Annotated in this window: 418 protein-coding genes, 6 tRNA genes, 1 other RNA gene and 1 riboswitch (2 of these 426 cut by a window edge); of the genes, 179 read left to right on the forward strand and 246 right to left on the reverse strand. The window is 52.2% G+C overall.

Annotated features, from left to right (window positions below):
• A protein-coding gene (ahpF, locus tag EYZ66_RS09305; RefSeq protein ID WP_009575828.1) for an alkyl hydroperoxide reductase subunit F crosses the window boundary here: on the forward strand, positions 1–1,347 show its 3' portion. Its footprint begins 240 nt before the window's first position; 1,347 of the gene's 1,587 nt are visible here — the last part of the coding sequence; the start codon falls outside the window, past its left edge; the stop codon is at positions 1,345–1,347.
• Positions 1,348–1,394: 47 nt separating this feature from the next.
• Here ahpF and EYZ66_RS09310 read toward each other — a convergent pair whose 3' ends face one another.
• Entirely contained in the window at positions 1,395–2,915 is a 1,521-nt protein-coding gene (locus EYZ66_RS09310) for an AMP-binding protein (protein ID WP_009575827.1), read from the reverse strand.
• Positions 2,916–3,137: 222 nt separating this feature from the next.
• Between EYZ66_RS09310 and EYZ66_RS09315 the strand changes: the two genes are divergently transcribed.
• On the forward strand, positions 3,138–3,872 hold the full coding sequence (locus tag EYZ66_RS09315) for a class II aldolase/adducin family protein (RefSeq protein ID WP_160195654.1): 735 nt from the start codon (positions 3,138–3,140) through the stop codon (positions 3,870–3,872).
• A gap of 90 nt (positions 3,873–3,962) precedes the next feature.
• The gene (locus EYZ66_RS09320) at positions 3,963–4,805 is read left to right on the forward strand and encodes a DUF1295 domain-containing protein (RefSeq protein ID WP_009574590.1); all 843 of its coding nucleotides are present in this window, start codon (positions 3,963–3,965) and stop codon (positions 4,803–4,805) included.
• On the opposite strand, the gene EYZ66_RS09325 is transcribed toward EYZ66_RS09320, so the two are convergent.
• Together EYZ66_RS09325 and EYZ66_RS09330 are read right to left on the reverse strand one after the other, a co-directional pair.
• On the reverse strand, positions 4,795–5,046 hold the full coding sequence (locus EYZ66_RS09325; RefSeq protein ID WP_009574591.1) for a DUF167 domain-containing protein: 252 nt from the start codon (positions 5,044–5,046) through the stop codon (positions 4,795–4,797). The two genes, EYZ66_RS09320 and EYZ66_RS09325, sit on opposite strands and share 11 nt — an antisense overlap.
• Before the next feature lie 68 nt (positions 5,047–5,114).
• Positions 5,115–8,594, reverse strand: coding sequence for an indolepyruvate ferredoxin oxidoreductase family protein (locus tag EYZ66_RS09330; RefSeq protein WP_280525406.1), 3,480 nt, complete (start codon positions 8,592–8,594; stop codon positions 5,115–5,117).
• An 89-nt stretch (positions 8,595–8,683) separates the two neighbouring features.
• On the opposite strand from EYZ66_RS09330, the gene EYZ66_RS09335 reads away from it, so the two are divergent.
• Complete coding sequence (locus tag EYZ66_RS09335; RefSeq protein ID WP_009574593.1) at positions 8,684–9,160, forward strand: Lrp/AsnC family transcriptional regulator; 477 nt, start codon at positions 8,684–8,686, stop codon at positions 9,158–9,160.
• Between the two features lie 13 nt (positions 9,161–9,173).
• Here EYZ66_RS09335 and EYZ66_RS09340 read toward each other — a convergent pair whose 3' ends face one another.
• A complete protein-coding gene (locus EYZ66_RS09340) occupies positions 9,174–10,109 on the reverse strand; it encodes an NAD(P)H-dependent flavin oxidoreductase (protein WP_009574594.1) in 936 nt (311 codons plus the stop codon).
• 79 nt (positions 10,110–10,188) lie between these two features.
• On the reverse strand, positions 10,189–10,692 hold the full coding sequence (locus tag EYZ66_RS09345; RefSeq protein WP_050793352.1) for a TetR/AcrR family transcriptional regulator: 504 nt from the start codon (positions 10,690–10,692) through the stop codon (positions 10,189–10,191).
• 211 nt (positions 10,693–10,903) lie between these two features.
• Between EYZ66_RS09345 and EYZ66_RS09350 the strand changes: the two genes are divergently transcribed.
• The 6 genes from EYZ66_RS09350 to EYZ66_RS09375 all read left to right on the forward strand — a co-directional run bounded on the left by EYZ66_RS09350 (position 10,904) and on the right by EYZ66_RS09375 (position 19,697).
• Entirely contained in the window at positions 10,904–11,872 is a 969-nt protein-coding gene (locus EYZ66_RS09350) for an AraC family transcriptional regulator (RefSeq protein WP_158026991.1), read from the forward strand.
• Between the two features lie 97 nt (positions 11,873–11,969).
• Positions 11,970–12,704 (forward strand): dienelactone hydrolase family protein, encoded by a 735-nt coding sequence (locus EYZ66_RS09355; protein ID WP_009574597.1) that lies wholly within the window; start codon positions 11,970–11,972, stop codon positions 12,702–12,704.
• A 249-nt stretch (positions 12,705–12,953) separates the two neighbouring features.
• A complete protein-coding gene (locus EYZ66_RS09360) occupies positions 12,954–15,938 on the forward strand; it encodes a TonB-dependent receptor (RefSeq protein ID WP_216090315.1) in 2,985 nt (994 codons plus the stop codon).
• A 271-nt stretch (positions 15,939–16,209) separates the two neighbouring features.
• Entirely contained in the window at positions 16,210–17,625 is a 1,416-nt protein-coding gene (locus tag EYZ66_RS09365) for an ATP-binding protein (RefSeq protein WP_009574599.1), read from the forward strand.
• Positions 17,618–19,054, forward strand: coding sequence for a hypothetical protein (locus tag EYZ66_RS09370; protein WP_040815862.1), 1,437 nt, complete (start codon positions 17,618–17,620; stop codon positions 19,052–19,054). The genes EYZ66_RS09365 and EYZ66_RS09370 overlap by 8 nt, the downstream gene beginning before the upstream one ends.
• A complete protein-coding gene (locus tag EYZ66_RS09375) occupies positions 19,023–19,697 on the forward strand; it encodes a response regulator transcription factor (protein ID WP_009574601.1) in 675 nt (224 codons plus the stop codon). The genes EYZ66_RS09370 and EYZ66_RS09375 overlap by 32 nt, the downstream gene beginning before the upstream one ends.
• Positions 19,698–19,700: 3 nt before the next feature.
• Here EYZ66_RS09375 and EYZ66_RS09380 read toward each other — a convergent pair whose 3' ends face one another.
• The 3 genes from EYZ66_RS09380 to EYZ66_RS09390 all read right to left on the reverse strand — a co-directional run bounded on the left by EYZ66_RS09380 (position 19,701) and on the right by EYZ66_RS09390 (position 22,125).
• Entirely contained in the window at positions 19,701–20,084 is a 384-nt protein-coding gene (locus tag EYZ66_RS09380) for a hypothetical protein (RefSeq protein ID WP_009574602.1), read from the reverse strand.
• 26 nt (positions 20,085–20,110) lie between these two features.
• A complete protein-coding gene (locus EYZ66_RS09385) occupies positions 20,111–21,226 on the reverse strand; it encodes a glutathione S-transferase N-terminal domain-containing protein (protein WP_009574603.1) in 1,116 nt (371 codons plus the stop codon).
• A gap of 206 nt (positions 21,227–21,432) precedes the next feature.
• The gene (locus tag EYZ66_RS09390) at positions 21,433–22,125 is read right to left on the reverse strand and encodes a VIT1/CCC1 transporter family protein (RefSeq protein WP_009574604.1); all 693 of its coding nucleotides are present in this window, start codon (positions 22,123–22,125) and stop codon (positions 21,433–21,435) included.
• Positions 22,126–22,507: 382 nt separating this feature from the next.
• Between EYZ66_RS09390 and EYZ66_RS09395 the strand changes: the two genes are divergently transcribed.
• Positions 22,508–23,731, forward strand: a complete 1,224-nt coding sequence (locus tag EYZ66_RS09395) for a diguanylate cyclase domain-containing protein (protein ID WP_009574605.1) — start codon at positions 22,508–22,510, stop codon at positions 23,729–23,731.
• 38 nt (positions 23,732–23,769) lie between these two features.
• On the opposite strand, the gene EYZ66_RS09400 is transcribed toward EYZ66_RS09395, so the two are convergent.
• The 9 genes from EYZ66_RS09400 to EYZ66_RS09440 all read right to left on the reverse strand — a co-directional run bounded on the left by EYZ66_RS09400 (position 23,770) and on the right by EYZ66_RS09440 (position 32,300).
• Complete coding sequence (locus EYZ66_RS09400) at positions 23,770–24,207, reverse strand: BLUF domain-containing protein (RefSeq protein WP_009574606.1); 438 nt, start codon at positions 24,205–24,207, stop codon at positions 23,770–23,772.
• 12 nt (positions 24,208–24,219) lie between these two features.
• Positions 24,220–25,557, reverse strand: coding sequence for a putative bifunctional diguanylate cyclase/phosphodiesterase (locus tag EYZ66_RS09405; RefSeq protein ID WP_009574607.1), 1,338 nt, complete (start codon positions 25,555–25,557; stop codon positions 24,220–24,222).
• Positions 25,558–25,820: 263 nt separating this feature from the next.
• Positions 25,821–25,910: transfer RNA gene (locus EYZ66_RS09410), tRNA-Ser, on the reverse strand.
• A gap of 812 nt (positions 25,911–26,722) precedes the next feature.
• Positions 26,723–26,911: a carbon storage regulator CsrA gene (gene csrA, locus EYZ66_RS09415; protein ID WP_160195656.1), complete on the reverse strand. Its 189-nt coding sequence runs from the start codon at positions 26,909–26,911 to the stop codon at positions 26,723–26,725.
• A gap of 25 nt (positions 26,912–26,936) precedes the next feature.
• Positions 26,937–28,169, reverse strand: coding sequence for an aspartate kinase (locus tag EYZ66_RS09420; RefSeq protein WP_009574926.1), 1,233 nt, complete (start codon positions 28,167–28,169; stop codon positions 26,937–26,939).
• Between the two features lie 75 nt (positions 28,170–28,244).
• A complete protein-coding gene (gene alaS / locus EYZ66_RS09425) occupies positions 28,245–30,845 on the reverse strand; it encodes an alanine--tRNA ligase (protein ID WP_009574927.1) in 2,601 nt (866 codons plus the stop codon).
• A gap of 24 nt (positions 30,846–30,869) precedes the next feature.
• Complete coding sequence (locus tag EYZ66_RS09430; RefSeq protein ID WP_009574928.1) at positions 30,870–31,214, reverse strand: histidine triad nucleotide-binding protein; 345 nt, start codon at positions 31,212–31,214, stop codon at positions 30,870–30,872.
• 3 nt (positions 31,215–31,217) lie between these two features.
• Positions 31,218–31,403, reverse strand: a complete 186-nt coding sequence (locus tag EYZ66_RS09435; protein WP_009574929.1) for a Trm112 family protein — start codon at positions 31,401–31,403, stop codon at positions 31,218–31,220.
• Between the two features lie 63 nt (positions 31,404–31,466).
• Positions 31,467–32,300, reverse strand: a complete 834-nt coding sequence (locus tag EYZ66_RS09440) for a M23 family metallopeptidase (protein ID WP_009574930.1) — start codon at positions 32,298–32,300, stop codon at positions 31,467–31,469.
• A 65-nt stretch (positions 32,301–32,365) separates the two neighbouring features.
• Here EYZ66_RS09440 and greB point away from each other — a divergent pair, with 65 nt between their 5' ends.
• Complete coding sequence (greB, locus tag EYZ66_RS09445; RefSeq protein WP_009574931.1) at positions 32,366–32,881, forward strand: transcription elongation factor GreB; 516 nt, start codon at positions 32,366–32,368, stop codon at positions 32,879–32,881.
• Between the two features lie 163 nt (positions 32,882–33,044).
• A complete protein-coding gene (gene gcvP, locus EYZ66_RS09450) occupies positions 33,045–35,906 on the forward strand; it encodes an aminomethyl-transferring glycine dehydrogenase (RefSeq protein ID WP_009574932.1) in 2,862 nt (953 codons plus the stop codon).
• A gap of 43 nt (positions 35,907–35,949) precedes the next feature.
• On the opposite strand, the gene ppk1 is transcribed toward gcvP, so the two are convergent.
• On the reverse strand, positions 35,950–38,043 hold the full coding sequence (gene ppk1, locus EYZ66_RS09455; RefSeq protein ID WP_009574933.1) for a polyphosphate kinase 1: 2,094 nt from the start codon (positions 38,041–38,043) through the stop codon (positions 35,950–35,952).
• 81 nt (positions 38,044–38,124) lie between these two features.
• Between ppk1 and EYZ66_RS09460 the strand changes: the two genes are divergently transcribed.
• Together EYZ66_RS09460 and EYZ66_RS09465 are read left to right on the forward strand one after the other, a co-directional pair.
• Positions 38,125–39,594: a Ppx/GppA phosphatase family protein gene (locus EYZ66_RS09460; RefSeq protein WP_009574934.1), complete on the forward strand. Its 1,470-nt coding sequence runs from the start codon at positions 38,125–38,127 to the stop codon at positions 39,592–39,594.
• Positions 39,595–39,701: 107 nt separating this feature from the next.
• Entirely contained in the window at positions 39,702–40,700 is a 999-nt protein-coding gene (locus tag EYZ66_RS09465; protein ID WP_050793372.1) for a LacI family DNA-binding transcriptional regulator, read from the forward strand.
• Here EYZ66_RS09465 and EYZ66_RS09470 read toward each other — a convergent pair.
• The 9 genes from EYZ66_RS09470 to EYZ66_RS09510 all read right to left on the reverse strand — a co-directional run bounded on the left by EYZ66_RS09470 (position 40,685) and on the right by EYZ66_RS09510 (position 56,518).
• A complete protein-coding gene (locus EYZ66_RS09470; RefSeq protein ID WP_009574936.1) occupies positions 40,685–42,313 on the reverse strand; it encodes an alpha-amylase family glycosyl hydrolase in 1,629 nt (542 codons plus the stop codon). The two genes, EYZ66_RS09465 and EYZ66_RS09470, sit on opposite strands and share 16 nt — an antisense overlap.
• Positions 42,306–43,805: an MFS transporter gene (locus EYZ66_RS09475; protein WP_009574937.1), complete on the reverse strand. Its 1,500-nt coding sequence runs from the start codon at positions 43,803–43,805 to the stop codon at positions 42,306–42,308. The genes EYZ66_RS09470 and EYZ66_RS09475 overlap by 8 nt, the downstream gene beginning before the upstream one ends.
• A gap of 82 nt (positions 43,806–43,887) precedes the next feature.
• Entirely contained in the window at positions 43,888–45,717 is a 1,830-nt protein-coding gene (locus tag EYZ66_RS09480) for an alpha-amylase family glycosyl hydrolase (protein ID WP_009574938.1), read from the reverse strand.
• Positions 45,704–48,076: a TIM-barrel domain-containing protein gene (locus tag EYZ66_RS09485; protein ID WP_083814335.1), complete on the reverse strand. Its 2,373-nt coding sequence runs from the start codon at positions 48,074–48,076 to the stop codon at positions 45,704–45,706. Before EYZ66_RS09485 ends, EYZ66_RS09480 begins: the two co-directional genes overlap by 14 nt.
• Before the next feature lie 14 nt (positions 48,077–48,090).
• On the reverse strand, positions 48,091–50,106 hold the full coding sequence (locus EYZ66_RS09490; protein WP_009574940.1) for a glycoside hydrolase family 97 protein: 2,016 nt from the start codon (positions 50,104–50,106) through the stop codon (positions 48,091–48,093).
• A 21-nt stretch (positions 50,107–50,127) separates the two neighbouring features.
• Positions 50,128–51,981 (reverse strand): glycoside hydrolase family 13 protein, encoded by a 1,854-nt coding sequence (locus EYZ66_RS09495; RefSeq protein WP_009574941.1) that lies wholly within the window; start codon positions 51,979–51,981, stop codon positions 50,128–50,130.
• On the reverse strand, positions 51,974–53,479 hold the full coding sequence (locus tag EYZ66_RS09500; RefSeq protein ID WP_009574942.1) for a tryptophan halogenase family protein: 1,506 nt from the start codon (positions 53,477–53,479) through the stop codon (positions 51,974–51,976). Before EYZ66_RS09500 ends, EYZ66_RS09495 begins: the two co-directional genes overlap by 8 nt.
• Before the next feature lie 68 nt (positions 53,480–53,547).
• Positions 53,548–56,274: a TonB-dependent receptor gene (locus EYZ66_RS09505; protein WP_160195657.1), complete on the reverse strand. Its 2,727-nt coding sequence runs from the start codon at positions 56,272–56,274 to the stop codon at positions 53,548–53,550.
• A 34-nt stretch (positions 56,275–56,308) separates the two neighbouring features.
• Entirely contained in the window at positions 56,309–56,518 is a 210-nt protein-coding gene (locus tag EYZ66_RS09510) for a hypothetical protein (protein WP_009574944.1), read from the reverse strand.
• Positions 56,519–56,724: 206 nt separating this feature from the next.
• On the opposite strand from EYZ66_RS09510, the gene malQ reads away from it, so the two are divergent.
• The gene (gene malQ, locus EYZ66_RS09515) at positions 56,725–58,263 is read left to right on the forward strand and encodes a 4-alpha-glucanotransferase (protein ID WP_216090316.1); all 1,539 of its coding nucleotides are present in this window, start codon (positions 56,725–56,727) and stop codon (positions 58,261–58,263) included.
• Positions 58,264–58,361: 98 nt separating this feature from the next.
• Here the strand turns inward: malQ and EYZ66_RS09520 are convergent, their stop codons facing one another.
• Positions 58,362–59,747 (reverse strand): alpha-amylase family glycosyl hydrolase, encoded by a 1,386-nt coding sequence (locus EYZ66_RS09520; protein WP_216088945.1) that lies wholly within the window; start codon positions 59,745–59,747, stop codon positions 58,362–58,364.
• Between the two features lie 211 nt (positions 59,748–59,958).
• On the opposite strand from EYZ66_RS09520, the gene EYZ66_RS09525 reads away from it, so the two are divergent.
• Both EYZ66_RS09525 and EYZ66_RS09530 read left to right on the forward strand, forming a co-directional pair.
• Positions 59,959–61,140 (forward strand): efflux RND transporter periplasmic adaptor subunit, encoded by a 1,182-nt coding sequence (locus tag EYZ66_RS09525; protein WP_009574948.1) that lies wholly within the window; start codon positions 59,959–59,961, stop codon positions 61,138–61,140.
• Positions 61,137–64,244, forward strand: coding sequence for an efflux RND transporter permease subunit (locus EYZ66_RS09530; protein ID WP_009574949.1), 3,108 nt, complete (start codon positions 61,137–61,139; stop codon positions 64,242–64,244). Before EYZ66_RS09525 ends, EYZ66_RS09530 begins: the two co-directional genes overlap by 4 nt.
• A 148-nt stretch (positions 64,245–64,392) precedes the next feature.
• On the opposite strand, the gene EYZ66_RS09535 is transcribed toward EYZ66_RS09530, so the two are convergent.
• The 12 genes from EYZ66_RS09535 to EYZ66_RS09590 form a co-directional block, all read right to left on the reverse strand.
• The gene (locus EYZ66_RS09535; RefSeq protein WP_009574950.1) at positions 64,393–65,712 is read right to left on the reverse strand and encodes a serine hydrolase domain-containing protein; all 1,320 of its coding nucleotides are present in this window, start codon (positions 65,710–65,712) and stop codon (positions 64,393–64,395) included.
• 173 nt (positions 65,713–65,885) lie between these two features.
• Positions 65,886–67,559 carry a glycoside hydrolase family 43 protein gene (locus EYZ66_RS09540; RefSeq protein WP_158026995.1) on the reverse strand — a complete coding sequence of 558 codons (1,674 nt, stop codon included), beginning with the start codon at positions 67,557–67,559 and terminating at the stop codon, positions 65,886–65,888.
• A gap of 83 nt (positions 67,560–67,642) precedes the next feature.
• Complete coding sequence (locus EYZ66_RS09545; protein ID WP_040816110.1) at positions 67,643–68,362, reverse strand: NUDIX hydrolase; 720 nt, start codon at positions 68,360–68,362, stop codon at positions 67,643–67,645.
• A gap of 576 nt (positions 68,363–68,938) precedes the next feature.
• Entirely contained in the window at positions 68,939–69,781 is an 843-nt protein-coding gene (locus EYZ66_RS09550; protein WP_009577128.1) for an IS3 family transposase, read from the reverse strand.
• Positions 69,781–70,281, reverse strand: a complete 501-nt coding sequence (locus EYZ66_RS09555) for a transposase (protein ID WP_040817814.1) — start codon at positions 70,279–70,281, stop codon at positions 69,781–69,783. Before EYZ66_RS09555 ends, EYZ66_RS09550 begins: the two co-directional genes overlap by 1 nt.
• Positions 70,282–70,352: 71 nt before the next feature.
• A tRNA-Ala gene (locus EYZ66_RS09560) sits at positions 70,353–70,428 on the reverse strand.
• Positions 70,429–70,485: 57 nt separating this feature from the next.
• Positions 70,486–71,973: a glutamate--tRNA ligase gene (gltX, locus tag EYZ66_RS09565; RefSeq protein ID WP_009574954.1), complete on the reverse strand. Its 1,488-nt coding sequence runs from the start codon at positions 71,971–71,973 to the stop codon at positions 70,486–70,488.
• Between the two features lie 61 nt (positions 71,974–72,034).
• Complete coding sequence (locus EYZ66_RS09570) at positions 72,035–73,348, reverse strand: amidohydrolase family protein (RefSeq protein ID WP_160195658.1); 1,314 nt, start codon at positions 73,346–73,348, stop codon at positions 72,035–72,037.
• Positions 73,345–74,688 carry an amidohydrolase gene (locus EYZ66_RS09575; protein WP_009576307.1) on the reverse strand — a complete coding sequence of 448 codons (1,344 nt, stop codon included), beginning with the start codon at positions 74,686–74,688 and terminating at the stop codon, positions 73,345–73,347. Before EYZ66_RS09575 ends, EYZ66_RS09570 begins: the two co-directional genes overlap by 4 nt.
• Entirely contained in the window at positions 74,685–76,184 is a 1,500-nt protein-coding gene (locus tag EYZ66_RS09580) for an FAD-binding domain-containing protein (RefSeq protein WP_009576306.1), read from the reverse strand. The genes EYZ66_RS09575 and EYZ66_RS09580 overlap by 4 nt, the downstream gene beginning before the upstream one ends.
• On the reverse strand, positions 76,181–77,086 hold the full coding sequence (locus EYZ66_RS09585; protein ID WP_050793429.1) for a GIY-YIG nuclease family protein: 906 nt from the start codon (positions 77,084–77,086) through the stop codon (positions 76,181–76,183). Before EYZ66_RS09585 ends, EYZ66_RS09580 begins: the two co-directional genes overlap by 4 nt.
• A gap of 12 nt (positions 77,087–77,098) precedes the next feature.
• The gene (locus EYZ66_RS09590) at positions 77,099–78,487 is read right to left on the reverse strand and encodes a M28 family peptidase (RefSeq protein ID WP_009576303.1); all 1,389 of its coding nucleotides are present in this window, start codon (positions 78,485–78,487) and stop codon (positions 77,099–77,101) included.
• A 134-nt stretch (positions 78,488–78,621) separates the two neighbouring features.
• On the opposite strand from EYZ66_RS09590, the gene dusA reads away from it, so the two are divergent.
• Genes dusA through EYZ66_RS09605 form a run of 3 tightly spaced genes read left to right on the forward strand, consistent with a single transcriptional unit; the run spans position 78,622 to position 81,034 of the window.
• Positions 78,622–79,644, forward strand: coding sequence for a tRNA dihydrouridine(20/20a) synthase DusA (dusA, locus tag EYZ66_RS09595; RefSeq protein ID WP_040816841.1), 1,023 nt, complete (start codon positions 78,622–78,624; stop codon positions 79,642–79,644).
• A complete protein-coding gene (tal, locus tag EYZ66_RS09600; protein WP_009576301.1) occupies positions 79,641–80,594 on the forward strand; it encodes a transaldolase in 954 nt (317 codons plus the stop codon). The genes dusA and tal overlap by 4 nt, the downstream gene beginning before the upstream one ends.
• Positions 80,588–81,034, forward strand: coding sequence for a tellurite resistance TerB family protein (locus EYZ66_RS09605; RefSeq protein WP_009576300.1), 447 nt, complete (start codon positions 80,588–80,590; stop codon positions 81,032–81,034). The genes tal and EYZ66_RS09605 overlap by 7 nt, the downstream gene beginning before the upstream one ends.
• A gap of 13 nt (positions 81,035–81,047) precedes the next feature.
• Here the strand turns inward: EYZ66_RS09605 and EYZ66_RS09610 are convergent, their stop codons facing one another.
• The 4 genes from EYZ66_RS09610 to hrpA form a co-directional block, all read right to left on the reverse strand.
• Positions 81,048–81,533 (reverse strand): STAS domain-containing protein, encoded by a 486-nt coding sequence (locus EYZ66_RS09610; protein WP_009576299.1) that lies wholly within the window; start codon positions 81,531–81,533, stop codon positions 81,048–81,050.
• Positions 81,526–82,719: a PP2C family protein-serine/threonine phosphatase gene (locus tag EYZ66_RS09615; protein WP_009576298.1), complete on the reverse strand. Its 1,194-nt coding sequence runs from the start codon at positions 82,717–82,719 to the stop codon at positions 81,526–81,528. Before EYZ66_RS09615 ends, EYZ66_RS09610 begins: the two co-directional genes overlap by 8 nt.
• 90 nt (positions 82,720–82,809) lie before the next feature.
• Complete coding sequence (locus EYZ66_RS09620) at positions 82,810–83,556, reverse strand: MlaA family lipoprotein (protein ID WP_009576297.1); 747 nt, start codon at positions 83,554–83,556, stop codon at positions 82,810–82,812.
• Between the two features lie 33 nt (positions 83,557–83,589).
• On the reverse strand, positions 83,590–87,315 hold the full coding sequence (gene hrpA, locus EYZ66_RS09625; protein ID WP_009576296.1) for an ATP-dependent RNA helicase HrpA: 3,726 nt from the start codon (positions 87,313–87,315) through the stop codon (positions 83,590–83,592).
• A 145-nt stretch (positions 87,316–87,460) separates the two neighbouring features.
• Between hrpA and EYZ66_RS09630 the strand changes: the two genes are divergently transcribed.
• Positions 87,461–87,934 (forward strand): MaoC family dehydratase, encoded by a 474-nt coding sequence (locus EYZ66_RS09630; RefSeq protein ID WP_009576295.1) that lies wholly within the window; start codon positions 87,461–87,463, stop codon positions 87,932–87,934.
• Between the two features lie 41 nt (positions 87,935–87,975).
• Here the strand turns inward: EYZ66_RS09630 and EYZ66_RS09635 are convergent, their stop codons facing one another.
• Positions 87,976–88,479 (reverse strand): hypothetical protein, encoded by a 504-nt coding sequence (locus EYZ66_RS09635; protein ID WP_009576294.1) that lies wholly within the window; start codon positions 88,477–88,479, stop codon positions 87,976–87,978.
• A gap of 88 nt (positions 88,480–88,567) precedes the next feature.
• Between EYZ66_RS09635 and mnmC the strand changes: the two genes are divergently transcribed.
• From mnmC to EYZ66_RS09650, 3 genes are read left to right on the forward strand one after another with little or no spacing between them, the layout of a single operon-like run.
• Positions 88,568–90,529 (forward strand): bifunctional tRNA (5-methylaminomethyl-2-thiouridine)(34)-methyltransferase MnmC2/FAD-dependent 5-carboxymethylaminomethyl-2-thiouridine(34) oxidoreductase MnmC1, encoded by a 1,962-nt coding sequence (gene mnmC / locus EYZ66_RS09640; protein WP_040816840.1) that lies wholly within the window; start codon positions 88,568–88,570, stop codon positions 90,527–90,529.
• Positions 90,526–91,314, forward strand: coding sequence for a glutaminyl-peptide cyclotransferase (locus EYZ66_RS09645; RefSeq protein ID WP_009576292.1), 789 nt, complete (start codon positions 90,526–90,528; stop codon positions 91,312–91,314). The genes mnmC and EYZ66_RS09645 overlap by 4 nt, the downstream gene beginning before the upstream one ends.
• Before the next feature lie 37 nt (positions 91,315–91,351).
• Positions 91,352–94,279: an insulinase family protein gene (locus EYZ66_RS09650; protein ID WP_009576291.1), complete on the forward strand. Its 2,928-nt coding sequence runs from the start codon at positions 91,352–91,354 to the stop codon at positions 94,277–94,279.
• Between the two features lie 18 nt (positions 94,280–94,297).
• On the opposite strand, the gene EYZ66_RS09655 is transcribed toward EYZ66_RS09650, so the two are convergent.
• The 5 genes from EYZ66_RS09655 to EYZ66_RS09675 all read right to left on the reverse strand — a co-directional run bounded on the left by EYZ66_RS09655 (position 94,298) and on the right by EYZ66_RS09675 (position 98,268).
• Positions 94,298–94,828 (reverse strand): C39 family peptidase, encoded by a 531-nt coding sequence (locus EYZ66_RS09655; protein WP_009576290.1) that lies wholly within the window; start codon positions 94,826–94,828, stop codon positions 94,298–94,300.
• A gap of 8 nt (positions 94,829–94,836) precedes the next feature.
• Positions 94,837–95,079, reverse strand: coding sequence for a hypothetical protein (locus EYZ66_RS09660; protein WP_009576289.1), 243 nt, complete (start codon positions 95,077–95,079; stop codon positions 94,837–94,839).
• A gap of 55 nt (positions 95,080–95,134) precedes the next feature.
• Entirely contained in the window at positions 95,135–95,587 is a 453-nt protein-coding gene (locus EYZ66_RS09665) for a hypothetical protein (protein WP_009576288.1), read from the reverse strand.
• Between the two features lie 60 nt (positions 95,588–95,647).
• Complete coding sequence (locus tag EYZ66_RS09670) at positions 95,648–96,418, reverse strand: hypothetical protein (RefSeq protein ID WP_009576287.1); 771 nt, start codon at positions 96,416–96,418, stop codon at positions 95,648–95,650.
• 128 nt (positions 96,419–96,546) lie between these two features.
• Positions 96,547–98,268: an SLC13 family permease gene (locus EYZ66_RS09675; protein WP_009576286.1), complete on the reverse strand. Its 1,722-nt coding sequence runs from the start codon at positions 98,266–98,268 to the stop codon at positions 96,547–96,549.
• Between the two features lie 181 nt (positions 98,269–98,449).
• Here EYZ66_RS09675 and EYZ66_RS09680 point away from each other — a divergent pair, with 181 nt between their 5' ends.
• Positions 98,450–99,082: a TetR/AcrR family transcriptional regulator gene (locus EYZ66_RS09680; RefSeq protein ID WP_009576285.1), complete on the forward strand. Its 633-nt coding sequence runs from the start codon at positions 98,450–98,452 to the stop codon at positions 99,080–99,082.
• Positions 99,083–99,144: 62 nt separating this feature from the next.
• Entirely contained in the window at positions 99,145–100,605 is a 1,461-nt protein-coding gene (locus tag EYZ66_RS09685; RefSeq protein WP_050793428.1) for a flavin-containing monooxygenase, read from the forward strand.
• A gap of 12 nt (positions 100,606–100,617) precedes the next feature.
• On the opposite strand, the gene EYZ66_RS09690 is transcribed toward EYZ66_RS09685, so the two are convergent.
• Both EYZ66_RS09690 and recA read right to left on the reverse strand, forming a co-directional pair.
• Positions 100,618–101,067, reverse strand: coding sequence for a regulatory protein RecX (locus EYZ66_RS09690; RefSeq protein ID WP_009576283.1), 450 nt, complete (start codon positions 101,065–101,067; stop codon positions 100,618–100,620).
• 57 nt (positions 101,068–101,124) lie between these two features.
• The gene (gene recA, locus EYZ66_RS09695; protein WP_009576282.1) at positions 101,125–102,162 is read right to left on the reverse strand and encodes a recombinase RecA; all 1,038 of its coding nucleotides are present in this window, start codon (positions 102,160–102,162) and stop codon (positions 101,125–101,127) included.
• Positions 102,163–102,383: 221 nt separating this feature from the next.
• On the opposite strand from recA, the gene msbA reads away from it, so the two are divergent.
• The 4 genes from msbA (at position 102,384) to EYZ66_RS09715 (ending at position 106,673) form a co-directional block, all read left to right on the forward strand.
• A complete protein-coding gene (gene msbA / locus EYZ66_RS09700; protein WP_009576281.1) occupies positions 102,384–104,183 on the forward strand; it encodes a lipid A export permease/ATP-binding protein MsbA in 1,800 nt (599 codons plus the stop codon).
• Positions 104,149–105,084, forward strand: coding sequence for an ELM1/GtrOC1 family putative glycosyltransferase (locus tag EYZ66_RS09705; protein ID WP_009576280.1), 936 nt, complete (start codon positions 104,149–104,151; stop codon positions 105,082–105,084). Before msbA ends, EYZ66_RS09705 begins: the two co-directional genes overlap by 35 nt.
• Positions 105,085–105,155: 71 nt before the next feature.
• The gene (locus EYZ66_RS09710; RefSeq protein ID WP_083814387.1) at positions 105,156–105,944 is read left to right on the forward strand and encodes a sulfotransferase family protein; all 789 of its coding nucleotides are present in this window, start codon (positions 105,156–105,158) and stop codon (positions 105,942–105,944) included.
• Positions 105,945–105,953: 9 nt separating this feature from the next.
• Positions 105,954–106,673 (forward strand): sulfotransferase family 2 domain-containing protein, encoded by a 720-nt coding sequence (locus EYZ66_RS09715; protein ID WP_009576278.1) that lies wholly within the window; start codon positions 105,954–105,956, stop codon positions 106,671–106,673.
• On the opposite strand, the gene EYZ66_RS09720 is transcribed toward EYZ66_RS09715, so the two are convergent.
• The gene (locus EYZ66_RS09720; RefSeq protein ID WP_009576277.1) at positions 106,660–107,694 is read right to left on the reverse strand and encodes an ELM1/GtrOC1 family putative glycosyltransferase; all 1,035 of its coding nucleotides are present in this window, start codon (positions 107,692–107,694) and stop codon (positions 106,660–106,662) included. The genes EYZ66_RS09715 and EYZ66_RS09720 overlap by 14 nt on opposite strands.
• A gap of 100 nt (positions 107,695–107,794) precedes the next feature.
• Here EYZ66_RS09720 and EYZ66_RS09725 point away from each other — a divergent pair, with 100 nt between their 5' ends.
• Positions 107,795–109,162 carry an FAD-binding oxidoreductase gene (locus tag EYZ66_RS09725; protein WP_009576276.1) on the forward strand — a complete coding sequence of 456 codons (1,368 nt, stop codon included), beginning with the start codon at positions 107,795–107,797 and terminating at the stop codon, positions 109,160–109,162.
• Positions 109,162–109,644: a hypothetical protein gene (locus tag EYZ66_RS09730; protein ID WP_009576275.1), complete on the forward strand. Its 483-nt coding sequence runs from the start codon at positions 109,162–109,164 to the stop codon at positions 109,642–109,644. Before EYZ66_RS09725 ends, EYZ66_RS09730 begins: the two co-directional genes overlap by 1 nt.
• Positions 109,645–109,648: 4 nt before the next feature.
• Here the strand turns inward: EYZ66_RS09730 and soxB are convergent, their stop codons facing one another.
• Genes soxB through soxC form a run of 8 tightly spaced genes read right to left on the reverse strand, consistent with a single transcriptional unit; the run spans position 109,649 to position 116,141 of the window.
• The gene (soxB, locus tag EYZ66_RS09735; protein ID WP_009576274.1) at positions 109,649–111,430 is read right to left on the reverse strand and encodes a thiosulfohydrolase SoxB; all 1,782 of its coding nucleotides are present in this window, start codon (positions 111,428–111,430) and stop codon (positions 109,649–109,651) included.
• Between the two features lie 11 nt (positions 111,431–111,441).
• On the reverse strand, positions 111,442–111,750 hold the full coding sequence (locus EYZ66_RS09740) for a hypothetical protein (protein ID WP_009576273.1): 309 nt from the start codon (positions 111,748–111,750) through the stop codon (positions 111,442–111,444).
• A 16-nt stretch (positions 111,751–111,766) separates the two neighbouring features.
• Positions 111,767–112,570, reverse strand: coding sequence for a sulfur oxidation c-type cytochrome SoxA (gene soxA, locus EYZ66_RS09745; protein ID WP_009576272.1), 804 nt, complete (start codon positions 112,568–112,570; stop codon positions 111,767–111,769).
• A gap of 34 nt (positions 112,571–112,604) precedes the next feature.
• The gene (locus tag EYZ66_RS09750) at positions 112,605–113,018 is read right to left on the reverse strand and encodes a thiosulfate oxidation carrier complex protein SoxZ (protein WP_009576271.1); all 414 of its coding nucleotides are present in this window, start codon (positions 113,016–113,018) and stop codon (positions 112,605–112,607) included.
• 19 nt (positions 113,019–113,037) lie between these two features.
• Positions 113,038–113,502, reverse strand: coding sequence for a thiosulfate oxidation carrier protein SoxY (gene soxY / locus EYZ66_RS09755; RefSeq protein WP_009576270.1), 465 nt, complete (start codon positions 113,500–113,502; stop codon positions 113,038–113,040).
• A 17-nt stretch (positions 113,503–113,519) separates the two neighbouring features.
• Positions 113,520–113,873 (reverse strand): sulfur oxidation c-type cytochrome SoxX, encoded by a 354-nt coding sequence (gene soxX, locus EYZ66_RS09760; protein WP_009576269.1) that lies wholly within the window; start codon positions 113,871–113,873, stop codon positions 113,520–113,522.
• Positions 113,873–114,841: a c-type cytochrome gene (locus tag EYZ66_RS09765; protein WP_009576268.1), complete on the reverse strand. Its 969-nt coding sequence runs from the start codon at positions 114,839–114,841 to the stop codon at positions 113,873–113,875. The genes soxX and EYZ66_RS09765 overlap by 1 nt, the downstream gene beginning before the upstream one ends.
• A complete protein-coding gene (soxC, locus tag EYZ66_RS09770; protein WP_009576267.1) occupies positions 114,825–116,141 on the reverse strand; it encodes a sulfite dehydrogenase in 1,317 nt (438 codons plus the stop codon). The genes EYZ66_RS09765 and soxC overlap by 17 nt, the downstream gene beginning before the upstream one ends.
• A gap of 98 nt (positions 116,142–116,239) precedes the next feature.
• Here soxC and EYZ66_RS09775 point away from each other — a divergent pair, with 98 nt between their 5' ends.
• From EYZ66_RS09775 to fdxA, 6 genes are all read left to right on the forward strand, one after another.
• Positions 116,240–116,572, forward strand: a complete 333-nt coding sequence (locus tag EYZ66_RS09775) for an ArsR/SmtB family transcription factor (protein ID WP_009576266.1) — start codon at positions 116,240–116,242, stop codon at positions 116,570–116,572.
• Between the two features lie 96 nt (positions 116,573–116,668).
• Entirely contained in the window at positions 116,669–118,042 is a 1,374-nt protein-coding gene (locus tag EYZ66_RS09780; RefSeq protein WP_139042591.1) for an OmpP1/FadL family transporter, read from the forward strand.
• 81 nt (positions 118,043–118,123) lie between these two features.
• The gene (locus tag EYZ66_RS09785) at positions 118,124–118,657 is read left to right on the forward strand and encodes a YeeE/YedE thiosulfate transporter family protein (RefSeq protein WP_009576264.1); all 534 of its coding nucleotides are present in this window, start codon (positions 118,124–118,126) and stop codon (positions 118,655–118,657) included.
• A 2-nt stretch (positions 118,658–118,659) separates the two neighbouring features.
• Positions 118,660–119,187 (forward strand): YeeE/YedE thiosulfate transporter family protein, encoded by a 528-nt coding sequence (locus EYZ66_RS09790; protein WP_009576263.1) that lies wholly within the window; start codon positions 118,660–118,662, stop codon positions 119,185–119,187.
• 111 nt (positions 119,188–119,298) lie between these two features.
• Positions 119,299–121,881 (forward strand): DNA mismatch repair protein MutS, encoded by a 2,583-nt coding sequence (gene mutS, locus EYZ66_RS09795; RefSeq protein ID WP_009576262.1) that lies wholly within the window; start codon positions 119,299–119,301, stop codon positions 121,879–121,881.
• A 69-nt stretch (positions 121,882–121,950) separates the two neighbouring features.
• Complete coding sequence (fdxA, locus tag EYZ66_RS09800) at positions 121,951–122,274, forward strand: ferredoxin FdxA (protein WP_009576261.1); 324 nt, start codon at positions 121,951–121,953, stop codon at positions 122,272–122,274.
• 3 nt (positions 122,275–122,277) lie between these two features.
• Here fdxA and EYZ66_RS09805 read toward each other — a convergent pair whose 3' ends face one another.
• The 14 genes from EYZ66_RS09805 to EYZ66_RS09870 form a co-directional block, all read right to left on the reverse strand.
• On the reverse strand, positions 122,278–123,081 hold the full coding sequence (locus EYZ66_RS09805; protein WP_083814386.1) for a peptidoglycan DD-metalloendopeptidase family protein: 804 nt from the start codon (positions 123,079–123,081) through the stop codon (positions 122,278–122,280).
• The gene (locus tag EYZ66_RS09810; RefSeq protein WP_009576259.1) at positions 123,062–123,937 is read right to left on the reverse strand and encodes a DUF368 domain-containing protein; all 876 of its coding nucleotides are present in this window, start codon (positions 123,935–123,937) and stop codon (positions 123,062–123,064) included. The genes EYZ66_RS09805 and EYZ66_RS09810 overlap by 20 nt, the downstream gene beginning before the upstream one ends.
• The gene (locus tag EYZ66_RS09815) at positions 123,937–124,599 is read right to left on the reverse strand and encodes a protein-L-isoaspartate(D-aspartate) O-methyltransferase (RefSeq protein ID WP_009576258.1); all 663 of its coding nucleotides are present in this window, start codon (positions 124,597–124,599) and stop codon (positions 123,937–123,939) included. Before EYZ66_RS09815 ends, EYZ66_RS09810 begins: the two co-directional genes overlap by 1 nt.
• Complete coding sequence (ispF, locus tag EYZ66_RS09820; RefSeq protein ID WP_009576257.1) at positions 124,596–125,078, reverse strand: 2-C-methyl-D-erythritol 2,4-cyclodiphosphate synthase; 483 nt, start codon at positions 125,076–125,078, stop codon at positions 124,596–124,598. The genes EYZ66_RS09815 and ispF overlap by 4 nt, the downstream gene beginning before the upstream one ends.
• Positions 125,078–125,770 (reverse strand): 2-C-methyl-D-erythritol 4-phosphate cytidylyltransferase, encoded by a 693-nt coding sequence (ispD, locus tag EYZ66_RS09825; RefSeq protein WP_009576256.1) that lies wholly within the window; start codon positions 125,768–125,770, stop codon positions 125,078–125,080. The genes ispF and ispD overlap by 1 nt, the downstream gene beginning before the upstream one ends.
• The gene (locus tag EYZ66_RS09830; RefSeq protein WP_009576255.1) at positions 125,760–126,107 is read right to left on the reverse strand and encodes an FtsB family cell division protein; all 348 of its coding nucleotides are present in this window, start codon (positions 126,105–126,107) and stop codon (positions 125,760–125,762) included. The genes ispD and EYZ66_RS09830 overlap by 11 nt, the downstream gene beginning before the upstream one ends.
• A 2-nt stretch (positions 126,108–126,109) precedes the next feature.
• Positions 126,110–127,396, reverse strand: coding sequence for a phosphopyruvate hydratase (gene eno / locus EYZ66_RS09835; RefSeq protein ID WP_009576254.1), 1,287 nt, complete (start codon positions 127,394–127,396; stop codon positions 126,110–126,112).
• 19 nt (positions 127,397–127,415) lie between these two features.
• Positions 127,416–128,267 carry a 3-deoxy-8-phosphooctulonate synthase gene (gene kdsA, locus EYZ66_RS09840; RefSeq protein WP_009576253.1) on the reverse strand — a complete coding sequence of 284 codons (852 nt, stop codon included), beginning with the start codon at positions 128,265–128,267 and terminating at the stop codon, positions 127,416–127,418.
• A gap of 27 nt (positions 128,268–128,294) precedes the next feature.
• Entirely contained in the window at positions 128,295–129,935 is a 1,641-nt protein-coding gene (locus tag EYZ66_RS09845) for a CTP synthase (protein ID WP_009576252.1), read from the reverse strand.
• 144 nt (positions 129,936–130,079) lie between these two features.
• Positions 130,080–131,426 carry a tRNA lysidine(34) synthetase TilS gene (gene tilS / locus EYZ66_RS09850; RefSeq protein ID WP_009576251.1) on the reverse strand — a complete coding sequence of 449 codons (1,347 nt, stop codon included), beginning with the start codon at positions 131,424–131,426 and terminating at the stop codon, positions 130,080–130,082.
• Positions 131,427–131,444: 18 nt separating this feature from the next.
• On the reverse strand, positions 131,445–132,392 hold the full coding sequence (locus tag EYZ66_RS09855; RefSeq protein ID WP_160195659.1) for an acetyl-CoA carboxylase carboxyltransferase subunit alpha: 948 nt from the start codon (positions 132,390–132,392) through the stop codon (positions 131,445–131,447).
• 83 nt (positions 132,393–132,475) lie between these two features.
• The gene (locus tag EYZ66_RS09860) at positions 132,476–133,777 is read right to left on the reverse strand and encodes a sodium ion-translocating decarboxylase subunit beta (RefSeq protein WP_009577258.1); all 1,302 of its coding nucleotides are present in this window, start codon (positions 133,775–133,777) and stop codon (positions 132,476–132,478) included.
• A complete protein-coding gene (gene oadA / locus EYZ66_RS09865; RefSeq protein WP_009577260.1) occupies positions 133,778–135,571 on the reverse strand; it encodes a sodium-extruding oxaloacetate decarboxylase subunit alpha in 1,794 nt (597 codons plus the stop codon).
• Between the two features lie 45 nt (positions 135,572–135,616).
• Positions 135,617–135,886: an OadG family protein gene (locus EYZ66_RS09870; protein WP_083814426.1), complete on the reverse strand. Its 270-nt coding sequence runs from the start codon at positions 135,884–135,886 to the stop codon at positions 135,617–135,619.
• Positions 135,887–135,950: 64 nt separating this feature from the next.
• On the opposite strand from EYZ66_RS09870, the gene EYZ66_RS09875 reads away from it, so the two are divergent.
• The 4 genes from EYZ66_RS09875 to folE are packed head-to-tail and all read left to right on the forward strand — an operon-like array spanning position 135,951 to position 141,387.
• A complete protein-coding gene (locus EYZ66_RS09875; protein ID WP_235714751.1) occupies positions 135,951–136,922 on the forward strand; it encodes a tRNA dihydrouridine synthase in 972 nt (323 codons plus the stop codon).
• Positions 136,923–136,977: 55 nt separating this feature from the next.
• Positions 136,978–138,522, forward strand: a complete 1,545-nt coding sequence (locus EYZ66_RS09880; protein WP_009577266.1) for a peptide MFS transporter — start codon at positions 136,978–136,980, stop codon at positions 138,520–138,522.
• A gap of 15 nt (positions 138,523–138,537) precedes the next feature.
• Positions 138,538–140,646 carry a hypothetical protein gene (locus tag EYZ66_RS14215; protein WP_216090317.1) on the forward strand — a complete coding sequence of 703 codons (2,109 nt, stop codon included), beginning with the start codon at positions 138,538–138,540 and terminating at the stop codon, positions 140,644–140,646.
• 57 nt (positions 140,647–140,703) lie between these two features.
• Positions 140,704–141,387, forward strand: a complete 684-nt coding sequence (folE, locus tag EYZ66_RS09890; protein WP_009576526.1) for a GTP cyclohydrolase I FolE — start codon at positions 140,704–140,706, stop codon at positions 141,385–141,387.
• A gap of 61 nt (positions 141,388–141,448) precedes the next feature.
• On the opposite strand, the gene EYZ66_RS09895 is transcribed toward folE, so the two are convergent.
• From EYZ66_RS09895 to EYZ66_RS09905, 3 genes are all read right to left on the reverse strand, one after another.
• A complete protein-coding gene (locus tag EYZ66_RS09895; protein WP_009576527.1) occupies positions 141,449–142,195 on the reverse strand; it encodes a sulfite exporter TauE/SafE family protein in 747 nt (248 codons plus the stop codon).
• Between the two features lie 36 nt (positions 142,196–142,231).
• Positions 142,232–142,645, reverse strand: a complete 414-nt coding sequence (locus EYZ66_RS09900; protein ID WP_235714742.1) for a CBS domain-containing protein — start codon at positions 142,643–142,645, stop codon at positions 142,232–142,234.
• Positions 142,646–142,732: 87 nt separating this feature from the next.
• Complete coding sequence (locus tag EYZ66_RS09905) at positions 142,733–143,836, reverse strand: alkaline phosphatase D family protein (RefSeq protein ID WP_158027011.1); 1,104 nt, start codon at positions 143,834–143,836, stop codon at positions 142,733–142,735.
• Positions 143,837–144,207: 371 nt separating this feature from the next.
• Between EYZ66_RS09905 and EYZ66_RS09910 the strand changes: the two genes are divergently transcribed.
• On the forward strand, positions 144,208–147,438 hold the full coding sequence (locus tag EYZ66_RS09910; RefSeq protein ID WP_160195660.1) for a TonB-dependent receptor: 3,231 nt from the start codon (positions 144,208–144,210) through the stop codon (positions 147,436–147,438).
• Positions 147,439–147,597: 159 nt separating this feature from the next.
• Here the strand turns inward: EYZ66_RS09910 and EYZ66_RS09915 are convergent, their stop codons facing one another.
• The 3 genes from EYZ66_RS09915 to EYZ66_RS09925 form a co-directional block, all read right to left on the reverse strand.
• On the reverse strand, positions 147,598–147,903 hold the full coding sequence (locus EYZ66_RS09915; RefSeq protein ID WP_009577025.1) for a hypothetical protein: 306 nt from the start codon (positions 147,901–147,903) through the stop codon (positions 147,598–147,600).
• A 140-nt stretch (positions 147,904–148,043) separates the two neighbouring features.
• Complete coding sequence (locus EYZ66_RS09920) at positions 148,044–150,170, reverse strand: 3-hydroxyacyl-CoA dehydrogenase NAD-binding domain-containing protein (protein ID WP_009577026.1); 2,127 nt, start codon at positions 150,168–150,170, stop codon at positions 148,044–148,046.
• A 27-nt stretch (positions 150,171–150,197) separates the two neighbouring features.
• The gene (locus EYZ66_RS09925; RefSeq protein WP_009577027.1) at positions 150,198–151,406 is read right to left on the reverse strand and encodes an acetyl-CoA C-acetyltransferase; all 1,209 of its coding nucleotides are present in this window, start codon (positions 151,404–151,406) and stop codon (positions 150,198–150,200) included.
• A 182-nt stretch (positions 151,407–151,588) separates the two neighbouring features.
• Between EYZ66_RS09925 and EYZ66_RS09930 the strand changes: the two genes are divergently transcribed.
• On the forward strand, positions 151,589–151,867 hold the full coding sequence (locus EYZ66_RS09930; protein WP_009577029.1) for a TIGR03643 family protein: 279 nt from the start codon (positions 151,589–151,591) through the stop codon (positions 151,865–151,867).
• Between the two features lie 16 nt (positions 151,868–151,883).
• Here EYZ66_RS09930 and EYZ66_RS09935 read toward each other — a convergent pair whose 3' ends face one another.
• Positions 151,884–153,662 carry a carboxylesterase/lipase family protein gene (locus EYZ66_RS09935; protein WP_160195661.1) on the reverse strand — a complete coding sequence of 593 codons (1,779 nt, stop codon included), beginning with the start codon at positions 153,660–153,662 and terminating at the stop codon, positions 151,884–151,886.
• 228 nt (positions 153,663–153,890) lie between these two features.
• On the opposite strand from EYZ66_RS09935, the gene EYZ66_RS09940 reads away from it, so the two are divergent.
• The gene (locus EYZ66_RS09940) at positions 153,891–155,246 is read left to right on the forward strand and encodes a GntP family permease (RefSeq protein WP_009577332.1); all 1,356 of its coding nucleotides are present in this window, start codon (positions 153,891–153,893) and stop codon (positions 155,244–155,246) included.
• A 127-nt stretch (positions 155,247–155,373) separates the two neighbouring features.
• Here EYZ66_RS09940 and EYZ66_RS09945 read toward each other — a convergent pair whose 3' ends face one another.
• From EYZ66_RS09945 to EYZ66_RS09985, 9 genes are all read right to left on the reverse strand, one after another.
• On the reverse strand, positions 155,374–155,973 hold the full coding sequence (locus EYZ66_RS09945; RefSeq protein ID WP_040818076.1) for a GspH/FimT family pseudopilin: 600 nt from the start codon (positions 155,971–155,973) through the stop codon (positions 155,374–155,376).
• Positions 155,970–156,713 (reverse strand): hypothetical protein, encoded by a 744-nt coding sequence (locus EYZ66_RS09950; RefSeq protein WP_040818078.1) that lies wholly within the window; start codon positions 156,711–156,713, stop codon positions 155,970–155,972. The genes EYZ66_RS09945 and EYZ66_RS09950 overlap by 4 nt, the downstream gene beginning before the upstream one ends.
• Before the next feature lie 67 nt (positions 156,714–156,780).
• Positions 156,781–158,718, reverse strand: coding sequence for a hypothetical protein (locus EYZ66_RS09955; protein ID WP_160195662.1), 1,938 nt, complete (start codon positions 158,716–158,718; stop codon positions 156,781–156,783).
• Positions 158,719–158,736: 18 nt separating this feature from the next.
• Positions 158,737–159,735, reverse strand: a complete 999-nt coding sequence (locus tag EYZ66_RS09960; protein ID WP_009577077.1) for a PilW family protein — start codon at positions 159,733–159,735, stop codon at positions 158,737–158,739.
• Entirely contained in the window at positions 159,732–160,226 is a 495-nt protein-coding gene (gene pilV / locus EYZ66_RS09965; RefSeq protein ID WP_009577076.1) for a type IV pilus modification protein PilV, read from the reverse strand. Before pilV ends, EYZ66_RS09960 begins: the two co-directional genes overlap by 4 nt.
• Positions 160,223–160,672, reverse strand: a complete 450-nt coding sequence (locus EYZ66_RS09970; protein WP_040817700.1) for a type IV pilin protein — start codon at positions 160,670–160,672, stop codon at positions 160,223–160,225. Before EYZ66_RS09970 ends, pilV begins: the two co-directional genes overlap by 4 nt.
• Positions 160,673–160,818: 146 nt before the next feature.
• A complete protein-coding gene (locus EYZ66_RS09975; protein ID WP_158027022.1) occupies positions 160,819–161,490 on the reverse strand; it encodes a response regulator transcription factor in 672 nt (223 codons plus the stop codon).
• A 2-nt stretch (positions 161,491–161,492) separates the two neighbouring features.
• A complete protein-coding gene (locus EYZ66_RS09980) occupies positions 161,493–163,337 on the reverse strand; it encodes a sensor histidine kinase (RefSeq protein ID WP_009577073.1) in 1,845 nt (614 codons plus the stop codon).
• Positions 163,334–164,119 carry a hypothetical protein gene (locus tag EYZ66_RS09985; protein WP_009577072.1) on the reverse strand — a complete coding sequence of 262 codons (786 nt, stop codon included), beginning with the start codon at positions 164,117–164,119 and terminating at the stop codon, positions 163,334–163,336. The genes EYZ66_RS09980 and EYZ66_RS09985 overlap by 4 nt, the downstream gene beginning before the upstream one ends.
• 157 nt (positions 164,120–164,276) lie before the next feature.
• On the opposite strand from EYZ66_RS09985, the gene EYZ66_RS09990 reads away from it, so the two are divergent.
• Both EYZ66_RS09990 and EYZ66_RS09995 read left to right on the forward strand, forming a co-directional pair.
• Positions 164,277–166,715 carry a M1 family metallopeptidase gene (locus EYZ66_RS09990; RefSeq protein ID WP_139042637.1) on the forward strand — a complete coding sequence of 813 codons (2,439 nt, stop codon included), beginning with the start codon at positions 164,277–164,279 and terminating at the stop codon, positions 166,713–166,715.
• A gap of 3 nt (positions 166,716–166,718) precedes the next feature.
• Positions 166,719–167,243, forward strand: coding sequence for a DUF6702 family protein (locus tag EYZ66_RS09995; protein ID WP_040817697.1), 525 nt, complete (start codon positions 166,719–166,721; stop codon positions 167,241–167,243).
• A 17-nt stretch (positions 167,244–167,260) separates the two neighbouring features.
• Here EYZ66_RS09995 and EYZ66_RS10000 read toward each other — a convergent pair whose 3' ends face one another.
• The gene (locus EYZ66_RS10000) at positions 167,261–169,072 is read right to left on the reverse strand and encodes a DUF3604 domain-containing protein (RefSeq protein WP_009577069.1); all 1,812 of its coding nucleotides are present in this window, start codon (positions 169,070–169,072) and stop codon (positions 167,261–167,263) included.
• Positions 169,073–169,357: 285 nt separating this feature from the next.
• Here EYZ66_RS10000 and EYZ66_RS10005 point away from each other — a divergent pair, with 285 nt between their 5' ends.
• From EYZ66_RS10005 to EYZ66_RS10015, 3 genes are all read left to right on the forward strand, one after another.
• Complete coding sequence (locus EYZ66_RS10005; RefSeq protein WP_009577068.1) at positions 169,358–170,605, forward strand: valine--pyruvate transaminase; 1,248 nt, start codon at positions 169,358–169,360, stop codon at positions 170,603–170,605.
• A 190-nt stretch (positions 170,606–170,795) separates the two neighbouring features.
• Positions 170,796–171,176: a VOC family protein gene (locus EYZ66_RS10010; RefSeq protein WP_009577067.1), complete on the forward strand. Its 381-nt coding sequence runs from the start codon at positions 170,796–170,798 to the stop codon at positions 171,174–171,176.
• Between the two features lie 90 nt (positions 171,177–171,266).
• On the forward strand, positions 171,267–171,923 hold the full coding sequence (locus tag EYZ66_RS10015) for a cupin domain-containing protein (protein WP_040817694.1): 657 nt from the start codon (positions 171,267–171,269) through the stop codon (positions 171,921–171,923).
• Positions 171,924–171,973: 50 nt separating this feature from the next.
• Here the strand turns inward: EYZ66_RS10015 and EYZ66_RS10020 are convergent, their stop codons facing one another.
• Complete coding sequence (locus EYZ66_RS10020; protein WP_160195663.1) at positions 171,974–173,557, reverse strand: phytoene desaturase family protein; 1,584 nt, start codon at positions 173,555–173,557, stop codon at positions 171,974–171,976.
• A gap of 133 nt (positions 173,558–173,690) precedes the next feature.
• Positions 173,691–174,605, reverse strand: a complete 915-nt coding sequence (locus tag EYZ66_RS10025; RefSeq protein WP_009577063.1) for a LysR family transcriptional regulator — start codon at positions 174,603–174,605, stop codon at positions 173,691–173,693.
• A gap of 111 nt (positions 174,606–174,716) precedes the next feature.
• On the opposite strand from EYZ66_RS10025, the gene EYZ66_RS10030 reads away from it, so the two are divergent.
• The 3 genes from EYZ66_RS10030 to EYZ66_RS10040 all read left to right on the forward strand — a co-directional run bounded on the left by EYZ66_RS10030 (position 174,717) and on the right by EYZ66_RS10040 (position 177,398).
• A complete protein-coding gene (locus EYZ66_RS10030; RefSeq protein WP_009577062.1) occupies positions 174,717–175,487 on the forward strand; it encodes a class II aldolase/adducin family protein in 771 nt (256 codons plus the stop codon).
• Positions 175,488–175,495: 8 nt separating this feature from the next.
• Positions 175,496–176,413 carry a TauD/TfdA dioxygenase family protein gene (locus tag EYZ66_RS10035; protein WP_009577061.1) on the forward strand — a complete coding sequence of 306 codons (918 nt, stop codon included), beginning with the start codon at positions 175,496–175,498 and terminating at the stop codon, positions 176,411–176,413.
• Positions 176,414–176,591: 178 nt separating this feature from the next.
• Positions 176,592–177,398 (forward strand): SDR family oxidoreductase, encoded by an 807-nt coding sequence (locus tag EYZ66_RS10040; RefSeq protein ID WP_009577060.1) that lies wholly within the window; start codon positions 176,592–176,594, stop codon positions 177,396–177,398.
• Between the two features lie 34 nt (positions 177,399–177,432).
• Here the strand turns inward: EYZ66_RS10040 and EYZ66_RS10045 are convergent, their stop codons facing one another.
• Positions 177,433–178,701 carry an alkyl sulfatase dimerization domain-containing protein gene (locus EYZ66_RS10045; RefSeq protein WP_160195664.1) on the reverse strand — a complete coding sequence of 423 codons (1,269 nt, stop codon included), beginning with the start codon at positions 178,699–178,701 and terminating at the stop codon, positions 177,433–177,435.
• A 220-nt stretch (positions 178,702–178,921) separates the two neighbouring features.
• Between EYZ66_RS10045 and EYZ66_RS10050 the strand changes: the two genes are divergently transcribed.
• Together EYZ66_RS10050 and vapC are read left to right on the forward strand one after the other, a co-directional pair.
• Entirely contained in the window at positions 178,922–179,149 is a 228-nt protein-coding gene (locus tag EYZ66_RS10050) for an AbrB/MazE/SpoVT family DNA-binding domain-containing protein (RefSeq protein ID WP_009577423.1), read from the forward strand.
• An 8-nt stretch (positions 179,150–179,157) separates the two neighbouring features.
• Positions 179,158–179,547 (forward strand): type II toxin-antitoxin system tRNA(fMet)-specific endonuclease VapC, encoded by a 390-nt coding sequence (vapC, locus tag EYZ66_RS10055; RefSeq protein ID WP_040818244.1) that lies wholly within the window; start codon positions 179,158–179,160, stop codon positions 179,545–179,547.
• 202 nt (positions 179,548–179,749) lie between these two features.
• On the opposite strand, the gene EYZ66_RS10060 is transcribed toward vapC, so the two are convergent.
• From EYZ66_RS10060 to EYZ66_RS10115, 12 genes are all read right to left on the reverse strand, one after another.
• Positions 179,750–180,070 carry a helix-turn-helix domain-containing protein gene (locus EYZ66_RS10060; protein WP_009577393.1) on the reverse strand — a complete coding sequence of 107 codons (321 nt, stop codon included), beginning with the start codon at positions 180,068–180,070 and terminating at the stop codon, positions 179,750–179,752.
• Complete coding sequence (locus EYZ66_RS10065) at positions 180,060–180,359, reverse strand: BrnT family toxin (RefSeq protein WP_216089007.1); 300 nt, start codon at positions 180,357–180,359, stop codon at positions 180,060–180,062. Before EYZ66_RS10065 ends, EYZ66_RS10060 begins: the two co-directional genes overlap by 11 nt.
• A gap of 1,465 nt (positions 180,360–181,824) precedes the next feature.
• A tRNA-Pro gene (locus EYZ66_RS10070) sits at positions 181,825–181,901 on the reverse strand.
• Positions 181,902–182,009: 108 nt separating this feature from the next.
• On the reverse strand, positions 182,010–182,372 hold the full coding sequence (locus tag EYZ66_RS10075) for a MerR family transcriptional regulator (protein ID WP_009575884.1): 363 nt from the start codon (positions 182,370–182,372) through the stop codon (positions 182,010–182,012).
• Positions 182,356–182,655, reverse strand: a complete 300-nt coding sequence (gene ihfA, locus EYZ66_RS10080) for an integration host factor subunit alpha (RefSeq protein WP_009575885.1) — start codon at positions 182,653–182,655, stop codon at positions 182,356–182,358. Before ihfA ends, EYZ66_RS10075 begins: the two co-directional genes overlap by 17 nt.
• Positions 182,656–182,668: 13 nt before the next feature.
• A complete protein-coding gene (gene pheT / locus EYZ66_RS10085) occupies positions 182,669–185,038 on the reverse strand; it encodes a phenylalanine--tRNA ligase subunit beta (protein WP_009575886.1) in 2,370 nt (789 codons plus the stop codon).
• An 11-nt stretch (positions 185,039–185,049) separates the two neighbouring features.
• Positions 185,050–186,066, reverse strand: coding sequence for a phenylalanine--tRNA ligase subunit alpha (pheS, locus tag EYZ66_RS10090; protein ID WP_009575887.1), 1,017 nt, complete (start codon positions 186,064–186,066; stop codon positions 185,050–185,052).
• A 127-nt stretch (positions 186,067–186,193) separates the two neighbouring features.
• Positions 186,194–186,550, reverse strand: coding sequence for a 50S ribosomal protein L20 (gene rplT, locus EYZ66_RS10095; RefSeq protein ID WP_009575888.1), 357 nt, complete (start codon positions 186,548–186,550; stop codon positions 186,194–186,196).
• Positions 186,551–186,569: 19 nt separating this feature from the next.
• Positions 186,570–186,764, reverse strand: coding sequence for a 50S ribosomal protein L35 (gene rpmI / locus EYZ66_RS10100; protein ID WP_009575889.1), 195 nt, complete (start codon positions 186,762–186,764; stop codon positions 186,570–186,572).
• 55 nt (positions 186,765–186,819) lie between these two features.
• Positions 186,820–187,374 (reverse strand): translation initiation factor IF-3, encoded by a 555-nt coding sequence (gene infC, locus EYZ66_RS10105; protein WP_009575890.1) that lies wholly within the window; start codon positions 187,372–187,374, stop codon positions 186,820–186,822.
• The gene (gene thrS, locus EYZ66_RS10110; RefSeq protein ID WP_009575891.1) at positions 187,358–189,283 is read right to left on the reverse strand and encodes a threonine--tRNA ligase; all 1,926 of its coding nucleotides are present in this window, start codon (positions 189,281–189,283) and stop codon (positions 187,358–187,360) included. Before thrS ends, infC begins: the two co-directional genes overlap by 17 nt.
• A 141-nt stretch (positions 189,284–189,424) precedes the next feature.
• Positions 189,425–190,879 (reverse strand): flavin-containing monooxygenase, encoded by a 1,455-nt coding sequence (locus EYZ66_RS10115; RefSeq protein ID WP_009575892.1) that lies wholly within the window; start codon positions 190,877–190,879, stop codon positions 189,425–189,427.
• A 78-nt stretch (positions 190,880–190,957) separates the two neighbouring features.
• On the opposite strand from EYZ66_RS10115, the gene EYZ66_RS10120 reads away from it, so the two are divergent.
• Positions 190,958–191,977, forward strand: coding sequence for a helix-turn-helix domain-containing protein (locus tag EYZ66_RS10120; RefSeq protein WP_268869523.1), 1,020 nt, complete (start codon positions 190,958–190,960; stop codon positions 191,975–191,977).
• Here EYZ66_RS10120 and uvrB read toward each other — a convergent pair.
• On the reverse strand, positions 191,972–193,996 hold the full coding sequence (gene uvrB, locus EYZ66_RS10125) for an excinuclease ABC subunit UvrB (RefSeq protein WP_040816722.1): 2,025 nt from the start codon (positions 193,994–193,996) through the stop codon (positions 191,972–191,974). The two genes, EYZ66_RS10120 and uvrB, sit on opposite strands and share 6 nt — an antisense overlap.
• Positions 193,997–194,240: 244 nt before the next feature.
• Here uvrB and EYZ66_RS10130 point away from each other — a divergent pair.
• Positions 194,241–194,316: transfer RNA gene (locus EYZ66_RS10130), tRNA-Asn, on the forward strand.
• 258 nt (positions 194,317–194,574) lie between these two features.
• Here EYZ66_RS10130 and EYZ66_RS10135 read toward each other — a convergent pair.
• Positions 194,575–197,070, reverse strand: a complete 2,496-nt coding sequence (locus EYZ66_RS10135) for a TonB-dependent receptor (protein ID WP_009575895.1) — start codon at positions 197,068–197,070, stop codon at positions 194,575–194,577.
• 317 nt (positions 197,071–197,387) lie between these two features.
• Here EYZ66_RS10135 and EYZ66_RS10140 point away from each other — a divergent pair, with 317 nt between their 5' ends.
• Positions 197,388–198,455, forward strand: a complete 1,068-nt coding sequence (locus tag EYZ66_RS10140) for a hypothetical protein (RefSeq protein ID WP_009575896.1) — start codon at positions 197,388–197,390, stop codon at positions 198,453–198,455.
• Positions 198,456–198,577: 122 nt separating this feature from the next.
• On the opposite strand, the gene EYZ66_RS10145 is transcribed toward EYZ66_RS10140, so the two are convergent.
• Positions 198,578–199,231, reverse strand: a complete 654-nt coding sequence (locus tag EYZ66_RS10145) for a peroxiredoxin (RefSeq protein WP_009575897.1) — start codon at positions 199,229–199,231, stop codon at positions 198,578–198,580.
• 165 nt (positions 199,232–199,396) lie between these two features.
• Between EYZ66_RS10145 and EYZ66_RS10150 the strand changes: the two genes are divergently transcribed.
• Positions 199,397–199,990: an acyl carrier protein phosphodiesterase gene (locus EYZ66_RS10150; RefSeq protein WP_040816715.1), complete on the forward strand. Its 594-nt coding sequence runs from the start codon at positions 199,397–199,399 to the stop codon at positions 199,988–199,990.
• 38 nt (positions 199,991–200,028) lie between these two features.
• Positions 200,029–201,615 (forward strand): FG-GAP repeat domain-containing protein, encoded by a 1,587-nt coding sequence (locus EYZ66_RS10155; RefSeq protein ID WP_009575899.1) that lies wholly within the window; start codon positions 200,029–200,031, stop codon positions 201,613–201,615.
• 19 nt (positions 201,616–201,634) lie between these two features.
• Here EYZ66_RS10155 and EYZ66_RS10160 read toward each other — a convergent pair whose 3' ends face one another.
• A complete protein-coding gene (locus tag EYZ66_RS10160) occupies positions 201,635–202,681 on the reverse strand; it encodes an NAD(P)-dependent alcohol dehydrogenase (RefSeq protein WP_009575900.1) in 1,047 nt (348 codons plus the stop codon).
• Positions 202,682–202,916: 235 nt separating this feature from the next.
• On the opposite strand from EYZ66_RS10160, the gene EYZ66_RS10165 reads away from it, so the two are divergent.
• Entirely contained in the window at positions 202,917–205,346 is a 2,430-nt protein-coding gene (locus EYZ66_RS10165; protein ID WP_160195665.1) for a TonB-dependent receptor, read from the forward strand.
• A 68-nt stretch (positions 205,347–205,414) separates the two neighbouring features.
• Here the strand turns inward: EYZ66_RS10165 and EYZ66_RS10170 are convergent, their stop codons facing one another.
• Positions 205,415–206,107, reverse strand: a complete 693-nt coding sequence (locus EYZ66_RS10170; protein ID WP_009576981.1) for a Crp/Fnr family transcriptional regulator — start codon at positions 206,105–206,107, stop codon at positions 205,415–205,417.
• Between the two features lie 175 nt (positions 206,108–206,282).
• Here EYZ66_RS10170 and EYZ66_RS10175 point away from each other — a divergent pair, with 175 nt between their 5' ends.
• A complete protein-coding gene (locus EYZ66_RS10175) occupies positions 206,283–207,674 on the forward strand; it encodes an MATE family efflux transporter (RefSeq protein WP_009576982.1) in 1,392 nt (463 codons plus the stop codon).
• Positions 207,675–207,737: 63 nt separating this feature from the next.
• On the opposite strand, the gene EYZ66_RS10180 is transcribed toward EYZ66_RS10175, so the two are convergent.
• From EYZ66_RS10180 to EYZ66_RS10190, 3 genes are all read right to left on the reverse strand, one after another.
• Positions 207,738–208,277 carry a DsrE family protein gene (locus EYZ66_RS10180; protein WP_050793472.1) on the reverse strand — a complete coding sequence of 180 codons (540 nt, stop codon included), beginning with the start codon at positions 208,275–208,277 and terminating at the stop codon, positions 207,738–207,740.
• Positions 208,278–208,352: 75 nt separating this feature from the next.
• On the reverse strand, positions 208,353–210,242 hold the full coding sequence (locus tag EYZ66_RS10185) for an ankyrin repeat domain-containing protein (protein ID WP_009576984.1): 1,890 nt from the start codon (positions 210,240–210,242) through the stop codon (positions 208,353–208,355).
• Positions 210,229–211,545, reverse strand: a complete 1,317-nt coding sequence (locus EYZ66_RS10190; RefSeq protein WP_009576985.1) for an NAD(P)-binding domain-containing protein — start codon at positions 211,543–211,545, stop codon at positions 210,229–210,231. Before EYZ66_RS10190 ends, EYZ66_RS10185 begins: the two co-directional genes overlap by 14 nt.
• Before the next feature lie 170 nt (positions 211,546–211,715).
• Here EYZ66_RS10190 and EYZ66_RS10195 point away from each other — a divergent pair, with 170 nt between their 5' ends.
• Genes EYZ66_RS10195 through EYZ66_RS10215 form a run of 5 tightly spaced genes read left to right on the forward strand, consistent with a single transcriptional unit; the run spans position 211,716 to position 219,226 of the window.
• A complete protein-coding gene (locus EYZ66_RS10195; RefSeq protein WP_009576986.1) occupies positions 211,716–212,084 on the forward strand; it encodes a tetratricopeptide repeat protein in 369 nt (122 codons plus the stop codon).
• 3 nt (positions 212,085–212,087) lie between these two features.
• On the forward strand, positions 212,088–212,981 hold the full coding sequence (locus tag EYZ66_RS10200; protein ID WP_009576987.1) for a hypothetical protein: 894 nt from the start codon (positions 212,088–212,090) through the stop codon (positions 212,979–212,981).
• Between the two features lie 10 nt (positions 212,982–212,991).
• Positions 212,992–214,542, forward strand: a complete 1,551-nt coding sequence (locus EYZ66_RS10205) for a cytochrome C (RefSeq protein WP_158027020.1) — start codon at positions 212,992–212,994, stop codon at positions 214,540–214,542.
• Positions 214,539–217,115, forward strand: coding sequence for a cytochrome c3 family protein (locus EYZ66_RS10210; RefSeq protein ID WP_160195666.1), 2,577 nt, complete (start codon positions 214,539–214,541; stop codon positions 217,113–217,115). The genes EYZ66_RS10205 and EYZ66_RS10210 overlap by 4 nt, the downstream gene beginning before the upstream one ends.
• 20 nt (positions 217,116–217,135) lie before the next feature.
• On the forward strand, positions 217,136–219,226 hold the full coding sequence (locus tag EYZ66_RS10215; protein ID WP_009574957.1) for a tetratricopeptide repeat protein: 2,091 nt from the start codon (positions 217,136–217,138) through the stop codon (positions 219,224–219,226).
• A gap of 39 nt (positions 219,227–219,265) precedes the next feature.
• Here the strand turns inward: EYZ66_RS10215 and EYZ66_RS10220 are convergent, their stop codons facing one another.
• A complete protein-coding gene (locus EYZ66_RS10220; RefSeq protein WP_009574958.1) occupies positions 219,266–220,561 on the reverse strand; it encodes a metal-dependent hydrolase family protein in 1,296 nt (431 codons plus the stop codon).
• Between the two features lie 194 nt (positions 220,562–220,755).
• Between EYZ66_RS10220 and EYZ66_RS10225 the strand changes: the two genes are divergently transcribed.
• Complete coding sequence (locus EYZ66_RS10225) at positions 220,756–221,181, forward strand: group II truncated hemoglobin (protein WP_009574959.1); 426 nt, start codon at positions 220,756–220,758, stop codon at positions 221,179–221,181.
• Positions 221,182–221,215: 34 nt separating this feature from the next.
• A complete protein-coding gene (locus EYZ66_RS10230) occupies positions 221,216–222,076 on the forward strand; it encodes a bile acid:sodium symporter family protein (RefSeq protein WP_009574960.1) in 861 nt (286 codons plus the stop codon).
• Positions 222,077–222,191: 115 nt separating this feature from the next.
• Here the strand turns inward: EYZ66_RS10230 and EYZ66_RS10235 are convergent, their stop codons facing one another.
• The 4 genes from EYZ66_RS10235 to EYZ66_RS10250 are packed head-to-tail and all read right to left on the reverse strand — an operon-like array spanning position 222,192 to position 225,300.
• Complete coding sequence (locus tag EYZ66_RS10235) at positions 222,192–222,959, reverse strand: SDR family NAD(P)-dependent oxidoreductase (RefSeq protein WP_040816125.1); 768 nt, start codon at positions 222,957–222,959, stop codon at positions 222,192–222,194.
• 37 nt (positions 222,960–222,996) lie between these two features.
• Positions 222,997–223,725, reverse strand: coding sequence for a sulfotransferase-like domain-containing protein (locus EYZ66_RS10240; protein ID WP_009574962.1), 729 nt, complete (start codon positions 223,723–223,725; stop codon positions 222,997–222,999).
• The gene (locus EYZ66_RS10245) at positions 223,722–224,633 is read right to left on the reverse strand and encodes an aminotransferase class IV (RefSeq protein WP_009574963.1); all 912 of its coding nucleotides are present in this window, start codon (positions 224,631–224,633) and stop codon (positions 223,722–223,724) included. The genes EYZ66_RS10240 and EYZ66_RS10245 overlap by 4 nt, the downstream gene beginning before the upstream one ends.
• Positions 224,617–225,300 carry a Rossmann-fold NAD(P)-binding domain-containing protein gene (locus EYZ66_RS10250; protein WP_009574964.1) on the reverse strand — a complete coding sequence of 228 codons (684 nt, stop codon included), beginning with the start codon at positions 225,298–225,300 and terminating at the stop codon, positions 224,617–224,619. The genes EYZ66_RS10245 and EYZ66_RS10250 overlap by 17 nt, the downstream gene beginning before the upstream one ends.
• Before the next feature lie 183 nt (positions 225,301–225,483).
• Between EYZ66_RS10250 and EYZ66_RS10255 the strand changes: the two genes are divergently transcribed.
• Both EYZ66_RS10255 and EYZ66_RS10260 read left to right on the forward strand, forming a co-directional pair.
• Entirely contained in the window at positions 225,484–227,703 is a 2,220-nt protein-coding gene (locus tag EYZ66_RS10255) for a TonB-dependent receptor (RefSeq protein WP_009574965.1), read from the forward strand.
• 64 nt (positions 227,704–227,767) lie between these two features.
• Positions 227,768–228,319 carry an alpha/beta fold hydrolase gene (locus tag EYZ66_RS10260; protein ID WP_009574966.1) on the forward strand — a complete coding sequence of 184 codons (552 nt, stop codon included), beginning with the start codon at positions 227,768–227,770 and terminating at the stop codon, positions 228,317–228,319.
• 48 nt (positions 228,320–228,367) lie between these two features.
• Here the strand turns inward: EYZ66_RS10260 and EYZ66_RS10265 are convergent, their stop codons facing one another.
• The gene (locus EYZ66_RS10265; protein WP_009574967.1) at positions 228,368–229,657 is read right to left on the reverse strand and encodes an NADH:flavin oxidoreductase/NADH oxidase family protein; all 1,290 of its coding nucleotides are present in this window, start codon (positions 229,655–229,657) and stop codon (positions 228,368–228,370) included.
• A 140-nt stretch (positions 229,658–229,797) separates the two neighbouring features.
• On the opposite strand from EYZ66_RS10265, the gene EYZ66_RS10270 reads away from it, so the two are divergent.
• Positions 229,798–230,379: a Tll0287-like domain-containing protein gene (locus EYZ66_RS10270; protein ID WP_009574968.1), complete on the forward strand. Its 582-nt coding sequence runs from the start codon at positions 229,798–229,800 to the stop codon at positions 230,377–230,379.
• A gap of 10 nt (positions 230,380–230,389) precedes the next feature.
• Here EYZ66_RS10270 and EYZ66_RS10275 read toward each other — a convergent pair whose 3' ends face one another.
• The 14 genes from EYZ66_RS10275 to gyrA form a co-directional block, all read right to left on the reverse strand.
• On the reverse strand, positions 230,390–230,785 hold the full coding sequence (locus tag EYZ66_RS10275; protein ID WP_050793374.1) for an MOSC domain-containing protein: 396 nt from the start codon (positions 230,783–230,785) through the stop codon (positions 230,390–230,392).
• A 64-nt stretch (positions 230,786–230,849) separates the two neighbouring features.
• Positions 230,850–231,812 carry a hypothetical protein gene (locus EYZ66_RS10280; RefSeq protein ID WP_009574971.1) on the reverse strand — a complete coding sequence of 321 codons (963 nt, stop codon included), beginning with the start codon at positions 231,810–231,812 and terminating at the stop codon, positions 230,850–230,852.
• 103 nt (positions 231,813–231,915) lie between these two features.
• A complete protein-coding gene (locus EYZ66_RS10285) occupies positions 231,916–232,239 on the reverse strand; it encodes a ComEA family DNA-binding protein (protein ID WP_235714662.1) in 324 nt (107 codons plus the stop codon).
• A gap of 107 nt (positions 232,240–232,346) precedes the next feature.
• Positions 232,347–233,051, reverse strand: coding sequence for an orotidine-5'-phosphate decarboxylase (gene pyrF, locus EYZ66_RS10290; protein WP_009574973.1), 705 nt, complete (start codon positions 233,049–233,051; stop codon positions 232,347–232,349).
• Positions 233,048–234,259, reverse strand: a complete 1,212-nt coding sequence (gene lapB / locus EYZ66_RS10295) for a lipopolysaccharide assembly protein LapB (protein WP_009574974.1) — start codon at positions 234,257–234,259, stop codon at positions 233,048–233,050. The genes pyrF and lapB overlap by 4 nt, the downstream gene beginning before the upstream one ends.
• Positions 234,256–234,534: a lipopolysaccharide assembly protein LapA domain-containing protein gene (locus EYZ66_RS10300; protein ID WP_009574975.1), complete on the reverse strand. Its 279-nt coding sequence runs from the start codon at positions 234,532–234,534 to the stop codon at positions 234,256–234,258. Before EYZ66_RS10300 ends, lapB begins: the two co-directional genes overlap by 4 nt.
• Positions 234,535–234,550: 16 nt before the next feature.
• A complete protein-coding gene (locus EYZ66_RS10305; protein ID WP_009574976.1) occupies positions 234,551–234,844 on the reverse strand; it encodes an integration host factor subunit beta in 294 nt (97 codons plus the stop codon).
• A 102-nt stretch (positions 234,845–234,946) separates the two neighbouring features.
• The gene (rpsA, locus tag EYZ66_RS10310; RefSeq protein WP_268869515.1) at positions 234,947–236,644 is read right to left on the reverse strand and encodes a 30S ribosomal protein S1; all 1,698 of its coding nucleotides are present in this window, start codon (positions 236,642–236,644) and stop codon (positions 234,947–234,949) included.
• A 91-nt stretch (positions 236,645–236,735) separates the two neighbouring features.
• Positions 236,736–237,404 (reverse strand): (d)CMP kinase, encoded by a 669-nt coding sequence (gene cmk / locus EYZ66_RS10315; protein ID WP_009574978.1) that lies wholly within the window; start codon positions 237,402–237,404, stop codon positions 236,736–236,738.
• The gene (aroA, locus tag EYZ66_RS14220; protein WP_009574979.1) at positions 237,401–238,711 is read right to left on the reverse strand and encodes a 3-phosphoshikimate 1-carboxyvinyltransferase; all 1,311 of its coding nucleotides are present in this window, start codon (positions 238,709–238,711) and stop codon (positions 237,401–237,403) included. The genes cmk and aroA overlap by 4 nt, the downstream gene beginning before the upstream one ends.
• Positions 238,701–239,600 (reverse strand): prephenate dehydrogenase/arogenate dehydrogenase family protein, encoded by a 900-nt coding sequence (locus EYZ66_RS14225; protein ID WP_009574980.1) that lies wholly within the window; start codon positions 239,598–239,600, stop codon positions 238,701–238,703. The genes aroA and EYZ66_RS14225 overlap by 11 nt, the downstream gene beginning before the upstream one ends.
• On the reverse strand, positions 239,600–240,727 hold the full coding sequence (gene pheA, locus EYZ66_RS10325; RefSeq protein ID WP_009574981.1) for a prephenate dehydratase: 1,128 nt from the start codon (positions 240,725–240,727) through the stop codon (positions 239,600–239,602). Before pheA ends, EYZ66_RS14225 begins: the two co-directional genes overlap by 1 nt.
• 6 nt (positions 240,728–240,733) lie before the next feature.
• Complete coding sequence (gene serC / locus EYZ66_RS10330) at positions 240,734–241,813, reverse strand: 3-phosphoserine/phosphohydroxythreonine transaminase (RefSeq protein WP_009574982.1); 1,080 nt, start codon at positions 241,811–241,813, stop codon at positions 240,734–240,736.
• Between the two features lie 19 nt (positions 241,814–241,832).
• On the reverse strand, positions 241,833–244,409 hold the full coding sequence (gene gyrA, locus EYZ66_RS10335) for a DNA gyrase subunit A (RefSeq protein ID WP_009574983.1): 2,577 nt from the start codon (positions 244,407–244,409) through the stop codon (positions 241,833–241,835).
• Positions 244,410–244,610: 201 nt separating this feature from the next.
• On the opposite strand from gyrA, the gene EYZ66_RS10340 reads away from it, so the two are divergent.
• Genes EYZ66_RS10340 through EYZ66_RS10355 form a run of 4 tightly spaced genes read left to right on the forward strand, consistent with a single transcriptional unit; the run spans position 244,611 to position 248,078 of the window.
• Positions 244,611–245,957 carry a TRZ/ATZ family hydrolase gene (locus tag EYZ66_RS10340; RefSeq protein ID WP_009574985.1) on the forward strand — a complete coding sequence of 449 codons (1,347 nt, stop codon included), beginning with the start codon at positions 244,611–244,613 and terminating at the stop codon, positions 245,955–245,957.
• On the forward strand, positions 245,954–246,661 hold the full coding sequence (gene ubiG / locus EYZ66_RS10345) for a bifunctional 2-polyprenyl-6-hydroxyphenol methylase/3-demethylubiquinol 3-O-methyltransferase UbiG (RefSeq protein ID WP_009574986.1): 708 nt from the start codon (positions 245,954–245,956) through the stop codon (positions 246,659–246,661). The genes EYZ66_RS10340 and ubiG overlap by 4 nt, the downstream gene beginning before the upstream one ends.
• Positions 246,658–247,329, forward strand: coding sequence for an HAD family hydrolase (locus tag EYZ66_RS10350; RefSeq protein WP_009574987.1), 672 nt, complete (start codon positions 246,658–246,660; stop codon positions 247,327–247,329). The genes ubiG and EYZ66_RS10350 overlap by 4 nt, the downstream gene beginning before the upstream one ends.
• A complete protein-coding gene (locus EYZ66_RS10355) occupies positions 247,326–248,078 on the forward strand; it encodes a YciK family oxidoreductase (RefSeq protein WP_009574988.1) in 753 nt (250 codons plus the stop codon). Before EYZ66_RS10350 ends, EYZ66_RS10355 begins: the two co-directional genes overlap by 4 nt.
• Positions 248,079–248,082: 4 nt before the next feature.
• Here EYZ66_RS10355 and rluB read toward each other — a convergent pair whose 3' ends face one another.
• From rluB to EYZ66_RS10380, 5 genes are all read right to left on the reverse strand, one after another.
• On the reverse strand, positions 248,083–248,994 hold the full coding sequence (gene rluB, locus EYZ66_RS10360) for a 23S rRNA pseudouridine(2605) synthase RluB (RefSeq protein ID WP_009574989.1): 912 nt from the start codon (positions 248,992–248,994) through the stop codon (positions 248,083–248,085).
• A 41-nt stretch (positions 248,995–249,035) separates the two neighbouring features.
• Positions 249,036–249,761 carry an SMC-Scp complex subunit ScpB gene (scpB, locus tag EYZ66_RS10365; RefSeq protein ID WP_009574990.1) on the reverse strand — a complete coding sequence of 242 codons (726 nt, stop codon included), beginning with the start codon at positions 249,759–249,761 and terminating at the stop codon, positions 249,036–249,038.
• Positions 249,758–250,558 carry a segregation and condensation protein A gene (locus EYZ66_RS10370; RefSeq protein ID WP_083814338.1) on the reverse strand — a complete coding sequence of 267 codons (801 nt, stop codon included), beginning with the start codon at positions 250,556–250,558 and terminating at the stop codon, positions 249,758–249,760. The genes scpB and EYZ66_RS10370 overlap by 4 nt, the downstream gene beginning before the upstream one ends.
• A gap of 102 nt (positions 250,559–250,660) precedes the next feature.
• Positions 250,661–251,284, reverse strand: coding sequence for an L-threonylcarbamoyladenylate synthase (locus tag EYZ66_RS10375; RefSeq protein WP_009574992.1), 624 nt, complete (start codon positions 251,282–251,284; stop codon positions 250,661–250,663).
• Between the two features lie 27 nt (positions 251,285–251,311).
• The gene (locus tag EYZ66_RS10380) at positions 251,312–252,151 is read right to left on the reverse strand and encodes a PHP domain-containing protein (protein WP_009574993.1); all 840 of its coding nucleotides are present in this window, start codon (positions 252,149–252,151) and stop codon (positions 251,312–251,314) included.
• A gap of 107 nt (positions 252,152–252,258) precedes the next feature.
• Here EYZ66_RS10380 and EYZ66_RS10385 point away from each other — a divergent pair, with 107 nt between their 5' ends.
• The 9 genes from EYZ66_RS10385 (at position 252,259) to EYZ66_RS10425 (ending at position 258,617) form a co-directional block, all read left to right on the forward strand.
• A complete protein-coding gene (locus tag EYZ66_RS10385) occupies positions 252,259–252,858 on the forward strand; it encodes an inner membrane-spanning protein YciB (RefSeq protein WP_009574994.1) in 600 nt (199 codons plus the stop codon).
• A gap of 1 nt (position 252,859) precedes the next feature.
• On the forward strand, positions 252,860–253,156 hold the full coding sequence (locus EYZ66_RS10390) for a YciI family protein (protein ID WP_009574995.1): 297 nt from the start codon (positions 252,860–252,862) through the stop codon (positions 253,154–253,156).
• Between the two features lie 58 nt (positions 253,157–253,214).
• Positions 253,215–253,898 (forward strand): TIGR04211 family SH3 domain-containing protein, encoded by a 684-nt coding sequence (locus EYZ66_RS10395; RefSeq protein ID WP_050793375.1) that lies wholly within the window; start codon positions 253,215–253,217, stop codon positions 253,896–253,898.
• Positions 253,899–254,516, forward strand: coding sequence for a peptidylprolyl isomerase (locus EYZ66_RS10400; protein ID WP_009574998.1), 618 nt, complete (start codon positions 253,899–253,901; stop codon positions 254,514–254,516).
• On the forward strand, positions 254,513–255,274 hold the full coding sequence (locus EYZ66_RS10405) for a pyridoxine 5'-phosphate synthase (protein WP_009574999.1): 762 nt from the start codon (positions 254,513–254,515) through the stop codon (positions 255,272–255,274). Before EYZ66_RS10400 ends, EYZ66_RS10405 begins: the two co-directional genes overlap by 4 nt.
• A gap of 4 nt (positions 255,275–255,278) precedes the next feature.
• Positions 255,279–255,932 carry a pseudouridine synthase gene (locus EYZ66_RS10410; RefSeq protein ID WP_009575000.1) on the forward strand — a complete coding sequence of 218 codons (654 nt, stop codon included), beginning with the start codon at positions 255,279–255,281 and terminating at the stop codon, positions 255,930–255,932.
• A 72-nt stretch (positions 255,933–256,004) separates the two neighbouring features.
• On the forward strand, positions 256,005–256,508 hold the full coding sequence (locus EYZ66_RS10415) for a DUF2244 domain-containing protein (protein WP_009575001.1): 504 nt from the start codon (positions 256,005–256,007) through the stop codon (positions 256,506–256,508).
• Between the two features lie 61 nt (positions 256,509–256,569).
• Positions 256,570–257,901: a 30S ribosomal protein S12 methylthiotransferase RimO gene (rimO, locus tag EYZ66_RS10420; protein WP_009575002.1), complete on the forward strand. Its 1,332-nt coding sequence runs from the start codon at positions 256,570–256,572 to the stop codon at positions 257,899–257,901.
• Positions 257,901–258,617, forward strand: a complete 717-nt coding sequence (locus EYZ66_RS10425) for a 16S rRNA (uracil(1498)-N(3))-methyltransferase (protein WP_009575003.1) — start codon at positions 257,901–257,903, stop codon at positions 258,615–258,617. Before rimO ends, EYZ66_RS10425 begins: the two co-directional genes overlap by 1 nt.
• 2 nt (positions 258,618–258,619) lie before the next feature.
• Here the strand turns inward: EYZ66_RS10425 and msrA are convergent, their stop codons facing one another.
• Positions 258,620–259,261: a peptide-methionine (S)-S-oxide reductase MsrA gene (msrA, locus tag EYZ66_RS10430; protein WP_009575004.1), complete on the reverse strand. Its 642-nt coding sequence runs from the start codon at positions 259,259–259,261 to the stop codon at positions 258,620–258,622.
• A 107-nt stretch (positions 259,262–259,368) separates the two neighbouring features.
• On the opposite strand from msrA, the gene EYZ66_RS10435 reads away from it, so the two are divergent.
• The 5 genes from EYZ66_RS10435 (at position 259,369) to EYZ66_RS10455 (ending at position 263,175) form a co-directional block, all read left to right on the forward strand.
• A complete protein-coding gene (locus tag EYZ66_RS10435; protein WP_009575005.1) occupies positions 259,369–260,058 on the forward strand; it encodes a hypothetical protein in 690 nt (229 codons plus the stop codon).
• Positions 260,058–260,765, forward strand: a complete 708-nt coding sequence (locus EYZ66_RS10440) for a J domain-containing protein (RefSeq protein WP_009575006.1) — start codon at positions 260,058–260,060, stop codon at positions 260,763–260,765. The genes EYZ66_RS10435 and EYZ66_RS10440 overlap by 1 nt, the downstream gene beginning before the upstream one ends.
• 4 nt (positions 260,766–260,769) lie before the next feature.
• Positions 260,770–261,039 (forward strand): hypothetical protein, encoded by a 270-nt coding sequence (locus tag EYZ66_RS10445; protein ID WP_009575007.1) that lies wholly within the window; start codon positions 260,770–260,772, stop codon positions 261,037–261,039.
• Between the two features lie 125 nt (positions 261,040–261,164).
• Positions 261,165–262,046 carry a protease HtpX gene (gene htpX / locus EYZ66_RS10450; RefSeq protein WP_160195667.1) on the forward strand — a complete coding sequence of 294 codons (882 nt, stop codon included), beginning with the start codon at positions 261,165–261,167 and terminating at the stop codon, positions 262,044–262,046.
• Positions 262,047–262,068: 22 nt separating this feature from the next.
• The gene (locus EYZ66_RS10455) at positions 262,069–263,175 is read left to right on the forward strand and encodes a S1C family serine protease (RefSeq protein WP_009575009.1); all 1,107 of its coding nucleotides are present in this window, start codon (positions 262,069–262,071) and stop codon (positions 263,173–263,175) included.
• A 4-nt stretch (positions 263,176–263,179) separates the two neighbouring features.
• Here EYZ66_RS10455 and EYZ66_RS10460 read toward each other — a convergent pair whose 3' ends face one another.
• Both EYZ66_RS10460 and EYZ66_RS10465 read right to left on the reverse strand, forming a co-directional pair.
• Positions 263,180–264,229 carry an efflux RND transporter periplasmic adaptor subunit gene (locus EYZ66_RS10460; protein WP_009575010.1) on the reverse strand — a complete coding sequence of 350 codons (1,050 nt, stop codon included), beginning with the start codon at positions 264,227–264,229 and terminating at the stop codon, positions 263,180–263,182.
• Positions 264,219–267,524: an efflux RND transporter permease subunit gene (locus EYZ66_RS10465; protein ID WP_009575011.1), complete on the reverse strand. Its 3,306-nt coding sequence runs from the start codon at positions 267,522–267,524 to the stop codon at positions 264,219–264,221. The genes EYZ66_RS10460 and EYZ66_RS10465 overlap by 11 nt, the downstream gene beginning before the upstream one ends.
• A gap of 117 nt (positions 267,525–267,641) precedes the next feature.
• Between EYZ66_RS10465 and cls the strand changes: the two genes are divergently transcribed.
• On the forward strand, positions 267,642–269,081 hold the full coding sequence (cls, locus tag EYZ66_RS10470) for a cardiolipin synthase (protein ID WP_009575012.1): 1,440 nt from the start codon (positions 267,642–267,644) through the stop codon (positions 269,079–269,081).
• Here the strand turns inward: cls and EYZ66_RS10475 are convergent.
• From EYZ66_RS10475 to can, 16 genes are all read right to left on the reverse strand, one after another.
• Entirely contained in the window at positions 269,044–270,468 is a 1,425-nt protein-coding gene (locus EYZ66_RS10475) for an alanine/glycine:cation symporter family protein (RefSeq protein ID WP_009575013.1), read from the reverse strand. The genes cls and EYZ66_RS10475 overlap by 38 nt on opposite strands.
• A gap of 4 nt (positions 270,469–270,472) precedes the next feature.
• Positions 270,473–271,822 carry a sodium-dependent transporter gene (locus tag EYZ66_RS10480; protein WP_160195668.1) on the reverse strand — a complete coding sequence of 450 codons (1,350 nt, stop codon included), beginning with the start codon at positions 271,820–271,822 and terminating at the stop codon, positions 270,473–270,475.
• A 53-nt stretch (positions 271,823–271,875) separates the two neighbouring features.
• Positions 271,876–273,633 carry an aminopeptidase P family protein gene (locus tag EYZ66_RS10485; protein WP_009575548.1) on the reverse strand — a complete coding sequence of 586 codons (1,758 nt, stop codon included), beginning with the start codon at positions 273,631–273,633 and terminating at the stop codon, positions 271,876–271,878.
• 27 nt (positions 273,634–273,660) lie between these two features.
• Positions 273,661–274,404 (reverse strand): type II secretion system protein N, encoded by a 744-nt coding sequence (gene gspN / locus EYZ66_RS10490; protein WP_009575549.1) that lies wholly within the window; start codon positions 274,402–274,404, stop codon positions 273,661–273,663.
• A gap of 1 nt (position 274,405) precedes the next feature.
• Positions 274,406–274,876 carry a type II secretion system protein GspM gene (gene gspM, locus EYZ66_RS10495; RefSeq protein WP_009575550.1) on the reverse strand — a complete coding sequence of 157 codons (471 nt, stop codon included), beginning with the start codon at positions 274,874–274,876 and terminating at the stop codon, positions 274,406–274,408.
• Positions 274,876–276,063 carry a type II secretion system protein GspL gene (gspL, locus tag EYZ66_RS10500; protein ID WP_009575551.1) on the reverse strand — a complete coding sequence of 396 codons (1,188 nt, stop codon included), beginning with the start codon at positions 276,061–276,063 and terminating at the stop codon, positions 274,876–274,878. Before gspL ends, gspM begins: the two co-directional genes overlap by 1 nt.
• Before the next feature lie 22 nt (positions 276,064–276,085).
• Complete coding sequence (gene gspK, locus EYZ66_RS10505; protein WP_009575552.1) at positions 276,086–277,105, reverse strand: type II secretion system minor pseudopilin GspK; 1,020 nt, start codon at positions 277,103–277,105, stop codon at positions 276,086–276,088.
• The gene (gene gspJ / locus EYZ66_RS10510) at positions 277,086–277,763 is read right to left on the reverse strand and encodes a type II secretion system minor pseudopilin GspJ (RefSeq protein WP_009575553.1); all 678 of its coding nucleotides are present in this window, start codon (positions 277,761–277,763) and stop codon (positions 277,086–277,088) included. Before gspJ ends, gspK begins: the two co-directional genes overlap by 20 nt.
• Positions 277,760–278,152: a type II secretion system minor pseudopilin GspI gene (gene gspI, locus EYZ66_RS10515; RefSeq protein ID WP_009575554.1), complete on the reverse strand. Its 393-nt coding sequence runs from the start codon at positions 278,150–278,152 to the stop codon at positions 277,760–277,762. The genes gspJ and gspI overlap by 4 nt, the downstream gene beginning before the upstream one ends.
• On the reverse strand, positions 278,149–278,688 hold the full coding sequence (locus tag EYZ66_RS10520) for a prepilin-type N-terminal cleavage/methylation domain-containing protein (RefSeq protein WP_009575555.1): 540 nt from the start codon (positions 278,686–278,688) through the stop codon (positions 278,149–278,151). The genes gspI and EYZ66_RS10520 overlap by 4 nt, the downstream gene beginning before the upstream one ends.
• A complete protein-coding gene (gspG, locus tag EYZ66_RS10525; RefSeq protein WP_009575556.1) occupies positions 278,688–279,116 on the reverse strand; it encodes a type II secretion system major pseudopilin GspG in 429 nt (142 codons plus the stop codon). Before gspG ends, EYZ66_RS10520 begins: the two co-directional genes overlap by 1 nt.
• 3 nt (positions 279,117–279,119) lie before the next feature.
• Positions 279,120–280,343 (reverse strand): type II secretion system inner membrane protein GspF, encoded by a 1,224-nt coding sequence (gene gspF / locus EYZ66_RS10530; protein WP_009575557.1) that lies wholly within the window; start codon positions 280,341–280,343, stop codon positions 279,120–279,122.
• Positions 280,344–280,346: 3 nt separating this feature from the next.
• Positions 280,347–281,870, reverse strand: a complete 1,524-nt coding sequence (gene gspE / locus EYZ66_RS10535) for a type II secretion system ATPase GspE (protein ID WP_009575558.1) — start codon at positions 281,868–281,870, stop codon at positions 280,347–280,349.
• On the reverse strand, positions 281,867–283,885 hold the full coding sequence (gspD, locus tag EYZ66_RS10540) for a type II secretion system secretin GspD (protein ID WP_009575559.1): 2,019 nt from the start codon (positions 283,883–283,885) through the stop codon (positions 281,867–281,869). Before gspD ends, gspE begins: the two co-directional genes overlap by 4 nt.
• Before the next feature lie 16 nt (positions 283,886–283,901).
• Positions 283,902–284,858, reverse strand: coding sequence for a type II secretion system protein GspC (gene gspC / locus EYZ66_RS10545; protein WP_160195669.1), 957 nt, complete (start codon positions 284,856–284,858; stop codon positions 283,902–283,904).
• Positions 284,859–285,028: 170 nt separating this feature from the next.
• Complete coding sequence (gene can / locus EYZ66_RS10550) at positions 285,029–285,694, reverse strand: carbonate dehydratase (RefSeq protein ID WP_009575708.1); 666 nt, start codon at positions 285,692–285,694, stop codon at positions 285,029–285,031.
• Between the two features lie 113 nt (positions 285,695–285,807).
• A riboswitch (TPP riboswitch) is annotated at positions 285,808–285,904 on the forward strand.
• A gap of 56 nt (positions 285,905–285,960) precedes the next feature.
• On the opposite strand from can, the gene EYZ66_RS10555 reads away from it, so the two are divergent.
• From EYZ66_RS10555 to EYZ66_RS10575, 5 genes are read left to right on the forward strand one after another with little or no spacing between them, the layout of a single operon-like run.
• On the forward strand, positions 285,961–288,045 hold the full coding sequence (locus EYZ66_RS10555; protein WP_009575707.1) for a TonB-dependent receptor: 2,085 nt from the start codon (positions 285,961–285,963) through the stop codon (positions 288,043–288,045).
• Between the two features lie 10 nt (positions 288,046–288,055).
• Entirely contained in the window at positions 288,056–288,316 is a 261-nt protein-coding gene (locus tag EYZ66_RS10560) for a YkoF family thiamine/hydroxymethylpyrimidine-binding protein (protein ID WP_009575706.1), read from the forward strand.
• Entirely contained in the window at positions 288,313–288,891 is a 579-nt protein-coding gene (pnuC, locus tag EYZ66_RS10565) for a nicotinamide riboside transporter PnuC (RefSeq protein WP_009575705.1), read from the forward strand. Before EYZ66_RS10560 ends, pnuC begins: the two co-directional genes overlap by 4 nt.
• On the forward strand, positions 288,852–289,640 hold the full coding sequence (locus EYZ66_RS10570; protein ID WP_009575704.1) for a phosphotransferase family protein: 789 nt from the start codon (positions 288,852–288,854) through the stop codon (positions 289,638–289,640). Before pnuC ends, EYZ66_RS10570 begins: the two co-directional genes overlap by 40 nt.
• Before the next feature lie 5 nt (positions 289,641–289,645).
• A complete protein-coding gene (locus EYZ66_RS10575; RefSeq protein WP_009575703.1) occupies positions 289,646–290,530 on the forward strand; it encodes a ketopantoate reductase family protein in 885 nt (294 codons plus the stop codon).
• Between the two features lie 12 nt (positions 290,531–290,542).
• Here EYZ66_RS10575 and EYZ66_RS10580 read toward each other — a convergent pair whose 3' ends face one another.
• The 4 genes from EYZ66_RS10580 to ampD are packed head-to-tail and all read right to left on the reverse strand — an operon-like array spanning position 290,543 to position 294,821.
• Complete coding sequence (locus EYZ66_RS10580) at positions 290,543–291,895, reverse strand: protein kinase domain-containing protein (protein ID WP_009575702.1); 1,353 nt, start codon at positions 291,893–291,895, stop codon at positions 290,543–290,545.
• Positions 291,892–293,385 (reverse strand): sigma 54-interacting transcriptional regulator, encoded by a 1,494-nt coding sequence (locus EYZ66_RS10585; RefSeq protein WP_009575701.1) that lies wholly within the window; start codon positions 293,383–293,385, stop codon positions 291,892–291,894. Before EYZ66_RS10585 ends, EYZ66_RS10580 begins: the two co-directional genes overlap by 4 nt.
• 32 nt (positions 293,386–293,417) lie before the next feature.
• The gene (locus tag EYZ66_RS10590; protein ID WP_009575700.1) at positions 293,418–294,263 is read right to left on the reverse strand and encodes a CobD/CbiB family protein; all 846 of its coding nucleotides are present in this window, start codon (positions 294,261–294,263) and stop codon (positions 293,418–293,420) included.
• Positions 294,264–294,272: 9 nt separating this feature from the next.
• The gene (ampD, locus tag EYZ66_RS10595; RefSeq protein ID WP_009575699.1) at positions 294,273–294,821 is read right to left on the reverse strand and encodes a 1,6-anhydro-N-acetylmuramyl-L-alanine amidase AmpD; all 549 of its coding nucleotides are present in this window, start codon (positions 294,819–294,821) and stop codon (positions 294,273–294,275) included.
• Positions 294,822–294,876: 55 nt separating this feature from the next.
• Here ampD and nadC point away from each other — a divergent pair, with 55 nt between their 5' ends.
• A complete protein-coding gene (gene nadC, locus EYZ66_RS10600; protein WP_009575698.1) occupies positions 294,877–295,716 on the forward strand; it encodes a carboxylating nicotinate-nucleotide diphosphorylase in 840 nt (279 codons plus the stop codon).
• Position 295,717: 1 nt separating this feature from the next.
• On the opposite strand, the gene rraA is transcribed toward nadC, so the two are convergent.
• Positions 295,718–296,206 (reverse strand): ribonuclease E activity regulator RraA, encoded by a 489-nt coding sequence (gene rraA, locus EYZ66_RS10605; RefSeq protein WP_009575697.1) that lies wholly within the window; start codon positions 296,204–296,206, stop codon positions 295,718–295,720.
• Positions 296,207–296,208: 2 nt separating this feature from the next.
• Positions 296,209–297,978 (reverse strand): acyl-CoA dehydrogenase C-terminal domain-containing protein, encoded by a 1,770-nt coding sequence (locus tag EYZ66_RS10610; RefSeq protein WP_009575696.1) that lies wholly within the window; start codon positions 297,976–297,978, stop codon positions 296,209–296,211.
• 249 nt (positions 297,979–298,227) lie between these two features.
• Here EYZ66_RS10610 and EYZ66_RS10615 point away from each other — a divergent pair, with 249 nt between their 5' ends.
• The 3 genes from EYZ66_RS10615 (at position 298,228) to EYZ66_RS10625 (ending at position 302,854) form a co-directional block, all read left to right on the forward strand.
• Positions 298,228–299,187 (forward strand): LysR family transcriptional regulator, encoded by a 960-nt coding sequence (locus tag EYZ66_RS10615; protein ID WP_009575695.1) that lies wholly within the window; start codon positions 298,228–298,230, stop codon positions 299,185–299,187.
• A 97-nt stretch (positions 299,188–299,284) separates the two neighbouring features.
• Complete coding sequence (locus EYZ66_RS10620) at positions 299,285–300,454, forward strand: nucleotide sugar dehydrogenase (RefSeq protein ID WP_009575694.1); 1,170 nt, start codon at positions 299,285–299,287, stop codon at positions 300,452–300,454.
• 234 nt (positions 300,455–300,688) lie between these two features.
• Positions 300,689–302,854, forward strand: a complete 2,166-nt coding sequence (locus EYZ66_RS10625; RefSeq protein ID WP_009575693.1) for a malate synthase G — start codon at positions 300,689–300,691, stop codon at positions 302,852–302,854.
• Between the two features lie 570 nt (positions 302,855–303,424).
• Here EYZ66_RS10625 and EYZ66_RS10630 read toward each other — a convergent pair.
• On the reverse strand, positions 303,425–303,892 hold the full coding sequence (locus EYZ66_RS10630) for a pilin (RefSeq protein ID WP_040816565.1): 468 nt from the start codon (positions 303,890–303,892) through the stop codon (positions 303,425–303,427).
• Between the two features lie 251 nt (positions 303,893–304,143).
• Here EYZ66_RS10630 and pilB point away from each other — a divergent pair, with 251 nt between their 5' ends.
• The 4 genes from pilB to coaE are packed head-to-tail and all read left to right on the forward strand — an operon-like array spanning position 304,144 to position 308,580.
• Complete coding sequence (gene pilB, locus EYZ66_RS10635) at positions 304,144–305,880, forward strand: type IV-A pilus assembly ATPase PilB (protein WP_009575691.1); 1,737 nt, start codon at positions 304,144–304,146, stop codon at positions 305,878–305,880.
• A 14-nt stretch (positions 305,881–305,894) separates the two neighbouring features.
• A complete protein-coding gene (locus tag EYZ66_RS10640) occupies positions 305,895–307,106 on the forward strand; it encodes a type II secretion system F family protein (protein WP_160195670.1) in 1,212 nt (403 codons plus the stop codon).
• A gap of 18 nt (positions 307,107–307,124) precedes the next feature.
• On the forward strand, positions 307,125–307,982 hold the full coding sequence (locus EYZ66_RS10645; protein WP_009575689.1) for a prepilin peptidase: 858 nt from the start codon (positions 307,125–307,127) through the stop codon (positions 307,980–307,982).
• Between the two features lie 7 nt (positions 307,983–307,989).
• On the forward strand, positions 307,990–308,580 hold the full coding sequence (gene coaE / locus EYZ66_RS10650) for a dephospho-CoA kinase (protein ID WP_009575688.1): 591 nt from the start codon (positions 307,990–307,992) through the stop codon (positions 308,578–308,580).
• Here coaE and mutT read toward each other — a convergent pair.
• From mutT to rsmI, 22 genes are all read right to left on the reverse strand, one after another.
• Entirely contained in the window at positions 308,563–308,985 is a 423-nt protein-coding gene (gene mutT, locus EYZ66_RS10655; protein ID WP_009575687.1) for an 8-oxo-dGTP diphosphatase MutT, read from the reverse strand. The genes coaE and mutT overlap by 18 nt on opposite strands.
• Positions 308,966–310,162, reverse strand: a complete 1,197-nt coding sequence (gene argJ, locus EYZ66_RS10660) for a bifunctional glutamate N-acetyltransferase/amino-acid acetyltransferase ArgJ (protein WP_009575686.1) — start codon at positions 310,160–310,162, stop codon at positions 308,966–308,968. The genes mutT and argJ overlap by 20 nt, the downstream gene beginning before the upstream one ends.
• Before the next feature lie 4 nt (positions 310,163–310,166).
• Complete coding sequence (gene secA / locus EYZ66_RS10665; RefSeq protein WP_009575685.1) at positions 310,167–312,872, reverse strand: preprotein translocase subunit SecA; 2,706 nt, start codon at positions 312,870–312,872, stop codon at positions 310,167–310,169.
• Between the two features lie 59 nt (positions 312,873–312,931).
• Positions 312,932–313,588: a hypothetical protein gene (locus EYZ66_RS10670; RefSeq protein WP_009575684.1), complete on the reverse strand. Its 657-nt coding sequence runs from the start codon at positions 313,586–313,588 to the stop codon at positions 312,932–312,934.
• A 115-nt stretch (positions 313,589–313,703) separates the two neighbouring features.
• The gene (gene lpxC, locus EYZ66_RS10675) at positions 313,704–314,618 is read right to left on the reverse strand and encodes a UDP-3-O-acyl-N-acetylglucosamine deacetylase (RefSeq protein WP_009575683.1); all 915 of its coding nucleotides are present in this window, start codon (positions 314,616–314,618) and stop codon (positions 313,704–313,706) included.
• Positions 314,619–314,668: 50 nt separating this feature from the next.
• The gene (ftsZ, locus tag EYZ66_RS10680; protein ID WP_009575682.1) at positions 314,669–315,835 is read right to left on the reverse strand and encodes a cell division protein FtsZ; all 1,167 of its coding nucleotides are present in this window, start codon (positions 315,833–315,835) and stop codon (positions 314,669–314,671) included.
• Between the two features lie 63 nt (positions 315,836–315,898).
• Positions 315,899–317,137 (reverse strand): cell division protein FtsA, encoded by a 1,239-nt coding sequence (ftsA, locus tag EYZ66_RS10685; RefSeq protein ID WP_009575681.1) that lies wholly within the window; start codon positions 317,135–317,137, stop codon positions 315,899–315,901.
• Position 317,138: 1 nt separating this feature from the next.
• Positions 317,139–317,918, reverse strand: coding sequence for a cell division protein FtsQ/DivIB (locus tag EYZ66_RS10690; protein ID WP_009575680.1), 780 nt, complete (start codon positions 317,916–317,918; stop codon positions 317,139–317,141).
• Complete coding sequence (locus EYZ66_RS10695) at positions 317,915–318,847, reverse strand: D-alanine--D-alanine ligase (protein ID WP_009575679.1); 933 nt, start codon at positions 318,845–318,847, stop codon at positions 317,915–317,917. The genes EYZ66_RS10690 and EYZ66_RS10695 overlap by 4 nt, the downstream gene beginning before the upstream one ends.
• Positions 318,837–320,240, reverse strand: a complete 1,404-nt coding sequence (murC, locus tag EYZ66_RS10700; protein WP_050793405.1) for a UDP-N-acetylmuramate--L-alanine ligase — start codon at positions 320,238–320,240, stop codon at positions 318,837–318,839. The genes EYZ66_RS10695 and murC overlap by 11 nt, the downstream gene beginning before the upstream one ends.
• 25 nt (positions 320,241–320,265) lie before the next feature.
• Complete coding sequence (gene murG / locus EYZ66_RS10705) at positions 320,266–321,363, reverse strand: undecaprenyldiphospho-muramoylpentapeptide beta-N-acetylglucosaminyltransferase (protein ID WP_009575677.1); 1,098 nt, start codon at positions 321,361–321,363, stop codon at positions 320,266–320,268.
• Positions 321,360–322,511: a putative lipid II flippase FtsW gene (gene ftsW / locus EYZ66_RS10710; protein ID WP_040816555.1), complete on the reverse strand. Its 1,152-nt coding sequence runs from the start codon at positions 322,509–322,511 to the stop codon at positions 321,360–321,362. The genes murG and ftsW overlap by 4 nt, the downstream gene beginning before the upstream one ends.
• Positions 322,504–323,862, reverse strand: a complete 1,359-nt coding sequence (gene murD, locus EYZ66_RS10715) for a UDP-N-acetylmuramoyl-L-alanine--D-glutamate ligase (protein ID WP_009575674.1) — start codon at positions 323,860–323,862, stop codon at positions 322,504–322,506. Before murD ends, ftsW begins: the two co-directional genes overlap by 8 nt.
• 4 nt (positions 323,863–323,866) lie before the next feature.
• Positions 323,867–324,949 carry a phospho-N-acetylmuramoyl-pentapeptide-transferase gene (gene mraY / locus EYZ66_RS10720; protein WP_009575673.1) on the reverse strand — a complete coding sequence of 361 codons (1,083 nt, stop codon included), beginning with the start codon at positions 324,947–324,949 and terminating at the stop codon, positions 323,867–323,869.
• The gene (locus EYZ66_RS10725) at positions 324,943–326,292 is read right to left on the reverse strand and encodes a UDP-N-acetylmuramoyl-tripeptide--D-alanyl-D-alanine ligase (RefSeq protein ID WP_009575672.1); all 1,350 of its coding nucleotides are present in this window, start codon (positions 326,290–326,292) and stop codon (positions 324,943–324,945) included. The genes mraY and EYZ66_RS10725 overlap by 7 nt, the downstream gene beginning before the upstream one ends.
• Positions 326,289–327,752, reverse strand: coding sequence for a UDP-N-acetylmuramoyl-L-alanyl-D-glutamate--2,6-diaminopimelate ligase (locus EYZ66_RS10730; protein WP_009575671.1), 1,464 nt, complete (start codon positions 327,750–327,752; stop codon positions 326,289–326,291). Before EYZ66_RS10730 ends, EYZ66_RS10725 begins: the two co-directional genes overlap by 4 nt.
• Positions 327,745–329,490: a peptidoglycan D,D-transpeptidase FtsI family protein gene (locus EYZ66_RS10735; protein WP_009575670.1), complete on the reverse strand. Its 1,746-nt coding sequence runs from the start codon at positions 329,488–329,490 to the stop codon at positions 327,745–327,747. The genes EYZ66_RS10730 and EYZ66_RS10735 overlap by 8 nt, the downstream gene beginning before the upstream one ends.
• Positions 329,483–329,752, reverse strand: coding sequence for a cell division protein FtsL (gene ftsL / locus EYZ66_RS10740; RefSeq protein WP_009575669.1), 270 nt, complete (start codon positions 329,750–329,752; stop codon positions 329,483–329,485). The genes EYZ66_RS10735 and ftsL overlap by 8 nt, the downstream gene beginning before the upstream one ends.
• Positions 329,749–330,666, reverse strand: a complete 918-nt coding sequence (gene rsmH, locus EYZ66_RS10745) for a 16S rRNA (cytosine(1402)-N(4))-methyltransferase RsmH (protein ID WP_009575668.1) — start codon at positions 330,664–330,666, stop codon at positions 329,749–329,751. Before rsmH ends, ftsL begins: the two co-directional genes overlap by 4 nt.
• 8 nt (positions 330,667–330,674) lie before the next feature.
• Positions 330,675–331,130, reverse strand: a complete 456-nt coding sequence (gene mraZ, locus EYZ66_RS10750; protein ID WP_009575667.1) for a division/cell wall cluster transcriptional repressor MraZ — start codon at positions 331,128–331,130, stop codon at positions 330,675–330,677.
• Positions 331,131–331,431: 301 nt separating this feature from the next.
• Positions 331,432–331,775: RNase P RNA component class A (rnpB, locus tag EYZ66_RS10755), an RNA gene on the reverse strand.
• 26 nt (positions 331,776–331,801) lie between these two features.
• Positions 331,802–332,647: a 16S rRNA (cytidine(1402)-2'-O)-methyltransferase gene (gene rsmI / locus EYZ66_RS10760; protein WP_009575666.1), complete on the reverse strand. Its 846-nt coding sequence runs from the start codon at positions 332,645–332,647 to the stop codon at positions 331,802–331,804.
• Between the two features lie 42 nt (positions 332,648–332,689).
• On the opposite strand from rsmI, the gene EYZ66_RS10765 reads away from it, so the two are divergent.
• The 4 genes from EYZ66_RS10765 to EYZ66_RS10780 are packed head-to-tail and all read left to right on the forward strand — an operon-like array spanning position 332,690 to position 336,029.
• Complete coding sequence (locus EYZ66_RS10765; RefSeq protein ID WP_009575665.1) at positions 332,690–334,459, forward strand: penicillin-binding protein activator; 1,770 nt, start codon at positions 332,690–332,692, stop codon at positions 334,457–334,459.
• 27 nt (positions 334,460–334,486) lie between these two features.
• Positions 334,487–334,834: a YraN family protein gene (locus EYZ66_RS10770; RefSeq protein ID WP_009575664.1), complete on the forward strand. Its 348-nt coding sequence runs from the start codon at positions 334,487–334,489 to the stop codon at positions 334,832–334,834.
• A gap of 20 nt (positions 334,835–334,854) precedes the next feature.
• Complete coding sequence (locus tag EYZ66_RS10775) at positions 334,855–335,460, forward strand: D-sedoheptulose-7-phosphate isomerase (RefSeq protein ID WP_040816553.1); 606 nt, start codon at positions 334,855–334,857, stop codon at positions 335,458–335,460.
• On the forward strand, positions 335,457–336,029 hold the full coding sequence (locus EYZ66_RS10780) for a BON domain-containing protein (RefSeq protein WP_040816551.1): 573 nt from the start codon (positions 335,457–335,459) through the stop codon (positions 336,027–336,029). Before EYZ66_RS10775 ends, EYZ66_RS10780 begins: the two co-directional genes overlap by 4 nt.
• Here the strand turns inward: EYZ66_RS10780 and EYZ66_RS10785 are convergent, their stop codons facing one another.
• From EYZ66_RS10785 to zapE, 7 genes are all read right to left on the reverse strand, one after another.
• Positions 336,030–336,434 carry a ClpXP protease specificity-enhancing factor gene (locus EYZ66_RS10785; protein WP_009575661.1) on the reverse strand — a complete coding sequence of 135 codons (405 nt, stop codon included), beginning with the start codon at positions 336,432–336,434 and terminating at the stop codon, positions 336,030–336,032. It abuts the gene before it with no gap.
• Positions 336,435–336,438: 4 nt separating this feature from the next.
• Positions 336,439–337,065: a glutathione S-transferase N-terminal domain-containing protein gene (locus EYZ66_RS10790; RefSeq protein WP_083814367.1), complete on the reverse strand. Its 627-nt coding sequence runs from the start codon at positions 337,063–337,065 to the stop codon at positions 336,439–336,441.
• A 55-nt stretch (positions 337,066–337,120) separates the two neighbouring features.
• Positions 337,121–339,160 carry a ubiquinol-cytochrome c reductase gene (locus tag EYZ66_RS10795; protein WP_009575659.1) on the reverse strand — a complete coding sequence of 680 codons (2,040 nt, stop codon included), beginning with the start codon at positions 339,158–339,160 and terminating at the stop codon, positions 337,121–337,123.
• Positions 339,160–339,756, reverse strand: a complete 597-nt coding sequence (gene petA, locus EYZ66_RS10800; RefSeq protein ID WP_009575658.1) for a ubiquinol-cytochrome c reductase iron-sulfur subunit — start codon at positions 339,754–339,756, stop codon at positions 339,160–339,162. The genes EYZ66_RS10795 and petA overlap by 1 nt, the downstream gene beginning before the upstream one ends.
• A 229-nt stretch (positions 339,757–339,985) precedes the next feature.
• Entirely contained in the window at positions 339,986–340,378 is a 393-nt protein-coding gene (gene rpsI / locus EYZ66_RS10805; protein ID WP_009575657.1) for a 30S ribosomal protein S9, read from the reverse strand.
• Between the two features lie 15 nt (positions 340,379–340,393).
• Positions 340,394–340,822: a 50S ribosomal protein L13 gene (gene rplM, locus EYZ66_RS10810; RefSeq protein WP_009575656.1), complete on the reverse strand. Its 429-nt coding sequence runs from the start codon at positions 340,820–340,822 to the stop codon at positions 340,394–340,396.
• A 202-nt stretch (positions 340,823–341,024) separates the two neighbouring features.
• Positions 341,025–342,119, reverse strand: a complete 1,095-nt coding sequence (gene zapE, locus EYZ66_RS10815; protein WP_160195671.1) for a cell division protein ZapE — start codon at positions 342,117–342,119, stop codon at positions 341,025–341,027.
• 131 nt (positions 342,120–342,250) lie between these two features.
• Here zapE and EYZ66_RS10820 point away from each other — a divergent pair, with 131 nt between their 5' ends.
• Entirely contained in the window at positions 342,251–342,712 is a 462-nt protein-coding gene (locus tag EYZ66_RS10820) for a Z-ring associated ZapG family protein (protein WP_009577409.1), read from the forward strand.
• On the opposite strand, the gene EYZ66_RS10825 is transcribed toward EYZ66_RS10820, so the two are convergent.
• The gene (locus EYZ66_RS10825; RefSeq protein WP_009577408.1) at positions 342,709–343,473 is read right to left on the reverse strand and encodes a Nif3-like dinuclear metal center hexameric protein; all 765 of its coding nucleotides are present in this window, start codon (positions 343,471–343,473) and stop codon (positions 342,709–342,711) included. The genes EYZ66_RS10820 and EYZ66_RS10825 overlap by 4 nt on opposite strands.
• 55 nt (positions 343,474–343,528) lie before the next feature.
• Here EYZ66_RS10825 and EYZ66_RS10830 point away from each other — a divergent pair, with 55 nt between their 5' ends.
• Positions 343,529–344,629, forward strand: coding sequence for a S1C family serine protease (locus tag EYZ66_RS10830; RefSeq protein ID WP_009577407.1), 1,101 nt, complete (start codon positions 343,529–343,531; stop codon positions 344,627–344,629).
• Here EYZ66_RS10830 and hisD read toward each other — a convergent pair.
• The 5 genes from hisD to EYZ66_RS10855 are packed head-to-tail and all read right to left on the reverse strand — an operon-like array spanning position 344,620 to position 348,824.
• Positions 344,620–345,939: a histidinol dehydrogenase gene (gene hisD / locus EYZ66_RS10835; protein ID WP_009577406.1), complete on the reverse strand. Its 1,320-nt coding sequence runs from the start codon at positions 345,937–345,939 to the stop codon at positions 344,620–344,622. The two genes, EYZ66_RS10830 and hisD, sit on opposite strands and share 10 nt — an antisense overlap.
• Entirely contained in the window at positions 345,932–346,570 is a 639-nt protein-coding gene (gene hisG, locus EYZ66_RS10840; protein ID WP_009577405.1) for an ATP phosphoribosyltransferase, read from the reverse strand. Before hisG ends, hisD begins: the two co-directional genes overlap by 8 nt.
• A 12-nt stretch (positions 346,571–346,582) precedes the next feature.
• Positions 346,583–347,845, reverse strand: a complete 1,263-nt coding sequence (gene murA / locus EYZ66_RS10845; RefSeq protein WP_009577404.1) for a UDP-N-acetylglucosamine 1-carboxyvinyltransferase — start codon at positions 347,843–347,845, stop codon at positions 346,583–346,585.
• A gap of 27 nt (positions 347,846–347,872) precedes the next feature.
• A complete protein-coding gene (locus EYZ66_RS10850; protein ID WP_009577403.1) occupies positions 347,873–348,106 on the reverse strand; it encodes a BolA family protein in 234 nt (77 codons plus the stop codon).
• A gap of 4 nt (positions 348,107–348,110) precedes the next feature.
• Positions 348,111–348,824 carry an MlaC/ttg2D family ABC transporter substrate-binding protein gene (locus EYZ66_RS10855; RefSeq protein ID WP_009577402.1) on the reverse strand — a complete coding sequence of 238 codons (714 nt, stop codon included), beginning with the start codon at positions 348,822–348,824 and terminating at the stop codon, positions 348,111–348,113.
• Positions 348,825–348,966: 142 nt separating this feature from the next.
• Between EYZ66_RS10855 and EYZ66_RS10860 the strand changes: the two genes are divergently transcribed.
• The 13 genes from EYZ66_RS10860 to yjgA all read left to right on the forward strand — a co-directional run bounded on the left by EYZ66_RS10860 (position 348,967) and on the right by yjgA (position 358,673).
• Positions 348,967–349,944, forward strand: a complete 978-nt coding sequence (locus EYZ66_RS10860) for a calcium/sodium antiporter (protein WP_009577401.1) — start codon at positions 348,967–348,969, stop codon at positions 349,942–349,944.
• Between the two features lie 9 nt (positions 349,945–349,953).
• A complete protein-coding gene (locus tag EYZ66_RS10865; RefSeq protein ID WP_009577400.1) occupies positions 349,954–350,928 on the forward strand; it encodes a KpsF/GutQ family sugar-phosphate isomerase in 975 nt (324 codons plus the stop codon).
• The gene (locus EYZ66_RS10870; protein WP_009577399.1) at positions 350,925–351,434 is read left to right on the forward strand and encodes a KdsC family phosphatase; all 510 of its coding nucleotides are present in this window, start codon (positions 350,925–350,927) and stop codon (positions 351,432–351,434) included. The genes EYZ66_RS10865 and EYZ66_RS10870 overlap by 4 nt, the downstream gene beginning before the upstream one ends.
• Positions 351,434–351,985 (forward strand): LPS export ABC transporter periplasmic protein LptC, encoded by a 552-nt coding sequence (lptC, locus tag EYZ66_RS10875; RefSeq protein WP_009577398.1) that lies wholly within the window; start codon positions 351,434–351,436, stop codon positions 351,983–351,985. Before EYZ66_RS10870 ends, lptC begins: the two co-directional genes overlap by 1 nt.
• The gene (gene lptA, locus EYZ66_RS10880) at positions 351,966–352,466 is read left to right on the forward strand and encodes a lipopolysaccharide transport periplasmic protein LptA (RefSeq protein WP_009577397.1); all 501 of its coding nucleotides are present in this window, start codon (positions 351,966–351,968) and stop codon (positions 352,464–352,466) included. The genes lptC and lptA overlap by 20 nt, the downstream gene beginning before the upstream one ends.
• Positions 352,466–353,191, forward strand: a complete 726-nt coding sequence (lptB, locus tag EYZ66_RS10885; RefSeq protein ID WP_009577396.1) for an LPS export ABC transporter ATP-binding protein — start codon at positions 352,466–352,468, stop codon at positions 353,189–353,191. The genes lptA and lptB overlap by 1 nt, the downstream gene beginning before the upstream one ends.
• Before the next feature lie 92 nt (positions 353,192–353,283).
• Positions 353,284–354,759 (forward strand): RNA polymerase factor sigma-54, encoded by a 1,476-nt coding sequence (locus EYZ66_RS10890; protein ID WP_160195672.1) that lies wholly within the window; start codon positions 353,284–353,286, stop codon positions 354,757–354,759.
• Positions 354,760–354,813: 54 nt separating this feature from the next.
• A complete protein-coding gene (gene hpf / locus EYZ66_RS10895) occupies positions 354,814–355,101 on the forward strand; it encodes a ribosome hibernation-promoting factor, HPF/YfiA family (RefSeq protein WP_009576650.1) in 288 nt (95 codons plus the stop codon).
• Positions 355,102–355,108: 7 nt separating this feature from the next.
• On the forward strand, positions 355,109–355,576 hold the full coding sequence (locus EYZ66_RS10900) for a PTS sugar transporter subunit IIA (RefSeq protein ID WP_040817154.1): 468 nt from the start codon (positions 355,109–355,111) through the stop codon (positions 355,574–355,576).
• Complete coding sequence (gene rapZ / locus EYZ66_RS10905; protein WP_009576652.1) at positions 355,573–356,448, forward strand: RNase adapter RapZ; 876 nt, start codon at positions 355,573–355,575, stop codon at positions 356,446–356,448. The genes EYZ66_RS10900 and rapZ overlap by 4 nt, the downstream gene beginning before the upstream one ends.
• 9 nt (positions 356,449–356,457) lie before the next feature.
• On the forward strand, positions 356,458–356,730 hold the full coding sequence (locus tag EYZ66_RS10910; protein ID WP_009576653.1) for an HPr family phosphocarrier protein: 273 nt from the start codon (positions 356,458–356,460) through the stop codon (positions 356,728–356,730).
• 82 nt (positions 356,731–356,812) lie between these two features.
• The gene (gene mgtE, locus EYZ66_RS10915) at positions 356,813–358,171 is read left to right on the forward strand and encodes a magnesium transporter (RefSeq protein ID WP_009576654.1); all 1,359 of its coding nucleotides are present in this window, start codon (positions 356,813–356,815) and stop codon (positions 358,169–358,171) included.
• Positions 358,161–358,673 (forward strand): ribosome biogenesis factor YjgA, encoded by a 513-nt coding sequence (gene yjgA / locus EYZ66_RS10920; RefSeq protein ID WP_009576655.1) that lies wholly within the window; start codon positions 358,161–358,163, stop codon positions 358,671–358,673. Before mgtE ends, yjgA begins: the two co-directional genes overlap by 11 nt.
• Positions 358,674–358,714: 41 nt before the next feature.
• On the opposite strand, the gene EYZ66_RS10925 is transcribed toward yjgA, so the two are convergent.
• The 5 genes from EYZ66_RS10925 to EYZ66_RS10945 are packed head-to-tail and all read right to left on the reverse strand — an operon-like array spanning position 358,715 to position 365,644.
• Positions 358,715–362,629 carry a YhdP family phospholipid transporter gene (locus EYZ66_RS10925; protein WP_009576656.1) on the reverse strand — a complete coding sequence of 1,305 codons (3,915 nt, stop codon included), beginning with the start codon at positions 362,627–362,629 and terminating at the stop codon, positions 358,715–358,717.
• Positions 362,630–362,646: 17 nt separating this feature from the next.
• Positions 362,647–363,228 (reverse strand): Maf family protein, encoded by a 582-nt coding sequence (locus EYZ66_RS10930; RefSeq protein WP_009576657.1) that lies wholly within the window; start codon positions 363,226–363,228, stop codon positions 362,647–362,649.
• A complete protein-coding gene (mreD, locus tag EYZ66_RS10935) occupies positions 363,222–363,704 on the reverse strand; it encodes a rod shape-determining protein MreD (RefSeq protein ID WP_050793452.1) in 483 nt (160 codons plus the stop codon). Before mreD ends, EYZ66_RS10930 begins: the two co-directional genes overlap by 7 nt.
• On the reverse strand, positions 363,701–364,567 hold the full coding sequence (gene mreC / locus EYZ66_RS10940; protein ID WP_050793453.1) for a rod shape-determining protein MreC: 867 nt from the start codon (positions 364,565–364,567) through the stop codon (positions 363,701–363,703). Before mreC ends, mreD begins: the two co-directional genes overlap by 4 nt.
• 39 nt (positions 364,568–364,606) lie before the next feature.
• Entirely contained in the window at positions 364,607–365,644 is a 1,038-nt protein-coding gene (locus EYZ66_RS10945; RefSeq protein ID WP_009576660.1) for a rod shape-determining protein, read from the reverse strand.
• Between the two features lie 210 nt (positions 365,645–365,854).
• On the opposite strand from EYZ66_RS10945, the gene gatC reads away from it, so the two are divergent.
• The 3 genes from gatC to gatB are packed head-to-tail and all read left to right on the forward strand — an operon-like array spanning position 365,855 to position 369,044.
• Entirely contained in the window at positions 365,855–366,142 is a 288-nt protein-coding gene (gatC, locus tag EYZ66_RS10950) for an Asp-tRNA(Asn)/Glu-tRNA(Gln) amidotransferase subunit GatC (protein WP_009576662.1), read from the forward strand.
• Positions 366,142–367,605, forward strand: coding sequence for an Asp-tRNA(Asn)/Glu-tRNA(Gln) amidotransferase subunit GatA (gatA, locus tag EYZ66_RS10955; protein WP_009576663.1), 1,464 nt, complete (start codon positions 366,142–366,144; stop codon positions 367,603–367,605). Before gatC ends, gatA begins: the two co-directional genes overlap by 1 nt.
• Entirely contained in the window at positions 367,602–369,044 is a 1,443-nt protein-coding gene (gatB, locus tag EYZ66_RS10960; RefSeq protein WP_009576664.1) for an Asp-tRNA(Asn)/Glu-tRNA(Gln) amidotransferase subunit GatB, read from the forward strand. The genes gatA and gatB overlap by 4 nt, the downstream gene beginning before the upstream one ends.
• Positions 369,045–369,052: 8 nt before the next feature.
• Here the strand turns inward: gatB and smrA are convergent, their stop codons facing one another.
• The gene (gene smrA / locus EYZ66_RS10965) at positions 369,053–369,640 is read right to left on the reverse strand and encodes a DNA endonuclease SmrA (protein ID WP_009576665.1); all 588 of its coding nucleotides are present in this window, start codon (positions 369,638–369,640) and stop codon (positions 369,053–369,055) included.
• A gap of 113 nt (positions 369,641–369,753) precedes the next feature.
• Here smrA and cysZ point away from each other — a divergent pair, with 113 nt between their 5' ends.
• Positions 369,754–370,506, forward strand: a complete 753-nt coding sequence (gene cysZ / locus EYZ66_RS10970) for a sulfate transporter CysZ (protein ID WP_160195673.1) — start codon at positions 369,754–369,756, stop codon at positions 370,504–370,506.
• On the opposite strand, the gene rhlB is transcribed toward cysZ, so the two are convergent.
• Genes rhlB through hemA form a run of 4 tightly spaced genes read right to left on the reverse strand, consistent with a single transcriptional unit; the run spans position 370,503 to position 374,961 of the window.
• The gene (gene rhlB, locus EYZ66_RS10975; protein WP_009576736.1) at positions 370,503–371,696 is read right to left on the reverse strand and encodes an ATP-dependent RNA helicase RhlB; all 1,194 of its coding nucleotides are present in this window, start codon (positions 371,694–371,696) and stop codon (positions 370,503–370,505) included. The two genes, cysZ and rhlB, sit on opposite strands and share 4 nt — an antisense overlap.
• A gap of 53 nt (positions 371,697–371,749) precedes the next feature.
• Positions 371,750–372,577 (reverse strand): peptide chain release factor N(5)-glutamine methyltransferase, encoded by an 828-nt coding sequence (gene prmC / locus EYZ66_RS10980; protein WP_009576737.1) that lies wholly within the window; start codon positions 372,575–372,577, stop codon positions 371,750–371,752.
• Positions 372,578–372,579: 2 nt separating this feature from the next.
• Positions 372,580–373,665, reverse strand: a complete 1,086-nt coding sequence (prfA, locus tag EYZ66_RS10985; RefSeq protein WP_009576738.1) for a peptide chain release factor 1 — start codon at positions 373,663–373,665, stop codon at positions 372,580–372,582.
• 27 nt (positions 373,666–373,692) lie between these two features.
• On the reverse strand, positions 373,693–374,961 hold the full coding sequence (gene hemA, locus EYZ66_RS10990; RefSeq protein ID WP_009576739.1) for a glutamyl-tRNA reductase: 1,269 nt from the start codon (positions 374,959–374,961) through the stop codon (positions 373,693–373,695).
• A 145-nt stretch (positions 374,962–375,106) separates the two neighbouring features.
• On the opposite strand from hemA, the gene EYZ66_RS10995 reads away from it, so the two are divergent.
• The 8 genes from EYZ66_RS10995 (at position 375,107) to ychF (ending at position 381,695) form a co-directional block, all read left to right on the forward strand.
• Positions 375,107–376,834: a tetratricopeptide repeat protein gene (locus tag EYZ66_RS10995; RefSeq protein WP_050793459.1), complete on the forward strand. Its 1,728-nt coding sequence runs from the start codon at positions 375,107–375,109 to the stop codon at positions 376,832–376,834.
• Positions 376,834–377,343, forward strand: coding sequence for a lipoprotein insertase outer membrane protein LolB (locus EYZ66_RS11000; protein ID WP_040817260.1), 510 nt, complete (start codon positions 376,834–376,836; stop codon positions 377,341–377,343). Before EYZ66_RS10995 ends, EYZ66_RS11000 begins: the two co-directional genes overlap by 1 nt.
• Positions 377,340–378,191, forward strand: a complete 852-nt coding sequence (gene ispE / locus EYZ66_RS11005) for a 4-(cytidine 5'-diphospho)-2-C-methyl-D-erythritol kinase (protein WP_009576742.1) — start codon at positions 377,340–377,342, stop codon at positions 378,189–378,191. The genes EYZ66_RS11000 and ispE overlap by 4 nt, the downstream gene beginning before the upstream one ends.
• A 9-nt stretch (positions 378,192–378,200) precedes the next feature.
• Positions 378,201–378,275 (forward strand) — tRNA-Gln (locus tag EYZ66_RS11010).
• A gap of 63 nt (positions 378,276–378,338) precedes the next feature.
• Complete coding sequence (locus tag EYZ66_RS11015) at positions 378,339–379,271, forward strand: ribose-phosphate pyrophosphokinase (RefSeq protein ID WP_040817277.1); 933 nt, start codon at positions 378,339–378,341, stop codon at positions 379,269–379,271.
• Between the two features lie 67 nt (positions 379,272–379,338).
• The gene (locus tag EYZ66_RS11020; RefSeq protein WP_009576744.1) at positions 379,339–379,971 is read left to right on the forward strand and encodes a 50S ribosomal protein L25/general stress protein Ctc; all 633 of its coding nucleotides are present in this window, start codon (positions 379,339–379,341) and stop codon (positions 379,969–379,971) included.
• A gap of 27 nt (positions 379,972–379,998) precedes the next feature.
• Positions 379,999–380,583, forward strand: coding sequence for an aminoacyl-tRNA hydrolase (gene pth / locus EYZ66_RS11025; protein ID WP_009576745.1), 585 nt, complete (start codon positions 379,999–380,001; stop codon positions 380,581–380,583).
• 17 nt (positions 380,584–380,600) lie between these two features.
• A complete protein-coding gene (ychF, locus tag EYZ66_RS11030; protein WP_009576746.1) occupies positions 380,601–381,695 on the forward strand; it encodes a redox-regulated ATPase YchF in 1,095 nt (364 codons plus the stop codon).
• A 91-nt stretch (positions 381,696–381,786) separates the two neighbouring features.
• Here ychF and EYZ66_RS11035 read toward each other — a convergent pair whose 3' ends face one another.
• Together EYZ66_RS11035 and EYZ66_RS11040 are read right to left on the reverse strand one after the other, a co-directional pair.
• A complete protein-coding gene (locus tag EYZ66_RS11035) occupies positions 381,787–382,074 on the reverse strand; it encodes a hypothetical protein (protein WP_009576747.1) in 288 nt (95 codons plus the stop codon).
• 9 nt (positions 382,075–382,083) lie between these two features.
• Complete coding sequence (locus EYZ66_RS11040; RefSeq protein ID WP_009576748.1) at positions 382,084–382,905, reverse strand: ion transporter; 822 nt, start codon at positions 382,903–382,905, stop codon at positions 382,084–382,086.
• 187 nt (positions 382,906–383,092) lie between these two features.
• Here EYZ66_RS11040 and EYZ66_RS11045 point away from each other — a divergent pair.
• Positions 383,093–383,169 (forward strand) — tRNA-Met (locus EYZ66_RS11045).
• 37 nt (positions 383,170–383,206) lie between these two features.
• On the opposite strand, the gene EYZ66_RS11050 is transcribed toward EYZ66_RS11045, so the two are convergent.
• From EYZ66_RS11050 to EYZ66_RS11060, 3 genes are all read right to left on the reverse strand, one after another.
• A complete protein-coding gene (locus EYZ66_RS11050) occupies positions 383,207–383,626 on the reverse strand; it encodes a PaaI family thioesterase (protein WP_040817280.1) in 420 nt (139 codons plus the stop codon).
• A gap of 131 nt (positions 383,627–383,757) precedes the next feature.
• On the reverse strand, positions 383,758–385,851 hold the full coding sequence (gene fusA / locus EYZ66_RS11055; protein ID WP_009576751.1) for an elongation factor G: 2,094 nt from the start codon (positions 385,849–385,851) through the stop codon (positions 383,758–383,760).
• A 239-nt stretch (positions 385,852–386,090) separates the two neighbouring features.
• Positions 386,091–386,867, reverse strand: a complete 777-nt coding sequence (locus EYZ66_RS11060; protein WP_050793460.1) for a bacteriorhodopsin — start codon at positions 386,865–386,867, stop codon at positions 386,091–386,093.
• Positions 386,868–387,155: 288 nt separating this feature from the next.
• On the opposite strand from EYZ66_RS11060, the gene EYZ66_RS11065 reads away from it, so the two are divergent.
• From EYZ66_RS11065 to EYZ66_RS11115, 11 genes are all read left to right on the forward strand, one after another.
• The gene (locus EYZ66_RS11065) at positions 387,156–388,199 is read left to right on the forward strand and encodes a polyprenyl synthetase family protein (protein ID WP_050793461.1); all 1,044 of its coding nucleotides are present in this window, start codon (positions 387,156–387,158) and stop codon (positions 388,197–388,199) included.
• A complete protein-coding gene (gene crtI, locus EYZ66_RS11070) occupies positions 388,189–389,676 on the forward strand; it encodes a phytoene desaturase family protein (protein WP_009576755.1) in 1,488 nt (495 codons plus the stop codon). Before EYZ66_RS11065 ends, crtI begins: the two co-directional genes overlap by 11 nt.
• Before the next feature lie 4 nt (positions 389,677–389,680).
• Entirely contained in the window at positions 389,681–390,625 is a 945-nt protein-coding gene (locus EYZ66_RS11075) for a phytoene/squalene synthase family protein (RefSeq protein WP_009576756.1), read from the forward strand.
• Positions 390,603–391,730 (forward strand): lycopene cyclase family protein, encoded by a 1,128-nt coding sequence (locus EYZ66_RS11080; protein WP_009576757.1) that lies wholly within the window; start codon positions 390,603–390,605, stop codon positions 391,728–391,730. Before EYZ66_RS11075 ends, EYZ66_RS11080 begins: the two co-directional genes overlap by 23 nt.
• A 3-nt stretch (positions 391,731–391,733) precedes the next feature.
• Positions 391,734–392,537 (forward strand): Brp/Blh family beta-carotene 15,15'-dioxygenase, encoded by an 804-nt coding sequence (locus tag EYZ66_RS11085; protein ID WP_009576758.1) that lies wholly within the window; start codon positions 391,734–391,736, stop codon positions 392,535–392,537.
• Positions 392,534–393,577, forward strand: a complete 1,044-nt coding sequence (gene fni, locus EYZ66_RS11090; protein ID WP_009576759.1) for a type 2 isopentenyl-diphosphate Delta-isomerase — start codon at positions 392,534–392,536, stop codon at positions 393,575–393,577. The genes EYZ66_RS11085 and fni overlap by 4 nt, the downstream gene beginning before the upstream one ends.
• Positions 393,574–393,954, forward strand: coding sequence for a CidA/LrgA family protein (locus tag EYZ66_RS11095; RefSeq protein ID WP_009576760.1), 381 nt, complete (start codon positions 393,574–393,576; stop codon positions 393,952–393,954). Before fni ends, EYZ66_RS11095 begins: the two co-directional genes overlap by 4 nt.
• On the forward strand, positions 393,944–394,636 hold the full coding sequence (locus EYZ66_RS11100; RefSeq protein WP_009576761.1) for an LrgB family protein: 693 nt from the start codon (positions 393,944–393,946) through the stop codon (positions 394,634–394,636). Before EYZ66_RS11095 ends, EYZ66_RS11100 begins: the two co-directional genes overlap by 11 nt.
• Positions 394,637–394,722: 86 nt before the next feature.
• Positions 394,723–395,427 (forward strand): transglutaminase-like cysteine peptidase, encoded by a 705-nt coding sequence (locus EYZ66_RS11105; RefSeq protein WP_009576762.1) that lies wholly within the window; start codon positions 394,723–394,725, stop codon positions 395,425–395,427.
• Positions 395,428–395,429: 2 nt separating this feature from the next.
• Entirely contained in the window at positions 395,430–397,439 is a 2,010-nt protein-coding gene (locus tag EYZ66_RS11110) for a bifunctional diguanylate cyclase/phosphodiesterase (RefSeq protein WP_009576763.1), read from the forward strand.
• A gap of 21 nt (positions 397,440–397,460) precedes the next feature.
• Positions 397,461–397,694 (forward strand): hypothetical protein, encoded by a 234-nt coding sequence (locus tag EYZ66_RS11115; RefSeq protein ID WP_009576764.1) that lies wholly within the window; start codon positions 397,461–397,463, stop codon positions 397,692–397,694.
• 64 nt (positions 397,695–397,758) lie between these two features.
• On the opposite strand, the gene EYZ66_RS11120 is transcribed toward EYZ66_RS11115, so the two are convergent.
• Complete coding sequence (locus EYZ66_RS11120) at positions 397,759–398,787, reverse strand: COX15/CtaA family protein (RefSeq protein ID WP_009576765.1); 1,029 nt, start codon at positions 398,785–398,787, stop codon at positions 397,759–397,761.
• Between the two features lie 138 nt (positions 398,788–398,925).
• Here EYZ66_RS11120 and EYZ66_RS11125 point away from each other — a divergent pair, with 138 nt between their 5' ends.
• The gene (locus EYZ66_RS11125) at positions 398,926–400,851 is read left to right on the forward strand and encodes an ATP-binding cassette domain-containing protein (RefSeq protein WP_009576766.1); all 1,926 of its coding nucleotides are present in this window, start codon (positions 398,926–398,928) and stop codon (positions 400,849–400,851) included.
• Here EYZ66_RS11125 and EYZ66_RS11130 read toward each other — a convergent pair.
• Positions 400,848–402,038 (reverse strand): amino acid aminotransferase, encoded by a 1,191-nt coding sequence (locus EYZ66_RS11130; RefSeq protein WP_009576767.1) that lies wholly within the window; start codon positions 402,036–402,038, stop codon positions 400,848–400,850. The genes EYZ66_RS11125 and EYZ66_RS11130 overlap by 4 nt on opposite strands.
• 85 nt (positions 402,039–402,123) lie before the next feature.
• Between EYZ66_RS11130 and cmoA the strand changes: the two genes are divergently transcribed.
• Together cmoA and cmoB are read left to right on the forward strand one after the other, a co-directional pair.
• On the forward strand, positions 402,124–402,855 hold the full coding sequence (gene cmoA / locus EYZ66_RS11135) for a carboxy-S-adenosyl-L-methionine synthase CmoA (protein WP_009576769.1): 732 nt from the start codon (positions 402,124–402,126) through the stop codon (positions 402,853–402,855).
• Entirely contained in the window at positions 402,852–403,820 is a 969-nt protein-coding gene (gene cmoB / locus EYZ66_RS11140) for a tRNA 5-methoxyuridine(34)/uridine 5-oxyacetic acid(34) synthase CmoB (RefSeq protein WP_009576771.1), read from the forward strand. The genes cmoA and cmoB overlap by 4 nt, the downstream gene beginning before the upstream one ends.
• A 42-nt stretch (positions 403,821–403,862) precedes the next feature.
• On the opposite strand, the gene lon is transcribed toward cmoB, so the two are convergent.
• A complete protein-coding gene (lon, locus tag EYZ66_RS11145; protein WP_009576772.1) occupies positions 403,863–406,220 on the reverse strand; it encodes an endopeptidase La in 2,358 nt (785 codons plus the stop codon).
• A gap of 144 nt (positions 406,221–406,364) precedes the next feature.
• Between lon and EYZ66_RS11150 the strand changes: the two genes are divergently transcribed.
• Entirely contained in the window at positions 406,365–407,633 is a 1,269-nt protein-coding gene (locus EYZ66_RS11150; RefSeq protein ID WP_009576773.1) for an aspartate aminotransferase type Ic, read from the forward strand.
• A 126-nt stretch (positions 407,634–407,759) separates the two neighbouring features.
• On the opposite strand, the gene EYZ66_RS11155 is transcribed toward EYZ66_RS11150, so the two are convergent.
• The gene (locus EYZ66_RS11155; RefSeq protein WP_009576774.1) at positions 407,760–408,089 is read right to left on the reverse strand and encodes a DUF1820 family protein; all 330 of its coding nucleotides are present in this window, start codon (positions 408,087–408,089) and stop codon (positions 407,760–407,762) included.
• Positions 408,090–408,273: 184 nt separating this feature from the next.
• On the opposite strand from EYZ66_RS11155, the gene miaB reads away from it, so the two are divergent.
• The 14 genes from miaB to EYZ66_RS11225 all read left to right on the forward strand — a co-directional run bounded on the left by miaB (position 408,274) and on the right by EYZ66_RS11225 (position 421,689).
• Complete coding sequence (gene miaB / locus EYZ66_RS11160) at positions 408,274–409,620, forward strand: tRNA (N6-isopentenyl adenosine(37)-C2)-methylthiotransferase MiaB (protein WP_040817270.1); 1,347 nt, start codon at positions 408,274–408,276, stop codon at positions 409,618–409,620.
• Between the two features lie 93 nt (positions 409,621–409,713).
• Positions 409,714–410,745 carry a PhoH family protein gene (locus EYZ66_RS11165; protein WP_009576776.1) on the forward strand — a complete coding sequence of 344 codons (1,032 nt, stop codon included), beginning with the start codon at positions 409,714–409,716 and terminating at the stop codon, positions 410,743–410,745.
• Complete coding sequence (gene ybeY, locus EYZ66_RS11170) at positions 410,742–411,215, forward strand: rRNA maturation RNase YbeY (protein WP_009576777.1); 474 nt, start codon at positions 410,742–410,744, stop codon at positions 411,213–411,215. The genes EYZ66_RS11165 and ybeY overlap by 4 nt, the downstream gene beginning before the upstream one ends.
• Positions 411,212–412,057 (forward strand): CorC family transporter, encoded by an 846-nt coding sequence (locus tag EYZ66_RS11175; protein WP_009576778.1) that lies wholly within the window; start codon positions 411,212–411,214, stop codon positions 412,055–412,057. The genes ybeY and EYZ66_RS11175 overlap by 4 nt, the downstream gene beginning before the upstream one ends.
• Positions 412,054–413,556 (forward strand): apolipoprotein N-acyltransferase, encoded by a 1,503-nt coding sequence (gene lnt, locus EYZ66_RS11180; protein ID WP_009576779.1) that lies wholly within the window; start codon positions 412,054–412,056, stop codon positions 413,554–413,556. Before EYZ66_RS11175 ends, lnt begins: the two co-directional genes overlap by 4 nt.
• 113 nt (positions 413,557–413,669) lie before the next feature.
• A complete protein-coding gene (leuS, locus tag EYZ66_RS11185) occupies positions 413,670–416,102 on the forward strand; it encodes a leucine--tRNA ligase (protein WP_009576780.1) in 2,433 nt (810 codons plus the stop codon).
• Positions 416,103–416,104: 2 nt separating this feature from the next.
• Positions 416,105–416,629, forward strand: a complete 525-nt coding sequence (locus EYZ66_RS11190; RefSeq protein WP_040817273.1) for an LPS-assembly lipoprotein LptE — start codon at positions 416,105–416,107, stop codon at positions 416,627–416,629.
• Positions 416,629–417,645 (forward strand): DNA polymerase III subunit delta, encoded by a 1,017-nt coding sequence (gene holA, locus EYZ66_RS11195; protein ID WP_009576782.1) that lies wholly within the window; start codon positions 416,629–416,631, stop codon positions 417,643–417,645. Before EYZ66_RS11190 ends, holA begins: the two co-directional genes overlap by 1 nt.
• Before the next feature lie 12 nt (positions 417,646–417,657).
• Complete coding sequence (locus EYZ66_RS11200) at positions 417,658–418,188, forward strand: DUF1993 domain-containing protein (protein WP_009576783.1); 531 nt, start codon at positions 417,658–417,660, stop codon at positions 418,186–418,188.
• A gap of 141 nt (positions 418,189–418,329) precedes the next feature.
• Complete coding sequence (gene imuA, locus EYZ66_RS11205) at positions 418,330–419,043, forward strand: translesion DNA synthesis-associated protein ImuA (protein WP_009576784.1); 714 nt, start codon at positions 418,330–418,332, stop codon at positions 419,041–419,043.
• A 10-nt stretch (positions 419,044–419,053) separates the two neighbouring features.
• Positions 419,054–419,266 carry a DUF2788 domain-containing protein gene (locus EYZ66_RS11210; RefSeq protein WP_009576785.1) on the forward strand — a complete coding sequence of 71 codons (213 nt, stop codon included), beginning with the start codon at positions 419,054–419,056 and terminating at the stop codon, positions 419,264–419,266.
• 12 nt (positions 419,267–419,278) lie between these two features.
• The gene (locus tag EYZ66_RS11215) at positions 419,279–420,694 is read left to right on the forward strand and encodes a Y-family DNA polymerase (protein WP_009576786.1); all 1,416 of its coding nucleotides are present in this window, start codon (positions 419,279–419,281) and stop codon (positions 420,692–420,694) included.
• A gap of 476 nt (positions 420,695–421,170) precedes the next feature.
• On the forward strand, positions 421,171–421,401 hold the full coding sequence (locus EYZ66_RS11220; RefSeq protein WP_009575505.1) for a ribbon-helix-helix domain-containing protein: 231 nt from the start codon (positions 421,171–421,173) through the stop codon (positions 421,399–421,401).
• Positions 421,402–421,689 (forward strand): type II toxin-antitoxin system RelE/ParE family toxin, encoded by a 288-nt coding sequence (locus EYZ66_RS11225; protein WP_040816460.1) that lies wholly within the window; start codon positions 421,402–421,404, stop codon positions 421,687–421,689.
• Here the strand turns inward: EYZ66_RS11225 and EYZ66_RS11230 are convergent.
• Positions 421,686–422,381 carry a DUF429 domain-containing protein gene (locus EYZ66_RS11230; protein ID WP_160195674.1) on the reverse strand — a complete coding sequence of 232 codons (696 nt, stop codon included), beginning with the start codon at positions 422,379–422,381 and terminating at the stop codon, positions 421,686–421,688. The two genes, EYZ66_RS11225 and EYZ66_RS11230, sit on opposite strands and share 4 nt — an antisense overlap.
• Before the next feature lie 33 nt (positions 422,382–422,414).
• Positions 422,415–423,302, reverse strand: coding sequence for a glutathione S-transferase family protein (locus EYZ66_RS11235; RefSeq protein ID WP_009575508.1), 888 nt, complete (start codon positions 423,300–423,302; stop codon positions 422,415–422,417).
• 209 nt (positions 423,303–423,511) lie between these two features.
• On the opposite strand from EYZ66_RS11235, the gene EYZ66_RS11240 reads away from it, so the two are divergent.
• The 4 genes from EYZ66_RS11240 (at position 423,512) to EYZ66_RS11255 (ending at position 428,681) form a co-directional block, all read left to right on the forward strand.
• The gene (locus EYZ66_RS11240; protein WP_040816470.1) at positions 423,512–426,601 is read left to right on the forward strand and encodes an error-prone DNA polymerase; all 3,090 of its coding nucleotides are present in this window, start codon (positions 423,512–423,514) and stop codon (positions 426,599–426,601) included.
• 63 nt (positions 426,602–426,664) lie between these two features.
• Positions 426,665–427,330 carry a TVP38/TMEM64 family protein gene (locus EYZ66_RS11245; RefSeq protein WP_009575510.1) on the forward strand — a complete coding sequence of 222 codons (666 nt, stop codon included), beginning with the start codon at positions 426,665–426,667 and terminating at the stop codon, positions 427,328–427,330.
• A gap of 110 nt (positions 427,331–427,440) precedes the next feature.
• Positions 427,441–427,854, forward strand: a complete 414-nt coding sequence (locus EYZ66_RS11250; protein WP_009575511.1) for a cupin domain-containing protein — start codon at positions 427,441–427,443, stop codon at positions 427,852–427,854.
• 65 nt (positions 427,855–427,919) lie between these two features.
• On the forward strand, positions 427,920–428,681 hold the full coding sequence (locus EYZ66_RS11255; RefSeq protein ID WP_009575512.1) for an SDR family NAD(P)-dependent oxidoreductase: 762 nt from the start codon (positions 427,920–427,922) through the stop codon (positions 428,679–428,681).
• Between the two features lie 61 nt (positions 428,682–428,742).
• Here EYZ66_RS11255 and EYZ66_RS11260 read toward each other — a convergent pair whose 3' ends face one another.
• From EYZ66_RS11260 to EYZ66_RS11340, 17 genes are all read right to left on the reverse strand, one after another.
• Positions 428,743–429,036 carry a type II toxin-antitoxin system RelE/ParE family toxin gene (locus EYZ66_RS11260; protein WP_009575513.1) on the reverse strand — a complete coding sequence of 98 codons (294 nt, stop codon included), beginning with the start codon at positions 429,034–429,036 and terminating at the stop codon, positions 428,743–428,745.
• Positions 429,021–429,284, reverse strand: coding sequence for a CopG family ribbon-helix-helix protein (locus tag EYZ66_RS11265; protein WP_009575514.1), 264 nt, complete (start codon positions 429,282–429,284; stop codon positions 429,021–429,023). Before EYZ66_RS11265 ends, EYZ66_RS11260 begins: the two co-directional genes overlap by 16 nt.
• A gap of 146 nt (positions 429,285–429,430) precedes the next feature.
• Positions 429,431–431,131, reverse strand: coding sequence for a class I adenylate-forming enzyme family protein (locus tag EYZ66_RS11270; RefSeq protein ID WP_009575515.1), 1,701 nt, complete (start codon positions 431,129–431,131; stop codon positions 429,431–429,433).
• Positions 431,124–431,717, reverse strand: coding sequence for a TetR/AcrR family transcriptional regulator (locus tag EYZ66_RS11275; protein WP_009575516.1), 594 nt, complete (start codon positions 431,715–431,717; stop codon positions 431,124–431,126). The genes EYZ66_RS11270 and EYZ66_RS11275 overlap by 8 nt, the downstream gene beginning before the upstream one ends.
• A gap of 67 nt (positions 431,718–431,784) precedes the next feature.
• Positions 431,785–432,600 carry an enoyl-CoA hydratase/isomerase family protein gene (locus EYZ66_RS11280; RefSeq protein ID WP_009575517.1) on the reverse strand — a complete coding sequence of 272 codons (816 nt, stop codon included), beginning with the start codon at positions 432,598–432,600 and terminating at the stop codon, positions 431,785–431,787.
• A gap of 15 nt (positions 432,601–432,615) precedes the next feature.
• Positions 432,616–433,686 carry an acyl-CoA dehydrogenase family protein gene (locus EYZ66_RS11285; RefSeq protein ID WP_009575518.1) on the reverse strand — a complete coding sequence of 357 codons (1,071 nt, stop codon included), beginning with the start codon at positions 433,684–433,686 and terminating at the stop codon, positions 432,616–432,618.
• 8 nt (positions 433,687–433,694) lie between these two features.
• Positions 433,695–434,879 carry an acyl-CoA dehydrogenase family protein gene (locus EYZ66_RS11290; RefSeq protein WP_009575519.1) on the reverse strand — a complete coding sequence of 395 codons (1,185 nt, stop codon included), beginning with the start codon at positions 434,877–434,879 and terminating at the stop codon, positions 433,695–433,697.
• Positions 434,880–435,063: 184 nt separating this feature from the next.
• The gene (locus tag EYZ66_RS11295; protein WP_040816464.1) at positions 435,064–436,635 is read right to left on the reverse strand and encodes a class I adenylate-forming enzyme family protein; all 1,572 of its coding nucleotides are present in this window, start codon (positions 436,633–436,635) and stop codon (positions 435,064–435,066) included.
• A 74-nt stretch (positions 436,636–436,709) separates the two neighbouring features.
• Positions 436,710–439,010: a TonB-dependent receptor gene (locus EYZ66_RS11300; protein ID WP_040816466.1), complete on the reverse strand. Its 2,301-nt coding sequence runs from the start codon at positions 439,008–439,010 to the stop codon at positions 436,710–436,712.
• Between the two features lie 233 nt (positions 439,011–439,243).
• Entirely contained in the window at positions 439,244–440,992 is a 1,749-nt protein-coding gene (locus tag EYZ66_RS11305) for an N-acyl-D-amino-acid deacylase family protein (RefSeq protein ID WP_160195675.1), read from the reverse strand.
• Between the two features lie 66 nt (positions 440,993–441,058).
• Entirely contained in the window at positions 441,059–442,570 is a 1,512-nt protein-coding gene (locus EYZ66_RS11310) for an amidase (RefSeq protein ID WP_009577272.1), read from the reverse strand.
• A gap of 128 nt (positions 442,571–442,698) precedes the next feature.
• Positions 442,699–443,055, reverse strand: coding sequence for a PilZ domain-containing protein (locus tag EYZ66_RS11315; RefSeq protein ID WP_009577273.1), 357 nt, complete (start codon positions 443,053–443,055; stop codon positions 442,699–442,701).
• Positions 443,056–443,158: 103 nt separating this feature from the next.
• Positions 443,159–444,826, reverse strand: coding sequence for an energy-dependent translational throttle protein EttA (ettA, locus tag EYZ66_RS11320; protein WP_009577274.1), 1,668 nt, complete (start codon positions 444,824–444,826; stop codon positions 443,159–443,161).
• Positions 444,827–445,022: 196 nt separating this feature from the next.
• Positions 445,023–446,174, reverse strand: a complete 1,152-nt coding sequence (locus EYZ66_RS11325; protein ID WP_009577275.1) for a succinylglutamate desuccinylase/aspartoacylase family protein — start codon at positions 446,172–446,174, stop codon at positions 445,023–445,025.
• A gap of 45 nt (positions 446,175–446,219) precedes the next feature.
• Entirely contained in the window at positions 446,220–447,125 is a 906-nt protein-coding gene (rimK, locus tag EYZ66_RS11330; protein WP_009577276.1) for a 30S ribosomal protein S6--L-glutamate ligase, read from the reverse strand.
• 232 nt (positions 447,126–447,357) lie between these two features.
• Entirely contained in the window at positions 447,358–447,642 is a 285-nt protein-coding gene (locus tag EYZ66_RS11335) for a type II toxin-antitoxin system RelE/ParE family toxin (RefSeq protein WP_009577277.1), read from the reverse strand.
• Between the two features lies 1 nt (position 447,643).
• Positions 447,644–448,078: a type II toxin-antitoxin system RelB/DinJ family antitoxin gene (locus tag EYZ66_RS11340; protein WP_280525408.1), complete on the reverse strand. Its 435-nt coding sequence runs from the start codon at positions 448,076–448,078 to the stop codon at positions 447,644–447,646.
• 481 nt (positions 448,079–448,559) lie between these two features.
• Here EYZ66_RS11340 and EYZ66_RS11345 point away from each other — a divergent pair, with 481 nt between their 5' ends.
• The 5 genes from EYZ66_RS11345 to EYZ66_RS11365 all read left to right on the forward strand — a co-directional run bounded on the left by EYZ66_RS11345 (position 448,560) and on the right by EYZ66_RS11365 (position 452,169).
• Complete coding sequence (locus EYZ66_RS11345) at positions 448,560–448,994, forward strand: ATP-dependent zinc protease family protein (RefSeq protein WP_009577056.1); 435 nt, start codon at positions 448,560–448,562, stop codon at positions 448,992–448,994.
• A 118-nt stretch (positions 448,995–449,112) separates the two neighbouring features.
• A complete protein-coding gene (gene glyA, locus EYZ66_RS11350; protein ID WP_009577054.1) occupies positions 449,113–450,375 on the forward strand; it encodes a serine hydroxymethyltransferase in 1,263 nt (420 codons plus the stop codon).
• A 117-nt stretch (positions 450,376–450,492) separates the two neighbouring features.
• Positions 450,493–450,972, forward strand: a complete 480-nt coding sequence (locus EYZ66_RS11355) for a phosphatidylglycerophosphatase A family protein (protein WP_009577052.1) — start codon at positions 450,493–450,495, stop codon at positions 450,970–450,972.
• A gap of 69 nt (positions 450,973–451,041) precedes the next feature.
• Positions 451,042–451,635, forward strand: coding sequence for a GTP cyclohydrolase II (gene ribA, locus EYZ66_RS11360; RefSeq protein ID WP_040817686.1), 594 nt, complete (start codon positions 451,042–451,044; stop codon positions 451,633–451,635).
• 6 nt (positions 451,636–451,641) lie between these two features.
• On the forward strand, positions 451,642–452,169 hold the full coding sequence (locus EYZ66_RS11365; protein ID WP_009577050.1) for a DUF1415 domain-containing protein: 528 nt from the start codon (positions 451,642–451,644) through the stop codon (positions 452,167–452,169).
• Positions 452,170–452,223: 54 nt separating this feature from the next.
• Here EYZ66_RS11365 and EYZ66_RS11370 read toward each other — a convergent pair whose 3' ends face one another.
• Positions 452,224–452,580, reverse strand: coding sequence for a hypothetical protein (locus EYZ66_RS11370; protein WP_009577049.1), 357 nt, complete (start codon positions 452,578–452,580; stop codon positions 452,224–452,226).
• A gap of 238 nt (positions 452,581–452,818) precedes the next feature.
• On the opposite strand from EYZ66_RS11370, the gene EYZ66_RS11375 reads away from it, so the two are divergent.
• Positions 452,819–453,730 carry a fatty acid desaturase family protein gene (locus EYZ66_RS11375; protein ID WP_009577047.1) on the forward strand — a complete coding sequence of 304 codons (912 nt, stop codon included), beginning with the start codon at positions 452,819–452,821 and terminating at the stop codon, positions 453,728–453,730.
• A gap of 219 nt (positions 453,731–453,949) precedes the next feature.
• Positions 453,950–455,260 carry a spinster family MFS transporter gene (locus tag EYZ66_RS11380; protein WP_009577045.1) on the forward strand — a complete coding sequence of 437 codons (1,311 nt, stop codon included), beginning with the start codon at positions 453,950–453,952 and terminating at the stop codon, positions 455,258–455,260.
• Positions 455,261–455,322: 62 nt separating this feature from the next.
• On the opposite strand, the gene EYZ66_RS11385 is transcribed toward EYZ66_RS11380, so the two are convergent.
• Complete coding sequence (locus EYZ66_RS11385) at positions 455,323–456,096, reverse strand: RMD1 family protein (protein ID WP_009577044.1); 774 nt, start codon at positions 456,094–456,096, stop codon at positions 455,323–455,325.
• Between the two features lie 31 nt (positions 456,097–456,127).
• Positions 456,128–457,258, reverse strand: a complete 1,131-nt coding sequence (locus EYZ66_RS11390) for a GNAT family N-acetyltransferase/peptidase C39 family protein (RefSeq protein WP_009577043.1) — start codon at positions 457,256–457,258, stop codon at positions 456,128–456,130.
• A gap of 216 nt (positions 457,259–457,474) precedes the next feature.
• Between EYZ66_RS11390 and bfr the strand changes: the two genes are divergently transcribed.
• Entirely contained in the window at positions 457,475–457,942 is a 468-nt protein-coding gene (gene bfr / locus EYZ66_RS11395) for a bacterioferritin (RefSeq protein WP_009577042.1), read from the forward strand.
• A 59-nt stretch (positions 457,943–458,001) separates the two neighbouring features.
• Positions 458,002–458,295: a (2Fe-2S)-binding protein gene (locus tag EYZ66_RS11400; protein ID WP_009577041.1), complete on the forward strand. Its 294-nt coding sequence runs from the start codon at positions 458,002–458,004 to the stop codon at positions 458,293–458,295.
• Positions 458,296–458,300: 5 nt separating this feature from the next.
• On the opposite strand, the gene EYZ66_RS11405 is transcribed toward EYZ66_RS11400, so the two are convergent.
• The 4 genes from EYZ66_RS11405 to EYZ66_RS11420 form a co-directional block, all read right to left on the reverse strand.
• Positions 458,301–458,564, reverse strand: a complete 264-nt coding sequence (locus tag EYZ66_RS11405; protein WP_009577040.1) for a type II toxin-antitoxin system RelE family toxin — start codon at positions 458,562–458,564, stop codon at positions 458,301–458,303.
• The gene (locus EYZ66_RS11410) at positions 458,551–458,784 is read right to left on the reverse strand and encodes a hypothetical protein (RefSeq protein WP_009577039.1); all 234 of its coding nucleotides are present in this window, start codon (positions 458,782–458,784) and stop codon (positions 458,551–458,553) included. The genes EYZ66_RS11405 and EYZ66_RS11410 overlap by 14 nt, the downstream gene beginning before the upstream one ends.
• 130 nt (positions 458,785–458,914) lie before the next feature.
• On the reverse strand, positions 458,915–460,282 hold the full coding sequence (locus tag EYZ66_RS11415; protein WP_040817676.1) for a DUF1501 domain-containing protein: 1,368 nt from the start codon (positions 460,280–460,282) through the stop codon (positions 458,915–458,917).
• Positions 460,283–460,291: 9 nt separating this feature from the next.
• Positions 460,292–461,373 carry the 3' portion of a DUF1800 domain-containing protein gene (locus EYZ66_RS11420; protein ID WP_160195676.1) on the reverse strand. Its footprint extends 727 nt past the window's final position, so only the last 1,082 of its 1,809 coding nucleotides appear in the window; its start codon lies beyond the right edge, outside the window; the stop codon is at positions 460,292–460,294.

Raw genomic sequence — 461,373 nt, forward strand, 5'->3', positions numbered from 1 at the left:
GGCATACCAAGTGGCCATGAATTCAACTCGTTCATTTTAGCCTTACTGTATGCGGGTGGACGGGAACTCAAGCTTGATCCTGCGGTGCAGAGCCTTATCAAGGCGGTAAAAACGCCAATCCACTTTGAAGTTTTTGTCAGCCTGAGCTGCCATAACTGCCCTGATATTGTTCAAGCCTTGCATCAATTTGCTTTGCTCAACCCGAATATTAGCGCAGAGATGATCGATGGCGGGTTGTTTCCCCAGCTTGTTGAAGAACGCGAGCTGCAGGGTGTACCTGCTGTTTTTGCTAACGGCGCACCCTTTGCCAATGGTAAAACCGAGATTAGTCAGCTGCTGGATAAATTGCAGCACATTGCGCCTGAGGCTAAAGTGGCGAAACACGACTCAGCCACTGCCCTGCAAGATGTGGTTGTTATAGGCGGAGGCCCCGCGGGCGCAAGTGCGGCGATTTATAGTGCACGAAAAGGCCTGTCGGTGACCTTGCTGGCCGAGCGCTTAGGTGGCCAAGTTAAAGACACCCAAGGGATCGAAAACCTGATTTCGGTAAGCCATACGACCGGCGCAAAACTGAGCGGCAATTTGGTTGAGCACATGAATAGATACCCTGTTTCGATCCGGGAGAACATTAGAGTCGAGAGCATCAGCGGCGACCAGGTTCGGACTATCACTCTGAACACAGGCGAGCAGATACAGACGCGCAGCATCATCGTCGCAACCGGTGCTCAGTGGCGAAAACTTGGAATTCCCGGAGAAGAGGAGAACATCGGTGCCGGAGTGGCCTACTGCCCACATTGCGACGGCCCATTTTTTGCGGGCAAGGATGTTGTGGTCGTCGGCGGTGGCAACTCTGGTATAGAGGCAGCTCTGGATCTGGCGGGCATTGTTAAGAGCGTCACAGTCGTGGAATTCATGCCGACGCTAAAAGCCGATAAAGTACTGGTCGATCAAGCGAAACAACGCACTAACATCTCGATTATAGCAAATGCGGCTTGTCAGGAAATTATCGCCGACGGCGGCAAAGTGGTGGCGCTAGAATATCTTGACCGCGTCAGCAATGCGCGCAAGCGCTTAAACACCGATGGTGTGTTTGTGCAAATTGGCTTAAGCCCTAACAGCCAGTTCCTGAGCGATATGGTCGAATGCACAGCGCACGGCGAAATCATAGTCGACAACAAATGCCGCACGACCCAAGCCAACGTATTTGCTGCCGGCGATGTTACCACCGTGCCCTACAAGCAAATCGTGATTGCCATGGGTGAAGGCGCTAAAGCAGCCTTATCGGCTTTTGAGTACTTGCTCGCTCATCCCGCGCACCGGACCGAGAGCGAAATGCAAGCGGCTTAGCAAGATCTCGTCAAGTTGGGACTATTTCATGACGTTAAGGTCACAGACTAATCTGCAAAGCGCTCCCGCAAGAGCGCTTTTTGCACTTTCCCCATGGCGTTGCGGGGCAGGCTATCAATGAATATATAGTCTTTAGGTCGCTTGAAACCCGCTAGACTCTCTTGCAACTCGCGTCTGACACCCTGCTCCAAATCTGCTTCATGTTTAGTGCCATCCGGCACGATCACGGCAACAACTCGCTCACCAAAATCGTCGTCCGATAAGCCAATCACTGCGGACTCTAAAACGCCGTCACAACGATCGATCACAAGCTCGATCTCTTTGGGGTAAACATTCAACCCACCGGTGATGATCAAGTCTTTGGAACGTCCCACAATCGCGACATAACCTTCAGCATCAATGGTTGCCAAGTCGCCTGTCTTAAAGAAACCATCTTCGGTAAAATCGGCCGCGGTTTTTTCCGGCATTCCCCAATATTCTCTGAACACATTGGGGCCTTTGACCAGCAGATTGCCCACTTCTCCTGCGGCCAAGATCAGGCCGTGGTCATCTTCCACACGCAACGCTATCCCTGGCAAAGGAAAGCCCACAGTTCCCGCTCTGCGCTCGCCGTTTAAGGGATTAGAGGTGCTCATACCCGTCTCTGTCATCCCGTAGCGCTCCAAGATTCGATGGCCCGTGCGCCGCTCGAACTCTGCAAACGTGCTGCTGAGCAAAGGTGCGGACCCAGAGATAAACAGACGCATCGACTTGCACGAACCTGAATCGAATTCTGGCAAGGATAACAAACGCGAGTAATACGTAGGCACCCCCATCATGACGCTTGAGCGGCCAAGTTGCTCCAACACTTTGTGCACTTCAAAGCCAGCATTCCACAGCATCGAAGCACCACTGAGCAATACGCAGTGGCAGGCGACAAACAAACCGTGGACATGGTAAATCGGAAGGCTATGCAGCAAGACATCGTCAGCGCTAAAGCCCCACAAATCGACCAACACCTCGGCATTGCTTGCCAAATTTTCGTGCGTTAACACAATACCCTTCGGTCGGCCGGTGGTGCCCGACGAATAGAGCAAGGCTGCCGCTGTAGACGAGTTGACTGATACTGGGGCACTGTCTTGAGCTTCAGGCAGGTCACTTACTAGACTCCCTGTCCCCGAGATATCCAGCGTTAAAACCACATCGACCCCACATCTGACAGCCAACTGTGTCAGCAACTCTTCCCGATCGGTCGAACAAACCAACACACGCGGGGCAGCATTCTCGATAAAATAATCGAGCTCAACCAAAGAATAGGCGGTATTCAAGGGATGATACACAGCCCCTATCCGCAAACAGGCTAAGTATAAGGCGAGCGCTTCGACCGACTTATCGACTTGCACCGAAATTCGATCGCCTTGCTGGACGCCCAAACGGATGAGTTTTTGCCCGAGCGATTTTGCCATATCACTGAGATCACCGTAGGTCCACACCTTACCGCTGTCGGTTTGCAGCACTCTGACTTGCCCGCGATCGGGCTTGTCGATCCCCAGTCGGTAATACAGGTTATTTTCTATCGATTTTGTCATCCCAGTCCCACTCGATCGTGCAACATTGGCGCCCGCCCAATCGACGGCATTGAGCGCAAAATGCGTTTGGCTTTTAACGTACAGCAGAGCATTCTTTCGCCCTAAAACTAGGCTTTAATGTATCACGTAGCCCACAGATTTGGGATTAAATGACCGCGTGATATCAAGCTTAGCCCTGCTATACTATTGCTCTAAATTTAATAACGCAGCGGCGATATACCTATGACAACAGAACAATCCTTACGTGAAGACCTGGCGGCTCTCTACCGAATTTTTGACCATTTAGGCTGGGGTGAACTTATTTTTAATCACATCACGGTAAAACTGCCCGGTGATGAAGGCCATTTTCTGATCAATCCTTACGGACTGCACTACAGCGAAGTGACAGCATCTAATTTGGTTAAAGTCGACATCAACGGCAACATCGTAGAACCGACAGAACACTTCGTAAATCCGGCGGGTATGCTCATCCACAGCTGTGTGCACGCCGCGCGCCATGACATGCTGTGTATCGCGCATACGCACACCACGGCAGGCATGACGGTTGCCTGTCAGGAAGGCGGCTTGCGCCCAGACAATTTCTATTCGACCCTATTGCATGGACGCATCGCTTACCATGACTTCGAAGGCATTACGGTCGATGAAAGTGAGAAGGATAAACTCGTCGCCAACCTAGGCTCTGAAGCAATGATGATGATTTTACGCAACCATGGCTTGCTGGCGGGCGGACGTACGATTGCAGAGGCCTTTTTGAACATGTGGGTGTTAGAGCGCTCCTGCCAGATTCAAACCTCTGTGGACCAAACCGGCGTAAAGCAAATTCACGTCCGCCCCGAAGTGTTATCGCGCACTGAGGAACTCACGAAAATTCAGGGTATGGGGCAACCTACGGGTGCATTAGAATTTGCTGCCATGAAGCGCATCATCGAGAAAAAAGATCCTTCCTACAAAGACTGACAGAGCGCGGGGTAGTAGATAGACAGTGTGATCTCTACCCCCTTCTTGCGCGTATAAAAATCCAATAATTCAACACGCAGAGCACACTCTATGAAACCGATTCTAATCGCCCTAGGGTTTATCGTTGCGTTCACCGCCGTGATCTCAACCACAAGCTTGACTATCCAGGGCGCGCCGATATTCGCTATTTGCGTTACGGTAGCCATGGTCATTCAATGGGTAGCGTTTATTCCCGCGTATCGCAAGCAAACGGAGCGATTTTACGACTTAGTTGGAAGTGCGAGTTTCATTACGGTGACCCTTCTGGCTCTCGTTTTATCGAACCGCTTTGACGATCGTTCTTTATTACTCAGTGCGCTCGTGATTATTTGGGCGCTTCGCCTAGGCAGCTTTTTGTTCAAACGGGTGCATCAAGATGGCGGCGACGACCGTTTCCAGCAAATCAAACCGCACGCCAAACGTTTTTTTCTGACCTGGACGCTGCAAGGTTTGTGGGTCAGCATTACGGCAGCGGCGGCACTGGCCGCAATAACCGCAACCGACCCCGTACCTTTGTCACTTTGGGACGTCAATGCATTGATGATCTGGTTCCTCGGCTTTGGCATCGAGGTGATCGCAGATCGACAAAAACGAGCGCATCGTTCAACACACGGCAAAGACACCTTTATCTCGAGCGGGTTGTGGGCTTACAGCCGGCACCCTAACTACTTTGGCGAAATCACACTTTGGGTAGGCGTCGCCTTACTGGCCATACCTGCCCTAACGTCAACAGCCTTCGCCAGCTTGTTATCACCCATCTTTGCCTATTTACTGCTGACCCGCATTAGCGGAATACCTATGCTCGAGAAAAAGGGAGAGAAGAAATGGGGCGACCGCGCCGACTACCAGGACTACAAAAAACGCACGCGACTGTTGGTTCCGCTCAAACGGTAACGTCAGCATCAATAGAAAAACGCTTATCGCGTTGTTTAGCCCCGCTCAGTAGCTTAATGCGAGTGCGGGGCACATCAAAGTAGTCCGCCAAAGCCCTCATCACGGCTCGATTGGCTTTACCATCCTCTGGGGCTACCGTAACGTAAACCCTGAGCACGCTCTGGCCCTCGATGTCCTCGACCTTTATTTGCGCTTGCTTGGCTTTTGGCGTGACCCTAACGCTGACGATCGTTGTTGCCATAGAAACTTACTTGCGGTTAAAGAGCGCACCTTACTGCAAGTCTCGCCTTGAAGGCAAAAATGCGAGCACTAGGCAGCAATCGCCAGATACGACAACAGCTCTTTCTGCCTGTCTTTGACCTCGGCCCTGTTGCGCTCCTTTACGTGACCAAAACCCCGTAAACGTTGCACTGTCTCAAGCACAGCCACGGCCCTGTGATAATCTTGGGCCATCAGCGGCAACACATCTTGGTGTAATAGAGTCAAATAATCTTCGATGTCTTGACGCTCAGCTTTTCGCTCGTCGCTGTAAGAAAAGATATCTAAGGCCGTGCCTCGTATTTTTCGCAGTGCCGACAACACTCTGAACACAGGGAGAATCCATGCGCCGAATTCACGCTTTTGAAGTCGGCCTGTGGCTGGGTCTTTCTTTGCTAACCCAGGAGGCGCCAAATGGAAGCGCAAACGTCGCTTCGCGCTAAACTGCGAGTCTAGCAATGCTTGAAATGCTGGCGCGGTATGCAAGCGAGCCACCTCATATTCGTCTTTTATCGCCATCAATTTATACAAACCTTTAGCGAAAGCCTGTGTCGCCAACTGACCTTCATGCTGGTCGTATTGGCGAATGTGGGCCACGCGACGTCGGTACAGCTCGGCGTAGTGATCATCTTGATAAATTCGCAAACGGTCGCTGTTGGCCTCCATCAGCTGATCGAGTGTAAGCTCAACTTCGAGGTCTGGGCTCTGCTTCAGTAATCTCTCTACCCTCTCTGGGCTCGCTTGCCACAAGCGGCCCCACGCAAAAGCCTGACGGTTCATATCAATGCCAACACCATTTAACTCAATCGCTCGGTTTAGTGCCTCATCAGATACTGGCAACCAACCCGCTTGGTAGGCCACCCCCATCAAGAAACAGTTACTCGCAATGGAGTCCCCCATCAACTCCGTAGCAATGCGCGTAGCATCAAGCCAAACCAGCTGCGAAACATCGACTTCGGTCTCGACACGGTCGACTAGACCCGAGTAAGGCACGCTGGCATCTGGGTTACTGATTAACTCGGAGGTGGGCGTGGCTTGTTGATTCAGTACCGCGTGCGTTCTGCCGTGGGCGACTTTGGCCAGCGTCTCATCGCCGCACGCCACAATGAAGTCACATCCCAACAACAAATCAGCTTCGCCGGCGGGAATGCGCACCGCCAAAATATCGTCTTGCTGACGAGCAACACGGACGTGACTCACCACGGCGCCAAACTTTTGCGCCAACCCGGTCTGATTGAGTGTAGCGCAGCCCTTACCTTCCAAATGAGCTGCCATCGCTATCAAGGCGCTGATCGTTAATACTCCGGTACCTCCGACCCCAGCGACCACCGTATTCCATGGCTGCTCCAACGCTGGCAATGTGGGCTGTGGCAAGTCTTTGAGCCAATCCTCAAGGGGTATGTGTGTGACCGAAGGCCTGAGCAGATCGGCATCCAATACGCTGACAAAGCTGGGACAAAAGCCATCGACACACCGAAAATCTTTATTACAAGAACTTTGGTCAATTTGCCGTTTTCGGCCTAAGGCGGTCTCTTTTGGCACAACCGATAAGCAATTCGATTGAGCACTACAATCGCCACAGCCTTCGCAGACCTCTGGGTTGATCACCACCCGACGCGGCGGATCGATCAACTTGGCCTTTTTACGGCGCCGGCGTTTTTCGGCCGCACAGGTTTGCACGTAAACAATGACCGTCGTGCCCAAGGTATCACGCAACTGAGTTTGGACACTATCGAAGCTGTTACGGTGCTCTATGCCGACACCGTGCTCCTTAGCTAACACCCGCCACTGGTCAGGTTCATCAGATACAATGACCAGTTTAGATACGCCCTCCGCCAACACTTGTTTAACCAATGATTCGACGCTTAAGTCACCGTCTATGGGCTGTCCGCCCGTCATGGCGACAGCATCGTTGTACAGGATTTTGTAGGTGATATTCACCTTAGCGGCCACAGCGGCACGCAAGGCCAAAATGCCGGAATGAAAGTAGGTTCCGTCACCTAAATTCTGAAAGACGTGCTGAGTTTCGGTGAACGGTGCCTGCCCGATCCAGGCCGCTCCCTCGCCACCCATTTGCGAAAAGGTTTGGGTGTTGCGGTCCAGCATCCAAGTGGCCATGTAATGGCAACCGATCCCACCCAAGGCTCGACTACCCTCAGGCACTTTCGTCGACGTATTGTGTGGGCACCCAGAGCAAAAATGGGGCACCCGTTCGGCCTTGTCGTAAGGTTTGGCTAAGAACGCCTCTTTGTTTTTTATCCATTCAACGCGCTTACGCATCGTCTCAGAATCGAAATAGCGAGATACGCGACGGTAAATGGCCACCGCAATCATGGCGGGCGTCAGCTCCCCCGCATTGGGCAACAAGTCACGACCCTGTTCATCGAACTCGCCCACAACGCGAGGGCGTGCGGCAACAGGATTATTGTAAAGTTGCCCCGTCAACTGGTCTTCGATTACCGAGCGCTTTTCCTCGACCACCAGAATTTCTTCCAAACCTTCGGCAAAGTTGTGTACGCCCGCTGGCTCTAAGGGCCATGGCATTCCAACCTTCATCACACGCAGACCCAGCTCTCGAGCAACGGCCTTGTTGATGCCCATATCCTCTAACGCCTGCATGACATCAAGGTAAGCCTTGCCAGCGCACATGATGCCAAACCGAGCGCTGGGCGAGTCAATGACCACAGGGTTTAAATTATTGACCCGGGCAAACTCGCGCGCTGCATAAATCTTGTATTTGTTCAGACGTAGCTCTTGATCTAGCGGCTTATCAGGCCAACGTGCGTGCACACCATCAGCGGGGAGCACGAAGCTATCTGGAATAACAATATTCATGCGGCTGGGGTCAATATCGGCCGATATCGCTGAATCCATGTTTTCGGTAATCGCCTTCAAAGCCACCCAGCAACCGCTGTAGCGTGACAACTCCCATCCAAAAACACCCAAATCAAGGACTTCCTGCACATTGGCTGGGCTAAGCACGGGGACTGAGGCTGCAATAAAATTGTGCTCGGACTGGTGAGGTAAGGTGGACGATTTACACGCATGATCATCACCAGCAACGGCCAACACCCCGCCATATTTTGCCGTACCGAACGCGTTGGCGTGTTTTATGACATCCATCGAGCGGTCGACCCCGGGACCCTTGCCGTACCACATTGAGAATACGCCATCGTAACGCGCACCCTCGAACAGCTGCGTTTGTTGCGAGCCCCATACAGCGGTGGCCGCAAGCTCCTCATTAACGCCAGGCTGGAAGGTTATGTTGTGCTTTTTCAGCCATGGGCGAGCGGACCACATGGCTTGGTCGACCCCACCTAAGGGCGAGCCGCGGTAGCCAGACACAAAACCCGCCGTATTTAGGCCTCTTGCTACATCGCGCTGATGTTGCAACATAGGCAAACGCACCAAGGCTTCAATACCGGTCATGTATGCTCTGGTCGTATCCAGAGCATATTTGTCATCTAGACTGATTTGATAATCAACACTCATGGCTTGGGCACTCGCAGGGATTTGTCCAATTCTGCCCAATTCTTTGCGAAACTTTTTGCCTATTTTTAATGTCTTAAGTGATCAGCATGCATATACTTACCCAAAGTAGTCAAAAAAATGGATAAGTTATGCAAGAACTCACAAAAACCGATCTGAAGATTCTTGAACTACTGCAAAACGACAGCACGATAAGCACCGCCGAAATTGCCGAGCACATTGGGCTCTCGCAGTCACCATGCTGGCGTCGTATTCAACGCTTGGAACACGCCGGATTTTTTGAAGAGCGCGGCATACGCCTTAACCGCGACCTACTGGGACTGGACCTTGTGGTCTTTGTCACGATAAACCTACGACAGACAGGTACGCAAGACTTGCTGCAATTCGAGCAAGACATAAGTAGACACCCAGAGATTGTCGAGTGCTATACCATGACGGGCCTGTGGGACTACATGCTAAAAATCGTCACCAAAGACATCAAGCATTACGAAAATTTTGCAAGAAACGTCCTAATGGCGTCACAAAGCATACGCGAAATGCACTCTCATATTGCGGTGACCGAAATCAAAAACACCGTCGCCCTACCCCTATCTCAATTAACGAAGTAAGGCGACGTCAGCGCTAGGCTTTCGAAGCCGTGCTGACACGGTTGAGCGCTAGCTCGTACTCAGCCTTAACCTTTGCCAAAATGTCAGCAACTGATTCGACCGCGGTAATACGACCGCAGACTTGTCCTGTCAGTGGAATGGCGGCTTCCATATCGCCGCCAAAGTAGAGCGCTTTAGGATCACCAAAATCAGCCATCCCACTCTGCGCTGGGTCTTTCTCTAACCGCGTGGTACGTTCGGTACGCAAGGCGCGCAACGCGGGTGGCGCAAAACGAGACAGAAACACCGTATCGGTTTCTTTGGCATTTACAATGGCCTGCTTCCAATTATCGTGTACCGGCGATTCTTTGGAGGCCACCATACGCGTACCCAGCTGTATACCATCGGCGCCCAAGGCAATAGCCGCGGCTAATGTTGCGCCGTCGTGGAACCCCCCCGCTGCGATAATAGGTACATCGAGATGCGCGCGAATCAGAGGCAGCAAAACTAAACTCGCCACGTCTTTTGGATTTTTGAAACCACCGCCCTCAGCACCCTCCACCACTAAACCGTCGACGCCACACTCTACTGCCTTAAGTGCCGCCGAGAGACTTGGCACAACGTGATAAACCGTCAGCCCCGCCGTCTTTAGCTGGTCGGTAAAACGCTCTGGCGAACCTGCTGAGGTCGTCACAAACTTAACGCCTTGATCAATAATGAAAGGAACCACATCGGGGTCGCGCACAAAGGCTTGCGCAATGTTCACGGCAAAAGGTTTATCGGTAAGCTCGCGCATTTTCCCGATCTCACCTTTAATGATATCGAGTTCACCCGAGCTGGTTTCTATGACGCCCAAACCGCCCGCGTTCGAGACAGCCGACGCTAATTGCGATCTGGCGATCCAGCCCATCGGGGCTTGCACCACGGGAATATCAATACCTAAAGCTTGGGTTAAACGGGTGTTAAACATAGCGCCTCCTTTTTATTTGAAGACGCAGGATAGCGTGTAAAGAGCCCGCCATCTAGAGCTGGCAGGCAAATGGTCTTAACTAGTGCGTCACCGTGTGTAAGGGCACGCCGAACAGGTTATTCAGGCCCTTGGAGTAGAACTGGCGGTAGTAGCTTACGCCAAGCCGTTCGTCTAACCCACGCAGGGTCGTATGCAACTCGGCCAAAAGTTTGGTCGAATAATCTTGCTCCAGTGCCTGAGCCAATGTGGCCTTGATATGATCTTCGTAAAGCGACGCAAAGATCGATTCAACATTCACGAAATACTGATACAACGAGCCCATAGCGATGCCCGCGACTTCACAAATGGTGCTTGCTTGCACATCGTCAGTACCATAGCGGTCCACGACAATCAACGTCGCTTCTTTGATCGACTGGACCAGAATTTTTGAGCGAGTTTGTTTGGGCTGCTTGCGCGCCCGGGGAGGAATGTCAATTTCCGCTTGCGCGTTGGGGACAAGCATCTCAGTCGATAACCGGGGCCACTCACAGAAAAAGGATTGGCTTCGATCATCGAATACAATGCGATTTGCGTCTAAGTTCATAATGGCCTCGCGGTGCTCTTATGACATTACGTTTCCAGATTGCACACAGTCTGCCCGCTTGATACCTTTAGTAACAGGTCCGCAAACCCCAAAAAAACTCACAAAAAACATCAAACAATAGCGATAAAGCGGTTTTTTATTGATATGATCGCCCGAAAGATCACAGAAAAATGCGATGGCTACAATTTGCAGACACCATGTTTTAACTTCAATGAGCGGATTAGGCGACAAAAAGCGTCACCAATCTACTCTTTTAACTCAAGCCGGTATTAACCCATCTTCGCTCATTTCCGAGAACGCGCGAGTCCATACCGATCAAGTGGCGCGCCTGTTTCAGCTCGTCATGATCACCTTAAACGACGAGTTTATGGGCTTCACCGAAGTGCCCAGCAAAATGGGAACATTCGCACTGATGAGCGACCTGATCCCTCAATGCCTCACGCTCAAAGATCAACTCAAGCAGACCGCTCGTTTTTACAATCTCACTCACCCGAACATCGAGTTTGATCTGAAGGAATATCATAAAGATGCCGTACTCAGTATCTCGCTCACGGACAACAGCTACGACGCCCAGCATTTCTTGCGGGAATTTCTTTTGGTCATATGGCATCGGTTTCCAAGCTGGCTAATTGGTGAACCGATCAATCTTCGTTCCGTAGAATTCAGCTTTGCTCGCCCGGACCACGAGAGCGAACTCAACGTGATGTTCCCCGCCGCTATATCGTATCGTCAAAACAGCAACCGACTCATTTTTGATAGGCGTTACTTAAGTAAACCCATCACCAGAACACGCAGTGAGATTCAGCAATTTGTGAGACGCTCGCCCTACGACATCATGACGATACCCGGCCGACAGCAGACCCTTGAATCGCAAATCGAGCGTTTGTTGGCGCCTCATGGGGCAGATCGTATGGCGAATATAACGCTTCATGATGTGGCGGAACAATTGTTCATGAGTCCTCAAACCATTCAAAGGCGCTTGAGTGACTTGGGCACGAGCTTCAATACCATTAAAGAAAACTGGCGCCGTGAACGCGCGATCAAACTGCTTCAAAATAGCCAACTCTCGATAGAAGCGATCAGCGAGCGGTTGGGATTCTCCGAAGCACGATCATTTACGCGTGCGTTTAAAACTTGGACAGGATTGTCGCCACGAAAATATCGACAGATGTTTTTCTGAGCGCTATGTTACAAGCCTGAGCGATTCGGTTTTTATCGACGTCTACGGCATCCACATCGGGTTCACACCCTACTTCCAACATGCAACAGGAGCTTTTATGCACAGTGAAGATATCGAGTACACGGCAGGTGATCTGCCCCTACGTGGCTATTTCGCCAGCCCCTCGTCATCGGGACAATACCCCTGTGTACTGGTCGTTCATGAGTGGTGGGGCTGTAATGATTATGTCAAAACTCGCGTTGACATGTTGGCAGCCGAAGGCTTTGCCGCGATGGCTATTGATCTCTATGGCAGTGGCAAAACGGCGGCGGATGGCGAAGAGGCTGCTTCGTTAATGAACACCTTGTTAGAAACGCCGAACGGTGTGCTTGATCGATTTAACGCCGCGCTTGAATGGGTAAAGGCACGCGCCAATGTCAGTACCTCAAACATTTCCGCCATTGGCTATTGCCTAGGCGGCGCCGTGGTTCTGAACATGGCCCGTGCGGGTCTAGACCTAAACCTCGTGGCGAGCTTTCATGGCAACTTGGCAACCCAACACCCAGCGTCCCAGGGCCAAATTAAAGCAAGAGTGGCGGTATTCCACGGCAACGATGATGTCATGATCCCCGCCGAGCAAGTTGCCGCCTTTACAGCCGAAATGGAGGCCGCCAAAGCGGACTACCTATTCGTCGGCTACGATGGTGCGATGCACGGATTCACGAACCCTTTAGCAACAGAGAGAGGACAAAAGAATAATCTGCCGTTGGCCTACAATGAGCACGCGGACAAGGACTCTTGGAGCCAACTCATTAAGCAGTTAGGAGACTCCGAGCACTACAGAAGACAATGAGCTGAGGCCCGAGCGGCAATTTCCGCCCTTCAAACTCTTGATTTTTCACCCTATGGCCCTTGCATCAAAAGCAAGAGCCGCTTTATCGCATTGTAAGCCCCCTTCATCGAAAAACACATGAACCGAGCCTGCGACTGAGGCGTAATACAATCTGGACAAGATCCGAGCACTAAAACACTAACTAACCAGTCGGGATGCGAATTTATGTTATTTAACACTAAGCGACGCATTTTGCCCGTGGCGATTGGATTGGCCACCGGCATTGCAACTATATCTGCTCCTTCATTTTCGCAAGAAAACGAAAACGCAACCTCTGAGGGCGTACTCGAAGAGATCGTAGTTTACGGAATCAAAAACAGTCTGTTAGATGCTATAAGTATTAAAAGAGATGCCGTTGGCGTAATGGATGCCATATCTGCGGAAGATTTTGGAAAGTTTCCCGACGGAAACTTAGCTGAATCACTCGCGCGCGCCCCCGGGATCGCAATTGATCGTAGCAACGTGGAAGGACAAAAAATTGCCGTTCGAGGTTTCGGACCGGAATTCAACCTTGTAACTCTTAATGGACGCCAGATGCCAACGGTCAAAGGGCAGTACGGTGGGGGGCGATCATTCAATTTTGGCGATATAGCGTCACCTGGTGTTGCATCTCTCGAAATCTTCAAGACGGCCAACAGTAGTCTACCATCAGGTGGGATTGGCTCTACTGTAAACATGGTGACAACCAAGCCGCTTAACGTCGAAGGGACAAAAAGATTCTTGGGCTTGAGTTATGTGAACGACACTACGAGCCAGGATAGCGGCAGCCCCTTTGAAGCTGAAATGCTTTTTGCGACTAATCAAGGCCGCTGGGGATTTTCTTTATCGGGTGCTTACCATGAGCGAACCAACCGAGAAACTGGAACCCGCGAGTCTAATTGGATAACTCCAAACCTGATGGCACAAAGCGAGGGCTACCTCCGCGTCGATGCTTCTAACCCTAATTACACAAATTTGAACGAACGCGTCGATGGTAACACTTTTTATAGAGAGCCAGCAGCCTTCTTAATCAAGGACAATGACCGCACTCGCAAAAACTTGCAAGCTACACTGCAAGTTGAACTTTCTGACTCTGTTACCGCGACGGTTGACTACACTCATTCTGGAGTCCAGTTCGAATCAAGAGGCATGCTATTCGGTTCATGGCTTGGTGGATGGGATACGCAAAGCGCCACCATCAACCAAAACGGCGTTTTCACTGATGTCGTCGTAGGAAATAGAGCCTACGATCACACAGCGACATGGTCCAAGTTAGAGAGCGACAATAACTCTGTTGGAGTTAACTTAGCATGGGATGTAACAGACGCCCTATCGATCAGTTTAGATTACCATTCTTCGACGGCCGAGCTTGCCGGTAACATTTTTGACAACGAACTAGGTTTTACTACCGATGTGAAAGGCACCATCACAGTGGACGGAGCATCAGCGTCGGGCGTGAATTCCTTCTCTTATGACCGAGACTTCTTGCCCGAAAATTACATGGGGACCTATCTATTCTTGAGAGATGGCTACCAAGAAAACGAGATCGAGCAGGTCCAGCTAAAAGGATTGTGGACAAACGATTCAGGGAGCGTACTCCAATCCATATCGTTTGGCGTTTCCTCTATTGACAATGAGTACCTCAACCAAGCAAGTGAAGGCAACTTCGGATCACAAGGCCCTTCGGTTGAAGATTATGATGACGCGTTATTCAAAGAGCGCAGATTGACTAACAGCTTTATGAACTCATTTAGCAGAAACATAGGAACGCCGTATTACTATTCGATTAATCCCGTCGACGCATTAAGTGCGTTTGCGGCAGCTAACGTAGGTTTGGCAGATCCAGTCGATGGTACCGTGTGCTGTTCATACGGAACTTTAGATTCCAATGAGCAAGTAAAAGAGCAACTCGATTCCGCTTTTGTTCAGTTTAACTTTGAAACATCTGTTAACGACATGCCACTTCGCGTTGTTGCAGGTTTGCGCTACGAAAAATCTGATACGACTTCCGTGAGTTTCTATCCCGCGCCCACCACCATACGTTGGGACATGATCGCTGGCTTGATCGGTGTCGGAGGAGAAAGTGCAGATGTTCCTCGGTACGGAGATAGCAGCGAGGTTCTTCCTACGATTGCAGCCGCACTGAATATTACCGAGAACCAGGTGATTCGAGCATCATGGGGCAAATCCATTGCACGACCTAACCTTGGGGACCTTGGGGCCGAGCTTAACATCGGTAGTAAAGACTTTTTCAACCTGACCGCACAAGGCGGTAACCCTGATTTGGGCCCTTTGCTGTCAACAAACTTTGACATCTCTTATGAAAACTACTACGCAGAAGGATCGTACTTTGCGGTGGCTGCGTTCCGAAAGGAAGTCAAAGACTTTATCGGCAGCCGCACGATTGAAGATCAGCCGATAGATGGTCTCACGAATCCGTTCCTGTCGGAGATAGGGCAGCAAGCTCAAGCTTGTGTGCAAGCATGGGTGGATGCGGGTCGTCCGCAAACTGGGTTCCCCGGCGAGGGCGGCACTGGAGACTGTGTTTCGCAACAGGCGCTATGGGCACAACCATGGATGAATGATCAGCAGCATATGGGATGGGTAGCGTTGGCTATCTCACGAGGCATTGACGTATCCAACGGATTCCCATGGGGCGCTTGTGACTACGACGGGTGGTGGCGTTGTGAGCCGGGATACATCGACGGAACTGCTGCCGACCCTCAAGCACTATTCGACATCACCCAACCATACAATATGGAGTCAGGTGCGGTGAATGGAATAGAGGTAAGCTGGCAGCATCTATTCGAGGGCACCCCCTATGGCTTCCAGTTCAACTTCACTAAAGTTAGCGGCGGTAATGTTGAGCCCAATAAGAATGTAGTTGGCGAGCAATTCGTTCTGCCCGGTTTGGGCGATTCTGGAAATATCTCGGTTTTCATGGAGACACAGAAGCATACACTCCGGTTGGCTTTAAACTACCGTGGCGAAACAGCGCAGGGATTTGCTAACTATTTCCAGCCCGTTTATGTCGATGAGAGAAAGCAGTTTGATATTTCTTACCAGTACAGGTTCTCAGATGCACTGACCATTTTTGCTGACGCCATGAACATCACGGACGAAGAGACGCGTTTATACGTGCGTTATCCCGAAATGCTGTTCCTGTCTCAAGATCACGGCCCAGTGTTCAAATTTGGTGTACGTAGTAACTTTTAAGCAATCCGAGCACCATCAAAGAGCCGGGGCCACGCCCCGGCTTTTTTGTAGCCCCAAAGCAAAACCAGCTCAGCTGCCGACATCTTACTGAGATTTAGATGACAAAATGGCTCTTTTAAACAGCTATTGTGTCACCTAAAACGAAACTCCTACGTCTTTCGGCAACACGATTTGCCTACCCACATAAAAAGTTAAACGCTCTAGCCCAGTAGGGCAGTAGGCAGCGTCTGTGTTCGGTGTATTATGAAATCCAGCTTTCAGGTATAGAACAATGATAGAGCTTGATGCACGCACGCTAATGTTCGGCTCGGCCTTATTTTCGCTAACACTTCCGCTGGCCATATGGATCGCCTTAAAAGACGATCGTCATCACGCTCGATTAGTTTGGAGCTGGGCATTTGCGGGGGCCATTAGCGGTGTTGGGATATTGTGTTTTACGATTAGAGACCTTGCCCCTGTTTGGATCGGTCTTTACGCCAGCAATATTTTCCTGTGCGGCGCAATAATCGCGGGCGCACAAATCCTGTACGTGGACCGCACTCATCGCTACCCCATAGCGCTTCCGCTGATCTCTTTGGCGCTTTTCAGCGGCGTCATTGTTGCTTTTGAGTCCACCGGACTGCATTGGGAGCGTGCGATGTGTGCCCGGATTGGCCTGTGTCTCGCCTGTCTGGCTCTTGTCTATCAAGCAGCGCGCTCAGCCTTCCACTTTAAAGCGAAGAACCCCTGGGCAATCGCCACAGCTCACACTCTGCTGACCATTAGTTTTGCCAACCAAATCATAGCGACAATGAAGGGGGCAGAATTTACACCGCTAGATCATGCCACCGTGGCACTTCTGCCCGCGATCGCAGGTGTTATTACGACATCCATGAACCAAATCGGTTTCGTCGGATTCTTATTCGAACGCAACCTGAAGCTCAGCATTGAACAATCGCGCGAACAAGCACGTCAATATCAGCTCAGATCAATACGCGACACGCTAGCGAACTCAGAGCGAGATACAGCAAAGCGTATTTTTTCAAATCAAATCAACCACGACATCTCGCAACCCGTGACCTCACTCAGCATCAACCTGCAAATGATGACTCGAGCGCTGCAATCTAGTAATCGGGGCATATCCTTTGACGAGTATGCCAAGCGCGCCATCAACGACATCGATCGAGCCGAGCGCTTGATGCATCTCTACGGCAAAGATCCATCGCTAACGGCCACTCCAGACTACGACTGGCTCGACTTCCGACGCAAAGTCATGGAGCCCGCCCTCAGTGCGCTCAAAAGCCAAGCCGATAACATCGGCTTAACGGTGCATATTAGTGACAAAGCCTCTGCCCTAATTTTGGGGGATTCATTTGATTATCAGCGCGTAATGATCAACGTACTGACCAACGCCCTAGAGGCTCTGGCTTCGACCAAAAACCCAACCATCACGATAAAGACCCGAAACAGGGATTACGGGAATATAGAAGTTGCCATTATTGATAACGGTCCAGGCTTAAGCCCCGCCGAAGCGCACTCAGTGGGCAGCGCCTTTTACACGAGCAAGCCCAATGGTTTGGGCCTGGGCCTTACAGTATGCAAGGACTTAATGCACAGGAACCGTGGCTTAATTCAATGGAAAAATAGTAAACCTGTGGGTTTTGAGGTCAACCTGCTGTTCCCCACACGGGTTCAAAGCCGTGCTTGATAATTTAACGCTGATCATGACGGTAGGGCTAAACACCCTGGCATTGGGCGCTGTCTCAGCCTGGGCGCTCCACAGTCAGGGCATACAGTATCTCTGGCTGTGGTGCTTTGCAGCACTGCTATTTGGTGCGAGCCTTGTACTGTTTGCACTCGACCCGATCAGCAGCAAGCACGTGCACTTTAGCGTCGCGTTTTCGTTAATGATTATCTCAATTGTGATGCAAAGCTTGGTTCTGGCGAAATCACCAAATGCCGATAACCCCATACCCCGAGCGCTTTGGGTTTTAGCGGGGCTTACTATTGCTTTACTCGTACCAATAGTTAGCTTATCGAACAGTTCGCCTCTCGAGCCACTTTGGTCTCGAATCATTCTCGCCAGTGCTTTAGCCTGCCCGGGCGTTGCATTGCATGCCAATAAAACCAACACCAATATGACGAAAATCATGGGGCGTAGCTATTTTGCTCTTGCAGTACTGGCCCTTTTACTCACGCTGCGTTGGGTCTTGCTCGACATGCCCGATGTCGTGATTGGAGGATTCGGGAATTTTGTGTTCGGGGTCGCTTCGCTAGCTGGATCAACAATTATTCACTTTAGCTACATTGGCCTTCATTTTAAGGCGCGAAGCGATACAGACGCCCATCGCCAGGCAGAACTCACCAAGTTAACTGAGACTAACCGCGCTGCAAAGGCTCTAGCTGATGCCGACCTGAATGCCTCGCTCAACCAGATAGTCGATTCTTTACACCAAGATTTACAGCCACAACTCGAACGATTACGCGCACTGATAACAGATGCAGCAGCACACGAATCTGATGACCCTTCGAGATACCGTACTCGCCAGATGCAAGCGATCAATCAATACGGGCAAAGGCTATCGACACAACTTCACAGCATTCGATCCTACATGTCTGCTCGACCAGCCGAAAATGTGGCCACCAACTTAACGCAGCTACTCAACATCGGTCTTAGCCTTTACGAAAAACCCTACCGAGCCAGACAGCTCGAGTTGATCCCTACCACGTGTGAAGATGTGTTTGTATTTCGTTACGATCACAAGCTATTGCTACAAGTTATTTTAAAATTGCTTGAGTTTAATCTTGAAAACGCTCAATCGCCTCGCAAAGTGCGAGCTGCCCTGTTTTCAAGATTTCAGAGCGCGATACTCGAGCTCACCTGTGTTCAATCTGAAAGCAACCCCTTTACTACACAGGTACAAAACGTGGGACCCACCACTCGGAATTTATTGGCAAGCCAAACCTTACCTATTTTTATTGCCTACACCGTAATAAAGGAACTCGGGGGAGAAATTGAGACCATCCGAACTCACGGTCAACAGGCGGTGTTTCGTGTTACTCTGCCATTACACAACAAATACGGCGACGCCGTGCAATCAGGGAATGCCGAGCCTGAAATTTCAAACGATACATGACATCAACAGTCAGCACAGGCGCAATTGCGGTTCAGTTTTCGTATTTGAAGACGACGATTCGCTGCGTCAGTCGCTCGAGGCTTTGTTGCTTTCAGAGGGTTATCACGTTGCGTGCGCACCATCCCCCGACGAATCAAAGGAATATGCCGCGCTGCATGACACACAGATCAACACGCCCGCCGTCATTCTGTGCGACGTCGTTCTGCAATTCAGCTCGGGGTTGCGCGTCTTAACCGAGCGCCCCGCCGACATTCCCGTTATTATGATGAGCGGCAACTCGACCGAACTCGAAGTCGTCAGAGCCTATGACCAAGGCGCCTACCGTTTTCTTCTAAAGCCACTTGATATCGACGATTTGCTGAACACCGTGAAAAATGCGCTATCAACGCACCGAGAACTGCTTGCTCTTCGCGTCGAGCAGAGCGAAGTGGCAGAGCGCTTCAGTAAGTTAACGCCGCGAGAGCTCGATGTGATCAAATTGGTCTCTCAGGGCTATCGCAACGCAGAAATCGGCGATCGGCTGGAGATCGCGCTACGAACTGTCAAATTGCACAAACAACATGCGCTAGAGAAACTCGATTACCCCACACTACCGAAGCTCATTTACTGGACAAATATGCTTGAACCAAGGCCTACGGCGTAAACCTCAGGCGTCGTTTTCGGCCCCCAAAAGCTTTATGGCCGCCAGATTTATCAAGGCAAAAACAATCTCTGGGACGATGAACGCTAGCGCAAGCGATGCATCGTGAAAAGCCCAGGCCACTGTTCTACCTATTGCCGCAAAAATAACCAATAAAGTCGGTGCGTAAAACCAGCGCACATCGCCTTTGAACAAGCCCAGAAACATGCACAGAGATCCTGTGATAAACAGACTACTAATATCGCCAATCTCGGTACTAAGCCCCACACCAATTGACAAGGTCATACCAAACTCAGTGGCCGAGCCGATCGGGTCAAACCACCAACGCAACCCCATAAACATGAAGGCTGTTGCCATTAAAAAAACCAAACCCTGCACTGCTTTTTTCATTGCTTTCTCCTAATTATTCGAGCACTTTATACCCATACTTCCTCGTTCTCGACGAAGCGTATTCGTCGCGTCAGGCGCACTTCCACAATCGAACGCATGCCGCAATGCCCCAACATATCGAGCACCGCTTCATGTTCCTTACCCGATAAGGCATCGACCGCATCCTGCACCCTCTGCAGTAAGTAAAAACGATAAGGAGCAGAGACCCCCTCAATCGTTTGCCCACGCAACTCAAACCTCGCCGGAGCCATCATGCGTTCAGCCGGCGCTCCCGACTCTGGCACATTGCTCGCTAGCCAAGCGTTTATCACCTCGGCCTGCGCCAATGTCTCAGGTACGAAGTCTTCGGCAATGACCTTTAATACATTGAGGAGAGTGTCAGGCACGTCATCATCGTCAAGCCAGTCGTCGGTGGCGTAAAAGAATTCAGGCGCATCTTGATCGGGGCGATTCATTCGCTCGACCCAACGATAGACTTTTATCGCTCTGTCTTGCATCAACTTAAGCGGATAAGGGTCGCGACCGAGGTGGGCGAATAAGGGGGCTATCATGCCGTAGTCACCGATGCATGGCTTACCTCCCAGTAGATAAGGTAGGGTCGAAAAGTGCGCCTGCAGCGCGTCCAGCACATCACAGTAGTGGGCTTCAACCACGGGCATCGTCGTTTCGTTAACGCCCCACAGCTGCGCTACGTGCCGCATTCTATCCATCATTCGCTCGCACTTTTCCTCTTTACCGGGTTTATCGCGCTGAACATGCATGAAATGTTCGGTCAGAAAATCGAGATTCGTCTCTGGGAAGTTCCACCGGTAATGCATGGCGGCGCGCAACAAACCTTCGGCACCGATAGCGTCGAACAGCAAGCTCACGATATTTTGCTTGGGCGTCGAGGGGTGGCTCTGGTAGCCATTAACTCGCTCAAAATGCTCAATAATTTCTGCACCATCACGAACCACTGCGCCCTCTGGCGTGGCTAACGTAGGAATCGTTGGCTTTTTACCCAGAGGCAAAATCTCGTGTTTGAACGATTCGTGCCCTGAAGAAAGCTCTTTGAAAGGAATCCGTTGTTTAATTAAATACGAGCGAGCACGCCCAGCAAACAGCGAGTGACTGACCGCGTACAAGCGATAAATTTCTGACACCTGAAGACCCCGATTATTGTTGTTTATTCTTAGGCACAATAACTGCCAAAACATCCAAATACAACGATCGACAGAGAGTCTTTTGTTTGTTTCGAAAACCGATTAAGTCAGCGCTGCCAACAAGTGACCCTATTGACCTCTGACACAACACGTCAGAAAAAACGAGGCGACCAGCACACCATTATAACCACCACGCTGTAACCATTCTAAGCCACGGCAACGCCAAACAAATACCCAACCAGCGAGGTAAAGCCCATTGCGGCAGCACCCCATAAAGTCACTCTGACCACGCCTAAACCGATATTTGCACCGCCCAAACGGGCGCCTGTCGCACCCAACAGCGCCAAGCCCAGCAGAGTGACTAAAGTGACTGCTATGGCCAAGTGCGCTGTTGGCAGGAAAAACACCGCCAAGAGCGGAATGATAGCTCCCGCAGAAAATGTCACAGCAGAGGTAAAAGCCGCTTGCAGCGGCCGCGCGGCCGTTAAGTCCATGATTCCCAGCTCATCGCGTGCATGCGCTCCAAGGGCATCGTGCTCGGTCAGCTGGGTCGCCACCTCTATTGCTGTTTCTCGCTCGACACCTCGCGCTACGTAGATGTCCGCCAGTTCATTCAATTCAGCTTCTGGCTCGTATTTTAACGCATCTTTTTCCTTGGCAAGATCAGCCCGTTCGGTATCTGCCTGAGAGCTGACGGACACGTACTCACCCGCTGCCATCGACATTGCGCCAGCCACCAATCCCGCGATACCCGCAAGCAGTATCTCTGATTGACCAACACCCGATGCGGCAACACCCAAAATTAAGCTGGCAGTCGACACCAAGCCATCGTTCGCGCCTAATACCGCAGCGCGAAGCCAACCGACGCGGTGGATGTAATGGTGTTCTGTGTGGGACATAGCGACCCTCTTGCCTATCAAAACGACATTATAAACAGTTTGCGTAACAGATGTGGACCTGAAAGATTGATTAAGTCAAGGATGCAAATAGCCGCTATGACTGTGTATAAGATGCATACTCTCCTATCTCAACCCGAAAGCCACGGCATGACGAAATAACGCACTACGCACTCTTTTCACCATTGCCGACAAAACGCCACACAAGGTGCACAGTCGTATTGGGCCAGACGTCAATCAGCCACCCGCTGTCGCGTTATCTACCCTGGTTAGCGCCCCACTGGAGCAACAGGCATATTCTGGAGTAAATCGGAGAGGTCACGTGAAACCGATCTAAACAGCTAGAAATCTCGTAAACATGTCATGTAAACCATTAGGCCAACTCATGTTGCACGATCCACTGACATCCCTGCTTAACCGCCAAGGTTTTTATGAATTACTCCGTTCCAAAGAAGAAACGGCGGAGCCAATCCAATCGATTGTCACTTTAGAACTCACTAATTTTGGCAGTTTGAATGCCAGTCTGGGGTCAAGTACAGGCGACAAAGTTATAAAGACGAGTGCAAACCGCTTACGAAAGATCTTCCCGGAGTCATCGGGCTTAGCTCGCCTAAACGGAGACAGTTTCGGTATCTGCTTCGACGCCACAGCCAATGCAACCGAGATACAGGAAAAAGTTAACGATTTCTTGCAACGTCCTTTTTTTGCCAACGGAAAAATAGTCGTCCTCGGCGCACGACTTGGCGTAGCCCATCGCTGTGAAGAAGATGAGTTATTTGGCGAAGCTTTAGTGAACTGTGCAGAAGTGGCTCTGCATCACGCGAATAAATGCCAAGTCGACATAGTGCGCTACTCCGACGAGCTTCATCATACCGCGCAAACTCACTATGACTTGCAAAATCAACTGCGAGCCCAACTTCTCCTCTCGAGCACAGATCTGCATCGAGGCGATAGCGGTGAACACTTCAAAATCGATCACACCGTGATACAAAACCGGGAAGGTCAACTCACGGGGTATTTGGTTTCACCCCAATGGCAACTCCCCGATAGCACACTAATGGATGCGGATGAATTCATCAGCGTAGCAGAATCGGTGCAAGCGACCGATGCCATATTAGCCTGGGCAATCAAACATACTGTATCAATGTGTCAAGAGAACAATAGGCAAGGATCAGGCGAGCTATCGTATTGCATCAATCTAGGATCTGCCGTTAGGTTTGACACAACAAAGCTAGTGGAGCTCTTGCGCGGTCACCTCCTAACACATGAGATTGGTGCGGGTCAGATAAAGCTCTGTATTAGCTGCCGTCACGAACCGAATGACAGCTTTCAAACGTTTTGTGATGCGTTGACTCAGTGCGGCGTGAGCCTGATCCTTAAAGACTTTGGCGGCAATCAGAACCCGTTTAAAGTGCTGACCAAACTTAAGCCGGAAGGTGTCTTCATCAGCGAACAATTCGACCCGGAGCGACGTTCCATGAACGGCACACCGGACTTACTGCAGGGCATCCTCGAGATGCTGGCTTGCTGCGACATAGATTCTTATTCTACCTTCGCAACTCCCTCTGTGCGACACGCAGAACGCTCAACGCACTATCGAATAGGCTAGGGCATTGAGCGTGCCCCAGCATCTCTTTATAGTTCGTTTTACAGAATCGATTGGTGTTGCTTGACCATAGTGTCCAACGTGTTAACCAAGTGCTTCCCAGTCTCCGCCATCAGCAGGTCATCTTTTGATGCTTTCACACCCTCGATGTCAAAGCGCATGGCATTTTCAATACCAGCCAGAGCCATTGCCCACTCACCAAAGCTTCGGTGCTCTATCGGTTCAAAATGTAAAACCGTTACTTCACCATGGCGGTCGTCCATTTGAATCGTCTCAAACAACTCTTCTAGCACTTCCTCTTCGCCCTCTATCACCTGACAAAAATACCCGCCAGAGTAAAGCAAAGCGCCGGTCACATTTTTAGCCGGATTGTTTTTATGAGCCGCAGCCAGAATGCTCTCTATTTGGGTCTTCACCTCGTCTTCGGATCCTTTAATAGTATTCTTGCTGATATAGGCCAAATTGTATAAGTCAGACATATCGTCTCCTCATTACTTCCATTGGTTTAAAAATGTCAAAATGTCGGGCATTTTGAGGGGTTTTGAAAAATAATATCCCTGCACCAAGTCTGCCCCCATGTCCGTCACACAAGTCAGTTGATGTTTCGTCTCAACGCCCTCAACAATCGCTATTTGATCAAATGACGCGCACAACGCAAGAACGGCCTTAGATAAACGTGTACCGTGCTGATCAACGGCCACGTCATCGCTGCCAATCTGCCTGATAAAGGACTGATCAAGCTTAACGTAATCCAGAGGCAGATCATTTAGCTGCGTGAGTGAGGAATACCCTGTCCCGAAGTCGTCGAGTGCGATGGTACAACCCAGGGCCTTTAGCTCTTCAAGCACTGAGACCATGGTTGTTGCGAACGCGGTCGATTCAGTAATTTCAAGTTTAAGCCGCGAAGGAGAAATTCCCGATTCTTCGATAGCTTGCTTGACGCTCGCAACCAGGAGCCTAGATTCAACAAACTGGGTTGGACTCACGTTGACGCTTACCCCAACCTCCGACCCATCCTCGTTCGCAGGCCACGCCATCGCATCAGCGCAAGCCTTTCTCAATATCCAGCTTCCCAGCACATCCATTATCTGGATTTGTTCGGCCATGGGTATAAACTCTGCGGGCGAGACAAACCCTCTATCGGGGTGCGTCCAGCGAATCAGTGCTTCGCAAGCGTGAATCGTACCGTTACGAACATTGACGATGGGCTGATAAACCAGCGCAAACTCGTCATTACTTATCGCTTTATGCAACTCCACGTGCCTGGTCGCTAAGGAAACTCGCAAATCATTTTCGAGCTTATGCCGTTCTTTGGCTTGCTCCTTCATATCTTGATCGAAAAAGCATACTTTGAGCCCTTCTCTCTTTGCTCGATGCAGGGCGATCTCAGCAGAGTGCAATAAGTCTTGGGTTTCTTCTGCGACGGGATCCCATAGTGCGACACCGACCCTGACACTCAGAACAATGACTTGCCCCCGCACGGCAAAAGGACGTTGCGTGAAATCCTGTAACAGAGCGAGTTGCTCTTCAAGATCTTGCTGATTTTTGAATACCAGACAGAAGTGATCACCGTGAGTCCGGCCAATAAACACGGCAGTCGGGAACATTTTGGTTAACCGCTTCGCTGTCATGGCAATGATTTTATTGCCGAGCTCCGCACCCATGCTATCGCTCACGTTTCCGAATCGAGAAATTTCGACCGAGACAACAGACAGCGCCTTAGCCTCCGACAAATCGAGCTCCTTCAGACTACTTTCTAGCCCTACCCGATTGATAAGACCTGTTAGGTTATCTGTCGAGCCGGTTTTCTCTGGATTCGATTCCGCCATGTTTTCCTTGGGAAAAAATTTTCTTTACAGAAAAACGAACATAGCATAAATCGCAGATAAGTCTATTTAAATGCTATTAAATGTTGGCTAACCGCAATAAAAAAGGCACCTAATGGTGCCTTTTAAAGATGGCGGTGGAGGGTGAGCCAGGATTTCGAGCCGCATCGCGGCGAGCTGGCGAACGCCCGAAAGCTGTGCTTGAGGGCCGGACGCTCGCGACGAGACCGCAATAAAAAAGGCACCCAATGGGTGCCTTTTAAAGATGGCGGTGGAGGAGGGATTCGAACCCTCGATACCGGTTAAGGTATGCACCCTTAGCAGGGGTGTGGTTTCAGCCACTCACCCACTCCACCGAACTGTGTTGGTCAACTTGCGTTAACCGAATCTCGTTTGTCTCATCCCTCTCGTCGGGATGGATTCGAACAGCATTGCCTCTGCTGTTCTCACCCCTTCGGGGCGCCGTCGCGGTGCTCCTGCGTCCAAAACGCTACGCGTTTTGTCGAACCCTCGATACCGGTTAAGGTATGCACCCTTAGCAGGGGTGTGGTTTCAGCCACTCACCCACTCCACCGAACTGTGTTGGTCAACTTGCGTTAACCGAATCTCGTTTGTCTCATCCCTCTCGTCGGGATGGATTCGAACAGCATTGCCTCTGCTGTTCTCACCCCTTCGGGGCGCCGTCGCGGTGCTCCTGCGTCCAAAACGCTACGCGTTTTGTCGAACCCTCGATACCGGTTAAGGTATGCACCCTTAGCAGGGGTGTGGTTTCAGCCACTCACCCACTCCACCGAACTGTGTTGGTCAACTTGCGTTAACCGAATCTCGTTTGTCTCATCCCTCTCGTCGGGATGGATTCGAACAGCATTGCCTCTGCTGTTCTCACCCCTTCGGGGCGCCGTCGCGGTGCTCCTGCGTCCAAAACGCTGCGCGTTTTGTCGAACCCTCGATACCGGTTAAGGTATGCACCCTTGAGCGGCGGTGTTGTTAAGCCACTCACCCACTCCACCGAACTGTGTTGGTCAACTTGCGTTAACCGAATCTCGCTTGTCTCATCCCTCTCGTCGGGATGTATTTGCTTAACGCTGAATAAACCGTGTTGCACCAAATTTAAGGCGGCGATGATACCATATTGATCAATAATTCAAAGGGTAAATCGCGGCTAGTTCTAATTTTCCTTGGCTTTCTGCTCGTTGTCGTTAGTTTGGCTTTCAGACAGCTCGCTGCGCGTAATCGACACACTCTTCGGCGCATCAATCCCAATCCTAACTTGGCCACCTTTAGAGGCTACAACCGTAATGGTGACATCATCACCGATGGTTATGCTCTCGCCGACTTTCCTGGTCAGTATTAACATCCTGTTCTCCTGAGACCGAAGCGGCCTATTCCTCTACGGGCTCCGCATCTAAACCAAAGGCCGTGTGCAGTGCGCGAACAGCGAGTTCAAGGTACTTCTCTTCGATGATCACCGAAATCTTAATTTCTGATGTCGTAATCATAAGGATATTAATACCTACGTCTGCTAACGCCGAAAACATTTGGCTAGCAACGCCAGCATGTGATCGCATGCCTACGCCTACAACAGACACTTTGGCAATTTTACTATCGCTTTCTACACTTTTCGCACCAATTTCCGCCACTACACCCTGCAGAATTTCTTGCGCTCGCGCCAAGTCACCGCGCGCAACGGTGAAGGTGAAGTCGGTAGTATTATCATGCCCAACGTTCTGAACAATGACATCAATCTCGATATTGGCTTCGCCAATAGGACCCAGAATTTTGTAGGCAATACCCGGCATATCAGGTACACCCGATACAGTGAGTTTGGCTTCATCGCGCGTAAAGGCTATGCCTGCGATTGTTGGGGTTTCCACGTCATTAAGCTCCTCGATGGAAATCAGGGTACCAGGCCCCTCTTGAAAACTGTGCAGTACCCGCAAAGGCACTTGATACTTACCGGCAAACTCGACCGCGCGAATCTGCAGTACTTTAGAACCCATACTCGCCATTTCGAGCATTTCTTCAAACGTAATACGATCTAAACGCTGCGCACTACTTACAACCCTTGGGTCAGTCGTATAAACGCCATCTACATCGGTGTAAATTTGGCACTCATCGGCTTTTAGAGCGGCCGCTAAGGCAACTGCCGTAGTATCAGAGCCGCCGCGACCCAGGGTCGTGATATTGCCCTTTTCGTCAACACCTTGGAATCCTGCCACCACAGTGACATAACCCGCCTCCAAATCGGCGCGCAAATTCTGGTCGTCGATATGTTGAATACGCGCTTTAGTGTGCGCGCTGTCGGTTAGGATCTTTACTTGTCCGCCCGTGTAAGACTTTGCCTTTACGCCGCGTTTAGTCAGTGCCATCGACAACAGTGCGGTGGTTACCTGCTCACCAGTCGAAACCAGCACATCCATCTCGCGCGGTACAGGCCGCGCCTGAATCTCGTTAGCAAGACCAATCAATCGATTCGTTTCGCCGCTCATAGCCGACACCACGACGACAACCTGATGGCCCTCACCGTGAAACTTTGCGACTTTGTCAGCCACACCCTCGATTCGTTCGATTGTGCCGACTGAGGTACCGCCAAATTTTTGAACAATTAAGCTCATCGAGCTATTTGACCCCTTCAGAAAAGGCGCGCATTAAACAATATTTAGGCGCGCTTGAAAACTATTTCACCCGATTTATGGCAGCTGCGTATCAACCCACGCAGGCACCGCACCCAAGACGTCGTTCAAGGCAGCCACATCGGTACCGCCACCTTGCGCCATGTCGGGTCTACCGCCCCCTTTACCGCCCAGTCGTGTCGCGAACTCGCGCATCAAATCCCCGGCCTTAACACGATCCGTTACCGCTTTAGACACACCCGCCGCCAACACGATTTTATCGTCGACCACGGACGCAAGCAGCACCACAGAATCGCCGAGCTTCGATTTCATTTGATCGACCGCATCGCGAAGTGCCTTGGCATCGGCACCGTCAAGTCGCGCGGCGAGGACTGGCACACCTCTGACCTCAATCGCTTGAGAGGCGAGTTCACCGCCAGCCGCTTGAGCCATCTTCATTTTGAGCTGGTCGATTTGCTTTTCAAGCTCGCGAATCTGCCCGCGCATTGCCGCAACACGAGATACAACATTCTCGGGTTGTGCTTTAAGCTCAAGGCATACGCCCTGCAAGGCGGTATCGAGCGAATTGATCTCAGCCAGTGCGCCGACGCCTGTTACCGCCTCGATACGGCGAACACCTGCAGCAATACCGCTTTCACTCACAATTCGAAACACGCCGATATCACCGGTTCGACCAACGTGTGTTCCACCGCACAGTTCCACGGAGAACGAATCCGTACCCATCGCTAAGACGCGCACTTCATCACCGTACTTCTCGCCGAACAAGGCCATGGCGCCCGCTTGCACCGCCTCATCCATGTTCATGAGCCGAGTAGAGACTTCGGTGTTTGCCATCACTTGCGCATTGACAATCGCATTCAGCTGCGCAAGCTCGTCTGCAGTCACTGGCGCGCTGTGAGAGAAGTCAAAACGTAAACGCTCGGCTGTTACCAAGGACCCTTTCTGCTGAACATGGCCACCTAGGACTTGCCGCAAAGCAGCGTGCAATAAATGGGTCGCCGAGTGATTGGCTCGAATCTGATCCCGCAAATGCTCGTCGATTTGCATCGAAACGGACGCGGCTACAGCCAACTCACCCGACTCCACATGAACGTGGTGTAAGTGTAAGTCGCCTTGTTTCGTGGTATCCAAAACTCGGGCGGATAGACCTGGCGCCGTGAGCCCTCCCGTATCGCCTGTTTGCCCACCGGACTCGGCATAAAACGGTGTCCGATCAAAAACAACGACACCCTGCTGACCGGCCGCTAGGGTAGATACTTTTTCACCATCAACAATAATAACCTCGACCGTGCCGCTGGCTTTAGCGTCTGAATAACCCAGAAACTCCGTAGCACCTTCCAGCGCAATCGTCTTGCTGTAATCAACGACAAACTTGCCGCCTTCCTGTGAACGGGCGCGTTGCTTTGCCATCGCCTCATCGTAACCCGCCATATCTAGCGTCAAACCACGCTCACGCGCAATGTCATTGGTCAAATCGACAGGAAAGCCATAGGTATCGTAAAGCTTGAAGACGATATCACCCGGAATCTCGCCACCTTGAAGACCCTCTAAAGACTCTTCAAGGATCTGCATACCGTTATCCAGAGTCTTGGCAAACTGCTGTTCCTCTTGCAACAAGACCTGAGCCACTCGCCCAGCCTGTTGCGCTAACTCAGGGTACGCCTCGCCCATTTGCGCGCTCAACGCATCGACCAGCTTATAGAAGAACGGCTCGGTCGCACCCAGTTTATTGCCGTGGCGCACCGCGCGGCGGATGATACGACGAAGAACATAACCTCGACCTTCATTTCCGGGGACAACGCCATCAACAATCAAGAAGCTGCACGAGCGGATGTGGTCGGCAATTACGCGCAACGAGTTATCCAACAAGTTGTTGCAGTTAACGGCCTGCGCGGCTGCTTTAATCAGCGCCTGAAACAGGTCGATTTCGTAGTTACTGTGGACATTTTGCATGACCGCTGCAATCCGCTCTAATCCCATACCGGTATCGACTGACGGTTTGGGTAGCGGGTGGAGCTCTCCGCTCGCGTCGCGATTAAACTGCATAAACACCAGATTCCAGATCTCGATATAGCGATCCAAATCGTCGTTCTCAGACCCCGGTGGGCCGCCGGGTACGTCGGCGCCATGGTCATAGAAAATTTCAGAGCTGGGACCGCAGGGGCCGGTGTCACCCATCTGCCAAAAGTTATCTTCGTCTAAGCGCGAGAATCGTTCGGCGCTAACGCCCATTTCTTTGATCCAGATATCGGCCGCCTCGTCATCGGACACGTGCACCGTGACCCATAAACGGTCCTCTGGCAAACCCAGCACCTCGGTCAAGAACGTCCAAGCAAACTTGATCGCATCGCGTTTGAAATAGTCACCAAAACTAAAGTTGCCCAACATTTCAAAGAAGGTGTGATGTCGCGCAGTGTAGCCTACGTTCTCGAGATCGTTGTGTTTACCACCAGCGCGCACGCAGCGCTGTGAGCTGGTCGCTCGCACATAGTCCCGCGGCTCAGATCCTAGAAAGGTATCTTTGAATTGATTCATCCCTGCGTTAGTAAACAACAGAGTAGGATCATTCTCGGGCACCAAGGAACTACTCGCGACTCGCGTGTGGCCCTGACTCTCAAAATAAGACAAAAACGCTTCGCGTATTTCTACGGTTTTCATAAGTGATCTCGGTTACTTAATTCGTTAGGGCGCGAGCTGCGCTTCAGTGAAGTCGCGTCCAGCCAGCAAGTGCAGGTGCAAATGAAAAATTGTCTGACCACCGCCTTCGCCATTATTCACGATCAAACGAAAGCCCTCGGCAACGCCTAATTGACGCGCCACCTCGCCGGCAACCAACATAAGATGCCCAAGTAAGGCTTGATCGCCTGCCTCTGCATCCGCCAACTTTACGATCGGTTTTTTCGGAATAATCAGCACGTGAATCGGCGCGACGGGGTTGATGTCATTGATCACAATGCACTGATCGTCTTCAAATACGACATCGGACGGAATTTCGCGCGCAATAATCTTCTCAAACAGAGTGCTCATAACTTAGTCCAATTTCTCGTCGGCGGTTAACAACCGCGCTTCGCTCTCAAGCATTACGGGGATACCGTCTCGGATGGGATAGGCTAAACCACTTGCCTTACACACCAGCTCTTGCGCCTGCTCATCGTATTCCAGTGGCGCTTTAGTGACTGGACACACCAAGATTTCTAGCAATTTCTTATCGAGCACGAAGCCTCCACGACGCGAGAGTGATCAATCTCATCAATACAACGCGCAAGTATAGCGCGAATTCTAGGGCGCGGGCACTAGTGAGAACAAGGTATTCGGATCAACGCGATTATCACGAAAATTCATGCGCCAATCGAGATGAGGGCCCGTCGCACGGCCCGTCGCGCCGACTTCGCCAATTTTATCACCCTGGGCCACCATGTCCCCCACTCGCACACTCACCTGGCTCATATGCAAAAAAGACGACGTTACTCCGTACCCGTGATGAATAATCACAGTACCACCAGAGTAGTAGAGGTCTGGTTCAGCGAGCACCACAAGCCCCATCACAGGCGCCGAGACTGGCGTTCCTGTAGGTCGAGCGATATCCAAACCGTAATGTGGGTTGCCGGGTTTACCGTTATAAATACGCTGACTGCCGTAGACGCCAGAAATTCGTCCCGTGAGCGGCATTTGGGTTGCCGACAGAAGTTGTTCGATGCACGCGTCACACTCGTAAACCTGCTGTTTGGCCGCTCGCACCAGCACCCCCTCTCGGCGAATGCGCTCGAGATCCTCCTGAGGAGGTGTCACCGTGCGCTGAGGAACGCCCTCGACGACGGAGACCTTGTATTCGCGCTCACGCAACACAATGGGCTGCTCACACATTCTGCCGTCCGTAAAGGTGACTCTCAGCGTATTGTCCAGCGCCGAGTCGCGCCCCAAACCAACCCAGCTCAACCGCGCATCGATCAATGGCAGTCGCTGCTCGTTAAACCTCACTGCACTTATGTTGGAGGACTCAAAGCGCAGCCAAGTGCCTTGGGTCAATTCGCCACGCACATCAACACACTCAGCGAGCGTCGGACTGAGCCAAACAGAAAACACCAACAACAATACTCTTAACCCGTCACGCATAGTTTTACCTCGTTACTTGAGCTAGAGTTTACTACGCAAATTCATCAACGCAATTCGGAGTAAATGTGTCTCGGTATCGACCTCCACGCCCCCCAAGCGCGCCTTATATTACCGCCGCAGGTGCAGCCGCGCTAAAGTCGGAGCTCGACGAGCTCTGGAGAGTCGAGCGCCCCAAAGTCACAGACGCCGTTCGAGAAGCTGCCAAAAATGGCGACCGATCGGAGAACGGCGATTACATCTATGGGAAGAAGCGACTCCGAGAAATCGACAGCCGCGTTCGCTACCTCACAAAACGTCTAGAGTCACTCAAAGTCGTTAGTGCTGCACCGTCGGAACCCGACCGAATATTCTTTGGCGCCAGCGTAACCCTCGAAGAGGAAGACGGCTCCCTTCAAACACTGCACATTGTTGGCGCGGATGAAATCGATCCCAAAACAGGGAAGATCAGCATCGACGCGCCTATTTCTCGCGCCTTACTGGGCAAACGCATCGATGATGAGATCGAGTATCAAGCGCCTGCAGGGCGGCAAGTACGCTACGTTATAGACGTCAACTATCGGCTCCTTGAGGGCACAAATTGACGTTCCTACGCGACAAGCTAGCAGCAAGAGTAGCCTCAACTATTCACTAAGAAAATTCTTCACATAATGCCCAATAATAGACACGAATCGTTATAATGCCGCCTTTTACTCACAGCCGTATGCTGGTGCCATAGATACGCTATCAGCCGCGAGGGTCATATCAATGCCAAACGCAACTTACGAAGCACTTTATAACCGCAACGAATTCCTTGATCGCCACCTTGGTTTGACCGAAGCGCAGCAGCACGAAATCGCGCAAACGCTTGGCTTTGCTTCATTGGATGAACTCATTGCGGCCACCGTACCCAGCAGCATCCTGAAAAACGATCTAATGCCACTGGACAGTGCGCAAACCGAGCGCGACACCCTGGCAGAAATCAAAGCGATCGCGCAGCAAAACAAAGTTCACCGATCTTACATTGGCTGCGGCTTCTACAACACGATCACGCCAAATGTCATCGCTCGCAACGTACTGGAAAACCCCGGCTGGTATACCGCTTACACGCCGTATCAGCCCGAAATTTCTCAGGGCCGCCTTGAGGCGTTGTTGACGTACCAGCAAATGGTCATCGATATGACCGGCATGCCCATGGCTAATGCCTCGATGCTGGACGAAGCCTCTGCTGCGGCAGAGGCCATGACCCTGCTAAATCGTGTCAATAAAAAATCAAAATCAGAGACATTTTTGGTGGCCGAGGACTGCCACCCCCAAACCATAGCCGTTATACAAACCCGCGCTGAACCGCTGGGCATTAAGGTGGTCGTCGGCGATATCGCCGAGCTCGTTGAGTCCGAAGAGGCCTTCGGAGCGCTGGTGCAATACCCTGGCACCTACGGCGATGTTCGTGAACTTGGCCCACTGGTGGAAATCGCCCACAGCAAAAATACATTAGTCGCCGTGGCTGCTGACCTGATGAGCCTTGCCTTACTGAAATCTCCCGGCGCTCAAGGCGCCGATGTCGTGCTCGGAAACACGCAGCGTTTCGGGGTGCCCATGGGCTTTGGTGGCCCTCATGCGGCCTATTTCGCCACCCGCGAAGACTACAAGCGCTCAACGCCAGGCCGCATTATTGGCGTATCGATCGACCGCAGTGGCAATCGTGCGCTTCGCATGGCCATGCAAACCCGCGAGCAGCACATCCGACGCGAGAAGGCCACCAGCAACATCTGCACGGCCCAAGCTCTGCTGGCGATCATGGCGGGATTCTACGCGATGTATCACGGCCCCAAGGGCGTCAGACGGATCGCAGAGCGCATTCACTTCTTGACCGCAACACTCGCCACGACCTTGAAACACGCAGGCGTGCAGGTCGTAACGCAGCGCTACTTTGATACCTTAAAACTTCAGGTTGACGATAGCGCGGGCCTGCTGAAGAGTGGCTACCGACAAGAAGTTAACCTGCGCCCAATCGATTCGAGCCATGTCGGCATCTCCATTGATGAGACAACAACAATCGATGATATCCGGGAGTTGGTGACACTCATTACGGGCCAAGAGCTCGACCTTGCTGAGCCCGAGCACATCATTCCTCAGACACTGGCTCGCGATGTGGATTATCTGCAGCACCCACTGTTCAACGATTTCCAGTCAGAAACCGAAATGCTGCGCTACATGCGTCGCCTGGAGTCAAAGGATATTGCGCTGAACCAAGCCATGATTCCGCTCGGCAGCTGCACCATGAAGCTTAATGCAACCGCCGAGATGATCCCGGTCACATGGCCCGAGTTTGCCAACATGCACCCCTTCGCGCCTGCCGACCAGACGAAGGGATATCAGATCCTGCTAGAGCAGCTCGAGCAAATGCTGATTACCTGCACAGGCTACGACGCAATGTCTTTGCAACCTAACGCGGGTTCGCAAGGGGAATATGCGGGCCTTCTGGCGATTCGTCGCTACCACGAAAGCCGCGGCGACCATCACCGCACGATTTGCCTAATTCCGTCATCGGCTCACGGCACCAACCCTGCAAGCGCGGTCATGGCTGGAATGAGCGTCGTCATGGTCGCCTGCGACAACCACGGCAACGTGGACATGAACGATTTGCGCGCGAAAGTCGAGCAATATTCGGACACCTTAGCCGCCATCATGGTCACCTACCCTTCGACTCATGGCGTTTTTGAGGAAGAAATTGTCGCTTTGTGCGATTTAATTCACCAGCACGGCGGGCAAGTTTACGTGGACGGCGCCAACCTCAATGCCCTTGTGGGTATTGCTGCTCCGGGCAAATTCGGGGCCGATGTCTCGCACCTCAACTTGCACAAGACCTTCTGCATCCCTCACGGTGGCGGCGGCCCAGGCATGGGACCCATTGGCGTTGGTGCTCATTTGGCACCGTTCTTGCCTTCGCATCCCATAAGCCCTGTGGGTTCGCTTCCAGCAACCAATGATACAGTCTCATCCGCGCCTTTCGGCAGCGCATCGATATTGCCCATCTCGTGGGTTTACATCCGGCTGATGGGAGCCGAGGGTTTGCGTTTGGCTAGCCAGGTCGCCATTTTATCGGCCAATTACATTGCTCACCGATTAAAAGGTCATTATCCCGTGCTGTACACCGGTAAAAGTGGCACCGTAGCACACGAGTGCATTATCGATATTCGCCCCATCAAAGAACACAGCGGCATCAGTGAGGAAGATATCGCCAAGCGCTTAATGGACTTTGGGTTCCATGCGCCGACGATGTCGTTTCCCGTCGCTGGCACCCTTATGATTGAACCGACTGAGTCGGAGTCGCTGGCCGAACTGGATCGCTTCTGTGATGCGCTTATCACCATCCGTGATGAAATTCGCAAAGTGGAAAGCGGAGAATTTGATGCCGAGGACAACCCATTGAAAAACGCGCCGCACACTGCTCTGGAAATCGCGAGTGATGATTGGTCCCACGCCTACACTAGGGAACAAGCGGTATACCCACTACCCTCGTTGCGATCTGCGAAATACTGGCCACCTGTCAACCGTGTAGACAACGTCTATGGTGACCGAAACCTAGTCTGTTCTTGCCCCCCTATCGAGTCATACGTCCAGTAGCCTTCCCGGGCTACCGGACGCAATAACGCAGGTTTTGTAGCCCTTACTCTGCCTGCGGGCCCTCTGCGCCTTCTGTACCGAAGGCGTCAGACCACGTATTAATCAGGTCATGCAAATGCTCTTGTGAACGGAGCTTACGTCGATTGCCTCGAGGCACCAACTTATTGGTTTGCTCTTCGTCTAGCAAACGTGCTTTGGCACGATCACGCCACTGTAACTCTAACACGTCCAAAATAAGCTGCTTTGCGGCGGGATCGTATATCGGGCACGTAACTTCCACTCTGAAGTCTAAGTTACGTGTCATCAAATCGGCCGACGATATGAAGACCTTTGTGTCGCCCGCGTTTTCAAACACAAAGACTCTGGGGTGTTCTAAGTAACGATCCACGATGCTGATGGCTCGGATATTCTCACTCAACCCCTTAACACCTGCCTTCATCGCGAACATACCCCGTACGATAAGTCTGATCTTAACGCCCGCCTGACTGGCTTGGTACAGTTTATCGACGATAGGCTTGTCCACAAGGTTGTTACATTTGATGAAAATTCCTGACTTACGCCCTGCCTTGGCATTGGCAATTTCCGTATCAATCAAGGCCATGAGGCCAGATCGGTTGGTATTGGGTGACACCATCAAATGTCGGTAGCGGAAACGCCGATAGGTATGACGAATAAAGTCAAAGACGTTGGCGACCTCTTTACCGATCTCGCGATCGGCTGTCAGCAGGCTGAAGTCAGTATAAAGTCTGGCGGTGCTTTCGTTGAAGTTGCCCGTGCCGATGTGGGCGTACTGGCGCTCTTCTCCATCCTCTTGACGATTGATCAAGATGAGTTTGGAATGTACTTTCAAGCCAGGAATACCAAAAATTACCTGAACACCAGCATCACCAAGCACCCGCGACCAGCGAATGTTGGCGCTTTCATCGAAGCGCGCCTGCAGCTCGATCACCACAGTGACTTGCTTCTGATTACGTGCCGCATTGATCAGAGCGTTCACGACATGCGAATTCGACGCCACCCTGTAAAGAGTCATACTGATGGACGTCACCGAGGGATCGAGCGCAGCCGTATGCAGAAAATCTTCCACATAACGAAACGAATGATAAGGGTAATACAGCAGAATATCGCGCTCGCGAATTTTCCCGAAAATACTGGAACCGGGCTTATCAAGATAAGGCAAGCGAGCCGGCTCCATCGGATCAAACTCTAAGTAATCTGGGCCCAAGTTCGGAAACTTCATAAAGTCTTTAGAGTTGTGGTAGCGGCCACCAGCGATAAAGCTATCGTACTTACCCAAATTGAAACGTTTGGCCAAAATTTCGAGCAAATCCTCAGGCATTTCGCTGTCGTACACAAAGCGAACCGGGTCGGCTTTTTTGCGCCGCGCTAAACTGCCGTCGACTTTATCAATTAGACTTTGGGTGATCTTTTCGTCCATCTCTAATTCCGCGTCGCGGGTAATTTTGATGGTGTAGGCCTGGGCATCTTCAATATCGAGCACGCCTCGGAACACTTCCTTCAGACAATGTCGAATGATGTTATCCAACACGATAATCGCTTTTTTGCGGCGCGAGCCTTTGGGCGGAATGTAAACGAAACGATCAATTCGGTCGGTTGGAATTTCGAGTAACGCGTACTGCACTTTAGAGTTGGTCAATGCCATTCGAATCGCAAAGTAGATCGAGGCATCGTTCAATTCGGGTAACTGAGTTGAACCCTTCAGAAACAGCGGCGAGAGCTCGGGCAGGACGTTATCCCGGAAATAACGTTCAACAAAAGCCGATTGATCAGCGCGCAACTGTTGCTCGTTAATCAAATAAATATTGCGCCGGCGCAGCGCTATCAGACACCCCCGATACACCTCATCGAACTTTTGCTGTAACTCCCTTACCCGACTTTGAATCTGCTTCAAGAGCGCGCGAGCGGCGTCTTTGTCTTCCCCCGTTGAAAAGGCAGCCAAGCGACGAACATCGGCAACTCGGACCCGAAAAAACTCGTCCATGTTGTTAGAAAATATGCCCAAGTAGCGGACCTGCTGAATCACGGGCACGTCTCGACTGGACGCTTCTTGCAGCACGCGTTCGTTGAAGGACAACCAACTGAGTTCTTTGGCTACGTACTTATCGTCGTCATTCATAGTGTGTCATCTTTTTGTACTTGCCTTTTCATATTAACGTCATATCCTTGCTGTTTTATGACAAGATTAAGGAGCCAGACATTGTCGTCTGATTTGTACGCAGCGCTTGATTTGGGTTCCAACAGTTTCCATCTGCTGGTCGGGCGCCTTCAAGGCGACAAAATCGAAACCGTTGATCGCGTTAAAGATACTGTGCGCTTGGCCGCAGGTCTACAGCCAGATCGCAGTTTGTCAGAAGAGGCAAAAACTCGTGCCCTTGAGAGTCTTGCGCGCTTTGCTCAGCGTATTGGCGGCATCCCGTCCAAGCAGGTTAGGGTCGTCGCAACCAACACCTTCCGAGTCGCTTCAGAATCAGGAAAATTTCGCAAACAAGCCGAAGCTGCCTTGGGCGCACCCATCGAAATCATCAGCGGACAAGAAGAAGCGCGCTTAATTTTTTTAGGTGTCGCCAAAGACTTTGCGCCCGATCGACAAAAACGTCTGGTGGTTGACATCGGAGGTGGATCAACAGAGCTGATCATTGGCAAACGTGAACCGCAACTGCTTGAAAGTTTGCATATGGGGTGTGTCACTTGGACACAACGATACTTCCCCAAAGGCATGGATGTGAGCCGCTATAAAAAGGCCGTGATCAATGCGAAAAGCGTACTTCAACCCCATGTAAAAAAGTTCAGCAGCATAGGCTTCGCTGACACAGTAGGCTCCTCGGGCACGATTAGAGCCATTGGTGAATTGATGCCGCTAGTCGGTGGTAATGCTCACGAAATCACCTTAAAGGGCCTACAAGATCTTGCGGATCGCTGGATCAACAAGCCTGAAAAACTTGATCTCTCGGGCGTATCGAGCAGCCGTCTCGCGGTCTTACCCGGTGGCTTAGCGGTATTGCAAGCCTTGCTTGAATCCCTCCCGATCGAAGTCATGCACACGTCGGTTTACACCATGAAAGAAGGTGTGCTGTACGACTTGGCTGGCAAAACAGCCCATCACGATCGTCGCGAACGCACCGTGAGCCGTATGATGAGCATGTATAACGCCGACGTCGAGCAAGCCGACCGTGTCTATGACAGCGCCGAACTGTTATTGGAAAAGGTGGCGGAGCACGTGCAACATGAAGTCGAGGTCGCAAGAGAATACCTCGAGTGGGCGACCGACCTTCATGAAATTGGCTTCGCAGTGGCCCATGGCGGACACCAAAAACTGGGAGCATGGCTCGTTGAAAACTCTGACATGCCAGGATTTACGCGCCGAGAACAGGCTACCTTAAGTTTTCTGATTCGCAATCAACGCAAGGCCATAACGCCCAACACCAGTGACTATGGCATTGTAGAAGACTGGGTGTTGGTTTTGGTCTTACGGCTCGCGATTTTGCTTAACCGCAGCCGCACACCCCAGAAAATGCCCCGACTGGAATTCAAGCTCAAGAGCAAACGATTTGAACTGCACATACCCGCTGATTGGCTCGGGGAGCACCCCCTGACAAACTTCGATCTGGAGCGCGAAACCAACTACTGGAGCGCCGTAGGTATCGAGTTTACAGTCTGTGAAACCTGAGCGCTGTTTCATCTATACAAAACGTCCGCTTTGTTATAAGTTCTAGAAAAACAAGAGCTCATCCAAATTTGAAAGCACGTAAAGCCACGTCCGTTGACATAGCCTATATGGCTGGAGTTTCCCAGTCGACTGTTTCTCGCGCGTTAAGAAACAGCCCTTTGGTCAACCCAGAAACTCGCGCTAAAGTGCATGAGATCGCCAAGCAGCTTAACTACAAAGTCGATAAAAACGCAGCCAGTCTAAGAACCCAGCAGAGTCAAACGCTTGCGTTGTTGTTGTTTGAAGATCGAGCGACCGATGACTCCATGATCAACCCGTTCTTTCTATCGATGCTGGGCAATATCACCCGCGCCGCAGCGAACGCTGGGTATGATTTATTGGTATCATTCCAGCAACTAAGTGAAGACTGGCACAGCGAATACGAGGTGGCCAGTCGTGCCGATGGTCTTATTTTATTGGGCTATGGTGACTACATTACCTATCAACCAAAACTCGAAGTACTGGCCCAAGAAGGCGCCCACTTTATTATCTGGGGGCCTATTGTTCAGGGCCAACCCGGGCACTCTTTGGGGTGCGACAACTATTTAGGTGGAACCATTGCGGCGAATCATCTGATTGAACTGGGACGTCGGAAACCGGTATTCATTGGCGACGCATCTGAGCACTGCCCTGAATTCTTGCTTCGGTACGAGGGTTTCTGCGACACGCTAAAAAAGGCCGGAATTGACCCTCCAGCTCCGCAATTCGCACTGAACGAAGAGCAAGCGGGCTATCAGGCGATGCAAGGCCTCTTGGAATCTAAAGTCGACTTCGACTCCTTGTTCACCGCAAGTGATCTGATGGCGATTGGGGCAATGAAAGCATTGAAGCAGAAAGGTATAAAAGTGCCCGAGCAGATTTCCGTTATTGGCTTTGATGACATCATGGCGTCGCAGTACGTGAATCCCGCTCTGACCACTGTGCACCAAGACACTCAGCGCTCGGGTGAGATACTAGTGCAGAACTTAATTGCGTTGATTCGCGGCGAAGAAGTCGACTCTCAACTCATTCGCCCGTCGTTAGTCGTGCGCGACTCTTGTGGAGCCAAACGCTACTCGAATGGGTAACGCCGGCTCCACACCTGCACACCATGAGCGGAAACCTCGCTCGACCACTCACCCTGCACGAGTTCTTTCAACTCACCAGTAACTAAGTTCTGATAACGACCAGAGTAAGGCACATAAATCGTCACCGTGCCGGCAACGTCGCCTTTATTCAATAGTACCAGCGCAGTCTCGTTAAATTCTGCGTCTTGATATTCTCGTACAAACGCAGCTGTGTTTTGACTAAACGCGCCGTTTCTCTGCACGCCACGCTGCAGCGCCACGCTGGCTTTGCGCGCAGAAGCAATTTTGATCAGTGCCTGGCGAATTGGGTGCTCAGTGCCCGCGTCTACCCGATCTTGTCCGTAATAATCGCGGTTGCCTGCATGCTCGGCACGTCCGCGCCGAAATCCAGTCTCCGATCCATAATACACGACGGGGATACCTCGGGATGTAAACAACCAGTTATGCGCATCGATAAAGCCTTCATCGCTGGCGTTCATTCGTGGCATATCGTGGTTATCATAAAAGGTCATCAACTCATAAGGGTTGGCGTAAACGCCATCGTCTAAATGTAAATAAGACAACAGCTCGGTCATGGGCTTTTGCTCTTGCCCAAACACCGCCTGCATCGCTTTTTGCCCAGGAAAGTCTAGGACGCTGATACCACCATTTTCTGGAAACGTATGCTGTGCGATCGCTTGAGCATTGTGATCCCAATGCTCAGCAAAAAAGAATAAGTCGGGGTACTTAGCTCGCAACCGGTCGGTAACCGTCTTCCAGAAATGATTCGGCACGTGCTTGATCGTGTCAATCCGAATAGCGTCAGCACCTGCATCCAACCAGTGCAAATACGAGCCAATTAAGTACTCTACCACCGCTGGATTGTTCTCGTTGAAATTGGAGAGCTGTGCGATATCTTGGCTTGGATGAAAAAAAGCACTTAGAGGATCACTCATATCAAGTTCTTCGGGGTAAGTGTTTTTGTGGTCCGCCAGTAATACCCCATCTTGATCGTAGATTTCACCAAACTTGGGCTGATCCTCGGGCATATCAAAGGATGGAGAACCATGATTCCCCACAATATCCAAGACGAAGTCCAAACCAGCCTGATCGAGCGCCTGAGTAAATTGCGTAAAATCGAGGCCAGGTGATGGGAGATGCTCGTCTAGTTCGTAAAAGTTCACACCCCAATAGCCGTGATAGCCGGTCTTACCCTTGTCGGTAAACCACCCCTCGCCTAGCGCAAAACCACCACTGAACGCTTGATCAGGATTATCGATTACGGGAGTACCCCACACCGCACCAAACCCCATTTCAGCAATGTAATCAGCGTTGTTTACAATCCCTTTAAAATCTCCCCCCATATAACCAAGGTTAGCCACAGCCTGCCCATTGTTAACGATGGGCCTGTTAAAGGTCGGATACTCACCACCCTGCTCTTCCTGATTATTGCTGGGATCACCATCCACAAATCGGTCGGTGACAACGAAGTACACCGCCTTGGACGCAAAAGGCTCTTTCGTACCGATGATGTCTGCCGCCACTGTTTGATTGTCAGATGCAGCGGCCAACCATGACACACTACAAACAGCCAATACCAATAAGCGTTTATTGGCGAGGCACACACTAGGCATGGTCGTTATCCTCAACTCGAAGGGTGACCAAGCCACTGATCACCATAAAAAGCCCTCCCAGCAACAGCGCGTAAATGGCTTGGCCATCGAAGAATGTTCGCACCATAAAGCCCAAAATGCTTGCCGCCAATATCTGTGGAATCACAATAAAAAAGTTGAAAATCCCCATGTAGACGCCCATTTTGTTGGACGGTAATGACCCGCTCAGAATGGCGTAGGGCACAGATAAAATAGACGCCCAAGCAATACCCACGCCGACCATGCTGAGCAACAGCCACGTTGGATCTTGAATCACCAAGAACGAAGCCAGGCCCAGGCCACCGGCTACCATACAGATTAAATGGGCGACGCGACGCCCAAAACGATTGGCCAAAACAGGGATCAAGAACGCAGCAAGAGCGGCAAACCCGTTATACGATGCGAACAATACGCCCACCCAATCGGCTCCATTGTTGTATGCGGCCGTCGTCGGATCGCTGGATCCAAAATGGGTTTCGGTGACCGCAGAGGTGGTGTAAATCCACATCGCAAACAGCGCGAACCAAGCAAAAAACTGTACAAGGGCCAACTGCTTCATCGTGTTGGGCATGTGAAACAAGTCGTCTACGATCTCGTATAACATGGCATCTTTCTTACCTTGCCTGGCAAGGTTCGAGACCACCAGTTGTAACAGCGCGAACACACCACATCCACCCGCTAAGATGTAGAGCTGCTTATCCAGCGCAAAACCCCATACGCAAGCGGTGATAACCAGCGCTGCGATACCCCAGGTTAAGGCGCCTGAGACATATTGCGCTGGCGTGCGGCGGTGTTCAGCAGCCGCCGCTGCGTGTTCCGAATTACCACTTTCCTCGAAAGCCTCCAGCTCTGCAGGACTGTACTCTTTGGTCGAGAAAACAGTCCACATTACAGCCGCAAAAAATACCGCCGCACCGGCGTAAAATGCGAATTTAACTGAGTCAGGCACCTCGCCTGCTGGCGCGACATTACTGACCTCAAACCAATTAGTCATCATCCACGGTAGTGCGGAGGCAACGACAGCGCCGATGCCAATAAAGAAGCTTTGCATCGCGAAGCCCAAGGTACGCTGACGATTGGGTAACATATCGCCAACAAAAGCCCTAAAAGGCTCCATAGAGATATTAATGGACGCATCCATGATCCAGAGCATGCCGGCGGCGATCCACAAGGTCGGCGAATTTGGCATCGCAATGAGCGCCAGAGAAGACAGTATTGCTCCCCACAGGAAGTAAGGGCGCCGACGCCCCAGACCGTTCCATGTTCTATCGCTGTAATATCCGACTAGCGGCTGTACCAACAAACCTGTCACCGGTGCCGCTATCCAGAGGATGGGAATGTCATCAACATTTGCGCCTAAGGTCTGAAAGATACGGCTCACATTGGAGTTTTGCAGCGCAAAGCCAAACTGGATGCCCAAAAAGCCGAAGCACATGTTCCAGATTTGTAAAAACGACAGTTGTGGTTTGGTCATAGGGTGTTCTCTTATGTTTTTATGCAGTCTAACCAGAGCGGCGGCGAAGCCAAAGCCGCTCCATACGTATTCACAGGAACATTCAGTGCTCGGTCAGCCAAACACTCACAGATTGGGAGGGTAAATCTAGCATCGAGCCCTCGAGAGTCGGCGCAGGCTGGCCTGATGTCGAGTTAAGCACTTGCGAGGAGCCGCTAATAAGCGCTCTGATCGACTCACTCAGGCTGAGATCAACGTCGGTGGTGGCAAAGTTCGCAAGGACCAAAAGACATTGTTCTGGGCCGCAACGTTTGAAAGCGAGTACTTTGTCGCCGCCATCGACATCCAAAGCGCTTACAAATTGAGTATCCCAGTTGCTCAAATCGTGCTGCTTAAGCAACTCGATCGCCTGTCGGTAGACCCTACGGAGCCCTAGCTCGGAGGCGGTGGACTGCCCCCCATCAAAGAGGCCGTTATTCATCCATCGCTGATGCGTAGGCACACCCCAGTAATCAAAAATCGTGGTGCGCGAGGCTTTACCAAAACCGGCATCTTCGTCTGAGGCTTCACCCAGCTCTTGCGCGAAATAGAGCATGATCGGCCCGCGCCCTAGCAAAATTGCGGTAAGCGCTCCCGGTAGCCCTGCCTCCCCAGACCCCATAAACGCCTGACTGGCGATCCGCTGCTCATCGTGGTTTTCTAAAAAATAGAGCATGTAAGAGTCGATATCAGAGTGCGACTCATAAGCCTCACGTATTCGCCCTACCCCATTCTTACCCTCCATGACCGCGCGTAGAGCGTCATAGATCTCCATTTTCGAATACAGATAATCCATTCGCCCACGATAAAGGTAGTCGCGATAACGATGCGGCTCATAGATTTCGGCAAGCAATAAGGTTTCGGGATACTGAGCCTTTATGTTGGAATTTAGATAACTCCAAAACTCGACTGGCACCATCTGAGCCATATCGAAGCGAAAACCATCGACGCCACGCTCCAGCCAAAACTCTGCAATCGCTAAAAACTGTTGCCACGATTGCGGGACAGAGCGAGCATTCCAGTAGGCAACTACCTCATCCACGGTTCTGCTGTTGTAGGATGCCGGCAGCGTGTCGAAATCAAAGCGGCCGTCTGGGCGCACACCAAAGTTAATTTTGACTGTCTCGTACCAATCACCAATATTGGGTTCGGGGCTGCGAGCGCCGTTGCCAGTCCATTTAGCAGGCGATTCGTCAAAGGTGCCATCTACGGCATCGGGTGCACGTCCACCAAGCACCGCATAGTCTGGCGACGATGGCACAACGAACGACTGCCCTGGGACGTAGTAGAAATTATTCTCACGCGCATATTCAAGGCTCGTATCATCATTCGCACCAAAATCTATGGTGCCATCGGGCGGATTGAGTGAAACATAATTTCTCGCCACATGGTTGGGCACGATATCGATAATTACTTTTAAACCCGCGCTGTGCGTGCGCTGCACTAGGGCGTCAAATTCTTCCAGACGCCTCGTCACGTCAGTCGCCAAATCCGGATTGACTGAGTAGTAGTCTTTAATCGCATACGGAGAACCCGCACGACCTTTCACCACATCGGCGTCGTCACTCACCAAACCTAGCTCTGGGTAATCGTTCACCACGGCGTGGTGTAAAACTCCGGTATACCAAACGTAGTTGACGCCCAAATCTTTTAAGGCGGTCAGGGCTTGCTCGTTGATATCGTCAAACTTACCGACCCCATTTTCTTCGACGGTCCCCCAGGGCACGTTGGTATCGACTTTGTTACCGTACAGGCGCGTAAATATCTGGTAAATCACGGGCTTTTCGGCAAAAGCTTCTTTTGAGCTCTGCATTTGTTCAGCCAGTAGATTGGGGCCAAAAGTAGCAGCACCGACATATGCGATGATCACAAAAGCACGTTTAATGAATTTCAATGGTCACCTCGCTATCGGCAGGTAATGTTATTGGAATAACGAGTGAATTGACGCTCTCGTCGTAAGTGACATCAGCCGCCTTTTGATCATTGACGACGACGCCCTGTGGTGACGAGCGCCACCCGTGTACAACCAATCGAATGCTGCGCCGTTCAGGGCGCCCCGCGTAGTCACTGCCCGTATTCTCAAGGCGGAATGTGAGTCCGCGGTTGTCCCAACTCGCATTAAACGCGCTGATCTCGTAGGTGCCACTGCGTAAACTGGAGGCAGAATAACCGTCGTCGTCAAACAGTTCCGATTGGGCTTCCGAGACGCTTGCGTGATGATAGTAGTGGAGCTCTACATTCGTACTATCGTAGTGAGAAGTCGATTGGGGTGCCTCGACGAACATGGGAACAAACGCTCCCGCTCTCACGTAGACAGGAATAGGCGTGGCTTTAAGATCTTGCTCAATTTGGTGCGAGCTAAGCAGCCCCCCCGTCCAAAAATCAAACCACTGGCTGTCGCGAGGCAAACTGACCTCCACAGAGTCTTGATTCGGTTCAATAACAGGTTGTACGAATAAAGCATCGCCAAAGAAATAGCGACCGTCGTCGACGAAGGCCTGCTCAGAGGTGTCGTAGTAGGCTCTCGGTCGCAAAATTGGGGTGCCTTGTGTGGCGTTTTCGTGCGCTAGAGAATACAAGTACGGTAACAGCCGATACCGCAGTTTGATCAAATCGCGTGCCTTATCCACAGTGTCTTGATCATGGAAGACAGGCTCTGAAGGAATATGATCTTGGGCATGTGGCCGAAACACGGGTGAAAAGACCCCCATCGCCAACCACCGGTAATACAGCTCTGGATCAAAGGTCTCACCACCGGCAAAGCCTCCGAGGTCGGAGTGGATATAGGCAAGACCCATCGCGCTCATCTGCAGCGCGAGTTCCACTTGCCCGCTCAATCCACCCCACGATCGATCAACATCGCCCGTCCATGGAATCATGCCGTAGCGTTGCGAACCCAAAAAGCCCGAACGCATCATTATGAACGGACGCTGATCCGACCGCGCCGACATGCGCTCATACAATAATTTAGCCCAGTTGTGGCCGTAAGCATTGTGCAGTGAGAGCGCAGAGCCAGCACTGTGTATCGTGTCGTTGGGATGTACTTCAGGTTCACCCAAATCCCCCCAAATTCCGGCCACGCCCTGGTCCAACAGTCGCTCATAAATCGACCAAAACCAGTTTCGTCCCGCTTCGCTAAAAACGTCGATAAGACCCGAGTGTCCAAAATAAAAATCGAAAGTCCTTGGCTCGCCACTCAATGATTTCGCCAGCGCCCCGGCTTTTTCCGCGTTTGGCCACTCCTTGGCATTGGTGAGCACAAATGGCTCGGTAATCAGTACTGTCTTAACCCCTGAAGCCTCAAAGTTCGCAATCATTGCTTCGGGCGCAGGCCAAGCAGGCGCATGCCAGTCAAGATTGCCCATGGTGCCTTGAATCGTTTCACCAAACCAATATAGGTCCAGCACAATGGCGTCTAAGGGCACGCCCATATCTTTGTAGCGCTGAACCACGGCTTCGGCTTCGGCTTGGTTTCGATAGCCAAACCGCGACGCAAAACTTCCCAGAGCCCAGCGCGGCGGCAGGGGTTGCTTACCCGTAACACTCGCCCACTGCTGGGCCAGCGTAAGCAAAGAATCGTCGGCAACCACCAGGTAGGCGGATCGTCCCGCTGGCGCCTCGAATTGCAGGATATTTGGTGTCGAATACGCTATGTCCATGACGCCTTTCGCCGGATTATCAAATGCGACTAAATAAGAGCGCTCCGATATGACAGCGGGCATCGAGTAATACATCTGCTGAGATTCGGTAGTGTAGCCATAGTGTGGTTTGTTCTCGAGCGGTAAACGATGCCCCCGACGATCCATGCCCAGAATACGCTCTCCGCCACCCCAAAAACGTTCGTTCTCTGGTACTTCAAAGCGAAACCCGAGCATACCCTCGATCGAAAAATACCCAGGCGCTTCCGCAAACAGCAACCCATCGTTACGCCAATAAGAAATAGTAAAGGGTGACTTCAAGACCTTAAGTAACAGTTTTGGCAGCTGTATCTCAACGCTACCCTGTCGCTCCGATACGGTCATGTTGATGTCAAATGACGCCTCCTCCGGTAGTGCGTAAGAAGGCTGCGCGGGACGAGCGGGATCTCGATACTCCACGCTCACAGCGCCCGAATGTAGGGCCGTGACATTTACAACAAATTCGTCCGTTGTAAAAATGATGCTTGCGCCGCTGTCTTCGACGCGGTGCGACAGGTAATCCGCCGCCGGCGCCGGGAGGGCGAGAACCAGAAGTAGCCATAGAAATCTCGGCATTGTCAGTCTCCTGCTCACTGTGGCGTCAGAATGGCCGCAAAACCACCACTGGCGACCATGTTAATCTCTACAATCGAGCCCCGACTTACCGTAAACGATTCTTTGATAAGTTCCGCAGGGTTCGTGCGCCAATCGGTTGCTGCAGCATCTCGATACAGGGTCAGCGTGTATGTTTGATCATCCAACAAAAAAGACAGAGGGAGTGCCAAAGAGCGGCTATTTTCGTTCGTCATTCCCCCGACAAACCATCGCTGCCCATCGCGCTCTTGGCGCGCCTGCACGACAAACTCGCCCACCTCTCCGGCTAGCGCAACGCTTTGCTCCCAGTCCGTCACAACCGATTCTATAAACTCTAACGCGACAGGGTGCTGTTGGTAGTTTTCAGGCAAATCTGCCGCCATCTGAATTGGGCTGTAAATAACCACATAACTTGCTAACTGCTTCGCGACTGTCGTTTGCGGGCGGTTCCAACCGTCCAGGCCATTAAACGTCATGTCTACTATGCCCGGTGTAAAATCCATCGGGCCGGCCAGTAAACGGGTGAACGCTAGGGTGGGTATATGATTAGGGGGGTTCGGCGGCGATCCCCAGGCATTGAATTCTTGCCCTCGAGCGCCCTCACGGGAAATCCAATTAGGATAAGTGCGTCGTAGACCAGTATCTTTAACGGGCTCGTGGGTGTTGATACTTATTTTGTGCTGGGCCGCCAGCCGCACATTGCGCAGATAATGGTTCACCATGTATTGCCCATCGTGCCACTCGTGGCGCTTCAAACCTTCTGGCGTGTGGCGCACTATGTCACCCCCATCAGCGACATACCCCGTTTTAACCTGCGCCACACCGACCGATTCATACAAGGCAAAGGCGTCTTCCATTTGCGCCTCGTAATTCGTGACGTTGCCGGAGGTTTCGTGGTGACCTATCAAGCGAACGCCATGCTCGCGTGCATAGTCAGTAACCTCCTTTATATCAAAATCGGGGTAAGTTTCAGTAAATGAGAACACCTCGCCATTGGAAAACCAGTCACCATCCCAGCCGATATTCCATCCTTCGATGAGCACGCCATCAAAACCGTATGCTTCGGCAAAATCAATGTAGCGTTTTGCCTCAGAGGTCGTAGCACCGTGAGCAGGACCACTGCCCCAAGTATTTTTATTAATGTGCATGCCCCACCAAATACCGACGTACTTGCCCGGTTCCACCCATGTCACATCACCCAATTTGTTGGGTTCATTCAAATTTAAACTTAGGAGACTGTTCAACAACCCTTTGGCAGAGTCAGAGATTTGAATCGTGCGCCACGGGGTACTCAGGGGTAAGAAAGCCTTAACCAACACACCCTCACTCCAAGGCGCCAAATCCGCCTTGAGCACGCCTGTTCGCTCCTGCTTGAGTGACATGGCGGCATAATCCACTAAAGCCGCTTCGTGGATACTTAAATGAACACCGTTCGCTTTTCGCAAGGTGACAGGGGTGTGCACCAATCCCATAGCATCGGCCTTGGTCTGCTGGTACAAATACTCGTAACGGTTCCACTCTCTAGCCGGTATCCACCAAGCGTCCGTGCGATGAGCATCTGGCAGTACAAACTGAGTCAATTCATCAATCAACGATACGGGCCCGTCGATAAGCTCAGGTACGTGATATCGAAAGCCTAAACCGTCGTTGAATACTCGCACCTCAAGGGTGAAGACCTCTTGCCCGTCGCCGTTTAGAAAACTGGCAGTGAGCTGCTGGAAGCGGTTATCAACGTAGCGCTGTTCACCCCAAGGTTGCTCCCAAGGCTCGTGCTTATGCTGGACCTTAACCTCCCCCAAGGTCAGGCCCTCACCCAAGGTTTCGAGCTCAGCGAAGGTCAAGCCTAAGCGGCTTGGCGCTATGATCGTCTTCCCATTGAATCTGACTTGGTACGATGCTGCACCTTGAGGTGCCGAGACCTCAAGCTCTATTCGACCATCGGGGGAACTTACCGTTGCCGCCAGTAGAGCTGGCGCCCAGAGCAAACACAGAACCAGTAAAACCTTTTGCATAGTGTGACCCAAATCGTCGTTTTAAGGAGTTTGTAAAATCAGTACAGACTTAGGGGGGACGGCCACCGCCTTCGAAAAATCGATAGACTCATTGCTTAGGGCGTCGGCCCAAAGGTTGGAATCGCCAGTCAGCTCACTCACCTCGGCACGCGGCACATTCCTTGGTACATCCAAGTTGTTTACCAACACCAATACCGTACTGCTTTGATAGGTTCGGCGGTAGGCGTACAAGCCTTCAAAGGGGGCCTTGTGACGAAAATCGCCTTTATGAATGGCAACCTGCTGGCGGCGCCAATTCAGAAGTTCACGCGTCCACTGCTGAAACTCCAGTTGCTCTTCTGACAAACCCGCGCCAGTGCGAGCGTTGACTGCATCGCCAGCCCACCCACCGGGAAAATCGCTGCGAATAACGCCATGCGACTCTGTGCCTCGGTTGTGCATGAGTATTTCAGTGCCATAGAAAATTTGTGGAATTCCGCGCAAGGTCGCGATCATGGCAAGTGCCATTTTCGTCGCAGAGACAGATTCATTCACCTGGCTGAACACCCGGCTCATGTCATGATTATCAGGGAAGATCACCAAATCATTTGGATTGGCATACACAAAATCGTTCGCCAGCGTTTGATAAACACGGGTCAAACCTGTGTTCCAGGCCTCGCTCTCGGCAACGGCTTTCAAAAGTGAGTCGTTAAGAGGGAAGTCCATCATAGCCGGCGAGCTGCCTAGATAGCCATCGCTGTTGTGCTTCCCATCTTGCCAGTAGGCCACAATCGAAGGGTTCAAAGACCACTCCTCACCTACACTATTGAGATTTGGATATTCCGCCAATAAGGCCGCATTCCATTGCGCCATAAACGCCTTGTCAGAGTAAGGATAGGTGTCTACTCGCAATCCACTCAAGCCCAGGGTTTCTATCCACCAAATCGTGTTCTGAATAAGATAGCGCGCCATGTGAGGGTTACGCTGGTTCAAGTCAGGCATGGCGTCAACAAACCACCCGGACTGAAAGTTCTCTCGATCTGAGGCAATCGAATAAGGGTCTTGGACAGACTCACGACGATGATTTGTCCGTTGGCGGGAATCTGGATAATTCACCCAATCCTTGAAGGGCAAATCCTGCATCCACCAATGGTAAGAACCGCTGTGGTTCGGGATGACATCCCAAATAAATTGAATACCCCGGGCTCTGGCTTCGTTCGCTAATGTCATCATCAAAGCCAAATCGCCGTAGCGCGGATCGATGCGGTAATGATCAGTAATTGCGTAGCCATGGTAGGACTGCTCTGCTTGATCGTTTTCAAGTACTGGGTTCATCCACAGCTGGGTCACCCCCAAGTCCTGTAGGTAATCTAAATGCTCCCGCACTCCCTGCAAGTCACCACCGTGGCGACCGTAGGGCGCCGAGCGGTCAACCACCTGTTCTTGCATACCTTCAACACGGTCATTGCTACTATCGCCATTGGCAAAACGATCAGGGGTCAGCAAATAAATCACGTCACTCGCGTCATACCCCTGCCCTGCACCCAACGCTGGGTCACGAGCCTTTAGGAGGTAATTTAAGGTGTAGTCTACGGCTCCAGAAAACCTGAGTTCGAGGGTTTGCTCCTTGGCCTCAGGGGCGATTAGCAGATTCACAATCAGGTAGTTATCGCTGTCGGCAGGCTTTATGTCGACCAACTGCACTGTGTCGTCGGCGACCCCCACTTCAAGTTGGGCGCGCCCAACATTGTCACCGTGGATGAGTAGCTCTAGCTCCTGATTTGCCATGCCGACCCACCAATTGGGCGGGTCAACGCGAAGTTCAGCAGAGACGTTAGCAGCGAGACACAGCGACACGACGACAAAACACACATTTTTCAAGTTGATCTTAGCCATCAAGTTGCACCCCACATGACAGTAAAAACTCTTCGTGGCGGGCGCAGTTATCGCTCGCGCCAGCCACCAAACTCTTAAGATCGGCCATCAAACCCGCAAGCTGCTCTCGTGAAATCGAATCTGCGAGGGGATGGTAGTCACTAGGCACCAGCCCTTGCCCAATAAGGACTTGTTGCCATGCAATTTCTTGAAAAAGCTCATCGCCTTCTTTAAAAACTTTGCCCGACGTTTTAAAGAGCTCGAGGCGATGTTGCAGTGAATCGGGAATATCCATGTTGCGGCAGTCAATCCAGAACTGACTGTCAGTTCGCGCATTTACCTTGTAATGCATAATAATAAAATCACGAATCTTCTCGAATTCAACCTGAGACTGCCGATTGAACTCATCTACCTCGGCGGGCTTAATACCGTTATGAGGGAAATGTTGCACCAAGCGGCGCAAACCTGACTGAACAAGATGAATGCTGGTGGACTCGAGTGGCTCCAAGAAGCCGCTGGCTAAACCAAAAGCAACACAGTTTTTGTGCCACTGTTTTCGTCGGCGCCCCGTCTTAAACGGAATACTGCGCGGTTCAGCAAGGGGCGCGCCCTCGACATGTTGTAGCAGAGTGCGTGCGGCCTCGTCGTCGGACATGTAGGCGCTGCAATACACATGGCCATTGCCGGTGCGATGTTGCAGAGGAATATTCCACTGCCACCCCGCAGTGTGGGCGATAGAACGCGTATACGGTTTGATGGTTCCGTTAGACTCCGTTGGTACTGCCAAGGCCCGATCGCACGGTAACCAGTGACTCCAATCTTCGTAACCCGTTTCTAACACTTGCTCAATCAGCAGACCTCTAAAACCCGAACAATCTATGAACAAATCGCCTTCGATTAACTGCCCCGATTCCAGTTCAACAGATTCGATGAACCCAGTCTCGGAGTGTTGGTGAGCCCGCTTGATCATCCCTTCTACTCGAGTCACACCACTGTGCTCGCAGTAGTTCCGAAGATACTGAGCGTACAAGCCAGCATCAAAGTGATACGCGTAGCTTATGCCGGGTAATTGGGTGCCCGGAATGTGATTCAGTTTTGCGAACTTATTTTTCCTGGCCGTCTGATAGTTCAAACTGAAGTCCCAGTAGTCAGATTCAATGCCCTCCTGCTGACTACGAAGCCAAAAATGATGAAAACCACAAAAGGCAAAATCTTTACCGATATTGCCAAAGGCGTGCATATAGCTGTCGCCTGCATTGCCCCAATTTTCGAACTGAATTCCGAGCTTAATACTCCCTTGAGTGGCTCGAAGAAACTCCGCTTCGTCAAAGCCCAAGGCATTGTTGAAATTGATGATCGGAGGTATTGTCGCCTCACCCACACCAACAATACCAATTTCGTCAGACTCCACCAGGGTGATCGAAATTACCTTCCCCAGTGTCCGCGCAAACAAAGCTGCTGCGTTCCACCCTGCGGTACCGCCGCCAACAATAACAACGCGTTTAATCGCATCGGTCATAGAAGCCCCTCCAAAAAAAAAACCCCTGCCGAGTTGTGCAACAGGGGTTTCGAGTTTAGCCGCTTATCTTAGAAGTCGTAACTAAAACCAAGACGGTAGTTTTCGCCGTATTCTTGGTAGTCGCGAACGACACCACCGCTTAGCGAGGTAAAGGGCTCGTCCGTCAAGTTAACACCCTGTAGATAGACACGAAGGCCCTCTAGGTAGGCGATTCCTGAATCGGCGAAATCATACGAGATCTGCGCGTCAGCGATGGTCTCACCTAACATATCGTATTGATCTACGCTAAATCCAAGACCGTACAAATCGCCTTTGAAGTCGTCACGTTTACGCACACTCAAGCGAGCTTCGAATCCACCGTTTTCATAGTAAACGGTAGCCTGCTGTATGCTCTTGGACAAGCCAGGCAACTCATATTCAGCACCGCTTGGGGTTTTGATGTCCGAAGACACCCCTGTGTGGCTTGCAAAAATACCCCAACCTTCAAGGCTTTCGTGAATCATGCTCAAAGGCATTGCGAGCGAAACCTCCCAACCACTCAGAGTACCGTCACCGCCGTTGACCTTACCATTGACCGTAGCCGTGGTGCTGCCATCTGGAGTCGTTTGGCCCGTCGCTGCCAAGAAATTCGACACATCGATTTCCGCGGCACCGTCAAAGATCCACTCTTTCAGCTCTTTGCGATACAGCGCGATAGCGAAATAACCGTCATCAGCGAAGTAGTTTTCGTAGGTCAAATCAATACCCAAGGCTTCCTTAGGCTCGAGGGACGTATTGCCACCGCCCGCAGAGATGTAGTTGCCGTTTACGTCAGGCACCTGTGAGATACCGATACCAAACGAAGCGTTCATCTCATCCATGCGTGGGCGAGACATCGTTTTGGCAATACCAAAACGAATAGTTTGCTGCTCGTCTAAGGCCATTCTTAAATTAAGGCTCGGCAACACGTTGTTGTAGTCGTGCGACACCGTTTGACGAATCAGGTCGCTGCCGCTGCGTGCAAAAGCCGTAGAAGATTGATCAGTTTGCAAGTAACGCACACCGACATTACCACTGACTTCTTTACCCGCAATGTCCATTTCCAGATTTGCCATGGCATAGAAAGCCGTCACTTCCTCTGAAACACTCCACTGATTAGTCGCGTAGCTAGACTCTTCCAAGGTTAAGTCGTAGAAACCATCGCGGACCATCGCGATAGAGTCATAAGCAACCATGTTACCCATACCGATAAAGTTCAAGTTAACGCTACCCAGGTTGTATTTGTCGGGAATCGCTAGCATTTCGGGGAAGACGTTCAAGGTCATGAAGTAGTTTTCAGCCGTCTTTTCTTTGGTGCGATCACGGAAAGACACACCGTACTCGATGTCCGTAACCGGCCCCATGCTCAACTGCTGCTTAGCGGCAAGTTTAAGTGCCGTGAGCTCATCGTCAATATTGGGGGCATTCAAGAAACCGTCCTGCGCAGTGTTTTCAAACTCTGTGCCTGTGGCGCCAAACTTGTCGTTTAGCGTCGATTGCCAACCCCAAGTCAAAGGACCGCCCAACTGAATCAGGCTCGTATCTGAGTAATCCAAACCTGGGCTGAACACAGCACCTGAAGCGCCACCTTTTAGGCTGTAGCTGATCGTATCGGCCACGCCACGGTCATTGCCTCGACCCGTACCAGAATAAGATTCGAACGAGTAGATTTCACGTTGTACTTCCGAGCGGCTTGCATCGAATTCAATTTGCAAATCGTCGCTCAGATCAAATACCAAGTTAAACCCCATCGAGGTCAATTCAGCTTTACGTTCTTCGTAGTCGTTGCGAACCACCACACGTTGACCCACGGTAGTGCCGCCTTTCACAACGCCATTTGCGTCAGGCGCATCCGCCGTTACCGCACCTTGGCCCCAAGCAAAAGGAATCTCGATACCACGAAGCAGCTTCTCATCCGCAAAATCTACGTACAATGCATCAGCAGTCATGCTCAAGCGCTCGTTCGGCTCAAACTGTACAACCAACATCGTAGAATCACGTTCCAATGTCGACGATCGCACGAAGGGTTTCGCACCCCCTAAAACGCCACCGGGGTAACCCCAAGCGTTCCAACGGTTTTCTTGGTTGGGCGAATCCATGGTAGCGTGAGCGAGGGCAATACCGACCGTGTTGTCAGCGAACTGCTGGATTAATGAAAAGGTCGCGTTTACGCCGGTATCGTCAGCGTCGGGGTTTAACTTACCCAGGCTGTTGTATTCGTACTCACCTTTAATTTGGAAGCGCGCATTAGTGTCGAGCGGCTTCACTGTTCGCATGTCAATAACACCCGCAATGCCCTCTGCTTCCAAAGAGGCGCGAGGCGTTTTGTAGACGTTAACAGCCGACATAATTTCCGACGGGTACAAATCGAACTCGACGCCGCGGTTATCAGAAATCGATACTTGCTCTCGGCCATTGAAAGTCGTGGCGCTCTCGTTTTCTCCAAACCCGCGGATGCTGATTCGGCTGGCGCGACCGTCTAGACGCTGCGCTGCCAAGCCAGGTAGGCGCGCAAGCGACTCCGCAATGGATACGTCCGGCAGTTTACCAATGTCCTCTGCAGAGATGGATTCGATAATTGAGCTGTCGTAGCGTTTGTTATCGATAGAGTCGATCAGACTTTTTCGATAACCAGTGACTACAACTTCTTCTAGCATGCGCTCTTCACCATCTGCTGTTTCGACGTCCTGAGCCATTGCAACAGTTCCTGCAACGCCCATGGCGAGTGAAACGCTAAGCGCGAGTTTTTTGGGCTGAAAAAAATGGGTTGGTTTCATAGATGCACCTTCGATTCATTTTTTTTGTTTTCGGTTATGCTGCCATTGCCATGCACTCATTAATGTTCTGGCGAGCGAACCATGACGTTTTTTCACCTGAGCTCATGTGCAGCGGTTTACAGGCTGAGTGCATAATAGCGATGCGTTCATTTGACTCACAACCAGCTACATACGTATTCAAAAAGTACTCAAAATCAGTGGCAGACACACAAAATTTTTCTGAAAAATCAAAAAAATCAGACACTTAACGCCTAAATTCTTCTATCAACCAACATTCTTATCGTTTATGAATAGGTATGCAGAAAAAGTTGCACACATTGTAAACAAGACCTACCTAGCGCTATTTTACGCAAAAATTCAGATGCCAAAGGGGCGTGAGCTCCCGAGCAGTGTACAAGATCAATAAAGGCCTCAATCGCAATGTTAGCAACCGACACCTCCCCAACGGAGATGCCCACTCAACGAAATTTGCAACCCTTCCTAAATGAGAGGGCCAGCGGCGTACTGCTGCACGTAGCCAGTTTACCCTCGGTGTACGGAGTCGGGGATTTAGGCGCTGCGGCCTACACTTTGGCAGATTGCCTGCACTTAGCAGGCCAGCGATATTGGCAAATATTACCGCTCAATCCGTCGAATCCGACCTCGGGCGAATCGCCCTACTTCAGTTCTTCTGCATTTGCCGGGAATCCCTTGCTCATTGATCTAGAAGCGTTGGTCGATTGGGGCTATTTATCACCGCAGGACCTTGAAAGCGCCATTGTCGAGGAAGCGGACTCCATCGACTTTGCTGTAACGCGCCCGAGAAAGCTCAACACCCTCTATAAAGCGGTGGCGAACTTCGACGCCCAAAAGGACACCGAGTTTGCGAATTTTTGTCGAGATCAAGCCTATTGGCTGCACGATTACGCTGTTTTCACAGTAATTGCAGATATTGAAGATACTGCCATTTGGAGCGATTGGCCCGCCGCTCTGCGTGATCGACAGGCTCGTGCTATCGATGCACTAGAATCACACCACGGCGAAGCGATCCTGGCTCAAAAAATCATTCAATATTGGTTTTACAAGCAGTGGTTAGCGCTCAAAGCCTACTGCAACCAAAAAGGCCTCGTAATATTTGGCGACATGCCAATCTATGTGAGCTACGCCAGCGCCGATGTTTGGGCGAATGCCAGCTTATTCAAACTGGACCAGGATAAACGACCCACGCACGTATCAGGCGTACCACCAGACTACTTTAGCACCACAGGTCAACTGTGGAATAACCCGGTTTATGATTGGGAAGCCTTAAAGGCCCAGAATTATCAATGGTGGATACAACGCATGGGCGGCTTATTTGCCCTTTTCGACATGGTTCGGATCGATCATTTCAGGGGCCTAGTCCAGTATTGGCAGGTACCTGCGGGGGAGCCTACCGCAATTCATGGCACTTGGGAAAACGTACCAACCTATGAATTGTTCGATGCGCTGATCGCTGCACATCCTGACTTTCCTGCGGTGGTGGAGGACTTGGGCTTAATCACAGATGACGTGCTCGCGGTCAAACAACATTACGGCTTTCAGGGCATGCACATCCTGCAATTTGCGTTCGATAGCGATGACGTAAGCAACCCTCACCGCCCCGAAAATCATCCCGAGCGCGCACTTGTTTACGTTGGAACTCACGATAATACAACGCTTGCCGGTTGGTTGAGTGAAGCTGAAGATCATACTCACGCACGGTTAAATCAGCATTTGAACGGTTATGCATCAACATCAAACGAGTTTGCAGTGATCGAATTGGCGCTGGCTTCAGATGCCAACATTTCGATAATCACTGCCCAAGATTTACTGCAATTGCCGGGGTCCGCGCGAATCAACAATCCCGCAACACTGGTGGGCAACTGGCGCTGGCGCCTAACGCAAGCCCAGTTCGATGCAATTCCTTTTGATCAAGTTAAAAATCTTACCCAGAAACACAAGCGAGTCAGTGCTTTCTTGGCTGACAAATAAGCCAGTAACGACTGGGAGTCAGGTAAACACTTGCAGATCGAAAGTGCATAAAAAAGGGCCACTCCCTGGCCCTTTTCGCGGATCGCAGCGCTAAATTGCTATCTCAAATACACTCGATATCCCCAGGGCTCGATCAACATTGGCTTGCCTTGCTCAAGCGCAACCTGCTCGCCCGTAAAGTATTCGGTATAACTATCAGGAAAAAGCGTACCGTCCATCGTAAATTCAGCTGGCTCGTCACTGAAGTTGATCACTGCGAACACTTTGTGCTCCTCGTTTTGACGCACGAACGTTAGTACGCGGTCAGCCTCTGAGTTTGGCACATGCACCATGCGAGCCCCCCATTGGGCATTCCACAGAGCATTATTTTCGTGCTTTAGTTTAAATAGCTGCCGATACAAGTCCCCAATTTCGTGCTCACGCCATTCGATTGAATCTTTCTCGAAAAATGCTAGCCGCTTGTCATTACCCGCTTCTTGCCCACCGTAAATCATCGGTATCCCTTCACCGACAACCGATAACACGATGGCAGGCTTAAGACCGTCACCGTAGCGCTCGAATGGCGTTCCCTCCCACGCATTCATATCGTGGTTACTGACACCAATCATTCGCATGGCTTCACGCGGGTAAGCGCTCTCGTTCCACGAATAATAAACATACAAAGGTGCTAGATTCTTAGCTTTGCCAGATACAATATCGTGCATAGCTTCCTGCAAAGACCAAGCATAAGTGGCGTTGAATGCAGCTCGATGCATATCGCGCGACTCCCACTCAGCCAACATGAAAACTGGCTTGATCAGGTCGAGCTCTGCACGCACATTCTCCCAGAAATCCAGCGGTACAAATCCTGCCACATCGCACCGATAACCATCGATATCAAATTCCTCAACCCAGTACTTCATCGCTTCGGTCATCGTTTTACGTAAGCCTGGTTGAGAATAATCTAAATCAATAATATCTGACCAATCCCACCAGGGTGTGGGCCTAAAATCACCCTTGTAGTCTTTTTCATACCAGTCAGGATGTTCAAACCGCATGGGGTTATCCCACGCCGAATGGTTAGCCACCCAGTCAAGAATCACTTTAAGTCCCAAACTGTGCGCTTCTTTAACAAAGGCGCGAAAATCGGCCTCAGTACCAAGATCGGGATTAACACCAAAATAGTCTCTGACGGAATAAGGGCTACCTACAGTGCCTTTTCTGTTCTCCTCACCAATGGGATGAATAGGCATCAACCAAACAATGTCCGCTCCAAGCGCTTTTAATCGGGGCAAATGCTTAGCTGCTGCATTAAACGTTCCCTCCTCAGTAAACTGTCGAGTATTGAGCTGGTAAATCACCGCATTCTTTAGCCACTCTGCGTGTTGTACCGACGAGTAAGACTTGGGCTCGTACGAGGATATTTGAGGCACAGGCTCATTGGTTTCACAGGCAACTAAGCCCATCATCAGTGTGATTATGGCGCTTGTCTTGAGTAGGTTCATAGGCACCCCTTATTATCAGTGATCGCAGTTGAGCCTATTCCTGCGCGGCATGCCAAATGAATAGGTATTCAGTATTCGTCAACTTCGGCTAGCGGTCCCACAAACTCAGTTTGGCGTGCTCGCTGCACCATCCATCGTATCTACACCGAATTCATTCTTGCGCTGTCGTACAATGCGACGTCGCGAAAAGCTTTGCCCCCGAAGGTTAACTATGTTGAAAAAATGGCTAAAACGTCTTGCTCCCATTCTGATAATTGCAGTTGCTTTTGCAATATTCGCAACACTGCAAGCGAACAAACCGATGCCAGAGAAAAAAGAAGCTCAGGCCAGAGTTTTACAGGTCTACACCACACCTGCGGCCTTGGAGTCGACCTTCTTCGATGTCTATGCCCAGGGCGAAGTCAAAGCACGCACAGCCATCAATTTGGCCGCGCAAGTGGGCGGCCGAGTTGAGTGGGTATCTAATCAGTTCATCCCGGGCGGCTTCGTTCGGGCCGGCGAACCCATACTGCGACTTGAAGCCATAGATTACCAGCTGGCGCTAAACCAAGCGGAAGCGTCACTGGCCAACGCTACAGTGTTATTAGAAAAAGCTGAAGCCGATGCGGATGTCGCCCGCAAACAACTGGTAGGGGTTAAAAACCCATCACCCTTGGCTCTGAAAATTCCACAAGTGAAGGAAGCCAAGGCGTCGGTCAAAGCGGCGCAGGCATCAGTAGAGCGCGCTCGTTTAAATTTGGAGCGCACCACGGTAAGCCTACCCTACGACGCACGTATTACTGGCGTCAATGTTCAGGTGGGCCAGGTTATCGCTGCCGGTCAAGCATTGGCAGCGGCATTTTCCATCGATGAAGTCATGGTAAGACTTGCATTGAAGCAAGAGGCGCTCGGCTCACTGGGCTTACCCATCGGCTTCGTTGCTGAAGCCAACAACGAACCCTCAGTCACCTTCTCAACCGAGATTGCCGGTACAGGCTATCAATGGACAGGTAAACTTACCCACATAGAAGCCAATATCGATCAGGCGACCCGTATGGTGCATGCCACCGCAACCCTTAAAAACCCGTACGATAAGGCGAACACCAGTAAGGGCATGCCGATGGCGGTCGGGCTGTATGTCGATGCTCACATTCAAGGTCGCCAAGTCGACCAAATGATCACGATCCCACGCTCAGCACTCAGGCCCGGAAACCGTGTATTCATCATCGAGAACGACACGCTTCAGGTAGCAGATGTTACGGTCGCCCATTCAAATGAAGAGAAAGCCTACATAAGTCAGGGCTTAGTGGCGGGCGCACAAATCATCACTTCACCTATTCGAAACCCAATAGCAGGTATGGCAATCACCTCTATCAAGCCCGGCGTACCCGCTGAATCGGAGTCTGCAGAATGAAGGCGCTAATCGCGTGGTGGACACGAAACCCCGTTGCCGCCAATTTGTTAATGGCCGGCATATTGATCGCCGGGTGGCTTGGATTCAACAACATGGAACGCGAAGTATTCCCTGCTGTAAAAGTCAATCAGGCGACTGTCGAAGTCTCGTGGCGAGGAGCCAGCGCTCAAGATGTCGAAGAGCAAGTTATTGCGCGCATAGAGGAAGCCCTAGAAGATCTGGATAGCGTCTATCGTGTATACGCCACAGCGTACGAGGGCTACGCCAATGTGCGCGTTGCAACTTACCCCTACGTTGAAATCGAAACGTTTGTTAATGACGTAAAGAACGCGGTCGACTCGGTGACGTCCTTCCCGCGCGACATCGAAAACCCGAGAGTTAAGCGCCTAGAATTCCGCGAAGAAATGATCCGAGTCGCGCTCTACGGCGACCATAGTGAGCGGGAGCTGACGCGGCTTGCAGAGGAGCTGCGGCAAGAGCTGGCCGCTCTACCTTACACCTCGCTCGTTGAACTGTTCGGAGCTCGCAATGAAGAAGTCACCATAGAGATTTCTGAATCGGCCCTAAGAGAGTATGGCTTAACCTTCAGTGAGGTTGCCAACGCCATTCGCAGCTCATCGTTGAATACCTCTTCCGGCAGTGTTCGCACCGATGTCGGCACATTTAGTATTAAAACCCGGAACCTTGCCGACACTGCCGATGACTTCGGCAATGTCATCATCCGCCAAACTCCTGACTTCGGCACGGTACTCCTAAAAGACGTTGCAACGATCATTGATGGCTTTGAAGAGAACGAATTGCTTGCGACTGTAAACGGCCAGCCCACCGTTTTACTGCAGGTCAAAGCCACGGAAGAGATGCAGGTTGTAAAAGCCAGCGATGCGGTAACCGAGTGGGTAGATACGCGTAGAAAGACTCTACCAGAGGGTTTGGACCTAATGATTTGGTTCGACACAGCAGACATCTACAAAAGCCGTATGGAAACCATTGGCAGCTCCGCTTACATGGGTTTGATATTGGTCTTTGTCATATTAATCGCGACCCTGAGACCCCGCGTCGCCTTGTGGGTGACTGGGGGTATCGCAGTTGCCTTTATGGGGACATTCGCATTTTTACCCTCGGCCGATGTCTCGTTCAACGTGATATCAACCTTTGCCTTTTTGCTGGTGCTAGGAATTGTGGTGGACGATGCGATTGTAGTCGGTGAAAGTATTCACGCTCACAGCGAAGCGAGCGGAGGGGGCGACAACGCGGCGATCAACGGCACATATGCGGTCTCTAAACCCGTAATTTTTGCGGTACTCACCACCATCCTCGCCTTCGCCCCATGGTTTTTCGTGTCTGGCGAAACAGCTCAGATCACACGCCAGCTGTCCATTGTGATCACTTTAGCGCTGACCTTCAGCTTAATTGAAGTGTTTTTAATTTTGCCGTCTCATCTGCGCAATCTAAAACCTAGGGATACGACAAAGTGGTTTGCGAAGTACCAAACGAAAATCGAGCACGCAATCGTAAGCTTCGCTAACGTGCAATATCGAGCGGTTATAAACGCCGCTATTCGTCATCGCTATATCACCCTATCATTCTTCGTTGGCTTATTTATCGTCAGCATTGGCGTCTTCAGCAGCGGCTGGGTCAAATTTAACTTCATGCCCCAGGTAGAAAATGAGCAGATCTACGTTAGTGTAGACCTACCCGCCGGCACTCCTTGGGAGCGCTCACTCGAAGTTTTGGAGCAGCTTCAGGATGCGGAGCGGCGCCTTGTCAAGGAAGTCGAGACGCAGGGGGCCGCTAATGGTGAAGAAGTTCAGTTAATCGAAGGCTGGTATACGCGCTCTCGATGGGACAACGTACTGGCGATTATTCGTCTTGCCCCACCCGAAACACGTGCCCTATCAGCACGCGAAGCCGCCGAGCGTTTTCAAGAGTTGGTCGGCGATGTTCCCGATGCCGAAGCGATTTCGGTGAACTATACCCTGAACGATGGCAACCCACGAGTTACATACATGTTGCGGGGTAATGACTTGGAAACCCTGCGATCCGCGAGTCTGGACATTCAATCACAACTTAGAACCTATCAAGACGCCTTCTTCATTCGCGACAGCCAGCGTGGCGAACGCGAAGAAATTCGCCTTAACTTGAAACCGACCGCAACCGCAATGGGCTTAACGCTCGCTGAGGTGTCGCGACAAGTTCGACAGGCCTACTACGGTGAAGAAATTCAACGGCTGCCACGTGAAGTCGGCGATGTTCGGGTTATGGTTAAGTATCCAAAAGCGCTGCGCGAAAACTTGGGGTCACTGGACGAGTTTCGTATTCGCACGCCAATGGGTAATAGCGTCCCGCTGGCCTCAGTGGCTGAGTTCGAGGTCGGAGCCGGAGTTCAGCGCATTGAACGCCGAGACGGTCAGCGTGTGATTTATGTCTCAGCCGACGTGACCGCTGATGCCATGAGCACTATTGGCAAAGACATGCGCGAAAATTTCATTCCTGCCCTGGAACCAAAGTACCCCACCGTAAAATTTGGTCAAGGCGGCTCACAGGAGGAAGAAGCCGAATTCTTGGGTGAAATCCAAGCCCTGTATATTGTAGCAATGTTCATGATGTATGCGTTAATCGCCGTAGCGTTCAGAAGTTACTGGTTACCCATGCTGATTATGACGGCGATACCTTTCGGGTTTATGGGAGCCATTTACGGTCATTTGCTGTTTGGTATTCCCTTAGCACTGTTCTCGTACTTTGGCATAGGCGCCGCAGCCGGCGTTGTGGTTAATGACAACCTCGTTCTGGTGGATTACATCGGCAGGCTTCGCGAGCAGGGCAAATCAGCCGTAGACGCCGTCATTGAATCGGGAGTGAATCGCTTCAGACCCATCTTATTGACGACGGTAACCACCTTCGTCGGCTTGATGCCGATCATGGCAGAGCGCGCCACCAGCGCTCAGTTTCTAAAGCCCGCAGTATTATCGCTGGCCTTTGGCGTGTTATTCGCTTTGTTTGTCACTCTGTTACTGGTACCCGCGCTCTACATGATCGGTGACGATTGGCGCAATAGGGCTAAGAAGGTCAAGCAACTCGCGGTTGAAACATACACTGACAACTAAACCAAGATCGTGTAAGCGCATAGAAGTACGCGCCTTACAGTTAGTCACACCTCAACTCGATGCCCGGCCCCCGGGCACCGGCCCTTTACGCAGATAGAGTTTGGCCAACCCACCTCCTAGACAGCGTGTGCGGAGGTGCGCGTTGACATCACCTTTGGTTCTCGAGGATATCTCGTATCCGTTCATCGATCGCCACGCCCTCTGTAGGCGGCATGAATACTTGGGTCATGATAACGCCAACTTGTTGTTGCTCAGGATCAATCCAATAACGGGTTCCTTCGTACCCACCTCCTGTCCACAGCCCTGCTCGACTGAATGAGCCATCCGCGCGAAGTCCACTTGAGATCCAGAGGGTATAACCCATCGCGCCCCACTCATTTTTATTAATCTGAGCGCTGGTCATTGCTGTCACGGAATCTGGATCTAGCAGCGGCCGCAGATTGTTCAGCTCCGGGAAAAACACGACGCGAAGAAATTTTGCGAATCCCGGTGCCGTGGCGACAAGACCCTCCCCTCCCAGAAAGAGCGTCGTGTCTGGGCCGTAGGGTGGCTGCTCGCCACCAAAGATGTCAAGTTCTCGGTCTCTAGCCAGCCTTAAGGTGCCATCTCGCCCCGAGGTTCTGGGCGGTAGCTCGACGTTCTTGGGTAACCGAAAGGAAAGCCCCTCTATGTTGTAAGGGTTTGTGATTCTCTGTTCCAAGAGGGTTTGAAGGGTCTTACCACTCGCGCGTTCGAGCAGAAAACCTAAAACGCTTGTGTTTAGCCCATAATAATAATCGTCACCGGGCTGCTGGATCAGAGGTAATGTCGAAATTCTAGCCAACCAATCATCAGTGCTCTTTGCCAAGGGAAGGTGCAACTGAGCTTGCGCCTCGTCGAGGCATGGTATACCGGTTGTTGCGTAATAAAAGCCCGCTGTGTGTAACATAAGGTCACGAATGGTCATCGGTCGCAACAGAGGTAACAGCTCAAAGTCGCAGGCATCAGTTGCTATGTTATTTGTCTCACTACCAAGCACGTAGCCTGAGGCCGATGCTTCAGTCATTGTCCCCCCTGAGCGAGGAACTGCAACTCGCAGGTCAGCTAATTCTGGCAGATAAGATATAACCTCATCCTCAAGGCTAATTACGCCGTCTTCAATAAGATCCAAGGTTAGAACAGTTGTGACTAATTTTGTCATCGACCAAATTCGCATCCAGTCATCGACTTTGGGCGTCTCTGTTGGCGCAAAAAACGCCTCGCTAGCAACTGATTCAGAGACAAGCACTTCGCCTGAAGCCGTCTCGATATAGACCAACAGGAAAGGATAGGCCTCTTTGCCGATTACCTCATCCTTGAGTACTTTATGAGTGAGTTCTCTAGCCTGTTCTTGCGATGAGCAGGCTAGAATGAGAGCAGATATCAACGCGATACCGATTACGCCCCGCAGATGACTACGACATGTTGAGGTGATGATAGCGATGTTCATGGTTTATGTTCCTGGCACGTTTTTTTTTGCAATTGTGGGCCATGCCTGCCTCCCAAATGCGATTAGAAAAGCCGAAATTTAGTTAACTCAAAGAAACCCGATAATTAACCTCGCGCTCCGGCTATGCTGTATTCAGGAACTGCACAATGGCACACTTCAAACCACCTACCTTGTTAAAAACGAGGTCTCGGGGCGTACTTCACCCAATCGAAGTCGGCAAAATCCCCGGGTTGATTCTGCTGACTTAGGGCAAACAAACCGAGGTAGGCTCCTGTATAGCCCTGGCTGATAAACTTATCACCTGGTACGGAGGCCACCTCGGCCCAAGTTTTCCCCTCATCCAGAGAGTAGGCGAGAGCATAGGAAGACTTACTCGAGTCAATTCGAAGCTGGATTCGCCCCTGATAGTCTGTAAGCTCAAGGGTCTCAAGACTGTTCTCGTACTCTGATCGGGCCTCTCGCACATGAACAGCAAGCCGATAACCACTGTCCGTTTGCTCTACTGTGAATCTCATATAATTATCGTCTTTCTGGAACAGAGTTATTCCTGCTTGGGAGCCTTCATGAAGCGGCTCAAATTTCATCTCCGCAATGTACTCAAAATCGCTTTCGGTTTGCCTAATACCCATCAAACTAGCTCGACCACGATTACGAGGTAACGCCGCATCAGCATAGAGCCTCAGAAAACCCTCGCGGGCTTGTAGTGAGAACAAACCGGGTTTTGGAACCCGTCTAAAGTTCCAGTCGAGTTTTAAGTTCGCTTGGTCAAAATTGTCAACAAACGTGGAAGGCTTGTTCTGGCGTGTCCCGGGAAAGGGACTAGGGTTTTCTCTTTCTACGCGACCACTCGAAGGGGCAAAAACTGGCCATGTCAGCTTTTCAGCTTTCCATTCGTAAGGTTCCTCCTCCCAAATTACGGGAATCAAGTGCGACTCTCTACCCATGTTTGAGCGTCGAGCAATATCGCTGCGAATACCTAGGGCAACAGCGAACCAACGGCCATCGTCCAACTCCACCAAATCGGCATGTCCGGTGCTGTTAACCCAGTTGTCATAGCTTAGATGACGTGACGTTAAAATTGGATTGCGGCTATTGCCAATATAGGGGCCAGTAAGAGAATCGCTGGACGCGACGGTTACTGCGTGATCAAAGCTGGTACCGCCCTCGGCGATCAATAGATAGTAACGACCGTCTTTTTTGTAGATGTGCGGACCCTCTGCCCAAATCGCACCTTTGAGAGCACCGCGCCATAAAAAATAGCGTTCTCCGATCAGCTTCCATTCCGTTGGATCAAGCTGTTGCAACCAAATCTCACCCTCGCCTTGAAAGGCAGGGTTCTCTGGAGCGTGATTTCCGACATACCAAACCGTTCCGTCGCTCTCGAAAAACAAATCAGGATCAATACCAGGCGCACCCTCAATAACATGCGGTTGTGACCAAGGACCCGCCGGATCATCAGCTGTGATCACAAAATTGACCATTTGAGTCGGCACACCGGGCTCAGGAGGGGAATACACATTCGTCGTGATGATGTAGTAGCGATCGTTGTGACAGCGGATTGAGGGCGCATGGATACCGCCGTCAGACTGTACGTCCACTAAATTCACTGCCGAACTGGCTTGCTCTGGGCGATGCAATCCATAGCCGATAAGTTCCCAATTGATTAGATCTTTGCTGTGGTGAATAGGTAACCCAGGGAAATATTCAAACGACGAATTAACCACATAAAAATCGTCACCCTTGCGGCAAATACTTGGGTCAGGATAGCCGCCGCGTAAAATCGGGTTTGTGAACCCGGCATCGCTGGCATTCACAGCGCCATTCAGCGTAGTGCTCAGAAATGCCATCAACACGTACCTTATCGCTTTTGTGCGGCGCGTTTTACGGTTTTTCATGATCGCCATTTTTAGCATTGCCCTACCTCGATTGATTACACCAACGACTGAACTGGAAAGCCGTGATCGACCAGTTCGTCATAGGCAGATTGATTTAAACGATAAAAAGTGGCCGCTCGATGAGCCACACCTGTTTGTTTTTCATCACACGGCAGTAAAAGACCTGACCGCAATACCTTGCGTCTGAAATTTCCCTTGTCTAGCCGCACACCAAGGACTGCCTCATAAAGATTCTGCAGATCCAGCAGCGTGAATTTTTGCGGTAACAGCTTGAGCCCAATTGGCCGGTATCGAACTTCTCGGCGCAGATGTGTTAGAGCTTCTGCCAAAATTTCATTGTGGTCGTACACCAACTCACTGACCTCGCCGATCGTGTGCCAATTGACGTCTTCTTCTTGGGTCACTAACTGATAACTGTCTGCACTGACGAGCGCATAATAGGCAACAGTAATCACACGCTCACCGGGGAAACGGTCGACTCTGCCAAAGGTTTTTAATTGTTCGAGATAGAGGTCACTAATGCCCGTGAGTTCATTTAGCAGCCTTGATGCAGCGCTGCGCAAATGTTCGTCGTAGCGAATCCAGCCGCCAGGTAAAGCCCACTTCCCCTCATGCCTTGGGTCTCGCTGACGCACTAATAAGACCTTTAACTGCGAAGAATCTAACCCAAAGATAACGTTATCGATGGACAGCGCTTGGATCTCATTCGATGAACTGCTGGGGCGATTTAATTGTGCGGATTTTCTTGAGGACATGAGTCTAAAAAAGCCACCGATCTTTTATAGTCAATTTAACTATAAGATAGCCTAGCTGAGGTTGTTAGGGAAGCCTAAATGTTCTGAGAACTTATCAGGCTCCACCAACTCATCGTGAGTGCTGAAGTAATGCCGCCTTGATAACGGGGTTATCGTGCCTGCGAAATGCAAGCTCGCACAGCATCGATCGCAACGTCGCAATCGCTGTTATGAAACATTGAGGAACTGAGGATTCGGGAATCGTGACATGCAAAAGCCGCCGATCCGCCGTTCCTCATGAATTCAGACGCTCACGGCTACTCTGCCTCAGCCCGAACAGTTGTCGATGATCTACTGTAAGGGTCGAAAACCCCAAGCATATCGGTGATGGGATGGAATCCAGCGACGAAGTGATAATTACCACAAATACGCGTTTTTGAAATCGGCGAGCTAAGCTCGGCCGCTCTCGACGATCCGTGGCCTCCTCGACCTCTGCAGATCCTGTACTTCGTCGCACTGCTTCCGCCTTAGACGTACCAAACGACCAAACAAAAAAGGCCACCCTTATGAAGTGACCCCATAAAGTTGGACTCATTTCTAAGCGGCGACCAAGGCCTGATTTCGATATTGTATCGGACTCAGGCCTTTTAGTTTCAGCTTAATGCGTTCGTTGTTGTAATAGTCGATGTATTCCTTAATGCTTTCAATCAGTTCGTCTGCGCTGTTGAAGACCTCACCGTGATACATTTCGCTTTTTAATATGCCGAAGAAGTTCTCTGCAACGGCATTGTCTAAACAATTGCCTTTTCTCGACATGCTCTGTTTTAAGCCGTTCTCGTCAAGGTGACGCTTATACAGCCTATTTTGGTACTGCCACCCTTGGTCAGAATGAACAATTGGTTTTTCATGTGCCTCCAGCTTGCGTGTTGCACGTCTCAGCATATCGGTTACCAAGGGTAATGCGAGAGACTTACGCACCTCGTAGCTCACTACCTCCTGGTTGAACAAGTCAATCACCGGCGATAAATAAACCTTCTGGTTATTCACTTTGAATTCCGTCACATCAGTAACCCATTTTTGGTTGGGTCTTTGTGCGGTAAAATCACGATTAAGTACGTTCTCTGCGATGCTTCCTACATCGCCCCTGTAAGACCTGTAACGTTTCGGCCTTACCTTCGACTTGAGACCTAAGACCGCCATCAGGCGCTGCACGCGTTTATGGTTGATGACCAGCCCCATCGCCCTCAGTGCGCAGGTTATCCTTCGATAGCCATACCGCCCTTTGTGCTTATGGTAGATGCTAGTTATTTGTGATTTTAATTCACTGTCGCTACACGGCTTTTTTAGTGCATTACGATGATAGTAATACACGCTTTTAGCTAACCGCGTCGCCTTCAGCAAATTCTGTAAGCCATATTGCGCCTTGAGCTCATCGACCACTAGGGTCTTTTCTTTGCTTTTTTCTTTCTGGCCTGAGCCAAGGCTTCTAACTTTTTTAAGACTGCATTCTCCGCCCGCAAATAATCCAATTCCTCTCTGAGTTCTTTTTCAGTCATTTCTGCTGAGGGTTTAAGCGTTGTAGAGTGCTCAGTCATGTTAGGCCTGCTATTTTTCCGGGGAGTGAGGCGAGATAGTCCTTCCTGAGCATAAAGCTTGTGCCATTGAAATAATATGCCCTGACTCGACAAATCAAAGTGGGCACTGGTATAGCTTAGAGACCAGCCATTCACCGTCATCGTTGTCAGTACGTGGGCTTTAAATTTAAGTGAATACGGTTGATGTGGGTGCTTAAAACTATCAGCACCATTTATGCTGTATACCTGCGACCAGTATCGAACGAGGCTGGATGCTACCCCATAGCGCTTGCCCACCTCCCTGGAAGGGATAGATTGAGCAAGTTTGGCGAGCTTTAACTTAAAAGCTCTATTGTGTTTGGACATAAAAAGACCCCCAGTAATTGGAATGTCCAACTATTGGGGGTCACTTCACTTACAGGATGGCCTTTTTTGTTTGGTGGAGCTAAGCGGGATCGAACCGCTGACCTCAACACTGCCAGTGTTGCGCTCTCCCAGCTGAGCTATAGCCCCGAATCTTCGAGAAGGCGCGCATTTTAGAGGGCTTACACCCCTCTAGTCAAGGGCGTTTCATGCAATTGCCGCATATTCCTTTTCTAACCGTTTAGCAGCTTTTTTAGAGACACCGCCTAGCAACTCGATCGCATTACGAAGTCGCGCACGTGTCATGTCGGGCCCCAACAAATGCATCGAATCAACCACCGAGAACGAACTGCTCGATCCCGCAATAGCGATGAACAAGGGTGCCAAAAAGTCTTTGATTTTAACTTCGCTGGCATCCGCTAACGCTTTCACCCCATTCCAAATCGCATCTCGTTCCCAGGTGCGCAGACCTTCCAACCGCCACAATGCAAACTGCAGATACTTCACTTGGGTTTCGGTATCCGTTTTAGTATCTGCAAAGGCGTCTGCAGTTAAAGGCAAATCACCCGAGGCCAAAAAGGCAACCGTAGGAATAAAGTCGCTCAAGGTTTCCAAACGTTTGTGCACGTGGGGTAGCACACGAGCTAAGTTATCACCATTTAAGGCCCACTCAACCAAACGCTGAGCCAAGGCTTCCTGACTTAGGTCTTCACGAATCCACAGACCGTTCAACCAACGCAACTTCGCCAAGTCAAAGATTGGACCACCCAAAGACACACGTTGAATATCAAAGGCGTCCTGCATTTCGGTGAGCGAAAACTTTTCGCGTTCGTCGGGCATAGACCAGCCCATACGACCCAGGTAATTGAGCAAAACCTCGGGCAAATACCCCATGCGCTCGTAGTACAAAATACTGGTTGGGTTTTTGCGTTTGCTCAACTTCGACTTATCGGGGTTACGCAGTAGGGGTAAATGGCACAGGACCGGCATTTCCCAGCCAAAATACTGGTACAACAACTGATGCTTGGGTGCTGAATTCAACCACTCCTCGCCACGCAAAACATGGGTAATGCCCATCAAATGGTCATCGACAACATTCGCTAGGTGGTACGTAGGTAACCCGTCAGACTTCATCAAGATTTGAGCGTCCACCATGCTCCAATCCAATGAGACGGTGCCACGCAGTAGATCATGCACTTCGCAACTGCCCTCTTCCTCAGGGACCACCATACGAATCACCGAGGGCATCCCCGCAGCTTCACGACGCGCGACTTCGGCCTCGTCTAACGTTAAATCAGACGGTTTGAGTGCCGTGCTTAAGCCAGATTCACGGCGTTGCTGACGCAGCTCTTCAAGCTCTTCGGGCGTGCGATAGCATCGAAAGGCTTTTCCGCTTTGAAGCAATTGTTCCGCGTATTGCACATACAGCTCCGACCGTTCACTTTGACGGTACGGTCCGCAATCACCCCCAACATCTGGACCTTCATCCCAATCCAAACCCAGCCAGCGCAAGCTGTCTAGAATGGCTTGTTCTGATTCGCGGGTGCTGCGCACTTGGTCGGTATCTTCAATGCGCAAAATAAACTGCCCGCCATGTTGGCGGGCAAAACACAAATTAAAGAGTGCGATATAAGCTGTGCCTACGTGAGGATCCCCAGTAGGCGATGGAGCAATGCGAGTGCGCACAGTAGTCATAGTACGGCCTTAAAAAATCAAAGGCCGCATTATACTGACCTATGCTCCCATGCGCACGGGCTTATCGATAAGCGGGCGGCAATTCAGACTTTAAATCAAGGTAGCGGTCGCGCAGCTTGGTCTGACGGTTACTCAGGTCCATGACCTCGCCTCGGATAAAGACATGGCTAGGGTAGGTATCAAGCTCTAGTGGATCGCCATCCCACACGACCAAGTCGGCAATAGCGCCCGCTTGTAACTGCCCCACATCCGCGTCAAAACCAAGCAAACCGGCAGCCGACCGCGATAACGCACGGATTGCCTGCTCCCACTGCAAGCCATGCGCCACGGCTAAACCAGCAACTTGTCGCATATTTCGGGCATTATGCGTCGTCGCATTTTCGCCACTGAACGCGATTTCGACCCCGGCTCGACTCAAGATAGCCGCACTGTCGAGGCGGGCACCTAAGTGGTCAAAGCTAACAGGTAAGTTATTTTCCCCGTTTAAAATGACACCAATATTTGCTTGCGCCAGCGGCGCCGCCAATTTCCACGCCTCAGCGCCGCCAATAATGGCCATACGAATACCAAATTGCTGCTGAATTTTCAGCGCTTGCGCAATATCCGCGACCCGATCTGCATGCACGAGCAGAGGCAACTTGCCACTTTCGACCAAGGCGAATTGCTGGACATCCTCAACAGAGAACGGTGCGCCCTCCAGTGCCTCGGGCAAGGTATAACGTTTAGTTACCGTACCAGATGCATTGTAGAGCTTTCCGGCCTCAAGAGCCGCCCGCAACCCCGCGACTGCAGCCGCACGCGAACCGCCGGCAGCGTCTTTGCCACGGTCACCAAGGTAGGCCACCACTGCCGCCGAGCGCACGCGAATAGACTCGAGTTGTCCACTCAAATCTGCCAGAGCAGCGGTACCCGCAAAGATTCGGTCATAGCCGCCCTCATCACCGTCGTTACTCAAAGACGGCATTATCAAGGCCGAGGTAATACCCTCGGTACGCGCTACGGGAATCAGTGTCGATGCCGCATTGAAGGCATCGGCTACTTCAAATGCTGCGGTTAACTGCGCGTGTTTCGTGCGAGTATCGACGCTGTCACCAACCGCCCCCACCTCCTCTAGCCCCAGATTACCCGAGGCTGCCACAAACCCAGAGGTGACCCAACGACCCTCGGCATCAATAATATCCATCTCGTCTGTGACGGGAATGTTTTCGCCCATCGCTTGAATCGTACCTTGATCGACGATAATCGTGACGCCCTCTTCAATGGCTCCCTGTGAATTAACGATATTTGCACCGGTAATCGCCGTGGGTGCAGCCAAGCAGAATGGTGCTGCTAAGGCTGTTACCAAACCCAGACCCCATAGTGTTTTGATCTTCATTGACCACCTCCAATCACGCCATTTCCCACACCAAAATCCATCATGGGCTGTTTAGCGACATCAGCACGGTCAAATACCACGGCTCCGTCGATGTATACCTGTTGTGCCAGCGCATAAACGCTGAATGGATCATTGTTCCAAACCACAAGGTCTGCCATTTTTCCTGGCTCTAGGCTACCGGTCATAGCGTCAATCCCCAGGGCTTTTGCCGCATTCAGGGTAATCCATTGAATGGCTGTCGACTTGGGTATGTTAATGCCAGCGCGCTTCGCCGCGCCCACAACCTTAGCGGTTTCTTGGTTGAGTCGCTGAATACCGTGAGCATCGTCACTGTGTACGACCGCACATGCGCCAGCCTCGTGCAGCAGCGCTGCATTCTCTTTGATACCGTCGTAGGCTTCCATTTTAAAGCCCCACCAATCGGCCCACACGGCAGAGCAAACGCCTTGATCGGCCAGCAGGTCAGCAATTTTGTAGGCTTCAACCGCATGGTGAAAGGCGGTGACTTTGTACCCAAACTCCCGAGCCACATCTAGCATCGTTGCCATCTCATCGGCGCGGTAGCAGTGGTTATGGACCAGGATCTCACCGTCCAACACCCCTACCAGGGTTTCTTTGGCTAAGTCTTGCTTGGGTAGAGGATCACCTTTCTCTTTGGCCTTTTCGATTTTGGCTTTGTAATCTAAGGCATCAATCCAAGCGGATCGATAACCCGCAACATTGCCCATTCGGGTCGAGGGTGCTCGACCTTTATTGCCGTAAACGCGTTTGGGGTTTTCTCCACACGCCATTTTCAAGCCATAGGGCGCCCCTGGAAACTTCATGCCCGCTACCGTACGTGAGGGCACATTCTTTAAAGTAACCGTGCGCCCACCAATAAGATTGGCCGAGCCTGGAAGAATTTGTAATGCGGTAATCCCACCCGCCAATGCAGTGACAAAACCCTGATCCTGAGGCCAAACGCTATGCTCAATCCAGACATCCGGCGTCGTCGGGGCCGTCATTTCATTGACATCAGAATGGGCGCGAACTCCCGGCACTCCCCCAGCGCCGAGGTGCGAGTGCACATCAATAATACCGGGGGTCACCCAGGCACCCTCTAACTCGACGACCTTCGCGCCACGAGCTTTCAGGTTTTTACCAACCTTAGCAATCTTGCCATCTTTTATGAGCACATCACCGTTGTCGATTTGCTCGCCTGTACCCGTCAAAATCGTACCGCCTTTCAGCAGTACTGTCTCTGACGGAAGCGGCGCGTAAGTACTGGGATAGGGCTCAGCCCGCGAAAGCATTGGCACAACCAATGCCAGCGCGCCGAGCCAGCGCAGTGTTATCTTCACCTGAGTTCTCCTTTATTGCTGTGTTGCGTCTTCAAATGTGTGCGCGTTTCGACATGTCGGTAGAGTACGCGGTTTATGTCTTGTCTGACCAGCGGGTTTTGGCGACGATCCCAATAAAGTGCGCGCGCTGCTTTATGCGCCTGGGCAATATCGATCACTGGATCTGGGTAATTCATATCCATACATGCGCGTTCGATAGGACCTAGCTCCCAAGGGGTATGCACGAGAGGAACGGGTAATTCGCTCAGCTCGGGTACCCATTTTTTGATAAAGACCGCATCGGGGTCGTGATCCAAACCCTGTTTAACTGGGTTATAAATTCGCAGAGTATTAATACCGGTAAGCCCTACTTGCATTTGAATCTGCGCGTAGTGAATACCGGGTTCAAAATCTAAAAACCACTGTGCCAGTTGTCGGGCAGCAAATTGCCAACGCCCCTGCATCAAGTGACACAAAGCGCTCACGATCATCGCCCTGCCCCGGAAATGCAGGTATCCGGTATTTTGCAAACAGCGAAGACAGGCGTCTAAATACGGTATTCCTGTATTCCCTGTGGCCCAGGCCTGTTCATTCGCCAAGCTGTGGTCATCCTGAAACTGGTGATACCCAAAATTCATGGGTTCAAACTCAATGCGGTCTTCCGACTCGAACTTCTGAATAAAATGGCAATGCCAATGCAAACGTGAGTTTAACGCGCTTAGGGCTCTTCCCCACCCCGACCGACCGCGCTCTGCTTGAAGCCGCTGATACACTTGGCGGATGCTCAAATTACCCCAAGCTAAATAGGGCGACAAACGCGAGCAGTGCTTGCGACTTAGGAGCGGTTTGGACAGCGCTTTATGGTAGATCTTACCGCGCTCGTCAAAGAAACTCTCCAGCGCGTGCTGCGCGGCGCCAACCCCCCCAAGTTGATGCGACGGATCTCGTGTGCTCCACGCCTTCAATAGCGCACTCTCCATCACATAGTCAGAGAGACATCGCTGTTGGTCCTCAGCCGGCAGCAACTGCGCCCACTCAGGCTCAGCCAGCGGCTGAGACATCACTCTGTGCCAATCGTGAGCCCACCCATCGCGCGAGTATCGGCCGCGCTTGACGCCATTTGATTGATACTCTTGCCAATTTACACGATGCTGCCGGCACCATGTTGAAATCGCTTTATCACGCTCATAGGTTACTCTCAGACCCGTCTCCTCGTGCGACAACAAATTCGAGATCGGATTGTGTGCGTGTATGGCATCTAGGACCTCCAGCATAGATCCTTTGAGTATATAAACTCGTTGATTTAAAGGCTCTAGGCGACCGTTCATTTCCAGCAAGCTTTGTGTGACAAAACGCCAGTGTCTCTCGCTGTAGTGCGGGTCATTCATAAGCTCGGGCTCGAATACATACAGCAACAATGTGGGCTTACCATTTGCGGCAGCCGCCAGCGGAGCATGATCTTCAAGCCGAAGATCACGCTTAAACCATACAACCTGAAGCCCCTCGTTTGCGCTCATAAAAACCGATTACTCACTGCGACGAGATCGCCATTCTGATCGAGTTGATGCAAAGCGACACGATCGTTGCGCAAAAAACTCAACAAAATACGATACGCGTCGCGATCGACCACCTCATCCCAGTCAAAATCAGCCTCCAAACCCGCCTTGGGGCGTTCAAAGGAGCCTAAATACGTCCAGTAGTGAAACACATGCCAGCCCTGTGCAGTGCCTTGTGGAGCTTTTGACTCAGAGTGACTGGAATCACCCCATTCTCTTACCCATAAGGGCTGATGATAGGGCCAAACGACCAATTGAAACTGCGCAAATAAGTCCAACAGCGCTGCGTTGTAAGCCTCGGCACTTTGTTCGCCACAACAGGCGCCATCACAGCGTTTGATCTGACGCCCAAAACATCGCCCTTTCCCACGATCGAGCCCAACGCGATGCAAGCATAAGCCGTGCTCGGCGGCATGATTTCGCAACCAGTTTTTCAGTTGAGTTTGATTAGCGAACAGTCCATAGCAGTATCCAAGCTGCTCGACTTGCTCTACTTTGCGCGGCTTAACGACACAATAACCCTCGTTGTCTGCCAGCAGCTCGGCCGTCCAAAGCGCTCGTTTCTTTCGTAGACGTCTATTAAACAGGGGCTGTTCGCTTTTAACGGCCTGACTCTCTACCAACAGAGCGGAAAGCTCATCAGCGGTAGTTTGACATTCAATTCGCGTGACACCTTGCATCAATTTTGCATGCCGTGGTTCTTTGCGCGCCGTTTGATAATGCGAGCGAATTCTCGCCTGAAAATCGATCGTTTTGCCAACGTAGAGCAGCGCGCCCTGATCGCTGAAAAAGCGGTACACGCCAGTGGCTTTCGGCAGGCGCTCCTGGATTTGACCATCTACCCAATAACTCGGTTGCGTCACGCGTAACGTACTCTATTTAAAGTACACACCCTCGCGCAAGGCAACGCTCAAAATCGCGGCGTACACCCCCACATTCTGATCCAAAGAGTGCCGTTCCAACTTATCCAGCGTATCGTCGGGCGTATGGTGGTAATCGAAATAGTCCCAACCGTTTTGTAAGGGGGTGATGACCGGCACGCCCGCCTGCGCCAGCACCGAAATATCGGGGCCGCCCGTCGCACCGGGCTTACCCGGGATAACACCCCAAGGCGACAGCATCGCTGTCATGCTCTTGATTAAGGGCAGAGCGTCATCAGCCACACCGTGATCTAGGCGCCAGATATCCCCTGCCCCAAAATCCGATTCAAACGCCAATACGATGTTGTCCAAGTCGGCTTGGTGTTTTTGTGCGTACGCTTTAGCGCCCACTAGCCCTACTTCTTCTGCACCGAACAGTACAACGCGAAGCGTACGGTCGGGACCTTCGGGCATGGCATCCATGAGGGCTTTTGCAGCCGCAACAACAACGCCTACGCCAGCGCCGTCATCCAGTGCCCCCGTACCCAAGTCCCAAGAGTCCAAGTGCGCGCCAATAATCACGACTTCATCGGGTCGTGTACGCCCTTTAATCTCGGCGACCACATTACCCGATTGCGCAGCGGGCAGATACTCGCTGGTCAGCACCAACTCTACTTCCACCGAATCGTGTCGATCCAGCAAACGCCCTAGCTGATCAGCATCTGCGCCTGACACCGCCGCAGTGGGAACAACGGGTAGGTCAGAGGTCCCCGCCCGTTTCATTTGTCCGGTGTGCGCGAAACGATGGCCCGAAGTGCCAACACTCCGTATGAGCGCACCGACCGCGCCTAAACGATACGCTTGCTCGCCGGTCTCGCGTCGCTTGCGGACTGCAGCACTGTAACCCGCGCCGTCTTGGGTACGCGCCATCACTTGGTCTACAAAAACAATCTTGCCTTTGGCCGAGCCATCCGCCAACGCCTGCAACGCCTCAGGCGATTCGACGCGCAAAATGGCGCCTTTCACACCCGCGTCACCAGTGCTGGCACTACCACCCAGACCCACCAGCACCAATGGCTGCTCGCCAGGCGCGACAATGCGACCACGCTCGATATGCCGCTCCCACAGAGGTACTTCAAAAGGCTCGACGGTCACTGAGTCAAATCCCAACTTCGTCAGTTCAGATACCGCCCAATCTCGAGCGCGCGCTTCTGCTTCAGTGCCGGCTAACCTTGGTCCCACCTCGGTCGTCAACGACTCGACAACAGAGTACGCAATATTACTGTTTGCCGCCTCGTAGCCAATTGCGCGCGCCTGATCCACCCAGTCTTGCGGTAGCGGCTCAGCAACGCTGGCGCATGTCCAAAAAGTCAAAGCCGCTAGGGCTGATCGATGAAGTCGCATGCTGTTCTTTCCTTAAAATTTGTGATCCGCTCAATCGCGGTCAGAATTTCTGTTTTCAGACCATTATGGGAGTATACGTAGTCATTCACCAAGCAGTTCGATACACTTGCCGCCAGGTTCGAACGGCAAGCCAGATGACGACGAAAATCCCCCATAAAAGCCCTTACTTAGAGTCGCTTCGCCTCAGTACTGCTCCTATGATGGAATGGTCTGATCGTCACTGCCGGTACTTTTGGCGTTTGATTGCTCCACAGGCTTTGCTGTACACCGAGATGGTAACGACTGGCGCCCTGTTATTTGGTGACAAACCCTATCACTTAGATTTTCATGATAGTGAACATCCCGTGGCACTACAACTGGGTGGTAATGAACCCGACGCTCTCGCTCGCTGCGCTGAGTTGGCTCAGCAGTGGGGCTATGACGAGGTCAATCTTAACTGTGGCTGTCCCTCTGACCGCGTGCAATCCGGCGGATTTGGCGCCTATTTAATGGGCGAACCTAAAACAGTTAGCGCATGCGTTCAAGCCATGCGAAACGCCACCGACTTACCCGTTACGGTCAAGCACCGTCTTGGTATAGATCATCAGGATTCCTACGAAGAACTACTCGAGTTCGTGCAAACAGTGGCAGAGGCTGGCTGCCGCCATTTTGTAGTACATGCCCGTAAGGCGTGGCTCAAGGGCTTATCGCCCAAGCAGAATCGCGACATCCCGCCGTTGAACTATGAATGGGTCTATCGCCTGAAACAAACACTACCTGAACTCACCATCGTCATAAACGGCGGCATCACCCAACCACAAGAGTGCGTAGAACACCTGCAGCATGTTGATGGCGTCATGATTGGACGAGAAGCCTACTATCACCCATGGCATTTACGCGCTATCTCCGAAGCGGTGTTCGGCAAGCAAAACCTGTTAAGCCAGCCAGAAATCATGACCGAAATGGTGCGATACAGCAAAGAGCAACTCGAAAAGGGTGTTAAACTCAACCACGTCACTCGGCATTTGATAAACTTTTATCAGGGTTGTCGAGGCGCAAAGCAATTCCGGCGTTACCTCAGCGAAAACGCACACAGACCCGGAGCCAACGAGCAGATACTTGTCGACGCCCTAGCCTTAGTGGAGCAAGCGGGTGTAGACCAAAAGGAAAGCGCATGAACAAGCTAGAGCAGTTAAAAAGCATGACAACAGTGGTGGCGGATACGGGCGATATTCGCTCGATCGCCCAGTACCAGCCCCAAGATGCCACAACCAACCCGTCGCTGCTGCTCAAAGCCGCTCAAGATGACCACTTTCGGCCTTTTTTAGACCAAGCGCTAGAGCAAGCGCAGTCAAACACTCGCGACTCCGATGCGCAACGTATTACCCGAGCCGCTGATCAATTTGCGGTACTCATGGGCGCTGAAATTGCCAAACTGGTGCCAGGTGTCGTGTCGACCGAGGTCGATGCACGCTTATCTTTTTCAACACCCGAAACCGTCAATAAAGCCTTGAACTTGGTCGAGGCCTACGATCGATTGGGGCTGGGTACTGACCGCATTCTGATTAAAATTGCGGCCACCTGGGAGGGCATACAGGCAGCAAAAATACTCGAGGCTCAAGGTATACACTGCAATCTGACCTTACTGTTTGGGTTTGGGCAAGCACAGGCGTGTGCGGATGCCGGCGTCTTTTTGATTTCGCCTTTTGTTGGTCGAATACTGGATTGGTACAAACAAAATACCAACATCGAGATCATCGATCCTCTCGATGACCCGGGCGTACAATCAGTGACTCGAATTTTTAACTACTACAAAACCCACGGCTATCGCACCGTTGTTATGGGCGCCAGCTTCCGCAACCAGGGCCAGATTGAAGCCTTGGCGGGTTGTGATCGCTTAACGATTAGCCCAGATCTTTTGGCGGCGTTGCAAGATGATTCAGGCGCGCTGACACGAAAGCTCGATGCCGCTAGCGCCGTATCCGATGCACCAAAACAATCTCCGTTTGAGGCGAGCTTTCGCTACGACTTAAACGCCGATGCCATGGCGACCGACAAGCTATCGGACGGCATTCGCCGCTTTATTGCCGACCAAGAAAAACTGGAGCAACTGATTAAATCATGCTGATCAAAGTCTTCAAATCACTGTTTGAAAACAGTGCCGACGCCCCGCAACGCACGACAGAACACACCCTGGCTCTGGTCGCGGCCGCACTGCTGTTCGAAGTCGCACGTGCAGACTTTGAACAAGACGCCGAGGAAGAAGCTATATTGACAAAGGCTCTGCAAGAGGCCTTTAGGTTAGACAGAGAAACGCTAGCTGAGATCAAACAACAAGCCAGCGCGCAAGTCGATGAAGCCACGTCACTCTACGAATTTACCCGCATTATTAACGACCATGCAGACGCTAACGACAAGTACACTATGGTAAAGCTGATGTGGCAGGTTGCTCACGCAGACGGTGAAATCAGTAAATACGAGGAACATTTGATCCGTCGAGTGGCGGAGTTGATCTACGTTTCGCATTCCGATTTTATTCGCGCGAAACACAGTACTTTGAAAGGCTAGCTTCGCAAGAGACCTACTGGACTAACTCCAAGGCGTTTAACAGATCTTTAAAACGCGCCTCGTTTTCAGTCGATAAAGACATCAGGGTGCGGTGTGCATCAAGCACTTTGGCGTGCATCTGCTTCTCGTCGCTATTCTGAGCCGCAAGCTCACTGGTTTCGCCCTCGGCGCAGCACAACTCTTCATGAATGTGAAATAACTGACTGAACCCCATCGAGCGAATCAATCGACTGATACCGGCCTTGCAAGAATACAGGTCAGGCTGGACATGAAAATCGGCTTCTACCCGCAGCGCCACCTTCGCCAGCATACCAAGCGTCGTGCTATCTAAATTCTCGGCTTCGCATAAATCAACGATCAACGTCTGAAACTCGGGATCTGCCACCATGGCTTCTAGGTAGTCGTCTAAGGTGGTAGACAATGTCAGGCGAACATCACCGCAAAGTCTTAACAAATAAGCCCCTGAGTCGTTCGCCGCTAGTATTTGAGCATCAGCCATTGTTCGCCGCTCGCGTGATAAATAGTGCCGCGATGTCGTCGGGAATTTCTCGCGCCTGCGCAACACCTAGGTCTTCAAGCACTGCCCGATAATCGCCCCTACTGCTGTCAATGACGGACCTCAAATTCGACTCTTTGGCAATAAGATCCTCACCGTCAATGAGCTCCAGCACTCCGTCGGAGAACATTATCAGCATAAACTCGGATGGCAACTGAACTTCATGCACACAATAGCGCGCGTGTTCCATCAACCCAACCGGAGCGCCCTCGCCCACTAAGTAATCAGCGCCCAGAGGCGTTTTCAGGATCGGTTGTGGCAAATGCCCCGCCACACTGTAGGCCAGAGTGTTCTCTTTGATGTTCAACAAGCCCACAATCATGGTAGCGTATTTACCCACCGCCAAGTCCAGCAGCTCTTTGTTGGCGTGCTCTAACATCGCACCCAGATCGAGCAAGGTGTGATCATTCCTGCGAATAAAATCGGAGCGTTTTCGAGCAAATAGGTTTTTTAACAACACCGTAGCGAATGCTGACGAACTGCCATGGCCGGATACATCGGCCATAAAAAAGACAACGTGATGATCCCCAACGGTAATGTATTCAACAAAATCACCACTTAGGAATAATGAGGGGTACATGCTGTGACGGAATTCGTAACCACCGACGGTTAGAGGCGAATTCGGCAGCATTCTCAGCTGGACCTGTCGGCCAGCTTGCTGATCTTGCTCCAGCACCGTTACCGCGGCGCGCAGCTCAGTATTGGTATGTTCAAGTGCCCGTTTAGAGTCACTTAATTCTTGCCGTATACGTCGACGCTTAACGCAACGCTCTATAGAGGCATTAAGGGCATTGACATCGAGAATCGGCCGCACAAAAAAGTCACTCACACCAAGTCTCAGGGCCGTCAGGATGACCTGAGCCTCAGCCTCATCGGCCAACATAATGGCGGGCACGTGAATATCAAGATCGAGAATAGCGTCTTTGGCGGCCTCCCAAGAAAACTGCGTTAAGGAGGTTTCGCAGACCAGCAGGTCTACCTCGCTGCCATAGTCGAGGGGCTCATTCACACCGAAAGGGTCTTGAATCACCCGGACGCTGTGTCCCAGTGACTGAAGCAATTCGACGGACGCCGCGGCTCGCACTGAGTCGTCGTCTATTAAAATAATGTTCGCGACAATATCGGTCATCGATTTCGCTTGCTAAAGGCTTGATCTATGGTAGCAAAACATTACCGAGGTGCAATCTTATGTCACAAAAATGCGAATAATCACCGCTTTTCACAAGGGATCGTCTTCGAAGTCATCATCAAGCCAGTCGTCATCGAATTCTGAGAACACATCCTCAGGGTCCTTTGTCTCGCTCTCAATGCGCGCTGATCGCCGTTGCAAGTAGGCGTCTCGGAGGAAGATATAGCGATCACCCGACAACAGCGCGTCAGCATCGAGTAGCTCGGCGCGCTCGTCAACTACTCGCAAGCCGTACAGACCGTTGCGCCCATGAGTCGAGTCGATGTAGGCCTCGGGTGATAGATAAACATCGCCGACAGAACCAATACCGCTACGCAACGTTCTGGGCCCAAAAAATGGCACCATCAAATACGGCCCTCGCGGCACCCCCCAAATGGCCAGCGTTTCCCCGAGGTCAGTTTCTCTGGACTCCATTCCCATGGGCGTCGCAACATCAAATAATCCAGCAATGCCTAGGGTTGAATTGATCGCAAAGCGTCCTCCGCTCGCAAGAAATGCATCTAACTTGCCCTGCAATAAGCTGTTCACGGCAGAGTTGAACTCGCCTAGATTGGCAAAAAAATTACCGATTCCACGCTCAGCGACATCGGGAGTGACCTTGCGATAACCCTGTGCCGCGGGCCTTAAAACCCACTGGTCTAGGGTGTCGTTAAACACGAACACCATACGATTAACGTCCTCGAATGGGTCGGGATTGTCGTCGTCTTCAAATGGATCCATCGCTGCTGTTGGAAAAGCGAAAACCAACAACAGCACTGCCGCTATGTACTTAACCATGTCTGCCCTGTCACACCTGCCCCTGAGGGGCGCTTACAATGGGTTTTCGATAACCCATTGCTTTACTTTATCCCACTGTTGCGTCAGACGCTTCTCTGAAACCGGCATCTTTGTACCCAACTGCTGCGCGAATAACGACACGCGAAACTCTTCTAACATCCAATGATACGCGCACACGGGTTCGCACACCACCGCCAGAGAGGGCCGTTTTCCGATTATTTCTCGCCATTGCTGCTCTAGCGGCTCCAGAGTTTGCACAGCCTTTTGGTCCTTCGGCAACTGTGACTGAAGACGCCCGAGCCGCCAAGCCAAGCCCTTAGCGTAACGCGGTAATTGCTCAAACATCGCCTCAGGCCAATCCAACCAATGCTCTATCGCTAACAGACGCTCGAGGTGCTGGCGCGCATCACGTTCTGAGGCTTTGAGCTCACTGTGAGACGGCAACTTAGCGAGTGTGGTTCTCGCTTCGCCCAAGTGCGTCGCAGCCTGCAGCAATACCTTCTCGTAACGCTGGGTTCGATCAATAATGGCGCGCTTGTTAGCAGCCACCGCATTTTGAAATTCAGCCTTAGTACGCAGCAGCTCTCCAGACGGTTTTCTGAGGCTAGGCAGCAATGCCATCGACATCATGGCGTCTAACAATATCCCCCGCTCGACGCCACTACTGAGCAACGCTTTCTGCGCTTCAGACGACCGAAAAGCATGCCGCTGCAGGTCGCGCACCATGCCCCTGTCGCTTGTTTTTGCTAACCGCAAAAGCCCCAAACGATGGGCCACCTCGGCCGTTTCGGGATAATCAAATAGCTCAACGCTGACACTATCACCGCTGTCTTTCAGCGCCGGAAAGCTGGTCACTAAGGTACCTGCTTGTTTGAATTGAACCTGAGGTGCTAGATCTTCAAAATTCCACTGCGTGTGACCACCAGACTTCTCAAACGCAGGTCCGACCTTGGCCTGTTCGACGTGCTCAGTCGATCTCAAACTTTCGACCAAGGTTCGCAAATCTCGCCCTTCGGCGTGTATTTGACCCTGATCATCCAAAATCTGAATATTCATTTTATAGTAGGCTTCAAGGGATTCCTCCGAAAAATCGTCGGGGTTTATGGCAACACCGGCGGTTTTTCTTAGGGCTTGGGCTAGCGCTTGAAGGAGTGGCTCATCCGCGGGCTGCATGACCTTCATCGCAGCGGCAACCTTGTCTGGAACCGGAACCAACTGCTTGCGAAGGCGTTTGGGTAGCGTTTTCACCAAGCTAATTAATTTATCTTGCAGCATCCCAGGGACCAGCCACTCGGGAAGGTAACGCGGCAAACGGTTTACCAAAGCAAGTGGCACAATTAACGTGACACCATCGCGCTGCTTGCCGGGTTCAAACTGATACCTCAAACGCAACTTCAACTCGCGCCATTCCCAAGTATCGGGAAACTGCGCAACATCACTGTCTGCTAGGGTATTCACCAAGAGTTGGCTGCGACTGAACTTGAGCCGATCGTTAAGCCCCCCATCCCGCTTTAACGCCTTACCTAAGGTTGCACCGCTGTAAACACCATCGGGCAGTCGATCGCTGTAGAATTCGGACAACGAGTCTTCGGTCGCCACCAGATCGCGCCGTCGCGTCTTGTCCTCAAGTTCTAATACCTCGGTCATTAGACGCGCATTGTGGCGCATAAAGTTCGGAGCGGGTTTCAGTCGCTGAGCCACCAGAGCATCGCGAATGAACACTTCGCGAGCAGCAACCGGATCTATCGGCCCAAAATGGATGCTCTGCTTGTCCACAAGGGTTAGGCCATACAAGGAGATACGCTGGTAAGCCATGACGCGCCCCGAGCGCATCTGCCAACGCGGCTCGTAGTAGTGGTGCTTCAGTAAACCGGGGTTGATATCCAAAGCCCACTCGGGCTCTATTGCCGCACAGGTTCTAGCATAGACTTGACTGGTCTCGACAATCTCCGCGGCCATAAGCCATTTTTGCCGTTTTTTGTGCAGAGTCGATGCCGGGAAAATACGCAATTTTTGCTGTCGGGCGCCCTCGTACTCTGGACCCTCGTGATGCGTTGCGATAAACCCCAGTAAGCCCGTAAGCAGGCTTCGATGTATCGCCTCGTAGTCCAGTTCGGCGGGAATTGGCCCAACGCGCCATTGATTCGCCTTGCAAGCCAATAACAGTTGACGGTGGGTATCGCGCCATTCCCTGACCCGCAAATAATTAAAAAACTCTTTCTGACAGAGCTTTTTAAACTGGTTGCCGCTGAGCTCTTCTCGCTGGGTCTCGAGATAGCGCCAGGTATTGATCCACGCCAAAAAGTCCGAGCGATCGTCCTCAAATCGCCGATGCGCCGTATCGGACTGCTCGCGCTTGTCACCTGGCCGCTCTCTAGGGTCTTGCACGGCCAGCGCACTGACAATGAGCAAAACTTCGGCAAGCACGCCTCTGTCCGTGGCCGCCACGAGCATGCGTCCAAGCCTAGGATCCAGAGGCAAACGCGCGAGTTGATAGCCCAGCGCGGTGAGATCCTGTTTTTTATCAACCGCACCCAATTCTTCCAGCAAACGAAAGCCGTCGCGAATTAATCTGGGATCAGGGGGCTCTATGAAGGGGAATCGCGCGACATCACCTAAGCGCAATAGACGCATCTGCAGAATGACTTGAGCGAGGTTTGTGCGCTTTATCTCTGGATCCGTGAACTCAGACCGTGCCTGGAAATCCGCCTCGTCGTACAAACGAATGCAGACCCCCTCAGCCACACGTCCACAGCGCCCTTTGCGCTGATTCGCGCTGGCTTGAGATATTGGCTCGATGGGGAGCCGCTGTAATTTACTGCGATAGCTATAGCGACTGATACGCGCCAAACCCGAATCGATCACATAGCGTATCCCCGGGACAGTCAAAGAAGTTTCAGCGACATTGGTCGACAAGACGACCCGAATACCTCGCCGAGACGCCGTCTGAAACACGCGGTTTTGTTCGCTGGCACTTAAACGCGCGTACAGTGGTAACACATCGTACTGTTCGCTGCCCTTCAAGGCCTTGGCGACATCGCGAATCTCTCGCTCACCCGGCAAAAACACCAAAACATCTCCGCGCTTGCCATAGTGACCCTGGTCTATCAGGCCCAACTGATCGACCACCTGATCGGTCAACTCAATGCCATCGTCTGCGCTCGGAGCGTACTGCACGTCCACCGGGTAAGATCGACCTTCCACCTCGATGATGGGCGCCCCATTAAAATAATCTGAGAAGCGCTCAACATCGATGGTCGCGGAGGTGATGATGACCTTCAAGTCAGGCCGTTTGGGTAGCAACCTTCGCAAATACCCCAACAAGAAATCGATGTTGAGGCTGCGTTCGTGGGCCTCGTCGATGATCAAGGTATCGTATCGTTTTAACAGTCGATCATGCTGAATCTCAGCCAGCAAAATACCGTCAGTCATCAACTTGAGCCGCGTTTGGTCAGTGACCTGATCAGTGAAGCGCACTTGGTATCCTACCGCGCTACCCAACTCGCACCCAAGCTCACTGCTAATCCTTGCCGCAACCGAGCGCGCCGCGAGGCGACGTGGCTGAGTATGACCGATTAAACCTGACTCACCTCGCCCCATAGACAGCAGCATTTTCGGAAGCTGAGTGGTTTTTCCTGAGCCCGTTTCACCCGCGATGATCACGACCTGATTCGATTGAATCAGATGCTCGATGTCGGCTTTGCGTTCATTAATCGGCAAGCTGAGCGGAAATTCGAAGTGTAGTGCGGGGGCCGACATAAGAAGCGCAAGACTCGATTAGAATAGGTCAAAGCGCGAATGGTAATCGACCCGAACAAGAAATCCCAGCGCAACGGCGAATGCGAGTCGACCTCGATCTCCCAGAACGTTATCCTACGAAGCCGACGAAATAGGAATTCAAACTATGGCTACAATCACTAACATTCCGTTCTCGAAACTGGATTTGGGGCTATCCACCGAATACAGCAAGACGGTGACTGAACAAGACATTCAGCTTTTCGCGGTGCTCTCTGGTGACGCCAACCCTGTTCACTTAGACGCTGAGTACGCTGCGACCACCCCGTTTGGGGAGCAGATCGCGCACGGGATGTTAACCGGCGCCGTTATCTCCGCCGCAATCGCGATGCAAATGCCCGGACCTGGAACGATCTACCTGGGGCAATCGCTGGTGTTTAAGCGCCCGGTCAAAATTGGCGATACCGTCACAGTCACGCTCACGGTTGCAGACAAACACCCAAGCAAACCTCGAGCAACACTCGACTGCGTGGTTACCAATCAAGAAGGCGTAACGGTTGTAGAAGGACAAGCAAATGTCTTAGTCCCAACCGAGGAACAAACCCTGTCGATTCCAGACCTACCTAAAGTCGCCTTGGGCTAAAATCCCACGCGCCCATTGATCGAACTAAGCCCGGGAGCGTATCAAGCTCCCAGCACACCTGCACTGCTGTCGGCGTTTTGCACAAACTGGTCGGGCGGCAGGTAGAGTAGTTTCAACAAGATCTCCGCTGATGTAGGCGAGACCTCTGCGGATAATGCCATCACGTTTAAAACCTCACCCTGAATGCTAGGCGCAGTGACACCAAACAGCATCTTGTGCTCTTCGCCCTCGGCCCGGAAAATTGCTGGCTCTTTCTCAGACTTCATCGTTTCGACAAAATTTGCCAGCAGCAAGGTGACGCCGTCGCGAAACATCGAGTAATTTAATTTTCCGCGATATTCTCTGGTATCGATAGCGATGTCGAATCGCACGGTGGACCCATCTTCCATTTTCACCGTTGTGATCGCGCGCCGTTCACCCGCCAATAAGCTCTTGTAGAGATTTTTTGAGTGAGTTCGAGTGGGTTCGATTAATGCCTTGTGAATCAGGTTCACCGACATCGTTATAAACTGTTTATTCGAGATTGTTGCGTTTGATTGCGCCATAATAGCCACCTTATAGATATCGGCGAGAGTTTATCGAGCCAAAAGCATGATGGCTAGAACCAACCAACGAAAATTAAGGGATTACTGAGTGTCACATTCAAGTCCGCTATGGCAAGCCTTACCCAGCGCCGAAATTGACTGGAAAGATGACACCCCCATTTCAAGAAACTTCGACGACATCTACTTTAATCCGGGGCAGGGCCTAGCGGAGGCCCGCCACGTATATTTGCTCGGGAATGACATACTGTCACGCTGGAACCGGTCAACATGCGACCGGTTTGTGATCGGCGAGCTCGGGTTTGGGTCGGGGCTGAACTTTTGCGTTACTGTGCAAGCTTGGTGTGCGGCTCCCGAGCCAAAGCCCAAGCTTCACTTTGTCTCGGTTGAAGGCTTTCCCATGAACGCGACCGATTTAGATCGTGCCTTGTCGCACTGGCCAGAACTTAACGACATAAAACAAAGTCTGTTAGCGCGATACCCCGACCCCATCCCTGGCACCCACAGGCTAGCGTTTTTGGACGGCAACATTACCCTGGATTTGTGGTTTGGTGATGTCGCATGGGCGACCACACGCTGGGCCGAGCAAGACCTGAGGGTCGACGCTTGGTACCTCGATGGTTTCGCACCCAGCAAAAACTCATCCATGTGGTCAGATCAGGTCTTAGATAACATTGCGCATTGCTCACCCAAAGGGTGCACTGCGTCAACATTTAGCGTTGCGGGCAAGGTGAAAATACCCCTGCGTGAAAGAGGGTTCAACATCTACAAGAAACCGGGGTTCGGTCGCAAACGCGAACAGCTCTTCGCCCTGAAGCATCGCGACAGCAAGCACTTAACGATTGACGCAACACCTTGGCACAAGAGTTCGACTCCAAACGCCAGGCCGGAGCATGTCGCGGTGATTGGCGCAGGACTCGCTGGCAGTTTTGCAGCCTACGCACTCGCAAACCGAGGCATCAAGGTCAGCGTTATCGACCCTGAGGGCATTGCAACCCAGGCGTCGGGTAATGCACAAGGCGTTGTTTACTGCCGCATCCCAAAACGTCATGCGCCTTTAGGGGATTTTGGCGTTCTCGCTTTTCGCTACGCTACGCAACTGTACCGTGATCTGCTGTCGAACGAGGTGCTGCAAGAGGGTGTCGATGCGAGTCTATGCGGTATGCTACACACCTTCCCGCGAGACACAGACTCAGAATTGGCGCTGAACGTACATAAGTTGCCCAATCTCGCTCGCATCGTCGATGAGCACGAAGCGCGAACTATTTCGGGGATTGCGCTATCGCAACCCATGCTGCACTTCCCTCAATCGGGGTGGATAGCGCCAAAGCCATTGTGCCAAGCTCTGCTCTCGCACCCCAACATCGAACTGATCAAAGACGGATTCGAAAACCTCACCTCGACCGATTCGGGCCTAAAGCTCAAATGCAACTCGCAAAATGTATTTGCCGATTGCGTTGTGTTTGCGGCGGGCACCGGCACCAAAGATTTGGTTGCCAATACACTACTGCCCACCAAAGCGATTCGAGGCCAAACCACACAAATACCGGCGATCAACACCATTAAATCCGCTTTATGCAATGAGGGTTACATTGCACCCGCGGTTGGCGGACAACACTGCATCGGAGCCACCTTTGATTTAGACGATGCAGACACGAGCCCTCGCTCCGCAAGTGACCAAGAGAATCTGGAAAAACTGGATGCCTTCCTGGCAATCAAAGACAGGCAAGTTTTGGGGCACCGCGTTGCATTTCGCTGCACAACGCCCGATTACCTTCCAATCGTGGGCGCAGTGCCCAATGACGATGCCATGCAAGATCTTTATCAGTCTCTTCAATTTGATGGCAAGAAAATCATCCCCGAGGCCTGTCCAGTGCAACCGGGGATATTTGTACTGACCGGTCTTGGTTCAAGAGGCCTGACTTATGGACCCTTGGCCGGCGAGTTCTTGGCGTCACTGCTAAATCACGAGCCCTTGCCACTTGCCAATGAGCTCATCAGAGCCCTATCGCCGGCACGATTCGGCATTCGCCAGTTGAAAAAGCGCTCATGAAAGTCATCTTACGCTTTTGGGTTCTGTTATTTTTTGCGCCGTACATCACCATTGCGCAACCCGTAACACAGCTTTCATTCCAAATTGTTGACCAGCAAAGCCAAGACCGGGACGCTTTCGTTCAAGGTTTAGCCTTTGACCAATCCCACCTCTATTTAGGCACGGGTGGCTACGGGAGTTCGTATATCGCCAAGATCAACTCAAGCACCGGCCATACGATAGTGCAAGAGTCCTTGCCCGCTCGATATTTCGGCGAAGGCGTCACCGTTTTGGGGGATTTATTGTATCAATTGACCTGGCGCTCTGGCACTGGCTTCGTCCGAGATCGAGAAACGCTGCAGGTTATTGAGCAGTTTCGGATTGCTGGAGAAGCCTGGGGAATCACCAACGATGGGACTCATCTTATTGTGAGCAACGGCAGTGCTGCCCTCACAGTCTATACCCCAGAGGGTATTAAGCCCGTTCGCAGTATCACGGTCACCGAAGAGGGCCGCCGCATCCAACGCCTGAATGAACTCGAGTATATCGACGGATTGGTGTGGGCCAACATCTGGTATGAAGATCGTGTTGTTGTGATCAACCCGCAATCGGGAGAGGTGGTGGCTTCACTAAACCTTGAAGGATTGCTGCCTAAGAAAGAGCGCTTGCCCAACACCGATGTGTTAAATGGTATCGGCTATGACGCCACGAACAACAGTGTCTGGTTTACAGGAAAGCGCTGGCCCTGGCGCTATCAACTTGAAATTCTGCCTGAACGCCCCAAGTTCCTCCCTACGGAGCCCTAATAACGCTATACTTTGGCCGCGCTGAAAGGAGAACTCAATGACGCAGGCACTACCCCACTACGAAAGCTTTGAACATCTAAACACCCAGCACATACCCTCGCTGGATATCACCGTGGGGCATTTCCGCCACAAAGGCACAGGCGCCGAACACTACCATTTAGCAAGCAATAATGATGAGAATGTCTTTCTCGTGGCACTTCGAACAGTCCCGCAAGACTCGACTGGCGTGGCTCACATCCTAGAGCACACGGCCCTGTGTGGTAGCGAGAAATATCCAGTGCGCGATCCATTCTTCATGATGTTGCGGCGTTCGCTAAACACCTTTATGAACGCGTTTACCAGCTCAGATTGGACCGCCTACCCCTTTGCCAGTCAAACACCGAAAGACTTCGAAAACCTGCTTCAGGTGTATCTCGATGCGGTATTTTTCTCGAATCTCGATCCTTTGGATTTCGCGCAAGAAGGCCACCGAATAGAGCTTGAAGATAGCGAGGACCTGAACTCAGACCTAGTGTACAAAGGTGTGGTCTTTAACGAGATGAAAGGCGCCATGAGCTCGGTGAACAGTACGCTGTGGCAAACGCTATCGGGCGAGTTATTCGATAACACCTATCACTACAACAGCGGTGGAGACCCTGAGTGCATCACCGATTTAACCTACGAGCAGCTGAAGGCCTTCTACCAAACACATTACCACCCCAGTAATGCGATTTTTATGACGTTTGGCAACATGCCTGCCGATTATCACCAGCAGCGCTTTGAAGAATGGGCTTTGCACCGCTTCGAGCGCTCCGACGCGCGTATCGAGGTTGCACTGGCAACACCCTTTGAACAGGCCAAACGCGCCGAACATTCTTATTGCTTGGATGACTCTGACGATCTCAGTGGCAAAACACACATTGTTATGGGCTGGAAACTGGGTGAGAGTCAAGACCTAATGGCCCAACTCGAGGCTCACCTCATCACGAATTTATTGCTCGAAAATAGCGCTTCACCACTTATGGCGAAGCTCGAAACCAGCAGCCTCGGGAACTCTCCCTCGCCGCTTTGTGGCCTGGAAGACTCCATGCGTGAAATGGTTTTTTGTTGTGGTATCGCGGGAAGCGAGCCAGAACACCTAGAGGCCACCGAACAATTGGTTTTAGGTGTGCTTGAGGAATGTGCCAACACCGGATTCAGCGACGAGGACATCGAAGCCGTGTTGCATCAGCTTGAGTTGCATCAGCGAGAAATCACCGGCGATGGCATGCCCTATGGCCTGAATTTGATACTGCAGGGGCTTAGTGCCGCGACACATTATGCTGATCCTGTAAACGTACTGAATCTTGAACCTGCCTTAGCGCAACTCAAAGAAAACATAAAGTCCCCAGGCTACGTCCAAAATCTTATTCGAGAGCGCTTGCTCGACAACAAGCACCGCGTCACCTTGGTATTGAAGCCAGATACCGAATTGTCAGCAGCGAAGATCCAAGCGGAGAAAGACAAACTCCAAGCGGTAAAAAATACACTGTCAGAGGACGATTTGCGGGCTTTGGTGAAGCAAAGCAAGGACCTGCAAGAGAGGCAAAATTCACAAGATGACAGTTCAATATTGCCCAAGGTAACAAAGGCCGACGTCGCCGAACACCTACACGAACCGACCTACAGAATTGGCGAGGATGCGGCGTACACCTTATATCCAGCTGGGACTAATGGCTTAATTTATCGAGAAGTCGTCGCGCGTCTTGCCCAACTAAACGCACAGGAGCTACAGCTACTGCCTCTGTACACGGATTTTATAACGGAAGTCGGTCTTGGCGCACAATCCTATCTAGACGTTCAAAAACGTCAGTCTGCTGCGGTTGGCGGCATTCACGCACACGCCATGATTCGCAACAGTAAAACTCAGGCTGATGCGCTCGACGGCTACGTCGCGTTATCATCAAAAGCGCTGATTGACAAAAGCGAGCAACAGCTCGAGTTATTGCAAGATACTCTGAATTCACCGCGCTTTGATGAGCTAAAGCGTTTGCGCGAACTGGTCAGCCAAAGAACGCAACGACGTGTGAACGCGATTACCGGCAACGGCCACAGCTTAGCAATGAGTGCCGCAGCAGCCGCGCATGCTCCACTCGCAACGGTGCAAGACAGCCTGGGCGGACTGCCCGCCATTGCCTACCTAAAAGAGTTAAACAAACGCTTAGACAGCAATAACGATCTCGAAGCCTTTGCCCATGACCTGACGAAACTGCACCAAAACGTGCGCACGGGCGAATGGCAAAGTCTGCTGATTGGTGAAGAGCAGGCCTTGGATTCGCTGCTGGCGTCAGTTCCCCACGCCCAACTCGGCAAAGCTCTGGCGGTAACCCCGCTGCAATCATCGCCCTTTGATGCCGCTAGCCCCAAACAACTTTGGCTTGCGGATACACAGGTATATTTTTGTGCCAAAGCCTACGTGACGGTTAGCTCAGACCACCCCGATGCACCTGCACTTACCGTCTTAGGTGGCCTGCTGCGTAATGGCTTTTTACACCGAGCCATACGCGAACAAGGTGGCGCGTACGGCGGCGGGGCTTCGCAAGATGGCGGGACCGGCGTCTTTCGGTTCTATTCGTACCGAGATCCTCGTTTCGGGGAGACGTTAAACGACTTCGATGCGTCAATTGCATGGTTGCTGTCCAACACATTCAGTGACGAAGCGCTCGATGAATCGGTATTGGGTGTCATTGCCGCTTTGGACAAACCGGCATCGCCAGCTGGCGCCTGCAAACAACATTTTCACAACCGGTTATTTGAACGCAGTCACGCTGACAAAGAAGCCTTCCGCCGCGCTGTTCTGAACTGTACACGCGATGACATACTGCGCGTCGCACAGCAGTACCTAAGACCTGCCGACGCGTCAATTGCAGTCATTGCACCCAAAGGCACTGACAGCAAAGAGGCAGCGTTAATCTCGGAACTCGGGCTTCAGCTCAGGAAAATATAAGCCCGTTGGCCTGCCGCCTCAGGCGGCAGGCTTTAGCCAGAGTGCCTTTACGACGTCACCTTCCACCCAGTCCCGCAACTCCGAAAAACCGACGTAGACTCGCCCCCACGATGGATCCGACAGCCAAACGCCCCGCTCCGAACCTTCTGTTACCAGCGTAAAGTGCGGTTGCCCGAAGGGTTCTACGTAGATCAGCAAAGGTTGTTTTAATGCGGCCAAGGATGCTATGGGCACCTGTAGCCCCTGAGCGTCATACCCTAATGGCCCGCCCATCATAGCGATATGCCACAGACTAAAGCCCTCATCCACGAAAGTCTGCAAACTGAGCTCTGCTTGGCTGAATTGCGCTAACCAGGCATTCAGAACATCGGATTCGCTGACATTTCGCCCCCAATGATGAGTCAGCAAGGTCGCCACAGCAGCCGCACCGCACGAGTAGTCGCGCTGTTGTTTCACGACGCCCTGATCTCGCTGCTCAACCCAGCTCGTCAAAGCGAGGACCTGCGAGCACATAAGACTCAAAGTCAACGCGGCGATCAGTCGAGCCATAGATGAACCTATTCCTCAGACAGCAAGCGGCCGTCAAACCAAACTAGGCTTGCAATAACAACACCGTAGACCAGACTTGCCACAAACCAAAACAGTAAATACTGCATTTGAGGCGCCAGACTTTGCTCAGCACCCACGCCGACACTACTCCAAACCACCCAGGCCAAACCTGGCATCATGCATAAAGCCCAAACTAAGATAACCACCCCTAAGAAACTGACACGAGACGGTCCAATAATCACTTTTTTCATTCTCAACTCCTTTTTCTAAAACAAAGGCACCCGAAGGTGCCTTTCCAATGCTAACTCATATACCGTGAGTTTCCACGCAAAACGTGTCACAAGATTTCATATCTTCGATGGGATCCGTGTAACTGTCGTGGGTTTTTGTCACATCGGTGGTGGGCGCGCTGGGCCCACTTGTACCGGATATTTCCTCGGCGCCGGCGGAGTCTTGGATGATGACATCATCTTCACCCACAGCACCTTCTTTTGCTGCGACATCGATATAGCTACCCCACATGACTGCCGTGAATGCCAAATCAACAGCTGCTGCAGCCAACACAAAACCAAACAATTGCATAAATTCGCCCTTGGTTTCTTGCATGGTGGCTTGTGACAGCGGCGCTACATTCAGGTTCTGTAAATCCGTGCCGAAGAGTTCACTGACATCATCGGCAGGCAGAGGTGCCGCGGTGACTGTGCCCACACAAACACTCAACAGGGCCGCACCAAGCGATTTCGTTACTAAGTTTTTCATATGTTGTTCCTCATTCCATTGAAAATTACCCAGCTTCATGCTGGCGTGATCCGCAGAGCCCTAAAATCGATAACGGCCCTGAACAGATAAGGTTGCGGGGGCTGTGTCGGCAAGCCCAAAGCCCAAGGTTAGGGCCACCGATGTATCACCGCTTATTCGATAAGATCCCCCTAAACTCAGTCGCTGCCGAACAGAGAATTCACCGGAGTGACCAGTCACCCCACGCGACATTTGGTACGCGGTATACAAGCCCACCACACGGTTCACAGCGAAGTCCATCGCCACATTCCATTGCATGTATTTCGATTGAGGACTCAAGGCTCCACCCACACGCCACCGACTTGCGGTGTGATAGCTAAGGCTAGTAGAGAGAACCAAGGGATCGATAAACCGATAGGTTTGGATACTAATGTTGGAAGCGGGACGAGCCCATTCCAGCCCAGACACAGTGTGCGATGCGTGAAGTTCTCGATACGCCGAAACATTCCACTGCCAAGCGCCTTGCGTTGGAATACGCCAGCGCAGGCCTAGGGCTTGTGTACTGGCACCAGAACGGGCCTCGTTTTGCAAGGATCGCTGGCTTGAGTACTGCCAGCTGAGTGCGATGTTCTTGTTAAGACCATAGTTCAGGTTCAAACTGCTGCTGTAGCTGCGTGAAGACACACCAGCACGACTCAGCTGATCCGTGCTGAAACTAAAACGGGGACTTACGGTAAATTGCTTGGGCGCGATCAGCAGATCTTCGATAGACAACACCGCGCGCGGTTTCTCGTCTGCGTGACTCCAACCAGCCGCGCCAAGCAGACCTAGTAAAATTAGTAAACGCAACACACGCCCTCCTTGGCTTTAAAGTGTTGGGTTTAGTGTGAAACCTGCCCTGCCGAAATGCGCCTGCTGATTTCGTCAGAAACTATCTCTGCAGCTCAAAAGTCACCGCAGGCAACAAGACATCAAAAGGGTTAGAATGGGAAGACCAGAGGAATCAAGGTCAGTGCTACAGCGGTGTATACGACAGATACTGGCGCTCCAATTCGCAGATAATCACCGAGACGATACCCTCCCATGTTCTGAACCATCAGATTGGTGGTGTAGCCAAAGGGCGTCAAGAAACTGGCACTTGCACCAAAGGCCACCGCGGCGGCAAACGGCAATAGGTCAACTTGAAGGGCAGCAGCAAACGAGGCCGCTAAAGGAAACATCAACGCGGCTGCGGCGGTATTGGTCATCAATTCGGTCATGAGTAGGGTAAACAAGTAAACCGCGACAAGCGCATACATTGGATTCACCGTACCCAGGGTGCCCTCTGCTCCAGCCAACATCTGGCCTATCAACCCCGTATCCGCGAGTGCCTGCGACACACACAACGCAGACGTGATAATTAACCACAACTCAAAAGGAAAGCGCCGTCTAAGTTCTCGAACAGACACCGAGCCAATCGCTAACATAAAGGTCAGCAGCAAAGCCAAGCCTGAAACCAACTCAAAGTAACCCAGCGCCGCCCCAGTGACGACCAGTCCAAGCCCAAGCAACATCCCCGAACTTTGGGTGCTACTTACCCTGCCGCTATCAATTTTCGAATCGACGATCACAAAGTTACGGCGCAGGTTATTGCGACGTCGAAAATCGGGCCCAACCGCCAAGATCAGGCTGTCACCCGCTCGCAGCACAATATCACCCAGCTTACCCGACAAAGGCAGACCACCTCGACTTACACCAACAACGGCTGCATCGAATAAGCTTCGAAACCCCGACGCTTTAATCGTGCGCCCCTCTACCGTGGCGCCCGGTAATACGATGACCTCGGTCAAGTTGGAACGCAACAGACCCTCTTCCATGGCAAAAGATCGCAGCCCATCGAACTCGTCTAACACATGTAAGCGCGTGACATCGCCCGAAAAAATCAGTTTATCGGACGCCTGCAAGACTTGCCTCGGAGTCACAGGCGTAATCAATTGACCATCGCGTACAATCTCGACCAAGAACAAGCCATTCAAATCACGTAATCCGTTATCGGCTACCGATTTTCCGATCAAGCTCGACCCTTCGATAACTTCCGCTTCAAGTAAATAATCGGTAATGGCTTTATCGCCCACTGTGTGATCGGGCAAGGTTCTTGCAAAAATCGCGAGGGTCAGCAAACCCGCTAAGGTCGCGATCGCGCCAATAGGAAAGAAATCAAACAAATCGAAACCAGGGACACCCGAATCCAACAAAAAACTATTCACGATGAGATTTGTCGAGGTGCCAATCAAGGTCATAGTGCCGCCCATAATCGCACTGTAAGACAACACAATAAGCAGCTTCGAGGGACGATGAACCTTATTGCGCTGGACCCCTCCGGCCAGCGTGGCCACAACGGCCGTGTTGTTCAAAAATGCCGAACTCAGCGCGGTCACAGCGCCCAAACGCATGATCGATAGCGATAGGTTTGAGTGGAGTAGACGATTCGATAAGCTCGTTAGGACGTTTAGCTTTTCAAGACCCAACGACACCAACAGTAGTGCCAGCAGGGTCACAACCCCTATATTTGTGGCCTTGTCCAGCACCTGCTCAGTGCTGATAAAGCCCGCAAAATACAATACCCCAAGGGCGCCCGCGAAGACTTTAACGGCCGACACACGCGTGGCTACAAGTGCCGCGATTAGGCCCACAATGACTACGACTACAAAATAGGCACTCACACAGCCGCCCCCTGAGGATTACGAGACTATGGTAAACAACTTAGGTAGCTAGAGCCAGCGCCTATTGGTAAGCATAATGTGGATGTAAAAGTCTAAAAACGCTAATTGTTAAACGAAATTTGTTTTCTGATTCAGCAGTTTATGCGTTAGACTATTACTATGTGCTTAGCAAACAACCACAATGGAAAAAAATAATCGTTCACTCGCGACGCGACGCGCCCTCACCAAAGCCGCTCTGCATTTGTTTGCAGACAAGCCCTACGCAGAGGTGAGTCTGCTGGAAATTACCGAGCGGGCGGGCCAGAAAAATCGCAACGCACTGCAGTACCATTTTGGCTCCAAACGCGCTCTGTTCGAGCAAATTCTGTTAGCGCATGCAGATGAAATCGACGCTCTGCGGCAGCAGCTCATTGACGCCCTACCGAAACAAGACTCAGTCAGTGTCGAGGTCGCTATCGATATTTACCTCGAACCGTTTCTGCAGTACACCCGGCGCAGCGAAAATGGCCGCCTGTACGCCAAGTTCCTAGCACATTTCTTGCGCACCCCAGAACGCGTTGAAAAGGTGCTTAACCCCGACATTCCGATGAGCACGCCACCATCGTCTCTGGCTGAGGTGCTGGTCAGTATTAGCCCTACCCTTACACCAGAAGAGCGCGACCAGCTGCTTTTCGTGTCAAACGCCATGATGATTTACTCGGTAGATAATTTGGTACGTGCCGAGGAGCAGAATATTTTGACGCTGGATAGCCCGATTGGGCGCCATATTTTGCGGACTTTACACACATCACTTGTCGCCTTGTGGACCCTATAAAACAGTTGCTTATTCGCCACTAGCGTTTAGACTTCGGGCAGACCCTAATTACGCGAGGCCTCATGTCCGTCACGAATAATACCCCGGCACAGCTTGATGTCTTAATTGTCGGCGCCGGCCTTTCTGGTATCAGCGCCGCCGTTCATTTACAACGAGAGCATCCGAACTACACATTTCACATCACAGAAAGTCGAGCGAGCATAGGTGGAACATGGGATCTGTTTAAGTATCCGGGCATTCGCTCCGATTCTGATATGCATACCCTAGGCTTCGACTTTAAGCCCTGGATCGCAAAAAAATCGATAGCAGATGGCCCATCAATCAAGGCCTACATTGAAGAGACGGTGCAAGAGTATGGCCTTAGCTCCAAGATTACCTTGAATCAAAAAGTCATTTCAGCAGCGTGGGACAGCGCAAGCGCGCTGTGGAGCGTGCAACTGCAGACTGGTGATCACACACAAGAAATCCAGTGCCGCTTCTTGCAACTCTGCTGCGGGTACTACAACTACGACAGCGCCTACAAACCAGAATACCCTGGGGAAGATCGCTTTCACGGTCCCGTCATTCACCCTCAGTTTTGGGACCCCGAGTTCGACTACGCAGACAAGCGGATCGTTGTGATCGGCAGTGGCGCAACCGCGGTCACGTTGGTACCGTCGCTCGCCACGAAGGCGGGAAAGGTCACCATGTTACAGCGCTCGCCTACCTACATGGTATCGCGCCCATCACAAGACGGCATTGCAAATGCGCTACGCTCGTTCCTGCCCAACAGCTGGGCCTACAACTTAACGCGCATTAAAAACATTGGCTTACAGCAGTTCATCTATCAACGCTGCCGCAAATTTCCCGAACAAGCCAAGCACAGAATCATAGACATGCTGCGTCCATTGCTCCCGGCCGGCTTCGACGTCGACAAACACTTTACGCCTTCGTACACACCATGGGAACAGCGTTTGTGCTTAGTCCCAGATGCCGATATGTTTGATGCGATTAAGTCCGGTAAAGCCGATATCGTTACCGACACTATCGCTCACTTTGACGAGTCAGGCATTTCACTAAGTTCGGGTACCCACTTAGAGGCAGACGTCATCGTATCGGCTACCGGCTTAGAGTTACTGTTCTTAGGTGGCATTGAAATCAGCGTCGATGGCATCGCGCTAGATGCTCCGAACCGCTTTGTCTATAAGGGCTGCATGTTGTCCGGTGTACCAAACATGACGTATGCCATGGGGTACACCAATGCCAGCTGGACGCTCAAGTGTGATCTCACGCATCGCTACTTTAATCGTTTAGTGACCTACATGGACGCACAAGGGTTTAGATACTTCATACCCCAAGAGCCTGTCAATAAAGACAATACCGAAGGCTTCCTTGACCTGAATTCGGGCTACATCAAACGCCACGAACACGAACTACCCAAACAGGCTTCTGAGTCGCCTTGGAAACTGCACCAAAACTACTTTAAAGATTGGTGGATGTTTAAACGCGATCCGCGCAAAGAGCGGGGCTTAACTTTCGAGTGAGCTTAACGCCACTTAGTCGTTGTAGCCGTCATCGGCTGCAACGACGGCCGATATGACACTGGTCGGGTAGCCTCTGTAGCTCAAAAACCGCATGCGTTTTTGTAGCTCTTTCCGTCTGCCCGCGTAATCAAGTGAGGCATCAATCGGCTTTGCGAACTTCTTGTTGAGCGTTTCTTGAGCACAGTCAAACCAATCAGGTGCCAAGGCCTCAAGGGCATCACTGAGCTGTTCTTTCGTGATGCCTTTTTCACGGGCCAACTGCTGCAAGGTGTTGGGACCGTATCCCTTGTTAATACGATGCCGACACAAACCCTCAGCAAACCGCTCGTCAGACTGCAGACCTTCGTCTGCCAAAGCCACTAGCGCTTCTTCTATGTCGACTTCGGCTTGCGCACCTAGGCGTCTCAGAGCCTTGGTGCGCAACTCGTGCTGGCTGTGCTCGCGCCGTGCTAAATAGTCCATTAAGACAGCGCGAGCCGACAGTTTAGTTGTAGACCCGTCTTGCATGGTTAAGCGATATTACTCACCAGCGTCCTGAGTCTCTGCCACCGGCGCCTCTGCAGGCTTTGCAGTCGTCAGCGTTTGGGCACGAATGGCTGCTTCGATCTCGTCAGCAATGTCTTTATTGTCGCTTAGAAACTTCGCGGCGTTGGCCTTACCTTGCCCAATTTTGTCGCCTTTGTAGGCATACCAAGCGCCCGATTTATCGATCAGTCCGAGCTTGACACCCCAGTCGATCAGCTCACCGTTGTGGTAAATGCCGGATCCGTACATGATCTGAAACTCGGCCTGTTTGAAGGGTGGAGACACCTTGTTCTTAACCACCTTAACTCGAGTTTCGTTACCCACAATTTCGTCGCCCTCTTTTACCGCGCCAATACGGCGGATATCGAGACGAACCGATGAGTAAAACTTAAGGGCGTTACCACCCGTAGTGGTTTCTGGGCTACCAAACATCACGCCGATCTTCATGCGAATTTGGTTAATAAAAATCACCAAACAATTGGTTTGCTTGATCGAGCCCGTTAACTTGCGCATCGCCTGACTTAATAGACGCGCCTGCAAACCAACGTGGGAATCACCCATGTCACCTTCAATTTCGGCCTTGGGGGTCAAGGCAGCCACTGAATCGACGACTAATACATCAACTGCGCCAGAACGCACCAGCATTTCGGTGACTTCAAGGGCTTGCTCTCCGGTGTCGGGCTGCGACAAGATCAGGTCATCAACTTGAACGCCCAGGCGCTCGGCATATATAGGATCTAACGCGTGTTCGGCATCAATAAACGCCGCTGTACCACCCAATTTCTGGGCCTCTGCGATCACTTGCAGCGTGAGTGTCGTTTTACCGGAGGACTCAGGTCCATAAATTTCGCAAATACGCCCCTTAGGCAAGCCACCAATACCCAAAGCAATATCCAATCCAAGTGAACCGGTGGAAATTGATGGGATGGCGACACGTTCGCTGTCACCCATGCGCATTACGGTGCCTTTACCAAACTGACGCTCGATTTGTGCTAATGCCGCCTCTAATGCTTTTTGCTTATTTGGATCCATAGCCATACATCCTTGAATAATGAATTAAACGAACCTTACCACGCCTAGATACTACTGTACATATCCTCAGTGTTCTAAATTTCTTTTTCAACGTCAGGGGCGACCAGAAATCATCGCGGCTGCACATAACTCGTCCACAGCGCCCACGAAACCGATGGGGTGCCAAAGCGGCTCGCATGACATACAATACGACCACGATAATTTCTCCAAAGGTTAGGTCAATGCGCGACCCCGCGGCCAACAACACTGGCTGGCAAACCTACAAGCGCCTGTTGAGCTATGTAAAGCACTTTTGGCCAGCCCTGATTCTGGCGATTTGCGGCTTTATTCTTTACGCACTCACGCAGTCTGCATTTGCGAGCTTAATGCAATACGTACCCAGTGCCTTTGAGCCCGAGGCTTCCACCAAGGAGTTAAGCGGCTGGGAACAACAGCTGGGCTTGGCCACCCGAGAAGGTATACGCTTGTTTTTACCCATTGCGATCATCTCGGTCGTGTCAGTCAGGGGTATTGGGAGTTATTTGGGTGGCTATTACATTAGCTTTGTCGCACGCAATGTCGTCAATCGTATTCGCCGCGATGTCTTCGAGCACTTAACGGCTTTGCCCTCAGGTTTTTTTGGCCGCAACAACTCTGGGCAGCTCATCTCGACGCTGACATTTAATGTCGAGCAAGTCGCAGCGGCATCCTCCAACGCAATCAAAACATTGATACGCGAGGGGCTCACCGTAATAGCCCTACTGGCTTACTTGCTGTACTTGGATTGGAAGCTGTCGCTCTTGTTTTTTCTTGCGGCACCCCTCATTGGACTGATTATTCGGATTGCGAGCAGCCGGTTTAAACGGTACAGCAAGCGTATACAGCAATCGATGGGCGGCGTCACTCATGTCGCCTCAGAGGCAATACGCGGACAAGCCATCGTTCGGGCTTTCGGGGGTGAAGCCTACGAAAACCAGCGCTTTGAAGAACGCTGCCGTGCCAGCCTAAAGAACGAATTAAAGCTCGCCCGCGTGAATGAAATAAGCACACCGATTATTCAGATCCTAACCTTCAGTGCAATCGCCTTGCTGTTTTGGTTTGGCTTGGATCCGACGCTGTTTGGTGACCTCAATGCTGGTGAATTTTTAGCCTACATCACCGCCGCCAGTTTAGTGGCCAAACCCTTGCGGCAACTGACCAACGTGAATGCGTCGATTCAGAGGGGCATTGCCGCGGCAGAAAGCATTTTCGAGATTCTAGACCAATCGTTGGAGCACGATGAGTCGGGGCGTCCCTTGACGCGTTTTACCGGTGGTTTACGCCTTAACAACTTATCGTATCAGTACCCAAGCGCCGACCGCCAAGCGTTGAATGGTGTCAGCTTCGATGCAGCACCGGGGCAATTGATCGCTCTCGTGGGTCGAAGCGGCGCGGGCAAAACCACACTCATCGATATTATCGCGGGCTTTATACCAGCCCCCAGCAACTCGGTATGGTTCGACGATAACGACGCCTCCGAGCTCACCCAGCAATCGATTCGCCGCCATGTGGCAATTGTGACCCAAGACACAGTGCTATTTGAAGACACGATCCGCGCCAACATCGCCTATGGCGAGCTCGCAAACGCATGCGAACAAGACATCATCTCCGCCGCTAAAAGTGCGCATGCGTGGGAATTTATCCAAGCTCTGCCGGATGGCTTAGATACCCAAGTAGGCGAGGGTGGCGCCTCACTGTCTGGTGGGCAAAAACAGCGCATTGCTCTCGCGCGAGCCTTTTTAAAAAATGCGCCGCTGCTCATTCTCGATGAAGCCACATCGGCGCTGGACAATGAATCGGAACGTGCGATCAACGCCGCTATGCCTACCATCACTCAGAATCGCACGACCCTCGTGATCGCGCATCGTTTGGTGACCGTCGAACGAGCCGACCTAATCATCGTTATGGACCAAGGGGCAGTGGTCGAGCAAGGAACTCATCTGGAGCTCTTAGCCAAAGACGGCTTGTATGCACATCTACACCGCTCTCAGTTTGATGACTAACTTCACGAAACATTGGCTGTATTTACATGATGGCAAACCGGGGCACTTGAGTCAGCTGCGCGGGTTGAGTGAGGCTGTGGCCGCCAAGAGGCCTACTGACACGAGCTCCTGGCTCGATGTAACGACCCTTTCACTCCCCGAAAAACTCGTCGCACGAGGCGACAGCTTCAGATCACTCCAAACCGCGGATGTTATTGTTGCCGCAGGCCACAGCACCCATTGGCTTGCGCTGTGTCTCGGCAAACGATTGCGAGCTCATACAGCGGTGGTCATGCGGCCATCGTGGCCCCTTACTGGGTTTGACTCAATCATTATGCCAAAGCATGATGCGCTGAATACCGCAGTTGGCGCCAGGGTCCACCTCACCGAAGGTGCCATAAACGCCCTAGGTCAACAAAATCACCAACCCAGCAACAAAGGATTAGTGCTTTTGGGTGGTCAGTCTAAGCACTTTGAGTGGCCGAGCGCGCAGGTCACCCGACAAGTTTGCGCCATCGTGAACTCAGAACCCGAGCTGGACTGGACCGTCGCCGATTCGCGTCGCAGCCCCGAGCGCCAACTTTCAGACATATACACCGCGTGCCCAAACCTCACAATTCAACGCCATGACACCTGCCCCAGGGGATGGCTAGCAGAACACATGCGCGAAGCAAACAGCGTGTGGGTTACTCCCGACAGTGTATCAATGGTTTACGAAGCTCTAAGCTGTGGGGCCGATGTCGGCTTAATCGAATTGCCACCTAAAGCTAAAAACAGAATCAACCGTAGCATGCAGGCGATGATCGTCGAGGGCAAAGTAAGCTCAGTAACTCAGGCTTGTACCGTGACTCTTGCGACCGATCCGCTACCCAGATTAAACGAGGCGGAAACTGCAGCGACGTGGCTTCTGTCACGTGTGTAGAAACGCGCCTAAACTCGAATATCTTGGCACGGCCGTGCTATTCTTGCGCAACCTTAACTGCAGAAACAGCCGTGTATAAACAAATTCACATTGTCGGATGCTCGCCGCGCAGTGGCACAACCTTACTGTACGAGATGATGAGTGCCTGTTGCCATTTTGACAAACTGTACGGCCATGAGACACGCTTCAATCGGACACAAGCCAGCGACGGGCAAACTCTTCTGACGAAACGCCCCAAAGACACTCAATTTATGCCAAGAGTGTTGGCCAGTGTTCCGGAGTTTTGGGTGATTTATTGCCTGCGCGACCCGCGCGATGTCGTGGTGAGCAAACATAGAATTGCAGGAGACAAATACTACTCAAACCTACGTCTGTGGCGAGAGCAGCATGGCTTTGCGCAACGAATGCAAACACACGAGCGCTGCATTACCGTGCGCTACGAGGATCTCGTCAGAGATCCAGACGCCGTTCAAAGTATGTTGCAGAAACAAATTCCATGGTTGACCTGCACGCATCCGTTTTCGGAGTATCACCAGCACGCGAAGCTGTCCGCGCAATCCGAGCGAGCGATGCATGGATTGCGTTCGATAAACACCGACAGCATCGGACGATGGCGCGACAATCTGCCTCGCATTGTGAGCCAAATACAGCGCCACGGTGACATCAGCGCGCTGCTCATAGAATGTGGCTACGAAGCCGACACAAGCTGGATGAACGAATTAGAGGGCATCCAACCTGACCACAGTCCCAGCCGTTATCCTGATCGTAAGGGGCTGTGGAACCAGATCCGTCAAGGCGGCAACATCGCTCTAAAAGTAGCGGCTTACCGCTTTAATCGATGGCGCCGAGGCCAACTCTAGGACGCACCTATGATCATTAGCCACAAATACCGTTTTATTTTTATCAAAACTCATAAAACTGCCGGGAGCTCGGTCGAAACCATGCTGTCCCAACTCTGCGCCCCCAATGACATTGTGTCGACTATGGACCCACCAGCGCAGGATCATGAGCCTCGCAATTGGATTGGCAATTCCCCCCTCGACAAGCTTTACGCCAAATACGAGCGCATGCGCAAACTCATTCACAAGGACAGCGTGTTTTTAAACAAACACTACTACCAACACATGGGCGGCGCTCGCATTAAACAACTGTGCGGCGACGAAATTTGGAACTCGTATTACAAATTTTGTTTCGACCGCAATCCTTGGGACAAGGTCGTGTCATTCTACTGGTGGAAAATGCGTGGCAAAGCGGAGAAGACGCCGTTCAGCGAGTGGTTACGTATCAAAAAATTGCCGCTCGACCACCAGCTCTATTGCTTTGGCGATGAGGTCGCAGTGGACTTTGTGGGTTGTTATGAGACGCTGAGTCAAGATCTACAAAAGGTACTCGAGCACATTGGAATCGAAAACCCGCCCGAACTACCCCAAGTAAAAACGGGCATTCGTAAAGACAAAGCGCATTTCTCTAGCGCCTACGATGAAGCCGACCGAGAATTTGTCGCCCAGTTGTTCGCCAGAGAAATCGAGCTATTGGGCTACGATTTTGAAGGTAAAAGCCAACCAACAGCCTGGATCAAAGAACCTTAAGGTCCACCAGCACGGCACGGATCTGCCCGTGCCAAAAACGATCGAGCTCAGAGTCGGCGCATTCATTCCCATTTATGCTGACTTCGTCACCGGCAAGCCACTTGATCATCCCCTTAGACTCAAGACGGGAAATCAGTGACGCAACGCGCGACGGCAATTCGGCACGCTGAGGGCAGAATATCCATGGGGTAAAACCGGCCGAGCACGCCTCTGCGATCATAGAAATCGAATCAACACTAACTAGGACCGCATCAGACGCCGCCAAATAGTCCGCCATACAGCGCTCTTCGCGATGATTGAACCACACCGCTTGCCGCAAACAATGAGGGGGGATGAGCTTTTGTAGGCTCTTCTCAGTCTCTAACCCTGTGCGTCGTGACGTCGATAGTAACACCGCGTGAGACTCATCTTCGGCAAAGCCCCGAATTAACTGCGCGAGATGCTGCCAATCGGCTAAGGTGTACTCGCAACCCGCGCCGTCACCACCGATTAGGACCGCCAGCACTTTTTGGTGTTCCGCCAAACCCAAGCGCGTCCTCACCTCGCCTTTAACAACCCGACTGACCGCACCATGAGCCGAAGGCGGCAGAGGAACTTGTACACAGCGATCCCAAGACTCATCCGCATCGGCAGCAAACACCCAACCTAGTCGGTCGGGCCTGAGTCGGCGAGCCGAGCCCAAAAGAACCCCAGTGATGTTTTCTGTCGCCTGACAGGCCGCCAGAGCAAACGACGATTTCCCGCCCGCAGCCAAGACGAGATCGGGCCTAAAATCATCCAGCGACAAGCCATACAAAGACAACACCGCGCGACGCCACAGCAAGGTCGGCAAATAATTAATAACGAGCGTCAATAGTGGGCGCATCAAAGCGGCAAGAGGAAGACGAACATTCGCCTCTGTTACCTGAAGGTCAGCCTGCTGACGCAAATAACGTACGAAGCCATCGGGCTTAGTTTCATGCCCGGGCTTACCGTCTCGCAGTATTAACACACGGAGTTCTTTTTGATCCAGTTCGGCCATTGCGTTATGTTCTTAAACCCGAGGCTGGCATAGTCTTGCCAAGCTGTGAGCCATATGTTCTGATCTAGGCAGTATAAACCAGAACAGAAGCAAACCCAGCATGAGTGTCAATCTAGAACAACTTGCCCAACTCCTCGGCCCTAAGGGCATCCTGTTAGACGACGACGTCAAAGCGCGCCCAAATTACGCTTGGGGACAGGGCTCGTGCCCCGCTCGGGCTATTATACGCCCCAGCAGTACCGAAGCCTTGGCCGACGCAATGGCAATGTGTTATGACGCTCACCAAACCATGGTCCCTTGGGGCGGGTTAACAGGCCTAGTTAATGGCATGACATGCTCTGAGCAGGATATTGCGATTTCCTTAGAGCGCATGAACGGTATCGACTCGTTTGATACCGATGCCGGGATTATGGTGGTCAACGCCGGCACGCCTCTGCAAGTCGTGCAGGACGCTGCGCGCGAACAAGGCTGGCTCTTTCCCGTCGACCTGGGCGCACGGGGGACAGCTACCATCGGTGGCATGATTTCAACCAACGCTGGAGGCAATAGCGTCATACGTTACGGCATGATGCGAAATCAAGTTCTCGGGATCGAAGCGGTGCTACCCGATGGCCGCATTATCGACGCCATGAATGAAATGCTGAAGAACAATACTGGCTATGACTTGAAACAACTACTCATTGGCGCCGAGGGCACACTGGGCATTGTGACCAAAGCGGTTTTAAAACTGCAACCGGCACCGCTTCGAACATTCACCGCGATGGTGGTGTGTGACAATTTCGATGGCGTAAAAACCTTATTAAAGAGCGCCTCTACGCAACTGGCCAGCAGCCTGACAGCCTTTGAAGCCATGTGGGGTAACTACTACGATTTAAATGTCGCCGAAACTGGGCGTCACCAAGCGGTGTTACCCCCGCATCAAGCGTTTTACATATTGCTAGAAAGTAGTCACAGCCAAGTCACTGAAACCAATCCGCTTGAGACGTTTTTAGAAGCGCAATTGGAAAGCGCTGTCATTAGCGATGCAGTCATAGCAAACTCGGAGCAACAGGCAGACCAACTTTGGGCCATTCGCGATGACGTCGAAGCTAAGATGATCTTCAGAAGCCCCGCCATCTCCTATGATATCAGTCTGCCGTTGCGTCATATGCAGGCATACACCGAGCAGCTTGAGCAGGCCTTGGCCAACTTTGATCCCGATGTAAAGTGCGTGACGTTCGGTCATTTGGGTGACGGTAATATCCACCTCGGTATAGGCCCATTGTCGGATAAAAAAGCGGTGAACGATATTGTCTACAACCTACTGACCCAATTTAAAGGCTCAGTATCGGCAGAGCATGGCATTGGTCTTGACAAAAAATCCTATCTAAACTTATGCCGCACCGAAGCGGAAATACACGTCATGAAAAGCATTAAAACCGCCATTGATCCTCGCGGGCTCATGAATCCCGGCAAAATATTTGCCTAATGAAAGCGATCACTACTCTAATCCTATTGCTGGGGTTTGCTGCCGCGCAAACAGCCTCAAGCCAAGTAGTCGGCCCCGAGGAAATCGGCCCAGCGCTCGTCTGGACTGTGCAAGGCGACTTTAGAGATATTAAGCAGGACATCGTTACAACGATAGAAGCCAAAGGCTTGGTCGTGTCCTATACTGCCTACGCAGCCAACATGCTAGCGCGAACATCAGAGGCGGTAGAAGATGCAAAGCCCGTATATGACCAGGGTGAATCGATACTGTTTTGCAAGGCCGATCTCAGCCACGAACTGGCACAGCAAGATCCGCATAACATCGTCTTATGCCCCTACTCCATCAGTTTATACACCCTGATTGACGCGCCTACGACCACTTACGTGAGCGTGCGTCTACCGGCCTTACAAGTACCCGCTTATATCGCCGTCCACGATCTACTCGAGCAAATCGTGGAACAGGCGCTGGAGTGGTATCGCTGAACGTCTAGGCGAACTTGCCTAGGTAACTTTCGATACCTGGATTATCGGCTTTAACGCCCTTAAGGACGGGGGTGTTAATTTTATCGACTTTCACAGTTTTCGCATCGCGTAGGTAATCGGCGACCACATCCCAAATGGGCGCGCCCGGAGATTGTGAGCCCACAGTCGCCCAACCTGCCACTTTATAATTCTTGCCAGCCTCGATTTTCTCACCGTTATCCAGTGTCATGTCGGTAATGCGCGCGCCAAACTGACCTTGGGGCTCAATCACGTAATTCAAGCCACCGCAACGCACCATGTCACCACCCTGCTGATAGTAAGGATCGCTGTTGAATAAGTTATCCGCGACATCCTCTAAGATCGCTTTTAAATTTTCGCCCGACATCTCGCGTGCGTAAGTCTCGGGGTAGGTCATACAGGTTTGATCCATCACACGATCCATGGTGATGGTTTCACCAGGCAACACTGTTGTGCCCCAGCGAAAACCCGGCGACAGCGAAATTTGCGCATCAAGCTGCGTACGCAGAGCATCGCAAATTACCTGATCGAACGTTCCGTTAAAATTACCGCGGCGATACAACAAAGAGTCAGCGACTGCGAGCTCTTCGTTAAGAATATCCAAATAGGGTGCCCGAACGGCGTCAATGAAGCTCACCATTTCAGGGTCTGGGGTCAACAATTCGGAGAATACTGGCAGCAAGCGGTACCGATAGTCTTTGACTCTCCCTTTACCCAAATCTAAGTCCAATACGCCAACGAATTTTCCGTTAGAACCCGCATTAGTCACCAGGGTAACACCGCCGGAGTTTTTCACCTCGACCGGCACCGGAACGCCGTCGTGAGTATGGCCACCAAGAATCACATCGATACCCGAGACCTGGCTTGCCAATTTAAGATCGACATCCATACCGTTGTGCGACAGCAAAATGACTGCGTCGACCTCTTCATTGGCACGAATCTCGTCAACCAAATCAGCCAAATCGTTTTCTCGTATACCAAAGGTCCAGTTTGGAATAAACCGTTTTGGATTGGCAATCGGGGTATACGGGAACGCCTGACCAATAACAGCGACTCGATGTTCGCCCATCGTTTTAATATCATAGGGCTTGAACACATGCCCGGTCATATCATCATAAACCGGCACACCATCAAACAAAGCTTCGTCGCTGGCGTAGGTGTTTTGCGCCACAAAGGTACCGTTGAATTTTTCGACGTTAGCTAAAATTTCGTCTTCTAGGTAAGTGAACTCCCAGTGACCGGTCATAATGTCCACGCCAAGCTTATTGGTCGCTTCCACCATATCCTGACCGCGAGTCCAGTAGGCGGTACCGGAACCTTGCCAGGTGTCGCCGCCATCAAGCAGCAGACTTCGACCATCTGGCACCGAGGCGCGGAGCTGATCAATCAAGGTTTTAAGGTGGGCGAACCCCCCCACTTTGCCGAAGCGGCTTGCCGCTTCTTCAAAATTTAAATAGGTTAAGGCATGCGCCTGAATCGCCGAAGCATCGCTAAGCTCAGACAGCAAGCTTTTGCCGACTTTATGCGGCCAGCGGCCATAAGTCGTTCCAAAACCTAAATTGACGTTCGGCTCGCGAAAATAAATAGGATTTAACTGAGCGTGGGTATCCGTGATGTGCAGCAAGCGAGCCGAGCCGAAGACAGGCACATCATACAAAGATGAAGCCGAGTTAGACCATGTTTTGGCACTGGCCGACAAACCTACACCGGCCATAGAGAATGCAGCGCTCGAGCGCATTAACAAATCCAAAAATTCGCGACGATTCATGCCGACCTCTGCTACTTGAGCACGCGGCTTTGCCAAGCCGTCGCTTCGTTTTCGGCTTGCGCCATGGCCGCTTTTGCGGTGTCTAGCGCCCGTTGCGCATGCACCATCGCCTGCTCACAAGCACCAGATGCGTGCTCTGCTTTGGCCTCTGCTAAGTAGGTCTCGGTGGGCACCCAGGCAAAACCGCGTGCATCGACCGCGTTATACGCATCTTGCGCTTTTTGTATCAGAGCACTCGCCTCAGTGCAGTCGTCCGCCAATACGGAACCACTGAACAGCGCCAAACTCAGTGCCGCCATACCCATAAATTTAGGAGTCATTGAATTCACCGTTGTCTTATTTACGAGTGGTAGGGCCATTGAGGGGCAAACCATTGCTCATGTACGTCAAAAAGTATTCGAGATTGCGATATTCTTCGCTTTGAAGTTCAAACCCTTTAGCCTTGACTTGATCGTTACACTCCTTGAAACGGCGCTGAAGCGGGCCTACTTCATCCCACTTGCCACGGTACGACGGCCAATGAGTCACATGCCCCAAAGCGGCGCTTAAACGCTCTGAGCGCAGATTATTACCGGCCATTTCTAAGTGGCAAGAGCTACAGGCGAAGTTCAATTGGCCTCGGCGCTGATAATAGAAGGCCTTACCATCCTCGTAAGCGGCCAAGGCTTGTTCGTTGGGCACATCAATATTGATCGACTCTTCACGCGACTCAAATGCCATGTAGGCTGATAGCGCTACCATATCGTAATCGAGGTAGTCCCAAACCTCCTCCCCATTTGCCTCACGACAATTGTTGATCGCAAGCTCCAAGGTCACTACGCCTTGCTTAGCGTCCCACATGGGGTAGTTTTGTTTCACGGCTGGCGTACCACCAAAGCAATCTGCGTAGGGGCCGTCTTCCCAGAGTGCCTCACCATCGAAAACAGCGTCTTCGTAGGGTGGAAAACCCGCTTCAAGGGCCTCCCACTGTTTGCGTTTATCCTCGTCTAGGGCATAAGCGCCATTGATGTGCTCTGCAACCTCAATACTTGGAAACCGCTTTTCAAAGAATTGAACAAAGGCTGCACGATCTTCCTCTGGCCCTGCGGCTGCCGACAAGCTCAAGCTTGCAAGCAGCGCAACCGTAACTGGATACTTCATAGGCTACCTCTAGTACTCAGTCGCTATCGACTTATTATTTTTTCTTGCGGCTTTTAACTACCTGTTCTTCGGTATCACTGTACCCTTGGTTATCGGTCCAAGACAGTGTAAAGGTATCTCCCCCTTCAACGCCGCGGATAGCGAAGTTGATAATAGGGTCTTTAGACACCGAACCACTCAAGTCAGCGGCCAAAACAACCTCACCGTTGATTTTGCACTCCCAATCAATTAGGTGGTGCGTCTTATGCGCCAGGATCGATACCTTACCGTCTTTAAGGACAGGGTTATCCTCTGCGTCGCGCTCAATACCCGGGGTCATAGGGTGCACAACCATGGTCATCACTGACAGCACATTATCAGCAGCGGTATCTCCCTCTTTCAAACGCAAACGAGTGCGAGTGCGAGGCCGATAGTTTTCAATTTCTTCTGAACGAGCGTGATCTGACATATTTCTCTCCTAATCCTGTTTAGCCGCCGCAACCGCCAAGCGTTGCCTTCACTTCTTTGCTGGCGGAATAAAGCCCCTTATCGGTCTCGACAATGGCATGCACCATGGTTGTCCCGGCCAGCTTGATAAACGTTTCTAATTCTGGCTCTACTCGGGGACTAAAATAGAATTTCGCTGAAATCGGCGTTGGATTCACTTCGGCCATAAAGGTAATGCTTTTAAGGGCGCCTAATTTCGCCTCATCAACTTTAACTTTAACGTTTGTTTTTGCTGGGCTCTCGGCGATGTCGGGCAATTCCAGGGTAATGCCATCCGAACCGTCGGCGATGTCTTGACCGCCAAACATCGTGCTGCGTGCTTTGGCAAAATCACCTAGGCCAAAGGCCTCAGAATTTCTAGCGAATGCGGTCAATGGCATGGCGACTAACGCGGCTGCGGCCATTAAGCCCTGCACAATACGACGTCTTGAAAATAACTTAGACATACTTTTCTCCGTTGCTGTTATAAAGAATGGACGTAGTCTACCATCCACTCCAGTTCCTGATCTGTCAAAATATGATGAGCGCCATAGGGCGGCATGTTGGTATTGGGGTTTCGAACTCTGGGATCGGCAATCTGCGCTTTGAGCTGTTCCCGATCAGGGTAGCGTAACTGCATCATAATCAAAGCAGGTCCACTATTACCCGGTTGCTCTGCTCCCTCAGCCATATGGCAGGAAAAGCAGTTACCAGCGTTACGATCAGCGGCCAAGCCGTAGCCTTTAGCGATGCGTTCTTCTAGCGACAAATCAGATGCACTCAAGTTTGCGCATCCAAGCAATAGTGCCGCAGTAACCATTAATTTTAGCTTTGGCATTACAGGCTCTCCTGTACCATATAGTCTACGGCCGCTTTGACGTCGTCGTCAGTCAGGTTCATGAAACCACCTTTAGCTGGCATGACTCCGGCCTCGCCTTGGTAACCTTCTATGGCATGCTTGTACAGGGTGGCACTACCCGCCGCTATTCGCCCACGCCACCCTTCGACGTCACCCACTTTGGGGGCGCCCGCTAATCCCGAGCCGTGACAAAGCATGCAGCTTTGATCGTACACACTCTTACCGACAGTCGCTACTGCAGGCTGAGATTCAGTAGCTGCCTCAGTGGCATCTCCCTGCGCAGCCGCCAGCTCCTCTGCCAAAGAGGGCGATGCCTGCGACTTGATTTCGATAGCGGCAGGATCTCGGCAATCCGACATACAGCGTGTGTTCGCCGTATCGGGACGTTCGTCAGGAATAAAATTGGGCTCATTCGGCAAGCGCACGGTAGCCAAAGTGTCTTGATTAAGCTCGAAGGTCTCGTCGTCAATGATGTAATTCATAAACAACAAGTAGGCCGTTAGAGAATAGACCTCATCGGGCGCTAAAGATCTGGGCGCCGTATAGGGCATGGCTCGGTTGATATAGTCGAATACCGTGCTCGTGTAATTCCAGTACGAGCCGATCGTTTTATGCGGACGCCCATCACCGCTCAAAGTGCCTTCACCACCTGCGAGCGAGGGATAACCGTCAACACCCTCACCAAAACTACCATGGCAAGAGGCGCATTTTTCTTCGTAGATCCACTCGCCCTCTTCCGCTGTACCGCGACCCTCTGGCAATCCCAATCCGTCCGGGCGCACATCAATATCCCAACCCGCTATTTGCTCAGGGGTCGCGACTTGACCATAACCGTAGTAGCCCGAGTCCTTTTCGGCCTGGGCAGCACCTGCTCCGAGCGTCATGGCGACCGCCAGCAACCCACTTGATAATAAGCTCGTTTTTACTTGATTAGGAGATTTGAACATTGACGACACTCCCATCTGCGTTAACTTTCCATGTGTGAATGGCATTTTTGTGATAAATCGAGTTCTCACCCCTAGCGGCACGTAGCTGACCGTAGGTAGGCTGCACAAACCCGGTGTCATCTATCGCTCGACTCTGAATCATTGCAGGCTGGCCTTGCCAGTCCCATTCTAAACCGAAGCGGGTCAGTGCACGGGGGAATACCTCGCTGGTGAATTTGGCTTCACGCCAGGTCACACCGCCATCAAAGGACACGTCTACATGCTTGATTTTGCCTCGTCCAGACCAAGCCAATCCCTCAACCCAAACTTTGCCAGGCTTCATCATGGGCTTCTCTGGACACGGATTCGTTACGACCGAGTTACACTCTTGTACAAATGTAAATTCGCGTGAGCGACCGTCGGGCATCAAATCGGTATATTTCGAAGTTTCTTCGCGGTGGTACCAAGGCTGGTCGCCTATCTCTAAACGACGCAACCATTTGATACTGGTATTGCCTTCCCAGCCTGGATTCACCAGCCGCACAGGGTAACCCTGCTCGGGCCGCAGCATCTCGCCGTTTTGGGCATATACAACTAAGGTATCATCTAAAGCTTTTTCGAGCGGGATACTGCGACTCATGTGCGAGCCATCTGCTCCCTCCGCCAGAACCCATTTACCCTCGGGTTTGACGCCGACTTCTTCCAAGAGTGTGGACAGTAAAACCCCTGTCCACTCGGCACAGCCGATCATACCGTGGGAAAACTGCAGACGATTCATCTGCGCACCACGCCATTCCATGCCACCGTTAGCGGGACATTCCACAAAATGAATTTTGCTCACCGATGGAAAGCGCATCAAGTCATCCATCGATAGGATAATTGGACGCTCGACCATGCCGTGAATCATCAGATGATGTTCCTGCGGCTTTATGTCCGGGAGACCAGCGTGGTAACGCTCAAACATAACACCACTGGGCGTAATGATCCCTTTAAGATCAGCCAAAGGAGTGAAACTGATGGACGAAATGCGGTCGGGCGTGAGCCATTCGACGGTTCGACGCTGCACATGGGATTCGTATTTGGAGGGCGAGCCATAGGGTGCAAACAACACTGGCTTGCCCAAGGTTTTGCCGTAAGCGGGCTCCTCCGGAGGAAAAGCTGCCTTAACGGAGGGCATGTGTGCCGCAGCGGCCGTGGCGGATGCAGCCCCTAGAAATGTGAGACCCTTACGTAAAAAGCCGCGGCGATCGGTACCCGTTAAATTTTCGCCCGAAACTGCGACTTGTTGTAGTAAACTATCGAGTTCTGCTTGTTTATTCATGCGCTAACCTTGATTATTTTATGAGCGACACGTAAGTTGAAGTGACAGCATATTATAAAATTCTTAACTAACGCAACCACCCTGAGGAAAAGCTGACAGTGGAACTCGACAAAATGCAAGCATCGGCGAAGAACGCGACCGATATGCTAAAGCTACTTGGGCACCCTGACCGCCTTATGGTTTTGTGCCAACTCAAAAACGGTGAAGCATCGGTGGGTGAGCTTTCCCGTATGCTTAACATTAAGCAATCTCCCTTGTCTCAGCATCTCGCGCGCATGCGCCACGAGGGCGTTGTAGAAAGTCGACGGGAGGCGCAAACCATCTACTATCGCCTATCCGGAGATAAGGTCGCGCAGATTGTGACCGTACTCTACGAGCTCTACTGCGCGACTGACGACGAGGACAGTGCGTGCGCTGCATCCGATCAGTAATCGTCAAAAAGAAAACAAATCACAGCATTTGCATATTAGAAAGTTTGAAGGTAACTTAGTTACCAATAACGATAAAACAGAAATAAGGGATACCCTATGAAGACGAACCTCGCATTCCGCATGAGCGCCATGGCACTCGCATTTGCCACTCCAATGGCCTTTGCGACCAATGGCTACTTCACTCACGGCGTTGGTAGCCACAATAAAGCACAAGCTGGAGCCGGCTTAGCATCACCTTCGCAGGCGATTGACGCAGCGAACAATCCGGCCTCGGCCATTTTGGTAGACGATCAGACCAACGCAAGCTTGAGCATTTTCTCGCCTAGACGCAGCTACACTGCGTCTGCAAGCATGGCACAGGGAAATGGCGGTGCCTTTAGCATCATGACTCAGGGCGAGCTCGATTCAGGCAGCGAATACTTTCCTCTGCCCGCCATCTCCAAGAAATGGATGTGGGGCGATGACAGCGCCCTAGCATTTAGCTTTTACGGACGCGGAGGCATGAACAGCGATTGGAAGGGTGGCGCAGCCGCCTTTGATCCAGACGGTCCAGGTCCCGCTCCTGTCATGACCATGCCCGGCACTTTCGGCATGGGTGATACTGGCGTCGACTTAATGCAAGCATTTGTAGAGCTCGCATGGGCGAAGAAGGTGTCTGATACTTTTGCAATCGGCGTAGCACCCGTTGTGGTAATTCAAGCCTTTGAGGCGAAGGGGCTTGAAGCCTTCACTGGCTATACCAAGACATTCGCCGCCAACGCAGCACAAGGCGGTGCACCGGCCAATAGCTTGACCGGAAACGGCCACGACATGTCCACCGGCATTGGATTCAAATTCGGTGCCAACTGGCAAGTAAGCGACTCGGTCTCATTGGCGTTTGCTCATCAAACCGAGATAGGCATGTCGGAATTCGACGACTACTCTGACTTATTCGCAGAAGGTGGTGCTTTCGATATTCCGTCAAGTACGCGCGTTGGCGTAAGCTTTCAGGCAACACCCGCGCTTACCATACACCTTGATGGCGAGAGCATTGGCTACAGTGACATCGGCTCTGTTGGTAATAGCGGCCTAAACATCTACGCCTGCCCCACCGCAGCAATCCCGGTTCCGAAAGATCTAGAATCGTGTCTGGGTGGCAACAACGGCGCGGGTTTTGGCTGGGATGATATGAGCGTCGTCAAGCTAGGTTTTACCTACAACGCGGGCGACACCACCTACCGCGCGGGCTTCTCCAAGGGCGACCAGCCAATCCAGCCTTCCGAGGTTCTGTTCAATATTCTGGCGCCCGGCGTCATTGAGCAGCACATCTCGTTCGGCATGGGCAAAAAGTTAAGCAACGATCGCGAATGGGGCTTCAGCTTGATGCACGCGCCAGAAAAGAGTGTGAAAGGCGGATCCATGTTTGACCCAACTCAGACAATCGAGCTGAAAATGCATCAGTTTGAGCTTGAGTTTTACTACACTTGGTAAACACATAAACGGGGTGCTTAGCACCCCTTTTTTAGGCGCTTAATATCAGAACATCATAATATTGTTAGGAAAGGAGCATGTATGAAAGATGGTATCATCTCTTGGAAAGCTGCAGGTGTTGCACTCGGTTTGCTGCTCATCGTAGCAACTTATCTCGTAAAACCGTTGGGCGTATCCACACAGTTCGTTGTTTCCGATGCAGCAATCGCGCATAAGGTTAACCCCGAATTTGCTGAGAACAACGTCTATCTCAATAAGTATGGTGAAAAGGAAGATTGGGGCGTTGGTTACGGCTGGATGCTGGTATTCGGCATGCTTGTCGGTGGCGGCATCACTGCGCGCCTTTTCGCCAACAAACAGCCCGAGATGGATAAAGGCTCAATGCCCAGCCTCTGGAAAGAACAGTTTGGCCCTTCTAAATTGAAACGCAACCTCGCCAGTTTTGGCGGCGGCATTTTATTACTTTTCGGTGCCCGACTCGCGGGAGGGTGCACGAGCGGCCACATGATCAGCGGCATTTCACAAATGGCCATCAGCTCATTCATATTCGGCGCTGTGACTTTCGCAGTCGCAATCGCCACTGCTAAATTTTTGTACCGTAAACGAGGAGTCTAATCATGACACTAGTCATCGGATTTTTAATCGGCTGTGCCTTTGGCGCCATTCTTTACTTAGGCGGGGCCTCGAGTTACCGCCGCATCCTTGGCACCCTACTCTTAAAAGACATGTGGATCATCAAACTCATGATGACTGCGATGGGGGTAGGCACTTTGGGTATCTATCTGCTCGATTTGGGCAACCTCGCAAACTTAAGCATTAAACCTGCATACATATGGGGCGTTGTTGCTGGTGGGGCAATTTTCGGGATTGGCTGGGCCTTGTCAGGCTACTGCCCCGGGACCTGCGTGGTAGGCAGCTCTGAAGGTAAAACAGATGCGATATTTACATTAGTGGGCGCATTAGTGGGCGCTTTCCTGTTTGCATTCGCCTATCCAGTCCTAGAGGAAACCGTATTGGCCCCTGCAAATTTAGGCTCCATTTCTTTAGAAAGCGTACTCGGAGTTCAGGGTATTTGGATCGCAGCGCCTTTTAGTGCCCTGCTGATTTTCCTGGCTTTCTTCGTACTCAAAGATCGATACGAATAAACTGAGTGAGCGGCGCCTTTGGCGCCGTTTCTTTTTCTGCGGTGGACATAGCTATTCACAGCCGGCTTTGTTAAATTTCAGGTTCTCTTCACAGCCATATTAAGCCCTTTAATGTCAGCCTCATCACAAGCAGCAGCCGCTTCCATTGATCAACACACCCCCATGATGCAGCAGTTTTTGCGCATCAAAGCGGAACACCCAAAACACCTGTTGTTTTATCGGATGGGCGATTTCTACGAGTTATTTTTTGATGACGCCGTCAGAGCTGCATCGCTGCTCGACATCACACTAACAGCACGGGGAAAATCGGGCGGTGAAGACATTCCCATGTGCGGCGTCCCCTATCACGCTGCGGAGAGCTACCTAGCTCGCCTCATTCGCAAAGGCGAATCGGTCGCCATCTGCGAGCAAGTGGGGGACCCTGCCACCAGCAAAGGGCCGGTAAAACGCGAGGTGGTGCGAATTATCACCCCGGGCACGCTGAGTGATGAAGCACTTCTAGACCAGTCGCGAGATAACCTAATCCTAGCCATTCATCAAGGGAAAGACTCGATCGGGGTGGCGTATATCGAACTTAGCGCGGGCATTTTTAAGGTACTTGAGGTCGCCGATCGAGAATTGTTAGCCGCTGAGCTGTCGCGACTACAGCCGGCAGAAGTACTTTACGCCCAAAGCTCAGGCATCAGCGACTTAGTGACCAGTAAATCGGTCCGCGAGCTCCCGCCTTGGGATTTTGAACCTGAGTCCGCTGAACGAGAACTCAACCGGCACTTTGGCACGCAAGATCTCGCGGGGTTTGGATGCTCCGAACTGACCCAAGCAGTATGTGCCGCTGGCGCCCTCCTGCGCTACGTAAAAGACACACAGCGAGACGAGCTCACGCATCTCACCAGCTTAAGCCACGAACAAAACAGCGACGCCGTGCTGATGGACCCATCGACGCGGCGCAACCTAGAAATCGATATTAACTTGCAGGGTGGCGAAGACAACACCTTATATAGCGTATTAAACACCTGCAAAACGCCAATGGGAGCCCGTTTACTGCGTCGAGAGCTACTGCGCCCCATGGCGAAGCGACCCGCGATCGAGAGGAGACTCGATGCCCTAAGCGCCATAATCGACAACATGAGAGACGGCGATCTTCGCCTTGCTCTGGCTGGCGTCGGCGACATGGATCGCATTTTGACTCGCGTTGCTCTGCGTTCGGCTCGCCCCAGAGATTTAACCCGACTTAGGCAATCATTGCATTGCGTACCACCCCTACAGCAAATTCTTGAGCATATAAACGACAGCGTACTGACAGACATTTGCCTCAACTTAGGAGACTTCCAGGCACTGCGCGACTTGCTCGACCACGCCATAATCGACAACCCGCCAGTAGTGATACGCGAAGGCGGTGTCATCGCGCCGGGATTTAACCCAGACCTCGATGAACTTCGAGGGCTCAGTACTCAGGCCGGAGACTACCTGCTCGAGCTTGAAACACGAGAGCGTGAACGCACCGGCATTAGTACATTAAAAGTGGCTTACAATCGCGTTCATGGTTACTACATCGAAATGTCAAAGGCACAAGCTGAACAGGCGCCTGTAGACTATCAACGTCGGCAAACACTAAAGAACGTCGAGCGCTTTATCACCCCTGAGCTCAAGGCTTTCGAAGACAAGGCATTGTCTGCAAAGAGTCGAGCGCTAGCGCTCGAAAAAGAGCTGTATGAAGAAATACTGACCACGCTAAATGCTGAGCTCTTGCCCCTGCGCGCCTGCGCCGAGGCCTTGGCGCTGCTTGATCTGCTGGCTTGTCTAGCAGAGCGCGCGCAGGCGCTTCGATTGGTACGACCCACCTTCGGCAACGAGAGACTCTTTGAAGTCAATCAGGGGCGCCACCTCGTCGTCGAGCAGGTCTCAGAATCGCCTTTTATTGCGAATGATCTATTATTGAATAATCAACGTGAGATGCTTCTGATCACCGGCCCTAATATGGGCGGTAAATCGACCTACATGCGGCAAATTGCCTTGATTGCTTTAATGGCGCACGTGGGCAGCTATGTGCCTGCTGAGGCAGCACATTTGAGTACGATAGACCGCATCTTTACACGCATTGGGTCGTCGGATGATCTTGCGGGAGGACGCTCAACCTTTATGGTCGAAATGACCGACACCGCAAATATCCTCAACAACGCAACATCCAACAGTCTGGTATTAATGGATGAGATTGGCCGCGGCACTTCAACGTTTGATGGATTGAGCTTGGCATGGGCAACCGCACGCCGCCTCGCCGATCACATCCATTGCTTCACCTTGTTTTCAACCCACTACTTCGAATTAACCGAGCTACCCAGCCTTTGCCCTAACATGATCAACGTGCACTTAGGAGCGCAAGAGTATAATGATGGTATCGTATTCATGCATACCGTCAGAGAAGGCGCGGCAAGCCAAAGCTTTGGCTTGCAAGTCGCTAAATTGGCAGGCCTGCCTGCAAACGTCATCCAAGCAGCAAAAACCAAGTTGACCGAGTTAGAGCAAGGTAGCAAGCAGACCAAAGCGGCTACAGCGGCGGTCTATCAAGCGGAGCTATTTGCTGATGAAGCGAGCGATACGGTGAAGGAAGCTCTGCAACAACTCAATCCAGACCAAATGACACCCATTGAGGCCTTGGTTGCGTTAAGTCAGCTTAAGTCTAAGCTTGTTCCATAAAAGCACTTCTAAAGCGTGTGGCAAGCGGTTAGAATTGCGGCCGTTGAATTAGGGCGCTAGGAGATTACCATGACCTTTGTTGTTGGCGAAGATTGTATTAATTGTAAACACACCGACTGCGTCGAAGTGTGCCCAGTAGATTGCTTTTACGAAGGCCCCAATTTCTTAGTGATCCACCCTGACGAGTGTATTGACTGCGCTCTTTGCGAGCCTGAATGCCCGGTCGACGCAATTTTCAGCGAAGATGAGCTACCGGAAGACCAGCAAGTGTTTTTAGAGTTGAACGCCGAGCTTGCAGAGATCTGGCCCAATATTACCGAAATGAAAGACGCCCTACCCGATGCTGAAGAGTGGGCGGGCAAATCCAATAAACTCGCATTATTGCAGCGCTAAGCTCTAGCGTTTACCCAATACAGAATGGGGGTCGACTGGCTTCCCATTCTTACGAATTTCGAAGTGAAGCTTGACGCTGTCCGTACCCGAGTCCCCTTTGCGGGCGATCAACTGTCCCGCTTTGACATCCTGCCCTTCTGAGACCTCGATACTGTCGTTGTGACCATAGGCACTTAAAAACGTATCGTCGTGCTTAACAATTAACAACAAACCGTACCCTGCGATGCCGGTTCCAGCATAGACCACTCGTCCCGATGCGACCGCGACAATCGGGTCACCACGCTGACCGCCGATATCAATACCCTTGTGAACAGAGCCCGAATAATTTCTTACAACACTCCCTTCAGAGGGCCAGCGCCACCGACCATTAAAGGTGGGTAAGGGCTTCTCTGGTACCGAGACACGCGGTGTTGTAACCGTATTCCTCGCGCCTGCACTACTCTGGGGCACCGCTGCCTTAGGGGTACTTGCCTTAGCAGAAGCCACAGAAGATGACGGTTGGCTCGGGCGCTGATACGGCGCTTTGAACACGAGCTTCTGACCTGGATAGATTGTGTAGGGGGCTGCAATGTTGTTAATTTTGGCAAGCTCTTGGTAATCCATACCGTAGCGCCAGGCAATCTTAAACAAAGTATCGCCCGCCACCACATAATAACGTGCAGGCGGTTGGGAGTTGGGTATCACACGATACTCGACCGGCGCACGCGATGTCGCACACCCGGTTAACGTTAAGACCAACAACAGCAACGCAACGCGCCCTCGAATGGCACGCGGGCTATGAATCGTCTTATGACAAGCCGTGCTCATGGCCCCAGCGCGATTGCAGCAACGTAACCAATGCGATTCCCAATGCAGCGCAACACAGGCACAGCAGAATGCTCGGTTCCCCCGCCGAGTAATTCCACGGAGCGACCGGACTACCCTCAGCTTCACGCCAGGGCCAAACCATCGCCAGCGAGCCCCATAAAAAGCCGGTTAACACCGCAACCGTAGCGCGCCGTTTGTGTTCGAGCAAATACGTAAGTACTCGACTAAAACTGGTAATTCCCGCTGCCGCGCCCAGCATGAAGAGGGCTATCGAAATAAGGTCAAGTTGCTTTAAAGCGCCAAGCACAGGTTGATACATACCGATCAGCAACAACAATAGAGACCCTGACACACCCGGCAATATCATGGCACAAATTGCCACAAAACCGGCGCCAAAAAACATCCACGGAGCGGCCGACACATCTGCTGGCACCCAAAAAATAAAGCTCGCCGCAAACACAGCGGCCAAGAACGACAGGACAAAACTGGGCAAATTATAGCCGCCCACTTGCCGCTGTAATACTAAGGCTGACGCCGCAATTAAGCCAAAAAAGAACGACCACAGCGGCAGCGGGTGATGCGCCATTGTCCACAAAATTAATTGTGCAAGGCTAATAATACTGACACCAATACCTGCGACTAATACGGCTAAAAAACGCCCATTAATGTGTTCCCAAGCCTCTCGCAACTGGCCCCGCAACACCAATCGGGCCGCCTGAGTATCGATCGAGCTGATACTTCTGAGCAGGGTGTGGTAAATACCGGTGATTAAAGCCATGGTGCCACCCGACACACCGGGAACCACATCCGCCGCGCCCATCAACATGCCTCGCAAAAACACACCTAAATCACTCATCAACGCACAGCACCAGGCAGCAACGGGACAAAATAAACGGACTCAAGCACTTCGTGAATAAACTCGCCACCCTCGCGCACAACAAGGTGTAGCGCTTGTTTTTCGGAGCCCACTGGCATCACTAAACGACCGCCATCTGCCAACTGGTCAAGGAGCGCTTGAGGGATGGTATCGCCCGCCGCTGCGACCAAAATACCATCGTAAGGGCCCTTATCAGCCCAACCTAACATGCCATCGCCATGCTTACACGAGGCATTCCAAACCTTCAGCGACCGCAGCCGCTGCTTGGCTTTTAAGAGCAACGGTTTAATGCGCTCGACGCTAAAGACCTGATCGACCAAGCGCGACAATACATAAGTCTGAAACCCAGAACCGGTGCCTATTTCCAGCACATTTTTGCGCGGTCCCGCGGCAAGTAAGATTTCTGTCATACGTGCGACGGTTAAAGGCTGACTCAAGGTCTGCTGATAGCCGATCGGTAACGCCGTATCTTCGTAGGCTCTATGGGCCATGGCTTCGTCTAAAAACAAGTGTCTCGGGGCATTACGCATAACTTCTAGGACGCTTAAGTCTTGCACCCCCTGATCGCACAAACGCTGCACTAAACGCTCGCGGGTACGCTGCGAGGTCATGCCGATACCCGAGACATCGCGCGTATTCATAAGCTCGCCTCAGCAACAATCACCACCGCATGCACGGCGACTCCCTCACCTCTGCCCATTGGGCCCAGACCCTCGGTAGTCGTAGCCTTAACGCTGACCTGCGTGACCGCAACTTGCATACAGGTCGCCAATGTCTCGCGCATAATATCAATAAAGGGACGCAACTTTGGTGCCTGAGCGATGACGGTTATATCGGCATTGTTGAGTTCATAGCCCAACGAACGCACTTTCGACATCACATCGTGCAAAAATTCGAGGCTGTTACGGCCTTGATGCCGCGCATCAGTGTCGGGATAGAACAAACCGATATCCCCGAGGGCGAGTGATCCCAGCAGTGCATCGCACAGTGCATGAATCAGCACATCTCCATCAGAGTGAGCCTTAAAAGCCTGACTAAAAGGTATATCAACACCACCCAGACGCAGGTGCTCGCCTTCAGTGAAGGCGTGGACATCATAGCCATGCCCTATTCGAATCATTACTGCCTCTCTAACCACAGATTCGCCAAATGAAGATCATCGGGCAAGGTCACTTTAATGTTATAGGCGGGCCCCTCGACAAGACCCACTTCCAATCCTTGAGCCTCGAGCGCGGAGGCCTCATCCGTTATGTTGTGACCAGCCTGTAGACCCGCTCGAAGGGCTGAGCATAAATCTTCAACTTTGGCCATTTGAGGTGTTTGCGCGCCCCACAAACCCTCTCGAGAGACCGTTCGATCGATCACACCAGCGCGATTCGAGCGCTTAATCGTATCACTAATTGGGCGGGCGAGTATTGCCGCTCGATACTGCGAGCGGGCACGCCAGAGCACATCAATATCGCGCGTTTGCAGCATTGGACGAGCTGCATCGTGCACCATGACCCAATCGCCATCATCGGCCTGCAAGTCAATATATGCGAGCGCATTCAAAACCGAGTTTACGCGCTCAGCGCCGCCCTCTACCTTCACAATCTTGGGATGAGTCGCGAAGTCGCTTTCCAAAAACTGACGATCAGAGGCAGACAACGCCACTACGATCTTGTAGGTCGTGGGCCAAGACAGAAAGGTCGCCAAACAATGATCGAGCAGTGAGCGTCCCCTGAGCTTGGTATACTGCTTCGGGAAATCACCGCCAAAACGTTGACCCACACCTGCCGCAGGAATAACCACCCAGCAACGCTCAGCGGCCATCGGGTTGCTCCTGCTTGAGAGCACTCTGAGGGGCTGAGGCATTGGGCTGTCCTGCCGAATTCGACGGAGTCTCCGGAAATAAATACAAGGTCTCGCCCCGCTTTATCAAACCAAGATCTTCTCGAGCGCGTTCTTCAATGAGCTCATTAGACGTTTTTAAAGACACGATCTCTTCCAATAGCTCGTTATTTTTTTCTTCTAACCGTGCGTTTTCGCGTTCGAGTTGTGTCAAGCGTTGCTTGAGCTCCGCCTGCTCTTGCAACGAACCTTCAGCAAACCATAGGCGGTACTGTAACCAGACCAACAGCAGGCTAAGAACCAGCGCCGCCCATTTCATACTTAAGCGCGAGAAAACTCCGCTCTGCCGCGATACGGAGCTTTACCACCCAACTGAGCTTCGATTCGCAGCAAGCGGTTGTATTTTGCAACGCGGTCAGAACGACAGGCTGAACCCGTTTTGATCTGACCCGCGCCAGTTGCAACGGCCAAATCTGCAATCGTGGTATCTTCGGTCTCGCCTGAACGGTGCGATATCACTGCTGTGAATCCCGCATTTTGGGCCATAGCAATAGCGTCGAGCGTTTCTGACAAGGAACCAATTTGGTTAAATTTAATCAGAATCGAATTGCCGATACTCTGCTCGATACCGCGCTTCAAGATCGCCGTATTGGTCACAAACAAATCGTCACCCACCAGCTGAATTTTGTCACCCAACTGCTTGGTCAAATACGCCCAGCCTTCCCAGTCTGACTCGTCTAAACCATCTTCAATCGACAGAATGGGGTGTTTAGCCGCCAAGTCAGCCAGGTAGTCCGCAAAGCCCTCACTCGAGAAGCTCTTATTTTCGCCAGACAGCACGTACTGCCCGTCTTTGTAAAACTCAGAGGCTGCACAATCGAGCGCCAAGGTGATATCGGTACCCAATTCATAGCCTGCCGCACTCACTGCCTCGGCAATCACACTCAGAGCCGCTTCATTCGATGGCAGGTTTGGTGCAAACCCCCCTTCATCACCCACGGCCGTCGATAAACCTCGCGAACTCAGTACTTTTTTCAGGTTGTGAAATACCTCAGCACCCATGCGTAAGGCCTCAGCGAACGAAGTCGCTGATACCGGTTGAATCATGAATTCTTGAATATCGACGTTGTTGTCGGCGTGCTCACCGCCATTCAAGATATTCATCATAGGCACCGGCATCGTTAAATTGGTGTTGCCGGCCAAATTGGCAATATGCTGGTATAAGGGTAAGCCTTGAGCTTGTGCCGCGGCTTTCGCTGCCGCTAACGAAACTGCCAAGATCGCATTCGCGCCGAAGGTCGCTTTGTTATCGGTGCCATCGGCTTGGATCATAGCATCGTCGAGCGCACGTTGATCGAACGCCGACATACCGACCAACAACTCAGCAATTGGGCCGTTGACGTTGTTAACGGCCGTCAAGACGCCTTTACCTAGATAGCGCGACTTATCGCCATCTCGCAGCTCCAGTGCTTCTCTAGACCCGGTAGAGGCGCCAGAGGGTGCGCAGGCCGAACCGACCGCGCCAGATTCCAAGGTCACCTCAGCCATAACCGTGGGGTTGCCACGCGAATCCATAACTTCAAAGGCTTCAATTTGGGTGATTTTCATTAACAACTCCAAAAACAGTTTACTCAATAATTAATTCGGCTTGCGCTTTGACAACATCGTCAACCGCTTTCATTTGCGCCAAGAAAGGCGCCAAAAGTTCAAGCGGCAGAGCACTGGGACCATCACACTTGGCTTTGCTGGGATCGGGGTGCGACTCTAAAAACAAGCCCGCCAAGCCCAAGGCCATGCCCGCGCGCCCGAGCTCGGCCACTTGATGCCGACGACCACCCGAGGCCGCGCCACCGGGATCGCGACACTGCAAAGCATGAGTCACATCGAAAATAAGAGGGGCGTTATTACACTCCCGTTTCATCACGCCAAAGCCCAGCATATCGACCACAAGATTGTCGTAACCGAACTGACTGCCGCGCTCACACAACAACAGCTGACCGTTGCCGCATTCAACGAACTTTTCCACAATATTGCGCATCTGCGAGGGGCTGACAAACTGCGGCTTTTTGATATTAATCACACGTCCAGTTTCAGCCATTGCCTGTACCAGATCGGTCTGACGCGCCAAGAACGCAGGCAACTGCAGGATATCCGCAACTTCGGCAACAGGTGCGGCCTGCTCTGGAGCGTGAATATCGGTGATGACCGGCACACCGAACTCAGCTTTTACTGCCGCGAGAATTCGTAAGCCTTCGTCCATGCCTGGGCCGCGAAATGAATGAATGGATGAACGATTAGCTTTATCGAAAGAGGCTTTAAATACCAACGGGATATTCAGGGTTTGGCAAACGCGCACATACTCGGCTGCAACCGAAAGCGTAAAGTCCAAATCCTCAATGACATTAATACCGCCTAGCAGAACGAACGGCGCTTCGTTAGAGAAACGAATGTCGCCGAGTTCGACAGCGTTTTGATTCATAGCATTCTCCAGTTAATGCTTACCGCACTAGGCTTCTGCGCGCTTTGAGCTCGCATCTAGGGCCGCTTTGATATAACCCGTAAACAAGGGATGTCCACCTCGCGGTCGCGACGTAAATTCAGGATGGAACTGACACGCAACAAACCACGGGTGATTGGGGATTTCGATAATCTCGACCAACGAGTGATCTGCCGACCAGCCAACCACTTGCAAACCTTGTTCAGCCAAGCGGTCGAGGTAGGTATTGTTGACCTCATAGCGATGACGGTGTCGCTCTTCAATTGTTTCAGCACCGTACAGAGCCCGCACTTTAGAACCCTCGACTAAGTGGCAGGGTTGCGCACCCAAACGCATCGTACCGCCCAAGTCGGAAGCCGCCGACCGCTGCGAGGTACTGCCATCGGGGTTCACCCATTCAGTGATAAGACCGATAACGGGATGGGGCGTGCTGGGGTCCATTTCCGTTGAATTGGCATCGTCAAGACCCACGGCATTGCGCGCAAACTCTATCATCGCCACATGCATGCCAAGACAAATGCCCAAGAACGGCACCTTGTGCTCGCGTGCATACTGAACGGTTTGAATTTTGCCTTCAAAGCCTCGATCCCCAAAACCACCAGGGACCAAAATGGCGTCGACGCCTTCTAATACGCTGGTGCCTTCCTCTTCAATTTGCTCTGCATCAATGTAATCCACTTCGACCCGCGCCATAGCTTGCAAGCCAGCATGCTTCAGTGCTTCGTTCAACGATTTGTAGGCATCGAGCAAATCCATGTATTTGCCTACCATCGCGATGCGTACGGTCGGAAGATCTTCTGCAAATTCTCGAGCCAGCACATCATCCCACTCGGACAAATCAGCTGGCGGACACTGCAAACCCAGACGCTCGACGACCACTTGGTCAAGATGACACTCGTGCAAATGCTTGGGCACCGCGTAGATCGATTTAGCATCTAACAGAGGGATAACGGCGCGCTCTTCTACGTTGGTAAACAATGCGATTTTTTTACGTGCGCTCTCATCGATTTCGACAGTACAACGGCACAACAGAATATCGGGCTGCAAACCAATAGACCGCAACTCCTTGACCGAGTGTTGCGTAGGTTTGGTTTTAATCTCGCCGGCGGTTGCAATGTAGGGCACCAGCGTTAAGTGCATCAGCATCGCTCTGGAAGCCCCGAGCTCTACTCGCATTTGACGGGCTGCTTCCAGGAAGGGCTGGCTTTCGATATCGCCCACCGTACCACCAATTTCGACCACCGCGACGTCAGCATCGCCTGCACCGAGCTGCACTCTGCGCTTGATCTCGTCAGTGATATGCGGAATCACCTGAACTGTGCCGCCCAAATAGTCCCCGCGGCGTTCTTTACGCAAGACCTCGGAGTACACTTTTCCCGTCGTAAAGTTGTTTGTTTTACGCATTGTCGTGCGCGTAAACCGCTCGTAGTGCCCCAAGTCCAAGTCCGTTTCGGCACCGTCTTCCGTCACGAAAACCTCACCGTGCTGGAAAGGGCTCATCGTGCCCGGATCGACGTTAATATAGGGGTCCAGTTTCAGAAGTGTCACTTTAAGACCACGGGCCTCGAGGATGGCCGCAAGCGAAGCCGCAGCAATGCCTTTACCCAAAGAAGAAACCACTCCACCTGTGACGAATACGTATCGCGTCATGACAGCCTTTTTCCTAATAAAAAAGATAGGCACGACCCTTAACGATCACGAGAAACAGGCCCTCGTTGATCTTCAAACGCCGCATCAGAATGGGAAATCAGATTATCAGAAAGGTGGGGTTAGCTCAATCGAATCTGCTGGTGTTTATTGCGAAACTTGCCGATAGACAAACGGTGATTTTTCGATTAGCTGGTGCTGCCAATCGACCCTCAGCCCCGCAATTGTCGGGTGAATTTGGGCTAACAAGTCACTATCAACCACTCGATTCAGAACGCTGACCACACGATCATCAACACACATCACAACTACTGCGCTGCGCCACCAGGGTGGAACTCGCCACTCGTGCAGCAATTTTGTCAATTTACGACTTGGCTGTTTGCTATGCGTTCTGCAAGATTCACCTGCAAGCGGCGTACGAGCACTAAACCGCCCCTGTAACGCCTCCGGGAGATTGACCACCTTAAACAGACCCAAAGCAGACTCTGCGCAAAGTTCGGAATCAGCCTCATACAGCGTCATTTCGGAACCAACATTGGCGATATCTGAGCAGCAGTAAATACTACCGGCATAGAAACGCAAAGCGTAATGACCTGTTTGAAGTATCGGGCCTTGATCATTTTTTACGCCTTCGAGCTGCCGAACAAACTCATCTAACTGAGCTTTCGAGGGCCGGTACAGGCTTAGCTCGGCCAACCAAGCGCGAACTAAGTGTGCCAGTGCACTGGCGTTTAGCCCCAGAGGTACCTCTAAGATTGGCTCGCCGGTCAGCGCGCGTATCGTCGGTACCTGCAACGTATTCTGTTTGTCCCACATCGCTTGCAGAAGCTCTATCGAGCGCCCCACCGAAACGGCCGCTTGTGGCCAGCGAGCACGAATCAAAGGTACGAGCTCTTGTCGCAGGAAACCGCGATCATACCGTGTGTCCAGATTGCTGGGATCGAGCACATAATCGGGTGCAATCGCTGTCGCAATTTGTACCAAATCGTTCCTAGCAACGCCTAATAAAGGGCGAATGAGCAAACCGACCCCCAAAGACCGCTCAGGCAACATAGATCTCAAGCCTTCCGGCCCCGCACCTCGAAACGCGCGCATTAAGAAGGTTTCTAACTGATCGTCTTGATGATGCGCGGTCATTAGCACATCTTGCTCGCATATGAGGTCTTCAAATGCACGGTACCGAGCGGCACGAGCCGCCTCTTCTAGCCCGCCACCAGACTCGACAACCACCACCGACCTCGCTTCGAACGCAAAGCTAAGCTGCTTAGAGACTCGCTCAACCAAAACACCCCAATTGGCGCTGTCAGGATGCAAACCATGATCGATGTAAATAACGGTTACCGGGGGGATGTCGTGCGCGTCACCCAGGGCACGCACGAACGCCATCAGGGCGACAGAATCAGCGCCGCCGCTGACACCCAAGAGCCAACGCGGCGCGTCAATATAGCGCAGTAAAAACTGCTCGACGTGCGGGTACTTGCCTAACAAGCCCATGTCGAGCACACAGTGGCGCTAATTACCAATAGAGAGCAAGCGATCGTAGCGAGCCGCCAGAACGTCGTCTAGGGACTGCGATTTCAAGCGCGCCAGCTCGGTCTCGACATGAGATTTAATTCTGCTCGCCATACCATCGATATCTCGATGCGCCCCTCCCATAGGCTCGGGAATCGTCGCATCGACAATGCCCAAATCCTGCAGAACAGAGGACGTCACCCCCATCGCCGCTGCCGCATCGGGCGCGAATTCTGAGCTTTTCCAGATAATGTTGGCGCAACCTTCAGGAGAGATCACGAAATACGTCGAATATTGCAGCATCGCCAAGTGGTCACCCACTCCGATTCCCAAGGCACCGCCTGAACTTCCCTCGCCAATGACCACGCACACAATCGGCGTTTTTAGGCGCGACATCACGGCCAAATTTTGCGCAATAGCCTCGCTAATGCCCCGCTCTTCAGAATCAATACCTGGGTAGGCTCCCGGAGTATCAATTAAAGTCACGACAGGCATTTTAAAACGTTCGGCCATTTCCATCAGGCGTAACGCTTTGCGGTAGCCTTCAGGCTTGGGCATACCAAAATTTCGATAGACTTTGTCTTTGACGGAACGTCCTTTTTCTTGACCAATCACCATGACCGGCTCGCCGTTCAGGCGCGCCACACCGCCGATAATCGCCTTATCGTCGCCGAAATGACGATCGCCGTGGAGCTCATCAAATTCAGTAAAAATTCTCGGGATATAATCCAGGCTGTATGGACGCTGAGGATGACGAGCCACTTTAACAATGTCCCACGGGCTCAAGTTTGCGTAAATTTTCTCCGTAAGCTTGGCGCTTTTGCCACGCAGTGTTTGGATTTCTTCCGCGATATCGATACCGTCACCGGCGCCTACCAATTGCAGCTCCTCGATCTTAGCCTCGAGCTCAGCGATAGGTTGTTCGAAATCCAAATAATTCGGGTTCATTAAGCGACTGTCCTGACAAAAAACGCTAGTTTACAAAACTTTGCCGCCCCAAGCCATCGCTGATGCCGCATCCAGTGAATCCGTTAAGCACCCACCAACGCGATCATGACGCCAGCCGCCACAGCAGATCCAATAACACCCGCCACATTCGGACCCATCGCGTGCATCAGCAAAAAGTTTTGCGGATCGGCCTCAAGCCCCAATTTATTCGAAACGCGCGCAGCCATAGGTACGGCAGATACCCCCGCAGATCCGATCAATGGATTCACTTTTTGCTTGGAGAACAGATTCAGACATTTAGCCATCAAAATACCGGCCGCTGTACCAATCGAGAACGCAACAATACCCAGAGCAAGAATACCCAGCGTGTTCACATCTAAAAATTTGTCGGCCACCAGTTTGGCGCCTACCGACAAACCCAAAAAGATCGTGGTGATGTTAATCAAGGCGTTCTGGGCTGTATCTGACAAGCGATCAACTACCCCGCTCTCTCGCATTAAATTACCCAAGCAAAACATACCCAACAAAGGCGCGGCATCTGGCAACAGCAGTGCAACCAAGACCAGAAGTATGATCGGGAATAGCACTTTTTCTCGGCGCGACACGTCGCGTAATTGGCTCATGACAATTTTGCGCTCATCCACTGTTGTCAGTGCTCGCATAATCGGTGGCTGAATCAATGGCACAAGGGCCATATAAGAGTAAGCTGCCACCGCAATAGCGCCCAACAAATCCGGCGCTAGGATGCTTGAAACATAAATCGCGGTCGGGCCATCAGCACCGCCGATAATGCCAATCGCTGCAGCGTCAGCCAAACTAAAGTCCATCAGACCGAGCGCACTTAAACCCACAGCACCTAACACCGTGGCAAAAATGCCGAACTGTGCCGCAGCACCCAAAATGAGGGTTTTGGGGTTGGCCAGCAAGGGGCCAAAATCGGTCATAGCACCCACGCCCATAAAAATGACTAAGGGGGCTATACCCGAGCCAATGGCCACCGAGTAAAACTGATACAGCATGCCATCGCTAAATCCCGCGGCATGAGCATAGCTCTCGGCCAACAGGCGATCCGCGGGAGCCAACCCTTCAAGAAGATGAAGAAGCGCCTTACCCGAGAGATTGTCCGCACCTGCGAGCAGATTAAGCTGGTCAATCAAGGCGGCCGACCCAAAATGAACGGCGTTCTCAAGCACGGGTGAGGCCAAACCGGCCCCGGGAATATTCGCAAGAACACCTCCGAAACCGATGGGCAAAAGCAAAAGGGGTTCGAACCCCTTATTGATCGCCAGGTACAACAACAGTAAACAAACGGCAATCATAACGACTTGCCCCATTTCCGCTTGGGCCAATCCTGACGATGACCACAGCAATAACAGCTTTTCCATTTAACCGATCACCATCAAATTCATGCCGATCGCTACAGAATCGCCGGCCGTGACATCAATCGAATTAACGATACCATCGGCCGGAGCGCGAATTTCGGTTTCCATTTTCATGGCTTCCAAAATTAACACCACGTCCCCCTGTGAGACTCTGTCACCCACACGTACAGGAACACGCACAATGGTGCCCGCGAGTGGCGCAACAATTGAAGCTCCCGCAGTTGGGGTGCGGACAGCGCTGGCTGCAGCAGGTTCTGTGGCTAAAGCGCGCTCCACGATCGCACCGAGCTCGCCACTGGGCGCAACTTGAACGCTGTATACTTTACCGTTGACGGCAACATCATAAACCTCTGTGCCACCCGCACTGGGCGCGCTAACCGCAGCCGCTTTGGGCTCAGCACGATTCTTAGGGTGCGGTTCAAATGCCGACATATCACCGCGGTTCTGAAGAAATTTAAGACCCACCTGAGGGAACAAGGCATAGGTCAACACATCGTCAATCCTATTGTCGGCGTCGAGCTCAATACCCTGCTCTGCTGCCAGCTGCTCGAGCTCTTTTGTTAACGTTTGCAGTTCTGGAGCTAACAAATCTGCTGGCCGGCAGGTAATGGGTTCTGCACCTTCGAGCACGCGCGCCTGCAACTCGACATTGACCGAGGCGGGCGTAGCACCATACTCGCCTTTAAGTACACCTGCCGTTTCGCGCGAAATCGACTTGTAGCGCTCCCCAGACAACACATTCATAACCGCCTGCGTACCAACAATTTGCGAGGTGGGGGTCACCAGGGGAATGTAGCCTAGATCTTCTCGCACACTGGGGATTTCCTCCAGGACCTCGTCTAAGCGATCGACTGCACCCTGCTCACGCAGTTGATTTTCCATATTGGTGAGCATGCCGCCGGGGACTTGTGCGACCAAGATACGTGAATCAACCCCCCGCAGTGAGCCCTCAAACTCGGCATATTGCTTACGAACTTTGCGAAAATAGGCTGCGATCGATTCTAGCAAGCCGATATCTAACCCTGTATCACGGTCCGTGCCTTGCAAAATTGACACCACAGACTCAGTAGGAGAATGACCATAGGTCATCGACATTGAAGAAATTGCCGTATCGACGTTATCAATACCCGCCTCGACGCACTTTAAGATAGTCGCCGTCGACAAACCGGTCGTCGCGTGGCATTGCATATGAATTGGGATCTCACAGCTAGCCTTCAAGCGCGACACCAATTCGAAACCCTCGTAAGGTCGCAGCAAGCCTGCCATGTCCTTGATGGCAATCGAGTCTGCGCCCATATCCTCAAGGCGTTTACCCATATCGACCCACATATCCAATGTGTGCACAGGGCTTAGGGTATAAGACAGCGTGCCTTGGGCATGTTTGCCCACCCGTTTGACTGCCGCCATGGCCGTTTGCAGGTTGCGCACATCATTCATCGCGTCAAACACTCGGAACACGTCAACGCCATTAATGGCCGCACGCTCAACAAACGCGTCAACAACATCGTCTGCATAATGCCGGTAACCCAATATATTTTGACCGCGCAAGAGCATTTGTTGAGGCGTATTGGGCATGGCTTTTTTCAGTTCTCTGATGCGCTCCCAGGGATCTTCACCCAAATAACGGATACAGGCATCAAACGTTGCGCCGCCCCAGGTCTCAACCGACCAAAAACCGACTTTATCCAACTCGCTGGCTATGGGCAGCATATCCTCCAAACGGAATCGGGTCGCCAAAAGCGATTGGTGGGCGTCTCGAAGAACGACGTCGGTAATACCCAAAGGCGTTTTAGTCAATGGAAACTCTCCTCTTTGTGGTCGCTGCAGCTGATCACTTGGACGCTATGTGCGATCGCGATAACGTTTTACCGCCGCAGCGATTGCAGCGACGGTCTCTTCATTTGGGCTCGCGCCGGATGCCAACGTCGACGTAGACGCTGGCTTAACTGCTTGAGTGGGGGACAAGCTCACGAACCAGGCCAATACTCGCATAGCAAGCACCAGCAGCAGTAAAAATAGCACGACCGTCGTCATACCATAGAACATCAGGGTCAGTCCTTGACTGATTAAAGGCTCCATAAGCTCCACCGAACGTAAGTATTGGGCTATCATAGCGCAGCACCCCGCGATTTTGCATTCATCTTTGTTTATAAGTGGTATTCAGAAAAATTTGTCCGTGTCACCGCTCACACTCATGCTGGCCCCCATGGAAGGTGTCATAGACCACACCATGCGAGCACTCTTAACGCGATTGGGGCCTTACCAGCGCTGCGTGACCGAGTTCTTGCGGGTCACCGACAAGCTCTTACCTGAGCGTGTTTTTCATAAGATCTGCCCAGAGCTTAAACAGGCGGGCGTAACGTCGAATAACACGCCAGTGTATCTCCAGCTTTTGGGCAGCAATCCCCAGATATTGGCCAAAAACGCCCTGCGAGCGGTTGATCTGGGCGCTAAGGGCATCGACTTAAATTTTGGTTGCCCAGCCAAAACTGTCAATAAGTCCAAGGGTGGTGCGTCGCTCTTACAAACGCCCGACCTTGTCGGTGACATCGTTGCCTGCGTTCGCGATCAGGTACCGTCCCACATACCTGTCACCGCCAAAGTTCGATTGGGCTTCTCCGACGACACGCTCTTCGAGACCCTAATACGCCGGCTAGATAAGGCTGCTCCTACCGAGATTACAGTTCACGCGCGGACCAAAGTGCAAGGTTACAAGCCGCCGGCGCACTGGCACCGCATTAACGACGTTAAGTCACTCACAGACATCCCGATTGTCGCTAACGGTGAAGTTTGGAGTACCGCAGACGCCCTACAATGCGCCAATGTCTCGGGTTGCGATCGCTTGATGTTAGCGCGTGGCGCCCTTATGCGCCCGGAGCTGGGGCGATTGATTCGACAAGAGCAAAACAATCAACAACAGGAAGTGCTGCCATGGCGCCAAATTGCAGCGCTACTGCTCGAGTTTTTTGAAGCGCAAGGCCATCACTACGACGCTAAATATACACCAAGCCCGGTCAAGCAATGGCTGGTGTATCTAAAACACTATCACAGTCAAGCTGCGCTGCTATTCGAGCAAGTAAAACGCATCAAAGACCCATTAGAATTTGGCAAGGCACTGGAGATACACTTACGGTCGACAGACGCGTAGCACGTGCTATATTGACGCCTTCATTCAATACTCATTACTAAAAGGGCATAGAATAATGACCAACGCAGCGTTTGCCGCCGAAGACACAGCTTTTTTCGGGCATCCAAAAGGCTTATTTGTGTGTTTCGCAACTGAGTTGTGGGAACGCTTTTCATTCTACGGCATGAAGTACCTGCTACTGCTGTATTTGACCAAATACCACTTATTTTCGGATGGAGCCGGCCTAGAAGTCCTTGGCGGATACGCAGCGCTTGTGTATGCCATGCCCGTTATCGGTGGCCTGCTGGCTGATCGCTATCTCGGCATGCGCAAAGCTGTCATTTTTGGGGGCATTTTGCTCGTGCTCGGGCACTTAGGCATGGCTTTCGAGGGCGAGCAAGCGCGTATGGTAGCAGGCGAGGTGGTTCAAGACACCCAAGCTCTTCAAATCTTTTATGCGTCCTTAGCCTTAATAGTGATTGGTGTGGGCTTTTTAAAACCGAACATCTCGACCATCGTCGGTCAGCTATACAGCAAAGAAGACCCGCGTCGCGACGCGGGCTTTACCATTTTTTACATGGGTATCAACCTCGGATCGTTCGTCGCAACCCTGTTGTGTGGCTATCTAGGCGAGACCTACGGGTGGCGTTACGGATTCGGTGCCGCGGGTATCGGCATGTTGTTTGGCTTGGTCACATTCATTCGTGGCCAAAAATATTTACGCGGCCTGGCTGAACCGCCCAGCGACGAATTGCTTAAAGAAAAGCTTATGGGTGCATTGTCCCGCGAAAATACCATTTACCTGGGTTCGGTATTTGCGGTCGCCATCGTATGGCAAATGCTGCAATTCCATGGAGCCGTTGGCACCTTATTGAATACCTTAAGCGTTATTGTGTTGGTGGGACTGTCTTGGTTTATCGCAACACAGTGTGACGCTGAAGAACGGTCACGCATGATTGTATTGATCGTGCTGACACTGTCGAGCGTTGTATTCTGGGCCTTGTTTGAGCAGAGCGCTGCGTCTATGACCTTATATGCCGATCGCGTTATGGACCGTAACCTTCTCGGCATGGAATTGACCGCGGCACAATTTGGCTCTTTGAATGCCTTTTTCATCTTTTTGTTCGCACCAGTCTTCGCCCTGCTTTGGGTCTTCTTAGGCAAGCGCGGCATGGAACCCAGCACTCCCGTCAAGTTCGCGCTGGGAATCATGCAGGCAGGTTTAGGGTTTGGTGCTCTGGTCATTGGCGCATCCATGCCCGATGAGAGTGGTCGAGTCGCCGCAATCTGGATGGTACTCGCCTACTTGCTGCACACGACAGGAGAGCTTTGCCTGTCACCTGTCGGTTTGTCTGCGGTCACCAAACTGGCGGTGCACCGAGTGGTCGGCGTGATGATGGGCGCTTGGTTCTTAGCAACTGCATACTCGGAGTTCGTCGCAGCACAGCTTTCGAAGCTCGCCGCTATTGACACGCACGAGGGTGAGGTCTTGAGTATCAGTGAGGCCCTGGCATCGTACACAGAACTGTTTCAGTTCCTGCTCTGGCTAGGTTTGGGCGCAGGTATTGCTCTGTTGGTCATTAGCCCTCTGTTGAAAAAAGGCATGCGCGGCATACACTAAGCACACTCAACACCTATGAGCGAGGAACTGTTTGACATCGTCTTTCTGGGTCGAGCCATTGAAGGCTTTGATCAACACGATGTCGAGCAGGCTCTCGCAAAGGTTCTTAAACTCGCACCAGAAAAAGCCAAGATACTATTTAACGGCAAAGCGATAACGCTAAAAAAATCGGCTTCTAAGCCGCTAGCATCAAAGCTTTATGTGCAGCTAAGGGGCATTGGCGCCGACATCAAAGTTCGGCGCAACACCCCAGCACCAGCACCAGCACCAGCACCAGCACCAGCACCAGCACCAGCACCAGCACCAACTCCAGCTCCAGCTCCTGCTCCTGCTCCTGCTCCTGCTCCTGCTCCTGCTCTTGAACGTTCAGACTCTGATACCGACGAACAAGACAATAACAGCAGTAAAACAGAGCCCGACGCGATCGCACCGAATCCTTATTTGCTAAAACGCACCGAGGTACAACACGTCGCCGCCGAAAAAACTCAATTGCGATCTACCGCAGCAGCCACCGCATTGGTGAGCTTACTACTGTGCGTATTGGGCCTTGTGCTCAGCGCTTACTGGAAACACTGGCCGGCACCTTTACCTCAATTTGATGTCAATGGCGTCGCTTTAGATAACGGCACCCTGCTGCTGACGACGCCAGAGCGAGCGGTTGTGCACGATCATGCAGGATTGATAAGGTATGATTTTTCTCTGCGCGATTTAAACTTAAGCGAAATTCGCGGCAAACCCGCGCTCCTCTCCACCGATCGATTTGCGCTGGCTGGCTCCCGCTGGATTGACACTCCGCACAATACCCAAGAACTTATCGAGGGCACCTTTCTTTGTCAGACAGAGCCCGTAGAGTGCAGATTCATCGAAAGTCTTAAAGTATTCCCAAAGGCCTTAGACTTGTTTTTTGAGCCCTCATCCGAGCGCTTATACATCAACCACGGCTCCTACTTGTCGGCTTACAACCCAGATAACGAGCGTTCCCGTAGCACTACCCTGGCCTTGGGCGATGAAACCTTCGCGATGTTCGAAGGTCTGATGTACGCCTCTGACCCCGATGCGCCGGCTCTACGTGTATTCAGCATTGACGACCGCACGTTCATGCGCGAGCTAGACCAGATTTTGTTTATTGACCCAGCCGATCCTGACCCCTTAACCAGCCGAGTAAAAAGTTTTGTGGAAACGCAAAACGGTTGGTGGATCGTTTTGAGCAAACATGGAAAGGACTCACTGCACAGATTTTCTCCCTTGGGGGAACATCTACAAACCATCCAAATCGAGCACGCTCTTGCAGGCTTAGTGAAATGGCGTGATTCCGTGTTGGCCATTCCAGAGCACTCTGGCGCGTTCTTAAAATTTGCCGGTGCCGGCACAGTAGAAGCCTCATTCAATAATCAGGCTTTACTGGCGCCAAGGCAGGCGCTCGAAGCGGTGCACTTTCGTGAACGCAGCTTTCTGACCTTAAGCGCAGCGATTTTATTGGGGATCTTACCGCTGGGCCTCATGATCTTTTTTACTCACAGATGGCTAAACGAACTCGCCAGACACGATACGAGCAGTCCCAGCCAAGGTCTGCTCGAACTACCGCCCAGTGCGCGTTGGTACAACCCACAATTTCAGTGGCGCAGATTGCTGTCTCTAACAGGTGGCGGTGCCGCCCTGTGCTTACTCGCGGTGGTCATTATCCAGCATATCGATTTGAACTCCCTTGAAACAGCAGCGATAGCACTCGTCGCAGTAAGTAGTGCGTTGAGCGGTTTATATGCTCTGAGTTCGCGTCACGGATTCATTGGCCAAGATGGACCCAATCTTATTTTGGTCAATGCGCAAGGATTATGGGAAGCGGGCCGTGATACATCTATCCGCTGGCACGGCCCCTATGCTGCCACCCGTCACTTGATCACTTATTTGGGTTGGCAGTGTCACTGTCTGAGCCCGCGGGACCAAATGGGGATATTGAAAAACGCAAAAACTGTGGGGTCAAAGATCTCTCTCACCGCATTGCTGGCACTGCTGGTTAGGGCCGGCCACCCCCACGCCAAAGCAATTATTGCGTGGCTCGTTAGCTTGTATCTGAGTGGACTATTAGTACTGGCATCAGTGATCGCCGACATGATTCGTTGGTAAATCGGTAATCTGACTGAGTACCTGTCGCGTACCAAGGTTAGTTATTAGGAGATCGCTATGACATCAGCATTAAAAGCCCAAACTCTGAGCATACCTACAGAGCTAAGCGCGGAAGCACAACAAGTTCGAGACGCCCTTGTTGCAGCTGGTCTTGAAACCCCCATGACCACCAACAGCCTTTCAAGAGATGACAAATACCAGACCATCAAAGAGGCTTTCACGCAAATCACTGAGGCACTGGGGCTTGATTTAAACGACGACAGTCTCGCCGAGACGCCGCATCGCATCGCAAAAATGTACGTCGATGAGATTTTCTCTGGCTTAGACTATTCCCAATTCCCAAAGATTTCGGTAATCGATAACAAAATGAATGTCGAAGAAATGGTGTGCATTGATGACATCTCGCTCATCAGCACATGCGAGCACCACTTTGTTACCATTGATGGCGTTGCAAAGATCGCTTACATACCAAAAGAAAAAATTATTGGCTTATCTAAGATCAACCGCATTGTTCGATTCTTCGCTCAGCGCCCCCAGGTCCAGGAACGCTTGACTCAGCAGGTATTGGTTGCGCTGCAGACCCTACTGCAAACCGACGACGTAGCAGTGACCATGAACGCGACCCACTACTGCGTAAAATCGCGGGGCGTCATGGATGCAAACTCACATACGCGAACAACGGCACTCGGTGGCGTGTTCAAACTTAACCAGGCAACTCGCTGCGAGTTCTTACAAGCATAAAGAGCGTGACGAGGGTGCCTCGCGCCCTCGCTCATAAACCCACCTAAACCACCGCCCCTCGCTAGCCGCGCAACAGCATCACGATAGCGGTCAAACCTGTTGTCGCGATAATGAACCAACGATAGTTCTTGTCACCTATCCGTTTTACCAACTGAATACCAGTCCACGCGCCCAAACCGATGATCGGAACCATCAAACAATTGACAAGAACCGTATCAACCGTGATGGTTTCCCAAGCAAACACGTGAAACGGTATTTTGAAGAGGTTTACTGCCAAGAAAAACCAGGCGACGGTACCGATATAGGTTTGCTTGGGAAGACGTTGGCTTAACAAATACAAAGACATCACGGGCCCCGCCATGTTGCCAACCATTGTCGTCACGCCTCCTAACACACCAGCACTGACGGCAAACACTGGATGCTTGGGCACCCAAACAGACTGCTTGAGCTCCTGCCAAACCATAAGCAACAGCGACACAACAATAAATATCACCATAGCCACTGCAAAACCCGCATCGGTAATTAGGTCGCCCATAAGCGTTCCAAGCACGACACCCACCCCAGCAGCGGGAAAAACACGCCATAGCACCGCCCAATCAGCGTGTCGATGATAATAGAGCACTGCCATAATATCAGCGGCCACGAGCATCCCTAAGGCAAGACCCGTGGAATCTTTAGCACCGAACATTAACGCTAGCAGAGGCACAGTCGGCATAGCTACACCGTGCAAACCGGTTTTCGCCATACCGATAAGAAGAGCGCTGACTAGCAAACCCAGCCAGGCTAAGAAAGACAGTTCAAACAACACCGATTCTTCACCAAATGGCGCAAAACCGGTTTATCGCTAGGCTTTGCGTCGAGAGTACTCCATTAAAGCCCAAAGTACGTTCCCCGAGCTCACCTGACCGACGAGTTTACCATCTTCTAGGACAGGACGGCGACGCTGCTGGGTCTCTAACATGCTTTGCGCCACTTCAACAATGCTGTCGCTTGGTGTACAGGTGTTCAGTTTTGTCGTCATGAACTCATTCACGAGGCGATGATCAGGATCACCGTCGTTATAGATAGAATTCAAAATTGCTTTAAGACAGTCGATTTCAGAGAGGACGCCCACCACCACACCGTGCTCATCAATTACCGTAATGCCCGTAAGCTTGTTATCCACAATGATTTGCACCGCCTGCGCGATACTTGCACTCTCGGAAATCGTGAGTGGTGACCGGTGCATACATTCGCTTACTGCCGCTGTTCTGACCATACCTTCTCCTGTGTATTCTATTTTTTTAATACAATAACAACAGAAAGTCAGATATGCCAAGAGTTTCTGATGACAGCCATGCTCGGCCTAATTTGCCCGGAGTGACTGCAGGGCAACTTCGAGGGCCTGTAGCTCAACACCCTCCTCGTCGATTAGCCTAAAAATCAAAAAGTGTTCGGTGTCAGCGCCTGTAATTTCAATTTCGCCAAAGCTGTTGTAGCTGACGTTTGCATCAAATGCGCGGAATTTATTGGGTTCATCAGCTACATTAAATCGACCACGCAGTGCGTTATTTAGGCCACTCGAGGTAATTTCATAGAGCGGATAGCCAATGTCCTGCCGATTGATCACACTAATCTCACTCGAGTGCCTATCACCGCTCAGCAGCACAACACCCTCAGCCTGACTCTGTGCGATTAAACTCAGTAAACGCTCGCGCTCCGCAGGGAAGTTTGCCCATTTTTCAAAGCATTGCTCGATAGGAAGCACTTGAATACTGGAAACGATCAATCGCAAATCTGCGGGCTGCAGCAGTTGTTCAGCCAGCCAGCCCCACTGATCCTCACCCAAAATAGTGGCAGCTGGGTCGCTGCTAAACACCCAGCCTCCTCGTTCGCAGCTGTCTGAGTTTTTCGATTTTATAAAAGGCGAACGAAAACTCCGAGTATCCAACATCACGACTTGGACTTTTAAATCAGCCAGATCAATTATCGATGCATTGTGAATACCCGGTTCATCAAGTGAGGGTTCAGCCAGACCTACGGGGCTAAAGAAATCAATAAACGCTTCTTTGGCTTCTAAGCGCTCCGTGTGCTCTTCCCCGCCATCGTTCAGCCCATAATCGTGATCGTCCCACGTGGCAAAAACGTCTATTTCGCGAGCCCGACTCGCGACAAGAAATTTATTAAAATCGGGGTTCTTTTTCAGGCGTTCATAAGCCACCTCGTAGTTGCGAGGCGAAGGCATGAGCTTATAGGCGCCAGTATCAGCGTAAACGTTATCCCCCAAAAACAAGAACGCGTCAGGGTCGCGATCTACCACTGCTGACCACACTGGCATGGGTTTGTCTTGGACAGCGCACGAACCAAAGGCAATACGGGTCTTGGTAGGAATATTACCGAATGCCGCCATGCAAAATGACGCGGACTGAAACATGAAACCACACAATAGATAGGTTGCGGCCTGTCTCACGCGCTCCTCGAAATACATAGATTCTGAATCCTTTATAAACCGCTACGGAAGGTTAAGTTCCCCTTGTGACGATAACGTGAAAGTTATGACAATGTCAGCACAATTACTGCCAATTAACAACGGCAAAAAGCTGGAAGCCCACCCTCAAACATCTGCCAGTTTCAGAGCACCCTACTATTTTAGTGTAAAAGTGCCAAATGCTACCCTTGTAATGAAATCGCAACCATCCACAATTACCTTTTGCGCTAGAATTCGCCGCCTAGGTTAGTGCTATGCACAGCTCTTTGGCTGCGGCTCTGAGTAAAATGCAAATTATTTGCGCTAGTTTAGTTAACCATAACCCATCTACATGAATACTAGGAGCATCATTTATGATTGGTTTACCGAAGCTTAGCCGCCTGGCTGTTGCTGTAACACTCACCGTCGGGATGTCGTCTGCTGCACTTGCGACTTCAACGACATCATCGATACGCGGTAATGTTGCGTCAGAAACCGGCACGACATTCTCAAATGCCGTTGTCACCATCACGCACGTACCCTCTGGAACCGTATCGAAAACCACCACGAACGCATCGGGCTCATTCTCAGCGCGGAGCTTGAAAGTGGGTGGTCCTTACCTGATATCGATCAGCGGTAGCGACTTTCAAGATGTTAAAATCGACGATGTTTACCTCTCTCTCGACGAAGTGTTCAGTCTTCCCGTGACTGTTAAATCTGCAACGGCCATGGAAGAAGTAACAGTTACTGCGCAAAGCTTGGGTGATACGGGTTTTTCAAGCGGGGCATTAACTACAACTTTGGGCTTGAAAGCCTTGTCAGAGGTTGTATCAATTGATCGAGACATCACTGATGCCGCCGAGTTGGATCCTTTCGCATCGGTCAACGTTCAAAGCGGTGGTGCCAAGGAATTGAGCATCGCTGGCGCTAACAACCGTTTTAACTCTCTTACCATTGATGGTGTAGCGCTAAACGATCGCTTTGGTCTGAATGCTAACGGCTATCCTTCACAACGTTCGCCTATCTCTTACGATGCGATTGAATCTCTATCAATTCAAACCGCGCCATTCGACGTTGAATACAACGGCTTCACAGGTGGAACCATCAATGCTGTTACCAAATCAGGCACCAACGAATTTAAAGGTTCAGTGTCTTATTACTCAACAGACGACAGCATGATCGGTGACAAAAGCCGCGACGATGAGTTTGACTTCCAGTTTGAAGAGGAAACTTTCGCAGCAACCTTTGGCGGCCCAATCATTAAGGACAAACTGTTTTTCTTTGTTGCCTATGACAAATACGAAGAAATTGCCCCGTTAAGCCGCGGACCAGCCGGTTCTGGCGCACTCAACACTGAGCCGGACATTACCACCGACGATGTAGCACAAGTTGCTCAAATCGTGAGTGATGTATGGGGCTTTGACATTGGCGGTTTCTCAAAAAGCCCAGCGCAAGATGAAAAAATCTTAGCCAATGTTGACTGGAACATTTCGGAAAACCACAGAGCAAAGTTCACCTACATCAGCACGGAAGGCAACACCATTATCGAGCAAAACGGTAATAATTTTGAAATACCGTTTAACCCAAATGGCGGTAACAACGTACTAGGCGCTTCATCCGCATGGTACGACCGGTCTGAAGAAGTAGAGAGCATGATCGGTCACGTCTTTTCGGATTGGTCTGACTCATTCTCTACTGAATTGAAAATCGCGAGCACGACCCAGGCGACGGGGCAAGACTCGTTAAACGGATCGGAGTTTCCGTCGATGGCAGTTTTCCTCAGGGAAGCCAACGGCGACAACAATTACTTAGTAATTGGTCCAGATCGCTACCGTCATGGCAACGAGCTTGACCAAGAGTTTTTCCAGATTAAATTTGTTGCCGAGTATGTATTGGGCGATCACATCATCAAATTTGGCATCGAGAGAGAAGAAGTCGACGTCGACAACCTGTTCGCACAAAACTCTGAAGGGTCCTATTTGTTCGACAGCCTCACAGACTTGCAGAATGCAACGGCCTCGAGCTTGTCATATGACAACGCTATCACCAACGACGAGAACGACCTTAGAGCGATTTGGGGATACGACTATCAATCGATCTACCTGCAAGATAGCTGGGATGTAAATGGCAGCTTGATTATCGATTTTGGTTTACGCTACGACGAATATTCCAGCAATGGCACGATTCGCGAAAACCAAAACTTTATCGATCGATACGGTTTTTCAAATACCAACGACATCGATGGGCTTGACGTGCTTCTACCACGACTTTCGTTCAAATGGTTCGTATCGGATAACACCACAGTCCGAGGCGGCATTGGTCGCTTCTCAGGTGGCTCGCCCGGCGTATGGATCTCGAACAGTTACTCGAATGACGGCGTAATATCGGACAGCACGAGTGCAGATGGCCCAATTAATGTGCCAACGACACCAGACAGTGCTACGGGGCAGTACATACCCGCCGACGTTCTTGCGGCATTGGCAAATGAAGCACCTGACGGATCTGTAAACGCTTTAGATCCAAACTTCGAAATACCCACCACGACAAAAATGAGTCTAGGTGTTGCGCACGAGACAGATTTAGGTTTCTTGGGCGAAAACTGGTTACTCTCTGCCGACGTGCTTTACAACACCTTGGACAATGCGTCTTACTGGTACGATGCTCGCTGCACTCAAGTACCAGGACAAGCGCCAGATGGTCGTCCCGTTTATGATTGTAGCGGTGGTGGTGCAAAACAATCTATCGTAGTGAGCTCCTTCGATGGCGGCGAGAGCACCTTATTCGCCCTTGCTGCATCGAAAGAGTGGAACACCAAAGCGGGTGATTTCGATCTGTTTATGAGCTATACCAATTCCGATGTCAAAGACATTGGCTATGGCACATCATCTACGGCAACGTCTAACTACTCTGATTTTGCCGCATATGACCGACAAAGTCCTCGCGAGGGTACCTCTAACTTCCAAGTCGAGCACATGTTCAAATTGCGCTTAAACTGGAGCAAAGAGTTAATCGCCGGCTACGAAACAAAGGTGTCGGTATTCGCAACACGCCGCAGCGGTCAGCCTTACAGCTACACCTTCGAGGAAAACAACAACTGTGTACTTGACTTAGGCGGTGGCAAATGTGCTCGTGAAAGCAGCAACGACGATGCGGGCCATCTTCTATACGTACCCTCTGGCATTAATGACCCGCTTTTTTCTCCCAACTCCTTTAACGGTGACGCTGCAGCGCAGCAAGCGTTCTTTGACTACATCAGCAGCTCTGAGCTAGCGCAGTATGCAGGTAGCATTGCACCAAGAAATGGCGACAACTCGCGTTGGTCGACCATCTTTGATGTGCGCATCCAACAAGAACTGCCAGCATTTAGCGACGACCACAGTTTCAAAGTCTTCCTAGACATCGAAAACTTCGGCAATTTGCTGAATGACGATTGGGGTCGTGTGGAACGGACTTCGTATGAATATGAACGAAGGGTCGCATCAGCTATTATTGAAAATGGCCAGTATAAATACAAGAGCTTAAACAGTGACAGGTCTATCAAAAATCTAGAAATTCTTAGCCAATCAGTTTGGCAAATACAGCTTGGCTTAAAGTACGATTTCTAAGTGTTGTAAAAGCTCACAACAAAGCATAAGTTAAACCCCGCTACTGCGGGGTTTTTTTTACCTAAAGAATGGACGAAACCCTCAGCCTTACACCAACTGGCCCGAATGCCTAGCACGCAGCCATGTGGTATTCATAGCTATGTTATTCTTGTGCGCGGCTCACAAGTACGTAATTCGAGCCTCTAACTCCGCTTGAGTCTGCGACACATCACTAAGTTCATCCGGCCCATCATGGGTGCCAGCAACAACACCAAACCCTGCCACTGGTGCTATCTTATCGATTTGAAAGCGTCCCTCCGCACCACGGATGAAGCAGTCTTCGTCGAGATATAAATGATCCGCATTTGGACCAATTTCGTCAGATATGATCGTATCGAAACCTATCGCCTCGGCAATATCGCCAGTGTTGTGAATCTCGATTTCTTCAACTTTTTTCTCAACAGGATCAATCCTGAACGCTTTCATAGTAGAGCCTCGAAGTGACAAAACAAACGATACGACGGCGCGCGCCGGCCAGATCACCCAGTGTACCGCGGCGACTGTTCTCGAGATAGGGCAAACGAGCTACACCCAGGTCAAAAAAAACGGGCCGAAGCCCGTTTCCATTAAGCGCGATCTTTGGCTATTTGCGGCGGATTGAAACGATCACCGTATTGAGCAGCCAGCGCCTCACAGCGCGACACGAAATTGCCATATCCGTAGGTTTTAACAAACTGCAGCAACCCTCCCGTCCATGGTGGCGCCCCAATGCCCATAATCGACCCAATATTGCCATCTTCTTCTGAGCGCAACACTCCAGATTCCAAGCACTTTAGTGCCTCAATCACCTGTCGGAATAGCAAACGGTCTTTGACCTCTTGATCGTCAATACTGAACTCAGGCTTGTAGAAGATATCGTATAACCCAGACCAAATCTCCTTCGAGCCGTCTTCGTGGTACTGATAAAAACCGCCACCGTGGTAGCGACCGCCTCGACCGTGTTCATCGATCATAATACCGACGACTTTGCGGGCAACGCTGCCGTCGCCCCACTTGTCGACCACACCCATTTCTTCCCAGGTGGCGTTCGCTTTACGTGACAATTCCATGCTGACTTCGTCGTAGACCGCCAAGGGACCCACCGGCATACCAACAGCCTTACCCAAGTTGTCGATCTTGACGGGGTGCAAACCTTCGTCCAGCAAACGCACACCCTCGTCTAGGTAGGTACCAAAGGTACGAGAGGTGAAAAAGCCAAGCGAATCGTTCACAACGATCGGGGTCTTCTTAATTTGCACGGTGTAATCAAAGGCTTTAGCCAGAGCTTCATCGCTGGTTTTTTCACCACAGATGATCTCGACCAGAGGCATTTTATCGACCGGTGAGAAAAAGTGGATACCGATGAAGTTTTCAGGCTTGCTGCTACCGTCAGCCAATTGCGTGATAGGCAAGGTGGATGTATTCGAACCCCATACACCGTCTTCGGTTAAATAACCTTCAAGCTCAGCGGTGATCTGGTGCTTAAGCTTCATGTTCTCGAACACCGCTTCGATAATCAGATCACAACCCTGCAGGTCCTCGTTCGACGCTGTTGGCAAAATCAGATCTAATACGGCCTGCTTCTTCTCTTCGGTCATGCGACCTTTGGCAACACGCTTGGCCAATAGCTTTTCAGTATAGGCTTTACCTTTCTCGGCGGCTTCGACGCTAATGTCTTTTAAGACGACCTGAATACCCGCCATGGCCGATGAATATGCAATACCTTGCCCCATCATACCCGCACCCAAAACGCCGACTTTTTGGGTTGGACGCTTCTCGACGCCTTTCGGACGGCTGGCGCCACCATTGATCTTGTTCAAACCAAAAAAGAATGTCGAAATCATGTTTTTCGCGACTGGCGTAATGACCAAGTTGGCCAAACCACGCGACTCGACGGTTAAGGCTTCATCGAAATCTAATCGCAAAGCCTCTACCGCGCAGTCTAGGATACGCGCAGGCGCTGGAAGCAAACCGCGAGTTTTTGAGTACAGCATGGCAGGCGCGATCATGACCAATTGCGACACACCGGGCGAGTTAATGCCGCCGCCGGGTACTTTGTAGCCTTTGGTATCCCAGGGCTGAGTCGCTGCGGCTTGAATATCTTCTTGCGCTAAGATCCATGCTTTAGCGTTGGGGACTAGTTCTTCCAAGGTATCGACCGTTGCGTGGATCATGCCCGCCGCGAGGGCCTTGTCAGGGGTGACGCGCGTTCCTTCGGTCAGGTAAGGCAGCGCTGCCGCCAATCCCAACAAGCGAGTCATACGCACCACACCACCGCCGCCAGGCAACAGGCCAAGCGTAACCTCTGGCAAGCCCAATTGAACCGAACGATCATTCCAGGCAACACGGTAGTTGCAGCAAAGGGCAATTTCGAACCCACCGCCTAAGGCCGCGCCGTTAATCGCCGCGGCTACGGGTACGGGGAGCTTTTCGATACGTCGAAGCACTGCCTTGGTCGCTTGCAGGCCTTGAAAGAACTGCTCGACTTCTTCAGGCTGAACTTTCACCAAATCGTTCAAATCACCGCCAGCAAAAAATACTTTTTTAGCCGAGGCGAACACAACACCGCGCAAATCAGGTTCGGCTTCTAAACGCTCGACCGTTTCGGTCATAGCGGTTTGGTATTCAGCGTTCATAGCATTGACCGGTCCGGTCATATCCATTGTGACCGTTACGATGCCTGCGTCGTCTTTATCGTAATGAAATACACTCATGATTTTCTCCTTAGCTTTGCAGGTCGCTTACACGCGCTCGATGATTGTGGAAATGCCCATGCCGCCACCAACACACAGCGACAACATTGCGCGACGCAAGTTACGGCGCTCGAGCTCATCAAGCATAGTGCTGACCAACATTGCACCGGTTGCACCCAGAGGGTGGCCCATCGCAATAGCGCCACCGTTGACGTTGGTCACCGAGTGATCGATACCCAAATCCTGCATGTAACGTAAAGCGACTGAGGCGAAAGCTTCGTTAATTTCCCACAAATCGATATCCGCTACGGTCAGACCTGCCTTGGCCAGACATTTTTTGGCCGCAGGGCCTGGACCCGTCAGCATAATAATAGGGTCTGTCGATAATATTGCTGTTGCCACAATGCGGCCGCGGGGCGTCAAGCCCAGATCTTTGCCCGCCTTCTCGCTTCCGATCAGCACCGCACTAGAGCCGTCGACAATACCCGAAGAGTTACCCGGCGTGTGCACATGATCGATGCGCTCGAGCTGGTTGTACTTGCCTAAAATGACATCATCAAAGCCCATAGAACCCATCATCGCGAACGAGGGCTTCAGTGAGGCAAGGCCTTCCAATGTCGTGTTGGGCTTTATGAAGTCGTCGCGCTCAAGCACGGTAACGCCATTGATATCCTTAACAGGGACCACGCTTTTATCAAACCAACCGCTGTCGCGCGCATGCGTCGCGCGCTTTTGAGACTCCAGAGCAAAGGCGTCAACATCTTCCCGGGTCCAACCGCCCAAGGTTGCAATCGTATCGGCACCAATCCCTTGAGGCACGAAGCCCGTTTTTAACGAGAAGGCAGGGTCTGAACCCATCGCTCCCCCGGCAGAGCCCATGGGCACACGCGACATACACTCAACGCCGCCGGCTACCACCAAATCTTCCCAGCCAGACGCAATTTTCTGCGCGGCAATATTAACCGCCTCTAAGCCAGAAGCACAAAAACGGTCAAGCTGCACACCCGCTACGGACTCGTCCCAGTCGGCATTCTGCACAATCATCTTAGCCACGTCGCCACCCTGCTCGCCCACTGGCGTCACACAACCCATGACGACGTCATCAACATAGCTGGTATCCAGTTCATGACGCGCTTGCAGCTCTCGCAACAATGTCGCACCCAAATCAACGGGCTTGATTTGATACAGGCTACCGCCGGCTTTACCTTTGCTTCGCGGAGTTCGCACCGCATCATAAATGTACGCAGTATGAGGCATTTTCTTGCTCCTTAAAATTTTGAGGGGGTCATGATGAGGACCTCTCGAAAAATCCACAATGACCAATTTGTTAAAAAAATAGACAAAAACTTACACGCTGCATCACTCTAGTTGCCAGCATGGTTGGGCTAGCACTCGCTTGATCAGTGATCTTATTCAAGGCCTCAAACGTAAAGCTGATCATGAAATGGACTTATGACTCAATTACCGCAACACCCGAGGCTGTATCTCGCGTAATCGAGATGGCTTGGGAAGACCGCACGCCTTTCGAAGCCATCGAACAGCAGTTTGGCTTGGCCGAGGCCGAGGCCGACACCATTAAACTGATGCGCCAACAACTAAAACCACGAGCCTTTAAAAACTGGCGAGCCCGTGTGTCGGGCCGAAAAACCAAACACCAATCTCTGCGTGACCCCTCTGTAAATCGAGGCTATTGTCCGACGCAATACAAACAGCGCTAGTGCGTTGAGGCCTCGGTCATAACACCGAGGTCGTGCCGTACTGCTCTATCAAGGCATTCTTGACTTCAAGTTGGAAGGCGACGGCATCAAACTGCTGACAATACGTCCATTGCGCGAAGCGCTCATAATCCGGTTGACCGACCTTGGTCAGTGTCTCCCACCCTAGGAGGCAACGCTCCTGTTGGCTCATGTGGTCAAAGCCTTCGATACGAGCCAATAAGGAATCGATAGTGTCAGTATCCTTCGCAGTACGCAGGGCATCTTTAACGTCAAGATGGATAAAAGCTCGTTCCTCGGTGGTGTATTCGGGCCATGCCACGCGCGTTTTTGGCTGGGCGGAACGCGAAAATTCAGCCCAAGCACCCATCATTAACTCCATCATTTCTTGACGCTCTTCTGAGTCAGGATAAACCCAGGGAGATACCGGCCCATAAGTAAACGCACCGGTCAAAAAGGCAATATCTATCCCGTGTGCTGCGCCAATAATTGCAGGGAAATCGGCAAAGAATGACGTCTCTTGATCGTCCCAGTCAAAACGATAGGCATACAGATCGGTGTAGCCAGCGTCTTGCAAATACGTTAATGGTTGGTCAACACCACGTACTTTCCAAGCTGCCGAGCGTACGCGAATCCAATCTTGATAAACCGCAGCGTCTTTAACTTTGAGTCTTGGTGGCAACAGCTTGGTGAAAGGATAGCTTGCCTCGACAAAGTATCGATGCGTACCGAGCCACAGAGTCACCTCGTCACGGTTCGCCCCAGCAATGACCGGCACGTTTTTAGCGTATCGTGGATCGCCCAGGGCTGCCATAAAACCCTGCTCAGGTATCACTACACCGTCGGCCACGGTAAGCGGCACGTCACCGTCACCATCGAGCTCGTAGTAAGCTTCGTACAAATCGTGGGCATTAAGACCTCGCAAAGTATCTGCCGACGCCAAGGGGTCTACATCCAACTGCTGCAGCAGCTGCCAGCTCGTGCGGCGCATTGTTGGGTCGGCGTTGTCGCGATTAAACGCTTGCTCGGGCGTAGCAGACTTAACGTAGCCCGATTGCGAAATTGCCTTGTGAAACAACCCATCAGCAAGGGGTGATGCCAACATTGCGAAAACGTTATGGCCACCCGCCGATTCGCCAAAGATTGTCACATTATCAGGGTCACCCCCAAATCCCCGGATGTTCGTCTTCACCCATTTTAGTGCCTCAATGATGTCTTGGTGCCCGAAGTTAGCGGCGCCTCTTAATTCGCCACCTTCTGTTTGTATCGAGGGATGCACAAACCAACCAAGCGGTCCCAAACGATAATTAAAGGTCACAACAATCACATCTTCGCGGCGCACTAACTCATCGAAGTTGTAAAAGCCCTTGTAACCCGAGGTATTACCACCACCATGGATCCAAACCATCACAGGCTTCTCAGCACTAATCGAGCCGACTTGGGCTTTGATATCCATGTACAGGCAGTCCTCAGTACCGACTATCCCCTCTCCCGGGACACCGCCCGCATCATAAGCCTGTTGAACGCAGGCAACACTATCGCGAGTGTCGGACAGCAATTGTGCGGGAATCAAAGCATTAGGGGCTTCGTATGGCACTGGAGCTCGCCATCTCAGCTCACCAACAGGTGCTTGGGCGTAAGGGATGTCGCGCCAAGTCAATACATCTTGGCTAACCGAGGGTACTGCGCGTCCTGATTGCGTCGCGACCACATAGTTCTGGGCCACTTGAGGATCGATATCTACTGATCTGCAGGCCGCGAGGCCAATAAGTATTAAAAGAAGGGCTAAACTTCGCACAGGCGCGCACCTCGTGTTTGATAATGGTTATGCCAATTATGTCGTTATTGATTACGCTGAACTCTCTGCTCTGGCTCACCCAGAGACGTCCAAACTGAATACTAGCCCGTTTAGCATAACTCACTTAGGCGCAAAATGGGCGAACTAAGAAAAAGTGAGACTGGCCACTGATGGCAGAATACGGCACACTTTGCCGCTTACCATAAAGCGATAAAAAAGGTTTTGGCTATGACGACTCTAGGTTTGCTGGGCAGTGTTGTTCTGCTGATTTGGCTAGCATTGCGCGGCGTGAACATTATTTTTGCTTCTTTGCTGTGCTCGTTAATTGTGATTCTTACAAACGATCTTCCGTTCGCTGCGGGGCTTGGCGAATACTTTTCTTTCGGGCCTTTGGGCGCATTCACGTTTGCCGGTAAGTTTTTCTTGCTGTTTGCAGCCGGCGCCATGTTTGGCCGCGTTATGGGCGACAGCCACGCAGCTTCCAGTATTGCGCTGTCGTTAGTCCGCAAACTCGGCGCGGATCGTGCTTTATGGATTACCGTATTAGCCTGCGCGCTGCTCACCTACGGTGGCGTTGTCGTATTCGTCGTGATTTTTGCCATGTATCCCCTCGGGCTTAAGTTGCTACAAGAGGCCAACATACCCAAGCGCCTGTTTTGCGCGGCGCTGGCGTTAGGGGCCGGCACATTTACGCTTACAGCACTGCCCGGTACACCGTCTATTCATAACGTCATCGCCAGCGTCAGTCTCGGCACCGACTTATTCGCAGGTTTTTGGCCCGGCGTTATCGGCGGCCTCGCCATGTTCGGATTAGGTATGTGGTATCTCGAACGCGAGCGAAAAAAAGCGCAATTAGCAGGTGAGGGATTTGAGGCTGGCCCTAACGATCGTATTGTCGACCTTCATGACGACGATTACCCGTCGTGGCTGACCAGTTTACTGCCGCTAGCGCTGGTGCTTGCATTGATTATTTTGCCTCGTGTATTTGCCGACAATGCTTCGTCGGACTCCATGCTCGCCTCTGCGTTAGCGTTTGCCAATTCGCAGCCCGTGATCTGGCCAAGCTTGGCACTGATTATCGGCTCAGTGCTGGCCTGTATTCTTTTCCCAGTGGTGCGCCCGCAAGCTCTACACATCATGGGCCACGGCACCAACGACGCCATAATCCCGCTGATCAACACCGCTGCGGTTATCGGCTTTGGTGGCGTTGTAACCAAGACCATTGGCTTCGAGGCCTTTACAACGGCGATGCTAGATTCTGGTCTACCGCCGCTGTTGTCCGCCTTCACATCAGTCAGCCTGGTATCGGCTATTACTGGATCGGCGTCCGGTGGCTTGCAAATCTTCATGCAAACCTTGGCGCCAGCCTATCTTGAAATGGGCGTCCCAGTAGAGGATCTACACCGAATCGCCACGATTGCAAGCGGCGGTTTTGACTCGTTGCCCCACTGCGGCGCAGTCGTGGCCATGTTGACGATTACAGGGCTGACCCACAAGCAGGCCTATAAAGATGTGGGGATTATTACCGTGGTGATTCCTGTGGTGGTGTGTCTGGGATTGATAGCGGGGATGATGGTTTTGTGAGGATTCCCAGCTAACAGCCAAGATTTAAGGGCTAAGGTTTAAGTCCTCGCGAATACGCTCCTCTTCATTAAACGCTATATTTTTCGCGTTCGCGTAGCCTTAAATATCCATGGGTATTAGGTATATTCTAACCGTCGCAGGTTAGCCCGCCAGCTAGGTCCCCAACACGAGACGATCCCGCCGCGCCCAAATAAACGGCGCGAGCGCGGCCCGCATCACCACGGTCATCGCAAACGGTGAATGTACCTGACTGATAATTGTTTGACGCATCGCGAGTAAAGCCACTCCCATCGAATGACACAAAAGATTCGATCCCCGCACTACCCACTATCGTTACGAGCACGTCTAAGCCCTGTTTCACACGCACACGTTGATCACCATTACCGTCGACTGTTGTGTCATCTGTTGAGTCGCCGATTGTTCCCGTATCCTCAAAAATCATCCAACCTTGCGACCAGTCACCACTAGTCGCACAAGAAGTGCCATCACTACTTTTGCAGATTGTGACACGGGATGAGCGCGCGACCGCTGTGCTTCTGGCTAAAGCCATACTATTTTGCAGACCGTTAGCACCCAAGCGCAAACGTGAATCCTTGATGATGGTAGTTAAACTGGGAGCCCCTATCAAAGCAATGATAGCAGCGATCGCGAGCACAACTATCAATTCGATCAATGTCACCCCAGTTTGACGCGGCATTAATCGGCAGGTGCGGTTTGCTTTACTCAAGTATCACTCCGTAGCTTAAGCTCGATGCTAGACGTTAAGCTTGCCAGATAATCCAGCACGTAGTAAATGAATAAAGCAATGCCGAACATTTCCATGAACTCTTCAAGCGAATACAGCAAATAATATTTCAAAGAGCGCACGCCTGCTTCTTTGGCGGCCTCGTATTCCGCAGCACTGATCATCTCCACTCCGATAGCGCCACCGACAAATATTGCACCCGACAGAATCAAACCCAGTCGTGTTTTGTTGGGTAGGCGCATCAAGAAGGGAAAGTAGGCTGCAGCAAACCACGCGGTCAGAACGCCGTAAGGCACTACCCAGAGCCAGTACAAGTATCCACCACGTTCAAACCGATCATGAAAATGGCTACCGATCATTTCGTGAATTGTTGCGCCCTCATCGATGCCCAAAAAAATAAGCACCAGACCAAGCACCAACCAATAGCTCTGATCTCTCGGACATAACAAACGGCAAACCTTAGATACCAAAAGCGAACAAAACCCGGCAAAAATTAACTGGGTCGTAGAGTAAATCGTAGGGATGTTGTGCTCGATACCAACGTCAAAATATTCTGTAACTCGATAATACTTTCCATCATAGAAATATTTTGCAAATACAGACACAAGATTTAGGGTTTGAATAAAACACACAGCGCCCAGCAAATAAAAATAAAGTGTTCTGGGCGCCAATGCGATTACGGTTGACCTAAGCAATTCCCCTGAATTATCCGCAGTCGACATACCACAAGACCCTCGGCGATATCAGCGCTGAAGCCGGCTTATTGCACACAAAGAGAACGAAAATCCCTTATTGGCAAGCTCCACAATAGTCCTCACTATGATTTTGGTGCCCATTCCAAGCTGACTTGTTTACTTCAATCGTGTTTCCATTGTGACAAATTTCTACTTTGTTTTTCCCGCTGGGCTTGCACTCACTTAAGTCTTGCTGACTGGCATTATTGGAGCCGTCATCGTCTTCAGAACTATCGTCACTCTCTGAACCGTCACTTGACTCTTCAGAATCGTCTCCATCATCGCTACTCGACCCGTCATCAGACTCTGCAGAATCGTCATCATCCTCATTGTTTGATCCATCATCGGCCTGCGCAGAATCGTCATCATCCTCATTGTTTGATCCATCATCGGCCTCCGCAGAATCGTCATCATCCTCATTGTTTGAGCCATCATCGGCCTCATTGTCATCCGAGTTAGAACCGTCATCACCCTGATCGTTTGAGTTAGAGGAACCATCGTCAGCGATCGCATCACAGTTAACACTAGCCTCGCCGGAGCCATTGTTTGAAGAGCCAGTACCTGAACCGGCATCATCATCCTGTTCACACGCCGTTGCGCCACCGGCCACAAAATCAATATCACCTCGGGTGTAGAACAACAAGGCATAATCTGAGGTTGAGCTTGAATCATCGCTCACATCGCCAGAGAACTCAAAATGCGTATCGTGGTTATCGTAGTCCTCAGTAATCACGTTGTAGCCCCAAATAGAGCCTTTATAGTCTACACCACGGAGGCAAACCGTTGCTTTTGGCGCATACAAGCGCCCACCGAAAAAGTTGTTCGACGGATGTGTATTATCATTACCACTGCTTTCGACTTCACGAATACGAACCTCGTCGCTCCCACCAGAGCACGAGGTATGGTCATCTTGACCCCCAAAGTTGGCGTAAATCGAAATCTGATCTTGAACCGAGGCACCATTGCCACCGCCAACGGCTGATAGAGTCACGTCGCGCAAATCAATTTCACCTTGCCCGTCGGCTCCCACAAAAATGTTTAACGCCACTGGATCGGAGTTATTGGGATTAATGCGAATTGTTACGTCTTCAAAATCCCATTTATCTTTGATGTAAATGTTGTAAGTGCCGGCCGAGAAGGTAATAGTTTCGCCGTCGACGTCGTCCCAGTCGTCGAAATAATAGTCGCCCGCCGAGGAAAATGATTTTTTATCGTCAGGTTGGTAAGACGGACTATCATCGACATAAGTTTCAAACTCGCCAAAAATCACTGGAAGATTCAAAGGGTCACAACTCGCGGCGTCAACCTGACCTAAAGTACCAACTGCCCCCGACACATCCTCCTCATCGACATAATACGCGTCGCCATTAATGCTTGCACCTGAGCTCGTATCCAACATCGAGGTCGACAATTTAGTACGAACGTCGCCAACGACTCGCGTATCGTCTTTTAGATTGACATTTCGACAACCCACGATGGCATCATCCCAAACGCCCGCGGTCGCGACGTTTCTAACAACAACACCCGCCGTCAACGATTGAGTCGCCAACGAACCACCACTTGAACCGCTGCGAACACCTACAACCGACACTTTATAGATGTTGTCACCATTATCGTCAGTCGCGGGCTCGCCACCATTCATGATGTAAGATACGACGTAAGTGTATCCATCCTCTGAGACTTTTTCACATTCCCAGTTAGCTGGATCCTCAGTACTCAAATTTTCCGTGCAAAAACCGTTCGTAAACACATCGCCATTGGTCAAGTCTGCAACAGCTTGCTTGAGGCCTTTCTCGGCATTGCGTGTTGCGTCGTCAGCAGCTTTGGAGTTAACCGATGTGCGCTCCTGTACGACGGTCTGCTCAACGGTGCTAAGGCCCGCCAAAGCCAATAAAGACAGAGTAACAACGCTTACCAACAAAACCGCCCCTTTTTGCTTGGAGGGCAAAGTTTTGAATTTTTGGTAAGGTACTTTGATATATTGCGCTGCCATAAGGTGTCTCCCCCGACATTAATTGCGTCTAAAGTTGCGAATCGTCGCAACCGTACTAAAATCTCGCGTTACTGGGTTATTGCCCAATGACGTAATCGTGTATTCAAACTTAACCGCTAACACTTTGTCCCAATTGCCACCCACGTTACTTCGGGATACGTATTGCTCCACTGATCCGTCTGAGCCTGATGCAAAGCTACCGCCGCTCTCGATCTGGGCGTCGATACCGTAGCGCATATTGAAATTTTCGATCCCTTCTACCAGCTCGACTTCAGCGCCGGAGTTTAATTGAAGGTAAAATGAGTTACCGCCGCGACCATTGTCGGCCACATAAAAACGTCGAACATCCAACTTCATTACGCTAGTCTGGGGGGCGTAAGTGCAACCTGGCGTACCTGTACCGCAACTGGTTGGCTCATATGTTAAGACGGTAGCACTATTTACCGCCGCGACTTGAACTGCTGTTGCCTGGGAACAGTTACTCAACACCACCGTATCACCCGCGCTAAAACTATGACCGTCGGCGTTAAACGAAATTTGGCGATCAGCGGCGTCACCACCATTTAAAACTATCTCGGCAGGACAAGCAGCCGCGTTGCTAGGGTCTACAGCACAGGTCGTTGCCTGCGAAGCTGAAATCACGGAGTAAATTGTGATGATGTCACTACTAACGGATCTTGAAATCCCTAAACCACTGGCGTCAGTGCTCTCGTTGGCGTAGAGGTATGGATGCATTGTGTCCGCTGTCGGCGTAATGTCGAGATAAAGCTTATCGTTGCTATCCGGCAAACAGCCCCAATACCCTGCGCCAGAGAAAGAAGACCGCAACACCTGCGACATCACTCGACCGTTCTCTACGACAACTGCGCCCAATCGCTGATCGGCCCAGGAAGCTCTGGCGGTTGAGTAAATTTCCAAACTACCCGCCAGCAGCAATGCCCCAAGAGCAAGGGCAATCATAATTTCGACGAGCGTATAGCCTTTTGCAGCCCGGCGTGCGCGTGGCGAGAGAATCACAATGTCACCCCGATAATCAGCAGGTCTACGTCGATTGAAAATGAAGCAATGTCGTTGTCCGGCGCACCGACTTCCAACCACCGCGCGGTGAGTGTTAACTCGCCGGATGCGCCATTACCTGAAACAGAAACGCGGTTAGAATAGTCATCGCCCTCCCAGGGTAGCTGCACCTTGATTTTTTGTAGCCATTCCCACTGATCGTAGGCTGCTAACTGTTGCGGCGTGCAGCTATTCTCGGCGCAATTGGTAGGTGCCGTATCCCATAGACTGCTATCGACCGTATCGTAGTAACCATCAAGCACACCAACTTGGTTCGCATACATGCGTTCTGAGTATTCGGTGGTCAGCAATCCCGCTGTCGAACTGTAGTAAGTGCCCCGAGCTTTCTGAGATGCATAAATATCCATCTGCAAAAAGCCAATCAGCCCTAAGGCCAGAATAAATAAAGTCACCAAGACTTCAATTAAGGTAAATCCCCGCCGATTCGTCATTTCCAGCACCCCGCAGGCGTCACCACACCAAGATGGTTCAGCGTCATAGTTGCACAACCCGAATCCGCAGACGCTTGAGAACCTTGGGCTGTCGCCACGATCGTGTAAGTATTCGCGGTTTGCGTAGAAAAACTCAGGCGATATGTCGCTTTAGTCGCATAATCCGCAGCCGAGTAATCTTTGGGTAGGTATTCGGGATACAGTTCTGTCGGAGCCAAACCAGAACGCTTGGTGTTTTCGTAAAAAACTGGACCCACATAAGTCAGGTTTTTCCGATAATAAGTTTCTAGTGCGATGGCAAGACTTTGCAAGGCCACTTGTGCTTCCGAACGTTTAGTCTCTGCCACTTGTGATTGATAGCTCGGCAAAGCAACAGCAGCCAAAATAGCCACAATCGCGACCACGATGATGAGCTCTACCAATGTGAATCCACGCCGAATTAGCACTTACATCCTCTAAATATAAAAATTGCCTAAACTAGGGCAAGCGTGACACTCGCCAACCTATAAATCAAGTCAAAGTGAGACCACGTTCACAAAAAAACTATTGGCAAACAGTAAGTTAGCGAAAGAATTCTTAAGGATGCTTAAGATTAGTCAAGTTCAATAGCCTGATTCAGCACATAACCCTGGCGGGTCTTGTTCAAAACCTTGAGCGGCGGCTCGTGTAAACGCAGCAATTTGCTGCGCAACCGACTCACAATCACCTCTAAATACGAACGACTGTCTTTGCTAGGATCAATAGACAGCGCGTCTATCAGGTCGTCATAGGGCGTAAGCTCGGGATAGTTCAGGGCCAAATTGCACAGCAAGGTGTATTCTTTCTCTGACAAATGCCTTGTTCGATAGCAGCCAATTAAGCGTTTAGCCACTTGATCGAGTTTGATCTTCACGGCCAAATCCATACGCGAGGTAATCGATCGCAGTACCGCAATGAGCTCCGCAGGCGCGAAAGGTTTAGCCAAGAACAGCACCGCCCCAGCCTCGTAGGTGGCAATGCGATTTTGCTCGGAGCCGTGGGCGCTTAAAAATACAATCGGCACTGAGGGCATGCTCTGGCGATAACGATTGGCCAAATCGAGGCCGGTTTCGGCGCCCAACTGCAGGTCTAGCAGCAATATATCGGGCTTTTTCATCGCTAACAGACCATCGAGCTCGCTACCAGAGTGCGCCACCTCGCATAAAAAACCTTCGTCGATGAGCAGTTGTTTTAGCTCACCAGCCAGCGCAGTATCGTCCTCACACAAGTAAACGGAAATCCTCATGCTCATACCAATTCAACCGTCATTACCACTTGCTGACCCACCCGTTTCGCCATAACTCGATATCCCTGCTGTCTCGCTATGTTTTTCACCAACCAAAGGCCCAACCCCATGCCGTGACGATCACTGCTGTGGGTATCTCGCCAATACTTGTTAAACCAATCCGTCGGATCTGAAAACTTCACACTCGACGGCACAGTGTTTCGTACGCGAATAAACACTCTTCCATCACGCCGCCAACACCTTAAGCAAACCTTGCTGTCATCTGTACCGTATTTAAAGGCATTGTCCAGCAAGTTACTCAAAACAGTCGACAAACCAAATCGATGCGTCGTTACCACTGTTCTACCACGCAGAGAATAGTACAAACGCGTAATTTGCTCATCAGTAAGTTCCAGCTGGCCAACCACGGTCTCGACGAGATCACTCAGCGCCACACGTTCGACGTTCCGTAAATGAGCCTCTTCCGATTCGCCCGAGGCAGCCACTTGGTCAACCACACGCTGAATACGCTTGAGCTGTGATCGATACTTTGCAGCATCAGGCTGATTACGAGTCATCAGCAAGAGCGTTGCTAAGGGCGTTTTTATTTCATGTGTCAGTAGCGCAGTAAGTGTATTTTGATCCGCTAGCCTTTGCTCTAGCAAGGTCTTGCGCTGCTTGATCACATCGGAACGTCGTGCCGCGCGCTCTGCGGCTGTTTGCTCAAGCGCGGACCGGTATAACAAGATGACCCCAAAGACCACGGCCACCAGCACGGAATGCAAATACGTCAACGAGAACTGCTTGCCAATACCAACACCGGATATTGTGGTTATGACGACAATCGCCAGCAGCAAGACGTAAAAGAAGCGCGTGCGCTCTAAAAATAGGCCCGCCAACCCTTTGCTTGCGCGAGCACGTCCTATTGCCACGGCAACGGTGAGTGCTGTTACCGTAACCAACACAACGTTCATGGTCAGCGCAGGACGGTGCCACCCCAGAATATACAAAACGGCCGCTCCCAGCAGAAGCCAAGGCATGACCGCAACAAATTTTAAGATGGCATGACCCGGTGCAACGTAACGCAGCATCGCTAAATGCAGCCAGCCACCTACAACCGAGCAAAATATGGCGCCAAAGCCAACCAAATGATGATTCAAGGCTGGACTAATGAGTCCAGAAACGGGCAGTAAATTGGACAAAGACAGCAAAAATAGTGTCCAACTTATTTGATAGGCGCCAAATAACAAAAGCATTTTGTCCCGACGCACGACACCATAGGCCAGCCCTAAAACGCCGCTTAACACGATGAATACGATAATCGAAACGCGAATTGCAATATTGCGAACCAAAGAGGACTGCAATTCGTCGACTGAGCTCAACGATATCGATCCGCGCAGACCGCCCACGGAGCGAATACTCAGTAAAACACGAGTTGCCGTATCGGGAACTTGTAACGTCGTTTGTTCAATGTCATAGGCCGATACAACCTCACCTATTTGCGTGTCGCCACGCACAGTAACGCCAATGAGCTCATCGGCGGCGGAGTAAAACTCCGCTTTTATGTAATCATGATACGAGGGAGACACACTTAAAAAGGTTGATGGATGGTCAATATCGGACATACGCACATCAAACTGCAAGGTGCCACTGTTGTAGCCCGCGTTGGCATCTCCTCCGGCCAACCACGGGGCATCACAGAGTGCTGTATCAGCAGGACACAGCCGCCATCGCACCTCATCGACACGGTGACCGGGATCCGAGAACGGTATCGACACCGCAAAGGCAGCCGCAAAAATTAAGACCCACTGCGCAACGGATAAGCCCTGTTTAGATCTGAGCGAATCGAACAACCTCGCAAGCCTCATTTAAACAACACTCCCTCACCTAAAACATCGCACAGAATCACGATCTTGCGAGCATCAAGCCCCGCAGCTTCGATGCATGACGCACTGAGATTCAGAGCCAGTGGCATTTGCACCGATCGTCGCTGAAACAAAGCGATTACCCGCTCAAAAGCATGCTTCGTCAAGTGTTCATACTCGACAGGCTCTAACACGCCTTCACGCCGCAGGAGAGCTGCCGCCAACAAGGGGCTCAACATTCCGGCGTTTTCGTTAACGGGCAAACCAACCACGTTATGTATCGCGGTTAACAACTTAGGGCCAATAAACTGATTCGGGACGCCGCCCGTGTTCTTATTCAGAAACTGCTCTGCAGTCTCTATGTAAAAGTCTAAAAATGTATTGCCGCGGTCGAATTGCAGGTAGGCGTTATGAACTTTCTTAAACGCTTTCAGCTCGCCCGTGCCTCTCTGATCAATCCAGACTTCCCGACCTAAAGCATAAGTCGATCGCAGGGGCTGAAAACGCTCAACATCCATAACAAGCCAGTCGGCATCGCACCAAATCACCCGCTCATACTCAACAAGCAGTGCCCGCAACCAGCGCAAGCGCGCTAGATCAGACGCTACTACTGCGTTGTATTGTTGCAACAGGTAGCGCGTGGGCAGGTAGTCAAAGAGACCATCATCTAAAAACTGATAGTCAAAACGATGAATGTCAGCCCAAAGGCGAACCGAGTTTTGGCAGAGCTCGATCCATTCATTCAACGAACGACTGCGGTGAGATTGCACAACGATGGTTTTCAAAACAGCTCTTATGCTTTTTCGGAGTTCGACCACACCTATAGTCGCACAAATACCGAAATTAGAGCCAGAAACTGTATTTCACAGAGCAGAAAAAAAATTGCGGGATTGGTATCATCCAGCCTTTTGATCCGAGGCCTACTCAATGCGCACCTTCTTCATGAGTTTCATTTTGAGCTTTGTCGCAATCCCAACCGCTTGGGCAAACGATCCAAGCGGCGCCGCGGCATTTAACCAGCTCGGACAAACACTACCGACGCCCAACGTCTATCGCACGGCTTCGGGCGCCCCGGGCGAGCGCTACTGGCAACAAGAGGCTGACTATGTCATTAACGCGACTTTGGACGAGACTCAACGCCGAATCACTGCAAATTCTAAAATTCACTACACCAACCACTCGCCCGACACATTGCGCTACTTATGGCTGCAAATGGATCAGAACCGTTTCAAGAATGACTCACTGGACCGCCGGTCGCGCACCGTAACAGGCGAGGATCGCGTGAGCTACTCGGATTTGCGCCTGCAGCAAAGCTCAGCTGATACCGAACACGGCTATCAGGATGTCGCCGTTCTGAACGCCAAAGGCCAAGCTCTGCCATTCACCATCGTTGACACCATGATGCGCATCGACCTCCCGCAGCCTCTCAACTCGGGAGAATCCATTGACTTTGAGATTCAGTGGGCCTTTAACATCATCAATGAAGAGGCCCTAGGCGGTCGCGGCGGCTACGAATATTTCGAGAAAAACGATACCGAGCTCTTCTTTTTAGCGCAGTGGTTTCCGCGCATGGCCGCATACAGTGACTATGATGGCTGGCACAATAAAGCATTTTTGGGTCGCGGTGAATTCACGCTCGAATTCGGCGACTACGAGGTCTACCTGACCGTACCCAACAACCATATCGTATCGGCGACCGGCGAGCTGCAAAACCCCAAACAAGTATTGACCAAAACTCAACAGCAGCGCCTAGCACAGGCGTCTAGCGACAAACCGCGATTCATTGTGACGCCCGAAGAAGCCAAAACCAACGAGCAAACTGCGGCAACCGGCACCAAGACTTGGCATTTTAAAGCCGACAGGGTGCGCGATTTTGCCTGGGCCAGTTCCAGCAAATTCATTTGGGATGCAATGATCCACGAGCAACCCGAGGCAGAGCAAAAGCAAGTGCTCGCAATGTCGTTCTACCCGAACGAAGCAGAGCCCATTTGGTCACACTATTCGACTCACGCGGTCGTCCACACGATGGAAGTGTACAACCGCTTTTCGTTTGCGTATCCCTACCCCACTGCTCAATCAGTCAACACGTGGGAACGTGGCGGGATGGAATATCCCATGATCACCTTCAATGGTTATCGACCTGAGCCCTGGGAAAAAGCAAAAAGCGCAACCACAAAGTGGGATGATGACAGCATCACAGAACCACCTATTACCTACTCGCGCCGCGTCAAATACGGTTTGATTGGTGTCATCATCCACGAAATTGGGCACATTTACTTCCCGATGATCGTGAACTCCGACGAACGCCAATGGACCTGGATGGACGAAGGATTGAATAGCTTTTTAGAATATGTTGCTGAACTTGAATGGGAAGAAAACTACCCAGCCTACCGTGACGACGCCAACATTCTGGATTACATCCCAGCTTACATGACGTCGGCGAATCAGGTTCCAATCATGACTCAGTCTGACTCGATTTTACAGTTTGGACCAAATGCTTACAGCAAGCCCGCTGCAGCCTTAACCGTGTTGCGCGAGACAGTCATGGGCAGAGAACTGTTCGATTTCGCATTTAAGGAATACGCGCAGCGCTGGAAGTTCAAGCGCCCCACGCCGGCCGACTTTTTCCGAACCATGGAAGACGCTTCCGGTATTGATTTAGATTGGTTCTGGCGCGCGTGGTTCTACACCACGGATCATGTCGATATCGCGATCAGTGACATCCGCTCTTATCAACTCAAAACCGGCAACCCTGAGATTGATTTCCCCTTAGATCGTGCCGAGACTCAGCGCGACAAACCCGCACCCATTAGCGAACAATTTAATCGTGAGCAAGGTATTACTTTGCGCATAGATCGCTACCCAGAGCTCAACGACTTCTATAACGAGAACGATCGATTCACAGTGTCCAATAAAGATCGTAACGATTATAAAAAAGATCGCGACAAGCTAGAACCTTGGCAGCAGCGCGCCCTCGATCGCGCAATTTCAGAAAACAAACACTATTACTTTGTCGATTTCGAGAACATCGGCGGCATTCCCTCGCCCTTGCTATTAGATTTTCACTACGCCGACGGCGACAGCAAACGCGTGGTGCTCCCCCCAGAGATCTGGCGCCGCAACAACCATAAAGTGACCCACGTATTCGTAGAGGACAAACCGCTGGAATATATCGAGCACGATCGCGAGCACCGTACCGCCGACGCAGATTATCGCAACAATCGCTTTCCGCCCATCGTGCACCAATCGCGCCTTGAAGCCTACAAATCTAAATCGACAACACGTAACTTAATGGCGGATATGCTCGAAAAGCTCAAAAAAGAAGATAAAGACCAGCCCGAAGAATCGGCGGCGGTTGAACTGAGCGACGAAGGCAACTAACACGTGAGAATACTATTGAGTATCCTGCTTTGCGCCACAACACTCGTGGCGCACGCTCACCGGCAACATCATGTCTGGACCGAGGTCGAACGCAACCCGAATACGGGACTTGTTGAGATTTCGCACCGTATGCACATGCAAGACGCACTATCGGTGCTGCAACTCGCAGGAGAGGATAAAACCTCTTTACCGGTTGAGTCGGTCGAGGCTTTGGCCGAGATTGCTTTATACGTAGACCGACGGTTTGCCGTGTGGCCGCGCTGTCAAGACACGAAAGTTCAGAGCCTAGAGCTGGTAGGCGCGGGCATCGATGATGATTTTATCTACGTGTTCCAAGAAATGCAGTTAACCGGGCAGTTACACGAACTGGTTTTCACCAGCACCTTACTTCAAGACATAGAGCCCTATGCCGCATCTTTTGTGAATTTGCTAACGCCTGCCGGTCAATTCACCTATCAGTTTGCGCAAGAATCACCGAACCAACAGCCCGAAGTTGTTCATTGCGTCAACACACAGTTGACGCATTGACTCACGCTATCGCCTTCTTAGTTCACCCAAATTGGTGAACTGTAGGCGCGTTCTTGAATCGTTTTGGCAAAGCGCTCAGGCAGTTCTTCTTGCAGGGCAACAGCATCGAGCAAAGAATGTCGCGGGGTTGCCGCTTCCAGAACCCGCACGTAGTAGACCGCCGACTGCCCGGGGATGTAATCAGGGTCTTGCCACAAGACCCTGAGCTCAGAGGCACCCTGCGAGCGGTCGTACTCAGCTGTGTTTAAATTCACTGTGTTTGGTAGAGGCTCAAACCGTCCATCGTCGAGACGCGCACGATCCTCGCCCCCAGCCAAATCGTAGATACGGTCTTCAGCTTCGCCTTTGTCATTTACAAAACCCTTGATCATTTGGATTCGATCAAGTCCTGCGCTCATAACGTCACGCGAGGCATGAATCATGAACCTAGGCGCCTCATCCGTTAATGTCAGCGCACCACCCATTGGTACGCCACGCGCATACCCTCTAGCCACCATATCGCTTGCCTCTAAGTCTGCACCTTCAAAGTCAGTGCCAGCAAATACGCGCAAGCCAATTCGAGTGCCCGTTGTCGCATAAACCTCTTTGCGCTTGAACGCAGCGACAATGGCCTCGCGGGTGTTCTCTTCCGCCCAGACAGCGGCCACACCTGAAGCAGCCATGTCCCAACCAACCCGTCCGGCGCGCTCAAGCATTTTGCGCTCGGGCGTGGAATCGGTCACTTGCTTACCGTGGAAGTTGTTTTCTTCTGAACTTGAAAGTGCCGTATGCGAATCGGTCGAACCAATCATGCCAAATGCGAAGGGGTTGACCCCCAATTCTTGCTTTAATTTTAACCCGTTCAACAGAGCAGGACGTGCGTAATTGCCGCTCAAATCGGCCTGTTGTTCCGACTGAAGCCCACCAATCAAAAATTCATACGTCTCAAAATTGGCAAATTCGTCGTTGGGAGAAATCATCGGGTGCGTTTCTGAGTCACCTTTAGTTTGTGTTACCTCAGCAACGGTCTCCCAGCGCGCACGCTGCATCGCGTACTCGGGTGTCATTGGCGAACCATCAAATTGGGTCAGCTCAAAGCTACGCCCCTTCGATAAATTCATGTTGTGGGGAATAGACACAAACTCCGCCCCTACCTTGGGTTGAGTCTCGTCTAGCCAAGCCCAGAGGTCTTCGGGGTTCATACTATCGGTCGAGCTGAAAGGTAAGAACTGCTCTGCTCGAGAAGCATCACCATCCATAAACACAATGCGATGCAAATTTGCCCCACCGGGTAGCGACGACCATTCCCAACCGATAATGGCGCTAAATATACCCGGCTGATTATAGCGATCGGCAATTTCCGCTGTTTGACGCCAAGGTGTACGGCGAATGCTCTCGCTTTGCAGCTCATCGACCATAGCAGATTCCCCCGCTGCGGCCCCGTGAACGAGCATACTAAATACTTCAGCCCCTTTACCCTCTTTCATCTTGGCAAGCGCAAATTGGCCAAACTCGGTCGCACTAACCTCGGGATCTCCCTGCGACAAGCGCAAGGGGATCGAAGTAAGCTCTGCGTGGTCTGAGACCACCAAAAAATCGAGGGGGCGATGGCGCTGCACGCGTGCTTTGTAAAACGGATGAATAACAGGCAAGCCCATAGCATACCGATAGGCTGTCTCTGGATCGGTGCTACGGTTTTGAAACAGGAAGGCATCAAACGAATAGGCGGTATGAAGGTGAGTGTCGCCCCACAATAAGGTGCGTTGTTTCTCATCTTGGGCAAGAGCACCCAACGGAATATTGGAACAAAGAGCGGCCATCACGGCAGCATAGATAAAGGGGGTACGCATCTAATTATCATCCTTCGTATTCTTATTAAAAGTATAGGTCAGCGAACAGGCCCTGCCTATGGTCTGAATAAGGTCTGATGCGGACATTACAAGCAAATAGACTAATTCAAACACTTTCGCTCTACCGAACTCTCGGGCAATCTCATTTGATGCACTCAATAAGGTGGCGACCCCCAACTCAGCGCAAGAGAATATGCAAGGTGCTCGCACCAAGAAAATAGAATCTGGCGTTTAAGCTCAGCAACAGCAAGCGTATAATCGCGTATTTGGACTTAGAGACGGTCTATGCAGTTTTCTGAATTTGGCAAAAAGTTTACCGGCCAATCAGGCATCGTCGAGTTAATGGAAGACTTGGGTGAAGCACTGACCATTAATCCCGACATGATTTTCATGGGTGGCGGAAATCCGGCGCGCATTCCCGCTGCCGAAGCCCTATTTCAGTCACACTTCAAGAAAATAGTCGCTGATCCTGTTGAATTCAATCGCCTCATCGGTATCTATCAGTCCCCCAAAGGTGATCCGAGTTTTTGCCAAGATTTAGCAGACTACTTAAATCGATCGCAGGGCTGGAAGTTAAGCGCAAACAACATAGCAATTGCCAACGGCAGTCAATCGGCCTTTTTTATTGTTGCAAACATGCTCGCTGGTCGCTCTGAACAAGGTAATACAACCTTACACCTACCGCTATCGCCCGAATACTTGGGTTACGCTGATAGCGGATTAAGCCAAACTTTTTTCACCGCGACCAAGCCAAGCATCGAGCTACTTGAAGGGCAGCTGTTCAAATACCACGTGGACTTCAATCATCTCAATCTACCCGAGACAACCAACGCCCTGTGTGTATCGCGCCCCACCAACCCCACAGGCAACGTCTTAAGCGATGAGGAACTCGAGCATCTCAGTGACATCGCAGTAAGCCACAGTATCCCTTTTATTATCGATGGGGCCTATGGCGTTCCCTTCCCAGATATTAATTTTGTGGCGGCGACACCTCGTTGGGACAACAACACGATTTTGATGTTAAGCCTCTCAAAGCTGGGCCTGCCGGGCATTCGCGGGGGCATCGTCATTGCCAACGAAGCATTTATTCAAGCCTTCACCAACGCAAACACCATCATCAGCCTAGCCTGCAGTACGGTTGGCCCCCTGCTGGCGCAATCGCTGATCCGTTCAGGCGACTTAGAGCACCTTACTCAGAACATCGTAAAACCCTATTATCAAGATAGTGCCGCACACATCACTGCGACACTGCACCGCGAACTCAAGGGCCTGCCGTATCGTATTCACAAACCCGAGGGCGCGATTTTTGTTTGGGTCTGGTTCGAAGATCTACCCATAACTAGCCGTGAATTGTACGAGCGTTGCAAGGCACAGGGCCTGTTGGTCGTACCGGGCGAAAATTTCTTTATCGGCATTGAGGATGACTGGGCACACAAGCACCAGTGCTTACGCATATCTCACGCGCAAAGCAAGTCAGTCATCGATCAAGGTATTGCGATTCTGGCCAAAGAAGCCCGCGCCCTTTACCAGTAGTTTTGGGCGACATTGACCTAACCAAGGAGCCCCAGCGCGCTCTCTGAGAATGCTAATGCGCGCTAGACTTGGCGTCAAAAATAGGAATGTTTGATGGCAATATGTTCACAGCACCATCGACAACCGCTACACTCCGACTCAGGCAGTCGGACTCGTTGCCGTTTCTAACAACACTAACAAAGGAAGCTTTATGTTCAGTCACATCATGGTCGGTGCGAATAACATCGAAGAATCAAAGAAGTTTTACGATGCCGCTCTAGGAGCTTTGGGCTATGGCCCCGGCGTTGTTGACCCCAAAGGGCGTTGCTTTTACTTCACCGATACCGGTGTATTCGCGATTTCAGTGCCCATCGACGGCAATCCAGCCTGCCACGGCAACGGCTCGACCATTGGTTTCGCGGTAGAGAGCCCTGAACAAGGTGACGCTTGGCACGCAGCCGGTGTTGCGAATGGCGGCACGACTTGTGAGGATCCTCCAGGTATCCGCGAAGGTGAAATGGGTAGCATGTACTTGGCTTATATGCGCGATCCCGCCGGCAACAAAATCTGCGCCCTAAAACGCATGGGCTAAGGTTTAATAAGCCCCTCGTGATAACCGAGGGGCACTCTCCCGTAACCGTCACATTCATCTACTACTGACGATGAATACTTCACAGCCATTATGAGACTCAACGCCGATTTTGAATCACGGGTCGTCATTTACCCAAAGGATTACCGCTGGACCGCGTCTCCTATGCCCGGTGTCGATAGAATGATGTTGGACAGAGTAGGCGACGAAGTCGCGCGAGCCACCAGCCTGGTTCGCTACGCCCCCGGTAGTACATTTTCGCCACACACACATGCCGGTGGTGAAGAGATCTTGGTCCTTGAGGGCACGTTTGGTGACGAGCATGGGCTTTATCCCGCGGGCACTTACATTCGCAACCCAATCGGGAGCTCGCATACACCCCACGTGGGGGCTAGAGGCGCACTCATTTTTGTCAAGTTGCATCAGTTCAATCCAGAGGATACCGAGCAATTCACTCTGAACACTCAGACCGAACACTGGCGACCAGGACTGGTAGCGGGTTTAAGCGTTATGCCCCTGCACCAGCATCAACACGAAAACGTGGCCCTCGTTCGGTGGGCACCTAACACGCAATTTCAGCCCCATCGACATTGGGGTGGAGAAGAAATTTACGTGCTAGACGGGGTTTTTCACGATGAGCACGGCGAATACCCCAAGGGGACGTGGATTCGCTCTCCGCACATGAGCCAGCATACGCCGTTTACAGGCGAAGAGGGAGCTCTGATATACGTAAAGACAGGACATTTGTAGAACGGAAGTAAGCCCATAAACTGAGCAGCGGACGAATCGATCGCACATCTCTACTTACCCATGAGAATCACTTCAGCCGCGTTTTTTCCAGGAAGTCCCGTCACACCTCCGCCGGGATGCGCGCCTGAACCGCAGTGATAAAGGCCACGAATGGGTCCACGATAGTCGCCGTAATCAAAAACTGGCCTTGCCGCCCACAATTGATCGAGCGTCATCGCACCATGAAAAATATCACCCCCCGTCAAGCCCAGCTCGCGCTCAAGGTCCAAAGGAGATAACACCCGCATCCCAAGGATCGACGCTTTAAAATTGGGCGCATGCGAAGAAACGACAGATACGATTGCCTCTACCGCTTTGGGTTTCAGATCATCCCAACTTTGCCCCGCGCTCAGAGTCGGCGCAAACTGCTGACAAAATAACGAGCACACATGCTGACCCGCGGGTGCCAAGGAATCATCTACCGTCGAGGGAATAAGCATTTCCACAATGGGCTTGTTGGCCCAGCCCTGTTGCTTTGCATCCATAAAGGCGCGATCCATGTACTCTAGCGTCGGAGCCATGATAATGCCCGACTGGTGATGCTCCTGCAGATCAGTGCCCGGCAAGCAGGTGAAATCGGGCAGTTCACTCAGTGCCACGTTTAAACGAAACGTACCGGAGCCGTAGCGCGTGGACGCGATTTTTTGAGCAAAATCATTTGGCACATCCTCAGGCGAGATCAGCTGTTGATAGAGCATCTTGGGCGTCACGTTCGCGGCGACACTGTGAGCTGTTATGAGCTCACCGCTGGTTAGGACAACGCCCATTACGGCCTTATCCTTTATCGTGATACTTGCAACTTCGGCATCCGTGCGAATTTCCACTCCGTGCTCTGAACAGGCCTGCGCCATCGTTTGGGTGATCGCCCCCATGCCCCCGACGGCATGACCCCAGGCGCCCTTTTCGCCATCCAACTCGCCAAATACGTGGTGCAGAAGCACGTAAGCAGAGCCAGGTGTATCGGGGCTGGCGTAATTACCGACTACCGCATCGAAGCCAAATACGGCCTTGATGTGTTCGTTTTCAAACCAGCCATCCAAAAACGAGCGAGCACTTTTGGTCATCAAGTCGTACAGATCGTTCTGAACCTCGAGATCGGCTCTAAGAACATCGCGCACCTGCCACGCCAGTTTCAACAAAGCAGATAAACCGCCAGATATTTTTGGCGGCCTGGTCTCCGCCAATTGTCGAAGCACGTCGGCCACGGCATCGATTCGTCGGTAATATTCGGGTAAACGTCTAGCATCGTGTTCGGACAGCTGAGCAAAAGCCGCTTGGGTGCGCTCAAGCCCACCCCCGACTTTTAAATAGTGGTCTTGATCAATGGGCAAAAAGTTAGCAACCGGTCGTTTGATGAATCTCAGCCCACGCTCTTTTAACCCCATGTCGCGAATGACTTGTGGGTTCAATAAACTGACCGTATAACTTGCCAAGGAATTGCGAAACCCCGGATGAAATTCTTCCGTTACGGCCGCACCACCGACGACAGAGCGCCGTTCCAACACGACAACCCTGCGACCCGCTTTCGCCAAGTAAAAAGCGCAGACCAATCCATTGTGGCCACCGCCGATGATTGCCGTATCGTATTTGGCCAAGACTCACCTCAAGCAATTAAGAAACACGTGGAAGCTTACTTAGATTTGCGGTCGAATACCAAACACAGCGCCCACTCGGCGGCAGAACAATTGCTCGACACCTCAAAACTAAGCCTTTTGCGCTCGTCGGAGTTTACTTTCCAACAACGTCTAGTAACAATTCACGAAACCAACTATGCATCGGATCTTTATCTAACACCGAGGGCCAAACGAGCATTCGATTGATTGGCTCCAATTTGCGGGGAAAGGGCTCAACCGCTATGTTGAATCGAGCACTCAAAAAAGGGACTAAACCCATCGGCACCGTGCAGAGTGCATCGGTGCTCTCAACGATCAACGCTGCTGCACTGAAACTGGTGACCGTTGCGACAATCTCACGATCAATGTTGTGCGCAGGAAGCAAAGTGTTTAGCCCGTACGCTGCGTGACGAGGGGACTCCATCACTACGTGTTTTTCACTCAAAAATTCCGCGAGCGTTAGCCCGCTACTTAGCCTTGGATGTTGCGCCGAGCGCATGACCACCAGTGTTTCTTCACCCAGCACTTGATGACTAACACCGCTCCCGATTGGCAGAGATCGATACAAGGCAAAGTCGTACTTACCGTAGCGAAAATCGTCAGGTATGCCCTGCTCCGATAAGGGAAACACGCTAACCGATACGGATGGGGCATCGGTTTGCAAGCGCTTTAACAGAGGCGCCAAATAAACCGTCTCAAAATAGTCACCCGCGACAACACTAAAGCAACGGGAACTGGTCTGGGGTGACTCAAACTTTGCGGAGAAACTCTCGCGCAGTTGGTTTAATATCGGAGCAATGTCCTCATACCAAGCTTCGGCTGCGGGAGTAGGTACCATGCCATATTTCGTCCTTACAAAAAGCTCGTCGTCCAGCATCACGCGCAGGCGCTGCAAAGCCGAACTCATGGCTGGCTGACTTAAACCCAGTTGCGAACCGGCAGCCGAGAGCTGCCCAAATTCCATAATAGCCTCGAAGACCGTGAGTAAGTTTAAGTCGACACCTCTTAGGTTTTTGAATCGCTTGTTCATAGGCTCAAGATATACGTATTTTTTATAGTTTACTTTATAAATATCAATTTTACGTATTTTTTGTTAAGACTTATGATCAAACGTGTAGAGCCAACAATAAGGAGCACATAAATGGATCGATACTATGGCCTAAACCAATCCATGGTTGATCAATACGCACCCCGCCCCGGAGAACGTGAGCTGATCCCGGATTTATCAGATAAGGCCAAAGTCGCCTTGATGTGTCGCATGCTCTTTAAAGAAGGTTGGAACGAACACATCGCGGGCCACATCACCTACCGGCTACCCAATGGCAATGTCCTGACAAACCCGTGGGAACTCGCGTGGGATGAGCTGCGAGCGAGTGATATTGTGACGTTAGATCATCAGGGCAATATTCTCGACAGTCAATGGAACACAACCCCGGCTCTAGGACTGCATATGCAATTGCATAACGCTCGGCCCGATGTGAACGTGGTTATTCATAACCATGCCCATTGGAGCGGCATTTGGGCTAATCTTCACGAGATTCCTCCGGTATACGATCAAGCAGGCGCCTACTGCGGCAATGACCTTCCTCTTTACAATGAGTACCAAGGCACCTTTGAAGACTCGGGTAAAACGCAAAGTGCCGTCGAGGCGCTGGGCGACGCCAAATGGGCCTTACTGGCCAACCACGGCTCGCTGGTCGTTGGCCGAGATTTACGCCAGGCACATCTTCGCGCCATTACACTAGAATGGCGTAGCAAGCGCGCCTATGAGGTTCGCCTAGCCGGAGGCGGCCAGCCTATGCCCGAGAGCGTAATTGAAGCTCTGACGGTCAGCGACATCAATGGATTCCCGTTCTGCTGGGAGGCAATGGCCCGCCGCGAACTTAGACTTGACCCCAGCATTTTAGATTAGGAGACACTATGAGCCTGCAAGTTACCCCTCTGAATAATGTCGGTGTCGAAATGTCTGGTTTCGATATCTGCGACCCCATTACTCCTGAGCTCAGCCGAGAACTTAACGACCTATGGAATGAGCACGCCATCTTGCTTTTTCGAAATCAAGACATCACTCCCGAGCGCCAAATAGAATTCAGTCGAACCTTCGGTTCGCTCGCCTTGCATCCATTAAAGGCCACACGATCCGAAGCAAACCCTGAGCTATTTGTGCTTGAGAACGGCGGCCCGAATGATCGCTTTCAAACGGCGCATTACAAGGGCGAAACAGTGGTTGGGCGCCTGGACTGGCACATGGATTTGCATTACACCGGCCGCCCTAACCGAGGCGCGCTATTGCGAGCCATAGAACTACCGAGCAGCGATGGTCTTACTGGCTTTGGCGACTTGGCGAAGGCTTACGATGCGCTGGATGACGAGACCAAAGCACTACTGGAAAAAATCGAGCTGGCCTATGCCTTCTGTATGCAGCGTCGACACATGCGCTACGTGGACCTAGAGGGCTACGAGCCCGGCGAATTCAGCCCGAAAAAACCCTCGGACATGAACTTCCCTGACTTTCCGGATGTCGCTTATCCCGGCGCCTACGCCCACCCGATCAGTGGACGAAAGATTCTGGGGGTTGTCGAGCAATTCCTAGACCGAGTCATCAAACCCCACGATGCTGGCTTGTGCAACGACGAAGCCATCGAGCTACTCGAGCGTCTAGTCGCACACACCAAAAAGCCCGAATTCACCTACTTTCACGAATGGAAACAAGGCGACATGGTGTTGTGGGACAATTGGCGTGCCATGCATTGCACTACAGGCACGGCACCCGGTGTGCGGCGACTGATCAATCGCACGACAATCGAAGGTGATGTGACCTTGGGGCGAGTGATTTAGCTCGCCACCAGCGGGTCTTAGTTGCAAAGCATAGATGCGCCTCAGGTCTAAGGTCTGGGCTGTGCTATACAAAAACAGACTTCATTTGACGAACACCCTTGGTTGTAAATAATTCTAACATTGCAGGAAGACCAACACTGAGAAGCATCACCAAAGCACAAAGACGGAGCCTATAATAATGACCAAACGCATCCTCATCACCGGCGCGTCATCGGGCTTCGGTCAATCCATCGCAACGCATCTTAGCAAACAAGGTCACAGCGTATTTGGCACCTCACGTGACGTCGCAGACAGGGTGACCTCAGATTCCGTTCACATGCTGAGTATGGATGTTAACAACTCCAGTTCTATTGATATGGCGATTGCCTCAATGCTTAAGTCAAGTGGTGGCATTGATGTACTGATCAATAACGCCGGATTCGGGCTTTGCGGCGCGCTGGAAGACTGCAGTATCGATGAGGCCCGAAGTCAAATGGAAACGAACTTCTTCGGCCAAATCGCTGTTATCCAAAAAGTGTTGCCGCACATGCGTGCTCAAGGACATGGTCGCATCATCAACATAGGTTCCTTGGCGGGTGATATCGGCCTACCCTACCAATCGATGTACTCGGCCAGTAAGGCAGCAATGCAACGTATAACCGAAGCCTTACGCCTGGAGCTTAAGGGCACGGGCATCGATTTAACGATTATCGCGCCGGGAGATTTCAGAACCGGATTCACGGCCAGCCGCGTCTTTGCAGAGAACGCTCTAAACTCGGAACAAACGTCAAAGATGCGTTCAGTGGTCCAGCAATACGAACGCGATGAGCAAAGTGGTTCGGACCCAGCGTTAGTTGCTCAGCTGGTCGATAAGCTCATCAATAAAAAAGCACTGAGAGTACTTTACAGGGTCGGACGCGCAGATCAGCGGTTGGCTCACCGACTCAAGCATTGGCTGCCAAGCGCATGGTTTGAGCGAGTGCTAGCGACTATTTATGGGATATGAAATCTAGCACCCAACCCACTCTATAGTTGCGACCTCAGAGCTTAGCCTTGGACTCATTAGAAGCGGAGCCAAATATTCCTTTGGCCATCAGCGAGGTCTCTTGACTCCTGCGCGCCTGATAGACCTCAGCTCGAAGCTCGTGAACTCGCAAGTCGTCGGGTGCGGCCTGTGCGGCCAGCTCGACCAAATGACACGCCAAACGTGGGTCATCGTCTTTAAGTTCGGCTGCACGCTCCGCCAAGCGTAGCGCACCTCCTGCCAGCGCCGATAATTCAGCCGCCAGAGATGAATCCAAAGCAGGTTTCAGATTAGCCGGGTTGCCGTCGTACCACCCCCCATACAGACGCCAGATATTCTGCACGACAAATTCTGGCTCATCATAGGTCGGCGCTAACCACGGCTTATCCAGTGTGCCCGCCGGAAGCTTGACGCTGTGAACAATGTCATTTAAGCGAGCGCCCTCATTCATCATGCGAACGGTTTGCTCCACCAGTGATTCCAGCGCTGACGCCGCATCGTCTAACACTTGAGCAATCCGCTGCTGACCATGGATCGGAAGCCCGTGCGCTGGCAAGAATAACTCCGCCCCCAGTGAGGCCATTTCTCGCATAGCCGCGGCCCATTCCCGCGGGTAGCGTTGCGCTTTCTGAGGGTTACCGGCGTTAGGGAATGCCCAAATAAAAAAATCACCCGCGCAAATCGCTTTGTGTCTAGGCACCCAAGCCCACGTATGGTCATCGGTTTCACCGCGTGCATGATGCAACTGAAAATCGGTTCCACCTACCGACAAGTCAAGACAATCGCTATAGGTTGTATCAGGTGCTGGAGTATCGATTGGTAAAAACTGTGATTCTCCCGCGAGGTCATAGCCGCGACGACGGAACTGGCCAAACTGGCGTTCGTTAATTACCTTATTGTAGCCGTTAGTGTAACGATAGCGTTCAAAGCGTTTTGCTACATTCTCGTGTCCAACAATTCGCGGGTGTGGACCATCCGCCACAAAAGCGCCGCACCCGCCAACGTGATCGATATGTCCATGGGTAAACACCACGGTGTTGAAAGGATCTTTGCTCCAACCCCGAATAGCCTCAACGCACTTACTGCCACCTTGCTCGTTAGAGGTATCGAAAGTGACCAAGCCATCATCGGTGGTAAACACAAGGCAATGCGAAAAAGCTTCGACAACCGCTAAGTCCTTGTTTAATTCGGAGAGCTGGTGATTGATTCGGTTGAGCGGCCCAGTCTGCTCGAGACTGGCTTTACCATCAATGATGTCCGCGGAAAGTCTTAGTAGGTCAGCCATGGGGTTATCCTTGGTTTTATTATTTGGGCACTATAACTGCAAGCATGATGGAGAGTAAAACAAGCAACTTAATAGAATGGGAGCTACCAATCGCTGCTAGAGACCTGACTGGTAAAGACATGAAATGAACGCTAATGAGAGAAAGCACTGCTACTCGAGGATTGGCATCGAATTATCGTAAGTATATACTCCCTCGTATATACATCGTAAAGGTAATCTCATGGACGCAAAGATCTTTAAATCTGGCAACAGCCAAGCTGTCCGAATCCCCAAGGAATTTCGCTTCGATGTAAATGAGGTCGAGATATTCAAACGAGGTGAAGAATTGATTTTAAGGCCCAAAGCAAAAAACCTCAGTGTCGCGTTTGATCTCTTCAGCGAAATGCCTGACGATTTTATGGTCGACGGACGACAGGACGATAAGCCCCAAGAACGTGAGGGGCTCTAAACGTGTATATGCTAGATACAAACATCTGCATTTACCTAATAAAACAACAGCCTGAAAGCGTACGAAAGAAATTTGAGTCTCTCGCCATCGGCTCTGTCAGTATGTCGCTCATCACATATGGCGAACTGAAATATGGAGCATTTCGGAGCAATAGTTCTTCAAAAGCGATTGCCGTGCTAGATCGATTGACAAGCTACATTCCGGTGCTATCAATGCATCAAGATGTGGCACTAGAATACGCAGAGATTAGAGCAGACTTAGCGAGTAAAGGAACGCCGATAGGCAATAACGACCTATGGATCGCCGCCCACGCGCGCAGTTCACGTCACACACTGGTTACTAACAATCTAAAAGAGTTCAAGCGCGTAACGGGGCTTGAGGTCGAAAACTGGGTTTGATAGAAACAGGCATATAAACCACCATTCCTAATTAACGATGTAGAGCAATCCAAGAACGTCCAAGACCTTTAAAAGCAAAAACCGCCAGAAGGCGGTTTTTGTGAATTTGGTCGGGACGGCAGATCATCACCAAACGGACATATGATCAGTTTTTCGCCCCCTAAGCCTCGCTCGCGATCGGCTCAATTGAGTCAAGAAGATCTCAATGCAAGGCCGTTAATGCAACTTCGGGAGCTTGATCCAAAACTTTTAAAAGGGCCTTTGCAGCGCCCGTCGGGCAGCGTTTTCCTTGCTCCCAATTGCGAATTGTTTCAAGTGATACATTTATCCGCTTAGCGAACTCTACCTGGCTAAACCCCAATTTTTTACGAACACGACGCGCAAATTTTGCAGCATCAAGCATAGCCTCAGCCTCGTCTTGTAATTGCTGAGTTAGGATGTCTGCTTCGCAAGTCATATCGACGCGCTCAAAATCTATACGTCCAACCTGACTGGGCCGAGATTTATCTAAATCAATCGTCATTTTTGCGCTCTTCATAGCGTTTAACCTCTTTTTGATTCGCCTTTCGTGCCGAAATCAGTCTTATCGATTGACCTCGGGGAGTGAACACCACAACAAATAATCGACCTTCTATGCAACCAATCACTTCATACCGCTCTTCACCGTAATTAAATCGCTCATCTTTTTGAACGATTCGATCAGAGTCGGCGAAAACATATGCGGCATACGCGAAGTCAAAGCCTCGCTCGATGAAACATTTATCGCTTTTGCGCTTGTCCCACTGGAATTCCATTGACAAAGAGTAGTTCAATGGCCTACTTTATGCAAGTTTTGATTGGCGCACTCGCTCACTGCGGGTTGGATGGTATGATCAATCGAGCTTTTTGAATGCCATCCCCCGTTAATGGTGTAGAGCCGTTCGATTCCCTCATTGAAGAATACAACAATGAGCGCCCCCATGAAGCGCTCAGCATGCGTTATCCAGGCGAGCTGTACACACCCTCGCCTCGAGTTTATCGACCACCTGAGCAGCCTTAATACCCATTTCACGATCGAACCGTTCAGGTCACTTATTGTGGGCGCATCTGTATCGGGGGCAGAAAAATCAACCTAACTCGCGCTTTGGCCGGACAATTTGTGGGAATTCGTGAGGTTGCTGACAAAATATGGCTAGTCAGCTTCATGGATTATGACTTAGGATTCTTTGATGAGGAGCAGGTGCGGCTAGAGCCAGCACCTAATCCTTTCGAGACAAAAGTGTTACCCATGTGTCCGGTATGCACCTTTGTGAATATGGTAGGGACGGCAGGGTGAACTGGGGTTTCGAGCCGCAACGCGGCGAGCCAGTGAACGCCCGAAAGCTATGCTTGAGGGCCGGGAATCCAACGTCCAAGACCTGTAAAAGCAAAAACCGCCAGAAGGCGGTTTTTGTGAATAGGGTCGGGAGGGCAGGGTGAACTGGGGTTTCGAGCCGCAACGCGGCGAGCCAGTGAACGCCCGAAAGCTATGCTTGAGGGCCGGGAATCCAACGTCCAAGACCTGTAAAAGCAAAAACCGCCAGAAGGCGGTTTTTGTGAATAGGGTCGGGAGGGCAGGGTGAACTGGGGTTTCGAGCCGCAACGCGGCGAGCCAGTGAACGCCCGAAAGCTATGCTTGAGGGCCGGGAATCCAACGTCCAAGACCTGTAAAAGCAAAAACCGCCAGAAGGCGGTTTTTGCTGAATATGGTCGGGACGGCAGGGTGAACTGGGGTTTCGAGCCGCAAAGCGGCGAGCCAGTGAACGCCCGAAAGCTATGCTTGAGGGCCGGGAATCCAACGTCCAAGACCTGTAAAAGCAAAAACCGCCAGAAGGCGGTTTTTGCGAATATGGTCGGGACGGCAGGGTGAACTGGGGTTTCGAGCCGCAACGCGGCGAGCCAGTGAACGCCCGAAAGCTATGCTTGAGGGCCGGGAATCCAACGTCCAAGACCTGTAAAAGCAAAAACCGCCAAAAGGCGGTTTTTGCTGAATATGGTCGGGACGGCAGGGTGAACTGGGGTTTCGAGCCGCAACGCGGCGAGCCAGTGAACGCCCGAAAGCTATGCTTGAGGGCCGGGAATCCAACGTCCAAGACCTGTAAAAGCAAAAACCGCCAAAAGGCGGTTTTTGCTGAATATGGTCGGGACGGCAGGGTGAACTGGGGTTTCGAGCCGCAACGCGGCGAGCCAGTGAACGCCCGAAAGCTATGCTTGAGGGCCGGGAATCGTGCCGCACTCAGTGGTCCGGCATTGTGAAATTGGTCGGGACGGCAGGATTTGAACCTGCGACCACCACACCCCCAGTGTGGTGCGCTACCAGGCTGCGCTACGCCCCGAATTTTTGCGCCTGCACACCACAATGTGGTGCGACTTTTTACAACAACCAGGGCTGCGCCACGCCCCGTGAGGCCGCGATTATACGCAATCAAAAAAAATTTACCAGCCTAATTGTCGGCTTCCAGCAGATCCAATACGTCTTCAAGAGAGACGATTAATTCTCGCAACTCGTCAGCCGTCATGACACCGAGCTGATCCTCGGTTGATTCGGTAATGCGCTGACGTGCTCCACCAATTGTGTACCCTTGCTCGTAAAGCAACGAGCGAATCTGACGAATCAACACGACATCGGCATGCTGATAGTATCGACGATTTCCACGACGCTTTACTGGCGCTAACGTTGGGAACTCCTGCTCCCAGTAGCGCAGCACGTGTGGTTTAACCAGGCATAAATCAGAGACTTCGCCGATCGTGAAATAGCGTTTGCTGGGGATGGGTGGCAATTCGCCGTTGTTACTCGGTTCCAGCATACTTCTCCACACGTGCCTTCAATTTCTGCCCTGGCTTGAACGTCACTACCCTGCGAGGCGAGATTGGGATCTCTTCACCCGTTTTGGGATTGCGTCCTGGGCGCTCGCCCTTATCTCTCAATTCAAAATTACCAAAGCCCGACAGTTTAACCTGTTCATTGCTTTCTAAACTTGCGCGGATCTCCTCGAAGAACATCTCGACGATCTCTTTGGCCTCGCGCTTGTTCAGGCCAAGCTCTTCAAACAACATATCGGCCATGTCAGATTTAGTTAAGGCTGTCATTCAGTTCTACGCTCTAACGCAGTTCAGCTTGGTAAGTTTCTTTCAATGATTCAACAACTTGCGCCATTGCATCATTAACGTCGGAATCGCTTAGGGTGCGTGATTGATCACCCAAAGTCAAACCCATTGCGACACTTTTTTGACCTTCGGGTACACCCTGCCCTTGATAAATATCAAACACAAAAACCTCTTTACCCAACATGCCTAGCGCAGCTTTGGCGGAAGCCGTTAAGTCACCCACTTTCACAGCGGCATCAACGACTACCGCCAAGTCACGGCGCACCTCAGGGAATTTTGAGACGGACGCAAATTGAGCGATATCAGCGTTGGATAAGACATCTCGATCCAATTCAGCAACATAAACGGCTTGCGACAATCCCAATATCTTTTGAGTCTGTGGATGAATCTTTCCGACGTAGCCTACGATCGCGCCATCCACCAATACGTCAGCAGTTTGGCCTGGATGTAGGCCTTGATGCTCGGCGGGCAGGTAGGTCGCATGCCTAATACCCAATTGATTCAACAGGGCTTCTACCTCACCTTTCAGGTCGTAGAAGTCAATATTCCCCGATCGGTTACCCATACGTTCCAATTCGGCTTTACCGCTCAGCAAAATGGCGACTTTGGCTTTCTGGGGATAACCCTCACCCGCAGTGAAGGTTAGACCTTGCTCGAAGATCCGCACGCGGCTTTGTTGACGATTGATGTTGGTGATTGCTGTCGCAACCAGACTTGGCACCAGACTTGGGCGCATAACCGACAAATCTTCGCTGATTGGATTCTTCAGCGTAACGCATTGCTTGATGTCAGCAAATTGCGCAGCGAGTTTGGGGTCAACAAAGCTATACGTGATCACTTCGCGCAAATCGCGCGACGCAAGATAACGACGAATCCGTGACGGCGACACCGCTTTTTCGGGACGCACGGGCATCTCAAGACTTGCCACAATCTTACTGACTGGAAGCTTGTTGTAGCCATAGACGCGGGCAACCTCCTCGACCAAATCGGCTTCGATACTGATATCAAAACGCCAAGATGGCACCGAGCAAGACCAACCGTCGCTGGTTTCGTTAACACCAAAACCCAAACCACTCAGAATGTGGCTGACTTCGGCCTTTGGAATTTCAAGACCAAGCGCTCGACTCAGGCTCGCCTGCGATAGCGACACATCGCTGCGATCGGGCAAATCGCTCTGGGACCGGACCATGGTCACAGGTCCAGCGTGACCACCCGCAATTTCAACAATTAACTGCGTGGCACGATCCAAAGCCAGTTCCGCCAATTCAAAATCAACACCGCGCTCATAGCGGTGGGAGGCGTCTGTATGCATACCCTGCTTACGTGCCTGGCCAGCCAGCGCGCGCGGCGTAAAAAAGGCAGATTCTAGAACCACGGCGCGAGTCTCGCTGCTCACCGCACTTCGCTGGCCGCCCATGACGCCCGCAAAAGCAATGGGGCCAGCTTGATCAGTAATTAACAGTGCATCCTCAGGCAGACTGATCTCTTTACCATCCAGCAACATCATAGACTCTTGTGGCTGAGCCATGCGTACGACGATTGGACCATTCAGCTTGTCAGCATCAAAGGCGTGCATCGGCTGACCTAATTCCAACATCACAAAATTAGTCACATCCACCAAAGGGTCTTTAGAGCGCAAACCGCAGCGACGCAGTCGCTCCTGCAGCCATAAGGGTGATTCAAGGGTATTATCAACCCCTTCTATAACACGAGCGGCATACACGGGGCAGGCCTCAGTCGCTACCACGTCAACACCGATTTGAGTTGAAGCTTCGGTGCTGACCGATGCCCAGGTTGGTTCTTGCAGTTCGACACCGGTCAATACGGAGACTTCGCGAGCAATACCGCGAACACTTAAGCAATCGGCTCTGTTGGGCGTTAACCCGATTTCGATGCTGTTGTCGTCTAAGCCTAGGTAATCCCGTAAATCAGTGCCTACCGGCGCGTCTTCGGGTAACTCCATTAAACCATCAGATGCTTCGGAGAGTTCTAACTCAGCCTCGGCACACAACATTCCAAAGGATTCGACACCGCGAAGCTTACTTTTTCTAATTTTAAAGTCGCCTGGGAGGACCGCTCCAACCAAAGCAACAGGCGCTTTTAGCCCCACTCGAGCGTTTGGCGCCCCGCACACAATTTGTAAGGGCTCAGCCTCACCTACATTCACCTTGCAAACACGCAGCTTATCGGCATCGGGATGTTGCTGCGCGTCAACAATCTCGCCAACAACTACCGATGAAAACGCACCCGCTACAGGCTCGATCGCATCCACCTCAAGGCCAGCCATCGTAATTTGATGCGCTAAATCTTCCGTCGCCAGGGTGTGAGGCACCCATTCTTTAAGCCACTGTTCACTAATTTTCATGGGGTATCTCCTTAGCGAAATTGGCTCAAAAAGCGCAAGTCGTTATCAAAAAATAGACGTAAATCGTTTACGCCATAGCGCAACATAGTCAGGCGTTCGACCCCAAGACCGAAGGCAAAGCCTGAATAACGTTTGGTGTCGATATTTGACGATTCGAACACCGAAGGGTGAACCATGCCGCAACCCATAACCTCTAGCCAACCGGTTTGACTGCATACGCGACATCCTTCGCCTTTACAGTGAACGCACTGAATATCGACCTCGGCTGAGGGTTCGGTGAAGGGAAAATACGACGGACGGAAACGCACCGCTAAGTCTTGCTCAAAGAAGCGCTGCAAAAATACTTCAATCAGGCCTTTTAAATCAGCAAAACTCGACTGCTCGTCGATCAACAAGCCCTCCACCTGATGAAACATCGGAGTATGGGTTAGGTCAGAATCACAGCGATACACGCGACCGGGGCAAATGACCCGCAAAGGGGGCTCTTGTGACTCCATCACACGAACTTGCACTGGGGACGTGTGCGTTCGCAAAACGTGGGTCTCATCCACATAAAAGGTATCGTGCATAGCACGAGCGGGATGATGGTCAGGGATATTTAACGCACCGAAGTTATGATAGTCATCCTCGATCTCAGGACCTTCAACCACCTCAAACCCCATCGCAGCGAACAGCGCTTCAATACGCTCGATCGTCACTGAAACGGGGTGCAGGCCGCCGCTACTTACGCCTCGCGCAGGTGCTGTAACGTCGATAGACTCTGAGGCAAGCTGAGCCTGTAAAGCCTCAGCTTCAAGGGCCGCTTTGCGCTCGTTAATTAAAGCTTGCAGCTCGGCTTTGACTTCATTGACCTTGGCGCCCGCAGCAGGACGCTCTTCGGGCGTAAGCTGACTGAGACCTTTCAACACCGCGGTCAGCGCGCCTTTTTTACCCAAGTAATCAACGCGCAATTGCTCTAACTGCGGCAGCTCGCTTGCCCCACCAATTGCAGCAAGTGCTTCAGCTTGTATCTGCTTCAGTGCTTCCATTTAATTTTCATTCCCCGATTGCCACACCCAGCCGGTGAGGCAAACATTTAACGCAATAAAAAGGGGAAAGAGTCTGACCCTTTCCCCTCTCGTTGCCGCACACAGGCGGCACGGGCCCTGTGGGCGCTTAGGCTAAGGCAGACTTTGCTTGCTCAACCACAGCGGCAAAACCCGCTTTGTCATGCACGGCCAAATCGGCGAGTACACGACGATCTAAACCGATATTTGCTTTCTTCAAGCCGTTGATCAGCTGGCTGTAAGTCACACCATTAGCACGTGATTGTGCATTGATACGAGTAATCCACAAAGCGCGGAACTGACGCTTACGCTGACGACGGTCACGGTAAGCGTACTGACCTGCTTTGATAACAGCCTGTTTAGCAACACGGAAAATACGACTACGAGCGCCGTAGTAACCTTTTGCTTGCTTCAAGATTTTCTTGTGACGACGGTGTGCGGTCACACCTCTTTTTACACGTGGCATTGATTAATCCTCCTATGACCTAGTTAGCACGCAACATTTTATCCACTAGGGCTTTATCGGCCTTGTGGATCATGGACGTACCACGCAGCTGACGCTTACGCTTTGTGGTCATTTTGGTGAGGATGTGGCTTTTATAAGCGCTTTTACGCTTGTAACCACCCGCTGTTTTCTTGAACCGCTTAGCGGCACCACTGTGAATTTTTACCTTAGGCATATTGTGATCTCCACATTGCTCATACAAAGACAAGAGTTAGGGCATTCACGGGCCACTAACCCCGTTTCTTGGGCGCCAGCACCATAGTTAACTGACGACCTTCCATCTTGGGGAACTGTTCTACGCTTCCCCACTCGGCCAAATCTGCTTCGATACGACGAAGTAATTCAATACCGATTTCCTGGTGAGCCATTTCACGACCACGAAAACGTAGCGTTACCTTGGCTTTATCACCGTTTTCCAAAAAGCGCACCAGAGCTTTTAACTTGATCTGGTAATCGCCTATGTCCGTGCCCGGACGAAACTTCATTTCTTTGACTTGAGTACGCTTCTGTTTCTTACGCTGCGCCGCTTTCTGCTTCTTGGCTTCGAAAACGTGCTTCCCGTAATCCATGATCTTACAGACCGCTGGATCAGAGTCGGCAATTTGAACCAAATCCAAAGTCGCCGCTTCGGCCGCTGCTAGAGCTTCTGCTAAGGTTACGATACCGACTTGCGAACCATCTGCCCCAATCAGTCGAACAGGGTCTGCCGTAATTTGATCGTTTGTGAGCGCTTTTTTCGACTTGCGCTTTTCGTTTTCGTTGTTAATCCTATTTCTCCAATGCAAAAAAACCGCGACTGCCCACGTCCTGCCGCAAATACTCGGCGAAGTCTGCAAGAGTCATCGTTCCGAGGTCTTTGCCGTCCCGTGTGCGCACGGCTACTGACTGCGTTTCCACCTCTTTATCGCCCACCACCAGCAAGTAAGGAATCTTAGCTAGAGTGCGCTCGCGGATTTTAAAGCCGATCTTCTCGTTTCTCAAGTCCGCAATAGCGCGAAAACCCGAGTTATTCAGGTAATCCACCACATTTTGTGTAAATTCACCCTGCTTGTCGGTAATATTCATCACCGCCACTTGCTCCGGCGCCAACCATGTCGGAAAACGCCCTTCAAAATGTTCGATCAAAATACCGATAAAACGCTCAAAGCTTCCCAAGATTGCCCGATGCAACATGACCGGTGTTTTACGCGCACCATCTTCGGCTACGTATTGGGCATCCAGACGTCCTGGCATCGAGAAGTCCACTTGAATGGTACCCAACTGCCAGACTCGACCAATACAGTCTTTCAGTGAAAATTCAATCTTTGGCCCGTAAAAGGCACCCTCGCCGGGCAGCAATTCCCAGGGAAGATTGTGCGCATCCAAAGCATCCGCGAGAGCTTTCTCGGCACGATCCCAATCTTCTTCACTACCTACGCGCTTTTCAGGGCGTGTGGATAAGCGATAGATAACCTCGTTGAAACCAAAGTCTTCGTATACCCCATGTAGGAAGTCGATGAAGCGCGATACTTCGGGCTGAATTTGATCTTCGGTACAGAAAATATGCGCATCGTCCTGGGTAAATCCGCGCACGCGCATAATGCCGTGTAGTGAACCCGAGGGCTCATTACGGTGACAGCTACCAAATTCCGCCAATCGAAGAGGCAAATCGCGGTACGATTTTAAACCTTGGTTAAACACCTGCACGTGACAAGGGCAGTTCATGGGTTTTACCGCGAACTCACGATCTTCGGCCTTAAGCATGAACATATCGTCGCCAAACTTATCGGCGTGACCCGACTTGTGCCACAGGGTCATGTCGACGACTTGTGGCGTCTTAATTTCCTTGTAGCCCTCTTGCCGCTGGCGATTGCGCATATACTGCTCGATCACCTGATACACGGTCCAGCCTTTAGGGTGCCAGAACACCATGCCTGGCGCTTCTTCTTGGGTGTGGAACAAATCCAACTGCTTGCCAATTCGGCGGTGATCGCGTTTCTCTGCCTCGGCAATACGGTTCAAGTATTGCTTTAACTGTTTTTTATTGGCCCAAGCGGTGCCGTACACGCGCTGCAGCATTTCATTTTTGGAATCGCCCCGCCAGTATGCACCCGCAACCTTGGTCAATTTAAAGGCTTGCAGTTTGCCGGTCGATGGCACGTGAGGGCCGCGACACAGGTCCATCCAAGGCCCCTGTTTGTAGACCGAAATAATCTCGCCAGCCGGCAAATCTTCGATGATTTGGACCTTATAGTTCTCGCCCATGTTGCGGAATTCTTCAATGGCGTGCTCGCGACTGACTTCTAGCCGCTCTACGGTCAAATCACGATCGGCAATTTCGGCCATACGCACTTCGATTTTTTCAAGATCCTCAGTGGTAAATCTGTGGCCAGTAGCAAAGTCATAGTAAAACCCATCTTCAATCGTTGGCCCAATCGTCACCTGAGTACCGGGATACAATTCTTGCACCGCCATCGCCAGCAGGTGCGCAGTCGAATGACGAATAATTTCGATACCGGCGTCATCGCGATCCGTAATGATTGCGAGCGATGCGTCGTTTTCAATCACGAAAGAAGTGTCGACTTCTTTGCCATCGACAACACCCGCTAGGGCAGCTTTGGCAAGGCCTGGACCAATCGCTAATGCGACGTCGTAAACAGAAGGGGGAGCATCAAAGGTCTTTTGGTTGCCATCGGGCAGAGTAATAACAGGCATAGTCTCTCTCGTCAGTGGTGACCCCTACTAAAGGCCACGTGGCGTTACTGCGCTAGGCGCGAAAATTCAAAGGCGCGAAGTGTAGCAAAAAAACGCCCACCTTGCCCAATTTATATCGGTCGAGTGGGCGAGGACGAGTGTTCAACGTAAATCAATATCTGCCCAGACAGGATTGGCCATCGCTGCTTCAAAGTCTTTAAACGCCCAAGGCCAGCTCGCAGGAATACCTGCCGCATTCAGGTACCAGCTGTTACAACCCCCGGTATACCAAACTGTTTTGCGAGCAGCCTCTTCTCGCCGCGCCTCGTAGGTGATCATACCCTCTGCCGTGCAGCAAACCTCAGAGGCAGCCCCCGACAATACAGGTTCCAGCAATTGCTCCACCCACCCCCACTGATTCTCGGCAATCTCAACCAAAGAGAAATTACCCACGGGGCCGTTGGGGCCATTAAGCATGAAGAAGTTGGGGAAATCGGGCACCGATAAAGCCAAATACGCCTTAGGGTAATCGGCCCACAAGGTATTCAAGCTCAAACCATTTCGCCCTATCACATCCATAGGACGGACAAACCGGTCCGCTTGAAAACCTGTTGCGTAGACAATAATGTCCAACTCATAAAGTTCACCGTCTTCGGTCTCGATACCGTTTTCCACAATCCGCTTGATGCCACTTCGCACCAGACGGGTGTTGGGGCGCTGAATCGCTTGGTAGTAATCAGGCGAGAAAATCAGGCGCTTACACATCGCCTTGTGGTCTGGTCGCAAGGCTTCTTTTAACTCAGGGTCTTGAACTGACTGCTCCAAGTTCATTAGACACGCGCCCGCCATTTGCTGAGCCATCTCGGACTGATCGTCCAACAAAGCCTCGGTATAGGCATTTACCGCCGCGCTATAGCCCTCAAAGTCCATCGCCTCAGCTAAGACGTCAGGGTCCTGAAACGATGCTATTTGCTCAGCGGTAAAGGGCGCGTTATCGACAGGCATAATCCATTGCGGTGTGCGCACAAAGTGCTCGAACTGAGCCACTTTACCGGCGAGAGCCGAGCAGATTTGCACCCCCGTTGACCCGCTACCAATGACTGCAATGCGCTTATTCTCGAGGGGGATTGAGTGATCCCAACGCGAGCTGTGAAACAGCGCACCTTTAAAATCCGAGGCCCCTTCAATATTGGGCATATTCGGATGATGTAATACACCTGTCGCCGCGATAAGTATCTCGGCACTATCCTTGCGGCCACTGGCGAACTCTAGCTCCCATTTGCCTTCTCGGAACTCAGCCTTGATGCATTCTTCACCAAAATGCGTCAGTGGATACACACCAAAACGCTCAGCCACATCCTCAAAATAGGACTGAATCTCGGGGCCAGGGGGTAAATAGCGCGACCAATTAGGGTTGCGCGCAAACGAATAGGTGTAATGATGCGAAGGGGTATCGCAAGTCAAACCGGGGTAAGTATTTTCACGCCAAGTGCCACCCACTCGATCCGACTTTTCGTAAACGACCACATCAACATTGGGCGTCTCACGCAACTTAATCGCCGCCAATATTCCCGCCATACCGGCGCCCAATACGACTGCACGTTTGGTCTCACTCATTGGTCAACTTCCTGATTATTGTTTGACTCTAGGTTAGCGCTAACAACGCGCTTGATAGGTGACAAAATCCGTCAAATAGTGATACTTTTTTGTCAAATAGATCGTGGATGCCTGACAATTAAAGCCCAACTCCAACAATTTGAACCGCTCATTACACTGATACAGGTTGAACTCGCTCACATTGGGACACACTTATCGCGTCCAAGTATCCAAACGAGTCAGGCTTTCTCGGAATGGTACTTAGAGGCGACGCAACGCCTCTCGAGCCACTGTGCAAATAATTCTGTTCGGGCCATTTCCCGCAGAGAAGTTGAGTTAATGTGCCGCTGCGGCATGAGTGCCATCAACTTAAGGCACGCCATCGAAATCGTAGCTGACTACTGCGCTGCACTCGAGCCTCGGGGAGGACAATTAAGACTCATCGAAACCAGCAAGTGCGCGCGCATCACACTAAACTCGCTGCGCACTGAGACTACGACGACCTCATTACTCGTGGATGTTATCGGTCTGTTTTCGTTCTATCAGCTATTTCAATGGCTCATTGGCGTGCCTATTCCTGTACAGCAACTCTTGTTGGGCAAAGTGCAACGCGAGCATACCCTACCGTTCCTGGTTTTGTTCGGTGCACCGATGCTAACCACCCAAGAGGACTTTTCGTTCGACTTCCCCACCCACTTCCTCGATATGCCAATGGTTCGCCGACCCAATGAATTCGAAGAATTTTTTAGGGTCCACCCTTGTGGCATTTTTGATCGCAGCCAAACACCACTGGGGCATCAAGTCGAATCGCTACTGGTGGCATCATATCAACTGGGGCAACCCGCACCGACCCAAGAAGACCTGGCTGCCACTTTTGGCCTGTCCCTATCGACCTTTCGACGCAAATTAGACAATCACAACCAGGATTTCCTGAGTATTCGCAACCGTGCGAAGCTCACGGTAGCTAAAGACAAACTTGCCAACAGCCAGGCACCGATCAGCGAGATCAGCTCGTCTTTGGGCTTCAGTGACGCCAGCGCATTCAGACGCTACTTCAAGCATATGACAAGTAGAACGCCCAGCGACTGGCGTCTGAACGTCAGTGCAACAGGTCTATGAGGCCATAAAGGCGAACTGCTTGTACTCAGTAATTTGATCGCGAACCGCCGCCGCTTTCTCAAACTCAAGATTTTTGGCGTGTTCCATCATCTCGGTTTCTAACTGTTTGATCTTGCGGCTAAGCGCTGCGGGAGTCAGGCTTGCCATATCTTGTGCGTAAGCAGCCCGCACCTCAGCGACTTTGCGCTCGCCTTTAGCGTTGCGCTTGGTCGACATGCGCCGCGCCCCTTCCATGATGTCTTGCACAGACTTGGTAATCCCCACGGGTTTAATGCCGTGCTCTTCATTGTGCGCAAGCTGCTTGGTTCGGCGCCGTTCCGTCTCGTCGATCGCCCGCTGCATCGAGCCTGTCACTTTGTCAGCATAGAGAATGGCTCGACCTTGCAGATTGCGGGCCGCACGACCAATGGTCTGTATCAACGACCGATCAGAGCGCAAAAAGCCCTCTTTATCCGCGTCTAATATGGCGACCAGAGCGACCTCGGGCATATCCAAACCTTCACGCAATAAGTTAATACCAACCAAGACATCGAATTCACCTAACCGCAGATCGCGGATGATCTCGACTCGCTCAACCGTGTCGATATCTGAGTGAAGATAACGCACTTTAATACCGTGCTCGGCCAGGTACTCAGTTAAATCCTCGGCCATCCGCTTCGTTAGTGTCGTCACCAGGACTCGCTGACCGGTCGCTCTTACCGTATGGATCTCTTGCAGAAGATCGTCGACTTGCGTTGAAGCAGGCCGGATGTCGATCGTGGGGTCGACCAAACCTGTGGGACGCACGACCTGCTCGACGACTCGACCAGCGTGTTGCTCCTCGTAATTACCCGGGGTCGCCGATACGAAGATCGCCTGCGGCACCAAGCGCTCCCACTCTTCGAACTTCAGTGGCCTGTTATCCAAGGCCGAAGGCAAACGAAATCCGTACTCCACCAGGGTCTCTTTTCGTGACCGGTCACCACGATACATGCCGCCAATCTGTGGAATCGTCACGTGTGACTCATCGATAATGACCAAGGCGTTGTCGGGTAAGTATTCAAATAGCGTTGGCGGGGGATCCCCCGGTCCACGTCCCGACAAATAGCGAGAATAGTTTTCTACGCCCTGGCAGTAGCCCAGTTCACGAATCATCTCGATGTCATAGCGTGTGCGTTGCTGCAAACGCTGCGCCTCAACCAACTTGTTCAAGTCATTGAGCTGTTTTAAGCGCTGCTCCAGCTCGATTTCAATTTCATCGATCGCTTTGAGCATAATGTCGCGCGAAGTCACGTAATGCGATTTGGGGAAAATCGTAATCCGCGGCACCTTGGCTTCTATGGCACCGGTTAAAGGGTCGAACAACACGATATTGTCGACCTCCTCATCAAACAGCTCGATGCGCACCGCTTCTTTTTCCGAATCGGCAGGAAAGATATCGATCACATCACCACGCACCCTGTATGTGCCGCGCGAGAAGGCAATATCGTTGCGGGTGTATTGCAATTCAGCCAACTGATGCAGCAGCTCGCGCTGATTGATAATTTCACCGCGCGACACATGCAGCACCATCTTGAAATAGGACTTGGGATCACCCAAACCATAAATGGCCGAAACGGTCGCAACCACCAGACAATCTTGGCGCTCCATCAGCGCCTTGGTGGCGGACAGGCGCATTTGCTCGATGTGGTCATTCACCGAGGCATCTTTTTCTATAAAGGTGTCAGACGAAGGCACGTAGGCCTCTGGCTGGTAGTAATCGTAGTAAGAAACGAAATACTCAACCGCGTTGTTTGGGAAAAACTCCTTAAACTCCCCGTACAGCTGCGCAGCCAAGGTTTTGTTGTGAGCCATAACAATCGTGGGACGCTGCAGACGTTCGACCACATGCGCCATGGTAAAGGTCTTACCCGAACCCGTCACGCCCAACAGCGTCTGAGACGCTAAGCCCGCCTGTACACCCTCGACGAGTTTTTCGATGGCTTGGGGCTGGTCGCCCGCAGGCTTGTATTTAGATTCGACTTTAAAGGGTTTGGCCACAGGTTCCTCGAGCTCGTTTATGCCCAGCACAACAACATGGGAATCCGTCGAGTATAAAGGACTTTGCCCCAAACCGCAGTTGCGGATCATAGGATATGGTCCAATCAGAGTGCGATTTGTTTGTGCTTAGCGCGCAAATACAAACAGATAAAAAAATCCCCAAAATTTGCCTACTTTCCGCGCCACTTAGGGGTTGACCAAGCCCTTAGGCCTATATATTATGCGCGCCTCAGTTGAGTTTCATTCCGCCTTAGCTCAGTTGGTAGAGCAAATGACTGTTAATCATTGGGTCGCTGGTTCGAGCCCAGCAGGCGGAGCCAAATAAAAAAGGGTCGTCCATTGGACGGCCCTTTTTTGTTTCAGCGCCACGCGCTGTGCTGGGCGAGAAGAGCCCAGTTGGGTGAATCGGGGTTTCGAGCCGCACTGCGGCGAGCCGATGAACGACGAAAATCTCTGATTTTCGGCCGGAGGGGCCAAACATACCCTGCAGCAAGCACCTATCAGAAACAAAAAGGGCCACACACTGTGCAGCCCTCTCAAAAAATACCCTCGAGTCATCGAGGGAATTCGGAAACAACCTAGAACGTGTACTCTACGCCAATCGTGTAGTTCTTGCCGTAGATGTCGTACTGCGACAGCTGACCTTTGTTACCCCAATAGTAGTACTCGGGACGGTTGTTCAAGTTCGCAGCTTCAAAGCGAGCGGTTAAGTTCTCGTTCACTTTGTATTTCGCCACCAAGTCAAACTGCATGAACGGTGCCACCCAACGGGTGTTATTCTTACTGACGTTACCGATGTCACCGTCTTCGTCTGCCAACCAATCGATGTATTCGCTACGATAGTTGCCGGCCAAGCGCACATCCCATGGGCCTTTGTCATACCCGACGCTAATGTTCGCCGCTTTTTCGGCCAGCTTGCGGAACGGTGTTTTGAACACAGAGTTGTCTTCAAACTTGAACTCGCTTTCGCTTTCGGTAAAGGTCACGTTCGCCGCAACGTAGAAGCCATTGTCCCAGCCGTATTGACCGTTCAACTCCAAGCCATTGATATACGAATCACCTGAGTTGATCCAAGTTTCGACACCATCATTGAAGGCAATGCCGTTAATCGTCGCGACTTTTTGAACCGTCGGATAAATCGCGTTCTTGATATCTTTTCTAAAAATACCGATCGCCGCGTAGGTCATATCCTCGCCATAGTACTCCAGACTCAAGTCAAAGTTAGTCGCTTCGTAAGGCTTAAGGTCGGGGTTACCGACACTACCGCTGACATCACCAGCCGTACCATAATTTACCGAGGTAATCGGTGCCGTCTGAGTGAAGCCAGGACGACTCAATCCACGCCAGATCGCCGCACGCAACTGCACTTGGTCGTTAATAAAGTATTTTACAGTCACACTTGGAGACAAGAAGCCATAGCTCTTATCCGACGAAGTGCGGTTACCGTCTTGATCGTAGGCTTTGCTATCAGTCTTGGTCCGCTCGTAGCGCACACCTGCGATCAAGACTGCGTTTTCAAGCTCAATGGTGTCTTGAACGTAGACGGCATTGATGTTTTCGTCAGTCGTAAAGTCACGACTGATCGCATCTTCAAAATCCACATCCATCTGGGCGACTTGGTTGCGCATGGCGTAAGCCGTAGCGCCGCTGACGTGATTACCAAACACTTGGTTGGCAAAGAACCAGTCGTTAACAGTGCCCGAATCCCAGTCTGCCATCGTCGCACCATCCCAGGTGTAACCGATGATGTAGTCATTGACATCTTTAGTGCGCGAACGAGTTTTAAAGCCCGCTTTCACCACACCGATTGACGTTTCGTTTTCAGCGTTAAACTCGAAGCTCAACTCTTCGTCGTCGCTGATATTCGCCCACATCTCAAACGCGTCAAACTCTAAGTTCGCAGGATCACGCAAGGTTGGGTCGTAGGCGACCAAATATGGACGCTTGGGGTTTGACCAATAAATTTCACCGCCAAAAGTCTTGTCGTCATTTCGGAAAGTAACATCCGCGTTGTCGCTATCGTCTTCTTGAGCCCAGCTGTAGCTGACTTTGGCATCGATCGCCCAGTCGTTCAGGTTTGTCTCTAACCCGAAGTTAACCGCGCCTATTTCGCGGGTTTCGTAACGCTGACGCGTCTCAGCATCATGACGGATGCGGTCTGTAACCATGCCTTTGCCGTTATCGAGACTTGAAACAAAACCGAGCTTGCCGTACTCGTCTTTAAAACGCGTTTCGGTTTCGTCGTACTTGTTGTACATCGCGTTAGCGAACAGCACCGTGCCACTGTCAAGAATCGTGTTGATGTCGTAGCTTAATCCATAACGTTCACGTTCCAGCTCATACCAGCGCATCTCCCAGTCGTCATTCATGAAGCCGTCTTCCCAACCAAAGCCCGTTTCGTTGTTGAAAGATTCGATCTTCTTGCTGGAGTAAGTGAAGCTAACGATGTGAGCAGTGCTGTCACTCAAACGATCACCATAAGTCAATGAGGCGTTAGGTGCACTGCTGTAATCGGTGTATTCAGCCATTTTTGTTGAAAGCTTTACCTTCAACAAGGTGTCTTTTAAATCGGTGGGCTTTTTCGTGTTGAAATCGACTCGCCCACCGATGCTGTCTGCATCCATTTCAGGCGTCAAGGTTTTCGATACAGAGATACTATCCATCAATTCCGTAGGGATACCATCCATGATCACAGAACGACCATTCTCTGGGGCAACCATCGACGCGCCGTTGACGGCAACGCTGTTCAAGTCAGAGCTCAAACCACGAATCGTCACATAGCGGCCTTCGCCTTGATCGTTTTCAACCGCAATACCGCTCAAGCGACGCATAGCATCAGCAGCAGTAGAATCTGGGAAATTACCTAATGCATCAGAATCCACAACACTGATAATATTTTGAGCATCGCGCTGCTGATCAACTGCATTTTTTAAAGTCGCGCGCGTACCAACAACCAGAACTTCTTCCATGCTGGCCGCTGCGTCACTGTCCTGCGCGTCTTGCGCGTACGCCAGGTTGGCAGAATAGATTGCCATAACCATTGGCGCGAGAGCCCATCGGTTAGTGTGTTTCATCTTGAATCCCCTATTTTTGATAAAATCGTAGTGCGAGTTTCCGACTCGACGCGCGGTAGTATCGATTGGGATTATTGAGTTTTTATGAAAGTAGTATGAAGAGATTGTGACAGACAAGCTCGGATTGTGAGGCGTCCTAAGTCAGCGCCATCAAGTCCAGCAGAAACTCAGGATAAAGTAACAAGCCGGCGAACTCAGCGTCATGGCAATTTCATAATTTGATTCTATACTTGACCGTGTTAGGTAGCTGGCGTTGGCAAATCTCGTCAAAAGCCAAGGCCGCAAAAACCAAGTTTATAAGATTAGGAGTCACTTAAGTGCTGTGTGCCCGCCCCCCCTCAGCAAGCGTCAAGACCCTGTGCTTTATTGCTAGCCTCCTTGGGCTTAGCCTGGTCACACAAAACTCAACGGCAGATCCTAACCATGAATCGGGCAGTTTCACGGTAGCGCTGTGGGGTGACCAATTCTACAGCGGCGATGACGAACTGAGAGCGCGACGAACGCAGCAAACTATCGACTCGATGAACGCGCACGATCTGGCCTTCACTCTGTACACTGGCGACACAAAAGCCGGCCATTCTGAGTGTACCGATCAGGCAATCGGCACCGATATCCAAAAGGTTTTTAATGCTCTAACAGCCCCCACTATTTATTCATTAGGTGATAACGAATGGACGGACTGCCACCGCACGTCCAACGGCAGCTATGACCCTTTGGAGCGGCTGGCGTATTTGCGAACCTTCTTTTTCTCAACCGACAAAAGCCAAGGAAAGTCACCACTGCACCTTACACGACAAACAAAGGATGGCGGCACCTACAGCGAGAACAGCCGTTTTGTAAAAAACGGGGTGCTATTTGTATCGCTCTCTATCCCCGGCAGCAACAACAATTTAGTGGTCACGAAAAAGCAATGCAGCAAAGAGTCAGAACGCACGTCTGACGACTGCGAAGCCGCGACTGACGAATACAAAGGGCGTAATGCCGCCAATCTCGAGTGGCTGACAACGGCATTTGAGGAAGCTCGGACCAATAACTACCAAGGCCTGGTGGTGGTCATTCAAGCGGACATCTTCTTCCCTTTCGAGCTGTCCGACGGCGGGTTTGAAGACGACTTTATCCCCAGCCTGACTGAAGACAACGGGCATGCAGATTTCTACAAAACACTCGAACGTCAAACCAAAAGCTTCGAAGGCGAGGTACTGCTGGTGCATGGAGACTCGCATTACTTCAAGATCGATAAACCGATGTACGCGCAGGATGGACGTTTGCAACACAATTTCACACGGGTTCAGGTCTTTGGAGACAAAGACAACAGCTGGGTTAAGCTGACAGTATCCCCCAGTGGCGACAGTCGTTTTGTGCTTACGCCCATCGTACTTCGCTAACGCTTGCATCGATACCGGCATTAGTGAATGCCGGTGAGCGTTTAAAGACATCGTCCCAGTGCAATCTGGGTTGTACGGTCTACACGAGCGACAGGCCCATCCGCCTGCCACGCATCGCCAGCCTACTTAGGCTGTTTGGTGGTGCGAAGATAAGGTAGTTTGATATCAATCTCGCCAAACTTCTCTTTAGCCGCAGCATCATCCAGCGACAAAGCCACAATCACATCTTGACCTTGAACCCAGTTCGCGGGGGTCGCAATGGGTACTCCGTAGGTCGCTTGCAAAGCATCCAAAGCCCGCAATACTTCTGCAAAATTACGCCCTACTGACATGGGGTAGCTCATTGATAATTGCAGCTTTTTATCTGGACTGATAATAAAGACGACACGCACGCTGGCAGAATCGGCTGCTGTACGCCCATCGGGTAAGTAAGCATTGGCGGGCAACATATCCAGAGCTTTCGATACCGCTAGAGATTCATCGGCAATAATAGGAAAGGTCGCAGGTGCCTGGGCATAGTGCTCGATATCCACTTTCCATTCTTTGTGCTCGTCCACGCCATCAACGGACAGGCCAATGACTTTGGTATTACGCTTAGCCCATTCATCGGCGAGCTGCGCAACTGCACCAAATTCGGTGGTGCAAACAGGCGTAAAATCTTTCGGGTGGCTAAATAAAATTGCCCAGCTATCCCCAATCCAGTCGTGCAGCATAAATGTGCCCTGATCTGTTTCCAGCTCCAGGTTCGGCATGACTTCGTTTATACGTATTCCCATACTATTTACCTCTTGAGTGAATCGCACAACGGCCAATCCATTGCACTGGTGTTAGTATGTAGTCTACGCGCACGTTTTTATATTAAATAAAACTAATGTATTTGATCGATTAAACCGATGACGAATGATCGCCGAGACTAAACGCCCACTATTTGCAGAACAGCCATGAACTACCTCGCACACACCGCACTGAGTAAGGCGACCCCGATGTCACTGATTGGCAACCTGTTAGGTGACTTCATGAAGGGAGTCGAACTTCACACTCTCTACCCCGAAATACGAGAAGGGCTGGACAACCACCGCAAAGTCGACGCGTTAACCGACCAGCACCCAGAGGTTGTCAACCTGAAGCCCTTGTTCCAAGCCCATACCCGCAGGTTTGCGGGCGTTGCCATCGATATCTACTTTGATTACCTACTGTGCAAACACTGGGACAGCTTCTATGAGCGACCTCTCGCCGAATTTATTAAGCAGACCTATGCATTGCTCGACAATTCCCGACACCTTGTGCCGGGCGAAACCATGCGATTTGCGCTCAGACGCATGACGACACAAGATTGGTTTAGCGCTTACCGCGACGAAGACATCATATTCAAAGTCATTGAACGCGCCGTCAGTCGGATCCGGTACAGAAACCAATTTATTGATTCAATCAGAGATATTGAACAAAATCGTTTGGTCATTGAAGACGCGTTCTTGGCCCTTTACCCAGCGCTGATGACACTCGCTGAGCAGAACCCTCGCCACGCTTGCGCGTAAGCTTTAGGTAGACGATATAACTTGCGGAGCAAACAATCATGCGAACCCCACTACAACCCGCTTATCCAGTAATCGCAGCACTTTTGGTCCTTGCTCCACCGATAATTTCCGCTGATGAGAACCAACTGTCTCTAGCAACACAACTCACTCGGGTGACAGAATCTGGATATTACATCGGCTGGCAAGAACACCGCATCGATGACGAGCTCATCAATGGCGGGGAACCGATTCGTGGCGGTGATGGTCTGGCAATGGCTGACTTTGATAACGATGGGCAGCTCGATATTGTTTCAGTACACGAGGATTCGCACCACTTACGCATCGCCTTTAATCAGGGCTCAGCAGACGCGTGGTTTAACATCACCGTTGCCCAGGGCACATTGGTTGGCGCCATAGAGGACGTCGCCCTTGGCGATATCAATAACGATGGCTGGGTCGACATGGTGGTTGCGTGCGAAGATGCGCACCTTGTTTATTTTCAAAATCCAGGCCCTGAAGCGCGCTCGCAACGTTGGCCGCACCTTATTCCGTCAGCCACTCAACATCGGGGGTCTTGGATTCAAACCGCGCTAGCCGACCTAAACGGCGACGGCCAACTGGAAATATTGGGGGCCAACAAAGGACATGCGGATGTCGTAGATGCAAAGGATACCCACACGACAGACCGCACCACATCCGCCTTCTATCTGCGGGGTGACCCGCTAAAAGACGAATCCTGGCAAGAGCAAATACTCTTCGCCGGTGGTGTTCCAAACCAGGTCATTCCGGTCGATATAGATAACGATGACGATATCGATGTGCTGGTGGCTAAACGAGTACAACACCAGATGTACATCATTGAAAACTTGGGTACTGACGATAATGGCCACATGCAACATCGCTCGATTCCCATTCAAATCCAAGCATCATTTGACACTCTCGAGCATTGGCAAGGGCGATCACAAGCGTTCAATGCAGAGTTTACGGATATCGACAACGATGGCCGCTTAGACCTGATCACTAACGTACTCGAATTCGAGGGATCACGTCAGTGGAGGCACGCCGGACTTGGTTGGCTAAAACAGCCAGACAACCTTGCACAACCCTGGCTGTACAGCAGAATCGGTAACACCTTGCCGGATTGGATTATCGGAGTAGGCATTGGGGATATCGATGGTGACGGCGATATTGACGCTATCACCGGAGGATACTCAGGCCTTAATATCCTTAGAGGCGGCTATTCAGGCGACTCTCGAAATCAAGACGACCCGCGAGTCACGCGCAATTCCTCCGTCGCACGAATAGCATGGTTTGAGAACCCAGGAGATCTGAGCAAATCGTGGACCCGCCACGACGTGTCCCGACGCGTTCGAGGCATGTATGACCAATACATTTCCCATGACCTAGACGGCGATGGAGACATCGATCTCATCGCGACTCGAGGCAACAGCGGTGAGCATGATGGCGTATTTTGGTTGGAGCAAATTCGATCAACACAACCCGCTCCGGTATTTACTCCGTCACGAACCGCTGATAGCCAGCAGCTGCCTCTGCCCTCTTCTGAGTGGAGAAGGTACTACACCGACCGATTCACTACCGTGCCTTCCAATAAAAAAGAGCAACTCGAGGCGTTAAAGGGTCACTGAGGCCCAATAACACTGGCATTTAAAGCGTTGCCATGTCGATGACGAATCGATAGTGAACGTCGTTTTTCTCAAGGCGTTCGTAGGCCTCGTTAATGTAATCCATCGCGATCATTTCCACTTCGCATGTGACACCTGACTCGGCACAGAAATCCAGCATTTGCTGTGTTTCAGCAATACCGCCAATGGCAGAGCCCGATACTGCTTTACGCCCCATCATCAGCAATCCATTGTTTAATGGCGGCTCTTGTAAACCAATGGGGCCCGTCATCACCAAGTTGCCGTTGCGGCGCAAACAGCGGATGTAGCCACCCAAATCGTGAGGCACTGGAACGGTATCAACAATCAAATCGAGCGTATTGAAGGTCGCTTTCATTTCGGCACGCTCAGTTGATAACACGACATGGTGCGCACCGAGTCGTGCGGCTTCTTCACGCTTTGACTCGGAGGTTGTGAACATGGTTACTTCAGCCCCCATGGCCACGGCAAACTTAAGCGCCATGTGGCCTAATCCGCCCAAGCCGATCACGCCCACTTTCATCCCCGGACCGACCTTGTGAAAGTTTAGAGGCGAATACGAGGTGATGCCCGCACAGAGTAAGGGGGCTGCCGACGCGGGATCGAGCCCCTCTGGCACGCGCAGTACAAAATCCTCAACGACGACGATTTTCTGAGAGTAGCCACCTTGCGTGGGCTTGCCATCACGTCCAACGGCACCATAAGTGCCGATAGAGCCCCGTTCACAGTACTGCTCTTCACCCTCGTGGCAAGAGCCACATTGACCACAGCTGTCCACCAAACAACCCACAGCTACCCAGTCACCCACTTTGTGTTTGGTAACGTCACTGCCCACCTCGGAAACGACGCCAACGATTTCATGGCCTGGCACTAAGGGGTAGTGGGTACTCCCCCAGTGGTTTTTGGCAGAGTGCAAGTCGCTGTGACAAACGCCGCAGTAACGGATCTCGATGGCGACATCCTTCGGTTCGGTGACTCTGCGCTCTAGATCCCAAGCTCCCAATGATGATTCAGGATCAAAGGCAGCGTAGCTTTTTACAGTTGTCGTCATGGTAGTTCTCTCTTATTCATTTTAGTCGCACCAACATACGGCATACGCCAAAGGCGCTCAAGTAAAGAAGCTGCAAAAATGACAGAGACATAGCGCCCGGACAAAATGATCTAGTTTCTTACCTCATTTGACGTATTGACCACCCTGATTGGTCTGCTAACCTGACCACGCGTTGGGCGTCGAATCCAACGCTGTAAGCAGTACTAATCATAAGAAACGACGAGTGGAGCAAAACATGAAATACACTGGTACTAGATCAGCTTTAGCGCTGGCGGTTTTTGCCGCCATTAGCATGGAGGCAGCACCCGCCTTAGCACAGGCCGGCGCACTAGAAGAGATAGTGGTCACAGCCCGAAAGCGCAGCGAGAACTTACAAGACGTCCCGATGTCTATTTCGGCATTTTCAAGCAAAGACTTACAAAACGCGCAAATCGACAACTTGGTTGAAGTGGGTCGCATGAGCCCCAACGTCCAGGTCAATGAAACCAGTGGTCTCGTAGCGGGTGGTATCAGCGTCTTCATGCGTGGAATCGGTAACAACCCCGGATACGACCAAGGTATCGGTATTTACATCGATGACGTGTACTCCGAACGCACCACAGGAGGCATGCTAGAACTTTTGGATGTGGAGCGAATCGAAATTCTGAAAGGCCCTCAGGGGCACCTGTACGGCCGCAATACGATTGGCGGCGCCATTCGATACATCACGCGTGACCCCAGTAATGAGCCCACTGGCTCGGTCGAAGTAAAGTTTGGCTCTGATTCGTACAATCGCATCAAAGCAAGCTTCTCGGGCCCATTAAGCGATAACTTAAGCGGCTCTTTCGCCGTAACCAACGTCCAGCGCGATGGCTGGCAGAAAAACACCGTAGACGACCGTGAATTTTGGGACAAAGACATGCAGGCGGCACGCGGCGCCTTGCTATGGAAAGCGTCAGATGCAGTGACCGTCAAACTGAATGCGTCCTACGTCAAAGACAGCTCTATGCCCGTACTGCCTAATCGTATCGCATTTGATCCCGCGTCAATTGGTGGTTTGACCGCGATCGCGTATACCGCCGACGCGTTTTTCTCAAGCTTTGGCTTGACCGGCGTCTCGCCCGGGCTGCCATTGGGTCCTCACAACACGTCAATACCGACTGATGTTGATAGTGTTTCAACCGCGTATGAAGACTTCGATAAATACGGCTTCGAACAAACCAATGTCGATCTAAAAGTTGAATGGGAACTAAGCGATTCACTCTCATTAAAATCTATTACAGCACTGCGCGACATGGATTCAACGCAAGTCTACGATTTCGATACGAGCGAACAGCTGTGGATTCAGACGCTGCGCGATGGCTTGAACACCAACGATGTTAGCCAAGAACTTCAGCTGAACTACAGCAGTGATAACATCCAAGCGGTAGCTGGCCTTTATTATTTGGACGGCGAGTTCGATCAAGACGGTGGCGGCACACCGCAAACACCGTACCTGCGCGGCGTGTTAAATCAAACGGGCGAAAGCCTGCGAGACAGCCGTGACGTAACGTCTAAATCTATCTACGGCAACGTGGATTGGGATGTTTCAGAGGACTGGCAAGTCTCCATCGGCGCGCGCTGGACGGAAGATGAGAAAACGCAAGATTCATTGACACGTTACCAGCGTGATTACTACGCCCTTGTGGTTTCAAGTCTGGTCGCTGGTGGCCGCCTCCCTATGGCAATTAAGCCAGGAATGGAAGGAGCCGTCGCAGCAGCAATGGCTCAGATGAACGCTTTCTTCGCGACTCAGGGCAATGGAGATTTTGTGGCGTTTGTCCCTGGCGCATCGCAAGCGGTATCAGTGACCACAGACGAAGCGTTGTATGCAACGGACAGCTGGACCGAGTTTACGCCAAGCGCTCGCATTAAATATTCGCTTAATGAAAACACAATGGTCTACGCTGGCTACTCGCAGGGCTTTAAAGCTGGGGGCTTTAACGCCAACACAACCAATAACGAGTCTTACGACCCTGAGACGGTTGCTACCATCAGTGTGGGTATAAAATCGACGCTTGCTGATGGCGCTATTCGGTTCAATGCTGAGTACTTCTCTAACGATTACGAAGACAAGCAGATGCAAACCATCATCTTAACCCAAGGTGACTTGGTGGCGTTAACGCGTAACGTAGGTAAAGTGACATCTCAAGGGTTCGAGGCCGACCTAACCTGGCAAACTCCCGTCGAGGGGCTTTTGATCAACGCAAACGTCGGCTACTTGGACCAAAGCGTTGACGAGTTCCCCGAGCAGCAAGCAGACGGTAGCTTTATCAACAAAGCCTCAACGACCGAACTGGGATATGCGCCAGAGTGGACCGGACAGATCCGCGCGTTGTATCGCACGGAAATGGCGGGCGGTAACTTAACGATCTCGGGCGATGCCAGCTTCCAAGACGAGATGTACTTAAACTCGCCCATCGATTTGACCAAAGCGATCAAAACAGCGCAAAAAGGTGACGATTACTGGACTTACAACGCCATGGCTGCGTACACCACAGCCGATGAAAAATGGCGCTTTGCAGTAGAAGGTAAAAACCTTTCTGATGAACGCCAGCTAATCAATACGTTTGATATATCGGTCATGGCCAACGGTGGTTATACGGCGCCCCGCACATGGGCAATCTCGGCCGAGTACTCTTTCTAAGAGCTACGTAGCAAGTCGATCAAAGGCTCCCTTCTGGGGGCCTTTTTTCGTTAGAGAGGGAGTAAAGTTTAGGGATTTAGCGTGACCTGCTCTGGCCCCATGATGTAAGCGTAATCTCTTCGCATAGCCTCGATATCGCGGAAGTAAATCTTGGCGTATTGCACCTCAACATAACCTCGCTCAACCATAATTTGCAGCGTTTTATTAATCGTTTGGCGACTCGAGCCCAGCAATCTTGCCAGCTCATCTTGGGACATCGAGATATACGATTGATCCTCAGAATTTATCACACCTTTACTGTGGGCTAACCGCACCAGAGTCAGGGCTAAACGCTCTTCTAAAGAAGCGTAACCGTTGCCTTCGACCGTTTGCCAGTAGGCGTAGCGCAAACGCTGACACATCCCCAGCAAGAGCGTTTGCGCAAACTCGGGGTATTGCTTGAGCAATCGATCAAACGCAGATTTGGGCAAAACGCGTACGCGAGTCGCCTGCACCGTTCGCGCATGGCTCACTCGGGGCTGACCGTCAATCAAGCCCATCTCACCAAAGCAATCACCGGCCAAAAAGTGGCTGGTCAAAATTTCTTTACCATTCACAGAATAATTATACAGGCCAACACCACCACTTAAGACTTGGAACATCTCGGTCGGCGCATCGCCCTGACAGTAAATAGTGGCGCCAGCAGCGTACGACCGCTCGTGGCTATATTGGTGAAACGCATCGATCGCCGCCTGGGGCAATCCTGCAATAAAATCGTGCATGATTCTTTTCTTCTCTTTCGGTGCTGACCCGAGGATAGAGGACCCACGCGCTTCAAGCAACGGCATCGAAGGCAGAACCTCATTTGACCCAATTCGCTGTCGGGTCGATAATCGAGTCCCTAAGACACTTGGGCGCCGTGCTTATCTATCCGAAAAGCGCACAAAAGGGCATACGATGACCACTCAAAATGCGTATTTAATCGGCTCGACTCGTCAAGTGTTCATTAAAACTGCCCTACCCATTATTTTTATGATGCTGGTGAATGGCTCGTTCAATCTCATTGACGCTTATTTCCTAGGCGTTTTTGTGGGCGCAGAGGCACTCGCCGCTGTGACGGCAACCTTTCCCGCCACCATATTTTTTGTTGCACTATCCACTTTGGTCGCGAATGGCTTTGCCAGCATCATGGCTAGAGCTCTGGGCGCCAAAGATTATACATACGCTCGCGAGGCGTACGCTCAAGCTCTCTCACTGTCGCTGCTGGTCAGTGCTGTCCTCATGGCGTTCTTTTTACACTTCGGACAAACCTTGGCACTGGCAATCAACCAATGGCAAAGCGAGCTCGCTACCCTAAGCCATGATTACTTACTGATTATGGCCTGTGCCACCCCCGTCTCATTTGCACTGGCGGTTAATGGCGATTCCTTGAGATGCGAGGGCAATATCCGTTTTATGACCACCGTGTCGTTGGCGACGGTGTGCCTCAACGCGGTCTTAAATTATGTCTTCATCGTACAGCTTAACTTGGGGGTGGCGGGCTCTGCCTACGGTACAGTATGCGCCCAACTCATCGGGCTGTTGGCCCTTGCCAACTTCAGGTTACGCCAGCGCAGTGAACTCAATCTTCCGTTTATAAAACTAAGCTCTCGCGTTGATTTTTGGGGCCGTTTTATCAGCCTTGGAGCCCCTTCAAGCCTGCGCTACATCGGCTTGGCTTTATCTTCAGGCGCGATTTTATACAGCCTGCAGGCATTGCCGCCGGAGCAGTATGGCGTAACGGTAAGTGCCTATGGAATCATTAACAGGGTAATGACCTTTGTATTCTTGCCGCTCTTGGGTCTTAGCCTTGCGTTTCAAAGTATTGTGGGCAACACCTACGGTGCCAAACAATTTGATCGCGCCAACGATGCGATCAAAACGGCCTTATGGGGCTCTCTGCTTTACGGATTCATCATTCAAGGTTTCATCTTATATTTAAGTGCGAGCATTGGCTCGTGGTTCGTAAACGCGCCCGAGGTTATCACGAGAGTGGATGATATTCTGCCGATCTGGACAGCCGCTTTGTCGCTTATGGGGCCGTTAATGATCGTTGGTATGCTATTTCAGAGTATTGGCGATGCTAAACGCGCAGCTCTGATGAGTATCGTAAAAACCTATTGTTTTTCGATTCCGCTCGTTTTCTTACTCAGTCACTACTTGGGCGTGCAAACCGTCTGGTATTCAGCGCCCACTGCTGAGGTGCTCGCATTACTGGTCGCGCTCGCTGTGCTTTACCAGCGCTCGAACATTGACTCATTCAAGTACGGGCTATTTTTCCGGACTTCCCAGAATCATAAAACGTCATAGTTTGCTTCAATGGTACAAGCGTTACAAAAAGTTGACGTCTTTAGTTGGGCAGCTCTAACCCCGTCAAAACGGATTCAAGGTATATCCCTGTTGCTGCAAGACCGCGTGGGCTGTCATTGCTGACAATGCTAGCTGCACCTCGGGTAAAAAATCTGTTTTCGCCATGCCATAAAACGCCGCACTTTGACCACAGACTATAAATTGCACGCCTTTATCAGCCAGGGCCTTGACCAAGGGGGCGTTGGCATTTTTGTGCATGGTCTTTTCTTCGTAGTACGCATCATTACCGACATCATCCCCACCACTGCCATGCACGACGACTACAACTTGGATATTTTCTGGAGCGAAACCTGCATCGACGTGCATGTTTATAAAACGAGCGGCAGCTAAGATCGTTTTGTTAATCTCGCCCGGTGCCGCCGCCTTAGCCAAGTCGAAGACCACCTTGAATTCAGTATCTCGAGACACGCGCCAGTCTTCCTGGACGCGTACAAAGGGGCCGTAACCTTTTATGTAGCCCTCTTTTTGCATATTGGCAGGCAGAGCACCCAAGGCACTGGCTGAGAGGAAGACGAGTGAAACTATTACCACAAAACGTATCATTTGATTTACTCCCAAAATTCAGCCCCAAGAGTACCTCAGAGCCGAATTCAAATCGATACGTTCGCTTTCTAATCGTCAGCGCCGCAGAAGATGTTTTAGATCGGCGCGCCCCGATGCCTCGATACGCTCGATTACCGATACCCCAAATTTGTCGCGCCGATTACGATTAGCACCCGCATTCACGAGTGAATCCACAACCTCCTTATCGGCGGTGTCAATCGCTAACATCAAGGGCGTTAAGCTTTCTTCATTGCGAATCTCGATGTCACAAGCGGCTTGTAAAAGTGCTTCGACTGCAGAGGCATTGCTCGCCAAGACCGCAGAATGTAGTGCGGTATTACCCGACTTATTCTGGGCGTTAACCTCGGAAATGGGGGCCAAGAGCCGAATGACGTCTACGTTACCTGCCGAGCTAGCCGCGATTAGAGGCGTATCGAGTTCGGTGTCAATCCAATTATCTAAAGCACTCATATGCAACAGATCTGAAGGCATATTCCACCCGTATTTCAGGGCGTCAAATAATACGCGCTGTTGTATTTTGGGTACTGAAAACTCAAAAAGTTGGCGTGTCAATGCCTCGTTGTTTTGTTGCGCAACACGCTTGAGAGTGGTCCCGTTCACTCGCCGATTACCCGTTTCATTCGCAAGTAAAGCCCCTAATTCATCAAAAAACCTTGCCTCCACAGCCAAATATAACAATGCGTTAAACTCATTGTCGTCCATCGATCTCGTATCAAAACCTCTTGCAGTTTGCTCGAATTCCAACGCCCATCTGTGTTTAGCAAAGCACCGCAGTAGCTCGACACTCTGGCGAGCAGGCATCGTTTGATCATTAAGTGCCTTTTGCAGAATCCGATAGATCGAATAATTTCCCGCGCAAGCGGCTCTCATCAGCGGCGTGTAGCCTTCAGGATCGGTGTTCATCAAGTTAGCAGCAGCTACCAATTTCTCAACCACCTCCTCTTTACCTAGCCAAGCTGCAACATGAATCGGTGGCCATCCTGCGAAAATACCCGAGTCAAGGGGTTCCGAAGACTTCAATATCATGGGGTTATTACGCTGCCTATCAGGCTTTTTAGTCGACCTTGCTCCGCGACTCAGGGCGTAATCTCGAATGTCATTGCCCCCTGCCATTTCGAGCGGAACTCGGCCAGCATCGTTAGTAATAGACCAATCGGACGTGTGTTGTAACAAGAGATCAATACTGGCCCTATCTTCTAGCGCCATAGCCAAATGCAAAGGCGTGTTGCCACGATCATCAGCAACATCGGCCTCCACACCGTTGTGCAAAAGCCATTCCAATGTAGAGTATGTTTTCGCACCGACAGCAACATGTAAACCCGTTTGACCCCAACGATTTCGCCACTGTAATCCCCACTCTTCACTCCGCCAAATCTGCAGAGCTCTTAAATTGCCCGCAGCAACTGCGCAAAAAAAAGCGCGCTGTTTTGTGCGGTCAGACCATTGATCCGTGGGTAACAACACGCCATCGCGCTGGTAATCAATCAGGGCACAGGCATCCCAATCTTCCATATCAAAAAAATCGGATTGGGCGCGTAACAGTTGAGTGTCAGCCAGTTGATACCCCAACTGTGTCGCTTTCGACAATAACTCGCGGCCACGAGCAACATCTTGGGGGACTTCCACACCGACCAGATACACAACCCCTAATCTGTGCATAGCCTTCGCGTACTGTAGCTCCGCCGCTTTCTCAAACTCGATCAAAGGCCTGGCTATTTCCTCTCTGCCATGGCCCTGCAACCAATACAGCGATCCGAGGAGATAATGCGACTCTCCGGTACCTTGCGAGGCGTCATGTAAGACCTCTAATACATGAATAGCATCATCGAACCGCTTAGCTCGAATCAATTGTTTTGCATCCTCTAAGGTGTTTGCACCCGCCGTATGACAAACCATACCCGAGCACACGAGGAGCAATAGGGTTAAACATCTAAGGCGTCCCATATTTTACATCCATAGAAACACCAATTTTTTCGAGCAGTGCATTGGGTAACACACCACCCGCACAAATCAGTACGGCGTCGTTGGCCACTTCCTCTTCGACATTTTCGGTCTGAAGGGTGACGCTATCGTCCGAAATCTTTATCACATTGGACCCCAACATGACCCGCAAACGACCTGATGCCTCGAGCGCATCCACACGCTTGCGGTTCTTTAGCTTTGCTCGTGCGAATCCCTCGCCTCGATAAGACAGAGCGACATTCGGTGTAGCCTGAGCTTCAGCTATTTCACATGCAGCCTCAATGGCAGAATCACCTCCCCCAACAACCAAAACACGCTGATCAGCGTATTGCTCGGGATCGGCTAGACGGTAAACCACTTTCGACAAATGCTCTCCAGGAACATCGAGCTTTCTGGGTGTTCCCCGCCGCCCCAACGCTAAAATCACACTTCGAGCGCAAAATTCTGCCTCCGTGGTCTGCACACGAAAATGGGGCGCAGTGCCCTCGACACTCACCATTTGAATACCAAATCGAATATCGGGTTTGTGCTCGTTTATGACCCCCGTCCAAAAATCTAATAGAGCTTCTTTTGAGGTCTCTCGAAACTTCAACTTTCCAACGAGAGGGAGCTCTACGGGCGCCGTCATCACGAGTTTATTCTTCGGGAAATTAGCGACCGTCCCGCCCAAATCTTCAGACTGTTCGATCACTGTAGCGGCTAACCCAAGTGCTTTGGCTTGCAGTGCCGCCGCAATGCCCGCAGGACCAGCGCCTATGATTAACAAGTCCCTATCCTCTGTTTTAGGTACCTGCTTCAAAAATGAAGCGGCACTGATCACGGCCTGTGAACCTTGCATGATTGCATTCCGGATCAAACCCATCCCACCGAGCTCGCCCGCCACAAAGACACCACTCAAGGTACTTTCAAAATCAGGGGATAACACCGGAATAGACACGCCGCGCTTGGCCGTACCGAACACCAAGTCGATCGCATCAAAGGGACACGCCGCTTTGCAGGCCCCATGACCAATGCAATTGGCACCGTTGATCAACACCGACTTACCACCAATCAGTCCCAACACGTCACCTTCAGGGCAAGCGTTGACGCAAGCACCGCATCCCAGACATTTTGAAGGATCGATAATCGGATGTAAGGTCGGGGGCTCGGTCATGTGCGACTGCACCGCATCATCCAAACGACGCTTAGCCGCTTTTTCTGACCAAGCTCGAACCCACTGATATATCAACAAGAAGACGGCAAAAGGCAGAATGTAAAGTAACAGCAAGGGTTCTAACGTAAACACCTAAAACTCATCTCTTCAAAAAGAACTTCTATAAACGACTGACGGAAATATCGACACAGATCTAACGTTCCGAAAACGAACGCATAAGTGAGCCTACCTGCGAAAGATTAATGCTTACTTAAGTTTCGCACTTTAGGGTGTTCAGTCAGTGTGGATGGAGTACGAAGGTCATGCCCAAATACAAATCTTTATACCTACTTGCCGTGGGACTTTGTTTATCTCTGAGTGCATCAGGCTCTTTCGCTCAATCAGCACCCTCCGTGGCTGAGTTGGTGACGGGATTAGAGCAGAGACTTCTCGACAATCCTAACGACATGCAAGGGTGGATTCTGCTCGGCAAGTCCTATCATCATTTACAAAACTGGAATAAAGCGACCGAGGCGTTTGAGCAAGCCAAAAAGTTGGGCTATCAGGGATCGGTACCCACTTTACCGAGCACCACACGCCCACCCGTTAAGACCCACCCACTCTTGCGTCGAAAAGAAGAAACGCTTGAACTTCTCCGCCCTCTGACGAAAAAATTTGCGAACGGGCCCTAGCCGATGAATAGCATCGCGAATATCAATCACAACACGCAGCTTGAACGCCCTGTGACACGCCCAAGCAAGACGACATTTTGGACAGCGGCCGTCGCTATTTCATGTGTGGTTGCGATCGTCGCTGGGTGGCAAATTCGTGATGAATACCTGATCAATGCGGAGCGAGGTATAGGCTATGCATTGGGTATTATCGGCGGCAGCTTCATGCTAGCACTTCTTATTTACCCCATTCGAAAACGCTACCCAGTGGCCCCGGCCTTTGTTCTGTCGACACCCACGTGGTTTAAATTGCATATGTTATTGGGGCTCATTGGGCCGATTTTGATCTTGTATCACTCCAATTTCGGCCTCGGTTCAACCAACGCTAACATCGCCTTATTTTGTATGCTGTTAATGGTTACTAGCGGGCTAATTGGGCGTTTCATCTATTCCAAAATCCATATGGGCCTATACGGCTCGAAGGCGCATTTGGCTTCTTTGATAAAAGACCAAGACCAATTAAGCGAAGCATTATTAGATTTAAGTCTTGCAATTAATAGTCGCGAATTGGGAAGTTCAATAAAGGAACACCTCGAAAGCGTAAGGGCCACGCTAGTACAACAAAACGTCTCTAATAATCCCTTAGTGGTTGCGACTCGCAATGCTCAGCTAACAAGATCACAAAGAGTGCTTACCAAAAAAATCAAGTTGTTAAGACGTGACCAGGCTGGTGAGATCGAAACAAGCCTTGAGTTAGTTCAAAATTACGTATCGGAGTTTTTTTACACATCGCGCAAGATAAACGGGCTGGCGTTTTACGACCGACTATTCTCGATTTGGCACATGCTTCATTTGCCCATTTTTTTCATGCTCATAATAGCCGGGTTTGTGCATGTTTATGCCGTTCATACGTATTAGCGGTTTACTGATGATGATATTAATCAGCCAAACTACCCTAGCACAAAGTGAAGCCGGCGCTAATGGCGTCAATCTAAAAACCTTGATCATGCCTGGCGAACTGATACAAGGCCATGAAAAATACGAAGCCGATTGTGCCAACTGCCATTCTGATCAAGGCAAGTCCAAGCAATCGAGCTTGTGCTTAGAGTGCCATGAAGACATCAAGACCGATGTCGCGGAAAATAAGGGCTTTCATGGCCTAAGTACCGATGTCGATGCTAAAGAATGCTTTCAATGCCACACAGATCACAAAGGTCGTGACTTCGAGCCTGTCGTCTTAGACCGCAATCATTTTAATCACGACAACACAGATTTCGCGCTCGTTGGGCAACATAAGTTTTCGCATTGTTCAGAATGTCACCAGCAGAACACCGCCTTTCGCGAGGCCCCAGGCGACTGCAAAGGTTGCCATGAAAATGACAGCCCCCACGCGAGCAATGTGACTCAAGAGTGTGATCAGTGTCATGAGCCCACAGGTTGGAAAGCGGCAGAGTTTGATCATTCGTCAACCCAGTTTCTACTCGACAATAAGCACGCTGATGTGGCCTGTGCAAGTTGTCATATTAACTCTGAATTCGCGGAAATTACGGTCGAATGCGCGGGCTGTCACGCGCTGGATGATGTCCATTTGGGCATTAACGGCAGAGAATGTAACGATTGCCATACCTCAAAATCTTGGGACACAACCACCTTCGATCACGATATTGACACCGACTTCAAACTGAAAGGTCAACATGCCGACACGAAATGCGAATCGTGCCACATAAAGCCAGCGTTCGAAGTAGAGCTAAGTAGCGAATGCGAAAGCTGCCATCAAAAGGCGGACATCCACCTAGGTGCCTATGGCAACAAATGCTCAGACTGCCACACAGAGAACCGCTGGCAGAATGCGAGGTTCGATCACAACAAAACACTATTCAGCCTGAGAGGCGAGCACGCTCAGATTGACTGCGAGCAATGTCATCAGGTCTGGCGTGATCGCATCAGCGACAACACACGGTGCATCGACTGCCATCGCAAAGATGACCCCCACCTTGGAGGTTTAGGTGGCGAATGCCAAGATTGTCACACCAACGAGTCGTGGTCATCGCAAGTTCGCTTTAATCATGATTTCACGGCTATGCCGCTCGTTGGAATGCATGCCTTGGTCACCTGTGACGAATGCCACAGTCAGGGCCATTATCAGGGCGTTTCTAATGAATGCAGTGATTGCCACGGTCGAGATGACCCGCACAACGGATCGTTAGGTGGCCAGTGTGAATCTTGTCACAACCCTAACGACTGGGGCTTGTGGGTTTTTGATCACAGCACGCAAACCGATTTCGAACTTACGGGCGCGCACGAAGAGCTCTCCTGCAGTCAATGTCACACCGAACAGTTCACAAAAACCCAAGACCTAGGCACCGAATGCGCTGATTGCCATTTAGATGACGATGCTCATCGCCGCCGCTTTGGTCTTGATTGTGCCCGCTGTCACGTAACCGACAGCTTCAGCAACATACAGATACAACCGCAATGACTACCATAACCACCCGAGCAAGATCGTTCTTCTGGGCTAGCAAATACGTTCTGATAGCAGCGGTGTTTACCATTGCGAGCACCCTTGGGATTGCGGTCTCCGCGCAAGACGTTGACTTACAAACTTTTGATCACAGCACGACGGGCTTTCCTCTCGATGGCCCGCACCAAGGTGTCGAATGCGATAGTTGTCACACGAGGGGCATTTTCCAAGGCACACCAAGAACGTGCGTCCAATGCCACGGAAGTAACGCACAGAGCGCGTCCAGTATCATCCCTCTGACACACATCAAGGTCACCAACGATTGTGAAAGTTGCCACACTGGCGAGCACTGGGACACTGTAACGCGCATTGATCACAGTGCCGTCGTTGGCAGCTGTCAGTCGTGTCACAACGGTACGACAGCGCAAGGCAAGTCCACGCCGCATCCAAAATCGTCGAACAACTGTGTGGACTGTCACAATACCAACGCCTGGAGTGACGCCCAGTTCGACCATTCATCAATCAGTGGCAATTGCGCTTCTTGCCACAATGGGGTCGATGCCACAGGCAAGAATACCACGCACATCAATACCACCAATAGTTGCGAGGATTGCCACACCACCTCAAGTTTTCAATCGATTACTCGGGTAGATCACAATGCTGTTTTGGGCACTTGTAGCTCTTGCCATAACGGCTCAATCGCGCAAGGCAAAAACAGCAATCACATACCCAGCGCAGACACTTGCGACGACTGCCATAATACCAATGATTGGAGTGGAGCCACCTTTGACCACAGCAATACCACTGGTAGCTGTTCATCGTGCCACAACGGTGTTAACGCAACGGGTAAAAACACGACCCACATCAACAGTACTAACAGCTGCGAAGATTGCCACTCTACAGCAAGTTTCCAAGCAGTTACCAGAGTTGATCACAACTCTGTACTGGGCACCTGCAGCTCCTGCCACAATGGCACTTTGGCCGAGGGCAAATCAGCCAACCACCTCCCCACCAGCAACTCGTGTGAAGATTGCCATACAACCAATTCTTGGGCTGATGCGACCTTCGATCACGCCAACATCAGCGGTAATTGTTCTTCTTGCCATAACGGTGTAGACGCCACTGGCAAAAATACCACGCACATTAACACCACAAATGTCTGCGAAGATTGTCACACGACCTCGACATTCCAAAATGTGACGCGGGTTGATCACAACTCTGTACTGGGCACCTGTAGCTCCTGTCACAATGGATCTATTGCTGAGGGAAAAACCGCCACGCACATACAAAGTTCGGACACTTGCGACGACTGCCACAACACCAACTCGTGGAGCGATGCCCAGTTCGATCACAGTGCAGTAACCGGCAACTGTTCGTCATGTCACAATGGTGTGAACGCCACCGGCAAAAATACCACGCACATTAACACCACGAATGTCTGCGAAGATTGTCACACGACCTCGACATTCCAAAATGTGACGCGGGTTGATCACAACTCTGTACTGGGCACCTGCAGCTCCTGCCACAATGGATCTATTGCTGAGGGAAAAACCGCCACGCACATACAAAGTTCGGACACTTGCGACGACTGCCACAACACCAACTCGTGGAGCGATGCCCAGTTCGATCACAGTGCAGTAACCGGCAACTGTTCGTCATGTCACAATGGTGTGAACGCCACCGGCAAAAATACCACGCACATTAACACCACAAATGTCTGCGAAGATTGTCACACGACCTCGACATTCCAAAATGTGACGCGGGTTGATCACAACTCTGTACTGGGCACCTGTAGCTCCTGTCACAATGGCACAATCGCAGAGGGCAAGTCGGCAAACCACATCGCCAGCAGTAATACCTGTGAAGACTGCCACAACACTAACTCTTGGGATGATGCCAAGTTCGACCACGCTTCCGTCACTGGCAATTGCTCCTCATGTCACAACGGCGTCGATGCAACGGGTAAAAACGCCACCCATATTAATACCACCAACGTTTGTGAGGATTGTCATACAACATCGAGCTTCCAGAATGTCATGCGAGTCGACCACAATGCCGTGCTGGGAACCTGTAGCTCTTGCCACAATGGCACTACTGCCGAGGGTAAGCCAGCAACACATATCCAAAGTGGTGACACCTGCGACGACTGCCACGTACCGAATTCGTGGAGTGATGTTCGGATGGATCATTCATCCATTACTGGTAGCTGTTCATCGTGCCATAACGGCACAACCGCAACAGGCAAGAACGCAACACACGTGCAAACTGCTGCTGATTGCGATAGCTGTCACTCAACCTTGGCATGGACTCCCGCTAACTTTGACCACAGCGCGGTCAGTGGTTCCTGCTCGACCTGCCACAATGGCGTGACGGCCGAGGGCAAATCCGCTAATCACGTGCTGTCTACGAATCAGTGTGATGACTGCCACCGCACCAGTAGTTGGAGTCGAGTCAATTTTGATCATGACGCGGTACTCGGATCGTGCTCTTCGTGTCATACGCGTCCACGTAATGATCATCCAAATACGTCACAGGAGTGCAACGTTTGCCACACCACCAAAGATTGGGATGACGGTGTGGATGACGACTAATTACAACGATGGGGAAAACAATGAAATCTAAATTTAGCCAAGGTCTGTGCCTGTTGATGCTGCTATGCCTACCCAGCTTAAGCTGGGCAAGGATTGTAGAAAAAACCAAACTCGATGAGGCAGGAGACGACTACCGCATCGAAATCACGTTCGCGACCCCAATGCGATTTTCGAACTTGTCAGACCGGGGTTTTGCACGATCATTTGAGATCCAGTTGCGGCCCGACACTCTGTTATCAGGTTTGACCATTGACGATTTGGGCGGGCGATACTCGGTCAGTTGGAACCGTAGCCTATGGTCGCCCATCAGCGAGATCACCTATGATGGCGATGATCCGGAATTTCCCTATATCACGCTGAGATTCAAAGACCAGGTGAAACTGTCGGTCCGAAACTCCGCAGATTTTATGACTGTAATTGTTGATATCGATGCGAGCGAAATTACCCGACCGGCTAAAGCACCAAAACTGACCTCGGCTGACCTTCTCAAAGATCTCAGTAGTGACGATGTAAAAATCCAAAACACCATTGACGAGGCCAGAGCCGCTATTTTTGCGAAAGACTACAACACCGCTATTCGTTTATTCCGCACCTTAAAAGATACAACGACAGGCGTGACACAACGCCGTGCGCATGAGCTGTTGGCCATTACTCGCGAATTAAACCAGCAATTAGCACAAGCTAAAGGTGAATACGAAACTTTCATTGATCTTTATGGCGATACTGAGGATGTCGCGCGTGTGCGCCAACGCTTGGCTGTGCTAGTGACCTCCGACATGAAAGCCAAATCCATTGGCCAGGCAGAGGAGGCTCTCGCGTGGGACTCTGAATTTTACGGCAGCTTCGGGCAACGTTACTATCGTGATGACAATTACCCTGAGGCGGGTGGCTCAACCATCCTACGTGACCAGCTCACCTCCGACTTAGATTTCGTGCACCGCGTAAGCAACGGAATTTGGGATATTAAAACCCAGTTCATCGGGTCCTATCGCAAAGACTTCGAGGACGACGCCGACTCCGAATTTCGACCAAACGTTGGGTCTGTGGAAATCGAGAATTCCAACTGGGGCGCTATCGCTAAACTTGGTCGTCAATCGCGAAATACCGATGGTATTCTCGGACGTTTTGATGGCTTATACGCCAGCTACGAAGTCTCAACTGATGTTATCGTAAATGCCTCATTTGGCTACCCAGTGGATATCAGCCGTCGCGATACGATCAATACCGATGTCGAATTCTATGGTACGAGTGTCGACTTCCTGAATGTCGCAGATAACTGGAACCTCAGCGCCTACTACATTAAGCAAACCAACTTTAGTCTCACCGACCGCGAAGCACTTGGCGCCGAAGCACGTTACTCAACCAGAGCTTCATCAATCTATGCGACCTTCGACTACGACATCTACTTCGAAGAACTGAACTCAGCACTGTTTCTGGGGAACTGGAGTTTGAGTGAAGCAACTCGTTTGAACGTCTCTATTGACTATCGCTACAGCCCAACACTGACCAAGCTGAACGCAATTCAGGGGCAGGGGGTGACAAGTTTTGATGCCCTGTTCCCGCTTTACAGCGACGATGAGCTCAAACAACTGGCCTTAGACCGAAGTGCTCGCTCGACCACAATGACAACCAGTCTTACACATACCCTTAATGAAAAATGGCAAGTCATTGGGGACGTGACGGCCACGGAATTTGGTGCTACCGAGACTTCGGCTGGCGTTGAAGGCACCGACGCGACGGGGACAGACTTGTATTATTCGGTGCAGTTCGTAGGCACCAACATCTTGCAAGTAAACGATGTGGCGATCTGGGGCCTGCGCATGAGCGATACAGACAGTGCTAGCACCTACACCCTAACGGGCAATTGGCGCTTTTCGCCCAACCGCAAGTTCAAAATCAATCCACGCATTCGTGTTGACTACCGAAGTAATAATAACGACAGCGGTGACCGCTGGGTTACCCGTCCTTCGGTCCGTTTAGATTATAAGATCAACAAACAAGCACGTATCGAGTTCGAAGCGGGATACGAGTGGTATGACGAAACTTACGCCGTAGGTGCTTACAAAAATGAAACCAGCTTCGTTACCTTGGGGTATCGCATCGACTTTTAACAATGCCTCGCCGCGTGGTGCTCATCCGCTACGCGGCATTCAATGGGCAATCGTGTAAATCTCTCCGCCCTTTATTACCATAGCGGGTGAAAGCAAGACTCTCACATCCTCAGTTGGGTCGCCAACAACCGCCACGAGGTCGGCCAGTTTCCCCCGCTCTACGGAACCCATTATAGTATCTTGACCTAGCAGAGTCGCCGCATTCATGGTCGCTGACTTAATCGCATCCATAACGGACATCCCCGCTTCCACCATGTACACGAACTCATCGGCATTACGCCCATGGGGTGCAACACCAGCGTCAGTACCAAAAGCGATTTTGACACCCTCAGCATAAGCTCGGGCAAACGTATCTTGAATCAAAGGTCCCACGGCAGCCGCTTTAGGGCGCACCACAGCAGGCAGTTTGTCGTCTTGCTCGGCTAGCTCCGCAACCCATTTCCCAGCCGAAATTGTCGGCACATACCACGTGCCATGTGCTTTCATGAGCGCCATAGTCTCGTCATCCATGTAAGTGCCATGCTCAACCGAGTCTACCCCGGCTTTCACCGCTCGCTTCATACCTTCGGCGCCATGCGCATGAACCGCCACCTTAAAATTGTAGTCTTTCGCAGCAGCCACCACCGCTTGCAGCTCATCGACGGTGAACTGCGGGTTATCACCACTTTTCGCTAAAGACAACACGCCTCCGGTAACCGTCAATTTAATCACATCGCTACCATCTTTGTAGCGTTGTCGAACGGCTTTATAAGCCTCATCAGCACTATTAATAACCCCTTCTTTGGGACCTGGGTCTTGTCGCAAGTCGCTTCGTATACCGTTAGTAGGATCGGCGTGCCCACCCGTTGTCGCAATGGCTTTACCCGCCATATAGATTCGAGGGCCTTCAACCAGGCCACTGTTGATCGCTGTTCGCAGCGCTCTTATCGCATCGACATCACTGGTACCCAAATCACGCACTGTGGTGAAGCCCGCTCGCAAGGTTCGGCTCGCGTACACGGTCGCTCTTAATGCCAAATCCGCAGAATTCATGTAGAAGCCTTCGCTGTAACTTCCCGGTGGATCAAGCTCCCCATCTAAATGCACATGCATATCAATAAAGCCCGGCATTACCGTGTGATTGGTCAAGTCAACAACCGTCTCACCTTGGGACGCAGCTATCCAGCCTTCCTCGACTGAATCGATCCGATCGCCGCTGAGTACAATAGAAACATCCGTTCGCACCGAATTCGATACACCATCGATAAGTTTACCTGCGTGAATAATCGTATCAGCCCCGTGTGTCTCGCCGGAAAGAACAAGTGCCAAAACGCTGAACTTGATGAGCTGTTTCATTTTATAGTCTCTTTGTTAGTCACCGAGGTCTCAAGCACGTCCACGCGAATATACCTTGTGGATTGCCGAATCGCTTGATGTATCAATTGTTACCTTTTGGCCAGTCTACTGTCTACTGTGCCTCAACAAGATTTGCGATTCCTGGCGCGGAAAAAATCGTTATACTCACGTTTTAACCGATTGACGACCTTCAGATGCAGACACCCTTTCAACGACTCGGTGAAGATAAAATTCGTGAACTGTGCGACGCATTTTATCACGCCATGGATACCCTACCTGAGGCCGCTGGCATTCGGGCCATGCATGCCAAAGACCTAGGCCCCATCAGTAACACCCTAGCCGAGTATCTCATTGGCTGGATGGGCGGCCCGCCGCTCTACCATGATAAGAAGGGCACTGTCTGCCTGACCGATCCGCATGCACCTTACCATATAGGTCCCAAAGAAACCGGGCAATGGTTGCTGTGCTTTGATGCTGCGTTAAAGGCAATTAACGCATCCGATGACGTCAAAGCGATGCTTCACGGTCCGATTAGACAAGTTGCTGCCGCGGTGCAAAACAGAGATCATTCAAACGCCGCCGAAAAAGACCCTAACATCATAGCGGTTGGCCGAACATAGACCGACACCCTATCACCAGATCGAGATAACAATAATGGATCTACTCGCGAGCCTGTCGCAATTTATACCCATTGGGTTAATCATTATCATGTTTGGTATGGGGCTGTCGTTGACCGTAGCCGATTTTAAACGTGTTATTACCCAACCCGCCGCGTCGTTAGCGGGACTCGGGGGCCAGATGATTGCCTTGCCTCTCATCGGCTGGTTAACCGCAATGGTGTTTCAACTCGAGGCACAAACAGCGGTCGGAGTCATTATTTTGGTGTGTTGCGCCGGTGGGGCCACCTCGAACTTATTCTCGTATCTAGCCAAGGCCGATACTGCCCTATCCGTGACGCTGACCGCAGCAAGCAGCTGTATCACCATCGTCACACTTCCCTTTATCGTGAATTTGGCGTTAGGCCATTTCATGAGCACCGAAGCGGAACTATCACTGCCTGTCGGTCAAACGATAAAGACACTGGCAACCATGACGGTCATACCGGTTATTGTGGGTATGATCCTCTTCGCCCGTTTTCCAAAGCAGGTGACACAACTCGAGCCTTGGGTTCGCAAACTATCTTTGATCGTACTGGGATTAATTGTTTTACCGACCCTAATCAACGCGCCGAGCACCGTTGCTGGGCATCTTACGACACTGGTACCCGCACTATTTTTCTTGAATATTGGGAGCATGCTCTGTGGCCACGTCATTGCGAAAACCATGTCCTTGAATCGGGCCCAAAGGGGCACACTGACCATCGAAGTCGGCGTACAAAATGTGGTTACCGCGTTCTTTGTGGCCGCCAACTTAATTGGCGATGTGTCGCTCTCGGTACCGGCAGCGGTCTATGCGATACCAATGGTGCTGAATGTTGTGCTGTATATTTTGTGGGCGCGCCGCGCTCGTCGTTAATACTAGATGCCCACAACATGCGTCATAACAAACTTTGGCCGATAGCGTCCAAACTGCGGCCCTTCGTTTCTGGCATAAACGTCAGAAAACGAGCTCTGAAAATCACTCCGCCCAGCTACTTAAAACCCAACACTTTTCTAGCGACCCACTCGCGGCCAGCTTCGGGCAACCATCGATCCAGCAAGCCCCATATTTTCGACCCTGTGCCAATAACATGACTCGTCCCGCCCCGGTGGATCGCCTTTTCGATAGTTTCCGCCACGACAATAGGCTCAAGCTTAGGAACGGGCGTATCGGACAAGTACATACCGGCGGCTGCACCCATCTGCGTATTAATAATCGGGGGTTTGACACAGGTGACATGAATGCCATGGCGTTCCCATTCCAAGGCAAGCGCCTCAGTGAAGCCATTAACAAAAAACTTACTTGCAGAATAAATCGCCAGCGTCGGCACACCGTGAATACTGGAGACCGAACATAAGTTCACGAGGGTTGATCCGGGCGTGTCACTCAACAACGGAAACGCAGCATGGGCCATGCGCATAACGCCCAAGACATTCACCTCGATCATTTTATTCTGTTCTTTGAGGTCTAGCTCTTCGAAATATCCCGCCGACAACACCCCCGCGTTGTTCACCAGCACATCCATTACATCATGAGTTTGCTCAGCAAAATGCTGCAAGGCATAAGTCACTGACTCATCATCGGTCACATCGCAGACACCCCCAAAGCAGCGCCCAAACTCGGGCTGCTGCAGTACTTCTGCAATAGCTTCAGAATCACGATCATACAGACCCACGCGCCAGCCCTTTTCGGCAAAGTATCGCGCAGTGGTCAAGCCGATACCCCGAGCCGCACCCGTAATCATCATCGTTCTGGACATACGCTACCCTGTTGTTATTGTTTTTTTTCGCTCATTATCATACTCGTAAGCGACGTTCATACAAGTGCTGATAGTAGGGGCGCGCTTGATCCGCCAATCTTTGCAGCGCTGGGCTTAACTGGGGCTTCGTTCCACGAAGCTTAGCAAACCCCGTAGAGTCCCAAACAGATGCGTACCAATGCGGAGCCCATACACCGTCGCTCTCTCGTGGCCCGGCAGGCCAACGCAGCATCCGCTCGAAAAACTCAACACCTAAGGCCGAGCACCACGCGCGCAACATTGCCTCGGGTTTGGCTAAAAACTCAGCGCTGTCGATCACCACCGGGTTCGGATCCCAATGCTGACGCACATAATCGTAAAGCTCGGATTGTTGCTTAAAACCAATATCGTTAAGCGTAGGGGTTTCGCGAACTCTAGCGTAAGAGTTCACTACCGATTCCGGATCGCGGATGAGAAAGCAATGGGTAAGATTCGACATCCACCCCCGATCGACCTCTTCAAGCACATGAAAACTCATCTGCTTTTGGTAAAAAATCTCCGCATGATTTGGGGTCTCTCCTTGGCACAAAGCAGCCACCTTGCGCCAATCGGTGCTTTGTGAGGCCATAACCTCGTCTGCGGCAGGGTGATCTAACCCAGTCTGTTTGAGGTAATAGGCGTAGAAAGGTTCGTCTACAACCTCACAGTCGTCGCGGTTTTCCCAGGCGCGCATCATAGCGGTCGAGATATTTCTGGGTCCCGACCAAACGGCGAGACGTAGCGTCATGCTATAGATTCCCGGTCAATCATCTCTAGGTAAGCCAATTGCAGACGCTGTACCATGGCACCGCGTTCACCTGAACCGATGGTGCGTCCATCGACTTCTCGTACGGGACACAAGCCGGCAAAGGTGCCCGTCACAAAGGCCTCATCGGCGCCGTAGACATCGGTCAGACTAAAGTTTTTTTGATAAACCGGAATATCTAATTCGCGACATAAGCGGATCACATTGCCTCGTGTGATTCCCCCGAGGCAGAAGTCTCCCGATGAGGTCCAAACTTCACCCTTTCGTACAATGAAAAAGTGGGTCGAATTGCAGGTCGCAACGAAACCATGTGGGTCGAGCATCAAGGCCTCATCTGCACCGGCTTTAGCGGCCTGGATGCAAGCGGTAATACAGTTGATCTTAGAGTGTGAATTGAGCTTTTGATCTTGCACATCGGGGTAGCCGCGCCGCACATGCACGGTGAATAAACGGATGCCGCGCTCAGACGTTTCTGGCAAAGCCTCCTTATACTCGGGGATAATCACAATGGTCGCGGGCGAAATTGTCACCCTGGGATCTTGGTACGGGGTGGCTTTAATGCCACGCGTAACCATCAAACGGATATGCACGCCTTCCTGCATACTATTGGCATTTAAGGTATCGTATAGCCTCTGAGTGAGCTGTTCTCGGCTCACTCCAACATCCATATCCAGCGCTTTAGCGCCCTCGTACAGTCGATCTAAATGCTCATTCAGAAAAGCAATTTTACCTTTGTGTACACGCAAGCCCTCCCAGACACCATCACCTAGGATAAATCCTGAATCAAACACCGACACCACGGCTTTCTGTCTGGGAAAAAGCTCGCCATTAATGTTGATTAAAATATCGAGGTTGCGAGGATCGTCGATGTAATCATGCGTTCCCTTCACGTAGTGGATCTCCCTGTGGCAATACCGATTGGATGTCGTCTAGCACATACTCTGACGCAGGCGCTTCAATTTGGGTAGCGATAATTGCAATAGCAAGCGCGAGTTCCGTTGCATTGATCGGTCGATACCGATGTAAAACGGGCAACCTGCATAGCGGTGTCAGTAAGCGGTCGCCTAGCCGCTCCCCTATACGTTTGTCTTCTCTGTGAGCTCTTATCAGAGAAGGCTTGATCAGTACGGTAGTTTCGAAACCTAATGTTTTCACAGCCTCGTCAAGCTCGCCTTTCATGCGCAAATAAAATCCGTTGGCGCCAGGCGACGAACCGGGAGACGAAATAACAAAAACTCGCTTCGCTCCAGACTCTCGCGCGTAGCGAGCAAACGCGTATTGGTAGTCAAAATCTACTTTATACTGCGCGGCTTTGGAGCCGGCTATTCGCAGCGTCGTACCCAAGCAGAGAAAAATATCATCAGCCTGAATTAGGCTCGACCATGTCTCCGGCCGATCGAAGTCGATGAGATGTTCCTCCACTAAGTGACTCTGTGGGTAGACGCGTTTGCGCCCAAAGGCTTGCACACAGTCATAGACACCGGAGTCGCATAGGTTGACCAACAAATGCTGCCCCGTAGCGCCTGTCGCACCAATCAACGCCGCTTTCTTACCCATAAATTCCACCTGTTTGAATTACTCACTAATACTCACATAAAATAGAGCAAATTTGCGAAATCTTACCATCAGAACGCGTTCCATCCGTCTGGATTTAATCCCTCTGAGGGTAGACAATCTAGCGCTAGCAATGAAGACTAGTGTACAGAATAACCACCGCGGGCAAACACAAAGGATACGACCATGAAGAAAAGCTTGATTTCAACCTCTATTGCATTGCTGGCAGGCACCATCGCGCTACCGAGCTTTGCACAACTTGAAGAAGTAATTGTCACGGCGCAAAAGCGTGAGCAATCTCTCGCTGATGTCCCTGTCAGTATCACTGCTATTACACGCGATACCATCGAAACCTTAGGTATTGCCAACGCACAAGATATTGGTGCCCTAACACCCAACTTACAAATTTCGGATACGCCCGGAAACTCGAATGGCTTGACCGTTAACATTCGCGGTTCTGTCACTATCAACCCAGCCCTGACCCTAGAAGCGACGGTGGGTTTGTACGTTGATGGTGTATACGTGGGTAAGAACACCGGTGGTATTTTTGACGTTATGGATTTAGAACGCGTCGAAGTACTGCGTGGCCCTCAAGGTACCCTGTACGGCAAAAACACCTTAGGGGGCGCCATAAACTTCGTATCTCGCCGCCCGTCGGAAGAACTCAGCGGTGACATAAAAGTCGGCGCAGGCGAGTTATCGCGACGCGCTGTGCGCATTCGCGCTGACATCCCCATTTCGGACAGCATCCGCACCTCGTTTGGCTACGCACAAGAAAAACGTGACGGCGTGGTTAAAAATATCGACTTTAGCAATGTCATTACCGGTGCAAACCCGCCCAGCACGGCTGACTTTGGCAACATCGACAAACAATCGTTCCGCTTTGCGATCGATGCAGATTTAAGCGATAGCTTAAATGCTTACTATAGCTACGACAGCTTTGAAACTGATCAGAACCCGCGCTTCTTCCAAATGACTCGAATCGTTCCCGTACCAGGATTAACGGACGGTATTATTGGCTGGGATAGCCCCAATCGATTCGATGAGGGTAGCCTCGATGGCGCGGGTGCCGACGACGTTGAGGTCTCAGGACACGCACTCACATTGACCTACACGACCGACGACTACACGATTAGATCAATTACCGGTAGCCGCTCTATCGAAACTTACGATGTACTCGACTGGGATGCCACACCATTTCACTTACTGCAGACCTCTCGTGATGTCGAATACGATAGCTTTAGTCAGGAGCTACAATTCCTGCGCAGCAGCGACAACCTGAATTACGTGGCGGGTATTTACTATTTCACCGAAGATGGACGCACTATCAACCCCCTAGACCTGCCGCTTTACGGCTCTCCCTTGCTAGCGACTGAATACGGCTTGGACAACACCAGTTGGGCGGTGTTTACCCAAGTAGATTACACCCCAGAGTCTATGTCGGATTTGACGGTGACCATAGGTGCTCGATACTCAGAAGAAGACAAAGAGGTTTATCGCTCTTTCGGTATTCCTGCTTTCGGATTAACTATCCTAGACAACTTTAAGCCGGCCAAAGAGAGCTACGATAACTTCTCACCTTCAATCGCACTCAACTATTCGGTATCAGACGAACTAAACGTTTACGGTCGTGTTGCGAGAGGTTGGAAAGCGGGCGTATTCAATGCCGAGTCGAACAACCCCGTAGAGCTTTCGACTCCCCTCAACGAAGAAACGGTAACGTCTTACGAAGCGGGCTTCAAATTCCGCAATGCGTCGGGCAACCTCACCCTTAACGCTGCGGTGTTTATGAATGACATCCAAGACATGCAGATCTCGCGTTTTAATCAGCAAGAAGCGGCCAGCGTATTCTCCAATGCAGGTGCGGCAACCATTACGGGTGCTGAAATCGAATTCGCCTACGCCCTAACCGAAAGCACAACCTTTGGCTTGAACGTTGGTATACTGGATGCAGAGTACGATGAGTACATCGATGAATGCCGCCTCGACGCCAACTTCGCAAACCCTTGCCCTGCGGGCGTAGCGCCGGGTGCATTGTTTGATGCGAAAAACATCAACAGTTTCCCTTATACACCCGAACTCACTTACAACGCGTTCTTGCAACATGGCATGCAGCTCGCTGGCGGCACGCTGACAGCACGCTTAGACTACGCATACACCGATGACTTCTCGATCTTCCCCGATCCCTACAACACGGTAAACACCAATATCGATTCTTACGGATTGTTGAATGCCCGCTTGGACTGGGAAGGTGAAATCGGTTCGCAAGACGTCCGTATTGGCGTTTGGAGCAAGAACCTAACTGACGAAGAATATCGCATGAATGGTATTGAATGGGGCTTACTCACGACCATGCAATACGGCGACCCAGAACTTTGGGGCATTGACGTCACCGTTTCGTTCTAAGGGGACCTAAAAATCATAACCCCGGCGTCGGCTATCGGCTCCGGGGTTTTTTATTGATATCGATATGAAAATTTTATACCTAAGCGGACGCGGCGGCGAGCTTGACCAAGGCCTCGGTCGCCACCTGCAATCTCGCGCTACCGAGTTCGGCGGTGTCGCCTTCAACGATGCAACCCTCTCACACAGTTTCGGCGGTCAGATCACAGCAGTGCAGCAACTGCTTCACGATAGTGCTTGCGACAATACTTACCTAATCGCCAATTCCTATGGCTGCTATGTGCTCCTGCATGCATTGATTGATCAACCTTTGATGACCACGACAAAAGTGCTGCTACTGTCACCCTTGCTTGGGCGCACACACTTACGTGCCCAAGGTTTTAGCTCGCGGCCACCGCGCCTTAAGCGCTTAGACGCTGCCCTCAATCAGGGGCTGATCATAAAGCCACACTACCTAGCTTTGATCGCCGGCGTAGATGACCCTATTTGTGAGCCAGCAGAGCTACAAAACATCGCGGGGCTCTTGCAAGCAGATCGCTGGAAGATTCTACCGAAACAGGGTCATATGATAGACCACGATGTCATGAACACCGTGCTGACTGAGTTCTTCGCCACGTAACAAGCAACTCAATAAAGCAATACCAAACGAATGCGCGACAGCAAGACTTCAGCTCGATCTGACCCCCAACCACGCCTTGGCGCGCGCCGTTTGCGTTTTGGTCGCCTTCATAACCGACAAGTCATTCGCCGCCTTTCCGTGCTCACCAATTAAAGCAATCTGCTCGTAATACCAATATTGGGTCGCGAAAGCACCGATGGTTCTAAACAGTTTTAGGTGATTCAGAAAGCCGAGCCAAGCAGGTAGCAATGACAGCTGTTTTTCATAGCGCGGCAACTCTACTTCGCCGGCCAATAAACGTTTAGGAGCGTCAGTCATTACACACATCGGCCGACCAATACCAATAACATCTGCACCACCTTCATTCAGCGCTTCTTCCATAGCATCGCGTCGACGTAGCCCTCCAGTCACCATCAGAGGCACTGTTAATGTCTCACGCATGGCTTTAGTGAAGTCGACGAAGTACGCTTCGCGAGCTAATGTAGACGCCGCGACTGCTTGCTCCTCGACCGGTTCGACACCTTCCAAATCGAGCAACTTGGGTTGTTCATACGTACCTCCCGATACCTCAATCAAATCAATGCCCGCCTCTTGCAGCCAGGTGGCGACTTGTAGACTCTCGTTGAAATCGAAGCCGCCTTTTTGAAAGTCGGCACTGTTGAGCTTAACGGCAACTGGAAAATCAGCTCCTACAATCTCACGTACTGCATGATAGACTTCAAGCAATAAGCGAGCCCGATTCTCGAGCGAACCTCCATATTGGTCCTCACGCTGATTACTCCTGGGGCTTAAAAATTGAGACAGCAGATAGCCGTGCGCGGCGTGCAGTTGCACTCCAGTAAAACCGGCCTCTTTGAGTGTGGCCGCGCAGTGTGCAAAGCCTTGAATAATGTTGGCGATCTCGGCCTCTGTTAACGCCTCGGGCTCACCGAATTGACCGCCCGGCAAGCCCAATTTTACCGCCGATGGTGCCTTGGGGTGAGCATTCACAATCTTCTGCGTTTGACGTCCCGCATGGCTAATTTGCGCCCAAAACTGATTACCATTTCGGGTAGCCGCCTTTGCCCATGACGCTAACGCATCGCGCTTTTTATCAGACAGCTGACGATCGACGATAACATTCCCTGGACGCTCTAGATGATCGCGATCGATAATCACATTCCCAGACAACAGTAACCCCGCACCACCGTCAGACCATATACCGTAAAGATTTTCGAGAGCTGGCGTCGCGCAACCATCGGGAGCAGCTAAACCCTCTGTCATAGCCGCTTTACAAATTCTATTGGGTAGCGATACGCCGCAGGGCAACACTAAAGGATCACTCAAAGAGATAGACATAGACTTACCTTCGTTTACTTGTTATTCGGGTTGTTAAGATGTTCGCATCGCTTGGTATTCACCAGCGGGTTGATCTTCGTCAGAGATCTTTTACCATGCTCACGTTAAGATGGCACGAGCACGCTCACAAGGGTCTATTTATGACAAGGTTAACACTCGCGCGCACCGTATTGGCGATTTGGGTCTTTGGCCTCACGACGCTGGATGTCTCGGCTGGGCAGGACGAAGCTCAAAAAGCCCTGACAGAAGAGGCGAGGCAATTGGTCGCTCGCTTTGCAGGCCAATTAAAGCCACAACTCAAGCAGGCGCTGCAATCCGGCGGACCGTCCGCAGCAATCAGCGTATGCGCTGAGGTCGCGCCAGCAATCGCCGAAAGCTTAAGTCTCGAGAGCGGCTGGAGTATTCGACGAGCCAGCGATAAGAACCGTAACCCGGCTGCCGTACCCGACAGCTGGGAGCAAACTCGTATCGATGCATTTAAGGCAGAAGTGCTTGCGAATGAAACGCTGGGCTTAGAATATTCAGAACAAACCGAAGAAGGCTTTCGTTACGCCAAGGCGCAGTTGACTGAGAGTCTTTGCTTGATGTGCCACGGTACACAATTAGCCGATAGTACCCTAAAAGCACTGGGCGCGTTCTACCCCAACGATCGCGCGCAAGGCTACGAGCTAGGTGAAGTTCGCGGCATTTTTAGCTTGGTGAAACCTGCGAAAGACCAGTAATACGAGGACCTTATGCGTCGAGCCAATAAACTGGATCGCCAAGCCTCACAATGGCGCCTAGCTCGACGCGGCAGCAGACTCCCCCACGCCAATTTGACGCTAGGGCGGTTCGCAAACCCTGAGCGGCGGCATCCATCCGATGACAGGGGTCGCATTCATACGATACTCGCAGGCGAGCCTCCCCAACCGCCAGCACCCTCCCCACATCTTGTGGTCCGAACGTAATACTATCGACTAAGAGATTGGCGCGACGGGTGGTCCAGTCAAGATCACGCCCTACCGCGGCGCAGGCTTGCTGCCACTGAATGGCACTCAGAACCGTTATTTGGCGACGCCCTGGTTTGCCGCGGCAATCGCCCGACAAACCGTGCTCAATGCTAAGCACACCTTGACGAAGTGGTTCCATCAAAGCTCTCGGGCGGACTCGACGCGCTATGCCTGAAACTTGAGCTAATGCGTTCACAGATCGATTATCGCTCGTAGATTTTGGCAAGCGCGTCAATGAATCGAGGCACATCCGCTTCAGCCAGACGATTGATGCCTGCCGCTGCCGCCCGACCACCGCCGGTTGGAAACTGACGGACTAAAGTATCCGCACCTTCACGTCGATTAAGCGGCGCGCGCACACTCACTAACGAATGATCGTCACCTAAATCCGTCAATATCGCATGCGCTCGATCGGGGTTATCTTCGACCAAGCTATTGCTAAACACCCCGCTCACTCGACGAGCCCACGCCGCATTGGGCAAGCGATAAATGGCGTAATCCTCGGTGGCAGTTTCGGGCACGAGTGCCGCGGCTTCGGACATATCGGACTCGTAACCCGCCGCTAGCGTATCGAAAACCATCTTTTGCTCATTAACAAACGCCATTGGAGAATGACACTGCACAACGGCGCGATATAAATCTGCCGGGTGATAGTACAAATCCTCTAAGCTCGGCCCGTAGCCATTATAATTTAGATACAAACCTAAACGCTCATAAAGATCCAACGCATCATCGCTCAAGTTCAAGGTCTTGCCTAAAGCCTGCGCGCTTTTGTGCAGGTTATCACCAAAGGCGCCGACCACGGCCCAATCTGCGAAGGCCCCTTTAAGCACCCCATTAATAAGCAGAGCGGTACAGACCTCCGGTGCGGTGTTAATTACCGTCGTTAAATTCTCGTGGTCTGGGATCTCACCCGCAAAATGATGATCGCAATAGAACACTTTCGAACCAAGGGCAAGCAGACGCTCTACGTCACCTCGATTTTTGTCAAAAGAAATATCGAGAGCCGTTACCTCGTGTTGGGCGTCGTTGGGTACCTGTGACACCAACGCGATATCTCGTTTGACACCCGTCACCAGGTGACTATCAGCAGGATGTGCAAGACGCCATTGCGCCAGTGCGCAGATGCCATCCGCATCACCATTGAATACATCGTACTTGGCCACTCAATCTCCTCTTTACACTACCGTTAAAGACAAGCGCACAGCATAGGGATTTGACCACCAAAGTCAAAGTAAAGTGGCGCGATCCAGAGACCGCGCCATAGACCTAACGAAGTACTAGGCGGTCTCGATTGCGCTCCAAAATAGACACCCCAATACCCTTCACCTCAGTTAATTCATCCAGGCTAGCAAAGGGTCCATACTGCGTCCGATATGAGACAATCGCACGGGCTTTCGAGATACCCACACCTTTCATCACAGTCGCCAAGGTTTCCGCATCGGCAGAGTTCAAATCCACCTGGGTGACTTCCGCTACTTGCGGCTCAGAATCCTGAGCCAACAAGGGTAGCGCCGTCAAACTCATGGCAGCAACGGTAAGTAAGGCCAGAAAGGCGCGGCTTACATTGAGTGATAACATCCTGTTCATCATAATTCTCCTGTTGTAGTGCGCTTCATTGCGCCCTTGCAACATAAAAAATCATCGAGCGATTGCCAAGAAATTGACGCGCTAAGATGAACAATGACTCAAAAAGATGCTTAAAGCCCTAGGCTCGTATAAATGCTGTTCAAAGTCGCAATCGGATCGGCGGATTGGGTGATAGGTCGACCGATCACCATGTAATCCACGCCGTTTACAACGGCTTGCTCGGGCGTCATAACGCGAGTCTGATCACCAAGATCCGCGCCGAGGGGGCGAATGCCCGGCGTAACGGTCAAAAAGGAGCCTCCACAAACACTCTTGACTAAAGGGGCCTCTAAGGCAGAGCACACAACACCATCGACCCCACAATCAACAGACAGTGCGGCTAGTCGCTGAACCTGTTCTTGTGCGCTGCCGGCAATACCCACCTCTGCGAGCTCCTCATCCGATAAACTCGTCAAGACCGTCACCGCGGTCAATAGTGGACGCTGTTGATAGGCCGCCAAAGCGTCAGCTGAAGCGGTCAGCATCTTACGCCCACCACTGGCGTGTACATTAACCATCCACACACCCAGGTCCGCAGCGACCCGAAGCGCTGCGGCCACGGTGTTTGGAATATCATGAAACTTAAGGTCCAAAAAGATTTCAAAGCCGCGTTCTTGCAATGTCTCGACCCACATAGGTCCATAGTGAGTGAACATCTCTTTACCCACTTTCAGGCGACAAAGCGCGGGATCCAGCTGATCAACCAAAGAGAGACAAGTGGCCTGAGAGGAAAAATCAAGGGCCACGATAATGGGTTTAGTGTTTGCGCTACTCATGTATTAATGGTCTTCTTCAATCCGATGGGCTTGATCGAGCCCCAGAATTTACAGCCGGGACAAAACCAATGCAGATGCTGTCCTCTAAAACCACAATGCTGACAGCGATACGCGGGACTGGTCTCGGTAAGCTGCCGCATCAAGGTCATGGCGACTTCAAGTTTGGACGCCAGCTGAGAACGACTCTCCTCAAGTTGCCACAGCATTAAGCGGTACAAACCTCGCAACGAGGCTGCATCTCGCATGGCATCGGTCAAGAAAATCGCCGCAGCCTCGGCGCCCTCGTTATCTTTGATATGATCCGCCAAAGCAATCATTAAACCCGGCGTTGGGTACTTTTCCAGGCTTTGGCGCAAGAAATCACCAAAACGCTCAGACTGCCCCAAGGCCCTGTAGCAAGTGCCCAGCAAAGGGACGACCTCAGGTAAAAACTCGGCGTCTTGCTGCTCAACGCGACCCAATAACTCGATCGCTCTCTCAAATTTTTGTTCGTCTACCGCAATTTGCGCGCTCATAAGGGTCACTCTTACGTTGGCGGCATCTTCTTGGTAAGCTGCCGCAAGCGCTTCTTGTGCGCCCTTTAAGTCGTTACGCTGCAAACAGACCTCGGCCAATTCACAATAGAAGTGCGGCAAAAGCACATTGACAGACTGCTCTCCAGGGCCAGCCACGTCGCTTTTCCTTCCCCCGAAGAACGAGCGCTTTGCCAGCAAAGAACTCGCCATCGCAATCGCCTTATCCCAATCTCGCTCCATTTGATAGATTTCGATTAAGTAGCGTCTCGCCCCAACGGCCTTAGCGTCGGACTCCGCAATTAAGTCGAGTAACAATTGCTCGGCACGGTCCAGCAGTCCAGCGGCAATGTAATCACGCGCCAACTCCAGATGCGCTTCATGTTGGTAACTAGCAGGCAAATCGTCGTGGGCAAGAACGTTTTCATGCACTCTGATCGCTCGCTGAACTTCACCCTTTTTACGAAGTAAGTTACCGAGAGAGATATGGGTCTCGAAAGTCTGTGAACTGACCTCTAAAGACTCAATAAATTCGTCAAGCGCACCATCGGGGCGACCATCCAACAGGTAATTGAGCCCTCTATAGTAGTCGCTAGAACGCGGCGCGTTGGCTCGAGATCGACTTGAGTGCTTGCCGAGTAACCACCCAATAGCAATCGCGACCAGAATCAGAATAAACAGAGGCGCGGAACTCACTTTGCTTCGCTCTCGCTAGATTGTTTTTGTAACGCGCGCTCGGAACGCTTAGCGCGCCATGAAACACGAGCGACCGAGGGTAGTGATAATAACCAGCCCAACAAAACACCTACCAGTAGGAATAGGATGAGCCACGCTCCTAAGGGTAAGGTTAAAAAATTCAGACCCAAGCCACTAATTTCAGTGGGCGCTGGGTTAAATTCTATGAACACCGCGGATGCTGCTGCCGCAACAGCAATAATACAAAATGCAAGTAGACGCCTTAGGATCTTCATGTGGTGCTCATCACCATCAAGACAAGCTCAACCCTTTATTGACACGCTCGCGGAGTTCTTTGCCGGGTTTGAAATGGGGCACGTACTTGCCGTTTAAATCGACCGAGTCCCCCGTTTTTGGGTTTCGACCTAATCGCGGCTCGCGATAATGTAACGAGAAGCTGCCAAATCCACGAATCTCAATACGGTCGCCGGAGGACAATGCATCTGACATTTGCTCAAGGACGCTTTTCACGGCAAGTTCAACGTCTTTCAATGAAAGTTGGGTTTGTTTCGCCGCTATGGCTTCGATGAGTTCGCTTTTGGTCATTCCGTTTCGTCTTTCAAGGGCCAAGTCACGTGACTAAGATATCACAAGTCCCTAATTTAAAACAAAAAAAAGGCCCCTATTGGGGCCTTTTTAAGGACTTTCTTACTGATCTTGCATCTGCGCTTTGATCAGATCGCCGATGGTGCCTGGCGAAGAGCTAGCAGCGTCCTGCTCGCGCAAAGACTTAACCGCTTCTTGCTCGTCTTCGTAGTCTTTCGCTTTTACTGACAGGCCGATAGTGCGGTTCTTGCGATCAACAGCGATGATTTTTGCTTCAACGGTGTCGCCTTCCTTGTAGGCACTGCGTGCGTCTTCGATGCGCTCACGACTGATGTCAGCCACTTTCAACACACCTTCGACTTCGTCAGCTAGCGCCACAACCACGGCTTTAGCATCCACTTCAGTGACTGTACCCGTCACGATGGCACCGCGATCATTTTCTGCAACGTAGTTCGAGAAGGGGTCATTTTCAAGTTGCTTGATGCCCAGCGAGATACGCTCACGCTCGGGATCAATCGACAAGATAACGGTTTCGATTTCGTCACCTTTCTTGAAGTTGCGAACCGCTTCTTCTCCGGTTTCGTTCCAGCTGATATCAGACAAGTGTACCAAACCGTCGATGTTGCCTTCCAAGCCAATGAAGATACCGAAATCGGTGATCGACTTGATTGCACCAGAGATTTTGTCGCCTTTGTTGTACTGAGCAGCGAAAGCATCCCAAGGGTTCTGCTGGCACTGTTTGATACCCAAAGAAATACGACGACGCTCTTCATCGATATCAAGCACCATAACTTCCACTTGGTCGCCCAATTGAACGATCTTAGACGGATGCACGTTCTTGTTCGTCCAATCCATTTCGCTAACGTGAACTAGACCTTCAACACCTTCTTCCAACTCAGCAAAGCAGCCGTAGTCGGTCAGGTTGGTGACGGTTGCCATGCAGCGCGCGTTTTCTGGGTAACGGTTTTTGATTTCCACCCATGGATCTTCGCCCAATTGCTTCAGACCCAAGCTCACGCGATTGCGATCACGATCAAACTTCAACACGCGAACGTCGATCTCTTGACCAACCTCAACGATTTCAGATGGATGCTTGATGCGCTTCCAAGCCATATCAGTGATGTGCAACAGACCATCTACACCACCCAAGTCAACGAAGGCACCGTAGTCGGTCAAGTTCTTAACAACACCTTTAACCGCCATGCCTTCTTGTAGGTTCTCTAGCAGGGCTTCGCGCTCCACTGAGTTGGCTTCTTCCATCACTGCACGACGCGATACCACGACGTTATTGCGTTTTTGGTCTAACTTGATCACTTTAAAGTCGAGCTCTTTACCTTCGAGGTGCAGAGTCTCGCGAATTGGACGCACGTCAACTAACGATCCAGGCAAGAAGGCGCGGATTGAGTTGATGTCCACAGTAAAGCCACCTTTGACCTTACCGTTAATAATACCTTTAACCACTTCATCACCGGCGTGAGCTGCTTCAAGATCTTTCCAAGACTCTGCACGCTTCGCTTTTTCACGTGACAATTTGGTCTCGCCGAAACCGTCTTCTACAGTTTCTAAAGCAACTTGTACTTCGTCACCGATCGACAAAGTGCACTCACCGTTGGCGTCAACGAATTGTGACATTGGAATCACACCTTCGGACTTAAGACCAGCGTGAACAGTGACCCACTCGTTGTCGATGTCGATAACAACACCAGTGACAATCGAACCGGGTTCCATGTCGACGGTTTTCAAACTTTCTTCAAATAATTCGGCGAAATTTTCGCTCATGGTTTCTACCTGTTGTGTAATGAGTCTTTCGACTCTCGCCGCGCTCCAGCTCACGCGGGTTGTTAAGTTCAGCGCACTGGGCCGACGCTGGTAAAGCCCTGATACGCTCGTTCTATCTGTTCGTGTCTGCCACGGCCTTTGCGACGATGGCTAGCACTTCCTCGATCGATAAAGCCGTGCTATCGAGCGTAATCGCATCGTCAGCGGGCTTTAACGGGGACGCCGATCGGGCGCTGTCGCGCTCATCTCGGGCCTTGATGTCCTCCAAAAGGCGCGGCAGACTAACATTTTCGCCCAATTCAAGCAACTGTTTTGCGCGGCGCTCTGCCCTCGCCTCGGCGCTCGCAGTCAAAAAAATTTTCACGGTGGCCTCGGGAAATATTGTGGTACCCATGTCTCTGCCATCAGCGACTAGGCCAGGCGCTTGCTGGAAGGCTCGTTGCCTCTCAAACAAAGCATCTCGGACTGAGGGCAAAGCGGCAACTTTGGAAGCGCCCATACCTGCTTCCTCACTGCGCACCCGAGAGGTTACGTCAGTGCCATCGAGCTCGATCACAACCGCGTGGTTGATAATCTTGAAGTCAACATCGAGCGCCCGGGCGCAGGCAGCCATAGCCTGAGCATCATCTAAAGACAGTGAACGATCAATGCCGGCCAATGCCGTCAGTCGATACAGTGCACCCGAATCCAATAAGTGCCACCCTAATCGCTCGGCCATTAAGCGAGCGATCGTTCCTTTACCTGCACCACTGGGTCCATCGATGGTAAGAACTGGAATCAACGGTCTGCATCCAAGGTCGTAATTTGCAAACCCAATCCTCTGGCAATAGCATCAAAGTTCGGGAATGACGTCGATACAGGATCGCAATCCTGCACAATAATCGTGTCGTTAGCTCGCAGGGCCGCAATGGCGAAGCTCATAGCAATACGGTGGTCATGATGTGTTTGTATGGTGCCACCACCGATCTGACCGCCATCGATAATGATGCCATCTTCCAAGACCTCATTCGCGACGCCCAGCGTTGTTAGACCCTCGGCCATACTCGCAATCCGGTCGCTCTCCTTCACACGCAACTCTTCGGCTCCGCGCAGAATAGTGCGGCCCTCAGCACAGGCAGCGGCGATGAATAGTACCGGGAATTCATCAATCGCCAAAGGCACTTGTTCCTCAGGTATTTCGATACCTTTCAGGGGAGCGTACTGAATGCGGATATCCGCCACAGGTTCGCCTCCGACCTCGCGCTCATTGTGTGACTCGATGTTCGCGCCCATTAAACGCAGTATGTTAATCACGCCCACGCGCGTTGGGTTTATACCAACATGTAACAGCAGCAGATCAGAGCCCGGCGCAATAGAAGCCGCAACCATAAAGAAGGCAGCTGAAGATATATCGGCGGGTACTTCAATAGAACGACCTTGCAGACGCCCCTCTCCACCCAATGTCACTTTGGCGCCTTCGCGCGCCAAAGGATAACCAAAGCCTGCGAGCATTCTCTCGGTATGATCTCGAGTCGGAGCAGGTTCCGTGGTTGATGTTTGTCCCTCGGCCCACAGTCCCGCCAACAACACGCAGGATTTAACCTGAGCACTGGCCATGGGTAAAACATAATCAATACCCTTTAATGGTCTATTGGCCGCAATCTTTAGGGGCGGGCGACCACCCTCCTCACTGCTAATGGACGCACCCATCAGCGTTAAGGGATCGATGACCCTCCCCATTGGGCGCTTGCACAAAGACACGTCACCGGTAAGCGTCGCTTCCAAACCAGCCCCCGCGACAATGCCCGATATTAGACGCACACTGGTGCCGGAGTTACCCATATCCAAGGGTGTACTGGGCGACTTTAGTCCGTGTAATCCCACGCCATGCACAGTGACTCTGCCGTCGACAGGCCCGTCGATTTGCACCCCCATCGAACGAAAAGCGGCAACCGTGGCTAACGCATCTTCACCTTCTAAAAATCCTGAAATTTCGGTCACACCCTCGGCGATCGATCCAAACATGATAGAACGATGCGAAATCGACTTGTCACCGGCAACCCGAGCTTCACCGACTACTGATCCGCCGGGCAAACATTTAAACTCCATCTGTTTCGTCCTTTTTCGTGTTCTGCTTTACCACAAAGGTATCTCGCGAGCTTTTCGCCCGCTCAAAAATTGTCATCATCTGCTCGCCATCCGAGTTCGCAATGGCTACCCGCAAGTCGGCAAGTCCCGCGCTAAACGCATCTAGCGCACTGAGCACTTCATCTTTGTTCGCCAAGGCGATATCGCGCCACATCACTGGGTCACTCGAGGCAATTCGAGTAAAGTCACGAAAACCGCCCGCTGCGTAACGAAAAATATCGACCGACAAATCGCTCTGAGCCAAGGTATCGACCAACGAATAGGCCAGCATGTGCGGCAAATGGCTGGTTGCTGCGAGAACCTTGTCGTGCAACTCCACAGGCATCGATATGACTTCTGCACCAGCCCATTGCCATAGCGTAGCCACACGCTGCACAGCAGCCGCCGAATTACCCTCATGGGGAGTTAAAATAACGCGATGATCGACGAATAAGTCAGCTTTCGCTGCGTGCACCCCAGAACGCTCAGAGCCAGCAATTGGGTGCCCCAAAACCACATATTCAGGCCACGAGGGCAACCCCATGGATTCTACTGCACGCCACAAATTCCCTTTTACTGAGGCCACATCGGTCAGTACCGGAGCAGACTCCATGGTCTCGGCAATACGGACAAGCTGCACCATTTGCTCTTGCGCGAGCAGGGTCGGTGTTGCGATAACAACCACATCACAGCAGTCCAGCAGGTGCTCAGGTTGCTCGACTGCGCGATCAATAACACCCATCGATAATGCCGCATCCACTGTGGATGGTCGGTGGCCGTAGCCAATCAACGCATGGATTTCAGGTCGATCGCGCAAAGCACTGGCAAGCGAGGCTCCGATCAGGCCCAACCCCAAAAAACCTACATTCATTACAGGACTGCCCGCGGGTAAGAGCCCAAGACCTTGATCAAAATTGACTGTTCTTCAAGCTCGCTTAGAATCGCCGCGACTTTGGTATCTTGGCAGTGGCCCTCGAACTCGATAAAAAATACGTAAGCCCATTTTTCAGTCTTTGATGGGCGCGTATCGATACGCGTTAGGCTAATCCCCTCGCGCTGGAAAGGGGCCAGCAAACCCAACAACGCGCCAGGCTTGTTGCGTGAGGACACGACCAAAGAGGTCTTATCTTGCCCACTGGGAGGGACTTCATCACGGCCAATAATCAAAAAGCGTGTGGTGTTGTCTGGGTTATCTTCAATACGCTCGGCGAGTTTTTCTAAGCCATAGAACTCTGCGGCGGCATCACCGGCAATCGCCGCGACTCCCGGTTCTTTAGCGGCACGTTTAGCGGCCTCGCCATTACTCGACACTGCCTGCCACTCAACGTGGGGCCAATGATGATTCAGCCAATTGCGACACTGAGCCAGCGCCTGCTGATGCGCAATGATTTTAGTCACGCTGTCCACCGACGAGCCTTTTAAAGCCAATAAGTGGTGATGAATAGGAATTTCCACTTCGCCCACGATCTGCAGTGGCGTATCAATAAAGCTGTCGAGCGTATGGCTCACCATGCCTTCAGTCGAGTTTTCGACCGGCACGACACCGTAGTGGCAGGCACCCGATTCTACCTCTGCAAACACGCGGTCAATGGTACCCTGCGAAACGCAAACCGCTGCATGGCCAAAATGCTTAATCGCTGCCGACTGAGTATAGGTCCCCTCGGGCCCCAGATACGCTACCTGCAATGGACGCTCAAGTGCCAAACAGGCAGACATAATCTCCCGAAAAATATAGGCAACTGTATCGTCAGCCAGCGGGCCCTGATTGCGCTCTTTGATTTTTGTCAGCACCTGCGCTTCGCGCTCAGGTCGGTAAAAAACCGGCTCCGGAGACTCACCCGTCTCTTTCGCTTGTGCCAACACCTCGGCAACTTTAATTTCTGCCACTTGCTGAGCACACTGTGCCCGCTCGCTAATTAACTTCAATATTTCGCTATCAAGGGCGTCAATACGATTACGAATCGCAAGCAACTCCGGTGTTGGCTGAGTGTCACTCATCGGTGCTTACCCGTTGTTGCTCGCAAAATCGCGCATGTAGTAGATCAAAGCATCGACGCCAGCTTCTGGCACCGCGTTATAAATGGAAGCACGCATGCCGCCAACCGAACGGTGACCTTTTAGGTTAAGCAAACCCGCAGCGTCCGCACCCGCCAAAAAGGCTTTATCTAATGCGGCATCAGCAAGCGTGAACGGCACGTTCATCAGCGAGCGGTTCGGTAAGGCAACGGGGTTAGCATAAAAGCCTGAGCCGTCGATATAGTCATACAACTTGCCGGCTTTACGCTGGTTGATTTCTGCCATCGCACCCAACCCACCTAAGTCTTCAAGCCACTCGAATACGAGCCCGGCCAAGTAAATAGCAAAAGTTGGCGGCGTGTTGTACATCGAATCGTTCTCAGCTGCCACCTGCCAGTTCAGCATGGTTGGGCAATGTTCAGAAGCCTTTCCTAATAAGTCTTTACGGACGATCACAACGGTCAAACCCGCAGGTCCAATATTTTTCTGAGCGCCTGCGTAAATGACGCCGTAATCGTTCACATTGATGGGCTGCGACAAGATGGTTGAGGACATATCCGCGACGATGGGTGTTTCGCCAGTGGGTAGCTCGCTGTAGGCCACACCACCGATGGTCTCGTTGGGACAAATATGAACATAGGCGGCGTTATCGCGACGCGCCCAAGAATTCACTGCAGGCACGTAGGTAAAGTTGCGGTCTTCTGACGAGGCGACTACCGATACATCGGCAAACCGTTTCGCTTCAGAAATCGCTTTTTTGCTCCACTGCCCGGTGTTGACGTAATCGGCGGCTTGGTTACCGGCAGCCAGATTAAGCGGCACAGCAGCGAACTGTTGGCTGGCACCACCCTGCAGGAACAGGACGGCGTAGTCATCGCTAATACTCATCAGGCGACGCAATGACGCTTCAGCTTCATTTGCGATTGACACGATTTCATCGCTGCGATGGCTCATCTCCATAATCGACAAACCTCGGCCTTGCCAATCCATCAGATCCGCTTGGGCTTTAGACAACACTGCTTCAGGCAGAGCCGCTGGCCCTGCGCAAAAATTAAACACTCTGGACATGCGTTTTCCTTGTACTAGTTTACTCGGCGTTATCGCCTTCAGCCGCTTCAGCTTCGCTTGGCAGCTCATCGGATTCTTCAATTTGCGTGATACGAACCAATTCTTCGCCCTCTTTGAGGCGAATGACCCGCACGCCCTGGGTATTTCGCCCCAAAGTCGAAATTTCCGAAACCCGGGTACGCACCATTGTCCCTTGGTTCGAGATCAGCATCAGCTCATCGGCCTCGCCGACTTGAACCGCGCCGACCAATGGGCCGTTGCGATCGTTTGTTACCATCGCAATAACACCTTTGGTGCCTCGACCTTTGCGGGGAAATTCGGATGCCATCGTCTTTTTGCCATAGCCATTTGCGCTCGCAGTAAGGACATAGCTACCTTCTTGAGGGATGATCAGTGCGATCATTTCGTCTTCATCACCCATTCGAATACCGCGCACACCGCGCGCTGTACGTCCCATGGGGCGGACATCTTGCTCGGCAAAACGGACCGCTTTACCAGCGCTACTCATCAACATGACATCTGATTCGCCGTGTGTAATCGCTGTTCCAACCAACACGTCATCCTCTGCCAATTCCAGAGCGCGCAAACCGACGCTACGCGGACGGGAAAAATCCGTCAATGCCGTTTTCTTCACAATACCCTTGGCTGTGGCCATAAAGATGTAGTGATCTTCGGTGTATTCGGCCACAGGCAAAATCGAGGTCACCCGCTCGCCCGGGTCGAGTGGCAATAAGTTCACCATGGGACGACCACGAGATTGACGCCCTGCCACAGGAATCTGATAGACCTTCAGCCAGTACACTTTACCCAAGTTGGTGAAACATAAAATCGTTGAGTGCGTTGATGCGACCAGCAAATGCTCAACAAAATCTTCGTCTTTAACGGCGGTCGCGCTTTTGCCCATTCCGCCGCGGCGTTGGGCTTGATAGTCTGACAAAGGCTGTGTCTTCGCGTAACCGCCGTGCGAAATTGTCACCACGCGATCTTCTGGCGTAATCAAATCCTCTACCGACAAATCGTGCTGAGAATCGACGATCTCGGTCAAACGCTCGTCGCCGAACTCCTCAACCACCTCTTCCAGCTCTTCGCGAATCACCTGCTTTAAACGATCCGAATCACCCAAAATATGGAGATAATCGGCAATCTCTTTCAACTTTTCTTGGTACTCATTCAACAGCTTCTCGTGCTCAAGCCCCGTTAAACGATGCAGACGCAATTCCAAAATCGCCTGTGCCTGGGCAGGAGACAAACGGTACATACCGTCGTGCAAGCCGTAGTGATCCTCCAAGCCATCAGGGCGACACGCGTCTTCACCAGCTTGTTCCAACATCGCCACGACATCGCCGGGCGACCACACCTTAGCTAACAAGCCCTCACGCGCATCCGCGGGGCTTGGCGAGTTTTTAATCAACTCGATAATAGGGTCAATGTTTGCCAGCGCAATGGCCAAACCTTCCAGCAAATGGCCGCGCTCTCGCGCTTTGCGCAACAAGTAAATGGTTCGACGGGTGACCACTTCGCGACGGTGTCGCAAAAAAGCGTCAATAATTTCTTTAAGGTTCATCACCTTAGGCTGGCCGTTTTCTAAGGCGACCATATTAATGCCGAACACTGACTGTAGCTGAGTCTGGGCGTACAAATTGTTCAACACCACATCGCCCATCTCGCCGCGCTTAAGCTCGATAACAACACGCAAGCCATCTTTGTCCGACTCGTCGCGAAGCTCAGAGATGCCTTCGATTTTCTTCTCTTTAACCAGCTCTGCAATTCGCTCAATCAATCGAGCTTTGTTCAGCTGATAGGGGATTTCATGAATGATAATCGTGTCACGATTTTTGGCTTCGTCAGTGATGACCTCGGCCTTAGCACGCACATAGATGCGGCCTCTTCCCGTACGATAAGCCTGCAAAATCCCAGCGCGACCACTGATAATGGCGCCCGTTGGGAAATCGGGGCCGGGAATATGCTCCATCAGCTCATCGATGGTAATTTCGGGATTATTGAGCAGCGCCATACACGCGCTGACCACTTCGGTCATATTGTGCGGCGGGATGTTGGTCGCCATACCGACCGCAATACCTGAAGAACCATTGATCAACAGGTTGGGAATTCGCGTCGGCAATACTGCTGGGATTTTTTCAGTGCCGTCGTAGTTGTCGACAAAATCAACGGTTTCTTTGTCCAAATCCGCCAGCATTGCGTGCGCAATTTTGCGCATGCGAATCTCGGTGTAACGCATCGCCGCGGCCGAGTCACCATCGATAGAGCCAAAGTTGCCCTGCCCATCGACCAGCATATAGCGCAATGAGAATGGCTGAGCCATACGTACGATAGTGTCATACACCGCCGAATCACCATGCGGATGATATTTACCGATGACATCACCCACCACACGGGCAGACTTTTTGTAGGCTTTGTTCCAGTCGTTCGATAATTCGTTCATAGCGAACAGAACTCTGCGGTGCACTGGCTTGAGACCATCGCGCACATCAGGAAGAGCGCGCCCAACGATTACGCTCATGGCGTAATCGAGATATGACTGCTTCAGCTCGTCTTCGATATTAACTGGAAAGATTTCTTTTGCTAACTCGCCCATAGGCTTTAAAACACCCCTGTCTGCGGGTTGCGCTCACCAGTATCACCCCGTCAACGCACCCTTCTTTTTAATCCTCCGATTATACGCTCTCAGACCCCTAACCGCTAATTTTTTAGGGTTTTACCGAGTGATCAGATTGCGATCCCGAAAATTCCGATATACTGCGCGTTTCTAACACCCTGCGAAGCGAAAGGAAGCGATATGCCCAGACCGATTGAGCTACATGCAGCCTGGGTTTACACCGGCGAAGCCCACTCAGGACTCCTCAAAGATCACACGCTATGCATCGATGAAAATGGCAAGATAGAAGCCTTGATCCCTACTCGAGAAGCCGCCAGAAATCCGGGGGCTCAGCAAATCGAGCTCGGCAATCACCTACTCATGCCGGGCCTAATCAACTGCCACGGTCACGCCGCTATGACGTTATTAAGAGGATTCGCTGACGATCTCGCCTTGACCCCTTGGCTACAAGATCACATATGGCCTGCCGAGGGCCGCTGGGTAGACGCCGACTTTGTGAGAGATGGTGTAAACATCGCCATGGCCGAAATGATCAAGACCGGCACCACCACCTTTAGCGACCAGTACTTCTTCCCCGACAGCACAGCTCAAGCCGCCTGCGATGCCGGCATGCGCTGCCAAGTGAACTTCCCAATCATCAACGTACCCACCCAGTGGGCGAGCGAGCCAAACGAATATTTAAGCAAAGGACTGGCGGTACGCGATAAATTCAAGTCAAGCGAGTTGGTATCAGTGATTTTTGGCCCTCACTCACCCTACTCGCTCGAAGAGCGGGATATTGCGAAGATCGCGACGCTCGCCAACGAGCTCGAAATGGGCATTCAAATGCACGTACACGAGACCAAACCCGAGGTACTGCATGCCGTCGAAATCAACGGCGAACGCCCCATCACAACGTTAAAGCGCCTGGGGATGCTGGGTCCGCACATGCAGTGCGTTCATATGGTCTGGCTCAGTAAAGACGACATTCGCGCTATCGCCGATTCGGGGTCACATGTGATTCACTGCCCGAGCTCCAATATGAAACTCGCCTCCGGCGCCTGTCCAGTGAGCGATCTGTTAGACGCGGGAATTAACGTCGCAATGGGCACAGACGGCGCCGCATCAAACAACGGTTTAAATTTGTTTGCCGAGGTCCGACTCGCCGCCCTACTGGCCAAACTGACCACCGGGAATCCCGCTAGCTTGAATGCAGAGCAAGCTCTGCACATGGCAACCCTAGGTGGCGCCAAGGCTTTAGGGTTGGATCATGAAACCGGCAGTCTGCAGCAGGGTAAATGGGCCGACGTCATCGCAATCAACTTTGACGACGCCTCAATGCAACCTTTACACAACCCCATTTCCCAGGTGGTCTACGCTGGACACGGAGCGCATGTACAGCACAGCTGGGTTGCTGGCCGCCAGCTTTTGAACAATGGTAAACTGCAAACGCTCGACGAATCCAAGATCATTCGCAGCGCTCAAGCTTGGCGCGCTAAAATCGCCAGTAATGCCAACCCCACCACATCAGCGAAGGAGCTCGCATGACAGCTCAGAACAACGTCGATTACGACGAGATCAGCAAGTTCGAAGCGCTAGCATCACGCTGGTGGGACGAGCACGGCGAGTTCAAGCCGCTGCATCAAATTAACCCTCTGCGAGCGAATTACATCGACACTCACTCGCCTGTCGCCGAACGCAAAGTGATCGACGTAGGTTGTGGCGGTGGCATCCTGTCCGAGTCACTTGCCTTCCGCGGCGGAGAGGTAACGGGCATCGACATGGGGGAAGCACCGTTATCGGTGGCAGAGCTGCACAAGTTGGAATCAGGCGCCAACGTAACCTACAGACGCAGCACTGCCGAGCAAGCAGCCGAAGAAGAACCCGAAGTCTACGATGTGGTTTGCTGCCTAGAAATGCTCGAGCATGTGCCGGACCCGGCCTCAGTGATTGCGGCGTGCGCCCGCTTAGCAAAGCCCGGTGCCACGCTCTATTTCAGCACCATCAACCGCAACCCAAAGGCCTACGCCTTTGCGATCATCGGCGCCGAATACGTCCTGAACTTGCTACCCAAAGGCACTCACGATTATCAAAAGTTTATTCGCCCAGCCGAGCTTGCGCAGTGGATCCGAGCCGCGGGACTGGAGCTCGACGACATGATTGGACTCACCTACAACCCTCTGAGTAAGCGCTACCGCCTGCAATCCGGAGACGTATCGGTCAATTACATGGTCAGAACGCGCAAGCCATGAGCCGAAGAGTCATCAAAGCCGTTCTGTTTGACCTAGATGGCACCTTGGTCGATACCGCACCTGACTTTTTGTGGGCACTTAACCAACTACGTAAGAGTCTGGGCCAACCGCCCTTAAGTGAGCCCGAGATACGCACCGCCATCTCGGATGGCTCTGCAGGCTTGGTTCGCAATACCTTGGGTATTAACGACAACGAACCGCTGTTTGAATCTATTCGACAACAGCTGTTGACACACTATCTTGAGATCATCGGCTTACACGCTAAGCTGTATCCTGGGCTTGGCGATCTTCTGGTGGAATTTGAATCTGCCGGCATCGCCTGGGGAATTTCGACCAACAAACCCAGCCTGTACACCAACGCCTTGCTCGACCAGATGGCCTTGCCAAGTAAGCCCCGCACGGTAGTTTGCCCCGATCACGTGAGCAAACCGAAACCCGACGCAGAGCCTTTACTGTTAAACTGCCGACACCTAAACCTGATGCCTCATGACGTCGTTTTTGTCGGCGACCATGTCCGCGACGTGCAGGCTGGGAAAGCTGCTGGTATGCATACCATTGCCGCAGCCTGGGGCTACATCGACACCCCTTCAGAAGCAGAAGGCTGGCACGCAGACGCCGTTTGCTACCGCAGCCAAGATTTATACCAAGTCATAAAGGACTGGCAATGAAATATTCAGATATAGCCCCCAATAACGCTGATGTCTCTTTGCGTGACAAGGTCATTTTGATTACCGGTGCCGGCGCGGGTATCGGAGAGCAGCTCGCCCTTGGTGCCGCACGCGCAGGCGCAATTGTTTTATTGCTGGGCCGCAGGGAAGATGCGCTCAATGCTGTGTACGATCAAATTATGAGCGAGGGCTTAGCCGAGCCTGTGGTCATACCGATGGACCTGGGAACGCTTGATGAACAGCAGGCCAACCAATTAAGCCATATGATCGGCGATGCCTTCGGCCGCCTTGATGGCTTGGTCCATAATGCTAGCCTGCTGGGTAAGCTCGGACCGATTGCGACCGCGAACCTCAGCGAGTGGTCACAAGTGATGACTGTCAATGCATTCGCGCCTGTCGTTCTGACCAAAGCACTATTGCCGTTATTGAGCGAATCGCAAAGCGCCTCGATTATTTTTACGAGCAGCGGTGTTGGACGTCAAGCGCGAGCATTTTGGGGGGCTTATTCGGCCTCAAAATTTGCCACAGAAGCCATCTCGGGCATTCTAGCCGCCGAGCTTGAGACCGATGGCATTCGAGTCAATTGCGTCAATCCGGGTGCGACGAATACAAAAATGCGGCGAGCAGCTTTCCCTGGTGAATCCCCCGAGAGCATTGCTAGCGCAGCGAGCCTAGTGCCCGCCTATGTATTCTTGCTCAGCGAGCATGCAAAAGGTATTCACGGCGCCAGTATTGACCTGCAGAAGTAAGGCCCTAGTGGGCCTTTTTCGGTTTTTTTGCTTTGGCTTTTTTCAGCTGACGGTCCATGTTTTTACGCTCATCAACCGACAGATTGGGTACCGATTTAGGTGGCAAACTGGCCATGGCATACAGCACATCGACGTCTTTTTGATCAAGCTCCATCCACTTACCCTGCTTCACCTTCGAGGGGATAAACACTTCACCATAGCGGACCCGTTTTAAGCGAGAAACCGTCAAACCTTGCGACTCCCATAGACGACGCACTTCCCGGTTGCGCCCTTCCATAAGTACTACATAAAACCAATGGTTAATACCGTCACCGCCACCATCTTGGATATCGGTAAAGCGTGCAAACCCATCATCGAGCTCGACACCGTGAATCAGTCGCTGCAGAGTGTCAGTATCCCATTCGCCCATGACTCGAACCATATACTCGCGCTCGATCACCGCCGATGGGTGCATTAAAGCGTTAGCGAGTTCGCCGTCCGTGGTAAACAGCAGCAAACCCGAGGTGTTGTAATCTAATCGACCAATACTGATCCAACGGCCACCCTTAACCTTAGGCAGCCGCTCGAATACAGTGCGACGTCCCTCTGGATCTTTGCGCGTACACACTTCGCCTGTCGGTTTGTGGTAAAGCAGGCAGCGAACGGCTTCCGCGGGGGCCCTCGACAGCGCTTGACCATCGACTTCGATGGCGGCGTTGTCGCAAACGCGATCGCCGAGTTCAGCGATGCGTCCATCCAATTTGACGCGGCCATCTGAAATCCATTTTTCCATTTCACGTCGCGAGCCCAACCCGGCCCGTGCCAGCACTTTCTGCAGCTTTTCGTCTTTCTGGCTTTTACTCGACTCCGTTTTCTTAGAATCTTTTTTTAGGTCGAGTTCCGATTTCTTGCCTTTCGATTTGTGTTTATTGCTCATTCAACATCCCGTCGATTGTAAAGTTTTCAATGTGTAAGTGCTCAGTCAAACTCACGCGAAATGACGTCGTCGACTGAGTCCTCGTCTTGTTGCTCAAACGCACTTTCGTAGTCGTCTGAGAGTGGCTCTTGCGTAACCTCTGCTGAATCGCTTGTCGACAACTCCGTCGCGCCAGATGCATCCTCACCCTCTATGTTTGCAGGAGCGGGGTCCGCAAAGCCCAATTCTGCGTTCAATGTTTCAAAATCACGAACCTCGGCCAAGGGCGGCAACTGATCCAGACTTTTCAAATTAAAATAGTCCAGAAATTGCCGGGTGGTCGCGTACATCGCGGGGCGCCCGGGAACATCTCTATGCCCTACGACTCTCACCCACGAGCGCTCCAACAAGGTTTTGATAATATTACTACTGACCGCGACACCACGAATTTCTTCGATTTCACCACGGGTAATGGGCTGGCGGTAAGTAATGAGCGCGAGCGTTTCGAGCAGAGCTCGAGAATAGCGCTGTGGACGCTCTTCGGACAAACGCGCTACCCAGTCAGACAGATTTTGACGCACCTGAAACCGAAATCCACTTGCGACTCGAACTAACTCAAGCCCCGTTGACTGATAACGCTCTTGCAACAATTCAATCGCTTCTTTCACGGCGTCCGGGTCAGGACGTTCGTGTTCTTCGAACACTTCCCGCAACTGCGAGGTAGACAGAGGCTTTCCTGCGGCAAACAAAGTCGCCTCTACGATATTGGCTAAGTTAATTTCACTCATGATGCACGCGCCTTAACATGAATGGGCCCAAAGGCTTCGGTTTGCACTATTTCAACCAGTGATTCTTTAATGAGTTCCATAATCGCCAAAAAAGTCACAACAACACCCATGCGTCCCTCTTCGGCTTTAAACAACGACACAAACGGCATGAAGCTCTCGCCGGACAGTCGCTCAAGAACTTGCGACATTCGCTCTCGAGTCGATAGCGCCTCGCGCTGAATATGATGACTCTCGAACATATTGGCCCGCGCCATAACCTCTGCAAAAGCGACCAAAATTTCCTGCAAACCCACCTCAGGCTCGGGACGAATTCGCTCGATTTCGGGCGGTGCTGCGCTCGTTAAAAAGACATCGCGATCCACACGCGGTAATTCATCGATATCCTCTGCGGCCTTCTTGAAACGCTCATACTCTTGCAGTCGACGAATGAGTTGAGCTCTCGGATCTTCCTCATCTTCTTCATCGGCAACTTGCCTAGGCAACAGCATACGCGACTTGATTTCCGCCAGCATAGCGGCCATCAACAAGTACTCTGCTGCCAATTCAAACTGCAGCGCGTCCATAAGCTCGACGTACTGCATGTACTGCTCAGTAATATCCGAAACGTCGATATCCAAAATATCTAAATTTTGGCGACGAATTAAATACAGTAATAAATCGAGTGGCCCCTCAAAGGCCTCGAGTATGACCTCCAGCGCCTGGGGCGGGATGTATAAATCCTTGGGCAACTCAGTCAGGGCCTGCCCCATAACCACCGCAAACGGCATTTCGCCTTGCTGCGGTAAAGGCGGCCCCATGACGGCTTTTGGATTAAAAGGGCTGGCACCCTTCGCGCCAGCGGTTGGATTACTCAACGTATTCTCCTTCACTCATCTCGAGTGTGGCGCAAGTATACCCGACTATAGCCCGAAGGGGGCAATATCCCCTTTGCCTTGTCGCACCAAAACAGGCTCGTCGTCGGCCAGATCAATCACTGTCGTCATTTCTAAACCGCAGTAGCCGCCATCGATAACCAGATCTACATCGTGCTCCAGCAAATCCCGAATCTCGTAGGGGTCGATTAAGGGGTCTTCGTCGTCAGGCATAATCAACGTTACACTCATCATGGGCTCGTTTAATTCTGCCAACAAAGCCTGAGCAATATTATTCTCTGGCACCCGCAGGCCAATGGTCTTGCGCTTAGCGTGAAGCAGACGTCGGGGCACCTCAGGCGTCGCCTTTAAGATAAACGTGTAGGGCCCGGGTGTTGCAGCTTTGAGCAAACGGTAGGCGGCGTTGTCGACGCGTGCGAAGTTCGCAAGCTCTGACAAATCACGGCACACGAGGGTAAAGTTGTGCTTATCGTCTAGTTTACGAATGCGACGGATGGTATCTAGAGCGCGCTTATCGCCAATATGACAACCTAAGGCATAGGCCGAGTCCGTGGGGTAAACCACGATTCCGCCTGCACGAATGATATCTGCCGCCTGTTTAATCAAGCGCGCTTGCGGGTTGTCTGGGTGGATCTGAAAAAATTGACTCACTGTGCACTCTCCTGCGGCCGCACTGATTTACCAGCCAGCCCAAACGGGGTTTAGATTGCGAGCAACAGCCACATCTACCCCCAAGCGCGGCCCCCACTCGGAGTCCGCATGAAAATCACTGCCCAGTGATACACTGAGCTCACATTCGTTTAGCAAACGCCGGACATAGAGGGCGACATCGGCATGGTCTTTGCCCAGAGGGAGTTCTAGAGCACTCCCTCCGGCTTGCGCAAAAGCAAAGACAAGCCGCTTGAGTTTGGCTCTGGTCATACCGTAATGTTGTGGGTGCGCCAACACAGCAACACCGCCCGCGTTCACAACCACGCCAACTGCCTCTTCTAGACTCGGCCAAAACACTTTGACGTCACCCAACTTACCGCGCCCCAACCACCGTTTAAAAGCGGCATTCATCGAGTCACAATGGCCAGCCTCGACCAACCAGCGCGCAAAGTGGGGACGTCCCAGCTGAGCCTCACCCGCGATCGCCTGAGCGCCAGCCAAAGCGCCCTTAAAACCTTGCTTCTCTAGCCGACTGGCAATGAGTTCAGCGCGTTCCGATCTGGCGTGGTCTAAGCCCTGCAAATAGGAGTCCAGTAGAGTGTTTTGAACGTCAAAGTTCAGCCCCACCACGTGAATCGTAACCCCCTGCCAAACACAGGACAATTCGGTCCCCGAGATCAATTGCAGTGAAGCCTCTGAATTATTCGACAGCCATTCTCGGGCAGTCTCTACACCCTTGATGGTGTCGTGATCCGTCAGCGCTATGGTTTGAATATCGGCGGCGAGCGCACGCTCCAGCAGGTCCGGCACAGACAAAGCGCCATCCGAGCATGTGCTGTGCACGTGTAAATCTAAGCGCTGCGACATTAAAGCCTCATCTTACCTTTTAATGCTCTCAAACCATTTGCAACAAGTCTTTTGTCCACCGTTGCGTTACCATAGCGACAGTGTACCACGATCACTTCCGAGGCCCGATGAAACAACTGTTGGAATTTGTACCCATAGCGCTATTTTTTATTAGCTATCAAATGAACGGCGAGACAATACGTCTTGGCGATTGGGCCTACACGATGGATGGCATTTATAGCGCCACCCTGATCCTAATGATAGCGACTACCCTGCAAGTCTTTGGGCTGGCGTTATGGGAGCGTAAATTTGAAAAACGGGGCTTGTGGATGCTCGCCGCTGTATTAATATTCGGTGCTGCAACCGTGGTGCTTCGCAACGAACTCTTTATTCAGTGGAAGCCCACGATATTCAACTGGGCCTTGGGCATACTGTTTATCGGCTCACAATTTATCGGCAAAAAAACTATCATGGAGCGCACCCTGGGCGCGCAGTTACAGCTACCTAAGCGAGCCTGGACGACCTTGAACTTGGTCTGGGCCAGCCACTTCACCATCGTCGGTGGCTTAAACTTATGGGTTGCCTACACCTTTAGCGAGGACGCTTGGGTCAGCTACAAGCTTTATTCTGCCATTGGATTCACCGTGGTATTGACCATACTGACCGCCATCATTATGACGCCGTATCTCAAAAAAGAGACATCGGCTCCCGCTGAACAGGATCATTAGTATGTTATTTATTATTTTGTGTAGCGATAAACCCAACCATGGCGAAGTTCGCGCTGCCACACGCCCAGCACACTTGGCGCACATCCAGCCTTTGGTCGACCAAGGCCGCTTGATTATCGCGGGCCCTATTCCCAGCGAAGCGAGCCCCGACCCCAGCGTACCCGTAGAAGGGAGCTTAATTATTGCCGAATTCGAGACGCACGCCGACGCCGCGGAATGGGCCGCTAACGACCCTTATGCCCTGGCGGGACTATTCGCGGAGGTCTCAATTCGACCCTACCGCAAAGCCTTACCCTAAACGGAAGGTTTAGACCTGTCACCAGCGAGGTTATACTACAAGTTTTGCGAGACAACCCATGACTTCTGTGCAACGTTTAGCGGCTTTATTGACAGCGGCGCTCATACTCAGTAGCGCCCTTGCTCGTGCCGAAATCCAATACATCAGCGACAAGCACTTTGTTCCGCTCCGCAGCGGTCCTGGCGGGCAATTCCGAATCGTCCACCGCGGGCTTCCCAGCGGCACTCAACTCGAGATAATGCAACTGAGTGAAGACAACGAATTTGCCGAGGTAACGACTCAAAATGGCACCCAAGGCTGGATTCGTACCCAGTATCTCATGGACCAACCCCCGGCGCGGACCGTTCTGGAAAGTATGCAGGGCAGCCAAGCCGAGCTCAAAACCCGCATGCAGAATTTACAGAGCGATGTGGACCGTCTTCGAATCGAGAAAGAAAGTGCGGTTGCAGCAATGAATCAAGCGCAAACCGATCTGGCGGAAACTCGAAAAGCGCTAGAAACCTTGCGCAGCTTGTCTGAAGACGCCATCAACATTGAGACTCGAAACCAATCCTTAACTCAGCGGGTCGAAGAACTGACCGCTGACTTCGAAATGACTCAAGCCGAAAACCAACGTTTGCGTGAACGCATGGAACACAGCCAGTTCATGGACGGAGCACTCGCGGTGGGCTTGGGCGTACTCATTGCTTTGTTGGTCCCACGTTTGTGGCCTCAACGCAAGCGCAATTCGGGATGGAGTTAAATGATGACACCTACGGCTAGGCGTTGGCTGGGCGCGCTCTCGGCTATTTATCTGCTGATAACAACGAACACTTTGCAAGCGCAAGAATGCGACGAGGGTGATGATCCTTCACCAGTGGTCACCCTCGCGACCTCGGAGGGCGACATCACCCTGTGTTTGTTTCACCGCAAAGCGCCCATTACCGTCGAAAATTTCCTGAAGTATGTTGAATCGGGCCACTACGAAGGCTCGATTTTTCATCGCGTAATCAACGGCTTTATGATTCAAGCGGGTGGGTTTGATGAACGCTATGAACCGTTACCCAGCGACTCCCCCATTGTAAACGAAGCCAAAAAATCGAAACTACACAATGTCCGCGGCACAATCGCGATGGCGCGTACCGACGATCCCGATTCGGCAACAGATCAATTTTTTATCAACCATCGTAACAACTTACGCCTGGACTGGGCCCCGGGCAAAGCCGGCTATGCCGTGTTTGGCAAAGTCAAAGATAAGCTGAGCATGAGCACGGTGGATTTCATTGCGACGGCGCCCATAAAAAATCGGGGCGGCGCCTTCACCGACAGCCCAACCAAACCGGTCGTCATCAACAAAGTGACCTGGGTCAATAAGCCATGATTGCGTTAAGCGTTAACGTTAACAAAGTGGCCCTACTTAGGAATTCACGCGACACCGTTATCCCATCGGTGGTTGATTATGCCCTGCGCTGCATTCATTACGGCGCTCATGGCATTACGGTGCACCCCCGCCCAGACCAACGCCATATCCGCGTAGACGACTGTTACGCTCTTAAACAAGCGCTTTCGGTTGAACTCAACATCGAGGGCAATCCCTTCAGCCCACCGATGCCAAGCACACGAAAGGGGGTCAGTGACTACCCGGGGTTTATGCCACTGGTCGATGCCATTCGACCTGCACAGTGCACGCTAGTACCCGATGCCAACGACCAACTGACCTCGGATCACGGCTTTGATTTGGAGCGTGATGCCGACAAACTACGACCGATATTGCAGCAGCTCAAAGAGTGGGGGGTACGCAGCAGTATATTCGTCGATCCCAACCCAAGCACCGTGGCGTTAGCCGCCGATTTGGGTGCCGATAGAGTCGAACTTTACACAGAGACGTTTGCCCGCGAATTCGAGCAGGGGCGCGGTCAACAAAGCCTCGAATTATTCGCGCGTACGGCGGAAGCGGCCTACGAGGCAGGACTTGAAATTAACGCGGGTCATGACTTGAACTTAGATAACTTATCCTTGTTCAGCGACCTACCGCACTTAGCGGAGGTTTCTATCGGTCACGCCCTCACGGCTGATGCGCTGTATCTGGGCTTGGAGCAGACCATCAGTCAATATTTGGCCGCACTCAAAACCGCCTAGGGCAATGAGCGACTATCTTGTTCCGCACTCGCAAGAACCGATCGGGATCTTATACCAAGATGAACACCTATTATTTGTCGCTAAACCGCATTTTTTGTTGAGCGTGCCGGGCAAACACCCACTCAACAAAGACTGCTTAATTTCGCGACTGCAACAAACCTACCCCGACGCCCGCATTGTTCACAGGCTCGATTTAGACACCTCGGGCACTATGGTCATCGCCTTGGGCAAAGAGCGTCACGCCGAGCTTTCTCGGCAGTTCCGCTTACGACAAGTCGCCAAATCTTATATCGCCGTGGTAGCCGGCGAGATCAAAGAGAATGCAGGCACAATTGATTTACCCATACGCGCCGACTGGGAGAACCGACCGCGACAAAAAGTGTGCTTTGAGCGCGGCAAGCCCTCCATCACGCACTTCACCGTAATCGCTCGGGGGAATAACTCCACCCGTCTGCGCTTGCACCCTGTCACCGGCCGATCACACCAACTCCGCTTGCATTTGCTGAGCATCGGCCACCCGATTCTAGGTTGCGACTTGTACGCTGACCCTGAAAGTTTGTCGCGTTCAGACCGTCTGTTATTGCATGCCGAACGATTAGCCCTGAAACATCCCGTCACAGGTCAATGGCTGAGTATCGAAAGTGAGCCAGCCTTTTAAGGCTCGCGTAAGTATTGAGTGTGGAATTCATAAAAAAAGCCACTATCATATCGATTTTAAGGAGATAAGCGCTTGGTCAACGCCTCGGAACATGATCAAAAGCACGTTATTGTGGCGCAACCCAACCTATCCGCCAGTTGGAAGCAAAACAAGCAGCTGATTATTTTCTTATCGATTCCATCCATCGGCGCGGCCCTATTTTTCTGGAGCCTGGGAGCCTGGCCGATTTTGCCGTTCGCAGGGCTCGAAATCGCCGCGCTATCCGCCTCCTTGTACTACGTACACTGGAAACTTCATTTCAAGCATGTCATCACCTTTAACGGCGACACGGTACGAATTGACAAAGGCGTCTACGCCCCAAAATTTACCTACACTCTACCTAGAGACGAAACCAGCCTAGCCATCCGCCCAGAAAACCACCCTTGGGATGGCCCCGAGCTTTACATCCAAGATCGAACACACTCGATACGCGTGGGTGAATTTTTGAACCGCGACGAGTGTTTATCGCTGCAAGCACATCTAAAGAAACAACTGCGTATTAGCGCTTTTGGCCCCACCTTTAATCGGAACTTGTAGACAAGAAGTTATCACCTAAGCCGTGGTATCATTGCGTTTTTGAGATTAAGGAAGCACGGGCGTGTCTGAAGCGCAAACGCAAAACCCAACCGTAGGATTTGTCAGCCTAGGATGCCCAAAGGCATTAGTCGACTCCGAGCGAATTCTCACCCAGCTACAGCAAGATGGCTATGCCATCAGTGGTTCCTACGAGGGTGCAGACCTCGTGATCGTGAACACCTGCGGATTTATCGACAGCGCCAAACAAGAATCCTTGGATGCTATCGGCGAGGCCTTAGCTGAAAATGGCCGCGTGATTGTCACGGGCTGCATGGGTGCGGGTGACGATGCCAAGCGCATCCAAGACCTACATCCCAAAGTACTGAGTGTCACGGGACCCGCGGCCTACGAAGACGTCATGACAGCGGTGCGTCACCACGTCCCCAAACCACAAGAGCACAATCCCTTTATCGACTTAGTACCTGATCACGGAATCAAACTCACGCCGCGACACTACGCTTACCTGAAAATTTCGGAAGGCTGCAACCATCGCTGCAGCTTTTGCATCATTCCGCATTTACGCGGCGATTTGGTCAGCCGGCCCGCTGGTGACGTTATGCGGGAAGCCGAGGCTCTGGTGCGCGGTGGCGTGCGCGAGCTCTTGGTCGTATCACAAGATACGAGCGCCTACGGTGTGGACCTGAAATACAAAACCGATTTCTGGGATGGCCGCCCCGTCAAAACTCAAATGCTGGCTTTGAGCGAAGCCTTGGGCTCCCTAGGCGTTTGGGTCCGGATGCACTACGTCTACCCCTACCCCCACGTCGACAATGTCATTCCATTAATGGCCGAGGGTAAAATCCTGCCCTATCTAGACATTCCTTTTCAGCACGCCTCTCACGATATACTCAAGGCTATGAAACGCCCTGCGGCGGCTGAAAAAGTACTCGACAGAATCCACAGCTGGCGCAAAGTCTGTCCCGATCTATCGTTACGCAGTACCTTTATCGTGGGATTCCCCGGGGAAACAGAGACGCAGTTCCAAGAGCTACTCGACTTTATTAGCGAAGCTCAGCTCGATAACGTCGGCTGTTTCCAATACTCGTCCGTCGAAGGGGCACCCGCTAACGCCTTAGCCAACCCCGTCGCCGATGAGGTCAAACAAGACCGATGGGAACGCTTCATGGCGCTACAGCAAACTATCAGTGCTGAAAGGCGTGCCGCGAAAATTGGTACCGAGCAGCAACTCATTATCGATCACGTCGACAGTGAGGGTGCTATGGGCCGCACCCGCGGTGATGCGCCCGAGATCGACGGTGTGGTGCACCTCCCCGGCTACACCGACTTGCGCCCGGGCGACCTGGTCACAGCAGAGATTACTGGAGCTGACGAATACGATCTTTGGGTTGAGTAGTGAATATCATACTGCTCGAGAACGACACCACCAGTGATCATTTTGAAGCGCAGTTGAACCCAAGCGCTCATCGGCACTGTATCGAAGTCCTGCGACCCCAGGTTGGCCACTCACTCAAAGTTGGCGTTTACGGCGGCAAACTGGGGCTGGGTACGGTAATCGAGCACACTGAAACCCGCACTGTACTTGATGTTACATTGTCCGAAAGACCACCAAGCAAAGAACCAATCTGCTTGGTACTTGCTTTGCCGAGGCCTAAAATGCTGCGACGTATACTCAGCGCAAGCATTGAGCTCGGCGTCGAGGCCATTCACATCATCAACAGCTACCGAGTCGAAAAGAGTTATTGGCAGTCGCCCTATTTAAAGCCCGATGCTGTGGACCGCACCATTCTGACGGCTTTAGAGCAAGCTGGGGACACCGTTCCTCCGAGTTTACGCTGGCACAAGGGCTTTAAGCCCTTCGCAGAAGACATACTCCCAGGCCTCGCTAGGTCTTACCCAAACGCTTGGTTGGGCGATCACCGCGTGCAGTCTAGCCTAAACACCAACCGCAGCGACGAACCGCGTCTCATCGCCATAGGCCCCGAGGGTGGGTTTATCCCCTACGAAATCGACTTGTTACAAAAGGCCGGGCTCACACCCGTCAATTTAGGCGCAAGAATCATGCGAGTAGAAACCGCGGTCAGCGCTTTACTGGGTAAACTCATCGCGTAAGCTTAGATAGCACAGCTCACACCCGTTCCACGCAACCCACAGTAACCATTTGGATTCTTGTGCAGATATTGCTGATGGTAGTCCTCGGCAAAGAAAAAGTTAGAAAACGGGGCAATCTCTGTGGTGATGTTGCCATAACCTGCCGCACTCAAACCCGCTTGATAAGCCTCGCAAGATGCTTGCGCTGCCTGAAGCTGTTCGTCACTCGTCGTGTAAATAGCCGACCGATACTGAGTGCCCAAGTCGTTGCCTTGACGCATACCCTGAGTGGGGTCGTGGGCTTCCCAGAAAATCTTAAGCAGCGCCTCAAGGCTCGTAACAGCCGGTTGATACGCCACCATCACCAGTTCCACGTGCGCCGTTTTACCGCTACAAACATCTTCATAGGTTGGATTTTTCGTGATGCCGCCACCGTATCCTACCGCAGTTAAACTGACCCCTTCTTGCTGCCACATGCGTCGCTCGGCACCCCAAAAGCAGCCCATGCCCAAATAGACGATTTGCTCGTCAGACGCGTAAGGGGGCAGCATCGAACGCCCATAAATCAGATGATCATGCCCTGGCGTCAGCACCTCACTGCGGTCAGGTAAGGCCGTTTCTGCAGTGGCCAAGGTATGTTTTTTTCGAATCGAGAACCAGTCCATAGTGCTATCCTTGCGCTTAGGGCAGCAGCGCTTGCTGTCAAAGAGGCTTGCGCGCCGGCGTTGAAGTCGTCATCATTTTAGCGAGATTATGACAGCAGAGCCACAGTATGGGCGGTACGCTAAAAACCACGAATTCCAGTAATGAGATTAGCGCTTTCATAAAGCAGCACAAGACCATTTCTAAGGTGGTTAAGCAACAACAGCGCCTACTTTTTGTGATTGACGCAACGGCGAGCAGACAGCCGACCTGGGATTTAGCCTGCTCACTCACACATTCGCTGCTGCATGCAACCGATGGCTTGAAAGGCTTAACCCTGAAATTGTGCTTCTACCGGGGTTTCGAGGAGTTCCGTCAAACCGATTGGCTCACCGATGCCGACATTCTCAGCCGAAAAATGTCGAGCGTTCGCTGTGCTGGGGGGCAAACTCAAATTCGAAAAACACTGCGTCATGCTCTGAGCGAGCATCAATCAAGCCCTATACGCGGTCTAATTTTTATTGGAGATGCGATCGAAGAGCCACCCCATGAAATTATTGATCTGGCGGGACAATGCGGGCTGCGCAAATTACCGTTGTTCCTATTTCAAGAAGGCCACAACCTGGGCGTTGAAGACACCTTTCAACACATGGCTCGCGTGTCGTCCGGTGCCTATGCCCGTTTCGACCTCGGTGCGCCAGGTCGCCTTCGCGATCTGCTCAGTGCCGTGGCAGCCTATGCCCAAGGCGGTTATACTGCGCTGACTCAACGTCGCGATGACGCGGCGCTAACGCTACTGGAACAGTTGCCAAAGTCCTGATGCCAAAACTGATACTATTTGCCGCTGCTGCACTCGCTCTTTACATTGCCGTAACACGCATCAAAGCCCTACCCGCACCAAAACGCAAAGCGGCCTATCTTCAGCTGATTTTTGTGGTGGCTTTGGTCGTGGCCGTATTACTGGCACTTAGCGGCAAAATGCACTGGGTTGGCGCATTGATCACTGGCTTATTGGTACTTCTAAGACAATCGCTGCCCCTGTTGATCCAACTGCTACCCCATCTTAAGGGTTGGTTGGGGCAGACGGGCTCTGGCGCCACTTCTCAAGTGGAGTCTGCCATACTACGCATGACCCTAGATCACAGTAATGGTCGTTTGAACGGCACAGTACTGGCTGGTGCATTCAGCGGTAAGCTGCTATCAGAGCTCTCGCAGAGCGAGCTCGACACGCTCTTGGAATACTGTCGCGCCAACGACGCGGATTCTACCCAACTACTGCTGTCCTACCTCGAGCAGCGCTTCGGCGAGGACTATCAAAATCAAGCGCCACCGCCGGGCGACAGCGGTGGACAGTTAACGGAGAAAGAAGCACTGGCAATTTTGGGCCTTTCCGAGGGTGCCTCCAAAAACGATATCATTGCAGCGCATCGCAAGCTCATGCAAAAATTGCACCCCGACCGTGGCGGTAACGACTACCTAGCCGCACGCGTGAATGACGCCAAAGCTAAGTTACTGGGAGAACGTTAATACCATGCCCGACACTTTTGTTATTCGCAATCAGCTAGGCCATTACTACAGCAAAAGTAAAGTGTGGACTGACGGTCGTGACGCTCAGGCGGTTGCTCAATTCAAATATCGAGATGAAGCGCTAAACACGGTTGTTGAGCTGTCTTCAAAAGACATTGAACTGCGCGCCGAGATTGTCGAGCCAGAACTCACCGACAGCGGAAAACTCAAGTTAGAGGTGAGCGAGCACCCCCTGCCGGGCGAAACGCAAGAACACATTTCCGTTGCCATCTAGCCTGCCTTTGGAACCTTTCGTCGCTTTCGACTGTCTTAAATTCGCCCAACCTTGATTTAATGTGATCTGCCCCCATGATCAAAGGGGTATATAGCTATGCTATGGGTATTTCAGAGGTAATTCACATGCGTATCTTGTTGTTTTTGGCGACCAATTTAGCCGTACTAATTTTGGTCAGTATCGTATTTAATTTGCTAGGGTTCGAAAGTATCTTGGCAGCCAATGGTGTTGATCTAAACTTGCAGGCGCTGCTCGTCTTTTGCGCACTCTTCGGTTTTGGCGGCGCGTTTGTGTCGCTGTTCCTGAGCAAGTGGATGGCGAAAAAGTCGACGCGCACTCAACTCATTACACAGCCCACAGACCGTCAAAGCCGCTGGTTACTCGATACTGTGGCCGAGCTCTCTCGTGAAGCCGGCATCAAAACGCCTGAGGTTGGCGTGTTTCCCTCGCAGGCTGCTAACGCCTTCGCCACCGGCTGGAACCGCAATGATGCCTTAGTTGCCGTGAGTTCTGGTATGTTGAACCGTTTTTCACCCGACGAAGTGAAAGCGGTACTCGCGCACGAAATCGGCCACGTCGCCAACGGCGACATGGTGACACTTAGCCTAATACAGGGCGTGGTAAACACCTTCGTGATGTTCTTTGCGCGTATTATTGGCCATACGGTGGATCGCGTCATATTCAAAACTGAGCGCGGTTACGGTATCGGTTATTTCGTAGCAACATTTATTGCGGAAATCATTCTGGGCATTCTCGCCAGTATGATCGTAGCGTGGTTCTCACGTTTGCGCGAATATCGTGCCGACGCCGCCGGAGCTGCACTCGCTGGACGAGGCGCTATGATCAGTGCTTTGGAGCGTCTGCAGCGCGAGCAAAACCTACCCAATGACTTACCGGGCGAGCTAACGGCTTTCGGTATTCGCGATATCAATAAGTTAGGCATTGCTCAGATGTTGGCATCGCACCCGCCTCTGACTGCGCGCATCGAAGCCCTGAGACGAGGGTAAACACTGACCAGTGGAGGCCACAATGACCCAAGTACTTCGATCTATCACGCTGTTTTTGATCACTTTACTGGGTGCCTGTGGCCTCGGTGACACTACCTCTATCGCCCCCAGCGCGCTCGCCGAAACACGAGACAAGGACGTTCCCGACTACTTAAGCTTCGCCACCGACGACGAAGCCAATACCACTGAGATTTTTAGCAAAGCCAGTCCCGCCGTGGTCTTTGTCACCAACAAAGGCCTACGCCGTGGCTTATTCTCGTTAAACGTGGAAGAGATTCCGCGCGGCTCGGGAACGGGCTTCGTTTGGAATAGCCAGGGCCTGATCGTGACGAACTACCACGTGATTGCCGGCGCACAAAAGTTGACCGTAACACTGCAAGATCGCAGCGAATACGACGCCGAAGTTATTGGCGTAGCACCGGAAAAAGACCTCGCGGTGCTCCGAATTGAAGGCGCACCCGATGACTTACAAACGCTGCCACTAGGAGATTCAAGCGAGCTTCAGGTCGGTCGTAAAGTGTTGGCCATCGGCAATCCTTTTGGTCTAGACACCACGCTCACAACAGGCATCGTGAGTGCTTTAGGCCGAGAAATCAAAGCGCCGAGCAACCGCACCATTCGCGGCGTCATTCAAACGGATGCAGCAATCAATCCAGGCAACTCGGGCGGTCCTTTACTGAACTCCATGGGGCAACTGATTGGTGTCAATACAGCCATTTACAGCCCGAGCGGGGCGAGCGCGGGCATTGGTTTTGCGATTCCGGTCAATACCGTCGCAGAGGTCGTGCCGCAGCTGATTAGTTACGGACGCGTGCTGCGCCCGGTGTTAGGCGTCGAGCTTGCCAGCGACAACTGGATCAGACGCTACAATATTCCCGGAGTGCCCATCGTACGATTGTTTCCCGGGCTGCCTGCAGACCAAGCCGGCATGCGTGGCGCCTACCGCAATTATCGCGGAGACATCGCTCTGGGCGATATCATCACTCACATCAATGGTGAGCGCGTTCGCAATAACGATGAGTACTACACCCAGCTAGAGCGCTATCAAGCAGGAGATACCGTTACTGTAACAACGCTCCTCGGCAAGGAAGAGCGCGAATACGAAGTTACGTTAGAGCAATCTCGCTAGACCTCTAAGGCGCGATCACGATCTCGCCGTCGCTCAGCCCAGCTGTAACTTCAACATCGGCCCCGTCTTCGCGTCCCAAGCGGATAAAACGCTTAACCGGACCAGCGTCGGTTTCCACCCAAACCAGATTCAGTTGCCCGAGGTGTTGTACCAAACTTTTTGGAATCGATCGCCAGATTTCGCTACCCGCGGGTATCTGCGCCTCTGCGAATAAACCCGGTAACAATCCCTGCCCTTCTAGCACTTGCAGAGTGATATCGAAGCTGCGAGAAACACGATCGGCCGCTGGTACAATTTCACTCACCTCAGCGTCGAATGATCGATCAGCTGAGGGCACAACAACCCTTACCGCGTCACCCAGCTGTAAGCCCATCGCCAGGTCTTCACGCACCTTCAAGGAGACTTCTAAGCTCGCGGGGTTGTACAAGGATACCAAACGCGAACCAGGGCTTGCCAAATCACCAGGCTCTGCAAAGCGGTCAACAACACGTCCAGAAATGGGCGCCTTCACTTGGGTAAAACTTATGGCGGTTTCGACTTCTCGGATATTTTCGGTAAGAGCTAAACGCTCTGCGACCAAAGCCGCATCCGCTGCCGCAGCTTTGTCGTAATCAGCTTGCGATAACAAACCCCGAGACAACAACTCTTCGGCTCGACCTAGCGTTCGCTTAGCTTCCTCTAAACGTGCATCGAGTGCGGCACGACTCGCCACCACCGACTCGAGGCGCGCCTTGAGGTCGCGTTTATCCAAACTCACCAATAGATCACCAGCTTGAACGGTATCCCCGGCACGTACGGCCACAGATTCCACGGTCGACATAATGCGCGATGACACCAAGGTCGTTTCACGTGCTTCCACTGATCCCGGGACCCGCTCGAAAGCCTGGCGCTCGATACTGCGCACAGCAAAGCCCTGACCGCCCACCTTTGCGGGCTCTACCAATAGCCCGGGTTGCACCCGCTCACTGAACCCGCCCGCCATAAAAACAATGACCAAGCCCAAAAAGACAAATAGGCCAATGCTGCCCGCTATAAGTCGCTGATTACTGCTCATGACGTATCTCCCGAGGACTGTCATCAATTGCCGGACCATACAACATACAGTACACCACCGGCACCACTACCAACGTCAGAATGGTCGACGCTACAATTCCAAAAATAATGGCGATTGCTAACCCGCTGAATACTGGATCAAGCGTAATGACAAGATTACCCAACAGCGTCGTTCCCGCGGTAAGCAACACTGGGCGCATACGCACAGCACCAGCACTGAGTACCGCATCCAATACCGAGGCACCTTGCGCTCGCGCTTGATGAATAAAATCGACCAAAATCAGAGAATTTCTCACCACGATACCTGCCAGCGCGATCATGCCAATCATGGCGGTGGCTGTGAACAACACCGGCTCTGGTGCACCTGCAATCCAGCGCTCACCGAACTGATTCAGCAGCCAAAACCCTGGCATGATACCTATCATAGTCAGCGGGATAGAGGACATAATCAGCAACGTCAGCGCGATCGAACCCGTCTGCAAACGCAACACGAAATAAATAGCCACCAAGGCAAACGCGAAAGCCAACCCCATGTCGCGAAACACATCGACGGTGATCTTCCATTCCCCTTCACCAATCCAGTGTATCTCCACCGAGTCGGGGACCTGCCAAGCTTGAGTTCCGCCCGACGCCAAAAATGTGCGGTCCTGCCAATTCGAGAGCTCGACAGTGCCATCCGTTTTATCGGCGGTGATATCGGCAATCACCTCAGCTGGAGTTCGACCTGAAATCTCTGCCGTAACATACACCACCGGGCGCAAGTCTTTGCGATAAATCGGTGTTTCGAGAGGCACACTCTCGAACCGTCCTAACTCACCTAATGCGACCAAATTTTGAGGCGCAGCCTGCAGACCCGCGCTACGTTGTTCGCTGACAGCACCCAAGCGCCCCTTGAGCAAGAGCGTCGATAGGTCCTCAACACGACTGCGCTCTGCAATCGGCAAACGTAACCGTAAGGGCAGAGGTTGTGCCTCACGTTCGGCCGCCATAAAGCCAACCACTTGCCCCGCGTGGGCTATGCTCACGGTCGAATTAATGTCAGAGGTGGGGATACCCGACATTGCCGCTTTAGCCTTATCGGTCACAAATCGCAATCGAGGCGCAGCGCTGCCTACGCTGGTATCCACTTGCGTCACATAGGGCTCGGCTCGAAATCGCTCTGCCAAGAGCTCTGCTGCGCGCTGCTGCTCGGCATAAGGGGTCAGGGTACGCCCGTAGACCTCTGCAACTAAAGTCGCCATAACGGGTGGCCCTGGAGGTACTTCAACCACACTGATTACTGCCTCGGGGTGTGCATCAATCAGGCCCTCGAGTGCCTCACGCAAGCGCAAAACGACAGCATGCGATTGGTGCACTCGCGCACTTTTATCTAATAAGGTCAAACGCACATCGCCCAAGTGAGACCCTTGACGTAAATAGTGCTTCCGGACAAGACCATTAAAATCGTGTGGACTGGGCTCACCCACAAATACCGCTGCCGCATTCACCTCAGGCAGTGATAAGGCAATACGGCTGGCTTCGGATGCGACAGCGGCGGTTGCCTCAAGCGCTGTACCCTCGGGCATATCAATAACAATCTGAAGTTCGTTCTTGTTGTCAAAGGGCAAAAGTTTGAGCGGCACCAGACGAAACACCGGCAGCAAGATCGCAACAATGAAACTCATCAATAGCAACCACAACACAGCGCGGCGACGTGACGTTGAGCGTAACAGGGCCAACATGTTCCGAGCATAAAATGAGTTATGATCAACCGACCGCCAATCCTCGTCGGTTTCCGAAAGCGCCGCATTGCCCAAAAACACTTTAGCAAGCCATGGCGTCACAAAAAACGCGGTAAGCGTGCTGGCCACGACGGCAAGCGGTACGTTGAAGGCCATGGGTGCCATATAAGGCCCCATCATACCGGTGATAAACGCCAGCGGTAGAAACGCGAGGACAATGGTTACCGTCGACATCAGCAGCGGGATTTTAATTTCACCAATCGCGGCAACAATTCGGTCACTGACACTGCCTCGCCCATCCTGCAGTTTCCGAGTGATGTTATCGACCCCTGTAATCGGATCGTCAACGAGCAAACCTAGGGCCAAAATCAACGCAAACAGGGTGACTCGGTTTATGGTGTAATCGAACACCAAGTCCAAGGCCAAGGTCATACCGTAGCAAACAGGTACAGCCAAGGCCACGATGACCGCCGCGCGCCACCCCAAAAACAGGCCAATGAAAGCCACGACGGTAAGGACGGCAAAGATTAAACTGCTGCCTAAATTAGTCACTTTCTCGTTAGCGGTAACACCATAATCACGTAGGGTATGAACCTCCACCTGCGCGGGGATCAGTTCGCGCTGCAATTCAGCCATGGTGCTGTGCAACTGCTCTGCAACTTTGACCGCATTCGTACCACGTTGCTTGGCGATACTGATGGCTACCATGGGCTGCACATCGCCCTGTAGACTCACAGCACTCTCGTACCAAGTAATGGAGGTCTTCGAGGGCGGGCCATCCTTGACCGTAGCCACATCATCGAGTGTGACTAAATCACCGCCCACGACATTTACCACTAAAGACTTCAGCGCATCTAAGGAGCGCAACACGTCACCGCTTTCTAGCGCGATGGCTTGATTGCCATACGACAAGGAGCCTGCACTGACGATTGCATTCGATAGAGAAATAGCGTTTACCACATCCAAAACAGTGGTTTGCCGCGCGGCCATTCGTAGCGGATCAAAGAGTATTTGCACCACTCGCTCTCGACCACCAACGACCTTAACCTCGCTGGTCTCTTGTACACCCTGGAGGACGCTCGCAACTTCATCAGCGAGGCGGCGCAGTTCAAAATCACCCATCATTTCAGGTTGAGTACTTGTTAGCGCGTATACCACGATGGGCACATCGTCTACTTCTACAGGCCGAACTTGCCACGCCGTGACGACGGGCGGCACTTGATCCTGATTCGCGTAGAGTTTGTTGTAGGTATTCAGCAAGCTATCTTCACGATCCTGCCCGACGTAGAAAGCGAGCGTCACCAAGGCGCGATTGGGGTGACTCTGCGAGTATACGTGCTCGATGCCGGGTATTTGCGATAACAATTTCTCAACCGGCACAACGACCTGGCGTTCGACCTCGGTTGCGGACAGACCGGGGGACTCGATGTAAACATCGATCATCGGCACCACAATCTGTGGCTCTTCCTCCCGGGGCATAAAAGCCAAGGCAACGACACCCAGTATCAGCCCTGCAATAAACAAAAAGGGTGCCACGCCTTTCTGCAGAGCCACCGCGATTATCCGTTCGATCATAGTGTTCGGTTCCGGTACCAATACACCGTAATTTTAGCAGAAGAGGCAAGACAACATGTTGATCTATATTGAATTCCATACCGTCCAAAATCCTATTTATCTGCTATTCTTGCCGCTATGGAGTTTTCAATTCTGGCCCAAGTCCTCGCACTCACGGTAACGGTATTTACCCTGCTGGGCGTTGTCTCGGCCATTGAAGCGGTGATGAAAACCCGCACTGCTCAAGGCGCAGTCGCTTGGGTTATTGTGCTGCTCACCTTCCCCTACATTGCCGTGCCTGTTTACTGGATTTTTGGCCGCACCAAATTCGATGGCTACGTAGAGCAACGCAAAGCGGTCGAAGAGGCATTAAAAACTACCCAACAAGCGACGTCTGATGCCATCTGGCCCAACAGCGTCGATACCGATGACTTGTGCAATACTTTCCGAACCCTATTACCTCTTGCTCGCACCGCAGTCACCGTTGGCAATGACGTGCGCCTCTTAGTCAACGGCGAGGCAACCCACACGGCGTTACTGAATGCCATTCACGGCGCCCAACAACACATTTATTTGGTGTACTACATTATTCGTGATGATCACATTGGCGCTGAGTTAATGAATGCGCTGATTGTCAAAGCTCAGCAAGGCCTGTCGGTGCACGTTATTTACGATGAGATCGGAAGCCGAACCTTTGCTCGGTCATCGCTCTTGAGCAGAGCGCTCAGCCACGGTGTGAACATCGTCCCCTTCAATACAACACGCGGGCGTCGCAATCGCTTCCAGCTAAACTTTCGCAATCACCGTAAACTGGCCTGTATCGACTCAAGACTTGCGCTCTTGGGGGGCCACAATGTAGGCCGAGAATATTTGGGGCAAGACCCGAAGATCGGTCCGTGGCGAGACACTCACCTACAAATTCAGGGACCCGCGGTGCTGGCCATGGAGCTCACCTTCGCGGCCGACTGGCGTTGGGCCAAGGGCGAACAACTGCAGCTGAGTTTTACCAAACCGAGCGAGAGTCGCCACGGTAAACAGGTGTTGATTTTCCCATCCGACCCCTCCAGTGAATTTGAAGAGGCTGGCCTGATGTATCATCAGCTTATCAGCGAAGCCAAGCAACGCCTGTGGATAACCAGCCCGTACTTCATACCAGACCACAGCATTATTTCTGCGCTACAGCTAGCGGTATTGCGCGGTGTAGACGTGCGGGTCATGATCCCCGACAATCCCGACGGCCCCATGGTCGCAATGGCGAATTGGTCCTACACCAAAGAATTGCTCCCCGCGGGCGTCAAAGTGTTCCGCTATGGCCCCGGGTTTATGCACCAAAAAGTGACTCTGGTCGACAACGATTTGTGCGCAATCGGCACGGCTAATTTCGACAACCGCAGTTTTAAACTGGCCTTTGAAATTACGGCGCTCATCAACGACGAAGAATTTGCTCTTGAAGTTCAAAAGATGCTACAGGCCGACTTTGCATCGGCCTCAGAAGTGTCAGCGCAACACTTGAGCCACCGCCCCTTTTGGTTCAGGCCGGCTATGGCTTTGGCGCGTCTGTTTTCGCCGGTGCTTTAACATCGGCCCAGGCTTGTGGGTCAATATCTAGGTCTTGCCACTCGTCGGCGTCGAATATCGCTTCCTGACCGCTCGCAACCTTCTGATCATAATCTCGCAGGAGGCGACGCGCGACCGGCGCAAGCAATGCCAAACCCAGTAAATTCACCACCGCCAACAACCCCATCGTCAAATCGGCGAAGCTGAAGATGGTTCCCAAATCTTGCATGGAGCCCCAAAACACTAAACCTAAAATCGCCAGCCGAAAGGCATTAAAGAGCTTTTGGTTCTCTTCGCTGAAGTAGTCCAAGCTATTCTCGCCTAAGTAATAGTTGTATACGATCGAACTAAAGGCAAACAAGATAAGCGCAACACTCACGTAGGTCTCGCCCCACGCACCCACCTGTTCGGCGACGGCTCGCTGAGTCAGCGCCACGCCCTCGACGCCTTCGGCGCCCGGTGTATAAGCGTCTGACAATAAAATCATAGCCGCCGTTGCAGTGCACAACAGCAGAGTGTCAATGAAGACGCTAAAGGCTTGGACGATACCTTGATTCACGGGATGCTTTACATAGGCAACCGCCGCCACGTTGGGCGCACTTCCCAAACCCGCTTCATTCGAGAACAAGCCCCGACGTACACCCTGCAAAATCGCCGCACCAATACCACCACCAATGGCCGAATCTAGCCCCAAGGCACTTTTTACGATCATGGCAACAATGCCCGGCAACTCCGCGGCGTGCATGAGCAGAATGTAGACGGCGAGTGCAAAATAACCCACCGCCATCAAGGGGACGATGACCTCGCTCACTTTCGCAATACGATGAATGCCCCCGAAGATGACAAACGCAACACATACAGTTAACACTAAGCCGCTGGTCAGTGTGCTAAATCCAAACGACGATTCAAGTGAACTTGCCACCACAAAGGACTGCAAGGCTGGAAACGCCAAACCAAAGGTAATCAGCAAGAGTACCGAATAGACAGCCGCAAGCTTGGGCTTATTCAAACCGTGCTTGATATAAAATGCTGGCCCCCCTCGGTAATCACCGTTTGGTTCGGCACGTTTAAATAACTGTGCTAACGAGCATTCCACCACACTGGTGGCCATACCCATTAACCCAATAAGCCACATCCAAAAAATAGCGCCTGGGCCACCCAAAGTAATGGCGACAGCAACGCCGGCGATATTGCCTGAGCCCACACGGCCAGCAACTGAAACGACCAGGGCTTGGAATGAGCTTAAATGACCCTCCTCATGATGGAACGCGTTGCGCAACACACCGAACATACGGCCAAAGTATCGGAACTGTACCGCGCGAGTGCTTACCGTAAAAAACACCCCCATGGTCAATAGAACGGCGATCAGTACGTAATTCCATAACCAATCATTTACGACAGAGATCATGGCGCTACCCCGCTATACCAAAGTAAAAAATCACAGCCAGAGCGGGGGGCACGACGAAGCGTGTTGTAAAACGCCACACTGAGTATAAGCCCTCGCTGATCGCAAACTCCTCTTTGCTAAACTCGCCGCGCATGATCCAGCCTGCGAATACCGCAATGAATAAGCCACCCAAGGGCAGAAGTATTTGATTCGACAGCAAATCCATCGCGTCGTTGAAGTTGAGCCCTGCAACCCGCACATGGTCAAGCACGTTGTAAGACAGCAGGCTCAACACGCTCAACGCGGCAACCGCCCCCATGACCACTAATGTCGCTCTGTGGCGCGCCATCGCATGCCGATCTTCCATGTGGGCAATTAAACTCTCGACCAACCCCACCATCGACGTAATACCAGCCACTGACAACATGACGAAGAACAAAACAGCAAAGAGATGTCCACCCGGCATTTGCGCAAAGGCGACCGGCAAAGTCTGGAAAATCAACCCGGGTCCAGCGGCAGGATCCAGCCCGTTGTTAAATACAGCTGGAAAAATCACCAAGCCCGCTACTAACGCCACGAGCGTGTCCGCAAAGATGATAATAGCCGCGCTTCTGCTAATCGACACTGACTTGGGCAAATAAGCGCCATAAACCATCATCCCGCCCATCGAGACCCCAATGCTGAAAAATGCTTGCCCTACCGCTATCAGGAACACATCGGGACCAATCTTTGAAAAATCAGGCGTGAACAACCAAGTAACAGCTTCTGAAAATCCGCCTGCGAACACGTTGTAAATCGCCAAACCTATTAAGAGCAAGAACAGCGATGGCATCATGACGCTGACCGCACGCTCAATACCGTCTTTGACCCCAGCGTAAATAATAGCGCCAGTAATTAACAAGCCCGCCAAGGTGAACAACAACATGCCTTCGGTATTCGCCAGCATGCCACTAAATTCGGTCGCGGCAACTGCGCCGTCATAACCCACAAAGCCTGTCAACACAGCTTTGTAGAGATACCACAATACCCAACCCACGATACCGGCGTACACGATTTCGATAGTAAATGCGGCCCATAGCCCCATGCCGCCGACGAAACGCCACGCGGTGCTTTTACCGCTTTCTTGCGCCACATTCGCAACCGCGGCCGTAGGGCTACTAGCACCGCGGCGCCCCAGCATAATCTCTGCCATCATGCAGGGAATACCGATGACGACGATACAAGCCAAATAGACAAGCACAAACGCAGCACCGCCGTTCTCGCCCGTAACGTAGGGAAAACGCCAGATATTGCCCAAGCCAACAGCAAACCCGATCGACGCCATCAAAAAAGTCCATCGAGATGACCAGTGATCTTGTAATCCTGCAGTTGCCATAGCGTACTCCTGTGTTGTTATTGTCGTAGGTTACCAGCGATGCACTTCGCAGTTCAAAGCGGCAAAGGGGCCGTTGCTCGCTGCAGCCAGTCGCGCGTAGCAGAATCCACCAAGGGGCTTATCTCGTTACATACACGCGCATGATATTGATTTATCCAGCTTATTTCATCGGCGGTCAACATGTCCACTACCATTAGGCGACAATCGAACGGCAGCAAAGTCAGCGTCTCAAATGCGTAAAAGCCGTCGCGTTCGCCGGGAACGACAACCTGCAGATTTTCACAGCGGATACCGTATTGGTCCTCTTCATAGTAGCCAGGCTCGTTGGAGACAATCATGCCTTCTTCCAAAGGCGTTGGACTACCTAACTTAGCGATACGCTGGGGACCTTCATGAACGCTCAGATAACTCCCTACACCATGCCCCGTACCGTGCTCAAAATCCAGCTCGTGTTGCCATAAGAACTGACGCGCCAAACTGTCGAGCTGCATCCCCGAGGTACCTTTTGGGAAGCGGATGCGCGCCAGGGCAATGTGCCCCTTCAGCACCAACGTGAAGTTGCGTCGCATTTCGGGCGTCGGTTGTCCAATCGCGACCGTTCGAGTCACATCGGTTGTGCCGTCTAAATACTGTCCACCACTATCGACTAGGTAGAGCGAGTTGTTCACCAGAGGTCCGGGCAGCCCATTGCGATGATTGTAATGACACAGAGCGCCGTTGGGACCAGCGGCCGAAATGGTGCTGAAGGATGGCTCTAAGAACTCAGGATTTTGACAGCGAAACTCGTGAAGCTTATCGGCTAATTCTGCTTCATCTGGGAATGTACCCGCAGCCACGCTCTCGTCAATCCAGGCTAAAAAGGCCGCTTTCGCCGCCGCATCACGTTTGTGCGCCTGTCGAGTACCTTCGACTTCGACCGCGTTCTTAGCAGCCTTAGCGGCCATAATCGGGCAAGCCTTGGCGATCACATTCACACCTTGAGCCAACATCGTCTGCCAAGAAGCCGCGTTGGTATTCAGCGGATCTGCGCCTACGTTTTGACCTGAACAAGACGCTAAGACGCTCTCTAATTCACTCGGATTATGCGCCGTTACACCGGTACCCACATGGGCTTGCCAATCGGCTGGAAGTCGTGAGGATTCGATAAACCATTGAACACTCCCGTCTGCTTTTAACAGCGCGTGGCTTTGCAAAATTGGCAATTGGGGAATATCACTCCCGCGCACGTTTAACAGCCAAGAAACAGACTCGGGTAAGAATACCCAAAAGCCATCCAATCCCATCGATTGCAGTGTTTGGCCTAGGCGAGTGCGTTTTGATAGCGAAGACTCACCGGTGTAACGTTCCGCAAGACTAAAACCTTGCCGCGCAACGACCTCAGGTCGGTCTGCCCATACAGCATCAATGACATTTTGTTGCGTATCAAGCAGCTCACGGCCACCCAACAAACTTTGCCAGCGCTCAAATTGCGTCTGACATACGGTCTTAGCGTCGACACCAATGTTGCCCTTGACGTCTGTATTCGCTTCAACCCACGCCATGGCTTGGGCATCACTTAAATCACCAATTTCAAAATCGGCCGTATCGACCTGACGTTTGACCTGAACGGTGTAGCGCCCATCCACAAATACAGCCGCACTGGTCAGCGTCACAATCACTAAACCCGCCGATCCCGTGAATTTGCTCACAAATCTCATACGCTCATTTGATTCGGGGATATATTCCCCTAAAAACTCATCGGCGCGCGGAACGATTAACGCATCTAAACCCTGCCGCTGCATTTGGTGACGCAACTCTGAAAGCACTGCCACATGGCCTCCTTAAAAGTGAAGATCAGTTCAATACTGACCTGATAATTTGATGCGCAATCCCTCACCCTCGGGCTGCGCAAGTAACGATAGATTTTGACGCAAACGCTGTTCGGCTGGACCACTAGGCTCAATCAACAAATCAACCGTGTAGTTTTGATCTTTGGCTCGCAATTCGCCTGCTGCCTGGACAGCACCTTTGAGGGTGGTAACGGAACCGATGATATCTGGCCCCTCAGAAGTCAGAGCCAACTCGTAAGAACCCAAACGAACGCGATCGGTCTGTGTTAGCCATACCGCATCTATCCAGCGCAAAGATCCCGTCAAGGCCAATACACCTCGGCTTTGCGACCACTGCAAATCCGGAAAGCTGAATTCAAAGGCACCGTCTACTGCCAGTGGTGCAAACAAGCGCACAATGGCGGCAGGAATACGGCCCCGAACATTCTCTAATTGTATCGATTCCAAGGAATCCAGGGTCACTTTGGCCTGCATCCATTGACTGCCGAGCTCGGTGGAAAACGCGACGGTTGGCGACAACGACAGCAAACTCATCGGCGATAACTGCCATTCGACCTGCCCCCAACTGATAATTTCGCCGTTAGCACGCGCCGACAAACTTTGGGCTTTGCCCCTCCAAATCGACCCGTGAACGCCCTCTAGATAGACATGTTGTTGAGCCAGCGGTTTCACCAGAAAGCTGGCGGGGGTATTCACGAGCACACTACCCACGAACACCACCAGAACTAGACTCAAGGCATAGCGCAGTTTCAATTTAGCCACCCTGTGCCAGACGAATCGTCGCGGCAACCATTCCCACATCGGACTGCGATAAGTTCACTTCGCGCACGATAACACCCTGCTCGATTTCTAGAGCGTGTAAAAATTGGGCAACGTCATTGAACACAACGCCTTCGAACCTGACCTGTAACTCCCCATTACTGCTGGGCTGCAAACGAGCAATGGGCAAACCTTCAGCCTGACTCGCCTGGTTAATCAAGTTCATCAAGGTGGTTTTAGGTCCTGCGGCGCTGTCTTTACCTCGTAGGCCATTGATCTCGGCAACCATCGCGTTGACTCGTTGCTTAACCTCCAGTGCTCGCGCGTTTTGCTGAAGTGCCTCGTCTCTGGCGTCTGCGAGGGGACCCAATACGCCCATGAGCAGGCTGTAACACAGCACAAAGACGCCAAGCACAGCCAAACTGAGCTGTTCACTTTGTGTTCGAGCTAAAAACCATGCTTTCATTATTGCCCCCCCACGCGCAGTCGAGCACGTACCTGGTCACCCTGGGCACTAGAATTTTCCAATTCGACCTTGAGACCGGCACTCGCGAGTTTCGAGCGCAACGTTTCCAGAGCGTCGAAATCTGACGCCATTAAGGTTAAGCCCAGCTGGCTGTTGCGATCGGTGTAGTTTAAATTGATGAGTTGTGTACCCGGTACCGCGTTAAGAACGGCGCCTGCCTGCTCCAATAAACTCATAAATCCGGCGCTTTGCGCATCGCCCCGCAACGATCGCAACTGTCGTTCTAGCTGCTTTTCGGCATCCACGATCGCACCCTGAGGATACACTTCACGGTAGCGTGTTTCGATATCGCGCCTTATGTCTAAATTTACACTTTGCGCCTGCTGGAACTGCGAGTATGACAGTACTCCCTGAATGAGCGCTGCACCCAAAAGAGTCGCGGCGACCCAGCGCCACTGCTGCCACCAACTCGCCCATGGTAAAATTGGGGCATAACTGCCCTGACGTAAATTCAGCAAAGCTGGAACTTCGCTGCTCATCATGACAGCATCCAACCAACCACCCTTACGCACCAGCATTAAGTCTCTCAGTGTGGCATCTAAGTCCGGAAGCTGAGATTCCGATGAGCTATACACCACAATAGAGTCCGGCGCGCCAGACTCTAAACTGGCGCTTAAAAATACGTTTAACAAGTCAGGCTGACACACGAACGCACGTTCGTCAGAGACCCTGACAAGACAGCGGCTGGCTTCGACGACTACGACCCATTGGTTTGAAGATACGGGTAACAGCAGAGTGTCGGGCACCCATTGTCCAACAGGACTCATCGCAGGTTCTTGCTGCCAGTCGTCCATTAACGCTTTGCGAACAACAGCGACTGCGATTTCACCCTCATTGAGCCATCGGTGGGCAAAATGCAACTCGTCAATGTCTTCTGCCAGCCGATCTTCTAAACTGTAGGGCAAAGACTGCGAGAGCAGCTTGCGTTCGGCCTTTTCGACCTGATGGGTCAACAAGGTCGCTTGTTCACTGGGAAAAGCAAACACAACTGAACTGCGATCGTTTTGCAGAAGAGCATGAAGTTGTGCCATGCCATCCGGCGTCGCAAGCGGCACAGGCGTCGCGTGTACTTGCAGACGCTGCAGCACCAAAACTCCCGATTCATCGTATTTGATTACGGCTTTCACACCCAACCTCGTTTGTTGGTTATCATAAACTCGTTCCTTGCACCCGAGTCAGCACGCGAAACTGCCCGTTTTTGCGCGATAGCACAGAGTATAGTTGCTGAGGCCGTTCTGCAACGGAGGCCTCGGCCATGAGTAAAAATGTATTCGTTTTTTCGGTCAACAAAGGCTGCAGCGCAGCTCGGTCATTCTCGGCAAAAAACGGATCTTGCAACAATTCATCCACCGAGCCAAACCCGAGCTGATCGCGTTGCTCGACCAACATTTGCACGTCAGATGCCAATTTTGGTTCAAGCTGCTCGCCACCGGGCAAAGCCTGCAGCACTTGCGCAGGCGCCGTATGAATGTTTATTTTACCACCGTCATCGGGCCAAATCGTCACCAGAGGCGCCAACTGCTGATAGATTTCCCAGGTAACCCCTTCAATGGCCATCAGCTCGCTGGGACTAACCCACATCCGATTGGCTGCGCGATAAGGTGGCTGCTTAGACTGATACACCAAATCCTCAGCCCCATTGGACCGAGGGTTGTTATCACCATCGAGCCAATCACCAATCGCGTTGACAATGGCCACGGCTTGAAAACGGTCGAGCAAAGGGCCGTCCTCATTACCCAACGTCAGTAGCAAGCGTACAAAAATGCGCTGATCTAAGGTCAGAGCGGAAGAATCCGTGGCCCCGGTGTTACCAACCAAGGTATTCAAGTTAAAACGCCCCTCTAAATCCTCCAACCGACCCACTAAATAGCCGCCTTCGTCCAGAGGATAGGGCGGGCTCTGCTCGGCCCAAACTTCCATGAGCGTGTCGCGCGGCACCTCGGTTTGTGCGTCCAGCTCGTTATCGAGCTGCAGTAAATTGAAGGCCAATTGCTCTGCTCCCAACAAGTAAGCATAGGTCTGCTGACCCTGAAAACCGTTAGCCATTCGCTGATAAAACAGCTGACCCTCTTTTTCAATGCTGACCAACAACGCCGCGCACAGAGCAAAGATGAGTAGCGCAACCACCAGCGCGGCACCGCTTTGACGACTAGGATTGCGGCAATACATACACGCGCTCCATATCCCCGAGGCCATCAATTGTCAGGCGTATTTCTAGCGCCACGGGTAAATCCTGATTAGGTGTTCCCTCGACGCCCCAATCTCGCAGCCACCGTGAGGTATCAAGCGCGCCATCACTCGGACGCGACGGCAGACTCGAGATCAACTCGGGCGACAAAAACACGACTTCGAACCGGGTCACTCCCTCTAACATCGCTACGGCGCCATCGCCGGGCACCGTTGGGTTATCCGGATCGAGTCGATAGCTGCGGTCGAGCACGGTCGAACGCATGCGATACAAGGTGTTATCGTCTACGTAGTAATACACGCGTTCTAGGTGGCTGCGCGGCGTCGACCCCATACTCATCCAACCTGAGCGGGTCAAACCCAACATCCCCCGATAACTGTCACCACCGATCATAGCGGGCTCGGTAAAACCCAGCTCGTCGCGAATTGAGCGATTAACGCTTTGATTCACATCGCGGCTGATCATGCGCAACGCTTTGCTGAGCTCGCTTGTTCTGTTCATCGCCTGGCGAGTTTGGTCTAGGCTATCTAACACCGCCGATAAACCGCTGTAGGCAATGCTTGCGACCACCACAGTCAGGGCCATGGCAATCAGCACCTCGATCAGTGTAAAACCTTGCTGTTTGCTCGCGCTCTTCATTGCGAGCCCTCTTCACGCAGAAAAAACACGTGCGTTAACAAGGGCAACTCGTCGTCCTCGGCAGCAAAGATTTTGAGTTCGTAACGAAAAAAGAAGTCTACTGGGGTTTTTTCTTTTGTTAACAACCAGCTCCACTGACGATTCGCAAAGGTAACTTCGCCGGTTTGTTTACCATCAAGCGTAAAGCCACGGGTTTGTGTAAGCAGGTGAACTTCGGCCCACTTGTTTTCAATCACTTGCGAGGCCAGCCATTTGTCGCGCAAATACCCGGTGTTATCGACTTGCTGCATATAAACGAATAGCAGAGCCGGAAGGGCCACCGCCACCACAGCCAAAGCGACCATCACCTCAACCAAGGTAAATCCGCGCTGTCGTTTTGAGGATCTCATCGCTGCTCCAGTATCGCTGTTGCACCACCGAAGATCGTCCACTCCACGCGCCAAAATCGCGAGGTGTCATTGTCATCGGTTACGATTAGACGGCCCGCGCTCATTTCGCCACTGGGCAGCAAACGCAACACAGGTTGCCACTGTTCGGTCTCGACGGGGCGCGCCTTGATATCTACCAAGGTACCTTCTACTTCTAAATCGACCTCGAGTTCAGCATCAAACCGCAGGGCTTGGCTTAGCACCTGATCATTCGCACTGACCCAGCGGTTGTCTTCGATATATTTATAAGTAAACAGGATGTCGCGGCTGTCCGATGTTGCGCGCTCTGCAAATAAGCCATACACGGCGTTGGCGTACTCCGCTTCTTCTAGGGCGTAGTTCAAGGTTCGCGCGAACTGCTGGGCGGCGTCTTGCGCTAGACGATCGCGTGTGGGCGAACTGACATTGAGCATAACCACCGAGGCAACCATCACAATCACGAATACTGCGACCAGTATTTCGATTAACGAAAATCCTCGGTGACGCTCAACTCGCATTAGGCGGTCGGCTTGGTCCAATTACCGATGTCGGCGTTTTGCTCTTCACCGCCTGACAGACCATCTGCGCCTAGCGAGTAAATATCGACTTCGCCATTTTCGCCAGGCTGCAAGTACAGGTAAGGTCGACCCCATGGATCCAGTGGCAACTCGGGCAAGTAACCACCCTTTTTAAAATTGCGGGGCTCAGGGGCGATCGAGCTAGGGGCGACTAGAGCCTCTAAACCCTGCTCTGTGGAAGGATAGACGTAGTTATCGAGCCGATAAATCTTAAGCGCTGTTTCAATCGCTTTAAAATCCGCATAGACCTTCTGCACCCTTGCCTCGTCTGCCCGATTTAATACCGTTGGCGCCACGACACTGATTAGCAGTCCCATAATGACTAGTACGACTAAGATCTCGATTAAAGAAAACCCTTGCTGTTTCATTCGCTACCTCACCATCGAATTCAAATCAAAAATTGGCAATAAAATCGCCAATACAATTGTTAACACCATGCCGCCCATGAACACGACCATCAGTGGTTCAAACAAGGCACTGACCGTACCCATCGTCATTTCAAGCTCGCGTTCTTGGTTAGTGGCCGAGCGCTCGAGCATTTGCTCTAACTCGCCGCTCGCCTCGCCACTGGCGACCATGTGCACCATCATGGGCGGAAAGCGGCCGCTTACCGCTAGGGCGCGATGCAGACTTCCCCCTTCTTCGACCGCTTGGGCCACAGCACTGGCGTCCTGACGAAGCACCAAATTGCTGAGTACTTGACCCGCAATTCGCAAGCCCTCTAACAGCGGTACACCACTGACCATCAGAATACTCAATGTGGACGCAAAGCGGGCGGTATCCATAGCGATCACGACTCGGGATACGAAGGGTATTTTTAACAGCGCCCAATGCCAACGCCGTTTATTGCTAGGCTGCGCCACCCAATAACGCCACGCAAAAATAACGACCACAATAGCGACCAACAGCCACAAACCGCGGTGCTGCAAAAAATCACTGACGGCAATAAGACCCACGGTCAGGGGCGGCAAGTCGGTCTGAGTGTGCGCAAAGATGCCAACTAGCTCTGGCACAACGTAGACCATCAAAGCGACAACCACCGACACAGCAACCCCCAGCAGAATAAAGGGGTATATCAGTGCCATCATCAATTTCTGCTGCGTATATTGCCGTTGCTCAGTGTAATCAGCTAACTGCATCAGAACTTGCGCCAAAAATCCTGCGTGTTCACCGGCTGTGACCATCGCGCGATACATTTCGTCAAAGACCTTGGGATACTCGCCCAAGGCGTATGCCAAAGTGTAACCTTCGGCGACTCGAGCGCGCACCTGTAATAACAGCGCCTTGAGCTTGGGCTTACGAGACTGTTCGGCCGCGGCGCGCAAACTCTCGTCAATAGGCATATTCGATTGAATTAAAGTCGCTAACTGGCGCGTCATCAGAGCCAAATCGCCGGTCGATACTTTGGTCGCGGTAAATAGAAATGCCAGTGATTTTCGATCGTTCAGCGCCGCGTTGCCCGCATCGTCGATCGCCACAGGTCGTAGCGAGCGCTCGCGCAACAGGGCGCGCACGTGGCGATCAGAATCGCCCTCTAACAATCCCTTTACGAGCTTACCGTCGGTGTCTAAGGCTTTGTAGCGAAAAGCTGGCATGGGTTATCCCATGGTGCTGGTAACGCGCAGCACCTCTTCCAACGAGGTGCTACCGCTTAAAACTCGAGCCCGACCATCGTCTAAGATTGCGGGCGATTTTGCTCGAACAGCGTCGGTCATCGCTTGCTCGCTGGCACCGTCATGGATGAGCGTTTGCAGCGCGCGATCCACGTCAATCCACTCGTAAATGGCCGTTCGGCCTTTATAACCCGACCCGTTGCACGCATTACAGCCTTTGGGGTGATACAGATGATCAACCTCGGCGTCATCGGGCAGACTCAGCAATTTACGCTCAGCGTCGCTCAATGGCCGCGCCTCTTTGCACTGCTGACACAATAAGCGAATCAAACGCTGGGCCATCACCGCCACGAGACTCGACGACAGCAAAAAGGCTTCAATACCCATATCGCGCAACCGCGTGATAGCGCCAATCGCGGTGTTGGTGTGTAAAGTCGACAGTACCAAATGGCCTGTGAGTGAGGCTTGCACGGCAATTTCCGCGGTTTCTAAATCGCGGATTTCGCCAACCATAACCACGTCGGGGTCTTGTCGCAGAATGGCCCGTAACCCCCGAGCAAACGTCATATCCACTTTGGAATTTACTTGGGTTTGGCCAATACCGGGCAGCATATATTCCACAGGATCTTCGATGGTCATAATGTTACGCGAAGTCTGATTAATGTGGGTAAGCCCCGCGTATAGCGTCGTAGTTTTACCAGAGCCTGTAGGTCCCGTGACCAGAATAATACCGTAAGGACGCTTTAGCGCCTCGGTGTAGCCGGACAGGACTTGCTGAGGCATCGATAGCTGCTGTAACTGCAGCTGCCCGGCTTCTTTGTCTAATAATCGCAGCACCACGCGCTCGCCGTGGGCCGATGGAATTGTCGACATCCTGATATCAATGGCGTGGCCTGCAATTCGCACTGAGATACGGCCATCCTGAGGAATACGCTTTTCGGCAATATCCAATTTTGCCATGACCTTTAAACGACTCACTAACAAGGGCGCGAGCAAACGCTTTGGCGACAATACCTCAGCCAAAATGCCATCCACGCGAAAGCGAACGCTCAAGCGGTCCTCAAACGTTTCTATGTGAATATCCGAGGCTTTATCGCGCACCGCTTGCGACAGGATGGCGTTAATTAAACGAATAATGGGCGCGTCGTCTTCGGCGTCCATCAAATCGCCGGTTTCAGGAATGGCTTCCGCTAAACGGGATAGATCAACATCTGCCCCCAAATCCTCGGCCATTTGCACGGCTTCTTGGTTATCGCGCTGGTAAGCGAGTGTCAGGGCCCTCTGAAAGGTCTCGCTGTCGACTTTGACGACGCTGAACCCTTGCCCCAAAATGCGTTGAACCTCGGCCAGAGTCTCGAGCTTTGGATTGCCGACGCTTAGCAGCTCATAACCCGTATCACCCGCACGCAGCACAACACCCGCCTGCTTAGCATAAGAAAAAGCCAAACGCACAGGCGCACGCAGCCCGCTCATACCCGCTTGGTCAGAGGTCGCCAGCGCTTCGCTCATTGCTGCTCCTGCATCGCATCAAGCGCCTGAATATCGCGTTGCCACTCGGGCAACACCGGCATACGCTCAGCATCCAGCAGATTGCTGCCCTTGGCACGGCGCTGTAGTTGCTGCTCTCGGATGAATTTGTATTTGCCAGCAGTCGCGTTATCTAGGGCTCTATCATCACGAATAATGGTGGGGCGAATAAAGATCAGCAAATTCGTTTTCGTCACTTCAACCGCATCGTTACGAAACAAACGCCCAAGCAAAGGAATACTGCCAAGGACAGGCACGCGCTGTGATCCATCCTGCACGTTATCTTTAATTAACCCCCCTAACACGACGGTTTTGCCATCACCCGCTAGCACTTTGGTCTGGATCTTACGTTCGTTGGTGATCAAATCCGAGGCAATCGACGACAAGCCCGTTAAGCTCGAGACCTCTTGCTCGATATCGAGCACCACCGAGTCACCATCGTTAATATGCGGCGTCACGGTAAGAGTAATACCCACGTTCTCGCGCTCGATGGTCTGAAACGGATTCTGAACCCCGCTACCACCACTGCCAGTGTTGGTATACGCACCCGTCACGAAAGGCACATTCTGGCCCACAGTGATATACGCTTCTTGATTATCGAGGGTCAGTAAGGTCGGCGTTGACAAAATATTGGCATTTGACTGCTTCTTCAGCGCGTTCAGGATGACGGTCATCGACAAATCGTTATCAATAGCTCCCCACCCAAGAGTCAAGCCGGGTGAGCCCGCCAGCGCCGCGGCGAGCTGCCCCAAATCGAAGTCACCCACAGGGTTTGCCGCATCGGCATTACCGCCCAACACCGCTGAAGAAATCGCACCCGCCGTGCTGACATCGGAAGAGACGCTGCTACCATAAACCCCAGAATCGTTAGCGAACAACCACTGCAAGCCTAGGCTTTGTCCATCAATGACTTCCATTTCTACGATGATGGCTTCCACCAGCACCTGCGCTCGACGAATATCCAACTGGTAAATGACGGATTCTAATGCCGCCATCTCGTCGGTGTCGGCCGTAATAATCAGGGAATTGGTACCTTCGTCTGCTTCAATGGTCGCATCGTGCCCACCACTGGTTTTGCTTTTAGACGAGTCGAGTCGTCCGATATTTTGCATGACTTTCGTCAGAACTTGCGCCACGTCGGCGGCTTTGGCGTACTTCAGGTAGACGACTTTAACGTTGCCCGCGCGTTGCAGAGGTGTATCTAGGTGCTCAACCAAGGCGCGCATACGCGCTCTTTGTAGTTCATCGCCCGTCACTAGCACGCTATTGGTGCGCGTGTCGGCGACCAACAACACAGTTTCTTCACCACCGGCTTGCGCCGCCTCAGACTTATTCAGCTGCTCAAGCATTTTGACCACGTCTTCAGCAACGGCGTATTCCAAGGGCAGAATATCGGTTTCCTGAATAGCCGACTGATCCATCTGCGAGATCAAATCATTGATACGGGAAATATTGGAAGCCAAGTCTGAAATGACGATTGCGTTACTGGGCGTATACGCGGCCATATGGGCTTGCTGCGGTACCAAGGGCCGCAATACCGGGATCAACTTAGCGGCACTGATGTTTTCCAAACGAATGACTTGGGTGACGTACTCGCCCGCCGGTGTCGAATCGTTTTGCGATGGATCCGTCACTGCTACTGGGCTCGAGCGCGCGTCTTTATTTTGAACAATACGAATGACGTCGCCCGACCGAACGGCGGTATAACCGTGAACATCTAGAATCGACAAAAACAGGCTGTACAGCTCGGTCGTTTTGATGGGCTTACTGGACACGACTTTGACCTTACCCTTCACTTGCGGGTCGACAATGATGGTCGTGTCGGTTACTTCGGCAACAAACTTGATGAGCTCCTGTATGTCGGTGTCTTTCAAATTCACCGTATATTCTTGAGCGTTCACTGCAGGGACGGCGAGTAACATGCACATACCCAGTGCCGTTGCCACTGCCTGCAAGGGCTTGCGTACGCCGATGAATCGAAAACTGCGGTTTACCATTCTTATCACCTATAAATCAGGGACGATCACCGCCCACTTGCACGGTAAGGTTCATTGGCGAGCCCCCCCGTTGAATTACAAAATTTGCTTCACTTGCGCTTTTCAGCATTTGATACAGCACCAGAGCATTGCTCGGGTCTGACAAACTCAACCCATTGACCTCGGTCACAACATCGCCAGGACGAAACCCTAGCGCTTGAAACTCTTCACCCTTGGGCCCGGGAGATACTCGGTACCCTGCCAACTGTCCATCGGCACTGCGCACCGCCGCCACCGAGACAAGTTCCGACAAAGACTCTGGGTTATCGTAATACCGATCACGTTTTCTCGCATCCAGCCGCGCTTGGCGCTCGGCGCGTGCCAAATCACGCTCGTTGGGTTCATTCGCGTCGGAGGTCGGCGCAGGATTGGGCGCTTGCGTGGGTTGACGTACCGCGGGCTTCGCAGTCGACATCAGACGCTTGGCCAAGGCACTTTCATCGTAGAGCTTTAACAGCTCATAGGTGCCGTTATTGTCCAACACCACGCGGTCTGGCAAGACCTTGGCAAGAGAGACGCGTCCGCTCACAGGCAAGGCATCGCCCACTCGATAAATCGATTGGTCCTGACGGTACTGAATAATGGCCTGGCCCAAGCCATCACTGCGAGCCGCTAGCACACCCACTAATACGAGGTCGAGGCGTGTTTCTTTGGCGCCGTCTTCAATACCAACCGCCGGGGCCGCAACCACCGCGGGCGCTGCACTTGCGTTGGCTTCACCGAATAAGTGCCACGCTTTCATCGCATCGATATCAACAGTGACTGGGGACGTGTCGACTGCATCGACGACGACAGTGGGTGCGGGCACCTCAATATTCGTGTCGACGAACAACCAAGGGACTTTCGCCAGATTGAGTCCCACCCAAACTAACGCTGAAGCGATAATCGCTAGGCGCAAACGAGCCAACACAAGATCCTGAGAAAGCCATCTCATTGCAGTAGTCAGGGCCTGTGGAAACTGCGCATTCGTCATTATGGTGTGTCTTGCCGCCTCTGTTGCTCGATTGTAACGCTAAACGCCTCAGTCTATCGAACAAATACGACAAAATGACGACAGCCTTGCGTTGAAGTGTCCCGCTTGGGACTCAGCAGAGTCTATCGACTCTAGCGCAAGGTTGCCAGATCAGAATGCTTCGAGATAACACGGTACATTTCAGGAATCTGCTCGACGCTATTCGCAGAGCAATTCAGGTCGCGCAATAGGCCATCCTTCAGACGATAAATCCAGCCGTGGACGTCCAACTGCTGCCCCCGAGCCCAGGCGTTTTGCACAATCGTCGTTCGGCACACATTGGCCACCTGACTCATCACGTTCAGCTCGCACAATAGGTCGACTTTTTCGTCGTCGCTGTCCAGAGCATCAAACTTTTCTTGGTGCGCAAACTGCACGTCTTTGATGTTGCGCAACCAATTATCGATCATACCATTATCGGCATCTTCGTAGGCCGCTCGCACGCCACCACAGTTGTAGTGCCCAACCACCAAAACATGTTTAACTTTGAGCACATCGACTGCGTACTGCAACACCGTCAGGCAATTGAAGTCGGTGTGAACCACCATATTGGCGACATTTCGATGCACAAACACTTCACCCGGTAACAAGCCGACGATTTGGTTGGCAGGTACCCTGGAATCCGAACAACCAATCCACAGGTATTCAGGACTTTGCTGGGCGGCAAGTTTAGCGAAGAAGTCTGGGTCAGCTTCATGGACTTCGCGCGCCCATTCTCGGTTGTTGCGAAACAACTCTGTAATACTCGTTCGACTCATAACACCCCCAGAAAGAATGGCACCATTCTAAAGCGAAGTAGGATGCAGTCCAAGCAAATCACACCTAACGCGACAACGTCACCTTGCAAAGCTTGCCAAAAAGCCCTATTGTTCGCCGCACTTAGGGGTGGCTTTGGCCTGAGATACTGCGGTAAACCCTTAGAACCTGATCCGGTTAGAACCGGCGTAGGGAAAGTGCAGATGGTTCCAAGCTTCTCACCTCACCTTCTCCCGGTTCTCTCTTTAGCCAACACGGGAGAGACCTAATGAAAAACTGCAAAACTCGCTTAACAAGCGCCATTCTGCTCACTGGCGTCGCGCTCGCGCAGGCCGATAATCCGCTGGAAGAAATTATTGTGACCGCGGAACATCGCGACTATTCCATCTCACAAACGGCAACGAGCGTCAGTGTGGTTACCGCCAGCCAGCTTGCTAGCCGAAGCGCTTTGCACCTTGAGGATGTGATGCGCCAAATCCCCAACCTAAATGCGGCCAGTGGTGCCTCACGCAACCGCTATTTTCAGATTCGCGGCATCGGCGAACGCAGTCAGTATCAGGAGCCGATTAATCCATCGGTAGGCTTACTGGTCGACGGCATGGATTTTAGCGGACTGGGCTTGAGCGCGAGCACGCTCGATATCGAGCAGATAGAGGTACTGCGCGGCCCACAAGGCACCTTGCACGGCGCTAACGCCATTGCCGGCCTAATTTCCATTCAGTCTGCCCAACCCAGCCATGAGAGCGCCCACCAAATTGAGATAGGCTTGGGCAATTATGAGTCCCAAAGCTGGAAACTCACGAGCACGGGGCCACTGCAGGCAAACCTGAATTATCGGCTTGCTTTAGGTGGCAATACCAGCGACGGCTGGATTAAGAATGCAACGCTGGGTCGCTCGGACACCAACAACATTGACGAGCAACAAGCTCGACTGAGGTTGCAGTGGCAAGCGGACGGCTACCAAACCGATTTGGGCATGATGACTGTCGACGCCGACAACGGCTTTGACGCCTTTTCCTTGGACAACACGCGAACCACACTGTCGGATGAACCGGGCCGGGATCGCCAGAAGACCCGAGCCATATGGCTGCGCCATCAACAGGAAGTTGGCGACTATCAGCTGAATGCGCAAGTCAGTCACAGCCGCAGCGACACCGAGTATAGCTACGACGAAGATTGGTCCTACGTCGGTATCGCCCCCGGCTGGGAGTATTCGTCTTTTGATCAATATCAGCGTGACTATCGCGGACAAGAAATCGACATAAAACTGACGCGCACCACCCCGAACGGGGCGTGGCTGTTGGGCGTATACGGCCGCGACAACGACGAGGAACTAGCACGCAACTACACCTACTTGTCTGGACCTTTTGGAAGCCGCTACGATACCGAGTATCGGGCCGTATACGGCCAAATCGATCGCGACGTGAGCGCTGCGCTGCAGGCGCAATTGGGTTTGCGCTACGAGAATCGAGAAGCACGCTACAGCGATTCCGAAGCCTTAAACAACCAATCCGATGACGACTTTGTGGGTGGTAAACTGGCGCTTCTCTGGCAAGTCAACGATGCGCATCGCGCGTATCTGTCAGTCAGCAAGGGCTATCGTGCCGGCGGTGTCAACACCAACGTATTGGCCTCGATTCCCACAGCAGAAACGCCGGAGCAAACCGCGCTTCTGCAAGGTCAGCAAGTGTTTGATGCAGAGACTCTTTGGAATCTTGAACTGGGACTGCGCAGCCTTTGGCCTGAGCTCGGTCTGAGCTGGTTTAACACCCTGTTTGTGATGGAGCGCGACGACCAGCAGGTTAAGGGCTCACTCGTCTTGCCCCGCCAGGACGGCAGCACCAACTTTATCGATTACGTGAACAATGCCGCCAGTGGCTCTAACACGGGTCTAGAATCAGAACTGGTGTGGCGCGCCGGCGAGTCACTCACTGTAACCGCTGCCCTAGGGCTTTTGTGGGCTGAGTTTGACAGTTACATTAACGCCGATGGGCTTGAGTTATCCGGTCGAGACCAAGCGCAAGCACCGCGCTATCAATACGCTCTTGGTCTTGACTACCAAATCAACCCACAGTGGACTTTCGGGGCCACGATAGAAGGCCGCGATGACTACTATTTTTCGGACCGTCACGAGACCAAAGCCCGAGCCATTCATGTGTTCAACGCTCGCGTGCGCTACCAAGGTGAGCAGTGGTACGCGCAGGCTTGGGCTAGAAACCTAGGGGATGCCACCGTGACCGTAAGAGGGTTTGGTAGCTTTGGTAACGACCCACGCAAATTTTATGTGACCGAACCCTATTATCAATTCGGTGCGCCGCGAACCTTTGGCATTACCCTGGGCTACGAGCTTTAAGGAGCAAAACATGCAACTCACCGCCGAACTGAGCTTGTACCCACTCAGCGAAGACTACATCAGGATTGTTTTAGCTTTTATCGATCGGCTCGAGCAATGCGAAGAACTGACCATCCGCCGCAACGCCATGAGCACGCAGATAAGCGGAGAGGCCACACAGGTCATGCAGGTAATACAAGCTGCGCTGACCAAAAGCTTCGAAGAATTTGGCAAACAGGTCCTGACGGCCAAATTCATTCCGGGCGAATTCAGTTTGGATGCCGCCGAATGAGCACCGCGGCACTCATCGAGTGGCTGGCGGTCGCTTTTGGCCTTGCCTATCTTATTCTCGCCATGCGCGAGCACATAGCCTGTTGGATCATGGCCTTCATCAGCACTAGCCTATTTTTGTGGCTGTTCTGGGAGGCTAAGCTCATTATGGAAAGCGCGCTGCAAGTGTACTATCTGATTATGGCGGTCTATGGCTACTGGCAGTGGACGTCGGGCGAACAAGGCCAGCAACGTACCATACAAACCTTGGGCCCATCTCAGCACGCATTTATCGTGGCAGGCATTGCTGTATTAACGCTGGGTAGTGGGTATTGGCTTGAACAAAACACCGATGCGGTCCAACCCTACCTCGATTCGTTTACTACCTGGGGGGCCATTATCACGACCTACTTGGTGGCCATTAAAGTGCTCGAAAACTGGCTGTATTGGATTGTCATCGACTTAGCATCAATGCAACTGTATGCGAATAGCGAGCTTTGGGTGACGGTGGGATTGTTCGGCTTGTATGTGGTACTTGCTGTGCTAGGTTATTGGACATGGCGACAACACTTTCAAACGCAGAACGCGAACTCGTAGCTGGGCTCCTAGGCTTTGATCCCCGCAGCGCCGCTTATCAGCGCTTGGAGGGCTCCAGCCATCACCTACTGCGGTTTACCCTGCGAGGCGATTTGCGGGTCACCCGATGGCCCAAAGTCGCTCGCCCCGATGCCATTTGGTGGTCTGAGCTGAGTGTTCAGCAACTCGCAGCACAGCACGGGCTGGCGCCAGATACGCTCGCCCTCAACGCCGATCACCAAAGTACACTGCTGATCGGGGCCGAACCCCTGCGACTTGGAGTAAGAGAGGTTGCCAAGCTCTTACAGCAGTGTCATCAGCTCCCCAAAGTCAGCCAAAAACTGGACATCGCACACGCGTTTCGCTACTGGTTTGAATCCTGCCAACACCAGCATCGACCTTGGACGGCGCAGGCGAACCAACAAAAGGCTGAACATGCCGCTGAAAAATTCTCTGAGTTCGAGACCCGCTTGGTGCAAAGCCACGGCGATTGCGTGGCGACCAACGTCCTGCAACTGGGTAATCGCGCCGTGTTGATCGACTGGGAATATCATTGCCTTGCACCGCGCTGGTGGGATTTAGCCATTTACGCCGAATCGCAAGAACTTAATAACGACGCCACCCGCGATTTACTGCAGAACTACTGCCAAACTCAGCCATCACGCGAGACAATCTCACAGCTTGAGGCCTTTAGAGCTATTTATGCGGAACTCGCAATCCTTTGGCACTGCGCTACAATGCACGCTCCTAACCACTACCAGACGCCGTAAGCGACATGTCTAACCCACCCTGGCACATACTTGGCTTTGGCGTCATCGGTCAGTTACTGCACGCAGGATTTAGCCGATCAGGGCAGCAGTGTCTGGTCGTTTCAAAGCCCAACCAACCGCTACCCGCACACCACACGGTGCAATATCAAAATCATACCGAGACTTTTGATATTGAGGTCTTTGTGCCTGGCGACCGTCTAATCGAGCGACTGGTCGTCTGTACCAAAAGCTACGATGTCACCCAAGCGATTACCGCCGTTAAACAGGCGCTAAGTCCCACGGCTCAGATTGTTATTATGGTCAATGGGCTAGTCGACTCGCATGAAATAGCCGAGCTCACCACAGGGTCGGTCTATTGGGCGCTCACCACCGAGGGTGGTTATCGTAACGAGGCGCATCACACTGTGCATGGAGGTAGCGGCGTCACACGCTTGGGCTCTGGATCAGAACCCGACTGGTTACGCGAGTGGCAAGAGGCCGTGCCGAATAGCCATTGGCACACAGACATCGACCCGTACCGCTGGGAGAAACTGAGCGTCAATGCCGTCATTAACCCCCTGACCGCACTCCATCAGTGCCGCAACGGTGAGCTTGAAAATAGTGAGCTCAAGGCTTGCACACAAACGTCTATTGACGAGGCTCGGGCTGTACTCGAGGCACTGGGATTTACGCTGCAGGCACAAGGCTTTCACAACACCTGTTGGGAGGTCATTCGCAAAACGGGCGCCAACCGCTCGTCGATGTTGCAAGATATCACCCTGAAGCGGCGCACCGAGATTTCGACTATTTTACCGCCACTGCTTGCAGTTGCTGCGAAACATCACGTGGCTACCCCGCAGCTGAAAAACACGTTGACGGCCTTCCAGCAGCGCTTCCCGGAGCTTTGTTAAACCGTGGTGCGGTCACTCTGATGGCGACTGCGATTGCTGAAACGCAATCGCTCTATCCATTACCGCCTCCCAGCGCTTAAGAGAAGCGCGAACCGGCACCTGCTCATGCCACGAATCGCGACCACCCAGCATCGGTTTTAAGCGGAAAAAGCAAAACAGTTCGCCGCACTCGATTAAGGCCTTCAATTGAGGCCTACTCAAACTGAGTCCGACAGCCTCCGATGACCACGCCACAGAATAACGTTTACGCTGCCCACTCGCCGGCTCAGTTGCCTTAAACCAGCGTTGCTCCAACTGCACCTTCCAGTCTTCAGGCACCGCTTGACGCCCCCCGTCATCAAGCCAAACCCAAAGTATGCGCCGATGCATATCACCTGACACAGAATACGAAGGCAAAATGAGTGCAGCCGCTAAGGCTGCAGAAAAAGCTGCAGCGAACCAACTCATCGGCACTTTGCGAAGCGGTTTTGTGGAGCGTACCGGATCGACGCCTGGATACTCAGGAACCACAGCAGAAATAGGCTCGGGCGCGATGGCTTGCGCGTGATCATTTGCCATATCGGCAAGCTGAGTTCGTGCTAGAACTCGAGCCTCACCCATCGCGGCCAAACGCTCAAGCTCACCGATGGGTCTGGGGCGGCGACGCTCTGAGCTTTGCCACCATTTGGCCAACGTGTTTAGCCAGAGCTCGCGACTCGCTGTGGGTAGAAATCGCCAAGCGCTCTGGTCAGGGAGTGTTGGGTGAAGCACATTCGCTTGAACTAATTGCCCTTCAAACACCAGAGGTGACGCCCCAGTAAATAACTCGATTAACAGGGCCGCTAAGGCAAATTGGTCGCTGATGAAGGAAATGGGTTTTGCCCGCAAGTGTTCGGGTGTGGTGGCATTCAAGGCCACCATTTTGGCTGTGCGATTATGACTCGATTCGGCCAGTAGGAGTTGATCGACATCCATAATCAGCACACGACCCGAGCGCGTCACCCAAATATTCTCAACCCTCAAATCGCCATGGACCAACCCGTGCTGATGCAAACCACCCACACCCGCAATGATCTGGCTGGCGATTAATAGACGCACTTGGGTATCACAGCGCGCATCATCAAGAATAGCGCGCAACGGCGCGCCCTGGTGATAGCGACTCACAAACACCTGAGCGTCAGCCGTGTTAATAACGCCCCGAATGTTCAATATGTGCTGATTTAAGGTCGCCGCGTTTTGTAAGCGAGCCAAAGCCGGGTTGTGAATGGGCGACTCGCGCCAGACCCACTTTAAAACCACGTGCTCGGTATCGGTTTTAGCCAGCACACTAGTACCCTCGCCGCCTTCGTGCAGGACGCGGATGAGGCGATAGGGCCCCCAGTTCACGCGCCATACTCCGGATACAAACGCAGCAGTGCTGCCTTGGAGACCCTCAACGCTTTCGCTGCTGCACCGACATCACCACCATGAGCGCTCAGCGCTTGCGCCACTTCCTCAGCGCTGTAGTCACTCGCCTTGGGCACACCGAGCTTTTCCCGTCGTCGGTAGATGCTGGTCCTCGATATCGGGAGTGTTTGCGCAAGCTTCGCGGCCTCATAGTCGCACGCCTCGAGTGCTTGCAAAAATAAATCGTCAGAAATATCGCCCGCCAGCACCGGGGTCGCAGGCGCTGCCTCAACGGGGTCTGATGGGGCCAAATCTGGCACCGCGGGGTAGTCCGTGTCTAAATCAATCTGACCCAGTACGGCAAATAATTCCCGTACATTGCCGGGCCAGTCGTAGTGGGTTAGAGCCACAAACACCTGACACCAGCTGGCGACGCCGGTGTCATCAAGCTCACCACTCCAAGGTCCACGGCGCTTATCCGCAAAATAGTGCTCAGCCAGCAGGCCGATGTCATCCATGCGTTCGTGCAGCGGCGGCACGTCGATATGCTGCTGGGCGAGCCGGTGGAACAGCGCCGGACGCAAAGACGCCTGGTCACCTCGTGTGTGCTGCTCGGTCGCGGCCACAACGCGAAGGTCAACGTCTTGCGTGGGCCCACCCAAGACTTGAACCTCGCGAGTTTGCAGTGCTCGCAGTAATTGTGCTTGCAGTTCGGGTGAGGCATCACCGATCTCGTCCATGAACAGGGTGCCACCTGCCGCTTCCCGAAAATAGCCACTTTTGGCGCTGTTCGCTCCGGTGAAAGCGCCTTTTTCGGCTCCGAACAATTCAGATACCGCCAGCTCCGTTGGCAGCGCTGCCATATTAACAGCCACTAAAGGTCCTGCTCGACGCTGACTGAAGCGGTGCAATTCGTTAGCCACCCCCTCTTTACCGACCCCGGTGGGCCCCGTAATTAACACATCATCGTCAGTGGCGGCCGCTCGGCGTATAGCGCGGCGCATTGCAACAACGTTGGCGTTGCGCCCGACAATACTCGGCATAGCCGCCAAATCGTCTTGGGTATGCAAGTCTAAGCCTAAGCTGAGCACCAATCGATTCGAACAATTCAAGATATGCCAGCGGCCCTCAATAAGATCAAAGCGAGTTTCGCTGGCCAATGACCGGCCCTGGTACTCGATACCACTGGCACCCACGCGGCGCGACAGCACCACCTGGTCCGCGCGGTAAGTCAAAGCACCGAGCTCACGCGAAATAAACGGGTCCAGTAAAGGAAAACACGAATTGCCCTGAACGTCGGTAAACTCGAGCTCACGCCCAAAGGCAAGCGCTTGATCGGGGGCGATGACGCAGCGTGCACCCAGCATCGATGCGTCGGGGTGATAGACCACACACAAAGTGGGCAGAGGCACGGCAGCGTAGGTCGAATGGGGAGCCGCAACCTGAGGCCGCGTTTTTAATTCCAGTAAGTTTTTCGAGTAATCCGCCATGCCCTACTAAAAATCTGCCGAAGGTTTCCGCCCTATAACAGCACCACCCACACAGAAAATACAATTAACCAAACAACAGCGCTACGTCGCAGCAAATCCACCAACAGCGCAAAAGAACTTAGCAACTTGCTTTTATCGCCGAAGGAATCGAGATCTTCTAACCGAGGCACGGCCGCCAAGGCTGCGCGAGACAGCACAGCGTGTACGCTTAGGGAGGTGTCCGTCCACAGACCGCCGACCACCCGAGCGCCAGCGCTAAAGTCACCGACCAACAAAAAGGTCGTCGCCAATACGCGACTGGGCAACCACAGCACCGCGGCCAATACTGGATCAGGGCGCGCACCGCCGCTGCGATGATGATAAAACACGGCCAGCAAATGCAGCACGATACCGACAGGACCTAACAGGATAAAGTAAAAGCCACCCGAGAATACGGTAATCAAGGCCAGTAACAGGGCCTTCTCGACAAAGGTCAAAGTGCGTGCCAGCGACTCGCTGTCATTGCTAGGCAACCAAGAGTCCAGCGCCTGTTCGAGCCGCAGCTCTGCTGTATTTGCATCGCCGCGTAGCCAGTCAATCTGCACATCATCGATCAAGCGCCGTGCCAAATCAAAGCGCACTCCCGCACAGACGCTCGAAACCACAATCGCAGCACCGAGCAAACCCCAAAACCACGTGTGCAGCCATGCATACAGCAAACTGAATATCAACGTAGGCACGGCAACACCGGCCAATAAGCGCGCAGGGCCCGAGAAACCGAGCCCCAATGTAAATTCAACCGTGTCGTCCACCCGATCGGCAAACCAACGCCCCACGGGGTTGTGCTGCGCGGTGAACAGTAAATAGGCGGCTGCGGCCAAGCTGGCCAAATAAAGCATAAAATTCCCCTACACGCTGCGATTCAATACGTCGCTTATGCGTCCCCAATCAAACGCCGCACCTGGATCTGTTTTGCGACCTGGGGCGATATCGCTATGCCCTACGACCGCATCGTGGGCCAGGTCATAATGACGTCGCAGTATCGCTAACACCTGGCGCAAGGTGCTGTACTGAGCGTCAGTGTATGCCAAGTCGTCGGTCCCTTCCAGTTCAATACCGACACTAAAATCATTGCAGTTATCTCGATCCTTGTACCTTGACACCCCTGCGTGCCAAGCGCGATCGTCAAAACTCACAAATTGGGTAGCTTTGCCGCTGCGGTCAATCAGTAAGTGCGCCGAGACTTCTAACCCCACCAGATCAGCAAAACTCTCGTGCGCGGCGCAATCTAAAGTGTTGCAAAACAACGCATCGATAAAACCCGTGCCAAACTGCCCCGCCGGCAGTGAAATATTGTGGATCACCACCAGTTCTGGGGCCACCCCCAATGGGCGCTGATTAAAATTTGGTGAGCTTTTATGAACAATATCGCTCAACCACCCCTGGTCTAGGTACATACTCATGCCTAAGTGCTGGTATCATTCAGTTTTACGTTAAACAAGATACAACAGTATGCACCTTCCGCCCTTAGAAAGCATCCGAACCGATGTTGCCAAAGCCATTGCCGAAGACTTGGGCACCGGCGATTTAACCGCCCAGCTCATCCCCGAAGATCGCTGGGCAACCGCCACACTCATCACCCGCGAGCCGGGGGTATTAGCCGGCCAAGCATGGGCGAACTTGGTTTTTGAGCAAATCGATGCGCGCTGCACCCTAGACTGGCAGGCACAAGACGGGGACCTGCTAGAACCCAATCAAGTGCTGCTAGAAATTCACGGCCCTGCGCGTGCACTCTTGACGGCGGAGCGCACCGCCATGAATTTTTTGCAAACCCTGTCGGGCGCTGCTACTACCGCCAAGCACTACGCGGACCAAGTTGCGCATACACAGGTCAAGCTTTTAGACACGCGCAAAACCATTCCCGGATTGCGCCTCGCCCAGAAATACGCGGTAACCTGTGGCGGCTGTCACAATCATCGCATTGGTTTGTTCGATGCCTTTCTCATAAAAGAAAATCATATCGCCGCCTGCGGCGGTATTTCGGCAGCCGTATTAGCAGCTAGAGCACTGGCGCCTGATGTGCTGTTGGAGGTCGAAGTCGAAACGCACGACGAGCTCGAGCAAGCGCTCGCGGCGAACGTTGATCGCATTATGTTAGATAACTTTAGCTTGGAGGGTATGCGCGAAGCGGTGGCTTTAACCCAGGGACGTGTTGAGCTTGAAGTGTCCGGCAACGTAACCAGCGAGACGCTCGTGCCTTATGCGGAGACAGGGGTCGATTACATCTCAATCGGTGCGCTGACCAAACACTGCAAAGCGCTGGATTTATCCATGCGCCTAGCGGCAGACTAACTCAAGGCGCGAGCAGATTTGTGCTGCTGACCACAACACCCGAGGCATCGGCGTAAATCCAATCGCCTTCGTGTACTGTGGTGCCGCCAATATCGACAGCGACACCGCGCAAACCCACATCGCGTTTATCGGTCTTTAGAGGAATGGCGCCCAACGCAAAAACACCCAAGGGCAAGGTCGCCAGGATCTCGACATCGCGCACGGCACCGTTAATGATCAGCCCCATCCAGCCATTCAAACAGGCTTTTTCAGCCAGTTGATCGCCCAGCAGCGCGCGGCGTAAAGACGCCCCGCCATCTACCACAATCACTTTGCCATTACCCGGCTCTTGCACCAAGGCTTTGACCAGCGAGTTGTCTTCAAAACACTTTACGGTAACTGCCTGCCCACAAAAGCTGGCGCTGCGCCCGTAAGACCGAAATTGCGCGTGCAAGACTCGCGAGTCGGGGAAGTCATCGCACAAATCAGGCGTCGTAAAATCGCGTTCCATGGTTAGATCCAATCGACTGGGTAATCCATCAAAGTTCCTGCCGAGCTTAACACAGACTGTTCCGCTGCCAAGCACCGGGGCAAGATCTGCTCACAGTAAAATTCGGCCGTGGCCAGTTTGTGGCGATAAAACTCACGATCCGAACCTCCGGCAATCGCGCGTTGAGCGACCAGCGCACCGCGCACCAACTGCCAACCACCGAAGAGATAACCGGTCATCATCATGTATTCAAACGAGCCACCTAGCGCCGCGGGCTTGTTCGAACGCAGTTGCTGTAGCAACCATTCGGTCGCGCGAACTTGCGCTGCCAAAGCCACTTTTAACGCCTGCCCCATGCCTTTTAGCACATCGTTATCGCTTGCCATTAAATCGGCCACTGTCTCTGCGATTTCGGTTTGCACCAACTCCATGGTGGCGCCGCCGTCGCGACCCAACTTACGATTCACCAAATCTGCTGCCTGAATACCGTTGGTCCCCTCGTAGATCGAGGTGATACGCACATCCCGAAAATACTGGGCAGCACCCGTCTCCTCGACATAGCCCATACCGCCGTGTACCTGAACACCCAGCGAGGTGATCTCTTCGCCGAAGGTGGTTAACCATCCTTTGATCACGGGAATCATTAAATCAATCCGTGCTTGGGCAAGCGCCTTTTCAGATTCGGGTCCGCTGTGCGCCAAATCCATGGTTACAGCTTCGCTGTAGGCCAAGGCCCGCATCGCTTCGCACCCTGAGCGCATAGTCAATAACATACGCTTTACATCGGGGTGTTCAATGATCGCCACACCGCCCTGAACGCGCTCACGCGCGTAGGCTTTCGCCAGTTGGAAAGCCCCCTCAGCAGCACCAAGCCCCTGCAACCCGACCTTCAAGCGTGCCTCGTTCATCATAGTAAACATGCAGCGCAAACCTTCGTTTTCACGGCCCACTAAATAGCCGATAGCGCCCTCAGTATCGCCATAGGCCATCACGCACGTGGGGCTCGCGTGGATACCCAGCTTGTGTTCAACCGAGACAGGATACACGTCGTTGCGCGCGCCCAAACTACCGTCTTCATTCACCAAATACTTGGGCACAATAAAGAGCGAGATACCCTTTGAGCCCTCGGGTGCATCGGGCAAGCGCGCCAACACCAAGTGGACTATGTTGTCGGTGGCCTCGTGATCCCCCCAAGTAATGTAGATTTTTTGACCATAAATACGGTAGTGATCACCTTCGGGGACTGCACGCGTTTTTAACGGGCCCAGATCCGATCCGGCCCCAGATTCAGTCAGGTTCATGGTACCCGACCACTCGCCTGAATTAATTTTGGTAGCGTATAGCGCCTTCTGCTCCTGTGTGCCGTGAGCGGTAATCGCCAGTGCCGCACCGGAACTTAAAAAGGGTGCCAACGCAAACGCCATGTTCGCACCGTTCCACATTTCAGATGTCGCGGTGCCGTACACCTCGGGCAAGCCCTGCCCACCAAAGTCCTCGGAGGCGGCAATACCGGTCCAACCCGACTCACCAAGTTGGCGCAGCGCTTCCTCGTGTCCGGGCGAGCACAGCACGCGGTTGTTCTCGCAGCGCGCGGGCTCTAAATCACCAATTCGTCGAGTGGGTGCAATGACGTCGTTTGCCAGTTTCGCCGCTTCATCCAATACGGCTAGCGTCAGATCAGAACCAACCCCTTTGTCTTCATAGACTGGCAATGCACCCAAGCGATTCTCGAGGTTTAATACCTCGTCTATCACAAACTGCATGTCTTCTACGGGGGCGCGGTAGTTGTCCATATGCTCTCCTAGCGTGGCACCCTAGTGCCCTCGGCTGTTAAGTCTAGTTGCGCAAAGTTTAGCGCGATTGGTCAGAGTTTGCAGTGTTAACATACTAATGCGAGTCGACCAAAGTCGGTGGAAAGCATCGCCAAATAGGAGTAATTTGCATAGACTATCGTTTTAATGGCAGGCATTCACAGCATGAATGTATGGCCGATAACGAAAGAACAATTGATTTTACTGTTTATATAGGCCGACGAACCCGCTATGAATCTGAATCGCATTGACTTAAATCTTTTGGTGTATCTCGATGTACTGCTGCGCGAGCGTAATGTGACGCAAGCCGCCAACCAGCTTAGCCTCAGCCAGCCGGCCATGAGTAATGGCCTCAAACGCCTGCGCGACTTGTTTGGCGACCCTTTGCTGGTTCGCACCAGTGAGGGCATGGCGCCGACCGAGAGAGCCCTAGAACTTGAGCCCATCATTCGCGACGTGCTGGCCAATATTGATCGCGCTGTACAAACCAAGGCCGAGTTTGATCCGGCAACCCATACACGCGTATTTCGCATTATGGCCAGCGACTACGCAGAATCCACCCTGCTTCCGTATGTATTAGACCAACTGCGCGAACTCGCACCCGGCATTACGCTCGATATCATGACGCCCAGTGACGTCAGCTTTTTAGACGTCGAGCGCGGCAAAGTCGATATGGTCATTAACCGCTTTGATGCCATGCCACAGTCGTTTCATCAAACGCATCTATGGGACGACACCTTCTCCTGCCTGCTCAGCCCCAACAACCCCGTACTCGACGATTTCAGCTTGGATAACTATCTAAAAGCCAACCACATCTGGGTCAGCAAAACGGGCATGGGCGTCGGCGTCGGCGTAAACCCAGACGACGTGCAGCGCTTAGGCTGGGTTGATTCCGCCCTTGCAAGGCTGGGTAAAAAACGTCAAATTCGCGTGTTTACCCGCCACTACCAAGCGGCCATGACCTTAGCCGAGCAAAACGACTTGATCGTAACGCTACCCACGCGCGCTGCGCTATTAAAGTCTAACAACCCACGCGTGGTCTTGCGTCAGCCGCCCCTTAAAATCCCGCCTTTAGAATTAAAGATGGCCTGGAGCCCGCTACTACAGCATAACCCCGGCAACCAGTGGTTACGACGACTCATCGCCGAAACGGCGCGCAATCTACCAGTACCCGAGGTTGCGTCAAAATAACGACATAAAACTGTGACGGAAATGACACCAAACGGTCACGGTTGCGCCATATTGCACTTTTATAGTCCAGATCCATACAGGTCTGGATTCTTGGAGCATGAAAGCAATCACGGTTGTCGGCGCGGGCTATGTTGGATTTTCGCTCGCGGTACTCTTAGCAAGGCGTAATGAAGTACGTGTCGTTGATATTGCTGAAGAACGTATAGAGTCTATTCAGGACAAACGGTCTCCGATCCAAGATGTGGACCTTCAGCGGGCACTAGACATCGAACCGTTGAACCTGCAAGCCAGTGCGCACTTGCAGGGCTCCGTCGAAACTGCCGACATCATCATTATTGCCACCCCAACAAACTACGACCCAGAATCCAACTACTTCGATACCACAAGCGTCACATCCGTCTGCGAACAGGTACTCCAACTCAACCGCACTGCGCTGGTCGTCATCAAGTCGACTGTGCCCGTTGGCTTCACCGCCCGGCTCAACCAAACACTCGATACAGATCGCATTGTTTTTTCGCCCGAATTTTTACGTGAGGGGCAGGCGCTAAAAGACAACGAATACCCATCACGAATTATCGTCGGTGCCCAAACCGAACAGGCGCGAGAGTTTGCCGAGCTCTTGCAGTACGCGGCAAAAAAGGTCGATGTCCCCGTATTGCTCGCGGATAGCACCGAAGCCGAAGCCATAAAACTGTTCGCCAACACCTATTTGGCCATGCGGGTAGCCTACTTTAACGAGCTGGACACTTACGCCGCCGTGCACGACCTCAACACCCAGCACATTATCGAAGGCGTTTGCCTCGATCCGCGTATTGGGCATTACTACAATAACCCATCGTTCGGTTATGGCGGTTACTGCTTGCCCAAGGATTCAAAGCAATTGCTCGCTAACTACGATCAGGTGCCGCAGAACATGATTCGTGCGATTATCGATTCGAACGTCACGCGTAAAGACTTTATCGCCAGCGACATCCTAAAACGCAAGCCCAAGACGGTGGGCATCTATCGCTTGGTCATGAAGCAAGGCTCAGATAACTTCCGAGAATCCGCCATTCAAGGCATCATGAAGCGTTTAAAAGGTAAAGGCATCGAAGTTATCATCTTCGAACCCAACCTGCGCCTAAGTACGTTTTTTAACTCGCGGGTGTATTCCAACTTAGGCGAATTCAAAGCCCATTCCGATGTGATCATCAGCAATCGTCGCTGCGAGATGTTGGCGGATGTGGAGAGCAAGGTGTACACCCGCGATTTGTTTGGGATGGATTAGGCAAGTAGCTCGCACTAAACGCATCAGCAAAGCATTCTTCCTCAAGTGGCAAAATAACCCCCAACCTACGCTTTGTCGAGCCTCGATACTCCTCAAATCTCTCCACACTTAATAAGGCAACAACCGCGCACACTATTCACCCAATGAATGACTGCGATAACAACTATAGATTTGCTAAATCAATAGCCCTTTCATACACTGCGGCTATTACTAAAAAGATAGACAGGACTCATTATGACATCGCGTGTAGATCGTGCGGGCCTACAAGTAGCCACCGTACTGGACGACTTGCTCAGCAATGGAATCATAGAAGGCACCGGCATTAACGCGGACCAATTTTGGCAAACCGCAGCCGATGTATTCGCGAAGTTCATGCCTGAGAACCAGGCTCAGCTTGCCAAACGCGAGTCTATCCAAAAGCAAATTGACGAGTGGCACAAGGCCAATCCTGCGCCATATAACCAAGACGAGTATCTGCGGTTTTTAAAAGACATCGGCTACTGGTTACCTGAGCCCGATGATTTTAGCATCACCACTGAAAACGTCGACGAGGAAATCGCCACCATGGCGGGACCACAGCTGGTGGTGCCCGTTATGAACGCCCGCTATGCCTTAAACGCGACCAATGCCCGCTGGGGCAGCTTGTACGATGCACTGTATGGTACAGACGTTATTTCCGAGGGCGACGGCGCCGAGCGTGCGGGTGCCTACAACCCTATTCGCGGTGCCAAAGTCATCGCTTTTGCTAAAGCCTTTTTAGACGAGCATTGCCCCCTAGCCAGTGGCTCACACTCGGATGTTAAGCAGTATGCCATTGCCGGCGAGAAGCTTACTGCCGTATTGCAAGAAGGCAACGTCTGCCTTTTAAGAGATCGTTCGCAGTTAGTTGGTTACACAGGTGCTGCCGAAAGCCCTGCATCCGTGCTTTTAAAACACAACGGCCTGCACATCGAAATTCAAATTGACCGCAACCACTCGATTGGCGCAACCGACCCCGCGGGCGTTAAAGACGTTTGCCTCGAAGCTGCTATTACCACCATTCAAGATTGCGAAGACTCGGTCGCCGCCGTCGATGCCGACGACAAAGCTTTGGTCTACCACAACTGGTTGGGCTTAATGAAAGGCGACTTAGCCGAATCCTTCCAGAAAGGTGGTCAAACGCTGCAGCGGACCTTGAATGGCGATCGTCATTTTACGCAGCCCGATGGCAGCCCACTCACTCTACATGGGCGAAGCTTGCTGTTCGTGCGTAACGTTGGGCACCTAATGACCAACCCGGCCATTTTGACCGCAGACGGACAAGAAGTGCCCGAAGGCATCATGGACGGCCTATTTACCATCTTGATCAGCATGCACGATTTAAAACGGACTGGCGCACTGCAAAACTCACGCACGGATAGCATTTACATCGTAAAGCCCAAGATGCACGGTCCTGAAGAAGTCGACTTTACCTGCCGGCTGTTCGCCGCGATCGAAGACGCTTACGGACTGCCTCGCAATACCGTCAAAGTCGGCATCATGGACGAGGAACGCCGCACCAGCATTAACTTAAAAGCCTGTATCGAGGTCGCGAAAGAACGCTTGGTGTTTATTAACACGGGGTTCTTAGATCGCACCGGCGACGAGATCCACACCAGCATGCTGGCTGGATCCATGTTGCCCAAAGGCGAAATGAAGAACAGCACTTGGATTAAAGCCTACGAAGATCGCAACGTCGATATCGGCTTAGCGTGCGGCTTACCCGGCAAAGCACAAATCGGTAAAGGTATGTGGGCTATGCCCGACCTAATGGGCGCCATGCTCGAGCAAAAAGTTGGCCACCCGATGTCAGGCGCGACCACTGCATGGGTTCCATCACCAACCGCAGCCACCTTGCACGCCATTCACTATCACCAGGTCAATGTATTCGAGCGGCAAGAAGAGTTGCGATCGCGCGGTATTGCCGAGGTAGAAGACATCCTAGAAGTTCCGATTGGCGACTGCAGCGGCTTAAGCGCCGAGCAGGTCCAAGCCGAGCTCGACAATAACTGCCAGGGTATCTTGGGTTATGTTGTCCGTTGGGTCGACCAGGGTGTGGGGTGCTCTAAGGTGCCCGACATTCACAACGTGGGCTTAATGGAAGACCGCGCCACACTGCGCATTTCCAGCCAACACATTGCAAACTGGTTGCATCATGGTGTTTGCACTCAAGAGCAGGTGCTAGAAACCTTGAAACGCATGGCGGCGGTGGTTGATGGGCAAAATGCGTCGGACCCTTTTTATACACCGATGGCCAGAGACTTTGAGGCTTCGATTGCGTTTAAAGCTGCGTGTGAGTTAGTGTTTAAGGGTGAAGAGCAGCCGAGTGGGTATACTGAGCCGGTGTTGCATGGGATGCGGCAATCTATAAAAAATCGATAGCTGCCTTGACTCTTCGTTAATGTCATGTTTCTGGTCGCGAGGCGCAGGCCTCGAAGGTGAACCTCAGCACCAAAGTGCTTCAAAATGTTTACTTAGTCAATGAGAGGCTAAGAACAAACAAATGGGTCGCGAAGAACCAGTCTACGAACTAGCCTAGAGCTGTTGTTGTCGACGACAGCTGGAAGCCTTAGTTCGGGAGCATCTATAGATCACGGCGCCGATGACTGCATCGCGATACAACTAAGCTCAGACGTAATGCACTCGGAGCCGACATCACCTCTCGTAGCGTCGTAATTATTGGTGATCTGGGATTCTGGGGCTTGGTACAAATATCACGACAACGGAAAGCACTGAAATGGCAAACTATTCCGCTAAGTATGGAGAGGGGTTGCTAGTTACAATGCCCACTGCCATTAGCTACCACCTAAAGAAGCAAAAATGCCCGAGTCGCGGCGCACCGCCAAACTCAGGCATCACTGTTGATCTCTTCCCCTGACGAAGCTACTGGAACCAGAGTAAGACATAGGCTTGTGATTCAATGAGAAAAATCAGGCTAGGCGCCTGCGCCATTTAGCCTTCAGTAATTGCTGTACCTGTCACGCGGCAGTTGGAAGGTATTTTCCCCCATGCAGACTCAGCAACAGTGGTTGAACACGTCCATTCCGTTATGTCAGTGCCAGACTTCGTTGCTATCCAATTGAAGACCTTGCCATCGATATCACTATCCCCCGTTCCACTACCTGCAACAGCTGAAACCGTGAGCGAAAATCCAGTGGCATCTGCCGCCACTCCAGACACCATTGCTGATGTCGCTCTAATTCCCGCCTCTGCGGCACTAGTGGGGAACGTTCCTGTCGCCGACACATATTCCGAATAGCTAGTCTTCGCAGAGCCCGCCGCGGCTAACACCTCGGACAACTTCGCTCGGACCGTATAATCCTGATACGCCGGCAAAGCCACCGCCGACAGGATGCCCACGATCGCAATTACAATCATGAGTTCGATCAGCGTAAAACCTTGCTGACGAGCTTGCTTCATGTTTTTCATATTCATATCCCCATTGGACAGTTTATTTGCACGACATCGGAAACCCCGAATGCCTTAGTTATACCCCAGAATAGCAAGTTTGCAAAGCTACGAATTGATACGTTTTAGTTGCAAATTTCTACAAAGAAGGCAACATGCTGTTTGTGTTAACGACTGTTAATACTTAGGCATTACCGCAAGGTTAGCATATAATTTCGGTAAAACAACAGCGTGCTAATTAAATTTTTGTTTCGGGAGCGGGCGTGAACCAAGCCACATCACCTACAGCAAGCAAAGCGCGATTGGGTGGCCTAGCAGGCCGCTTAATTATGGACGGCCTCATCACAGCCGACCAGGCTATGGAGGCGCAAAAAGAAGCGACCGCTGCGCGCATTCCATTTGTACAGCACCTTGTTGAAGCGAAAGGTATTGATAGCGCCAAGATTGCCGCCGCTGCATCGTCCGAGTTTGGGGTACCGTTGATGGACCTGCGCGCGTTTGATAATACTCAGTTTCCAGAAGACTTGGTTGACATCAAGCTCATCCAAAGACATCACGCGCTTCCCTTATTTAAACGCGGTAAGCGATTGTTCATCGCACTGGCAGACCCAACCAACCTGCAGGCTCTGGACGAAATTAAGTTCCACACTGGCATTAACACCGAAGCCATTATCGTCGACCAAAAAGCGTTATCAGCCGCCATCTCGCACGCCACCGAAACCAAAGATGCGATAGAACAGCTTGGCGACTTAGAGAGTGGTCAGTTTGAAGATCTTGAGGTCGAAGCGATCGACGAAAACGATCGCGCTGACGGCGACCTGAATATGGAAGCGGACGACACCCCCATCGTCCGTTTTGTAAACAAAGTGTTACTGGATGCCATTAAAGCCGGAGCCTCTGACATTCATTTTGAGCCTTACGAGCACACCTATCGCGTGCGCTTCCGTGCCGATGGCATCCTGAAAGAGGTCGTGCAACCGCCCAAGGCACTGGCGCCCCGTTTGGCGGCACGATTAAAAGTCATGTCTCGAATGGACATTTCTGAGCGACGAGTTCCTCAGGATGGACGCATCCAAATGCGTCTGTCCAAGACACGCGCCATTGATATGCGGGTGAACACCCTGCCCACCTTATTTGGCGAAAAGATCGTACTGCGTATTTTGGACCCCACCAGCGCGACCTTGGGAATTGATGCACTGGGTTACGAACCGCATCAGAAAAAACTGTTCACCGATGCGCTCGACAAGCCGCAAGGCATGATCCTAGTTACGGGACCCACAGGTTCGGGTAAAACGGTATCGCTGTACACGGGCCTTAATATTCTTAATACCCCCGAGCGCAACATCTCGACCGCGGAAGATCCGGTCGAGATCAACTTGGATGGCATTAACCAAGTACCGGTTAACCCGAAGGTGGGCCTGAACTTTGCCGACGCGCTGCGCTCGTTTTTGCGCCAAGACCCAGACGTGATCATGGTCGGGGAGATCCGTGACCTGGAAACGGCCGAAATCTCAATTAAAGCCGCCCAAACAGGTCACTTGGTGCTATCGACACTGCACACGAATAGCGCGGCCGAAACGATCACTCGCTTATTAAATATGGGCGTACCCGCCTTTAACTTGGCAACAGCCGTGACCTTGATTATTGCGCAGCGTTTGGCTCGGCGCTTGTGTTCAAAATGCGCCGAGCCCATTGATGAATTACCTGAGGAAAGCCTGCTGGAACTGGGTTTTACCAAAGAGATGCTCAAGGGCGCCACCATCAAAAAAGCGGTTGGCTGCGAGTCGTGTAACCATGGCTACAAGGGTCGAACGGGCATTTACGAAGTTGTGCAAATTACCCAAACCATTGCGCGCATGATTCTGGAAGGTAAAAACTCGATGGAGATCGCCGATGAAGCGCGCAAAGAGGGCTTCCACAGCCTTAGGACCTCGGCTTTAAGGAAAGTGTCGCAGGGCTTAATCAGCTTAGAAGAAGCAAACCGAGTCACGGTAGATTAACGAGTTAGGATGGTATGGCAGCAAAGACCTTTGAATTTATTTGGGTTGGCACCGACAAGCGCGGCAAAGAAACCAACGGCGAGCTTGAAGCGACCTCGGTAAGCCTCGCTAAGGCGCAGCTTCGCCGTCGCGGCATCAACGTCAAATCGATCAAGAAAAAGGCCAAGCCCCTATTCGGCGGTGGCGGTAAAAAAATCAAGGCCGCTGATATCGCCTTGTTCACCCGCCAGCTTGCGACCATGATGAAAGCGGGCGTACCGCTGATTCAAAGCTTTGAAATTGTTGCAGACGGCATAGAAAACCCCAGAATGCGTAGCATGGTAAACAGTATTCGCGGCGATGTGGCGGCGGGTAACGCCTTGGCCGGCGCACTGGGTAAGCACAAGGACCAGTTTGACGAGCTGTTCTGCTCGTTAGTTAACTCGGGCGAAAACTCAGGTACGCTCGAGACCATGCTCGACCGCGTAGCGACCTACAAAGAAAAAACCGAGCAGCTAAAAGCCAAAATTAAAAAGGCCATGACTTACCCCATTGCGGTTGTCATTGTGGCCTTGGCCGTGACCTCGTTGCTGCTGATTAAGGTCGTACCTCAGTTTGCGGAAACCTTTCAAAGCTTTGGCTCTGAGCTACCCGCGTTTACCCTATTTGTATTGAACATCTCGTATTTCGCGCAAGACTACTACCTGATTATTTTTGGGGCTATAGCCATAGCGGTGGTCTTATTTAACCGCGCCAAAAAAACCTCACCCGCATTTAACGACCGTCTAGACGAAATCGCGCTCAAAGCTCCGATAGTCGGCACCATCGTGCACGATGCGGTCATCGCTCGTTTCTCACGCACGCTATCAACCACCTTTGCGGCGGGCGTACCCTTAGTCGAGGCTTTAGAATCCACCGCCGGCGCGACGGGCAACTCGGTTTACAAAAAGGCCGTGCTGCGCATTCGCGATGACGTGACCGGGGGTTCTTCGCTGTACGCCGCTATTAAATCGAGCGGCTTGTTCCCCAATATGCTGCTGCAGATGGTGAGTATCGGTGAGGAATCGGGTGCCTTAGATGAAATGCTCGACAAGGTAGCCAACCACTACGAAGAAGCCGTAGATAATGCGGTCGACAGCCTAAGCTCTTTGATGGAACCCATGATCATGGCGGTACTGGGTGTGCTGGTCGGCGGCCTGATGGTTGCGATGTATCTGCCCATCTTTATGTTAGGATCAGTGGTTTAAGGCCACCGAGACCGCACCATGGACCTACACCAACTCGCCGCCGAGCCCGCGCTGTGGTACCCCTTAGTTTTTGTGCTGGGTGCCGTAGTCGGTAGCTTTTTAAATGTAGTCATACTACGGCTACCTAAAATCATGCAGCAGCAGTGGCGTAGCGAATGCGAAGCCTTCTTGGAGCTTGAGTCCACGCAAACTGGCAAGCCGCTGAGCTTATCGCACCCACCTTCTACCTGCCCAAGCTGCAACGCTCGCATCAAGCCCTGGCAAAACATACCCATCCTGAGCTGGTTATTGCTCCGCGGTAAATGCGCAAACTGCAGCATCAGTATCAGCGCACGCTACCCCATCATCGAGTTTATGACAGGCCTATTGAGCGTTGTGGTGGCCATGCAATTCGCCTACGACTGGGGGTTGTTACTCGCGCTTGTCACCACTTGGTGCCTTGTTGCGCTCACCGTCATCGACGCCGAGACTCAGCTCCTCCCTGATGACATTACCCTACCCCTGCTATGGCTTGGTTTAGTCGCCAATGCATTCGGCGTATTCACCGACCTACCCTCCGCTCTTTGGGGCGCCGTGTTTGGTTACGGCATTTTGTGGAGTATTTATTGGATATTTAAGCTGACGACCGGCAAAGAAGGCATGGGCTACGGCGACTTCAAATTGCTGGGAGCCTTGGGCGCCCTGCTGGGGTGGCAAGCTCTACCGATGATCATACTGATGTCGTCCGCGGTGGGCGCAATCATTGGCACAGCCCTGATGGCCACCAAACGATTAGACCGCGAGCAACCCATGCCCTTCGGACCTTATTTGGCCATTGCCGGGTGGCTATCGATGGTGTTTGGCGATACCATCACCTCCTTTTCACCCTACATGTAAGGCCATTATGCGGACGATCGGTATTACCGGCGGTATTGGCAGCGGTAAAACGGCGTTGACCGATTACTTAGCGAAAAAGGGCATCACCATTGTCGATGCCGACTTGGCCGCGCGCGTTATTGTCGAACCGGGCCGCCCAGCACTTAACGCGATTTTCGAGCACTTCGGTCCAAAGCTCGCCCAAGATGACGGCTCGCTTGATCGAGCCGCGCTGCGCAGCATTGTGTTTGCCAACCCAGAAGCACGCCTGTGGCTCGAGCAACTCACCCACCCCCTAATCGGGCAAGAGATACAAGATCAGCTCGCACGCGCAGCGGGGCCCTATCGGGTACTCAGCTCGCCCTTACTGCTAGAGGGCAGCCAAGCAGCTCTGGTAGATTATGTCGTGGTGGTTGACGTACCCGAAGCCCTTCAGGTTGAGCGAGCCAGTGCGCGCGACAACAACGACCCAGAGCAAATCAAGCGCATTATGGCAGCGCAGCTTGCCCGCAACGATCGCTTAGCCAGAGCCGATTACGTGGTCGATAATAGCGGCGGGCTAGACGAGCTGTACGCTCAGTCTGAGTTACTTCACAGTCACTTACTGAACTTGGTCTAAATACTCGACCAAGGCCTTTAGAATGTGGACGTTGGGTTCGGGCATGGGGTAGGTGCTCGCGCACGCTTCAATCTTAGCCCAGGTTGTGGGTTGCCCCTCTTTACCATGTGCCTCACCGTTAAACTCAGTAACCAGCCAGCAATCGAGCACAACCGTACGAATATCATACTCATGACGCTGCCGAATCAGGGGGGCAGCACTGATCACATCGATACCCAGCTCTTCATACAGCTCGCGCTTTAGTGCATCGAGTACCGTCTCGTCGGCCTCCACCTTACCGCCCGGGAATTCCCACAAGCCGGCAAGATGTTGATCACTCTGCCGCTTGGCGATAAACAGGTCGCCCTCGCGCAAAATCACGCCGACGGCAACGTGCAGTGTGGGTTTAGGTTCGGTATTCGGCATTAATCCGCACGTAATCGTAGGAAAAGTCCGTGGTGTAGACCGTGGTCTGCGCAGGCCCTCGGTTCAAGCCAACTCGAAGCACAATGTCCGTTGGCGCCATCGCCGCTACACCCTGTTCTTCGGTATAAGAAGCGGCTCTACAACCCTGCTCGGCGATTAGCACATCGTTTAAATGCAGCGTTACGTCATCGATGACTAAGTCGTGCAAACCGGCGCGCCCAATAGCGGCTAGCAAGCGTCCCCAATTGGGGTCTGAGGCAAACAGGGCCGTTTTAACCAAGGGCGACTCGGCAATGGTAAAGGCCACATCCAAGCATTCCTGCTCGGTCTTACCGCCACTGACCTCAATCTGAAAAAACTTGGTCGCACCCTCGCCGTCGCGCACCATCATTTGCGCCAGTTCCAGCAGCAAGTCATCCAAAGTCTCGCAAAAGACTTGGTAGAGCTCGTTGTCTGAGTCAACACGTGGTAAGGCCGACTGCCCGGTGGCGCTGAGGGTGCAGGCATCGTTGGTCGAGGTATCGCCGTCTACCGTGATGCGGTGGTAAGACTGATCAACAGCGCGCAACAAAGCCTGCTGCAACAGCACCTCGTCAATCGCTAAATCGGTCGCTACGTAAGACAGCATGGTGGCCATATTGGGGCGGATCATGCCCGCTCCTTTAGTCACGCCCGTGATCACAAAGCGTTCACCGCCAAACTCTACCTGACGCGACGCCACTTTGGGCCGTGTATCGGTCGTCATAATACCTTCTGCAGCTTGGGCCCAGTTATTCGTCTGCAGGTCGCTTAAGGCAGCAGGAATTGCCGCTTCAATTTTTGCCACCGGTAAAGGCTCGCCAATAACGCCAGTTGAGAAAGGCAGTATCTGCGCGGGTTCGCACTTCGCCGCCTGCGCTAATGCTGCAAGCGTCGCTTGCGCAGCCTCAATACCGGATGCACCCGTGCCCGCATTCGCGTTACCGGTGTTCACCAGCAGGTATTTGGGCTGGGTGGCCGCTAAATTTTCTCTGGCGACAATCACGGGCGCAGCGCAAAAGGCGTTGCGAGTAAACACACCCACCGTCGCACTGCCTTCGGCCAATTCGAACACCACAAGATCTTTGCGGCCTACTTTTTTAATGCCTGCACTGGCAATACCAATGCGCACACCCGCAACCGGATGAATGGTCGTCATACGCTTAGAGCTTCCCGTGACATGATTTGTACTTTTTACCGCTACCGCAAGGGCAGGGTTCGTTGCGCCCTACTTTGCGTTCTTCCCGTACGAAGGGTTCTGCAGCGTCGCCCGCCTGAGCTTGCGGGGCGGCTTCACCACCCATAGCGGCAGCTTGAGCGTGTTCAAACGCTAATTTTTCGCGTGCGGCTTCTTCTCGACGCCGTTGCTCAATCAGCTCGGCCTCGTCTGGACGTTGAATTTGCACATGGCTTAAAAACTTAATGACCTCAAACTTTAAGTTATTCAACAGGGTCTGGAATAACTCAAACGACTCACGCTTGTATTCCTGCTTGGGGTTTTTCTGTGCATAGGCACGCAAATGAATACCTTGACGCAATTGATCCATGGTCGCTAAGTGGTCTTTCCACAGCTGGTCCAAAATCTGCAGCATGACTTGTTTTTCAATGCGGCGCATATCGGGACCAACCAACTCGGACTTTTCATCATAAGCCGCTTGAATGGCTTGCACCACGCGCTCTCTTATCGCCTCTTCATCAACGGATTTATCCTCGTCCAGCCACTGCTGTACTGGCAGCTGAATGGCGAAATCCGTTTCTAGCAAGGCCTCTAAACCGGCAATATCCCACTGCTCTTCGACACTCATCGGCGGAATAAAGCCGTCGATGGCATCGTTGACCACATCGGCGCGGATCGCGATGATGGTTTCTGAGATATCATCTTCCTCGAGCAGATCATTACGCTGTTGATAAATGATCTGACGCTGATCGTTCGCCACATCGTCGTACTCAAGGAGCTGCTTACGAATATCGAAGTTACGACCTTCGACTTTGCGCTGCGCTTTCTCGATGGCGTTCGTCACCATACGGTGTTCGATGGGCTCACCTTTCTCCATACCCAGCGCTTGCATAAAGCCCTTGACGCGGTCCGACGCAAAAATACGCATCAGGTTGTCGTCTAGCGACAAATAGAATCGAGACAATCCCGGGTCACCCTGACGGCCCGCCCGGCCCCGCAACTGGTTGTCGATACGGCGCGACTCGTGCCGTTCGGTGCCCAAAATATGCAGACCGCCAGCGGCCAAGACCGCGTCGTGACGCTCTTGCCACGCCGCTTTGATTTGCTCGGCTTCGGCATCGCTAATGTCACCGGCTGCCGTCAGCTCGGACTCAAGGTTACCGCCCAGCACGATGTCGGTACCTCGACCCGCCATGTTCGTGGCAATCGTCACAACACCTGAGCGACCCGCTTGGGCAATAATTTCAGCCTCCTGCTCGTGGTATTTGGCGTTGAGCACTTTGTGCTCGATGTTCGACTGCTTAAAGCGCTGCGACAACTCCTCCGAGGTCTCGACCGAAGCCGTACCTACCAATACAGGAGAGCCTTGCTCAATGCAGGATTGCACGTCAGCGACAATCGCATCGAACTTTTCTTCGCGGGTGAGGTATACCAAGTCGTTCAGATCTTTGCGCTGCATCGGCTTATTGGTTGGAATGACCAACACTTCTAAACCATAGATTTGACGAAACTCGAAGGCTTCGGTGTCGGCCGTGCCGGTCATGCCCGACAGCGTATTGTACAAGCGGAAGTAATTCTGGAAAGTGGTCGACGCTAGGGTCTGGCTCTCGCTTTGAATTTGCACGCCCTCTTTAGCCTCGATGGCTTGGTGTAAGCCTTCAGACAAACGACGCCCGGGCATGGTTCGACCCGTGTGCTCATCGATCAACACCACCTGCCCGCCTTGGACAATATATTCCACATCGCGGTGGAAAAGCACATGTGCCTTTAACGCGGTATGCACGTGGTGCAGCAAGTTCAAGTTGGTTGCCGCGTATAAGCTCTCACCCTCGGCAAGTAAGCCATCACTCACCAGCAAACCCTCGACATACTCGTGCCCTTCTTCTGAGAGCTCGATCGAGCGTTGCTTCTCGTCGATACTGTAGTGGCCGGGGACTTCCTCGGTGCCTTGGTTCAGCATAGGCACGAAGCGGTTAATGCGTTTGTACAATTCCGAGCTATCCGAAGACGCACCCGAGATAATCAGGGGGGTACGCGCTTCGTCGATAAGGATAGAATCCACCTCGTCGACAATGGCAAAATTAAGTTCGCGCTGCAGCTTGTCCTCGACCGCAAACGCCATGTTGTCGCGCAGATAGTCAAATCCAAACTCGTTGTTGGTGCCGTAAATAATATCTGCCGAGTAGGCTTGTTTCTTCTGCTCGCTCGCTTGGCCCGATTTAATTACGCCAACCGTCATACCTAAAAAGCGATACAGCGGCTCCATCCAGTGCGCATCACGATTAGCCAAGTAATCGTTTACCGTCACCAAGTGCACACCTTTGCCTGTCAAGGCGTTCAGATAAGCTGGCAGAGTCGCTACGAGGGTTTTACCCTCACCGGTTCGCATCTCGGCGATTTTGCCTTCGTGCAGCGCAATACCACCAATCATCTGCACGTCGAAATGACGCATACCCAAGGCGCGCTTACCCGCCTCGCGCACACAAGCATAAGCCTCGGGCAACAGGTCGTTCAGGGTCTCGCCTTGGCCCAAGCGCTCTTTGAACTCGGCCGTTTTCGCTGCCAGCGCCTCATCATTGAGCGCTACCAAGGTCTCTTCGAAGGCGTTAATTTTGTTGACTAACTTGCTAATACGCTTGAGCTCGCGGTCATTACGCGTGCCAAAAATCTTTTTCACTGCATTTAAAATCATTGTCGTTGTCCTTGTTTGTTCAATTTACCGCGTATGCGGGGCGCTCACTTGAACAAAGATTAGGACAAGGTTTGATCAGCGTAGACCGAGGGGTCGATCACGCGACCATAGGTGTACCAGGTCTGTGCAGTAGGAATGGGGGGGCGAACTGCATCCGCCTCATGGGTCGACTGGCGTAATACAGCGTGTAAGGCCAACACATCGGGGGATTGTTGCTTGGGTTTAGAGCCCGCCAAGGCGTCGCCCGTAACGCTGTATTGAGCTCGAGCGTCAACATCTGGAGCTTCCACTAAGTCCGAGCAGTCGAGCTCTACCCAAAAAGCAGCACTGTGGTTACTGCCGAATTGTGCCCCTTGCTGCCACGATGCCGACCAATCAAAGTCGCTGTGGCTTTGCGGCTTGTACAGAGGGTGTGTGGCCGCCGGTGCTTCCCCTGCAATTAAACTCGGCAGGGCCGCAATATTGACCGCCAACGACTTAATCGTGGCGCGCGCTTTTAACTCAAGTGTGGTCGACCAGTTGGGCGACTCAAAGAATTGCTCGGCCTTCCACTCACTGACATCGCGCGAAGTAAGGTCTTCACCAGGTTCGGTCGATTGCGCACTCAGACCCAATGGCAGACCCACCAACAGCGCCGACGCAAGCGTCTTAGACCAGCGTCGCCAGTCTTCGCTCATCGCACGATAAGGTAGTTTGCCAGGGAACTTAAAACTCATGAGTAGCGGCTACGCCATAGGAATAGTAGGCGCACAATATGCCACAACAGGGGTGCAAACTCCAAGGTTAGAAGGCAACCTTGGGCGTCAAAAAGTCACAAATGCAAGCAGTAAATTAAACTGCCAGCGCCGACGAGGTTGCGTAAGAGATTGGGGCACGCTCTTGATCGTCGAAAGTGACCATCTCCCAGGCGTCTTCCTGCTCTAACAAACTGCGCAGCAGGCGGTTGTTAAGTGCATGACCCGATTTATGAGCACGGAACTCACCGATTAAGCTAAAGCCTAAGAGGTATAAATCGCCAATGGCATCCAGAATTTTGTGCTTAACGAACTCGTCGTCGTAGCGCAAACCGTCTTCGTTCAGAATACGGTATTCGTCAACCACAATGGCATTATCGACGCTACCGCCCCGCGCCAAACCTTGTGAGCGCAAATATTCAATCTCGTGCATAAAACCAAAGGTACGTGCGCGCGAAATCTCTTTGACGAAACTGGTGCTCGAAAAATCGACCTCTGCACTGGCTTTGCGGTTGCGAAACACAGGGTGGTCAAAGTCGATGGTAAACGCCACTTTAAAGCCATCAAAGGGCAAGAAGGTCGCGGTTTTTTCACCATCAGTTACCGTCACTTCTTTCTTGATGCGAATAAAACGTTTCAAGGCGGGCTGTTCTTCGATACCCGCCGATTGAATCAAAAACACAAAAGGACCGGCACTACCGTCCATAATGGGAACCTCGGCAGCGCTGACATCGATAAACGCGTTATCGATGCCAAGGCCCGCCATGGCACTTAGCAGATGTTCAACGGTGGAGACACGCTGCCCATCGGCAATCAAGGTGGTGGAGAGAGTCGTATCACCTACGTTAAGCGCTCTGGCGGGTATTTCTACAGGAGGTGACAGATCAACACGTCGAAACACAATGCCGTTGTCAATCGGTGCCGGCGACAAACCCAGGTAGACTTTTTCCCCTGTGTGTAAGCCGATACCCGTTGCTTTAATCGGGTTGCGCAATGTGCGTTGTCTAATCATCTTCTTGTTGGCCCTTTTTATGTTAACCGCCGCATGCGGTTAATGAGCGCTTAGTCCGCTTGGCGACGCAAGAACGCAGGAATGTCAAAATAATCACCCCCTGCATCAAGGTCGGGCAGCTGACGCGCTGTATTCCCCTCTACTTCCGCCTGACGACGCTTAATCGTTGGGCGATCGAAGTCCCTGTAATCTGGCTTAGCCTCACCCGATGAAGCCACGCTTACGGGTTTGACAACAGAAATCGGCTTTTTCTCCTCACCGATGCGATTTAATCCCGTTGCGACCACAGTGACCTTAATTTCGTCGTGCATGTCTGGGTCGATAACGGTACCCACCACAACGGTGGCGTCTTCCGACGCAAACTCTTCAATCGTGTCACCCACATCAGAGAACTCGCCTAAAGCCAAATCTAGACCTGCGGTGATGTTCACCAAAATGCCGCGGGCGCCGCGCAGATCGATGTCGTCGAGTAGCGGACTTTGAATCGCTTTTTCGGCGGCTTCACGCGCTCGGTCTTCGCCGCTAGCTCGGCCGGTTCCCATCATGGCCATACCCATCTCTGACATAACGGTCTTCACGTCGGCGAAATCGACGTTGATCATACCCGGACGGATAATCAAATCTGCAATGCCTTGGACGGCGCCCAAGAGTACATCATTCGCCTCGCGGAAGGCATCCAATAAGCTGGTATTTTTCCCCAAAACCTCCAGCAGACGCTCGTTCGGGATGGTGATTAACGAGTCGACGTACTGCTCGAGTTCGGCCAAACCTTGAGCCGCGATCGAGTTCCGTTTTTTGCCTTCAAACGAGAATGGACGCGTCACAACGGCAACGGTCAAGATGCCCAAGTCACGAGCTACCTCGGCCACGACCGGCGCAGCACCGGTACCCGTACCGCCACCCATACCCGCGGTAATAAACACCATATCCGCGCCGCGAATCGACTCGGCAATACGGTCGCGGTCGGCAAGCGCTGCGTCGCGTCCCACCATTGGATTGGCACCGGCGCCCAAACCTTTAGTGATGTCACCGCCCAACTGTAAGCGCGTTTTAGAATCGATATCGTTCAAAGCCTGCGCATCGGTATTGGCACAGATAAAATCGACACCTTCGATTTGATTCGCAATCATGTGCTTCACGGCATTACCGCCACCGCCGCCAACACCCACAACTTTGATGACTGCTGATTCTGGTACGTTATCAATAAGTTCAAACATAGCTACTTCCTCTCTCCTGTCACTGACGTGACGTTTCTCCACAGAACGGCCTAAGCCGCACTTTTAATAATTTGATTGCATCCACTCTTTCAACTTGGCCAGCAAGCCTGGACCTTCAGCACGTTTGCGACGGCCTTTGGCGTTGTTCTGGCGTGAATGTGCTGCGCCATATTCCAGCAAGCCTACAGCCGTTGCATAAATTGGGTTGCGGACAATGTCAGTTAAGCCTTTGACCCGTGTCGGAGCTCCTACACGTACGGGCATGTGAAAGATCTCTTCGGCAAGCTCAACCACACCTTCCATCTTCGAAGTCCCGCCGGTTAGGACGACACCCGCAGGAATAAGGTCTTCAAAGCCACTGCGACGCAGCTCGGCTTGGACCAAGGTAAACAGCTCGTCATACCTTGGCTCTACGACTTCCGCAAGCGATTGGCGCGACAGATCCCGTGGCGGGCGATCACCGACGCTGGGCACTTTGATGGTCTCGTCTGCCGAGGCCAACTGAGTCAGGGCACAGGCGTATTTGATCTTGATTTCTTCGGCGTATTGCGTGGGGGTCCGCAAAGCCATAGCGATGTCGTTAGTGACTTGATCACCTGCGATCGGAATGACTCCGGTGTGACGAATCGAGCCCTCGGTGTAGATAGCGATATCGCTGGTACCGCCACCAATATCCACCATACAGACGCCTAATTCGCGCTCGTCGTCGGTCAGCACCGAGTAGCTCGAAGCGACCTGTTCAAGGATAATTTCATCAACGTCTAAACCGCAGCGCTTAATGCACTTTTCGATGTTCTGGGCCGCGTTTACGGCGCAGGTAACCAGATGCACTTTTGCTTCTAAACGCACGCCCGACATCCCCAAGGGCTCACGAATACCCTCCTGATTGTCGATCACGTACTCCTGCGGCAGTATGTGTAGAATTTTTTGGTCCGCAGGAATCGCGACCGCTTGCGCGGCATCCAGCACGCGCTCGAGGTCAGCGTCGATCACCTCGCCATCTTTAATCGCCACAATGCCGTGCGAATTCAAGCTGCGCACATGACTCCCCGCAATACCCACATACACCGAGCTAATCTGGCAGCCTGCCATCAACTCAGCTTCTTCAATCGCGCGCTGCACCGACTGAACCGTAGACTCGATATTGACTACAACACCCTTTTTCATGCCGCGCGAAGGGTGTGATCCCATGCCGATGATTTCGGTATCACCATTGGCATCGACCTCGGCCACCAAGGCAACGACTTTTGATGTGCCAATATCGAGCCCCACAATGATTCGGTTTTGTGTCTGACTCACCATATTAATCTCCCCCTCCGCTTCGGCTCGCGAACCCCGAAAGCACCTGCACTTGATTTGGATTTGCCACGGCCAAGGCGTTGCGATAGCGCACATCAATTGCCAAAGCTGCGTCGCTGTCAGCGCCGTAACGTTCATGCCAATCTAAAAATCGCTGAAAGCGCGTTAATTGCGCCCGACGCCCAAGCTTTACACTCAGACCGTTGTGCATTAAGACACTCAATTGCCCCAGCGAGTCCATGCTAAGACTCTCAAGGCGGAGGGCGGTATCGCCCAGCAATGCCGACAGTTGCAGATACAGATCCATAAGCTCTGACTGCTGATTTAAATCGCCCGAGAGTTTGGGTAACACCAGACCCTCGCTCCCCGGCACGGGCTCAAACACCTGCCCCTCAGAATTCAAGAACGATCCGTCACCCCACAAGGCAACCGGTGTGTGAGGCTTAATCTCTAAGCGCATCGTATTCGGCCACACCCGCGTCGCCGCGGCGGATTGGATCCAGGGTAAGGTTTCCAATAGCGCTTCGGTTTGTTCTAGCTCCCAGTCCGCTGCGGTTTCAGCGACGTTTTCAACCAGCCACCCTTGAAGCGCCTGACGGTGTAACTCGCCGATTTCACCCACAATGACGACCCGTTCCAGAGGCTGAGTCACGATATTAACGAACACCGTTGTCATGCCAGCCAATACCAAGGTAAGGGCCAGGACAGACGGTAGTGACTGCCCAAAACGACGAGCCTGCGCCAGCCCTGAGTAATATTTTTGCAGGAGCTGGGCTTTCTTCATGAGTGCACCTCGACTCGAGCCAAGCTCAACTCAATGATCTCGCGCAATAAGCCCTGCACACTCAACCCAGCGGCTTTGGCCGCCATTGGCACTAGGCTGTGCGAGGTCATTCCAGGCACCGTGTTGGCTTCTAAGATGTAGGGCTGGCCTTGCTGATCCACCATAAAATCGACTCGCCCCCAAACCGCACAATCAATCGCTTTAAAAGCCGCAAGCGCTAGGTCCGCGAGCTCCGCCTCTCGCTCTTTACTTAAACCGCAGGGGCAAAAGTACTGGGTATCGTTCGAAACATACTTAGCGTGGTAGTCATAAAAGATTTCGTGGGCCTGCAAGCGAATAGCCGGTAGCGCGCGATCGCCCAGAATGGCGACCGTATACTCTTCACCAACAATACGTCGCTCGGCAAATACCGGGCCTTGATACTCGCTTGCACTCTTGTAGGCCTGAGCCAGCTCTTCCGCTGAGCTCGCAATACTCATGCCGATACTCGAGCCTTCATAAGCAGGTTTTACAAAAACCTCACCAAGGGACTGTATGACCGCTTCAAAATCGGTGTCAGACGCCAATACAGCGGCTTCAGCAACAGGCAAACCCGCATCTCGCCAAATCGCTTTGCTGCGCAACTTGTCCATTCCCAGTGCGGCACCGAGTACGCCTGAACCCGATTGCGGCAAGCCCAAGGTCGCCAATAAACCCTGCACCGAACCATTCTCGCCCGAGCCACCGTGCAGAATATTAAACACAAAATCGACGCCATCGAGCTGTTCGAGCCAATTGCTGTTCACTGGATCGACCGATCGCACCTGTGCGCACAGAGGCGCTAAATTGTCGACCACGGTCGCTCCACTCATCAGCGACACTTCTCGCTCTGATGAAGTGCCACCTAACAGGACAGCGACGACGCATTGATCAAGGGCTTTAGTGAACATGTTTAAGGCCCTCGTAATCCACTTGTACCAAATTGTGGGCCAAAGACGTGATGTTGCCCGCACCTTGGGTAATCAAGACGTCGTCGGCGGCAAGAATCGAGGCCAACAGCTCAGGAACCTCATCAATACCCGCAGCATAGATGGGGTCAACGAGGCCACGCTGGCGAATGCTACGAGCCAATGATTTACTGTCCGCACCCGGTATTTCAGCCTCACCGGCAGCATACACATCCAATAAAATCAGGACATCGCAGCGGCTTAATACCCGCACGAAGTCGTCGTAAAGATCACGTGTACGGGTAAAGCGATGCGGTTGATACACCATAACAACGCGTGATTCGGGCCACACTTGAGCCGCAGAATTTAATGTCGCCTCGACCTCCGTGGGGTGATGGCCATAGTCGTCAACCAAAACCGCTTGTCCACGCGCGTGCTGCAAGCGTCCCAACTGCTCAAAACGCCGCCCTACACCGGCGAAGTTGGCCAAACCATCTTGCACGGCCGCGATCGGTAAGCCCTCATCTAAGGCAACAGCCGCGGTGGCCGCAGCGTTGAGCACATTGTGTAAACCGGGTGAGTTAACCCGCAGCGCCAGCACCCCGTGATTAGGCGTCTGCAGTTGAAAATCGCTGGCTGCACCGGCAGCTTTAATACTGCGGATACAGTAGTCTGCGTCAGGGTCTTGACCATAGGTCAATATCGACCGGTTAATCTGGGGGATCAATGCTTTGATTTCTGGGTCATCTAGGCACAATACTGCCGACCCGTAGAACGGCAGATTATGCAAAAATTCGATAAACGTTTTGCGAAGCTGCTGTAAATCGCCACCGTAGGTATCCATGTGATCCGCTTCGATGTTGGTCACCACCGATACCATTGGCGTTAAGTGTAAGAATGATGCGTCACTCTCATCCGCCTCAGCAATCAGGTAGTGACTGGCGCCGAGTTTCGCATTACTACCGGATTGATTGACCCGACCGCCAATGACGTATGTGGGGTCGAGCCCTGCTGCGGCAAATACGGAAGCGATCATACTGGTCGTCGTGGTTTTACCGTGCGTTCCAGCTACCGCAATACCGTGGCGATAGCGCATAAGCTCAGCCAGCATCTGTGCGCGCGGCACGGTTGGAATACGCGCATCGCGCGCCGCCTGATATTCTACGTTATCAGGCGCCACAGCTGTGGAAGTTACCACGACATCCACATCCTTGACGTAGTCCGCTGAATGCCCGATGAACACCTCGACACCCGCTCGAACCAGACGTTCGGTCACCGCCGACTCGCGCATATCAGAGCCCGACACTTGATAGCCTAGGTTCGCCAACACTTCGGCGATGCCGCTCATACCCGAACCGCCCACGCCAATAAAATGAATACGCTTGATGCGGCGCATCGCTGGTACAGCAAAACTTTGGGGATTACGCGCCACCTAGCACCTCCTCACAAGCTTGCACGATGCGATCCGTCGCGTCCGTTTTAGCCGCCTGTTTCGCGGCCCGAGACATCGCCGCTAAGGTCTCAGGTTGACGCAACCACTGAGCCCATTGGCTCGACAAATCGGCCGCGTTGAGAGTGTCTTGCTCGATGACAATCGCCGCACCGGCGTTTACCAAGTGTTGCGCGTTTTTGCGTTGATGATCATCAATGGCAATGGGCAAAGGTATCAGCGCCGCAGGACACGCCGCGGCTAACAGCTCGGAACAAGTGAGAGCACCCGCTCGAGCGACAACGACATCAGCCCAAGCAAAGGCTGCGGCCATATCGTCAATAAAGGGCGAGATACGGACGTGCGTGATACCCCGAGCGGCATACATTGCGCCAACATCGGCCATGTGTGCTTGTCCAACTTGGTGCCAAACAGATAAGCCATCGCTCGCTTCGTTAGTCTCAAATTGCGCGACCGCATCGGGAATGACTCGGTTAATCGCCAAAGCACCCTGCGAACCACCCAGTACCAATACGCGTAAATCGCGCTGGCCGTCAAAGGCTTGACGTTGCTCTCCGACCGCAACAATTTCGGCGCGCACTGGGTTACCCACCACCTCAGCGTTAACCGAAGCATTAAAAGCACCGTCGAACGCGGCGAAGATACGCGACGCAATTCGGCGCAACCAGCGGTTAGTGCTACCCGCGACAGCGTTCTGTTCGTGAATAAATAGTGGTCGCCCCATCAGCATCGCAGCGACACCACCAGGGGCCGCCACGTAGCCCCCCATACCGATCACCAACGAAGGGCGATGGCGCAACATCAAAAATGTGGCCTGCTCAATAGACCAGATCAATCGAGCAACACCACTGACGATGCGCGTCAACGATTTGCCGCGCAGGCCCCTGACGGATAAGTTGTGCAGAGGAATGCCCGCGGCGGGAACGATACGCGCCTCGAGCCCAGCTTGCGTGCCCAACCAACTCACCCGATAACCTTTGACCTCCAGCGCTTTTGCCACCGCCAAGGCCGGAAAGATGTGACCACCTGTGCCACCTGCCATCATCATCACCAAGGGAGCCTTCTTCATGACTTAGGCCTCCTTGGTTCGGGTTTGTCACACTCCCGCGTCATGCGCAGAGCGATCGCTAACAAACACAGAGTCACAATCAAAGAGCTCCCGCCAAAGCTGATCATGGGCAGCGTTAGGCCTTTAGTGGGGAGCAAACCCATGCTCATGCCCATACTGACAAAGACTTGGCCAGAGAGCATCAATGCAATTCCGGCGAAGACGTGACTCTCGAAGGTACGCTGTACCGACAGTGCCCGGCGGCTCCACCACAGCAACCGCGAAATGAGCGCGATAAACACCAACAGCAGACCGATCGAGCCAATAAAACCGGTTTCCTCGGCCCAAATTGAGAACACAAAATCGGTGTGGGCTTCTGGCAAGTAAAACAACTTCTGGACCGATTGACCAAAACCCACGCCGGCCAACTCGCCACGCCCAAAGGCAATTAACGATTGAGTGAGCTGAAAGCCAGTGTTAAACGGGTCTGCCCACGGATCTTGGTAAGCCAAAAAGCGTTGTAAGCGATACGGCGCAAAGGCCACCATGCCCACACCGATCAACGCCAAACCGAGCGCAACAATCGTGAACTGCATCAAGCGCACGCCGGCCAGAAACAGCATACCTAAGGCCGTTCCGCAGACAATAACTGTGGCGCCAAAATCGGGCTCTAACAGTAACAACACGCTCAAAATACCCAGAATCACGAGCGGCTTGATGAAGCCTGTCCAACTTTCACGGACCTCATCTTCGCGACGACGCAAGTAAGACGCCAAGAACAGTACCAACGCCGCTTTCGCCACTTCAGAGGGTTGTAGATTCACGATCACCAGTGGAATCCAGCGCTGTGCGCCATTCACTTCGCGCCCAACACCCGGAATAAGAACAACCACCAGTAAAGCGATTGCGATCAACAACCAGATCCACGAGGTACCGTCCCAGAACCGCGGCGGAATCTGGTACACCAGCGCGGCGGCAAGGGTCGCGACGCACAGATAGATTGCGTGCTTCATCGCGTGATACCACGCCCATCCGTAGGTCGTTTCTGCGTAGTCAACCGAGGCGCTGGCGATGGCCAGCAAACCCACACAGCACAACACACAGATGCACGTGATTAGCCAGCGGTCGAAAGCCGCAGCAGCTGGGTTAGAGGTCACCACGCTATTCATGGGCACCTCCAGGCAGTGATGAAACGCAATCCGAGAACTGGTCACCGCGGTCTTGATAATTTTTAAACTGATCCATGCTCGCACACGCTGGCGACAACAGAACGGTATCGCCGGGCTGTGCAATTTCAGCTGCTCGGCTAACCGCCTGCTGCAAATTCTCGACTTGAATCGCAGGTCTAAGCAGGGGTAGAGCCGCCAATTCGCCCGCTGCTTCGCCGAATACGATCACTTCGCGAACGTAGCGGTTGATGGCGGGCACCAAGGCACTAAAATCTTGCCCCTTGCCCAGCCCCCCGGCCAGTAATACAAGATCACTGTTTGGACCAATACCTTCAATAGCAGCCAAGGCCGCACCCACATTCGTCGCTTTGGAGTCATTAATGTAGGTAACACCGGCGATGGTCTGCACGACTCGGCAACGGTGAGGCAACCCACTAAAGGTTCGTAAAGTCGCCGCCATCGCCTCGGCTGCAACGTCAAAGCAAGCGGCGATGGCACAAGCGACCAAAGCATTCAGGTGGTTGTGCCGCCCACGCAACGCCATCTCAGACACGTCAATAATCTTGCTAACGCCCATCCATAGGGCATCGTTCAACAATTTAAACTCAGCATCGCGATGAGCTTTTGCACCATAACGAGTCACTTGCACGGTGCTATCGACTAAAGGTTGGGTCAGCACGTCGTCGTCATTGACCACCACCGCTTTAGCCTTTCTAAAAATGCGGTGTTTTGCCGCGTGGTAAGCGGCCATTGAGCCATGGTGGTCAATGTGATCCGCGGTGACGTTCAAAACAACCGCCACATCCAAACCCAGAGCATTCGAGCGCTCTAACTGAAAGCTGGACATCTCGAGCACATACACTTCGATGTCGTCGTCAAGAATGGCCAGCGCCGCGGGCGATAAATTACCGCCCACTGCCGCTCGCAGACCGGCTTTGGCCAGCATCTCGCCAACCAGAGTTGTTACCGTGGACTTACCGTTGGAGCCAGTAATACCGATGACCGGCGCCTTGGCAGCTTCCATGAATAAATCCAAGTCGCCCAAGACCGAGGCACCGCTGGCTTGCGCTTCGATTACCATGGGTTCGCTCAGGGCGATACCGGGGCTTACCACCCAGGTAACGCTGGAATCATAATAATCTTGCGGCACGCTCTCGCGGTATAAGGGAACCTCAGGATGCACATCTGCAAGCCATGAGGTATTGGGTGGCTGCTTGCGTGTATCCACGACACTTACAGTTTTACCCTGAGCACGCAAATGGTTTACTACCGATACACCGGTCTCGCCCAATCCCACCACAAGGTAGCGTTGGTCAGAGGCGATAAGCTGTTGGCGTGAGGATACGTTCATGCGCCTACCTCAACTTCAGGGTCGCAAGACCAAACAAGACCAACATGACTGTGATAATCCAGAAACGCACGATAACTCTGGGCTCCGGCCATCCCTTCAACTCGTAGTGATGATGAATGGGCGCCATTCGAAACACGCGTTTACCGGTGAGTTTAAACGAGGCTACCTGAATAATGACCGACACAGTTTCCAGTACGAAAATACCACCCATAATGAAGAAAACGATCTCGTGCCGAGTAATCACCGCCACACAGCCCAAAGCGGCGCCTAGGGCCAGCGCACCAACATCGCCCATAAAGACTTGGGCTGGGTAGGTGTTGAACCACAAAAACCCGAGGCCAGCGCCGGCAACCGCGCCACAGAAGACTGCCAATTCTCCGCTACCCGGGACGTAAGGAATCAGCAAATATTCCGCAAAGTCCACTCGCCCTGTCAGGTAGGCGATAATACCCAGAGCGGATCCCACCATGACCGAGGGCAAAATAGCGAGGCCGTCGAGGCCGTCAGTTAAATTTACGGCATTGCTGCCACCGACAATGACAAAGTAGGTCAGCACAATCGAAAACCAACCTAAAGGTACGATCCAATCCTTCAGGAACGGCACATACAGTTCGGTCATTGCATCCAGACCCGAGAAGGCGTAGAGATAGTACGCCGCGGCCAATCCTAATACCGATTGCCAGAAATACTTCCAGCGCGCAGGCAGGCCGCGCGAATCGCGTTCGACGACTTTTCGATAGTCATCGACCCAGCCCACAATACCAAAGCCTAGAGTGACTAATAGGGTTACCCAAACATATTGATTCTCGAGGTCACCCCACAGCAAAGTGCTCAGCGCAACCGAGCTTAAAATTAAAATACCCCCCATAGTGGGTGTTCCAGCTTTGACGAGATGCGTTTGTGGGCCGTCATCGCGAACCGCTTGGCCGACTTTTAAACGATGTAGGTAGCGGATCGTCGCTGGACCGGTGATCAGTGCAATGGCAAGGGCCGTTCCGGCCGCTAATATGCTGCGCAGCGTTAAATAGCCGAAGACTCGAAACGAGGTATCAAATTGGCTTAAGTACTCGCTCAACCACACTAGCATGCTGCACCCCCAAGCATCTGCAAATGAGAAGCAACACGATCCAACCGCGCACTGCGCGACGCCTTTACTAGAATCCAATCGAACACGGGTACGCTGCGCAATTCATCTATGATGGCCTGAGTATCGGCAAAGTATCGCAGTCGGCTATCTGTTAAGTCAGGCCAACTCGCACCGCTCAACCAAATCTCGTTCACTGATCCGGCGAGCGCTTGCTCGATAACTTGCCGATGATACTCGTCGCTATTTACACCCAACTCAGCCATGGGTCCTAGTATGGCGAGACGCGCCCCCGGGCTGCGCTCCAGCGCCGCTAAAGCCTGACGCATCGCTTCAGGGCTCGCGTTGTAAGAGTCATCCACCAATGTCGTTTTATCTGACAAGATGATTCGAGCCAGACGCCCTTGAACGGCCTGAACAGAGGCCACCTGTGCAACGATCGTGTCCAAGCTCATACCGCAGGCCAAACAGGCCCCGACACTGGCCGCGATGTTAGACGCGTTGTGGGCGCCGACTAAACCAGAAACCACCTCGCACTCGCCTGCCGGGGTTCTCAATCGCAGGGCAAGGCCTGAAAATCCGCGGTCAGACACATCCAAGATCTGAATATCATTGGCTTCAGAGTAACCAAAGGTCACTATCTTGCCGGCCGCTCTAGTTTGCCAAGCACTCAAGTAAGGTGAGTCTCCAGGCATAACAGCAACATCGGTCGGTTTCATACCGTCAAAGATTTCACCTTTGGTCTGCGCTATCACGTCAATCGACCCAAAGGTTTCCATATGAGCTGGGAGCACCGCCGTTAGAATTCGCACATTGGGTTCAACCAGAGCACACAAATAGGCAATATCACCCTTAAAGCGAGCACCCATTTCCACCACGGCAAATTGATCCTCTGGGCCCAGCTCTAACAGGGTGAGAGGCACCCCAATCTCGTTATTGTAGTTTCCCTGCGTCGCACTGGTGGCACCCTGTGCACTCAGGATATGGGCAACTGTCGATTTGACAGTGGTCTTTCCGGCACTTCCGGTTATACCCACAAAGGTCGCGGCAGACGATTGGCGGACGCTTTTTGCCCATTCAGCTAGCGCAGACAAGCAATCTTCAACTCTAATCTGCGTGATCTCAACCGGCACCCAACGTTCGACGAGGGCAGCCACAGCGCCTCGCGCACGAGCCGCTTCGACATAGTCATGTCCGTCGGCTTTGTCACCTTTGAAAGCGACAAACAAATCACCCGACTGAACATGGCGCGAGTCGAAATTCAAACCTTGAATATACGCCGCTGAACCACGAGTTTGAGCGTCCAGCAAGAAGGCTAACTGATCAGAGGAAATACGGGTGTTCATGCGCATTTCCTCAAGTTCAAAGCGGCTTGCGCCACTTCCCGATCCGAAAAAGGAAACGCAACATCGCCAATAATCTGCTCGGTCTCGTGACCTTTGCCTGCGATTACCAGTGTGTCACCAGGGGATGCCGCCATGATGGCCGATTCAATGGCGACTGCGCGGTCTTCTATGACCAAACGTGCATGGGCGCAGCCAACTTGAATATCGTCTAGTATCTTAGAAGGGTCCTCCGCTCTTGGGTTGTCACTGGTCAACACCACCCAATCGGCGCCCTCTGCCGCAGCCCGCCCCATCAATGGACGTTTCGATTTATCGCGATCGCCGCCACAACCAAATACCACCCATAAATCGTTTTTGACGGTAGGTCTAAGCACCTGCAACACCCGCGCGATAGCATCAGGCGTATGCGCATAATCGACGTAAACGGCCACATCGCTGTCCAAACCAACGCGCTCCAGCCGACCTGGGACACCCCGCAGTCGTCCAGCGGCAGCGACTAAATCCTCAAAACGCAGACCTTCCGCCCGCAGCATAAACAGCGCCGTTAGCGTATTGCGCAAATAAAACTCACCCACCAAGGGCAACCGCAGGCGATATTCAAATCCGTCGAGTCGTACCGTCGCCGTCGTACCGTCAGCGTCATACTGAGCGACAACCACTGCATCAGCGTCAGCAACTTCGCCCAAGGTAAACCCTAACACCTGCACGTTAGCGGGCACTTGCGGTCGCAGAGCACGCACCTCAGGGTTATCCAAATCCAGTACCACTGCACGCAACCCCGATAAAGCCAGAATTTGGGCTTTCGCGGCAATGTACTCGGTCATCGTGCCGTGATAATCCAAGTGATCTTGGGTGATGTTCGTGATCGCCGCAGTGGTAATATTCAACCCCGTCAGGCGATGTTGCACCAGACCATGTGACGAGGCCTCGAGAGCAGCCCAACGCACGTTCTGCGCCGCCGCTGAGGCCAGAAACCGGTGAATTTCAACCACATCCGGCGTAGTATTGCTGCTGGGACTGAATCCGGTGGGCAGCTGAAAACCTAAGGTTCCAACCGTCGCCGCGGCTTGGTCGAGCTCTCCCAGCAACTGCGCCAGTAACTGCACCGTCGAGGTTTTACCGTTCGTACCCGTTACTGCAAGCGTTCGCAGCTCCTGCTTGTCCGTTTCAAAAAATCGCATCGCGACAATACCCGAGATAGCTCGCACATCGCTCACCACCACCAGCCCGATATGGTCGGGTAAATTCATTTCCTCGTCAGCGATAATTCCGCTGGCACCGCGAGCTACCGCATCGCTCACGAAATCGACACCTCGATGCGTATGCCCAGGCACCGCGATGAATAGGCTACCGAGCGATGCAGCGCGACTGTCCGTTACAATGCCTGTAATTTTCGCGTCGCGAACACAGTAACCCAGATCTGCGCACAACTCTGACAACATGACGACACGCTCAGCCATCGCTTGACTCCCCTGCCACCGACTGTCGTGCTGCGGCTAACTGAATAACTGGGGACTGCTGATTGGGTGCCTCACCCAAAATTCTCAACATCGCGGCCGTCATGTCGGCGAATACTGGCGCTGCAATGGCTCCACCTCCAACCGACTCGCCTTTTGGCTCGTTAACCATGACAACCGTCACAAAGCGCGGATTCTCGGCCGGAGCCATACCAGCAAACCACGCGATATAACGCTTACGATCGTAACCACCGGCACCGGCTTTGTGCACAGTGCCCGTTTTACCAGCCACGCTAAAGCCTGGCACGTTAGCCAGGATGCCAGTACCACCCTTGGCTGTTACTGTACCCAGCATATCCCGCAGCTCCGACGCTATCGCAGGCGTTGTCACCGGCATCGCGGGTGGCCTATTTGCCTTAGCAGTAGCAACCAAGGTCAATGGCTGTAAGCGACCAGAGTTAGCAATGGCACCATAGAACGCAGCCAGCTGAGCCGGCGACACCGTCACACCATAACCAAAAGCGAGTGTCGCTTGCTCGATGTCGCTCCAGCGCGACTGCTGCGGCAACAGACCGGCCGTTTCACCAGGAAACCCAATACCAAGTGGCTGCCCAACACCAAAACGCTGCAACACCGGCAGTAGCGAATCACGTCCAATATCCAAAGCCAGCTGTGTGGTACCAATTTGGCTTGATTTTGCCAGAACGCCGGCCAGAGTGAGCTGCCCGTAATCGACCGGGTCTTTAAAGGTTTTACCTTGCACCACCATCCAGCCGGGGCTGGTATTAAAGACCGTGTCGGCGCTGTAACGCCCAGTTTCTAGCGCCGCCACCGCCGTCAGAGCCTTCAAGGTAGAGCCCGGTTCGTACTGATCAACGAACACTCGGTTACGAGCCGCGCTGGCCGAGAATGTACTGCGATCGTTAGGGTTGAAACTGGGGTAGTTCGACACCGCCAAAATCTCACCGGTATGACTGTCAATCGTAATTGCTGAGGCCCCCATGGCCTCAGATTTAGCCACGACAGACTGTAAGGCGCGGTATTGAACATACTGCAGACGCAAGTCGATACTAAGCCGCACATCGCGCCCGTCAGCGGCGGTTGACTCAATACCAACGTCGCGAATCGCCTTGCCAGAGCGGTCTTTAATGTATTTTTTCCGCCCAGGGGTTCCACTTAGCACGTGATCAAAGGCAAGCTCCAAACCGGATAGCCCCGTATCGCTGTCGCCCGTCAAACCGATCAGCTGCGCAGTCAGATCAGCCGCCGGATAAAAACGCTTATAGTCACGTTGTGCTACCAGACCAGGCATACCACTCGCCAACACGGGTGCTGCCTGTTCTGGAGTCACGTGTTTTTTGACATACATGAATTGGCGGTCTTGGTACTGCTGAAACCTGTGTTTGAGCTCTTTAACGTCAAGCGCCAAGAGACGGGCCAGGGTATCGAGATTAGAGACATCAAACTGCTGGGGATTTAAAGACAGGGTCAGCACGGGTGTCGAGACGGCTAAAAGCTGCCCGTTACGATCTAAAATCGCCCCACGATGCGCTGGAATTTGGGCGTAGCGGACGGTTCGCGCATCTCCCTGACTCTGTAAAAACTGTTGTCCCTGCTCGACATCCAATAACTGCAACATGGCCAAACGCCCTATTAAGGCCACCGCCAGAATCAGTAAAAAGGCAAGGCAAAGCAGAAAGCGCCAAGAACCCGCCTGGACTTCACCGGCAACCCTACTCACTGGGCACCACCCGTATTTGAGTCGGTGATGCTGCCACCATGTCCATGTCGGCACTGATATCGTCGACGCGATCCATGCGCGTGTACGTACTCAACTCGAGCAACAGGCGACTCGACTCGTCACGTAAAAACCACTGGCGACTCTCGGCTACCTGGAGCTGCGTGGTCACATTACGCGTTTGCTGGGTGACACCAATAACGGCAAACCCGCTCAACACCACAGCCAGTGCCAGCAATATGACTTGCCACAGTCGCAAACTCATTGCCGACGCTCCGCGATTCTAAGCACGGCACTCCGCGCTCGGACATTTGCCTGTACCTCACGCTCAGATGGCTTTATGGCTTTACCCACCAACGCCAAGGGACCTCGCATTGTGTCACCCTGCACGGGAACGCCGCGGGGGACTTTCGGCCCCTGAGAAGCCTTCCGCATAAATTGCTTCACCTTGCGGTCTTCTAAGGAGTGAAAGCTGATAACCGCCAAACGACCACTAGGTGACAAGCAATCCACCACGACGTCTAGCAGGACATCTAAGTCCTCAAGTTCTCGGTTAATCGCAATTCGCAAGGCCTGAAAGGTTCGAGTAGCCGGGTGCTTGTGTTTTTCCCAACGCGGATGCGCGGCTTTAACGAGCTCAGCGAGTTGCAGGGTCGTTGTGATGGGGCTGTCAGCGCGGGCCTTGACAATGGCGGCCGCAATACGACGCGCAAAACGTTCTTCACCATAGTCGCGCAGCACCGAAATCAAATCAGTCTCTGAGACCCCCTGCAGATACTCAGCTACCGTTTGTCCGCTCGAGTTATCCATGCGCATATCCAGAGGACCTTGGCGCTGAAAAGAGAAGCCACGCTCATCTTGATCTAACTGGGGACTAGAAACCCCCAAGTCCAGTAGCACACCATCAACACCCGCCCAACCTAATTGACGCAAGGCATCAGGCAAATCGGCGAAGCTACCGTGATAAACCGATACTCGACCGTCCTCAGCCGCCAAGGCCTGGGCAACTTCGATAGCTTGCGGGTCTTTATCCATCACTAGGACGGCAGCGTCATCATTCAGCAGAGCCAACAGCGCGCGTGTGTGACCTCCGCGACCAAAGGTGCCGTCGACATAGCGGCCCGACAAAGGGCCAACCAGCCCTTGCAGCGACTCTTCTAGCAATACCGACTCGTGCATCCTGACACCTACAGTGTGAGTGACATGAGTTCTTCCGGCAGCTCAGTATCGGCACCGGATTCCAACAACGCTTTATCTCGTTCGGACAACCACAAGTTTTCTGACCATATTTCCAGCTTGTTACCCTGTCCCACCAAGACCAGCTTCTTATCTAAGTTGGCGTACTCTCGCAGGGGGGCGGGAAGCAACAATCGACCATTCGCATCCATCTCTAAATCGGTGGCGTAGCCCAACGTGAGCCGCTGAAAACGTTTAACCGCAGGCTTTAAGGCGGGCAAAGCCTGAATTTGATCTTGAATCACTTCCCATTCGGGCAGAGGGTACAAGGCCAGACACGCCACCTGTGTATCGATGGTAATAACGACCTCACCAGAGCAATGGCCGAGCAGAGGCTCGCGATGCTTGGCAGGAATTGCCAATCGCCCTTTCGCATCCATATTGATGTGATGCACGCCTCTAAACACCGAAAACCGCCCCTTTTTTATCTCAGTAAATCCACAAAAAACCAGATTTACCCACTTTTCTCCACTTTGCGACACTATAGAGGTGCACGAACACCCCTGTCAAGGAGACGAAAATCGGAAAAATGTTGCTATTTCAGTCAATTAGCACCCTAGATCTAGGGTAGCGATGGATGCCAGCAGCATCTAATACTTAAGAATTTTCACGGATTAACACAACCCTAAGGCCATGTAGTTACATTCTACTTTAAGGGAAATCCAAAAAAAGAATAGAAATCTGATCTTTTAGCACTAAAAAGTATAAAAAAAGAGTCGGTCGATAAGCCGGGTTCTGTCGTGGACGATCATTCCTCTGCGACTGATGTCGCCATCAGCCTGTAGCGACCTACCCGAACTCACCGCGGGTCACGGCTAATGAGTTCCTATTTGGTCTTGCTCCAAGTGGGGTTTACCATCGCCAAATCTGTTACCAGATTTGCGGTGCGCTCTTACCGCACCTTTTCACCCTTACCAACCGAGGTTGGCGGTTTCCTTTCTGCTGCACTTTCCGTAGGCTCGCGCCCCCCAGGCGTTACCTGGCACTCTACCCTATGGAGCCCGGACTTTCCTCCAGAAGCAGAAGCTTCCAGCGATCGCCTGACCGACTCGCCGCGAGGTTACCCCGTGTCGGCGTTTCAAGCAACCGAATTCTTGTTGTCTAACAACCACTCGTACAAGGGCTTTTTCTTTAACCCCAGATAATCGGCCACCATCGCTGCAGCGACTTTGGGCGGTGCGTACTCAGCAATTTGACCCAACAGCTCTTGCTCCTGTTCGCCAAAGTCGGCTTCGGTCTGGTCGCTACCGCGCACCAGCACAACAAACTCTCCCCGCTGTTGATTGCTGTCTTGAGCCACGAATTCGACCAATTCACCTAAGGTTCCGCGCCGAATCGTCTCAAAGGTTTTTGTCAGCTCTCGGCAAATACAAGCCTCGCGTTCGGCACCATAAACCGCCACCGCATCCGCCAACATCGACACAATACGGTGAGGCGCCTCGTAGAAAATCAAAGTGGCCGCCTCAAACGCGAAACTCGCCAACCAAGAGCGTCTCGCGCTGTCTTTGGCCGGCCCAAAGCCAACAAACAAAAAGCGATCTGACGGTAAGCCCGCAGCCGAAACAGCCGCGATGGTTGCACTGGGACCAGGAATAGGCACGACTCGGATACCCGCGTCTTGCGCGGCGCGGACAAGCTGATAGCCTGGGTCTGAAATGAGTGGGGTCCCGGCGTCACTCACCAAAGCGCACGCACCGCCACCGTCGCAGATCGATCGTATTTTCTCAATCATCGCATCCGTTGAAGAATGCTCATGGTAAGTTGTCACTGAGCGTTCTATGCCGTGATATTGCAGCAATTTACGCGTGTGACGCGTATCTTCGGCAGCCAGTAATTCCACATCCTTCAGGATGCGCAAGGCGCGAAGCGTGATATCATCCAAATGTCCAATAGGTGTTGCTACAATATACAAACCCGATTCCAACGTATGCTCCTTAAATAGGGCGAGCTAAGCGCTAACGATACCATGAAGCACAATGCACTGCTCACATCACTGACTCTAATTGGCTTGAGCGTATTGCTTGCCAGCTGCGGCCAAACACCCAGCAAACCCAGCGTGAAGCCACAAGCGCAAATCGTAGCTCCTACGCAAGATGTGGTAGCAGAATTACCACCGCCCACCGAACCCGAACTTGTGGCCATGCGTGAAGCGCTGACTCAGGCAGAACTTGCCCTAGCTTCAGACCAACCCTACCGCGCGTTGAGTCTTGTCCAGTCTATTCAGTATCACGCGCTGACTAATGAGGAACAGTTACGAGGCGTCTTCTTACAAGCGCAGCTCGAGAGTCAGTTTGGCAGCTACACGCAAGCCCTAGAGCGCTATCAAAGTTTAAGCGGTAAAGATCTCAACATCCTCGGCGTAACAAGCACAGATATCAACCAACGCATTTATCGACTGGCTGTCCTACACCAAGATCACGCAACTATCGTGCGCTATGGCGTGAAATTACTTCTAGACAGCGAGAGCGAGAGCGAGACGCAAGCAAATCGACTCATGACTATCGCACAAGCACTGAGCTACTTGAACAGTGAGCAGCTAGCCGAAATCAACCGACTCTCAGGAAAGCCAGAGCAAACTCTTCTACGAAGTGTTGCCAACGCTAACGCACTCCAACGCAGAGACCTTGGTGCCGGCCTGTGTGACGCATGGAACAGCGTCAGCATTCCCGGCAACCCACTCGAAACCCTTTGCACTGCTGACAGTGATGTTCCGGCCAATAATAAGCTTTTAGTGGCACTCCCTCTTTCCGGTCGTTTACAGGTCGCAGGCGAAGCCATTCTTGACGGCATTATTTTTAGCCACTTAAGCAAGCAAAGCACGACCGAGCTTCACATTGTCGATACTCACGCCAATGATGACCAGGCAATTTTCCAACAACTACAGACGGGCCAATATACTGGCATGATCGGCCCACTCGAGAAAAACCGCGTGCAGGCCTGGCAGTCACTGAGCGCCTTAACCGACGCTCGCATTGTTTCACTTAACACGCCTGAACAAAGCGATAACACGATCAATACACAGCACTTTTATCAGTTCGCGCTCAGCCCCGAGGCTGAGGCGACTTACTTAGCGAACACAGTCTTCGCCTCAGGCGCACGTCGCGTTCTGATCATACGACCCCAGACCGACTGGGGCGCGCGGACCCTGCTAGCGCTTCGCAACCAATGGGACGCTCTTGGGGGAACCGAGATCGCAACGGCAACGTATCGCGGCCAAGAAGACTACGAAAGCAGTCTTCGTGTCGCTCTAGGCGTAGCCGACAGCGCGGCCCGGCGCAGAACTCTCGGAAGGCTGTCAGGCCTATCGATGCACCTACAGGCCCGACGGCGTGAGGACATTGACGCAGTCATCATGTTAGCGAGCACACCCGAAGAAGCGCGATCCATCGTACCCTTACTCGCATTTCACTTTGCCGAAGACTTACCCGTCTACACCGTATCAGCGGCCAACGATCTGCCACATAAGATTGACCACAAAGATCTCGATAAAGTTGTCACAGTGGACATTGCAAGCCTGCTGCCTATTCCCAACGAAACACCCGCTTCCGCCGCATTGGCACGCTTGACCGCATTGGGGATCGACGCCTACGACTTGAGCCAGCTGCCGGACCCTCAGTCGCCACTGAGATCGCTCTATCGCGGCGAAACGGGCCTGCTTTGGATCAATGAGCAGGGTTTTGTGCAGCGACAATGGAAAGTGCTCCAATACGATAGAGACGAACGCAAAACCCTGTAGCAGTCTGGTCCTTTTGGATGCACCCAGATGAACCAAGGACGTATTTACGAGCGGGCCGCCGAGAGATTTTTGTGCAAAGCGGGACTCGAACTCATCGAGCGAAACTTTAGGGGCAGCTACGGTGAAATCGACTTAATCATGCTCGACCGTAGAACCCTAGTATTCATCGAAGTACGGCAGCGCAGCAAGTCACGATTTTATTCAGCGGCGGCCTCGATCTCATCGAAAAAACGATCACGCATTGTGAAAACCGCACTGGGCTTCCTAAAAGATAACCCGATATACCGGGACAACTACTGCCGATTCGACGTCGTGGCCTATGACGATCCATGCGCCTCACCTCTCTGGATAAAAAGCGCCTTTACCGAAGAATAAAAGCAAGTGACAATAGGGGCATGACCGAATACGACCTTATCGCTAATCATTTCGCCAACACGCTGCAGAGCGTGGCAGAGCAGGTAGACTCGCTAGCGCCTGCCATAGAGGCGACAGGGAGCCTTATGGCCGACACCCTCTTGCGAGATGGAAAGCTTATTCTTTGCGGCTTAGGTCCTGATGCAGCTGCAGCACAACTACTGACAACGTACTTGATCAGCCGGTTTGAGCTCGAACGCCCAGCCCTACCAGCGATCAACCTCGCGCAGGGAAGCAGTACGACCACCGGCGTCATCGGCGCAAGCGGCGCCAACGACTTGTTCTCGCGCCAAATTAAGGCCCTAGGTCGCCCAGAAGATACCTTGGTCTGCATCGCCAGCCAGCAGTCGCACACGGCGCTACTAAGAGCAATCCAAACGGCACATGAAATAGACATGGCAGTCGTGCTTTTGTGCAATCATGAGCTTGGCGATTTAAGCAGTCTGATGAGCGGAAACGATGCCAGCATCACCATTCAGGGCGATCGGGCAAGCACAGTATTTGAGCTTCAGATCATGTGTATCCACAGGCTGATCGAGCTGATTGAACACACCTTATTCTTTAACAACATGGACGGAAATTTGTGAACAACGTACTCAAAGCAATATCACTGTCTTCACTTTTATGTCTCAGCGGCTGTGGCTCTATGCTCGCCAGCATGGGTTCCGAGCCGATCAAAGAAGACCCAACGACCAGAACCGTGGGGCAGTCGATAGAGGACAGCTCGATCGAAACAAAAGCCATTGTCAATATCAACGCAGCGGACGAAGCGTTCAAACAAGCAAAAATCGACGTCGATGTCTACAATGGCTATGTATTGATTACTGGCCAAGTGCCCACCGAAGCCCTCAAGCAAAAAGCGTCTGATGTCGTCAAACAAATTCCGAAGGTTCGTCGCATCTATAACGAACTTGAGCTCGCCTCCCCCTCGTCGCTGTTAACGCGATCGAGCGACGCCCTACTCGCTACCAAGGTAAAAACTGTCTTACTTGCTCGTGAAGATATTGAAGGTAACCGCATCGACGTCGTCGTCGAAAACGGCATTGTCTATCTTATGGGGCTTGCGTATCGTGTCGAGGGCGAGCGCGCCATTAACGCCGTATCGGACATTGGTGGCGTGCAGCGCGTTGTCAGTGTTTTTGAATGGCTCGACTAATTATTTAACGACTTTTAGGGCGGGCTTTTTAGGTTTCTCCACCAAGGAGTCTGCCCCACCGTTACTAGGACTCGGCGCAGGTGGCTCTGGGTCGAACATCATCCCTTGGCCGTTTTCTTTCGCATAGATGCCTAATACCGAACTCATCGGCACCCACACGTCCATGGGCTGCCCTGAAAACCGTGCGTTGAAACACACCGCGTCATCAAGCATGTTAAAGTCAACGACCGCGCCTGGAGCGATATTCAGGACAATACTGCCATCCTTAACGTAATCCTGCGGCACAACAACACCGGCACGCGTCGCGTCGACTAATAAATAGGGCGTACAATTATTATCGACAATCCAATCGTACAAAGCCCTAACGAAGTAGGGCTTGCTCGACGTCATGGTGTTGCGACTCATTGGCTTAGCGCATCTCGCGCTCTTGGGGCGATAAGGACTCTTGGAACGCTTCTCGATCAAACAATGAATCCATGTAAGTGAACAAGGGCTTCGTTTGTCGAGTCATTTTCAGATCGATGCCGTATGACGGCAAACGCCACAAGATGGGGGCCAAACAGCAGTCCACCAAGGTGAATTCATCACTCATGAAGAAGGGCTTTTCTGCGAAGATCGGCGCAATTCCTGTAAAGCTATCACCCAGTTCTTTGGCCGCTTTCGCCTTCGCTGGCTCTGAACCATTCTCGATTTTGTCCACCAGCGAGCACCAATCGCGCTCAATACGGTGCATGTACAGGCGGCTTTCAGCACGCGCTACCGGATAAACAGGTAGCAGAGGAGGATGAGGAAAACGTTCGTCCAGGTATTCCATCATGACTTTCGATTCATAAAGCACCAATTCGCGATCCACCAAAGTGGGCAACGAATTGTACGGATTCAAATCCGCAAGCTCTGCCGGAGGGTTCTGCGCATCGACTTCAACCAAATCAACAGTAACCCCCTTCTCAGCCAAAACAATCCGCACGCGATGGCTGTAGTGGCAAGTACTATCAGAGAAAAAAGTCATTGAAGACCGCTTTGTAACGATACCCATGTGTTACCCTCAGTAAGAAGAAGGGGCAGAGCGAGAACATCTACCCCAAAAATATTTAATGAACGTCTTTCCAGTATTCGCGGTTAAGCAACCACGCCAATACGAAGAATAAAACGATAAACATCAAAGTGAATAAACCAATGCGATGGCGTTTTTCAGTCACTGGATCAGCGCTGTAAGACAGGAAGTTAACTAAGTCATAAATAGCCGCATCGAATTCGGCTGTCGTCATCGCTCCAGCTTGTTTGACCTCTAAACGACCACAAGGCACATCTAAAATATCTTCGCCTGTCAGCGGATCGCGTTTCACACCGCCATTGGCAGCATGACCAGGACCCATTGCACACTCTGGCATGCCCTGCAAATCCATCAGAACATGCGGCATACCGACGTCTTTGAATACTTTGTTATTCACGCCGTAAGGACGCGAAGGGTCTGCATAAAAGGTACGCAAGTAGGTGTATAACCACTCAGGCTGGCGCGCGCGCGAAATTAACGTCAAATCAGGAGGCGTCGCACCAAACCACTGCTTCGCAAGCTGCTTATCCATGGCGTTGTTCATTAAGGCGCCCATTTTGACGTCGGTGTCAAACTTCAGGTTAGCCTCGAACAGATCTTCAGGAATCCCTAAGTCGGCTGCAACGCGGTTGTAGCGCTGGTACTGCAATGAGTGGCAACCAAAGCAGTAGTTCATGAACATTTGAGCGCCGCTTTGCAATGACGCCTTATTGCTGTGATCCACTGTAATCTCGTCACAGGGAATGCTACCACAAGCGTACTCAGACTCTGCGCCAACGGCCTTTAACGGTAATACGGTGAGCACCGCGATTACCGCAGCAGCGCCAAGCACACCCATCGCACTCAAACCACCGTCCATGGTCACGCGCTCGGGCACAGGCTTGGTTTTATCCATAGAAGACCAAATCGGCATCGCCAGGAAAAAGAAGAAGTAGAACACTGAGCAAATCTGAGCCAACAGTGTGCGCTCAGGCGTTGGCGCTTTCACACCTAACACACCTAAGATCAAAAACGAAGCAACGAATAATGTCAGCATAACCTTGGTAATGTTGCCTTTATAGCGCCAGCTTTTCACGGGCGAACGGTCTAACCATGGCAACAAGAAAGGAATAGCAACAGACGCCGCAAAGGCGACAAAGCCCCAGAACTTATCCGGAACCGCACGCAACACCGAGTAAAAAGGTGTGAAGTACCATACCGGCGCGATGTGCGCAGGCGTTTTTAGTGCGTTAGCTTCTTCGAAGTTCGCGTACTCGAGGAAAAATCCGCCCATCTCTGGCATAAAGAAGATCACGCCGCAGAAGATGAATAAGAAAACGCCCAGTCCCTGTAAATCGTGCACTGAGTAATACGGATGGAACGCGATCCCGTCTAAAGGTACGCCGTTTTCGTCTTTGTACTTCTTGATATCCACGCCGTCGGGGTTGTTAGAACCAACCTCATGCAGCGCCAACAGGTGCAACACCACGAGCGCCAGGAGTACGATTGGCAAAGCCACGACATGAAGCGCAAAGAAACGGTTCAAGGTGATACCTGAAATCAGGAAGTCGCCACGAATCCAAGTAACAAGATCTTCACCGACAACAGGGATCGCCCCAAACAGCGAGATAATTACCTGGGCACCCCAGTAGGACATTTGCCCCCAAGGCAACACGTAACCCACAAAAGCCTCAGCCATCAGCACAACGAAAATCAGCATTCCGAAAATCCAGATTAGCTCTCGAGGCTTTTGATACGATCCGTACAACAAAGCACGAAACATGTGCAGATACACCACCACGAAAAACGCAGAGGCACCGGTTGAATGCATGTAGCGAATTAACCAGCCAAACTCGACGTCACGCATGATGTATTCAACGGAAGCAAAGGCGCCCTCAGAACTGGGGGTATAGCTCATCGTCAGCCAAATGCCCGTAAGTAACTGGTTGACAAGCACCACCAGTGACAAAAAGCCAAAGAAGTACCAGAAGTTAAAGTTCTTGGGCGCGTAGTATTTGCCCATGTGCGTATTCCACGCGCGCATAATGGGGAGTCGAGCATCGACCCAATCGCGCAAACCTACTAAAGCCTTAATCATTACGCCGCCTCCGCATCGATGCCAATAACAAGAACCCGATCGGATTCAAAAGAGTAAGGAGGTACCACCAAGTTAGTGGAAGCGGGAACGCCTGCATATACGCGTCCCGACAGATCAAACTTTGAACCGTGACAAGGGCAGAAAAACCCGCCCAGCCAAGCATCGCCACCCAGATCGGCAGCGCCGACTTCTGGGCGATACTTTGGAGCACAACCTAGGTGCGTACACAAGCCTTCTACTACGAGCAGCTCCGGACGCAAGGCACGATCCACACCTGAGATGTAGGTCGGCTGCTGCGAAATTGCTGAATCCGGATCCTTCAGGTCGTCGTTGAGCCTGGGTAAATTATCCAGCATCTCTTGAGTTCGGTTCACTACATACACCGGCTTCCCGCGCCACTCAACCACGATCATCTGGCCCGGCTCGAGCTTGGAAATATCCGCCTTGACTGGCGCGCCAGCGGCTTTTGCCTTCGCAGACGGCTGCCAAGAACCCAAAAACGGAGTCGCAATACCGACCGCACCCGCAACGCCTACGACGCTGGTTGCAGTGGTCAGAAAACGACGCCGACCTGTGTTTAAAGTTTCATCAGACATGTTGTACTCCACCCCGGCTGATTAAGGCAATTCACCCGCCCCAATCGCGCGCGAAATCGCCTGCCCAAAAATGAATGGAATGGTAAAGAGTTTGCCCGCGAGATACAAGCCGAATCACGATTTGACGCACTTTTTTTGAGGATAAATGTGATCCAAAACAAGGTGTTAGTTAGAAACGCAAAAAAGCCCGTGGGTTGCGCCACGGGCTTCTTCGAAAAGGCAAAAAATCTTAACGCTTGCTGAACTGAGGGCGCTTGCGCGCTTTGCGCAGGCCGACTTTTTTACGCTCAACTTCACGAGCATCCCGGGTCACGTAACCGGCTTTACGTAGTGCACCACGCAGAGTCTCGTCGTACTCCATCAGCGCACGGGTAATACCGTGACGGATAGCGCCCGCTTGGCCAAAGCTTCCACCGCCGACAACGGTCACATTCACGTTGAAACGATCTGCCATGTCAACCAACTCCAAAGGCTGACGGACAATCATACGTGCAACTTCGCGGCCGAAGTACACATCAATCGGGCGGTCATTGACGGTGATAGCACCCTCGCCTTGGGTTAAAAATACGCGCGCCGTAGAGGTTTTACGTCGGCCCGTGCCGTAATACTGAGCTGCTGCCATAATCGTCACGCTTCCTTAAATTTCTAAAGTTTCTGGCTGCTGTGCCGCATGAGGGTGATCGTTACCCGCGTACACTTTCAGCTTTTTGAACATGGCTCGACCCAAAGGATTGCGAGGCAACATACCTTTAACGGCACGTTGCAAAACACGCTCTGGCGCACGTTCGATCAATTTCTCAAACGAGTAAGACTTCAGGCCACCGGGGTAACCCGTGTGGTGGTGATACATCTTATCGGTTGTTTTTGCGCCAGTCACCTTCACCTTCTCGCAGTTCACAACCACAATGTAGTCGCCCGTGTCGGTATGAGGGGTATATTCTGGCTTGTGCTTGCCACGCAAACGGTGAGCAATCTCGCTCGCCAAACGTCCAAGCGTTTTATCGGTGGCGTCTACAACAAACCATTCCTGGTTCACTTCGCCACTTTTTGCACTGTAAGTTTTCATGTTGACTTGGCCTTGTAGGGCTAAATTTAAAGAGCGCGAATACTACTCAATCGACCCAGGCTTTTCAAGCAGTATTTTCACCATTTTCGCGCTTCGTGAAAAACACCCGAGGACTGGCATTTATTCACTGCACAATGGCCGTATTCCAACAAAACCTCCCGGCAGCCAGCATCGCGATAGCGGCGCTAAAATCAGAGCTCGCCTACGCCTTATGAGCGCTGGCCAAATATTCCTCCGACTGCATTTCCTGCAAGCGAGAATACGTTCGGTCGAACTCAAAACTTAATCGTGACCCTCGATACAATTCGAGCAAAGGCGCTTGTGCACTGAGAATGAGCTTCACACCCCGATCATAAAATTCGTCCACCAAATTGATAAATCGCCGCGCCTGATCATCGTTCGAGCCGCTGAACACCGGGACCTGCTGCAGCAGCACAGTGTGGTAAACCCGCGACAGCTCAATGTAATCGTTTTGCGACCTCGGACCATCGCAAAGCGCAGCAAAATCAAACCAGACGACATCATCCGCCACTGCGTTCGCCTGTAACTGCCTATTGTTGACTTCAATAAAACACTGCGTAATCTCAGCCTGAGGCACTAAAGATTGAAACATAGTCCGCAACGCCTCGGCGGCTACTTCGTTATGTGGCGTGTGATACAAGGGCAAGGTTTGTAACGTACGGAGCCTGTAGTCAACACCCGAGTCCAGATTAAAGACCTGCGTATAGCGTTGCAACATGCCAATTGCGGGCAAAAACCGCTGGCGCTGCAAACCATCCTTGTACAAATTTTCAGGTACGATATTGGAGGTAGCCACCAAGGTAATACCTCGTTCAAACAGGGCCTCCATCAAGCCCCCTAGAATCATCGCATCACCAATATCCGTGACAAAAAACTCGTCAAAACAAAGCACTGTTGCTTGCGCTGCAATACCATCGGCGACTGCCAACAAAGGGTTCTTCTCGCCCTGCAAGCGACGCAAATCGCTGTGCACTCGATACATGAAACGGTGAAAATGCACTCGCAGAACCAAGTCTGACGGCAACGCATCAGTGAAAAGATCGAGCAGATGTGTTTTTCCACGCCCGACGCCACCCCAAAAATAGAGACCCACCTCGGGTTCGCGCTTGCGCTTCCAGCTGAAAATCGAGCGTTTACGCTGCGCTCTCGCCAACACCCGATGGTACAAATCATCGAGCAGAGCGGCCGCCTCAGCCTGAGCTTGATCAGGCATGAGCAAGCCCGATGCCAGCTGCTGCTGATATCGCGCTAATGGACTTGTGCCCGCCTCGCTCATCGTGGATTCACCTCTTCAATTTCGCGCTGAACTCTAGCGGTCTAGATCAAAAGTCGCAAGTAATGCACAGGATAAATCGTACAGCTACCGCCAGTTTCAGGCTATACTAGTCTCAAGAAGAGGATTTTAACGTGATCGAACTGACATCTGTGACACTGCTCATTGCCGGCCTATTAATCGCGGCGGTGGCATTTTTAGGCGGCTGGTTACTTGGACAACGCGGCGTCGCGACCAACGACTCGCGCGAGCAAGAGCTTGAAGAAACTATCAGCGTACTCAAACACAAACACGAGCAGTATCAACACAGTGTCCACACACACTTCGCACAGACCGCAGAGCTGGTGGGCCAATTGACGCAAGACTACCGAAAAGTCTACGAACACCTGTCTGAAGGCGCAGCGACCTTGTGCGACCAAAACCAGTTACCACAAACCCTAGTGCAGGCCATCGAGGCCGATCAGAACCGTGAAATTGACCCCAACCAAACACGGGCCCCGCTGGACTATGCACCCAAATCGTCACCCGATGAGCCTGGCATGCTAAACGAGCGCTACGGCTTAGAGACGCCAGCGTTCAAGGAGCAGCGACATTAAGCTGGGTTTGGAATATCGATAAACCGATGCTCCAACCCAAATTCACGCTCAAGCCATGCACCTACGGCCTGCACACCGCCGCGTTCGGTTGCGTGATGCCCTGCTGCAAAGTAATGGATTGTTTGCTCGCGCGCTGAGTGTGTTGTTTTCTCTGAAATCTCACCGCTAATGTAAGCGTCCAAGCCAAGCACCGCAGCTTGATCAATAAAACCCTGCGCGCCGCCCGTGCACCACCCAAAACGCTGCACCAAGGCGTCGTCAGCCGCCACCCAAACACAGGATCGGTCCAGGGCGAGCTCAATCCCTCGGTGCAATACCTGAGCCTCACATGGCTGCTCAAACACACCCTGCCATATCGGTTGATCAACACTGCCGGGGGACACTGTAAACGGCGGCAAATAGTCCTGAAGGCAGCAACCTAGCGTCGTATTATTTCCCAGCTCAAAGTGGTAATCTAACGGCAAGTGGTAAGCCAGCATATTCAGGTCGGCCGCTAACAAGGCCGCCAAACGCTGTCGCTTCATACCCACTACCGGCTCAAATTCACCTTTCCAAAAATACCCATGGTGCACCAGCAAGGCATCTGCCTGCCAAGCAATGGCCTCATCAATGGCAGCTTGGCATGCTGTAACGGCTGTGGCGACACGCTGGATGTTCGGCCGCCCCTCTACCTGTAAACCATTAGGACAATAATCCGATATCGATTTCGCGCTTAACAATTCATCCAAAGCGGCTACCAGTGCAGCTCGTTCGATAGACATATGAACTCTCCAATCAGATTGCGTATACTGAGCGCATTACATTGGGTAAAAAACTATGCAACGCATTTTGTCACAATGGCTGTGGCCATCAATAGCTGGGCTTGCGATTGCACTGCTGGTGCTAGAGTATACCGGTTGGCGCTCCAACAGTCCGCAACCCGCCGAGCGGATGACCAGTTACGCCACAGCCGTCGCAACAGCGACACCCTCTGTCGTCAACATTTACACCGCCAAGGTCGTGAATGAGGCGCCCAGTCAGAGAAACAACCGCTTCAATCAACTTAACCGCGGCTCCAACCAACAGCGCGTCGAGCGCTCGCTCGGATCGGGCGTCATACTCTCAGAAGACGGTATTATCTTAACGAATCGTCACGTCATTGCCGGCGCGGACGCCATACAAGTTTTACTCAATGACAATCGCAACGCGCGCGCCGAAATACTGGGAGCTGACCCAGCCACCGACCTCGCCGTACTCAAGATAGACCTAGATCATTTAAGCCCCGCTATCATTGGCGACTCAAACGCAGCCCGTGTGGGCGATGTCGTCCTCGCCATTGGCAACCCGCTGGGCTTTGGCAGCTCAGTGACGCAAGGCATCATTTCTGCCTTGGGGCGCTATGGATTCCAAGGTGGTGCTTATTATGAAGATTACATCCAAACCGACGCCACGATTCACATGGGGAACTCGGGCGGGGCGCTGATCAATACCAAAGGTGAACTGTTGGGCATCAATTCCCTGATTTACACTGGCGGTAATACCGCTAATGCCAGTGCGGGCATTGGAATAAGTCTCGCCGTCCCGATCAATCTTGCGACGTTTGTGGCGCAGGACCTCATTGACTACGGCCAAGTCATTCGCGGCTGGATGGGTGTTAGCGTACAACCCTTCATCCCAGACACAAGTCAACCCAACGTCGGTGCCTTGCTGGTGACTCAGACAGTCGCGAATGGTCCCGCCGATCGGGCCGGAATAAAACCCGGCGATATTATTACCGCCATTAACGACGAGCCGGTGACCGATGGACGCATTGCCATGCACCGCATCGCGTTATTGCGCCCCGGAGATATCATCAGCGTGACGCTGGTGGACGAGAGTGACAACACACAAAATCTGAACGTGGTGCTTGGCTCGCTCCAGCAAGCACCTCAAAGCTGAGGGGGCTCGTCTCCCTTAAAGCGCATTTCTGCACTCCGTGCATGGGCCGTCAGGCCCTCGGCACGCGCGAGCATGGAAGTACACTCACCTAAGCGCTGACCAGCGTGGGCCGCGACTTTGATAATCGATGAGCGCTTCTCAAAGTCGTATACGCCAAGGGGCGAGCTAAAGCGTGCCGTGCCGGAGGTCGGCAGCACGTGATTCGGCCCCGCACAGTAGTCACCCAGTGATTCCGTCGCATAGGCGCCTAAAAAGACAGCGCCAGCATGCTTGATCTCTTCCAGCAAGGCCTCAGGATCCGCTACCGCCAGCTCCAGATGCTCAGGTGCTAGGCGGTTGCTCACAGCGGCGGCATCTGCCAAATCCCTCGTCGCAATCAGCGCACTGCGCCCCTCCAGTGCGGCAGCAATAATTGCCTGACGCTCCAGGGTTGGCAGTAGGCGAGCAATACTGCCCTGTACTTGCTCCAAAAATTGAGTATCAGGACATAACACCAGCGCTTGGGCCATTTCGTCGTGTTCACACTGCGCGAACATGTCCATGGCGATCCAGTCTGGATCAACGCTACCGTCAGTAATGATCAACACCTCTGATGGCCCCGCGATCATATCGATACCCACTTGCCCGTAGACTGCTCGCTTAGCCGCAGCAACGTAGGCATTACCAGGGCCCACGATCTTATCGACCGCTTGAATACTCTCGGTGCCATACGCCAACGCGGCCACGGCTTGTGCACCACCTATCGTGATGACCTCGTCGACACCCGCCAAATAGGCAGCTGCAAGGACCCAATCGTTAATTTCGCCTCTCGGCGACGGCGACACCATCACTATACGCTCAACACCGGCCACTTTTGCCGGAATGGTGTTCATTAACACCGAGGAGGGGTACGAGGCCTTTCCACCTGGCACATACACGCCGACAGAGTCCAGCGGCGATACGCGCTGACCCAGGGTGTTACCCAGAGCATCGGTAACACGCCAACTGTCTTGCTTTTGATGCTGATGAAACCACTCGATGCGCTGGGCTGCCAGAGATAGCTGCTCGTAGCCCCCCTCAGGTAGTCGAGCAACCGCCGCTTGTAGCTCATCAATGGAAACCCGCAATTCCTCGATAGACTCGATCTCGCGAGCATCAAATTTCCGAGTTAACTCTACGACTGCGGCATCCCCCGCAGAGCGCACTTTGCCGATAATGGCATCCGTGGCCTCAATGACGCTCTGATTCAAGGCGCCTTGAGCATCACAGATCGCCGCGAGCCGCGCATCAAAATCGGCGTCTGTCGTTGCAAGTTGTCGAATTCTAGTCACAGCCTACCTCGCTAGGAAGCGCCTCTTTCAGGCGATCGATCAAACCACTCACTTGCGCATGGTGCGAGCGCATAGCCGCTTTGTTTACGATCAGCCGCGAACTGATATCGGCAATGGTCTCTTTCGGAGCCATCCCGTTAGCGCGTAAGGTATTGCCGGTATCGACAATATCCACAATCTCGTCGGCTAAATTCATTAGGGGCGCCAATTCCATCGCACCATACAACTTTATCAGTTCAACCTGCACTCCGCGCTCAGCGTAAAAATTCCGCGCCACATTCACGAACTTAGTGGCCACTCGCAGCTTTCCATTAGCGGGTTTGGCGTCAAGAGCGGAGGCAGTCATTAATCGGCATTTGGCGATACCCAGATCCAGTGGTTCGTAAACGCCTTCCGCGCCGTGCTCAAGCAAGACATCTTTGCCGACCACGCCTACTTGCGCCGCGCCATAGCGAACGTAGGTCGGCACGTCAGTTCCGCGAATAACCACCAGAGAAACTCCAGCCATAGTCGTCGGGAAAATTAATTTGCGGCTACTGTGCACGTCTTCTAGCGGCTCAATGCCTGCGTGCGCCAACAGAGGCAGCGTCTCTTTCAGGATTCGGCCCTTGGTGAGCGCGATAGTCAGCATGATACTTCCTTGTTAACTGTGTAGACGACGAATATCAGCGCCTAAGGACTGCAAGCGCTCTTCAATACACTCGTAACCACGATCAATGTGATAGATGCGATCAACCAAGGTCTCGCCCTGTGCCACCAAGCCAGCAATGACTAAACTCGCCGAGGCCCGAAGGTCACTGGCCATGACCGGCGCCCCGGCCAGCTGCCGCTGCCCCTCGATGACGGCCGTGTTCCCCTCAATTTTAATTTTTGCACCCATGCGATTCATTTCGTGGGTTTGAATCAGGCGGTTTTCAAACACCGTTTCCACCACCGTCGACACACCGTCTGCCACGGCATTCATTGCCGTGAACTGAGCCTGCATATCCGTTGGAAAACCGGGGTAAGGCGCCGTTTTTAAACTCACGGGCTTCGGGCGACGCCCTGCCATATCCAGCTTGATGACATCACCATCTACCTGGATGTCTGCACCTGCATCGGTGAGTTTTTGCAAAATAACGTCCATAGAATCAGGTTCGGCACCCCGTAGCGTGATCGAGCCTCCGGTTGCCGCTGCAGCCACCAGATAGGTCCCGCTCTCGATGCGGTCGGGCATAACAGAATATTCGCAATGACCCAGCCGCTCGACGCCCTCGATCACCACTCGATCAGAACCATACCCAGTAATTTTTGCTCCCATGGCGTTCAAGAATTTGGCTAAATCGACCACTTCCGGCTCGCGTGCCGCGTTATCCAGCACGGTTCGCCCCTCCGCGAGCGCCGCGGCCATCATTAAATTCTCGGTGCCACCGACGGTCACGGTCTCCATGACAATGTGTGCGCCTTTTAAACGCCCTTGCGTGCGCGCATGAATGTAGCCACCATCAACCTCTATCGTTGCGCCCATCGCCTCAAGACCTTTTAAATGCAGGTCAACGGGGCGACTGCCAATGGCGCAGCCGCCGGGAAAAGACACGTGCGCTTCACCGAAACGTGCCACCAAAGGCCCCAAGACCAAAATCGAGGCGCGCATGGTTTTCACCAAGTCATAATCCGCTTGATAATTCGTAATGGTATTGGCATCCACCTCTACGCCCAAGCGTTCATCGATAATGACTTCAACACCGAGGCAACCCAGCAATTCCAGCATGGTTGTGACATCGTGCAGATGCGGCAAATTGCGCACCACCACGGATTCGCTACACAAGAGCGTTGCCGCGAGAATAGGGAGCGCAGCATTTTTTGCGCCCGAGACCTTGAGCTCACCGTGCAGCGGCTTGCCACCACGGATCAGTAGTTTATCCAATGCATACCCCGCTTCGCTCGCGCACGATCACGCCTCAGCCTCAGCTGGCGTTTTGGCCCGAATATTAACCGCATGAATGGTTCCGGCAGCAATTAAGTCCGCAACTACCGCGTAGACCAACTGTTGACGCTTCACCGCTCGCAAACCTTCAAACTCAGCACCCACCGCATGAATGGTGTAATGGCCACCCTGTTCCGTGACCGTTACATCGCACTCTGGCAGACCCGCCGCCACAATATCTTCTAAAGTCTGAGCATCCACAGAGCTACCCCTCTTTACCCCAGTTGTCGATAACACTTTGAACTACCTGCTCAAAACAGGCTGAGTCGTTGGACTCACACTTCAAAGAGCGCGCGTATTTTTTTGCCGCACTGTCAAATTGCGAGCGATAGATATCACCCAAATTCACGTCTTCGATGATCACGTTCACTAATTGCCAGTTCCCATCTTTGGACTGTCGCATTTTATACTCAACCAGATAAGGCTCATCGTTGGCACGCGTTATCTTTTGATACACCGACTCGATGCTTCCCGACTCCGCGCCTTCAGGTTTGACCACCTCGATCTCAGCCTGGGCAAACGCGATGAGACCTTTTGCGTAGGTCTCGACTAAGTTTTGGCTCATGACTTCGGTAAAGGCCTCAAGCTGGTCGCGCAAAGTAGCTCGTCCCTCATCAGTCAAAGACATGTAATAACGCTTAGAGGCAAAATTCCCCATTACCGCACGCGAAAACCCACGGTAATCAACGACATCGTCCATCACGCCTCGCAAAGCGTCGATGTACGAGGTCAAGCCTTCCTCGGAAGAATCGTCAGCCGTGGCCAATACATCTATCACGCGTTCGGTGGTATTGAAAACAGTGTCGTAGGCACTCATCGACGGCGCCTCACTCTTCGCTTCTTGCGCTTGAGCAGGTACACCTAGGCTTGCGATTAATACGCCCGTGGCGAACAACAAAACACTCATTCGAGCAATCATTTTTACTCCTTTTCCTCCCAAATACACGGTAGGGCTTCGCTTGGTTGATGTTGGCTGTATAATGCGCGCCAACGGTGCGCGAGTATACCCGATGTTGGGTGTGCTGAGGGCATTATAACAGCTACTTACAGGCGATTTCTCTATGCTAGTAAACATTGCCGCCATATTGGTTGGATTCCTAATTCTTATCTGGAGTTCCGATCAATTTGTCGAAGGTGCTGCATCTATCGCGAAAAAGATGGGTGTTTCTCAGATTATTATCGGCATGACCATCGTCTCGATTGGCACCTCTGCACCTGAAATAGTGGTTTCTGTTATCGCAGCGCTCGACGGCGCTGGCAATCTAGCCGTTGGCAACGCACTGGGATCGAACATCGCAAATATTGGCCTCGTCCTTGGCGCAACCTTGCTCGCGGCTCCTCTGGTGCTACGAGACAGCTACTTAAAAAACGAAGTGCCGATTTTGGTGGGCGTCACCTTGCTAGGCGCGCTGTTGCTGAGCGATGGCGTCCTCAACCGTTTGGACGGCGTTATCTTGCTTGCTTGTCTGGTTGCCATTCTCGCTAAAATGATACGTGACGAAAGCCGCGACCAAGTTCTGCGAGAGCAAGCCGAAGAGGAACACATAGCAGAACTCGGTGCCTCCTACGCCTGGCTTCGATTTGTTGGAGGCGCACTGCTATTAATAGCCAGCTCGCGTCTGCTCGTATGGGGCGCGGTCAATGTTGCGCAAACTTTGGGCATATCAGAATTAATTATCGGTCTGACGATTATTGCTATCGGCACTAGCCTACCCGAGTTGGCCGCGTCGATTGTCAGCGCACGTAAGGGACATGCGGAAATTGCCCTGGGCAATGTACTGGGTTCTAACTTATTTAATTTGCTGGCGGTGCTTCCCATACCCGGCTTAATCGCACCGCTTGTGCTAGATAGCAGCGTCCTGAGCCGCGACTACCCAATCATGACAGCGCTGACGCTGTTACTGGGTGTCGCCATGATTCTCGCGTACCGACGGGTCAAGTCACACAGTAGACCCGCCAGTTTAGGCCGCAAATGGGGAGCGTTTTTGCTAATTTGTTGTCTTTGCTACTACACTCTCATTACTTTGACGATAGGTTAAGCGCTCATAATGACTTTAGACCCGACGGCAGCCCTCACGGCCGCCAAGCGAACATTTAAAATGGAAGCCGAGGCGGTTGCCAACCTCGCTCAAAAGCTGGACCAACAATTTCCCAAAGCCTGCGAGCTAATGCTGGCCAGCACTGGCCGAATTATCGTCACAGGCATGGGAAAATCTGGCCACATTGCTCGCAAGATTGCGGCGACCCTAGCAAGCACTGGCACACCCGCGCATTTCGTGCACCCAGGCGAAGCAAGCCACGGGGATATGGGCATGATCACAGCGCAGGACGTTGTCGTTGCTTTGTCCAACAGCGGCACTGCCGTCGAAATACTGACGCTACTCCCCTTACTCAAACGTCTAGGGGTGCCCTTAATCGCTATGACCGGCAACCCAGACTCAGCGCTTGCCCTGGCGTCTGACGCACACCTTGACACGGGTGTAGAAACCGAGGCTTGCCCACTCGATTTGGCACCAACCTCCAGCACCACGACTGCCTTGGTGATGGGCGACGCGCTCGCCATTGCCCTGCTTGAAGCACGGGGCTTCACGGCCGAGGATTTTGCATTTTCACATCCCGGCGGCAAGCTTGGCCGCAAACTTTTGCTCAAAGTCGCAGACGTCATGCGTGAAGGCTATGCGATACCCAGAGTAAACTCCGCCACCAAGCTCATTGATGCGCTCCTAGAAATCAGCCAGAAAGGTTTGGGGATGACCACGGTGATCGATCAAGACGACGTTCTGCTCGGGCTGTTCACCGATGGTGACTTGCGCCGCACCCTCGACAAAGGGCTGGATGTGACATCGACTCCCATACGAGAAGTCATGACCACGGGCGCTAAAACCATTGGTGCCAATCATCTTGCCGCTGAGGCTCTGAACATCATGGAACAGAACAAAATCTCAGCGCTGGTTGTCGCCGAGGGCAACTCCGTGCGAGGCGTCATTCATTTGATGGATTTGCTGCGCGAGGGTATCGCATGACCCCGTTCAAGGACCTACAAGCCTTAGCGCTTGACGTTGATGGCGTGCTAAGCGATGGCCGCTTGTATTACGGCAACAACGGTGAAGAGCTCAAAACCTTTAACATCCGCGATGGCCTGGGCATTAAACTCCTGCAACAAGCGGGCATTACCGTTGCTATTATTACCGGCCGCACCTCCAGTATCGTCGCCCGGCGCGCGCAAGAACTGGGCATTGAGCATATTATTCAAGGCCGCGAAGATAAGCTCTCTGCACTGCGTGAACTCTGCGCACAACTTGACTTAACGATAGAGCACGTTGCTTACATGGGGGATGACTTACCCGACCGTAAAGCAATTATCGCGGCAGGTCTCGGCGCGACCGTGGCCGACGGGTCTGACGATGTAAAGGCCGTCGCTGATTGGTGTAGCACCAAAGCTGGCGGCGCTGGCGCCGTGCGTGATTTAGCCGAGATTTGGCTTAAAACCGTCGGCTTGTGGGACCAACTTGTAGAGCAACAAGCCTAGTGACTCGCAAGCGCATACAAACCATTGTTCTCTGCGTTGCCGCCGCAATAGCTTGGCAATTCTACGACGACATTGACATGCGTGATGCTCCGCCAGAACTCCCACGCGATATGCTGCAAACCTACCTCAAAAATAGCGAGACCGTGCGCTTTGATACCAACGGACAGGCTAAAGACAGTGTCGGAGCGGAGGAAATTCGCTACTTCACGGGGGTCGCGCGAGGAGAACTCACCAACGCTAGCATATCCAGAACATTAACGCTCAGTGAGAGCTGGTCAGCGAGTGCCATGCGAGGCACCGTTTTTGAAGATAATCAAACCGTTGAATTGCAGGGCCAGGTTGTTCTAAACCACGACTCGAACGACATTCAACTGACCACCGATCGGCTTCGACTCGACTTAGTAAAAGACATTGCGTCCACCGACGCAATTGTTACACTGGCTCACCATGGCGCCACAACCCAATCAGAGGGCCTGACTGCTGACCTAAAACAACAGTCCTTCCACTTCACGCACAAGGTGACTTCTGTTTATGCTCCGCTCGAACCGTAACATCCTGGGTCTCCTTCTCATCGTGCTCAGCCCATGGGTTTTAGCGCAATCAGCACAGGATCCGATTCGTATCAGCGCCGACGAAGCGACACGATCTGAGCTCGAGGGCATTACACGCTACTTAGGCAACGTCGTTCTCGTGCAGGGCACCATTACAATTACTGCTAGCTCTCTGGAAATTGATCAAGCGAACCCGGAAGAAATCAAAATCATCGCGACAGGCTCACCCGCGACGTTTGTGCAGCCAATGGTTGGCGCGGAACCTGCCATTGACGCGAAGGCTCAGACAATTCGCTACGAACAGGTCGCGCGCAAGGTCATTCTCGAACAAGATGCTCGCATTCAGCGCGGTGAATCCATTATTCGCGGGCCTCTTATCGAATATTTTATAGACGAAAAGCGCGTCCAAGCGGGTCAAGATGCCAACCAGCCCAAGAGCCGCGTTGAAGTTGTCATTCCGCCCTCAGGTAGTACACCCTGATGGCCCTATTAAGAGCGCAACATCTGGCCAAAGCCTATAAAGGACGAAGCGTCGTCAAGGACGTGTCGCTACAAGTGAACAGCGGCGAAATCGTAGGCCTTTTGGGTCCGAACGGGGCCGGCAAGACAACCTGTTTTTACATGATTGTCGGCATTGTACCTGCCGATGCGGGCGCTATCAGCATCGATGATCACGACCTGACCAAACTCGCGCTACACCAGCGCGCGCAGGTGGGCCTCGGCTACTTACCCCAAGAAGCATCGGTGTTCAGACGCTTGAGCGTGCGGGACAATATTTTGGCAATACTGGAAACACGCAAAGAACTGGGCCATAAAGCCAAAGCATTTTTGTGCGACCAGTTGATCGATGAATTCCGCTTACACGCCGTACAAGATACCCTAGGGCAAGCGCTGTCGGGCGGCGAACGCCGGCGCGTCGAAATCGCGAGGGCCTTAGCGCTGGAGCCAAAATTCATTCTGCTTGACGAGCCTTTTGCGGGTGTCGACCCGATTTCAGTCAACGACATTAAAGACGTCGTGCGCAGTGTAGCCGAGCGGAATATCGGTGTGCTCATCACGGATCATAACGTGCGAGAAACGCTAGATCTTTGCAGTTCAGCGTACATCGTTGGTGAAGGTCACATCATCGCCGAAGGTGGTGCCGACGCCATCTTATCCAACCAACGCGTTCGCGATATCTATCTCGGCGAGCACTTCACTTTATAGCCAGCAATAAATCACAGCAAAAACCGCGCCAACACTTGTCGTTAAGGTGCGCATAAGGCTACACTCCTCTTCTACCTCAGTGGATTTTTGGCATGAAGCAGTCGTTACAGCTAAAACTCGGTCAACAGTTAACCATGACCCCGCAGCTGCAGCAGGCCATCAAGTTATTACAGCTCTCCACCCTCGATTTACAGCTCGAAATTCAACAAGCAATAGAGTCCAATCCACTGCTAGAACTCGAAGAAGAGTTCGCCGACGATGCACAGATACTTGATGCTCGAAGCCGTGAAGGCCCAATGGACAACATTGAAGACGCGGCTGCAGAAACGCCCAGCGGTAAGGAAGATTGGGATCAATCCATTCCCGATGAACTCCCGGTAGACACTCAATGGGATGATCTACTGCCCTCTTCGTCAAGCCCACCACCAGCGACCAATGACGACGACCTAGAGTTCGATTACGCCCAACAAGGTGCGGCTGAGACGACCCTGCAAGAACACCTCTTGTGGCAATTAAACTTAACGCACTGGTCAGACATTGATCGCATGATTGCGGTCACCATTATTGACTACACGGACGATAACGGACGCTTGACGGCCGACCTGGAAGAAATTTACGAGGTCGTTGCCGAAGAAGGTGATATCGACTTCGACGAGGTCGTTGCCGTATTGCACGGTTTACAGCAGTTTGAGCCCACCGGGGTTTTTGCGAGAGACCTCCAGGAATGCCTGCAATTACAGCTTCGACAACTGCCCGCTGACACTCCGAATCGCGATACCGCGAATCTACTCCTGACCCGTTACATGGCCCAGTTCGGCGCCGGCGATTTCAAGCAAATCATGCGCCGAGCTCGCCTAACAGAAGATGACTTAAAAGCGGCGATCGGTCTGATACAAACGCTCGACCCCAACCCTGGCCACACCTATCATTCGGCATCGACTGAGTACGCAATACCCGACGTATTCGTGAGTAAAAAGCAGGACCGATGGGTGGTTGAGCTCAATCCCGATATTGCACCAAAGCTGCGTATTAATGACACCTATGCCAGCATGATTCAGCGCGCAGACAACAGTGACCAAAACAACTACCTGCGCGACAATTTGCAAGAAGCCCGTTGGTTTTTAAAGAGCCTGCTCAGTCGCAATGAAACTCTGATGAAAGTGGCAACGAAAATTGTCGAACACCAGCGAGGCTTTCTAGAGGAAGGCGAAATTGCAATGCGCCCGCTCATCTTGAGCGAAATCGCAGAGCAGGTAGAAATGCACGAATCGACAATTTCACGCGCAACCACCAACAAGTACATGCACACACCGCGAGGCGTGTTCGAGCTGAAGTACTTTTTCTCTAGCCACGTACGCAACGACGATGGCAGCGAGCATTCTTCGACCGCGATCCAAGCAATCATAAAGCGCTTGGTCTCCGAGGAAAGTCCCAGAAAGCCCCTGAGCGACTCAAAAATCGTGACATTGCTAGCATCAGAAGGCATCACTGTTGCTCGAAGAACCGTCGCCAAATACAGAGATATTTTGCACATCCCACCGTCAAACGAGCGCAAACGCCTTGTTTGAGGTAGTATGAAATCGAGGACTCGTTCCTCTTGCTATTTGAATAAGGAGTAGTTTATGCAATTGACTGTAAGCGGACATCACGTTGACGTTACCGATGCTTTGCGCAACTATGTCGCCAATAAGTTTGAGCGCCTAGAACGCCACAGTGATCACATCACCAAGGTCGACGTCACCCTGATTGTTGAAAAAGCGGCACAAAAAGCCGAGGCCTCAATTCACGTAGCGGGTGCTGATTTGTTCGCCGCCTCTGAGGCGGAAGATATGTATGCTGCTATCGATTTATTGGCCGACAAGCTCGATCGTCAAGTCATCAAGCACAAGCAGAAAGCCAGGGGGCACTGATCAGCCAATGTCTGGCATACTCACCCATTTACTATCCACTCATCGACTGGACACCCATCTTGAGGTGTCCAGCAAAAAACGCTTGTTTGAAGAAATCGCTGAGCGAATTCAGCACGATTACCCCGAGATTACCGCGCGATCAACGTTCAATCGCCTACTCGCCCGCGAAAAACTCGGTAGTACCGGATTAGGACAGGGCATCGCTATTCCTCATGCGCGCCTAGAGGGTGCACCTGAAATCATTGGTGTATTCTTCACCCTAAGCCAAGGCATCGAGTTCGATGCACCCGATGATCAGAATGTCGACTTAGTCTTCGCCTTGTTAGTCCCCGAGAATGAGGAACAAGAGCACTTGACTACGCTGGCAACCCTGGCTGGGCTGTTCCAAAACCCCAATTTCTGCCGTGATATTAGAGCGGCTCGTACGGCCGAGGCACTGCTCAAAGCCCTGAAAACGTGGGAAGCAAACACGTGAACAACTGCCCTTTAGTGATTATTAGCGGTCGCTCAGGCTCGGGTAAAAGTACCGCCCTACATCTGCTTGAAGACGAGGGGTTTTACTGTATAGATAACTTGCCTTTAGGGCTGTTGGAGCAGCTTCTACAGGAAATCGAAAGCGATCACTTTGCTCACTTCAAAGGTGTCGCGGTATGCATTGACTCGCGCAACGCCTGGACGAATGTGGGGGATCTTAGCAACATTTTAGCCGCCATCCCCGAGCGCACTCAGGGCAGTATTTTATATTTAGATGCCCTCGACCCTATACTAATTACGCGCTATAGCGAGACCCGACGCCGCCATCCGCTCACCAATCAGCGCACCACCTTATCAGACGCCATTGCGCAAGAGCGTGAACTGCTAGAACCCGTGCTCGAGGCTGCGTCTATTGTGGTGGATACCAGCGAAATGACCATTTACGAATTGCGTGACACCATTCGTCAACGACTTTTAGGGGCAAAAAAAGGCGAGTTGTCCATACTGTTCCAATCGTTTGGGTTTAAAAAAGGCATCCCCTCAGACGCCGATTTGGTCTTTGACGTCCGAATGCTGCCCAATCCGCACTGGATTAAAGAACTACGACTTCTTAACGGTACCGACCAAGGAGTTGTCGATTTTTTAAGCCAGCAGGAATCAACACAACGTTTATTCGATGACATTCGTTCCTTCGTCGAGCGCTGGCTACCGTCGTATAGTGAGAGCAATCGGAGCTATGTCACGGTGGCTATCGGATGCACCGGCGGCCAACACCGTTCGGTGTTCATGGCGCAGCAACTCTTCCAACACTTCAGCGCCAGCCTGTCGAATATTCACGTACGTCACCGCGAATTACTATCGCGCGAGGAATAAGGCCTAGCGATGATCGAAGCACAAATTGAAATCATTAACAAATTGGGCTTACACGCACGAGCGGCAGCGAAGTTCATTGCGTGTACGGGACAATTCGGTTCGGCCTGTCGAGTAGGCAAAGACCCCAAGAGCTTGGTGGATGGCAAAAGCATCATGGCTGTTATGATGCTCGCCGCTGCGAAAGGCACCGTTTTACATGTCTGCATCGAAGGGAAAGATGAAGCAGAGGCGTGGGAAGCCCTCAAAACACTCATTAACAAACGCTTTGATGAAGGCGAATAATTCCGCTGCTCGCTCAATAATTTCCTCAGTGAGGTTTTGCTAAATCTGGTATCCTAGTCCGCAGTAGATAGGAAGCCCGCACATGAGCTCAAAACTCACCTCCATTGCCCACGATAAGCTCGAGTCGTTACTGAACTCGCGCGACAGTGCGCGCATTGCCGACGTGAGTAGCATGCTCAATGACATGCCCCCGGCAGATGTCGCCCACCTGATCGAATCGTCGACACCGAAACTTCGACACATTCTGTGGCAACTCGTCGACACCGAGATTGAAGGTGAAGTCATCGGCGAACTGAGCGAGGAACTGCAGAGTTTATTCCTCGCCGAGATGGATGCCGCCGAGGTTGCGGTAATGACCGAGGGGATGGCGGACGACGACATCGCCGATATTCTGCAGCAATTACCGGGCGCCGTCACGCAAGAAGTGTTGGCGTCAATGGACCAGCAGGATCGAGCGCGTATCGAGCGGGTCTTGACCTATTCAGAGGATACAGCGGGTGGTTTGATGACCACCGATGCCATTACCATTCGGGCGCGCGTCACAATGGATGTGGTCCTGCGTTACCTTCGGCGCCATTCCGAAATCCCGTCCATGACCGACAGTCTGATCGTGGTGAACAGCCAAGATCAATACATCGGTTTGCTGCCTTTGCGCACCCTATTGGTCTCTGATCCCTCGGCATCGGTGCGCGAAATGATGATTACCGACATCGATCCTATCCCCGCCAACATGCCCGATACTGAAGTGGCTCGCTTATTCGAGCGCAACGACTGGGTATCGGCGCCGGTGGTCGATGAAAACCGCAAACTCCTAGGACGCATCACGATCGACGACGTCGTCGACGTGATCCGTGAAGATGCTGACCATTCGTTTATGTCAATGGCGGGTCTGGACGAAGAACAAGACACCTTCGCACCGATTCTTCGCACCACTCCGCGACGTGCTTTGTGGCTAGGCATTAATTTATTAACGGCCTTTGTCGCCGCGAGTGTGATTAATTTATTTCAAGAAACCATCGAAAAGGTCGTCGCGTTAGCGGTGCTTATGCCCATCGTAGCCTCCATGGGTGGCATCGCCGGCACTCAAACCCTAACGGTTTTGGTTCGTGGTATCGCGGTGGGGCAGATTTCTCGTAGCAACCAAGGCTGGCTGATCAATCGAGAATTAGCTGTCGGCATGATTAATGGTTTTCTCTGGGCCGCAGTCGTTGGCGTCGCAGCTTCTTTGTGGTTCAACGACTGGACTTTGTCCCTAGTCATCGCCATCGCATTAATCATTAACCTAATCACGGCCGCGCTGACGGGGGCAACACTGCCTTTATTTTTAAACCGCATTGGTATCGATCCTGCGCTCGCCGGCGGCGTTATTCTGACGACCGTTACTGACGTTGTGGGTTTTTTGTCATTTCTAGGATTAGCGACACTATTTTATGCAAGATGAAGAGTGGGATGACTGGGATGACCTGCCCCCCAGTAAAAGCGCGGTGAAACGACAACTGGCCGAGCTTACGGACCTCGCAAGAGTGCTGGTTGAACTGCCACAAAAACGTCTTGATCAAATTCCCATCGAAGACGAAACCTTGCAAGAGGGTATTGAGCTCGCGCGGAGAATTACCGCGAATAGCGGTCGTAAACGACAGATTCAATTCTTGGGCAAGCGCTTAAGAAGCCTCGATACTACCGCAATTATGGCAGCGCTAAATCGTGAACACGAAACCGATAAAGAAGCTGCTCACAAACATCACATGGCTGAGCGTTGGCGAGACGACATTATGGCTGATGGCATGAATGCGATTAACGCATTTGTCGGCGAATTCCAACACGCCGAACGCAGTCAGCTTCGCGGCTTGTGGCAACAAGCGCAAAAAGAACGAAGCAAAGGGGCGCCACCGGCGTCCTATCGAAAATTGTATAAAGCTATTTTCTCAGCACTCGACGCATAAAACTCCCTGTAGCGTCCACCCGAGAGTCCTAGCGGGACACCTTAATTCGGCGACACGCCTTGCTCTGATACAGACGCTTCAGTCTGGTCAGGGCTCGGCTGATCACCTGCGGCCCCGGGCCCTCCCAAAACATCGGGCTCATCTAAAACATCTTGCTCCGTTTGAGTCTGATCAGTTTCTTCCGAGCCACCCTGCTCAGCGCCCGCTTTTGGCTTAGGTAGTTTGGTATCGAATAACTTATCGAAGGCGAGTTCAGGTTCTTGCCACGTACCCTTCACCGAATAAACAGCGCTCGAAAATTTATCGACCTGCTTCTCAAAAATTTTGCTAATGACATACACACCAGCCGCAGCGGGAAGCCCTCCGGTCAGTGCCGCTAACCACGGCAGATTGCTGGCCACGGGCAAGGTCGCAATCAAACGACCATCCAAACTTTCATCCAGTAAGTTAGCCTGCCCGGAAAACTGAAAACGACTGGCGCTACTCTCCATGTTCATCTTATCGATATTAATCAAACCCAGGTCGGCACTGGCATCGATCGCAAGCTGATTAAACGGCACGCCCGATTCAAACAGCTGAGTCAAACTCAAACGACTCACAATATCAGCAAAATTCAATATCGTGATCACCTTCAGAGCGCCCTGAGCACCCGCTGACGCTTTCAAGAATTTGCCGTCTTTGAGGCGAATTTTGAGCTGCCCGTCGGTACCAGCAAAACCGAACTGCTCTGGACCACCTGGCCACTCTAAATCGAAATCAGCTCGGCCTGACTGGGTCTTTAGCACGCTTTCATAACCGAACGCCTCAAACACCTCACCTAAATTATCAACCAAGACACCACCCGACACGCGCGAATTCATCACGCCTTGCTTGGGCCACATCAAGGTAATCGGCTGTTCAGGATCGGCCCGGAGTTTACGCCACTCGCCGTTCATCACCATTAGCGTGTAGTCCTCGTCACTCTGAGACAAGCGCAGTTCACCTCGTCCTAAAACCTGGTCACCCTCACGGACTTGGTCAAAACTGACGTGCAGCTCGGGCAAGTCAGACCAGCCTTGGCTCGACTCTGCCTGATCCACCCAGAGCTCAGCGAACGCCTGCAAATCAACATCGATTAGGTGTAGGCGCCAGTGATCATCTTGCGTCTTGCTACTCAACTCTCCGCTCAACCACTGGGTTTGCCAGCCAATAAACCAGTCCGACGCTTGTCGCTCCGCCATTAATACCACGGAATCGAGTTCGCGCTGCATAAAGTGCAATCGCTCTACCCGCAGATCCTGGACAAGGTAATGCGCCTGCGATGCCTCGTTAGACTCGGGTAAAACGGACCGCCAAGCGTCAAGATCAAGCCGAGGCAAAGCGCCGGTAAGACTTGATAAACCGGCCTCCAGCGGGAGCGGCGATCGACCAAGACCGACAGCAAACCCAGTTTGATCAGTCGCAAACTGAGCATCAAGGGTCATCGCTTGTCCTAGTAGCAGCGCACCGCGCAATGCTGGGTCGCGAAGATCCAGATCAAACCGCATCGCCAAGCTTGCAGCGGCTGGCTTTGCCAAAGGCTCGGGTAGATCTATCTGCAGCCCCTTTAAATCACTCGTCAACTGTAACGCGGCTTGCTCAGGGGCCAACACCAAAATGCCATCAACCGTGCTCTCGCCGTGCAAGTGACCTTGAATACCAAGATTCATAAACGCTTCCAACGAGGGGCCGTGCAGCGCGCTGGAGAACTCAATATGCGTTGTTTGGACCTCACCCACCTGTGTGGCAATACGCGCTTGTAAAGACTGCCCCCAAACATTACCCGTTAAGGTTTCGGCAGAAAATCCGTCTTCGGTGCTGTAAGCGAGATCACCGTGTATATTGCGAAGCGTCAGACCGGGCGCCGGAGTCAGGCCTACATCATGTAAGTTCAAACTGAGACTCACCTCGGGACGAACCACACCGACCAAAGGAGTATCGATGGTTAACCGGCCAGCTATCTCGCCTTGAACGTCCCAGCTGCCACTCGTCTGCGGGACATAAATCGCCAGCGGTGACTCTCGCAGATCGGCTAGAGCAGCACCCAGTTGTCCCCGGATCGAGCCATCAATACTCAAGTGTGGTTGCCGCTCGAGATCAAGCCACACCTCTGCACCTACTGAGCTCGCCCTGACACCGGGCAAGCCTCCTTGCTCTAACCAAAGGCCGGTCTGCTCATCATCCATAATCAGCACAGCCGAGTCGATAGTCAGCGCCGGCCAATCGGGTAAAAATTTTAATTCCATGGCTTGGAGACGGCCTATCAAGCCGATGCTGCGAGCATCTCGCTCTTCTTTCAGGAGCGAGCCGCGATAGAAAAAACCCAGATCACGAGCGGCCGCGTCTCCAATCGCGGTATCTAGCCAGCGTTGCAAATTCTCTGGAATGGTAGCGGGAATAACGGTGTTGCGAGCGGCGGCATTACCCTCACTTACGCCCAGATAAAGCTCCATTTCGGGTGCAACGACCCCCTGTTGAAACGGCAGTTTCAGCGCCAGCTTACCGTGCGTATCGCCCACCGCCGCCAAGCCATGAATATTATCCGCCCGAAGGTGCAAAACGGCAGCATCCCAAGAGGCGTATAGCTCAGCGGTCGCATTCGCTATTTCTAAGGGCTTGGCGTAAACGGTAGGCAACGCTAACTCGAGCACAGGGGTGTTGAGTTGAAACATCGCTTTATTATCTCGTAACCACACGTCACCGGTAATACCGGCACCACCCGCTCGTTTATCGGAGGCTTCAATACTCACACCGTCTAATTTGAGATGCGCGCGCAGGTTGTTTTGACCTTGACGCCACAGCATTCGGGGTTGTAGGACGCGTCCTTGCGGCTCGAGCTCTTCCAAGGTCTTAGCCAGAGTGCTGTCTTTAGCCACCTCGCGTAACAGACGACTCAGCTGCTGCACATCCAGAGTCTCGCTGTTTAACAGTAGTGCACCGTCTCGCCAGTGCGCTCTCATGTTCGGCAAAACTAAAGGCTCAGACTGAGTCTCTAGCTTCAGATTAAACAAGCGCGCAGCCGCATGCTTAAAATCGGTATCGACCCTGAGCTCACCTGAGAGCTGAGCATCAGCGCTTGGGTTGCGTAAATTGAGCCCAGAAAAGGACCAATGCCCACCCAAGCGCCAATCGTTCGCTTGTGCCTGCAAATACGCCGTAAGAGCAAACCCAGCGCTTTGCTGTGCCGCTATGGGCGCACTGCCTGACAAGATTTCCAGAGGCTCCTGGCTCATCGCCAGCGAGGCAAAGCCACTACCGTTAAATTCCTCTGGTCGCAGTGGGTTACCGAGCCCTTGGGCGAGCACCTGAATATCGGTTCCGGTACTGTCGCCGATAGTTATCTTGAGCTGGCGCTCACTGCCATCTCGCCAGTAATCGAAGTCCAAGAGAGCCTCGTAGTATTTATTCTCTCGGTTGACCCCTATACGCGCGGCACTTATATCAAGGCGCCGAGTCTTATCCATCAGCACTTCCAGAACCCGGGTCAAAAACTGTAAGGACTGTGCGGACCGTGGCGCATTGTTCGCCGCCTCGCTGTTGAGACCGACTTGGTATTCCACCTGCAGTCCCTTGATCGCCAAACTCGACACACTCGGCATCCAAAGCCGCAGAGACGCTACAATATCGACGCTGAGTTCTGCTGCTTCAAATTCAACACGAGTCCCAGAGATGGCGCCAGAATCACCGTAAAGAATCACCTCATTTAATACAAGCGTCGGAGCAAACGACTCCCATCGCAGTGCAATTCGCTCAGCTTCGAGTCGGCCAGGGATAGCGTGATTGATGCGATCAATGATGGGTTCGCGATACCGGTCAACATGGTGAGACAACAAACGGCCAAAACTGACATACACCGCGAGCAGTACAATGCTGAAAACAATAATCCGCCACAGCAAACTGCTCAAGCGATCATAAAAATGCGGTGTATTGGAAGACATGGGCTGAATTCTACACCCTAATCGACACTCCGGGATAATGACAAATTCACTCCCGAGGCAACCAAAAGTTCGCTTAAGATCTGCAGGGGCAGACCGATGACGTTGCTCACTGAGCCCTCGATCGATTCCACCAGTACATCGCCAACACCCTGCAAGGCATAAGCCCCGGCTTTATCACTCGGTTCACCCGTGGCGATGTATGCCTTGATCAAATCGTCACTCACACAGGCAAAGCGCACGCTCGTGCTCACAACCTTGAGGGCTCGGCGCGTCGACGTATAGACGGCCAACCCGGTTAGCACCCGGTGTTCTCGCCCCCTCAAACTCGAAAGCATCGCAAAAGCCTCCTGCTCTGACTCGGGCTTTTGCAACATGAGGTCATCAACCACCACGGTAGTATCAGCGGCGATAATACAACTCCCAGCGCACACCTCCTGTACCTTTGTTGCCTTTTCATGAGCCAAGCGCTGAACGTATTGCTCAGCAGATTCGTTGGCACGCGGCGTCTCGTCGATGTCCGCAGGACGAACCTGAAAGTCGGATACAATACGGGCGAGAAGCTCACGACGACGCGGCGACTGAGACGCTAAAATCACCATTCTGTTAGGCCATGATAGCGCCTGAAATAGCGCAAAATTTGCATTACCACGGGCCACACCAGGGCGCTACACAAGGCGGTTAACAGAGGGGGAGTCACTGCAACAGCTTGAGTCTCGAACGATGCCAGCCAAACATCAATAAAGCGCGCGACACCGGCAAGCATGAACACCAGCGCTATCTGAGACAAAACGTCCATTTTACGAAAACGCAAGCAGATCAACTGCCCAAACAGACACACCAAAGTCATAATCAAAGCGTAATGGCCCAAGGGGCTTGCACTCAGCACGTCAACGGTAAATCCCGTTAACAATGCATAGGTCAGGCCAACCCTGGCAGGCAGAGCAACGACCCAATAAAACAGCACCAAGGCCACCCAATCAATCAGCAGGGGTAGGCCCGACACCTCGGTCGTCCAAATACTGAGCAACATCGCAATCACCAAGGTGAAAAGTACCACCAGTGAATCACGTATCACGGCGCGATAGCTCTTGAACCGAGAGTAATGTCAGAGGCCAAAGCACCCTCTGGAAACAACAACAAACCGTGCCGAGTTCGACTGAGCTGAGCCAAAGGCTCTGCCCAAACGGTCGCAAATCGGTCGCCATCGGTACGCTCTACAGCGACCACTTTGGCCACTGGGTAACCCATGGGGAAACGCCCACCCAAACCTGAGGTCACAAGCTGGTCGCCTACTTCCACATCGGTGGTCGTCGATAAATACTCGATGCGTAAACGATTGAGGTCACCGGTGCCCTCAGCAATCGCGCGCACCGAATTGCGGATGATTTGGACAGGTACCGAATGACTCGCGTCACTAATCAACATAACCTGGGCGGTATCACTGGCGACTTCAATAACTTGGCCCAGCAGGCCATCAGAGTCAATGAGTGGCTGCCCCGGATAAACCCGTTCATTACTGCCGTGATCGATCGCTATGATTTGTCGGTTTGGGTTGGGTGACACGCCAATAATTTCTGTCGCCAAGACATCATTACGCTCGCGCGGCCCGGCATTCATGAGAGCACGTAAGCGTGAGTTCTCAGCACGCAACGCCACCATTTGCTGCAGCTTGGCCTGTAGTACGAGATTTTCGCGCTCGAGTTGATCAACCCGATTATACAGGGCATCTTCAGAACGACTAGCCTCCGACAACGCCTGCCATATATTGCGTGGAACGGCTGCCACGTCGAAAATAAAGTCCGTAGCATCAAGCCCAGCGCGACGGACAGGATCAAGCAAGTCCGTTTGACGATCTGCCACCCACATCACGACTAGCAGGGCAGTTAACAGACCCGCACGTAGTCCAAGTCGTGACTTCTTGATGAACAGCGGTTTGATGTGTCTCTCCCTTAACCCGCGTGGTTAGTGCACGCCGATTTACTCGCTAGACAACAACTCCAAGGTGTGCCGATCCATACGTTCCATCGCAATACCGCCGCCGCGCGCCACACACGTCAGGGGATCATCCGAGATCACCACGGGCAGGCCAGTTTCGGAGGAAATCAGCTTATCCAAATCACGCAACAAAGCGCCACCACCGGTCAATACTACGCCCGATTCCGCGATATCGCCCGCGAGTTCTGGCGGCGATTGTTCCAGCGCAGACTTAACGCCTTGAACGATAAGTTGCAGTGGGTCCGACAGAGCTTCTAGGATCTCGTCACTCGTTAGCGTAAAGCTTCGAGGCACGCCCTCTGCCAAGTTACGCCCTCGCACGTCGATCTCACGCATCTCGCCGCCGGGGAAGGCACAACCAATTTCTTGCTTAATCCGCTCTGCGGTCGCCTCGCCAATCAAGCTGCCATAGCGACGTCGAACGTGGGCAATAATGGCTTCGTCAAAGCGATCGCCACCCACGCGCACAGAATCGCTGTAAACCACGCCGTTGAGCGAAATAATCGCGATTTCGGTAGTGCCACCACCGATATCGACCACCATACAGCCGGTGGCCTCCTCGACATTCAAGCCCGCCCCAAGCGCGGCCGCCATCGGTTCTTCAATGAGACGAACATCACGAGCGCCTGCACTCAGGGCACTTTCACGAATCGCCCGACGCTCGACTTGCGTTGACATACAGGGTACACAGACAAGCACTCGGGGGCTCGGGCGAATAAAGCGTGTTTCGTGAACTTTCGCGATGAAGTGCTGCAACATTTTTTCGGTGACCTGAAAATCTGCAATGACACCATCTTTTAATGGGCGAATGGCCGTGATATTGCCCGGCGTCCTACCCAACATACGCTTGGCCTCGGTACCTACCGCTTCGATCGACTTCTGGCCATTGTGAATACGAATAGCCACCACTGATGGCTCGTTCAACACGATTCCCTGGTCTTTTACGTATATGAGGGTATTTGCAGTACCCAAGTCGATCGATAGATCGTTAGAGAACATACCGCGCAGTCGTTTGAACATGTTGTTTTCGTTTCCCTAGTGTTGGGTTGGAATGGCCGGCGAGGCGACGCATTTAGATCGAGTATCGCAGCTCAAAAACACCACAAATTGCGCTCGGTTCGGCTTAAAAGCTGAATTATCCTCTCTTTCGACAACTCTATCAATGCCCGCGATTTTGGGCAAGGACAGCGTTGTGATAAACTCGCCCGCCTGCGAAAAGAGAGAGTCCATATGTCCGTCACAACCAGTCAACTCAGCGAGGTGGCAACACTCGCTCGTTTGCAACTTGAGGCCGAGCAAGCCGAGCCGGTGACCCACGCAATCAACCAGATTTTAGGCCTCGTAGACCAATTACAGGCTCTAGATTTACAAGGCGTAACTCCCATGGCCCACCCCCGCGACGAAGTCCAACGTCTGCGGGTAGATGCCGTGACAGAAACCAACCATCGTGAAGCCTTCCAAGCGATTGCACCCGCTGCTGAAGAAGGCCTGTACGTCGTACCTCCGGTGATTGAATAATGACTGCCAGCATCCGAACCCTCGCGACTGAGTTACGCCAAGGTACACGTTCGGCGGTGGAGCTCACCCAAGACTACCTGCAGCGCATTGAACAACGTGACGACCAATTGAATAGCTATATCACCGTCGCATCTGAGCGCGCACTGGCGCAGGCGCAAGCTGCCGATGAGCGTTTGAGCAGGGGCGACGCCTCCCTGCTGTGCGGCATTCCCATCGCCCACAAAGATTTATTTTGTACCCGCAATTTAGCCACCACCTGTGCATCGAAAATGCTGGCCAATTTTGTTCCGCCCTACGACGCGACAGTTGTCGAACGAATCGACACCGCGGGCGCAGTAACTTTGGGCAAAACCAATCTCGACGAATTTGCCATGGGCTCGTCTAACGAGAACAGCTTTTTTGGCGCGGTCAAAAACCCCTGGGATCTAGACTGTGTCCCCGGCGGCTCGTCGGGCGGCTCCGCAGCGGCGGTCGCTGCTGAATTATGTGTGGCAGCCACGGGCACTGATACTGGGGGTTCGATCCGCCAGCCCGCAGCGTTTTGCGGTATCACTGGCTTAAAACCTACCTATGGACGGGTGTCGCGCTTAGGTATGGTGGCTTATGCCTCATCGCTAGATCAAGGTGGCGTAATGGCGAAAAGCGCCGACGATTGCGCAATTTTACTCGAGGCCATGGCGGGCTTTGACCTTAAAGATTCCACCTCAAGTGGCCACCCGACCATACGTTACTCCGAACAATTAAACACGTCGATCGCAGGTTTGCGCATTGGCATTCCACGCCAATATTTTAATGAGCAACTCGACGCCAAAATGGCGGGGATCTTGCAACAATCTTTGCGTGAGCTTGAAAAGCTTGGGGCTCAGCTCATTGACATCGACCTGCAGCAGACAGGCCTTGCGATTCCCGCTTACTACATCATCGCGCCGGCGGAAGCGTCGACCAACCTTTCTCGCTACGACGGCGTTCGCTATGGCTATCGGTGCGACAACCCAAAGGACCTTCAAGACCTCTATGTGCGTAGTCGCAGTGAAGGCTTTGGTAAAGAAGTTCAACGCCGTATTTTAGTCGGCACCTACTCACTGTCCAGCGGTTACTACGACGCCTATTACGGACAAGCACAACGCGCGCGACGCCTCATCGCAGAGGATTTTGCCAAGGCTTTTACCCAAGTCGATATCATTGCTAGCCCCACAACCCCTGGCCCAGCATTTGGTTTAAATAGCAAAACGCAAGATCCCGTGGCCATGTATTTGGAAGACATCTACACCTTGGCGGTTAATCTTGCCGGCCTACCTGGCTTATCGATGCCCGCAGGATTTTACGATCATCGCCCCGTTGGACTGCAGTTAATTGGCAATCATTTTGACGAGTCGACCCTGCTGCGAACGGCGCACCAGTACCAACAAAATACCGACTGGCATACTCGTCGCCCCGGTCTCATTGCAGGAGGTGAGTCATGAGTTGGGAAGTCGTTATCGGGCTCGAGGTACACCTGCAGCTTGCCACCCAATCCAAAATATTTTCCGGAAGCTCGACCCGTTTTGGGGCCGAACCCAACACTCAAGCCAGCGCGGTTGATTTAGCCATGCCCGGCATGCTCCCGGTGCTCAATGAGCAAGCGGTGCGTTTCGCCGTACTTTTCGGATTGGGTATCGGCGCCGAAATTGGGCAACGGTCGGTCTTCGATCGCAAAAACTACTTCTACCCTGACTTACCCAAAGGGTACCAAATAAGTCAGTTCGAACAGCCCATCGTTGGCAAGGGAGCCTTCACAGTCACTTTATCTGACGGCACCACCAAGACAATAGGTATTACCCGCGCGCACCTCGAAGAGGACGCCGGCAAATCGCTACATGATGCCATTCCCGGCGCTTCGGGCATTGACTTGAACCGAGCCGGCACGCCTTTACTTGAAATCGTCAGCGAACCCGACATTCGTAGCGCGGAAGAAGCGGTCGCTTACCTCAAAGCACTGCACACTCTGGTCACTTACTTAGGTATTTCCGATGGCGATATGTCACAGGGTTCAATGCGCTGTGACATCAATTTATCGTTGCGCCGTCCAGGTGCGAGCGAATTTGGCACTCGCACCGAAATCAAAAACGTCAACTCGTTTCGTTTCGTAGAGCGCGCTATTCATAGTGAAATCGAGCGGCAATCGGATGTCCTAGAAGACGGCGGTGTCATTATTCAAGAAACACGCCTGTACGATGCCGAGCGAGATGAGACGCGCTCGATGCGCTCAAAAGAAGTCGCCAATGACTATCGCTACTTCCCCGACCCCGATTTACTGCCCGTCGTATTAAACGATGAGACGATCGACGCCATTCGAGCCAGTTTACCAGAGCTGCCCGATGCCAAGCGGGAGCGCTTTAAAGAACAGTACGGCTTGGGCGACTACGACGCCAGGGCTCTGTGCGATAGCCAAGCCATGGCCAATTATTTTGAAGACGCCGCCGCAGCCGGTGGTGACGCGAAACTGGCCGCCAACTGGATGTTGTCGGAACTCGCCGCACAGCTTAATGCCAACAATATCGAGTTAGAGCAAGCACCTGTGAGTGCACAGCAGCTCGGCCAACTCATTGTGCGCATTAAAGACAATACGCTGTCGAGTAAAATGGCTAAGCAAGTATTTGATGCCCTGTGGCAAGGCGAAGGCGACGTCGACGCCATTATCGAGCAACGCGGCCTGAAGCAAGTGAGCGATTCAGGCGCATTAGAGAGTCTGGTCAACGAGGTGGTTGCGAACAACCCCGATCAGGTAGCGCAATATCGAGCGGCCGATGACGGTAAGCAGAAAAAACTGTTGGGCTTTTTTGTCGGGCAGATCATGAAAGCGTCGAAAGGCCAGGCCAACCCAAAGCTTGTCAACGAACTGCTGAACAAAGCGCTGAAGTAATTTCAGCGCTAGTAGCGCATAAAGCGCTCGCGATTCACTTGTTTTTGGATCTCGTTTTTTCGCAACAGAATGTACACCGCGCCCGTCCCGCCGTGCTGGGGCTGAGCGCTGTGAAAAGCTTGAACGGCATCGAGCTCGCGCAGCCAGTGGTTGACGCACCCTTTTAAGATGGCCGCCTGCTCTTTTTCTGCCTTACGTTCGCCTCTGCCGTGCACAATAATCACCGTGCGCAGACCCAGTTCCAGGGCTTGCTCGACAAACTCAAAGACGGCTTTACGCGCCTGCACCACTCGCATTCGATGCAAATCTAAGCGCGCCTCGGTATCGTACTTGCCTTGTTTTAACTTGCGATACACACCGTTTTGAATACCCGGGCGTTTGAAATCAAGCACAAACCAAGGGTCGAGCGCCGCAATACCCTCTTCCGTCAAAATGTTGTTATCGGCTTGGGGTCCCGTCACGGCAGCTTCACGCCGTCGCTCTACCGCGTCCGCCGCCAAACTCGGGGCTTTAGAACGAACCACCCGCTCATCCTGCCGCAGGGGTTTTACGTCGGCGAATTCTTGTGTGAATAAGTCCAGTTCGTCTTCGTTCATACTCTTTCCTCTGCGGCCTGCCGTTGTATTATAGCGACAGCTGGGCTGTACGCCGAACCCATTTTTTGGCTTACTTACCCCCACAACCCTTCTTGAACACAAAGGCCTTCTCTATGCGCGGCAATCCAACCCAGGGCATTCAATACTTAATACGCGGCATTCAACTGATGCGAGTACCAAAGCTCATGGTATTTATTTTAATACCACTTGCCATCAATATGATCGTCTTCGGCAGCTTGATCGGCTGGGCAATCTCTTATCTGAACGCCTTAGTACCGGAATGGATACAATCACTGCCTGCCTGGATGAGCTTTATTGAATGGATCATTTGGCCACTGCTGGTGTTACTGTTTGGCTTGCTGAGTGGCTATTTATTTACCACGGTAACCCTAATGATCGCCTCGCCTTTTAACAGTTTACTCGCGGAAAAGGTCGAGGAGCACTACACGGGCCAAGAGGTGGAAGGTTTCGAGACTATGAGTGCTGCCTTGATGGCTGTCCCTATGTCAATTATGCGCGAACTGCGCAAACTGGCCTACTACTTACCCATGGCCATACTGGTCTTTATTTGCACTTGGATACCCCTGGTAAACTTCGCCGTGCCTTTTCTGTGGTTTTTGCTGGGAGCGTGGATGATGAGCCTGCAGTTTCTAGACTATCCGCTCGACAATCATCGGCAAAGTTTTAAAGCGGTCATCGAGTTCGCGGGTCAAGAGCGCTTAACGACCATGGGATTTGGCGGTAGCGTAGCACTGTGCGTCAGCATACCTATCTTAAATTTAATTATCGTGCCAGCTGCAGTGGCCGGTGCCACCTTGCTGTATTGCGACCAGCAAGCCGGCGGGTCACCGAGACTACAATCTTAAGCCAACAAACTTTCGGGCGGGTGCTCGCATTCTAAGCGCTCACCCAAGAGCGCTTCGATATCGGGCAACAAGAAGGCATCGTCCTCGCTTGCAAAGCTAATCGAGGTCCCTGTGGCACCTGCCCGCCCGGTGCGACCGATGCGATGCACGTAATCATCTGGATCTTCGGGCAGATTATAGTTGACCACATGCGATACGCCGTCGACGTGAATACCACGCCCTGCAACATCAGTGGCCACCAACACTTTGAGCTTGCCGCGCTTAAAATCTTCCAATGTGCGGGTGCGTTTATTTTGCGGAATCTCGCCCGATAGCACACCACAGGGTATGCTCGCTTTCCGCAAACGTTCGTACAAATGCCGAACCTGATCACGGCGATTGGCGAACACGATCACGCTGGTGGCTGCCTCATCACGCAGAAGATTGAGTAAAATTTTGTAGCGCTGCTCAGCCGAGACTAAATACACTTTTTGATCGACGTTCGCTGTTGCAACACTTTCAGGTTCGATCTCGATCTTAATCGGCTTGTAAGTCCACTGCTCGGACAGGTTGATAATGTCTTGCGTAAAGGTCGCCGAAAACAACAGCGTTTGCCGGTGCTCTTTCGGGGGCGTAGCGCGCACAATTCGCTTGACCTGAGGAATGAAGCCCATATCCAGCATGCGGTCCGCTTCGTCCAATACGATGGTTTCTACGCGATCCAAAAACAGGTCTTGCCGCGTCATAAAATCAATCAGACGACCTGGTGTTGCCACCACTAAATCAACGGGCTCTTGATCCAGCTTTTGCAGTTGCTTTTGGTAATCCATACCGCCAATGAGGGTCACCACGCGCAAACCTGTGTATTTGCCCAAATCCTTTGCGTCCTCGGCGATTTGCATGACCAGCTCACGCGTTGGCGCAATCACCAAGGCTCGCGGCTCGCCCACGAAACGCTCGTCGTCGATAGGATGCGCTAATAAGTCATTGAAGACCGTAATCAAAAACGCTGCTGTTTTACCTGTGCCTGTTTGCGCCTTACCAATCGCATCTAAACCGCGCAGCGTGTGGGGTAGTATCGCGCCTTGAATGGGCGAGCATGTCACAAACCCCAAATCTTTAATCCCTTTTAACAGACGTTCGTCGAGATCCAAAGACTCAAAAGTTCGTGTGTCGGCATTGGCCTGATCGGCCAAACTGAATGTGCTCATGTGCTCCTGCGCGATTGTCGCTTTTACTAAACCGCGCGGAGTGTACCATTAATTCAAGCCCACTGCGCGCCTGTAACGCGATCCAAACCCTGAAGGTCACAATGTGTCTGTGCACCCTGATATCCCAGATCAATAAACCGTTGACGCAAGCGCTCGGCCTGTTGGTAGCCATGCTCTAACCAAAGAGTGCCACCCGACTTTAAATACTTGGGTGCCTGATCGATTATTGCGAACAAATCCGCTAGGCCAGCATTCGGTGCGACCAGGGCTTTTATGGGTTCGAACCGTACGTCACCTTGCTGCAAGTATGCCGAGTCAGGCTCGACATAAGGTGGGTTGGACACAATTAAATCAAACTGATACTGCGGCAGTGAGGCAAACCAATCGCTGCAATAAAAATCGATATTCTTAATGCCGAGGTTTTCTTGGTTGGCCGTAGCGACGTCTAAAGCATCTTCGCTGCGATCGACCGCACATATTGACCACTGAGGGCGCTGGGAGGCCAGCGCCAAAGCGATAGCGCCAGAACCCGTGCCTAAATCGAGAACCTCAGCCTTTACATCCAGGGCGAGCCCTAAGGCTACATCGACCAGCAGTTCGGTCTCAGGTCGAGGAATCAATACGCGTTGATCAACGTGTAAGTCCAAGCCATAGAATTCTCGGCGTCCCAACAAATACGCGACAGGAACACCGCTGGCGCGTCTGTCAACCAATGCCCGATATTGTTGCACAACGCGCGGAGCCAATTCACGTTCAGGCCAAGCGAAGAGTGTTGTTCGCTCTAAGCCGGAGACCTGTTCAAGCAGCAAGTGAGCCTCTAGATTAGCGCTGTCTGCTGGTAACAGCGCTTTGGCCCAACGCAAGCACTCGGCAATCGTCATCGCTAGTCGTCGGACAATGCCGCTAACTGATCCGCCTGGTATTCTTGACGCAGCGGGGTCACTACCGAGTCGAGGTCGCCTTCCATAATCTCATCCAACTTGTAGAGGGTGAGATTAATGCGGTGATCGGTCATTCGCCCTTGCGGGAAGTTGTACGTTCGGATGCGATCAGATCGATCGCCGGTTCCCACGAGATTCCGGCGCTCTTGAGCCTGCTCTGACGCGGCTTTTTCTTCTGCTGCAGTATCCAGCTTAGCCTGTAACAACGACATCGCGCGTGCTCGGTTTTTGTGCTGAGAGCGCTCGTCCTGGCACTCCACCACAATGCCTGTAGGCAGGTGAGTAATGCGAATAGCCGAGTCGGTCTTGTTGACGTGCTGACCACCGGCACCTGAGGCTCGGAATGTATCGACCCGAATGTCGGCCTTGTTAATCTCGATGGCATCGACTTCTGCGGCCTCTGCCATCACGGCAACGGTACAGGCAGACGTGTGTATTCGTCCTTGCGATTCGGTCTCTGGTACTCGCTGCACGCGGTGAGCGCCAGATTCGAACTTTAAGTGTGCGTAGACGTCTCGCCCCTCTACCCGGGTAATGATTTCTTTATAGCCACCGTGCTCACCAGCACGCTCGGACAAAACCTCTAACCGCCACTTCATGCGCTCGGCATAACGCGAGTACATTCTAAATAAGTCACCTGAAAATATAGCGGCCTCGTCACCGCCCGTACCCGCGCGAATCTCAAGGAAGACGTTAGCGGAGTCTTTAGGGTCTTTAGGTAACAGCAAGCGTTGCAGCTCAATTTCCAGTGCCTCTATTGCTTCTTTAGCGGCATCGAGCTCTTCCTCCGCCATCTCGCGCATATCAGGGTCGTCGTCTAACAGCATAAGTTGCGCGGCTTCCATATCGTCTTTGGCGGTCTGGTATCGCTTAAACGTAGCAACCACTTCCTCTAGTTCCGAGTACTCGCGCGACAACTCTCGAAAACGTTCTTGATTGCTAATGGTCTCGGCGTCGCTTAACAAGGCCGATACTTCTTCATGTCGCTCTACCAGCAATTCCAACTTATGTAACAGTGATGATTTCATTGTTGCGGATGACCGCACTCCTTCAGTTTATTGATCTAATTCGTCGGGCAGACCCAGCAGGCGCTTGGCGACATCGAGCTCTGCGACGTTTTGTTCTGCAATACTGCGCAAACCTTGGCTGGGCGCGTGTATCAATTTATTGGTGATAGCACGGGCCATAGATTCCAACACAGCCTCAGGGTCGGCGCCCGCGCCAAGCTCTTTTCGAGCCCGTTCAAGTTCTAAATCGGTCAGTGCAAAGGCCTGATCACGATAATATTTAATCCATGGCTTTGACGCATCGGCTCGTCGACTGCGAGTGTAAAGCACCAATTCTTGATTGAGAATTTCGCGAGCTTTATTCGCCTCTGTTTCACGTTGCGCCCTATTTTGGTCAACAATATCGCGCAAGTCGTCTACCGTATACAGGTACACATCGTGCAGTTCGGCAACCTCGGATTCCACATCGCGAGGCACCGCGATGTCAATGAACAACATCGGCTCATGACGCCGTTTCCGCAAAGCCGTCTCGACCAAACCTTTACCGATAATCGGCAATTGGCTTGCCGTCGATGACACGACAATATCGACTTGCGGTAAGACCTCAGGCAAATCGCCCAAGACACAGGCCTCTGCACCTAATTTTTTAGCTAAACTTAGGCCGCGGTCGAGGCTTCGATTGGCAATAAGCATGCGATTTGCGCCCGCTTGACGCAGGTGAGTACCCACTAACTCTATGGTTTCACCGGCGCCCACTAGCAACACATTGACACTGGCCATAGACTCATAGATGCGACCCGCCAAATCGACTGCAGCGTAGGCGACGGACACAGGATTTTCCCCAATAGCGGTCTCGGTGCGCACGCGCTTAGCGGCAGCGAATACGCGCTGATACAGCCTATTCAGCACCGCTCCCACCGTGCCACACTCGCGCGCCAGGGCATAAGCCGATTTCAGCTGACCCAAAATTTGCGGCTCGCCAAGTACAAGGGAATCCAAGCCTGCGGCAACCTGCATGATATGCCCCACCGCATCGACATCCGTGTGCAGATAAAGATGGCCGTCAAGCTCACCAGCCGGCAACCGATGGTACTCGTGCAGCCACTGGATCACGGCCTCCGCCTCAAGTGGCGACTCCGAATCGCGTGCCAGCAGCAATTCCGTGCGATTGCAGGTGGATAGAATGCTGGCTTCGCTGTCTTGTAAGGACGCCAGCTGCTGCACCGCGTCCGAGAGCTGATCAGGACCAAATGCCACGCGCTCGCGCACCGAAACGGCGGCGGAATTGTGGTTTAAACCGATCAACAAAACGGACATTTGATCTACTCATACACAGCGACTTTGCAACAGCGCGCAAGTCTATCACAAATTCCTTCGTACTCTGCCCTACGAACATGGCACACACCCTAGGGATTACCCTATTATTGTGGCATTATTGACGAAAACGTATTGAGAATCGGCGATGAGACGAATTATCTCTGTCACAGTGTTAGCAGGCCTATTATCCGCCTGCAGTTCGGCGCCCGTACAGCAGCCGATTGCTGCAGCGACTGCAGATCCCGTGAGCACGATAGAACCTCAAATCATTCGTCAGGAAGCCCCCATACCCGATGAATTGGTGTATGACTTTTTGCTGGCTGAGTTTGCCTTACGCCAAGGCGACTACCGACAAGCGTTACGCCTGTACCAAGACCTAGCAACGCAAGTTGATGACGTAGAGGTTTCAGCGCGCGCTACTCGCATAGCGCAATTCTTGGGTGACGAATCTGCTGTATCTGTGCTGGTAAAACGCTGGCTGGCGCAGGAACCAAACAACCCCGAGGCGGGACGCCTAGCGGGCATCTTAGCACTGCGACGCGGAGCCGGGGCTAAAGCCTTTGACTATTTTTACGACGCTGCACAAGAAGGTGCAATCGTTGACTTTGGCATGCTAGCAAGAGCCTACCCCGACCTAAGTTCTCCCGAACGTGAAATTCTAAAACAACGCATCGATGCCAAACTCGATGGCTCACAAGAGCGCTCCTTGACCTTTGCCCGCGCTCTGATGGCTGCAGAAGATGGTGATAACACGCGCGCTCTGACCTTTGTAAACGAATTATTGGCGGCTGAACCTCAAAACATTCAGGCCCTCATGCTACAGGCCCGCCTGCAACTGAGTCTCAAACATGAGAGCCCGCTGGACGGGCTGGCTCAAGCGGTAAAAACCAATCCCAATAACGAAGCGCTGCGCCAACACTATGCGCAATTACTCGCGGGCACCGACGTGTCGGCGGCCCGCACGCAATACGAAATTTTGTCGGCCGACCACCCTCGTAAAGGGGAGTACCTAATGGCCCTGGCGCTGCTCAACAAAGAGCTTAATGACTCTCTTGCCGCCAAAGCCTACCTGCGCCAGTGCCTCGCCTTAGAGCAACTTATCGATGAAGCCCACTATTATCTGGGCGAAATAGCCCAGCAAGAAGGCGCATTACAAGCGGCGATGGATCACTACCAACACGTAGGCGATGGCCAGCACTTTTTAATCGCCAGCCGCCGTGTGGCCGCCATGTTGCTGCAAACAAACCAGCTCCAAGAGTTGCACGCCTATCTAGAAAACCAACGCACTCGCTTCCCTCGCCGAGGCGAACAGCTGTTCGCGCTCGAAGCCCAGGTCCTCAGCACGGCCGAAGAAGACGAAGCAACCGTGGAGCTTCTCAACAAAGCGCTAACGGTATATCCCAACTCCGAGTCATTGCGCTACGCCCGGGCAATGGCCGCCCAACGGCTGGGGAATTTGGCCCAGTTAGAGGCGGATCTTCGCATCATTTTGTCGATCAGCCCGAACAATGCGACTGTGCTAAATGCACTGGGCTATACCTTAGCGGATCAAACCGATCGCTACGAAGAAGCCTTCGAACTGATCTCAAAGGCACTTGAGTTGGCGCCGGGTGAGCCCGCCATCCTCGATTCAATGGGCTGGGTTTTGTTCAAACTTGGCCGCCTGCAGGAGGCAGAGCAACAGCTGCAATTAGCCTACCAACAAATGCAAGACCCCGAAATCGCCGCCCATCTTGGTGAAGTGCTGATGGCGATGGGCAGAGCCGAAGAGGCAACCAAATTGTGGACGGCAGCCATAGAGGCGGCGCCCCAACATCAGGCGCTGATTGACACACTGAAACGTCTGCAACCTGCATTGCTCGTCACCCAATAATGCGCAAGCTCCTCATTGCTCTGCTGACGCTATGGCTGGGTGCTTGCGCCCAGCAACCTATAACACCCTCAGCGACAGATGCTACTCGTTGGTCAATGGACACCAAGATTGCCTTTGCTGGCCCGAAAGAATCGGGCTCGGGCTATGCCCACTTTGACTATACGCCTGGCTTGCTCAGTGGAGAGCTCAGTGGCGCCTTCGGCATTGGCAAAAGTCGCATAGACTGCAATCTGCGTTATTGCAATGTGAGCAGTGCAAACGGCGACAATAGACTTTGGCTAGACCAGGGTAATCTCGAATTGCAGGATGACGTATTGCTACCTATACACTTGCTTCCCGACTGGCTACTGGGTAACGACGCAGCCCAGACTGAAACGCTAGACTGGCGTTTAGAGGTTAGCGCGTGGCAAGAACAACATGGTGTCCGTTTGCCGCAAAAACTTCGCCTATCGCATAAGAGTGGCAACACTCTAAAAATATTCATCGTGCGTTGGACACCACAAAAATGACCGCAAACGAGACTGCATTCGAGGGTGTATCGCCCGCTAAACTCAATTTGTTTTTGCACATTACCGGCCAACGCAGCGACGGCTATCACCACCTACAAACGGTGTTTCAACTGCTTGATTGGGGCGATGATATTCGCATTAGAGCGAATCAATCCGCTAAGATTACTCTGACATGTCCCAAGATACCGCTCGCACCCGAGCGCAATCTTGCCGTTAAAGCAGCCCTCGCCTTGCGGGCCCACACTGACAAACTCGACCTGGGAGCGCACATCGAAATCGATAAACACATCCCGGACGGAGCAGGCCTTGGCGGGGGCAGTTCGAATGCTGCAAGCGTGCTTTTGGTGCTCAACAAACTTTGGAAACTGGACTTAACAGCCGACACATTGGCGGAGATTGGTCGCGAATTAGGCGCAGACATTCCTGTTTTTGTGCACGGCCACAGCGCCTGGGCTGAGGGTATTGGCGAACACCTCACCCCAATCAACTTGCCAGAAAAGATATTTTTGATCGTAAAGCCCAAAGTTTCGATTGCGACCGCTGAAATTTTTCAAACTAAGGAATTGACACGAGACACGCCCGCCATCACAATAGCGACCTTTTTCGAGGGGCGGTATCGGAACGACTGCGAAAGCGTTGTCTTCCAAAAGTTTCCAGAGGTCAAAGCTGTTGCTGAATGGCTTGGTCAATATGGAACGCCGCGGCTCACTGGAACCGGAAGTTGTGTATTTTTAGAGTGTCAATCTAGGGCACGAGCGGCTAAAATAGCGCAGCAAGTTCCAGCAGGCAGTCGGGCCTTTGTGGCACAGGGTGTAAACCAGTCACCCATCGTTACTGCACTGAAATAAACGAATAACTGGGGTGTCGCCAAGCGGCAAGGCACCGGGTTTTGATCCCGGCATTCGGAGGTTCGAATCCTCCCACCCCAGCCATTTTTGTGCGAACTCATCATCGCCCAATCAGCACCCAGAGGAAGCAACGTGTCCACTAGAATGATGGTTTTTGCGGGCAACGCGAATTTAGATCTTGCCCGTAAGGTTGCAAGCCGCCTGTATTTATCTCTTGGAAATGCCACAGTTAGCAGCTTCAGCGATGGCGAAATCGCCGTCGAGCTCAACGAAAATGTGCGCGGCAAAGATGTGTTTATAGTACAACCCACTTGCGCGCCGACCAACGACAATCTGATGGAATTGGTCGTTATGATCGACGCACTGCGTCGAGCGTCGGCGGCACGAATCACCGCAGTCGTTCCTTACTTCGGCTACGCCCGTCAAGACCGACGCGTAAGGTCTGCTCGCGTACCTATCTCAGCCAAAGTGGTTGCAGACATGATCGTTAACGTCGGCGTGGACCGCGTGCTTACCGTCGATCTTCACGCAGAGCAAATTCAGGGCTTTTTTGCCTGCCCCGTTGACAACATTTACGCTTCACCAGTGCTTAATAGCGATATCGTTGCTTGCGGCTACAAAGACTTGATTGTGGTGTCGCCGGACATTGGCGGTGTTGTGCGCGCGCGCGCTATCGCCAAACAGTTAGGGGATGCGGATCTCGCCATTATCGATAAACGTCGCCCCCAAGCCAATGAAGCACAGGTGATGAACTTAATCGGTAATGTAGACGGCCGCACCTGCTTACTGGTTGACGACATGGTCGACACAGCGGGAACGCTTTGCAAGGCCGCGGATGCGTTAAAAGAACGAGGCGCCGTCAAGGTAGTCGCTTACTGCACACACGCCGTTTTGTCGGGCAAGGCAATCGAGAATTTGCGAAATTCCAGCCTAGACGAGTTAATTGTGACCGACACTATACCCTTGACGGACGAAGCCAAAGCCCTTGGCAAAATTCGCCAGCTTACTATCGCTGACTTGCTCGCAGAATCCATGCGTCGAGTCAGCAATGAAGAATCGATTAGCGCGCTGTTCGAGTAACAGCGTATTTTGAGCCCTTCTTTCGTATCGGTCGCAGGTACTTAAGAAGCTTATGAAGGAGAAGACTATGTCTGATCAATTTGAAGTAGCAGTATCTGCTCGAAGCGATATAGGGAAAGGTGCGAGCCGCCGCCTACGTCGCCTAGAGAACCTTGTACCCGGTGTTGTTTACGGCGGTCACAAAGACCCAGTAAGCGTATCGGTTGTGTCAAAAGACATCGAAAAGTCATTGGAAAACGAGGCGTTTTATAGCCACGTTTTGACCTTGAATTTTGGTGATCACACCGAAAGCGCGGTACTAAAGGACTTGCAGCGCCACCCCGCCACCAACAAAGTGGTGCACTTAGATTTCTTACGCGTTGTCGCGGGCGAAGCCATTAAAGTACAGGTGCCCCTGCACTTTACCAACGAAGACACCTGCAAAGGCGTTAAAATTGGTGGTGGTATGGTTCAGCATCAGATGACTGAAATCGAAGTGTCGTGCCTGCCCAAAGACATTCCAGAGTTCATTGAAGTCGACATGACTAATGTAGAAGTTGGCGCAATTGTCCACCTATCTGACCTGACGCTCCCTAAAGGCGTAACCTCGGTTGCATTAAGCCTCGGCGCAGACCACGATCTAGCCGTTGCCTCAGTGACACCACCTAAAGGTGGCGCGGCCGCCTCAGGCGACAGCTCGGACGAAGCTGACAGCGAGTAATCGCTTTCTCTACTGGGCTTGCGCAGCATGACGATTCGCTTGATAGTGGGCTTGTGCAACCCCGGCACCCAATACGACCAGACCCGGCACAATGCCGGGTCTTGGTTTGTAGAGAGCCTAGCAAAACATCACAATGGCCAGTGGAAATCCGACGCCAAACTCTTTGGCCGAACCAGCAAAATAGTCATTGGCTCGCATGAGCTATTACTGTTATTACCAGACACCTTTATGAACCGCAGTGGCAAATCGGTCGCAGCCGCGGTAAATTTTTACAAACTGCAAAGCACACAAGTGCTTGTTGTTCACGACGAACTCGATCTAAGCCCCGGTATTGCTCGCTTTAAAGACGGCGGAGGTCACGGCGGCCATAATGGTCTGCGCGATATTATCCCAGCGCTCGGTAACAAGTCAGATTTTCTTAGGCTTCGCATCGGCATTGGACACCCAGGTCACGCCAAAGCTGTCAGTAATTACGTGCTCAGCAAGCCCGACCAAGGCGACAAAACCGCCATCGAACACATTATTCATGAGGCCGAGCAGACACTGACTTACGTGCTTGCTGATGACCTCGCTAAAGCCATGAACCAACTGCACAGCATTGCAGTTAAGTAGCTTAAAGGACACTCAATATGGGTTTTAAATGCGGCATAGTAGGATTACCTAACGTCGGCAAATCCACGCTTTTCAATGCGCTCACCAAAGCCGGCATTGATGCTGAGAACTTTCCCTTCTGCACCATCGAACCAAATTCCGGCGTAGTCCCTGTGCCCGACCCTCGACAAACCGAGATCTCAAAGCTGGTGAAGCCTGAGCGCGAAGTCTCGACCACGATGGAGTTCGTGGATATCGCCGGCCTCGTCGCTGGTGCCTCGAAGGGCGAGGGCCTAGGCAACCAATTTTTAGCAAATATCCGCGAAACCGATGCCATCGCGCACGTTGTCCGCTGCTTCTCCGACGACAACGTTATTCACGTTGCCAACAAGGTAAACCCTGCCGAGGACATTGAGGTGATTAACACCGAACTGGCTCTGGCAGATTTAGAAAGCTGCGAGAAGCAGCTGCAAAAGGTGGTGCGCACGGCAAAAAGTGGCGACAAAGAAGCGGTCGCGATGAAAGCGCTGTTAGAAGACGTGTTACTCCCCCACCTCAACGAAGCCAAGCCAGTTCGCGCGTTGGCCCTAGATGACAACCAGAGAGCCCTAGTCAGAACGCTGCATTTACTCACGGTTAAGCCAACCATGTATATCGCCAATGTCGACGAAGAAGGTGTTGACGGCAATGAATACGTCGACCAAGTCAAAGCGATTGCGGCAGATGAGAACGCGATTGTGGTCGTAATTTGCAATAAATTAGAGTCCGAGATCGCCGAACTTGAAGACGACGAGCGCGCCGAATTTTTGGCAGACCTTGGCATGGAAGAGCCCGGACTTGATCGGGTGATTCGTGCCGGCTATCAGCTTTTGGGCTTACAGACGTACTTTACCGCCGGCGTCAAAGAAGTTCGTGCGTGGACGGTTAAAGTGGGTGCGACAGCCCCCGAGGCGGCGGGCGTCATTCACACTGACTTCCAAAAAGGCTTTATCCGCGCCGAGGTTATTGGCTACAACGATTTTATTCAGTACAAAGGTGAAGCCGGCGCAAAAGAGGCCGGCAAATGGCGCCTCGAGGGCAAGGACTACATCGTCAAAGACGGCGACGTTATTCACTTCCGCTTCAACGTATAGTGACCTGTTGAGGCTGTTGCATCGAGCGGCGGCCTCAGTTCACACAAGGCCTGTCACCACCGATCCCAGGCGCACCGCGACGCAAAGTAAACTAACGCTTTTGCTTTGCACTCCACTGAACGTGCCGCCGCACCGCATCATCCGATAGCAGCAACTCTAGGGTATACAGACGTTTACCCAGGGCCATTTCATCATAAAGCTTATGCAAACCGCGATGACAGGGCTGGCAAATGTCGATACCTCGATTTAAATACTCGCGACTGTAGTGCTTTTTAAAGCTGGTTCGCCTGTGCAGTTTGCGCGGGATTAAATGGTGAAATGTCAGCTGCCTGCTGGCACCACACAGCGCACAAGGGCTAGGTGTTACCGACTTAGCCATCACTGAACCCTACTGAGGCGTCTCAGAGCGCGCCTGCAGCAGGGATTTGATTTCCGCTAGCTCTGCCTTTAAATCCTGCAAGGTTGGCTCTCCAGCCGCTTCTGCCTCGGCTGCCGCAATCTTTTTATGCTCGCCTTCCAAGACATTCACCACAATACCGATGATCATATTCAAAAACGCAAAAGCAGATAGAAAAATAAAACTCAAATAGTAAGCCCAGCTCAGTGGATATACCGACATCGTCTCATACATAACATCAGTCCAATCCTCAAAGGTCATCACACGAAATAACGTCAGCATACTGATGGCAATATCGCCCCAAAGCTCGGGATTAATCGCTGCAAAAAACGTGGCGCCCACGGCGGCGTAAATATAGAAAATTATAAACATCATCAGCATCACATAGCCTAGCTGCGGCAATGCCACCAGTAATGAAGTGATCAAGGTGCGCAACTCGGGGATAATAGACACCATCCTGAGCACTCGAAAAATGCGTACCAAGCGCCCAATCAAGGCCAATTCGGAGTCTTCAATGGGGATTAGGCTTACCACTACGATAAGTGTATCGAAGACGTTCCAAGCATTCTTGAAAAATGTCCTTTTACTAGGATCACCTAAGAACCGAATGGTGATTTCAACCAAAAAGAATAAGGTAATTGCCCAGTCTAGGCCGACAATCACGGGCTGCGTCCATGCTGGCAACGGGTAGGTTTTAACGCCTATGATCAAGGCAGAAAAAACGATAATAGCGATCACCGAAAGCTCGAATAGTTTATTCGCGCGCAGCTTCGCAAAGCGCTGCTCTAATAGCGATAAAGAGGCAGTGGACATAACAAGCAAACTCAGACGGAAGAGGTGAGTATTGTAGAAGCAGTGCGAGAAAATGTCAGTGTGAAAAACACCTGAAAGGCTTGACAAAAAAGCGAAAAATCCGCACTATTCGCGCTCTCAAAAATGCAGCGCATTTTCGAGATCTCACCCGCTTTTCACTGCATTTAAGTGGCAAAGCAAACATTGTGGCTACGTAGCTCAGTTGGTTAGAGCACAGCATTCATAATGCTGGGGTCACTGGTTCAAGTCCAGTCGTAGCTACCACCTCATCTTGAAGTCGTCGCACTATTGCAAGCCAACATTATTTTGCCCTGCCAAGTTTCGCTACAGAGCTCGACGTCGCCGTCAATTCGCCCTCACTGTTGGTAATAGATCCCTCGAAAAAGGCCGTTTTGTAGCTCGCTTTAATTACACGACCCTCCACTCGCAAACACCCGGCGCGAGTCGGTGCCAGGTAAGACGTCTTAATCTCGAGCGAGGATACCGCCGTTATGCTTTGATCAACAGCAAAAATAGCGTGCGACATCGCCGCATCCAGCATCGCGGTGATAAATCCACCTTGCACGATATCAATACTGTGGCAAAAGTCCCTGCTGATATTAAATTCGAACACGCAGGTCGCCTGCTCTAAATCGACATCAACAATACGCCCGCCCAGCATACGAATGAAGCCTGGCGCATGCCCGTTCAAGCCTTCAATTAACTGCGTCTTATCCGTCACTATTTGTAACCCCCTGAACAAACGCCACATTGTATGGGATTGCGCCAGCGCTTCAAAACGTAATTCAGCGTCTTTTTCGCGGGCATAAAAAAACCCGGCTTAGCCGGGTTTTCAGAGTCAGGCCCTAAGACCTACTTATTTTTCGCTTCACGACGCGCTTTGGCTTCTTCGATTACCTTGGCCGACACCGCTGCTGGGCATGGTAGGTAGTGCGAAAACTCCATCGAAAACTGGCCGCGACCCGAGGTCATGGTGCGCAAGTGACCGATATAACCAAACATCTCAGACAGAGGTACATCGGCTTTTACACGAACACCGGTAGACGATGGCATTTGGTCTTTGATCATGCCACGACGACGGTTCAAGTCACCAATAACATCACCCACGTGATCTTCAGGCGTGAACACATCCACTTTCATGATGGGCTCGATCAACTGAGGACCGGCTTTTGACATCGACTGACGATAGGCGCCACGAGCTGCCAATTCAAACGCAATCGCCGATGAGTCAACCGCATGGTAAGAACCATCGTATAGCTCGACTTCTACGTCGAGTACAGGGAAGCGAGCCAACGGCCCTTCAGCCATCATATTCTCGAAGCCCTTCTCAATCGCTGGGAAGAACTCTTTGGGAACGTTACCGCCCACAACCGTCGACTTAAAGGTGAAGCCACTGCCGACTTCGCCGGGACGGATGCGGTAGTCAATTTTACCGTACTGACCAGAGCCACCCGACTGCTTCTTGTGGGTGTAGCTGTCTTCCACTGCCTGGGTGATGGTCTCGCGATAGGCAACCTGAGGCTGACCCACGACTAATTCCACACCATAGGTACGCTTGAGAATGTCGATCTTAATATCCAAGTGTAACTCACCCATACCTTTGAGGATGGTCTCACCTGAGTCTTCGTCAGTCTCAACGCGGAACGATGGATCCTCAGCAATCATTTTACCGATCGCGATACCCATTTTCTCTGAACCACCTTTGTCTTTCGGCGCAACAGCGATCGAAATCACAGGCTCTGGGAACACCATCGCTTCCAGCGTACAGGGGTTATCGACAGAGCACAGTGTGTGACCCGTTTGAACGTTCTTCATACCGATACAGGCAAAAATATCACCCGCCTGGACGCTGTCGATCTCGTTACGTTCGTTCGCGTGCATTTCTACCATTCGACCAATTCGCTCAGTTTTACCCGTAGCGGAGTTCAGAATGGTATCGCCCTTTTTCAACTTACCCGAGTAAACGCGAATAAAGGTCAAAGCGCCAAAACGGTCGTCCATGATTTTGAACGCCAAAGCGCGGAACGGCTCGTCCACAGAAACGGTAGCCACTTTACCTGTTGGGTTACCTTCTTCGTCGGTGAGATCCTGAGGATCAACTTCGGTTGGGCTGGGCAGATAGTCAACAACCGCATCCAATACCAACTGAATGCCTTTATTTTTAAAGGCTGAACCACAGAAGGTTGGGAAGAAGTCGAGTTTGCGAGTGCCTTCACGGATACAACGTTTAACGTCTTCAATCGAAGGCTGCTCGCCTTCCATGTAAGCCATCATTAAGTCGTCGTCTTGCTCAACGGCAGTTTCAATCAGCTGCTCGTGGTAAGCATCGACGTCATCGACCATGTCGGCTGGCACATCAGTCACTTCGTAGTTTTCTGGCTGACCAGAGTCATCCCAGATATAGGCTTTCTTGGTTAATACATCCACCACACCTACGAAATCGTCTTCACGACCGATCGGCAAGGTCATTACCAACGGGTTAGCCGCCAATACGTCACGCACCTGATCCACTACGCGGTAGAAATCGGCACCCAAACGGTCTAATTTGTTTACGAAAATCAAACGAGCGACTTCTGACTCGTTGGCGTAGCGCCAGTTGGTCTCTGACTGAGGCTCAACACCACCAGAACCACAGAACACACCGACACCACCGTCCAACACTTTTAACGAACGGTACACTTCTACGGTGAAGTCAACGTGCCCGGGAGTGTCGATGATGTTTAAGCGGTGATCATTCCAGAAGCAGGTTGTCGCTGCTGACTGAATGGTAATACCACGCTCTTGTTCCTGCTCCATGAAATCGGTAGTCGCTGCACCATCGTGTACCTCACCGGTACGGTGGATTTTACCGGTCAACTTAAGGATACGTTCGGTCGTGGTGGTTTTACCCGCGTCCACGTGCGCGAAAATACCAATATTTCTGTATAAAGATAGATCTGCTGCCATTGGTCTACTCGTCGAGTTTAGTGTTTAAAAAATACAACTTAAAATTTCGCGCGCAAGTTTACAGGAAATTACGCCGGGGTGAGTGACTTTCTTTGAAAAGAGGGGTGTTTTTTTCGGTTTTCGCAAAAAATACCACTAAATCAGCGCCACAAAGAACAGCTCGACACCTAGATCAGACGTCACAGCCAGGTTACAACGAAAAAAGCCGCCTCGCGGCGGCTTTGAAAGGACCCTAGAACTTAAGCTTTCGCTGAAGTGTCTTCGTTTGCTGCGTACCAAATGAACAAGCCAAACGCGATCTTGTTCAACACGTCTGCTAGGTTGTAAACGATATTCAGGGTTCCCTGATCGGTACCACCCGCCAAGTAACCCAAGAAGTAGCCAATAGGGTAAATTGCCCAGCCAATCGTTACTGTCCATTTCATCAGACCGTAAGACTTCTGAACTGCCGCAGTGGCTTCTGCTGCCGCAACCTTGCTGGCTTCGCCCGCAAAAATTTCGTACAGAATATAGAACCATCCTAACATACCGATGACGAATCCAACGGTCACATTTAGGTAGCCCGCTTCGCCCATGTAACCGGGTACCAGCATGACCAGCGTACCAATCAGCAAGCGCCAGAAAATACCACCTGACACTTTGGTAATCGCGGCCAGAATCAAGTAGAACTCGATCATCAGCAGCGGTACTGTCAGCAACCAATCAATGTATCGGAAGTCGGTTGGCGACGCACCCGTACTGACCCACACTTCACGCATGTACATGTAGTGGAAGGCAGCAATGAATGTTACCAAGGCCGACACTGTCAAACTTGTTGCCCATTTGCCGCCCATTCGCAGAGCTTCCATCAAGAAGAAGATCGTTGACGCGGCCAGAGCCATAGAAATTAACCAAAACGAGTAACCTACGAAGTCACCCGATTGCAGCATTGTACTTGCAAATACAGAGCTAGAACCGAGCGCTAACAGGCCTACTACCCCTGCTTTGTGCCACACGTTTACACTTTTATTGAACATAGCTATTTCTCCAATTTTTCTTATCTCGAGATATTTTACCGCTTGTTACCACAGTGCAGATGCACGTGTTTGATGCGCATCTCATCGCAAGTTGGATCACTTTCGTCGCAAAAAAAATAACGAAACACCAGAAAAAATAGTCAACCCTTTGTTTTGTATAGGAAAAAATTTTAGCAACCAAACTTAGCTGGAATTGACTTTTAAATTTTTTTTGATCTAGTGATCCTCTAGCAAGCTTGCGTGCGTATGCCCCATACCAACAACACAAAAATAACTGAAGGTTGGACTATGGATCAGACCATCTTAGCGGTAGCAAGCGGCGCAGCAGCACCGACGCCTCCCCACGCGGCAGGCAGGTCGGGCGTTGAAGAAGGGCTCGAACGGGCGTTCAAAACGACTGTACAACAAGCGCCCTCTTCGTTGCGCGAGCCCTGTCGTGAGCATTTTAAAAAGCGAGGCAAGCATTTACGCGGCAAACTGGCGTACTCGGCAGCGCGGCAGTATGGATCCTCGTCACAGGCGGCGTCTTCCTGGGCCGCGGCGGTGGAACTTTTGCACAATGCGTCCTTAGTGCACGACGATCTATGCGACAAAGACAGTAAGCGACGAGGCCAGCAAACAACCTTTAGGCAGTACGGAGAGGCCGTTGCCGTCTGTCTGGGAGACTATTTAATCGCCAAAGCCTATGAGTTTGCCGCGCGAGCGGGTGCCGAAAGCCTCCACCTTTTGTCGTCGAGCATCTCTGCTTTGGTGGGTGGCCAAGCCGCCGAATTTGCCAGTGCCGGCTACCCTGCGTGGTCTGAATACGAGCAAATTGCTGTCAGCAAAACCGCCCCTCTACTCGGCATGGGGGTCGTTGGCGCAGCTCTGATCAATCAGCAAAGCGCGCCCGAGGCAGAACTAGAGCATTATTTTTATCACGCAGCGCTGTGCTTCCAGATGATTAACGACATTCGAAATTTCAGCGGTTCAGATGGCGCTGAAGCACCCTGTTCCGATTTGGCGAACTGCCGCCCTAACGCCGTGATCGCCAGTTTCACAGAGACATTACCCAAACACCTTAAGGCACGCTTCTCGCTCTGGGCTGACAAAATAAGGACGGGAGAAATTATAGCCGATACGGTAGAAACCAGAGAGTGGTGGCAGCGCCTGTGTGCGTCCGATGCGTTTTCAGATACTGCACAACGTTTGCACTTCCACTTCAACATGGCCAGCGCTTCGCTCGTGCGATTACCCCCTAATCTACAGTCTGTTATCAACCCGCTTAATCAATGGCTTGCATTAGAACTCACCAAAACTCGGCATTGCATGAGCAAACACCGTGACAACTGATCAAACTCGTACTTTGGTTGTTGGCGGCGGATTCGGAGGTATTGCCAGCGCCCTGCGGTGCCGCGCACTCGGACATCAGGTTACGCTGGTTGACCGACTGAGCGAACTCGGAGGAAGAGCACAAGTCTTCGAACGCGAGGGATTCCGTCACGATGCCGGCCCAACTGTCATCACTGCGCCATTTATGTTTGAAGAGCTTTTCCAGCTGTTCAACAAAGATCTCGCCGATTATGCCGACATTGTGCCCTTGGACACGTGGTACGAATTTTATTTTAACGATGGTAAATCGTTCACCTATAAAGGCGATATCGAGCACACATTTGCGGAAATCGCCAAATTCGAACCCAAAGATGTTGCTGGCTATCAATCACTTCTCGCCCTGTCCCAAAAGATTTTTGCAGTCGGATTTGAACAGCTCTCGGCACAGCCCTTCACCACGTTTACGACCATGCTCAAACAGGTGCCCGCGCTTATCCGCCTGCAAAGCTACCGAACCGTTTTCGGTTTGGTGAGCCGATTCATTCGTAACGAGCACTTGCGCAAAGTATTTTCGGTCCATCCACTGCTGGTCGGCGGCAATCCGTATACGACGACTTCGATCTATACACTAATACATTACTTAGAGCGTCAATGGGGCATTCATTTTTGCATGGGTGGAACAGGCGCGCTGGTTTCAGCACTAAAAACCCTAATGCAAGAAGAGGGCATAGTGGTCCAGACTGAGTGCGATATAGAGCAAATTCTTATCGAGAATCACCGTGCAACAGGTGTAGTGACCAGTCAGGGTCAAACAATACGCGCCGATAACGTCGTTTTTAACGGAGATGCCCCCCACGCTTATCGAGCTTTGTTGCCCCAATCGCTTAAACGCCAGCCCATTCGACGCCCAGAAGCACTCACACAGTATTCGATGGGACTGTTTGTACTCTACTTTGGCACGCGCACCACTTACAGCGACATTGCGCACCACACGATATGGCTGGGGCCTAGACACAAAGAATTACTCGAGGATATTTTTGACAACCATATCGTCCCAGATGACTTCTCGCTGTACCTACACCGTCCGACGGCGACGGATCCCACCTTCGCTCCAGAGGGCTGCGAGAGTTTTTACGTCCTGTGCCCTGTCTCTAATTTAAAATCTGGCACCGACTGGGAAGTAGAAGGCCCGCGACTGAGAGATCGGATTGTGACCGCATTGAATGAAACCATCCTTCCGGGGCTTGCAGACACTATCTGCGCCGAATTTTGGATGACGCCTGAGGATTTCAAAACGCAGTACCGGTCTGAGCATGGCGCGGGGTTTTCGATCGCACCGACGCTCACCCAGTCTGCATATTTTCGTTATCACAACCGCGACCCCGATGTGAGCAACTTATACTTCACAGGCGCAGGCACACATCCCGGCGCCGGATTGCCGGGGGTGCTGTCCTCCGCCAAAGTGGTAGAGCACCTCATGCGAGGCGAAGGAGCATGAACCCATGGTGACGCAGCCTCTCACGTCCGACCAAGTCACTGCGCCCGAAAGCACCATGGAGACATTGGCCTCGCACGGCAAAACCTTTTATTGGGCCTCTTTTTTCCTAACCAGGCGACAGGCCAAAGCGGCCGCTGAGCTCTATGCGTGCTGCCGGGCACTTGATGACTTGGCCGACTCAGCCACGCAATCCAAACTCACCAAAAAACAAACCTTAAAAGCACTGAAGTTAGCCCTAGAGCACGCCGACCAACCAACCCACTACCCGCTCGGGGAGGCTCTGCGCCGCTTGACCTCTCAGCACCAAATTCCGGCTACCGCGCTCGCGAGTTTGTTGGATGGCCTCATTACCGATACCGAGTCGGTCGCGATTACGAGTAAAAGCGAGCTCGATCGCTACTGTTTCCGCGTCGCAGGCACTGTTGGCCTAATGATGTGCCCCATACTGGGCGTGAGTGACGAGCGCGCCTTACCGTTTGCTATTGACCTAGGGATAGCGATGCAGCTTACCAACATTTGCCGCGATGTATTAGAAGACGCCGAGCTCGGGCGACGCTACTTGCCGGTTGACCTCACCCCCGTAGAACTTCGTTTTGCCTCAGAGACCATTAAAATACGGGTACAACATGCCCTTGCCGATCAGCTTCAGCGGGCAGAAGTCTTCTATCAATCGGGGCTTTGCGGCCTGGCCTATCTTCCCAGAAGGAGCCGAGTAGCGATATTTATCGCTGCTCACTTGTATCGAGCAATCGGCCGAAAACTTCAGGATCGACGCTTGGCTTGGTGGGAGGGCCGCACCGTCATAGCCCCCATGGAGAAGCTGATGTTAACGCTGAAGCTCCTCCCCACATTGCTGTATGTGCTGCTGCAGCCCAAGCCCACGCGTCATAAGTCGCACTTGCACGCCAACCTTGAAGGCCTGCCCCATGTCGACCACCCTCAAGGCTGATGTTGCAATTATAGGAGCGGGTATCGCTGGTTTAAGTCTTGCTACGCGACTTAAGCAAGAAAACCCGAGCGCACACGTAACCTTGGTGGGGCCTGAGGACCTGCGCCCTCAACGTATCAGCACGTGGATCGAGTCCAACAATACTGTCCCAGCGTTCGTTAAGTCTTGCATTGACAAACAGTGGAGTACATGGAGGTTTCGCGACAAATTCGGCAATGTCTACACCCAACACGCCAACACCACATACTACGCGGCAATCGATGGGAAACGTCTAAAAGAACAGCTCGAGGAGCATGCCAAGTTACTCGGCATACAGCGCATCAAAGAAAGGTGCGATAGCGTAGAGCGCACATCGATGGGCTACCAATTTATCTGCAAAGATCAGGGAGCAGTGTCGACTCAGCTGGTCGATACACGGCCGCCAGCGATCCCGAGCACGACCATAAAGCAACAGTTCGTAGGGCGTATCATTCGTTGCGATAACCCTCATGAACACACTATGCCTCAGCTCATGGACTTTACCGCACGCCCCATTGCCAACGACGGGTTAACCTTTGTGTATACCTTACCCCTCTCAGACCATGACCTGCTCATTGAAGCAACGACGTTCAGCCCAACACTCTATGCACAAGCCGACTACGAGGCGTGTATCGGACAATGGATCGAGAACCATCTAGCGCCGAACAACGCTTGGCAACACATCGAGACTGAATCGGGCATTTTACCCATGGGACCGGTAGCGCCCGCCGACGGGACACTCGCGCGATGCGGTATCGCCGGCGGTTCATCACGCGCCTCTACCGGGTATGCCTGGCATGGCACCCAACGCCAAATAACTCAACTCGCCAAGGCGTTTGCGCTTGGGGCTGACTTGACGACCGAGCAAGTCTACTCATATAGAGCGCGATTCATGGACACCCTGTTTTTGCGTGTGCTACAACATCAGCCCGAGGCCATTTACCAACTGTTTATGGTTATGGCAAAGCGGCTGCCGGGTGACACCTTGGCGCACTTCTTGTGTGACGAAGATGGGTGGAGGCCCTGTTTACGCACCATCATAACCGCGCCAAAATGGCCTTTTATACGCGCCTTATGGCAAGCTTAGGATATGGATCACAGCCTGTTCACTGTCGTCACACCCATACTTTTAATGGCACTATTCGGTGTACCACATGGCGCCTTGGATGCTGCGCTGATAAAAATGACCATCGCCCCAAATCGGCAGGTGTTTACTTTTGTCATCTATAGCGCGATTGCGCTTATTTGCATCATGGTTTGGTACGCTTTACCGACCGTCGCCATGGTATTGTTCTTAGCACTGAGCTGCTGGCACTTCGGAAAGTCTGACGTCGTCGACCAGAAATTATCGCATCCGCAACTGCACATTATCGCTCGAGGTGGCATTTGGACACTGTTTTTGCCGCTGATACACTGGCCCTCGACAGAGCCAATTTTTGCGCAACTGAGGACGGACACAGAGCTAATAAAAATCGGCCTCACAGTGATCTTGCCCTTGTGGGCCCTGGGGTTTTGCGCCCTAATTTACGTCGCACTGGCAGCGCGAAAAGTGAAATCCCTAGCTGCGCCGGTGCTTGCACTCGCTTTAGTCCCGCTGCTCCCACCACTGTGGTCACTGGGCTTGTATTTCTGCTTTTGGCATGCCCGCAGGCATACCCAACAAACAGTCGCTCAACTCTCAAACAGAGCAAACGCTAGACGATTGGCACGCGGCATTACCGCCCTCACCTTGGGCATTGCCTTGATGGTATTTACGATAATGCCCGCAGAGATCAGTTTAGACACGGCAATGGTTCGTATATTCTTTGTTGGAATTTTTGCACTCACAGTGCCCCACATGATACTTATCGACTATTATTTACCCCGAACGTATTCATTCGGCACTCACCTATGAGTCAGTCCACCATCAACGATCGCAAAAGTGAACATTTAACCTTGGCAGGCTTACCCACCATGCAAATGTCGGTCACTAACGGACTGGACTCGGTTCAATTTGAACCTTGTGCCTTGCCCGAGCTGAATTTCAGCGAAATTGATACGCGATGCCACTTATTTGGGAAAGAGCTACAGCAACCACTCATCATAGCGTCCATGAGTGGCGGCACGCGCGCGTCGCGCCAACTCAACCAAACCTTAGCAGCGGCTGCCGAGCAGGCGGGCGTGGCCTTGGGGTTGGGGTCGATGCGAATTGCCATCGAACAACCAGAACAGTGCTCTACATTTCAAGTCCGGTCGATCGCGCCCAGCATACCCATTCTGGCCAATATCGGCGGTGCTCAGCTCGTCCAGCCGGAAGGGTTAAGCCATGCCTTAAAGTGCATCGACATCGCCGAGGCTGACGGAATCTTTGTGCACTTAAACCCGCTGCAAGAAGCTCTGCAGTCACAGGGCGATACGCAATGGCGCGGTGTATTGGACGCTATTGCGACACTGGTCACGCTTGCGCCGGTACCCGTGATTGTGAAAGAAGTTGGCCACGGCCTAGGTCCGAGCACTGCCAGAAAACTGGTGAACGTTGGCGTCCAATACCTAGATATTGCTGGCGCAGGCGGCACCAGCTGGGCAGCGATCGAGACCGAGCGCTCGCGCACAGATAACAAGGCCCAAACAGGCGAAGTCTTTCATAATTTTGGTATCAATCTGCGTGATTCACTCAGATCGATACAGCAGGAAGAGACGCTAAGCGAGTCGCTCACCTTAATCGCATCCGGGGGCATACGATCCGGTCTAGATATCGCTAAGAGTATTCGTTTGGGCGCTTCGTTTGCTTCCGCAGCATCGCCCATATTAGCGGCAGCAAATCATGGCACAGAGTCTCTTACAGAATTCCTTGAGCAATGGCGGCAACAGCTCAGAATTAGCTGTTTCGTGACAGGTTGCGCCTCTCTGCGAGACTTGCGCTATGCGCCCTTAATTACGCCACAGCATTTATGAAGCATATTGCGACGTTGTTGCTTGCGACTGTGGGCTTGATGACACTGTGGCTTGCCAAGACCCTCGGCAACCATCTGGTTGTTCAATTCGCAATTCCAATTCCCGGGGCCGTAATCGGCATGTTGGTTGTCTTCATGTTCTTGATATTCTTGGGCAACATACCTAAGCCCCTGAGCGACGCTGCGACCCCCTTACTTCAGCATATGAATTTGCTCTTCATTCCCGCTGCCGTGGGTTTAATGAGCCTAGGCTCGCTTTTGTCTCAGCACGGGCTCGGCATTATTACCGCCATGCTCGTCTCTACACTTGCGGGATTTTGGGTTTGTATACAGGTGTACACCAAGCTCGGCCGCAAACACGCTAGCCATGACACATAACATCAATCTCTTGTTTTGGCTGGCCTGCACCTGCGGTATTTACAGCATCATGCTGCTGCTATACCGTCGTGCTGACAGCACCCCCTTTTTGCACCCAGTGGTGACCAGCAGCGCCCTCATGATTGGGCTTTTACTGTGGCGCGACGTCAGCTACTCGAACTTCCGATCGTACACTTGGATTTTGTCAGAGGGACTCGAGCTCGCCACCGTGGCTATCGCAATTCCACTGTATCGCGAGCGAAAGCGCCTAGCTGCAGTTTGGCGTCCCTTTGTGCTGTCTTTAGGCGCTGCGACACTCATCAACCTAAGCGTGGCTTTTTTAGTGGGCTGGAGCTTAAAACTGAACGATGTCAGCCTCATGTCCTTGATGACCAAATCCGTTACCACACCGGTCGCCATTGGCATCAGCGATCTGATTGGGGGCAATGCCTCATTGGTCGCGGTCATCGTTATCAGCACGGGCATTATCGGCGCAATGCTTGGGCCTTGGCTCCTGACCCGCTGGCGGGTACAAGACCCCGTGGCCATCGGTTTGGCTCTGGGCACGCTGTCCCACGGCGTAGGCACAGCCCGCGCCTTTCAAATAAGTCCAGCCGCGGGCGCATTTGCAGGTTTAAGCATGGCCATATGCGCGATACTAACCTCTCTGGTCCTGCCAAGCCTGATCGCCGCTTGGCGATAACAGAACCGGCAAACTATGCATAGTCAAACGAGTCGTGGTAGCATCTGATAAATCGCTTGATTAGCGACAGCGTTCGGATAACCAACATGGCGGCAAGCACCTCTTTGAGGCGATACATCAAATTTCCGAAGTTGCTGCTCTCTGCAGCGGCCAGCGTATGTTTTGGCGCCGCCTCCGTCTCTTATGCCTCTATCGATTGGTCATTGCTGAGCAATAATCTTTTGAGTCAAGGCCAGGTCAAAGACGCCAAAGGACGTGCTTGGTTAAATCAAATCAACGAGCTCAAAAACGAACCGCTCGAACTAAAGCTCCGAGGCGTTAACGACTACGTCAACCGATCTGCACAGCTGGCATCCGATATGGACAGTTGGGGCGAGAGCCATTATTGGGCAACACCCACCGAGCTCTTTAACAACGAACAAGGTGATTCCGAAGACTTTGCGCTGGCCAAATTGCTAAGCCTGTTGATGCTGGGCATTCATCCGGAACGCCTCGTGATCGTTTATACCGTTGCACAAGGCACAACACCGAGCATGACTAATCCTATCAGTCACACGGTGTTGCTCTGCCTGTGCGGCGACGACAATGCACCACTTATCTTGGACTCGATAGAGACTCGAATCATTCCCGCAGAGCGCCGCACCGACTTGCGCCCCGTCGCGGCTTATCGGCCTTTTGACTACCGATACCCGCAGGAACTTCGAGCCGATAACGATTATCAACCTTCTCAAATCCAGCGTTATCTAGCGAAACTTGAAGCGCAAGGATTTCCTGTTATGGAAACGCACTAATCATGCTTGCACTGTCACTTACCCAACGCATTTGGTTAATTGTTGTCGCGGCAATGCTCACCGTTTTTGTCGGAATTTCAGTTTTCAGTACCCTGCACACTCGAGAGCATTTACAAGAGCAAATCAACGATCAAAATAGCGATGCAGCCGCCGTGTTGGCTGGCGCGCTTGCCCGTGTTAGCGGCGGCGGCCCAGAGCTTGAAAAAGTCGTGGACAACCAATTCAATCTCGGCCATTACAGCTTAATTCGAGTCGAAGATGGTAGCGGCAAAGTCGTCTACCAGCGGCAGCGCTCGCTAGACAGTGTTACCCCAGATGCTTTCAGTTCCCTGTTACACTTAACCGTAGAACAAGGCGAGGCGCTTATCCTCGGTGAATGGTCTAGTCTAAAACGCGTTGTTATCGAAACCGACCCGACCTTCGCGAGTAGCTTGCTGTGGGACAACATCCTGCGCATCTTGATATTTTGTTCAGTTGCCTCGTTAATACTGGGGTTTAGTGGAATTGCACTGATCAAACTGCAAACGCGGGGTTTAAGACCACTTCAAGACCATGCAGAAGCCATCGCCAACCGACAATTCGAAACGCGCCCCCTACCACCTATTGCAGAATACCGGCCACTGGCGGAAGCACTAAACATTTTGGCCGACAAAGTCCGCCTTATCCTGCAGCAAGATGCGCGCAAACTGGAAAAATGGAACCTAGAAAGTCAAACAGACAAAATTACTGGACTCATGAACCGAGAGCCCTTCTTGGGCACCTTAAAAGAGCAATTAAAGCGCCAAGGACAAGAGCAAACCGGGGTGCTCGCCCTCGTGCGAATCATGGACCTTGCCGCGCTTAACCGCGCCCAAGGGCGCGTGGTCATGGATAACCTCATCCGCGAAATGGGTCTAGCACTGCGCCGACTCACCTTACGCATGGGAGGCTGGAGCGCCGGGCGTTTAAATGGGTCAGACTTTGCCATTTTGTGTCCTAGCACAGACGACGTCCCGTTCAGCGCGCAACAAATCCACGAAACCATGATGAACGTTGTGGCACAGCAGGGCTTAGAAGATGCCATTCGTATGCCGGGCTCTGCCTGCGCCGTTAAACACAAAGATACCATTGGCTCACTGCTGACGTGCTTGGATGCCTGCTTGGCGGAGAATGAGTCGGCAACCGTGCCTCAAATGACTCTCACCGAAGTCTCTACCGAGCAGGTGTCAAGCGCCAACGAAACCGTCGGACAATGGCGTGAGACTCTAGATCGAGCGTTCGCGGAGAAACTCTTTTATCTGGGTGATTTCCCCGTAGTGGACGCCGAGGGCGATTTTGTGCACATCGAGGCGCCAGTTCGTATCGGCTTAGACGATTATGAGTATACCGCGGCTGACTTTCTCCCTTGGGTTAGTCGACTCAACTTGTCGCAAAACTTGGACAAGGTCGTTATCGAACTTGCCCTGCAAAAAATTCAAGTCACGGGTCGGGACGTGTGCATTAACTTTAGCTTCTCTGCCCTGACCGACAGTAGCTTCGCCGAATGGTTGGTCAGCCGCCTAAAAGAAAACGACATGTGGGCCAGCAAACTGTGGATCGAGTTCCAAGAGACCGTCGTTTTCCGCAACTTAGATGCCTTCAAGCAACTTGCCGCAGCGTTGAAAGACTCGGGCGTGAAACTTGGCGTCGAGCACGCTGGATACCAAATTGCTCAAATGGGTAAGCTTAATCGAATCGGTGTCGACTACTTAAAGATCGACAGCGCCTTTGTTAGAGACATACAGCAAAACCCCGCCAACCAAAAATTGGTGCGCAATTTGGTTGAGCTACTCGACGCACTGAATATTCGCGTATTCTCAGAGGGCGTGGCCAGCATTGATGAATGGAAAGCGTTGGTGCGCACCGGTGTGAACGGCTTTACCGGGCCCGCGGTGACTAATATTATTGCACCTACGCCCTCCAAAGAGGCCGAAACACCAGCGAATGAAGATCGCGCAACTGAAGACAAGGCGCCCATCGAGTTTAATCAATAAGGCAGGCGAGAGGTATAGCTCATGTCTAATGATTTCCGGCCCACGTTCACCAGCCAGCGCTCTCGCTGGCAAGACCGCGTCAAAAAAGAAGAGCAAGGCGAAGAAGTCGCTTACACTGGTCCCGAGCGGCGTTATTACCACAGACGCCTACTGAAGGATCGTCGAGAATCGATCCGTTTTGACTTGACCAAAGACGACCGCAGAAAAAGCAGTGGGCGCCGCCGAACCGATCTAAGCACCGACAAATGGGTGTAATCCCCTTCCCGCGCGATTTCGGCGGGTGACAGCGCGACCGCCACCAAGCGCGACCGCCCTAACCCTAAACCTTCGCGTTAGACCAAACGAGGGAGCGTTCTGCAAAAATTAGGGCCGTTAATAAAATGACGGCGCCAACTTGGTGGGCAGCACCAATAGCCACCGGAACATGCATTAGTAAAGCCGATATCCCTAGCAGGACTTGAGCCGTTAATGCGACCACCACAAAAATAGCTGGAAGCACCAAACCCTGACGCCACAAGCGCACCGCAAAAGCGCCAAGCAGCGCGATTAAGACGTAGGCGAACATGCGGTGGTTAAATTGCACTGTCGTGATGTCTTCAAAAATCGAGCGCCACCACGGGGTCATCGAGTACAGCCCTTCTGGAATAAAGCTGTTACCCATCAACGGCCAGGTGCTGTAAGCAAAGCCGGCGCGTGTGCCAGCGACCAAAGCCCCACTCAAAGCCATGACAAACACCAAAACAACCAGACCTAAGGCGTAGGGGGAGACAACAGTTTGGATACGTTTTTGTACGCCTCGCGCTCGTGCATGCAGTTCAAACGCCAACCATACCAAGCAGCAATACAGAAAGATCGCCAAGCCCAGGTGCGCGGCCAAGCGATACTGGCTGACGCGCGGGTCCTCGACCAGTCCAGACTTTACCATGTACCAGCCCAACAGTCCCTGGCACCCACCCAGTATCAGGAACACCACTAAGCGACCTTTAATATCGGCAGGGATGCGGCCTTTGACCCAGAAATAGGCGAGTGGCAAAAAATACAGCAGACCTATCAGGCGCCCTAACACTCGATGTAAATATTCGTACAAAAAAATGGACTTAAAGCCATCCAAATCCATGCCAAAATTGATTAATTGGTACTCGGGCGAGAGCTTGTACTCATTGAACACGCGCATCCACTCGGCTTCTGTTAGTGGGGGCACAATACCCAACAGAGGGCGCCACTCCACCATCGATAAGCCCGAATGGGTCAAGCGGGTCACACCACCGAGCAGAATCATTCCGAGAATGACCAGACAACACAGCGTCAACCAGTTGGCAATAAGGCGTTCGTTAGCCCGAGCAGTCATAATTCTTACCTGTCGATTCGTACGGCGCCAATAGTAGCGGAAACCGAGTACTAATGGGTGGGTTTTTGTAGAAAATGCGCCTCGTAAAGTGCCCTTAGCACGCGTAAACTACGCCTGCTTTCTTACTCGCGAACCCTTATGCCATTATTAACACTGACCAATATCAGCCTGCAGTACGGTACCCACCAGATTTTTGACGGCATCGACCTAACCATTACCCGAGGTCAACGCCTGGGTTTGCTTGGGCGCAACGGCGCTGGCAAATCAACCTTAATGAAATTACTGGCAGGGTTAGTGCAAGCCGATAGTGGTGAACGTTGGCAGAGACCCAGCGTTAAACTCGGTATGCTCGAGCAAGATTTACCCGAAGCGAGTGATGCAACGTGCTTTGAGGTGGTGGCAGAGGGCTTGGGCGAGCTCGGTCCCGCATTGGCCGAATACCATCACTTATCTATGAGTGCGACCGAGCACGACTTAGAGCGCCTGCAAAGGCTGCAGGAGATCATCGAATCGTCAGATGGTTGGCGCCTACAGCAAAAAGTCGAAGCAACCCTGACGCGGCTCAATATTGATGGTGAGCAAACACTGGCATCACTTTCCGGAGGCTGGAAGCGCCGAGTCGCACTAGCTAAAGCATTAGTCTCTGAGCCTGACATTCTGTTTCTAGACGAGCCCACCAACCATCTCGATATCCCTACCATTGAATTTTTGGAAGAGCAGCTCAAAGAATTTCGAGGCGCCATTGTTTTAGTGACGCACGATCGCCGCTTCTTGCAGCAGATTGCCGACACCATTGCCGAGCTGGACCGCGGACACCTCAAGGTCTGGAAAGGCGACTACCGCGGCTTCCTGAACTATAAAGAGCATTTGGAGGCCGCTGAGGCTAAAGCCAATGCTGAGTTCGACAAAAAACTCGCGCAGGAGGAAGTCTGGATTCGCCAGGGCATAAAAGCACGGCGTACCCGTAACGAAGGGCGTGTGCGGGCCTTAGAAGCTTTGCGAAAAGAGCGCTCCGAACGGCGTGAGATCACCGGCAAGGCCTCTTTCAGCATCGGCGATGCCCAGAGCTCGGGTAAGCGCGTGGTCGAAGTAGAGCACGCATCGGTCCGCCTGGGCGACAAAACCATCCTGCGAGACATCAATTTAATTGTGCAGCGCGGCGACCGCATCGGTATCGTTGGTGCCAACGGTGCCGGTAAGACGACTCTACTGAATACCTTGCTGGGCAAGCTCACCCCCACGACGGGTAAGGTATCGCTGGGTACAAAACTTGAAATCGCCTATTCGGATCAGTTACGTTCCGAACTTGACCCTGACATGAGCCTCATGGACGCCGTGTGCGGCGGACAATCGTTTGTGGAAATCAACGGCCACAAACGCCATGCCTACTCCTATTTATCCGAGTTTTTATTTGCTAAAGAACGGGCCAACACACCCATTGGCGCCTTGTCAGGCGGCGAGAAAAACCGTGCAGTCTTAGCCAGACTGTTTACCCAAACCGCCAACGTCTTGGTGCTTGACGAACCCACCAACGACCTCGACATGGAAACGCTGGAGCTACTGGAAGAGCAAATTTTGAATTTTGCCGGTACAGTGCTGCTGGTAAGTCACGACCGAGACTTCATGGACAATACCGTGACCGCTTTACTGGTGGTAGAAAACGACGGTCGCGTCAGCGAACACGCAGGCAGTTTCAGCAATTGGGAAGCACGAGGGTTTAAGCTCAAGGCACTAGACCCTAACAGTAAAGACGAAAGCGCCGAAGCCGCTAAACCCCAGACTTCCGATTCGAACACACCAGCGCCTAAAGTCCAAGCATCAAACGCAGCGGCCCCAGCGACCAAACGCAAACTGTCATACAAAGAGCAACGCGAGCTGCAGGCCCTGCCTGAGCAGATTGATACGCTCGAAACTCAAATTGCCGAGCTAGAAAACGTGATGGCCGAGCCCAGCTTCTACCAGCAAGGCCACGACGCAGTCCAAGCAAAGACCCAAGCCTTGGCCGACCTGCAAGCCGAGCTCGAAGCAAAAATGGAGCGCTGGCTAGAGCTCGATTCGAACTAGCGCAGCACGCCCGCTATTGCCTGCGCTAGCGGCTCGACCGTCGCATCCTTTAAGCCTGCTACGTTGATACGCGATGAATCGAGCATGTAGACGGCTTGCTCCTCACGCAGTTGCAAGACCTGCGCAGGCGTTAAGCCCAAAAAGGAAAACATGCCCTTCTCTTGCGCGACAAAACTAAAATCACAGTCGGTCGCAGCAGTCAGCGCCACACTCAGCTGATTACGCAAGCCTTGAATGCGTTGCGTCATGCTTTGAAGCTCTTGCTGCCACATCGCATTTAAGTGAGCATCCGCCAGCACTTTACCCGCCAAAATGGCGCCGTGCGCCGGCGGCATACTGTACAAACGGCGCGCAGCACCAAGCGCTTGCGATAGGGCGGTCTCGGCGTGCTCTGCAGATTGCGTCACAAAGATCGTGGCACCTGTACGCTCACGATACAGGCCTAGATTTTTGGAGCACGACGCCGCGATAAGCACCTCGGGCAACTGGCTGGCGAGCATACGCACCCCCAGAGCATCATGCTCCAAATCATCACCCAGCCCCTGATACGCGATGTCGATCAAAGGAATCGCGCCGCGCTCTAGCAACAAATCGGCCACGATCTGCCATTGCTCGGCGTTTAAATCCGCCCCACAGGGGTTGTGGCAGCAGCCGTGCAACAGCACCGCATCACCCGCCTTTACACCCTGTAAATCTTGCATCATACGCTCGAAGTTTAAGCTGTGGGTGGCATAGTCGTAATAGTCATAGCGCGCAAATTTTAAACCAACGCTGCCAAGCAGAGGCTCATGCACAGGCCAGGTTGGATTGGGCAACCACACCTTAGCTGACGGATTTGCAACTGCCAGCACTTCCGAGGCGATGCGCAAAGCGCCACAACCGCCAGGTGTTTGGATCGTTGCAGTTCGGGTCTCGACCAACGCGCGATGTCCAGCACCGAGCACAAGCTTGGGCATCTCAGCCACAAAGGTCGGATCACCCTGGGGAGGCAAATACGCCTTAGAGACCTCGGCCTGTACCAATTGCTGTTGCGCCTCTTGCACGGCGCGCATCACCGGACAGAGACCGTTATCGTCCATGTACACACCCACCGTCAGATCAATTTTGTTCGAACGTTCATCGGCTCTGGCAAGCGCGGCTAAGCCCAAAATACTGTCTTTTGGTAAACGTGATAGTGTGGCTAACATGACGAATCCTTATGTAAATACTGGCCATTACGACCTTAAGTGGCTCATGATATCATTGCGCGCTTTCGAACCGAACTGACAAATCATGTCCAACAAAGATAACTTATTCTCTGAGCCACTGGATCAAATTGCACCGTTTCGTTTTGATGAATCGGTTGTTTCGGTGTTTCCGGATATGATCAAACGTTCTGTCCCCGGTTACCCCACGATTATTGCCATGACAGGGGTATTGGCCGCGCGTTACGCCCAAGCTAACAGCAACCTGTACGACTTAGGTTGTTCGCTGGGCGCGTCGATATTATCCATGCGCCAGCAACCCCTACCTGACAGCTGCAAGATCATTGGCATCGACAACTCAACGGCCATGATTGAACGCTGCCGATCTGTTTTGGATACCGACAGCAACACGACGCCGGTAGAACTGCGCTGCGACGATATCACCGCTGTCGATTATGACAACGCCTCGGTCATCGTATTGAACTTTACCCTGCAGTTCGTGCGCCCAGAGTTACGCAACGCGCTCATACAAAAGCTTGTTGCAAGCTTACGCCCAGGCGGCATCCTTATCATTTCAGAGAAGGTCGAATTCACTGAACCCCATCTTGACCAACTGAATATGGATTTACACCACGAGTTTAAGCGCCGCAACGGTTACAGCGATTTAGAGGTCGCCCAAAAACGCTCAGCTATCGAAAACGTTCTGATACGCGATAGCATAGAGACACACCGCAAACGTCTGCTCGATGCTGGCTGTGACAGCGCTAACGTCTGGTTCCAATGCTTTAACTTTGCCTCGATCGTGGCCTTAAAAGCGTGAACTACGACGACTTAATTCTGAACTGGAAACTTGACCCAGACCTAGCAGCCTGGGCAGAAGTGCTTCCCGAGCAAATCCAGCAGGGGCTGGATCCGCAGCGCTATGGCGATCTTGCGCGCTGGCAAGAAGCCTTAGCATCATTACCGCCGTTAGACGTTACAGAGCGAATGCTGACTGAGTCGGCGGTGGGTGTTCGAGGCCCGGTGGACAATCCCGCTATGATCGCCGCCCTAAAACAAGCCCTAGAAGGCCTGCATCCATGGCGCAAAGGCCCCTTCAATGTGTTTGGCGTAGAGATTGACACCGAGTGGCGCTCCGACTGGAAATGGGATCGGGTGCTCCCTCACCTTGCCCCACTGCAAGACAAACGCGTGCTGGATATTGGTTGCGGTAGCGGCTACCACTGTTGGCGCATGCTAGGCGAAGGTGCACGTGAGGTTATCGGTATCGATCCGACCCCGCTCTTTGTACTGCAGTTTTGGGCGATACAACACTATATGCGCCAACCAAATATCAGCGTCTTACCTCTGGGCGTAGAGGCAATTCCCGAGCGTATCAAAGCCTTCGACACCGTATTTTCAATGGGCATCCTGTATCACCGACGCTCCCCCTTTGATCACCTGACCCAATTGCGCGACTGTCTAGCGCCCGGCGGGCAGTTGGTGCTAGAAACACTCGTCGTCGAAGGAGACCGAGATACCGTTTTTGTACCGCCAGGCCGCTATGCTCGAATGGGCAACGTGTGGTGTCTGCCAAGCACAGCGGCGCTGGAGAGCTGGCTGACTAAGGTCGGGTTCAAAAACGCGCGAACCGTCGACGTGAATCAGACATCGATCGCCGAACAACGCCGCACCGACTGGATGCAGTTCCACTCACTGGAACAGTTTCTGGATCCTAACGACCACAGCAAAACGGTCGAAGGCCACCCTGCCCCAGTGCGCGCAGTGTTGTTGGCCGACGTCTAAATCAACGACTCACAGCTGCAAATAAGCCTGACCGAGTCACCATCAACTCGAAAACAAACTGCCATAAATCTGAGTAAAATGATCAACAAAGCTCACATCAAGCCCCTCTTGTAAGTATTCGGGCAGTTCCTCAAAGTCTTTTTGATTCGCCTTTGGCAGAAACAAACGGTTCACTTTTACTCGGCGTGCGGCAATGACTTTTTCGCGAATACCGCCAACCGGCAGTACCGCTCCGGTAAGCGATAACTCGCCTGTCATAGCCAACTTGTCAGTGACTGCGCGACCCAAAGCCAGTGACAACAGTGCACTCGCCATCGTCACCCCTGCACTGGGGCCGTCTTTGGGGGTAGCGCCTTCAGGCACGTGCAAATGAACCAGAGTTTCATCGAAAAATCTTGCATCACCACCAAACTCAGCCAAGTGCCCCATGACGTAAGAGTAGGCAATTTCAGCCGATTCCCTCATGACCTCGCCCAAACGACCGGTGTATTTGAAGCCTCGGTTCAAGCTGTGAATTTTATTGGCTTCAATTGATAAGGTCGCGCCGCCCATTGATGTCCAAGCAAGCCCGGTTACCACGCCAACGCCACGCATGGGCTTGTCGTCGCTGAACGGCGGTTTACCCAGAAAAGCCTCGATCTGTGCTTTAGAGATAGAGAGTCTCGCCAAGTCCCGCTCTAGTAATTCCATGATGGCTTTGCGAATCAAACGAGACAGCTGTTTCTCTAAATTGCGCACACCCGCCTCACGACAATACGCAACGATGACGTATTTAAGTGCCGCATCGTTTATGCGTATCTGACTGCGCTTCGCACCATGTTTTGCCAAGAGCTTGGGCCATAGGTGATTCTTGGCGATGGCCAGCTTTTCCTCGGCAATGTAGCCCGCTAGACGGATGACCTCCATACGATCCAACAAGGGCCCGGGAATCGTGTCTAACTGATTGGCCGTGCAAACAAACAGGACTTTGGATAAATCGACACGCAAGTCTAAGTAGTGATCTAAAAAGGCGCTGTTCTGCTCGGGGTCGAGCACCTCGAGTAAGGCCGAGGCTGGGTCTCCCTGAAATGACTGACCCAGCTTATCGATCTCATCGAGCATGATCACAGGGTTTTCGACTTTGACATCTTTAAGGGCCTGAATAAATTTACCTGGCATCGCTCCTATGTAAGTTCGTCGATGCCCTTTTATTTCGGCCTCATCGCGCATACCGCCCAAGCTAAAACGATAAAACTCACGACCCAAGGATTCTGCGATAGACTTGCCGATACTGGTTTTACCCACCCCTGGTGGGCCCACAAGTAACAGGATCGACCCGGCAATTTCACCCTTAAACGCGCCGACGCCGATAAATTCTAAAATGCGAGCTTTAACATCCTCTAAGCCATCGTGGTGGGCATTTAACACCTCACGGGCTGCCGCCACCGATAACTTATCGGTGGACTGTTTACCCCAGGGCACCGAGGTGGCCCAATCCAAATAATTGCGGGTGACGCCGTACTCAGGCGAACCCGGCTCGAGCACACTGAGCTTATCAAGCTCTGCTTCAATTTTACCAAGCGCAGGCTCTGGCACGCATAAATCGGCTAAACGTGCTTCGAAGGTTTCGCGATCCGAGGTCTTATCGTCTTTGGTAATACCCAGTTCTTTTTGAATAACCTTGAGCTGTTCACGCAAAAAGAAGTTGCGCTGCTGCTCACTGAGCTTTTCGTTTACCTGCCCACTAATTTTGTCCTGTAACTCAGCCACCTCCCGCTCACGGCGCAACAGCACCAACACTTTTTCCATGCGCTCGAGTAAATCTAAGCTATCCAAAATATCTTGTAATTCCTCACCGCTGGCGGTGGTCAGTGCGGCAGAGAAGTCCGCCAACAAACTGGGCTGATTGGGCGAGAAATTAGACAAGTATTGTTTTAGTTCTTCTCCGTACAGCGGATTCAGCGGTAGCAAGGCTTTAATCTCGTTGATAAGAGCCATCGCATAAGCGCGGATTTCTTGGCTGTCACGATCCCCCTGACTGCGTGGATAATCCACTTTGACTCGGTAGGGTGCCTCGTGGCTGAGCCACTCGGTAATTTGAAATCGCTTTATGCCTTGCACCAAGAACTGGTGATTGCCCTGGGTTTGAGGGGGGCGGTGCAGACGCACAACGCAGCCTGTTGCCGGCACACGCTCGCGTGGTAGCTCGCCAGGCGTCCGATCAGGCACAAAAACCAAAGCCAACAAGCCATTATCCTGGCTGACGGCGCGTTCGAGCGTGCTCTCCCACTCGCCGGCGTTGACGACCACAGGCTGAATCTGACCAGGGAAAAACGGTCGGTGGGGAATCGGCATCAGACACAGGTTGTCTGGCAACACATCCGCGATCAAAGCCGGTGACCTTGTTGATTCATCCGCCATAAAAATATCCTCCGTCTGACACTGTGCATAAGATGGGTACTATTGCGGTTTTTTCAATGCATAGCCGTTGGCACGCATTCTCGTTTGATCCGCACAGCGCTATACTACGCGGCATCCACAGTTTTATTTTTTTAGGAGTCCTACGTGCACGTAGACCAACTCGACGCCGCGCAGCGTGCGCAGGCACTTGCCCAAGCAGAATCTGATTACCACGCCCTATTGGCGCAAGGTTTATCGCTGGATCTAACGCGCGGCAAGCCCAGTGCCGAACAAGCCAATTTATCGAACGCCTTAGATGGCATACTAGACGGCAATTATTTTGCACAAGATGGTACCGATGTGCGCAATTACGGCGGCATCGATGGTCTACCCGAGGCCAAAGCACTGTTTGCCCAAGTGCTTCAAGTGCCCGCCGACGAAATGCTGATTGGCGGCAACGCCAGCTTGACCTTAATGTATCAAGTCATCGATTTCGCATTACGCTTTGGTTTTCACAAAGCCTGGAATACCGGCGACAGCACACCGAAGTTCTTATGCCCCGTACCCGGCTATGATCGTCATTTTTCTATTTGCGAATACTTGGGTATCGAGATGGTCACGCTTCCGATGCTCGACGACGGCCCCGATATGGATGTTGCTGAAGCACTCGTGCAAGAACTCGACAACGTCTGTGGTATTTGGTGCGTACCACGCTTCTCGAATCCTACCGGCTGCGTGTACAGCGAAGCCACCTTGGCACGCCTGGCAGCGCTACCTAAACTGGCGAAAAGCGACTTCCTGATCATGTACGACAACGCCTACGCGGTGCACGCACTTACTGCCGATGCACCTGCGCTGGGCAATATCCGCGAGCACGCGATCGCCGCAGGCACGTTAGACAACATCGTCCAATTTGGCTCGACATCGAAAATTACTTTCGCAGGCGCGGGCGTGGCGTTTTTAAGCACCTCTAAATCCAATTTAGCGGCTTTTAAGAAATACCTAGGTTTTCAAACGATTGGCCCCGACAAAGTGAACCAGCTGCGACATGTGGCGTTTTTTAAAGACCACAGCGGTTTAATGGCGCACATGGATCGCCACGCAGACATTATGAAGCCGCGTTTTGACGCCGTGCTGTCGACCCTCGAGGCGCAGCTAGGCGGCACAGGCATGGGCACTTGGATTAGCCCAGAGGGTGGCTATTTTGTATCGTTTGAAACGCGACCCGGTTTAGCCAAAGCCGTGATACAACTGGCGTCCGATGCTGGCATTAAGCTGACACCGGCAGGCGCGACGTTCCCCTACGGTAACGATCCACAAGACAGCAACATCCGAATTGCGCCCAGTTTTCCAAGCATAGCGGATGTACAAGCCACTATGGATGCGTTTGTGGTGTGTGTGCGCTTGGCGACTTTGCGAAGCCTAGCAAAGTAACGGGCAAGGAAAGCGGCAGATCGTCGCCGAGTAAAAATCGATAACTGGGCGCTGAGCGAGGCCTATCCTACGCTCAGTGCCAATACAGCACCTTAGTAGCAAGACCCCCGAGGCTAGCTCGATAGTTCAATCGTCGGAGGGTGGCGGCACCATGCTCGCAAACGGCAAACGGGTCACGTTACTGCCGGTGGTGTTGGCCGGAACTTCTGAGATTTTCGACGAGCCTTCGCGCTCAACCTCGTCAATTCGAATGACGGATTGATACGGGATATAGGTACGCTTCACGCCGGCAAATTCGTTTTTCAGCTTTTCTTCGCTCGGGTCCACCACAATTTGTGAACGCTCACCAAAAACGAATTCTTCGATCTCGATAAAACCCCACATATCACTCTGATAAATCTGACGCGCAAACACCTCAAACACTTGATTTGCATTGTGAAAAATCACTTTATACACACGAGTCTCCAAGCACTAGGGCTAAGCGTCAAAATTTACGGGCGCGCAATACTACCAACCTTGCGGAAAAATGCCATAAAAATCCGCCGCGCACACCAAATAATGTGGCCTATAGTCTAGGTTTCAAGGCCTCACATCGGTATACTCGCGGCCCTCTAAGGTTAGAACCAGCAGGGTTAATGACATGTCCGTTAAAAAATTGTTCATTCAGACGCACGGATGCCAAATGAACGAGTACGATTCGGCGCGCATTGGCGATTTGTTAAAAACCAGCCACCAACTCGAACGTACAGACAACCCTGAAGAAGCCGACGTTTTACTTCTGAACACTTGCTCAATTCGAGAAAAAGCCCAGGAAAAAGTGTTTCATCAGCTGGGACGCTGGAAGCCTTTAAAAGAAAAAAACCCGAACCTGATCATCGGGGTGGGTGGCTGCGTTGCCAGCCAAGAAGGTGCCGCAATTGGCGAGCGAGCCCCTTATGTCGACTTAGTCTTCGGCCCACAAACCCTGCACCGCCTACCTGAAATGATGGCCGAGCGCAGCCAACAAGGCCCTGGAAACACGATCGTCGTCGACGTTAGCTTCCCCGAGATTGAAAAGTTCGACTGTCTTCCTGATCCAGAGATCAAAGGTGCCAGCGCCTTTGTGTCGATCATGGAAGGCTGCAGCAAATACTGTTCATTCTGTGTGGTGCCTTATACCCGAGGCGAAGAGGTCTCGCGCCCGCTGGATGATGTCATCGCCGAAGTGGCGCACGCAGCGGAGCACGGTGTCAAAGAGGTCAATTTGCTCGGCCAAAATGTGAACGCGTACCGCGGCTTGAACTACTTAGGCGAGGTCGTCGATTTTGCCGAGTTGTTAACCTATATCGCGCGTATTCCGGCGATCGAGCGTATTCGATACACCACGTCGCACCCAGTAGAATTTAGCCAAGCGCTAATTGACGTCTACGCTGAAATTCCGCAACTGGTGGATCATTTACACCTGCCCGTCCAAAGCGGTTCAGACCGAATTCTAGCTGCGATGAAACGCGGCCACACGGCATTAGAGTACAAATCAAAAATTCGCGCTCTGCGTAAGATTCGCCCAAACATCAGCATGTCGTCCGACTTCATCGTGGGCTTCCCCGGCGAGACCGACGCGGACTTCAATGCCACCATGAAGCTCATCGAGGATATCGGTTACGATTCGTCATTCAGCTTTATTTACAGTGCGCGTCCCGGCACGCCCGCGGCTGATTTGGTTGACGATACGCCCATGGAAGTTAAAAAACAGCGTCTGCAAATACTGCAGGCCCGTATTGCAGGTCAGGCGCGAATCATCAGTGAAAACATGGTGGGTACCCGGCAGCGCATTTTGGTCAGCGGCGTCTCCAAAAAAGATCCCGGACAACTTCAAGGGCGCACCGAGAATAACCGTGTAGTTAACTTTAGCTGTACAGACCATGGCCTGATCAACGAATTTGCGTGGGTGACGGTCGACGAAGCGCTGCCCAACTCATTGCGTGGCACCTTGTTAAAAAACCATTAATTTCGCACAAAACTGCAACACACGGCTTGACTCATCGCGCAAGCCGATTATCCTTGGATATCCATACATAAGGGCTTTTGCCACCGACTCGCATTGACACAACTTGCCGATATCAGCGACCCCTCGTCGCAAACAATTTCTACGACTCTGGAACCCAATAACGCATCGCATCTGGCGACTCTGTGTGGCCAGTTTGACGCCCACTTAAAGCAAATTGAGCAGCGGCTCAATGTTGCCATCGCGTCGCGCGGCAACCGCTTCAGTATCTCCGGCGCTAGCGAAGCGCGAGAGGCGGCTCGGGACCTGCTGGAAGCTCTGTATCGAGCCATTTGCAGCGGAGAAGGCCTCTCAGCCGAATCGCTGCATGTGCATATGCAAGACGCAGGCCTTGAAGTGTTAAAAGAGCAACGCGCGAGCGACGCCGAAACCACAGACAATGTCGTTGTGATTAAAACAAAGCGAGCACCGGTTAAGCCGCGCGGCAAGAATCAGCAAGGCTATGTGCGCGCCATCCAAGATTTTGACATCAATTTTGGCATTGGACCCGCGGGTACAGGCAAAACATATCTGGCCGTCGCCTGCGCGGTCGAGGCCCTGCTGAACGAGCGTGTGCGCAGAATTTTGCTGGTGCGCCCCGCGGTCGAGGCCGGTGAAAAACTCGGCTTCTTACCCGGCGATCTCGCGCAGAAAATCGACCCCTACCTGCGCCCGCTTTACGACGCTTTGTACGAAATGCTGGGCTTTGAGCAGGTCAATAAGTACATCGAGCGAAATATTATCGAGGTGGCACCACTCGCGTTTATGCGTGGCCGCACACTGAACAATGCATTCATCATTTTAGACGAAGCCCAAAACACTACCCGCGAACAAATGAAGATGTTTTTAACGCGCATTGGCTTTGGCTCTACGGCCGTGATTACCGGTGACGCCACCCAAATCGACTTACCGCGTGGTGCACACTCGGGGCTCACCCATGCCAGCCACATCCTCGACGGCGTCGACGGGATTAGTTTTACGTACTTTGCCAATAAAGATGTGGTTCGCCACCCGCTAGTACAGCGCGTCGTAGAAGCCTACGACAAAGCTGAGTTGGCACCTTCTAAAATCGAGAGCAACAGTCGATGAACATTAGTGTTTGTGTCGACCGCGCGTGTGGCGGCGACAGTCCCGACGACGACAGTTTTAGGCGCTGGGTCAGCGCCGCACTAAAAGCTTGTCGCAAAAGCGGGCACGTTGACCTTAAAATCGTCGATTCCAACGAAATCCAATATCTGAACAAAACCTATCGCGGTAAAGACGCAGCTACCAACGTGTTGTCGTTTCCAAGCGAATTGCCACCGGGTATCCCCTCGGACCTACTCGGCGATTTAGCCCTATGCACCCCAGTGATCGAGCGTGAAGCGAGTGAACAACGCAAGGTTCTGATGCATCACTGGGCCCACTTAACCATCCATGGCACCTTGCATTTAATCGGATTCGATCATATTGAAGACACGGATGCTGAAATTATGGAAAGCTTGGAAATTGACATTTTAGCGAGCTTATCTCTTCCTAACCCCTATGTTGATTACACTGAGGAGTGTCATCCATCATGAGCGACGACAAAACCAGCGGCGACAGTAACGATAAGTCGTGGCTGGACAAAATAGCGCTACTTTTCTCCGGCGAGCCCCGCACTAAAGAAGACCTGCATGACGTGCTAACGGTGGCGTCAGAAAATGAACTGATCGACAAAGACGCGCTCAGCATTATCGAAGGCGCCATGCAGGTAAGCGACTTACATGCACGCGATATCATGATCCCTCGAGCGCAAATGGTCGTCGTTAAAGAAGACGCTACGCTCGAAGAGTTACTGCCTCAAATTATCGAGTCGGCGCATTCGCGATTCCCAGTCATAGGTGAGAACACCGATGAGGTCTTGGGGATTCTGCTGGCCAAAGACCTCTTGCCACGGTTGTTAAAAAGCGACACCGAGCCCTTTGCCGTCTCCGAACTTATGCGCCCTTGCTTTGTTGTACCAGAAAGCAAGCGCCTCAATGTTTTGTTGCGTGAATTCCGCCAAAACCGCAACCACATGGCGATCGTCATTGACGAATACGGCGGCGTTGCTGGCCTAATTACCATTGAAGATGTGCTGGAAGAAATCGTTGGCGAAATCGAAGATGAAACCGATACCGATGAAGATGAATTCATCCGCAAAATCACCGACACCGAGTTTTTTGTTAAAGCTCTGACGCCAATCGAAGACTTTAACGAGTATTTCGAAACGCAGCTCAGCGACGAAGAGTTCGACACCATCGGTGGCTTAGTCATTCAAGCCTTTGGACACATGCCTGCGCGTGGCGAAACCACCACATTCGAGGGCTTCAGATTCAAAGTCATTCACGCCGATCAGCGCAAGATTCAAAGTCTGCGGGTATCCAAGCTAACGTCGTGAGCATCATCAAGTCGCTTTGGGTCCGCGCTATTATCGCGGCGCTATTGGGCGTCGCGGTCACGCTGTCACTTGCGCCTTGGAACTATTGGCCTCTTGGCGCTTTATCAGCCGCTAGCCTGTGGATCTTATGGCACACAGCAAAACCCACAGAAATTTTGCGCCTAGCGTGGTGTTACGGCTTGGGTTTTTTCGGTGCTGGCATTTCCTGGGTGTACGTCAGTATTCACGACCACGGCAATGCCAGTGTCGGCCTAGCGGGGTTTTTAACCTTGTTATTCTGCGCATTGCTGGCTATTTTATTTGTCATTATGGGGTGGGTTTACCGACGCTTTCTTCATCCACGCCCTTTAGACATTAGCCACGCGCTGGCATTCACAGGCCTATGGGTGTTAAACGAGTGGATCCGCACTTGGTTTTTAACGGGCTTTCCCTGGGTATTTGTGGGCTATGGCTATATCGATACGCCTCTGGCTGGGTGGGCACCTGTGGGCGGGGTCTTCGCGCTCTCGTTCATCGCTTGTCTACTGGGCTGTTTGTGGGCACTCGCCCTGACACAAAAGCGCCTCAGCTATGGTGTTGCCGCTCTAGGGGCCAGTTTGCTGGCATTTGGCGGCGGTCAAATCCTAGACAATCGTGAGTGGACTCAAAGCAAACAAAGCACCACCTACGTCGCGATTGTGCAGCCCAACACGCCCCAATCCATGAAATGGGATCGTCGCTATTACAGCTCGATTCTCGATAATCTAGGGCATCTCAGTGAACGCGCTAAGCCCGGCGACATCATCATATGGCCTGAGGCCGCGGTCCCCCGCTACTATCACAATGCCTTAGAAGACTTAAAACCTGCACTCGCGCGCATGAACAAGCAATCGCAAGCCCTGATTAGCGGTATCCCTTTTGCCAATCGCGCGACACAAAGCTATCACAACAGTATTGCCGTGTTTGCGGGTGGCGAAGGCTTGTATCACAAGCAACGCTTAGTGCCTTTTGGTGAATATGTCCCTCTGCAGAGTATCCTGCGCGGACTCATCGACTTTTTTGATTTACCCATGTCGAACTTCTCAGCGGGCGATGCTCGGCAAGCCCCCCTGTGGGTGCAAGATCAAGTTATTGCCCCATCCATTTGCTACGAGGTGGTCTACCCCGATCTCGTCGCGCGCGGCGCGCGACGAGCTGACTGGCTATTAACCATCAGTAACGATACCTGGTTTGGCGACTCGATAGGTCCTTTGCAACACCTGCAAATGGCGCAAATGCGCGCACTGGAAACCCAGCGCTACTTGGTGCGCGGCACCAGCAATGGCATTTCGGCCATTGTGAACCCAAAAGGGCAGATCGTAAATCAGACACCACAGTTCGAACCGGCCGTTTTACGTGGCTCTATCGAGTCCCGACGGGGTTCTACGCCTTTCATGCAAACCGGTAGTACGCCCGTTATTGTTTTGGCGCTGATCGCTCTTCTATACGGGCGCCACCGGCAAGCAGCACCAAAAACCTAGGCAAAACCATAGACTTAGCAGTACTCCAAAGGCCTGATAACTGCTAAGATTGCGGTTTTATTCGGATCGCTGAAGCAAGAGCTAAAGCACACCACAGCTAAAAGAGAGACAACGTGCAATACCAAGCCGCGAGCATTGAACAAGAGGCGCAGGCCTTTTGGGAATCCCAAGCCAGTTTTATCGCAAAGCCTGATCCCAAACGGGAAAAGTTCTATTGTCTGGCAATGTTCCCCTACCCCAGTGGCAAACTTCACATGGGCCATGTGCGCAACTATACCATTGCCGATGTGATCGCACGTTTTCAACGCATGCTCGGTAAGAACGTGCTGCAACCCATGGGCTGGGACGCTTTTGGTCTGCCCGCAGAAAATGCCGCCATTAAAAACAATGTGCCACCCGCCGCTTGGACTGCAGACAACATCAATTACATGCGTGATCAGCTTAAACGCTTGGGCTTTGCCTACGACTGGACACGCGAAGTCACGACCTGCGAGCCAGACTACTATCGCTGGGAGCAGTGGTTTTTTACCCGGCTGTTCGAGAAAGGTTTGGCCTACAAAAAACAAGCCGAAGTCAACTGGTGCGAAACTGACAACACGGTCTTAGCAAACGAGCAGGTAGTCGACGGTTGCTGTTGGCGTTGCGACAACCCGGTAGAGCGACGCAATATTGACCAATGGTTTATCAAAATTACCGACTACGCCGAGCAGCTCTTAAACGACATCGACCAATTGGACGGCTGGCCCGAGCAGGTCAAAACCATGCAGCGCAACTGGATTGGTCGCTCTGAGGGTGTTGAACTTCAATTCGACGTAGATGGTCACGGGCCTTTGTCGGTCTACACGACACGTCCCGATACCTTAATGGGCGTGACCTATGTCGCCGTTGCGGGGCAACACCCGCTAGCGCAAAAAGCCGCTGAATCGAACCCAGAACTGAAAGCCTTTTTAAGCTCGATCGCCAACACCAAAATGGCAGAAGCCGATTTAGCGACAGCCGAAAAATTGGGCATGGCGACAGGTTTTACCGCCATTCACCCCATTACTGGGCGTGAAGTCCCCGTATGGGCGGCAAACTTCGTATTGATGAGCTACGGCTCGGGTGCGGTCATGGCGGTACCGGGTCACGACCAGCGCGACTGGGAGTTTGCGACAAAATACGGACTGCCGATTGAACAGGTCATCGAACCCAGCAACGGCGATGCGTGCGATTTATCAACAGCGGCTTACACCCAAAAGGGGATACTGGTTAATTCCGGCGACTACAATGGTTTAAGCTCGGCTGAAGCATTCGAGACCATTGCGGCTGCACTTGAAGCAGCAGGCAAAGGGCACAAAACGGTGCAATACCGCCTGCGCGATTGGGGCGTATCGCGTCAGCGCTATTGGGGCGCTCCCATCCCTATCATTAATTGCGACAAGTGCGGTGCGGTGAGCGTGCCCGAGCAAGACCTGCCGGTCGTCTTACCTACCGATGTCGAATTTGACGGTGTGGGCTCTCCGATCAAGAAAATGCCTGAATTTTACGAGACCACTTGCCCTTGCTGTGGGGGTCCAGCCGAGCGCGAAACGGATACCTTTGACACCTTTATGGAATCTTCTTGGTATTACGCTCGCTACGCTAGCGCAACTAACGGCAAGGCAATGCTAGATGACGACGCCAATTACTGGTTGCCTGTCGATCAATACGTGGGTGGCATCGAGCACGCGATTTTGCACCTGTTGTACGCCCGCTTTTTCCACAAGCTGTTACGCGACGAAGGCTTGGTCAATTCTGACGAGCCATTCAAACGCCTTTTGACGCAGGGCATGGTGCTAAAAGACGGCGCCAAGATGAGCAAATCCAAAGGCAACACGGTTGATCCACAAGCACTCATAGACAGCTATGGAGCCGACACCGTGCGCCTGTTTAGCATGTTTGCCGCACCACCAGAGCAATCGCTTGAATGGTCAGATGCCGGGGTCGATGGCGCGCACCGATTCTTAAAGCGCTTATGGCGCATGGCCTTTGAGCACATCGACGGCACAGCAGATACGCCCGAAAAACCCCTTACAGCCAAAGACGTGCGTCGCAAGCTACACGAGACCATTGCCAAAGTGACCGACGACTACGGCCGTCGCCAAACTTTCAATACTGCGATCGCCGCGGTCATGGAGCTGTGCAACGAACTGGTGCGTTTGGACCAGAGCGATAGCGCCTCACGCGAGGTTATGCGTGAAGGGCTATCGGTTGCAGTGCGTTTGCTCGCGCCCATTGTGCCGCACGTTTGCCACAGTCTGTGGCAAGCGCTAGGCTACAAATCGGATATCGCCAACGAAGCGTGGCCCGAGGTCGACCAAGCGGCGTTGGTGCGCGATGAGATTGAGCTCGTCGTGCAGGTTAACGGCAAGGTCCGCGCCAAAATGGCCGTGGGCGTTGACGCCAGCAAAGAAAGCATTGAACAATTGGCCTTGGCGCAAGACAACGTGCAGCGATTTATTGCGGATGCCACGGTGCGTAAAATTATTGTCGTGCCTGGCCGGCTGGTGAACATAGTGGCAAATTAAACATGAGGCGAATTACTCTAGCACTAATCCTTACCTTGTTAAGCGCCTGCGGCTTTCAGTTGCGCGGCAGTGATACCCAAGCTGTCGACGCCGATACAAGCCTACCTATCCGAGTGGTAGGGCTCAGCGCCTACAGCGACTTCGCCAGCGCCCTGCAGGTTGCGCTTAAGCGCGAAGGGTTGGCCCAAGCCGAACGGGCGGATCTTACACTCATCATTAAACCTGTTGAATTTAGCCAAAACACGCTAACCGTTGGCGAATCCCTGCGCATCGCCGACTACGATGTCAGTGGACGCGTGCGTTATCAGCTGATCTTCAAGAACGACCCGGAGTCGGCAGTCGATGAACTGGCTGCAAGCGACGAATTTGACCGGATTATCGAAGCATCACAGCGCCTAGATTACGACCCTGAAGCACCGCTGGCGAGTCGCGCCGAGCGCGATGAAACCGAGCAAGCGCTGTATCAAGAACTGGCTTCGCGCCTAGCGCGTCGAGTCGCACTCAGAGTTCAAGCCCTGAAGTCCTGATGCAAATCTACCCCAATAAACTGGCGCAACACTTAAGCACATCGCTGTTGCCCGTTTATTTGGTCAGCGGCGAAGAACCTCTGCAAATTCAGGAATGCTGCGATGCCATTCGCCAAGCCGCACGTAAACAGGGCTGCGAAGAACGCATCGTTCATCACGCTGATAGCGGCTCGTTCAACTGGGATGACTTTAGCGCCGACTCGAATGCTTTATCGCTATTTGCAAGCCAGCGCTTAATTGAAGTGCGTCTTGGCAAACAAAAAGCCGGAAAAGACGGCAGCGCAGCGCTAGTAGAATATTGCGAACGGTGCGAACCCGGCACCGACATCCTCTTGATTACCACCGACAAGCTCGATAAATCAACCCTCAACAGTAAGTGGGTGAAGCAGATCGATAGCGTGGGTGGCGTACTGCGCATTTGGCCGGTAGAGCCAGCCCAGCTGCCCAGCTGGATTGACCAGCGTTTGCGCCAAGCGGGGCTTAGCATTGAGTCCGATGCCTTAAAATTACTCAGTGAACGAGTGGAGGGCAATTTGCTGGCAGCGGCCCAAGACATCGAAAAACTAAAACTCTACGCCGGCAACAACAGTGCCATCGATCTAACAACCGTACAAGAAGCCGTCGCTGACAGCGCCCGTTTTAATGTCTACGACCTGGCGGACAGCTTATTAAGTGGCGATGCCGAGCACTGTATTCGCATGCTGCGCGGCGTGCGGGATGAAGGTACTGACGCGGCGGCTGTGCACTGGGTTTTCCGCAAAGAAATTTTGCTGTTAGTCGATTTAAAAACCGCCATGAACGAGGGAAACAACCCCGCTCAAGCCATGCAGCGCTTTGGGGTCTGGAAGAATCGTCAGCACCTGGTCGGCAGCGCGGTGAAGAGGCTGTCGGCTAAACGTTTAGAGCGAGCCACTTCGCAGCTAGCCGATGCTGACCAAGCTTTTAAAGGCGCCAAGCACGATGATCCATGGCGCATCTTCGAGCAAATTGCCGTTAACCTAAAAACCCACCCCTAAGAGACATTGATCATGACCATTTCGTTTTACGATGCCACCATCAAACCGATGAAGAAAGCCATTAAAAACCTTCGCAAGGTGCTGCACATTGGCGCCAAGCACGCGCAAGAAAATGGCATTGAAGAAGAGACACTGCTACAGAAAAAACTGTTTGAAGACATGTTTGACCTGCGCACCCAGATATTTGCAGTGCAGCTATTAAGCGCACACCAGGGTGCCCTATGTATTGCCGGTGTAACACCCTCACCGACAAATGCGCAGTTCAATACGTTTGCCGGCGCCGATGCGCTGCTCGAGACCCTATTGAGCGATTTGGATAAAATTGATCCTGAGGCATACCAAAGCAAAATGCTCGAGCCCGTGACCTGCAATCTACCCATTGGCATTGCGCACTTTGAGACGGCATTAGAGCACATGCAGCAGTGGGTCATTCCTCACACCTACTTTCATGTGACCACGGCATACAATATTTTGCGCCACAACGGCGTGCCGTTGGGTAAGTCCGATTACTTAGGTGCAGTGAATATGCGTTTAGAGAAATAAGACGTGTCGTCAAAGGCGACATGTAAAAATTACACCCAATAATTTTCTTGCGTTCGGCCAAAAACTAAACTACTGTAAATGCATACAGTAGTTTAGTTGGGCGGCTGCTTAGTGCCCGCCCCTAGTAAGAGGCACATACCCATGAACGCATTACTTGAACAAGCCATTCAACGCGAAGACACCTGGCTCGGCGGCTTTAACGTCGGCGAACTCAATGTCAGCACTTACCGCCGCTGCCAAAGCACTGGCTATGCGCCGCTCGACGCTGTACTTACCGGAGGCGGCTGGCCCTTAGGCAATACCATCGAACTCTTAAGCGACGGTCACGGCCTTGGCGCCATGGGTGTGTTCTTGCCCATTATGCACAGACTTTCAAGCCGGGGGCAATGGCAGGCCTTTATCAACCCCCCTTGCGCGCCGTATGCGCCCTTACTGGAAGCACGCGACATTCCTACAGAGCAGGTCCTATTAGTACATACCGACTCGAAAGAAGATATTCTGTGGAGCATCGAGCAAGCGATTACTCACAACACCTGCGCCACGGTATTTGCCTGGCTGGGACATCACCGTTACAGCTACGCCGAACTCCGCAAGCTCCAGCTGGCAGCAACCGAACACGACAACCTGATTGTGTTGTTCCGCCCCCTCAGTGCCGCCGACGAACACGCGCCAGCCTGTTTACGTCTAAAAGTCAGCGCCTACCGAGAATTCGAAATCATTAAACAGCGCGGTGGCAAACAGCAAGTTCAGGTAAACTTACCCGCAAGTGACGATTTACCCAATCAGCCACAGCTTTGGGAACTACCTGTCAGCACGACTCAGCAGGCGGCAATTCAGACTGTGGCTTATCCTTAACGAGTAATACATGAATGATCAGTGGCTAACAGAGTACGGTGTAACCCTCGGCGTTGGCGCACTGATTTTATTCATGATTTTTATCGTTTGGGACCTCGCCAAACGTAGCGATGCAGGTAAATTCGGCACGATGATTTTATACATAGCACTTGCCATGGGCATTTTTGGCTTCCTAATAAAAATCGTCATTGGATACCTGCTCGAAAACGCCACCACCGGCTAATACATTTACAGCATGTGGTTGTGCGTCCGCTTTCCTCAATGGGAACTCGACAGCATCGGTGCTCCTCCCACCGCCGCTGCCATTGTAGATAAGCAAATCATTATTTGTGCAAACCAGGAGGCACGCACGCTAGGCATTCGCGCCGGCCAAAATCTTGGCCACGCCCTGCAACTGGCAAACGATAAGCCAGTCAGCTGGCTCGACCGAGATCCCGCCCAAGAACACCAGGCACTTAACAATCTCATCGGCTGGGGCTACCGCTACACCTCGACCAGCTATTCTGATTTTGGGTCGAACCTGCTATTACGCATTGGCCCAAGCTTGAAACTCTTCAAAGGTGTAAACGCCCTCCTACACACCCTCCAATGCGACTTAAAACACTACTCGTATCACTACCACTTGGGGATTGGGCACTCACCCATAGGCTCGTGGCTGGCTAGTTTCTTAGATTCAGATAACGCGCTACTGGAGGCCTCAGACAAAGATAAACTTGGCCATTTATCACTACGCGCTTTAAGCAACTTATACCCTAAAGATATTGATGCTTTAAGAAAAAGCGGTTTGGTCACACTGTCCGACGCATGGAATCAGCCCCGCCCTGAACTGCGCAAACGGTGTTCGAAACACTTTGTCGAACACCTCGAACATCTCTGCCTTGAACGCGAAGCCTATGTGCCGGATTACCAACCGCCTAAGTACTTCTTAGACCGCTTTCGTTTTGGGTATGACCTAAACGATACCCAAGAACTGTGGCCGGGTATTGAATATCTACTGAACGGCTTGAGCGCCTTTCTGCGTCACAACCAGCACCGCACAGCCTCGCTGACCTGGCATTTAGAAGGTATTCACCGTTATCGCGAACAGTTCACCTTGCGCAGCAGCCAAGCACACAGTCACATCACCCCCTGGCTTGGCCTTATGGCTATACGCCTAGAAAGCCTGCAGCTGAAGGAACCGATCGACAGTCTGATGCTAGAGTGCCGTGAACTCTTGCCTTTAGAAGCCGATGCCATCGACCTCTTCGGCAGCACGAAAGGTGCACCCAAACAGGCACTAAGTGACCGCTTACGCACGCGTCTTGGACACCAAGCCGTACAACATATCCGACGGCGTGATGAACATATACCTGAATATGCGCATCAGTTCACTTGCGAGCTGCCTACCGCCACATCGCCCCAGACTGAGGTTCGCGCCCCACGTCCACTTTGGTTGCTTAACCCTCCGGTGAACACGCAATCTAAACAGGCCAAACAATGGGTACATGGTGATATCACCTTAATGCTTGGCCCCGAGCGCATCGAAGACTACTGGTGGGAATCCAGTCAGTGTCGGGACTATTACATCGCCATCGACAACGAGCACTACCGCTTTTGGGTGTTTCGCGATCGGCGATCCCAGCAGTGGTATCTGCACGGTATTTTTGAATAACAGCACCGTAGCACGCAGCCAGCGCACCGACTCGTGATTTGTTTTGCGAACAGTCAGTGCGCTGCTTTGACCGAGCGCGGTTGGCGAGGCTGTCGGCGAAAATGTCTGAGCACGAGGCGATAGACGAGTGTAAGTTTTTGAGCCGTCGCCATTAGTACGAGGGCGCGAGCAAACTAAATGACGAGGCGGACGCGGGTTTATATCCTTTTCAGACCAGCGTTAAACGATCCGCCCTCACGTCTCAGCCAATTTCTTGCGGATCGCTTTAAGGCCGTCCATGGCTCGCTGCGCACGCGACGTCCTGTCGCGTGACGCTCCGCGCGAAACAGGCTGCAGTCGCTCGGCTGACTTACGCGTTCTTTAAAGATCAAGTGGTAACAAGAATAGAAATCCATCTATAAAGGCCACACAATTGAACAGCCCACCCATGTGGTGCAATAATGCACCACATGATGTTTGCCTTAGGAGTTTCAAGCATGACTCGCCAAAGCATTACCCTAACTGAGCAGAACGATCGATGGCTTAAAGATCACGTTGCAAACAGTGGGGAGTATTCCAGTAAAAGCGATCTGGTTAATGATCTAATACGTCGAGCTCGAAGGATAGAAACTATTAATCAAAAGCTCGCCTTTGCCGAGGAAAGCGGTTTTGTTGAATCAACACCCGAAGCTATTCTGGAGGAATTCAAAAACCAACTACCCGACTAAATGCATACTTATAGACTCTCCATTGCGGCCAAGGAAGACTTACGAAGAATCTACGAATACGGCTACCATGCTTTTGGGGCCAAGCATGCGGATGCCTACTTTTTGGGATTTTTTCAAATATTTGACGAAATCGCGGCACACCCACTCAGATACCCAGCAGTAAACCATATCCGAAATGGCTACCGCCACTGTGCTTACAAAGCCGATACGATTTACTATCGCATCAATAACAAGACCGTCGAGATTATGGCTATCCTTGGGGGACAAGATATTGATGAGTGGCTTTAATCTCTGAATTTAGGTACCCACACATAGCCCGACTCGACATCACCAAAAACGTACGCGGCCTGGTCCGTTTGGTACAAGGCGGCAATATACAAACACACCAAGGCATCTAACAGATCCTCATTGGCTTTTACCGCCGCACCACGTAAGTCCTCGATGTAATCGGCTTGCAGAGATTTTAAAATAGGGTCTTCTATTACCAGCGACACATCGGCTGTTTGCAATGACAGAATCGCCTGAGCTAACTGGATTTGCCCCTGCTTGCGTTCGGCTACCGAGCCGCGCTTGTACAGCAAACGTTCGCGCCAGCCAAACAGCTCGACCATAGAAGGGTGTGGATAGCACTCGAGCATAAAGTGTTTCGTGCCCAAATGCTCAAATCCGTGCAGGCGAAGCATTTCGGCCGCACGAACACTGGCTGCGTTTGGGTACAAGGTTAAGTTAGACGGGTGACAACCCGCTTTTGCGCCCCGAAAGACCTGATTCAGCTGCGCTTCACACCCGCGTTGCCCTTCTTGATTGTTGATGATTAAAGGGGCGTCGATTGCGATCCCCTCAATCGAAGACGAAACAATATCCGCAACCCATGCCTCAACCGACTGAGTCGCAACACGGCAGAACAGCACATTGAGCTCGGTGCCGACCAATTCGCCAATAGCCAGCGCCGAGTTGTTATTCTCGGGACGCCAGGCCATGTCAAAACCCGCAATGCGCATGTCTTAACCGGCCTATTGGCGCCGAAAACCTTGACGAGGGAAGTGTACGTGAACCAAGCCGGCTTTTTTGCTTTGACGTGCGATCACATACTCCAGCTCGTCTTCACGCACCAACTGGCCAGACACAGGCAGCAAACCGTAGTCGTCTGGCACAATACTGACCATCCGCTTACCCGAACCGTGGTCTAGGGGCGCCGCGTCTCGCGCAATATGCAGGCTATCGGCCGCGGTAATCTCTCTGACCTGAGTTGACCCAAGCGCTGCTATCTTCGCCATCCACGCTTGAATATTCGGGTAGTCCTCGATACCTGGATGCTCGCCTACCGCATACAAAAACCAAAGACCATGATAGGCGGTAAAATCAGCCAGTGTTGGCGTGTCGCCAAACACAAAAGATTGGGTTAAACGCGCTTCCATATCGTTAAGATGAGCTTGAACCATGGCTTTTGCTTGCTCACCTTTGGGCGTGGGTTTAGCACCCTTCATTAGCTTCATGCGATCCCAGGCAAAACGCAGCAAACGAATCAAACCGAATTCTTGCTTCATTTTTTGCTTTAATGCACCGCTAAAAGCTAGACCTACCAAAGCGAAAAACAGATCACCATCGACTCGCGCGATAAACTCCGCCTGCTCCGTGCTTTGCTTTGAAGGTGCCAGCTCGGGCTTATTACAGTCTGTGGCAATTCGCTCAGCAATAGCGCGCGTATCGCAGTAAATATCAGCCCCCCACTGCGCCACAGGAATACGACGATAACCACCGGTTAGCTGGTCAAGATCTTTGCGAGGCAGCATAGGTGGGGTTTCTACCGAATCGTAAGGACACTCACAATACGCCAGCATTCGACGGATCTTCTCTGCGTAAGGCGATAAGGGGTAGTGATGCAAAATTGGTTTCGTCATAAAACACCCAAGTTTTGTTGTTGTTTTGGATTAACGCTCACGCGAATACAAGGATCGGGCCAGCAGAGCAAGCCTTGGAACTGTCTTGCCACTCAGCGGCAATAAATAACTTAGTCACTATACGCTATCAGCATACTGATCAGACCACGATTGACAAGCAAAAAATACTGTATAAATATACAGATTTTAAGCTCTGTAAATCAACTCTCATGCCTTACTGCGAACTGGTTTGCACCAGTAATTACAGTTTTTTGCGCGGTGCGTCTCACCCTGACGAGCTGGTCGCTCGCGCCGCCGAATTAGGTTATGGCGCTATCGCTATTACCGACGAATGTTCGCTTGCAGGCGTAGTAAAGGCTCACGTACAAGCCGAGATCTCTGACATTAAACTCATTGTTGGCAGTGAATTTCTCACTGTAGAAGGAGTCCGCTTAGTCGCCCTAGCGCCCAACCGAAACGCTTATAGCGAACTCTCAGGCTTGATTAGTCGAGCACGTCGAAGAGCCAATAAAGGTCAATATGAGGTGCACTTACCCGATCTTATTTTTCATTTAAAGCACTGCTTAATCATTTGGTTACCTGAGCAGCTTAATCGCTCACACGTTGCCTTTGGTCATACCCTAAGCAAGCGCTTTAAAACCCGCCTGTGGTTGGGGTTTAAACATTTGTTAGCGGGCGAGACCAGGCAACAGTTTCAAACCTTTGAAGCCTTAAGCCAAGAACTGAATATCCCCATGGTAGCCTGTGGCGATGTACGCATGCATTCACCCAAACGCAAAGCCTTGCACGACGCGCTAACGGCCCTGTATCACCGCACTCAGATTGATCGTTTAGGGACCTTGCGTTTAGGCAACAGCCAGCAGCATTTACGCCCGTTAGAACTCATTAAAGCCTTATACCCAGACGAACTCATCCAGCAAAGCCAGACGATTGCTGATCAGTGCCAGTTTTCGTTACGGGAACTGCGCTATGAGTATCCGCAAGAAATTGTACCTACCGATCAAACCGCCAGTGAGTATTTACGCCAAGAAGTGAAGCAAGGCTGTCGTCAACGATGGCCCAATGGCACCCCCGATGCCATTCAAAAACGCATCGAAAAAGAGCTCGAACTGATTGCTCAGCTGCGCTACGAACACTATTTTTTAACCGTTTACGATATCGTTAATTTCGCAAAATCGCGCCGCATTTTGTGCCAAGGCCGAGGTTCGGCCGCCAATTCAGTGGTGTGCTACTGCCTAGGTATTACCGAGGTGTCGCCCGAACACATCGATTTATTATTCGAACGCTTCATTTCGCAAGAGCGTGACGAACCCCCTGACATTGACGTCGATTTTGAGCACGAGCGGCGCGAAGAGGTGATTCAGTACATCTACCAAAAATACTCGCGTCGTCGAGCGGCTCTTGCAGCCACGGTCATTACCTACCGAACCCGCAGTGCTATTCGCGATATAGGCCGTGCCATGGGTTTTGATGCCAGTTTCATTGAGCAGCTCAGCCAATCGATCGCCTGGTGGGATCGTCGAGCTGAACTGCAGCAGCGCTTTAACGAGCAAGGCATTAAGCATAGCGAACAGCAGGCTATGCATTTTCAGCACTTGGTCAGTCAAATTCTTGGGTTTCCGAGGCATTTATCACAGCACGTGGGCGGCTTTGTGATTAGCGCAGGCCCCATATCGCAGCTCGTGCCGGTCGAGAATGCCAGCATGCCCGACCGCACGGTGATTCAGTGGGACAAGGACGATATCGAGGCCTTAGGCCTGCTTAAAGTCGATGTCTTAGCACTGGGGATGTTATCCGCCATCCGCAAATCCTTAGATCTAATCGCGAATTATCAACCGACCATCGCGCATTTACGTGAAATCCCTAAAGAAGATGCCAGCACCTATCGCATGCTGCAAACGGGCGATAGCTTGGGGGTATTCCAAATCGAATCGCGCGCCCAAATGGCGATGTTGCCGCGTTTAAAGCCTGCCTGCTTTTACGATCTAGTGATCGAAATTGCCATTGTCCGCCCAGGTCCCATCCAAGGTGAAATGGTGCACCCCTACCTACGTCGGCGGGAAGGTTTAGAGCCCGTGAGCTTTCCAAACGACGCCATTAAAGGGGTGTTGCAACGAACCCTAGGAGTCCCCATCTTTCAAGAACAGGTCATTCGGCTAGCCATGGTCGCAGCGGGCTTTAGCGGCGGGGAAGCCGATCAACTCCGCCGCGCCATTACCAATTGGGGCAAGAACAGCAAATTACTGACTTTCGAGCACAAGTTAATTCAGGGCATGCTCGCTAATGGCTACGACGAAGCCTTTGCCAATCGCTTATTCGACCAGATTAAGGGATTTGGCGGCTACGGTTTTCCAGAGTCGCACTCGGCTAGCTTTGCACTGCTGGCCTATGCGTCAGCGTGGCTTAAACGGCATCACCCCGGCGCTTTTTATGTGGGCATACTCAACAGCCAGCCCATGGGTTTTTATAGCCCTTCACAACTGATACAAGATGCCCAGCGCCACGGTATTCACATCGAGCCTCTGGACATTAACCAGAGCCTTTGGGACCACCAACTGGTTGCCACAGATTATCGCCAGCAACCCAACACAATTCGTTTGGGGCTGCGCTTAGTGAAGGGGCTAAGTGAGGCTACTGCAACACGCATTGTCGACAGCAGACGCCAACATGGTCCCTTTAAGGCATTAAACGAGCTGCGCCAGCGCGCCGCTATACCCGCCAATGAATTGCAAGCGCTGAGTAGCGCTGATGCATTGTCGACCATCAGCGGTCACCGCCACCAAACCCAGTGGCAGGTCTTAGGGTTACCCGAACATCGCCCCTTACTGGCCCGTTTGGATAACGCCGAAAACTATCAAAGCCCCAATATCGAGCCCCCAAGCGTTGCCGAAAACGTACTGGCTGATTATCAAAGTACAGGACTCACACTACGCGACCACCCCCTGTCCTTGTTGCGAAAAGAATGGCCCTTTAAGCGCTGTTCGACTCACCGTGAACTGCTTGCCGCCTCGTCGCAACGTTTTGTGCGCATCGCGGGTTTGGTCACCTGCAAACAGCGACCGGGCACAGCATCGGGCGTTATCTTCTTAACCTTAGAAGATGAAACGGGTAACCACAACGTTGTGGTCTGGCCCAAGCTACAGGAACGCTGCCGGCAGGCCTTAATGAATGCACGTTTATTGGTCGTTAAGGGTACGCTCGAGCGTAAAGACAATGTTAGCCATATTATCGCGGGCGATTTAGAAGATTACACCCATGTACTGGCATCGCTATCGATCAAAGCCAGAGCCTATAGGTAACAATACCACCACACTTAGCATCCTCTGCTATGATGGGTTAAACAGCTACCTTATGACCAACTAATGCACCCAATCATTAAAGCCTGTCTTCGCTTAGTCGTATTTTTTATCGGCTTACTGCTACTGACGCGCCTGATGGGCTGGTTTGATTTAAGCGACATCAAGCACTGGTTTGAACTGCTACAACATCAGCCAGCAGAGTCTTTAATCGCCTTGATCGTTGCTTTGCTAATAGCGGATTTACTGTTTTCGATTCCCACCGTATGGGTCGCGCTATTCGCAGGTTATTTTCTGAGGTTTCAACTCGGCCTTACCGCGGTGTTTGCAGGCCTCAGCGTAGCGGCTATGCTGGCCTACGAACTGAGCCGCTACTGGGGGTTACCGCTACTCTCCAGATTGGGTTTATCCGATAGTGAACTAGCACAGGTGCACGAGGACTTTTCCAGATATGGCTCGCTCATGCTGCTACTCAGTCGCTCGGCTCCCATGCTGCCAGAAATCACTTACTGTTTGGCCGGCGCAGCCAAAATGCCTAGACTCAAATTCATGCTATTTTTCTGCTTGGGTCACATTCCCTATGCGCTACTCACAACCTACGCAGGCTCTCGTAGCAATCTAGAGGCTCCGTATCCCGCCCTCGCCGCCTTACTCTTACTTTACGCAGGACTCTGGGGCGCAGCCTTTGTCTTACAACGCAAACATCAAACAGTACACTCAGATCTCACCTAAACGGCCGTAAACTCCAGCGCTAACGGTACCAAATTGGCGCTGCACTCATCAGGGACTTGTTTTGGCAGCAATAGGGTCTAAACTGAAGCGAGCACTTTTAGGAGACCAAAATGCGCTTACTGACTACCTTTTTATTTGTATGCACTAGCTCGCTGACACTTGCTGCGCCAATGCAAAAAGCGACCGAAGTCCTTGGCGGTTACCCCGCGCAAAATTTATTGGATACTCACACTGACATCTTAGGTAACGCAATCGACTACCCCGAACAGAGCTGCAATCCGCGCATTCATTCCGACATTATTACCATGGCACCCGGGCAAACAGGCGCCAAACACACCCACGTCACACCGCTTTACGCGCAAATATTATCGGGCACCATAAAAGTAGACTACGAGGGCTATGGTATTAACACCTACACAGCCGGCGACACCTTCATGGAAGCCATGCATGTCGTGCACCACGGCTACAATGACAGCGACAAACCCGCCTCTCTTCTGGCCGTCTATATGGACTGCAAAAAATAATATATTGCATATATTAAAAATAATTAAGGGCGGATACACACCCGTCAAAGTGATGAGGAGATAACATGCATACCATCGATTTAAGCGGCAAAGTGGCGCTAATTACCGGCGGAGGCAGAGGCTTAGGCAAAGCCATGAGTCTGGGGCTTGCTGATGCCGGTGCTGACATCATTATCGCGAGCCGCAAACTGGAAAATTGCGAAGCAGTGGCCGAGCAAATCAGAGCAAAAGGCCGACGAGCGCTGGCTATACAGGCGCATACCGGCGAGCCCGAAGCCCTAGACCGGGTCATCGAACAGAGCTACGCGGAGTTCGGCCATGTCGATATCCTGATCAACAACGCTGGTATGAACCCCATGCTGGGCGGGCTGAGTGACTTAAGCGTCGAGCTTTTTCAAAAGCTGTTTGACGTCAACACTAAAGGGCCATGGTACTTAGCGTCTCGAATAGCGCCCAAAATGGCAGAGCACGGCGGTGGTTCGATCATTAACGTCATCTCTGTGGCGGGTTTAAAACCCCCGGCGTATCTCGGCTTCTACGCAGCCACTAAAGCGGCGCTGGAAGCGCTGACCAAAGTCATGGCCATTGAATGGGGACCGATGAACATCCGTGTCAACGCACTCGCACCCGGAAGTTATCACTCGGATCTGTTCGACAGCGCTGCGGCAAACCCGGGTTATGAGGAAGGTTCCATTAATGCCACCGTGCAAAAACGTATTGCCGAGACCGAGGAAATCATCAGCCCTATTCTGTATCTAGCCAGCGACATGTCGGCCTATACGACTGGGCATACCTTGGTGAGCGACGGCGGCTTTATGTTGCTTTAACGTATTGTCGCTAGCTGAGCAGTCGGTCCAGAACAGAAAGCAACAAATGGCGATTAACTCACTAAAAACGTATTTCTCTGCTATGACGCACTCGCACAATTATAACGTGAGTGCTTGTTTCCAAACGATAGCGAATGATGTACTCACCGCTACCAAACGGAAGTACAAGATCTCTATAAGCAGTGAGGTTTTCAACAGGCATGCCCGCCTCAGGCGAGATTTGCAGCAGCGATACTCCGTCGATAATACGTTCAGCAGCTCGCTTGGCAGCAAGCGGGTTTTCTGATCTGATGAAGTCTCTGAGGCGTTGTAAATCTTGCGCCGCTTCGGGCAACCAAATTATTGTTGCGGACATGGTTTCTCTTGATCACTACCCCAAGAACTCAACCATTCGTTTACTTCATCACCGCTAATAGATGCACCGGTTGTCTGATAAGCTTCCCAGCGAGCTAGAGTCAGCTCATTCTCGAAGTGCTTTTGCTCCTCTTCTTCAATAAAGCGCCTTAAGGCCTGCTTCGCAAGAAAACTTTTGGATCGCTGCTGCTTAACCGCCAAAGCATTAAGCCGGCTTTCGAGCTCATCATCTAATCGGACACCCAACATAAACGTACCGCCCAGAAGTGTTTAAATTTGTTTAACAAAGATAACGTGTAAACCTGAAAATTTCTATGCCTAATCGTCAAGCGTTAAAACATTCTAATCCGCGCGCACCTCGTCATTTATTTTGCTAACGACTAATCACTTCAGTGTTATGCCTCGGGATAGTACATCCTGCGGCACGCAAGCTTATCCAGTTTCTCGCTGTTGTTACGAGGCAAGGGCCCGTCGGTCAGAGTAATATATTTGGGCACCTTAAAGCCCGCTACGCGCGACGCTAAGTGCTCACGCAGAGTGGCTTCATCTAGCGCTGAACCCTCATGCGCATAAAGCACCATCGCGAGCTCCTCGCCCATGCGTTGGTCGGGCACGCCAAACACAACACACTCTTTCACCTTGGGGTTTTCGTAGGCGGCGTTTTCAATCTCGTTGGGGCTAATGTTTTCACCGCCACGGATCACAATCTCTTTGCTACGCCCGGTAATAAACACAAAGCCATCTTCATCAAGATGCCCTAAATCGCCGGTACGCATCCAACCGTCTGCGGTAAAAACACGATCGGTGGCCTCGGGGTTATTCCAATACTCTTTCAAGCACGTAATGCCACGCAGTTGAATTTCACCGTTGGCACCCGCCGCTAAGGGCTGATCGTTGATATCGGCGATACGGAATTCCATGATAGGCGATGGCAGACCGGCCGAGCCGACTTTTAGGTCGTATACCACACCGGCCATTTGCGATCCGACGGCCACGGTCTCGGTCATACCAAATCCAGCCGAGCGACTCGCGTGAGGTAACTCAGAGGTGATTAAATCGGGGAGATCCACCGGCGTTGCGGCACCACCGGCTACGATACGTAATAACGATTCGATGCTGTATTGGTGACGTAATGGACTGGTAATCACATCGCGCAGAATTGCGGGTACTGAGCTCATGGTGGTGACCTTTTCGCGATCAATCAATTCAATCGCGGTCTCTGTATTCCACTTCCGCATCATAACCACTTTAGACCCAATAAAAGCAGGCAGCAGTAATCCCGAAATCAGTCCTGTGCCATGAAATAGGGGGACCGTAAGCATTGCTGTCTCGCCCGTCGCACCACCGCGATACTCTCGTTCACCTTCTAAGCTCATGACCAAATAGCCCAGATACAACATATTCATCACCGCCTGAGCAACGGCACGATGCGTCGTCACAACCCCTTTAGGCTTACCTGTACTACCCGAGGTATACATGATCATGGCGACGTCATTCGGGTCTACCGTAACGGGCGTTGCACTCTCCGCGCAACCAAGTTCGAGTGCCGTTTCTAAGGCCGTGGCATTGGCGGGTAGCTCGCAAGCGTCTAACTGAGCGGTCACTAACAGAATCAGGTTTGTACGGTGATCTAAGGTCTTAAGCAGAGCACAACGACGCGCATCAACGATCGCGCATACCGGATCGGCGTTACCCACAAGGTAATCCAACTCTTCCGCTTTGCTCCACGAGTTTAAGGGTACCGCGATAGCACCAACGGATAAGATTGCATAAAACGATACCGACCAATGCGGACAGTTTTGCATGGCGATGACGACGCGGTCACCCGGCTTTACACCCAATTCACCTTGAAGATACGCGGCCAGCGCATCCACTTCTTGATAGAAACGCGCATAGTCGTAGCGCAGATCTTCGAACACCATAAAAGGTTTGTCCAGATGCTGACGCCCTGCCCCCATCACGCCCATCATGTCGGCCGGCGCGTGTTTAAAGCCCGTGTATTGAGCATCACCTACGCTAAAAGTATCCAGCTCAAAAAAAGCGCCGGGAGCGGTGATTTCATCACGCTTATTGTGAACATCTTGCATGCTAATCATGACTCGTACTTGCCTCTATGTTCGCTATTATTCGTTCGACACTGTCGATAAAGACGGTGCGCGCATTTTTGCGGTTTAAATGTTCTATTAACTCTTCAACGACCTGCACATCGTCCCGAGCTAATGACTGCCAGTCTTCATCGTTCAACTTAAAACCCGACTGCTGTCCGGCGATTTCTAAATAGATCGATCCCATAATCGAATTACCGACCCATTGCACCAAATCCGCCAGTGCTTGATTCGCAAAGCCCGCGCGTTTGAGAATTCTGGCCAAGGTCGCCAACTGCCCCCACCACGCGGTGGCAATATGCTCGTTCCACCCCAGCAAACCAAACAGACCCGGGTTAGCTAAAAAATACTCTCGCACTGCCAGTGCCCAGACCCGCAGCTGTTGAGACCATGGCGCATCTGGAATGTCAGGGGCCAGATTATTAAGCAGCTGGTTAGCCACTGCCTGCAATAAATGGTCTCGATCTTGCACGTAACGATACAAGGCCATAGGGGTAACGTCTAAGGCCTTAGCCAAGGCATTCATGGATAAGGGTTTGGCAGGCTCCACCGACAGCTGGTCGATCGCCTTAGCCACAATATCATCTAAAGATATTTTGGCCGGCCGACCCCGCTTTACTGTTCCTGCCCTCACCCTGTAACCCTTACAGTTTTTTCCACTTCGGCGCTCGCCCTTCTTGGAAGGACGCCATCGCCTCCTCCATACAGCCCGAAAAATAACCCAATACCTGCTGACGATTCTCGAGCTCCATCGCGTGACGCAGACTGGGTGCGTCTTGATTGGTGCGGATGCCCTTGCGTGTCATCCACACACCGTACTCGCTATTTTGCGCAATGGCTCGCGCCGTGACCAGAGCCTCATCAATCAAGGCATCGGGCGCCACGATCCGCGACACCAAGCCCAAGGCCTTAGCGTCTTCGGCACCTATCACCTGCCCTGTTAACATGAGTTCGGTAGCCGCCGACAAACCCACAATGCGGGGCAGTAAATAGCTCGACCCCACATCGCAACCCGACAAACCCGTTTTGATATACACCGCACCATACTTACTTTTTTCGCTGGCAATCCGTATGTCGCAAGCCAATGCCATCGACAAACCGCCCCCAACTGCGGCACCATTCACCGCGGCAATCACGGGCTTATCGCACTCATGAATAGCTAGAATCATATCGGCGATGTATTCCTGAAACTTGTAAACATAGCCCAGTTCACCCATGCCCTCAGTACCCGGAATGGAGCCTGCCTGAGAATCTTCCGACTTTAAATCAGCACCCGAGCAAAACCCGCGCCCCTCGCCGGTTAAAATAACGACGCGATTTTGCCGATCGCGATTTAGGCCTTTGAAAACCTCGGTTAACTCACCTACCAGTTCTTCGCTCAAGGCATTGAAACGCTCGGGGCGATTCAGCCTAACCTCGAGAATGTCATCATCCAGCTGCTTAGTAATTACCGTACTCATATGACTCCCTATCGATTACAACATCGCGCTTTCGGGGGATAACGCAATGACTTTACCCAGTTGTTCCAAAACGAGTTCGTTGCCACCCATCATCATCTCGTAATGCCTTGACCAGACCGCATAGCGCCACATCGGGTAGTCTCTGTCGTGACCTAACCCGCCACACACGTGCTGGCAACTCGCCAAAACTCGATGTCCGGCCTCGCAAGCCCAAGACTGTGCCGCATAAACGTCAAGCTCGGTTTGCGCGTCTAACGCGTGACTCAATCGCGATGCTGCATTTAAGGCCATAGTACGGAGATTCATGGCATCTATCCAACAATCTGCTAAGCGATGCGACACCGCCTGAAAACTACCAATTTTGACACCGAATTGTTCGCGCTCACAGACATGCTCGCGTGCCAGGGCCATTGCCGCGTCCACCACCCCAAGCTGAGCCATAGCATGCGCCGCCAACTCACGCAGGCGCAAATGCTTTAGCGCCTCGTCACCACCAATCACGATCGCGGGAACGTGGGTTAAGGTTCCATAGGCCTGTGGTTCTAGGGCGGTACTGGTTTGGCTCTGCCACTCGATACCCGCGTGGCTTGGATCGATCAGCACCAAGGAAGGCGTGGGCGCGACAACAGGCACCACCAAACCTCGGGCACCTTGTGCGTAAGGCACGTTTGATACCGTGCCCGAGACCAAGCCATTCTCGAGTCGCAAGGCGGTTTGTGCATGGCAAGTGCTGGCAGTTAACCACGCACCCGAACCCTGTAGCCATTCTATCTGCACAACCTGCTCTGATTCAGCCACAGCAAGCGTCGCTAAAGTATGAGTGATTAATGGTACAGGCGCGCTATAACGGCCCAATTTCTCGATCACGAGGCACGCCTCCAAAAAGCTCAAGCCCGCACCGCCCCATTCTTCAGACAAGGCGACCACATCCAGTCCCGCTTCTTGCAAGGCCGACCATAGGGATAAATCCATGCGTAGAGGCTGAGATTCGACCTTGGCCAAGGCGTCGGGCGCCGACAGGTCTTTAAAAATAGAGTCAGCCAGCGCTTGGATATCCGTTTGAATTTCGTTGAGTGCAAAGTCCATGAGGTCTCCTAGCGCTTCGCTCTGGGTAAGCCCAGACCAAACTGTGATATCAGGTCACGCTGAATTTCGTTCGTACCGCCGGCGAAGCCGTACACCGGTACCGCTCGATAAATCAGCTCAAGTTGCCCCTCAACTAAGGCGCCGAAGGAATTGCGCTTAATGGAACCATTGGGACCAAGCACCTCTAACATCGAGCGATAGCAGTGCAAAAACGCTTCATAGCCATACACTTTGATCGCCGAGGCATCAGCGACATCGAGGGTATTGTTCGCAATAGCCCACGCTTGCTTGCGGCAGTCCAATTGCAGCGCGCGTAACTGCACATAGATCGATGCCAGCAGGCGCTGTATGCGCGCCTGATCGATAAGCGCTGTGCCATCGGGCGTTTTGGTCTTGGAGGCATGCTCTAGCGTATGTTGATACATCAAGTTAGCGGTACCGGGATTCATCAGCGTAAGACGCTCTCGGTTTAGCTGACTGACGACAACGCCCCAGCCGCCATTTTCTGGACCAATTAAGTTGTCGGCAGGCACTCGAACATTGTCGTAATAGGTGGTGTTGGTTTCTCCGTCAGCCACCGTGTGAATCGGCGTATGACTAAAGCCCTCGGCGTCGCTGGGCATGAGTAAAATCGAGATTCCCTTGTGCCTGGGATGTGTCTCAGGGTCGCCAGTACGAACCGCCAAGAAGATGTAGTCGGCGAAATGCGCCAACGAGGTATAGACCTTTTGACCGCTTATCACATACTCATCACCCTCGCGCACAGCGCGGGTTTTAAGCGCCGCCATATCCGTACCGGCGTGCGGCTCAGAGTAGCCAATACCTACTACCAGTTCGCCCCTTAAGATGCCAGGTAGAATGGTTTGTTTAAGGTGATCACTGCCAAACTCGGCAATCGCAGGCCCAATCGATTCCGTGGTTAAATACGGAAACGGCAGACCCGCCCGCGTCACTTCCTCAATAAAAATGTATTGCTCAATCGGACCATAACCCCGGCCACCCCACTCGAGGGGCCAGCCAAGACCAATCCATCCATCGGCGCCCATTTGCCGCATCGCCTGGCGCCACAACGGGCCGCCACCCTCGGTCGACAGCTGTAATTCCGTTTTAAGCTCCGGTGTCATTAAGGTGCGCATGTAAGCCCGAAACTCATCCCTCAAGGCGCGCTGAGCGTCATTGAACTCGGTATTCAAAAGTCTCTCCGATTAATTAATATATACATTATAAATAATAGTAGCTATGGCACAGCAAACCAAGTGTGCACGCACAACAAACCTAGCCTATTCAGACTAAAGGTGAGCAGACCGGTGCAGACGAATCAGGGTAAAGAGGGACGAAAAAGACCGAGCCAAGTGGCTCGGTATAGGAATGGACCTGTCAGTACGACAAGTGCTTGAATTGCTCGCGCAGCTCGCGCTTAAGAATTTTGCCATTCGGGTTGCGCGGTAACTCATCCAGCACAACCACGTCGGCAATACGCTGCTGCTTACCCAAGCGCTCGTTGGCAAACCCACGTATTGCCGCACGGCAGTCATCACAGACCGTGACACCCGGCATCGGCACCACCAATGCGATGGGCGTTTCGCCCCAGCGCTCGCTCGGCGCACCAATAACGGCAACGTCGTACACCATCTCGTGCAACGCAACCACCGCCTCAATGTCTTGGGGGTAGATGTTCTGACCACCCGATAAGATCATGTCTTTCTTGCGATCGACAATGTACAAAAAACCTTCGTCATCAAGCTGACCAATATCGCCCGAGCGCAACCACTGCTGCCCATTGACGTCGATGTATTCGGACTCTTGGCTCGCTTCGGCGCGATTGAGATAGCCTGGCATGGTGATTCGACCGCGCGATACGATCTCCCCTGACACTCCAGCGGATACGAACTGATCCTCGTCATCAATAATCGCAATGTCAGTACCAATTAACGGCCGCCCCACAGACGACCAACGCCCTTCAGCATCCTCCGGATCAAGCGTTGTGATGATGCCCTCGGTCAAACCGTAGAGCTCGATGATACCGCAGGGAAAGGCCTCGAAAATACGTCGCTTCAGCGGCTCGCGCAGCGGTGATCCAGCACTCATCATGGCCGTCATCGAAGTGACATCGCGCGGGCTCGTCAGCTGCAAATCGGTGACTCGCTGAAACTGAATCGGTACCATGGCCGTGTGCGTGATGCGCTCATGCTCAACCGTATCAAGAAACGCAGCCTCATCGAACTTCTCATGTACAACCAGAGTTCCGCCCGCTAACAACGTAGCCAGCATCGATACCCAAGAGATATTCGAATACAGCCCAATAGTAAATAAACTTTTCGCCGCCCCGTGATATCTGAGCGCAATCGCCAAATCGTAAGCCCAGTCTCGACGGCCACGGTGTGTATGCACAATCCCCTTGGGCACACCGGTAGTGCCAGACGAGTAAATCACATTGAGTATAGCGTCGTCTTCAATATCAACATTGGGTACCGTATCCGCGGCCTTGCCGACAAAGTCAGCCCATTGTGTCCAGCCGACTACCGACGACGTGCCGGTCGTAACACGCACGGATAAGCTCGAGGGCAACCGCCCTTGTAAGCGTAACAACCGCTCGAACTGGTCACTGGTGACGACCAGAGCAACAGTCTTAGCATCGATGAGCATGTTGACTAAGGCATCGTCGCTGACCGACAAGTTTATGGGCACCGAGACGGCACCTGCACTCATGCAACCAAGCAAAGCGTGAACCATCTCTGCACCGTTACTCATCACAATGCCAACAGTGTCACCCACTTGCACACCCGAGTGGATCAAGGCATTAGCAAAGCGATGAGTCGAGCACATCATCTCTGGCCAAGTTTCTCGCAGCTCTCCCGCGATCAGCGCGGGCTTACCCACCTGCCATTTCCCATGCAACGCAAAAATTTCAGGTAGCAAAGGGCTAGGAGATTCAAATCCCCGAAACATAACACACCTCTATGTTTGGAATGAGCCTGAAGAGCGAGCGCCCCTCAGGCTTCGTCACTTTAGATACCGCCAGACTAGAAACGGTAGCCGAAGTTCAGATGCACGGTGCGTGGGTCACCGTAGTAGCTCACAAGCGTTTGGTCACCGCCTAAGCCGGGCAAGTAGCTGCCATCGGCAGCAACACCGACAAAGTTATAACCACCGACCATATACTCTTCATCGGTGGCGTTCTTCACGTACAAACCGCCGTAGACATCACCGTTGGGGCTCTCCCAGGTTAGTCCTAGGTTCACCATCCCGTAGCCATCTTGCGCTAACAGATCGGAATCTTCGAACAGGATGTAGTCGTCGCGGTAGTAGTAATTAGCGCGCGCAGTGAAGTTACCCATGGCGGTATCGAAGTAGTAGGTTGCACCCACGTTTAGGGTGTAATCTGGGGTATTCGACAAGCCTACCAAAGGTGCTGCGATGGTTGGATCATTTTCGATTTTGCCATCCAAAATACCCAAGGCCACATCGATACTTAGAGCGTCACTTGCCGCCCAAACGATCTCTGCTTCCAGACCATCAACTGTCGAACCCTTGATGTTACCCAAGTTTTGGTTCAAAGCTGTTGGATCATTTGGATCGGGCGTTACCGTGATGTACTGGCGATCTTGGTGATCGATGGTAAATACCGTCACGTTGGTACGCAGCGACGCACCCCAATCTTTCTTAATGCCCACTTCCAGCGAGTCCACGATTTCAGGATCTGCCGCACGCTCGTTAATGGTGGCACGAGGGTTAAAGGTACCCGACTTAAATCCCTGACCGTAGCTAGCGTAGATCATGGTTTGATCATCCATTTGGTACTCGACACCAACGCGTGGCGTCACACGGCTCCAGTCTTCTGATTTGGGCGCATCTAACACGCCGTCGCCGTTGGTATCACGACCTAGCACTTGCGGGAATACAGCAGTGGCTGGGCGCACGTAGCCAGGAATCCAGCCGCTGCTGGGGTATACGTTGCTCAGATTAACCCCATTCTTTACAAAGGCTTCTTTCTCTTCCTCGGTGTAACGCGCACCAATCGTCACCGACCACTGGTCATTCAATTCGATCGAGCTTTGCGCATACACAGCGGTCGATTTGCTGTTGTTGCAGCCAGTTACTTCTCGGGTTAAACCGGTTGCACCAAGGGCGCCATAAGCCGCACGGCCCAAGAACCCGAGAATTGCGTCGAAGTGGCCGCACGACTCACCGTCATAGTTATAAATACCACCTACGACTGAATAACCTTCTTTGGCGTAGCTAAACTGCACTTCGTGGCTGGTGTTTTCATCGTCATAAAACGCCGGTACGTCAAAAATATCTAAGGGCGTGTTATCGAAGTCGATGTTGGTATCTGAGTAGCTCTCGCGCGACGCACCAATGTACTTAACGGTTAGCTCGTCTGATACATTCCATTCAGCCGTCAGACTAAAGCCTTTAAGCTCGACATAGTTATCGGTAGGCATCGACGTGTAAGAATCAAACACCGAGCCGGGAACAGGCGCATTGGTGAGCAAACTTGGCAACAAGCGGTAGCCGCCTTTCGCGTTTGAATCGTCCTCTGTTTGATCATAGGCGAGTTGTATGAACAGGTTATCTGTTGGGGTCAATTCCAAGGTCGCACGCATTGCGGTCAGATCTTTGTTGTAGTTCTCTGGGTCTTGATAGCCCATGCTATCAGCGATGATCAAGTACTCTCCAAAACCGTCTCTCGACAAATCCGCGTAGCCCAAGCCCAGATAAGCCTTATCTTTCACTAAGGGCAATTCAGCCGTTAATTTCAAATCCTGCTGACCATAAGAACCCACGGTCACATCCACCTGCGCGTTGGCGTCACCTGACATACGTTTGGTGACATATTTCACGGCGCCGCCAATGGTATTTTTGCCGTACAGTGTACCCTGAGGTCCGCGCAGGACTTCGATACGCTCAACGTTTAACAAATCCAGCACAGCACCTTGAGGGCGCGCCATGTACACGTCATCGATATAAATACCGACGCCGGGCTCGTAGCCCCACAGTGGATCTTGCTGACCGACACCACGAATAAACGCCGTCAGAGTCGAGTTGGTACCACGACTGTTCTGCAAGGTCGTGTTAGGCGAGAATTGTTGAACTTCAGTAAGCACCGAAACGCCTGCACTGTTTAAGGCTTCAGCGCCCAATGAGGTCACTGATACTGGAACTTCTTGTAGGTTCTCGGTGGTACGTCGGGCCGTAACTTCAACCACTTCGAGGGTTGCTTGACGCTTTTTCTCTGCGCCGCTTTGCGCAGTCGCTACCTGACCAGTGACTGCCAAGGTCACTGCTGTGGCCAATACAGACAACTTCATTCGCGTGTTCATGACTCCATCCTCACTCGTTATGTTTATGGTTCGCTTTCAACACTTGTTGAAACTGCCATCCACATTAATTCAACAATTGTTGAAGTGTCAAGAGGTGAAAGATAGATTTTCGTTACGAAAACGAATCAGCACACCCACATCGAGTGCTGTAAGTATCAAGACAATCCCAAAAAAATAAGAAGGTCTGCCGCCGTACACTGTTGCGTACGGCGCCGACCTAATGAAACGCTCGCTTAGCCAGAGGCTGAATGTAACTCAGAGTGCGCAAGAACTTGAGGTCCGCGGATCAAACCACCCGGCGTTGGGCCTTGCATTACGCCATCCCTGAAGGTCACCGCTCCCGACTTAATGGTAGCGACGTAGCCGTCCGCTTTTTGCAACAAACGCTTGCCGCCGGCGGGCAAATCGGCGGCGACCCAGGGTTCACCCAACTTGATTGCATCCAGATCAATAATGTTTAAATCCGCCAAATAGCCTGGCTCGATAACACCTCGATCATTCAGGCCATAAAGACGCGCCGTGTCTCGGCACTGACGCTGCACTGCATACTCCAACGATAATCGCCGACCCTGACGATCTCGCACCCAGTGCTGCAACATGTAGGTGGAAGCTGCGGCATCGCAAATCGTGCCGCAGTGGGCACCACCATCAGACAAGGAGTTTACGCAGTCATCTGAATGCAAAGGGTCCTCTAGGAAATTGTAGTTACCATCGGCCCAGTTAAGTAAGGGAAAATAAATAAATCCTGTCCCCTCGTTGCTGAGCAGCAAATCATACGCGTATTCTGCTGGCGCCACACCCGCAGCGCTGGCCAAGGACTCAATCGATTCGTCGGCGGTAGGCTCGTAGTTAAAACCTGGCCCCATGGCGTACAGCATGTTAAAGGCCGACGACATCATCTCGATAATAATCTGCAAATCTGGGTCCAGTATTTCATTGGGCTCGGCAATTAAACGAGCGCGAAATTCGGGGTCGTTCAGTGCTGCCCATTGTTCTGCCCAGGGTTTGTCTGCAATCGCCATCCAGCTCGCCTTCGCAGTAAAGGGGTGCAGACTCGCCTGAAAACCTAAAATCAAACCCGTGGCACGCATCGATACCTGGGCTAAAATATTGGCGCCTTTGGCATTTTCCTCTCGCATATTTTTCAGCATGTCGTCGAAGGGCATGGCTTTGATCGGCGACTGTAACGCGGTATAGGTCACCGGTACGCCGTACTCTCGACTCAACTTACCCATCCAGCCGAACTCATCCCATTCGGGCACCAAGTCGCTCGACAACTCAAACACGCCGTGCCCAACGCGACCCATGGCGGCGCCAATCGCGAGCAGCTCTTCTTTGGTTGCCGTGGTACCTGGCACCAATTCTTTTTCAATGGATTTATGCAGCACTGTACGCGACGTCGAGAAACCCAATGCGCCGGCCTTTAAACCATCTTCCACAATGGCAGCCATACGGGCGATATCAGTTTCGGTGGGGTCCTCATTACGGGCACCGCGATCACCCATCACGTAAGCACGTACCGAGCCGTGTGGTACTTGTGCGGCCACGTCAATGGTGCGAGGCAAGGCCTCGAGTGCGTCCATGTATTCCGGAAAGGTCTCCCAGTTCCAGCTCATGCCTTCAGCCAAAGCCGACCCCGGAATATCTTCAACGCCTTCCATTAAACCGATAAGCCATTCGTGCCGAGAAGGTTCAGCAGGTGCAAAGCCCACTCCGCAGTTACCCATAACAACGGTAGTGACACCATGCCACGATGAAGGCGCCATCTCTTGATCCCAAGTCGCTTGGCCGTCGTAATGCGTGTGGATGTCAACAAAACCCGGGGTGACTATTTTGCCGGTCGCATCAATTTCTTGGACCCCGCGATCGAGTCCTTGCCCGACGGCAACGATCTTATCGCCCTGCACCGCCACATCGGCCTGCCGCGGAGTACCGCCATTACCGTCGACCACCGTACCACCACGAACCACTAAATCGTACATTACTGACCTCTTATTATTTGCTTAACGCCGTTTAGTTAGAGTGCTAAAGCACCGCGAGGTTGTCAATTAAATCGTTGGCACTTTATTAAACCAAGGCTGCGCCTGCTCGAGCTGACCGGCGAGGGAATACAATAAACCCTCGTTGCCGAAATCGGCGGCAAACATGGTGCCGATGGGCAGACCTGCGTCGGTCCAATATAAAGGTACCGACATTGCGGGCGCGCCGGTCGCATTAAACAACATGGTAAAAGCCGAGTAACTCACGACGTCCATTTCGTACCCCTTGTCCATACGTGTCAGGGCAAGCTTACCCAAATCCAAAGGTGGATTTGCCAGCGTCGGCGACAGCAAGACATCGAACCGTTCGTGTAGACCACTCACATGGCGGCCTATTCGGTGAATGGTTTGCACCGCCTCGTGGTAATCCGAGGCTTTGTTGTTCAGCGCCGCTTGATAACGCAACCAAATCAAGGGCTCTAGATCGTCTTCAGTCACTTGACGCTCAAGAACATGTTCTCGCGCTTTGACTTTTGCCACTGTACCTGCCGCCATAATTTGAGCAGTCGAACCATAAAACTCGCGCGGGTCAATACCCAAGGCCACGGGCTCAACACTGTGACCGAGATTCTCGCAAAGCTTGGCGGTGTGCATCACCGCCGCTATGCAATCGGCATGCACGGGTGTTTGCGACACCGGTGTCGTGACCAAACCAATGCGCAGTTTCTGGGGCATCTCGCCAACAAAACGAGCGAACGAGTGCTTGGGACTTTGCGGGCCACCTGCTGCACCCGCTTCTGCGCCGGCGGTTGCATCTAACAACGCCGCGCTATCGCGCACGGAGCGAGAAACACAGTGGGTAACGCTCATCCATGCGTGAATGGCTTTGGGCCCATGAGGCGTTCGGGCACGGCTAGGCTTCATCCCGAAAAGCCCACAACAGGACGCTGGTATTCGAATCGAGCCACCCCCATCGGTCGCATTCGCCAAAGGCAGGATACCCGCAGCCACGGCGGCCGCAGACCCGCCAGATGAACCACCCGTCGTCTTTGTTAAATCCCAAGGGTTGCGGGTATCGCCAAATAAAATCGATTCGGTTGTGGCCGTACCGCCAAACTCAGGACTGGCACTTTTCCCCATCATCAAAAAGCCAGCGTTAAGATAGCGCTGCACCACGGTATCGGTATAGGCGGCAATCTGATCTTTAAAAAAGCGCGAGCCTTCGGTGGTTTTGGTGCCCTCTAGCATTAAACCCAAGTCTTTCAACAAAAACGGCACACCCGCGAAAGGGCCCTCGGGTAAACCGTTCTTAATTTGGTTACGCGCGTAATCGTATAGAGGCTCGACAATGGCGTTAATGCTGGGATTTACCGCCTCGGCACGGGCAATCGCCGTTTCCAACACTTCCGTTGCGCTAAAGTCTTTCCGCCGAATGCCTTCTGCTAACGCTAAGGCGTCCAACGAGCGATAATCACTCAAACTGATCGGGGTGCGGCTAGCCCAGCTTAGACTGGAGGCACTTGCCGCCATCGAGGCAGCAGCAACGCTTAAATTTAGAAATGAACGGCGCGAAAGTGGCATTGTAGCTCTCCTTTTTTTGAGGGCTACAATGCGTGAAAAAAAATCCAGGGTAAACGTCTGATTGGCTTATACGAACTCGTACAGGCCTACCTTTGAAGACGCCTAAGCGACAATTGCAGAAGGCGAGATTAAAGAGTAAGCGCCTCTTGATCCAATATCGCAGGGTTATCGATTTTTGGCTCCATCAAACCACGCACGGCCTCGAGCGTTGCAGGATCGAGATGCTCGACCGCGAAACCGAGTTGCGAACGGCCGGCATGCTGAAGATAGGCGTGCAACTCGAGGTTGCCTTGCTCAGTCTCTAGCAAAATAGTAAACGGCTCGTTGTACTGAGCATCAAAATTTGGCGGCTCATCTATCGCTAGCCCCGTTAGAGACAGGTTCACCAAGGTACGGTGCCACACCGACGCGCCTTGCCGAATTTCCACGGGCAGTTCAATCGGGACACGCGTATAGCGGCGACGATCTGATTCATGCTCGGTCATGTTTAGCTCCGACAATCTGTTTCATTTAATATTGCAACAGCTAAGCCATGACCGCAATGCTAAATTACGGCATCTACCGCAAACTCACCCAGCTTGGGTAGGTTTAATCCTTTAATTTACGGTATTTCACACGCTGTGGCGCCTGTGCCTGAGCACCCAAACGCTTTTGGCGGTCTTCTTCGTAATCGGTGTAGTTACCCTCATGGAATACCACTCCACCATCGTCTTCGTAAGCCAAGATGTGGGTTGCCACTCGGTCTAAGAACCAGCGATCGTGCGAAATCACCATTGCACTACCGGGGAAAGCCAGCACGGCTTCCTCTAATGCGCGCAAAGTTTCGACGTCCAAGTCGTTGGTCGGCTCGTCGAGTAACAACACGTTCGCGCCCTGCTTAAGCAGCTTGGCCAAGTGCAAACGGTTGCGCTCGCCACCCGACAGATCTTTCACGAACTTTTGCTGGTCGCTGCCTTTAAAGTTAAAGCGACCGACATAAGAGCGTGAATTAGTCTCGTAGGTGCCAATGCGCATCACGTCTAAACCGTCGGAGATTTCTTCCCAGACGGTTTTGTTGCCCTCGAGGTCATCACGCGACTGATCGACGTAGGCAATCTGAACGGTTTCACCCACTTCAATTTCGCCACCATCAGGCTGCTCAAGACCTACCAGCATCTTGAATAACGTCGACTTACCCATACCGTTGGCACCGATAATACCGACAATACTGCCTTTAGGTACCACAAAGGACACATCATCAAATAACAGCCGGTCACCAAAGGTTTTGCGCAGATTGCGCACTTCGATCACCTTATCACCCAAGCGGGGACCGGGTGGAATATAGATCTCGTTGGTTTCGTTGCGCGTCTGAAACTCTTGTGACTGCAATTCATCAAAGCGCGCCAAACGCGCCTTGCTCTTGCTTTGGCGCCCCTTAGCGTTGCTGCGTACCCACTCCAATTCCGCCTTGATGGCTTTTTGGTGCGAGGCTTCTTGACGCTTCTCTTGCTCGAGGCGCTTTTCTTTGGCTTCAAGCCAATCCGAATAGTTGCCCTCGTAAGGAATGCCGCGACCGCGGTCGAGCTCTAAGATCCAACCGGCGGCGTTATCCAAGAAATAACGATCGTGAGTAATCGCTACAACTGTTCCGGGGAAATCGTGTAGGAAGCGCTCGAGCCAGGCCACACTTTCAGCATCCAAATGGTTGGTGGGCTCGTCTAACAACAACATATCGGGCTTGGACAACAACAAACGACACAAGGCTACACGACGGCGCTCACCACCCGACAGCGTCGTAACATCTGCATCCCAAGCGGGCAAGCGCAGCGCATCGGCCGCGACCTCTAAGGTGTGGTCAATGTTATGGGCGTCGGTCGCCTGAATAATGTCCTCTAACTGCGCCTGCTTTTTCGCCAGCGCGTCGAAGTCAGCATCGGGCTCAGCATAGGCTGCATAGACTTTATCAAGCTCGGCTAGGGCATCGATGGCGTCCTGTACGCCCTCTTCGACATTGCCGCGCACCGTCTTGTTCGGGTCAAGCTGCGGCTCCTGCGGCAGGTACCCAATTTTAATACCGGGCTGAGGGCGAGCTTCGCCTAAGATGTCGGTATCTAAACCCGCCATGATTTTGAGCAAGGTCGATTTTCCAGAGCCGTTTAAACCTAACACACCAATTTTGGCGCCTGGGAAAAACGACAAGGAAATATCTTCAAGAATTTTGCGTTTGGGCGGAACAATCTTGCCCACGCGGTTCATTGTGTATACGTACTGCGCCATAGAAACAACCTGATACCATTCGTTAACAAAAATAACCTTACACAAGGCCGAGGTAGACTGCCTCAGTGACACCGTTGCGGGAGTCTTGCCTCAAAAGTCGTTGCAGAATTATCGCATACCATCCGCAAGTTTCACACGTGCTCTGGGGTATGCGTTAGCCTAATAGATACTTATTCGTTAAACTCGGACTCGATGCTTAAAGAGCAATTGCTGGCTCTTGGGCCACCTCCAACGGACTCTCTGACTCGGGCGCATAAATCTCTGTAAACGCCTCTAGCTTCCAGTCGTTTTCTGAACTGACTTGAGCAATGTGAAACAACGCATCGCCTTCGTACGCGAGCGGCAAATTGGTCCTACCAATCACAATACCCGTTTGGTCCGCGACCACTGCGACTTCTTGTGTACCCAGAGGATCGGCAATAATACCAATCACTTGGCCTTCTTCGACCAACTCACCCAGCGAGACCAATACCCGCAGCACACCGCTATCCGGGGCGCGAACCCAAGCGGTTTTCTCACTGATCATAGGTGGTTTGGTTTTACCGCGACTTTTGCGCAGCATGCCAATGTGGCGCATGACATTCAAAATACCTTTAACACCGGCACGAATGTAAATTTCGTCAAAACGCAGGGCCTCACAGGACTCATACAGCAATACTGGCACACCTTTTTCGGCAGCCGCTTGGCGTAACGAGCCATCTCGAATTCGGGCGTTAATAGCAATGGGCGCACCAAAAGCATTGGTCATAGCCAGCGTTTCGGAGTCAAGCAGATTCGCACGAATTTGTGGAAAGTTACTACGATGGCGGGCGCCAGTGTGCAAATCGATACCGTGAGTGCAGTGCGCAACGATCTCGCTCATAAAGGTTTCGGCAATACGCGCCGCTAAGGACCCGCTCGCAGATCCCGGAAAGCTACGATTTAAATCACGTCCGTCGGGCAGTTCCCGGGTTTGATTCACGAATCCGTAAACATTGACGATAGGAATGGCAATTAAGGTACCGCGCAGTTTATCCAGCATGCGGCTCATTAACAGTCGCCGGATAATCTCTACCCCGTTAATCTCATCGCCATGAATAGCAGCACACACAAACAGGGTCGGACCAGGACGCTTGCCCCGCACCACGTTAATGTTCAAACTCAAGCTGTCTTGCGTGTAAACCGGGGCGACCGGGATGTTCACGATCTGACGCGTATTTGGGAGTATCTCGACTCCACCGATCACCATTGGCCCTGCCATCACTCTCCTTCTAAAAAGCACAGCGTGCTGTAAAGACAAGGTAAAACCTTCTTTTAACCCTTCGCGCTCTGCGGCGAGTTGGGGCGCGATACTGACATCTGCTAGCACGCGACCTATCCAGAACGCTGCTATTGTATATCGAACGCGATGTCTCTAACCCTTAGCATGTCCACGCAGAGTTAAAGGCTTGGCGTGCTCTTCGACAAACCGGATAATCTTATTCGCAACATTAATACCAGTCGATTCCTCGATACCGCGCAAGCCGGGCGATGAATTGACCTCCATCACCAAGGGCCCGCGCGCACTGCGAAGAATATCCACCCCTGCTACGTGTAAGCTCATCGCTTGCGCCGCTTTAATCGCGGTGCGTCGCTCGGTAGGCGTTAGCTTCGTGACCTCAGCCGAACCGCCGCGATGCAGGTTGGAACGAAACTCACCGCTTTGCGCTGTACGCTCCATGGCGGCCACGACTTTACGTCCAATCACAAAACAGCGCACGTCAGAACCACCGGCTTCTTTGATAAACTCCTGCACCAGAAAATCGGCTTTAAGCTCACAAAAAGCATCGATCACCGACTCGGCGGCTTTTATGGTCTCGGCCAACACGACGCCTCGACCTTGCGTGCCCTCTAATAACTTAACCACCAAAGGCGCACCACCCACCAGCTTGATCAATTCACGCGTGTTGTGCACGTCATGCGCAAAACCCGTTTTCGGCATCCCAATTCCTTTGCGCGATAGGAGCTGCAGGGCGCGCAACTTCGAGCGAGAACGGCCCAAGGGAATTGACCCCGTCAAGCAATAAACGCCCATCATTTCGAACTGGCGAATGACAGCGGCACCATAAGTCGTCACTGAGGCACCAATGCGAGGTATGACAGCGTCGTAACCCTCGAGCTTTTCGCCCTCGTACCAAATGGCTGGATTGGAGCTCGTGATATCCATATAGCACTTCATGTGGTCGATAACGCGCACTTCATGATGGCGCGCTTGGGCCGCCTCGACTATGCGGCGAGTGCTGTACAAACGGGGGTTGCGGGACAGAATTGCGATCTTCATGTTTCTCTCTATTGGGTATACCCGAACACAGGTCGGGTGGGGTTGCTTGCGTCAACCGATGCTCGGCATTGTCGCATAGGACCTAGTTTTCACCTAGCGGCCCAAACGCGTGAATTTTGCGCTAAATCTCTGGACTAGGGCGCATGGCGAAGGCTGAGAGATAGATGCCTAGAACGTAAGGACTGTTTAGATACTCATCCACGTCCACCTCATCATTTATTCTGCTCGCGACCTAAACATCATCCGGCCAAATCTGCGCACTGTGGAGAATGCGAAGCACAACAACCGTATGTTCCGTCGACTTGTACACGGCGATGTAAGACGTTTTGTTGATTATGAGTTCTCGAGTTTCAGGAACTCGGCCAATACGACCTGAATCAGGAAACGTCGCCAGCAAACTGATCTGTTGCTCGATCTCGAGATCAATAGCTATTGCGGCTTGGGGTGACTCGTTGGCGACATAATCAAAAATCAGGTCTCGGTCCTCTAACGCAAACCGTGACCATTCAATTCGCACCTCAAATCTCGCGAGATTTTTCTGTCAACGCCTCGCGCTTTTTGCTGAAATGCTGACTGACTTCCTCATGACTGTAGGTTTGACTAGTATCATTCAGCGCTTCAATGACCTTTGCCTTAAACCACGCGTCATAAGCTTCAGGAGGGGCTGTCAGTCCCGCGGGAAGCGCGCCCTCCTTGGCCACTCGAGTTAACAAAATTCGGACGGCATCCGAAACCGTTAGACCCATGCTCTCGAGCACGGTGGTTGCTTGTTCTTTAACCGCAGCGTCTATTCGAGTTTGGATAAGTGCATTGGCAGCCATAGTCTCACCTCGCTTGTGATACCAACCAAATGTAATGCAAATGAATGACGCTTGCGAGTACAATTTTTCATCAATAGTGTCTAGACGGATACTTAGCCAAGCGGCTGCAGCCTGTTTCGCGCGGAGCGTCACGCGACGGGACCTTGTGTGCGCAGCGAGCGAAGGACGACCTCGCAGCGGTCCGCAGGAAATTGGCTGAGACGTTAAGTTGGATCGTTAAACGTTTATTCTTGAAAGATACTTTTCGCGCAACGACTCTTGATTCCTTTTGCGCGCGCCCTCTCGCTAATGGCGACGGCTCAAAAACTCGCACTCGCCTAACGGCTCGTGCTCAAACATTTTCGCCGACAGCCTCGCCAACCGCGCTCGGTCGAAGCAGCGCACTGAGTGTTCGCAAAACAAATCACGAGTCTGTGCGCTAGCTCTATACTAACGACCAGCAACCAGCAACCAGCGACCAGCAACCAGCAACCAGCAACCAGCAACCAGCAACCAGCAACCAGCAACCAGCAACCAGCAACCAGCAACCAGCAACCAGCAACCAGCAAAAATCAAACGTTGCCTAACTCACGTCAAGTCGCGATACTCTCAGTTTTGGAAACCGAGCAATAACATGCCCAAGGCAATTCAAGTAGGCTGGCGCGAATGGCTAGCATTGCCCGAACTGGGCATTGAACACATTAAAGCGAAGGTCGATACCGGCGCACGCACCAGTGCCTTGCACACTTTTTACATCGAGCCGTTTGAACGCAATGGCGAACCTTGGGTGCGTTTTGGCGTGCACCCGATTCAAAACGACCCCTCGACCGAGGTTCATTGCACCGCCCCAGTCAAAGATCAGCGCACAGTCAAAGACTCCGGTGGACATGCCGAGGAACGCTTTGTGATAGACACCGACATCACGCTGGGTAACCAGACCTTTAGTGCAGAACTCACACTCACCAACCGCGAGCGTATGCGCTTTAGAATGCTGCTCGGCCGTACCGCGCTGAAAGGCCGAGCCGTGGTTGTACCTGGCGAATCGTATTTGACATGGCAAGACGAGTAGAACAAGTGTGAAACATGCACGAAATGAGTGCAAAAAAGCGGTTATCTTCGCAAAGGCTTTGAGGTAAAATCGCGCCTTCTTTAAGCAGGCCGTCGCGCCCCCGAAACAGGAAGCCATCATGTTTGAATCCACGATGAACATCGCTGATTTTGATCCCGATTTATGGGTTGCTATTCAAGAAGAAGAGCAGCGCCAAGAAGATCACATTGAGCTTATTGCATCAGAAAACTATGCCAGCCCCCGCGTTATGCAGGCGCAGGGCACCAAACTGACCAACAAGTACGCAGAAGGCTACTCGGGTAAGCGTTACTACGGCGGTTGTGAGTTTGTGGATAAAGCGGAAGACCTAGCCATAGAGCGCGCCAAGGCTCTGTTTGGTGCAGCCTACGCTAACGTTCAGCCTCACTCTGGCTCACAGGCGAACTCAGCGGTATTTTTAGCCTTGGTTCAGCCAGGCGACACTATCTTGGGTATGAGCCTGGCGGACGGCGGTCACTTGACCCACGGCGCAAAACCTAACTTCTCGGGTAAAAACTACAACGCCATTCAGTACGGCTTGAATGCCGAGACTGGCGAAGTTGATTACGACCAAGTCGAAGCCTTAGCCTTGGAACACAAACCCAAAATGATTATTGCGGGGTTCTCGGCTTACTCTCGCGTTATGGATTGGGCACGTTTTCGTGAAATCGCCGATAAAGTTGGCGCTTACTTACTGGTCGACATGGCCCACATCGCGGGTCTTGTGGCGGCAGGCGTATACCCCAATCCCGTACCTTTCGCAGATGTTGTGACCTCGACCACGCACAAAACCCTACGCGGACCTCGTGGCGGCATTATCCTTGCGCGGGAAAACGAGGAGTTACACAAAAAGTTCAACTCTGCGGTATTTCCCGGCGGTCAGGGTGGCCCATTAATGCACGTGATCGCTGCTAAAGCCGTAAGCTTTTTAGAGGCTCAAAGCCCCGAGTTTGTGGATTACCAAAAGCAAGTCGTCGCCAACGCGCGCACGATGGCGGCAACGTTTATCTCACGTGGTTTCAAAATCGTTTCGGGCGGCACCGACAATCACTTGATGCTGGTTGATCTAATCGGCAAAGACTACACCGGCACCGATGCAGACGCAGCCTTGGGTGCGGCTAACATTACCGTGAACAAGAACGCAGTGCCCAACGACCCGCGCTCACCCTTCGTGACATCGGGCTTGCGTGTCGGCACACCTGCAATTACTACCCGCGGTTTTAAAGAAGGCGAGGTCACCAACCTCACGCATTGGATGTGTGACGTACTCGACTCACTCGATGCGGGCAACTCCGAGCAAGTGATCAACGACGTTAAAAGCAAAGTACTTGCGCTTTGCCGCGAGTTCCCTGTTTATCAATAAAGTCTTTCTACTCAGTAAAACAAAATGGCCGCATGCATCGCGTGCGGCTTTTTTTTGGCTATACCCTCCCTTCCAAATCAACGTACAATCTCGGCATCGAATTGCCGCGGTTACCGTATGAGCTTTAAACCCACCTTACAATTCACCCTAGAAAACCCCTGGCACTTTATTGCCTTGGGCTTTGGCTCGGGACTATCGCGCTGGGCTCCTGGCACCGCGGGTACACTTGCGGCAATGCCCCTCGCCATTGGAATAACGTATTTACCCTTGTGGTTATCGGGTTTAGTTATTTTGGCCACACTCGTCATTGGCACACATGCTTGTACCATCGCTTCTAGCGCAATGGGTGAACACGACAATGGCAGCATCGTCATTGACGAATTCGCGGGCGTATTCATCACTGTGTGGCTGCTTCCAGCCGAACCACTCTGGTGGATAGCGGGCTTTTTGGTGTTCCGGTTGATCGACATCGCCAAGCCATGGCCCATAAACTGGCTCGACAAACAAGTTAAGGGTGGCTGGGGTATTATGCTCGATGACGTTGTCGCGGGAGCCATGAGCGCCACAGCGCTTTTGCTGGCCGCCAACTGGTCATAAGGACGACATAATGTCGCCTTGGCGGGCTCAACCTGCTACACTTCGCGCTCTTTTTTGGAAGTGAACGCAGTGCCCGTTAAATTCATCGCTCAGTCTCGCCTACCCACACCACTTGGCGAGTTCATAATGCACGGTTTCGACGACCCCGATACGGGTAAGGAACACGTGGTATTGACGATGGGTGATGTGGGTGACGGTGAGCCTGTTCTTGCGCGCGTGCACTCTGAATGCCTCACGGGCGATGCGCTGTTCAGTCTTAGATGCGATTGTGGCAGCCAGCTGAATGCCGCCCTGACCGAGATCGCCAACAAAGGGCGCGGCGCCTTGTTTTATCTGCGCCAAGAAGGCCGAGGTATCGGCTTGATCAACAAAATCCGCGCCTACGCACTGCAAGACGAAGGTGCCGATACCGTAGAAGCTAACGAGCGCTTGGGTTTTGGCGCCGACATGCGCGACTACAGCTTGCTGCAGCCCATGTTCGAGCATCTGAACATCAAGTCCGTCATTCTTATGACCAACAACCCCAGAAAACTTGCCGCTCTCGAAGGCATGGGGGTCACAATCGCCGAACGTCAGCCAATTCATACTGGCAAGAATCCGCACAACGAAAAGTACCTGTCGACCAAAGCAGGTAAGCTTGGGCATCTGTTTCAAGACGCCTAATAGTTTATGAACACCGAAGTTAATGAGATTCAAGCCACCAAAACGTGGCTTGAGCAGTTTGTTATTGGGCTCAACTTATGCCCCTTTGCCGCTAAGCCCTTTCGAGAAGATCGTATCCACTATGCCCTGGAAGCCAGCGCCGAACCAACGCAGATAGCTGAGCGTTTAATCGACGAACTCGAGCGTTTGCAGACGTCACCAGAAATCGAAACAACCCTGCTGATCATACCCAATGCATTGGACGACTTTGACGTGTATTGGGATTTTGTTGAGGTCGCGGAATCCATCATCGAGCCACTGGGACTCATGGGCATTTTCCAAATTGCCAGCTTTCACCCCAAATACTGTTTTGAGGGTGTGGAAACGGATGACCCCGCGAACAGAACCAATCGATCGCCCTACCCCATGCTGCATTTGCTGCGCGAGCAGAGCTTAAGCGAGGCGATTGCGGCACACCCTAATGTGGCAGGAATACCTGAGCGGAATGTGGCTGTGTTGCGGGGGCTAAAGTCGAAGACTGGCGAAGCGACATAGAGTGATGGCCGAGTAGCGGTAGAATACTCATAGGGATATGTCTGCGCACATCAGTCACTTGTTCCAGAGCAGATCGTTCTTAATCGCGAAAGGGCACCTGGCCCAGTGATACACAGAGCCCGATACGACATCGGTCAGTGCCTGCGCGCCGAACTGAACCGTTTTTGACGCGACAGGTGAGGCCTCTTTGGCAAGTCCAAAATCTTGTGATGTCTGGGTTTTTAGCTCGCCTGCGGGTTGCGGGTTGAGCGATACTGTGGACGCTTCGCTGACCGTTCGCGCATGACGAATAGTAGGAGCTACCATCGGGTCCTGCGACGCATTGCCGCCGCAACCTGTCACACCCACCGCCAGCACAGTGCTTGCGCAAATCCAACGAGCCAAATCTACCTGACGTTTTATTATTTTCATTATTATCACCACACCTACATTAGCTCCCCAGTAGGACATGGGCACCAGCCCAGAACAATGGGTTTGCGGCCAAAAGGATTTATTGTCGGGTCGATTCACACCCGTATGGAAAGATGAATCGAGTGATCTGGCGCCATTGATCGCACGATAGAAACAACCTTGCGACACCAAAGGCAATAAAGCACCTGTTGTCGCCCGCCTAAATCCCCCTATAATCGAATAAGAATAAGGAGCCACCATGAAGATCACCGACTACATCAGCACCCAGGAATTTATGGCATTACAGCAACGCAGCAATATCAAGGCGCTGTGGATGCTTACCGTAAACTGGGCCATGATCATCGCGACCTTTATGGTGGTCTACCGCTACCCCAACCCTGCCACGATCGTTTTGGGTGCCTTCTTGTTGGCCGGGCGCATTCACGGCCTGGGCGTCATCATGCACGAATGCGGCCACAACATTTTCTTCAGGCAAACCTGGCTGAACAAATTTGCCGGACAGTGGTTAGCCGCCGGTCCAGCTTACGACGATCTCGAGAGCTACGCCATTCAACACCGCAAGCATCACCAGATGGCGGGCACACACGATGACCCGGACCTCGGTAACTACCAAGCCTACCCAGTCAGCAAAAGTAGCTTTCGACGCAAAGTCTTTCGCGACTTAACGGGCCAAACCGGACTTAAACTGATGGCCTACAAACTGATGGGGCTCAAGGGCTTGCTGAGCACCGACGCCGCCAAGCGTCAAGCCGCCACGCCCTTTGCCAAACTGTGGCTATCGCAAATCATCATTGTTGGGGTACTGCAGGTAACGCTAGACGCTTGGCTTTACTTAGTCTGGTTAGGCGGCATGATGACCTTTCATATGCTCGCGGTGCGCCTGCGCCAAGTCGCCGAGCACGCCAGTGTGCCCGACCACTTCAGCAAAGACCCACGCGACAACACGCGCACAACCTACACCAGTTGGCTCACGCGCCTTTGGATTGGGCCCAATCAGGTCAATTACCACTTAGAGCACCACATTGCCGCGGGTGTACCGGCCTACAATTTAAAGGCCTTTCACGAGCTCATGGTAACGCGAGGTGCCTACAAAAAGACGCTTATTTTTAAAGGCTATAGCGAGGTCATTCGCCACGCGGTCCCGGCCTGAACAGAACTCGCTCTGGGACTCTATTTTCCCACAATGCCCTCGTACCCTAGCGCGGGCGTGTCGATGCCTCCAATCTATTACCACACTCGGTTTTGTTAAGCAGGACTCGGTAAACTGTTGAGTGAGCCGACCACACAAAAACGTCCAAAAAGTCTTGCTCCACAGCTATGCTTAACGTAGGTTTAGGACTCCTAAAAATAACACTTAATAAGGCATGTCATGAGCCAAGCACCCAACAAAAATTATCGTACCTTTGCACTACTTCTATTGACCGTGATTTACGGCTTTAACTTCATCGACCGCCAAATCGTTGGCATTCTTGCACCCTTTATTCAGGCGGATTTGGATCTAACCAACACCCAGCTAGGTATGCTTATAGGCTTAGCCTTTGCCACGTTTTACACCATTGTTGCGATACCGATTGCGTGGCTGGCGGATCGCTACAGCCGCGTCAACATTCTCGCCATTGCACTTGCCACCTGGAGCGCCTTTACCGCACTGACGGGTCTGGCCAACAACTTTTTGCAAATTGGTCTTGCGCGCATGGGTGTGGGTATTGGTGAAGCCGGTGGCAGCCCCAGCTCACACTCGATAATTTCTGATATGTACGCCAAAGAAGAGCGTGCCGGCGCCCTGGGCGTTTATTCGATGGGCATACCCATTGGCATCATGGCAGCGTACTTTGCAACCGCTTCATTGATGGGCGAGGGCGAGGTTGATTGGCGTCGCATTTTTATCATTTTGGGCATCACCGGTGTGGTCCTGGCGGGCATCGTAAAACTTGTGCTGAAAGAGCCTAAGCGCGGAGCCATGGAGTTTGACGACCACGCCTCCATTAAACAACCGCCCTTTAAAGACTCCTTAAAACAGCTGCTTAAAATCCCTGCGTGGTGGTACATGGCTTTTGGTATTGCCTTTGGGTCGTTTGTCTCTTACGCCTTCTCAGCCTTTCAAACCAAATACGTTGTTATGCTGGACCCAAGCTTCGACTTTAAAACGCTGGTGATCGCGCTGGGTATTATCAATGGCACGACCTATGCCGGTGGCGCTTTCATTGGCGCTCGCATAACCGACGCGTGGGGCAATAAAAACATTCGCGCCTACGGCTGGCTACCCGCCATCACTATCGGCATTAGCCTGCCGCTCGCTATTGGCAGTTTTTGGGTCCCCACGGTCTGGCTACACTTAGCCGCGACAACCGCCCTGCTGCTATTTTTGGGCGCCTACCTTGGACCCTGTTTTGCCATTGCGCAAACGCTCGCCCCTATCAACATGCGCGCCATGTCGACCGCCTTGTTCTTCTTTATATTGAATATGATTGCCTTAGGCGGCGGCCCCACCTTTGCCGGATGGCTGATCGATGTCTTCAAGGGTAGCGAACCCGACCTTGAAGCTATTCGTTACGCCATGTCGGTAACCAGTGCATTCTTTATTCCGTCGATTATCAGTTTCTTGTTGGTCTCTAAGTATCTACCCAAAGATTGGGCGGATGCCGAACAGCGCAACAAAGACCTCGCCAACGCGAAATAAACCAACGCCCCTCAGGCCATCAAGACCTGAGGGGCATATCTAAAGCGCCATTGGTATCGGGTTTAAAAGAAGTAAATCGCAATATCGACCGCGATTAAGATAATAATAATCCACTCCAAAAACGCAGCGTGTTTGTGATGCTGCTCTTCAGCCAACATGTCGAGCATATTTTGCAGAGTCGCCAGTTTTTTGCCCAAAATCTCGATACGCTGCTGCAAATCTAAGTACTTTGACAAACGTAAGTACAAAGACTCAAGTTCGGGATAATCCCAAAAAAACTCCGGCGTATCCAAGAGACCGAAATGTAGATTGATATCATTAATGGTGGTTAACAAATGCCCTCTGGTTTTTGATACTTCCACACGCGACAAGGGAATTTTACCCGTGGCGGCTAGCTGGTGCGGGATCTTAGCGGTGCTATCAATCACCTTTAATGCAATATCTTCAAAGTACATGACTTTAGCCGACTGTGCGAAAGCATGACTTAAGGCCAATTTTACGTGCGTGTCATCGCTTGGCAAGGTGAGCACATCGTGCGCCACGGCAAACCCTTGAGCTTCATCCACAGCCCAAGCGTACTGCTCCATTGGAATCGACACCGCGCCATCGGAAATAATCTCTTCGAGCTGAGCCAGCAACTGTTGGCGCTCGTCTTCAGGCGTACCCCAGGACACTAAAATACCGTAGTCGAACAACCAACTTTCGCCGCTTAGCGTTTTAATACCGTAGGCATCGCGATAGCGCACCGCGCCCATCTGCTCAACCACAAGCTCATTTATTTGTTTTGTGTCTAGGTCTTGTCCCAGCACCGTGACGGTAATGCCGCGTTTTGTCATGTTGGTTTGTCTCTCTATATTAAAGCTAAAGTTAGGGCTCTTGGTGGTCCTGGGTGCGCAGCACGACCGCTGCACGCAGTCTCTGGACGCCAAATACAGCCATTTTGTCGAAATCGTCTTTGGCGATAGGAATGTGCTGGCAGTCCGCTGCTATTTGCTCGTCCTCATCAATATCCGGGTCGTGTACAAATAAGCAGTCGTCATCAATGCCGGTTAATACCACCCAATGGGGTGCTTTTTTTCCATCCAGTCGGAAGGTACTGACCAAAACCAGCACCGCAGCACCTTCAGCAACCGCCTGCTCAATTTCGGGCAACGCAATGGCGTCGTAGACCACCTGCACGCCCACAGCATCGGCCTCGGCCACAAACTGCTGGTGGACTTGCCGCAAAATGGCTTTTTTGTGATCGGAGCGCACACCATCTAAAAACAGAGGCTCGTTGGTGCTTAAGTGCACTTGGGCTTTAAAGCCTCGCTTAACCGCGGCCAGACCCAAACCCAGAGGGTGGCAACCACCGTGACCCGAAGTCATAAAGATAGTCGTCGCCTCGCGCCACAAATCCAACTCGTGAGTCAGCGAACATTCACTGTTGGGATTTAGGCTCGCCATTCCCATCAGCAAGGACGCGGGGCCACACGTAAATTCGGTACTTTGTGGGTACCAAGGTACTTCTTGATAGTGGCCCTCTACGGGGGCACGGCGAATGCGCTTGTGCATACGGAGGGCGTTGCTGTGATCTTCGTAGTAATCTAAGTATTCACCAAAGGGTCGGTAGCCCTCTGACTCGTACAAGGCAATCGCGTTGGTGTTGTTGGTAGCGACTTCAAGACGCATGTAATGACGCCCAGCCCGTCTGGCGTTTTGCTCTAATGTTCGCATCAACCCTCTGCCCACGCCTAAACCACGCGCCTCGGGACTCACCGCGAGCGAATACATCCGCGCCAAGCGCGTACCCTGGTGATACAAGACCAAGCCGTAGCCCAGTAACTGCCCTTGGCGCAACGCAACTGTCAAATCGCGCTTGGATGAGCGTATATGGTGACGAAAACTGCGACGCGATAATCTATCGTGCTGAAAACAGATAGTTTCAAGTTGCAACAACGCATCGATATCGCCAATCGATGCAGGGCGAAAGTCAATAACAGCATCAGCAGATGCCATGTTGTCTCCTGGCTTGCGGCAAGCCAACATATATAAGAAATAAGCCTTGGCGCTGCAGGGAACAACGCACTGGAATTGGCGCGCAATGTTGCATAAACCGCAGCGCTCAACAATCAAAATTTATCGTTTGGTACTAGTTATCAGATTTTTTATCCGATGCTCATGAGCACCAATAGATGCTGTTCTTGGCAGGCATAACCAGGTAGAGGGCAGGCAATGCAAGGTAACAAAGACATTCTGAAAGCGCTGAACAAAGTTCTGAAGAACGAACTGACGGCAATCAATCAGTATTTTTTGCACGCGCGGATGTTCAAGAACTGGGGATTCTCAGGACTCAACAGCGCGATTTATAAACAGTCTATTCGCGTGATGAAAGAAGCGGACGAAATTATCGAGCGCATTCTATTTTTAGAGGGCCTACCCAACCTGCAAAGTCTGGGGTCGCTAAGCATAGGCGAGCACCCACAAGAGTGTCTTGCCGCGGATCTTGATTTTGAGGTCTCTACCCAGCGTACGGCCATGGTTGAGGCCATAGCCCTTGCGGAGTCGGCACAAGATTACGTAACGCGCGAACTATTAGAAGAGCTGCTTGAGGCCTGCGAAGAATCGATCGACTGGTACGAAACCCAGCTGTCTCTGATCGAATCAGTGGGCATTGAAAACTACCTGCAGTCTCAGGTGTAAAAGCGCAGCCGCTCCTTGCTAATGATAATTATCATTAGCGAATTGAGAAGGAGCAGGCCGTGTACATTTGTATTTGTAATGCTGTTAAAGAATCCGACATTCGCGATGCCGTGGGCGCCGGCGTATCGTGCTTTAAAACGCTCTCAAAAAATTTAAGCCTTTGCACCGACTGTGGCAGCTGCGGTAAAAAAGCGAAGCAAGCGTTTCACAGAGCGCTTGCCGAATCCGGCGCCAGCAGTAACGTCGTTTCTATTGATGCCATGAGTACTGCACCCGTGCGTCGTATCCAGAGTACGATCAAGGTTAGCGCAAGCGCAACACATCACCAAAAGTGTATCAAAACAATCCTATAGCACAGTCAGTCCGAGCTGTAGACCCGAGAACGATGCGCGACTTTAACCACCACCACGATGATTTCGTCGTCTTTGATTTCGTAAACAATCCGGTATACGCCTTGGCGTATCCGGTATCGCTCTTGGCCCGATAGCTTCACACAGCCTGGGCCTCGAGGGTTTAAGACCAAAGACTGTACTCGCTGCAGTATCTTTTTTACATCGCTATTGGGGATTTTACGCAGATCTTTGGCAACGGACTTTTTGAACTGTAATTCATAACTTGCCATGAGATTTCAGGTCGTTTAACAGTGCTTCGTAGCTAATGACTGGCTCTGCCACCCGCTCCTCAAAGGCACTCAAGTCGTCCTGATCTTCTCGCAAGGCTCTGCGAACAGCTTCATTCACAAATTCGGAGACCGACTGCTGCGTATTAACCGCCCTCACCCGAAGGGCGTGGTGAATATCGGGGTCGAAATACACCGTTGAACGTTTCGACAAATCACTCATAGATAGTCACACTCTCTGACAGGATTAGCGTTTAAACATTATAACGCTAAAACGTTGCAGAACAAGAAACCTCACTCAGGTTGTGCAATTTCGCACGCCTCAAGCAACGCAGGGATGCATTCGAACCCCACTACCCCATAAACCCCAAATCGGCCGCATTAAAGTTAACCAAGTTAGGAAAAGTCTGCGCTATGCCTGCGGCATCTAGCCCATACCAGCGCGCCAGCGTGGCCGAGTACTGATCGACCGAGGTCGTGGGAATAATGCGTCCTTCGCCAATATCATCGACGCTGCCAATCGCAAGCTCCGGCATGGTACCGACAATTTGGCCCCCAGCGACAGAACCCCCTAGCACCAGTTGATGGCTACCCCAACCGTGGTCTGTGCCATCACCATTACTGGTGAGCGTTCGGCCAAAGTCGCTGGCGGTAAAGGTCGTGACTTGATCAGACACGCCCAACTCCAGCGTGGCGTTATAAAACGAGGTCAGCGCATGATTAAGTTCACGCATCAGCAAGGGGTGGCGATTGGCCTGGTCGCCGTGGGTGTCGTAGTCGCCAATGCCCACGAAGAAGATTTGACGGCGCATGCCTAAAGACTCGCGTGCGGCAATCATGTGCGCCACCATTTTCAGCATGCCTGCCAGCCGACTTTGGGCGTTAAATTCGGTGCTCGGCGCTGGCGTTTGTTCGAGCGCCGCGCGCAGTTCAACGCCTAAATCTAAAGAGCGCCGCTGCACCTTGGCAAACTCGCGCGCAAAATCGTGCGAGTAAGTTTTGGCCAAGAGCGCATCGTAAGCCCGGTTGCGGCGCACCGACCAGGTCTCGGGGTTGCCTGGCTGCAAAGACCAGTAGTCTAGCACGCCCCCACTGCCAATCGCGTAAGGCGCCATGAGACCACCGGCCTGGAGCGAATTGGCACCGCTCAAGGAGATGTTCATCGACAGCTGTGGATTCGTGTTGGCATCCATCATCAAATCCGCCATGCGACTGGCCCAGCCTTGTTGCGGCTTGGTGGCCTGCAGACTCATGACGTAGTTTTGTTGATCGTTGTGCGAAAACAGTTGCGGGGGGAGCTGCACCCGCTTGTTAACGTAGTCTTGCTGCGTGGTGGGCTGAATTAACGTACCGACATTGCCCACAACCGCCAACTTCTGCTGGTCAAATAAGGCCCGAAGATCGGACATTTCGGGGTGCAGGGCATAATCAGCCGGCTGCCAATTCGTTGGATTTAGTTTAAGCAGTTGATCACGCGGAATCGCCAGTGATCGACGCGTATCGGCATAGGTATTGTATTCGGCCAGTGACTCGGGAATCACCATGTTAAAAGCGTCGTTACCACCGTACAAAAATACGCACACCAAGGCGCGATAATCGCCGCCCCCCAACACCTGAGCTTGGGCCAAATTAAATTGGGCGCTGAGCGCCCCCAGCGTGCTACTGCCTAGAGCCGTCACGAGCGATCGCTTAAGTAAGTTACGTCTGGTCAGTGTACTCATAAGCCCCCGCTAGCGTTGAATGGCGTATTCGGGCGACATCCACAGCAAGTAGACGGCCTCGGCCACACGGTAAAGTCGCTCTTGTTCGGCGACGGTATCAAAGGTATCGATGTGCTCGGCCACAATGGCGTCAGTATCGGCGCTCATTTGCCCCGACATTAACAGCAAATTTAAATGCGCCATGAGCTGATCGGTATCGCTTGCCAATTCGATCTCTTGCGCAAAGTCGGGGTACAAACAGCCAACGCCGTTGTCAAAGGTCAGATTCTCCTCACAGCCTTCGCGTAAAAAATCGTACGAATTAAAGATAATAGCGCCCGCCCAGTTCGATGCGGCGGTAATATTTTTTTCGTTCAAAATCTGAAACTCGGGTGCAACCGTTGCGTCACTTTCAAAGGCGTTCGCGGGATGGTAATCGGGCCGGTAAAAGTTAAACACCGACGGCGACCCATACGGCCGTTGACCATAATCGAACCCCGGCCAGAAAAAGCGGATGGTGTTACGCGTGACACTGCCATCGACCGTCAAGGGCTGATACGCCGCAACGTCAAAGGCGCGCATAAGCGCGGTGAACTTGAGTACGGGCTCTTTTAACTTGCCAAAGTTAGGCGCTTGCTGATCCAGCGGGGCTCGCGCCTCAGGGTCAAGCAAAATGGCTTTAGCCACCGCCGCCAAATCTCCTTTTACCCCTTGGCCGTTGTTGTTAAACACCGCGGCTACACGCGCGACATAGGCAGGGGACGGATTACTCGTCACCAGGCGCTGAATGAGCTGCTTACTGACAAAGGGCGCGACATTAGAGTGCGCAAAAACATTATCAAGCGTAGCATCTAGGTCTTGTCGTGCCGTTTGGCCACCCGGCACAATCTGGCCGTTGAGTAAGGTTTTAGGATCGGTGTCATGAAAGTCCTCAAAGGCTTTCATGGGTCGCACCTCGCTACTGGTGAGCCACTCCCACCAATACCACTGAGGGGCATCACCATACATCCACCCCGTAAAGACTCGTGCAAACGCCTTGATAATATCTTGATCGTAAGTGGGTATGTTGCGCCCCTGATCATCGAGCTGCACGGTACCGTCGTCGTTTAACA

This window comes from Aequoribacter fuscus (genome assembly GCF_009910365.1).
Classification (GTDB): domain Bacteria; phylum Pseudomonadota; class Gammaproteobacteria; order Pseudomonadales; family Halieaceae; genus Aequoribacter; species Aequoribacter fuscus.

What these genes read in the sequence shown, in the direction of transcription:
- EYZ66_RS09310 (WP_009575827.1), bottom strand. Translation starts at nt 2,915, where the DNA reads ATGACAAAATCGATAGAAAATAACCTGTATTACCGACTGGGGATCGAC.
- EYZ66_RS09315 (WP_160195654.1), top strand. Translation starts at nt 3,138, where the DNA reads ATGACAACAGAACAATCCTTACGTGAAGACCTGGCGGCTCTCTACCGA.
- EYZ66_RS09320 (WP_009574590.1), top strand. Translation starts at nt 3,963, where the DNA reads ATGAAACCGATTCTAATCGCCCTAGGGTTTATCGTTGCGTTCACCGCC.
- EYZ66_RS09325 (WP_009574591.1), bottom strand. Translation starts at nt 5,046, where the DNA reads ATGGCAACAACGATCGTCAGCGTTAGGGTCACGCCAAAAGCCAAGCAA.
- EYZ66_RS09335 (WP_009574593.1), top strand. Translation starts at nt 8,684, where the DNA reads ATGCAAGAACTCACAAAAACCGATCTGAAGATTCTTGAACTACTGCAA.
- EYZ66_RS09340 (WP_009574594.1), bottom strand. Translation starts at nt 10,109, where the DNA reads ATGTTTAACACCCGTTTAACCCAAGCTTTAGGTATTGATATTCCCGTG.
- EYZ66_RS09345 (WP_050793352.1), bottom strand. Translation starts at nt 10,692, where the DNA reads ATGAACTTAGACGCAAATCGCATTGTATTCGATGATCGAAGCCAATCC.
- EYZ66_RS09350 (WP_158026991.1), top strand. Translation starts at nt 10,904, where the DNA reads ATGAGCGGATTAGGCGACAAAAAGCGTCACCAATCTACTCTTTTAACT.
- EYZ66_RS09355 (WP_009574597.1), top strand. Translation starts at nt 11,970, where the DNA reads ATGCACAGTGAAGATATCGAGTACACGGCAGGTGATCTGCCCCTACGT.
- EYZ66_RS09365 (WP_009574599.1), top strand. Translation starts at nt 16,210, where the DNA reads ATGATAGAGCTTGATGCACGCACGCTAATGTTCGGCTCGGCCTTATTT.
- EYZ66_RS09375 (WP_009574601.1), top strand. Translation starts at nt 19,023, where the DNA reads ATGCCGAGCCTGAAATTTCAAACGATACATGACATCAACAGTCAGCAC.
- EYZ66_RS09380 (WP_009574602.1), bottom strand. Translation starts at nt 20,084, where the DNA reads ATGAAAAAAGCAGTGCAGGGTTTGGTTTTTTTAATGGCAACAGCCTTC.
- EYZ66_RS09390 (WP_009574604.1), bottom strand. Translation starts at nt 22,125, where the DNA reads ATGTCCCACACAGAACACCATTACATCCACCGCGTCGGTTGGCTTCGC.
- EYZ66_RS09395 (WP_009574605.1), top strand. Translation starts at nt 22,508, where the DNA reads ATGTTGCACGATCCACTGACATCCCTGCTTAACCGCCAAGGTTTTTAT.
- EYZ66_RS09400 (WP_009574606.1), bottom strand. Translation starts at nt 24,207, where the DNA reads ATGTCTGACTTATACAATTTGGCCTATATCAGCAAGAATACTATTAAA.
- EYZ66_RS09405 (WP_009574607.1), bottom strand. Translation starts at nt 25,557, where the DNA reads ATGGCGGAATCGAATCCAGAGAAAACCGGCTCGACAGATAACCTAACA.
- csrA (WP_160195656.1), bottom strand. Translation starts at nt 26,911, where the DNA reads ATGTTAATACTGACCAGGAAAGTCGGCGAGAGCATAACCATCGGTGAT.
- EYZ66_RS09420 (WP_009574926.1), bottom strand. Translation starts at nt 28,169, where the DNA reads ATGAGCTTAATTGTTCAAAAATTTGGCGGTACCTCAGTCGGCACAATC.
- alaS (WP_009574927.1), bottom strand. Translation starts at nt 30,845, where the DNA reads ATGAAAACCGTAGAAATACGCGAAGCGTTTTTGTCTTATTTTGAGAGT.
- EYZ66_RS09430 (WP_009574928.1), bottom strand. Translation starts at nt 31,214, where the DNA reads ATGAGCACTCTGTTTGAGAAGATTATTGCGCGCGAAATTCCGTCCGAT.
- EYZ66_RS09440 (WP_009574930.1), bottom strand. Translation starts at nt 32,300, where the DNA reads ATGCGTGACGGGTTAAGAGTATTGTTGTTGGTGTTTTCTGTTTGGCTC.
- gcvP (WP_009574932.1), top strand. Translation starts at nt 33,045, where the DNA reads ATGCCAAACGCAACTTACGAAGCACTTTATAACCGCAACGAATTCCTT.
- ppk1 (WP_009574933.1), bottom strand. Translation starts at nt 38,043, where the DNA reads ATGAATGACGACGATAAGTACGTAGCCAAAGAACTCAGTTGGTTGTCC.
- EYZ66_RS09465 (WP_050793372.1), top strand. Translation starts at nt 39,702, where the DNA reads ATGGCTGGAGTTTCCCAGTCGACTGTTTCTCGCGCGTTAAGAAACAGC.
- EYZ66_RS09470 (WP_009574936.1), bottom strand. Translation starts at nt 42,313, where the DNA reads ATGCCTAGTGTGTGCCTCGCCAATAAACGCTTATTGGTATTGGCTGTT.
- EYZ66_RS09475 (WP_009574937.1), bottom strand. Translation starts at nt 43,805, where the DNA reads ATGACCAAACCACAACTGTCGTTTTTACAAATCTGGAACATGTGCTTC.
- EYZ66_RS09485 (WP_083814335.1), bottom strand. Translation starts at nt 48,076, where the DNA reads ATGCCGAGATTTCTATGGCTACTTCTGGTTCTCGCCCTCCCGGCGCCG.
- EYZ66_RS09490 (WP_009574940.1), bottom strand. Translation starts at nt 50,106, where the DNA reads ATGCAAAAGGTTTTACTGGTTCTGTGTTTGCTCTGGGCGCCAGCTCTA.
- EYZ66_RS09495 (WP_009574941.1), bottom strand. Translation starts at nt 51,981, where the DNA reads ATGGCTAAGATCAACTTGAAAAATGTGTGTTTTGTCGTCGTGTCGCTG.
- EYZ66_RS09500 (WP_009574942.1), bottom strand. Translation starts at nt 53,479, where the DNA reads ATGACCGATGCGATTAAACGCGTTGTTATTGTTGGCGGCGGTACCGCA.
- EYZ66_RS09505 (WP_160195657.1), bottom strand. Translation starts at nt 56,274, where the DNA reads ATGAAACCAACCCATTTTTTTCAGCCCAAAAAACTCGCGCTTAGCGTT.
- malQ (WP_216090316.1), top strand. Translation starts at nt 56,725, where the DNA reads ATGCCCACTCAACGAAATTTGCAACCCTTCCTAAATGAGAGGGCCAGC.
- EYZ66_RS09520 (WP_216088945.1), bottom strand. Translation starts at nt 59,747, where the DNA reads ATGAACCTACTCAAGACAAGCGCCATAATCACACTGATGATGGGCTTA.
- EYZ66_RS09525 (WP_009574948.1), top strand. Translation starts at nt 59,959, where the DNA reads ATGTTGAAAAAATGGCTAAAACGTCTTGCTCCCATTCTGATAATTGCA.
- EYZ66_RS09530 (WP_009574949.1), top strand. Translation starts at nt 61,137, where the DNA reads ATGAAGGCGCTAATCGCGTGGTGGACACGAAACCCCGTTGCCGCCAAT.
- EYZ66_RS09535 (WP_009574950.1), bottom strand. Translation starts at nt 65,712, where the DNA reads ATGAACATCGCTATCATCACCTCAACATGTCGTAGTCATCTGCGGGGC.
- EYZ66_RS09540 (WP_158026995.1), bottom strand. Translation starts at nt 67,559, where the DNA reads ATGGCATTTCTGAGCACTACGCTGAATGGCGCTGTGAATGCCAGCGAT.
- EYZ66_RS09545 (WP_040816110.1), bottom strand. Translation starts at nt 68,362, where the DNA reads ATGTCCTCAAGAAAATCCGCACAATTAAATCGCCCCAGCAGTTCATCG.
- EYZ66_RS09555 (WP_040817814.1), bottom strand. Translation starts at nt 70,281, where the DNA reads ATGTCCAAACACAATAGAGCTTTTAAGTTAAAGCTCGCCAAACTTGCT.
- gltX (WP_009574954.1), bottom strand. Translation starts at nt 71,973, where the DNA reads ATGACTACTGTGCGCACTCGCATTGCTCCATCGCCTACTGGGGATCCT.
- EYZ66_RS09570 (WP_160195658.1), bottom strand. Translation starts at nt 73,348, where the DNA reads ATGAAGATCAAAACACTATGGGGTCTGGGTTTGGTAACAGCCTTAGCA.
- EYZ66_RS09580 (WP_009576306.1), bottom strand. Translation starts at nt 76,184, where the DNA reads ATGAGCGCAAACGAGGGGCTTCAGGTTGTATGGTTTAAGCGTGATCTT.
- EYZ66_RS09590 (WP_009576303.1), bottom strand. Translation starts at nt 78,487, where the DNA reads ATGCGACTTCATCGATCAGCCCTAGCGGCTTTGACTTTTTGGACATGC.
- dusA (WP_040816841.1), top strand. Translation starts at nt 78,622, where the DNA reads ATGACGACGAAAATCCCCCATAAAAGCCCTTACTTAGAGTCGCTTCGC.
- tal (WP_009576301.1), top strand. Translation starts at nt 79,641, where the DNA reads ATGAACAAGCTAGAGCAGTTAAAAAGCATGACAACAGTGGTGGCGGAT.
- EYZ66_RS09605 (WP_009576300.1), top strand. Translation starts at nt 80,588, where the DNA reads ATGCTGATCAAAGTCTTCAAATCACTGTTTGAAAACAGTGCCGACGCC.
- EYZ66_RS09610 (WP_009576299.1), bottom strand. Translation starts at nt 81,533, where the DNA reads ATGGCTGATGCTCAAATACTAGCGGCGAACGACTCAGGGGCTTATTTG.
- EYZ66_RS09615 (WP_009576298.1), bottom strand. Translation starts at nt 82,719, where the DNA reads ATGACCGATATTGTCGCGAACATTATTTTAATAGACGACGACTCAGTG.
- EYZ66_RS09620 (WP_009576297.1), bottom strand. Translation starts at nt 83,556, where the DNA reads ATGGTTAAGTACATAGCGGCAGTGCTGTTGTTGGTTTTCGCTTTTCCA.
- hrpA (WP_009576296.1), bottom strand. Translation starts at nt 87,315, where the DNA reads ATGTCGGCCCCCGCACTACACTTCGAATTTCCGCTCAGCTTGCCGATT.
- EYZ66_RS09630 (WP_009576295.1), top strand. Translation starts at nt 87,461, where the DNA reads ATGGCTACAATCACTAACATTCCGTTCTCGAAACTGGATTTGGGGCTA.
- EYZ66_RS09635 (WP_009576294.1), bottom strand. Translation starts at nt 88,479, where the DNA reads ATGGCGCAATCAAACGCAACAATCTCGAATAAACAGTTTATAACGATG.
- EYZ66_RS09645 (WP_009576292.1), top strand. Translation starts at nt 90,526, where the DNA reads ATGAAAGTCATCTTACGCTTTTGGGTTCTGTTATTTTTTGCGCCGTAC.
- EYZ66_RS09650 (WP_009576291.1), top strand. Translation starts at nt 91,352, where the DNA reads ATGACGCAGGCACTACCCCACTACGAAAGCTTTGAACATCTAAACACC.
- EYZ66_RS09655 (WP_009576290.1), bottom strand. Translation starts at nt 94,828, where the DNA reads ATGGCTCGACTGATCGCCGCGTTGACTTTGAGTCTTATGTGCTCGCAG.
- EYZ66_RS09660 (WP_009576289.1), bottom strand. Translation starts at nt 95,079, where the DNA reads ATGAAAAAAGTGATTATTGGACCGTCTCGTGTCAGTTTCTTAGGGGTG.
- EYZ66_RS09665 (WP_009576288.1), bottom strand. Translation starts at nt 95,587, where the DNA reads ATGAAAAACTTAGTAACGAAATCGCTTGGTGCGGCCCTGTTGAGTGTT.
- EYZ66_RS09680 (WP_009576285.1), top strand. Translation starts at nt 98,450, where the DNA reads ATGGAAAAAAATAATCGTTCACTCGCGACGCGACGCGCCCTCACCAAA.
- EYZ66_RS09685 (WP_050793428.1), top strand. Translation starts at nt 99,145, where the DNA reads ATGTCCGTCACGAATAATACCCCGGCACAGCTTGATGTCTTAATTGTC.
- EYZ66_RS09690 (WP_009576283.1), bottom strand. Translation starts at nt 101,067, where the DNA reads ATGGACTATTTAGCACGGCGCGAGCACAGCCAGCACGAGTTGCGCACC.
- recA (WP_009576282.1), bottom strand. Translation starts at nt 102,162, where the DNA reads ATGGATCCAAATAAGCAAAAAGCATTAGAGGCGGCATTAGCACAAATC.
- msbA (WP_009576281.1), top strand. Translation starts at nt 102,384, where the DNA reads ATGCGCGACCCCGCGGCCAACAACACTGGCTGGCAAACCTACAAGCGC.
- EYZ66_RS09705 (WP_009576280.1), top strand. Translation starts at nt 104,149, where the DNA reads ATGCACATCTACACCGCTCTCAGTTTGATGACTAACTTCACGAAACAT.
- EYZ66_RS09715 (WP_009576278.1), top strand. Translation starts at nt 105,954, where the DNA reads ATGATCATTAGCCACAAATACCGTTTTATTTTTATCAAAACTCATAAA.
- EYZ66_RS09720 (WP_009576277.1), bottom strand. Translation starts at nt 107,694, where the DNA reads ATGGCCGAACTGGATCAAAAAGAACTCCGTGTGTTAATACTGCGAGAC.
- EYZ66_RS09725 (WP_009576276.1), top strand. Translation starts at nt 107,795, where the DNA reads ATGAGTGTCAATCTAGAACAACTTGCCCAACTCCTCGGCCCTAAGGGC.
- EYZ66_RS09730 (WP_009576275.1), top strand. Translation starts at nt 109,162, where the DNA reads ATGAAAGCGATCACTACTCTAATCCTATTGCTGGGGTTTGCTGCCGCG.
- soxB (WP_009576274.1), bottom strand. Translation starts at nt 111,430, where the DNA reads ATGAATCGTCGCGAATTTTTGGATTTGTTAATGCGCTCGAGCGCTGCA.
- EYZ66_RS09740 (WP_009576273.1), bottom strand. Translation starts at nt 111,750, where the DNA reads ATGACTCCTAAATTTATGGGTATGGCGGCACTGAGTTTGGCGCTGTTC.
- soxA (WP_009576272.1), bottom strand. Translation starts at nt 112,570, where the DNA reads ATGAAGTATCCAGTTACGGTTGCGCTGCTTGCAAGCTTGAGCTTGTCG.
- EYZ66_RS09750 (WP_009576271.1), bottom strand. Translation starts at nt 113,018, where the DNA reads ATGTCAGATCACGCTCGTTCAGAAGAAATTGAAAACTATCGGCCTCGC.
- soxY (WP_009576270.1), bottom strand. Translation starts at nt 113,502, where the DNA reads ATGTCTAAGTTATTTTCAAGACGTCGTATTGTGCAGGGCTTAATGGCC.
- soxX (WP_009576269.1), bottom strand. Translation starts at nt 113,873, where the DNA reads ATGCCAAAGCTAAAATTAATGGTTACTGCGGCACTATTGCTTGGATGC.
- EYZ66_RS09765 (WP_009576268.1), bottom strand. Translation starts at nt 114,841, where the DNA reads ATGTTCAAATCTCCTAATCAAGTAAAAACGAGCTTATTATCAAGTGGG.
- soxC (WP_009576267.1), bottom strand. Translation starts at nt 116,141, where the DNA reads ATGAATAAACAAGCAGAACTCGATAGTTTACTACAACAAGTCGCAGTT.
- EYZ66_RS09780 (WP_139042591.1), top strand. Translation starts at nt 116,669, where the DNA reads ATGAAGACGAACCTCGCATTCCGCATGAGCGCCATGGCACTCGCATTT.
- EYZ66_RS09785 (WP_009576264.1), top strand. Translation starts at nt 118,124, where the DNA reads ATGAAAGATGGTATCATCTCTTGGAAAGCTGCAGGTGTTGCACTCGGT.
- EYZ66_RS09790 (WP_009576263.1), top strand. Translation starts at nt 118,660, where the DNA reads ATGACACTAGTCATCGGATTTTTAATCGGCTGTGCCTTTGGCGCCATT.
- mutS (WP_009576262.1), top strand. Translation starts at nt 119,299, where the DNA reads ATGTCAGCCTCATCACAAGCAGCAGCCGCTTCCATTGATCAACACACC.
- fdxA (WP_009576261.1), top strand. Translation starts at nt 121,951, where the DNA reads ATGACCTTTGTTGTTGGCGAAGATTGTATTAATTGTAAACACACCGAC.
- EYZ66_RS09805 (WP_083814386.1), bottom strand. Translation starts at nt 123,081, where the DNA reads ATGAGCACGGCTTGTCATAAGACGATTCATAGCCCGCGTGCCATTCGA.
- EYZ66_RS09810 (WP_009576259.1), bottom strand. Translation starts at nt 123,937, where the DNA reads ATGAGTGATTTAGGTGTGTTTTTGCGAGGCATGTTGATGGGCGCGGCG.
- EYZ66_RS09815 (WP_009576258.1), bottom strand. Translation starts at nt 124,599, where the DNA reads ATGAATACGCGCGATGTCTCGGGTATCGGCATGACCTCGCAGCGTACC.
- ispF (WP_009576257.1), bottom strand. Translation starts at nt 125,078, where the DNA reads ATGATTCGAATAGGGCATGGCTATGATGTCCACGCCTTCACTGAAGGC.
- ispD (WP_009576256.1), bottom strand. Translation starts at nt 125,770, where the DNA reads ATGGCCGCTGAGCGTTGCTGGGTGGTTATTCCTGCGGCAGGTGTGGGT.
- EYZ66_RS09830 (WP_009576255.1), bottom strand. Translation starts at nt 126,107, where the DNA reads ATGAAATGGGCGGCGCTGGTTCTTAGCCTGCTGTTGGTCTGGTTACAG.
- eno (WP_009576254.1), bottom strand. Translation starts at nt 127,396, where the DNA reads ATGAAAATCACCCAAATTGAAGCCTTTGAAGTTATGGATTCGCGTGGC.
- kdsA (WP_009576253.1), bottom strand. Translation starts at nt 128,267, where the DNA reads ATGAATCAAAACGCTGTCGAACTCGGCGACATTCGTTTCTCTAACGAA.
- EYZ66_RS09845 (WP_009576252.1), bottom strand. Translation starts at nt 129,935, where the DNA reads ATGACGCGATACGTATTCGTCACAGGTGGAGTGGTTTCTTCTTTGGGT.
- tilS (WP_009576251.1), bottom strand. Translation starts at nt 131,426, where the DNA reads ATGGGCTTGTTAGGCAAGTACCCGCACGTCGAGCAGTTTTTACTGCGC.
- EYZ66_RS09855 (WP_160195659.1), bottom strand. Translation starts at nt 132,392, where the DNA reads ATGAACCCGAATTATTTGGATTTCGAACAACCTATCGCTGAGCTCGAG.
- EYZ66_RS09860 (WP_009577258.1), bottom strand. Translation starts at nt 133,777, where the DNA reads ATGGAAAAGCTGTTATTGCTGTGGTCATCGTCAGGATTGGCCCAAGCG.
- EYZ66_RS09870 (WP_083814426.1), bottom strand. Translation starts at nt 135,886, where the DNA reads ATGATAGCCCAATACTTACGTTCGGTGGAGCTTATGGAGCCTTTAATC.
- EYZ66_RS09880 (WP_009577266.1), top strand. Translation starts at nt 136,978, where the DNA reads ATGACCAACGCAGCGTTTGCCGCCGAAGACACAGCTTTTTTCGGGCAT.
- EYZ66_RS14215 (WP_216090317.1), top strand. Translation starts at nt 138,538, where the DNA reads ATGAGCGAGGAACTGTTTGACATCGTCTTTCTGGGTCGAGCCATTGAA.
- folE (WP_009576526.1), top strand. Translation starts at nt 140,704, where the DNA reads ATGACATCAGCATTAAAAGCCCAAACTCTGAGCATACCTACAGAGCTA.
- EYZ66_RS09900 (WP_235714742.1), bottom strand. Translation starts at nt 142,645, where the DNA reads ATGGTCAGAACAGCGGCAGTAAGCGAATGTATGCACCGGTCACCACTC.
- EYZ66_RS09910 (WP_160195660.1), top strand. Translation starts at nt 144,208, where the DNA reads ATGATTGGTTTACCGAAGCTTAGCCGCCTGGCTGTTGCTGTAACACTC.
- EYZ66_RS09915 (WP_009577025.1), bottom strand. Translation starts at nt 147,903, where the DNA reads ATGAAAGCGTTCAGGATTGATCCTGTTGAGAAAAAAGTTGAAGAAATC.
- EYZ66_RS09920 (WP_009577026.1), bottom strand. Translation starts at nt 150,170, where the DNA reads ATGAGTGTATTTCATTACGATAAAGACGACGCAGGCATCGTAACGGTC.
- EYZ66_RS09925 (WP_009577027.1), bottom strand. Translation starts at nt 151,406, where the DNA reads ATGCCTCATACTGCGTACATTTATGATGCGGTGCGAACTCCGCGAAGC.
- EYZ66_RS09930 (WP_009577029.1), top strand. Translation starts at nt 151,589, where the DNA reads ATGAAATGGACTTATGACTCAATTACCGCAACACCCGAGGCTGTATCT.
- EYZ66_RS09940 (WP_009577332.1), top strand. Translation starts at nt 153,891, where the DNA reads ATGACGACTCTAGGTTTGCTGGGCAGTGTTGTTCTGCTGATTTGGCTA.
- EYZ66_RS09950 (WP_040818078.1), bottom strand. Translation starts at nt 156,713, where the DNA reads ATGTCGACTGCGGATAATTCAGGGGAATTGCTTAGGTCAACCGTAATC.
- EYZ66_RS09955 (WP_160195662.1), bottom strand. Translation starts at nt 158,718, where the DNA reads ATGGCAGCGCAATATATCAAAGTACCTTACCAAAAATTCAAAACTTTG.
- pilV (WP_009577076.1), bottom strand. Translation starts at nt 160,226, where the DNA reads ATGACGAATCGGCGGGGATTTACCTTAATTGAAGTCTTGGTGACTTTA.
- EYZ66_RS09975 (WP_158027022.1), bottom strand. Translation starts at nt 161,490, where the DNA reads ATGAGGATTTCCGTTTACTTGTGTGAGGACGATACTGCGCTGGCTGGT.
- EYZ66_RS09980 (WP_009577073.1), bottom strand. Translation starts at nt 163,337, where the DNA reads ATGAGGCTTGCGAGGTTGTTCGATTCGCTCAGATCTAAACAGGGCTTA.
- EYZ66_RS09990 (WP_139042637.1), top strand. Translation starts at nt 164,277, where the DNA reads ATGAGTTTCATTTTGAGCTTTGTCGCAATCCCAACCGCTTGGGCAAAC.
- EYZ66_RS10000 (WP_009577069.1), bottom strand. Translation starts at nt 169,072, where the DNA reads ATGCGTACCCCCTTTATCTATGCTGCCGTGATGGCCGCTCTTTGTTCC.
- EYZ66_RS10005 (WP_009577068.1), top strand. Translation starts at nt 169,358, where the DNA reads ATGCAGTTTTCTGAATTTGGCAAAAAGTTTACCGGCCAATCAGGCATC.
- EYZ66_RS10010 (WP_009577067.1), top strand. Translation starts at nt 170,796, where the DNA reads ATGTTCAGTCACATCATGGTCGGTGCGAATAACATCGAAGAATCAAAG.
- EYZ66_RS10015 (WP_040817694.1), top strand. Translation starts at nt 171,267, where the DNA reads ATGAGACTCAACGCCGATTTTGAATCACGGGTCGTCATTTACCCAAAG.
- EYZ66_RS10025 (WP_009577063.1), bottom strand. Translation starts at nt 174,605, where the DNA reads ATGAACAAGCGATTCAAAAACCTAAGAGGTGTCGACTTAAACTTACTC.
- EYZ66_RS10030 (WP_009577062.1), top strand. Translation starts at nt 174,717, where the DNA reads ATGGATCGATACTATGGCCTAAACCAATCCATGGTTGATCAATACGCA.
- EYZ66_RS10035 (WP_009577061.1), top strand. Translation starts at nt 175,496, where the DNA reads ATGAGCCTGCAAGTTACCCCTCTGAATAATGTCGGTGTCGAAATGTCT.
- EYZ66_RS10040 (WP_009577060.1), top strand. Translation starts at nt 176,592, where the DNA reads ATGACCAAACGCATCCTCATCACCGGCGCGTCATCGGGCTTCGGTCAA.
- EYZ66_RS10045 (WP_160195664.1), bottom strand. Translation starts at nt 178,701, where the DNA reads ATGGCTGACCTACTAAGACTTTCCGCGGACATCATTGATGGTAAAGCC.
- EYZ66_RS10050 (WP_009577423.1), top strand. Translation starts at nt 178,922, where the DNA reads ATGGACGCAAAGATCTTTAAATCTGGCAACAGCCAAGCTGTCCGAATC.
- vapC (WP_040818244.1), top strand. Translation starts at nt 179,158, where the DNA reads ATGCTAGATACAAACATCTGCATTTACCTAATAAAACAACAGCCTGAA.
- EYZ66_RS10060 (WP_009577393.1), bottom strand. Translation starts at nt 180,070, where the DNA reads ATGACGATTGATTTAGATAAATCTCGGCCCAGTCAGGTTGGACGTATA.
- EYZ66_RS10075 (WP_009575884.1), bottom strand. Translation starts at nt 182,372, where the DNA reads ATGCTGGAACCGAGTAACAACGGCGAATTGCCACCCATCCCCAGCAAA.
- ihfA (WP_009575885.1), bottom strand. Translation starts at nt 182,655, where the DNA reads ATGACAGCCTTAACTAAATCTGACATGGCCGATATGTTGTTTGAAGAG.
- pheT (WP_009575886.1), bottom strand. Translation starts at nt 185,038, where the DNA reads ATGAAAATTAGTGAACAGTGGCTTAAAGAATGGGTGCCTCACACCCTG.
- pheS (WP_009575887.1), bottom strand. Translation starts at nt 186,066, where the DNA reads ATGGAAGCACTGAAGCAGATACAAGCTGAAGCACTTGCTGCAATTGGT.
- rplT (WP_009575888.1), bottom strand. Translation starts at nt 186,550, where the DNA reads ATGCCACGTGTAAAAAGAGGTGTGACCGCACACCGTCGTCACAAGAAA.
- rpmI (WP_009575889.1), bottom strand. Translation starts at nt 186,764, where the DNA reads ATGCCTAAGGTAAAAATTCACAGTGGTGCCGCTAAGCGGTTCAAGAAA.
- thrS (WP_009575891.1), bottom strand. Translation starts at nt 189,283, where the DNA reads ATGCCTGTTATTACTCTGCCCGATGGCAACCAAAAGACCTTTGATGCT.
- EYZ66_RS10115 (WP_009575892.1), bottom strand. Translation starts at nt 190,879, where the DNA reads ATGAGTGAGACCAAACGTGCAGTCGTATTGGGCGCCGGTATGGCGGGA.
- EYZ66_RS10135 (WP_009575895.1), bottom strand. Translation starts at nt 197,070, where the DNA reads ATGAAACACACTAACCGATGGGCTCTCGCGCCAATGGTTATGGCAATC.
- EYZ66_RS10145 (WP_009575897.1), bottom strand. Translation starts at nt 199,231, where the DNA reads ATGGGAATACGTATAAACGAAGTCATGCCGAACCTGGAGCTGGAAACA.
- EYZ66_RS10150 (WP_040816715.1), top strand. Translation starts at nt 199,397, where the DNA reads ATGAACTACCTCGCACACACCGCACTGAGTAAGGCGACCCCGATGTCA.
- EYZ66_RS10155 (WP_009575899.1), top strand. Translation starts at nt 200,029, where the DNA reads ATGCGAACCCCACTACAACCCGCTTATCCAGTAATCGCAGCACTTTTG.
- EYZ66_RS10160 (WP_009575900.1), bottom strand. Translation starts at nt 202,681, where the DNA reads ATGACGACAACTGTAAAAAGCTACGCTGCCTTTGATCCTGAATCATCA.
- EYZ66_RS10165 (WP_160195665.1), top strand. Translation starts at nt 202,917, where the DNA reads ATGAAATACACTGGTACTAGATCAGCTTTAGCGCTGGCGGTTTTTGCC.
- EYZ66_RS10170 (WP_009576981.1), bottom strand. Translation starts at nt 206,107, where the DNA reads ATGCACGATTTTATTGCAGGATTGCCCCAGGCGGCGATCGATGCGTTT.
- EYZ66_RS10175 (WP_009576982.1), top strand. Translation starts at nt 206,283, where the DNA reads ATGACCACTCAAAATGCGTATTTAATCGGCTCGACTCGTCAAGTGTTC.
- EYZ66_RS10180 (WP_050793472.1), bottom strand. Translation starts at nt 208,277, where the DNA reads ATGATACGTTTTGTGGTAATAGTTTCACTCGTCTTCCTCTCAGCCAGT.
- EYZ66_RS10185 (WP_009576984.1), bottom strand. Translation starts at nt 210,242, where the DNA reads ATGGGACGCCTTAGATGTTTAACCCTATTGCTCCTCGTGTGCTCGGGT.
- EYZ66_RS10195 (WP_009576986.1), top strand. Translation starts at nt 211,716, where the DNA reads ATGCCCAAATACAAATCTTTATACCTACTTGCCGTGGGACTTTGTTTA.
- EYZ66_RS10200 (WP_009576987.1), top strand. Translation starts at nt 212,088, where the DNA reads ATGAATAGCATCGCGAATATCAATCACAACACGCAGCTTGAACGCCCT.
- EYZ66_RS10205 (WP_158027020.1), top strand. Translation starts at nt 212,992, where the DNA reads ATGATGATATTAATCAGCCAAACTACCCTAGCACAAAGTGAAGCCGGC.
- EYZ66_RS10210 (WP_160195666.1), top strand. Translation starts at nt 214,539, where the DNA reads ATGACTACCATAACCACCCGAGCAAGATCGTTCTTCTGGGCTAGCAAA.
- EYZ66_RS10215 (WP_009574957.1), top strand. Translation starts at nt 217,136, where the DNA reads ATGAAATCTAAATTTAGCCAAGGTCTGTGCCTGTTGATGCTGCTATGC.
- EYZ66_RS10220 (WP_009574958.1), bottom strand. Translation starts at nt 220,561, where the DNA reads ATGAAACAGCTCATCAAGTTCAGCGTTTTGGCACTTGTTCTTTCCGGC.
- EYZ66_RS10225 (WP_009574959.1), top strand. Translation starts at nt 220,756, where the DNA reads ATGCAGACACCCTTTCAACGACTCGGTGAAGATAAAATTCGTGAACTG.
- EYZ66_RS10230 (WP_009574960.1), top strand. Translation starts at nt 221,216, where the DNA reads ATGGATCTACTCGCGAGCCTGTCGCAATTTATACCCATTGGGTTAATC.
- EYZ66_RS10235 (WP_040816125.1), bottom strand. Translation starts at nt 222,959, where the DNA reads ATGTCCAGAACGATGATGATTACGGGTGCGGCTCGGGGTATCGGCTTG.
- EYZ66_RS10240 (WP_009574962.1), bottom strand. Translation starts at nt 223,725, where the DNA reads ATGACGCTACGTCTCGCCGTTTGGTCGGGACCCAGAAATATCTCGACC.
- EYZ66_RS10250 (WP_009574964.1), bottom strand. Translation starts at nt 225,300, where the DNA reads ATGGGTAAGAAAGCGGCGTTGATTGGTGCGACAGGCGCTACGGGGCAG.
- EYZ66_RS10255 (WP_009574965.1), top strand. Translation starts at nt 225,484, where the DNA reads ATGAAGAAAAGCTTGATTTCAACCTCTATTGCATTGCTGGCAGGCACC.
- EYZ66_RS10260 (WP_009574966.1), top strand. Translation starts at nt 227,768, where the DNA reads ATGAAAATTTTATACCTAAGCGGACGCGGCGGCGAGCTTGACCAAGGC.
- EYZ66_RS10265 (WP_009574967.1), bottom strand. Translation starts at nt 229,657, where the DNA reads ATGTCTATCTCTTTGAGTGATCCTTTAGTGTTGCCCTGCGGCGTATCG.
- EYZ66_RS10270 (WP_009574968.1), top strand. Translation starts at nt 229,798, where the DNA reads ATGACAAGGTTAACACTCGCGCGCACCGTATTGGCGATTTGGGTCTTT.
- EYZ66_RS10275 (WP_050793374.1), bottom strand. Translation starts at nt 230,785, where the DNA reads ATGGAACCACTTCGTCAAGGTGTGCTTAGCATTGAGCACGGTTTGTCG.
- EYZ66_RS10285 (WP_235714662.1), bottom strand. Translation starts at nt 232,239, where the DNA reads ATGATGAACAGGATGTTATCACTCAATGTAAGCCGCGCCTTTCTGGCC.
- pyrF (WP_009574973.1), bottom strand. Translation starts at nt 233,051, where the DNA reads ATGAGTAGCGCAAACACTAAACCCATTATCGTGGCCCTTGATTTTTCC.
- EYZ66_RS10300 (WP_009574975.1), bottom strand. Translation starts at nt 234,534, where the DNA reads ATGAAGATCCTAAGGCGTCTACTTGCATTTTGTATTATTGCTGTTGCG.
- EYZ66_RS10305 (WP_009574976.1), bottom strand. Translation starts at nt 234,844, where the DNA reads ATGACCAAAAGCGAACTCATCGAAGCCATAGCGGCGAAACAAACCCAA.
- aroA (WP_009574979.1), bottom strand. Translation starts at nt 238,711, where the DNA reads ATGGAGTTTAAATGTTTGCCCGGCGGATCAGTAGTCGGTGAAGCTCGG.
- EYZ66_RS14225 (WP_009574980.1), bottom strand. Translation starts at nt 239,600, where the DNA reads ATGAATGTAGGTTTTTTGGGGTTGGGCCTGATCGGAGCCTCGCTTGCC.
- pheA (WP_009574981.1), bottom strand. Translation starts at nt 240,727, where the DNA reads ATGAGTGACACTCAGCCAACACCGGAGTTGCTTGCGATTCGTAATCGT.
- serC (WP_009574982.1), bottom strand. Translation starts at nt 241,813, where the DNA reads ATGTCCAGAGTGTTTAATTTTTGCGCAGGGCCAGCGGCTCTGCCTGAA.
- gyrA (WP_009574983.1), bottom strand. Translation starts at nt 244,409, where the DNA reads ATGGGCGAGTTAGCAAAAGAAATCTTTCCAGTTAATATCGAAGACGAG.
- EYZ66_RS10340 (WP_009574985.1), top strand. Translation starts at nt 244,611, where the DNA reads ATGCCCAGACCGATTGAGCTACATGCAGCCTGGGTTTACACCGGCGAA.
- ubiG (WP_009574986.1), top strand. Translation starts at nt 245,954, where the DNA reads ATGACAGCTCAGAACAACGTCGATTACGACGAGATCAGCAAGTTCGAA.
- EYZ66_RS10350 (WP_009574987.1), top strand. Translation starts at nt 246,658, where the DNA reads ATGAGCCGAAGAGTCATCAAAGCCGTTCTGTTTGACCTAGATGGCACC.
- EYZ66_RS10355 (WP_009574988.1), top strand. Translation starts at nt 247,326, where the DNA reads ATGAAATATTCAGATATAGCCCCCAATAACGCTGATGTCTCTTTGCGT.
- rluB (WP_009574989.1), bottom strand. Translation starts at nt 248,994, where the DNA reads ATGAGCAATAAACACAAATCGAAAGGCAAGAAATCGGAACTCGACCTA.
- scpB (WP_009574990.1), bottom strand. Translation starts at nt 249,761, where the DNA reads ATGAGTGAAATTAACTTAGCCAATATCGTAGAGGCGACTTTGTTTGCC.
- EYZ66_RS10370 (WP_083814338.1), bottom strand. Translation starts at nt 250,558, where the DNA reads ATGGGGCCGCCTTTACCGCAGCAAGGCGAAATGCCGTTTGCGGTGGTT.
- EYZ66_RS10380 (WP_009574993.1), bottom strand. Translation starts at nt 252,151, where the DNA reads ATGTCGCAGCGCTTAGATTTACACGTGCACAGCACATGCTCGGATGGC.
- EYZ66_RS10385 (WP_009574994.1), top strand. Translation starts at nt 252,259, where the DNA reads ATGAAACAACTGTTGGAATTTGTACCCATAGCGCTATTTTTTATTAGC.
- EYZ66_RS10390 (WP_009574995.1), top strand. Translation starts at nt 252,860, where the DNA reads ATGTTATTTATTATTTTGTGTAGCGATAAACCCAACCATGGCGAAGTT.
- EYZ66_RS10395 (WP_050793375.1), top strand. Translation starts at nt 253,215, where the DNA reads ATGACTTCTGTGCAACGTTTAGCGGCTTTATTGACAGCGGCGCTCATA.
- EYZ66_RS10400 (WP_009574998.1), top strand. Translation starts at nt 253,899, where the DNA reads ATGATGACACCTACGGCTAGGCGTTGGCTGGGCGCGCTCTCGGCTATT.
- EYZ66_RS10405 (WP_009574999.1), top strand. Translation starts at nt 254,513, where the DNA reads ATGATTGCGTTAAGCGTTAACGTTAACAAAGTGGCCCTACTTAGGAAT.
- EYZ66_RS10410 (WP_009575000.1), top strand. Translation starts at nt 255,279, where the DNA reads ATGAGCGACTATCTTGTTCCGCACTCGCAAGAACCGATCGGGATCTTA.
- msrA (WP_009575004.1), bottom strand. Translation starts at nt 259,261, where the DNA reads ATGGACTGGTTCTCGATTCGAAAAAAACATACCTTGGCCACTGCAGAA.
- EYZ66_RS10435 (WP_009575005.1), top strand. Translation starts at nt 259,369, where the DNA reads ATGGGCGGTACGCTAAAAACCACGAATTCCAGTAATGAGATTAGCGCT.
- EYZ66_RS10440 (WP_009575006.1), top strand. Translation starts at nt 260,058, where the DNA reads ATGCCAAAACTGATACTATTTGCCGCTGCTGCACTCGCTCTTTACATT.
- EYZ66_RS10445 (WP_009575007.1), top strand. Translation starts at nt 260,770, where the DNA reads ATGCCCGACACTTTTGTTATTCGCAATCAGCTAGGCCATTACTACAGC.
- htpX (WP_160195667.1), top strand. Translation starts at nt 261,165, where the DNA reads ATGCGTATCTTGTTGTTTTTGGCGACCAATTTAGCCGTACTAATTTTG.
- EYZ66_RS10455 (WP_009575009.1), top strand. Translation starts at nt 262,069, where the DNA reads ATGACCCAAGTACTTCGATCTATCACGCTGTTTTTGATCACTTTACTG.
- EYZ66_RS10460 (WP_009575010.1), bottom strand. Translation starts at nt 264,229, where the DNA reads ATGAGCAGTAATCAGCGACTTATAGCGGGCAGCATTGGCCTATTTGTC.
- EYZ66_RS10465 (WP_009575011.1), bottom strand. Translation starts at nt 267,524, where the DNA reads ATGATCGAACGGATAATCGCGGTGGCTCTGCAGAAAGGCGTGGCACCC.
- cls (WP_009575012.1), top strand. Translation starts at nt 267,642, where the DNA reads ATGGAGTTTTCAATTCTGGCCCAAGTCCTCGCACTCACGGTAACGGTA.
- EYZ66_RS10475 (WP_009575013.1), bottom strand. Translation starts at nt 270,468, where the DNA reads ATGATCTCTGTCGTAAATGATTGGTTATGGAATTACGTACTGATCGCC.
- EYZ66_RS10480 (WP_160195668.1), bottom strand. Translation starts at nt 271,822, where the DNA reads ATGGCAACTGCAGGATTACAAGATCACTGGTCATCTCGATGGACTTTT.
- gspM (WP_009575550.1), bottom strand. Translation starts at nt 274,876, where the DNA reads ATGAAAGCATGGTTTTTAGCTCGAACACAAAGTGAACAGCTCAGTTTG.
- gspK (WP_009575552.1), bottom strand. Translation starts at nt 277,105, where the DNA reads ATGTATTGCCGCAATCCTAGTCGTCAAAGCGGTGCCGCGCTGGTGGTT.
- gspJ (WP_009575553.1), bottom strand. Translation starts at nt 277,763, where the DNA reads ATGAAGAGCGCGAGCAAACAGCAAGGTTTTACACTGATCGAGGTGCTG.
- gspI (WP_009575554.1), bottom strand. Translation starts at nt 278,152, where the DNA reads ATGAGATCCTCAAAACGACAGCGCGGATTTACCTTGGTTGAGGTGATG.
- EYZ66_RS10520 (WP_009575555.1), bottom strand. Translation starts at nt 278,688, where the DNA reads ATGCGAGTTGAGCGTCACCGAGGATTTTCGTTAATCGAAATACTGGTC.
- gspG (WP_009575556.1), bottom strand. Translation starts at nt 279,116, where the DNA reads ATGAAACAGCAAGGGTTTTCTTTAATCGAGATCTTAGTCGTACTAGTC.
- gspF (WP_009575557.1), bottom strand. Translation starts at nt 280,343, where the DNA reads ATGCCAGCTTTTCGCTACAAAGCCTTAGACACCGACGGTAAGCTCGTA.
- gspE (WP_009575558.1), bottom strand. Translation starts at nt 281,870, where the DNA reads ATGAGCGAAGCGCTGGCGACCTCTGACCAAGCGGGTATGAGCGGGCTG.
- gspD (WP_009575559.1), bottom strand. Translation starts at nt 283,885, where the DNA reads ATGGTAAACCGCAGTTTTCGATTCATCGGCGTACGCAAGCCCTTGCAG.
- gspC (WP_160195669.1), bottom strand. Translation starts at nt 284,858, where the DNA reads ATGAGATGGCTTTCTCAGGATCTTGTGTTGGCTCGTTTGCGCCTAGCG.
- can (WP_009575708.1), bottom strand. Translation starts at nt 285,694, where the DNA reads ATGAGTCGAACGAGTATTACAGAGTTGTTTCGCAACAACCGAGAATGG.
- EYZ66_RS10555 (WP_009575707.1), top strand. Translation starts at nt 285,961, where the DNA reads ATGAAAAACTGCAAAACTCGCTTAACAAGCGCCATTCTGCTCACTGGC.
- EYZ66_RS10560 (WP_009575706.1), top strand. Translation starts at nt 288,056, where the DNA reads ATGCAACTCACCGCCGAACTGAGCTTGTACCCACTCAGCGAAGACTAC.
- pnuC (WP_009575705.1), top strand. Translation starts at nt 288,313, where the DNA reads ATGAGCACCGCGGCACTCATCGAGTGGCTGGCGGTCGCTTTTGGCCTT.
- EYZ66_RS10570 (WP_009575704.1), top strand. Translation starts at nt 288,852, where the DNA reads ATGGCGACAACACTTTCAAACGCAGAACGCGAACTCGTAGCTGGGCTC.
- EYZ66_RS10575 (WP_009575703.1), top strand. Translation starts at nt 289,646, where the DNA reads ATGTCTAACCCACCCTGGCACATACTTGGCTTTGGCGTCATCGGTCAG.
- EYZ66_RS10585 (WP_009575701.1), bottom strand. Translation starts at nt 293,385, where the DNA reads ATGGCGGATTACTCGAAAAACTTACTGGAATTAAAAACGCGGCCTCAG.
- EYZ66_RS10590 (WP_009575700.1), bottom strand. Translation starts at nt 294,263, where the DNA reads ATGCTTTATTTGGCCAGCTTGGCCGCAGCCGCCTATTTACTGTTCACC.
- ampD (WP_009575699.1), bottom strand. Translation starts at nt 294,821, where the DNA reads ATGTACCTAGACCAGGGGTGGTTGAGCGATATTGTTCATAAAAGCTCA.
- nadC (WP_009575698.1), top strand. Translation starts at nt 294,877, where the DNA reads ATGCACCTTCCGCCCTTAGAAAGCATCCGAACCGATGTTGCCAAAGCC.
- rraA (WP_009575697.1), bottom strand. Translation starts at nt 296,206, where the DNA reads ATGGAACGCGATTTTACGACGCCTGATTTGTGCGATGACTTCCCCGAC.
- EYZ66_RS10610 (WP_009575696.1), bottom strand. Translation starts at nt 297,978, where the DNA reads ATGGACAACTACCGCGCCCCCGTAGAAGACATGCAGTTTGTGATAGAC.
- EYZ66_RS10615 (WP_009575695.1), top strand. Translation starts at nt 298,228, where the DNA reads ATGAATCTGAATCGCATTGACTTAAATCTTTTGGTGTATCTCGATGTA.
- EYZ66_RS10620 (WP_009575694.1), top strand. Translation starts at nt 299,285, where the DNA reads ATGAAAGCAATCACGGTTGTCGGCGCGGGCTATGTTGGATTTTCGCTC.
- EYZ66_RS10625 (WP_009575693.1), top strand. Translation starts at nt 300,689, where the DNA reads ATGACATCGCGTGTAGATCGTGCGGGCCTACAAGTAGCCACCGTACTG.
- EYZ66_RS10630 (WP_040816565.1), bottom strand. Translation starts at nt 303,892, where the DNA reads ATGAAGCAAGCTCGTCAGCAAGGTTTTACGCTGATCGAACTCATGATT.
- EYZ66_RS10640 (WP_160195670.1), top strand. Translation starts at nt 305,895, where the DNA reads ATGGCAGCAAAGACCTTTGAATTTATTTGGGTTGGCACCGACAAGCGC.
- EYZ66_RS10645 (WP_009575689.1), top strand. Translation starts at nt 307,125, where the DNA reads ATGGACCTACACCAACTCGCCGCCGAGCCCGCGCTGTGGTACCCCTTA.
- coaE (WP_009575688.1), top strand. Translation starts at nt 307,990, where the DNA reads ATGCGGACGATCGGTATTACCGGCGGTATTGGCAGCGGTAAAACGGCG.
- mutT (WP_009575687.1), bottom strand. Translation starts at nt 308,985, where the DNA reads ATGCCGAATACCGAACCTAAACCCACACTGCACGTTGCCGTCGGCGTG.
- argJ (WP_009575686.1), bottom strand. Translation starts at nt 310,162, where the DNA reads ATGACGACCATTCATCCGGTTGCGGGTGTGCGCATTGGTATTGCCAGT.
- secA (WP_009575685.1), bottom strand. Translation starts at nt 312,872, where the DNA reads ATGATTTTAAATGCAGTGAAAAAGATTTTTGGCACGCGTAATGACCGC.
- EYZ66_RS10670 (WP_009575684.1), bottom strand. Translation starts at nt 313,588, where the DNA reads ATGAGTTTTAAGTTCCCTGGCAAACTACCTTATCGTGCGATGAGCGAA.
- lpxC (WP_009575683.1), bottom strand. Translation starts at nt 314,618, where the DNA reads ATGATTAGACAACGCACATTGCGCAACCCGATTAAAGCAACGGGTATC.
- ftsZ (WP_009575682.1), bottom strand. Translation starts at nt 315,835, where the DNA reads ATGTTTGAACTTATTGATAACGTACCAGAATCAGCAGTCATCAAAGTT.
- ftsA (WP_009575681.1), bottom strand. Translation starts at nt 317,137, where the DNA reads ATGGTGAGTCAGACACAAAACCGAATCATTGTGGGGCTCGATATTGGC.
- EYZ66_RS10690 (WP_009575680.1), bottom strand. Translation starts at nt 317,918, where the DNA reads ATGAAGAAAGCCCAGCTCCTGCAAAAATATTACTCAGGGCTGGCGCAG.
- EYZ66_RS10695 (WP_009575679.1), bottom strand. Translation starts at nt 318,847, where the DNA reads ATGTTCACTAAAGCCCTTGATCAATGCGTCGTCGCTGTCCTGTTAGGT.
- murC (WP_050793405.1), bottom strand. Translation starts at nt 320,240, where the DNA reads ATGCGCCGCATCAAGCGTATTCATTTTATTGGCGTGGGCGGTTCGGGT.
- murG (WP_009575677.1), bottom strand. Translation starts at nt 321,363, where the DNA reads ATGAAGAAGGCTCCCTTGGTGATGATGATGGCAGGTGGCACAGGTGGT.
- ftsW (WP_040816555.1), bottom strand. Translation starts at nt 322,511, where the DNA reads ATGAATAGCGTGGTGACCTCTAACCCAGCTGCTGCGGCTTTCGACCGC.
- murD (WP_009575674.1), bottom strand. Translation starts at nt 323,862, where the DNA reads ATGAACGTATCCTCACGCCAACAGCTTATCGCCTCTGACCAACGCTAC.
- mraY (WP_009575673.1), bottom strand. Translation starts at nt 324,949, where the DNA reads ATGCTAGTGTGGTTGAGCGAGTACTTAAGCCAATTTGATACCTCGTTT.
- EYZ66_RS10725 (WP_009575672.1), bottom strand. Translation starts at nt 326,292, where the DNA reads ATGAACACCCGTATTTCCTCTGATCAGTTAGCCTTCTTGCTGGACGCT.
- EYZ66_RS10730 (WP_009575671.1), bottom strand. Translation starts at nt 327,752, where the DNA reads ATGGCTGAGCGTGTCGTCATGTTGTCAGAGTTGTGCGCAGATCTGGGT.
- ftsL (WP_009575669.1), bottom strand. Translation starts at nt 329,752, where the DNA reads ATGAGTTTGCGACTGTGGCAAGTCATATTGCTGGCACTGGCTGTGGTG.
- rsmH (WP_009575668.1), bottom strand. Translation starts at nt 330,666, where the DNA reads ATGCACGAGTCGGTATTGCTAGAAGAGTCGCTGCAAGGGCTGGTTGGC.
- EYZ66_RS10765 (WP_009575665.1), top strand. Translation starts at nt 332,690, where the DNA reads ATGAAGCACAATGCACTGCTCACATCACTGACTCTAATTGGCTTGAGC.
- EYZ66_RS10770 (WP_009575664.1), top strand. Translation starts at nt 334,487, where the DNA reads ATGAACCAAGGACGTATTTACGAGCGGGCCGCCGAGAGATTTTTGTGC.
- EYZ66_RS10775 (WP_040816553.1), top strand. Translation starts at nt 334,855, where the DNA reads ATGACCGAATACGACCTTATCGCTAATCATTTCGCCAACACGCTGCAG.
- EYZ66_RS10785 (WP_009575661.1), bottom strand. Translation starts at nt 336,434, where the DNA reads ATGAGTCGCAACACCATGACGTCGAGCAAGCCCTACTTCGTTAGGGCT.
- EYZ66_RS10790 (WP_083814367.1), bottom strand. Translation starts at nt 337,065, where the DNA reads ATGGGTATCGTTACAAAGCGGTCTTCAATGACTTTTTTCTCTGATAGT.
- EYZ66_RS10795 (WP_009575659.1), bottom strand. Translation starts at nt 339,160, where the DNA reads ATGATTAAGGCTTTAGTAGGTTTGCGCGATTGGGTCGATGCTCGACTC.
- petA (WP_009575658.1), bottom strand. Translation starts at nt 339,756, where the DNA reads ATGTCTGATGAAACTTTAAACACAGGTCGGCGTCGTTTTCTGACCACT.
- rpsI (WP_009575657.1), bottom strand. Translation starts at nt 340,378, where the DNA reads ATGGCAGCAGCTCAGTATTACGGCACGGGCCGACGTAAAACCTCTACG.
- rplM (WP_009575656.1), bottom strand. Translation starts at nt 340,822, where the DNA reads ATGAAAACTTACAGTGCAAAAAGTGGCGAAGTGAACCAGGAATGGTTT.
- zapE (WP_160195671.1), bottom strand. Translation starts at nt 342,119, where the DNA reads ATGAGCGAGGCGGGCACAAGTCCATTAGCGCGATATCAGCAGCAGCTG.
- EYZ66_RS10825 (WP_009577408.1), bottom strand. Translation starts at nt 343,473, where the DNA reads ATGTCTATCGAACGAGCTGCACTGGTAGCCGCTTTGGATGAATTGTTA.
- EYZ66_RS10830 (WP_009577407.1), top strand. Translation starts at nt 343,529, where the DNA reads ATGCAACGCATTTTGTCACAATGGCTGTGGCCATCAATAGCTGGGCTT.
- hisG (WP_009577405.1), bottom strand. Translation starts at nt 346,570, where the DNA reads ATGCTGACTATCGCGCTCACCAAGGGCCGAATCCTGAAAGAGACGCTG.
- EYZ66_RS10855 (WP_009577402.1), bottom strand. Translation starts at nt 348,824, where the DNA reads ATGATTGCTCGAATGAGTGTTTTGTTGTTCGCCACGGGCGTATTAATC.
- EYZ66_RS10860 (WP_009577401.1), top strand. Translation starts at nt 348,967, where the DNA reads ATGCTAGTAAACATTGCCGCCATATTGGTTGGATTCCTAATTCTTATC.
- EYZ66_RS10865 (WP_009577400.1), top strand. Translation starts at nt 349,954, where the DNA reads ATGACTTTAGACCCGACGGCAGCCCTCACGGCCGCCAAGCGAACATTT.
- EYZ66_RS10870 (WP_009577399.1), top strand. Translation starts at nt 350,925, where the DNA reads ATGACCCCGTTCAAGGACCTACAAGCCTTAGCGCTTGACGTTGATGGC.
- lptA (WP_009577397.1), top strand. Translation starts at nt 351,966, where the DNA reads ATGCTCCGCTCGAACCGTAACATCCTGGGTCTCCTTCTCATCGTGCTC.
- lptB (WP_009577396.1), top strand. Translation starts at nt 352,466, where the DNA reads ATGGCCCTATTAAGAGCGCAACATCTGGCCAAAGCCTATAAAGGACGA.
- EYZ66_RS10890 (WP_160195672.1), top strand. Translation starts at nt 353,284, where the DNA reads ATGAAGCAGTCGTTACAGCTAAAACTCGGTCAACAGTTAACCATGACC.
- hpf (WP_009576650.1), top strand. Translation starts at nt 354,814, where the DNA reads ATGCAATTGACTGTAAGCGGACATCACGTTGACGTTACCGATGCTTTG.
- EYZ66_RS10900 (WP_040817154.1), top strand. Translation starts at nt 355,109, where the DNA reads ATGTCTGGCATACTCACCCATTTACTATCCACTCATCGACTGGACACC.
- EYZ66_RS10910 (WP_009576653.1), top strand. Translation starts at nt 356,458, where the DNA reads ATGATCGAAGCACAAATTGAAATCATTAACAAATTGGGCTTACACGCA.
- mgtE (WP_009576654.1), top strand. Translation starts at nt 356,813, where the DNA reads ATGAGCTCAAAACTCACCTCCATTGCCCACGATAAGCTCGAGTCGTTA.
- yjgA (WP_009576655.1), top strand. Translation starts at nt 358,161, where the DNA reads ATGCAAGATGAAGAGTGGGATGACTGGGATGACCTGCCCCCCAGTAAA.
- EYZ66_RS10925 (WP_009576656.1), bottom strand. Translation starts at nt 362,629, where the DNA reads ATGTCTTCCAATACACCGCATTTTTATGATCGCTTGAGCAGTTTGCTG.
- EYZ66_RS10930 (WP_009576657.1), bottom strand. Translation starts at nt 363,228, where the DNA reads ATGGTGATTTTAGCGTCTCAGTCGCCGCGTCGTCGTGAGCTTCTCGCC.
- EYZ66_RS10945 (WP_009576660.1), bottom strand. Translation starts at nt 365,644, where the DNA reads ATGTTCAAACGACTGCGCGGTATGTTCTCTAACGATCTATCGATCGAC.
- gatC (WP_009576662.1), top strand. Translation starts at nt 365,855, where the DNA reads ATGTCCGTCACAACCAGTCAACTCAGCGAGGTGGCAACACTCGCTCGT.
- gatA (WP_009576663.1), top strand. Translation starts at nt 366,142, where the DNA reads ATGACTGCCAGCATCCGAACCCTCGCGACTGAGTTACGCCAAGGTACA.
- gatB (WP_009576664.1), top strand. Translation starts at nt 367,602, where the DNA reads ATGAGTTGGGAAGTCGTTATCGGGCTCGAGGTACACCTGCAGCTTGCC.
- smrA (WP_009576665.1), bottom strand. Translation starts at nt 369,640, where the DNA reads ATGAACGAAGACGAACTGGACTTATTCACACAAGAATTCGCCGACGTA.
- cysZ (WP_160195673.1), top strand. Translation starts at nt 369,754, where the DNA reads ATGCGCGGCAATCCAACCCAGGGCATTCAATACTTAATACGCGGCATT.
- rhlB (WP_009576736.1), bottom strand. Translation starts at nt 371,696, where the DNA reads ATGAGCACATTCAGTTTGGCCGATCAGGCCAATGCCGACACACGAACT.
- prmC (WP_009576737.1), bottom strand. Translation starts at nt 372,577, where the DNA reads ATGACGATTGCCGAGTGCTTGCGTTGGGCCAAAGCGCTGTTACCAGCA.
- prfA (WP_009576738.1), bottom strand. Translation starts at nt 373,665, where the DNA reads ATGAAATCATCACTGTTACATAAGTTGGAATTGCTGGTAGAGCGACAT.
- hemA (WP_009576739.1), bottom strand. Translation starts at nt 374,961, where the DNA reads ATGTCCGTTTTGTTGATCGGTTTAAACCACAATTCCGCCGCCGTTTCG.
- EYZ66_RS10995 (WP_050793459.1), top strand. Translation starts at nt 375,107, where the DNA reads ATGAGACGAATTATCTCTGTCACAGTGTTAGCAGGCCTATTATCCGCC.
- EYZ66_RS11000 (WP_040817260.1), top strand. Translation starts at nt 376,834, where the DNA reads ATGCGCAAGCTCCTCATTGCTCTGCTGACGCTATGGCTGGGTGCTTGC.
- ispE (WP_009576742.1), top strand. Translation starts at nt 377,340, where the DNA reads ATGACCGCAAACGAGACTGCATTCGAGGGTGTATCGCCCGCTAAACTC.
- EYZ66_RS11015 (WP_040817277.1), top strand. Translation starts at nt 378,339, where the DNA reads ATGGTTTTTGCGGGCAACGCGAATTTAGATCTTGCCCGTAAGGTTGCA.
- EYZ66_RS11020 (WP_009576744.1), top strand. Translation starts at nt 379,339, where the DNA reads ATGTCTGATCAATTTGAAGTAGCAGTATCTGCTCGAAGCGATATAGGG.
- pth (WP_009576745.1), top strand. Translation starts at nt 379,999, where the DNA reads ATGACGATTCGCTTGATAGTGGGCTTGTGCAACCCCGGCACCCAATAC.
- ychF (WP_009576746.1), top strand. Translation starts at nt 380,601, where the DNA reads ATGGGTTTTAAATGCGGCATAGTAGGATTACCTAACGTCGGCAAATCC.
- EYZ66_RS11035 (WP_009576747.1), bottom strand. Translation starts at nt 382,074, where the DNA reads ATGGCTAAGTCGGTAACACCTAGCCCTTGTGCGCTGTGTGGTGCCAGC.
- EYZ66_RS11040 (WP_009576748.1), bottom strand. Translation starts at nt 382,905, where the DNA reads ATGTCCACTGCCTCTTTATCGCTATTAGAGCAGCGCTTTGCGAAGCTG.
- fusA (WP_009576751.1), bottom strand. Translation starts at nt 385,851, where the DNA reads ATGGCAGCAGATCTATCTTTATACAGAAATATTGGTATTTTCGCGCAC.
- EYZ66_RS11060 (WP_050793460.1), bottom strand. Translation starts at nt 386,867, where the DNA reads ATGTTCAATAAAAGTGTAAACGTGTGGCACAAAGCAGGGGTAGTAGGC.
- EYZ66_RS11065 (WP_050793461.1), top strand. Translation starts at nt 387,156, where the DNA reads ATGGATCAGACCATCTTAGCGGTAGCAAGCGGCGCAGCAGCACCGACG.
- EYZ66_RS11075 (WP_009576756.1), top strand. Translation starts at nt 389,681, where the DNA reads ATGGTGACGCAGCCTCTCACGTCCGACCAAGTCACTGCGCCCGAAAGC.
- EYZ66_RS11080 (WP_009576757.1), top strand. Translation starts at nt 390,603, where the DNA reads ATGTCGACCACCCTCAAGGCTGATGTTGCAATTATAGGAGCGGGTATC.
- EYZ66_RS11085 (WP_009576758.1), top strand. Translation starts at nt 391,734, where the DNA reads ATGGATCACAGCCTGTTCACTGTCGTCACACCCATACTTTTAATGGCA.
- fni (WP_009576759.1), top strand. Translation starts at nt 392,534, where the DNA reads ATGAGTCAGTCCACCATCAACGATCGCAAAAGTGAACATTTAACCTTG.
- EYZ66_RS11095 (WP_009576760.1), top strand. Translation starts at nt 393,574, where the DNA reads ATGAAGCATATTGCGACGTTGTTGCTTGCGACTGTGGGCTTGATGACA.
- EYZ66_RS11100 (WP_009576761.1), top strand. Translation starts at nt 393,944, where the DNA reads ATGACACATAACATCAATCTCTTGTTTTGGCTGGCCTGCACCTGCGGT.
- EYZ66_RS11105 (WP_009576762.1), top strand. Translation starts at nt 394,723, where the DNA reads ATGGCGGCAAGCACCTCTTTGAGGCGATACATCAAATTTCCGAAGTTG.
- EYZ66_RS11110 (WP_009576763.1), top strand. Translation starts at nt 395,430, where the DNA reads ATGCTTGCACTGTCACTTACCCAACGCATTTGGTTAATTGTTGTCGCG.
- EYZ66_RS11115 (WP_009576764.1), top strand. Translation starts at nt 397,461, where the DNA reads ATGTCTAATGATTTCCGGCCCACGTTCACCAGCCAGCGCTCTCGCTGG.
- EYZ66_RS11120 (WP_009576765.1), bottom strand. Translation starts at nt 398,787, where the DNA reads ATGACTGCTCGGGCTAACGAACGCCTTATTGCCAACTGGTTGACGCTG.
- EYZ66_RS11125 (WP_009576766.1), top strand. Translation starts at nt 398,926, where the DNA reads ATGCCATTATTAACACTGACCAATATCAGCCTGCAGTACGGTACCCAC.
- EYZ66_RS11130 (WP_009576767.1), bottom strand. Translation starts at nt 402,038, where the DNA reads ATGTTAGCCACACTATCACGTTTACCAAAAGACAGTATTTTGGGCTTA.
- cmoA (WP_009576769.1), top strand. Translation starts at nt 402,124, where the DNA reads ATGTCCAACAAAGATAACTTATTCTCTGAGCCACTGGATCAAATTGCA.
- lon (WP_009576772.1), bottom strand. Translation starts at nt 406,220, where the DNA reads ATGGCGGATGAATCAACAAGGTCACCGGCTTTGATCGCGGATGTGTTG.
- miaB (WP_040817270.1), top strand. Translation starts at nt 408,274, where the DNA reads ATGTCCGTTAAAAAATTGTTCATTCAGACGCACGGATGCCAAATGAAC.
- ybeY (WP_009576777.1), top strand. Translation starts at nt 410,742, where the DNA reads ATGAACATTAGTGTTTGTGTCGACCGCGCGTGTGGCGGCGACAGTCCC.
- EYZ66_RS11175 (WP_009576778.1), top strand. Translation starts at nt 411,212, where the DNA reads ATGAGCGACGACAAAACCAGCGGCGACAGTAACGATAAGTCGTGGCTG.
- EYZ66_RS11190 (WP_040817273.1), top strand. Translation starts at nt 416,105, where the DNA reads ATGAGGCGAATTACTCTAGCACTAATCCTTACCTTGTTAAGCGCCTGC.
- holA (WP_009576782.1), top strand. Translation starts at nt 416,629, where the DNA reads ATGCAAATCTACCCCAATAAACTGGCGCAACACTTAAGCACATCGCTG.
- EYZ66_RS11200 (WP_009576783.1), top strand. Translation starts at nt 417,658, where the DNA reads ATGACCATTTCGTTTTACGATGCCACCATCAAACCGATGAAGAAAGCC.
- imuA (WP_009576784.1), top strand. Translation starts at nt 418,330, where the DNA reads ATGAACGCATTACTTGAACAAGCCATTCAACGCGAAGACACCTGGCTC.
- EYZ66_RS11210 (WP_009576785.1), top strand. Translation starts at nt 419,054, where the DNA reads ATGAATGATCAGTGGCTAACAGAGTACGGTGTAACCCTCGGCGTTGGC.
- EYZ66_RS11215 (WP_009576786.1), top strand. Translation starts at nt 419,279, where the DNA reads ATGTGGTTGTGCGTCCGCTTTCCTCAATGGGAACTCGACAGCATCGGT.
- EYZ66_RS11220 (WP_009575505.1), top strand. Translation starts at nt 421,171, where the DNA reads ATGACTCGCCAAAGCATTACCCTAACTGAGCAGAACGATCGATGGCTT.
- EYZ66_RS11225 (WP_040816460.1), top strand. Translation starts at nt 421,402, where the DNA reads ATGCATACTTATAGACTCTCCATTGCGGCCAAGGAAGACTTACGAAGA.
- EYZ66_RS11230 (WP_160195674.1), bottom strand. Translation starts at nt 422,381, where the DNA reads ATGGCCTGGCGTCCCGAGAATAACAACTCGGCGCTGGCTATTGGCGAA.
- EYZ66_RS11235 (WP_009575508.1), bottom strand. Translation starts at nt 423,302, where the DNA reads ATGACGAAACCAATTTTGCATCACTACCCCTTATCGCCTTACGCAGAG.
- EYZ66_RS11240 (WP_040816470.1), top strand. Translation starts at nt 423,512, where the DNA reads ATGCCTTACTGCGAACTGGTTTGCACCAGTAATTACAGTTTTTTGCGC.
- EYZ66_RS11245 (WP_009575510.1), top strand. Translation starts at nt 426,665, where the DNA reads ATGCACCCAATCATTAAAGCCTGTCTTCGCTTAGTCGTATTTTTTATC.
- EYZ66_RS11250 (WP_009575511.1), top strand. Translation starts at nt 427,441, where the DNA reads ATGCGCTTACTGACTACCTTTTTATTTGTATGCACTAGCTCGCTGACA.
- EYZ66_RS11255 (WP_009575512.1), top strand. Translation starts at nt 427,920, where the DNA reads ATGCATACCATCGATTTAAGCGGCAAAGTGGCGCTAATTACCGGCGGA.
- EYZ66_RS11260 (WP_009575513.1), bottom strand. Translation starts at nt 429,036, where the DNA reads ATGTCCGCAACAATAATTTGGTTGCCCGAAGCGGCGCAAGATTTACAA.
- EYZ66_RS11265 (WP_009575514.1), bottom strand. Translation starts at nt 429,284, where the DNA reads ATGTTGGGTGTCCGATTAGATGATGAGCTCGAAAGCCGGCTTAATGCT.
- EYZ66_RS11270 (WP_009575515.1), bottom strand. Translation starts at nt 431,131, where the DNA reads ATGATTAGCATGCAAGATGTTCACAATAAGCGTGATGAAATCACCGCT.
- EYZ66_RS11280 (WP_009575517.1), bottom strand. Translation starts at nt 432,600, where the DNA reads ATGAGTACGGTAATTACTAAGCAGCTGGATGATGACATTCTCGAGGTT.
- EYZ66_RS11285 (WP_009575518.1), bottom strand. Translation starts at nt 433,686, where the DNA reads ATGGACTTTGCACTCAACGAAATTCAAACGGATATCCAAGCGCTGGCT.
- EYZ66_RS11295 (WP_040816464.1), bottom strand. Translation starts at nt 436,635, where the DNA reads ATGTTTCGGGGATTTGAATCTCCTAGCCCTTTGCTACCTGAAATTTTT.
- EYZ66_RS11300 (WP_040816466.1), bottom strand. Translation starts at nt 439,010, where the DNA reads ATGAACACGCGAATGAAGTTGTCTGTATTGGCCACAGCAGTGACCTTG.
- EYZ66_RS11305 (WP_160195675.1), bottom strand. Translation starts at nt 440,992, where the DNA reads ATGTACGATTTAGTGGTTCGTGGTGGTACGGTGGTCGACGGTAATGGC.
- EYZ66_RS11310 (WP_009577272.1), bottom strand. Translation starts at nt 442,570, where the DNA reads ATGCCACTTTCGCGCCGTTCATTTCTAAATTTAAGCGTTGCTGCTGCC.
- EYZ66_RS11315 (WP_009577273.1), bottom strand. Translation starts at nt 443,055, where the DNA reads ATGACCGAGCATGAATCAGATCGTCGCCGCTATACGCGTGTCCCGATT.
- ettA (WP_009577274.1), bottom strand. Translation starts at nt 444,826, where the DNA reads ATGGCGCAGTACGTATACACAATGAACCGCGTGGGCAAGATTGTTCCG.
- rimK (WP_009577276.1), bottom strand. Translation starts at nt 447,125, where the DNA reads ATGAAGATCGCAATTCTGTCCCGCAACCCCCGTTTGTACAGCACTCGC.
- EYZ66_RS11345 (WP_009577056.1), top strand. Translation starts at nt 448,560, where the DNA reads ATGCCCAAGGCAATTCAAGTAGGCTGGCGCGAATGGCTAGCATTGCCC.
- glyA (WP_009577054.1), top strand. Translation starts at nt 449,113, where the DNA reads ATGTTTGAATCCACGATGAACATCGCTGATTTTGATCCCGATTTATGG.
- EYZ66_RS11355 (WP_009577052.1), top strand. Translation starts at nt 450,493, where the DNA reads ATGAGCTTTAAACCCACCTTACAATTCACCCTAGAAAACCCCTGGCAC.
- EYZ66_RS11365 (WP_009577050.1), top strand. Translation starts at nt 451,642, where the DNA reads ATGAACACCGAAGTTAATGAGATTCAAGCCACCAAAACGTGGCTTGAG.
- EYZ66_RS11370 (WP_009577049.1), bottom strand. Translation starts at nt 452,580, where the DNA reads ATGAAAATAATAAAACGTCAGGTAGATTTGGCTCGTTGGATTTGCGCA.
- EYZ66_RS11375 (WP_009577047.1), top strand. Translation starts at nt 452,819, where the DNA reads ATGAAGATCACCGACTACATCAGCACCCAGGAATTTATGGCATTACAG.
- EYZ66_RS11380 (WP_009577045.1), top strand. Translation starts at nt 453,950, where the DNA reads ATGAGCCAAGCACCCAACAAAAATTATCGTACCTTTGCACTACTTCTA.
- EYZ66_RS11385 (WP_009577044.1), bottom strand. Translation starts at nt 456,096, where the DNA reads ATGACAAAACGCGGCATTACCGTCACGGTGCTGGGACAAGACCTAGAC.
- EYZ66_RS11390 (WP_009577043.1), bottom strand. Translation starts at nt 457,258, where the DNA reads ATGGCATCTGCTGATGCTGTTATTGACTTTCGCCCTGCATCGATTGGC.
- bfr (WP_009577042.1), top strand. Translation starts at nt 457,475, where the DNA reads ATGCAAGGTAACAAAGACATTCTGAAAGCGCTGAACAAAGTTCTGAAG.
- EYZ66_RS11405 (WP_009577040.1), bottom strand. Translation starts at nt 458,564, where the DNA reads ATGGCAAGTTATGAATTACAGTTCAAAAAGTCCGTTGCCAAAGATCTG.
- EYZ66_RS11410 (WP_009577039.1), bottom strand. Translation starts at nt 458,784, where the DNA reads ATGAGTGATTTGTCGAAACGTTCAACGGTGTATTTCGACCCCGATATT.
- EYZ66_RS11415 (WP_040817676.1), bottom strand. Translation starts at nt 460,282, where the DNA reads ATGAGTACACTGACCAGACGTAACTTACTTAAGCGATCGCTCGTGACG.